At 62.2% G+C, this 451,696-nt stretch carries 441 protein-coding genes, 4 tRNA genes, 1 other RNA gene, 2 pseudogenes and 1 other annotated feature (2 of these 449 running past the window's edge); of the genes and pseudogenes, 233 read left to right on the top strand and 215 right to left on the bottom strand.

Going from position 1 to position 451,696, the window contains the following annotated elements; translation table 11 throughout:
- The 6 genes from AWT76_RS13740 to AWT76_RS13715 form a co-directional block, all read left to right on the top strand.
- Positions 1-954 carry the 3' portion of an ABC transporter permease gene (locus AWT76_RS13740; protein ID WP_072246846.1) on the top strand. 33 nt of this gene lie to the left of the window's left edge, so only the last 954 of its 987 coding nucleotides appear in the window; the start codon falls outside the window, past its left edge; it ends in the stop codon at positions 952-954.
- A gap of 10 nt (positions 955-964) precedes the next feature.
- Complete coding sequence (locus AWT76_RS13735) at positions 965-1,894, top strand: ABC transporter permease (protein ID WP_072246845.1); 930 nt, start codon at positions 965-967, stop codon at positions 1,892-1,894.
- A 14-nt stretch (positions 1,895-1,908) separates the two neighbouring features.
- Positions 1,909-2,886: an ABC transporter ATP-binding protein gene (locus AWT76_RS13730; protein WP_072247725.1), complete on the top strand. Its 978-nt coding sequence runs from the start codon at positions 1,909-1,911 to the stop codon at positions 2,884-2,886.
- Positions 2,883-3,875: an ABC transporter ATP-binding protein gene (locus AWT76_RS13725; protein WP_072246844.1), complete on the top strand. Its 993-nt coding sequence runs from the start codon at positions 2,883-2,885 to the stop codon at positions 3,873-3,875. Before AWT76_RS13730 ends, AWT76_RS13725 begins: the two co-directional genes overlap by 4 nt.
- 206 nt (positions 3,876-4,081) lie before the next feature.
- Positions 4,082-4,393 (top strand): ETC complex I subunit, encoded by a 312-nt coding sequence (locus tag AWT76_RS13720; RefSeq protein ID WP_072246843.1) that lies wholly within the window; start codon positions 4,082-4,084, stop codon positions 4,391-4,393.
- Between the two features lie 23 nt (positions 4,394-4,416).
- Positions 4,417-5,613: a glycosyltransferase family 4 protein gene (locus AWT76_RS13715; protein ID WP_072246842.1), complete on the top strand. Its 1,197-nt coding sequence runs from the start codon at positions 4,417-4,419 to the stop codon at positions 5,611-5,613.
- Positions 5,614-5,631: 18 nt separating this feature from the next.
- Here AWT76_RS13715 and dapD read toward each other — a convergent pair whose 3' ends face one another.
- Positions 5,632-6,462: a 2,3,4,5-tetrahydropyridine-2,6-dicarboxylate N-succinyltransferase gene (gene dapD, locus AWT76_RS13710; protein ID WP_072246841.1), complete on the bottom strand. Its 831-nt coding sequence runs from the start codon at positions 6,460-6,462 to the stop codon at positions 5,632-5,634.
- A 92-nt stretch (positions 6,463-6,554) separates the two neighbouring features.
- On the opposite strand from dapD, the gene AWT76_RS13705 reads away from it, so the two are divergent.
- Positions 6,555-7,373: an LOG family protein gene (locus AWT76_RS13705; protein WP_082700213.1), complete on the top strand. Its 819-nt coding sequence runs from the start codon at positions 6,555-6,557 to the stop codon at positions 7,371-7,373.
- Here the strand turns inward: AWT76_RS13705 and AWT76_RS13700 are convergent.
- Positions 7,370-8,320: an L-threonylcarbamoyladenylate synthase gene (locus AWT76_RS13700; protein WP_072246839.1), complete on the bottom strand. Its 951-nt coding sequence runs from the start codon at positions 8,318-8,320 to the stop codon at positions 7,370-7,372. The two genes, AWT76_RS13705 and AWT76_RS13700, sit on opposite strands and share 4 nt — an antisense overlap.
- Before the next feature lie 85 nt (positions 8,321-8,405).
- Between AWT76_RS13700 and AWT76_RS13695 the strand changes: the two genes are divergently transcribed.
- Positions 8,406-10,094, top strand: coding sequence for an acyl-CoA dehydrogenase (locus AWT76_RS13695; RefSeq protein ID WP_072247724.1), 1,689 nt, complete (start codon positions 8,406-8,408; stop codon positions 10,092-10,094).
- Complete coding sequence (locus tag AWT76_RS13690; RefSeq protein ID WP_072246838.1) at positions 10,091-11,119, top strand: MBL fold metallo-hydrolase; 1,029 nt, start codon at positions 10,091-10,093, stop codon at positions 11,117-11,119. Before AWT76_RS13695 ends, AWT76_RS13690 begins: the two co-directional genes overlap by 4 nt.
- Here AWT76_RS13690 and AWT76_RS13685 read toward each other — a convergent pair.
- Together AWT76_RS13685 and AWT76_RS13680 are read right to left on the bottom strand one after the other, a co-directional pair.
- Positions 11,109-11,873, bottom strand: coding sequence for a class II glutamine amidotransferase (locus AWT76_RS13685; RefSeq protein ID WP_072246837.1), 765 nt, complete (start codon positions 11,871-11,873; stop codon positions 11,109-11,111). The genes AWT76_RS13690 and AWT76_RS13685 overlap by 11 nt on opposite strands.
- 3 nt (positions 11,874-11,876) lie before the next feature.
- Complete coding sequence (locus AWT76_RS13680) at positions 11,877-12,122, bottom strand: DUF6356 family protein (RefSeq protein ID WP_072246836.1); 246 nt, start codon at positions 12,120-12,122, stop codon at positions 11,877-11,879.
- 106 nt (positions 12,123-12,228) lie between these two features.
- On the opposite strand from AWT76_RS13680, the gene AWT76_RS13675 reads away from it, so the two are divergent.
- The 3 genes from AWT76_RS13675 (at position 12,229) to AWT76_RS13665 (ending at position 13,564) form a co-directional block, all read left to right on the top strand.
- Positions 12,229-12,690: an Lrp/AsnC family transcriptional regulator gene (locus tag AWT76_RS13675; RefSeq protein ID WP_072246835.1), complete on the top strand. Its 462-nt coding sequence runs from the start codon at positions 12,229-12,231 to the stop codon at positions 12,688-12,690.
- A 75-nt stretch (positions 12,691-12,765) separates the two neighbouring features.
- Positions 12,766-12,900 (top strand): aa3-type cytochrome c oxidase subunit IV, encoded by a 135-nt coding sequence (locus tag AWT76_RS13670; protein ID WP_072246834.1) that lies wholly within the window; start codon positions 12,766-12,768, stop codon positions 12,898-12,900.
- Positions 12,901-12,928: 28 nt separating this feature from the next.
- A complete protein-coding gene (locus tag AWT76_RS13665) occupies positions 12,929-13,564 on the top strand; it encodes a hypothetical protein (RefSeq protein ID WP_072246833.1) in 636 nt (211 codons plus the stop codon).
- A 15-nt stretch (positions 13,565-13,579) separates the two neighbouring features.
- Here AWT76_RS13665 and AWT76_RS13660 read toward each other — a convergent pair whose 3' ends face one another.
- Entirely contained in the window at positions 13,580-14,044 is a 465-nt protein-coding gene (locus AWT76_RS13660) for a YbjN domain-containing protein (protein ID WP_072247723.1), read from the bottom strand.
- Between the two features lie 103 nt (positions 14,045-14,147).
- Here AWT76_RS13660 and AWT76_RS13655 point away from each other — a divergent pair, with 103 nt between their 5' ends.
- A complete protein-coding gene (locus AWT76_RS13655; protein ID WP_072247722.1) occupies positions 14,148-14,798 on the top strand; it encodes a pseudouridine synthase in 651 nt (216 codons plus the stop codon).
- 123 nt (positions 14,799-14,921) lie between these two features.
- Here the strand turns inward: AWT76_RS13655 and AWT76_RS13650 are convergent, their stop codons facing one another.
- The 4 genes from AWT76_RS13650 to AWT76_RS17020 all read right to left on the bottom strand — a co-directional run bounded on the left by AWT76_RS13650 (position 14,922) and on the right by AWT76_RS17020 (position 17,374).
- The gene (locus AWT76_RS13650; protein ID WP_072247721.1) at positions 14,922-15,623 is read right to left on the bottom strand and encodes a corrinoid protein; all 702 of its coding nucleotides are present in this window, start codon (positions 15,621-15,623) and stop codon (positions 14,922-14,924) included.
- Between the two features lie 156 nt (positions 15,624-15,779).
- A complete protein-coding gene (gene bmt, locus AWT76_RS13645) occupies positions 15,780-16,802 on the bottom strand; it encodes a betaine--homocysteine S-methyltransferase (protein WP_072246832.1) in 1,023 nt (340 codons plus the stop codon).
- Between the two features lie 112 nt (positions 16,803-16,914).
- Positions 16,915-17,226 carry a DUF1476 domain-containing protein gene (locus tag AWT76_RS13640; protein ID WP_072246831.1) on the bottom strand — a complete coding sequence of 104 codons (312 nt, stop codon included), beginning with the start codon at positions 17,224-17,226 and terminating at the stop codon, positions 16,915-16,917.
- Complete coding sequence (locus tag AWT76_RS17020; RefSeq protein ID WP_176699404.1) at positions 17,213-17,374, bottom strand: hypothetical protein; 162 nt, start codon at positions 17,372-17,374, stop codon at positions 17,213-17,215. The genes AWT76_RS13640 and AWT76_RS17020 overlap by 14 nt, the downstream gene beginning before the upstream one ends.
- Positions 17,375-17,405: 31 nt before the next feature.
- On the opposite strand from AWT76_RS17020, the gene purC reads away from it, so the two are divergent.
- The 7 genes from purC (at position 17,406) to AWT76_RS13605 (ending at position 26,405) form a co-directional block, all read left to right on the top strand.
- Complete coding sequence (purC, locus tag AWT76_RS13635) at positions 17,406-18,167, top strand: phosphoribosylaminoimidazolesuccinocarboxamide synthase (protein WP_072246830.1); 762 nt, start codon at positions 17,406-17,408, stop codon at positions 18,165-18,167.
- A gap of 15 nt (positions 18,168-18,182) precedes the next feature.
- Complete coding sequence (gene purS / locus AWT76_RS13630; RefSeq protein WP_072246829.1) at positions 18,183-18,428, top strand: phosphoribosylformylglycinamidine synthase subunit PurS; 246 nt, start codon at positions 18,183-18,185, stop codon at positions 18,426-18,428.
- A gap of 3 nt (positions 18,429-18,431) precedes the next feature.
- Positions 18,432-19,100: a phosphoribosylformylglycinamidine synthase subunit PurQ gene (purQ, locus tag AWT76_RS13625; protein ID WP_072246828.1), complete on the top strand. Its 669-nt coding sequence runs from the start codon at positions 18,432-18,434 to the stop codon at positions 19,098-19,100.
- Between the two features lie 113 nt (positions 19,101-19,213).
- Positions 19,214-20,911, top strand: a complete 1,698-nt coding sequence (locus tag AWT76_RS13620) for a sensor histidine kinase (protein WP_245638846.1) — start codon at positions 19,214-19,216, stop codon at positions 20,909-20,911.
- A 76-nt stretch (positions 20,912-20,987) separates the two neighbouring features.
- Positions 20,988-22,322, top strand: a complete 1,335-nt coding sequence (locus tag AWT76_RS13615) for a sigma-54-dependent transcriptional regulator (RefSeq protein WP_072246827.1) — start codon at positions 20,988-20,990, stop codon at positions 22,320-22,322.
- 442 nt (positions 22,323-22,764) lie between these two features.
- Positions 22,765-25,542, top strand: coding sequence for a ribonuclease E/G (locus AWT76_RS13610; RefSeq protein WP_072246826.1), 2,778 nt, complete (start codon positions 22,765-22,767; stop codon positions 25,540-25,542).
- A gap of 113 nt (positions 25,543-25,655) precedes the next feature.
- Positions 25,656-26,405: a cytochrome c biogenesis CcdA family protein gene (locus AWT76_RS13605; protein ID WP_072246825.1), complete on the top strand. Its 750-nt coding sequence runs from the start codon at positions 25,656-25,658 to the stop codon at positions 26,403-26,405.
- Here the strand turns inward: AWT76_RS13605 and AWT76_RS13600 are convergent.
- On the bottom strand, positions 26,402-26,830 hold the full coding sequence (locus AWT76_RS13600; protein WP_072246824.1) for a DUF1489 family protein: 429 nt from the start codon (positions 26,828-26,830) through the stop codon (positions 26,402-26,404). The two genes, AWT76_RS13605 and AWT76_RS13600, sit on opposite strands and share 4 nt — an antisense overlap.
- 40 nt (positions 26,831-26,870) lie before the next feature.
- Positions 26,871-28,064: an MFS transporter gene (locus AWT76_RS13595; RefSeq protein ID WP_072246823.1), complete on the bottom strand. Its 1,194-nt coding sequence runs from the start codon at positions 28,062-28,064 to the stop codon at positions 26,871-26,873.
- A gap of 108 nt (positions 28,065-28,172) precedes the next feature.
- Here AWT76_RS13595 and AWT76_RS13590 point away from each other — a divergent pair, with 108 nt between their 5' ends.
- Entirely contained in the window at positions 28,173-30,413 is a 2,241-nt protein-coding gene (locus tag AWT76_RS13590) for an adenosylcobalamin-dependent ribonucleoside-diphosphate reductase (protein WP_072246822.1), read from the top strand.
- A 323-nt stretch (positions 30,414-30,736) separates the two neighbouring features.
- Here the strand turns inward: AWT76_RS13590 and AWT76_RS13585 are convergent, their stop codons facing one another.
- Positions 30,737-30,934, bottom strand: a complete 198-nt coding sequence (locus tag AWT76_RS13585) for a hypothetical protein (RefSeq protein ID WP_072246821.1) — start codon at positions 30,932-30,934, stop codon at positions 30,737-30,739.
- A 69-nt stretch (positions 30,935-31,003) separates the two neighbouring features.
- Between AWT76_RS13585 and AWT76_RS13575 the strand changes: the two genes are divergently transcribed.
- The 3 genes and pseudogenes from AWT76_RS13575 to AWT76_RS13565 all read left to right on the top strand — a co-directional run bounded on the left by AWT76_RS13575 (position 31,004) and on the right by AWT76_RS13565 (position 35,486).
- Positions 31,004-32,235 (top strand): IS3 family transposase gene (locus tag AWT76_RS13575; RefSeq protein WP_141655899.1). Its coding sequence is split into 2 segments (ribosomal slippage): positions 31,004-31,298 and positions 31,298-32,235, totalling 1,233 coding nucleotides; the frame shifts between segments, so codons are not numbered across the junction.
- Positions 31,291-31,407: a sequence feature (AL1L pseudoknot), on the top strand. It overlaps the preceding gene by 117 nt.
- 3 nt (positions 32,236-32,238) lie before the next feature.
- Positions 32,239-33,831: an IS1634 family transposase gene (locus AWT76_RS13570; protein WP_407071412.1), complete on the top strand. Its 1,593-nt coding sequence runs from the start codon at positions 32,239-32,241 to the stop codon at positions 33,829-33,831.
- Between the two features lie 688 nt (positions 33,832-34,519).
- Positions 34,520-35,486, top strand: a pseudogene (locus tag AWT76_RS13565) (IS5 family transposase).
- 399 nt (positions 35,487-35,885) lie between these two features.
- On the opposite strand, the gene AWT76_RS13560 reads toward AWT76_RS13565, so the two are convergent.
- The 4 genes from AWT76_RS13560 to AWT76_RS13545 all read right to left on the bottom strand — a co-directional run bounded on the left by AWT76_RS13560 (position 35,886) and on the right by AWT76_RS13545 (position 39,912).
- Positions 35,886-36,839 carry an AbrB family transcriptional regulator gene (locus AWT76_RS13560; RefSeq protein ID WP_072246819.1) on the bottom strand — a complete coding sequence of 318 codons (954 nt, stop codon included), beginning with the start codon at positions 36,837-36,839 and terminating at the stop codon, positions 35,886-35,888.
- Between the two features lie 81 nt (positions 36,840-36,920).
- Positions 36,921-38,426: a tripartite tricarboxylate transporter permease gene (locus AWT76_RS13555; RefSeq protein ID WP_072246818.1), complete on the bottom strand. Its 1,506-nt coding sequence runs from the start codon at positions 38,424-38,426 to the stop codon at positions 36,921-36,923.
- A gap of 10 nt (positions 38,427-38,436) precedes the next feature.
- Positions 38,437-38,877: a tripartite tricarboxylate transporter TctB family protein gene (locus tag AWT76_RS13550; RefSeq protein WP_072246817.1), complete on the bottom strand. Its 441-nt coding sequence runs from the start codon at positions 38,875-38,877 to the stop codon at positions 38,437-38,439.
- Between the two features lie 72 nt (positions 38,878-38,949).
- Complete coding sequence (locus AWT76_RS13545; RefSeq protein ID WP_072247719.1) at positions 38,950-39,912, bottom strand: Bug family tripartite tricarboxylate transporter substrate binding protein; 963 nt, start codon at positions 39,910-39,912, stop codon at positions 38,950-38,952.
- Positions 39,913-40,125: 213 nt separating this feature from the next.
- Here AWT76_RS13545 and AWT76_RS13540 point away from each other — a divergent pair, with 213 nt between their 5' ends.
- Genes AWT76_RS13540 through AWT76_RS13530 form a run of 3 tightly spaced genes read left to right on the top strand, consistent with a single transcriptional unit; the run spans position 40,126 to position 43,257 of the window.
- Positions 40,126-40,794: a response regulator transcription factor gene (locus AWT76_RS13540; RefSeq protein WP_072246816.1), complete on the top strand. Its 669-nt coding sequence runs from the start codon at positions 40,126-40,128 to the stop codon at positions 40,792-40,794.
- A gap of 37 nt (positions 40,795-40,831) precedes the next feature.
- Complete coding sequence (locus AWT76_RS13535; protein WP_176699403.1) at positions 40,832-42,223, top strand: sensor histidine kinase; 1,392 nt, start codon at positions 40,832-40,834, stop codon at positions 42,221-42,223.
- Entirely contained in the window at positions 42,220-43,257 is a 1,038-nt protein-coding gene (locus tag AWT76_RS13530; RefSeq protein WP_072246814.1) for an ABC transporter substrate-binding protein, read from the top strand. Before AWT76_RS13535 ends, AWT76_RS13530 begins: the two co-directional genes overlap by 4 nt.
- 162 nt (positions 43,258-43,419) lie before the next feature.
- On the opposite strand, the gene AWT76_RS17015 is transcribed toward AWT76_RS13530, so the two are convergent.
- The 4 genes from AWT76_RS17015 to AWT76_RS13515 form a co-directional block, all read right to left on the bottom strand.
- On the bottom strand, positions 43,420-43,575 hold the full coding sequence (locus tag AWT76_RS17015) for a hypothetical protein (protein WP_176699402.1): 156 nt from the start codon (positions 43,573-43,575) through the stop codon (positions 43,420-43,422).
- Positions 43,576-43,663: 88 nt separating this feature from the next.
- Complete coding sequence (locus AWT76_RS13525; protein WP_141655967.1) at positions 43,664-43,939, bottom strand: hypothetical protein; 276 nt, start codon at positions 43,937-43,939, stop codon at positions 43,664-43,666.
- 71 nt (positions 43,940-44,010) lie between these two features.
- On the bottom strand, positions 44,011-44,634 hold the full coding sequence (locus AWT76_RS13520; protein ID WP_176699401.1) for a cupin domain-containing protein: 624 nt from the start codon (positions 44,632-44,634) through the stop codon (positions 44,011-44,013).
- Between the two features lie 29 nt (positions 44,635-44,663).
- Positions 44,664-45,248 carry a VOC family protein gene (locus AWT76_RS13515; protein WP_072246811.1) on the bottom strand — a complete coding sequence of 195 codons (585 nt, stop codon included), beginning with the start codon at positions 45,246-45,248 and terminating at the stop codon, positions 44,664-44,666.
- 442 nt (positions 45,249-45,690) lie between these two features.
- Between AWT76_RS13515 and AWT76_RS17285 the strand changes: the two are divergent.
- Together AWT76_RS17285 and AWT76_RS13510 are read left to right on the top strand one after the other, a co-directional pair.
- A pseudogene (locus AWT76_RS17285) lies at positions 45,691-45,813 on the top strand (IS256 family transposase); the annotation flags it as partial.
- A complete protein-coding gene (locus AWT76_RS13510; protein ID WP_420493658.1) occupies positions 45,787-46,341 on the top strand; it encodes an amidohydrolase family protein in 555 nt (184 codons plus the stop codon). The pseudogene AWT76_RS17285 and the gene AWT76_RS13510, both read left to right, overlap by 27 nt.
- A gap of 53 nt (positions 46,342-46,394) precedes the next feature.
- On the opposite strand, the gene AWT76_RS17205 is transcribed toward AWT76_RS13510, so the two are convergent.
- The 7 genes from AWT76_RS17205 to AWT76_RS13475 all read right to left on the bottom strand — a co-directional run bounded on the left by AWT76_RS17205 (position 46,395) and on the right by AWT76_RS13475 (position 52,549).
- On the bottom strand, positions 46,395-46,733 hold the full coding sequence (locus AWT76_RS17205) for a LysR substrate-binding domain-containing protein (protein ID WP_281179119.1): 339 nt from the start codon (positions 46,731-46,733) through the stop codon (positions 46,395-46,397).
- Positions 46,711-47,274: a LysR family transcriptional regulator gene (locus tag AWT76_RS17200; protein WP_072246808.1), complete on the bottom strand. Its 564-nt coding sequence runs from the start codon at positions 47,272-47,274 to the stop codon at positions 46,711-46,713. Before AWT76_RS17200 ends, AWT76_RS17205 begins: the two co-directional genes overlap by 23 nt.
- Before the next feature lie 369 nt (positions 47,275-47,643).
- Positions 47,644-49,518, bottom strand: coding sequence for an excinuclease ABC subunit UvrC (gene uvrC, locus AWT76_RS13495; protein WP_072246807.1), 1,875 nt, complete (start codon positions 49,516-49,518; stop codon positions 47,644-47,646).
- A 314-nt stretch (positions 49,519-49,832) separates the two neighbouring features.
- Positions 49,833-50,609 carry an SDR family oxidoreductase gene (locus tag AWT76_RS13490; protein WP_072246806.1) on the bottom strand — a complete coding sequence of 259 codons (777 nt, stop codon included), beginning with the start codon at positions 50,607-50,609 and terminating at the stop codon, positions 49,833-49,835.
- Positions 50,610-50,611: 2 nt separating this feature from the next.
- On the bottom strand, positions 50,612-51,553 hold the full coding sequence (locus AWT76_RS13485) for a calcium/sodium antiporter (RefSeq protein WP_072246805.1): 942 nt from the start codon (positions 51,551-51,553) through the stop codon (positions 50,612-50,614).
- A 3-nt stretch (positions 51,554-51,556) separates the two neighbouring features.
- Entirely contained in the window at positions 51,557-51,748 is a 192-nt protein-coding gene (locus AWT76_RS13480; RefSeq protein WP_072246804.1) for a hypothetical protein, read from the bottom strand.
- A 3-nt stretch (positions 51,749-51,751) separates the two neighbouring features.
- Positions 51,752-52,549: a S49 family peptidase gene (locus AWT76_RS13475; protein WP_072247718.1), complete on the bottom strand. Its 798-nt coding sequence runs from the start codon at positions 52,547-52,549 to the stop codon at positions 51,752-51,754.
- A gap of 109 nt (positions 52,550-52,658) precedes the next feature.
- On the opposite strand from AWT76_RS13475, the gene AWT76_RS13470 reads away from it, so the two are divergent.
- Positions 52,659-53,558 carry a LysR family transcriptional regulator gene (locus AWT76_RS13470; RefSeq protein WP_072246803.1) on the top strand — a complete coding sequence of 300 codons (900 nt, stop codon included), beginning with the start codon at positions 52,659-52,661 and terminating at the stop codon, positions 53,556-53,558.
- Positions 53,555-54,487, top strand: a complete 933-nt coding sequence (locus AWT76_RS13465) for an NAD(P)H-binding protein (RefSeq protein ID WP_072246802.1) — start codon at positions 53,555-53,557, stop codon at positions 54,485-54,487. The genes AWT76_RS13470 and AWT76_RS13465 overlap by 4 nt, the downstream gene beginning before the upstream one ends.
- Before the next feature lie 30 nt (positions 54,488-54,517).
- Here the strand turns inward: AWT76_RS13465 and AWT76_RS13460 are convergent, their stop codons facing one another.
- The gene (locus tag AWT76_RS13460) at positions 54,518-55,924 is read right to left on the bottom strand and encodes a helix-turn-helix domain-containing protein (protein WP_072246801.1); all 1,407 of its coding nucleotides are present in this window, start codon (positions 55,922-55,924) and stop codon (positions 54,518-54,520) included.
- Positions 55,925-56,064: 140 nt separating this feature from the next.
- Here AWT76_RS13460 and AWT76_RS13455 point away from each other — a divergent pair, with 140 nt between their 5' ends.
- Genes AWT76_RS13455 through AWT76_RS13430 form a run of 6 tightly spaced genes read left to right on the top strand, consistent with a single transcriptional unit; the run spans position 56,065 to position 62,449 of the window.
- Positions 56,065-57,282, top strand: a complete 1,218-nt coding sequence (locus AWT76_RS13455; RefSeq protein WP_072246800.1) for a pyridoxal-phosphate-dependent aminotransferase family protein — start codon at positions 56,065-56,067, stop codon at positions 57,280-57,282.
- A 23-nt stretch (positions 57,283-57,305) separates the two neighbouring features.
- A complete protein-coding gene (locus AWT76_RS13450) occupies positions 57,306-58,247 on the top strand; it encodes an HpcH/HpaI aldolase/citrate lyase family protein (RefSeq protein WP_072246799.1) in 942 nt (313 codons plus the stop codon).
- 22 nt (positions 58,248-58,269) lie between these two features.
- On the top strand, positions 58,270-59,442 hold the full coding sequence (locus AWT76_RS13445) for a malate--CoA ligase subunit beta (protein ID WP_072246798.1): 1,173 nt from the start codon (positions 58,270-58,272) through the stop codon (positions 59,440-59,442).
- A 15-nt stretch (positions 59,443-59,457) separates the two neighbouring features.
- Positions 59,458-60,354 carry a succinate--CoA ligase subunit alpha gene (gene sucD / locus AWT76_RS13440; RefSeq protein ID WP_072246797.1) on the top strand — a complete coding sequence of 299 codons (897 nt, stop codon included), beginning with the start codon at positions 59,458-59,460 and terminating at the stop codon, positions 60,352-60,354.
- Positions 60,351-61,232, top strand: coding sequence for an HTD2 family dehydratase (locus tag AWT76_RS13435; RefSeq protein ID WP_141655966.1), 882 nt, complete (start codon positions 60,351-60,353; stop codon positions 61,230-61,232). The genes sucD and AWT76_RS13435 overlap by 4 nt, the downstream gene beginning before the upstream one ends.
- The gene (locus AWT76_RS13430) at positions 61,229-62,449 is read left to right on the top strand and encodes a CoA transferase (RefSeq protein WP_072246796.1); all 1,221 of its coding nucleotides are present in this window, start codon (positions 61,229-61,231) and stop codon (positions 62,447-62,449) included. The genes AWT76_RS13435 and AWT76_RS13430 overlap by 4 nt, the downstream gene beginning before the upstream one ends.
- 97 nt (positions 62,450-62,546) lie before the next feature.
- Here the strand turns inward: AWT76_RS13430 and AWT76_RS13425 are convergent, their stop codons facing one another.
- The 5 genes from AWT76_RS13425 to AWT76_RS13405 form a co-directional block, all read right to left on the bottom strand.
- The gene (locus AWT76_RS13425) at positions 62,547-63,359 is read right to left on the bottom strand and encodes a PPC domain-containing DNA-binding protein (RefSeq protein WP_072246795.1); all 813 of its coding nucleotides are present in this window, start codon (positions 63,357-63,359) and stop codon (positions 62,547-62,549) included.
- Complete coding sequence (locus AWT76_RS13420) at positions 63,356-64,924, bottom strand: acyl-CoA synthetase (RefSeq protein WP_072246794.1); 1,569 nt, start codon at positions 64,922-64,924, stop codon at positions 63,356-63,358. The genes AWT76_RS13425 and AWT76_RS13420 overlap by 4 nt, the downstream gene beginning before the upstream one ends.
- Positions 64,925-64,926: 2 nt before the next feature.
- On the bottom strand, positions 64,927-66,096 hold the full coding sequence (locus AWT76_RS13415) for an acetyl-CoA acetyltransferase (RefSeq protein WP_072246793.1): 1,170 nt from the start codon (positions 66,094-66,096) through the stop codon (positions 64,927-64,929).
- A gap of 115 nt (positions 66,097-66,211) precedes the next feature.
- Entirely contained in the window at positions 66,212-66,502 is a 291-nt protein-coding gene (locus AWT76_RS13410) for an HU family DNA-binding protein (RefSeq protein WP_072246792.1), read from the bottom strand.
- Positions 66,503-66,687: 185 nt separating this feature from the next.
- On the bottom strand, positions 66,688-68,160 hold the full coding sequence (locus tag AWT76_RS13405) for an AMP nucleosidase (protein ID WP_072246791.1): 1,473 nt from the start codon (positions 68,158-68,160) through the stop codon (positions 66,688-66,690).
- 112 nt (positions 68,161-68,272) lie between these two features.
- Between AWT76_RS13405 and AWT76_RS13400 the strand changes: the two genes are divergently transcribed.
- Genes AWT76_RS13400 through dxs form a run of 4 tightly spaced genes read left to right on the top strand, consistent with a single transcriptional unit; the run spans position 68,273 to position 72,263 of the window.
- Positions 68,273-69,208: a histone deacetylase family protein gene (locus tag AWT76_RS13400; RefSeq protein ID WP_072246790.1), complete on the top strand. Its 936-nt coding sequence runs from the start codon at positions 68,273-68,275 to the stop codon at positions 69,206-69,208.
- Positions 69,205-69,444: an exodeoxyribonuclease VII small subunit gene (locus tag AWT76_RS13395; RefSeq protein ID WP_072246789.1), complete on the top strand. Its 240-nt coding sequence runs from the start codon at positions 69,205-69,207 to the stop codon at positions 69,442-69,444. The genes AWT76_RS13400 and AWT76_RS13395 overlap by 4 nt, the downstream gene beginning before the upstream one ends.
- Entirely contained in the window at positions 69,441-70,316 is an 876-nt protein-coding gene (locus tag AWT76_RS13390) for a polyprenyl synthetase family protein (RefSeq protein WP_072246788.1), read from the top strand. Before AWT76_RS13395 ends, AWT76_RS13390 begins: the two co-directional genes overlap by 4 nt.
- Positions 70,317-70,346: 30 nt before the next feature.
- Positions 70,347-72,263: a 1-deoxy-D-xylulose-5-phosphate synthase gene (dxs, locus tag AWT76_RS13385; protein WP_072246787.1), complete on the top strand. Its 1,917-nt coding sequence runs from the start codon at positions 70,347-70,349 to the stop codon at positions 72,261-72,263.
- Between the two features lie 15 nt (positions 72,264-72,278).
- Here the strand turns inward: dxs and AWT76_RS13380 are convergent, their stop codons facing one another.
- On the bottom strand, positions 72,279-74,810 hold the full coding sequence (locus AWT76_RS13380) for an ABC transporter permease (RefSeq protein ID WP_072246786.1): 2,532 nt from the start codon (positions 74,808-74,810) through the stop codon (positions 72,279-72,281).
- Positions 74,810-75,511: an ABC transporter ATP-binding protein gene (locus AWT76_RS13375; protein WP_072246785.1), complete on the bottom strand. Its 702-nt coding sequence runs from the start codon at positions 75,509-75,511 to the stop codon at positions 74,810-74,812. Before AWT76_RS13375 ends, AWT76_RS13380 begins: the two co-directional genes overlap by 1 nt.
- Positions 75,512-75,575: 64 nt before the next feature.
- On the opposite strand from AWT76_RS13375, the gene AWT76_RS13370 reads away from it, so the two are divergent.
- Positions 75,576-76,229, top strand: a complete 654-nt coding sequence (locus AWT76_RS13370) for an arylesterase (protein ID WP_072247716.1) — start codon at positions 75,576-75,578, stop codon at positions 76,227-76,229.
- 110 nt (positions 76,230-76,339) lie between these two features.
- Entirely contained in the window at positions 76,340-77,506 is a 1,167-nt protein-coding gene (metK, locus tag AWT76_RS13365) for a methionine adenosyltransferase (protein WP_072246784.1), read from the top strand.
- Between the two features lie 52 nt (positions 77,507-77,558).
- Here metK and AWT76_RS13360 read toward each other — a convergent pair whose 3' ends face one another.
- Both AWT76_RS13360 and gltX (AWT76_RS13355) read right to left on the bottom strand, forming a co-directional pair.
- Positions 77,559-77,873, bottom strand: coding sequence for a hypothetical protein (locus AWT76_RS13360; RefSeq protein WP_072246783.1), 315 nt, complete (start codon positions 77,871-77,873; stop codon positions 77,559-77,561).
- Entirely contained in the window at positions 77,870-79,201 is a 1,332-nt protein-coding gene (gene gltX / locus AWT76_RS13355; RefSeq protein WP_072246782.1) for a glutamate--tRNA ligase, read from the bottom strand. Before gltX (AWT76_RS13355) ends, AWT76_RS13360 begins: the two co-directional genes overlap by 4 nt.
- 66 nt (positions 79,202-79,267) lie before the next feature.
- On the opposite strand from gltX (AWT76_RS13355), the gene AWT76_RS13350 reads away from it, so the two are divergent.
- The 3 genes from AWT76_RS13350 (at position 79,268) to AWT76_RS16520 (ending at position 82,178) form a co-directional block, all read left to right on the top strand.
- A complete protein-coding gene (locus AWT76_RS13350; protein WP_072246781.1) occupies positions 79,268-79,678 on the top strand; it encodes a metallopeptidase family protein in 411 nt (136 codons plus the stop codon).
- Positions 79,679-79,744: 66 nt separating this feature from the next.
- The gene (locus AWT76_RS13345; protein ID WP_072246780.1) at positions 79,745-81,241 is read left to right on the top strand and encodes a fused MFS/spermidine synthase; all 1,497 of its coding nucleotides are present in this window, start codon (positions 79,745-79,747) and stop codon (positions 81,239-81,241) included.
- 179 nt (positions 81,242-81,420) lie between these two features.
- A protein-coding gene (locus AWT76_RS16520; protein ID WP_141655833.1) for an IS5 family transposase occupies positions 81,421-82,178 on the top strand; the annotation gives its coding sequence in 2 pieces (ribosomal slippage) (positions 81,421-81,757 and positions 81,757-82,178; 759 coding nt in all).
- 444 nt (positions 82,179-82,622) lie between these two features.
- Here AWT76_RS16520 and AWT76_RS13330 read toward each other — a convergent pair.
- Positions 82,623-84,398: an SLC13 family permease gene (locus AWT76_RS13330; RefSeq protein ID WP_072246779.1), complete on the bottom strand. Its 1,776-nt coding sequence runs from the start codon at positions 84,396-84,398 to the stop codon at positions 82,623-82,625.
- A 184-nt stretch (positions 84,399-84,582) separates the two neighbouring features.
- On the opposite strand from AWT76_RS13330, the gene acuI reads away from it, so the two are divergent.
- Together acuI and AWT76_RS13320 are read left to right on the top strand one after the other, a co-directional pair.
- A complete protein-coding gene (gene acuI, locus AWT76_RS13325) occupies positions 84,583-85,575 on the top strand; it encodes an acryloyl-CoA reductase (protein ID WP_072246778.1) in 993 nt (330 codons plus the stop codon).
- A 118-nt stretch (positions 85,576-85,693) separates the two neighbouring features.
- Complete coding sequence (locus AWT76_RS13320) at positions 85,694-86,437, top strand: c-type cytochrome (RefSeq protein ID WP_072246777.1); 744 nt, start codon at positions 85,694-85,696, stop codon at positions 86,435-86,437.
- Position 86,438: 1 nt separating this feature from the next.
- Here the strand turns inward: AWT76_RS13320 and AWT76_RS13315 are convergent, their stop codons facing one another.
- Complete coding sequence (locus AWT76_RS13315; RefSeq protein WP_072246776.1) at positions 86,439-87,884, bottom strand: sensor histidine kinase; 1,446 nt, start codon at positions 87,882-87,884, stop codon at positions 86,439-86,441.
- Positions 87,881-88,609, bottom strand: a complete 729-nt coding sequence (locus tag AWT76_RS13310; protein ID WP_072246775.1) for a response regulator transcription factor — start codon at positions 88,607-88,609, stop codon at positions 87,881-87,883. Before AWT76_RS13310 ends, AWT76_RS13315 begins: the two co-directional genes overlap by 4 nt.
- Before the next feature lie 192 nt (positions 88,610-88,801).
- Here AWT76_RS13310 and AWT76_RS13305 point away from each other — a divergent pair, with 192 nt between their 5' ends.
- The 4 genes from AWT76_RS13305 (at position 88,802) to AWT76_RS13290 (ending at position 92,993) form a co-directional block, all read left to right on the top strand.
- Complete coding sequence (locus AWT76_RS13305) at positions 88,802-90,040, top strand: ABC transporter substrate-binding protein (protein WP_072247715.1); 1,239 nt, start codon at positions 88,802-88,804, stop codon at positions 90,038-90,040.
- A gap of 98 nt (positions 90,041-90,138) precedes the next feature.
- Entirely contained in the window at positions 90,139-91,008 is an 870-nt protein-coding gene (locus AWT76_RS13300) for a carbohydrate ABC transporter permease (protein ID WP_072246774.1), read from the top strand.
- Positions 91,001-91,891: a carbohydrate ABC transporter permease gene (locus tag AWT76_RS13295; RefSeq protein WP_072246773.1), complete on the top strand. Its 891-nt coding sequence runs from the start codon at positions 91,001-91,003 to the stop codon at positions 91,889-91,891. Before AWT76_RS13300 ends, AWT76_RS13295 begins: the two co-directional genes overlap by 8 nt.
- Positions 91,892-91,895: 4 nt before the next feature.
- The gene (locus AWT76_RS13290) at positions 91,896-92,993 is read left to right on the top strand and encodes an ABC transporter ATP-binding protein (protein WP_072246772.1); all 1,098 of its coding nucleotides are present in this window, start codon (positions 91,896-91,898) and stop codon (positions 92,991-92,993) included.
- Positions 92,994-93,444: 451 nt separating this feature from the next.
- Here AWT76_RS13290 and AWT76_RS13285 read toward each other — a convergent pair whose 3' ends face one another.
- The 6 genes from AWT76_RS13285 to AWT76_RS13260 all read right to left on the bottom strand — a co-directional run bounded on the left by AWT76_RS13285 (position 93,445) and on the right by AWT76_RS13260 (position 97,241).
- Positions 93,445-94,242: a DUF1217 domain-containing protein gene (locus tag AWT76_RS13285; protein WP_072246771.1), complete on the bottom strand. Its 798-nt coding sequence runs from the start codon at positions 94,240-94,242 to the stop codon at positions 93,445-93,447.
- Positions 94,239-94,643 carry a flagellar biosynthesis repressor FlbT gene (gene flbT / locus AWT76_RS13280; protein WP_072246770.1) on the bottom strand — a complete coding sequence of 135 codons (405 nt, stop codon included), beginning with the start codon at positions 94,641-94,643 and terminating at the stop codon, positions 94,239-94,241. Before flbT ends, AWT76_RS13285 begins: the two co-directional genes overlap by 4 nt.
- Positions 94,640-95,017, bottom strand: coding sequence for a flagellar biosynthesis regulator FlaF (gene flaF / locus AWT76_RS13275; protein WP_072246769.1), 378 nt, complete (start codon positions 95,015-95,017; stop codon positions 94,640-94,642). The genes flbT and flaF overlap by 4 nt, the downstream gene beginning before the upstream one ends.
- A 173-nt stretch (positions 95,018-95,190) precedes the next feature.
- Positions 95,191-96,411 carry a flagellin gene (locus AWT76_RS13270; RefSeq protein ID WP_072247714.1) on the bottom strand — a complete coding sequence of 407 codons (1,221 nt, stop codon included), beginning with the start codon at positions 96,409-96,411 and terminating at the stop codon, positions 95,191-95,193.
- A gap of 213 nt (positions 96,412-96,624) precedes the next feature.
- A complete protein-coding gene (locus AWT76_RS13265) occupies positions 96,625-96,966 on the bottom strand; it encodes a hypothetical protein (RefSeq protein WP_072246768.1) in 342 nt (113 codons plus the stop codon).
- Positions 96,963-97,241, bottom strand: a complete 279-nt coding sequence (locus AWT76_RS13260; protein ID WP_082700277.1) for a rod-binding protein — start codon at positions 97,239-97,241, stop codon at positions 96,963-96,965. The genes AWT76_RS13265 and AWT76_RS13260 overlap by 4 nt, the downstream gene beginning before the upstream one ends.
- Positions 97,242-97,330: 89 nt before the next feature.
- Here AWT76_RS13260 and AWT76_RS13255 point away from each other — a divergent pair, with 89 nt between their 5' ends.
- A complete protein-coding gene (locus AWT76_RS13255) occupies positions 97,331-98,761 on the top strand; it encodes a flagellar hook-length control protein FliK (RefSeq protein WP_072246766.1) in 1,431 nt (476 codons plus the stop codon).
- Between the two features lie 34 nt (positions 98,762-98,795).
- Positions 98,796-99,464, top strand: coding sequence for a flagellar hook capping FlgD N-terminal domain-containing protein (locus tag AWT76_RS13250; RefSeq protein ID WP_072246765.1), 669 nt, complete (start codon positions 98,796-98,798; stop codon positions 99,462-99,464).
- Between the two features lie 5 nt (positions 99,465-99,469).
- Here AWT76_RS13250 and AWT76_RS13245 read toward each other — a convergent pair whose 3' ends face one another.
- The 6 genes from AWT76_RS13245 to ileS all read right to left on the bottom strand — a co-directional run bounded on the left by AWT76_RS13245 (position 99,470) and on the right by ileS (position 106,320).
- Positions 99,470-100,591 carry a pyridoxal phosphate-dependent aminotransferase gene (locus tag AWT76_RS13245; protein WP_072246764.1) on the bottom strand — a complete coding sequence of 374 codons (1,122 nt, stop codon included), beginning with the start codon at positions 100,589-100,591 and terminating at the stop codon, positions 99,470-99,472.
- A gap of 44 nt (positions 100,592-100,635) precedes the next feature.
- Positions 100,636-102,162, bottom strand: a complete 1,527-nt coding sequence (locus AWT76_RS13240; protein ID WP_072246763.1) for a cryptochrome/photolyase family protein — start codon at positions 102,160-102,162, stop codon at positions 100,636-100,638.
- Positions 102,156-102,821 (bottom strand): SDR family NAD(P)-dependent oxidoreductase, encoded by a 666-nt coding sequence (locus AWT76_RS13235; RefSeq protein WP_072246762.1) that lies wholly within the window; start codon positions 102,819-102,821, stop codon positions 102,156-102,158. Before AWT76_RS13235 ends, AWT76_RS13240 begins: the two co-directional genes overlap by 7 nt.
- Before the next feature lie 24 nt (positions 102,822-102,845).
- Positions 102,846-103,121, bottom strand: a complete 276-nt coding sequence (locus AWT76_RS13230) for a DUF3253 domain-containing protein (protein ID WP_072246761.1) — start codon at positions 103,119-103,121, stop codon at positions 102,846-102,848.
- Positions 103,100-103,306, bottom strand: coding sequence for a DUF2798 domain-containing protein (locus AWT76_RS13225; protein WP_176699400.1), 207 nt, complete (start codon positions 103,304-103,306; stop codon positions 103,100-103,102). Before AWT76_RS13225 ends, AWT76_RS13230 begins: the two co-directional genes overlap by 22 nt.
- A 62-nt stretch (positions 103,307-103,368) precedes the next feature.
- Positions 103,369-106,320: an isoleucine--tRNA ligase gene (ileS, locus tag AWT76_RS13220; RefSeq protein WP_141655964.1), complete on the bottom strand. Its 2,952-nt coding sequence runs from the start codon at positions 106,318-106,320 to the stop codon at positions 103,369-103,371.
- A gap of 210 nt (positions 106,321-106,530) precedes the next feature.
- Between ileS and AWT76_RS13215 the strand changes: the two genes are divergently transcribed.
- The gene (locus AWT76_RS13215) at positions 106,531-106,944 is read left to right on the top strand and encodes a VOC family protein (protein ID WP_072246759.1); all 414 of its coding nucleotides are present in this window, start codon (positions 106,531-106,533) and stop codon (positions 106,942-106,944) included.
- On the opposite strand, the gene cutA is transcribed toward AWT76_RS13215, so the two are convergent.
- The 3 genes from cutA to AWT76_RS13200 all read right to left on the bottom strand — a co-directional run bounded on the left by cutA (position 106,926) and on the right by AWT76_RS13200 (position 109,722).
- Complete coding sequence (gene cutA, locus AWT76_RS13210) at positions 106,926-107,255, bottom strand: divalent-cation tolerance protein CutA (RefSeq protein ID WP_072246758.1); 330 nt, start codon at positions 107,253-107,255, stop codon at positions 106,926-106,928. The two genes, AWT76_RS13215 and cutA, sit on opposite strands and share 19 nt — an antisense overlap.
- Positions 107,252-108,223, bottom strand: a complete 972-nt coding sequence (locus AWT76_RS13205) for a hypothetical protein (protein ID WP_072246757.1) — start codon at positions 108,221-108,223, stop codon at positions 107,252-107,254. The genes cutA and AWT76_RS13205 overlap by 4 nt, the downstream gene beginning before the upstream one ends.
- 128 nt (positions 108,224-108,351) lie before the next feature.
- Complete coding sequence (locus tag AWT76_RS13200; RefSeq protein WP_072246756.1) at positions 108,352-109,722, bottom strand: L-serine ammonia-lyase; 1,371 nt, start codon at positions 109,720-109,722, stop codon at positions 108,352-108,354.
- A 130-nt stretch (positions 109,723-109,852) separates the two neighbouring features.
- Here AWT76_RS13200 and AWT76_RS13195 point away from each other — a divergent pair, with 130 nt between their 5' ends.
- The 7 genes from AWT76_RS13195 (at position 109,853) to AWT76_RS13165 (ending at position 116,486) form a co-directional block, all read left to right on the top strand.
- Positions 109,853-110,239, top strand: coding sequence for a c-type cytochrome (locus AWT76_RS13195; RefSeq protein WP_072246755.1), 387 nt, complete (start codon positions 109,853-109,855; stop codon positions 110,237-110,239).
- Between the two features lie 60 nt (positions 110,240-110,299).
- Positions 110,300-111,088 carry a ribose-5-phosphate isomerase RpiA gene (rpiA, locus tag AWT76_RS13190; RefSeq protein ID WP_072246754.1) on the top strand — a complete coding sequence of 263 codons (789 nt, stop codon included), beginning with the start codon at positions 110,300-110,302 and terminating at the stop codon, positions 111,086-111,088.
- 10 nt (positions 111,089-111,098) lie between these two features.
- Positions 111,099-112,463 carry a glutathione-disulfide reductase gene (gene gorA / locus AWT76_RS13185; protein ID WP_072246753.1) on the top strand — a complete coding sequence of 455 codons (1,365 nt, stop codon included), beginning with the start codon at positions 111,099-111,101 and terminating at the stop codon, positions 112,461-112,463.
- A 65-nt stretch (positions 112,464-112,528) separates the two neighbouring features.
- Positions 112,529-113,656 (top strand): FtsH protease activity modulator HflK, encoded by a 1,128-nt coding sequence (gene hflK / locus AWT76_RS13180; protein ID WP_072247712.1) that lies wholly within the window; start codon positions 112,529-112,531, stop codon positions 113,654-113,656.
- Positions 113,656-114,660: a protease modulator HflC gene (gene hflC / locus AWT76_RS13175; protein WP_072246752.1), complete on the top strand. Its 1,005-nt coding sequence runs from the start codon at positions 113,656-113,658 to the stop codon at positions 114,658-114,660. Before hflK ends, hflC begins: the two co-directional genes overlap by 1 nt.
- Positions 114,661-114,671: 11 nt before the next feature.
- A complete protein-coding gene (locus tag AWT76_RS13170) occupies positions 114,672-114,875 on the top strand; it encodes a DUF2065 family protein (protein WP_072246751.1) in 204 nt (67 codons plus the stop codon).
- A 123-nt stretch (positions 114,876-114,998) separates the two neighbouring features.
- Positions 114,999-116,486 carry a Do family serine endopeptidase gene (locus AWT76_RS13165; RefSeq protein ID WP_072246750.1) on the top strand — a complete coding sequence of 496 codons (1,488 nt, stop codon included), beginning with the start codon at positions 114,999-115,001 and terminating at the stop codon, positions 116,484-116,486.
- Between the two features lie 57 nt (positions 116,487-116,543).
- Here AWT76_RS13165 and AWT76_RS13160 read toward each other — a convergent pair whose 3' ends face one another.
- Positions 116,544-117,002 (bottom strand): peptidoglycan-binding domain-containing protein, encoded by a 459-nt coding sequence (locus AWT76_RS13160; RefSeq protein WP_082700276.1) that lies wholly within the window; start codon positions 117,000-117,002, stop codon positions 116,544-116,546.
- A gap of 144 nt (positions 117,003-117,146) precedes the next feature.
- Between AWT76_RS13160 and AWT76_RS13155 the strand changes: the two genes are divergently transcribed.
- The 7 genes from AWT76_RS13155 to hslV all read left to right on the top strand — a co-directional run bounded on the left by AWT76_RS13155 (position 117,147) and on the right by hslV (position 127,053).
- Entirely contained in the window at positions 117,147-117,470 is a 324-nt protein-coding gene (locus AWT76_RS13155) for a 2Fe-2S iron-sulfur cluster-binding protein (RefSeq protein WP_072246748.1), read from the top strand.
- A gap of 91 nt (positions 117,471-117,561) precedes the next feature.
- Positions 117,562-119,250: a PAS-domain containing protein gene (locus AWT76_RS13150; RefSeq protein ID WP_072246747.1), complete on the top strand. Its 1,689-nt coding sequence runs from the start codon at positions 117,562-117,564 to the stop codon at positions 119,248-119,250.
- Between the two features lie 80 nt (positions 119,251-119,330).
- Positions 119,331-119,813: a tRNA (adenosine(37)-N6)-threonylcarbamoyltransferase complex ATPase subunit type 1 TsaE gene (gene tsaE / locus AWT76_RS13145; RefSeq protein WP_072247711.1), complete on the top strand. Its 483-nt coding sequence runs from the start codon at positions 119,331-119,333 to the stop codon at positions 119,811-119,813.
- Positions 119,810-122,725 (top strand): double-strand break repair protein AddB, encoded by a 2,916-nt coding sequence (gene addB, locus AWT76_RS13140; protein ID WP_342667173.1) that lies wholly within the window; start codon positions 119,810-119,812, stop codon positions 122,723-122,725. Before tsaE ends, addB begins: the two co-directional genes overlap by 4 nt.
- A complete protein-coding gene (addA, locus tag AWT76_RS13135) occupies positions 122,715-126,020 on the top strand; it encodes a double-strand break repair helicase AddA (protein ID WP_072246745.1) in 3,306 nt (1,101 codons plus the stop codon). Before addB ends, addA begins: the two co-directional genes overlap by 11 nt.
- A gap of 57 nt (positions 126,021-126,077) precedes the next feature.
- A complete protein-coding gene (trxA, locus tag AWT76_RS13130; RefSeq protein WP_072246744.1) occupies positions 126,078-126,398 on the top strand; it encodes a thioredoxin in 321 nt (106 codons plus the stop codon).
- A 103-nt stretch (positions 126,399-126,501) separates the two neighbouring features.
- Positions 126,502-127,053: an ATP-dependent protease subunit HslV gene (hslV, locus tag AWT76_RS13125; RefSeq protein WP_072246743.1), complete on the top strand. Its 552-nt coding sequence runs from the start codon at positions 126,502-126,504 to the stop codon at positions 127,051-127,053.
- Here hslV and AWT76_RS13120 read toward each other — a convergent pair.
- Both AWT76_RS13120 and AWT76_RS17275 read right to left on the bottom strand, forming a co-directional pair.
- Positions 127,043-127,339 (bottom strand): BrnA antitoxin family protein, encoded by a 297-nt coding sequence (locus tag AWT76_RS13120; protein ID WP_072246742.1) that lies wholly within the window; start codon positions 127,337-127,339, stop codon positions 127,043-127,045. The genes hslV and AWT76_RS13120 overlap by 11 nt on opposite strands.
- Positions 127,275-127,580 (bottom strand): BrnT family toxin, encoded by a 306-nt coding sequence (locus tag AWT76_RS17275; protein ID WP_072246741.1) that lies wholly within the window; start codon positions 127,578-127,580, stop codon positions 127,275-127,277. The genes AWT76_RS13120 and AWT76_RS17275 overlap by 65 nt, the downstream gene beginning before the upstream one ends.
- A gap of 198 nt (positions 127,581-127,778) precedes the next feature.
- Between AWT76_RS17275 and hslU the strand changes: the two genes are divergently transcribed.
- The 5 genes from hslU to tpiA all read left to right on the top strand — a co-directional run bounded on the left by hslU (position 127,779) and on the right by tpiA (position 131,244).
- Positions 127,779-129,080: an ATP-dependent protease ATPase subunit HslU gene (hslU, locus tag AWT76_RS13110; protein WP_072246740.1), complete on the top strand. Its 1,302-nt coding sequence runs from the start codon at positions 127,779-127,781 to the stop codon at positions 129,078-129,080.
- Between the two features lie 71 nt (positions 129,081-129,151).
- Positions 129,152-129,502 carry an SUF system Fe-S cluster assembly protein gene (locus tag AWT76_RS13105; protein ID WP_072246739.1) on the top strand — a complete coding sequence of 117 codons (351 nt, stop codon included), beginning with the start codon at positions 129,152-129,154 and terminating at the stop codon, positions 129,500-129,502.
- Positions 129,502-130,065 (top strand): sugar O-acetyltransferase, encoded by a 564-nt coding sequence (locus tag AWT76_RS13100; protein WP_245638821.1) that lies wholly within the window; start codon positions 129,502-129,504, stop codon positions 130,063-130,065. Before AWT76_RS13105 ends, AWT76_RS13100 begins: the two co-directional genes overlap by 1 nt.
- A gap of 2 nt (positions 130,066-130,067) precedes the next feature.
- A complete protein-coding gene (locus AWT76_RS13095) occupies positions 130,068-130,460 on the top strand; it encodes a HesB/IscA family protein (protein ID WP_072246738.1) in 393 nt (130 codons plus the stop codon).
- Between the two features lie 55 nt (positions 130,461-130,515).
- On the top strand, positions 130,516-131,244 hold the full coding sequence (gene tpiA / locus AWT76_RS13090) for a triose-phosphate isomerase (RefSeq protein WP_072246737.1): 729 nt from the start codon (positions 130,516-130,518) through the stop codon (positions 131,242-131,244).
- On the opposite strand, the gene AWT76_RS13085 is transcribed toward tpiA, so the two are convergent.
- Complete coding sequence (locus AWT76_RS13085) at positions 131,241-131,891, bottom strand: rhomboid family intramembrane serine protease (protein WP_072247709.1); 651 nt, start codon at positions 131,889-131,891, stop codon at positions 131,241-131,243. The two genes, tpiA and AWT76_RS13085, sit on opposite strands and share 4 nt — an antisense overlap.
- A 114-nt stretch (positions 131,892-132,005) precedes the next feature.
- A complete protein-coding gene (locus tag AWT76_RS13080) occupies positions 132,006-132,701 on the bottom strand; it encodes a sugar transferase (protein ID WP_072246736.1) in 696 nt (231 codons plus the stop codon).
- A gap of 429 nt (positions 132,702-133,130) precedes the next feature.
- Here AWT76_RS13080 and AWT76_RS13075 point away from each other — a divergent pair, with 429 nt between their 5' ends.
- Positions 133,131-133,967, top strand: coding sequence for an ExeA family protein (locus AWT76_RS13075; RefSeq protein WP_072246735.1), 837 nt, complete (start codon positions 133,131-133,133; stop codon positions 133,965-133,967).
- Positions 133,968-133,971: 4 nt separating this feature from the next.
- Here AWT76_RS13075 and AWT76_RS13070 read toward each other — a convergent pair whose 3' ends face one another.
- Positions 133,972-134,394, bottom strand: a complete 423-nt coding sequence (locus AWT76_RS13070; RefSeq protein WP_072246734.1) for a VOC family protein — start codon at positions 134,392-134,394, stop codon at positions 133,972-133,974.
- 129 nt (positions 134,395-134,523) lie between these two features.
- Between AWT76_RS13070 and AWT76_RS13065 the strand changes: the two genes are divergently transcribed.
- The 7 genes from AWT76_RS13065 (at position 134,524) to AWT76_RS13035 (ending at position 143,953) form a co-directional block, all read left to right on the top strand.
- Positions 134,524-135,303 (top strand): thymidylate synthase, encoded by a 780-nt coding sequence (locus tag AWT76_RS13065; RefSeq protein WP_072246733.1) that lies wholly within the window; start codon positions 134,524-134,526, stop codon positions 135,301-135,303.
- Entirely contained in the window at positions 135,303-135,782 is a 480-nt protein-coding gene (locus AWT76_RS13060) for a dihydrofolate reductase (protein WP_072246732.1), read from the top strand. Before AWT76_RS13065 ends, AWT76_RS13060 begins: the two co-directional genes overlap by 1 nt.
- A 415-nt stretch (positions 135,783-136,197) precedes the next feature.
- Complete coding sequence (locus AWT76_RS13055; protein ID WP_072246731.1) at positions 136,198-136,839, top strand: hypothetical protein; 642 nt, start codon at positions 136,198-136,200, stop codon at positions 136,837-136,839.
- 22 nt (positions 136,840-136,861) lie between these two features.
- Positions 136,862-139,282, top strand: coding sequence for a UDP-forming cellulose synthase catalytic subunit (bcsA, locus tag AWT76_RS13050; RefSeq protein WP_072246730.1), 2,421 nt, complete (start codon positions 136,862-136,864; stop codon positions 139,280-139,282).
- Entirely contained in the window at positions 139,279-141,495 is a 2,217-nt protein-coding gene (locus AWT76_RS13045) for a cellulose biosynthesis cyclic di-GMP-binding regulatory protein BcsB (protein WP_072246729.1), read from the top strand. Before bcsA ends, AWT76_RS13045 begins: the two co-directional genes overlap by 4 nt.
- Positions 141,492-142,562 (top strand): family 8 glycosyl hydrolase, encoded by a 1,071-nt coding sequence (locus tag AWT76_RS13040; protein ID WP_072246728.1) that lies wholly within the window; start codon positions 141,492-141,494, stop codon positions 142,560-142,562. The genes AWT76_RS13045 and AWT76_RS13040 overlap by 4 nt, the downstream gene beginning before the upstream one ends.
- A complete protein-coding gene (locus AWT76_RS13035; RefSeq protein ID WP_072246727.1) occupies positions 142,559-143,953 on the top strand; it encodes a hypothetical protein in 1,395 nt (464 codons plus the stop codon). Before AWT76_RS13040 ends, AWT76_RS13035 begins: the two co-directional genes overlap by 4 nt.
- A gap of 71 nt (positions 143,954-144,024) precedes the next feature.
- Here the strand turns inward: AWT76_RS13035 and phaZ are convergent, their stop codons facing one another.
- Positions 144,025-145,302, bottom strand: coding sequence for a polyhydroxyalkanoate depolymerase (gene phaZ, locus AWT76_RS13030; protein WP_072246726.1), 1,278 nt, complete (start codon positions 145,300-145,302; stop codon positions 144,025-144,027).
- Between the two features lie 121 nt (positions 145,303-145,423).
- On the opposite strand from phaZ, the gene AWT76_RS13025 reads away from it, so the two are divergent.
- From AWT76_RS13025 to phaR, 3 genes are all read left to right on the top strand, one after another.
- Positions 145,424-147,226 carry a PHA/PHB synthase family protein gene (locus tag AWT76_RS13025; RefSeq protein WP_072246725.1) on the top strand — a complete coding sequence of 601 codons (1,803 nt, stop codon included), beginning with the start codon at positions 145,424-145,426 and terminating at the stop codon, positions 147,224-147,226.
- 135 nt (positions 147,227-147,361) lie between these two features.
- Positions 147,362-147,805, top strand: a complete 444-nt coding sequence (locus AWT76_RS13020) for a phasin family protein (protein WP_072246724.1) — start codon at positions 147,362-147,364, stop codon at positions 147,803-147,805.
- 144 nt (positions 147,806-147,949) lie between these two features.
- Positions 147,950-148,489, top strand: a complete 540-nt coding sequence (gene phaR / locus AWT76_RS13015; RefSeq protein WP_072246723.1) for a polyhydroxyalkanoate synthesis repressor PhaR — start codon at positions 147,950-147,952, stop codon at positions 148,487-148,489.
- 3 nt (positions 148,490-148,492) lie between these two features.
- Here the strand turns inward: phaR and AWT76_RS13010 are convergent, their stop codons facing one another.
- The 9 genes from AWT76_RS13010 to AWT76_RS12970 all read right to left on the bottom strand — a co-directional run bounded on the left by AWT76_RS13010 (position 148,493) and on the right by AWT76_RS12970 (position 157,091).
- Positions 148,493-149,788, bottom strand: coding sequence for an NAD(P)/FAD-dependent oxidoreductase (locus AWT76_RS13010; RefSeq protein WP_072246722.1), 1,296 nt, complete (start codon positions 149,786-149,788; stop codon positions 148,493-148,495).
- Positions 149,785-151,140 carry a glutamine synthetase family protein gene (locus AWT76_RS13005; protein WP_072246721.1) on the bottom strand — a complete coding sequence of 452 codons (1,356 nt, stop codon included), beginning with the start codon at positions 151,138-151,140 and terminating at the stop codon, positions 149,785-149,787. The genes AWT76_RS13010 and AWT76_RS13005 overlap by 4 nt, the downstream gene beginning before the upstream one ends.
- Complete coding sequence (locus AWT76_RS13000) at positions 151,137-151,823, bottom strand: type 1 glutamine amidotransferase (RefSeq protein ID WP_072246720.1); 687 nt, start codon at positions 151,821-151,823, stop codon at positions 151,137-151,139. The genes AWT76_RS13005 and AWT76_RS13000 overlap by 4 nt, the downstream gene beginning before the upstream one ends.
- A 96-nt stretch (positions 151,824-151,919) precedes the next feature.
- Complete coding sequence (locus tag AWT76_RS12995; protein ID WP_072246719.1) at positions 151,920-153,239, bottom strand: glutamine synthetase family protein; 1,320 nt, start codon at positions 153,237-153,239, stop codon at positions 151,920-151,922.
- 3 nt (positions 153,240-153,242) lie between these two features.
- Positions 153,243-154,094 (bottom strand): ABC transporter permease, encoded by an 852-nt coding sequence (locus AWT76_RS12990; RefSeq protein WP_072246718.1) that lies wholly within the window; start codon positions 154,092-154,094, stop codon positions 153,243-153,245.
- Positions 154,091-154,972: an ABC transporter permease gene (locus AWT76_RS12985; protein ID WP_072246717.1), complete on the bottom strand. Its 882-nt coding sequence runs from the start codon at positions 154,970-154,972 to the stop codon at positions 154,091-154,093. The genes AWT76_RS12990 and AWT76_RS12985 overlap by 4 nt, the downstream gene beginning before the upstream one ends.
- Before the next feature lie 48 nt (positions 154,973-155,020).
- Positions 155,021-155,758 carry a transporter substrate-binding domain-containing protein gene (locus AWT76_RS12980; RefSeq protein ID WP_072246716.1) on the bottom strand — a complete coding sequence of 246 codons (738 nt, stop codon included), beginning with the start codon at positions 155,756-155,758 and terminating at the stop codon, positions 155,021-155,023.
- A 25-nt stretch (positions 155,759-155,783) separates the two neighbouring features.
- Positions 155,784-156,557: an ABC transporter ATP-binding protein gene (locus AWT76_RS12975; protein ID WP_072246715.1), complete on the bottom strand. Its 774-nt coding sequence runs from the start codon at positions 156,555-156,557 to the stop codon at positions 155,784-155,786.
- A 108-nt stretch (positions 156,558-156,665) separates the two neighbouring features.
- Positions 156,666-157,091: a YHS domain-containing (seleno)protein gene (locus AWT76_RS12970; RefSeq protein ID WP_072246714.1), complete on the bottom strand. Its 426-nt coding sequence runs from the start codon at positions 157,089-157,091 to the stop codon at positions 156,666-156,668.
- Positions 157,092-157,223: 132 nt separating this feature from the next.
- Between AWT76_RS12970 and ettA the strand changes: the two genes are divergently transcribed.
- The 3 genes from ettA to AWT76_RS16515 all read left to right on the top strand — a co-directional run bounded on the left by ettA (position 157,224) and on the right by AWT76_RS16515 (position 159,941).
- Complete coding sequence (gene ettA, locus AWT76_RS12965; RefSeq protein ID WP_072246713.1) at positions 157,224-158,879, top strand: energy-dependent translational throttle protein EttA; 1,656 nt, start codon at positions 157,224-157,226, stop codon at positions 158,877-158,879.
- A 185-nt stretch (positions 158,880-159,064) separates the two neighbouring features.
- On the top strand, positions 159,065-159,490 hold the full coding sequence (locus AWT76_RS12960) for a hypothetical protein (protein ID WP_141655962.1): 426 nt from the start codon (positions 159,065-159,067) through the stop codon (positions 159,488-159,490).
- Positions 159,477-159,941 carry a DUF2335 domain-containing protein gene (locus tag AWT76_RS16515; RefSeq protein WP_176699399.1) on the top strand — a complete coding sequence of 155 codons (465 nt, stop codon included), beginning with the start codon at positions 159,477-159,479 and terminating at the stop codon, positions 159,939-159,941. The genes AWT76_RS12960 and AWT76_RS16515 overlap by 14 nt, the downstream gene beginning before the upstream one ends.
- 313 nt (positions 159,942-160,254) lie before the next feature.
- Here AWT76_RS16515 and AWT76_RS12950 read toward each other — a convergent pair whose 3' ends face one another.
- The 4 genes from AWT76_RS12950 to AWT76_RS12940 are packed head-to-tail and all read right to left on the bottom strand — an operon-like array spanning position 160,255 to position 164,324.
- The gene (locus AWT76_RS12950) at positions 160,255-160,632 is read right to left on the bottom strand and encodes a GtrA family protein (RefSeq protein WP_072246711.1); all 378 of its coding nucleotides are present in this window, start codon (positions 160,630-160,632) and stop codon (positions 160,255-160,257) included.
- 1 nt (position 160,633) lies between these two features.
- Positions 160,634-160,774: a hypothetical protein gene (locus AWT76_RS17060; RefSeq protein ID WP_218055481.1), complete on the bottom strand. Its 141-nt coding sequence runs from the start codon at positions 160,772-160,774 to the stop codon at positions 160,634-160,636.
- The gene (locus tag AWT76_RS12945; RefSeq protein ID WP_218055480.1) at positions 160,774-161,634 is read right to left on the bottom strand and encodes a UbiA family prenyltransferase; all 861 of its coding nucleotides are present in this window, start codon (positions 161,632-161,634) and stop codon (positions 160,774-160,776) included. Before AWT76_RS12945 ends, AWT76_RS17060 begins: the two co-directional genes overlap by 1 nt.
- Positions 161,631-164,324, bottom strand: a complete 2,694-nt coding sequence (locus AWT76_RS12940; RefSeq protein ID WP_072246710.1) for an acyltransferase family protein — start codon at positions 164,322-164,324, stop codon at positions 161,631-161,633. Before AWT76_RS12940 ends, AWT76_RS12945 begins: the two co-directional genes overlap by 4 nt.
- Positions 164,325-164,417: 93 nt before the next feature.
- Here AWT76_RS12940 and AWT76_RS12935 point away from each other — a divergent pair, with 93 nt between their 5' ends.
- Both AWT76_RS12935 and AWT76_RS12930 read left to right on the top strand, forming a co-directional pair.
- Positions 164,418-165,050, top strand: coding sequence for a haloacid dehalogenase-like hydrolase (locus AWT76_RS12935; protein ID WP_072246709.1), 633 nt, complete (start codon positions 164,418-164,420; stop codon positions 165,048-165,050).
- A gap of 195 nt (positions 165,051-165,245) precedes the next feature.
- The gene (locus tag AWT76_RS12930) at positions 165,246-165,530 is read left to right on the top strand and encodes a hypothetical protein (protein ID WP_072246708.1); all 285 of its coding nucleotides are present in this window, start codon (positions 165,246-165,248) and stop codon (positions 165,528-165,530) included.
- 59 nt (positions 165,531-165,589) lie between these two features.
- On the opposite strand, the gene AWT76_RS12925 is transcribed toward AWT76_RS12930, so the two are convergent.
- From AWT76_RS12925 to AWT76_RS12905, 5 genes are all read right to left on the bottom strand, one after another.
- The gene (locus tag AWT76_RS12925) at positions 165,590-166,354 is read right to left on the bottom strand and encodes a sulfotransferase family 2 domain-containing protein (RefSeq protein WP_407071418.1); all 765 of its coding nucleotides are present in this window, start codon (positions 166,352-166,354) and stop codon (positions 165,590-165,592) included.
- A gap of 13 nt (positions 166,355-166,367) precedes the next feature.
- Positions 166,368-167,492, bottom strand: a complete 1,125-nt coding sequence (locus AWT76_RS12920; protein WP_082700203.1) for a capsular polysaccharide export protein, LipB/KpsS family — start codon at positions 167,490-167,492, stop codon at positions 166,368-166,370.
- Positions 167,493-167,669: 177 nt separating this feature from the next.
- Entirely contained in the window at positions 167,670-167,939 is a 270-nt protein-coding gene (locus AWT76_RS12915; protein ID WP_176699398.1) for a hypothetical protein, read from the bottom strand.
- On the bottom strand, positions 167,939-169,084 hold the full coding sequence (locus AWT76_RS12910) for a 3-deoxy-D-manno-octulosonic acid transferase (RefSeq protein WP_072246705.1): 1,146 nt from the start codon (positions 169,082-169,084) through the stop codon (positions 167,939-167,941). The genes AWT76_RS12915 and AWT76_RS12910 overlap by 1 nt, the downstream gene beginning before the upstream one ends.
- 121 nt (positions 169,085-169,205) lie before the next feature.
- The gene (locus AWT76_RS12905) at positions 169,206-170,171 is read right to left on the bottom strand and encodes a KpsF/GutQ family sugar-phosphate isomerase (RefSeq protein WP_245638820.1); all 966 of its coding nucleotides are present in this window, start codon (positions 170,169-170,171) and stop codon (positions 169,206-169,208) included.
- Between the two features lie 118 nt (positions 170,172-170,289).
- Between AWT76_RS12905 and AWT76_RS12900 the strand changes: the two genes are divergently transcribed.
- Both AWT76_RS12900 and AWT76_RS12895 read left to right on the top strand, forming a co-directional pair.
- Positions 170,290-170,643, top strand: a complete 354-nt coding sequence (locus tag AWT76_RS12900; RefSeq protein WP_072246703.1) for a fluoride efflux transporter FluC — start codon at positions 170,290-170,292, stop codon at positions 170,641-170,643.
- Entirely contained in the window at positions 170,640-170,972 is a 333-nt protein-coding gene (locus AWT76_RS12895) for a fluoride efflux transporter FluC (RefSeq protein ID WP_072246702.1), read from the top strand. Before AWT76_RS12900 ends, AWT76_RS12895 begins: the two co-directional genes overlap by 4 nt.
- Before the next feature lie 62 nt (positions 170,973-171,034).
- On the opposite strand, the gene AWT76_RS12890 is transcribed toward AWT76_RS12895, so the two are convergent.
- The 5 genes from AWT76_RS12890 to fabA all read right to left on the bottom strand — a co-directional run bounded on the left by AWT76_RS12890 (position 171,035) and on the right by fabA (position 174,530).
- On the bottom strand, positions 171,035-171,823 hold the full coding sequence (locus tag AWT76_RS12890) for an enoyl-ACP reductase FabI (RefSeq protein WP_072246701.1): 789 nt from the start codon (positions 171,821-171,823) through the stop codon (positions 171,035-171,037).
- A gap of 10 nt (positions 171,824-171,833) precedes the next feature.
- On the bottom strand, positions 171,834-173,063 hold the full coding sequence (gene fabB / locus AWT76_RS12885) for a beta-ketoacyl-ACP synthase I (RefSeq protein WP_072246700.1): 1,230 nt from the start codon (positions 173,061-173,063) through the stop codon (positions 171,834-171,836).
- 94 nt (positions 173,064-173,157) lie between these two features.
- Complete coding sequence (locus tag AWT76_RS12880; RefSeq protein WP_082700201.1) at positions 173,158-173,427, bottom strand: FAD-dependent oxidoreductase; 270 nt, start codon at positions 173,425-173,427, stop codon at positions 173,158-173,160.
- A gap of 15 nt (positions 173,428-173,442) precedes the next feature.
- Positions 173,443-173,913, bottom strand: coding sequence for an RrF2 family transcriptional regulator (locus tag AWT76_RS12875; RefSeq protein WP_072246699.1), 471 nt, complete (start codon positions 173,911-173,913; stop codon positions 173,443-173,445).
- Between the two features lie 107 nt (positions 173,914-174,020).
- On the bottom strand, positions 174,021-174,530 hold the full coding sequence (gene fabA, locus AWT76_RS12870) for a bifunctional 3-hydroxydecanoyl-ACP dehydratase/trans-2-decenoyl-ACP isomerase (protein ID WP_072246698.1): 510 nt from the start codon (positions 174,528-174,530) through the stop codon (positions 174,021-174,023).
- 125 nt (positions 174,531-174,655) lie between these two features.
- Between fabA and irr the strand changes: the two genes are divergently transcribed.
- Entirely contained in the window at positions 174,656-175,093 is a 438-nt protein-coding gene (gene irr / locus AWT76_RS12865) for a Fur family transcriptional regulator Irr (RefSeq protein ID WP_072246697.1), read from the top strand.
- 22 nt (positions 175,094-175,115) lie between these two features.
- Here the strand turns inward: irr and AWT76_RS12860 are convergent, their stop codons facing one another.
- The 6 genes from AWT76_RS12860 to AWT76_RS12835 all read right to left on the bottom strand — a co-directional run bounded on the left by AWT76_RS12860 (position 175,116) and on the right by AWT76_RS12835 (position 179,546).
- Positions 175,116-176,582, bottom strand: coding sequence for an inorganic phosphate transporter (locus AWT76_RS12860; protein ID WP_072246696.1), 1,467 nt, complete (start codon positions 176,580-176,582; stop codon positions 175,116-175,118).
- A 112-nt stretch (positions 176,583-176,694) separates the two neighbouring features.
- Positions 176,695-177,150 (bottom strand): NUDIX hydrolase, encoded by a 456-nt coding sequence (locus AWT76_RS12855; protein WP_072246695.1) that lies wholly within the window; start codon positions 177,148-177,150, stop codon positions 176,695-176,697.
- Between the two features lie 100 nt (positions 177,151-177,250).
- Positions 177,251-177,667, bottom strand: coding sequence for an alternative ribosome rescue aminoacyl-tRNA hydrolase ArfB (gene arfB / locus AWT76_RS12850; RefSeq protein WP_072247706.1), 417 nt, complete (start codon positions 177,665-177,667; stop codon positions 177,251-177,253).
- A gap of 248 nt (positions 177,668-177,915) precedes the next feature.
- Positions 177,916-178,551 carry a queuosine precursor transporter gene (locus AWT76_RS12845; RefSeq protein ID WP_072246694.1) on the bottom strand — a complete coding sequence of 212 codons (636 nt, stop codon included), beginning with the start codon at positions 178,549-178,551 and terminating at the stop codon, positions 177,916-177,918.
- Positions 178,552-178,643: 92 nt separating this feature from the next.
- Positions 178,644-179,027, bottom strand: coding sequence for a large conductance mechanosensitive channel protein MscL (gene mscL, locus AWT76_RS12840; protein ID WP_072247705.1), 384 nt, complete (start codon positions 179,025-179,027; stop codon positions 178,644-178,646).
- Between the two features lie 69 nt (positions 179,028-179,096).
- Positions 179,097-179,546 (bottom strand): YtoQ family protein, encoded by a 450-nt coding sequence (locus tag AWT76_RS12835; protein WP_072246693.1) that lies wholly within the window; start codon positions 179,544-179,546, stop codon positions 179,097-179,099.
- Between the two features lie 147 nt (positions 179,547-179,693).
- Here AWT76_RS12835 and AWT76_RS12830 point away from each other — a divergent pair, with 147 nt between their 5' ends.
- The 6 genes from AWT76_RS12830 to AWT76_RS12805 all read left to right on the top strand — a co-directional run bounded on the left by AWT76_RS12830 (position 179,694) and on the right by AWT76_RS12805 (position 185,198).
- Entirely contained in the window at positions 179,694-180,347 is a 654-nt protein-coding gene (locus AWT76_RS12830; protein ID WP_072246692.1) for a protein-L-isoaspartate O-methyltransferase family protein, read from the top strand.
- A gap of 25 nt (positions 180,348-180,372) precedes the next feature.
- Positions 180,373-181,740 (top strand): TolC family outer membrane protein, encoded by a 1,368-nt coding sequence (locus tag AWT76_RS12825; RefSeq protein ID WP_072246691.1) that lies wholly within the window; start codon positions 180,373-180,375, stop codon positions 181,738-181,740.
- Positions 181,741-181,865: 125 nt separating this feature from the next.
- Positions 181,866-182,486 carry a hypothetical protein gene (locus AWT76_RS12820; RefSeq protein WP_072246690.1) on the top strand — a complete coding sequence of 207 codons (621 nt, stop codon included), beginning with the start codon at positions 181,866-181,868 and terminating at the stop codon, positions 182,484-182,486.
- A gap of 116 nt (positions 182,487-182,602) precedes the next feature.
- Positions 182,603-183,523 carry an MBL fold metallo-hydrolase gene (locus tag AWT76_RS12815; protein WP_072246689.1) on the top strand — a complete coding sequence of 307 codons (921 nt, stop codon included), beginning with the start codon at positions 182,603-182,605 and terminating at the stop codon, positions 183,521-183,523.
- A 3-nt stretch (positions 183,524-183,526) separates the two neighbouring features.
- On the top strand, positions 183,527-184,480 hold the full coding sequence (locus AWT76_RS12810; RefSeq protein WP_072246688.1) for an MBL fold metallo-hydrolase: 954 nt from the start codon (positions 183,527-183,529) through the stop codon (positions 184,478-184,480).
- A 280-nt stretch (positions 184,481-184,760) separates the two neighbouring features.
- Complete coding sequence (locus tag AWT76_RS12805) at positions 184,761-185,198, top strand: hypothetical protein (protein WP_176699396.1); 438 nt, start codon at positions 184,761-184,763, stop codon at positions 185,196-185,198.
- A gap of 17 nt (positions 185,199-185,215) precedes the next feature.
- Here AWT76_RS12805 and AWT76_RS12800 read toward each other — a convergent pair whose 3' ends face one another.
- From AWT76_RS12800 to AWT76_RS12790, 3 genes are all read right to left on the bottom strand, one after another.
- Positions 185,216-186,283, bottom strand: coding sequence for a YeeE/YedE family protein (locus AWT76_RS12800; RefSeq protein ID WP_072246686.1), 1,068 nt, complete (start codon positions 186,281-186,283; stop codon positions 185,216-185,218).
- A 70-nt stretch (positions 186,284-186,353) separates the two neighbouring features.
- Positions 186,354-186,761: an ArsR/SmtB family transcription factor gene (locus tag AWT76_RS12795; RefSeq protein ID WP_072246685.1), complete on the bottom strand. Its 408-nt coding sequence runs from the start codon at positions 186,759-186,761 to the stop codon at positions 186,354-186,356.
- 112 nt (positions 186,762-186,873) lie between these two features.
- Positions 186,874-187,209, bottom strand: coding sequence for a thioredoxin domain-containing protein (locus AWT76_RS12790; protein ID WP_141655959.1), 336 nt, complete (start codon positions 187,207-187,209; stop codon positions 186,874-186,876).
- A gap of 141 nt (positions 187,210-187,350) precedes the next feature.
- Here AWT76_RS12790 and AWT76_RS12785 point away from each other — a divergent pair, with 141 nt between their 5' ends.
- The 11 genes from AWT76_RS12785 (at position 187,351) to AWT76_RS12735 (ending at position 197,550) form a co-directional block, all read left to right on the top strand.
- Positions 187,351-188,088, top strand: coding sequence for a cytochrome c biogenesis CcdA family protein (locus AWT76_RS12785; RefSeq protein WP_072246683.1), 738 nt, complete (start codon positions 187,351-187,353; stop codon positions 188,086-188,088).
- Positions 188,089-188,105: 17 nt separating this feature from the next.
- A complete protein-coding gene (locus AWT76_RS12780) occupies positions 188,106-188,675 on the top strand; it encodes a thioredoxin family protein (RefSeq protein WP_072246682.1) in 570 nt (189 codons plus the stop codon).
- 185 nt (positions 188,676-188,860) lie between these two features.
- A complete protein-coding gene (gene soxX / locus AWT76_RS12775) occupies positions 188,861-189,355 on the top strand; it encodes a sulfur oxidation c-type cytochrome SoxX (protein WP_072246681.1) in 495 nt (164 codons plus the stop codon).
- A 48-nt stretch (positions 189,356-189,403) separates the two neighbouring features.
- The gene (gene soxY / locus AWT76_RS12770; protein ID WP_072246680.1) at positions 189,404-189,817 is read left to right on the top strand and encodes a thiosulfate oxidation carrier protein SoxY; all 414 of its coding nucleotides are present in this window, start codon (positions 189,404-189,406) and stop codon (positions 189,815-189,817) included.
- Positions 189,818-189,860: 43 nt separating this feature from the next.
- A complete protein-coding gene (soxZ, locus tag AWT76_RS12765; protein ID WP_072246679.1) occupies positions 189,861-190,187 on the top strand; it encodes a thiosulfate oxidation carrier complex protein SoxZ in 327 nt (108 codons plus the stop codon).
- Positions 190,188-190,222: 35 nt separating this feature from the next.
- On the top strand, positions 190,223-191,089 hold the full coding sequence (soxA, locus tag AWT76_RS12760) for a sulfur oxidation c-type cytochrome SoxA (RefSeq protein ID WP_245638819.1): 867 nt from the start codon (positions 190,223-190,225) through the stop codon (positions 191,087-191,089).
- A 143-nt stretch (positions 191,090-191,232) separates the two neighbouring features.
- On the top strand, positions 191,233-192,927 hold the full coding sequence (gene soxB, locus AWT76_RS12755; protein ID WP_072246677.1) for a thiosulfohydrolase SoxB: 1,695 nt from the start codon (positions 191,233-191,235) through the stop codon (positions 192,925-192,927).
- A gap of 55 nt (positions 192,928-192,982) precedes the next feature.
- On the top strand, positions 192,983-194,272 hold the full coding sequence (soxC, locus tag AWT76_RS12750; RefSeq protein ID WP_072246676.1) for a sulfite dehydrogenase: 1,290 nt from the start codon (positions 192,983-192,985) through the stop codon (positions 194,270-194,272).
- The gene (locus AWT76_RS12745; protein ID WP_072246675.1) at positions 194,256-195,353 is read left to right on the top strand and encodes a c-type cytochrome; all 1,098 of its coding nucleotides are present in this window, start codon (positions 194,256-194,258) and stop codon (positions 195,351-195,353) included. Before soxC ends, AWT76_RS12745 begins: the two co-directional genes overlap by 17 nt.
- A 10-nt stretch (positions 195,354-195,363) precedes the next feature.
- A complete protein-coding gene (locus AWT76_RS12740) occupies positions 195,364-196,083 on the top strand; it encodes a c-type cytochrome (protein ID WP_072246674.1) in 720 nt (239 codons plus the stop codon).
- 204 nt (positions 196,084-196,287) lie between these two features.
- Positions 196,288-197,550 carry an NAD(P)/FAD-dependent oxidoreductase gene (locus tag AWT76_RS12735; protein ID WP_072246673.1) on the top strand — a complete coding sequence of 421 codons (1,263 nt, stop codon included), beginning with the start codon at positions 196,288-196,290 and terminating at the stop codon, positions 197,548-197,550.
- A gap of 74 nt (positions 197,551-197,624) precedes the next feature.
- Here the strand turns inward: AWT76_RS12735 and AWT76_RS12730 are convergent, their stop codons facing one another.
- The 4 genes from AWT76_RS12730 to AWT76_RS12715 are packed head-to-tail and all read right to left on the bottom strand — an operon-like array spanning position 197,625 to position 204,296.
- The gene (locus tag AWT76_RS12730) at positions 197,625-199,682 is read right to left on the bottom strand and encodes a hypothetical protein (protein WP_072246672.1); all 2,058 of its coding nucleotides are present in this window, start codon (positions 199,680-199,682) and stop codon (positions 197,625-197,627) included.
- On the bottom strand, positions 199,679-202,429 hold the full coding sequence (locus AWT76_RS12725; protein WP_072246671.1) for a DUF4159 domain-containing protein: 2,751 nt from the start codon (positions 202,427-202,429) through the stop codon (positions 199,679-199,681). The genes AWT76_RS12730 and AWT76_RS12725 overlap by 4 nt, the downstream gene beginning before the upstream one ends.
- Positions 202,429-203,292 carry a DUF58 domain-containing protein gene (locus tag AWT76_RS12720; RefSeq protein ID WP_072246670.1) on the bottom strand — a complete coding sequence of 288 codons (864 nt, stop codon included), beginning with the start codon at positions 203,290-203,292 and terminating at the stop codon, positions 202,429-202,431. Before AWT76_RS12720 ends, AWT76_RS12725 begins: the two co-directional genes overlap by 1 nt.
- A complete protein-coding gene (locus tag AWT76_RS12715; RefSeq protein WP_072246669.1) occupies positions 203,289-204,296 on the bottom strand; it encodes an AAA family ATPase in 1,008 nt (335 codons plus the stop codon). Before AWT76_RS12715 ends, AWT76_RS12720 begins: the two co-directional genes overlap by 4 nt.
- Before the next feature lie 112 nt (positions 204,297-204,408).
- On the opposite strand from AWT76_RS12715, the gene AWT76_RS12710 reads away from it, so the two are divergent.
- Together AWT76_RS12710 and AWT76_RS12705 are read left to right on the top strand one after the other, a co-directional pair.
- Positions 204,409-204,996 carry a DUF1285 domain-containing protein gene (locus tag AWT76_RS12710; protein ID WP_245638818.1) on the top strand — a complete coding sequence of 196 codons (588 nt, stop codon included), beginning with the start codon at positions 204,409-204,411 and terminating at the stop codon, positions 204,994-204,996.
- A gap of 68 nt (positions 204,997-205,064) precedes the next feature.
- Complete coding sequence (locus AWT76_RS12705) at positions 205,065-206,360, top strand: thymidine phosphorylase (RefSeq protein ID WP_342667172.1); 1,296 nt, start codon at positions 205,065-205,067, stop codon at positions 206,358-206,360.
- On the opposite strand, the gene lnt is transcribed toward AWT76_RS12705, so the two are convergent.
- From lnt to AWT76_RS12665, 8 genes are all read right to left on the bottom strand, one after another.
- On the bottom strand, positions 206,344-207,819 hold the full coding sequence (gene lnt / locus AWT76_RS12700; protein WP_072246667.1) for an apolipoprotein N-acyltransferase: 1,476 nt from the start codon (positions 207,817-207,819) through the stop codon (positions 206,344-206,346). The genes AWT76_RS12705 and lnt overlap by 17 nt on opposite strands.
- Positions 207,816-208,679, bottom strand: a complete 864-nt coding sequence (locus AWT76_RS12695) for a transporter associated domain-containing protein (RefSeq protein WP_072246666.1) — start codon at positions 208,677-208,679, stop codon at positions 207,816-207,818. Before AWT76_RS12695 ends, lnt begins: the two co-directional genes overlap by 4 nt.
- A gap of 15 nt (positions 208,680-208,694) precedes the next feature.
- Entirely contained in the window at positions 208,695-209,222 is a 528-nt protein-coding gene (ybeY, locus tag AWT76_RS12690; protein WP_407071411.1) for an rRNA maturation RNase YbeY, read from the bottom strand.
- Positions 209,215-210,213: a PhoH family protein gene (locus AWT76_RS12685; protein WP_407071410.1), complete on the bottom strand. Its 999-nt coding sequence runs from the start codon at positions 210,211-210,213 to the stop codon at positions 209,215-209,217. The genes ybeY and AWT76_RS12685 overlap by 8 nt, the downstream gene beginning before the upstream one ends.
- A gap of 199 nt (positions 210,214-210,412) precedes the next feature.
- Complete coding sequence (locus AWT76_RS12680) at positions 210,413-211,618, bottom strand: TsoY family (seleno)protein (protein ID WP_072246664.1); 1,206 nt, start codon at positions 211,616-211,618, stop codon at positions 210,413-210,415.
- Positions 211,619-211,893: 275 nt separating this feature from the next.
- Positions 211,894-212,670 carry an enoyl-CoA hydratase-related protein gene (locus AWT76_RS12675; RefSeq protein ID WP_072246663.1) on the bottom strand — a complete coding sequence of 259 codons (777 nt, stop codon included), beginning with the start codon at positions 212,668-212,670 and terminating at the stop codon, positions 211,894-211,896.
- A gap of 69 nt (positions 212,671-212,739) precedes the next feature.
- Positions 212,740-213,201, bottom strand: coding sequence for a cytochrome c-type biogenesis protein (locus AWT76_RS12670; RefSeq protein ID WP_072246662.1), 462 nt, complete (start codon positions 213,199-213,201; stop codon positions 212,740-212,742).
- Positions 213,198-215,174, bottom strand: coding sequence for a heme lyase CcmF/NrfE family subunit (locus AWT76_RS12665; protein WP_072246661.1), 1,977 nt, complete (start codon positions 215,172-215,174; stop codon positions 213,198-213,200). Before AWT76_RS12665 ends, AWT76_RS12670 begins: the two co-directional genes overlap by 4 nt.
- Before the next feature lie 181 nt (positions 215,175-215,355).
- Between AWT76_RS12665 and AWT76_RS12660 the strand changes: the two genes are divergently transcribed.
- From AWT76_RS12660 to thpR, 5 genes are all read left to right on the top strand, one after another.
- A complete protein-coding gene (locus AWT76_RS12660; protein ID WP_072246660.1) occupies positions 215,356-216,261 on the top strand; it encodes an AAA family ATPase in 906 nt (301 codons plus the stop codon).
- A 133-nt stretch (positions 216,262-216,394) separates the two neighbouring features.
- Complete coding sequence (locus AWT76_RS12655; protein ID WP_072246659.1) at positions 216,395-217,657, top strand: vWA domain-containing protein; 1,263 nt, start codon at positions 216,395-216,397, stop codon at positions 217,655-217,657.
- Between the two features lie 81 nt (positions 217,658-217,738).
- A complete protein-coding gene (locus tag AWT76_RS12650; protein ID WP_072246658.1) occupies positions 217,739-218,281 on the top strand; it encodes a YeeE/YedE thiosulfate transporter family protein in 543 nt (180 codons plus the stop codon).
- Between the two features lie 5 nt (positions 218,282-218,286).
- Positions 218,287-218,874 carry a YeeE/YedE thiosulfate transporter family protein gene (locus AWT76_RS12645; RefSeq protein ID WP_072246657.1) on the top strand — a complete coding sequence of 196 codons (588 nt, stop codon included), beginning with the start codon at positions 218,287-218,289 and terminating at the stop codon, positions 218,872-218,874.
- Between the two features lie 71 nt (positions 218,875-218,945).
- Entirely contained in the window at positions 218,946-219,491 is a 546-nt protein-coding gene (gene thpR / locus AWT76_RS12640; protein ID WP_072246656.1) for an RNA 2',3'-cyclic phosphodiesterase, read from the top strand.
- Here the strand turns inward: thpR and AWT76_RS12635 are convergent.
- Positions 219,470-220,174: a M48 family metallopeptidase gene (locus tag AWT76_RS12635; protein WP_072246655.1), complete on the bottom strand. Its 705-nt coding sequence runs from the start codon at positions 220,172-220,174 to the stop codon at positions 219,470-219,472. The two genes, thpR and AWT76_RS12635, sit on opposite strands and share 22 nt — an antisense overlap.
- A 110-nt stretch (positions 220,175-220,284) precedes the next feature.
- On the opposite strand from AWT76_RS12635, the gene AWT76_RS12630 reads away from it, so the two are divergent.
- Complete coding sequence (locus AWT76_RS12630; protein WP_072246654.1) at positions 220,285-220,599, top strand: TIGR02300 family protein; 315 nt, start codon at positions 220,285-220,287, stop codon at positions 220,597-220,599.
- Between the two features lie 93 nt (positions 220,600-220,692).
- Positions 220,693-220,768: transfer RNA gene (locus tag AWT76_RS12625), tRNA-Ala, on the top strand.
- A gap of 22 nt (positions 220,769-220,790) precedes the next feature.
- On the opposite strand, the gene AWT76_RS12620 is transcribed toward AWT76_RS12625, so the two are convergent.
- The 6 genes from AWT76_RS12620 to urtA form a co-directional block, all read right to left on the bottom strand.
- Positions 220,791-221,693 (bottom strand): DMT family transporter, encoded by a 903-nt coding sequence (locus tag AWT76_RS12620; RefSeq protein WP_072247702.1) that lies wholly within the window; start codon positions 221,691-221,693, stop codon positions 220,791-220,793.
- Positions 221,694-221,732: 39 nt separating this feature from the next.
- On the bottom strand, positions 221,733-222,428 hold the full coding sequence (urtE, locus tag AWT76_RS12615) for an urea ABC transporter ATP-binding subunit UrtE (RefSeq protein ID WP_072246653.1): 696 nt from the start codon (positions 222,426-222,428) through the stop codon (positions 221,733-221,735).
- Between the two features lie 3 nt (positions 222,429-222,431).
- A complete protein-coding gene (gene urtD / locus AWT76_RS12610; protein ID WP_072246652.1) occupies positions 222,432-223,172 on the bottom strand; it encodes an urea ABC transporter ATP-binding protein UrtD in 741 nt (246 codons plus the stop codon).
- A complete protein-coding gene (gene urtC / locus AWT76_RS12605) occupies positions 223,169-224,353 on the bottom strand; it encodes an urea ABC transporter permease subunit UrtC (RefSeq protein ID WP_072246651.1) in 1,185 nt (394 codons plus the stop codon). Before urtC ends, urtD begins: the two co-directional genes overlap by 4 nt.
- 4 nt (positions 224,354-224,357) lie before the next feature.
- Positions 224,358-226,322 (bottom strand): urea ABC transporter permease subunit UrtB, encoded by a 1,965-nt coding sequence (gene urtB, locus AWT76_RS12600; protein ID WP_072246650.1) that lies wholly within the window; start codon positions 226,320-226,322, stop codon positions 224,358-224,360.
- Positions 226,323-226,387: 65 nt separating this feature from the next.
- Entirely contained in the window at positions 226,388-227,674 is a 1,287-nt protein-coding gene (gene urtA, locus AWT76_RS12595; RefSeq protein WP_072246649.1) for an urea ABC transporter substrate-binding protein, read from the bottom strand.
- Between the two features lie 66 nt (positions 227,675-227,740).
- Here urtA and AWT76_RS12590 point away from each other — a divergent pair, with 66 nt between their 5' ends.
- The gene (locus AWT76_RS12590; RefSeq protein ID WP_072246648.1) at positions 227,741-228,010 is read left to right on the top strand and encodes a hypothetical protein; all 270 of its coding nucleotides are present in this window, start codon (positions 227,741-227,743) and stop codon (positions 228,008-228,010) included.
- Positions 228,011-228,064: 54 nt separating this feature from the next.
- On the opposite strand, the gene AWT76_RS12585 is transcribed toward AWT76_RS12590, so the two are convergent.
- Both AWT76_RS12585 and AWT76_RS12580 read right to left on the bottom strand, forming a co-directional pair.
- Entirely contained in the window at positions 228,065-230,296 is a 2,232-nt protein-coding gene (locus AWT76_RS12585; protein WP_072246647.1) for a M10 family metallopeptidase C-terminal domain-containing protein, read from the bottom strand.
- A gap of 44 nt (positions 230,297-230,340) precedes the next feature.
- A complete protein-coding gene (locus AWT76_RS12580; protein ID WP_141655958.1) occupies positions 230,341-230,718 on the bottom strand; it encodes a hypothetical protein in 378 nt (125 codons plus the stop codon).
- 332 nt (positions 230,719-231,050) lie between these two features.
- Between AWT76_RS12580 and AWT76_RS12575 the strand changes: the two genes are divergently transcribed.
- From AWT76_RS12575 to AWT76_RS12560, 4 genes are all read left to right on the top strand, one after another.
- Positions 231,051-232,919 carry a type I secretion system permease/ATPase gene (locus AWT76_RS12575; RefSeq protein WP_245638817.1) on the top strand — a complete coding sequence of 623 codons (1,869 nt, stop codon included), beginning with the start codon at positions 231,051-231,053 and terminating at the stop codon, positions 232,917-232,919.
- Positions 232,916-234,229, top strand: a complete 1,314-nt coding sequence (locus AWT76_RS12570) for an HlyD family type I secretion periplasmic adaptor subunit (protein WP_072246644.1) — start codon at positions 232,916-232,918, stop codon at positions 234,227-234,229. Before AWT76_RS12575 ends, AWT76_RS12570 begins: the two co-directional genes overlap by 4 nt.
- Positions 234,230-234,316: 87 nt before the next feature.
- A complete protein-coding gene (locus tag AWT76_RS12565) occupies positions 234,317-235,483 on the top strand; it encodes an aminodeoxychorismate synthase component I (protein ID WP_245638816.1) in 1,167 nt (388 codons plus the stop codon).
- The gene (locus AWT76_RS12560; RefSeq protein ID WP_072246642.1) at positions 235,441-236,049 is read left to right on the top strand and encodes an aminotransferase class IV; all 609 of its coding nucleotides are present in this window, start codon (positions 235,441-235,443) and stop codon (positions 236,047-236,049) included. Before AWT76_RS12565 ends, AWT76_RS12560 begins: the two co-directional genes overlap by 43 nt.
- On the opposite strand, the gene AWT76_RS12555 is transcribed toward AWT76_RS12560, so the two are convergent.
- The 5 genes from AWT76_RS12555 to rbfA are packed head-to-tail and all read right to left on the bottom strand — an operon-like array spanning position 236,039 to position 239,784.
- Positions 236,039-237,145 carry an amidohydrolase gene (locus tag AWT76_RS12555; RefSeq protein WP_342667171.1) on the bottom strand — a complete coding sequence of 369 codons (1,107 nt, stop codon included), beginning with the start codon at positions 237,143-237,145 and terminating at the stop codon, positions 236,039-236,041. The two genes, AWT76_RS12560 and AWT76_RS12555, sit on opposite strands and share 11 nt — an antisense overlap.
- 23 nt (positions 237,146-237,168) lie before the next feature.
- The gene (locus AWT76_RS12550; RefSeq protein WP_072247701.1) at positions 237,169-237,675 is read right to left on the bottom strand and encodes a DUF1643 domain-containing protein; all 507 of its coding nucleotides are present in this window, start codon (positions 237,673-237,675) and stop codon (positions 237,169-237,171) included.
- A gap of 14 nt (positions 237,676-237,689) precedes the next feature.
- A complete protein-coding gene (truB, locus tag AWT76_RS12545; protein WP_072246640.1) occupies positions 237,690-238,598 on the bottom strand; it encodes a tRNA pseudouridine(55) synthase TruB in 909 nt (302 codons plus the stop codon).
- A 33-nt stretch (positions 238,599-238,631) separates the two neighbouring features.
- Positions 238,632-239,378, bottom strand: coding sequence for a phosphodiester glycosidase family protein (locus AWT76_RS12540; protein ID WP_072246639.1), 747 nt, complete (start codon positions 239,376-239,378; stop codon positions 238,632-238,634).
- Positions 239,362-239,784, bottom strand: coding sequence for a 30S ribosome-binding factor RbfA (gene rbfA / locus AWT76_RS12535; protein WP_072246638.1), 423 nt, complete (start codon positions 239,782-239,784; stop codon positions 239,362-239,364). Before rbfA ends, AWT76_RS12540 begins: the two co-directional genes overlap by 17 nt.
- A gap of 102 nt (positions 239,785-239,886) precedes the next feature.
- On the opposite strand from rbfA, the gene dapB reads away from it, so the two are divergent.
- The 5 genes from dapB to AWT76_RS12510 all read left to right on the top strand — a co-directional run bounded on the left by dapB (position 239,887) and on the right by AWT76_RS12510 (position 245,187).
- Positions 239,887-240,696: a 4-hydroxy-tetrahydrodipicolinate reductase gene (gene dapB / locus AWT76_RS12530; RefSeq protein WP_082700199.1), complete on the top strand. Its 810-nt coding sequence runs from the start codon at positions 239,887-239,889 to the stop codon at positions 240,694-240,696.
- A gap of 68 nt (positions 240,697-240,764) precedes the next feature.
- Positions 240,765-241,124, top strand: coding sequence for a hypothetical protein (locus AWT76_RS12525; RefSeq protein WP_072246636.1), 360 nt, complete (start codon positions 240,765-240,767; stop codon positions 241,122-241,124).
- Positions 241,125-241,185: 61 nt separating this feature from the next.
- On the top strand, positions 241,186-242,538 hold the full coding sequence (locus tag AWT76_RS12520; protein ID WP_072246635.1) for an MFS transporter: 1,353 nt from the start codon (positions 241,186-241,188) through the stop codon (positions 242,536-242,538).
- Complete coding sequence (gene mepA, locus AWT76_RS12515; protein WP_072246634.1) at positions 242,523-243,404, top strand: penicillin-insensitive murein endopeptidase; 882 nt, start codon at positions 242,523-242,525, stop codon at positions 243,402-243,404. Before AWT76_RS12520 ends, mepA begins: the two co-directional genes overlap by 16 nt.
- Before the next feature lie 139 nt (positions 243,405-243,543).
- Positions 243,544-245,187 (top strand): bifunctional metallophosphatase/5'-nucleotidase, encoded by a 1,644-nt coding sequence (locus AWT76_RS12510; protein ID WP_072246633.1) that lies wholly within the window; start codon positions 243,544-243,546, stop codon positions 245,185-245,187.
- Positions 245,188-245,297: 110 nt separating this feature from the next.
- Here AWT76_RS12510 and AWT76_RS12505 read toward each other — a convergent pair whose 3' ends face one another.
- Positions 245,298-245,756, bottom strand: a complete 459-nt coding sequence (locus tag AWT76_RS12505) for an Lrp/AsnC family transcriptional regulator (protein WP_072246632.1) — start codon at positions 245,754-245,756, stop codon at positions 245,298-245,300.
- A gap of 134 nt (positions 245,757-245,890) precedes the next feature.
- Between AWT76_RS12505 and ald the strand changes: the two genes are divergently transcribed.
- Positions 245,891-247,012: an alanine dehydrogenase gene (gene ald / locus AWT76_RS12500; RefSeq protein ID WP_072246631.1), complete on the top strand. Its 1,122-nt coding sequence runs from the start codon at positions 245,891-245,893 to the stop codon at positions 247,010-247,012.
- Here the strand turns inward: ald and AWT76_RS12495 are convergent.
- Positions 247,009-247,605, bottom strand: a complete 597-nt coding sequence (locus tag AWT76_RS12495) for a thymidine kinase (RefSeq protein ID WP_072246630.1) — start codon at positions 247,603-247,605, stop codon at positions 247,009-247,011. The genes ald and AWT76_RS12495 overlap by 4 nt on opposite strands.
- Before the next feature lie 89 nt (positions 247,606-247,694).
- On the opposite strand from AWT76_RS12495, the gene AWT76_RS12490 reads away from it, so the two are divergent.
- Positions 247,695-248,015, top strand: a complete 321-nt coding sequence (locus tag AWT76_RS12490; protein ID WP_072246629.1) for an arsenate reductase family protein — start codon at positions 247,695-247,697, stop codon at positions 248,013-248,015.
- Positions 248,016-248,063: 48 nt separating this feature from the next.
- Here the strand turns inward: AWT76_RS12490 and AWT76_RS12485 are convergent, their stop codons facing one another.
- Positions 248,064-248,270 (bottom strand): cold-shock protein, encoded by a 207-nt coding sequence (locus AWT76_RS12485; protein ID WP_072246628.1) that lies wholly within the window; start codon positions 248,268-248,270, stop codon positions 248,064-248,066.
- Positions 248,271-248,755: 485 nt separating this feature from the next.
- Between AWT76_RS12485 and AWT76_RS12480 the strand changes: the two genes are divergently transcribed.
- A complete protein-coding gene (locus AWT76_RS12480) occupies positions 248,756-250,039 on the top strand; it encodes a DEAD/DEAH box helicase (RefSeq protein ID WP_407071409.1) in 1,284 nt (427 codons plus the stop codon).
- Between the two features lie 41 nt (positions 250,040-250,080).
- Here AWT76_RS12480 and AWT76_RS12475 read toward each other — a convergent pair whose 3' ends face one another.
- Genes AWT76_RS12475 through AWT76_RS12455 form a run of 5 tightly spaced genes read right to left on the bottom strand, consistent with a single transcriptional unit; the run spans position 250,081 to position 255,532 of the window.
- A complete protein-coding gene (locus AWT76_RS12475; protein WP_342667170.1) occupies positions 250,081-250,632 on the bottom strand; it encodes a sarcosine oxidase subunit gamma in 552 nt (183 codons plus the stop codon).
- A 1-nt stretch (position 250,633) separates the two neighbouring features.
- Complete coding sequence (locus AWT76_RS12470) at positions 250,634-253,648, bottom strand: sarcosine oxidase subunit alpha family protein (RefSeq protein WP_072246625.1); 3,015 nt, start codon at positions 253,646-253,648, stop codon at positions 250,634-250,636.
- Positions 253,645-253,968 carry a sarcosine oxidase subunit delta gene (locus AWT76_RS12465; RefSeq protein WP_072246624.1) on the bottom strand — a complete coding sequence of 108 codons (324 nt, stop codon included), beginning with the start codon at positions 253,966-253,968 and terminating at the stop codon, positions 253,645-253,647. The genes AWT76_RS12470 and AWT76_RS12465 overlap by 4 nt, the downstream gene beginning before the upstream one ends.
- Positions 253,969-254,004: 36 nt before the next feature.
- Positions 254,005-254,244 (bottom strand): hypothetical protein, encoded by a 240-nt coding sequence (locus AWT76_RS12460; protein ID WP_141655957.1) that lies wholly within the window; start codon positions 254,242-254,244, stop codon positions 254,005-254,007.
- A gap of 40 nt (positions 254,245-254,284) precedes the next feature.
- The gene (locus tag AWT76_RS12455; RefSeq protein ID WP_072247700.1) at positions 254,285-255,532 is read right to left on the bottom strand and encodes a sarcosine oxidase subunit beta family protein; all 1,248 of its coding nucleotides are present in this window, start codon (positions 255,530-255,532) and stop codon (positions 254,285-254,287) included.
- Between the two features lie 214 nt (positions 255,533-255,746).
- Here AWT76_RS12455 and ccmI point away from each other — a divergent pair, with 214 nt between their 5' ends.
- The 3 genes from ccmI (at position 255,747) to AWT76_RS12440 (ending at position 257,763) form a co-directional block, all read left to right on the top strand.
- The gene (gene ccmI, locus AWT76_RS12450; protein WP_072246622.1) at positions 255,747-256,991 is read left to right on the top strand and encodes a c-type cytochrome biogenesis protein CcmI; all 1,245 of its coding nucleotides are present in this window, start codon (positions 255,747-255,749) and stop codon (positions 256,989-256,991) included.
- Between the two features lie 47 nt (positions 256,992-257,038).
- A complete protein-coding gene (gene ruvX, locus AWT76_RS12445) occupies positions 257,039-257,467 on the top strand; it encodes a Holliday junction resolvase RuvX (protein ID WP_072247699.1) in 429 nt (142 codons plus the stop codon).
- 62 nt (positions 257,468-257,529) lie between these two features.
- Positions 257,530-257,763 carry a DUF1289 domain-containing protein gene (locus AWT76_RS12440; protein WP_072246621.1) on the top strand — a complete coding sequence of 78 codons (234 nt, stop codon included), beginning with the start codon at positions 257,530-257,532 and terminating at the stop codon, positions 257,761-257,763.
- A 52-nt stretch (positions 257,764-257,815) separates the two neighbouring features.
- Here the strand turns inward: AWT76_RS12440 and AWT76_RS12435 are convergent, their stop codons facing one another.
- From AWT76_RS12435 to ectA, 4 genes are read right to left on the bottom strand one after another with little or no spacing between them, the layout of a single operon-like run.
- Positions 257,816-259,267 (bottom strand): aspartate kinase, encoded by a 1,452-nt coding sequence (locus AWT76_RS12435; RefSeq protein WP_072246620.1) that lies wholly within the window; start codon positions 259,265-259,267, stop codon positions 257,816-257,818.
- Between the two features lie 41 nt (positions 259,268-259,308).
- The gene (locus AWT76_RS12430; RefSeq protein WP_072246619.1) at positions 259,309-259,695 is read right to left on the bottom strand and encodes an ectoine synthase; all 387 of its coding nucleotides are present in this window, start codon (positions 259,693-259,695) and stop codon (positions 259,309-259,311) included.
- 5 nt (positions 259,696-259,700) lie between these two features.
- A complete protein-coding gene (ectB, locus tag AWT76_RS12425; protein WP_072246618.1) occupies positions 259,701-260,981 on the bottom strand; it encodes a diaminobutyrate--2-oxoglutarate transaminase in 1,281 nt (426 codons plus the stop codon).
- A 53-nt stretch (positions 260,982-261,034) separates the two neighbouring features.
- Positions 261,035-261,577 (bottom strand): diaminobutyrate acetyltransferase, encoded by a 543-nt coding sequence (gene ectA / locus AWT76_RS12420; RefSeq protein ID WP_072246617.1) that lies wholly within the window; start codon positions 261,575-261,577, stop codon positions 261,035-261,037.
- A gap of 336 nt (positions 261,578-261,913) precedes the next feature.
- Between ectA and AWT76_RS12415 the strand changes: the two genes are divergently transcribed.
- Entirely contained in the window at positions 261,914-262,324 is a 411-nt protein-coding gene (locus AWT76_RS12415) for a MarR family winged helix-turn-helix transcriptional regulator (protein ID WP_082700197.1), read from the top strand.
- A 5-nt stretch (positions 262,325-262,329) separates the two neighbouring features.
- Here AWT76_RS12415 and AWT76_RS12410 read toward each other — a convergent pair whose 3' ends face one another.
- From AWT76_RS12410 to surE, 3 genes are read right to left on the bottom strand one after another with little or no spacing between them, the layout of a single operon-like run.
- Positions 262,330-263,460 carry a peptidoglycan DD-metalloendopeptidase family protein gene (locus AWT76_RS12410; RefSeq protein WP_072246615.1) on the bottom strand — a complete coding sequence of 377 codons (1,131 nt, stop codon included), beginning with the start codon at positions 263,458-263,460 and terminating at the stop codon, positions 262,330-262,332.
- A gap of 52 nt (positions 263,461-263,512) precedes the next feature.
- A complete protein-coding gene (locus AWT76_RS12405) occupies positions 263,513-264,169 on the bottom strand; it encodes a protein-L-isoaspartate(D-aspartate) O-methyltransferase (protein ID WP_072246614.1) in 657 nt (218 codons plus the stop codon).
- Entirely contained in the window at positions 264,166-264,951 is a 786-nt protein-coding gene (gene surE / locus AWT76_RS12400) for a 5'/3'-nucleotidase SurE (protein ID WP_072246613.1), read from the bottom strand. The genes AWT76_RS12405 and surE overlap by 4 nt, the downstream gene beginning before the upstream one ends.
- A gap of 107 nt (positions 264,952-265,058) precedes the next feature.
- On the opposite strand from surE, the gene rnpB reads away from it, so the two are divergent.
- An RNA gene (gene rnpB / locus AWT76_RS12395) (RNase P RNA component class A) lies at positions 265,059-265,449 on the top strand.
- A 58-nt stretch (positions 265,450-265,507) separates the two neighbouring features.
- Positions 265,508-266,944, top strand: a complete 1,437-nt coding sequence (locus AWT76_RS12390) for an exopolysaccharide biosynthesis polyprenyl glycosylphosphotransferase (RefSeq protein ID WP_072246612.1) — start codon at positions 265,508-265,510, stop codon at positions 266,942-266,944.
- A 159-nt stretch (positions 266,945-267,103) separates the two neighbouring features.
- On the opposite strand, the gene AWT76_RS12385 is transcribed toward AWT76_RS12390, so the two are convergent.
- The 3 genes from AWT76_RS12385 to AWT76_RS12375 form a co-directional block, all read right to left on the bottom strand.
- The gene (locus AWT76_RS12385; protein WP_072246611.1) at positions 267,104-267,400 is read right to left on the bottom strand and encodes an FtsB family cell division protein; all 297 of its coding nucleotides are present in this window, start codon (positions 267,398-267,400) and stop codon (positions 267,104-267,106) included.
- Between the two features lie 90 nt (positions 267,401-267,490).
- A complete protein-coding gene (locus tag AWT76_RS12380) occupies positions 267,491-267,706 on the bottom strand; it encodes a hypothetical protein (protein WP_072246610.1) in 216 nt (71 codons plus the stop codon).
- 3 nt (positions 267,707-267,709) lie between these two features.
- Positions 267,710-268,900: a phosphoglycerate kinase gene (locus AWT76_RS12375; protein ID WP_072246609.1), complete on the bottom strand. Its 1,191-nt coding sequence runs from the start codon at positions 268,898-268,900 to the stop codon at positions 267,710-267,712.
- Positions 268,901-269,038: 138 nt separating this feature from the next.
- Here AWT76_RS12375 and AWT76_RS12370 point away from each other — a divergent pair, with 138 nt between their 5' ends.
- Together AWT76_RS12370 and AWT76_RS12365 are read left to right on the top strand one after the other, a co-directional pair.
- Entirely contained in the window at positions 269,039-269,545 is a 507-nt protein-coding gene (locus tag AWT76_RS12370; protein ID WP_072246608.1) for a peptidylprolyl isomerase, read from the top strand.
- Positions 269,538-270,155, top strand: coding sequence for a peptidylprolyl isomerase (locus AWT76_RS12365; RefSeq protein WP_082700196.1), 618 nt, complete (start codon positions 269,538-269,540; stop codon positions 270,153-270,155). The genes AWT76_RS12370 and AWT76_RS12365 overlap by 8 nt, the downstream gene beginning before the upstream one ends.
- 66 nt (positions 270,156-270,221) lie before the next feature.
- On the opposite strand, the gene AWT76_RS12360 is transcribed toward AWT76_RS12365, so the two are convergent.
- The 6 genes from AWT76_RS12360 to AWT76_RS12340 form a co-directional block, all read right to left on the bottom strand.
- Entirely contained in the window at positions 270,222-270,602 is a 381-nt protein-coding gene (locus AWT76_RS12360) for a DUF4168 domain-containing protein (RefSeq protein WP_176699394.1), read from the bottom strand.
- Positions 270,603-270,697: 95 nt separating this feature from the next.
- The gene (locus AWT76_RS12355) at positions 270,698-271,879 is read right to left on the bottom strand and encodes a vWA domain-containing protein (protein WP_072246606.1); all 1,182 of its coding nucleotides are present in this window, start codon (positions 271,877-271,879) and stop codon (positions 270,698-270,700) included.
- A 4-nt stretch (positions 271,880-271,883) separates the two neighbouring features.
- The gene (locus AWT76_RS17010) at positions 271,884-272,048 is read right to left on the bottom strand and encodes a hypothetical protein (RefSeq protein WP_176699393.1); all 165 of its coding nucleotides are present in this window, start codon (positions 272,046-272,048) and stop codon (positions 271,884-271,886) included.
- Between the two features lie 16 nt (positions 272,049-272,064).
- Positions 272,065-273,405 carry a DUF2927 domain-containing protein gene (locus AWT76_RS12350; protein ID WP_082700195.1) on the bottom strand — a complete coding sequence of 447 codons (1,341 nt, stop codon included), beginning with the start codon at positions 273,403-273,405 and terminating at the stop codon, positions 272,065-272,067.
- Complete coding sequence (locus tag AWT76_RS12345; RefSeq protein ID WP_072246605.1) at positions 273,402-273,836, bottom strand: GNAT family N-acetyltransferase; 435 nt, start codon at positions 273,834-273,836, stop codon at positions 273,402-273,404. The genes AWT76_RS12350 and AWT76_RS12345 overlap by 4 nt, the downstream gene beginning before the upstream one ends.
- Before the next feature lie 3 nt (positions 273,837-273,839).
- Entirely contained in the window at positions 273,840-274,682 is an 843-nt protein-coding gene (locus AWT76_RS12340; protein ID WP_072246604.1) for an AAA family ATPase, read from the bottom strand.
- 199 nt (positions 274,683-274,881) lie between these two features.
- Between AWT76_RS12340 and dksA the strand changes: the two genes are divergently transcribed.
- The 6 genes from dksA (at position 274,882) to AWT76_RS12310 (ending at position 279,738) form a co-directional block, all read left to right on the top strand.
- Positions 274,882-275,304, top strand: coding sequence for an RNA polymerase-binding protein DksA (gene dksA / locus AWT76_RS12335; protein ID WP_072247696.1), 423 nt, complete (start codon positions 274,882-274,884; stop codon positions 275,302-275,304).
- A 107-nt stretch (positions 275,305-275,411) separates the two neighbouring features.
- Complete coding sequence (locus AWT76_RS12330; protein WP_072246603.1) at positions 275,412-276,557, top strand: FAD-dependent monooxygenase; 1,146 nt, start codon at positions 275,412-275,414, stop codon at positions 276,555-276,557.
- Positions 276,554-277,135 carry a retropepsin-like aspartic protease family protein gene (locus AWT76_RS12325; protein ID WP_072246602.1) on the top strand — a complete coding sequence of 194 codons (582 nt, stop codon included), beginning with the start codon at positions 276,554-276,556 and terminating at the stop codon, positions 277,133-277,135. Before AWT76_RS12330 ends, AWT76_RS12325 begins: the two co-directional genes overlap by 4 nt.
- Before the next feature lie 116 nt (positions 277,136-277,251).
- Positions 277,252-278,478, top strand: coding sequence for a tryptophan synthase subunit beta (trpB, locus tag AWT76_RS12320; RefSeq protein ID WP_072246601.1), 1,227 nt, complete (start codon positions 277,252-277,254; stop codon positions 278,476-278,478).
- A 411-nt stretch (positions 278,479-278,889) separates the two neighbouring features.
- Positions 278,890-279,165 (top strand): hypothetical protein, encoded by a 276-nt coding sequence (locus tag AWT76_RS12315; protein ID WP_141655956.1) that lies wholly within the window; start codon positions 278,890-278,892, stop codon positions 279,163-279,165.
- 63 nt (positions 279,166-279,228) lie between these two features.
- Positions 279,229-279,738: a helix-turn-helix transcriptional regulator gene (locus AWT76_RS12310; protein ID WP_245638815.1), complete on the top strand. Its 510-nt coding sequence runs from the start codon at positions 279,229-279,231 to the stop codon at positions 279,736-279,738.
- Here AWT76_RS12310 and AWT76_RS12305 read toward each other — a convergent pair.
- The 3 genes from AWT76_RS12305 to pth are packed head-to-tail and all read right to left on the bottom strand — an operon-like array spanning position 279,735 to position 281,876.
- Entirely contained in the window at positions 279,735-280,118 is a 384-nt protein-coding gene (locus AWT76_RS12305; protein ID WP_407071408.1) for a DUF2237 family protein, read from the bottom strand. The genes AWT76_RS12310 and AWT76_RS12305 overlap by 4 nt on opposite strands.
- A gap of 34 nt (positions 280,119-280,152) precedes the next feature.
- Complete coding sequence (locus tag AWT76_RS12300) at positions 280,153-281,205, bottom strand: DUF2332 domain-containing protein (protein ID WP_072246598.1); 1,053 nt, start codon at positions 281,203-281,205, stop codon at positions 280,153-280,155.
- Entirely contained in the window at positions 281,202-281,876 is a 675-nt protein-coding gene (gene pth / locus AWT76_RS12295) for an aminoacyl-tRNA hydrolase (protein ID WP_072246597.1), read from the bottom strand. The genes AWT76_RS12300 and pth overlap by 4 nt, the downstream gene beginning before the upstream one ends.
- Before the next feature lie 120 nt (positions 281,877-281,996).
- Between pth and hmuQ the strand changes: the two genes are divergently transcribed.
- The gene (gene hmuQ / locus AWT76_RS12290; RefSeq protein ID WP_072246596.1) at positions 281,997-282,323 is read left to right on the top strand and encodes a heme-degrading protein HmuQ; all 327 of its coding nucleotides are present in this window, start codon (positions 281,997-281,999) and stop codon (positions 282,321-282,323) included.
- Between the two features lie 52 nt (positions 282,324-282,375).
- On the opposite strand, the gene AWT76_RS12285 is transcribed toward hmuQ, so the two are convergent.
- From AWT76_RS12285 to AWT76_RS12275, 3 genes are all read right to left on the bottom strand, one after another.
- Positions 282,376-282,993, bottom strand: a complete 618-nt coding sequence (locus AWT76_RS12285) for a 50S ribosomal protein L25/general stress protein Ctc (protein WP_072246595.1) — start codon at positions 282,991-282,993, stop codon at positions 282,376-282,378.
- Between the two features lie 167 nt (positions 282,994-283,160).
- A complete protein-coding gene (locus AWT76_RS12280) occupies positions 283,161-284,330 on the bottom strand; it encodes an alpha-hydroxy acid oxidase (protein ID WP_072246594.1) in 1,170 nt (389 codons plus the stop codon).
- A 63-nt stretch (positions 284,331-284,393) separates the two neighbouring features.
- Positions 284,394-284,918 (bottom strand): SRPBCC family protein, encoded by a 525-nt coding sequence (locus AWT76_RS12275; RefSeq protein WP_072247694.1) that lies wholly within the window; start codon positions 284,916-284,918, stop codon positions 284,394-284,396.
- Between the two features lie 146 nt (positions 284,919-285,064).
- Between AWT76_RS12275 and AWT76_RS12270 the strand changes: the two genes are divergently transcribed.
- The gene (locus AWT76_RS12270) at positions 285,065-285,724 is read left to right on the top strand and encodes a GntR family transcriptional regulator (RefSeq protein ID WP_072247693.1); all 660 of its coding nucleotides are present in this window, start codon (positions 285,065-285,067) and stop codon (positions 285,722-285,724) included.
- On the opposite strand, the gene AWT76_RS12265 is transcribed toward AWT76_RS12270, so the two are convergent.
- Positions 285,721-286,038 (bottom strand): hypothetical protein, encoded by a 318-nt coding sequence (locus tag AWT76_RS12265; RefSeq protein ID WP_218055479.1) that lies wholly within the window; start codon positions 286,036-286,038, stop codon positions 285,721-285,723. The genes AWT76_RS12270 and AWT76_RS12265 overlap by 4 nt on opposite strands.
- Positions 286,035-288,782: a DNA gyrase subunit A gene (gyrA, locus tag AWT76_RS12260; RefSeq protein WP_072246593.1), complete on the bottom strand. Its 2,748-nt coding sequence runs from the start codon at positions 288,780-288,782 to the stop codon at positions 286,035-286,037. Before gyrA ends, AWT76_RS12265 begins: the two co-directional genes overlap by 4 nt.
- A gap of 192 nt (positions 288,783-288,974) precedes the next feature.
- Here gyrA and AWT76_RS12255 point away from each other — a divergent pair, with 192 nt between their 5' ends.
- Positions 288,975-289,274: an usg protein gene (locus tag AWT76_RS12255; RefSeq protein ID WP_072246592.1), complete on the top strand. Its 300-nt coding sequence runs from the start codon at positions 288,975-288,977 to the stop codon at positions 289,272-289,274.
- Between the two features lie 663 nt (positions 289,275-289,937).
- Here AWT76_RS12255 and AWT76_RS12245 read toward each other — a convergent pair.
- On the bottom strand, positions 289,938-293,582 hold the full coding sequence (locus AWT76_RS12245) for a vitamin B12-dependent ribonucleotide reductase (RefSeq protein ID WP_082700194.1): 3,645 nt from the start codon (positions 293,580-293,582) through the stop codon (positions 289,938-289,940).
- Positions 293,583-294,033: 451 nt separating this feature from the next.
- Here AWT76_RS12245 and AWT76_RS12240 point away from each other — a divergent pair, with 451 nt between their 5' ends.
- Both AWT76_RS12240 and AWT76_RS12235 read left to right on the top strand, forming a co-directional pair.
- Entirely contained in the window at positions 294,034-295,041 is a 1,008-nt protein-coding gene (locus AWT76_RS12240; RefSeq protein ID WP_072246590.1) for a ligase-associated DNA damage response exonuclease, read from the top strand.
- Positions 295,041-296,603, top strand: coding sequence for a cisplatin damage response ATP-dependent DNA ligase (locus tag AWT76_RS12235; protein WP_072247690.1), 1,563 nt, complete (start codon positions 295,041-295,043; stop codon positions 296,601-296,603). Before AWT76_RS12240 ends, AWT76_RS12235 begins: the two co-directional genes overlap by 1 nt.
- Positions 296,604-296,642: 39 nt before the next feature.
- Here the strand turns inward: AWT76_RS12235 and pdeM are convergent, their stop codons facing one another.
- Together pdeM and AWT76_RS12225 are read right to left on the bottom strand one after the other, a co-directional pair.
- Complete coding sequence (gene pdeM, locus AWT76_RS12230) at positions 296,643-297,329, bottom strand: ligase-associated DNA damage response endonuclease PdeM (protein ID WP_072246589.1); 687 nt, start codon at positions 297,327-297,329, stop codon at positions 296,643-296,645.
- On the bottom strand, positions 297,326-299,746 hold the full coding sequence (locus AWT76_RS12225; protein ID WP_072246588.1) for a ligase-associated DNA damage response DEXH box helicase: 2,421 nt from the start codon (positions 299,744-299,746) through the stop codon (positions 297,326-297,328). Before AWT76_RS12225 ends, pdeM begins: the two co-directional genes overlap by 4 nt.
- A 124-nt stretch (positions 299,747-299,870) precedes the next feature.
- Here AWT76_RS12225 and AWT76_RS12220 point away from each other — a divergent pair, with 124 nt between their 5' ends.
- The 4 genes from AWT76_RS12220 (at position 299,871) to AWT76_RS12210 (ending at position 303,791) form a co-directional block, all read left to right on the top strand.
- Positions 299,871-300,821: a Bug family tripartite tricarboxylate transporter substrate binding protein gene (locus AWT76_RS12220; RefSeq protein ID WP_072246587.1), complete on the top strand. Its 951-nt coding sequence runs from the start codon at positions 299,871-299,873 to the stop codon at positions 300,819-300,821.
- A 67-nt stretch (positions 300,822-300,888) separates the two neighbouring features.
- Positions 300,889-302,388: a tripartite tricarboxylate transporter permease gene (locus AWT76_RS12215; RefSeq protein WP_082700193.1), complete on the top strand. Its 1,500-nt coding sequence runs from the start codon at positions 300,889-300,891 to the stop codon at positions 302,386-302,388.
- A gap of 6 nt (positions 302,389-302,394) precedes the next feature.
- A complete protein-coding gene (locus AWT76_RS16510; protein WP_082700192.1) occupies positions 302,395-302,847 on the top strand; it encodes a tripartite tricarboxylate transporter TctB family protein in 453 nt (150 codons plus the stop codon).
- A gap of 20 nt (positions 302,848-302,867) precedes the next feature.
- Entirely contained in the window at positions 302,868-303,791 is a 924-nt protein-coding gene (locus tag AWT76_RS12210; RefSeq protein ID WP_072246586.1) for a hydroxyacid dehydrogenase, read from the top strand.
- Positions 303,792-303,845: 54 nt separating this feature from the next.
- Here AWT76_RS12210 and AWT76_RS12205 read toward each other — a convergent pair whose 3' ends face one another.
- Together AWT76_RS12205 and AWT76_RS12200 are read right to left on the bottom strand one after the other, a co-directional pair.
- Positions 303,846-304,559, bottom strand: coding sequence for a hypothetical protein (locus tag AWT76_RS12205; protein WP_072246585.1), 714 nt, complete (start codon positions 304,557-304,559; stop codon positions 303,846-303,848).
- Between the two features lie 231 nt (positions 304,560-304,790).
- Complete coding sequence (locus tag AWT76_RS12200; RefSeq protein WP_072246584.1) at positions 304,791-305,207, bottom strand: PaaI family thioesterase; 417 nt, start codon at positions 305,205-305,207, stop codon at positions 304,791-304,793.
- A 69-nt stretch (positions 305,208-305,276) separates the two neighbouring features.
- Here AWT76_RS12200 and AWT76_RS12195 point away from each other — a divergent pair, with 69 nt between their 5' ends.
- From AWT76_RS12195 to AWT76_RS12185, 3 genes are all read left to right on the top strand, one after another.
- Positions 305,277-306,065: an enoyl-CoA hydratase gene (locus tag AWT76_RS12195; RefSeq protein ID WP_072246583.1), complete on the top strand. Its 789-nt coding sequence runs from the start codon at positions 305,277-305,279 to the stop codon at positions 306,063-306,065.
- A 108-nt stretch (positions 306,066-306,173) separates the two neighbouring features.
- Positions 306,174-306,935: an electron transfer flavoprotein subunit beta/FixA family protein gene (locus AWT76_RS12190; protein WP_072246582.1), complete on the top strand. Its 762-nt coding sequence runs from the start codon at positions 306,174-306,176 to the stop codon at positions 306,933-306,935.
- A complete protein-coding gene (locus AWT76_RS12185; protein ID WP_072246581.1) occupies positions 306,935-307,861 on the top strand; it encodes an electron transfer flavoprotein subunit alpha/FixB family protein in 927 nt (308 codons plus the stop codon). The genes AWT76_RS12190 and AWT76_RS12185 overlap by 1 nt, the downstream gene beginning before the upstream one ends.
- A gap of 65 nt (positions 307,862-307,926) precedes the next feature.
- On the opposite strand, the gene AWT76_RS12180 is transcribed toward AWT76_RS12185, so the two are convergent.
- From AWT76_RS12180 to AWT76_RS12115, 14 genes are all read right to left on the bottom strand, one after another.
- Positions 307,927-310,023 (bottom strand): 3'-5' exonuclease, encoded by a 2,097-nt coding sequence (locus AWT76_RS12180; protein WP_072246580.1) that lies wholly within the window; start codon positions 310,021-310,023, stop codon positions 307,927-307,929.
- Positions 310,016-310,444: a response regulator transcription factor gene (locus AWT76_RS12175; RefSeq protein WP_072246579.1), complete on the bottom strand. Its 429-nt coding sequence runs from the start codon at positions 310,442-310,444 to the stop codon at positions 310,016-310,018. The genes AWT76_RS12180 and AWT76_RS12175 overlap by 8 nt, the downstream gene beginning before the upstream one ends.
- The gene (locus AWT76_RS12170; RefSeq protein ID WP_072246578.1) at positions 310,419-310,970 is read right to left on the bottom strand and encodes a hypothetical protein; all 552 of its coding nucleotides are present in this window, start codon (positions 310,968-310,970) and stop codon (positions 310,419-310,421) included. The genes AWT76_RS12175 and AWT76_RS12170 overlap by 26 nt, the downstream gene beginning before the upstream one ends.
- A gap of 13 nt (positions 310,971-310,983) precedes the next feature.
- Entirely contained in the window at positions 310,984-312,813 is a 1,830-nt protein-coding gene (locus AWT76_RS12165; RefSeq protein WP_072246577.1) for a DUF294 nucleotidyltransferase-like domain-containing protein, read from the bottom strand.
- A 69-nt stretch (positions 312,814-312,882) separates the two neighbouring features.
- The gene (locus AWT76_RS12160) at positions 312,883-314,649 is read right to left on the bottom strand and encodes a sodium:solute symporter family protein (protein ID WP_072246576.1); all 1,767 of its coding nucleotides are present in this window, start codon (positions 314,647-314,649) and stop codon (positions 312,883-312,885) included.
- A 14-nt stretch (positions 314,650-314,663) separates the two neighbouring features.
- A complete protein-coding gene (locus AWT76_RS12155; RefSeq protein WP_072246575.1) occupies positions 314,664-314,918 on the bottom strand; it encodes a DUF4212 domain-containing protein in 255 nt (84 codons plus the stop codon).
- Between the two features lie 161 nt (positions 314,919-315,079).
- On the bottom strand, positions 315,080-315,694 hold the full coding sequence (locus AWT76_RS12150; RefSeq protein WP_072246574.1) for an adenylate kinase: 615 nt from the start codon (positions 315,692-315,694) through the stop codon (positions 315,080-315,082).
- Between the two features lie 4 nt (positions 315,695-315,698).
- The gene (acs, locus tag AWT76_RS12145; protein ID WP_082700191.1) at positions 315,699-317,645 is read right to left on the bottom strand and encodes an acetate--CoA ligase; all 1,947 of its coding nucleotides are present in this window, start codon (positions 317,643-317,645) and stop codon (positions 315,699-315,701) included.
- A 383-nt stretch (positions 317,646-318,028) separates the two neighbouring features.
- Positions 318,029-318,589, bottom strand: a complete 561-nt coding sequence (locus tag AWT76_RS12140; protein WP_072246572.1) for a carboxymuconolactone decarboxylase family protein — start codon at positions 318,587-318,589, stop codon at positions 318,029-318,031.
- A gap of 95 nt (positions 318,590-318,684) precedes the next feature.
- Positions 318,685-320,973 carry a glycosyl hydrolase family 28-related protein gene (locus tag AWT76_RS12135; RefSeq protein WP_072246571.1) on the bottom strand — a complete coding sequence of 763 codons (2,289 nt, stop codon included), beginning with the start codon at positions 320,971-320,973 and terminating at the stop codon, positions 318,685-318,687.
- Between the two features lie 128 nt (positions 320,974-321,101).
- Positions 321,102-321,695, bottom strand: coding sequence for a LysE family translocator (locus AWT76_RS12130; RefSeq protein WP_072246570.1), 594 nt, complete (start codon positions 321,693-321,695; stop codon positions 321,102-321,104).
- A gap of 76 nt (positions 321,696-321,771) precedes the next feature.
- A complete protein-coding gene (locus AWT76_RS12125) occupies positions 321,772-323,160 on the bottom strand; it encodes a TRAP transporter large permease (RefSeq protein WP_072246569.1) in 1,389 nt (462 codons plus the stop codon).
- A gap of 17 nt (positions 323,161-323,177) precedes the next feature.
- Positions 323,178-324,221: a TRAP transporter small permease subunit gene (locus AWT76_RS16505; protein ID WP_176699392.1), complete on the bottom strand. Its 1,044-nt coding sequence runs from the start codon at positions 324,219-324,221 to the stop codon at positions 323,178-323,180.
- 94 nt (positions 324,222-324,315) lie between these two features.
- The gene (locus tag AWT76_RS12115) at positions 324,316-325,341 is read right to left on the bottom strand and encodes a TRAP transporter substrate-binding protein (protein WP_072246568.1); all 1,026 of its coding nucleotides are present in this window, start codon (positions 325,339-325,341) and stop codon (positions 324,316-324,318) included.
- 293 nt (positions 325,342-325,634) lie between these two features.
- On the opposite strand from AWT76_RS12115, the gene AWT76_RS12110 reads away from it, so the two are divergent.
- Both AWT76_RS12110 and AWT76_RS12105 read left to right on the top strand, forming a co-directional pair.
- Positions 325,635-328,424 carry a [protein-PII] uridylyltransferase family protein gene (locus AWT76_RS12110; RefSeq protein ID WP_072247688.1) on the top strand — a complete coding sequence of 930 codons (2,790 nt, stop codon included), beginning with the start codon at positions 325,635-325,637 and terminating at the stop codon, positions 328,422-328,424.
- Positions 328,421-328,663, top strand: a complete 243-nt coding sequence (locus AWT76_RS12105) for a hypothetical protein (protein WP_072246567.1) — start codon at positions 328,421-328,423, stop codon at positions 328,661-328,663. The genes AWT76_RS12110 and AWT76_RS12105 overlap by 4 nt, the downstream gene beginning before the upstream one ends.
- 63 nt (positions 328,664-328,726) lie before the next feature.
- Here the strand turns inward: AWT76_RS12105 and AWT76_RS12100 are convergent, their stop codons facing one another.
- The 5 genes from AWT76_RS12100 to gltX (AWT76_RS12080) all read right to left on the bottom strand — a co-directional run bounded on the left by AWT76_RS12100 (position 328,727) and on the right by gltX (AWT76_RS12080) (position 333,723).
- A complete protein-coding gene (locus tag AWT76_RS12100) occupies positions 328,727-329,362 on the bottom strand; it encodes a DUF1638 domain-containing protein (protein WP_072246566.1) in 636 nt (211 codons plus the stop codon).
- The gene (gene mazG / locus AWT76_RS12095) at positions 329,349-330,176 is read right to left on the bottom strand and encodes a nucleoside triphosphate pyrophosphohydrolase (protein ID WP_072246565.1); all 828 of its coding nucleotides are present in this window, start codon (positions 330,174-330,176) and stop codon (positions 329,349-329,351) included. The genes AWT76_RS12100 and mazG overlap by 14 nt, the downstream gene beginning before the upstream one ends.
- Entirely contained in the window at positions 330,166-330,879 is a 714-nt protein-coding gene (locus AWT76_RS12090) for a hypothetical protein (RefSeq protein WP_072246564.1), read from the bottom strand. The genes mazG and AWT76_RS12090 overlap by 11 nt, the downstream gene beginning before the upstream one ends.
- A gap of 72 nt (positions 330,880-330,951) precedes the next feature.
- On the bottom strand, positions 330,952-332,244 hold the full coding sequence (gene gltA / locus AWT76_RS12085; protein ID WP_072246563.1) for a citrate synthase: 1,293 nt from the start codon (positions 332,242-332,244) through the stop codon (positions 330,952-330,954).
- Between the two features lie 75 nt (positions 332,245-332,319).
- Positions 332,320-333,723, bottom strand: coding sequence for a glutamate--tRNA ligase (gene gltX, locus AWT76_RS12080; RefSeq protein WP_072246562.1), 1,404 nt, complete (start codon positions 333,721-333,723; stop codon positions 332,320-332,322).
- A gap of 93 nt (positions 333,724-333,816) precedes the next feature.
- On the opposite strand from gltX (AWT76_RS12080), the gene AWT76_RS12075 reads away from it, so the two are divergent.
- Complete coding sequence (locus AWT76_RS12075) at positions 333,817-335,877, top strand: ComEC/Rec2 family competence protein (RefSeq protein ID WP_072246561.1); 2,061 nt, start codon at positions 333,817-333,819, stop codon at positions 335,875-335,877.
- A gap of 5 nt (positions 335,878-335,882) precedes the next feature.
- On the opposite strand, the gene grxD is transcribed toward AWT76_RS12075, so the two are convergent.
- The 4 genes from grxD to AWT76_RS12055 all read right to left on the bottom strand — a co-directional run bounded on the left by grxD (position 335,883) and on the right by AWT76_RS12055 (position 340,010).
- Complete coding sequence (grxD, locus tag AWT76_RS12070; RefSeq protein WP_072246560.1) at positions 335,883-336,242, bottom strand: Grx4 family monothiol glutaredoxin; 360 nt, start codon at positions 336,240-336,242, stop codon at positions 335,883-335,885.
- A gap of 43 nt (positions 336,243-336,285) precedes the next feature.
- The gene (locus AWT76_RS12065; protein ID WP_072246559.1) at positions 336,286-336,528 is read right to left on the bottom strand and encodes a BolA/IbaG family iron-sulfur metabolism protein; all 243 of its coding nucleotides are present in this window, start codon (positions 336,526-336,528) and stop codon (positions 336,286-336,288) included.
- Positions 336,529-336,582: 54 nt separating this feature from the next.
- A complete protein-coding gene (gene purL, locus AWT76_RS12060) occupies positions 336,583-338,748 on the bottom strand; it encodes a phosphoribosylformylglycinamidine synthase subunit PurL (RefSeq protein ID WP_072247687.1) in 2,166 nt (721 codons plus the stop codon).
- Positions 338,749-339,110: 362 nt separating this feature from the next.
- Positions 339,111-340,010: a LysR family transcriptional regulator gene (locus tag AWT76_RS12055; protein ID WP_072246558.1), complete on the bottom strand. Its 900-nt coding sequence runs from the start codon at positions 340,008-340,010 to the stop codon at positions 339,111-339,113.
- A 242-nt stretch (positions 340,011-340,252) separates the two neighbouring features.
- On the opposite strand from AWT76_RS12055, the gene AWT76_RS12050 reads away from it, so the two are divergent.
- From AWT76_RS12050 to AWT76_RS12030, 5 genes are all read left to right on the top strand, one after another.
- On the top strand, positions 340,253-341,065 hold the full coding sequence (locus AWT76_RS12050) for a glutamate racemase (protein ID WP_072247686.1): 813 nt from the start codon (positions 340,253-340,255) through the stop codon (positions 341,063-341,065).
- Between the two features lie 69 nt (positions 341,066-341,134).
- Positions 341,135-342,163: an N-acetyl-gamma-glutamyl-phosphate reductase gene (argC, locus tag AWT76_RS12045; RefSeq protein WP_072246557.1), complete on the top strand. Its 1,029-nt coding sequence runs from the start codon at positions 341,135-341,137 to the stop codon at positions 342,161-342,163.
- Positions 342,164-342,175: 12 nt separating this feature from the next.
- On the top strand, positions 342,176-342,637 hold the full coding sequence (ccmE, locus tag AWT76_RS12040; protein ID WP_072246556.1) for a cytochrome c maturation protein CcmE: 462 nt from the start codon (positions 342,176-342,178) through the stop codon (positions 342,635-342,637).
- Between the two features lie 127 nt (positions 342,638-342,764).
- Entirely contained in the window at positions 342,765-346,214 is a 3,450-nt protein-coding gene (smc, locus tag AWT76_RS12035) for a chromosome segregation protein SMC (RefSeq protein WP_072246555.1), read from the top strand.
- 51 nt (positions 346,215-346,265) lie between these two features.
- On the top strand, positions 346,266-347,510 hold the full coding sequence (locus AWT76_RS12030; RefSeq protein ID WP_072246554.1) for an MFS transporter: 1,245 nt from the start codon (positions 346,266-346,268) through the stop codon (positions 347,508-347,510).
- A 61-nt stretch (positions 347,511-347,571) separates the two neighbouring features.
- Here AWT76_RS12030 and AWT76_RS12025 read toward each other — a convergent pair whose 3' ends face one another.
- Complete coding sequence (locus AWT76_RS12025; RefSeq protein WP_072246553.1) at positions 347,572-348,729, bottom strand: BaiN/RdsA family NAD(P)/FAD-dependent oxidoreductase; 1,158 nt, start codon at positions 348,727-348,729, stop codon at positions 347,572-347,574.
- 105 nt (positions 348,730-348,834) lie between these two features.
- On the opposite strand from AWT76_RS12025, the gene AWT76_RS12020 reads away from it, so the two are divergent.
- Both AWT76_RS12020 and miaB read left to right on the top strand, forming a co-directional pair.
- Positions 348,835-349,566, top strand: coding sequence for an endonuclease/exonuclease/phosphatase family protein (locus AWT76_RS12020; protein ID WP_072246552.1), 732 nt, complete (start codon positions 348,835-348,837; stop codon positions 349,564-349,566).
- A 36-nt stretch (positions 349,567-349,602) separates the two neighbouring features.
- Positions 349,603-350,922, top strand: a complete 1,320-nt coding sequence (miaB, locus tag AWT76_RS12015) for a tRNA (N6-isopentenyl adenosine(37)-C2)-methylthiotransferase MiaB (protein ID WP_072246551.1) — start codon at positions 349,603-349,605, stop codon at positions 350,920-350,922.
- Positions 350,923-350,942: 20 nt separating this feature from the next.
- On the opposite strand, the gene smpB is transcribed toward miaB, so the two are convergent.
- The 4 genes from smpB to AWT76_RS11995 all read right to left on the bottom strand — a co-directional run bounded on the left by smpB (position 350,943) and on the right by AWT76_RS11995 (position 353,859).
- Complete coding sequence (gene smpB, locus AWT76_RS12010; protein ID WP_072246550.1) at positions 350,943-351,416, bottom strand: SsrA-binding protein SmpB; 474 nt, start codon at positions 351,414-351,416, stop codon at positions 350,943-350,945.
- A 32-nt stretch (positions 351,417-351,448) separates the two neighbouring features.
- Positions 351,449-352,156, bottom strand: coding sequence for an NYN domain-containing protein (locus tag AWT76_RS12005; RefSeq protein ID WP_072247685.1), 708 nt, complete (start codon positions 352,154-352,156; stop codon positions 351,449-351,451).
- A 72-nt stretch (positions 352,157-352,228) separates the two neighbouring features.
- Positions 352,229-352,726 carry a GNAT family N-acetyltransferase gene (locus AWT76_RS12000; protein WP_141655955.1) on the bottom strand — a complete coding sequence of 166 codons (498 nt, stop codon included), beginning with the start codon at positions 352,724-352,726 and terminating at the stop codon, positions 352,229-352,231.
- A 5-nt stretch (positions 352,727-352,731) separates the two neighbouring features.
- The gene (locus tag AWT76_RS11995; protein WP_072246549.1) at positions 352,732-353,859 is read right to left on the bottom strand and encodes an S-(hydroxymethyl)glutathione dehydrogenase/class III alcohol dehydrogenase; all 1,128 of its coding nucleotides are present in this window, start codon (positions 353,857-353,859) and stop codon (positions 352,732-352,734) included.
- Positions 353,860-354,014: 155 nt separating this feature from the next.
- On the opposite strand from AWT76_RS11995, the gene AWT76_RS11990 reads away from it, so the two are divergent.
- From AWT76_RS11990 to AWT76_RS11975, 4 genes are all read left to right on the top strand, one after another.
- On the top strand, positions 354,015-354,347 hold the full coding sequence (locus tag AWT76_RS11990; protein WP_072246548.1) for a DUF2794 domain-containing protein: 333 nt from the start codon (positions 354,015-354,017) through the stop codon (positions 354,345-354,347).
- Positions 354,348-354,539: 192 nt separating this feature from the next.
- On the top strand, positions 354,540-355,712 hold the full coding sequence (locus AWT76_RS11985; protein WP_072246547.1) for an aspartate aminotransferase family protein: 1,173 nt from the start codon (positions 354,540-354,542) through the stop codon (positions 355,710-355,712).
- Between the two features lie 71 nt (positions 355,713-355,783).
- Positions 355,784-356,710, top strand: a complete 927-nt coding sequence (argF, locus tag AWT76_RS11980) for an ornithine carbamoyltransferase (RefSeq protein ID WP_072246546.1) — start codon at positions 355,784-355,786, stop codon at positions 356,708-356,710.
- Between the two features lie 78 nt (positions 356,711-356,788).
- Positions 356,789-358,240 (top strand): protein adenylyltransferase SelO, encoded by a 1,452-nt coding sequence (locus tag AWT76_RS11975; RefSeq protein WP_218055478.1) that lies wholly within the window; start codon positions 356,789-356,791, stop codon positions 358,238-358,240.
- A 53-nt stretch (positions 358,241-358,293) separates the two neighbouring features.
- Here the strand turns inward: AWT76_RS11975 and AWT76_RS11970 are convergent, their stop codons facing one another.
- From AWT76_RS11970 to tsaD, 4 genes are read right to left on the bottom strand one after another with little or no spacing between them, the layout of a single operon-like run.
- Positions 358,294-358,707, bottom strand: coding sequence for an EVE domain-containing protein (locus AWT76_RS11970; protein WP_072246544.1), 414 nt, complete (start codon positions 358,705-358,707; stop codon positions 358,294-358,296).
- Positions 358,707-358,982 (bottom strand): YciI family protein, encoded by a 276-nt coding sequence (locus AWT76_RS11965; RefSeq protein WP_072246543.1) that lies wholly within the window; start codon positions 358,980-358,982, stop codon positions 358,707-358,709. Before AWT76_RS11965 ends, AWT76_RS11970 begins: the two co-directional genes overlap by 1 nt.
- Before the next feature lie 6 nt (positions 358,983-358,988).
- On the bottom strand, positions 358,989-359,939 hold the full coding sequence (locus tag AWT76_RS11960) for an NAD(P)H-dependent glycerol-3-phosphate dehydrogenase (protein WP_072246542.1): 951 nt from the start codon (positions 359,937-359,939) through the stop codon (positions 358,989-358,991).
- Positions 359,936-361,027 carry a tRNA (adenosine(37)-N6)-threonylcarbamoyltransferase complex transferase subunit TsaD gene (gene tsaD, locus AWT76_RS11955; protein ID WP_072246541.1) on the bottom strand — a complete coding sequence of 364 codons (1,092 nt, stop codon included), beginning with the start codon at positions 361,025-361,027 and terminating at the stop codon, positions 359,936-359,938. Before tsaD ends, AWT76_RS11960 begins: the two co-directional genes overlap by 4 nt.
- Positions 361,028-361,056: 29 nt before the next feature.
- On the opposite strand from tsaD, the gene AWT76_RS11950 reads away from it, so the two are divergent.
- The 3 genes from AWT76_RS11950 to AWT76_RS11940 are packed head-to-tail and all read left to right on the top strand — an operon-like array spanning position 361,057 to position 364,881.
- Complete coding sequence (locus AWT76_RS11950) at positions 361,057-361,854, top strand: uroporphyrinogen-III synthase (RefSeq protein ID WP_082700188.1); 798 nt, start codon at positions 361,057-361,059, stop codon at positions 361,852-361,854.
- A gap of 50 nt (positions 361,855-361,904) precedes the next feature.
- Positions 361,905-363,410, top strand: a complete 1,506-nt coding sequence (locus AWT76_RS11945; RefSeq protein WP_072246540.1) for a hypothetical protein — start codon at positions 361,905-361,907, stop codon at positions 363,408-363,410.
- Between the two features lie 10 nt (positions 363,411-363,420).
- Positions 363,421-364,881 (top strand): heme biosynthesis protein HemY, encoded by a 1,461-nt coding sequence (locus tag AWT76_RS11940; RefSeq protein ID WP_072246539.1) that lies wholly within the window; start codon positions 363,421-363,423, stop codon positions 364,879-364,881.
- Between the two features lie 113 nt (positions 364,882-364,994).
- Here the strand turns inward: AWT76_RS11940 and AWT76_RS11935 are convergent, their stop codons facing one another.
- The 3 genes from AWT76_RS11935 to AWT76_RS11925 form a co-directional block, all read right to left on the bottom strand.
- Positions 364,995-366,068 carry an FAD-binding oxidoreductase gene (locus AWT76_RS11935; RefSeq protein ID WP_072246538.1) on the bottom strand — a complete coding sequence of 358 codons (1,074 nt, stop codon included), beginning with the start codon at positions 366,066-366,068 and terminating at the stop codon, positions 364,995-364,997.
- Positions 366,069-366,073: 5 nt separating this feature from the next.
- Positions 366,074-367,309, bottom strand: coding sequence for an aromatic ring-hydroxylating oxygenase subunit alpha (locus AWT76_RS11930; protein ID WP_072246537.1), 1,236 nt, complete (start codon positions 367,307-367,309; stop codon positions 366,074-366,076).
- A 115-nt stretch (positions 367,310-367,424) separates the two neighbouring features.
- On the bottom strand, positions 367,425-369,461 hold the full coding sequence (locus AWT76_RS11925) for an NADH:flavin oxidoreductase (protein WP_072247682.1): 2,037 nt from the start codon (positions 369,459-369,461) through the stop codon (positions 367,425-367,427).
- 115 nt (positions 369,462-369,576) lie between these two features.
- On the opposite strand from AWT76_RS11925, the gene AWT76_RS11920 reads away from it, so the two are divergent.
- Entirely contained in the window at positions 369,577-370,230 is a 654-nt protein-coding gene (locus AWT76_RS11920; RefSeq protein WP_072246536.1) for a TetR/AcrR family transcriptional regulator, read from the top strand.
- 149 nt (positions 370,231-370,379) lie between these two features.
- On the opposite strand, the gene AWT76_RS11915 is transcribed toward AWT76_RS11920, so the two are convergent.
- Positions 370,380-370,455, bottom strand: a tRNA-Thr gene (locus AWT76_RS11915).
- A gap of 191 nt (positions 370,456-370,646) precedes the next feature.
- On the opposite strand from AWT76_RS11915, the gene AWT76_RS11910 reads away from it, so the two are divergent.
- Entirely contained in the window at positions 370,647-372,485 is a 1,839-nt protein-coding gene (locus tag AWT76_RS11910) for an autotransporter outer membrane beta-barrel domain-containing protein (protein ID WP_072246535.1), read from the top strand.
- A gap of 125 nt (positions 372,486-372,610) precedes the next feature.
- Here AWT76_RS11910 and AWT76_RS11905 read toward each other — a convergent pair whose 3' ends face one another.
- Positions 372,611-373,867, bottom strand: a complete 1,257-nt coding sequence (locus AWT76_RS11905) for a surface lipoprotein assembly modifier (RefSeq protein ID WP_176699391.1) — start codon at positions 373,865-373,867, stop codon at positions 372,611-372,613.
- 163 nt (positions 373,868-374,030) lie between these two features.
- Between AWT76_RS11905 and AWT76_RS11900 the strand changes: the two genes are divergently transcribed.
- Positions 374,031-374,360 carry a PilZ domain-containing protein gene (locus AWT76_RS11900; RefSeq protein WP_072246533.1) on the top strand — a complete coding sequence of 110 codons (330 nt, stop codon included), beginning with the start codon at positions 374,031-374,033 and terminating at the stop codon, positions 374,358-374,360.
- On the opposite strand, the gene AWT76_RS11895 is transcribed toward AWT76_RS11900, so the two are convergent.
- Positions 374,336-375,259 carry a LysR family transcriptional regulator gene (locus tag AWT76_RS11895; protein WP_072246532.1) on the bottom strand — a complete coding sequence of 308 codons (924 nt, stop codon included), beginning with the start codon at positions 375,257-375,259 and terminating at the stop codon, positions 374,336-374,338. The genes AWT76_RS11900 and AWT76_RS11895 overlap by 25 nt on opposite strands.
- A gap of 101 nt (positions 375,260-375,360) precedes the next feature.
- Between AWT76_RS11895 and AWT76_RS11890 the strand changes: the two genes are divergently transcribed.
- Positions 375,361-376,860 (top strand): CoA-acylating methylmalonate-semialdehyde dehydrogenase, encoded by a 1,500-nt coding sequence (locus tag AWT76_RS11890; RefSeq protein ID WP_072247681.1) that lies wholly within the window; start codon positions 375,361-375,363, stop codon positions 376,858-376,860.
- Between the two features lie 66 nt (positions 376,861-376,926).
- On the opposite strand, the gene AWT76_RS11885 is transcribed toward AWT76_RS11890, so the two are convergent.
- Entirely contained in the window at positions 376,927-377,571 is a 645-nt protein-coding gene (locus AWT76_RS11885) for an alternative oxidase (protein ID WP_072246531.1), read from the bottom strand.
- Between the two features lie 92 nt (positions 377,572-377,663).
- Between AWT76_RS11885 and AWT76_RS11880 the strand changes: the two genes are divergently transcribed.
- From AWT76_RS11880 to AWT76_RS11860, 5 genes are all read left to right on the top strand, one after another.
- Positions 377,664-378,710, top strand: coding sequence for an enoyl-CoA hydratase/isomerase family protein (locus AWT76_RS11880; protein WP_072246530.1), 1,047 nt, complete (start codon positions 377,664-377,666; stop codon positions 378,708-378,710).
- The gene (gene mmsB, locus AWT76_RS11875) at positions 378,707-379,579 is read left to right on the top strand and encodes a 3-hydroxyisobutyrate dehydrogenase (protein ID WP_072246529.1); all 873 of its coding nucleotides are present in this window, start codon (positions 378,707-378,709) and stop codon (positions 379,577-379,579) included. Before AWT76_RS11880 ends, mmsB begins: the two co-directional genes overlap by 4 nt.
- Positions 379,579-380,220: a Crp/Fnr family transcriptional regulator gene (locus AWT76_RS11870; protein ID WP_072246528.1), complete on the top strand. Its 642-nt coding sequence runs from the start codon at positions 379,579-379,581 to the stop codon at positions 380,218-380,220. Before mmsB ends, AWT76_RS11870 begins: the two co-directional genes overlap by 1 nt.
- Before the next feature lie 69 nt (positions 380,221-380,289).
- Complete coding sequence (locus AWT76_RS11865) at positions 380,290-380,493, top strand: YgaP family membrane protein (protein WP_072246527.1); 204 nt, start codon at positions 380,290-380,292, stop codon at positions 380,491-380,493.
- Positions 380,494-380,590: 97 nt separating this feature from the next.
- Positions 380,591-380,665, top strand: a tRNA-Gln gene (locus tag AWT76_RS11860).
- 60 nt (positions 380,666-380,725) lie between these two features.
- Here AWT76_RS11860 and AWT76_RS11855 read toward each other — a convergent pair.
- Positions 380,726-381,502 carry a DeoR/GlpR family DNA-binding transcription regulator gene (locus AWT76_RS11855; RefSeq protein ID WP_072246526.1) on the bottom strand — a complete coding sequence of 259 codons (777 nt, stop codon included), beginning with the start codon at positions 381,500-381,502 and terminating at the stop codon, positions 380,726-380,728.
- A gap of 259 nt (positions 381,503-381,761) precedes the next feature.
- Between AWT76_RS11855 and glpD the strand changes: the two genes are divergently transcribed.
- The 15 genes from glpD to AWT76_RS11780 all read left to right on the top strand — a co-directional run bounded on the left by glpD (position 381,762) and on the right by AWT76_RS11780 (position 398,512).
- On the top strand, positions 381,762-383,369 hold the full coding sequence (glpD, locus tag AWT76_RS11850; RefSeq protein ID WP_072246525.1) for a glycerol-3-phosphate dehydrogenase: 1,608 nt from the start codon (positions 381,762-381,764) through the stop codon (positions 383,367-383,369).
- A gap of 25 nt (positions 383,370-383,394) precedes the next feature.
- Positions 383,395-384,483, top strand: a complete 1,089-nt coding sequence (locus AWT76_RS11845; RefSeq protein ID WP_072246524.1) for an ABC transporter ATP-binding protein — start codon at positions 383,395-383,397, stop codon at positions 384,481-384,483.
- A gap of 9 nt (positions 384,484-384,492) precedes the next feature.
- Entirely contained in the window at positions 384,493-385,599 is a 1,107-nt protein-coding gene (locus tag AWT76_RS11840; protein ID WP_072246523.1) for an ABC transporter ATP-binding protein, read from the top strand.
- On the top strand, positions 385,599-386,471 hold the full coding sequence (locus AWT76_RS11835; protein WP_072246522.1) for a carbohydrate ABC transporter permease: 873 nt from the start codon (positions 385,599-385,601) through the stop codon (positions 386,469-386,471). The genes AWT76_RS11840 and AWT76_RS11835 overlap by 1 nt, the downstream gene beginning before the upstream one ends.
- A 1-nt stretch (position 386,472) precedes the next feature.
- Positions 386,473-387,327, top strand: a complete 855-nt coding sequence (locus tag AWT76_RS11830) for a carbohydrate ABC transporter permease (RefSeq protein WP_072246521.1) — start codon at positions 386,473-386,475, stop codon at positions 387,325-387,327.
- Between the two features lie 18 nt (positions 387,328-387,345).
- Positions 387,346-387,618: a DUF2160 domain-containing protein gene (locus AWT76_RS11825; RefSeq protein ID WP_072247680.1), complete on the top strand. Its 273-nt coding sequence runs from the start codon at positions 387,346-387,348 to the stop codon at positions 387,616-387,618.
- Positions 387,619-387,723: 105 nt separating this feature from the next.
- The gene (locus AWT76_RS11820) at positions 387,724-389,436 is read left to right on the top strand and encodes an ABC transporter substrate-binding protein (protein WP_072246520.1); all 1,713 of its coding nucleotides are present in this window, start codon (positions 387,724-387,726) and stop codon (positions 389,434-389,436) included.
- A 125-nt stretch (positions 389,437-389,561) separates the two neighbouring features.
- Complete coding sequence (gene glpK, locus AWT76_RS11815; protein WP_072246519.1) at positions 389,562-391,049, top strand: glycerol kinase GlpK; 1,488 nt, start codon at positions 389,562-389,564, stop codon at positions 391,047-391,049.
- Positions 391,050-391,103: 54 nt separating this feature from the next.
- The gene (locus AWT76_RS11810) at positions 391,104-392,234 is read left to right on the top strand and encodes an iron-containing alcohol dehydrogenase (RefSeq protein ID WP_072246518.1); all 1,131 of its coding nucleotides are present in this window, start codon (positions 391,104-391,106) and stop codon (positions 392,232-392,234) included.
- A gap of 114 nt (positions 392,235-392,348) precedes the next feature.
- The gene (locus AWT76_RS11805; RefSeq protein WP_072246517.1) at positions 392,349-392,951 is read left to right on the top strand and encodes an SAM-dependent methyltransferase; all 603 of its coding nucleotides are present in this window, start codon (positions 392,349-392,351) and stop codon (positions 392,949-392,951) included.
- 67 nt (positions 392,952-393,018) lie between these two features.
- Entirely contained in the window at positions 393,019-394,452 is a 1,434-nt protein-coding gene (locus AWT76_RS11800) for an FAD-linked oxidase C-terminal domain-containing protein (protein ID WP_072246516.1), read from the top strand.
- A gap of 154 nt (positions 394,453-394,606) precedes the next feature.
- On the top strand, positions 394,607-395,698 hold the full coding sequence (locus tag AWT76_RS11795) for an FAD-binding protein (protein ID WP_072246515.1): 1,092 nt from the start codon (positions 394,607-394,609) through the stop codon (positions 395,696-395,698).
- A gap of 4 nt (positions 395,699-395,702) precedes the next feature.
- Complete coding sequence (gene glcF / locus AWT76_RS11790) at positions 395,703-396,992, top strand: glycolate oxidase subunit GlcF (protein ID WP_072246514.1); 1,290 nt, start codon at positions 395,703-395,705, stop codon at positions 396,990-396,992.
- A gap of 68 nt (positions 396,993-397,060) precedes the next feature.
- Positions 397,061-397,897, top strand: coding sequence for a trypsin-like serine peptidase (locus tag AWT76_RS11785; protein ID WP_245638814.1), 837 nt, complete (start codon positions 397,061-397,063; stop codon positions 397,895-397,897).
- A gap of 147 nt (positions 397,898-398,044) precedes the next feature.
- Complete coding sequence (locus AWT76_RS11780) at positions 398,045-398,512, top strand: Hsp20 family protein (RefSeq protein ID WP_072247678.1); 468 nt, start codon at positions 398,045-398,047, stop codon at positions 398,510-398,512.
- Between the two features lie 79 nt (positions 398,513-398,591).
- Here the strand turns inward: AWT76_RS11780 and gap are convergent, their stop codons facing one another.
- The 7 genes from gap to AWT76_RS11745 form a co-directional block, all read right to left on the bottom strand.
- Entirely contained in the window at positions 398,592-399,593 is a 1,002-nt protein-coding gene (gap, locus tag AWT76_RS11775) for a type I glyceraldehyde-3-phosphate dehydrogenase (RefSeq protein ID WP_072246513.1), read from the bottom strand.
- Positions 399,594-399,671: 78 nt separating this feature from the next.
- The gene (locus tag AWT76_RS11770; RefSeq protein WP_072246512.1) at positions 399,672-400,091 is read right to left on the bottom strand and encodes a rhodanese-like domain-containing protein; all 420 of its coding nucleotides are present in this window, start codon (positions 400,089-400,091) and stop codon (positions 399,672-399,674) included.
- 13 nt (positions 400,092-400,104) lie between these two features.
- A complete protein-coding gene (locus AWT76_RS11765) occupies positions 400,105-401,046 on the bottom strand; it encodes an alpha/beta fold hydrolase (protein ID WP_072246511.1) in 942 nt (313 codons plus the stop codon).
- Positions 401,021-401,938 carry a homoserine O-succinyltransferase gene (locus AWT76_RS11760; protein WP_072246510.1) on the bottom strand — a complete coding sequence of 306 codons (918 nt, stop codon included), beginning with the start codon at positions 401,936-401,938 and terminating at the stop codon, positions 401,021-401,023. The genes AWT76_RS11765 and AWT76_RS11760 overlap by 26 nt, the downstream gene beginning before the upstream one ends.
- A 5-nt stretch (positions 401,939-401,943) precedes the next feature.
- Positions 401,944-402,798, bottom strand: coding sequence for an ATPase (locus tag AWT76_RS11755; protein WP_072247677.1), 855 nt, complete (start codon positions 402,796-402,798; stop codon positions 401,944-401,946).
- 135 nt (positions 402,799-402,933) lie between these two features.
- The gene (locus tag AWT76_RS11750; protein ID WP_072246509.1) at positions 402,934-404,022 is read right to left on the bottom strand and encodes an OmpP1/FadL family transporter; all 1,089 of its coding nucleotides are present in this window, start codon (positions 404,020-404,022) and stop codon (positions 402,934-402,936) included.
- A gap of 164 nt (positions 404,023-404,186) precedes the next feature.
- The gene (locus tag AWT76_RS11745; protein WP_141655954.1) at positions 404,187-406,649 is read right to left on the bottom strand and encodes a penicillin acylase family protein; all 2,463 of its coding nucleotides are present in this window, start codon (positions 406,647-406,649) and stop codon (positions 404,187-404,189) included.
- Between the two features lie 98 nt (positions 406,650-406,747).
- Here AWT76_RS11745 and AWT76_RS11740 point away from each other — a divergent pair, with 98 nt between their 5' ends.
- The 12 genes from AWT76_RS11740 to AWT76_RS11685 all read left to right on the top strand — a co-directional run bounded on the left by AWT76_RS11740 (position 406,748) and on the right by AWT76_RS11685 (position 419,899).
- Positions 406,748-407,626, top strand: a complete 879-nt coding sequence (locus AWT76_RS11740) for an NAD(P)-dependent oxidoreductase (RefSeq protein ID WP_072246508.1) — start codon at positions 406,748-406,750, stop codon at positions 407,624-407,626.
- Positions 407,626-408,153 carry a gamma carbonic anhydrase family protein gene (locus AWT76_RS11735; protein ID WP_072246507.1) on the top strand — a complete coding sequence of 176 codons (528 nt, stop codon included), beginning with the start codon at positions 407,626-407,628 and terminating at the stop codon, positions 408,151-408,153. The genes AWT76_RS11740 and AWT76_RS11735 overlap by 1 nt, the downstream gene beginning before the upstream one ends.
- 6 nt (positions 408,154-408,159) lie before the next feature.
- Positions 408,160-409,314 carry a hypothetical protein gene (locus tag AWT76_RS16770; RefSeq protein ID WP_141655952.1) on the top strand — a complete coding sequence of 385 codons (1,155 nt, stop codon included), beginning with the start codon at positions 408,160-408,162 and terminating at the stop codon, positions 409,312-409,314.
- 103 nt (positions 409,315-409,417) lie between these two features.
- Complete coding sequence (gene murB, locus AWT76_RS11725; protein ID WP_072246505.1) at positions 409,418-410,374, top strand: UDP-N-acetylmuramate dehydrogenase; 957 nt, start codon at positions 409,418-409,420, stop codon at positions 410,372-410,374.
- 63 nt (positions 410,375-410,437) lie between these two features.
- A complete protein-coding gene (locus tag AWT76_RS11720; RefSeq protein ID WP_176699390.1) occupies positions 410,438-411,352 on the top strand; it encodes a D-alanine--D-alanine ligase in 915 nt (304 codons plus the stop codon).
- Positions 411,340-412,527: a cell division protein FtsQ/DivIB gene (locus AWT76_RS11715; RefSeq protein ID WP_082700184.1), complete on the top strand. Its 1,188-nt coding sequence runs from the start codon at positions 411,340-411,342 to the stop codon at positions 412,525-412,527. The genes AWT76_RS11720 and AWT76_RS11715 overlap by 13 nt, the downstream gene beginning before the upstream one ends.
- Entirely contained in the window at positions 412,527-413,858 is a 1,332-nt protein-coding gene (gene ftsA, locus AWT76_RS11710; protein WP_072247673.1) for a cell division protein FtsA, read from the top strand. Before AWT76_RS11715 ends, ftsA begins: the two co-directional genes overlap by 1 nt.
- 183 nt (positions 413,859-414,041) lie before the next feature.
- Positions 414,042-415,754 carry a cell division protein FtsZ gene (ftsZ, locus tag AWT76_RS11705; protein WP_072246504.1) on the top strand — a complete coding sequence of 571 codons (1,713 nt, stop codon included), beginning with the start codon at positions 414,042-414,044 and terminating at the stop codon, positions 415,752-415,754.
- A 224-nt stretch (positions 415,755-415,978) separates the two neighbouring features.
- Positions 415,979-416,890: a UDP-3-O-acyl-N-acetylglucosamine deacetylase gene (gene lpxC, locus AWT76_RS11700; protein ID WP_072246503.1), complete on the top strand. Its 912-nt coding sequence runs from the start codon at positions 415,979-415,981 to the stop codon at positions 416,888-416,890.
- Positions 416,891-416,999: 109 nt separating this feature from the next.
- Positions 417,000-417,842 (top strand): outer membrane protein assembly factor BamD, encoded by an 843-nt coding sequence (locus AWT76_RS11695; protein WP_072246502.1) that lies wholly within the window; start codon positions 417,000-417,002, stop codon positions 417,840-417,842.
- A 37-nt stretch (positions 417,843-417,879) separates the two neighbouring features.
- On the top strand, positions 417,880-419,535 hold the full coding sequence (recN, locus tag AWT76_RS11690; RefSeq protein ID WP_072246501.1) for a DNA repair protein RecN: 1,656 nt from the start codon (positions 417,880-417,882) through the stop codon (positions 419,533-419,535).
- Between the two features lie 16 nt (positions 419,536-419,551).
- On the top strand, positions 419,552-419,899 hold the full coding sequence (locus tag AWT76_RS11685; protein WP_072246500.1) for a hypothetical protein: 348 nt from the start codon (positions 419,552-419,554) through the stop codon (positions 419,897-419,899).
- Positions 419,900-419,912: 13 nt separating this feature from the next.
- Here AWT76_RS11685 and AWT76_RS11680 read toward each other — a convergent pair whose 3' ends face one another.
- Positions 419,913-420,122, bottom strand: a complete 210-nt coding sequence (locus AWT76_RS11680; protein WP_072246499.1) for a DUF6324 family protein — start codon at positions 420,120-420,122, stop codon at positions 419,913-419,915.
- A 115-nt stretch (positions 420,123-420,237) separates the two neighbouring features.
- Between AWT76_RS11680 and AWT76_RS11675 the strand changes: the two genes are divergently transcribed.
- The 3 genes from AWT76_RS11675 (at position 420,238) to dacB (ending at position 422,626) form a co-directional block, all read left to right on the top strand.
- Positions 420,238-420,314: transfer RNA gene (locus AWT76_RS11675), tRNA-His, on the top strand.
- A 95-nt stretch (positions 420,315-420,409) separates the two neighbouring features.
- Positions 420,410-421,033, top strand: a complete 624-nt coding sequence (locus tag AWT76_RS11670) for a nicotinate-nucleotide adenylyltransferase (protein ID WP_072247672.1) — start codon at positions 420,410-420,412, stop codon at positions 421,031-421,033.
- A 123-nt stretch (positions 421,034-421,156) separates the two neighbouring features.
- The gene (gene dacB / locus AWT76_RS11665) at positions 421,157-422,626 is read left to right on the top strand and encodes a D-alanyl-D-alanine carboxypeptidase/D-alanyl-D-alanine endopeptidase (protein ID WP_072247671.1); all 1,470 of its coding nucleotides are present in this window, start codon (positions 421,157-421,159) and stop codon (positions 422,624-422,626) included.
- Positions 422,627-422,629: 3 nt separating this feature from the next.
- On the opposite strand, the gene accC is transcribed toward dacB, so the two are convergent.
- Together accC and accB are read right to left on the bottom strand one after the other, a co-directional pair.
- Positions 422,630-423,979 (bottom strand): acetyl-CoA carboxylase biotin carboxylase subunit, encoded by a 1,350-nt coding sequence (gene accC / locus AWT76_RS11660; protein ID WP_072246498.1) that lies wholly within the window; start codon positions 423,977-423,979, stop codon positions 422,630-422,632.
- Positions 423,980-423,990: 11 nt separating this feature from the next.
- A complete protein-coding gene (gene accB, locus AWT76_RS11655) occupies positions 423,991-424,470 on the bottom strand; it encodes an acetyl-CoA carboxylase biotin carboxyl carrier protein (protein WP_072246497.1) in 480 nt (159 codons plus the stop codon).
- Positions 424,471-424,646: 176 nt separating this feature from the next.
- Here accB and AWT76_RS11650 point away from each other — a divergent pair, with 176 nt between their 5' ends.
- The 4 genes from AWT76_RS11650 to AWT76_RS11635 all read left to right on the top strand — a co-directional run bounded on the left by AWT76_RS11650 (position 424,647) and on the right by AWT76_RS11635 (position 429,488).
- Complete coding sequence (locus tag AWT76_RS11650; protein WP_072246496.1) at positions 424,647-425,966, top strand: helix-turn-helix domain-containing protein; 1,320 nt, start codon at positions 424,647-424,649, stop codon at positions 425,964-425,966.
- Positions 425,967-426,121: 155 nt separating this feature from the next.
- Positions 426,122-426,493, top strand: a complete 372-nt coding sequence (locus AWT76_RS11645; protein ID WP_342667168.1) for a response regulator transcription factor — start codon at positions 426,122-426,124, stop codon at positions 426,491-426,493.
- Positions 426,490-426,774 carry a hypothetical protein gene (locus tag AWT76_RS11640; protein ID WP_072246495.1) on the top strand — a complete coding sequence of 95 codons (285 nt, stop codon included), beginning with the start codon at positions 426,490-426,492 and terminating at the stop codon, positions 426,772-426,774. The genes AWT76_RS11645 and AWT76_RS11640 overlap by 4 nt, the downstream gene beginning before the upstream one ends.
- 5 nt (positions 426,775-426,779) lie before the next feature.
- A complete protein-coding gene (locus tag AWT76_RS11635) occupies positions 426,780-429,488 on the top strand; it encodes an ATP-binding protein (protein WP_072246494.1) in 2,709 nt (902 codons plus the stop codon).
- A 77-nt stretch (positions 429,489-429,565) separates the two neighbouring features.
- Here AWT76_RS11635 and pepN read toward each other — a convergent pair whose 3' ends face one another.
- Together pepN and AWT76_RS11625 are read right to left on the bottom strand one after the other, a co-directional pair.
- Positions 429,566-432,124: an aminopeptidase N gene (pepN, locus tag AWT76_RS11630; RefSeq protein ID WP_072246493.1), complete on the bottom strand. Its 2,559-nt coding sequence runs from the start codon at positions 432,122-432,124 to the stop codon at positions 429,566-429,568.
- A gap of 54 nt (positions 432,125-432,178) precedes the next feature.
- Positions 432,179-432,616, bottom strand: coding sequence for a CAP domain-containing protein (locus AWT76_RS11625; RefSeq protein WP_141655951.1), 438 nt, complete (start codon positions 432,614-432,616; stop codon positions 432,179-432,181).
- A 116-nt stretch (positions 432,617-432,732) separates the two neighbouring features.
- Between AWT76_RS11625 and AWT76_RS11620 the strand changes: the two genes are divergently transcribed.
- Complete coding sequence (locus AWT76_RS11620; protein ID WP_072246491.1) at positions 432,733-434,247, top strand: FAD-binding domain-containing protein; 1,515 nt, start codon at positions 432,733-432,735, stop codon at positions 434,245-434,247.
- Here AWT76_RS11620 and AWT76_RS11615 read toward each other — a convergent pair.
- A complete protein-coding gene (locus AWT76_RS11615; RefSeq protein ID WP_072246490.1) occupies positions 434,244-434,681 on the bottom strand; it encodes a DsrE family protein in 438 nt (145 codons plus the stop codon). The genes AWT76_RS11620 and AWT76_RS11615 overlap by 4 nt on opposite strands.
- Before the next feature lie 157 nt (positions 434,682-434,838).
- Here AWT76_RS11615 and AWT76_RS11610 point away from each other — a divergent pair, with 157 nt between their 5' ends.
- Positions 434,839-435,006, top strand: coding sequence for a DUF2256 domain-containing protein (locus AWT76_RS11610; RefSeq protein ID WP_072247669.1), 168 nt, complete (start codon positions 434,839-434,841; stop codon positions 435,004-435,006).
- Here the strand turns inward: AWT76_RS11610 and AWT76_RS11605 are convergent.
- On the bottom strand, positions 434,982-435,800 hold the full coding sequence (locus tag AWT76_RS11605; protein WP_072246489.1) for a helix-turn-helix domain-containing protein: 819 nt from the start codon (positions 435,798-435,800) through the stop codon (positions 434,982-434,984). The genes AWT76_RS11610 and AWT76_RS11605 overlap by 25 nt on opposite strands.
- A gap of 135 nt (positions 435,801-435,935) precedes the next feature.
- The gene (miaA, locus tag AWT76_RS11600; RefSeq protein WP_072247668.1) at positions 435,936-436,832 is read right to left on the bottom strand and encodes a tRNA (adenosine(37)-N6)-dimethylallyltransferase MiaA; all 897 of its coding nucleotides are present in this window, start codon (positions 436,830-436,832) and stop codon (positions 435,936-435,938) included.
- A 97-nt stretch (positions 436,833-436,929) separates the two neighbouring features.
- On the opposite strand from miaA, the gene pyrH reads away from it, so the two are divergent.
- The 13 genes from pyrH to lpxB all read left to right on the top strand — a co-directional run bounded on the left by pyrH (position 436,930) and on the right by lpxB (position 449,116).
- The gene (gene pyrH / locus AWT76_RS11595; protein WP_141655950.1) at positions 436,930-437,661 is read left to right on the top strand and encodes a UMP kinase; all 732 of its coding nucleotides are present in this window, start codon (positions 436,930-436,932) and stop codon (positions 437,659-437,661) included.
- A gap of 85 nt (positions 437,662-437,746) precedes the next feature.
- Positions 437,747-438,310: a ribosome recycling factor gene (gene frr / locus AWT76_RS11590; protein ID WP_072246487.1), complete on the top strand. Its 564-nt coding sequence runs from the start codon at positions 437,747-437,749 to the stop codon at positions 438,308-438,310.
- Between the two features lie 36 nt (positions 438,311-438,346).
- Positions 438,347-439,090: a polyprenyl diphosphate synthase gene (uppS, locus tag AWT76_RS11585; RefSeq protein ID WP_072246486.1), complete on the top strand. Its 744-nt coding sequence runs from the start codon at positions 438,347-438,349 to the stop codon at positions 439,088-439,090.
- A 2-nt stretch (positions 439,091-439,092) separates the two neighbouring features.
- Positions 439,093-439,872, top strand: a complete 780-nt coding sequence (locus tag AWT76_RS11580) for a phosphatidate cytidylyltransferase (protein ID WP_072246485.1) — start codon at positions 439,093-439,095, stop codon at positions 439,870-439,872.
- Complete coding sequence (gene dxr, locus AWT76_RS11575; RefSeq protein ID WP_141655949.1) at positions 439,869-441,035, top strand: 1-deoxy-D-xylulose-5-phosphate reductoisomerase; 1,167 nt, start codon at positions 439,869-439,871, stop codon at positions 441,033-441,035. Before AWT76_RS11580 ends, dxr begins: the two co-directional genes overlap by 4 nt.
- A gap of 24 nt (positions 441,036-441,059) precedes the next feature.
- Entirely contained in the window at positions 441,060-442,394 is a 1,335-nt protein-coding gene (rseP, locus tag AWT76_RS11570) for an RIP metalloprotease RseP (protein ID WP_072246483.1), read from the top strand.
- 86 nt (positions 442,395-442,480) lie between these two features.
- Positions 442,481-442,636, top strand: a complete 156-nt coding sequence (locus AWT76_RS17005) for a hypothetical protein (RefSeq protein ID WP_176699389.1) — start codon at positions 442,481-442,483, stop codon at positions 442,634-442,636.
- Positions 442,637-442,827: 191 nt separating this feature from the next.
- Positions 442,828-445,200 carry an outer membrane protein assembly factor BamA gene (gene bamA, locus AWT76_RS11565; RefSeq protein WP_245638812.1) on the top strand — a complete coding sequence of 791 codons (2,373 nt, stop codon included), beginning with the start codon at positions 442,828-442,830 and terminating at the stop codon, positions 445,198-445,200.
- A 20-nt stretch (positions 445,201-445,220) separates the two neighbouring features.
- Positions 445,221-445,805, top strand: a complete 585-nt coding sequence (locus AWT76_RS11560; RefSeq protein WP_072247666.1) for an OmpH/Skp family outer membrane protein — start codon at positions 445,221-445,223, stop codon at positions 445,803-445,805.
- 69 nt (positions 445,806-445,874) lie between these two features.
- Entirely contained in the window at positions 445,875-446,342 is a 468-nt protein-coding gene (gene fabZ, locus AWT76_RS11555) for a 3-hydroxyacyl-ACP dehydratase FabZ (protein ID WP_072247665.1), read from the top strand.
- A gap of 10 nt (positions 446,343-446,352) precedes the next feature.
- A complete protein-coding gene (lpxA, locus tag AWT76_RS11550; RefSeq protein WP_072246482.1) occupies positions 446,353-447,153 on the top strand; it encodes an acyl-ACP--UDP-N-acetylglucosamine O-acyltransferase in 801 nt (266 codons plus the stop codon).
- Complete coding sequence (locus tag AWT76_RS11545) at positions 447,150-447,965, top strand: LpxI family protein (RefSeq protein WP_072246481.1); 816 nt, start codon at positions 447,150-447,152, stop codon at positions 447,963-447,965. Before lpxA ends, AWT76_RS11545 begins: the two co-directional genes overlap by 4 nt.
- The gene (gene lpxB / locus AWT76_RS11540) at positions 447,962-449,116 is read left to right on the top strand and encodes a lipid-A-disaccharide synthase (protein ID WP_072246480.1); all 1,155 of its coding nucleotides are present in this window, start codon (positions 447,962-447,964) and stop codon (positions 449,114-449,116) included. The genes AWT76_RS11545 and lpxB overlap by 4 nt, the downstream gene beginning before the upstream one ends.
- Here lpxB and AWT76_RS11535 read toward each other — a convergent pair.
- The 3 genes in view from AWT76_RS11535 to AWT76_RS11525 are tightly spaced (at most 4 nt apart) and all read right to left on the bottom strand, a layout consistent with a single transcriptional unit that may run on beyond the window.
- Positions 449,073-450,002, bottom strand: coding sequence for a tyrosine recombinase (locus AWT76_RS11535; RefSeq protein WP_072246479.1), 930 nt, complete (start codon positions 450,000-450,002; stop codon positions 449,073-449,075). The two genes, lpxB and AWT76_RS11535, sit on opposite strands and share 44 nt — an antisense overlap.
- Before the next feature lie 4 nt (positions 450,003-450,006).
- Entirely contained in the window at positions 450,007-451,584 is a 1,578-nt protein-coding gene (locus tag AWT76_RS11530; RefSeq protein WP_072246478.1) for a hypothetical protein, read from the bottom strand.
- Positions 451,581-451,696, bottom strand: the 3' portion of a protein-coding gene (locus tag AWT76_RS11525; protein WP_072246477.1) for a hypothetical protein. Its footprint extends 70 nt past the window's final position; 116 of the gene's 186 nt are visible here — the last part of the coding sequence; its start codon lies beyond the right edge, outside the window; the stop codon is at positions 451,581-451,583. The genes AWT76_RS11530 and AWT76_RS11525 overlap by 4 nt, the downstream gene beginning before the upstream one ends.

The following is a 451,696-nucleotide window of genomic DNA, read 5'->3' as shown; positions in this document are numbered from 1 at the left end:
TCACTGGTCGTCATGCTGGTCGTGGCGCTGGTGTCTTTCGCGCTGTTTCGTTATGTCGGTGACCCGATTTCCACCATGATGGGGCAAGAGGCCACCATTGCCGACCGCGAAGCGTTGCGCGAACGGCTGGGCCTGAACGACCCGTTCGTGGTGCAGTTCTTCAATTTCGTAACCCGCGCCATGCAGGGCGATTTCGGCATTTCCTACCGTCTGCAACAGCCGGTGATGGAATTGATCCTGTCGCGCCTGCCCGCCACACTGGAATTGGCGCTGGTCTCGGGCGTGCTGGCCTTTGTGTTCGGCGTGGGGTTCGGGGTTTATACCGCGCTCAACCGCCGGGGCTGGCTGTCGAGCACCGTCATGAGCGTGTCACTGATTGGCGTGTCGCTGCCGACATTCCTGATCGGGGTGCTGCTGATCTGGCTGTTCGCGGTCGAGTTGCAGTGGCTGCCCAGTTTCGGACGCGGCGAGGTGGTCGATATCGGCGATTGGTGGTCCACCGGGTTCCTGACATCCACGGGCCGCGCCTCTCTCATCCTGCCGGCGATCACGCTGGGGCTGTATCAGATGACCCTTATCATGCGGCTGGTGCGGGCCGAGATGTTGGAAGTGCTGCGCACCGATTACATCAAATTCGCCCGCGCGCGGGGGCTGTCGAACCGCGCCATTCATTTCGGCCATGCGTTGAAGAACACGATGGTGCCGGTCATAACCATCACCGGGCTTCAGCTTGGCGCGATCATTGCCTTTGCCATCATTACGGAAACCGTGTTCCAATGGCCGGGCGTGGGGGCGCTGTTCATCAATTCGGTCCGCTTTGTCGATGTGCCGGTAATGGCCGCGTATCTGATGCTGATTGCGGTCATCTTCGTCGTTATCAACCTGATCGTGGACCTGCTGTATTACGCGGTGGACCCACGTTTGCGTGTGGACCGCGCGGGCACCGGGCATTAAGGAAACACGCATGACACCTGACACCCAATCCCGCTTTGCCCGCTTCTGGGACAGCGACATCATATGGTCTTTCCGGCACAGCCCCGTGGCGATTGTCGCAGGGCTGGTGGTGGTGCTGATTGCGCTGGCGGCGATCTTTGCGCCGTGGCTTGCCCCCACCAACCCCTATGACCCGTCACAGTTAAATCTGATGGACGGGTTCACCCCGCCAATGGAACCGAACGCATTTACCGGCAACAGCTACATTCTGGGCACCGATAACCAAGGCCGCGATGTGCTGTCCACCATCCTTTATGGCACCCGGATTTCGCTGTTCGTCGGTATTTCCGCGGTGCTGTTCGCTATGGTTCTGGGCATTACGGCGGGCCTGATCGCAGGCTATCGCGGCGGCTGGGTCGATGGGGTGCTGATGCGCATTGCCGATGTGCAATTGTCCTTCCCGTCCATCCTGATCGCGCTGCTGATCTTCGGGGTGGCGCGCGGGCTGATCCCGCCTGCCTACCGCGAAACCATGGCGATCTGGGTGCTGATCGTGGCCATCGGCCTGTCGGATTGGGTGCAATTCGCGCGCGTCGTGCGCGGCGCGACCATGGTCGAGAAATCGAAGGAATATGTGCAGGCCGCCCGCGTGGTGGGGGCGCATCCGGTCAAGATCCTGATCCGGCATATCCTGCCCAATGTGATGGGCCCGGTGCTGGTGATTGCCACGATCGGTCTGGCGCTGGCGATCATCGCAGAGGCGACACTCAGCTTTCTGGGGGTTGGCGTGCCGCCGACGCAGCCAAGCCTTGGCACGCTGATCCGCATTGGCCAGCAATACCTGTTCTCAGGCGAGTGGTGGATTTTGCTTTTCCCGTCCATAGCACTTCTGGCGCTGGCGCTGTCGGTCAACCTGCTGGGCGACTGGCTGCGCGATGCGCTGAACCCAAGGCTACGCTGATGACCGGGGGCAATATGCAAAAGCCACTTCTGACCGTCCGCGATCTGGTCGTGGAGTTTCCCACGCGGCGCGGCAACTTGCGCGCGCTTGACCAAGTGTCCTTCGACATCGCCCCGGGCGAGGTGCTGGGCATGGTCGGTGAATCGGGTGCCGGCAAATCGCTGACCGGGGCTGCGATCATTGGCCTGTTGGAACCGCCGGGCCGCATTGCCGGGGGCGAAATCTGGCTGCGGGACGAACGGATCGACAATCTGCCGCCAGAGGCCATGCGCCGCATCCGGGGGCGCCGCATCGGCATGGTGTTCCAAGACCCGCTGACCAGCCTGAACCCGCTTTATACCGTGGCGCAGCAACTGATCCAGACCATCCGCACGCATATGGATGTGTCAGAGGGTGAGGCGCGCAGACGCGCCGTAGGTCTGCTGGACCGAGTCGGCATCCCTGCCGCCGCGCGCCGGATAGATGACTACCCACACCATTTCTCGGGCGGGATGCGGCAGCGCGTGGTGATCGCGCTGGCCTTGGCGGCAGAGCCAGAACTGGTCATCGCAGATGAGCCGACGACCGCCTTGGACGTGTCTGTGCAGGCCCAGATCATCGACGTGCTAAAGGAAATCTGCGCCGAGCGGGGCGCGTCGGTCATGCTGATTACGCATGACATGGGCGTGATCGCGGAAACCGCCGACCGCGTGGCAGTGCTTTATGCAGGCCGCGTGGCCGAAATCGGGCCGGTGCGAGAGGTGATCCAACACGCTCGCCACCCCTATACGCGCGGGCTGATGGGTGCCATCCCGACGCTAGAGCAGACAAGCGACCGGCTGGTGCAAATTCCCGGTGCCATGCCGCGGCTGAACGCGATCCCCACGGGCTGCGCGTTTAACCCGCGCTGCGCGCATGTGTTCGACCGCTGCCGGGCAGAGCGGCCGTTTCTACAACAGGCCGCGCCCAACCACCACGTTGCCTGCTGGCTGACAGAGGAGGGCGGCGCATGACGTCTTTGGTGCAGGTCGAGGGGCTGACACGGCGTTTCGACATTTCCAAACCATGGCTGAACCGGGTGCTGGAGCGCGAAAGCCGCCAGTTCCTGACCGCGAATGCCGATGTCAGTTTCGAGATCAAGAAGGGCGAGACCTTCGCGCTTGTGGGCGAATCGGGATCTGGCAAATCGACCATCGCCAAGATGATCGTGGGGCTGCTCGCACCGTCCGCGGGGCATATCCGCTTTGATGGGCAGGATATGGATTTCGCCAGTGGAGCGAATATGCGCGCATTGCGCCGCCGCTTCCAGATGATCTTTCAAGACCCGTTCGCCAGTCTGAACCCGCGTTGGCGGGTGCGTGACATTGTGGCCGAACCCATCGTGACCTTCGGTCTGCTGCAAGGCGACGAGATCACGCGCGAGGTCGACCGCCTGCTGGAAGTGGTGGGTCTGTCCGCCGCCGATGCCGCGAAATTCCCGCATGAATTTTCGGGTGGGCAACGCCAGCGCATCGCCATCGCGCGGGCGCTGTCCTCTAAGCCGGAATTCATTGTCTGTGATGAACCCACGTCGGCACTGGACGTGTCGGTGCAGGCGCAAATCCTGAACCTGATGCGGGATTTGCAAGATGAATTCGGCCTGACCTATCTGCTGATTTCGCATGACCTGTCGGTCGTGCGGCATATGGCGAACCGTATCGGCGTTTTGTATCTGGGCCGATTGGTCGAGGTGGCCGATGCCAAGCGTCTGTTCTTGGAACCGCAGCACCCCTACACGCGGATGTTGCTGGATGCCGTGCCAGATCTGGCGCTGTCTGGTCGCCGCCGCAAACCTGTTCTGGGCGAGATTCCAAACCCGATCGACCCGCCGTCTGGTTGTGCGTTTCACCCGCGCTGTCCGCTGGCGCAAGACATCTGCAAGGCAGAAACACCGCAACCCAGCGTCACGCCAACTGGACAGGCGGCCTGTCATTTTGCGGGAAAAATCGGGGACACGCCCTAAACATGTATCTTAGTTACATTTTTGTTGCCCACTGAGAAATCTGCCCCTAGCTTGTTACATGCAGGCAGGAGGATATCCCTGTCTCGGAAGACTTACTCCTCGTTCCCTCCTTTCGGCGGGGCCTTCCTGCCTGCACCGCTGCACGGGCTTGCAAATTCGGGGCGTTGGCACGATAACATGGCCAAGCAGCCAACAGAGGTCTGATCATGCGCGCACGAATTTACCGTCCCGCCCGCACTGCCATGCAATCGGGCACGGCAAAGACCAAGCAATGGGTTTTGTCCTTCGCGCCGTCACAAGCGCGCAAGATCGACCCGCTGATGGGCTGGACCAGTTCCGCCGACATGGACAGCCAAGTGACGCTGCGCTTTGACGACCGCGACAGCGCCGAAGCTTATGCAAAGGCGCATGGCATCGACTATACGGTGGTCGAACCCAAAACCCGCCGCCCGAACATTCGCCCCACCGGCTATGCCGAGAATTTCGCCACGAACCGTCGGCAGGTCTGGACGCATTGACGTCATTTCCGGGGGCGTCTGCCATGCGCATCGGGTATTTGATGAACACCTACCCGGTGACAAGTGCGACCTTTATCCGCCGCGAAATCGGGGCCTTGGAAGCGCAAGGCGTTAATATCGCGCGCTACGCGATCCGGCCTTGGGGTGAAGCCTTGGTCGAGGCTGCCGACAAGGCCGAAGCCGCGCGCACCCATTACCTGCTGGCCCCCGGCGCGGGGCGGCTTCTAGGCTACCTGTTGGCGGAAAGCCTGCGCAATCCGCGTGGGGTTTTGCGCGCCGTGTCCGGCATGTGGACCATGGCGCGCGCGGCAGGCCATGGCGCCTTGGTGCGCCATGTCGCCTATCTGCTGGAAGCGGTGCATCTGAAACGCGCATCCAGGGGCTGCGACCACATTCACGCGCATTTCACCACCAACACCGCTGCCGTGGCACTGTTGTGCCACCGGATGGGCGGGCCGGGGTTTTCCTTTACGGCACATGGGCCGGATGAGTTTGATGACCCAAAGGCGTCGTCGTTGGCGCTGAAACTGTCCGAAGCGCGCTTTGCGGTCGCCATCACCCAATTCGCCCGCACCCGATTGGCGCTGGCCGGTGGCGCGCATGTCTCGGACAAGCTGCATGTGGTGCATTGCGGCGTAGATCTGGCCGATTTCGCACCAGCGCCGCCCGCGCCCGAAGATGCGCCTTTTGTCTGCGTGGGGCGGCTTTGCCCGCAAAAGGCGCAGGTGTTGCTGGTTCAGGCCATGGCGGAACTGGTGAAAACCCATCCCGCCGCGCGCTTGGTGCTGATCGGCGATGGTGAAACCCGCCCCGAGATAGAGGCGCTGATCGCCCGTCACAAGCTGGAAGGCGCGGTAGACTTGCGCGGCTGGGCCGATGGTGCGGCGGTCAAGGCCGCCCTGACCAATGCCCGCGCCATGGTGCTGCCCAGCTTTGCCGAAGGACTGCCCATTGTCATCATGGAAGCCTTCGCGCTGGGGCGGCCGGTTATCTCGACCTATATCGCGGGCATTCCGGAACTGGTGGACCGCGAAGCGGGCTGGCTGGTCGCGGCGGGCGATGTGTCGGCGCTGGCGGATGCGTTGCGCAAAAGCCTTGATACCCCGGCAGATCGGTTGGCGCGGATGGGCCAAACCGCCCGCGCCCGCATAGAGGAACGGCACGATCTGCATGAAAGCGCCGCCCGGTTGAAAGCCTTGTTCGAAGGGGCGACCAGATAGCCGCCCCGCCCGATAGGTTTAGTCGCGCAGCAATTCGTTGATCCCGGTTTTCGAGCGTGTCTGCGCATCCACCCGTTTCACGATCACCGCGCAATAAAGGTTCACACCGTTCTTCGACGGCATGGACCCGGCCACAACCACCGAATAGGGCGGGACTTCGCCATACATGACCTCGCCGGTGTCGCGGTCCACGATCTTGGTGGATTTGCCGATAAACACGCCCATGCCCAGCACGGACCCCTCGCGCACGATGCAGCCTTCAACCACTTCGGACCGCGCGCCGATGAAACAGTTGTCCTCAATAATGGTCGGCCCGGCCTGCATGGGTTCCAGCACGCCGCCAATGCCCACGCCACCCGACAGGTGCACGTTCTTGCCGATCTGGGCGCAGCTGCCGACGGTGGCCCATGTGTCGACCATCGTGCCGCTATCGACATAGGCGCCAAGGTTCACGAAGGACGGCATGAGCACGACACCCGGCGCAATATAGGCGGATTTGCGCACGATGCAGTTGGGCACGGCGCGAAAGCCTGCGTCTTTCCAGTCTTTCTTTTTCCAGTCGGCAAACTTGCTGTCGACCTTGTCCCACCAAGTGCCGCCCTGCGGGCCGCCGTCGTGCTTTTCCATGTCTTTCAGCCGGAACCCCAGCAGCACGGCTTTCTTGGCCCATTGGTTCACATGCCAGTCGCCATTTTCTTGCCGCTCGGCCACGCGCAGCGTGCCGCTGTCCAGCGCTTCCAGCGTGGCCTCGATGGCGTCGCGGGTTTCGCCCTTGGTGTCGGGGGTGATCGTATCGCGGGCGTCCCACGCAGATTCGATTGCGGATTCGAGGGCGGCTGTGTCGGTCATCGGGGCGCTCCATGGCTCTGGTCATCAGGGTGTTACGGCTATAGCGTTACAGCCTGATAACCGCAATTGCCGCGAAGCCCCCGGAGGCCCTTTTGAAAGACCGCGAGACCCACCGCATTTTCCCGGATGCAAAGCAGGATATCGACCTGTGGGATGGTGTGCCCGACACCGCGCAGACCCGTCACCCGGCCTATCGGCTGGCCTTTAGCGACCCCGATTTTATGGTCCGCGACGAATTGCGCCCGGTGCGGCTGCAACTGGAACTGTTGAAACCCGAATTGCTGATCGCCGAACGCGGCATCCGGTCCACCATCGTCATGTTCGGCGGCGCGCGCATTCCCCGGCCCGAAGATGCGGCGAAAGCCCGCACGCCTGCCTTGGCCGATTTGTCGCGCTTCTACGAGGAAGCGCGCAAATTCGCCTATGAAATGACGCTGCGCTCGGTGCAGGCCTATGGCCGCGAGGATGTCATCATTACCGGCGGTGGGCCGGGCGTGATGGAAGCGGGCAATTTGGGGGCAGAGCAGGCGGGCGGTGTCTCTATCGGGTTGAACATTGTGCTGCCGCATGAGCAGGCCCCGAACCCGCATGTGACGCCGGATTTGTGCTTCAACTTTCATTACTTTGCCATTCGCAAGATGCATTTCCTGATGCGCGCCAAAGCGATCACGGTGTTTCCCGGCGGCTTTGGCACGCTGGATGAAACCTTCGAGGCGCTGACCCTGATCCAGACCAAGCGCATGGCCAAACTGCCCTTCATCCTGTTCGGGCGCGATTTCTGGTCCAAGGTCGTGAACTGGGACATGCTGGCAGAGGCAGGCACCATCAGCCGCGAGGATCTGAACCTGTTCCACATGGTCGACACCGCCGAAGAGGCGATTGCAATCATCGACGGGTTTGAAGCCGACTAAGCGCGCGGGGCAGCGGCGCGGCGCAAGCGGTCATTGATGGCCGCCCCCAGCCCGTGTTCGGGAACCGGGGCAATGGCGATAGGCTGGCCCATGGCGTCGGCTTGGTGCAATGTGGCGAACAGCTTGGCCGCCGCTTCATCCAGATCGCCCGACAGCGACAGCGACAGCGCCGCGCCCCTGCAATCGGGGCCAAAGCCGATCCAGATTTCATCGTGTTGCGGTGTGGTCACGTTCAGCCGCACGCGCGCGCGGGGGGCGTAATGCGACAGCATTTGCCCCGGTGCGGTGATCTTGGCGCCGGTTCTGGTGCGCGGCGGCTGGCCCAAGACAGCCGCAATCTGTTCGGCGCTGATCCCGCCCTCGCGCAGCAACACGGCCTCATTGCCCTCGAACCCCAAAATGGTCGATTCCACGCCAACGGGGCAGGGGCCACCATCCAGCACCGCAGCGATCCGCCCGGCAAGCCCGGCCATGACATGCGCCGCCGTGGTGGGGCTGATCCGGCCCGAAGGGTTGGCCGACGGGGCCGCCACCGGCCCGCCGAATTCGGACAAAAGCGCGCGGGCCAACGGATGCGCGGGCACCCGCAGCGCCACCGTGGGCAATCCCGCCGTGACCGCATTGGCCAGCCCGTGACCGTGGCGTAAGGGCGCAACCAGCGTCAGCGCGCCGGGCCAGAAGGCTTGGGCCAAAACACGGGCGGCTTCGGGCAGGTTTGCCAGATGCTCTGCCGCGTCCAGACTGTCCAGATGCACGATCAGCGGGTTATGCGCGGGCCTTCCTTTGGCCGCGAAGATGGCGGCGACCGATTCGGGGTTCCGCGCATCGCCTGCCAGCCCGTAGACGGTTTCGGTGGGCATGGCGACAAGCCGCCCTGCACGCAAAAGTTGTGCAGCGCGCGCTATGTCGCCCGGGCCTAAAATGGCGGTTTCCGTGTGGTTTTCCATGCGCTGACGCTGCGTTGGGGTTCTGCAAAGGATTGCAACCGGCTATCAGTAGGGCAACACCCTGTCCAGCCTGATGGAGCGGCCCATGCCCTACACGCCCCCTTTGCGCGATTTCGCCTTCATCCTTGACCATGTCGCAGGCTTCGATCAGGTCCGCGCGACCGACCGCTTTGCAGAGGCGACACCGGACATGGTGCAGGCGATCCTGTCGGAAGGCGGGCGCATATGTTCCGAAGTGATTGCCCCCCTGCGCCGCCCCGGTGACACGACGCCCACACGGCTGGAAAACGGCGCGGTCGTCAGCCCGCCGGGCTATGCCGAAGGGTTCGGCGCGCTGGCGACCGGCGGCTGGATCGGCATTTCCGCCGCGCCAGAATTCGGCGGCATGGGCATGCCGCAAACCGTGTCGACCGCGTTTTATGAAATGATGTCATCGGCCTGCCTGTCCTTACAGATGAACCCGCTTCTGACCCAAGGGCAGATAGAGGCGCTGGAACATCATGCCTCGGACGCGATCAAGGCGCTTTATCTGCCCAAGCTGATTTCCGGCGAATGGTCGGGCACGATGAACCTGACAGAGCCGCAGGCGGGCACAGATGTAGGTGCTTTGCGCACCAAGGCAGAGCCGCAGGCGGATGGCAGCTACCACATCAGCGGGCAAAAGATTTATATTTCCTGGGGCGATTGCGATTTCACGCAGAATGTCTGTCATCTGGTGCTGGCCCGCTTGCCCGATGCGCCGGCAGGGTCCAAGGGCATCAGCCTGTTTCTGGTGCCAAAAGTGATCCCGAATGAGGATGGTAGCCTTGGACAGCCCAACAGCCTGCGCGTGGTCAGTCTGGAACACAAACTGGGTATTCACGGCTCTCCCACCTGCGTGATGGACTATGAAGGGGCGACCGGCTGGCTGGTCGGCGCACCGAACAAGGGGCTGGCTGCCATGTTCACCATGATGAACAATGCCCGCGTCGGCGTCGGCGTGCAGGGCATTGGCGTGGCCGAGGGCGCGTATCAGCACGCGCTGACCTATGCGCAGGACCGCAAACAGGGGCCAACGCCAAAGGGCGCGACCGCGATCATCGACCACCCCGATATTCGCCGCCAACTGGCCATCATGCGCGCCGAGATTTTCGCCGCCCGCGCCATTGCCATGGAAAATTGCGTGGCAATCGACATGGCAACCGCCACTGGCGGTGACGAGTGGTCCGCGCGCGCGGGCTGGCTGACGCCGATCACCAAGGCCTATGGCACAGAGGCTGGGGTCACTGTCTCGGATATGGGTATCCAGATTCATGGCGGCATGGGCTTCATAGAGGAAACGGGTGCCGCGCAATTCCTGCGTGATGTGCGGGTAACGACAATTTATGAAGGCACCAATGCCATTCAGGCGCTCGACCTTGTGGGCCGCAAGCTGGGCGATGGCGGCAAGGCCGCTTTCGCGCTGCTGGATGAGATGAGCGCCACCGCCTCCGCGGCGGATATGGGCGCGCCCGTGGCCGATGCGGTGCACGCCCAGCGCGGCGCGACCGAGTGGATGCTAGGGCAGGGGATGGAAGGTCGCGCGGCGGGCGCCACCGCCTATCTGCGCGCCTTTGCTCGCGTGTTGGGGGCCGATATGCACCTGCGCGCGGCACAGGCCGGGGATGCGGCGCGCGTGGCCTTGGCGCAGGTCTATATCGACCATCTGTTGCCAGAGCATGCGGCGCATCTGGCTGCTATGCGGTCGGACCCCGCAGCCTATATGGGCCTGTCCCCAGAGGATCTGACTGCGTGAAACCCGGTATTCGTTACCCGTATGATGCCGCCCCCGACGAAGGCACAGCGCTGGAAATCGCGCCGGGTGTGTTCTGGGCGCGGATGCCGCTGCCGATGGCGCTGGACCATGTCAATGTCTACGCGCTGGACGATGGCGATGGCTGGACAGTGTTTGACACGGGCTTTGACACCAAGCGCACGCGCGGGGCTTGGGTGAAGCTGTTGGCCGGGCCTTTGCGCGGCAAGCCTGTGACCCGCGTCATCGCCAGCCACCACCATCCCGACCATATCGGGCTGGCAGGCTGGTTTCAGGCCGAGGGCGCGCGTTTGGCCATGTCGCGCACCGCATGGCTGTTCGCGCGGATGCTGACGCTTGACGACCAGGACCGCCCGCCGCCCGAAACGCTGGAATTCTGGCGCGGCGCGGGGATGGCGGCCGACATCCTTGCCAAACGCGCCGGGGAACGCCCCTTCAACTTTGCCGATGCCGTCACGCCGCTGCCCTTGGGGTTCGAGCGGTTGTCAGAGGGCGATACCGTGCGCGCCGGGGGGCGCGACTGGGAAGTGCGCTTGGGCCAAGGCCACGCGCCCGATCAGGTCACGCTGTGGAGCCGCGATTGCAACCTTGTGCTGGGCGCGGATCAGTTGTTGCCCTCAATCTCGCCCAATCTTGGGGTTTATGCGACCGAACCGACCGCCGACCCGGTGGCGGAATGGCTGCAAAGCTGTGCGCAATTCCAAACTATTGCACGCGACGATCATCTTGTCTTGCCCGGTCACAAACTGCCCTTCACCGGGCTGCCAATGCGCTTGCGCCAAAAGATCGACAACCACCACGGGGCCTTGGCCCGGTTGCTCGATCACCTGACCGAACCGCGCCGCGCCAGCGAGTGCTTCGCGCCGCTGTTCAAGCGCAAGATCACCGAAGGCACCTATGGGCTGGCGCTGGTGGAAGCGGTCGCGCATCTGAACCATCTGGAACGGCGGGGGCAGGTGCGCCGCAGCATGGGGCCGGATGGGGCGTGGCTGTGGGTCAGGGCGTGATCCTTGTGGCAGTCAATGTGCCGTGTGACAGGCAATAAAGCGTGTCGGGCTCTAGCGCCTCCCACGCGGTTGTCTGGCAGCACAAAGGTTCCGACGCGATGGCGCGGCCACCCGAATCCAGCCGCCCCGAGACATAGAGGCTGGGACATGCCCCGTCAGAGGCATGGCGAAACCCGAACATCCGTGCCCCGTCGCTGAACACGCAGGTCAGGCGCAGCGGGGCCGCGCCTGCGGGTGGGGTTATGCGCGGCAATAGCGCGCGCAGGGCTTGTGCCGGGTCATCCGCCAACCCAAGCGCCAGCAGCGTCAGGAAGATCATCTCGCTGTCGGTGGTGCCTTGGCGCTGGGCGTGAAGCGCATCTGGCAAGGCGGCATCCATGCTGCGGCGAATGGCGGCGAAATGCGGCACCTGCCCGTTATGACAAAACGACCACGCGCCCGATACAAACGGATGGCAATTCGCGCGGCTGGTTTCGCCCATGGTCGAGGCGCGGACATGCGCGATGAACACTGGCGCGCTGACCATCCGGCACAGGTTCTGCAAATTGGCATCGGCCCATGCGGGCAGCACGTCACGATATAGGCCCGGTTCGGTCATGTCGGGCCGATACCAAGCCAGCCCGAACCCGTCGCCATTGACCGGGATCGGGGCTTCGGTCGCGTGGCGGCTTTGCGACAAAAGCGAATGCGCGGGCCGCGTGACGATCCGTTCCAGCGGAATGTCCGGCCCCTGATAGGCAGCAATGCGGCACATGTGTTACTGCGCGTGACGGTGCGACAGGCGCGCATGCAACCGCCGCAGGATGGTGCTGGCGGTGGTCTTGCACAGGGCGGGAATAACCGCATGGACCAGCGCCGCGCCCGCCGCAACTGCCAGCAATGCGGCAAAGCCGAACGCAAAGCGCATATGCTGAAAATAGCTTTCGTCCACGCTGGCGGGATGGTCCAGAAACACCTTGGCAAACAAGGATTTTGCGCGTGATTGGGGGTCGATTGCGGACATCGCGTGCTCCATATTCTGACTGTCAGGCGCAGAATATCTATGCGGGATCGAAAACCATCCCGAATTTCACTGTTTTTCCGATAAAAACAGGATACAGTCCCAAGATATGCCGATTTCATTGGATGATATAGACCGCCGCATCCTGCGTGTTTTGCAATCTGACGCGACGCTGTCCATGGACGCGTTGGCAGAGCTTGCGGGCCTGTCGCGCAATGCCTGCTGGCGGCGCGTGAAATTGCTGGAACAGGCAGGTGTGATCCGCGCCCGCCCCGCGCTGCTGGACCCCGATACGCTTGGTTGCCCGCTGATGGCCGTGGTTCTAATCCGCACCAGCGCGCATGACGCCGAGTGGCGCACCCGGTTCGAGCGCGCGGTCAATGCCATGCCGCAGGTGGTCAGCGCCTACCGCATGACCGGCGATCTGGACTATATGCTGCGCGTGCGCGTGGCGGATATGGCGGCCTATGACCAGTTCTACAAAGCCCTGACCGCACGGGTGCCTGTTTCGGACATTTCGGCCAGTTTCGTGATGGAGTTTCTGAAGGAAACCACGGCATTGCCACTATAGCCGCGCAAAAGGGATGACAGCTTCGCGGCTATGCGGTAATCAGCAAGGCAACAACGCGAACACGGAGACTGCGACATGGCCAAGCATGAACATGGCAAGATGGATATCAGCACTCAGGAAAAGACCTTTGACGGTTTCATGCGTATGGTCACCTGGGGTGCAGCGATCAGCATTGGCGTGCTGATCTTCATCGGGCTGGCCAACGGCTGATCCTGTCTGGGCATTTGGCGGCAACATCATGCAGGCAATCCTTTCCTTGCGGACGCTTCCGCAGCTTCGCATTCTTGTGCTTGTGGTGCTGGCTGTCGTCACACTATCGGCCTGCGCGGGCGAACGCGTCTGGGCGCCCGACGCAGCCGTTCAGGCTGCGCGCTATGTTCATGGCGGACAGGCGGAACTGACCGTCGTGACGGTCATGAATTACAGCACCAAGCGCGGCGACCATACGGCGCTGTTCATCAACGCGGATGAACGTGTGCTGTTCGACCCCGCGGGTAGCTGGAAACTGCCCAACGTGCCCGAACGCAATGACCTGCATTACGGCATGACACCGCAGATTGGCGCGTCCTACTACCTTAGTCACACCCGCGAGACGCATTACACCGTGGTGCAGCGTATTCCGGTATCTATGGAAACGGCCCTGCGCGCCAAACAGCTTGCCTCTGAGGCGGGGCCAGTCCCGCCTGCGCATTGCGCCGTGTCCACGATTGCCATTCTGCGCGAATTGCCGGGTTTCGGGGATCTGCGCTCTGGTTATTACCCGCACCGGCTGATGGAACAGATCGCCGCTAAGCCCGGCGTCATCACGTCAGAGCTGCATTACGATGCGCCAAGCATCAATGCCGATGTCTATGCGGTGCAATCTCGCCTTTGACCGGGGGGTAGCGTGTCAATACAAGCGGCTTTCGAACCCCTGTAGAACGACGCGCCACCAATCGAATGTGTCATCTAGGTTGGTCCGGCTTACGCCGCCAAACAGGTTCACATCCCATTGAATGACTGGATCGCGCTCTGCATCCAGCATTGCCTTGCCAAACCGGTTTTCGGCATTCCAAGCTTGTATCGTGCTTTCGGTGACGGACCCGTCATTCTGCCATGCTGCCCGGAACTGGATATTGGTGCAGTCGCGGCCATTCTGGCACCCATAGAAGAACACAAGGTATTGCGTCCCGTCCATGCGCCCGCGCAGCATCGGATCGCCGACAGCATCGGTGGTGACCTCGACCGCCCCGTAGCCGCGCGCGATTTCCGCAATGCGGGCGGGGTCGGTTGCATCGACCAATATCTGCGCGCTTGCAGTGCCGGGAAGCAGGGCCAAGGCCGCAATGGTCATAGCCATGAAATGCGTTCTCATCCAATCCTCCATTTCTTTGCGCAAACATACGGGACTGGCGGCGTCTGGCAATCGCGCCGCGCAGAAGCTTGCGCGGCCGCGCCATTTCCGGCACACCCGGCCCATGTCCGATTTCATTTATCAGCCGCCGCAGGATGATTTGGTCATTCTGCACGAAGATCATGAGCTTGTCTTCATCGACAAGCCTGCCGGGCTGCTATCTGTGCCGGGGCGTGGCGCGCATCTGGCCGATTGCCTGCTGGCCCGCGTTCAGGCCGTGTTTCCCGAAGCGTTGTTGGTGCACCGGCTGGATATGGACACGTCAGGTGTGATCGTCTTTGCGCGCAGTCCCATGGCGCAGCGTCACCTTGGCCTGCAATTCGAGAAGCGCCAAACCCGCAAGCAGTATGTGGCGCGGGTCTGGGGGCAGGTGGCCGAGCCATCGGGCCGGGTGGATTTGCCGCTGACCGTTGATTGGCCGAATCGCCCGCGCCAGATGGTGTGCCACGACACGGGCCGCCCGGCCCAAACCGATTGGGCGGTGCTGCGCCATGAAGAGCACGGCTCGCGCCTGCGGCTTAGCCCTGTCACCGGGCGCAGCCATCAATTGCGGGTGCATATGCTGGCCATGGGCCACCCCATTTTGGGCGATCCGTTCTATGCGACCGCAGAAGCGGCAGCTTTCCCGCGCCTGATGCTGCATGCGCGCGAATTGCGGCTGCGCCACCCCGATGGCGGGCGCGGGTTGACCGTCAGCGCGCCGGTCCCGTTCTGATCGTGGCTGATTTCATCTTGCCAAAAATACTCATGACACAGCATTCGCCGCGGGGCAGACGGTTGGCTGCATAGGAAAAGGGCGCTGGGCCGAATAGCCCCGCGCGCAATCCTTCGGCGGGTATCAGCCCGCCGGCATCTGGTTGTGTTTGCGCGCGACCAGCGTTTTCGCGGTTTCAACGGCAACAGCGGCATCGCGGCAATAGGCGTCAGCGCCAATGGCGCGGCCGAATTCCTCGTTCAGCGGCGCGCCGCCCACCAGCACGATGTAATCGTCGCGCAGGCCCTTGGCGACCAGCGTGTCGATGACCACCTTCATGTAGGGCATGGTCGTGGTCAGCAGCGCCGACATGCCCAGAATATCGGGCTGTTCGCGTTCCAGCGTTTCCAGATAGGCTTCAACCGCGTTGTTGATGCCCATGTCGATCACCTCGAACCCCGCGCCTTCCATCATCATGGCGACAAGGTTTTTGCCAATGTCGTGGATATCGCCCTTGACGGTGCCGATCACCATCTTGCCCATGCGCGGCGCGCCGGTTTCCACCAGCAGCGGTTTGAGAATGGCCATGCCGCCCTTCATGGCATTGGCGGCCAGCAGCACTTCGGGCACGAACAGAATGCCGTCGCGGAAATCGTGCCCCACGATGGTCATGCCTGCGACCAGCGCTTTGGTCAGAATGTCATAGGGCGTCCAGCCGCGTTCCAGCAGAATGCCGACCGCTTCTTCGATCTCTTCGCGCATCCCGTCATAAAGATCGTCCATCATCTGCTCGACAAGCTCGTCATCGGACAGGTCGGAGAGGATGATTTCTTCTTCGTCGGACATTCGGGGCACCTCTTGAAGGGTCGCGCCAAGGCGCATGCTGGCTTGTTAACTGATGCGTATGTCGGGCATTTTGTCGCGCCCGACACGTCCATTTGCGACCTTGACGTGGGGCTTGGCGACCTGCCCGGCGCGAAAGCCGGGCAGCGGCGCGGTAGCTTAACCGTCGCGGCGGCGGCGGTTGCCCCGGCGTGCGGGTGTGTCGGGACTGTCAGCCTCTGTCCCATCCACGGCGGAAGAGAACCCGCCGATTCGCGCCTTGATCGTGTCAAGATCCGGGCGCGGGCCGGGGGCGCGGCTTTCCAGTGCTGCGCGCATGGCGCGCAGGTGGTCGGGCATCGTGCCGCAGCAGCCCCCGATAATGCGCGCGCCGCAATCGCGCGCCAAGACCGCGTAATCGGCCATCAGCTCTGGCGTGCCATCGTAGTGGATGTGACCGTCTACATATTTCGGAATACCCGCATTGCCCTTGGCAATGATCGGCAGCGTTGCGCCCGCTTCGACAAAGCCAAGCGCGGTGCGCAGCAGGTCCGATGCGCCAACCCCGCAATTCGCGCCAAAAGCCAGCGGCTTATGCGCCAGCTTATCGACCATCTGCACCATCGCCGCAGAGGTCAGGCCCATCATGGTGCGCCCGGCGGTGTCAAAACTCATGGTGCCGCACCATGGCATGTCAGCCAGCGCGGCGGCCTCGGACGCGGCCTTGTATTCCTCGGGGGCGGAAATGGTTTCCACCCACAACACATCGGCCCCGCCTGCTTTCAGCCCTTCGGCCTGTTCATGGAACATCTCGACCGCCAGCGCGTGCGTCAGGCTGCCCATCGGCGCCATGATCTCTCCTGTCGGGCCGATCGACCCGGCGACGATCACACGGCGACCACTGGCATCGGCCACCTCGCGGCCCAGTTCCGCGCCAAGGCGATTCAATTCATGCACGCGCGCTTGCGCGTCATGCAGCTTCAGGCGGCTGGCATTGCCGCCGAATGTATTGGTCAGGAACAGGTCCGACCCGGCTTCGACCGCGCCACGATAGAGCGTGCGAATCTTTTCCGGTTCGTCGGCATTCCACAATTCCGGGGCGTCGCCAGATTGCAGACCCATGTTGAACAGGTTGGTGCCGGTCGCGCCATCGGCCAGAAGCCAGTCGCGGGTTGCCAGCATTTCGGTCAGCGCGTCGGTCATGTCGGGTCCACCATGCAGCGAGGGGCCGGGTGGCCCCCTTTCATCATGGCGCGCTTAGCGCAAAGCGGGGGCGCAGATCAAACGCAAACTGCGCGCGCCGACCTGCTTGGCCTTAACCTTCGGCCAGTTCCGCCTTTGCCTCTGCCAGCAGTTCCGCCATCTTGTCGCGGATCGTGGCTTCGTCCGCTTTGTCCGCCAGATCGGCGGCCACCTTGCGGAACACGTCCTCGTGGCCCTCTTCCTCGAAATCGGCGCGGATCACGTCCATGGCATAGGCTTCGACCGCATCGCCGGTCTTGCCCAGCAAGCCCGCAGCCCACAGGCCCAGTTTCTTGTTGCGGCGCGCAATGGCCTTGAACTGCATTTCCGCATCATGGGCGTATTTATTCTCGAAGGCGCGTTCGCGGTCGTTAAAGGTGGTCATCACTGGCCTCGTCCGTTGAATTGGCGTTGCGCAACATATGCCCGGTGCCGTGCCATGCTGCAAGGTTAAACAGGGTGTCGCGGTGGCTGACAGCTTTGCTTGCGACCGCGTTCAGGCTGGAGTATAGGCACCCCAGATCACACCGCATTTCGCGGTGCTACACCTGTTGGAGAATGCCGATGGCGCGCCGCACGAAAGTTTATGAGGGCAAGGCCAAGATTCTCTATGAGGGCCCCGAACCGGGCACGCTGGTGCAATATTTCAAAGATGATGCCACCGCCTTCAACGCGGAAAAGCGCGACGTGATCGATGGCAAGGGCGTGTTGAACAACATGCTGTCGGAATTTGTCATGTCCGGGCTGAACCAGATCGGGGTGCCCACGCATTTCATCAAGCGCATCAACATGCGCGAGCAGTTGATCCGCGCGGTCGAGATTATTCCGCTGGAAGTGGTCGTGCGCAACATTGCCGCGGGGTCCATGTCCAAGCGTCTGGGCATAGAAGAAGGCACACGCTTGCCGCGCCCGATCATCGAGTTTTATTACAAGGACGACAAGCTGGGCGACCCGCTGGTCAGCGAAGATCAAATCCTTGCGTTCAACTGGGCCAGCCATCAGGACTTGGATGACATGGTGGCCTTGGCTGTGCGGGTCAATGATTTCCTGTCGGGGATCATGCTGGCGGTCGGCATCACGCTGGTCGATTTCAAGATCGAAATTGGCCGCCAGTTCGAAGGCGATATGCAACGGCTGGTCATTGCCGATGAAATCAGCCCCGATTCGTGCCGCCTGTGGGATATCAAGACCGGACAGAAGCTGGACAAGGACGTGTTCCGCCGCGACCTTGGCAACCTGACCGACGCTTATTCCGAAGTCGCGCGGCGGTTGGGCGTGATGCCCCGCAACGCGACCCCCATGACCAAACCCAAGTTGATGAATTAAAAGGTAGTTCCAGCCATGAAAATGCGTGTCATCGTCACCCTGAAACCCGGTGTTCTGGACCCGCAGGGCGAGGCCGTGCGCCATGCGCTCGGCTCGCTTGGGTTCGACGGCGTCAATCAGGTGCGCCAAGGCAAGATGATTGAACTGGATCTGGCCGAAACAGACCCGACCCGCGCCACGGAGCAGGCCCGCGCCATGTGCGAGCGGCTGCTGGCGAATACCGTCATCGAAAGCTACGCGCTGGAACCGCTGGAAGGGTAAGCCATGAAAGCCGCCGTCATCACCTTTCCGGGGTCGAATTGCGACCGCGATCTGGCCGTTGCCTTTGAGCAGTCGGGCGCAGAGGTCGTGCGCGTTTGGCACAAGGACACGTCCCTGCCCGACGGCGTGGACGTGGTTGGCTTGCCCGGTGGGTTTTCCTATGGCGACTACCTGCGCTGCGGCGCGATTGCCGCGCGCTCGCCCATAGGCACGGCCATTGCGGCACATGCGCAGGCCGGGGGCTATGTGCTGGGCGTGTGCAACGGGTTTCAGGTGCTGCTGGAAATGGGCCTTCTGCCGGGCGCGCTGTTGCGCAATGCCGGGCTGAAATTCGTCTGCAAGCCTGTTGCGCTGAACGTGGCCAGCACGGATAGCGCCTTTACCGTGGGTTACGCACAAGGCGCGCAGATTACCGTGCCTGTCGCGCATCATGACGGCAATTTCACCGCCGATGCCGACACCGTCGCCCGCTTGCAGGGCGAGGGGCGCGTGGCCTTTACCTATGCGCAGAACCCCAACGGGTCGGATGGGGATATTGCCGGTATCCTGTCGGAAAACCGCCGTGTGCTGGGAATGATGCCGCATCCCGAACGCGCGATGGAAGCCGCTCATGGCAGCGCTGATGGCCGTGCGTTATTCGCCGGGTTGATCGGCGCTTTCGTGCCCGGCTGAAAACGGCTCGCTTGAGCGGCCCCGGCAATCGCCATATCCTTGCAGGCATGATTAGCCCGCCCGATCTGGACAATCGCCGTGCCAGCATTCTTGGCATACCGCTTTGGGGGCGTATGGCGGTGATCGCGCTGCTGTTGGTGGCGGCGGGCAGCACTTGGTTTCTGAATGGCTGGCTGTCCACCAGCTTTACCGAAGCCACCCGCAACCGCGCGGAGTTGCGGCTGGTTCTATATTCCGGGAATATCCAGTCGGAATTGCAGCGCAATTCGGTCGTGCCGCTATTGCTGGCGCGCGACCCGGTAATCACAGATGCCTTGCGCGATGCCAATTTCGCCACCATCTCGCAGCGGTTGATCGACCTGCAAGACGAAATCGGCGCGGCCTCTATCGAACTTCTGGACCATAACGGGCGCACCGTGGGGGCCACCGACCGCAATATTCTGGGCACGATGCGATCATCCGATGCGGCCTTTGTCGAGGCGCGGCGCACCCCCGAGACCATCTTCCAGACCCGCGAACTGGATAGCGGCGCCTTCAGCTTCACCTTCTCTCGGGGGGTGCGGGACGGGCGCGATGTATTGGGCGTGGTCGTGGTGTCGGCGGATTTGTCGAAATTCGAACGGAGCTGGGCCGGGTTTGCCGATGCGGTGGCGCTGCTGGAATCCTCTGGCCGGATCGTGCTGGCGACAGAGCCGCGCTGGCGCGGGCGGTCGCTGGAAGAAGCATTGGCGATCCGCGATGCGCCCTCGGCCATTGCCCGCGCCTTTCGTGCTACGACCGACTGGACCCAACCATCACCCGATGCCTTCGTGCGCGGCGAGGCGGTGCTGCGATCCGAAGTGCGGGTGCCGTTCCGGGGCTGGCGGCTGGTCAGTTTCACCCGGTACGATTCGGTGCGCCAGCAGGTCAATGCGGCGCTGGCGCTGGTTATGACCGGTTTCGCGCTGCTTCTGGCGCTGACCTTCTATATCCTCAGCCGCCGCGCTTACACGCAATCTGCCCTGTTCCAGCGCGAATCCGAAGAGTTGCGCGCGCTCAATGCCCGTCTGCAACGCGAGGTCGCGGCGCGTGTGCGGATGCAAAAAGATCTGGCCGTGGCCGAACAGACGCTGGCGCAATCTTCCAAGCTGGCCAGCCTTGGTGAGATGTCGGCCTCTGTCAGCCATGAATTGAACCAGCCACTGGCCGCGATGAAAACCTATCTGGCCGGGGCGCGGCTGCTTCTGAAACGCAAGCGCACCGAAGAGGCGCTGGCGTCCTTCCAGCGTATTGATGACCTGATCGACCGTATGGGTGCGATTGCCCGAACGCTGAAATCCTTTGCCCGCAAGGGTGGAGAGGCCTTTGCCCCCATCGACCTGCGCACCTGCGTGGCAGATGCCTTGACCATGACAGAACCCCTGCTGCGCGACAGCCGGGTGTTGTTGGTGCGCACCGTGCCGCCCGCCCCGGTTATGATTCTGGGCGACAGCGTGCGCGTGGAACAGGTGATCCTGAACCTTGTGCGCAACGCCGTGGACGCCACCCGCAACATGAATGCGCCGCAGATCGACATTATCCTTAGCAAGGGCGACACAGCCAAGCTGACCGTGCGCGACAATGGTGAGGGGATCGCCGATATCGACAGCCTGTTCGAGCCGTTCTACACAACCAAACCGGCGGGGCAGGGGGTTGGGCTTGGGCTGGCAATTTCCTCGGGCATCGTCAAGGATCATGGCGGGCGTCTGACGGCCATGAACCCCGGCGAAGGCGGCGCGGTGTTCGAGGTCGAGTTCCCCCTTCATGTCGCGCCCCAGACGGGCGGGACGTAACGCGAATGTGCCCTGAAACCGCTTGCCTGTGGTCGGGGGCTTGGGCCATCTGGCCAAAACTGAAAGGATCGCGCCTATGAGTCGCGCCATGCATGTCGCCATTGTCGATGATGAACAGGATATGCGCCAATCCATCAGCCAATGGCTGGCCTTGTCCGGTTTCAAGACCGAAACCTATGCCGATGGGGCCGAAGCGATCGCAGCGATCGACAGTGATTTTCCCGGCGTCGTCATTACCGATATCCGGATGCCGGGACTGGATGGGATGGCGCTTCTGAAGCGGATCAACGCGCTTGACAGCACGATTCCGGTCATCCTGATAACCGGTCATGGCGATGTGCCCATGGCGGTCGAGGCCATGCGCCTTGGCGCATTCGATTTTCTGGAAAAGCCGTTCAACCCGGAAAAGATGATGGCGCTGGCCGAACGCGCGGCAAAAGTCCGCGCGCAGGCGATGGAAGCGCGGGCCTTGCGGTCAGAACTGGCCGATGGCGCGACAATGATGAAACGTCTTGTCGGGGATTCGCCACTTATGCAGCGGCTGCGCGAGGATATCCTCGATATCGGGCAGGCGGATGGGCATGTTCTGATTGACGGCGAAACCGGCACCGGCAAGACTCTGGTCGCTCATGCGTTGCACGCAGTTGGCAGCCGGTCGGCGCGCAAACTGGTTTCATTGAACTGCGCGGGGCTGGAGGACGCGGATCTGATCGCCCGCCTGTTTGGCCCCGCCGCGCCCGACAGCGCCGAACGTCCGCTTGCCGATGTGGTGCGCGGCGGCACGCTGGTGCTGGAAGATATCGAGGCACTGTCGGAACCGGTTCAGGCTCGCCTGCTGGCTTTTGTCGATGCGCAAGGCACCCCGCCCGAAACCCGCATCATTGCCGTGTGCAACGCTCACAAGCAGAACCAGACGCTAGAGGACGCCTTGCGCCCGGATCTGTTCTTCCGCCTTGGCGCGCATAAGATCGTGCTGCCGCCGCTGCGCACGCGGGGGCAGGATATTATCGCGCTGTTCAACGAATATCTGGGCCAGTTCGCAGAGGAATACGGCTGCGCGGTGCCAGAGCTGTCCATGCCCGATGCCGCCCAACTGTTGCAAGCGCCATGGCCCGGCAATGTGCGCCAGCTTGTCACCATTGCCGAGCGCTGCGTGCTGCAAAGCCGCCGCGAGGATGGCGCGCTCATGTCATTGGTCATGGCCGATAACGAAGCTGTCGGCGAGGCGATGACCACCGAGGGCAAGCCGCTGAAAGAGCATGTCGAAGCGTTCGAGCGCATTCTGATCGACAATACGATGCGGCGGCACAAAGGGTCTATCGCGGCAGTCATGGAAGAATTGCGCCTGCCGCGCCGCACCTTGAACGAGAAGATGGCGAAATACGGGTTGGTGCGGTCCGATTATACCTGAGAATGGGGCGATTTCGGACCTGACGCGGAATTGCCATTGTCATTTGGCGCAGTTGGTCGTTATGCTACGCGTGTTAAGGTCTGCATCGTAAGTGCAAACCCCGACAGATTTCGCTGCCTTGGTGGACGAACGTGCCGAACCCGCCGCGTTCCCTTGGCAGATGGATAGGCCGCAAGGCTTGAAATGCCCGTCTCGTTTTCGCGAATGACCGGGCGTAACCTGAACAGCCACGGCGACGTGGCACTTTTGGAACCGCGATGAACGGACCGATGCGCATGTCAGCTCTATCCCGCAGCAGGGTTTCTGCCGCGGTGTTGATAGAGCGCTGCGCCAATCCGGGTCCGTTTGGCGCTCTGACAAGCCATCCCGCCACGCCTGACGCGCCGCCCGGCTCTTTGCCCGTGCTGCATGGCCCGCTTGGTCCTGGATGCAACGGAACACAATGCCACAGAAAATGCTTATCGATGCCACGCATGCGGAAGAAACCCGCGTCGTCGTGGTGGACGGCAACAAGGTCGAGGAATTCGATTTTGAAACCGCCAGCCGCCGTCAGCTTGCCGGCAATATCTACCTAGCCAAGGTTACTCGGGTCGAACCATCGCTTCAGGCGGCGTTTGTTGATTATGGCGGCAACCGCCATGGCTTTTTGGCCTTCAACGAAATCCACCCCGACTATTACCAGATCCCCGCTGCCGATCGCGCAGCGCTTCTGGAAGAGGAACGGGCGCTGGCCGCCGATGCAGATGAGGATGACGCGCCCAAGGCCGAAAAACCGGCCCGCAAGCCGCGCCGCTCCAGCAATCGCCGCAAATCGGCCAAGGCCGAAGCGGTCGAGGCGGACGATCAGGTGCAGACCGGCGACATCGCCGGCATGGATATTGTCGAGCCCTTGGGCGATGGCGACGAACGTAGCCATGAGAGCGCGGCCCCAGCCGAGGGCGACGCGGATGCAGAAGGCGCGCAGCCGCAGGCCGCAGAGCGCGCGGCACAGCCCGGCGACGCCGACATGCCAGCCGATGCCGCAGAGGCCCCTGCAACCACCGAGCCTTTGGATGATGCCGATGGCGCCGACGCAGAACATGCGTCGGACGAAGAGGCCTATGTCGCAGCAGAGCATGCCAGCGATCTTGACGACCGGATCGAGTCTATCTCGGATGGTGACCCGATCGAAGAAGCGCGCCCGCGCCGCAAGCCGCGGATGCGCCGCTACAAGATTCAGGAAGTCATCAAGGTGCGCCAGATCATGCTGGTGCAGGTCGTCAAGGAAGAGCGCGGCAACAAAGGCGCTGCGCTGACCACCTACCTGTCGCTGGCGGGCCGCTACTGCGTGTTGATGCCCAACACGGCGCGCGGCGGCGGGATCAGCCGCAAAATTACCAATGCCGCAGACCGTCAGAAACTGAAGGCCATCGCGGCCGAAATCACCGTGCCCGAAGGTGCGGGGCTGATCATCCGCACTGCGGGCGCGAACCGCACCCGGGCAGAGATCAAGCGCGACTATGAATACCTGCTGCGTCTTTGGGAACAGATCCGCGACCTCACGCTGAAATCCATCGCGCCGACCCCGATCTACGAGGAAGGCAACCTGATCAAGCGGTCGATCCGTGACTTGTACAACAAGGATATCGACGAGGTTCTGGTCGAAGGCGAGGCCGGCTATCGCGTGGCCAAGGACTTCATGAAAATGATCATGCCGTCCCACGCCAAGAACGTGAAACTGTATGACGAGGGCCTGCCGCTTTTCGCGCGCTACCAAGTTGAAACGACGCTGACCGCCATGTTCAACCCGACGGTGCAGCTGCCGTCAGGCGGCTATATTGTGATCGGGATCACCGAGGCGCTGGTTGCCATCGACATCAACTCTGGGCGGGCGACGCGCGAAGGGTCGATTGAGGATACGGCGGTCAAGACCAACCTGGAAGCGGCGGCAGAAATCGCGCGGCAATTGCGCCTGCGCGACTTGGCCGGGTTGATTGTCATCGACTTCATCGACATGGAAGAGCGCAAGAACAACGCCGCTGTCGAGAAGATGCTGAAAGACAAGCTGAAAACCGACCGCGCGCGGATTCAGGTCGGGCGCATCTCTGGCTTCGGTTTGCTGGAAATGAGCCGCCAGCGCCTGCGCCCCGGCATGTTGGAAGCGACCACACAGCCTTGCGCGCATTGCCATGGCACTGGGCTGATCCGGTCCGATGACAGCATGGCGCTAACCGTGCTGCGTCAGATTGAAGAAGAGGGCACGCGCGGCAAATCCCGCGAAGTGTTGGTGCGTGCGCCCGCAGCTGTGGTGAACTTCCTGTTCAACTACAAGCGCGAACACCTTGCGCAGATCGAGGCGCGGTTCGGGATGGCGGTACGTCTGGAAGCGGACCCGGCGCTGGTCAGCCCTGATTTCGTGATCGAGAAATTCAAGACCGCCACCCGTGTGCCCACCCCGCAGGCGGCGGTCGTGTCCATGGACAGCAAGCTCATGCCCGAGCTGGAAGAAGAGCCCGAAGATACCGATGTGGTGGCGGAAGAGACCAACGCTGACACCGAAGAGCAGCCGCGCAAGAAGCGCCGGCGTCGGCGGCGTCGGCGCGGTGGCAAGGATGGCGAAACTGGAGCCGAGGACGCAACGCCGGATTCCGAATCGGAATCCGGTCCGGAATCCCTTACGGATTCCGAGGTTGCGCCAGAGGCAGATGACATCACGCCGGAAGCCGTTGAGGCTCCCGCGCCCGAAGCGCCCCCGGCCGAAAAGCCCAAGCGCAAGCGTGCCTCGCGTGCAAAGAAGCCCGTGGCGGAGCCCGTGACCGAGGGCGAGAGCGCAGAGCTTCCGTCGGATGAAGCGACCGAGGCTGCTGCGCCAAAGAAGCCTGCGCGCCGTAGCCGCAGTCGCCGTAAACCGGCGGCAGAGGTGGAAGCGCCTGTGTCAGAGGATGCAGTGGCCGACAGCGCTGTGCCCGAAGCGGCCCCGTCAGCCACGGTCACGGACGCCCCTGCGGCAGAACCGGCGGCAGAGCCTGCCTTTGTGGAGACAGCGTCTGCGGCACCCGAGGAACTGTCGGTGCCAACGGCGGCAGAGGTCACGACTGAGGCCGCAGAAACCGAGGTGCCCGTGACCGATGTAGCTGAACCCGCGTCAGACCCCGCAGGGGATGAGGACGCAGCCACCCCGGCCGCAGAAACCGCCCCGGTCGCAGAGAAGCCGCGCCGCCGTGGCTGGTGGTCCCGCTGACTAACTGCCCTGCGCCGTCGCTTATCCTGACCACGGGAAAGTGACGGCGCGGGCGCGTGATCTTTGCCAGTCCTTGGATTACCCTTGCGGATGTTTGACACCAAAGGCCCTTCATGTTCGGCATAGACCTATTTGATGCGGCGCTTTTACCCGCGCTGATGATCGCCTTCGCGGGCGGTATCCTGTCTTTCTTGTCGCCCTGCGTCTTGCCCATCGTGCCGCCCTACTTGGCCTATATGGGCGGTGTGTCGATGCAGGAAATGACATCGGGCACGCAGCGGCGGCGCACCATCGTGCCGGCGCTGTTCTTCGTGATGGGGCTGTCGACTGTGTTCCTGATCCTTGGGTTCACGGCCTCTACCATGGGCAACCTGTTCTTGCGCAATGCCGAATTGTTCGGCCAAATCGCGGGGGCGGTGGTCATTGTGTTCGGCCTGCACTTCCTGGGCGTGTTCCGCATTCCGTTCCTGATGCGCGAGGCGCGGATCGACGCGGGCGACAAGGGCGGCTCGGCCTTTGGGGCCTATGTGCTGGGGCTGGCTTTTGCCTTTGGTTGGACGCCGTGCATTGGCCCGGTTCTGGGCGCGATCCTGTCCATGGCCGCAACCGAAGCCGATTCGGCACGCGGCACGTTGATGCTGGGCATCTATGCGCTGGGGCTGGGACTGCCCTTTCTGCTGGCCGCGGTTTTCGTGCAACGCTCCATGACCCTTATGAACCGGATCAAGCGCCATATGGGGCTGATCGAAAAAGTCATGGGCGGGCTGTTGCTGCTGGTCGGGCTGGCCATGGTTACAGGAGCCTTCACCCGGTTCAGCTGGTGGCTGCTGGAAACATTCCCGACCTTGTCGCAGATCGGCTAGCGCAGCCCGATTTCGGCCAGCATCGCATCAAGGTCTGGCGGCAAGCTGTCATCGCCCGCGCGGGCTTTGGGCAGGTCTGGGGGTGCGTCTTCGGCTTTCAGGTAGCGCCAGCCTTGGAACGGTCGGCGCGTCGCGGCATGGGTGCGCACGACATGGGGGTCAAGCACGATAGCGCAGCGGGCAATCCCGTCTGCCCCCATCGCTTCGTCCAGACGCAAAATGCACTGCCGCGCCAGAATGGACCCTTTGAACACCCAATAGAGCGACCCGCCCGCCAGCAATTCCTCGGCGCGTTTGGGCCACATACGGGTCACGTGGCGCGGCAATCCATCTGGCCCTTTGGCGCGCGGGTTGCGCTGCCAGTCCAACAGGTCATCGACCGTTTCCGCGCCGACGCAAATCTTCACAAGGTGCAACTGTGCCATGGGGTCTAATTAACCTGTCGGTCATTGGGGGCAAGTCCGATCAGCGCGCTGGCGCCAGTTTGCGCAGCGGCACCAGCAGTGCCAGCCCGGCAAGGGCAATCGCCAGTGTCAGCCACAGGGTGGCGGGCAGCCCGATTGTCTGTTGCGCCACCGCGAACAGCACTGGCGCTGCGGCGGCGCTGACATTGCGCAGCCCTGCCAATTGGCCCAACCGCCTGCCCAGCCCGACAGGTCCGAACAACGCCAGCGGCACCGCGCCGCGCACGATGCTGGCCAGCCCTTGCCCTGCGCCAAACAGCACGGCAAAGGCCAGCGCCAGCCCAAGATCGCCGGGCAACAGCAGTGCCAGCACCGCCAGCACCACCGCGCTACCAGAAATCATTGCCACGCTGAGCGGGTGGAACCCGCGCCAGAGCGTGGCATCGACCACCCGCACCAGAACCTGTGTCGGTCCCATTGCCATGCCCACCAGATAAGCGTTTTGCCCCAAGCCGCGTTCCAGCAGCACCGGCACCAGATGCACGCCAAAGGCTGCGATGGTTATGCCGGTCAGCGCGAAACTGACGCCCAGAAACCAGAAGGCGCGGGTCGTTTGGGCAGGCGGCACTGGGGGCCATTCGGGCGCAGGGGGCGTTTCGGGGTGTGGGGCTAGGGCGGCTTTGCTGCCCAAAGTGGCGATCCAGCCGTGCAGGGGCAGGGCGACCAGCAAGTGTAGGGCCGCAAAGACCATATAGCAGCCGCGCCAGCCGATGCTGTCCACCATCCAGCCGGTCAGCGGCCAAAACAGGGTCGAGGCAAAGCCGCCGATCAATGTCAGCCGCGTGATGGCCTGCCGCGTGCCGCGTGGCACGCGCAACGCCAGCGCCGCGAAGGCCGCATCATAAAGCACCAAAAAGCTGATAGCTTCGAGCGTGATGACAAGCGCGCCGTAAACCCAGATATTCGGTGCAACCGCCATGCCAATGAACAGCGCTGCTACACATGCGCTGGCCAAGGTCATAACGCGGGGCGCGCCAAAGCGGTCCAGCCATCCGCCGAACCGGCTGGACAGCACCCCGCCCAGAAACAAGCCTGCGGAAAAGATGCCGAACAAGGTTGCCGGGGTCACGCCGAAATCTGCCGCGACGAAGGGCACAAGAATGGGAAACGCGTAGAATATCGCGCCATAGCCCAAGATGGCTGTCACCCCTAATGCCGCGACAACGCCGGCCCATCCTCTTGAAAGCGCGCTCATACTGGTCCTGTACGGTCGTGGCGGTAACAGCGCTATGACAGCGTTGACCGACGCCTTTGCAAGGCCTATTTTGTCACTTCCCCCGTGCCAACCCCAAAGGATGCCACTATGAGCCGATTCTCTGCTCCCATTGCAGAACAGATATGGGATATGAAATATCGCCTGAAATCGGCTGATGGGTCGGTAAAGGACCACACGGTCGAGGAGAGCTGGCGCCGGATTGCCCGCGCGCTGGCGCAGGCTGAAGCTGACCCCGCCGCGTGGGAAGATCGCTTCTATTCAGCGCTGGAGGATTTCAAATTCCTGCCCGCAGGCCGTATTACCGCAGGCGCGGGCACCGGGCGCAGTGTGACCTTGTTCAACTGTTTCGTGATGGGCACCATCCCTGACAGCATGGGCGGCATTTTCGACATGTTGAAAGAGGCCGCTTTGACCATGCAGCAGGGTGGCGGGATCGGGTATGATTTCAGCACCATTCGGCCCAAGGGCGCGGCGGTGCATGGGGTGGCGGCAGATGCCTCTGGGCCGCTGTCGTTCATGGATGTATGGGATGCGATGTGCCGCACCATCATGTCGGCGGGCAGCCGCCGGGGCGCGATGATGGCAACCATGCGCTGCGACCACCCGGATATTGAGGATTTCATAACCGCAAAGCAGGACGCGGCACGCTTACGCATGTTCAACCTGTCGGTGCTTGTGACCGACCCGTTCATGGATGCGGTCAAAGCGGATGGATCGTGGGATCTGGTTTTCGATGGCCGCGTTTACCGCACCGTGCGGGCGCGGGATCTGTGGAACCAGATCATGCGCGCGACATATGATTATGCCGAACCGGGGGTGATCTTCATCGACCGGATCAATGCCGCCAACAACCTTGCCTATTGCGAAACCATCGCCGCGACCAACCCTTGCGGCGAACAGCCCCTGCCGCCCTATGGCGCATGCCTGCTGGGGTCGATCAACCTTGCCCGGTTGGTGCGTGATCCGTTCACCGACGCGGCCGCGCTCGACATGGCCGCGCTGGACGATCTGGTGCGCGTGGCGGTGCGGATGATGGACAATGTTGTGGATGTGTCCCGCTTCCCGTTGCCGGCCCAAGCGCAGGAAGCGCAGGCCAAGCGCCGGATCGGGCTGGGCGTGACGGGCCTTGCCGATGCGCTGGTCCTGACGGGGTTGCGCTATGGCTCTGACGCGGCGGTGGCGGCGACCGACGACTGGATGCGCGCGGTCGCCCGCGCGGCTTATCTGGCCAGTGTGGAGCTTGCGCGCGAAAAGGGGGCGTTCCCGCTTTATGACCGCGATGCCTATCTGGCATCGGGCACCATGCAGGCCATGGATGCCGATGTGCGCGCGGCGGTGGCCGAACACGGCATCCGCAACGCGCTGCTGACCTCGATTGCACCCACGGGCACGATCAGCCTGTATGCTGGCAATGTCAGTTCCGGGATCGAACCCATTTTCGCCACCAGCTACACCCGAAAGGTGCTGCAAAAGGACGGCTCGCGCACCGAAGAAGTGGTCGAGGATTACGCCGTCGCCCTGTGGCGGCAGTTGCACGGCGACGCGCCCTTGCCAGAGCATGTCGTGACCGCGCAAACGCTGGCACCCATGGACCATGTCAAGATGCAGGCGGCGGCGCAGAAATGGGTCGATAGCAGCATCTCGAAAACCATAAACTGCCCCGAGGATATTTCCTTCGATGCGTTCAAGGACGTGTATCTGGCGGCATGGGATATGGGCTGCAAGGGCTGCACCACCTACCGGCCCAATGACGTGACCGGCTCTGTCCTGTCGGTGTCAGAAGCCGAGCCCGCCCCCAAAACCAGCGGCGATGTCGTTTACCTGTCCGACCCGTTCGACCGACCAGAGGCCCTGGAAGGCCATACCTACAAGCTGAAATGGCCGGGGTCGGAACATGCGATTTATGTCACCATCAATGACACTGTGATCGCAGGGCACCGACGCCCGTTCGAGATTTTCATCAACTCGAAGAATATGGAACATTATGCTTGGACCGTGGCGCTGACGCGGATGATTTCGGCGGTGTTCCGGCGCGGGGGCGACGTGTCTTTCGTGGTCGAGGAACTGAAAGCCGTGTTCGACCCGCGCGGCGGCGCTTGGGTGCAGGGGCAGTATATCCCGTCCATTCTGGCCGCGATTGGCGGGGTGATCGAACAGCACCTTGTGCGCATCGGTTTCATCGAAGGGGCAGGATTGGGGCTGGCATCGGACCCGGCCGCGCAAACCGGCGCGCGCCCCTCGGGTTGCCCGTCCTGCGGCGCGTTCGAGATGGTGATGATCGAAGGTTGCATGACCTGCCGCGCCTGCGGGCATAGCAAATGCGGGTGAAATGCTTCTCAAGATGACCGAGTGTAAAGACAGGCAATTTTTAGCCTTTTTGGCCGAAAAACCTGTGCCTTTCAGGGTCTGTTTTTGCCTCTGTCGGGTAACCCCTTGAAAACACCGAAAACGCAAAACGCCGCCCTACCGGGGCGGCGTTTTTGCGTATCGATCCGAAATCCCACCGACGGACGGGCCATCCTCGGCCACGCCCCGGCTGTCACCCCCCGGAAATGACAACACCGCCCCGGTGGGGGCGGTGCTTCAGTCAGGACCCATGATGGTGATCAGATCGGCATTTGTGTTCAAGACAGCCGACGGGGTCACCCCGTTTATGCGTCATCCTCGCCGAAATACTTCTCACCCTCACCAACCCCGAAATTCTCGAGGGCCGCAAAATCGGCCTCAATCCCATCCGGGCGTTGAAGGATTGTGGGGATGAAGGGGCCATCATAGCCGATCACCGGACGACCATTATTGACCTCGACCTCACCCATCGCCTCCTGGGCAAGAAGGATGTAATCCGCCAAGTATTGCGCCCCGGAATAGTGAACCGCCCCGGGTTTACCGGAGGGTAAAACTCTCAGAAGATGGCCCCCATGGACAAGAAGAAGCAAACCCCGAGATACACCGCCGAATTCCGCGAACGTGCGGTTCGGCTTTTCCGCGATCAGCGGCCTGATTACAGCAGCGATAACGCGGCATATTGTGTGATTGCGCCAAAGCTTGGCTGTTCGCCAGACACTTTACGAGCGTGGCACGTGCAGGCGGCCCGGGATGCTGGTGAGCGCTCTGGTCCCAGCAGCGAAGAGAAGGCACGCATCAAGGAACTCGAACGAGAGAACCGCGAACTGCGCCAAGCAAATGAGATTTTGAAGAAGGCGTCGGCATATTTTGCCCAGGCGGAGCTCGACCGCCCATTTCGCAAATGACCGCTTTCATCGCAGATCACCGAGAGGTGTTCGGGGTCGAGCCGATCTGCCGTGTACTGCAGATTGCCCCATCTACCTTCTATGCGCGTGCCGCGATTGCCCGCAATCCTGACTTGGCCTGCAACCGGGCCAAGCAGGATGCCCACGATTTGGTTAAGATAAAGCAGGTCCACAAGAAAAGCAGAGGGCGTTACGGGGCACGCAAGGTTTGGCATCAGCTTCGCCGCGACAAGCAAGACATCGCCCGCTGCACAGTCGAGCGCTTGATGCAAATCTCAGGATTACATGGGGTTACCCGCGGCAAGAAGAAGACGACGATCCCTGACCCCGCCCAGCCGTGCCCAGATGACAAGGTCAACCGGCAGTTCAAAGCGGCATTCCCCAATCAGCTCTGGGTGTCCGACTTTACCTACGTATCGACTTGGCGGGGCATGGTCTATGTTGCTTTTATCATCGATGTCTTCGCCCGCAAAATCGTAGGTTGGCGAGTGTCCACCTCTATGACAACAAGCTTCGTCCTCGATGCATTGAACCAGGCGGTCTGCCAAAGATGTCCTGCGGAAAGCGATGGCCTTATCCACCACTCGGATCGGGGCAGCCAATATTTATCCATCCGGTATACCGAAAGGTTGGCGGACGCGGGCATCGATACCTCGGTTGGAAGCGTCGGTGACAGCTATGACAATGCTCTCGCCGAAAGCACAATTGGCCTGTTCAAGACTGAGGTGATCAACTTTCTTGGCCCGTGGAAATCAATGAGCCAGGTCGAGTGGGAAACCCTGCAATGGGTGAGCTGGTACAATACCGAAAGGTTGCACAGCGCAATTGGCCACAAACCGCCCCAAGAAGTAGAGGAGCAATTCTATGCAAGCATGAACAACCTTGAAAAAGTCGCGTAAATTTTGAACAAAAAAACCTCCGGTAAACCCGGGGCGGTTCACATTGCCAATCTCGGACGCCTCGACAGATTGAGCCCCGACAAGCTTGATCCGCTTATCAATGGGCTGAACCGTGCGCTTGGGCGCAGCGAGAATACATCGTCCGAGATCATTCAGGAGGCAGGCCGGGCACATGGAAATGTCTTTGCCCTTCATGAGCTCTGGTGCGAACTGGGGTTCCAGAAGGCGCTCAACCGCGCCCTGCGTTCCAGCCGCCGTGAGTTTGACGCGGAAGCCCTCGTCCGCGCCATGGTCTTTAATCGACTTTGCGAACCCGACAGCAAATTGGGCTGCCTGCGCTGGCTGGAGACAGTGGCCATGCCGGCAATGCCCGACAGCGTGACGCACCAGCAATTGTTGCGCGCGATGGATGCGCTCATGGATAATGCGGGAGGTGTCGAGGAGGCTTTGGCGCGCCAGATCCGCCCCTTGGTCGATCGTGATCTGGCCGTTGTTTTTTATGACCTGACCACAGTGCGCATCCATGGGGAAGGCGCGGTCGAGGATGATATCCGGGCGTTCGGGATGAACAAGGAGCGGGGTGGTATCGCCCGTCAGTTTGTCTTGGGCATTGTGCAGACCGCCGATGGCCTGCCACTCATGCACACAGTTCACCCCGGCAATGTCGCCGAAACCAAGACTCTGCAGGCCATGCTGAAGACCGTTCTGCAACGCTTCCCCATTGACCGCGTTATCTTGGTGGCAGATCGCGGCCTGCTGAGCTTTGATAACATTCATCACCTGACGGAGATGGCCAATCAGGGTGGGCGCAAGCTGGAATTCATCCTGGCCGTGCCTGCCAGGCGGTATGGCGAATTGACCGGCACTTTCCGAGAGCTGAACTTCGATGAAGAGGGTTTGGCCGAGGCGCAGTTTGCCGATCATCGTCTGATCGTTGCTCATGATCCACTGCGCGCAGCTGAGCAAAGTGACAAGCGCCGTGCGCGCATCGCTGAGCTCGAAGCCATGGCCGAGAAAATGGTCACAAAACTTGATGCACAGGATGATGGGAAAACCGCTCAGGGGCGTCGTGCTTCAGACCGCGGCGCCTACAGCCGCTTCACCCGCGCTGTCGCCGAGGCCGAAATGTTGCGCTTTGTGAAGCCCGACCTGACCGCAGACCGGTTCTCCTGGAGCATTGATGAAGATGCCATTGCCGATGCACAGCTATTCGATGGCAAGCTCGCCCTGATCACCAATGCCCCAGACCTGACACCAACTGAGGCGGTCGAACGCTATCGTTCCCTCGCAGATATTGAACGCGGATTTCGAGGCCTCAAATCCGATATCGAAATCGCACCAGTGCATCACAGACTGCCAGATCGCATCCGCGCCCATGCATTGATCTGCTTCATGGCCTTAACCCTCTACCGTGTCATGCGCATACGCCTGAAGGCCCAAAGACATACCGCCAGCCCGAGCACCGCTCTGAACCTTCTCGCACGCATCCAGAAGCACACTGCCCATATCGGCGATCGCACATTCAACGGAACCAGCAAAACCACACAGGAGCAGCTCGATCTCTTCGAGGCCATGGGCCTCAAAAAGCCCGCCTGACCGGCAGTGTAGTCACACAAACACAATTTCCGTGTGAACAATATCAATCACTTACGCGATTAACTGTCGAACCTGGGAAGTCTGCAATGCCGCCTTCGGGCGGCATTTTTTGTGAACTTTCGATGGTCATTTGATGTGGGTGCAGTGGTCAAAATAGCCGCCTCAGCGTGATTAGTGCAAATATTATTGTTTAATAACAACAATTTATTTTCGGATGACGTCAGGTGGTGGACATTTATTGGTGGTTTCCACACGAGAAAAACCATAACCGTGCGCAGACGAAACCATAAGCCTGCGCGCAGGGTGTCAAGAGGTATTTTGACTGCGTAGCAACTAAATTTGCTCGGGCGGTTCGCTTACGAAAAGGTCTGCTCGACGCAGCGGGCGATACAACGCATCGTTCTGCCTCTTTTGTGGAGATCAAGGGTTAACTGAATTCTTGACACACAACCATGTCGGGTCTTTCGTAGTTCAGCAGGGGCAGATAAATCACCCCCTGTGAAGCAAAAAGTAGGAAATTACCGTGCAGTTCAGATTTCTAACCGCACTGATGGTATTTATCGGCTCCTACCTTCCTCTGGGGTTGATTCTATTCGTGCAAAACTTCGATTTCTCTGTTTTTGACGGCTCTGTTGCACAAATCCTGTGAGGGATTCATCTTGCGAATCCAGCGTGGTAGCTGGGTTGCATGAGCAGCACGACAGCACCGACCTACAAGACCAGGAACTGGCCAGCCTATAACGAAGCGCTCAAGCGCCGCGGCTCGCTGACGATCTGGTTCGATCCCGAGATGAACTGGGATGCCGCGCCGTCAGGCAGGCGTGGCCGCCAGCAGACCTACAGTGACACCGCTATCCAGACGTGTCTGACGATGAAGGTTCTGTTCGGCATGGCCCTGCGGCAGACGACCGGCTTCGTCGAAAGCCTGTTGCGGCTTGTCGGCCTCGACTGGACGGTGCCCGACTTCAGCACGTTGAGCCGCCGCCAGAAGACCCTCGCCTTCAGCATTCCATATCGTTGCTCCAAGGGTCCGTTGCACCTTCTGATCGACAGCACCGGGATCAAGGTCGAGGGCGAAGGCGAATGGCACGCCCGCAAGCATGGCGGCCCCAAACGGCGTGTGTGGCGCAAGATCCACCTCGGGATCGACGAGGAAACGTTGGAGATCCGAGCCGTCGAGATCACCGGGAGCCACATCGGAGATGGTGAGCGGCGCAGCGCCACCGGTTCGAGCGCGTCGCGAACGTGCTGCCCGACCTGCTGGACCAGATCCGCCGGAGATTGAGATCGGCAGTGTCACCGCAGACGGCGCCTACGATACCCGCAAATGCCACGACGCCATTGCCGACCGCAGCGCACATGCCGTCATCCCGCCCCGCAAGAATGCCAAGCCATGGAAGCCCGTCACAGCCGGTGCCGCAGCCCGGAACGAGGCCCTGCGAGCATCAAAATATCTGCGCCGCGCCCTCTGGCGACGATGGAGCGGATACCACCGCCGAAGCCGCGTCGAGACGAAGATGCATTGCATGAAACTGCTGGGCCAGAGGCTCATGGCACGGGACTTCGACCGTCAGGTCGCGGAACTCCAAATCCGGATCGCCGTGCTGAACGGCTACACTGCGCTCGGAATACCCGTCACAGAGCCCGTGGGATGAGTCCGTCTGGGAAAAGGGCAACCTCGGCATTCAACCGATTTGTGCAACAGAGCCGTGAATCACCTCAACTGATTTCCAATAGGGGTATGTGATCTCGTCCAATACTAAAGGCAAAGGGCAGCGCTGCCGCGCTGCCCTTGTTGAATTGTCGTTTTATCAGTTCTCTATATGAGTTTTGCATCGACGTTCCTGCGTTCGTTCAAGTTTCCCTAATCACCGTCGTCCTGCAAGAATACCCGAACACCAGCCGTGCGAAGGGCTGCCGTCATGGGTTGCCAAGATCTGCCTTAGGCTTGGTCCATGGTCCTTGGGGTGCATTATCCGCGTCGCAGGGGTGGAATTGGCGCGATTATTCTGCTTGCTAAACCCGGCGCGATGACCACCCCAGAGCGGCGCTTGTCAACGTCCGGCCAAGCGCACGGCCAAGGGAAGCAGGGCGATCACCAAGACGATGCGGAAGATATGGTGGGTGGCGATGAAAGCGGGATCATACCCAAGCGCGAGGCCAATCGCGGCCATGCCTTCGACCCCGCCAGGCGCGAAAGCCACCCAGACCACCGGGAATGACAGACCGGTCAGACTGGCCACGCAGAGCGCTCCAGCCGCTGACAGGGCCACTGACAGGCCCGTTGCCACTAGGCCCGCTGCCGCCAGGCGAACAAGGTCGGATCGGGCAATGCCGGTGAAGCGACAGCCGATCACCGCCCCGGTGACGACGAAGCCCGAGAAGACCACCGGGCTGGGCAGGACCCCGTTCACCCAGCCGAGGGCATGCGCCAGCCCGCTTACCACCAGCCCTGCGAGCAGATACGCAGCGGGGCTGCCAGCGCGGTCGACCAGCCATCCGCTTGCCAGCCCCGCCAGCACAAATGCGATGGTGGGCAGAGGACCCAGCACTACGGCGCCGCCTTCCGCGATCGGGCCAGACGCTGCGACCCCGGCCAATGCCACGATGATGGGCGGCAGGCACAGCGTCACAAGCAGCAGCCGCACGCTTTGCAGCACGACGACCGATCTGAGGTCCCCATGCCCTTGTGCGGCCAGCACAACGGCATAGGACAAGGCCCCCGGCGACACCGACAGCGCCGCCGTGTCGGGGGACACACCGAAACCGCGCACCAGCAAGCGAGCGGTTATCACCATGGTCAGCACGATCGTCAGTGCCAATCCAACAAGGCTGACGGGCCAGCGGGCGATGTCGTCCAGAATGTCGCCGGTTATCCCTGCGCCCAGCGACAGCCCGATGATGACAAAGGCAAGGTTGCGTAGAAACCCGGGCACCACCGGGCCCAGCCCCGCCAGCGCCGCCGCAGCCACCGCGGCGGTGGCCCCCAACAGTGCGCCTGCGGGCATTCCAACCGCGGCAAGCGCTGCCGCGGCGGGAAAGGCTATTCCGAGGGCGATTGCAGAGCCGCGCAAGTTCAAGCTGCGACCTTATTCATCGTCGGACACGGCACGCTTGCGACGGCCTAGCAAGATCGGCGCAAGTACCATGACGAACGCTAGGCCATAGAGCACGACGGCGTTGACCGACTGGAACAAGATGCCCCAATCGCCGCCCGAAATGGACAGCGCGCGGCGCAGGTTGTCCTCAAACAGCCCGCCCAGCACGAAGCCGAGGATCACAGGAGCAAGCGCGAAGTCGAGCTTGCGCAAGATCCAGCCAAACACGCCAAGGGCCGTGATCATGTATAGGTCGTGCGGGTTCGACACCACCGAGTAGACCCCGATAAAGGCCAGAACCGCGATCATCGGCGTCAGGTATTGCTGTGGAACGGTCAGCATGCGGGCGAACAGCCCCACCAGCGGCAGGTTGATGACCAGCAGCGCGATGTTGCCGATATACATGCTGGCGATCAGGCCCCAGGCGATCTCGGGGCGGGTTTCGAACATCATCGGACCCGGCGTGACCGAGAACAGCAGCAGCGCGCCCAGCAGGATGGCCGTGGTGCCCGACCCCGGAATGCCAAGCGTCAGCATCGGCACCATGGCGCCGCCCGCACTGGCATTGTTGGCGCTTTCGGGGGCGGCCAGCCCCCGGATATCGCCCTCACCGAACGTACCCTTTGCGCCGTTGATGCGCTTTTCGGTGCCGTAGGCCACGGCAGAGGCAACCGACGCGCCGGTGCCCGGCAGCACGCCCACCAAGAACCCGATGATCGAGGACCGCACGATGGTCCAGCGCACACTCATCATGTCCTTCCATGTCACGAAACTCTTGTCGATCTTCAGCGCCTTCAGCTTCCCCGTTACCTGCTGCTCGACCAGCGAAATCAGCTCGGCCATGCCGAAAAGACCGATCACGATCACCAGAAAGTCGATGCCCGCCAGCAGGTCTGGCACCCCGAAGGTGAACCGCACCACGCCGGTATTGGCGTCGATCCCGATCGAGGCCAGCATCAGCCCGATCAACGCGCCCAGCAGCGTCTTCACCGGGTTCGATCCCACCAGCGACGCGAGGCAGGCAAAGGCAAAGACCATCAGCGCCACGTAATCCGAGGGCGAGAAGGTCACGGCATAGGACGCCATCAGCGGCCCGAAGAAAGTCATCATGATTACGGCGAAGGTGCCCCCGATGAACGATGACCATGCCGATAGTGACAGCGCCTTGCCAGCCTGGCCGCGCTTGGCCATGGGGTGGCCGTCCAGCGTGGTCATTACCGCGCTGGCGTCCCCCGGCACATTCAGAAGAATAGAGCTGATCCGCCCGCCGAACTCGGCACCGTAGTACACGCCCGCAAGCAGGATCAGCGCGGATTCAGGCGGAAAGTTCAGGCTGTAGGCAATTGGCAGCAGGATCGCCACGCCGTTGATCGGCCCGATGCCGGGCAGGGCGCCGACAAGCGTGCCAGCAAAACAGCCAATAAGCACCAGAAACAAGTTGAAGGGATCAAGCGCCACGCCAAAGCCCTGCCCAAGGCCAGAAATGATAGTGTCCATTGGTAAAGCCTCACAGCCAGGGTTGCAGGATGCCCGCAGGCAGGTTCAGATCAAGCAGGCCGGTGCAGACGAAATAGCCTATGATGCCGGTCGCCGCGCCGTAGCCCACGGCCCGGACAGGCCGCGCGCCCAAGATGATGGACAGCGTGGTGCAGAACAGCCACGTTGCAAGGATGAACCCCACGGGCTGGAAGGCCGCCGCATAGGCGAACAGAAGAACCAACAGCACCGCGATGCGGCGCAGGGTCTTGGCGTTTGCATCGAAGTGCATAATGTCGGGGCGCAACATAATGAAGGCCGTGCAGAGGATCGCCACGATCCCCAGAATCTGCGGCCATCCCTCAGGGCCGACCGGGTCATACTGGAACGGAGCCTTGATCGCGGTGAACGCGATAACGGAATAGCCGAGTGCCACCAACAGCAGCAGCCCGGCAAAAATACGGTCAGCCATGATAACCTCCTTGGGCGTGGCGACGTTGACCGGGCGGCAATCTGCCGCCCGGTCATGACCATGTCGTCGTGCTTACTCGAGCAGGCCCGCTTCGCGCGCGATGGTGCGCATGTCCTCGACGCCGGCCTTCATTTCGGCGGCGAACTCGGGCCCGGCAAGATTGTAGGGCAGCAAGCCTTTGTCGGCTTGGTTCTGCGCAAAGCCCTCGGTCTCATAGGCTGCGTTGAAGGCCGCGACCCAGGCGTCGTAATCCTCATCGGACACGTCCTTGCCCATGTAGAAGCCGCGCACAATGCTCCATACGGCGTCGTAGCCTAGCTCCCGTGCGGTCGGGAATTGGTCATATGGCGCGTCCAGACGCTCGGGTGCCATGACCGCCAGAACGCGCATCGTGCCCGCGCCGATATGGGCCGCCTGTTCGGCGACATCGCCGGTATAAACGTCGATCGACCCGCCCAGCAGCGCCGCAATGGAAGCGCCGCCCCCGTCGAAGGCGACATAGCGCATGGCCTTCGGATCCAGCCCTTCGGATTTCAGCAGGATCGCAGCTTTCATCCAGTCCTGCGAGCCGACCGAACCGCCCGCGCCGAACACGATCCCGCTCAGGTCTTCCTTGGCAGCGGCCATCACGTCGTCCAGCGTCTCGAAGGGGCTGTCCTCACGCACCACGACCGCGCCGTAATCGGTCCCTGCCGAGGCCAGCCAACGGACGTCATTTTCGGTCCATTCGCCGAACTTGCCGGTCGCGATGTTCAGAAGCGATCCCGACGAGAAAGCGACGATGGCATTGCTGTCATCGGTGCGGGTGGTGTTGAACAGGTTGATCGCCACGGCGCCGATGCCGCCGGGCATGAAGGTAACCTGCACGGGTTCCGGCATCTGGTCTGCAAGCCCGATCTGCACCACGCGGCAGGTCAGGTCAAAACCGCCGCCGGGATTGGCGGGCGCAATGCATTCGGGCCGCGTGATGTCGGCCATGGCGGCGAAGCCGGTCGCGCCGACAAGGGCGACGGTCGCGGCAAAAAGACGGGTCATGTTCATTGGGTCTCCTCCCATTTGTATCGTGCAGGAGGCATCCACGGATTGCGGTTCGCGCATTCTGCGCGGCCACCGTTTACCATCCTCCCGACTCAAACCTTATCCGGGCGGCCTGACCTAGCCTTGACGCGAAACTGACGTGACGCTGACCGGGGTGCGCGGCATCCGTTTCCTTATGGATATTTTCGCGTGGCATGGCATGATTGGCGGATGCGTATGCTTCTGATCGAAGACAATGACGAATTGGCGGAAATGGTGATGGACCGGTTCCTTGCCGAGGGCCACGCCATTGACCGCGAAACAGATGGGGCGCAGGCGGACGCCTTGCTTATACACAGCCACTTCGACTTGCTGATCCTTGACATCAACCTACCCGGTTTGCCGGGGACCGAAGTGCTGCGCCGCCTTCGTGCCCGCGGCGACCGCACCCCGGTGCTGATCTTGACGGCACGATCAGAAATTGACGACCGCATTTCAGGACTGGATCTTGGCGCGGACGATTACATCATCAAACCGATCGACTTTCGCGAACTGGCCGCGCGTGCCCGTGCGCTTGTGCGCCGCCGCGCTGGCCAAGCCTCGAACCAGTTCGTCGTCGGCGGGCTGGTCTATGACCGCGCAGCCAAGCGTGCGACGCTGGACGGCGTGGACCTTGAACTCAGGTCGCGCGATGTGCATTTGCTTGAGGCATTCCTGAGCAGCCTCGGTCGTGTCCTGTCGAAAGAAGAGGTTGCCGACCGGATCTATACCTTCGAGGAAACGCCGACGCTGAACGCGGTTGAGCAGGCCGTCGTCAGGTTGCGGCGCAAGCTAGAGGGATCACCCTTGCGCCTGCGCACCATTCGCGGTCTGGGGTATATCGCAGATGTTCGCGACTAGGACACCCCACAGACCGTATTCCCTGCGTCGACGCCTGATGGCGGCTATGCTTGCGGGCTTCTCGGTCATTATGACGGCGCTGGCGTTCGGACTGTGGAGCTACGCGCGCAATGCCGCCGACACCTCTTTCGACCTGCTGTTGGACGGGGCCGCCATAGCCATTCTGGACAGTGTCACCGCCACGCCGTCCGGCATACAGATCGACATCCCAAATTCAGCGCTGGAAATCCTCGCGCTTGTCGAGGATGACCGCGTTTTCTATCAGGTATCAACCGCCGATGGCACTGTGCTGACCGGCGACGCCAACCTGCCTGCCCCACCTGGCCAGACGCCACGCGCTACCCCGCGCGTGCCCGAAAGACAATTCTTTGATGCACCACATACTGGCGAAGCCGTGCGCTTCGTTCGCCGCCAGCAGGTGTTGACGGGCATGGCCGGCCTTGAGGAGGTTGCCGTCCAAGTCGGCCAGACCCGCGGTGCCCGCGATGCGATGCAGCGCGACCTGTTCATCAAGGGCATAGCCGTGCTGTCGGTGCTGGCGCTGATCGGTCTTGTCTTTGTGCAGTTCGCCATTTTTCTGGCGATGCGTCCGCTCGCCGGGATCGAGGCTGATATACAGGGCCGCGACCCCGCCAACCTTGCCCCCCTGCGCGCCTTACCCCCGCGCGAGATTGCGGGCCTTATTTCTGCGATCAACGGGTTCATGTCGCGTCTTGTTGCCAGCAAGGACAATGCCGAAACCTTTATCGCAGATGTATCGCACCAGATCCGCACGTCATTGTCAGCCCTGCACGGTCAACTGGAATTGGCGTCCGAAACCGTCGATCCAGCGGGCCAGCGCGTTCGGGTTGCGAAGGCCGCTGAGCAGGCCAGCCGCACGATCCGGCTGACCAACCAGCTTCTGACGCACGCCATGGTGATCCATCGCGCCGACACCGCCCCGCGCGAGATTGTCGATATGGTCGGCATTGCGCGAGGCATGATCGAAGAGGCCAGCCGGAGCCGGGATGACATGGGGGAACCGGAGTTTGAAGTGCAACTGGCCAAGGGGGCCGAAACCCTTATGGTTGCCGGAGATCCGGTCAGCCTACGCGAAGCGATGCGCAATTTGATCGACAACGCGCTGCGCCACGCCGGGGCGGCACCATTGGTCCGCATTGCCTTTTCGCAGGGCGAATTGAATGGGCAGACGGCGCTGGACCTGCGCGTCGAAGACAACGGTCCGGGCATTGCAGCGGCAGACCGGGCCCGGGCCCGCCAGCGTTTTTGCAGCCTTGGGCCGCGTCGCGGGTCCGGCCTAGGGCTGGCGATTGTCGAGGCCGCTGTGTCCGCGCATTGCGGCCGGCTTGAACTTGATGCGTCCCCAGAGGGGGGGCTTTCGGCGCGGCTTTTGCTGCCCGCCGGACCGATCTTGGGGGCCGCAACATGATCCGTGCTTGCCTTGTCGCGCTCGCGCTGGCTGGAAGCCTAAACATGAGGGCCGAGGCCCAGCCATTGAGCATCCATAGCGCCACCGACACGTCGGCGATCTCTGGTCTTATTTCCGGGTTCGAGGCGGCCAATCCCGGCGTGCAGGTGGATTACATCGAATACAACACCGCAGAACTGCACGCGGCGGTTCTGGCCGATGGCGGTGCGGGGATGGATGTCGTGATCTCGTCAGCCATGGACCTTCAGGTCGATCTTGTTAATCGCGGGCTCGCACTGGCGTTTCGCCCGCGCGGGGCCGATGCCCTGCCGGATTGGGCCGTGTGGCGCGATGAACTGTGGGGGTTCACCTTTGAACCCGTGGTCATGGCCTACAACCGGGCCGCGTTCGAAGGACGCAGCCTACCCCGCACCCGGTCCGAACTGGCCAGTCAGGTTCGTGACGATCCCGCATTCTACAACCGGCGGGTCGGCACATATGATGTCGCGCTCTCGGGTGTGGGCTATCTTTTTGCGACGCAGGATGCGCGCCGGGGCTATCAGTTGCCACGGCTGGTCGAAACGCTCGGCCGCGCGCAGTCCCAGACATACTGCTGTAGCAGCCTTGTTCTAAAGGCCTTGGGCGAAGGGCGCCTGGTTTATGGCTATAATGTCATCGGATCATATGCGCTTGACGTGGCAGCGCGGGACCCAAGGATAGGGCTGTACCTGCTGGACGACTACACCTTGGCGTTCAGCCGAACCGCCTTTGTTCCCCGCCGGGCGAACAATACAGAGCTGGGACAGCGCTTCATCACCTATTTGCTGTCGGACGAAGGGCAGGCCGAGATCGCGCGCTCTGGCGGGCTGGTGCCGATTGCTGCGCTAGAGGACGGAGTCGCGCCCGATCGGGTTGTGGACCTCTTGCGCGGCAAGCCATTGTTTCCAATCCGCCTTGGCCCCGGCCTTCTCACCTATCTTGACCGGATGAAGCAGGTTCGCTTCCTTGCGGACTGGTCTACATCCTTCGGACCGCTTGAAGCCCCCGTTCAATAGTCAGTTTCAGGTGCTTCCGTTAACCTGCGGCCGGATGTTGGCCGGGTGGCGATCTTTGCGGCGCTATGGGTGACGGTTCTGGCCCCGAAGGTGTTGTTCCGGGGGCATCCCGTTGCGGCGGCGTGGCTACGCAACCGGGACCGGTCCGGTTGCGTATTTGCGTTAGACCAGCGAACCCGCAGGGCTGACCAATGAGGCATTGCTACGCTTAGCACGCGACAGGGCGCAGGCAATCAGCCAGACGACCCCGCCAAGGCTAAAGACCAGCATGGGGGACAAGAGCAGTGCAAAAACGATATAGGCGGCTTCGTTATACATGGGTGATCTCCGAAAGGGGGAATGTGGGGCGCATATCGGCGCAAGGGGCGGGCCACGACAGGTTTGGTCGCGGCCCGGTCGTATCGCCTCAGAGGCGGTTGAAAACTTGCAGTTTCGGTGCCTCGGTAACGCCCAAGGCCGCCATCGCGGATTTCAGCTCTTCGGCGGCGAGGAAGGCATTTGCCTGATCTTCGGTGTCAAAGTGATGCATAACAAGAACATCGTTATTGTCCTGAACCGTTGCCCAGACGGACTCTTCCGTCACACCAAACTTGGCGCGAACAGCGGCGGCATCGGGACCGGTGTAGCCCGCGATGAAGGTTTCGGCATCGGCGACTTTGTGACGTGCAAGTAGAAGGACCATGGTCATCTCCAATAGTGTCGGTTGGGTTGGGGCGCGGGCCCGAAGGCCCGGTGGGCTTGTGGCAGGGGCGGTCAGCCCATGCCGAAGAAAGGCTTGGCGCGCTCGGGCGTCTTCGACATGTCGATTGTCACGCCGTATCCCGCCCCGGTCTGACCGACGACCATCGCGGCCTGCATCGGGTCTTTGATGCCCTGTTCCATGATCCGGCGGGCCACGTCATCGAAGAACCCTTCGAAGCGCGAATTCTGCGAGACGAAGACCAAGGACGTGACGGGCGTTGTGCCCTCGTTCCAGTTGGCGTGGAATTCGCCGCGCGGCAGGATCACGGTATCGCCGGGACCGGCGGTCTCGACCCGGTCGCCCAGCAGGAAATGCGCGGTGCCTTCAAGGATGAAATAGATCTCGTCCTCGTTCTCATGCACATGCGGCGGCGCGCCGGGGGCACCAGCGGGGATGGCGCTGTGAAAGAAGGACACGCCCGACGGCATGTCGGTGCTGTTGACCACTTGGAAAATGGGGTGCAGCGGAAAGGGGATTTCGCGCTGACCTGCGGCGGTGACGATCTTGGACGCGTGACTCATGTCAGAAGCTCCGGCTTGTGCGAGGGACTTGAGGGGAAGAAGCGATGCCGCGACTGCGCCGCCGCTGGCCAGCAGCGCGTCGCGTCGCGTGATCTGAGGGGTGATCCGAGACATGGGGTTCCTTTGGCTGGCGTTCGGGGGCATCACGCCGGGCGCTTCGACAGGCTGTCGCGCGTCGCGGTCAGCTGTTCGATCGCGCGGGCGATATGGCTTTGCTGGATGTTATAGGCACCCTCGGCGACGCGGATGCGGTGCGCGGCGATCATCACGTCGGCAATCCGGCGTCCCTCGGGCACGGTGAAGCGGTAATAGGTCAGCTCTATCGTCAGGCCGAGCGGGTCCTCGAAATAGATCGATTCCATGAACCCACGGTCCTTGCGCCCGGAATGGCCCATTTGGCGTGCATCCAGCCGCGCTTCGACTTGGTCGAAGACCGATTGGCTGACGGTGAATGCCAGATGATGAACCGCGCCCACCTCGGTTGAGGTGCGGGTGCTGTCGGCGGCGCGGTCTTCATTGGTGAAGATCGTGATCAAACGACCATCGCCCGGATCGAAGTAAAGGTGGGACTCGCCCGGATTGTCGAGGTTCGGTTGCTCGAAAACGAAGGGCATGCCCAGCAGCCCCTCCCAGAAATCGATAGAGGTCTGGCGATCCGCGCCCACAAGCGTGATGTGATGAACGCCCTCTGTGGGCAGTTTTCCGTCATTCGTTCGTAAGCGGTGCATAGACCCCGTGGGGCAACAAAATCAGTGGGCGGTTTCTGGATGGGATGGCTCGTGAAGGATTGTTCACGAGGACGATTCGTGAACTATTGCCCACTTCAAAGCATCTGTTTCGAGAGTTATTTCGGGGGAGATGGCGGGTTGTTGTGTGTGGCCAGATAGGTGGTCCACTGGCAGCTTGGGTGTTCAACAAGGTCACCGGTTCCGAGCGGGTTGGCTAATGTTTGCCATTCCTCAAAGCGGTTCGTCCGATTGATGATTATCGGCGAATCCGTCGATGCAATGGGTTTGGGCTGGAACCCTTGGCAAAGTTCCGGTGCTTGGGTAGCGTCCACGGACGTGGTGTAATTTCTGCGCCGTCAACGGTGTAATCTCAGGTGGCCATCGAGGTGTATGGTCGAGGTGGAGTTTGGCGACTTCAACCACGGACCACACGGAGACCCCGATGACCAAGACCACCATGGACCTAACCGAGCTTCTGCAAAAGCATGATCAGGGCGACTTGCTGCGCTCGATCGCAGAGGCTGTCCTGCAACTGATGATGGAGAGCGATGTTGACGGCCTGATGATGGGCATGGGAACGCCCTCGGTAGAGCGTTTGCGCCGGATCGCGCCGAATTATCGCTACAGCCTGAGCGTGGATGTGCCGACGAATCAAGGCACCGACATGTTCTCGAAGATGCGCGCGCTTTTCATGTTGCAACGCTCGCTTCGCACCCAAGCTGATCCAGAGGCTTGCCTGTTCACGTTCTTCCAGGATCCGGCCGCGTGCCGCGACGGCATGATAACTGCCCGCGAGGTGCTGGAAGCCGCAACCGTCGAGGGCGCGCGCGCCAACGGGCTTTTGGGCCGGACCGGAACGCTTAGTCGCGGCAAGCAGGCCGATATCGTGCTGCTTGATGCGCGCCGGATCGATGTCGGGCCGATGAATGATCCCATCGGCCTTGTGGCGACTGCGATGGACACCAGCCATGTCGACAGCGTGATGGTCGCCGGGGATTTCCGCAAGCGTGATGGCGCACTTGTGGGCGTAGATGTCGCGCGTGTCCTGTCAGAGGCAGAAGCCTCGCGCGACGCGGTGTTGGGACGGCTGTAAGGGAAACCCGCACAGTTTCAGGCCGGGGCGGTGTATTTGCCACCCCGGTCGGGTCACAGGCTGTCACGCGGAAATTCTTCGCCGATCTGCCGCATACAGGCCCGCACAAGCGGCCGCCTATACGCTTCGGGCGCGGCCACGACCCAGCAATTGTGGCGCAACTCGTCATGCCGGAAACAGGGCACAAGCTCGGGGGTGTTGTCGCCCACGACCTTTGGCAAGATCCCGATCGCGCCCTCGGATTTCAGCGCGGTCACCATTCCCGGCACCGAACTGACCCGCAGTTTGATGCGGGCTTCATCAAGATGGGTGCCAAGCCATCGGATCGGGTGTATCCGCCGCGCCACCCGGTCCGCGTAATGCACCACGTCATGCCCCGCCGCTTCGCTGATGTCGCGCGGCGCGCCGTGTCTGGTCTCGTAGGCCCGAGAGCAGTACCCCCCCCCAAGGCACGGCAGCGATGCGCCGGGCGATCAGGCGCTCATCTTCAATCTCGTCGGTAAGCCTGACGGCGATGTCGAACTCTCCGCTATGCAGATCGACCTGCGCTTCGCTTGTATCGACTTCCATGACCACATCCGGGTGCGCCTGCCGAAATCGATTGAGAATTGGGTAGACCCAGTGATTGATCGTCTCGGCAGGGCCGGTCAGACGGATATGCTCTGCATCGTGCCGGGCGAGATCCTCTACCTTTGTAAGAATCTGCTGGAACAGCGGAAGCGCCGGGCGGCTGACCGCAAGCAACTCGCGGCCCGTCGTGGTCAGGCGATACCCGGCAAGGTCCCGGTGAAACAGCGTCAGGCCGGTCGCGCTTTCCAACGCATCAATGCGGCGGCTGACCGTGGTCTGGTTTACCGCAAGCGATTTCGACGCGGCAAGCGTGGACCCGGCCTCGGCCACGGCGATGAATACCTTGATGTCGTCCCACTTCATTCCAAGCTATCCACGGCCTATGCCCGCATTGATGCAGAATTTGGGCCGAATGAATACCGTATCCACCGACCATGTCAGATTTCGTCCGTTCTTTCATGACAGGCGCGAGTTTGGGTTAAAATGACACAGCCGCGGGCGGGAATGTTTTGCCTGATGGTGCCGGTTGCGGTGCAGGTCTGACCGGCTTGCATGCTTAATCGTTGTTCGGTTGGCGGTGTAATCCCCAAGCAACCGATTTGCCCTGTCCCGCAGAGGATAAACCTTGGCCAATCCACGCAGTCTCTGGTTCGAGCCGAAGCCAAGAGTGCCGCGCGTTGACCCGATAAGGAAAGCCCGGTTTTACTGGACGCACAGAAATCAGTGGTCTGCCTATCGTTCGTTCAGATGGTCATGGATCACCTGTGCCAGCGCGTCGGATATGCCCGGAACTGCGCGCAGGTCGGCCAGCCCGGCCCGCGTGACCGCCTTGGCGGACCCGAAATGCGCCAGAAGCGCCTTTTTGCGGCCTGCGCCCACGCCCGGAATGTCGTCGAGCGGTGAAGCCGTGAAGGCTTTCGCGCGTTTCGCGCGGTGGGTGCCGATGGCGAAGCGGTGCGCTTCATCCCGCAGGCGCTGGACGAAATACAACACCGGGTCATTGTGGCGCAGCGCGAAAGGGCGCTGGCCCGCGCGGTGGAATTCTTCCTTGCCCGCGTCGCGGTCCACGCCCTTGGCCACGCCGACCATGGCAATATCGGCCACGCCCAATTCCTCCAGAACGCCCGCCACCGCCGACACCTGCCCCGCGCCGCCGTCGATCAGCAGCAGGTCGGGCCATGCGTCGGATTGGCGGTCGGGGTCTTCTTTTTGCAGGCGGGTGAAGCGGCGAGTCAGCACTTCTTTCATCATGCCGAAATCGTCACCGGGGGTGATGGTTTCGTCCCTAATGTCGAATTTGCGATATTGGCTTTTGATGAAGCCTTCCGGCCCCGCCACGATCAGCGCGCCGACCGCGTGGCTGCCTTGGATATGGCTGTTGTCATACACCTCTACCCGGGTGGGCGCGGTGTCCAGCCCGAAGGCATCGGCCAAGCCTTGCAGCAATTTGGCCTGCGCGGTGCTATGGGCCATGCGCCGGGCCAGACTTTCGCGGGCGTTGCGCAGGGCGGATTCCACCAGTTCAGCTTTCTCACCCCGCTGCGGCACCTGAATATCCACCTTGCGGCCCGCGCGTTGGGCCAGCAGGTCAGCCATCAGGTCAGGCTCTTCCAGCCCGTGCGACAGCAAGATCTGCCGGGGCGGTTCCTTGCCGTCGTAAAACTGCGCCATGAAGGCTTCCAGGATTTCGGGTTCCGCTGCACCCGCGCCGGTGGCCGGGTAAAAATCGCGGTTTCCCCAGTTCTGGTTGGCGCGGATGAAGAACACCTGCACGCAAGCCTGCCCCTTTTCCAGATGCAGCGCGATCACATCGGCCTCTGGCACGCCTTGGGGGTTGATGCCTTGTTGTTGCTGCACATTGGTCAGCGCGCGGATGCGGTCGCGCAGGGCTGCGGCGCGTTCAAATTCCATCGCGTCGGAGGCAGCCTGCATTTCCACGGCCAAATCCTTTTGCAGATGCGTGTCCTTGCCCGACAGAAAGCGCTCGGCGTCGGCCATGAGCGCGCCGTAATCCTCTTCCGAGATGTAGCCAACGCAAGGCGCAGAGCACCGCTTGATCTGGTATTGCAGGCAAGGGCGGGTGCGGCTGTTGAACACCGAATCCGTGCAGTTGCGCAGCAGGAATACGCGCTGCAATTGGTTGAGCGTGCGGTTCACGGCACCCGCGCTGGCGAAGGGGCCAAAATACTTGCCCTTGGTGGACCGCCGCCCGCGATGTTTGCGCAATTGCGGAAAGGCATGGTCGCGCGGCAGCAGGATATAGGGAAAGCTTTTATCGTCGCGCAGCAACACGTTGTAGCGCGGTTTCAACTGCTTGATCAGGTTCTGCTCCAGCAGCAGCGCCTCGGTTTCGGTGCGCGTGGTCAGAAACATCATCGACCGGGTTTCATCTATCATCCGGGCAATGCGGGCCGTGTGCCCCGAGGGCCGCGCGTAGTTCGACACCCGCGCCCGCAGGTTCCGCGCCTTGCCCACATACAGCACTTCCGAACGTTCATTCAGCATGCGGTAGACGCCCGGCGAATTGTCCAGAACCTTCAGATAGGACTGGATACAATCATGCCCGGCAAGCGGTGTTTCATCGGTCTGGTCGGGCGTGTTCTGCATCTGTTTGGCGGCACCTTTGAAGATGACCCGATTCTATGCGCCGCTGCACCGAATTCAAACCCTCTTCAACCAGAATCCTGTCCACGGAATCTGTGGATAACTTGGTGGATAGAAGTTGGAGGGGGCCGATTTTTCCTTGTGCGATAGGTGCTTTGATGATCTGCACAAAAAATAGGCATCTAAATAAGCTAATGAATTTATTAGTAAAAATTTTAAAGCGTCACAAGTCTTTGATATGGCGGCAAATTTGATTGCAACTTTGTGACGGTTTCGTGAGCGGTGCACAACTCTTGCGGTATTTCGCGGTAAAGCCGTCAGGATGGCGCGATGTCAGGCGTTTGCCATGCAAGGTGCTGCCCGCCGTCAACGCATAAAAGTTGCCCTGTGACGGCCTTGGCATCAAGGAAAAAACCCAGTGCCGCCGTAATGTCATCCAGGTTTGCGCCGCGGCCCAGAAGGGTCGCGCGGCGGCTGGCCTCGTAAACCGCGCGGGTCTGGTCATGGGCCTGTAGCGTCGGCCCCGGCCCGACCGCGTTCACACGCACATGCCCCCCAAGCTCTTGCGCGGCCAGCCGGGTAAAGGCCCAAAGCCCCATCTTCGCAATGGAATAGGTCATGTGCTGCGGCGTCAGTTTGCGCACTTTCTGGTCGATCAGGTTCACCACCAGCCCTTGTGCCAAGGGTTCGCCCGCCATGTCAGCCACTGGGGGTGGCACTTGGGCGGCGAAGGCCTGTATCAGCACAAAGGGCGCGCGCAGGTTGCTCATCATATGCCTGTCCCAGCTTTGCCGGGTAGCAGTGGCGATGCTGTCCTGCTCGAAAATGGACGCATTGTTGACAAGCACGGAAATCGGGCCGCCAAGCGCCATGGCGGCGTCTGGCACAAGTGGTGCAATCGCGTCTTCGTCCAGCAGGTCAGCTTGCAGGCAAACAGCCTTACGGCCCATAGCGCGGATCTCTGTGGCCAAAGCGTCGGCCTCATCCCGGGAAGTGGCGTAGTGAATGGCCAGATCATACCCGCGCTTGGCCAGATACAGGCACATGGCGCGACCCAATCGGCGTGCGCCGCCGGTCACAAGGGCGTTTGGCATTGTCAGGCTCCGGTTTGGATAAGAACCCAAATGTAGCCCGCATAGCCCAGAAGCAAGACCACGCCCCAAGCCCGCGTGATGGGGGCTGTGCGCCAGATGAAGGGCGCCAGCACCAATGATGCGCCCAGCATGACCCACAGGTCCAGCCGCAGCATTTCCGGCGGCACGACCATGGTGCCGAACAGCCCTGCCGTGCCGATGATGAATAGCAGGTTGAACAGGTTCGAGCCCACGATATTGCCCAGCGCCACGCCGCCCTCACGCCGGATGGCGGCCATGACGGTGGCGGCCAGTTCCGGCAAGGATGTGCCGATGGCCACCAGCGTCAGCCCGATCAGGGCATCGGACACGCCAAGGTCTTGCGCGATGGATGTTGCGCCATCGACAAGGAAATTCGCCCCAAGCGGCAGGCCCACGCAGCCCAGCACAAGGAAAAGGGCGATCTTGCCCCAGCCGATGCCAGGGTCCGCGCCTTCCAATTCTTCCGGTTCGACACGCGCTTTCAGCCCACGGCGAATGCTGTCGAACATGAAGAGCGAGAACGCACCAAGCAGCACCAGCGCTTGCCATGTCCCGATTTGCCCGGTGAAGGCCACGGCAATGAACAGCAGCGACGCGCCGATCATGATGATGTAATCGCGCGCAATGTCGCGCCCCACCGCCATAGCCGAGATCAGCGCGGGCGCGCCCAGCACCAGCAGGATATTCGCGATGTTGGACCCGACCACGTTGCCCAGCGCCAGCCCGCCCGCATCGGCAATGGCCGCGCGCACCGACACCAGCAGTTCCGGGGCAGAGGTGCCGAAGGCCACGACCGTCATCCCCACCAGCAGCGCCGGAATGCCCAGACGCAGCGACAGGTTGACCGCGCCCTTCACCAGCAGATCGCCCGCCAGCAGCAGCACCACAAGGCCGCCCGCGACCATCCCAAGATCAAGCAACATGAATTATTGGTCCTTGCAGGTGCAGTCGTCCTGCCCCAGCAGGAAACGACCACAGGCTTTGCATTTGCGCGGTTTGGGTAGTTTGGTGCTGCGCAGCCGGTCCAACGGGGTGCGATGCTTCGGGTTCAGCCATTTCTGGACCGCGCCCATCACGATCATGAACAGCAAGAACCCGACAACGACCTTCAACAACATGCGCTACAGCCCGAACCGCGCATAAAGCGCACGTTCTTCCGACAGGGTCAGCGCGTCTTGCATCAGCGACAGGCCGAAGCGCGACAGGAAGGGGCGGCGCGGGCCGTAGACCCGCAATTTCACCTTGTCGCCGTAACGGTCCTTCAGCACCGGGACCAAGTGGCCCAACCCGTCGGCCAGCCCCAGTTCGACTGCCTGCGCGCCCAGCCAGAACTCGCCGGTGAACAGGTCTTGATCCGCCAGTTTCACGCCGCGCCGGTCTTTCACCTGCGCGATGAAGTTCTGGTGTATCTGGTCCAGCAACCCTTGCAGCCGCGCGACATCTTCGGGCTTTTCCGGGCGGAACGGGTCCAGTTGCGATTTCGACGTGCCAGAGGTGTAGACACGCCGTTCCACCCCGTAGCGCCCGATCAGGTCATGCAGGCCGAACCCGGCAGAGATAACGCCAATCGATCCAAGGATCGAATTGGCATCGGCAAACACCTCATCCGCCGCCGTGGCCAGCCAATAGCCGCCAGAGGCCGCGACATCCTCGACAAAGGCCAGAACAGGCAGCTTGTGTTCCCCTGCCAACCGCCGGATGCGCGCGGCGATCAGCGCGCTTTGCACCGGGCTGCCGCCGGGCGAATTGATGACCAGCGCCACGGCTTTGGGCTTGCCGCGTTTGAACGCGATCTCGATTGCCGGGGCCAAGGCCGCGTCGTTCAACCGTCCCGCGCCGGGGCCGCTGGCGATCATGCCTTGCAGGCGGATGACCGCCACGCTGGGCGGCGATTTGACGAAGGGGATCAGATGTTTCATGCTCTCGCAAATAGGCTGCGGGCGCATGGGCAACAAGAGGGCCGCCCGGATTATCCGCTTGCGTGGCGAAATAGGCTCTGCCCATATGGCCGGGCTAGGAGAGTGCCCGATGCTGGACCGGCTGGAAATGTTCATGGCCCTTGCCGCCGAACGCCACTTTGGCCGTGCGGCGGAAAAATGCGGTATCTCGCAACCGTCACTGTCTGCCGGCATCAAGCAGCTTGAAGGGGAATTGGGCGTCCAGCTTGTCTGGCGCGGCTCGCGCTTCGAGGGGCTGACCCCCGAAGGCGCGCGCGTGCTGGACTGGGCGCGCCGCATCGTGGGCGATGCGCGCACCTTGCGGCAGGAAATGCGCTCTGCCCGGCACGGTTTGTCGGGCAACCTGCGGCTGGGCGTGGTGCCCACCGCGCTGCCCATGGTCGCGGATCTGACCGGGCCGTTCATTGCCCGCCATCCGGGCGTGCAAATCGAAATCCTGTCGCGCAGTTCCGTAGAAATCCTGCAACAGATTGACGATCTGCGGCTGGATGCCGGGATCAGCTATCTGGATAATGAACCCCTTGGGCGCGTTGTCACGGAACCGCTTTACACCGAGCGATACCTGCTTCTGACCGTCAAGGGCCGTCCTTGTGCGCGGCAAAGCGCGCTTAGCTGGGCCGACCTTGCCGGGATGCCGCTGTGCCTGCTGACAGAGGATATGCAGAACCGCCGCATCATCAATCATGAACTGGTGCAGGCAGGCGTGCCGATCACGCCGCGCATCGAATCCAACTCTATGATTGCGCTGGTCGCGCATGTCCTGACCGGCGATTGGGTCAGCATCGTGAATGCCGATACGGCGGCGCTGTTCGCCGCGCGGCCCGAACTGTGCGCCATACCGCTGACGGGCGGGCAAGGCGCGAAAGAGGTCGGGCTGATCGCACCTTGGCGCGAACCTCATACCCCGGTGTTGACCGCGCTGCTGGCGCAGGCGCGCCGCCTGTTCAAAACCCGCGAGGGCGCGGCATGAAAGTGCTGGTGACCGGGGCAAGCGGCACGATCGGGCGCGCGGTCTTGGCGCGTTTGCTGGCAGAGGGGCACGATGTAACCTGCCTTGCGCGCTCTGGCCGCCATTTGCCCGATGCCGTAGCCCGGCTGGAAGCAGATCTGACCCAGCCCAAAGCACTGGCCCCCGGTGCCTTGGCGGGAATAGAGGCTGTGATCTCTTGCATGGCGTCGCGCTCTGGCACACCTGCCGATGCTTGGGCAGTGGACCATGCCGCGCAATCGGCGCTGTTGCGCGCAGCCAAAGGCGCGGGTGTAGGACAATTCGTGCTTCTGTCGGCTATCTGCGTGCAGAAACCGCTCTTGGAATTCCAGCGCGCGAAACTGGCCTTCGAGGCGGAGTTGCAAGCGTCAAACCTGCGCCATGCTATCGTGCGCCCGACCGCGTTTTTCAAATCGCTGTCCGGGCAGGTGGCGCGGGTGCGGGCAGGCAAGCCGTTCCTGCTGTTCGGCGATGGGCGGTTGACGGCGTGCAAGCCCATCTCGGACCGTGATCTGGCGGGGTTCATCGTGGGCTGTTTGACCGACCCCGCGCGCGACGGCATCCTGCCCATCGGCGGGCCGGGCCCGGCGATCACCCCGCGCGAACAGGGCGAGATGCTGTTCCAGATGACCGGCCAGACGCCCCGCTTCCGCAGCCTGCCCGTGGGCGTGATGGATGCGATCATCGGCGCACTGTCGCTGGGCGGGTGGGTGGTTCCGGCCCTGCGCGCCAAGGCCGAATTTGCCCGCATCGGGCGGTACTACGCGACCGAATCGATGCTGGTCTGGGATGGCACCCGCTATAACGCCGACGCCACGCCCGAATTTGGCACCGACACCCTGAGCGACCATTACGCGGCGCTGGTGCGCGGCGAGGCCGTGACCGATCTGGGCGAGCACGCGGTGTTCTAAGGGCTTTGCCCAATCCGGCACCGTGCCGCCCTAACTTGCATAGCGCGTCGCCCCACGCCGCCTTGCATCAACCGGTTTTGACAAGACAACGGCATTATGCGCCCTCTGGTCGCAATCATTGCGCGGGCAGGTGCGGCAGTTTATGCCGATGGGCACGGGCCGCGTTTTGCTGGCGCGCAGGCTTTCGGCATAGCCGATCTGCGCGGCATGTTCGACATCGCAGCCCATGGCCACGGCCAGCCGCACATCAGTCGCATGCCCCGACAGGCTGGGCCGGTCCACGGTGCGCGAGAACACGAAAAACTGGCTGCGATCCGGCATTTCCACGAATTGCGGCACGATCTGCCCCGGCGTGCGAAACGAGGTATGCACATCCAGCCGGGGACAGGCGCCGCCATATTCGGCCAGATGGAAATCGGTCGCGTTGAACCGCTTGGTCACGTTGCCCGCCTTGTCAATCCGCACGAAGAAAAACGGCACCCCCTGCGCGCCCGCGCGCTGCAAGGTGGTGGCGCGGTGGCAAGCCTGTTCAAAGCTGACACCAAAACGCGTGGCCAGATGCGTGAAATCGTAGCGTGACGCCAAGGCTTCGGACAAGAAGGGCGCATAGGGCATCAGCACGGCGGCGGCGAAATAATTGGTCAGTTCCACCCGGCAGCGCGCCAGCCCGTGCGGGTCGGTTATCCGCGATTGCGACAACAGCGTATCCAGCAGCTCCGCATGTTCGATAAGCCCGGCCACATGCACAAGCTGGAACACCCGGTTGGGATGGTCCAACGCTTCGGACAGGCGCACTTCGCGCGCGGCTTCGTCATATTCGCGCAGGGTTTCGGGCATCTCTGCGGTTGTGACCAGTCGCACATGCAGGCCCAGCCGGTCGCGCAGTAGGGCTTTCAGCGCGGCATAGGTATCGTCCGGGGCGACCGTTTTGCCGCCCCAGAATTCAGCCGCGACCGATTCGAGCACCGCGAAATGGTTGTGATTGCGCCGGAAGAAATTATGCACCGCCGCTTCGGGCGAACTTGGCAGCACGTCACTTGCATCGGTGCCGCTGGTGGCCAGCGACATGAGTTGATCTGTCGCAGCCTGATACGCGCGGTGCAGCGTCAGGAACGACGCCACAAGGTCGGGGCTGTGAATTTGCGCCGCGCGCAGTTGCGGCAAATCGGGGCGGTCGGCATCGAACAGGTTGTCCAGAAGTGCTGCGCGCAGATCGGCCAGCGTGGCGGTGTCGTCATCTTCGGCAATGTCGCGCCATTCGACGCCATAGGTCTCGAATATCTTCAAAAGCACCGGGACAGAGACTGATCTTTCGTTCTTTTCCAACAGGTTGACGTAAGATGTCGAAATCCCCAAAGCCCGCGCCATCTGGCTTTGGGTTTGCTTATGCTCTTGGCGCAAGCGGCGCAAACGCGGGCCGATGAAGGTTTTCAGCATGCGATTGTATCCTGTAAAATTCACAAATTTACGGAAATGATAACATGTAAATCTTCGCATTTACAGCAGGACGCGGAAAGAATTCACGAAACGGTATTTGTGCCCCATGGTCAGCCCATCGCGTTTGGGAGGACGCCACCATGACCATCGGACAGCACCATCTTTTCACCCCCGGCCCGACGCCGATCCCCGAAGCGGTGCGTCGCGCCATGAATGTCGCAGCAGAGGACCACCGCGCCCCCGGCTTCGGCGCGCTTGCCACCGAGATCACTGCGGGCCTGCGCCAGATCATGCGGATGGAGGGGGGGAATGTCTTTCTGTTCCCCGGCTCTGGCTCTGCGGCTTGGGAGGCTGCGATCACCAACACGCTCAACCCCGGCGACCGCGTGCTGATGGCGCGCCATGGGCATTTTTCCGTGCTTTGGGCGCAGATGGCCGAACGGCTGGGGCTGGATGTGGAATTGATCGATGTCGCTTGGGGCGCGGGCTGTCCGGTCAAGGAAATCGAACGCCGTCTGGGTGCCGACAAAGAGGATCGCATCAAGGCCGTGTTCGTCACGCATAACGAAACCGCGACCGGCGTTACCTCAGATGTGGCCGCGGTGCGCCGGGCGCTGGACATGAATTTTCACGACGCGCTTTTGTTCGTGGATGGCGTGTCGTCCATCGGGTCGATCGAGTTTCGCATGGCCGATTGGGGCGTGGACTTGGCCGTCACCGGCAGCCAGAAAGGGCTGATGTGCCCTGCCGGTCTGGGCATTCTGGGCGTCAGCGACAAAGCCATGCAGGCGGCGAAAAGTGCCACCCTGCGCCGCGCCTATTTCGAATTTGCCGATATGGCGAATCTGCAAAGTGACGGGGTTTTCCCCTACACGCCACCCATTCCGCTGCTGCATGGGCTGCGCGCGTCCGTCGAGCTATTGCTGGATGAAGGCATCGACACGGTCATCGCACGCCATGCCCGCATCGCCACCGGCGTGCGCGCCGCCGTGCAGGCTTGGGGGCTGGATATGGTCGCCGAGCACCCCTCGCTTTATTCAAACACCGTGACCGCCATTCGCACGCCCATGCATATCGACGCGCGCGAGGTGATTGCCATTGCGCATGACGAATTGGGCGCTTCCTTCGGCGGCGGCTTGGGCCGCTTGGCGGATCGGGTGTTCCGCATCGGGCATCTGGGCTGGGTCAATGAAGGCTCGCTCGCCGGTGCGCTGTCAATGGCCGAAATGGCCTTGTGGCGCGCGGGTGTCGATATCGAACTGGGCGCGGGGCTGGCTGCCGCGCAGCGCTATTGGTCGGATGGCAAGCGCCGCGACCGCCCGCGCGTGGTGGAAAGCACCCCGATCGCGGCTGAATAACATAACACTGGAAGGGACAGAACATGTCACACACACTCTACCCGCTACGGCGGCAGCGGCTGCACCGTTCCGAATTGGCGGTGCCTGCATCCAATATCGACATGGTGGTGAAAGCCGCCGACAGCGACGCCGACGTGGTGTTTCTGGACCTTGAAGATGCCGTCGCCCCGCCAGAGAAGGATCAGGCCCGCAAGAATGCGGTCAAGCTGCTGAACGAGATCGACTGGGAAGCCAAGGGCAAGACCGTGTCGGTGCGCATCAACGGGTTGGACACGCATTACATGTATCGCGACGTAGTCGATATCATGGAACAGGCGGGCGACCGTGTGCACACGCTGCTGGTGCCGAAGGTGGGCGTGCCCGCCGACCTGTATATGGTCGAAGCCATGGTCAACCAGATTGAACAGGGCTGCGGGCTGAAAACCCGCGTGGGGCTGGAAGCGCTGATCGAGACCGCGCTGGGTATGGCCAATGTCGAAGCCATTGCGCAGTTTGGCGGGCGTTTGGAATGCCTGCATTTCGGGGTGGCCGACTACGCGGCATCCATGCGCGCCCGCACCACCAATATCGGCGGCCTGAACCCCGATTATCCGGGCGACCAGTGGCACGCTTCCATCACCCGCATGGTCGTCGCCTGCCGCGCCTACGGGCTGCGCGCGGTTGATGGGCCGTTTGGCGATTTTTCCGATCCCGAAGGCTACAAGGCGGGCGCGCGCCGTGCCGCGGCGCTGGGTTGCGAAGGCAAATGGGCCATTCACCCCAGCCAGATCGCATTGGCCAACGAAGTGTTCAGCCCGCCGGAAGCGGAAGTGACGAAAGCGCATCGCATCATCGAAGAACTGAAAAAGGCCGAAGCGCAAGGCAAGGGTGCCGCCTCGCTTGATGGCAAGATGATCGACGCGGCATCCGAGAAGATGGCGCGCAATCTGATCGACGTGGCCGAAGCCATCGCAGCCAAGGGCTGAGAACCCCAAGGGAGGAGAAACCATGGACATTCATGAACATCAGGCCAAGGACATTCTGGCAAAATTCGGTGTCCCGGTGCCGCGTGGCGGCTTGGCCTATTCGCCCGAGCAAGCGGCCTATCAGGCGCGCGAAATTGGCCTGCCGGTTGTCATCAAGGCGCAAATCCATTCGGGTGGGCGCGGCGAAGCGGGCGGCGTGAAATTCTGCCGCACCGATGAAGAGGTGCGCGAGTTTGCCGCCAATATTCTGGGCCGTCAGCTTGTGACAAAGCAAAGCGGCCCCGGCGGCAAAGGCGTGTATCGCCTGTGGGTCGAAGCCGCGACCGATATTGCGCAGGAAATCTATCTGGGTTTCGTGCTGGACCGGAAATCGGAGCGCATCATGATCGTGGCATCCGGCGCAGGCGGGATGGAGATTGAGGATCTGGCGGAAAAAGACCCTGACAGCCTTGTGCGCATGATTATCGACCCGGCCACCGGCCTGTGTGATTTCGAGGCGCGCGAACTGGCCTTTCGCCTTGGCCTGACCGGCAACCAGATTGGTCAGATGGTCAACACCCTGCGCGCCTGCTACCGCGCCTACCGCGATCTGGACGCCACCATGGTAGAGATCAACCCGCTGGCCATTACCGGCGCGGGCGATCTGGTGGCGCTGGATGCCAAGATGAGCTTTGACACCAACGCCATGTTCCGCCGCCCCGAAGTAGCCGCGCTGCGCGACCTGTCACAAGAAGACCCGCGTGAGGCGATGGCGGCAGGGTCCGGCCTGTCCTATATCGGCCTTGACGGCGATATTGGCTGCATCATCAACGGGGCCGGTTTGGCCATGGCCACGATGGACATGATCAAACTGGCCGGCGCCGAACCTGCCAACTTCCTTGACATCGGCGGCGGTGCCAGTGCCGAGCGCGTTGTGACCGCGTTCCGCACGGTTCTGACCGACCCGAATGTCAGCGTGATCCTTGTGAACATCTTTGCGGGCATCAACCGTTGCGACTGGATCGCGGCGGGCGTGGTGCAGGCCTATAAGGAAGTGGGCATGACCATTCCGGTGGTTGTCCGTTTGGCGGGCACCAATGTGGATGAAGGCCGCCGCATCCTTGAAAGCGCCGATGTGCCCATCATCACCGCAGGCACCCTTGCCGAAGCCGCCGAGGCCGCCGTCAAAGCGCGCCCCAACGCCGCCGCTGCATAAGAAAGGACCATTCCTATGGCGATCCTGATCACTCCAGAAACCAAGATCATCGTGCAGGGCATTTCGGGCCGTATTGGCCAGTTCCACGCGCAGGAAATGATCGAAACCGGCACCAATGTCGTGGGCGGCGTGACCCCCGGTCGCGGCGGCACCACGGTGCTGGGCAAGCCCGTGTTCAACACTGTGCGCGAAGCTGTTGAGGCCACCGGCGCCGATGCGTCCTTGATGTTCGTGCCGCCGCCCGTGGCCGCCGATGCGATGATGGAAGCGGCCGATGCAGGCATCCGCGTGGCCGTCAGCGTGGCAGACGGCATTCCTGCGCAAGACATGATGAAGGTCAAACGCTTCCTGCGCCGCTACAAGGAAACCCGCAAGATGCGCCTGATCGGGCCGAATTGCGCAGGCGTCATCAGCCCCGGCATTGGCTTTATGGGCATCATGCCGCCGCATATCTACATGCCGGGGCGTGTGGGCATTGTCGGGCGTTCTGGCACGCTGGGCTATGAGGCCGCCAGCCAGATGAAGGAACTGGGCATTGGCGTGTCCACGTCTGTCGGCATTGGGGGCGATCCGATCAACGGTTCCAGCTTCCGCGACATCCTTGAACTGTTCGAGAATGATCCCGACACCGATGCCGTGATGATGATCGGCGAAATCGGTGGCCCACAGGAAGCCGAAGCCGCCGAATACATCCGCGACCACATGACCAAACCGGTCGCGGCCTATATTGCAGGGCTTTCCGCCCCCAAGGGCCGGAAGATGGGCCATGCTGGCGCGATCATCTCTGCCTTTGGCGAAAGCGCGCAGGAAAAGGTTGTGATCCTTCAGGAAGCAGGCATCAAGGTCGCGCCGAACCCGTCCTCCATGGGGGCGACGGTGGCAGAGATTCTTGGCAAAAAGGCTGCTGCATGATGCACCCCGAAGGGTATGACGACGCAACCGTGGCCGATCCGCAAGCATGGGTCGGCCGCGTGGAAGAACACGCTGGCGCGCTGACGCCCAACTTGGCGGGCATGATGGCGGCGACCCTGTCGCACGCCGCGGCCCCGGCACATGACTTGGCGGTCGGCGCGCCGCTGCCGCCCTTGTGGCACTGGATCGCGTTTCCCGAATTCGTACCATTGTCCGAATTGGGAGCAGACGGCCACCCCGCGCTGGGCCGCTTCCTGCCGCCCTTGCCCTACCCGCGCCGCATGTGGGCGGGGGGCAAGCTGGAATGGACGGGTATGCTGGACGTCGGAGAGGTTTTGCACCGCCGCTCTGAAATTCTGTCAGTCACGGAAAAGCAGGGCAGCACCGGGTCTATGTATTTCGTCCGCGTGGGCCATGATTTGCACGGCAAGAACGGGGCCATCCGCGAAGAACAGGACATCGTCTATCTGGACATGCCCGACAGCTTCCGCCCGCCCCGCGCCATTCCTGCGCCCGACGCGCCCGATTTCCGCGAGGTCGTGCCGATGAACGAAGCGCGGCTGTTCCGTTTTTCCGCCGTCACCTTCAATGCGCATCGCATTCATTACGACATGCCCTATGCGCGCGAGGTTGAAAAATACCCCGCCCTGATCGTACACGGGCCGATGCAGGCCTGCCTGTTGATGGAAGCAGCCTGCCGCCATACCGGGCAGGTGCCAAAACGCTTCCGCTTCAAAGGAGTGCACCCGATGTTCCACACCGAAGACATGGCCGCCGTGGGCCGGATGGACCCCGATGCGCCCGCCGTGGACCTGTGCAGCGTTGCCGCTATTTCGAACCATCAATGTATGCAGGCCCGGATGGAGTGGGCTGCATGAGCGGCATCCTGAAAGGTATGCGCGTGGTCGAAGGGTCCGCGTTTGTCGCCGTGCCGCTTGCTGGCATGACGCTGGCGCAGATGGGGGCCGATGTCATCCGCTTCGACCGGGTTGAAGGCGGCTTGGATGCCGGGCGCTGGCCTGTCGCCCCGTCGGGCGCAAGCATGTTCTGGGCGGGCATGAACAAGGGCAAACGGTCGATTGCCATCGACATGAAACACCCGCGCGGGCGCGAGATCATCTCGGAACTGATCTGCGCACCGGGCGAAGATGCGGGCCTGTTCATCACCAATCTGCGCGTGCGCGGCTGGATGGATTACGAAACCCTGTCGGCCCGCCGCCCCGATCTGTGCATGGTCACGCTGACGGGCGATCGCGCAGGCCGCCCGGCGGTGGATTATACCGTGAACCCGGCCTTGGGCTTTCCCATGGCAACCGGTCCCGAGGGCTCCACTGAACCCGTCGCGCACGCGCTGCCCGCCTGGGATTGCATCGCGGGCAACATGGTCGTCTCGGCGCTCTTGGCGGCAGAGCGCAAGCGCTTGCGCCATGGCCACGGCTCTGCGGTCGATCTGGCGCTCAAGGATGTCGCCGCCGCAATGCTCGGCCATCTGGGCGTGATCGGAGAGGTTGAGGTGAACGGCATATCGCGCCCCAAATCCGGCAATGCGCTGTATGGCGCATATGGGCAGGATTTCCTTTGCGCCGATGGCAAGCGCGTCATGGTCATTGGCCTGACCGACCGGCAATGGCGCAACCTGCTGAAGGTCACAGGCACCACCGACGCCATCAAGGCACTGGAAACGCAACTCGGCACCTCGCTGGCAGGCGAGGGCGCGCGCTGGCAGCACCGTCACGCCATCACAGAGGTGCTGCGCCCATGGTTCGCCGCGCGCCGGGTCGAGGATTTCGCCAAGGCCTTTGACGATGGCGGCGTGACATGGGCGCAATTCCGCGACTTCAAACAGGCTGTGGCCGAGGACGAGGATATGTCGCTCGACAACCCCATGTTCGCGCAGCTCGACCAGCCCGGCATCGGCCGTTACCGCGTACCCGGCTCGCCCATGTCCTTTAGCCATGACCCGCGCGAAACCCCGCGCCGCGCGCCCATCCTTGGCGAACATACCGAAGCGATCTTGGGCGATGTGATCGGTCTGCCCGACACGGAAATCGCACAGCTCTTCGACGCAGGTGTGGTCAAACAAGGCAAACCCTAAGCCTTTCATCCTTGTCCAAATATCCTGGGGGAGTCTGGCCCCACAAGGGGCCAGACGGGGGCAAAGCCCCCTAAGGAAAAGGCTTGGGCGCAGCCCGCTATTTGGTCAGAACCAAAAGCTCTGCCGTGACCAGAACCGCATTCACTCCCGCCGCTAATCGCCCTTCGATCATCCGGCCATCCAGCCCGATGCTGGCGGCATCCAGAACCGCGCCCTCCGGCCCGATATGGCCGTCTGTCAGCAAAATCTCTGTCGCGTAGCTGTCCAGCGCCGCGCCGCCTTCCATCTGTGTGCCGATCAGGCTGCCCAAGCCCAGCAAGCGGCCTGTCAGCCCCAACCCGCTCAGCGCTGTGCCAATGTCCTGATTGGGCCGAAGCATAACCAGATGCGCAGGCGTGCCACCGTCCTGCGCATCGCGCGCCTCTGGCTGGAACAGGGTAAAGGCGGTTTCCGGGTCGGGCCGCGCCACCAGACAGCCCTCCGTCAGCCCCCAACCCGCCACGGTGCAATCGCGCGCGATCACCGCTTGCTCGGGCAGGATATGCCCCATATGCCGCGCGCCTGTATCATCTGCCCAGATACCATGCGTATGGGTGAACCGCGCGCCCTCGCGCCAGCCTAAGTGCACGCAGCCTTGCACGATCCGCGCGCCCGCGCCCATCTGGTGCGTTTCGCTATACCACGCGGCGTGGCCGTTCTGCGCCGGGCCGGGGATGACATAGGCCAGCGGGTCCATCGCCACGTCGCGCAGCTCCAGAAAACCGCCGTCGAACGTTTCCAAAGCCTCTGCTACGGCCTGCCCAAAGGGCAGACCGCCGCGAAGCACCACCTTTACCGGATGCGCCTGCACCGGCAGCGCGGTCACGCGCGGCTCCACCGCCGGGCCGGGATGGACAACGCGGCGGATCATGGCAATTGCCCGCGTGCGTCTAACTCCGCGCGGATCGTCTGTTTTGTGATCTTGCCATAGGCGGATTTCGGCAATGCGTCCCAGAACACGACATGACGCGGCAGTTTGTAGCGCGCGATCTTGCCCGACAGCCAATCCAGCAGGTCGGCGGGCGGATCGCCATGGCACACGCACACCGCCATCCCCACCTCGCCCCAAACCGGGTCGGGCACGCCCAGCACTGCGACCTCGGAAATGGCGGGGTGCATCAGCAGCTTTTCCTCAATCTCGCGTGGGTAGATGTTCGACCCGCCCGAAATATACATGTCCGAAGCGCGGCCTGTCAGGTAGACGAAGCCCTCGGCATCCATATGCCCCAGATCACCAGTCAGGAACCAGCCATTGCGAAAGGACTTGGCATTGGCGTCGGGATTGTTGAAATAGCCTGCAAACACGGCGGGGCCAATGACAGCAATCTCGCCCGTCTCTCCCGCCGCCACCTCGCGCCCCTCGGCATCTTGGATCTGCACCTGCATCCCTGTGCGGGCAAAGCCGCAGGTGCCGATGCGCATGGCCGCGTCGTCCCTGTGGTGATGCGCGGGCGGCAGCACGGTGATGTTGCCCGTCACCTCGCCCAGCCCGAAATACTGCACCAGCACCGGCCCCAACTTGTCCAGCGCGCGGATCTGGTCGGCGCGATACATGGGCGCGCCTGCATAGATGACATAGCGCAAAGAGGTATGGTCATGCGCGTCCACCGCCGGGTGTTCGACCAGCAGTTTCACGATGGTCGGGACGGTGAACATGTTGGTCACCCGCCATTTTGCCACCAGCGCCCAAAGTTCGTCCGGGTCAAACTTCGCGCCCTTGGGCAGGATGGTTTTCACCCCATGCGCTACTTGGCTCAGTTGATGCACGCCCGCGCCATGCGACAAGGGCGCCACCACAAGCGAGGCATCCTCTGGCCCGGTCGCGGGCATCAGGTCGCACAGGTGGTTGGTGATGACAAAGGCCATCTGCCCATGCGTCAGCACCGCCGCCTTTGGCCGACCCGTGGTGCCCGATGTGAAGAAAAACCAGCACGGGTCGTCGCGGAACACCTCTGCCACCGGCTGCGGCTGGCCCAGATGCGGCGCGATCAGTGCCTCGTAATCCGGGCCGAACTCTGCCGCGCCAATGGCGATGGTGGGCAGGGCACAGGCGCGCGCGTGGTCGGCAAATTCCGCCCCGCACAGCAGAACCTTCGCGCCAGAGGATTGCGCCAGATAGGCCACGTCATCCGGCGATTGGCGAAAATTGGCAGGCACCCACACGGCACCTGCGCGCCAGCAGCCGAAGACCGCTTCGAACATCTGGTTGCAATTGGCCGATTGCACCAGCACGCGGTCGCCCTTGGCCACGCCATAGTCTTGCGCAAGCACGCGGGCGAAGGCGGTGGCGCGGGCGTCCAACTCGGCCCATGTCCATGATTGCTCGCCCCAGACCAGCCCGATGTCACCGGGCGCGCGCCGCGCGCTTTCGGTCAGCAGGTGCGACAGGTTCATCACCCGGGTCGAAACCGGCGTCATGCCGTGCGACAGGTCCATGATCACTTCACCCGCTCCATGATGGAGACGTAATTCGTGACGGCCGCACCCCCCATATTGAACACGCCCGCCATGGTCGCGCCGGGGATTTGCATCTCGCCCGCGTCATTTGTCAGGTGTTGCGCAGCCATGACATGCATCGACACGCCGGTGGCCCCAATCGGGTGGCCCTTGGATTTCAGCCCGCCCGAGGGGTTCACCGGCAAGCGCCCGTCCTTGGCGGTTATGCCCTCGCGGATGACGCGGCCCCCTTGGCCGGGTTCGGCCAGCCCCATCGCCTCGTATTCCAGCAACTCGGCAATGGTGAAACAGTCATGCGTTTCCACCAACGACAGGTCATCTAGCGTGACAGCCGCCTCGGCCAGCGCCTTGGCCCATGCCAGCCGCGCGCCCCTGAATTCCAGCACGTCGCGGCGCGATAGCGCCATGATGTCATTGGCATGTGCCCGCGCGCGAAACGCGATTGCGCGGTTGAGGGTTGCGGCGGTGTCCGCATCCGCCAGCACCAGCACCGCCGCGCCATCGCTGACCAGCGAGCAATCGGTGCGCCGCAAGGGGCCGGCCACGCGCGGGTTCTTGTCAGAGACCGTGTTGCAAAACGCAACATCAAACGGTTTGCGCATATGCGCCAAAGGGTTTTTCATGCCATTGGCGTGGTTCTTGGCGGCGATCATGGCCAGTTCTTCCGACTTGTCACCGTATCGCTGGAAATAGCTGGCGGCGATCTGGCCGAACAGGCCCGCGAAGCCGCCCTCGACCTCGGCTTCCTCGGCCCGGTAGCTGGCACCCAGCAGAATGTCACCCACTTCAGCAATCGGGGTGGCGGTCATCTTTTCCGCGCCCACCACCAGCGCAATGCGCCCGCGCCCGGATTCGATGAAATCCATCGCGCCATGTAGGGCAGCCGACCCGGTGGCGCAGGCGTTTTCATAGCGGGTGGCGGGGGTGTGGGCGAAACGGTCATCCGCCATGGCTACCAATGCGCCCTGAAAATCTTGCTTGGAAAAGCCGTTATTGTAGACGCCTACGAAAATACCGTCGACATCTTCGGCCCCGATGCCCGCATGTTCCAACGCCGGGGCAAGGGCCTGCGCTATCAAGGCTTCGGTGCTCTCGGCTTCAGATTTGCCGAAAAGGGTGTGGGACCAGCCCACGATCTGCGCATTCGCCATGGTGTTTCCTCCCGTCAGAGAGGTTAGACCGCGCCCCCGCACTTGGCCAGAGCTTGCGCGCATAGAAAAAGACGGGCCGCTTTCGCGCACCCGCCTTCGCAACCTGTCGCAGCACTTAGCTGTTGACGGCGTCTTTCAGGGCCTTGGCGATCGTGACCTTCACGGCGCGGTCGGCTTCCTTGGTCATCGTCTCGCCCGTGGCGGGGTTGCGGACCTGACGTTCGGGGCGCGCGCGGCACATGACCTTGCCAATACCGGGCAGGGTGACAGCGCCACCTGCCGCGACCTCGCGCATGACCAGCGCGGCGATTGCGTCCAGCGCGGCATTCGCGGTTTTCTTGTCGGCGTCCATCTCTTCGGCCAGTGCGGCGACAAGCTGGGTCTTGGTCATCGGTTTCGCGGTCATTCTTTTCTCCTAATTCGGTTTGGACTGCCTTGCTCGCGCAGCGCTGAGCTGATTTGCAAGGCGCATCTAGCCTTGTTTTCTGGGCAGTGACAATTCCTTGAACCCCGCAAAAACGACTTTTCCCGTGGAAAACTACCGAAATTTGGCTGCTTTTGGCAAAACAGTCGTCGCGGAACGCCGGTTTGTCACAAAAACGCGGTTTCGCTGAAGCTGCGCAACTTCCGGCTGTGTATGCGTTCCAGCGGCATGTCGCGCAACAGTTCCATGGCGCGAATGCCAATCTGCAAATGCCGTGCGACCTGCGTTTTGTAAAAGCTCGATGCCATGCCGGGCAGCTTCAATTCGCCATGCAAGGGCTTGTCCGACACGCATAGAAGCGTGCCATAGGGCACCCGGAAGCGGAACCCGTTGGCCGCGATCGTGGCGCTTTCCATGTCCAGCGCGATCGCGCGCGACTGGCTAAGCCGCTGCACCGGGCCGGATTGGTCGCGCAGCTCCCAATTGCGGTTGTCGATGGTGGCGACCGTGCCGGTGCGCATGATCTGTTTCAGCCCGTAGCCATCCAGCTTGGTCACCTGCGCCACCGCGTCTTGCAGCGCGATCTGGATTTCCGCAAGCGCCGGGATGGGCACCCAGACCGGCAAATCGGCATCCAGCACGTTGTCCTCGCGCAAGTAAGCATGGGCCAGAACGAAATCGCCCAACGCCTGAGAGTTGCGCAGCCCCGCGCAATGGCCGACCATCAGCCACGCATGGGGGCGCAGCACCGCGATATGGTCGGTCGCGGTTTTCGCATTCGAGGGGCCGACGCCGATATTGACCAGTGTAATGCCCGCGCCCATCGCCCGTTTCAGGTGATAGGTCGGCATTTGCGGCAGGCGGGGCAGGGGAGGGATCTCTCCATCCGGGTCGGTGATAACGGCGTCCCCCGGCGCGACGAAAGCGGTGTAGCCGCTGTCGGGATCGCGCAGCATGTCGCGGGCGAAGGCTTCGAATTCATCGACGTAGAACTGGTAGTTGGTGAATAGAATGTGGTTCTGGAAATGCTCTGGCGTGGTGGCGGTGTAATGCGCCAGCCGTGCCAGCGAGTAATCGACACGCTGCGCCGTGAACAAAGCCAGCGGCAAAGACCCATCGGCATTGCGCACCCGGTCGCCATTGACGATGTCGTCATTGGTGGTGCCCAGATCCGGCACGTCGAACACATCGCGCAAGGACAAAGCCATCTCGCCGCCCGCGGGCAGGGTGACATCGCCACGCCCGGCCATGGCAAAGTGCAGTGGAATAGGGGTTTGCGACGCGCCGATCCAAACCGGCATGTTGTGGTTTTCCATCAACAGCGCGATCTGTTGGCGCAGGTAATGGCGAAACAGGTCAGGGCGCGTGACGGTGGTGGCATATTCGCCGGGTTCTGCGACATGCCCGAAGCTAAGCCGCGAATCCACCTTGTCGAACCGCGTGCTGATAAAACGGATTTCGGGGTAAAAGGCCCGGTAGCGCCCCTTGGGTGCGCCGCCCATGGCCAGATCGTTAAACGCCGCGATCAGGAATTGCGTGGCGTCCCGATACAGCGATTCCAGCTTTGCAACGGCCGCATCCGGGTCGGTGAACTCTGCATGCGGGGTGTCGGGCAGCGTGATGATGTCGGCGGTGTTCATATGTGGTCCAATCATGCTTTACGTCAGCTTGCCCCAAGCCGTTGCCCGCGACAAGCAGACGCTGCCACAAATTACACTTCCCCCCTGAACCCCAATCGAATACCGTCGCGACATGACAACCGCATTCTATACCCATGCCGATGGCGAGGCGCACCAGACCCCGCCGGGCCACCCCGAAGCCCCTGCAAGACTGGCCGCGATTGCCGATGCCTTGGCCGCGCCCGAATTCGCCGCGCTAGACCGTCAAGCCGCGCCGCTTGCGACCGAAGAGCGGGTGCGCCTGTGCCACCCGCAAGCCTATATCGACCGCATCCGCCGCGCGCTGCCTGCGGCGGGGATTTACCAGTTGGACGCCGACACGCATGTGTCCAGCATGTCTATGCAGGCCGCGTTGCGTGCAGTGGGCGGGGCTTGCGCCGCCGTGGACCGCGTAATGGGCGCGCAGGGCGGGAATGCCTTTGTTGCCATGCGCCCGCCCGGCCACCATGCCGAAACGGAAAAACCCATGGGCTTTTGCCTGTTCGGCACCGTGGCGATTGCCGCGAAATACGCCATGCAGCTATATGGGTTGGCCCGTGTCGCGGTGGTGGATTTCGATGTGCACCACGGCAACGGCACGCAAGACCTGCTATGGGACGAACGCCGCGCGCTGTTCATTTCCAGCCACCAGATGCCGCTTTGGCCCGGCACTGGCGCGGTGGATGAAACCGGTGCGCATGGCAATGTTATGAATGTGCCATTGAAGCCGGGCACGGACGGGGCCGCGTTCCGGCGCATTTACGAGGATATCGTGTTGCCGCAGCTTGACCGGTTTGCGCCGGAAATGGTCATCGTTTCTGCCGGGTTTGACGCGCATCGCGACGACCCCTTGGCCCAGTTGGACCTGACAGAGGATGATTTCGCATGGGTCACGGGGGCGCTGTGCGACGTGGCGGAAAAACATGCCGGGGGGCGTCTGGTCTCTGTGCTGGAAGGCGGATATGACCTGCCCGCGCTGGGCCGGTCGGTCGCGGCGCATGTGAAGGTTCTGATGGAGCGCAGCGCATGAACGACACCCCGATTGACGAAATGAGCTTTGAGGCCGCCTTGGCAGAGCTGGAACAGGTCGTCACCCGGCTGGAACGGGGCGACGTGCCGCTGGAAGATTCGATCACGCTGTATGAACGCGGCGCGAAGCTGAAAGCGCATTGCGAGGCACGTCTGCAAGCGGCCCAGATGCGGGTTGAAGCGATCCGGCTGGCCGAGGATGGCACCCCAAAGGGCACCGAGCCGTTCACCGCATGACCAGCTTTCCCGCCGCTCTGAGCGCCGCTGCCGACCGGGTCGAGGCGCGCTTGCAAGCCGAGATTGCAACGCTTCCGCCCAGCGTGGTGCGCGATGCGATGGCTTATGCCGCGCGGGGCGGCAAGAAGCTGCGCGGCTTTCTGGTGCTGGAAAGCGCGCGGTTGCATGGTATCGCGCCAGAGCAGGCCGTGGCGGCTGCCGCCGCGATAGAAGCGATCCATGCCTATTCGCTGGTGCATGATGACCTGCCCGCCATGGATGATGACGATCTGCGCCGGGGCCAGCCCACGGTGCATGTAAAATGGGACGAGGCCACCGCCATCCTGACGGGCGACGCGCTGCAAACGCTGGCCTTTGGCTTGCTGGCGCGGCCCGATGCGGCACCCACAGATGCCGGGCGTCTGACGCTTTTGGCCACGCTTGCCCATGCCTCTGGCGGGGCGGGGATGGTGCTGGGGCAGGCGTTAGACATTGCGGCCGAAACTGCCGCCACCCCGCTGGATCTGGACGCGATCACGGCGCTGCAAGCGGGCAAGACCGGTGCGCTGATCGAATGGTCGGCCTGTGCCGGTGCGCGCATGGCAGGTGCCGACCCCGCGGCGCTTATCGCCTATGCGCAGGCGCTGGGCTTGGCGTTCCAGATTGCCGATGACCTGCTGGATATTGAGGGCGATATCGCGCTTGCCGGCAAACGCCTGCAAAAAGATGAAAAGGCGGGCAAGGCCACTTTCGTTTCGCTTTTGGGGATCGATGGTGCGAAAGCCCGCGCGCGTGATCTGGTCGCACAGGCGCAAGATGCCCTTGCCCCATACAGCGCGGATGCCGATATCTTGCGACAGGCGGCGCAATTCGTTATTGCCCGCAAAGGGTGATCGCACCCGCGCAAGCCAAGGACCAAGCCCATGCCCGATACGCCCTTACTGGACAAGGTCCGCAGCCCCGCTGATCTGCGTGGGCTGACCGATGCCCAGTTGCGGCAAGTCGCCGATGAATTACGCGCTGACACCATTGCGACCGTCTCGGAAACCGGCGGTCATCTGGGCGCTGGGCTTGGCGTGGTTGAACTGACCGTCGCGCTGCACGCGGTGTTCGACACGCCGCGCGATCGGCTGATCTGGGACGTGTCGCACCAATGCTATCCGCATAAAATCCTGACGGGTCGGCGCGACCGGATGCGCAGCTTGCGGCAGGAAAACGGCCTGTCGGGTTTCACCAAGCGGTCGGAATCGCCCTATGATCCCTTCGGCGCGGCGCATAGCTCGACCTCTATTTCCGCGGCCTTGGGCTTTGCCATGGCGCGCGAATTGGGCGGCGCGCCCGACCCCGCTTTGGGCGATGCGATTGCCGTTATCGGCGATGGTGCGATCAGCGCAGGCATGGCCTATGAGGCGCTGAACAACGCGGGCCATTTGGGCAAGCGGTTGTTCGTTATCCTGAATGACAATGAAATGTCCATCGCGCCGCCAACGGGTGCCATGTCCAGCTACCTGTCGCGCATCTATGCCGAGAAACCGGTGCAAGACCTGAAACATGCCGTGAAGGGCGCTTTGTCTTTCATGCCCGGTCCCATTCAGGAAGGCGCGCGGCGTGCCAAGGATTTGCTGAAACACGCCACCGTCGGCGGCACCTTGTTCGAGGAACTGGGCTTCAACTATATCGGCCCCATCGACGGGCATGACATGGACCAGTTGCTGTGGGTGCTTCGCAATCTGCAAGCGCGCGCGGATGAGCCTGTGCTGATCCATGTGCTGACCAAGAAGGGCAAAGGCTATGCCCCGGCCGAAGATGCCGCCGACCGTGGCCATGCCCGCGCCAAGTTCGATGTGGTCACGGGCAAGCAGCAAAAGGCCACACCCAACGCGCCCAGCTACACCAAGGTGTTCGCGCAGGCGCTGATAGACGAGGCCGACCGCGACGCCAAGATCGTGGCCGTGACTGCCGCCATGCCCGACGGCACGGGGCTGGACCTGTTCGCCAAAGCGCACCCCGACCGCATGTTCGACGTGGCGATTGCCGAACAACATGGCGTGACCTTTTGCGCCGGGCTGGCCGCAGGCGGCATGAAGCCCTTCTGCGCAATGTATTCGACATTCTTGCAGCGCGGCTATGATCAGGTCGTGCATGATGTGGCCATTCAGCGCCTGCCCGTGCGCTTTGCCATTGACCGCGCGGGGTTGGTTGGCGCGGATGGTGCCACCCATGCGGGCAGTTTCGACGTGGCTTTTCTGGCCAACCTGCCCGGTTTCGTGGTCATGGCCGCCGCGGACGAAGCCGAACTGGTCCACATGGTCGCCACCGCCGTGGCGCATGATGACGGCCCCATCGCCTTTCGCTATCCGCGTGGCGAGGGCGAGGGCGTTGAGATGCCCGAACGCGGCGTGCCGCTGGAGATTGGCAAGGGCAGGATGATCCGGGCGGGCAGTCGCGTGGCGATCCTGTCTTTTGGCACGCGGTTGGGAGAGGTGATGAATGCCTGCGAAGCTTTGGCCGCGAAGGGCATCACCCCCAGCGTGGCCGATGCGCGCTTCGCCAAGCCGCTGGACCGTGATCTGATCCTGACACTTGCCCGCGACCACGAGGTGTTGATCACGATCGAGGAAGGTGCCATTGGCGGGTTCGGCAGCCATGTCGCACAATTGCTGGCCGAAGAAGGTGTGTTCGACCATGGGCTGAAATTCCGCTCCATGGTGTTGCCCGACATTTTCATCGATCAGGCCAGCCCCAAGGCCATGTATGATGTCGCCGCGATGAATGCGCCGCAGATTGTCGAAAAGGTTCTTTCGGTGCTGGGCGAAGGGGCGCAGGCCCGCACGGCCTAACGCCCCCCGGCAGAATCAGTCCTGCGCGCGCAGGATGCTGGCAGGCCGTGCGCCTAAGGGGCGCAGCGCGAAGAGCAAGCCCGCAACCAGCGTGGCAATGACCCCGCCCGCGATGATGCCAAGCGCCGAATAGGGTTCGAACCGGTAGGGGCTATCCATCACAAAGCGCATGACAGCCCAACTGGCCAGCGCGCCCGCCCCCAGCGCCACGATCCCGGCGGCTGCGCCCATCAGCGCAGAGCGTAGGGCAAAGCTGGTCAGGATGGCGCGGCGGCTTGCGCCAAGCGTTTTCATCACGGCGGCCTCGAACACGCGCGCGCGCTCGCCCGCGGCGGCTGCCCCGATCAGCACGACAAAGCCGGTCAGGAGCGTGGCGAGTGCTGCGTAGCTGGTCGCGGTTGCCATGGTCGAAAGCGCGTCCGTCACCCGTTCGGCCGCTTCGCGCACGCGAATGGCGGTGATGTTGGGGAACATGTTCGACACATCGCGCAGGATTGCGCCCTCTGCGGCCTGTGTGGCGTAGACGGTGGCGATATGTGTATGCGGGGCAGCCGAAATGGGCGTCGGTGACATGACCATCACGAAACCGATCCCCCCGGTCGAGAAATCGACCTCGCGCAGGCTGGCAATGGTGGCGGTAATGTCGCGCCCCAGCACGTTCACCGTGACAGTATCGCCAAGGGTCAGGCCAAGTTCGTCAGCCTCTTCCTGCGCGAAGCTGACCAAGGGCGCGCCATCATGGTCCGGCGCCCACCATTCGCCCGCAGTCAGCGTGGTGCCTTCGGGCAATTCGGCGGAATATGACACGCCGCGATCCCCGCGCAGCACCCAATGCCCGGCATTCGGATGCTCGCGCGCGGGAACGCCGTTCAGCGCCGTGACCACGCCGCGCAGCATGGGGGCGGTTTGCACATCTTCAACATCGGGGTCGTCCGCCAACCGGTTCAGGAACCCGTCCAGTTGTGAATTCTGGATATCCAGAAAGAAGTAGCTTGGCGCGCGGTCGGGCAGGTCGGTGGCGATGGCGGTGCGCAGATTGTGGTCAATCTGGCCCACGGCGGCCAGCACCGTCAGCCCCAGCCCCAGCGACAGGATGACCGCACCGGCCCCTTCGCGCGGGTTGGAAATGGCGCCCATCGCCATGCGCAGCGCGGTTTTGCCGCGCAGCGCACGCGACCGGGCCAATCGCCGCGCCAAAGCGCGGACAGCAATGGCTGCCAGCGCCAGCACCACCAATGACGCCAAAACACCACCTGCCGTCGCATAGGCCAAGCGCGGGACCGACGCAAAGGCGGCCGAGATCAGCACAAGCGCCACGACCAGCACCGCGATAACCAGCAGATAGGGCAAGCGGGGCCACGCCGCCGTGGCCTCTGCCGCGCCGCGAAAAATGGCGGCCGCGCGCACATGTTCGGTGCGGGCCAGCGGCCAGAGCGTGAAGATCAGCGCGGTCAGTGCGCCATAGATCGCGGCCTCGGCCAGCGCTGCGGGCGAGAGCGAGATTTGCAAGCTGACGGGCAGTTGATCTGCCACCAAAGGGGCGACGATGAAGGGAACCAGCGCCCCCAAGATCAGGCCCACGGCCAGCCCCAGCCCGGTCAGCACGCCGATCTGCATTAGGTAAACTGTAAAGATGGTTCGGCTTTGGGCGCCCAGTGTCTTTAGCGTAGCGATGGTGTTGGTTTTGCTGTCCAGATAGGTGCGCACGGCGGCAGAAACGCCCACGCCGCCCACGGCCAGCCCAGCCAGCCCCACCAACACAAGAAAGGACGACACACGGTCAATGACCTGCCGCACCTGTGGGGCGGCATTGCGACTGTCGCGCCAGCGCACGCCTGCGCCGTCCAGCCCCGCAAGGGCCGCGTCGCGCGCTTGGTCTAGGTCGGTATCGGGCAATAGCAGGCGGTAGTTCACCTCATAGAGCGTGCCCGGGCCCAGCAGTTCGGCGTTTTCCAAGGCCACGGTGCGCACCAGTGTGCGCGGGCCAAAGCCGAAGTTGCCGCCGAACCCGTCGGGTTCGCGCGTGATATGGGCGGTCAGCACGAAATCCTGCGCCCCAAGGCGGAACCTGTCACCAATCGCCAGACCCAGACGGTCGGCAAGGATGGGTTCCATCACGCCACCGGGCAGGCCATCCGCCCCGTCCAGCGCCTGCGCAAGCGGCATGGGCGGATCAAGCTGCATTTCGCCCACCAGCGGGTAGGCATTGTCCACAGCCTTGACCTGCGTGATGGCGCGTTCGGCGTCTGCGCCGCCTGCGCCTGCCACGGCCATTGACCGGAAATCGACCGCTTCCGACACGTCGTTGGCGAAGCTGTCGATGAACGCGCGTTCCTCGTCATTGGCTTCGCGGTAGGTGAAGCGCAACTCGGCATCGCCGCCCAGAAGCATCGCGCCTTCGCGTTCCAGCCCGGCATCGATGGCGCTGCGGATCGACCCGATGGCGGCAATTGCCCCAACACCCAAGGCCAGACAGGCCAGAAACACCCAGAACCCGCGCAAGCCGCCGCGCAATTCGCGGCGGGCAATGTTCCAAGCGACCCGCATTATTCGGCGGCCTTGGCAATGCGCGGTTTGTCCCCTGCGACGCGCCCATCGGCCAGATGGATCACCCGGTCGCAGCGCGCGGCAAGCTCTGGCGCGTGGGTGACAAGCACCAATGTCGCGCCGTGACGGTCGCGCAAGCCGAATAGCAGGTCCATGATGGCCTGCCCATTCGGGCCGTCCAGATTGCCCGTGGGTTCATCCGCAAGCAGAATGTCGGGGCGCGGGGCGGCGGCGCGGGCCAAGGCCACGCGCTGTTGTTCACCGCCTGACATTTGCGCGGGATAATGGTCCATCCGGTGGCCAAGCCCGACAGCGTGCAATTCTTCGGCGGCGCGGTCAAATGCGTCGGCTTTGCCTGCCAGTTCCAAGGGCGTGGCCACGTTTTCCAGCGCGGTCATGGTGGGGATCAGGTGGAAAGACTGGAACACCACCCCCATATGGTTCCTGCGAAAGCGGGCGAGCGCGTCTTCGTTCAAATTGGTCAGATCGTGGCCCAAGGCAGCGATCCGGCCTTCTGTCGCGCGTTCCAGCCCGCCCATAAGCATCAGGAGAGACGATTTGCCAGACCCCGATGGCCCGACCATCCCAACCGTTTGCCCGCGCACAATGTCGAGAGTGATGTCACGCAAAATAGTGACCGGCCCGGCATTTCCTGCAAGGGTCAGCCCGACATTCGACAATGAAAGCACGGTATCAGCCATGAACAATATCCTGCACAAGTTTGCTTCCTTCGCATATGGGGTCACGCGCGCCGCTGGCAACCGCATGCGGGCCGCGCTTTTAGGTTTAACGGGTTTGTGTGTGCTTTCCGTTGCGCCGGCGATGGCCGACCCTGTGCGGTTGGTGGCGCTGGGCGACAGCCTGACCCAAGGTTATGGCTTGCCAGAGGGCGAGGGCTTCGTGCCGGTCTTGCAAGAGTGGTTGCGCGCGCAGGGCGCAGATGTGACCGTCATCAATGCGGGCGTGTCGGGCGATACCACGGCAGGCGGCTTGGCGCGCATGGACTGGACCTTGGCCGAACCGGTGGACGCGATGATCGTGGCGCTGGGCGGCAATGACCTGTTGCGCGGGCTGAACCCAAGCACAAGCCGCGACAACCTGGATGGCATTCTGGCCCGGCTGGACCAAGAGGGTATTCCGGCCTTGCTGGTCGGCCTGCCCGCACCGGGCAATTACGGGCCAGAGTTCAAGACGGCGTTTGAAGCCATGTATGTCGATCTGGCCGAAAAATACGACGTGCCCCTTTATCCCGATTTCCTGCGCCCGCTGTCGGAAAAGGCAGAGGCCGGAATGTCCTTTCGTGACCTTATGCAAGACGACAACATCCATCCCAACGCGCAGGGCGTGGCGCTTATTGTCGCCGCACTTGGGCCAGATGTGTTGCGCCTTGTGCAATCCGCGACATCGGCGGAAAACTGATCCGGGTATTCGAGTTGTGAACCGCTTGGGGCTTTGATAAGTCGCGATTGGACAACTGGTGGCATGGGCTAATTGACAAGGGCTGAACCGCCCGGATGAAGGAACGATGCATGGCACGGCAAGATTATATTTTCACCTCTGAATCCGTTTCCGAAGGGCACCCCGACAAGCTGTGCGACCGGATTTCCGATGCGGTTCTGGACACGCTTCTGACCGAAGAACCGAATGCGCGCGTGGCTTGCGAAACTTTTGCCACCTCGTCGCTGGTGGTCATTGGCGGGGAAATCGGGCTGTCGAACCCCGAACGGCTGAAAGACCTGATGGGCCGCATTCCACAGATCGCGCGCGATTGCATTCGTGATATCGGGTATGAGCAGGAAAAATTCCACTGGAACACCTGCCATGTGCTGAATTTCCTGCATGAGCAATCGGCGCATATCAGCCAAGGCGTGGACCGTGAGGGCGCGGGCGATCAGGGGATCATGTTTGGCTACGCCGTCGATGAAACCCCGGAACTGATGCCTGCGCCGATCCAGTATGCGCATAAGATCTTGCGGCGTCTGGCAGAGGTGCGCAAATCGGGTGCAGAGCCGCATCTGCGCCCCGATGCCAAGACCCAGCTTTCGCTGCGCTATGAAAATGGCCGCCCGGTTGAGGTGACGCAGCTTGTGCTTTCCACCCAGCATGACAGTGAAAGCCAGACATCTGACGACATTCGCGCCATCGTGGAACCCTATATCCGCGAGGTGCTGCCGACCGACTGGTTGACCGACCGGACCGAATGGTGGGTCAACCCCACGGGCACTTTCGTTATCGGCGGTCCCGATGGCGATGCGGGTCTGACCGGGCGCAAGATCATTGTCGATACCTATGGCGGCGCAGCACCCCATGGTGGCGGCGCGTTCTCGGGCAAAGACCCGACCAAGGTCGATCGTTCTGCCGCCTATGCCGCGCGCTATCTGGCCAAGAATATCGTGGCCGCCGGGATCGCGTCGCGCTGCACCCTGCAATTGTCCTATGCCATTGGCATTGCCAAGCCGCTGTCGATCTATGTCGACACGCATGGCACGGGGCAAGTGCCGGATGAGGTGATCGAGCAAGCGGTGGCCAAGACCATGGACCTGACACCATCCGGCATTCGCGACCATCTGGGGCTGAACCGCCCGATTTATCAGCGCACCGCCGCTTATGGCCATTTCGGGCGCGCGCCGGAAGCGGATGGCGGGTTCAGCTGGGAACGCACCGATCTGGCAGAGGCTTTGAAAAAAGCAGTCTGAGCCGGGTATGTTCGGACAAAACAGGCGGGTGCAGCGATGCGCCCGCCTTTTGTTATCTGGGGCAGGCGAAGGGCACAAAGGTGCTGGCCATACCTTCGTTCATGGTCATCATCGTCAGCCTGTCGGCCAGCGCGCGCTCTTGCGGCGATGCGGGGCAAATCTGCCCTCTTTCTGTGCAGCCTTGGGCGATGAAGCCCGCGTTGCCTTCCAGAAACTCGGCGCTGATCCCGTCATCGCCCCAAAGCCGCAGCGCGTCGGACAATGCCCGCTCATAGAGCGCGCATTTCTGCTCTGCCCATGTCTGGGCATGGGCTGGGGCCACGGCGCAAAGCGCAAGGCACGCGCAAAGCGCTGCGCGCGTTATCATGCCTCGCGCGCGGGCACCCGCTGCAAAAGCGGCATCAGCGCGCCCATGTCCGGCCCGCGTGCTTGGCCCGTCAGCGCCAGCCGCAGCGGCATGAATAGCCCTTTGCCCTTGCGCCCGGTGGCGGATTTGACCGCTTCGGTCCAATCCTTCCACGCAGTCGGGCCATAGGGCGGGGGCGGCAACAATGCCATGGCCTGCGCAATGAAATCCCGGTCTTCGTCGGCAATGACCGGCGTCGCGCCATCACGGCACAGCGCCCACCACGCGCCCAGATCGTCCAGTTTGTCGATATTCTCGCGCGCCACGTCCCAGAATTGCGGCGCCAGATCGTCCGGCACGCCAAGGGCGCGAATGGTGCTTGCCACGGCGTCATAGGGCCGCGCTTGCAGGTCGCCTCGGGTCAGCGGCCACAGGTCTTCGGCGTCGAACTTGGTGGGGGCTGCGCCGAATTGCGACAGATCGAAGCCTTCGGCAATCTCATCAAGCGACAGGCGCAGATCCACCGGCTGGCTGGACCCAAGCCGCGCCATCAGCGACAACAGCGCATTCGGTGTGACACCCTGTTCGCGCAGATCGCGCAAGGACAATACGCCCAGCCGTTTTGACAATGCCTCGCCCTGCGGGCCTGTCAGAAGCGAATGGTGCGCGAAGCTGGGGACATGGCCGCCCAGCGCTTCGATGATCTGGATTTGCGTGGCGGTATTCGTCACATGGTCGGACCCGCGCACGACATGGGTAATGCCCATATCCGTGTCGTCCACAACCGACGCCAAGGTGTATAGCACCTGCCCATCTGCGCGGATCAGCACCGGGTCAGACACGCTGGCCGCGTCGATGGAAAGCGGCCCAAGGATGCCGTCTTCCCATTCTATCCGCGTCTGGTTCAGCAAAAAGCGCCAATAGCCCGCGCGCTCGGCGCGCAGGCGCTCGCGCGCGCCGTCATCCAGCGCAAGGGCCGCGCGGTCATAGACCGGCGGGCGACCCATGTTCAGTTGTTTCTTGCGCTTCAGGTCCAGTTCGGTCGGGGTCTCGAAACATTCATAGAAACGACCGTCTGCGCGCAGCTTTTCGGCGGCGTCGTGGTAGCGGTCCAGCCGTTTCGACTGTTGCTCGATCCGGTCCCATGTCAGGCCCAGCCATTCCAGATCGAACTGGATCGCATCTATATATTCTTGCTTGGACCGATCCTGATCGGTGTCATCCAGCCGCAGCACAAAGGTGCCGCCCTGTTGCCGCGCGATCAGGTAGTTGAAAAGCGCGGTCCGCAGATTGCCAATATGCAGGTAGCCCGTGGGCGAAGGCGCGAAGCGGGTGACGATGCTGGACATGGTGAAAACCCCTTTTTCATCCGCTTTCCTCTTTCACAAGCGCTGCGCGCGTGCAAGACCAAGGGCATGAGTGACACAGCCTTCACCGACAGCCTGCCCCCCGCCGATGCCGATTTTCTGGCGCTGGTTACGGCCGCGATTGCCGATCTGCCAGAGCCGTTCGCGACCCATGCCCGCGCCATCGCCGTGCAGGTGGTCGATTTCGCGCCCGACGCGGTGCTGGACGAAATGGGCATAGACGACCCGTATGAGCTGACCGGCCTGTATGACGGCACGCCCTTGCCCGACAAGATGAGCGGTCAGGCGCTGGGGCCGGACACGATCTGGCTGTTCCGCCGCCCCATTCTGGACGAATGGGTGGCGCGCGGGGATATCCCGCTTGGCCATCTGGTCGCGCATGTCTACCTGCATGAATTGGCGCATCATTTCGGCTGGTCAGATGAGGACATCGCCCATGTCGCGCCGTGGATGGATTAGGCGCAACGCTTGCTTGTCCTTGTTTGGGCTTGGCCCTAACCTGCTGGTGCTGCTTCGGGAGGGTGTATGCACAGACTCTGGGTTCTGATCGCGGTGCAGGCCACCGTTGCCGCCGCCAGCCTTGTGGTGGAAATTGTCGCGGGCCGGATGCTGGCCCCCTATGTCGGCATGTCGCTATATACGTGGACGTCGATCATCGCGGTGGTGTTGGCGGGGTTCTCGGCCGGGCATTGGGTTGGCGGGCGGCTTGCGGAATTGCCCCCGGACCAAGCCCTGCGCGCGAATGGCTGGGCGCTGCTGGCCGCGGCGCTGACCACGGGCGGGGCGCTGTTCTTGCTGCGCGGTATGGCCGGGCCGGTCATCACGACGGTCGACCACCCCGTGGCCGTGATCGTGGTGCTGACAACGCTGGTGTTCTTTCTGCCTTCGTTTTTCGCGGGCATCCCGGCCCCCATCCTCAGCCATGTGGCCGTTCTGCGCCATCCTGACCGCGCGGGCCGCGCTTTGGGGGCCATGTTCGCAGCGGGCGCATGGGGGGCCATTCTTGGCACGCTCGCGGCAGGGTTCGTGTTCATTTCATGGCTGGGCAGCACCGGCACGCTGGTGGTGGTTACGGTGGTCTATGCCGCTTTGGCGCTGCACAGTTTCTGGGCCGCGCAGGGGCTGGGCCGCTGGCTGGTGCAAGGCGGTGTTGCCGCGCTGGTGCCCTTGGTGCTGGCCGGGGCGACCCTGTCGCGCCCCGATCCTTGCACGGTGGAAAGCAATTATTTCTGCATTCGCGTGGTCGAACAATCGCCCATCGGGCCAGAGCGGGTGATGGTGCTGGATCATCTTGTGCATGGCATCTCGTCAGGCGATGACCCGCGCGCCATGTTGACGGTTCATGCCATGATGCTGGATGGGTTGTCGCGCCTGCGGATGGAGGGGCGCGCCGCGTGGTCGGCCTTTCTGATCGGCGGGGGCAATTACGCCTTGCCGCGCGCTTGGGCCGCACATGATGAACCCGTCGATGCGACCGTGGCCGAAATGGACCCAGAGGTGACGCGCAGTGCCGCCGAACATTTCTGGTTCGACCCGGCAACCGCGACGGTCATCCATTCCGATGCGCGCCGGGTGCTGACCTTGTCGGACACGACCTATGACATCGTCATCGGCGATGCGTTCACCGATATCGCCGTGCCCGAACACCTGATAACGCAAGAGTTTTTCGCCCTTGTGAAGGACCGGCTGAACCCCGGCGGCGCGTATATCATGAACGTGATCGACCATATGGACCGGCTGGAGGCGCTGGCCTCGGTCGTGGCCACCGCGCAGGCAGAGTTCGAGGTGGTCGAAATCTGGGCCGACCCGCTGCATGACCCGTCAGAGGACCGCCGCGTGTTCATCATGGTCGCGGGCGACGCGCCGACCCCGGTCAGCCAGTTTACCCACATGCACCCCGAAGCGCGTCAGGTGGTGCGGGTGGACGCCGCGTCGATCCGCGATTTGGCCGCGCGCGACAGCACGGTTGTCATGACGGATGATTACGTGCCGATTGCCCGGCTGATGGGGGCGCGGAGTTAGGTGGTAGGGCGGTTGTGCGGGTCGAGAAGCGAGCGTTCTCTACATCGAATTCCACCACGCACTATCTTGAGAGGGCACTAGGAATATCGTAGTCGGGATGCCATGACTTATCCGTTAGGCTCAGGACCCATTGATTTCACCTTTGCGGCGTGATTCACGCTCCGCAAGGAGACTGATCAATGAGCAATCTTTTCTGGCTGACCGACGCCCAGATGGAGCGTCTAAAACCCTTCTTCCCCAAGAGCCATGGCAAGCCTCGCGTTGACGACAGACGCGTTCTCAGCGGGATAATCTTCATCAATCGCAATGGGTTGCGGTGGTGCGACGCGCCCAAGGAATATGGTCCGCACAAGACCTTATACAACCGCTGGAAGCGCTGGAGCGATATGGGCGTGTTCGCCCGGATCATGGCGGGTCTGGCGGCGGAGGGGACTGAGACCAAGACGGTCATGATCGACGCCACATATCTGAAAGCACATCGCACGGCTTCGAGCCTGCGGGTCAAAAAGGGGGGCCTGGCCGCCTGATCGGTCGCACGAAAGGCGGCATGAATACCAAACTGCATGCTGTCACAGATGCTATCGGTCGCCCCATTACCTTCTTCATGTCGGCCGGACAGGTCAGCGACTACACCGGTGCGGCGGCTTTGCTGCGGGAGTTGCCAGAAGCTGATTGGCTGCTTGCAGATCGCGGCTATGATGCGGACTGGTTCAGAGATGCGTTGAAAGACAAAGAGATAAAGCCCTGCATCCCTGGTCGAAAGAAGCGCAAGACCCCTGTGAAATACGACAAGCGACGCTACAAACGGCGCAACCGGATCGAGATCATGTTCGGTCGGCTAAAGGATTGGCGCAGGATCGCCACTCGCTACGACAGATGCCCAAAGGTGTTCCTTTCCGCAGTCGCGCTCGCAGCAACCGTCCTCTTCTGGCTGTGAATATCAATGAGTCTGGAGCCTAAGGGTGAACGCTGTAAATTAACGTATATTGGCGAGAAAGGCACTGGGTTGGAATCGGCCCTGTATATTGATACTGATCGTCTTTCAAGGATTCAGGGAAAACGCCAAGGCTGGCAGAAATTGAAAGGGTTAAAGAGGCGATATATATCGTCGGAACCAATACGGCGAAAAGGAGTAAGTCTGGGTGAAACAGACGATATTTGGATTCAAACTTGAGGAAAATTAAAAATGCTTGGCTTAGACGCTTTATTAAAGTAGCAAGGCTTACCGACCGTTAAAATAAGATATTGAAAATTTTTCATTTAATTGTCGGATTAGGGTCGAAACAGATGCTGCTTCTCAAATAACCCTACGATTCTGCGTAATTACTGAATGTTGTTGATGGACGCCGAGCCGACATGGGGCGTTTGTGTATCCAGCCCCCTAAAACGGAAAGAATAACGGGATCACCCCTACCGCCATGGCGGCATAGAGCAGGTTCAGCGGCAGACCCACGCGCAGGAAATCGGTGAACTTGTAGCCCCCGGCGCTATAGACGAACGTGTTCGTCTGGTAGCCGATGGGTGTGGCGAAGCTGGCAGAGGCCGCGAACATCACAGCGATGATAAACGGGCGCGGATCGTAGCCCAGTTGCAGCGCCAGCGCGATCACGATGGGGCCGACCAGCACCGCCACGGCGTTGTTCGACACCATTTCAGTCAGCGCGTTGGTCAGCACATAGACCGCCGCCAGAATGGCCAGCGGACCAAAGCCGCCAACCAGCCCGATAAAGTTCTCCACGATCAGCTCTGCCGTGCCTGTTGCGGCCATGCCCATGCTTAGGCCCAACATGCCGAAAATCAGGAATAGGATGCGCCAGTCGATGGCGTCGAAGGCCTCTTCCGGGTCCACGCAGCGGGTCAGCATGACCACCACCGCGCCCACCACCGCCAGCCCGGCAATGGGCATAACGTTCAGCGCCGCCAAAACAACCACGGCCAGCACCGTGGCAACGGCAATCGGGGCCTTGCCGCGCCGCACGGGTTGCTCGGACGGCTCAGACAGGTTCACGATACCGCCATCCTCGATCATGCGCTGAATGCCCTCTGGCGGCCCTTCCAGCAGCAGCGTGTCGGCAAATTGCAGGCGCAGATTCTGCACGTCGTCCGAAATGTTGCGCTCTTGGCGGTGAACGGCCATCAGATACACGCCATAACGCCGCCGCAGCTTCAGCGCCTTGATGGGCCGCCCGCGCAGGGACGAATTGGGGCCGATGCTGGCTTCCATCGTGATGGTGCGGGCGGCGGTGACGGGGGCGAAGCCACTGTCGGACATGTCGCGGAATTCGATCTCGCCGTCTTCCTTCAGGCCAAGGATTTCGCCGGTATCGGTCTTGATGACCACGCGGTCACCCGCTTCCAGCACCACGTCATCCAGCCTGCGCCGCAACGACACCTCGCCGCGCACCACGTCCAGCACCCGTGCGGCGCGATTGTTGAACGGCAGGTCCGCCAGCGTCTGACCGATATAGTTGGACCCCGCCGGGATCAGCAGGCGCGCCATGAACTTGCGCTTTCCGTCCTGACCAAGCATGGAGGCCATCGAGGTGCGGTCGGGCAGCAAGAAGCGCCCGGCGAACACCATATAGGCCATACCGACACTGGCCATCAGCAAGGCGGGCAGGGTCATTTCGAACATGGTCAGCGGCGGCTCGCCCGCATCCGTGGCAACGCCGCTCATCAAGATGTTGGTCGAGGTGCCGACCAGCGTCAGCGTGCCGCCCATGATCGCGGCGTAGGACAGGGGTATCAGCATCCGCGACGGTGTCACGCCGACAGAACTGGCCACAGAGATCATGACTGGCGTCAGCAAGATGACAACGGGGGTATTGTTCATAAAAGCAGAGGCCACCATCGCGCCCCCCATCATCAGGAACATCGCACGCAGATACGACCCGCGCGCATGGGCGCGCATCCACGCGCCCAGAATGTCCAGAACGCCGGTGCGTTCCAGTGCTGCCGACAGGATGAACATCATCGCGATCGTGATCGGCGCAGGAGAGGCAAAGACTTGCAGGAAGTCTTCCGTGGGTAGGATACCCATCACCAACAGCGCCGCCGATGCCCCGAGTGCGGTCACTTCCGGTGGGTAGATTTCCTTGAAGAAGCTGAACAAAACAGCCGCCAAAACCAGAAGGACGAAGATCTGCTCGAAGCTCATGCAGGGCCTTTGTTATGCGAGGGCGCGTCCGCGCAGTTAAGTCTGAAATCTGCGCGCGTCACAATGGAAAATCCGGGACTGCGCACCACGCGCCGGACTGTGCCGCAAAATTCTGCACGCCGGGCATGGCTTTGGCAGCGGGGCTGGATTAGGCTTTCGGTCAAACATTCGGAGGGGAATGCAAATGACATTCAAGGCGCTTGTAGTCGAGAAGCTGGAAGACGGCACAACCAAGGCCGCTGTGCAGGACATGACCGAAGACCGCCTGCCTGCGGGCGAGGTGACGGTCGCAGTCGCCTATTCCACGGTCAACTACAAGGACGGGTTGTGCATTGGCCCCGGCGGTGGGCTTGTGCGCAATTACCCGCATGTGCCGGGCATTGATTTCGCCGGTCATGTCGAGACGTCGGACGATCCGCGCTACAAGCCCGGCGATGCGGTCGTTCTGACTGGCTGGCGCGTGGGCGAAGCGCATTGGGGCGGCTATGCGCAGAAAGCGCGCGTCAAGGCGGACTGGTTGGTGCCCCTGCCTGACGGCCTGAGCGCGCGGCAGGCCATGGCCGTGGGCACCGCCGGTTTCACCGCGATGCTGGCCGTTATGGCGCTGGAAGATCATGGGCTTCAGCCGGGCCAAGGGCCTGTGTTGGTCACGGGCGCTGCCGGTGGCGTGGGGTCTGTTGCGGTCGCGCTTCTGGCCGCGCTGGGCCACGAGGTTGCCGCCGTCACTGGGCGGCCCGAAACCGAAGCCTATCTGCGTGACCTTGGCGCAAGCCAGATCGTGCCGCGCGAAGAATTGAACGAAACCGTCAAGCGCCCGCTGGAATCGGAAACATGGGCGGGCTGCGTCGATGCTGTGGGCGGCGCAATGCTGGCCCGCGTGCTGGGGCAGATGAAATACGGCGCTTCGGTTGCCGCTGTTGGCCTTGCCGGCGGTGCCGGGTTGCCTGCAACCGTGGTGCCTTTCCTGCTGCGCGGGGTAAACCTGCTGGGCATCGATTCCGTGATGCAACCCTATGACAACCGCCTGCGCGCGTGGCAGCGCATTGCCGCCGATCTGCCGCTGGACAAGCTGGAGGCCATGAGCCAGCCCGCCACGCTGGCCGACCTGCCGCAGTTGGGTGCGGATATCCTGAAAGGGCAGGTGAAGGGGCGCGTGGTGGTCGATGTAAACGCTTGATTGCACGCTTTCTGAGCAGATACTGTTTACTTGGCGGTAATCCCGCTTAGGTCAAAGTGCCGAAACGTTTGCAACGCCAGAGGATGACATGCCCCCCCGGAAAGACCCGATAGAGTCCATGAGCCCTGCTGAAAAACTGCTGCGTGTTGGCGTGATCGGCGGCACGGCCCTGCTTTTGGTGCTGGCCACGGTCAGCAGTTTCCGCGATGGCCCGGGGCAAAACGGTGCGCCGCAGGTGGCGGAAGCCCCGGCCGCGGAGGAGGACGACAGCGAAGAGGCCGCCAGCGCGGATGACGCGCCCGAACCCGCCCCGGAAGACGAGGAGGAATCGGTCGAAACGGCAGAGGCAGAGCCTGAGGCAGAAGCCGACGCCGAAGCAGAGGAAGAAACCGCTTCGGCAGAGGATGACGCCGCGCGCGGTGACGAGGATTCAGAGGTCGAAACTGCCGAAGCTGAGGATGACAGCGCGCAGGCCGAGACAGCCTCTGCAGAGGCCCCGGCAGAAGAATCCGGGTCTGACAACTGGTTGGAAGAATCGCCACTGCTGGCCAGCGCCGATATCGACGCGGGTGAAAGCGCCTTTCGCCAATGTTCTGCCTGCCACCAATATAACGCCGAACGCAATGCCGGTGGTCCGCACCTTGTTGGCATTGTCGGGCGAGAGGTGGCAGCCGTCGAGAACTGGCGCTATTCCGATGCGCTGCAAGACGCAGGCGGCGTCTGGACGCCGGAACGGCTGGAAGAATGGCTGACCAACCCCGATGACTACCTGCCCGGCAACCGCATGGCCTATCCCGGCGTGCGCGATGAGCAGGAACGCATCGATATTATCGGGTTCCTTGCTGCGCAGGCTGACGGGTAACCTATCCGCGCGGCAGGACAAGCCGGGCGCATAACCCATGGGGGCGCTGTTCGAATTCCAGTTCGCCCCCATGCTGCGCGGCAATCGTCGCCACAATGCTCAGCCCCATGCCGAAGCCTGAAATCGGTGTGCCCTCGGCATCGGTGATGTTGTCACCGCGCTGAAACGGGTCAGTCAGGCGGCGCAGGCTGCCCGGGTCCAACTCGCGCCCCGCATCTTGCACTTCCAGCACCACGCGCGCGGAATCGGCGCGCAAGGAAATATCGGCGCGGCGGCCATATTTCAGGGCATTCTCGATCAGGTTGGACAGCGCGCGTTCTAACGCTAAGGGCCGCCCGGTAAACAGCAGCCGCCGCGATCCGGGCAAGGCGACACGGCGGGGCCGGCCAAAAGCGAACACCGATTGCGCTGTGCCCATGCTGGCGGGGGCGTCCAATGTCATCCCCACCGGGCGGCCCGTGTCGCGGTAATCATCGACCACCGCTTCGGTCAGGGCGGCAAGGCAGAATTCGCGTGCGGGTTCGGCGGCGATTTCGGCGCGGGTGAAGGTCAGGACTTCCTCTATCATCGCGCCCATGCGGTCCAGATCTTCCTCGAACCGGGCGCGTAGATCGGCATCTTCAATCAGCGCAGCGCGCAGGCGCAAGCGCGTTGCCGGTGTGCCAAGGTCGTGGCTGACCCCTGACAACACCATGGCGCGCCGCGCCAGCCGCGCGCGTTCATCGGCCAGATAGCCATTCACGGCGGTGATCGTTGCGCGCAATTCTTCGGGGCCGGTCAGAGCCAGATCGGCGGTTTCGCCGGGGCGGCGGCGCGTGGCCAGACCGCGTGCGAGATCGCGGAACCCAGCAGCCATGTCGGCGGCATGGCTGACCAGTGCCATCAGCGCGACACCGGCCAGCACCAATGCCCCGATCCGCCAGTCGCGCGGTTGCGCCGCGCAGGACCAAAGCGTGCTTTCGGCCCGCCACCATGGGCCATTCTCGGCGCGCAAGAATAGCACCGGGTCCGAACACAGCCGCGCCAGATCGCGCGACAAGGCGGCCATGCCAGCATAAGCGCCGGGTTCCGCCCCCAGTTCTGCCACCGGATATTGCAAGCGCGCGCTGACAACCTGCACTTGCAGCCTAGTGCCGCCGCCTTGGCCCGCGCCGTCCGGGCCGGGCTGGCGAAAAGCCAGCGAGGTGATGCGCGCCGACGGCCGCATCCCCGCCTCGACAGTGCCGGGGGGCTGGTCGGCCCGCCCGAGCGACACGAGCCGCATATCCTCTGGCAGCGGCGCGCCCAGCAGAACGGTCGCGGCCAGATCATGCCCGGCCTGTGCCGCGCGCGCCAAGTGATCGCGCCAGGCTTGGGTCGAAGACATCCACAGCCACGCCGCCAGCACGCCCGCGCCCATGGCCAACACGATCCACAGGCTGGCCCAGCCGCGCAGGCTGCGGATCATGCCTCGGCCTCGACGGGGCAGGCCAGCACATAGCCCACGCCGCGCGCGGTGCGGATCAAGGTTGGGTCTTTCGGCGCGTCCTCTATCTTGCTGCGCAAGCGGCCCACCAGCATGTCGATGGCGCGGCCTTCGGCAGGGTCGGTGCCTTCGCCCAGCACATCCATCGCTTCGGCAATTTCGTCGCGCGACAGGGGGATTTCGGGGTTCGCCAGAAACACCTGCAACAGCTGCCGCTCGCGAGTGGACAGCGCCACCTGATACCCGCCGGGGGCATGGGCGCTGGCCTCTCGGGTATCAAAGCGCCAGCCCGCGAAACGGTAGACCCGCGCTTGCCGCCGATAGGCCAATGACGCCGCGCGCCGTGTGCGGCGCAGAACGGCGCGCACGCGGGCGACCAGCAGGTCCGGGTTGAAGGGTTTTGCAATGTAATCATCCGCGCCCGACCGATAGCCCGCCATGCGGTGGTCATCCGCCGACAAGGCCGACACCATGATGATTGGCACATCATGGTCCTGCCGCAACTGCTGGCAGATGCGCAGCCCGCTTTCATCGCCCAGCATGACATCCAACAATATCAGGTCCACGCGCCCCGCCGCCATCTGCTGCGCGACGCCGGCGCCATCCTGCACGCCCGCCACGGAAAAGCCGTTGCGTTGCAGCCAGCCGACCATCATCGAGCACATCTCTGCGTCGTCATCGACCACCAACAGGCGGGAAATGGTCATATGCGCTTCTCCTTCGGGCCGCGTGTGACCCGGTTTAGCACCAAGCGCGCGGGTTTTGTAACAGCCTGTAACAAGCCGCGCGAAAATCGGTCAATCCGGGCGCATAGGGCAGTTGCGCGCCGTGCATGGCTTGCGTCATGGTGCCAGCGTCGGCGGATGTCCCGCCAACCATCTGGGAGGATGATCATGAATATGAAGCTGATTCTTGCGACTTCGGTCGCGTCGTTCTGCATGGCCGGTGCTGCTCTGGCGGAACCGCAAGCAGAGGTTCTGCATTGGTGGACCTCGGGCGGCGAAGCCCGCGCCGTGGCGGTGTTGCAGGAAGAATTCGCAAGCCGTGGCGGTAGCTGGACCGATATGCCCGTCGCCGGTGGCGGTGGCGATGCGGCCATGACCGCGTTGCGCGCTCGTGTTCTGTCGGGCAATGCGCCTACCGCTGTGCAGCTAAAAGGCCCGGCCATTCAGGAATGGTATGAAGAGGGCGTGCTGGCCGATATCTCTGCCGTGGCAGAGGCCGAAGGCTGGGCAGATATTCTGCCGGCCTCTATTGCTGGTCACATGCAGTGCGAGGGCACTTGGTGCGCGGCACCGGTGAATGTGCACCGCGTGGATTGGGTCTGGGCGAACAAGGCCATCCTTGACGAGCACGGCATTGAAATGCCCAGCAACTGGGATGAATTCAACGCCGCCGCTGACAAGCTGCAAGCGGCTGGCATCACGCCTTTGGCGCATGGTGGTCAGGCATGGCAGGACGCAACCGTGTTCGAAACCGTGGTTCTGGGTCTTGGCGGGCCGGAATTCTTCCGCTCGGCGCTGATTGATCTGGATATGGACGCGCTGCGCTCTGACACGATGAAAGCCGTGTTCGACCAGATGCGCACCATGCGCGGTTATGTGGATGCCAATTTCTCGGGGCGTGACTGGAACCTTGCCACCGCGATGGTCATGAATGGCGAAGCCGCCTTCCAGATCATGGGCGACTGGGCCAAGGGCGAATTCTTGGCCGCGGGCAAGGTGCCGGGCGAGGATTTCCTCTGCGCGTCTACCCCCGGTGATGGCTATCTGTATAACGTCGACAGCTTTGCCATGTTCAATGTCGAAGGTGATGACGCAGTTGCAGGCCAGAACCTGCTGGCAGAGCTGATCGTGGGGGAGAACTTCCAGAAAGTGTTCAACCTGAACAAGGGCTCTATCCCGGTGCGCAGCGATGTGGCGCTGGACGAGTTCGACAGCTGTGCCGTTCTGTCCGCCGATGACATGGCCGCAACGTCGGAATCCGGGTCGCTGCTGCCGTCTTATGCGCATGGCATGGCCCTGCGCGGGGCGCAGGCGGGCGCGATTACCGACGTCGTGACTGCGCATTTCAACAGCGATATGTCCTCTGACGACGCTGTGGAGATGCTGGCTGACGCGGTCGCCAACTCGATGTAAGACAACCGGGTCGGGCACTTATGCCCGGCCCATCCTTGCGGCCCATCGCCGCCCGTGGCCCCGCGCCGCCCCATTTCCCATATGAAGGGAGGCTTCCCATGCAATGGCTTGAACGCCATGTGCCGAAGCTTGTTCTGGCACCCAGTTTCATCGCGGCCCTGCTTTTCGTCTACGGCTTTATTGGTTGGACGGCATGGGTCAGTTTTACCCGCTCGCGGCTGCTGCCGAATTACGATCTGGTCGGCACCATCCAGTATGAACGGCTGTTCGCATCCCCCCGGTGGGAAGTCGCGCTGAACAACCTGTTCGTGTTCGGCGTGCTGTTCATCGGCATTTCGATGCTCCTGGGCCTGCTGCTGGCGATCTTTCTGGACCAGAAAATCCGCACCGAAGGCGTGTTGCGCACCATTTACCTATACCCGATGGCGCTGTCGCTGATTGTGACAGGCACCGCGTGGAAATGGATGCTGAACCCCGGCCTTGGGCTGGAAGCCATGGTGCGCGGCTGGGGGTTTGAAAATTTCCGCTTCGACTGGATCACCAACCCCGACATGGCAATTTACACCGTGGTCATCGCCGGGGTCTGGCAGGCGTCGGGCTTCGTGATGGCGCTATTTCTGGCCGGGCTGCGATCCGTGGATGGCGAGATCATAAAGGCCGCGCAGGTCGATGGCATCCCGACCCATCGCATTTATACCGCGATCATCATTCCAAGCATGGCGCCGATTTTCCTATCGGCATTTATCGTGCTGTCGCATTTGGCGATCAAAAGCTTTGATCTGGTCATCGCGCTGACCGGGGGCGGCCCCGGCTACGCCACCGACCTGCCCGCGACCTACATGTATGCCATGGCATTTTCGCGCGGCGACATTGGCCAAGCGGCGTCCAGCGCAATGGTCATGATGATGATCGTTTTCGCCATTGTGGTGCCTTACCTCTATTCCGAATTGAGGGCGAAACATGACTGACGCGACCTATTCCGCCCCAACCCAGTCGCGCGCGCTGAAGATTGCGCTGCGCTGGGGGCTATACCTGATGCTGACAGTCTTCGCGCTTTGGTATCTGCTGCCGTTCTTCGTGATGGTGACAACCTCTCTCAAAAGCCTTGAAGAAATCCGCACAGGCAGCCTGATCGCCCTGCCGCGTGAAGTGACCTTTGACGCATGGCGCACAGCGTGGTCGGGCGCGTGCACCGGCATTCAATGCGAAGGCTTGCGGCCCTTTTTCTGGAACTCGGTCATGCTGGCCGTGCCTGCGGTCCTGATCTCGACCATCCTTGGCGCAATGAACGGCTATGTCGTGGCGCAATGGAACTTTCGCGGCGCGAATATCATCTTCGCGCTGATGCTGTTTGGCTGCTTCATCCCGTTCCAGGTGGTGCTGCTGCCCATGGCGCGCACCTTGGGCATTCTGAACATCGCGGGCACCATTCCGGGGCTGATCTTTGTGCATGTCATCTACGGAATCGGGTTTACCACGCTGTTTTTCCGCAACTATTATGTGACCATCCCGGCAGAACTGACCAAGGCTGCTAAAATCGACGGGGCGGGGTTCTTCCGCATCTTCTGGTCCATCTTCCTGCCGCTGTCGCTGCCGATCATCGTTGTGACCGTCATCTGGCAATTCACCCAGATATGGAACGATTTCCTGTTCGGCGTGTCTTTCAGCCAGGCGGGGACGCAGCCGATTACGGTCGCGCTGAACAACATCGTCAACTCCACCACCGGCGTCAAAGAATACAATGTCGATATGGCCGCCGCGATCATCGCCGCCCTGCCGACCTTGCTTGTCTATGTCGTCGCCGGAAAATACTTCATTCGCGGCCTGACCGCCGGATCGGTGAAAGGATAACCCCATGTCGCATATTCTAGAGGTCGATGGCCTGTTCAAAAGCTACGGCGCGACCGAAATCCTGAAAGACATCAATGTCAGCATCGACAAGGGAGATTTCCTTGTGCTGGTCGGCCCGTCGGGGTGCGGGAAATCCACCCTGCTGAACTGCATCGCGGGGCTGGAGCCGATCACCGGCGGCGCGATCCGCATTGCGGGCCAAGACATGACGCAGGTCAGCCCCAAGGACCGCAACATTGCCATGGTGTTCCAAAGCTACGCGCTTTACCCGACCATGAGTGTGGCCAAGAACATCACCTTCGGCATGCAGGTGCGCGGCGTGGACAAGGCCACGCAGGCCGTGAAACTGGCAGAGGTCGCGCGCCAGTTGCAGATCGAACCGCTTCTGAACCGCCGTCCGGGGCAGTTGTCGGGCGGGCAGCGCCAGCGCGTTGCCATGGGGCGCGCGCTGGTGCGTGACCCCGCGCTGTTCCTGTTCGACGAACCGCTGTCGAACCTTGACGCCAAACTGCGCGTCGAAATGCGCACCGAAATCAAGCGCCTGCATCAGGATTTGGGGGCGTCTATGGTTTATGTCACTCACGACCAGATAGAGGCGATGACGTTGGCCACCAAAATTGTGGTCATGAAAGGCGGCATCATCCAGCAGATCGGCAGCCCGCACGAAATTTACACCCGCCCCGCGAATACGTTTGTGGCAGATTTCATGGGTAGCCCGGCGATGAACCTGATCCCAGCCCGCGCCACGCCGAACGGGCAGGGCAGCGTGATCGAGATTGCGCGCGACGGCGACGAACCTTTGCGCCTGCATGAACCCCGCCATGCGGGGTTGGCCGGCGATATTCTGCTAGGGCTGCGCCCCGAAGATATGCACGAAGCCACCGCGCGCGCGGGTGAGGCACTGCAAGGCGGCGCCGTGCGGGTTGATGTGGTCGAACCGGCTGGGGCCGACACCTATGTTGTGGCCAAACTGGGCGGCAAAGAGGTGACATCGCGCCTGTCGGCCGATACCCGCGCGCGGGCAGGCGAAATGCTGGAGGTCGGGTTCGACCTGTCGAAAGCGTCGTATTTTGCGCCCGACACTGGCGAGCGACTGGCCTGAAGCCGAACCGCCGCGGTGCGGCTATTGGGGGGCACAGGCGCGACTATTTAGGACCGCGCTCGGCCCCCGGTCACCCCAACCGTGGTTTTTCGCGCTGAGGTATTTGACTGAGTGTTGAACGGGCAAATACCCGTTGTCTAAGGCACATCCAAAAGCTTTGCGTGTTTCGCCCATTGCAGACCGTCGCGCATGGGGGGCGAAACCCTTTGGCGGGCAGGTGCGGTGCTTTTGGTGGCAGTCATCCAGCCTACGATAAGCATCTGTGATCGCGTGTTTTGCGCCTAACCGGACGCCTTGTGCTGCGTGATGTGCTTTGGGTTTTGATGCTCAGAAGGATAGGCCATGGCGCGCAGCCTTGAATGTGCGCGATGCTCCCGGGTGTGGTCTGTCGAGGCACTTCGGGCGTTTTCGGTTGGGTAATATGGTGTCGCGCCTTGCCTTGTTTCAAGGGTTAGCGCGCGGGCGATAACAGGCTTAGGGCTATGGCAGCCCCGCTCATTCCGGCTTGGCTTCCTCGAAGCTGATCCATAATCAGAAATCGCTGCGTCATTTGGTCGAGTCGCTCGGGTTCGACAAGCTCTGCGATGCTGTCGGTCCCGAACCGCTTCTGGCTTGCCGCGCGCAGGCGTTGCAACTGTTCATCAATGTCGAGACTGGTAAATTCCTTGGGCAGCCCAAGGGCGGTTTCCAATACGCGCCGCGTCGGCGGATCGCCCAGAACGGAAAACCAACGCGCTGTCTCTGACCGGGCGCTTGCAGCGATTTCGGGCAGCTTGCGTTCGAATGCCAAGGCAAGGCGCATCGAATCGTTGCTGTTTCCAACGGCAACCTCGAAGGACATGGCCTGAAACCGCGCCAGAAGCGCCGGGGCCTGATCTGGGCTGGGCGTGCTGCCGCCGCCCGGCGCTAGATGGGCCATCTCGCGCGCCATTGCCAAATAGCGCTTGTCCGCCAGCCGGTTGGCGAGCGCTTGGGGCGTATCAATCCCGTCGGTAATGACTTTCTTGATGAAGGCACGATTGTCGATGTCGGCTTGCAACCCGTAGGCACCCAGCACAACGCTTAGAACCTGCCGGTTGCCGACCAGATCATCCGCGCTGCGCAGCTTGGCGAAATCCCGGGCAAAATCTTGCGTCAGGCGTGCCATAGCAGGGCTGGCTGTGAAACTGCTTTCTTGGCGCGCGCGGGTGCGTTTCAGAAACTCCCATCCCGCCACGCCGCCCAACGGCACGATCGGTTGAAAGCTCATACCTTTTGCGCCGCCATAAGCCGCGCCTCGCGTGGTAAAAGGGCCCGGAGCGATTTCAACGCTTGATAATATTCTCCATCCAAAGCCATCTCGGTCGCTTCGCGCAGATATTGCGTGCTGTCGGCGTCGCGGAATACTTGGCTCAACTGTTCGATGGCGCGCAAGAGGGGCGTTCGAATATCCGCCGGGTCTGCATCTCCTGACAAGATCAGTTGCACCATGTAACATGTGCGCCTGACTGGCGTCGTCGCATCGTCCGGGTGGATGGCGTCACGCAGGCGCAGGACCTTGGCGTTCGGAGTCTTGATGGACAGGCTTGTGCGCTTATCGCCGTTCTCGATGACAGCCCCGTTCAACAAGATTCGTTCGCGTGGTCCAAGGCGGATGACAAGGCCGGTCATGTCAGTCCGCTTTCGCCATTCAGCCCGCGCATGATTGCGACATTCAGGTCAACCAGCACCTCTGCGTGATCGCGGCCGTTCAAGACGGCGTCGCTATGCGACATTATGAATTTGGCCAAGCCAAGCAACTGGGCCCGCAACGCGGTTGGAAGCAGGTTTTCGTCAGAAGCAAGGTCGAATGTGAATTCGGTCCAAAGGCGCCGGTTTGCATCCAAGGCATCGGCAAGCGCGGGAAATGCAGTTGGACCACCGGCAATTGCGGCTCTCAGCCGCGCGGTAACTTGCGCAAGCGCGTCGTATTCGACGGCCCTTGGTGGCTTTTGTGCAATATTTGGTGTGCCATAGGCTGCCAGTGCCTGAGCATGAGCATTCATCTCGGTTCTCCTGGAAGTGGTGTTGCAACATGGTGCAAAAGGTCAGAAAGGGTGTTTGGCGCGATGCGATCCTTCGCGCGCCAGTCAGGCACCACAGGTCTTTGCGCCGCGGTTGAGAGCCCCTCTCGTCTATAAGTGCATGGGCCCCGTTGTCGGGGCCCATGACCGGCGTCTTAGCGGAATAGCGACAGGATGTTCTGCGGCTGCTGGTTCGCAATCGACAAGGACTGCGTGGCCAACTGCTGTTGCACCTGCAAAGCCTGCAAACGCGCCGAGGTTTCTTCCATGTCGGCATCGACAAGGCTGCCGATCCCCGTGGTCAGCGAGTCGGTCAGGTTTGTGACGAACTCTGCCTGAGTGTCGATACGCTTTTGGTCCGAGCCGAAAGAGGCCGCCGCATCAACGGCTCTGTCGATCAGGGTTTCGATCGTCTCGAGGGCTGCTTGCGCCCCCGCTTGATTGCTCACATCGATCGCGTCGAGTGCGGCCAAGCCACCGGAGCCGACAGATGTAAACTGACCGCTGATCTGCAACGAGTTCGCACCGTCATTGGTCACCGTCAATGTGCCGCCCGTGCCGCTGTCATAGTCAACGGTTACGTCCGCACCAGACGCTTCGATCGCGTCTTTCACCTTGACCGCAAGGACATCTTCGATGGTGGTGGAAGCGATGTCTTCGGCCGTGATCGTGTAGCTGACCGAGTTTTCGCCCAAGCTGATATTGATCCGGTCACCAGCCGCATACCCGGCAGTTGCCTGGTCCGTGAACACGATCGTGCCCGCATCGGTTGATCCGCCGTTACCATCCAATGAGAAGCCGAATGCATCGCCGCTATCGGCGGCAACCCCGTTAGTGCCGGTGAAGGCCTCTCTTGCGGTGTAGGTTCCGGCCGAAAGGTTTTGGGCTGTCACGGTGATGCTGCTGCTTGTGACGGCACCGCCTGAATCGCGGTCCAGCGAACTGAGAATGTCCGTGCTGGTGACAGACCCATCAACCAGGTTCAGGCCGTTGAATTGCGCGGCACCAACGACAGAACTGATCTGGTTCTTGAGCGCGGTAACGTCATCGTTGATTTTGCCACGGTCGACATTGCTTTCCTGCGCCGCAACAATACGGCCTTTCATCTCTGTCAGCAGGTCCGTCACGGTTTCGGATGCTTGGCGCGCAACGGCCACGGTCGATTTGCCAAGTGCAAGGCTATCGGAGATCGCTTTGAAGCCTTTGACATCGGAATCCATGGTCTTGGAAATGGCCCAAACGGCCGCATTGTCGCGGGCAGAGCCAACGCTTTTTCCAGTCGAGATTTCCGATTGCGTTTGCGCCAGATTCTTGTTGACGCCGCGCAGGGTTTGCAGCGCGACCATTGCACTTGTGTTTGTCAGAATGCTTGACATGAGTGTAACCTTCGATTTCGTGCTTTTGCACATTGAATTGAAGCGCCCTTGCGGCACCATTTCACTGCATTCTGCAAACGACCCGTTATTGAGGCCGGTCGACGATACGGTCGATAGGCTGATTTTGGGGCCGAAAGCGTTGAAAAGTCGTGAACGGATTCGGGCCGGTCGCAGTTCTTTTCGCTTTTCGCGCAGGATGGTTAATGGCCCGCGTCATGCTTTTTGAGTGAACTGGCTGGCTGGATTGCACAGGGCATGGCGCGTGCCGTCGGCCCCATATGCTGTCGTGCCTACTGTGCTGGATTGGCCGTGCGTCAGGTTGCGCACAGTCTGGATTGCCTGTGACACAACGTCCAGCAATTCGGCGTTTCGTCTGGCCAGAACCTGCAATGTGCCAAGTTCCGCACTGGTCAGGTGGCCGCGCTTTAGCCGGGCTGCTGCACGTTCTTTACGTTCTGCGATAGGTTCCAATTCGTGCAGGTTTCCCGATAGCAGTGCGGCATGTTCCGCGATCAGGATAGACTGCATCCGCGCGAAGGGTGACGGGCCGATCATTGTGGTTTTGCTGGCGGCTCGGGCGCGTAATGCCGAATGATCGTTTCGGCCAGCCCGATGCCGCCGCGCTCTGCAATTCGTTGTGCTTGGGCATCCAGCAGGAACGACGCGAAGTGCGATTCGCCAATGCCGCCGCCCTGCGATTCCGAAGGTCGTCCAGCGCCAGAGGCGGCAAGCATCTGCGCCAAAAAGACCGCTTCGAACTGGCGCGCGGCTGTCTTGATCTGTGGCTTGGGCTGGCTTGCCAACATTACAGGGCCTGATGTGTGCAGCATGATGTCCTCCATTCAATGGGGCTATACTGGTTGTTGGCGGTAAAGATTCGGTAAGCACTCTGTGACAGTCTGATCGGCAGGAGGTGCTCATGCCGGATGTCAAATTCCAGTCCGATAGCGCGGGGTCAGTGCGGGTGCCGTGGCATCAGCCCGCGCCCGTTGCAACAGGGTCCGGCAATGGCTGTTTTGCACAGCTTGTGGCCGGGCCTCAGGCGGGGCAAGGGGTGCAGGCGGCACCAGCGCAGGTGTTGTTTTCGTCCGAAAACCCGGAGAGCCCGGCAGGCCAGACCGTAGCGACGGGCGATTCTGGTCAACAGGGCTTGTGGGGGCTTTGCACGGTTTCGACGGTGCCCCTTGGGCGCGCCGCGCTGGGGGCTATACCATCTGCTCAGATGCCGGATGACATGCGCCGCGATAGTGCGTTGCCAGAGGATGACAGCCCAACCAATGCCGCGTCTGGTTTGGATCAGACGGTGGCGCAAACTAGCGTGGCGCCTGTGCAAGACGTGCCCTTTTGGGCAGAACTTTCGCCCTTTTCAGAGCAAATGGCGGAAGCAGCGGTCCTGCCGCAAGCGGTGCCGGAAGGCTTTGGTCAATTCGCAGGCGGGCCCGCGGGGCTAACCCATATGGCGCAATTGCCGACCAGAATGGCCTGCGCGCAGATGGTTGGCACGATACTGCGCACGGGCGGCGGCGCGGCGCCAACTGGTCAATCCTTAGCAAGTCCGACCTTGGGCCAGCCTGTTGCCGCCGGCTTGGTCGTGGCGGGGCGGGGCAACTGGCACGGCGCGAAGGATGCGGTCAATCCGGCCGCGCAGACTGGTCTGCCTGTGGTTCCGATTGCAGAGGCGGCGCTTGCGCCAAACCCAAGGCTCTCGGGTCGTGGCGCGGCTGCGATTTTGTCGCGGTCCGGCCCTGCGGCCCCGCCACAACCGACCATACCCTCAACCATCGTCGCGCTGGCACCGTCTGGGCCGATAGGCCATGATCTGGGGCCGCGCCTGACCGCAACGGAATTCGGGGATGGGTTTTCATCCATGATGATGTCGGTGGGCGCTGGGCCAAGCGGTTCCGCCTTGGCGCCCATAGGCACTGCGCTGGCGGCATCGCCTGCGACACCCAGCCAACAAGTCGCTCTGGCCCTTGCCTCTGCGCAGGGTGACACGCTGGAACTTGTGCTGTCACCCGAAGAACTGGGCCGCGTTCGGATACAGCTTCAGTCGTCCGAAACGGGGCTGCATTTGCTGATTTCCACGGAACGGCCCGAAACGCTCGATCTGCTGCGCCGGAATATCGCGCATCTGTCGCGGGATTTGTCCGGGCTTGGCCTTGGCAACACAAGTTTCGAATTTGCCGGGGACCAGCCCAAGGGCGGGCAGGACCAAGGGCGCCGCGCTGATGCGGGCCAAACCGAATTCCGGCAGGTGGCAACTTCGGATTTGCCGATTGGCCAGATCGTCGCTTCTGGTCAAATCCTGTCGTCCGATCTGCCCGGCGCGGGTTTGGACCTTAGGTTCTGAGGTGAACTTTCTAATCAAGACAAGGATATAGACTATGCTTGACCCGATTGCCCCAAGCGCGCCTACTGCCCGTGATGCAGGCACGGTGCCTGCGTCTGCCTCGGGCGGGGCGGGCGATTTCCAGACATTTCTAACCATGTTGACCACGCAGATGCAGAACCAGAACCCACTGGAACCGATTGAAGCGTCCGATTTCGCGGCGCAGCTTGCCACATTTTCTGGGGTTGAGCAGCAGGTGCACACCAACGATCTGTTGACGCGGCTTGTGGGGCGGATGGGGTTGGCGGACCTTGCCGGATGGGTTGGGAGAGAGGTTCTAAGCCCGGCGCCGGTGCGGTTCGAGGGCGAGCTGATTCGGCTTGTTCCCCCCGAAGTGGACGGCGCGAATCGGGCAGAGCTGGTCGTGACCGACAGCAATGGCAGAGAGGTGGGGCGGTACACGGTCGATCCGCAAAGCACCGAGATCCTGTTCGAGGTGCCTGAAACATCTACGGTTTTGGAACATGGCGCGTTTTACGGTTTCTCTATGGTCAGCTACCGCGACGAGGTGGAACTGGCCGAGAATCCGGTTCTTGGGTATGCGCCCGTGATGGAGGCGCGCACCGATTCCGGTCGCACATTGCTTGTTTTGGCAGGTGGGCAGATCATCGATAGCGATGACGTTGTTGGCCTGCGCGACCCTGCGGTTGCAGCCGCCGGATAGCGGCATCACCGGGCGTGACTGCTCTTCTCAATTTCCGCCAGAGCGTTGGGCAGTGCATCAGCGAACACGTTCAACACCGCATCTGGCGCGGTGCTGACCCGGATGCACCGGTCTTGTGGCGCGACGAATGGCATCCGCACGAAAACATCGCGGGCCATAAGGGCGTTGACCAGTCGCCGCGCGAAAGTGCCATCGCGCCCGGTGTCGAGGGCGACGAAACTGGTGGCCGATGGCAGCATATACAGCCCGTTATCCGCAGCGATCCGGCCCAGAGTTTTGCGTGCCTCGGCAACATCCTGTTGCACCTGCCGCAGCCATGCCTGATCTTGCAAGGCAGCCAGCGCAGCGGCTTGTGCGACCCGGCCCATCCCGAAATGGTTTCGGACGCGGTCGAACATCGCGATCACCTGCGGCGCAGCAATTGCATAGCCAACACGCATCCCTGCCAGGCCGTAGAGCTTTGAGAAGGTCCGCATCCGGATCACGCGCGGGTTGTCCGGGTCTATCTGTGGTGCGGTGCCGGGTGGGGCCGCGTCGATATAGGCCTCGTCCAGCACCATGAATGTGCCCTCGGGCACGGCCCGCACCATGCGTTCCACGATGCGGGCGCTGTGCCATGTGCCCATCGGGTTGTCGGGGTTGCAGAAATACAAAAGCTTCGCGCCGACATCTTCGGCGCAGGCCAAAAGCGCGCCGGGGTCTTCGTGGTCGTCCCGGTAGGGCACCTTATGCAGCACCCCGCCAAACCCGGCGACATGGTAATTGAAGGTCGGATAAGCCCCATCGGAGGTCACAACCGGGTCGCCGGGCGCGACGATCATGCGCACCAAAAGGCCCAGCAGCCCGTCTATCCCCTCGCCGATGATGATATGGGCGGGAGTGACACCATGATGTGCCGCCAATGCGTTACGCAGATCAAAGCATTCCGAATCGCCATACATCCATGCGTCCGGCGCGGTTTTGCAAATCGCCTCTATCGCGCGTGGCGAGGGGCCGAAACCGCTTTCATTTGCTCCGATCCGCGCCTTGAAGGGGCGGCCATTTGCGCGCATATGCGCCTCTGGCCCGACAAAGGGCACCGTTGCGGGTAGATCGACAACAAGGGGCGTAAAACGTGGCGTTTTCATATCTTCGGGATAGGGGAGGGCACGCGGCAGGGCAAGTCTGTCGCTCAGACAGTCGCACCCGAATCGAGCTTTTGCAAGAACGCCTCGGCCTCTGTCAGAACCGTGTCGCGCCGGGTTTGCTCCATCCGGTCGAAAGTGCGATACATCTGCGCCATACGCGGGTTGCCCGCAAAACGATCGCGGTGCCGGATCAGAAAGTGCCAGTATAGCAGGTTGAACGGGCAAGCGCGCGGGCCTGTCTTGTCCTTGACCCGATAATGGCAAGACCCGCAATAATCTGACATGCGGTCAATATACGCGCCAGAGCTGACATAGGGTTTCGAGCCCACGACCCCGCCATCGGCGAATTGCGACATGCCGATCACATTCGGTGCTTCGACCCATTCATAGGCATCGGCATAAACCGCCAGATACCATTCATGCACCTGCGCCGGGTCCACCCCGGCCAGCAGTGCAAAATTGCCCGTCACCATCAGCCGTTGGATATGGTGCGCATAGGCCAATTCTCGGGTTTGCCCGACCGCGTGATGCAGGCAGTTCATCTGCGTATCTGCGCCCCAGAACAGCGCAGGCAGCGCGCGGCGATGGTCCAATGCGTTGCGGCGGGTATAACCCGGCCCTTCCAGAAAATAGATGCCGCGGATGAATTCGCGCCAGCCAATGATCTGCCGAATGAACCCCTCGACCGAGTTGATGGGCGCATGGCCCTGCGCATAGGCATCGGCCGCGCGCTCGCAGACCTCTAGCGGGTCAAGAAGCCCTGCATTCAGATACAGGCCAATCACGGCATGATACAGATACGGATCGCCTGCCAGCATCGCATCCTGATACGCGCCAAAATCGGGCAGGGCATGGGTGATGAAATGGTCCAGTGCACGCAAGGCACCCGCGCGGTCTGTCTGGAACTGAAAGGGGCGCAGCGTGCCGAAATTGTCGGGAAAGCGCGCTTCGACCAAGTCCAGAACTTGGGCCAGCACATCATCGCCCTGCGCGTGGGGGGGCGCTTTGCGAAATAGGTCGTCGCTGGCGGGTTTGCGGTTGTCGTGGTCAAAATTCCACTTTCCGCCCAAGGGCTTGTCGCCGTCCATCAACAGCCCGGTCTTGCGGCGCATCTCGCGGTAGAAATACTCCATCCGCAGGGCTTTGCGGCCCTCGGCCCATGTTTCGAACGCGGCATGGGTGCAGATAAAGCGCGTATCCTCCAGCAGCGTCAGGTGCAGCGGCAGGCTGCGCAGCGCGTCGATCAAGCGCCATTCGCCGGGTTCCGTGGCCAGCACGCGGTCGGTTCCAAATTCCTCGGCGCGGCGCAGCAATTCGGCGGGGATGGAGCCGCCATTCTGCGGGTCATCCAGCCGCGTGTACGCGACCTGCCAGCCCTGTGCCTGCAACTGTGCCGCGAATTTGCGCATGGCGGTGAAGGTGAAGGCGATCTTCTTGGGGTGGTGGGGGACATAGCCCGCTTCAGACGCGACCTCTGCCATGACCACCACATCGGTTGTGCGGTCGGCCTCTGCCAGCGCGGACAGCGATTGCGATAACTGGTCGCCCAGAACCAGAACCAGGTTTACCATGGCACGGTCGCCCCGGAATAATCGAAGAACTGCCCGGTATCCTCTGGCCCCAGCCGGTCCATCACCTCTAGCAGGCGCGCGGCGGCATGCTCGGGGCTGACTGCGGGGTGGCGGCCAAGGTATTTCTTGGTGAAATTTGTTGCAACCGTGCCCGGATGCAGCGCCACGCAGGCCGCCTGTTTGTGGGTGCGCCCCAGTTCAATCGCCGCGCCGCGGATAATCTGGTTCACCGCGGCCTTGGCTGCGCGGTAGCTGTGCCAGCCACCGATCTGGTTGTCCCCGATCGACCCAACACGTGCGGACAGGGTAGCCACGACAGCGGGCGCATCGCGCGGCATCAGGCGTGCGGCGTGGGCCAGAACCAGCGCCGGGCCGGTCGCGTTTAGCGCAAATTGCGCGGCCATGCCTTCGGGGGTGATCTGTTTCAACGCTTTTTCAGGGCCATGCGGCCCGATTTCCAGCGCGCCGGTGGCGATGATAATGCGCGTGAACGGCCCCTTCAGCACCGATAAATGGGCGTTCACAGAACCCGCATCGGTCACATCCAGCCCATCTTCGCGGCGCGACAGGCCGGTTACATCCCAGCCCTGCGCTTGCAACCCCGCCACCAATGCGCGCCCTATTCCGCCAGATGCCCCGATAACCAGTGCTTGTTCCATATCGCCTCCTGCTTGCTGGCGAAGCTAGGGCAGGGGGCGTGCGGGTCCAGATGCCAGTGTCAGCCGAATTGGGCCTCGTGCACGTTCGGGGTGAACCGGCTGGCCTTTTTGCGTGGCCTGCAATGCGCCGGCGCTTTGCAACTCAGCCGCCGCTTTGCGGATCAAGGGCATCAGCGGGCGCCAATCTGCGGACAAGCGGCGTGCGGCTTCGGACGGGCAAAAGCTTTTGCCCGCCCCGCGTTCCTGCGCCAGCGCCATCAGCGCCGCGCGCGCATCGCTCAGGCCAACCGCTCGGCCCATTTGCGCGCATAGGGGCCGACCAGAACCGCCAAAGGCACCGCGATGACCCAAGCCACCGCCCAAGCATAGGCCCAACGCCCCAAGAACCCTGTATCAATCCCGGTATTCACGGCGGTGATGAACCCGGACATGATAACAGACATCATCGTGCCCATCAGCACGCCGGTCAGAATACGAAGTTTCATGGCCATCCTCTTTTGCCCGATAACATAATCATTAGTTCGAATATGTCATCGGGCAAGGAATGTCACCCCAAGGCTGCGCTGCATCTTGCACATGTGTGCGGATGGGCGTGTTGGCCCACTTGCGGGCTGATCTTCCAGCAGCGTTCGCATTTCTCGCCTTCGGCGCGGGCAAAGACCACCGCCACGCCCGGTGCATCATCCAGCGTGAAAGCGCCTTCGGGGGCGGGGTCGGTTGTCAGGCGAATGGCCGATGTGATGCACAAATCCGCGAAGGTTTCGGGATTGGTCACGATCTGCGCCTGCGCTTCGGTCAGGTGCACGATGGGCGCGGCTTCCAGACTTGCGCCAATGGTCTTTGCGCGGCGCTCTTCTTCCAGCGCGCCGGTGACAACGCGGCGGACCATCCGCACGGTTTTCGCGCGCTCGGCAAGGCCCGTGTCCAGCCACTCGGCAGGCGTGGCCGGAATGTCGTGCAAATGCACGCTGTCATCCTCTGACGGGAAGCGCGACAGCCAGACATCTTCCATGGTGAAGGGTAGGATCGGGGCAAGCCACGTCACCAGCCGATGGAACAGCAGGTCCAGCACCGTGCGCGCGGCGCGGCGGCGCAGGCTGCCGGGCGCATCGCAGTAAAGTGCATCTTTGCGGATGTCGAAATAGAATGCCGACAGGTCCGTTGTTGCAAAATTGAACAAGGCTTGGAACACGCCTTGGAAATCATAGGCGTCGTAACCCTTGCGCACCACCGTGTCCAACTCTGCCATGCGGTGCAGCATCAGCCGTTCCAGTTCCGGCATATCAGCCGGCGCGACGCGCTCGTCCTCGGACCAGCCCGCCAAGTTGCCCAGCATGAAGCGCAAGGTGTTGCGCAAGCGCCGATAGCTGTCGGCCACCCCTTTCAGAATTTCCTTGCCGATGCGCAAATCCGCCGTGTAGTCCGATTGCGCGACCCATAGACGCAGAATATCGGCACCGTATTGGTCGATCACCTCTTGCGGGGCGACGGTGTTGCCAAGCGATTTGGACATTTTCATGCCCTTCTCGTCCAGCGTAAAGCCATGGGTCAGCACACCGCGATAGGGCGCGCGGCCCTTGGTGGCGCAGGCTTGCAGCATGGAGGAATGGAACCAACCGCGATGCTGGTCGGTCCCTTCCAAGTATAGGTCGGCAATGCCGTCGGGGCTGCCATCTTCGCGGTCGCGTAGGACAAACGCGTGAGTTGACCCGGAATCGAACCACACGTCCAGAATGTCAAAAACCTGCTCATAAGCTTCGGGATCGTGCAGGTTTCCAAGGACACGTTCCTTGAAACCTTGCACATACCAGACATCCGCGCCCTCTTCCTCGAACGCGGCCTTGATGCGGGCGTTGACCTGTTCGTCGCGCAGGAGGAAGTCCGGGTCGGTCGGTTTCGCGCCCTTTTTCACGAAACAGGTCAGCGGCACGCCCCAGGCGCGCTGGCGCGACAGCACCCAATCGGGGCGGTTTTCGATCATCGAATACAGCCGGTTGCGCCCGGTCTGGGGCGTCCATTTCACCAGCCGGTCAATCGATTCGAGCGCGCGCTGGCGGATCGTGTCGCCATGCTGGTTCATTCCGTCATCCAGCGGTTTGTCGATGGCGGCGAACCATTGCGCGGTGTTGCGGTAGATCAGCGGCGCTTTTGACCGCCAGCTATGCGGGTAGCTGTGACGCAGCTTGCCCTTGGCGAACAGCGCGCCTGCATAGGCCAGTTGCTTGATGACGGCCACGTTCGCGCCGCCTTCCTTGCCGTCGGGCTTGACGATCACCTCGCCCCCGAACAGCGGCAGATCGGCGCGGTAGCTACCGTCTTCCAGCACGTTATAGGTCATGGGCAGGCCATGCTTCAGGCCGACCTGATAGTCGTCATCGCCGTGGCTGGGGGCAGTGTGCACAAAGCCTGTGCCTGCGTCATCGGTGACATGGTCGCCGGGCAGCATGGGCACGTCGAAATCCCATTCGCCATCAGCGCCTTCGACGTTGCGGAAGGGATGGGCGAGGGTTAGCGCGGCGAGTTCATCCGCCGACACATCGCGCAGGCGTTGCGCCGTGACTTTGGCTTGGGCAAAGGCACTTTCGGCAAGCGCGTCGGCCAAGATGACCTTTTCGCCTGCTTCCAGTTTTGCGTCTTCGGGAACTTCGGTCACTTCATAGAGACCGTAGACGATGCCGGGGCCGAAACACACCGCGCGGTTTTGCGGGATGGTCCAAGGGGTTGTGGTCCAGATGACGACCGACGCAGTCAAAAGCTCAGAAGATGCAGCCTTTGCACGATTTACATCTCCGCCAAATAGGTCAGGAAAAAACATGGCTCCTTGACCGTTCGAAGGCAAAACAACCGGAAACTTCACCCAGATCGTATGCGAGGTATGCTCGTGATACTCGACCTCGGCCTCTGCCAGCGCGGTTTTCTCCACCGGCGACCACATCACGGGCTTGGACCCCTGATAGAGTGACCCGTTCATCACCAGCTTCATGAACTCATCCGCAATCACGGCTTCGGCGTGGTAATCCATTGTCAGGTAGGGGGCATCCCATTTGCCGGTGATGCCCAGGCGCTTGAATTCCTCGCGCTGCACGTCGATCCAGCCTGCGGCAAAGCGGCGGCACTCCTGACGGAAATCGACCACATCGACCGCGTCCTTGTCCAAGCCTTCGGCGCGGTATTTCTCTTCGATCTTCCATTCAATCGGCAGGCCGTGGCAATCCCAGCCCGGCACATAGCGCGCATCGCGGCCCAGCATTTGCTGGCTGCGGGTGATGAAATCTTTCAGCACCTTGTTCAGCGCGTGGCCGATATGCAGGTGGCCGTTGGCATAGGGCGGGCCGTCATGCAGGATGAATGGCTTGCGGCCTTCAGCAGTCGCGCGCAGGCGGTCATAGATGCCAAGGCGTTCCCACCGGGCCAGCCAGTCGGGTTCGCGCTGGGGCAGGCCCGCACGCATGGGGAAGTCGGTTTCGGGCAGGAATAGGGTGTCTTTGTAGTCGGTCATCTGGAGCGATCTTTCGCAAATTGGGAGAGGGGCAAGCGCCATGCTGTCCCGGCACTCCGGGCGCGTCAGAGTGCCGGGACGCTAATTCGCTGGATGATCGCTATCGTGAACATGCGGGCCTTATAGGGTTGCGGGCGCGGGGCGTCCAGAGGGGCGCTTGCCTGTTTTGCCGCGCCCCGCTACCACTTGGCCCAAACCGGAGGAAAACCCATGCTGATGCCCTTTCATTTCGCCTATCATGTGACCGATCTGGACCAAGCCCGCGCCTTTTACGGTGGTGTCTTGGGCTGTACCGAGGGGCGCAGCACCGACACATGGGTCGATTTCGATTTCTTCGGCCACCAGATCAGCCTGCATCTGGGCACGCCCTTTGCCAATGCCCCCACGGGCAAGGTGGGCGATCACATGGTGCCGATGCCGCATTTCGGGCTGGTGCTGGATGTCGAGCGCTTCCGCGCGCTGGCGGACAGGCTTGGCGCCGCCGGTGTCGAATTCGTCATCCCGCCGACCCTGCGTTTTGCCGGGCAACCGGGCGAGCAATGGACCATGTTCTTCCGCGACCCATCTGGCAACCCGATAGAGGTGAAGGGCTATGCCAGCGCCGATCAGGTGTTCGCGTCCTGACATTCTGTCGCCACCCAGTCGGCCACACCGGGGCCGATGGCGGCAAGGGGCAAGGCCGTGATGGCGGGTAACTCGTAAGGGTGATGCGCGGCAATCACAGTGCACAGCCTGTCGAACCGGGCATCGGGCGCTTTCATGCGCAATAGAACTTCGGTTTCGGAATCGATCTGCCCTTGCCAATGGAACAGGCTTTCCACACCCGGCAGAATATTGGCGCAGGCCACCAGCCGCGCGTCCAGCGCCGCGCGGGCAATCTGGCGCGCGCTCTCCTCGTCCGGGCAGGTTACTTCGACTTCAATCAACCCTGTCATCGCACCCAATGCCCCGCATCCATGATCGCTTTTCTGCGCGCCCAATATGTCAGGGGTTTGGGGCGCCCTACCATGATCTGGCGCAAAACCGGGCCGTTTTCCTTGAAGATCATGCGCCGGAACGCGACATGCTGGTTGAATATGTCCCACAGATGCGGCGCGCGCGTGACCGTTTCCAGCACCCCGACCGCGTGGTCGGACCCATAGGCGTAAACCTCTGGCAAGGCGCGGTAATGCAGCGATTTCGGGCCGTCCAGCCCGGTGTCGCGCCGCCCGCCACCCTCTGCTGCAATCGCCAAGGGCAGCGCGATCTGGTCCAGCCACGGGAACAGGGTTTGCGTGGCCAGGTCCGGTGGCGGATCGCGTTCAATCTGGGCGGCATAGTCCAGCAGGCGCGCGCCCATGCAACGCGGGCAGGTTCCGGTAAACCAGCCCGCGTTGAAATACATGTAGCGCCGCCAGTCATCTGCACCAAAGCGTGTGTCCAGCGTGGGGGCCATGTCCAGCCCGAAACGGTCGTAAAGCGCGCCCCAGATGTCGGCCAGCGATGGGCCATAAAGCGGTTCGCGCGGCCAAGTCGGTTCGACCAGTTGCGAGGCCGTGGGCGGCCCAGCCACCACATCTGAAATCGGCCCGGTAATCAGCGTGTCGGTGTCGAAAAAGGCAAAAGGTTCGCCCTTGGGCAGCAGCGCCAGTGCTTCCAGCTTGTTGCCTTGCGGATAGCGCGCGCCGAATGCTTTGCTGTGCAGCGGCACGATATCTGCGCCCAAGGCGCGCAATTCGCGCCGAATAGCAGGGCGGCTGATGCGCGGGTCATCTGCCCAAAGCGGCCCCGGTTGCGGTTCGGCCACGACCAGCCGCAGCGCGCGGTTTTCCGGGAAATGCCGCAGGCTGGCGGCAAAGAGCAGCGCCTCATATTGCAGCCGCCCGTCCTGCGCCACGATCAGGATATTTTGGATCGTTGCCATACGCGCCCTTTCGTTCCCGACCCCACATTATGGGCTATGGCGCGCGGCGCAAAGCCATTTCATCTTGCCAAAAATACGCATGGCGCAAGAATGGTCATATGCGAGACCTTTGGGAAAAGCGCGACACCTCAGCAGTTTGGGATGTTCACGGCCAAGCCGCCCAAAGCCGTCTCCTTGTATTTTTCCGACATATCGGCCCCGGTCTGGCGCATGGCTTCGATGCAGTTATCCAACGGCATGAAATGCGTGCCATCGCCGCGCAGCGCCAGCGACGCGGCGGACACCGCCTTGATCGCCCCCAGCCCGTTGCGTTCGATGCAGGGCACCTGCACCAACCCCTTAACCGGGTCGCAGGTCATGCCCAGATGGTGTTCCAGCGCGATTTCGGCGGCGTTTTCGACCTGCTCTGGCGTGCCGCCCAGCACCGCGGCCAACCCGGCGGCGGCCATGGCAGAGGCCGCGCCGACCTCTGCCTGACAGCCGCATTCAGCGCCGGAGATAGAGGCGTTGTGCTTGACCAGCCCGCCAATGGCCGCAGCCGTCAGCAGGAATTCCCCCACCCGCGCTTCGGACGCGCCCGGCACATGGTCCAGCCAATACCGGATGGTTGCGGGCACCACCCCCGCCGCGCCATTGGTGGGCGCCGTCACGACCTGCCCACCAGCGGCGTTTTCCTCGTTCACTGCCATGGCATAGGTGCTGATCCAGTCGTTGATGACATGCGGCGCGGTCAGGTTCAGGCCGCGCTCGCGTTCCAGCGCCTCTCGGATCGCTTTTGCGCGGCGTTTCACATTCAGCCCGCCGGGCAAGGTGCCATCGGTTTCCAGCCCCCGGTCTATGCAGGCGCGCATCACCGCCCAGATGCGGCGTAGTCCGTCATCCAGCGTGGTCGGTCCCATCATGGCCAGTTCATTGGCGCGTTTCATCTGCGCAATGCTCTTGCCAGAGGCGCGCGCCATCTCCAGCATCTCTGCCGCCGTGGCAAAGGGGTGGGGGAACGCTGCGGCAGGGGCGGGCGGTTTTGCGCCCAGTTCCGCTTCGGTCACGACAAAGCCGCCGCCGATGGAATAATAGGTTTCCTGAGCGATGATATCGCCTTGCGCATCGGTTGCCATCAGACGCAAGCCGTTGGCATGGCCGGGCAGGGGCGGGCCATAGTCGAACATCAGGTCAGTCGCCGGGTCAAAACGCAGCGTGCCAAGCCCGTCCACCTCGACCGTATGCTCGGCTTTTATGTGGGCCAGTTCGGTCTTTGCGCGGGTCGCGTCATAGGCGGACGGAATGAACCCTGCCAGTCCAAGAATGACCGCGCGGTCGGTCGCATGGCCGACCCCGGTAAAGGCCAGCGACCCATGCAGCGACGCTTTCAGCCCCGACACGGCGAATGGCAAGCCGCGCAAATGGTCCAGAAACCGCGCCGCCGCGACCATCGGTCCCATCGTATGCGATGACGACGGGCCGATCCCGATCTTGAACATGTCGAACACCGACAGAAACATGGCGCACCTTTTGCAAATTGACTTGCCCAAGGCTACAGGTTGGTCGCGTGTTTTCAATCACGGGAAACGACATGACATCTGCGAAACAAGACCCCTTGGCAGCCACGCCGCGATCAGGCAGGTTCGGAGCATGATGCGCCTGATCGCCCTTGTCTCACTGCTGGCCGTTGTGGCCTGCTCGCCCACCACCAGCCCGCAGGCTGGGCGCAGCTTGTTCGCGCAAAATTGCGTGCAATGCCATGGCACCGATGCAACCGGCGGAGATGCCGTGCCAGACCTGACAGGACTGGCCCTGCGCGCAGGCGGCACCTACCCGCAAACCTTGGTTCTGAACAAGCTGGACGGCTATGCGCGCGGGCAGGCGGCCTATGCGGGCGTCGAGATGCCGCAATTTGGCTATTTGCTGACCGGGCCGCTGACCCGCGTGCCGCTGGCAGATGGTCTGTCGCGGGAATTGCCCGAAAAGATTGTTGCGCTCGATGCCTATTTGCGCAGCTTGCAGCGTGGCGGCAATTAGCCCTTAAACCTTGGCAGCAAAGCGCCTATAACGCGACAGACAGTTTAACGAGGGCCCGCCATGACCGACCAGATGACCCCGATTGATCGCGCCAAATACGCGTCCGCCATTTGTGCGGCAGATTTCGTCAAGGATGGAATGCGCGTGGGGCTTGGCACCGGGTCAACGGCCAGTTTTCTGGTGCGCCGCCTTGGCGCGCGGGTCAGACATGAAGGTTTGCGCATCATCGCCGTGCCCACATCGACCCGCACGGCGCAACTGGCGCGTGAAGTTGGGATCAATGTTGTCACCTTGGACGAAGCGCGCTGGCTGGACCTGACGATTGACGGGGCCGACGAATTCGACGCGGAACTGACGCTGATAAAGGGCGGTGGCGGCGCGCTGCTGCATGAGAAAATCGTGGCGACCGCATCGGACCAGATGATCGTCATCACCGACCCTGCGAAAGAGGTCAGCGCGCTCGGGGCCTTCCCCTTGCCGGTAGAGGTGATCCCGTTCGGCTGGCAGGCGTCCAAGGCGCTGATAGAAGAAATCCTTGCCAGCATGGATGTGCTGGACCGCCGCACCGCGCTGCGCATGAATGGCGACGCGCCTTACACAACGGACGAAGGCAACTATATCCTTGATCTGTCGCTTGGCCGCATCGGCAATGCGCGGCAACTGTCTTTGGTGCTGAACCAAGTGCCCGGCGTGGTGGAAAACGGGCTGTTCGTGGATATTGCAGATCAGGTCATCATCGGCCACCCGGATGGCGCGGTCGAATTGCGCGACCTGTCTGACGGGGCTGCACAAGTCAGCCACCGCCAGGTGGAACTGGCCCAGGACAGCAACATTTTCGACGATCTATAAAGGGGGCTGCATGTCCTTCGACTACGATCTTTTCGTCATTGGCGGCGGTTCTGGCGGTGTGCGCGCCGCGCGAATCGCGGCCAGCGAACACGGTGCCAAGGTCGCACTGGCCGAAGAATATCGCATGGGCGGCACCTGCGTTATTCGCGGTTGCGTGCCGAAAAAGCTGATGGTCTTCGCTTCGGAATTTCCCGGTGCGGTGGCCGATGCGCAGGCCTATGGGTGGGATGCGCAGATCAGCGGTTTCGACTGGGGCGCGTTCCGCGCCAAGCTGGATGCCGAATTGACCCGGCTGGAAGGGCTGTATCTCAAAGGGCTGGATGGCGCAGGCGTGACCGTGTTCGATTGCCGCGCCACGCTGGACGACCCACATACGGTGGCACTGGCCGATGGCCGCAAGGTCACGGCGCGGCATATTCTGATCGCCACTGGCGGCACGCCGGTTGTGCCAGAGCAGTGGCAGGGCCAGGGTGTGCTCACCTCGAACGAGGTGTTCTTGATGGACCGTCTGCCCAAGTCGATGTTGATCGTGGGCGGCGGCTATATTGCCAGCGAATTTGCCTGCATCTTTAACGGGCTGGGCGTGAAAACCACGCAATTCTATCGTGGCGCGCAAATTTTGCGCGGCTTCGACGACGAAGCGCGCGGCCATATCGCCGACGAAATGGTGGCCAATGGTGTTGACCTGCATCTGGGCACCGATGTGGTCGAGATGCGCGCCGAGGGCGCGCAGACCTTCGTCAAGGCAACCACGGGGCATGATGGCGCCTATGACGCGGTCATGTTCGCCACCGGGCGCAAACCCAATACGGATGGGCTGGGGCTGGAAAAGCTGGGGCTGGAACTGGGGCCGGGCGGCGCGATCCCGGTCGACCGCTACAGCCAGACCGCCATCCCGTCCATTTATGCCGTGGGTGACGTGACCAACCGCGCCAATCTGACGCCGGTCGCCATCCGTGAAGGTCACGCCTTTGCCGATACCGTCTTTGGTGGCACGCCGCGCTATTTTGACCATGGGCTGATCCCCACGGCGGTGTTCACGCAGCCCGAATTCGGAACCGTGGGCCTGACCGAAGAAGAAGCCCGCGCGCTAGGCCCGATAGACGTGTATTGCGCGGCCTTTCGGCCCATGCACAGCTTGTTTGCCGGACGCGACAACCGCGCAATGATGAAGCTGGTCGTTTGCCGCGACACGGATCGTGTGCTGGGGTGTCACATCGTCGCGGATGGCGCGGGAGAGATGATTCAGCTTGCCGGGGTTGCGGTGTCTATGGGGGCGACCAAGGCCCAATTTGATGCAACTTTGGCTGTGCATCCGTCGATGGCTGAAGAACTGGTCACAATGCGCAAACCGGTCCGGTCACATCCCGGTTAAGGGTTGAATTCGCGGGTTGCAAACCCACTTGTCACACAAAGCTGTAAATCATGAATGGAGTCCAGATGTCCGGAAACAACGGAGGGCCATGGGGCGGCGGCAATCGCGGCGGTGGAAACCGCGGTGGCGACGGCGGCAATAACGGCCCGCGCGGCAACAGTGGCCAACAGGTTCCCGAGATCGAAGAGATCGTGAAGAAGGGCCAAGAGCAGTTGCGCGTCCTGATGGGCGGTCGCGGCGGCGGAAACGGTGGCAACGGCGGCGGCATGGGCGGCGGTTTCAGCAAGCGCGGCGTGCTGCTGGGGCTGGTTGCGCTTGTCGTGGCATGGGCATTTGCGTCTTTCTACACCGTCCGCCCGGAAGAGCGGTCGGTCGAATTGTTGTTTGGGCAGTATTACAGAACCGGCAATCCGGGTCTGAACTTTGCGCCATGGCCCGTGGTCAGCGCAGAGGTCGTTCAGGTGACAACCGAACAGGTGACCGAGGTTGGCACCGGCAGTTCGGTGCTGGACAGCGGTCTGATGCTGACCCGCGACGAAGCGGTGGTCGATATCGAATTCCAAGTGGTCTGGAATATTGCCGACCCGGCGCGCTTCCTGTTCAACTTGGCGGACCCGCGTGAAACGGTGCGCGCGTCAGCAGAATCGGCCATGCGTGACATTATCGCGCGCTCCGAATTGGCACCCATTCTGAACCGCGACCGTGGGGCCATCGCCGCCGATCTTCAGGCGAATGTGCAAGAGGTTCTGGACAGCTACGATGCCGGTATCAACGTGATCCGCGTGAACTTTGACAAGGCCGATCCGCCCGATGGCGTTATCAGCGCCTTCCGCGATGTGCAGACCGCGCGTCAGGAACGCGACCGTCTGGAACGTGAAGCAGATGCCTATGCCAACCGCGTCTTGGCAGAGGCCCGTGGCCAAGCCGCCCAGATCCGGGAAGAGGCCGAAGGCTACCGCGCGCAAGTTGTCAACACTGCGCAGGGTGAGGCAAGCCGCTTCGTGTCGGTCTACACGGAATATGTGAATGCACCGGAAGTGACACGCAAGCGGATGTATCTGGAAACCATGGAACAGGTCTTGGGTGACATGAACCTGACCATTCTGGACAATGTGACAGGTGGTGAAAGCGGCAGTGGTGTTCTGCCCTACCTGCCGCTGAACGAACTGGGCCGCCAGAGGAGTGCAAACTGATGAAAAAAGCTGGTCTTCTACTGCCGGCCTTTGCCGTTGTGGTCGTGCTTGCCTTCTCGTCGCTGTTCATTGTCGATGAACGTGAAAACGTGCTGGTGTTGCAATTCGGTCAGGTAAGACAGGAAATCACCGAACCCGGACTTGGGTTCAAGGTGCCGTTCATTCAGGAAGTTGTGCGCTATGACGCGCGCATTCTGGGCCTGCAAACGCAGCCCTTGGAGGTGACGCCACTGGATGACCGCCGCCTTGTGGTCGATGCATTCTTGCGCTGGCGCCTGCGCGATGTGACCACGTTCCGTCAGGCCGTCGGTCTGGACGGTGTGCGCGGCGCGCAAGGGCGGATGGAGCGGATCATGAATGCCGCCATCCGCGAAGTATTGGGGTCGGTGCCGTCAACTTCGGTGTTGTCAGAGGACCGGACCGGTCTGATGAACCGCATCCGCGACATCGCCAGCCGTCAGGCGAATTCCTTGGGGATAGAGGTGATCGACGTGCGACTGACCCGCACCGATCTGCCGCAGGAAAACTTGGAAGCGACCTTTGCCCGGATGCGCGCAGAGCGTGAACGCGAGGCCGCCGACGAGCGCGCCCGCGGGAGCGAGGCTGCCCAGCGCGTGCGGGCATTGGCGGACCGGACGGTGACAGAATTGGTGTCGAGTGCGCAGCGCGATTCCGAAATCGTGCGCGGTGAGGCTGATGCGGAACGAAACCGCGTCTATGCAGACGCCTATAACCTTGACCCGGAATTCTTTGCCTTCTCGCGGTCAATGCAAAGCTATGCGGCCGCGCTTCGGGGCGAAAACTCCAGCATGGTTTTGCGGCCGGATAGCGAATTCTTCACTTTCTTGCGCAGCGACGGCCTTAGCGGAGATGCGCTGGCCGCAGCAGAAGCTTTCGCAAGCGAGTTGGAGGAGAATCCCGACGCCGCGCGCGAACGCGTGCCTGAACCCGGTCCGGAAGAGCCGGATTCGGTGCAAGAGCTTGAAGACATGATTAGCAACTAAGGGCGCTAAGGATGGCCCTGTCCACGGTTATCCTTGCGCTGGGCTTGGTGCTTGTTCTGGAGGGGCTGGTGTTTGCACTGGCCCCTTCGCGCATTGAGGATCTGCTCAAGGTGCTGACGCAACTGCCCGAGAATGCACGACGCCTCATCGGCGTGCTCGCCTTGGTTTTTGGGGTTTTTCTGGTAACCTTCTCCAACCTGATCGCGGGGCCGTAACCCACTCTCACCTTTGGTTGAAAAGTCATTTCACGAATTGCGTTTGGCCCAAACTAACATATCTAACACTCCAGCTATGGGCCGAAGGCCCATTGATCAAGACAGTGAAAGAGGAGTTCACATATGCCTTCCACCGTCGCGATAGCGCGCCAGCCTGACCGCACAGGGCTGTTGCCTTTGGTCAAACTGGTCACGCTCGCCCTTGTTCTGACCTTGGCGCAAGTCACGCTTCTTTTGGCGCAAGACCGCCCCGGTAGCTTCGCCGATTTGGCTGAACGTGTCAGCCCCGCCGTTGTGAACATTACCACAACCACATCCGTGACCACCCGGCTGGAAAACGCGCCGCAACTGCCCGAAGGGTCTCCGTTCGAGGATTTCTTCCGTGATTTCTTCGAGGACCCGCGCAATCCCGGTGGTCCGAACCGGCCTCAGCGCCCCCGTCAGGGGCAGGCGCTTGGTTCGGGTTTCGTGATTTCACCGGATGGCTACCTTGTTACGAATAACCATGTCATCGACGGCGCGGATGAGATCCGGATCGAATTCTTCTCTGGTCTGGAACTGGAAGCGGAACTGGTTGGCACCGACCCTGCCACGGATATCGCGCTACTGAAGGTCGAGCATGACGAAGACCTGCCCTTTGTCGATTTTGGCGATGCAGAAGCAGCGCGCGTTGGCGACTGGGTTCTGGCCGTGGGCAACCCGCTGGGACAGGGCTTTTCGGTAAGCGCCGGTATCATCTCGGCGCGCGGTCGGGCGTTGCAAGGCAATTACGACGATTACATCCAGACCGATGCCGCCATCAACCGCGGCAACTCTGGCGGCCCGCTGTTCAACATGGATGGTGACGTGATCGGCGTGAATACCGCGATCTTGTCGCCCACCGGCGGGTCAATCGGGATTGGTTTCGCGATGTCGTCGAATGTCGTGACCGGTGTTGTGGAGCAATTGCGCGAGTTTGGCAGCACCCGGCGCGGCTGGCTGGGCGTGCGTATCCAGAACGTGACCGATGAAATGGCAGAAGCCATTGGCCTGAACAGCGCACGCGGCGCCATGGTGACAGAGGTCATGGATGGCCCCTCGCAAGAGGCGGGCATTGAGGCCGGTGATGTTATCCTAGAATTCGACGGCGGTGATGTCGATGACAGCAACATGCTGGTGCGCCGCGTGGCGGATGCCGGTGTCGGGCGCGCGGTTGACGTGGTCGTGTTCCGCGATGGCGAGGAGCAGACCGTATCCGTCACCCTCGGGCAACGCGAATTGGCAGAGGCGACCACTTCTCCCAGCCCCGGAATGCCCGCGCCAGAGCCTGAGCCCGCCAGTTTTCTGGGAATGGACCTTGCGCCAATCACCGATTCCGTTCGTGTAGAGATGGACCTGCCTGCCGGTATGACGGGCCTTGTTGTCACGGCTGTCGACCCTGACAGCGATGCTGGCAGCAAGGGCGTTATGGCGGGCGATCTGATTACCGAAGCGAACCAGCAACCCGTGTCCAGTGTTTCGGAACTGCAAACCCGTGCAGAAGAAGCACGCGAAGCCGGGCGCAAATCGCTTCTGGTGTTGTTGCGCCGTGGTGGTGATCCGCGTTTCGTGGCGCTGAATGTGGAAGAGTAACGCTCTGCCACCCGAAACATGCAACGCGCGCCCCGGCGGCGCGCGTTTTTCATTGGGTCAGTTTTGTCCGAAATCGCGGGGCGACAGGCCAAGGCGCTGCGCGGTGTCCAGCGTCAGGATCGGGCTGTCAAACCCGTTGTCACGCTGAAAGGCGTGGACAGCACTGCGCGTCGCTGCATCGGGCCGGCCGGTGATGGGGCCTGCGTAGTAATCGCGCACCTGCAAGGCGCGTTGCAGGCTTGCCACGAACGCGCTGTTCACGGTTTCGGGGCAGGGCACACGAAAGGCGGTTTCCTCTATCACGCCATTTGCGGGCTTGGCCCCGTTCACAGAGTAGCGCGCCCAACAGGCCCGGTTTGGACTGGCGGGCAAAGACAAGCTCGCGGTCTCGATCCGCGCGCGGGTGGTGTCCGGGTCAGACGCGCTCGCCATCTCTGCATGGGCCATGGCCGTCAGGGTAACCACGGCGCCAATATGCAAGGCAAGGAATCGGTTATGTCGGGCTCTATGTGTCATGAAGGTTAATGTAACGCGCGATTCGGGCACAATCAGGGCATGACAGCGTCGAATTGTCGACTCTTTCCTACCGAAAACAACACTGGCCAAAAGCGGTAAGGTGCCTTAAATCGCGGGCAGAAGCAGCGATCACACGAGGGCAGTATGGCCAAGATCACTTATGTCGAGTTCAACGGCACCGAACATGTGGTGGATGTGGCTGAGGGCCTGACCGTTATGGAAGGCGCGCGCGACAACGGGATTCCCGGTATCGAGGCCGATTGTGGTGGCGCTTGCGCCTGTTCTACCTGCCATGTCTATGTCGATCCGGACTGGGCTGACAAACTGCCCGCCAAGGACGCGATGGAAGAAGACATGCTGGATTTCGCCTACCAGCCTGACCCGCAACGCTCGCGCCTGACATGCCAAATCAAGGTCAGTGCAGCGTTGGACGGGTTGAAAGTGTTCATGCCGGAAAAGCAGATCTGACGCTAATACAACTTGTGCGCGAAATTTTAACGGCAACTTAACCAATCTGCACGACGCTCTGTTTCAGTGATGTCGGTCTAAGGATTGGAACATGTCGCACGCGCTTTTTCTGGGTCTGACGATTGTTGGCAGCAGCGTTTTGGTATGCGCCGCGGTGCTGCTGCTGTTTCGCGCCCTTAACCGCGACGGGTTGGGCGCGGGCTACACGCCTGACCCGACAGAGCAAGACGCCGTCTTCATCTTTCGTGACGACACCCTGATCGACATGTCCGACCGTGCGCGGCAATTGCTTGGGTCGATCGTTGCAGACAGCGACGCGTGCCGCGACGATCTGGAACTTCTGTTGCAGCATCTGGAACCCAGATTCGCAGATCTGCGGGCCAATCTTGGGCGCTTGGTTGCGCTGGGTCAGATCGAACTTCAGGCACATGATGATAGCGGCCTGATCCTGCGGGCCAGCCGCAAGAAAGGGCTGACGCATCTGCGGCTGGTCGATACGCGTGCCGAAGGCGCGCTTGTGGCGCTGGACCGGCTTAGCTTCGAGGCTATGCGGCAAGAGCTGGACACCCTGCGCGATGTCGCCACGCATATGCCGGTGCTGTCATGGCGGGTTAACACGGCAGGGGACATCATCTGGGCCAATACCGCCTATGTCGAAACCTATACGGCCTTCGATGCCGGGCGTAACGGCCTGACATGGCCCATTCCGAACCTGTTCGATGGGCAAGCGCCCGATGGGCATGGGCGATTGTCGCTCGATATGGGAAACCAAGTGTCGTGGTTCAGTCACGATATGGTGGCGGACGGGGGGGGCGCGCAGCATTTCGCGACGCCGATTGACCTTACGGTTCAGACAGAAACCTCGCGGCGCGAGATGATCCAGATCCTAACGCGCACATTCGCCAGCCTGCCCACGGGGCTGGCGCTGTTCGACACCGAGCGCCGCTTGCAGGTTTTCAACCCTGCACTTGTTGATCTAACGGGGCTGGACCCGTTGTTCCTAGCAGCGCGCCCTGGTTTCGAGCAGGTTCTTTTCACCTTGCGCGAATTGCGCATGTTGCCCGAACCCAAGGATTTCGCAACTTGGCGCCGCGAGATTACCGAGATGGAGCGCGCCGCCGAATCTGGCATATTCAGCGAGGAATGGTGCCTTGAAAATGGTCGCATTTATCATGTCAGCGGGCGTCCGCAGCCGGGGGGCGCGCTGGCCTTCTTCTTCGAAGACGTGACATCTGACGCCACGCTTGCGCGCAGCCTGCGCCAAGAGATTGAACTGGGCCATGCAGTTCTTGATGGGCTGCCGGATGCGGTCGTGGCCTTTGGGCCGGCGGGCGATACGCTGATCTCTAACGCGCGGTACAGCCAGCTTTGGGGCGAAGACCCTTGCAACAATCTTGCCGATGCGGGCTTTGCCCACGCCCTGAGCTTGTGGAAAAAGACCACGGCCACGACGCCCTTTTGGGACAAGCTAAGCGATTTTGCCGCCAATGCTGACCCCGGCACTGTAATGCATGGCAGCGTCTACCTGCTGGATGGCACCACGCTTGGCGTCCATGCCCGGCGGTTGCGTCAAGATTGGCTGATGCTGACCTTCCGACCGCTGGTGCAAGAGTCCGCGCGCGACATTGCCTTGACCCGCCGCCATGTCAGCGCGCTGACCGTCCCGGATATTCTGCATCCCGCAGCCGCCACACCTCGCGCGCAAGCCGCCGAGATCGGGCTTGCGCCGACGCGCAAAGCGCGGGTGGTGCAGCATGCTGGCAGCCGCTCGCGGGGGTAGCGGCGGGCTTATTGCACCGCGTGGTCGGCGGCATGCGCAAAGGGCTGGAAACGCACGCGCTGACATGTAAAACCTTGGGCATGTCCGCACCCATCGACGCCAGCTTTTCCTGTAGATCGCCCGAGGCCACGGCGCGCATTGCCCAAACGCTGGGCGCGTGTCTGGCAGCGGGCGATGTTCTGTTACTGCACGGCCCTGTCGGTGCGGGCAAAAGCCATTTCGCCCGCGCGCTGATCCAGTCGCGGCTGGCGGCGCTTGGTCGCTTCGAAGATGTGCCGTCGCCCACGTTCACGCTTGTGCAATGCTACGATCTTGACAGGGCAGAGCTGTGGCATGCCGACCTGTATCGGTTGACCGGCCCGGCAGAATGCGACGAATTGGGCCTGATCGACGCATTTGAAAGCGCGATTTGCCTGGTGGAATGGCCAGACCGTTTGGCAGAACTGACCCCTGCGGGTGCCTTGCATCTGCATCTTCGCCCCGATGGGGATATGCGACATTTGCATTTCCAGAGCGATGATCTGCGCTGGCGCGACCATCTGGCACAGGTGAAAACCGCATGATGTTTGCCCCGTCTGACAGCCCCCGCGTTTTTGCCTTGCCGCCGGGCGCGGATTTCCCTGACCTGTTCGCAGCGGGTCTGCGCGCGCGGCTGGCCGATATGCCACCAGAGGCCCGCGCCCGCGTCACGATCCTTGTGAACTCTGCCCGGATGCGACGGCGTATCCGCGACTGTCTGGTCGCGCAAGGGCCGGGGCTGTTGCCGCGCATTCGCTTGGTGACGGACCCGCTTTTGTTCGAGGGGGCGCCGGAACACGCGCCACCCGTGTCGCCACTGCGGCGGCGGCTGGAACTGGCCCGGCTGGTTGGAATGTTGCAGGCGGCACAGCCCAAGCTTGCGCCGCGGGCCGCGGTGTTCGACCTTGCCGACAGCCTTGCGCGCCTGTTCGCCGAAATGCAGGCCGAAGGCGTGCCATTTCAGGCGCTTGACCGTCTGGACCTGACGGATCATGCCGACCATTGGGCGCAGGCGCAGAAATTCCTGCGGCTGGCACAGACCGTTATCGCACAGGATGCCGCCGATGCAGAGGGTCGCTTGCGCGCGCAGGTCTTGGCGCTGACAGAGCGTTGGGCGGTCGCGCCGCCACGCGACCCGGTTTTGGTTGTCGGCTCGACCGGGTCGCGGGGGACCACGGCTTTTCTGATGCGCGCGGTAGCCGCCTTGCCGCAAGGGGCGGTCGTGCTGCCCGGCTTCGATTTCGACATGCCTGCGGATCTGTGGGCCCAGTTGTCGGATGCCGCCGGGGCAGAGGACCACCCGCAATTTCGGTTTCATGCCTTGCTCGGGTCGCTTGGTCTTGGTCCCGATGCGGTTCGCCCGTGGCAGGACAGCCCGGCCTTGCCGCGTGGCGCGCTGGTATCGCTCGCCTTGCGCCCGGCCCCGCAAACCGACCAATGGTTGCGCGAAGGCCCGGCGCTGGGCGATCTGGCCCGCCCCACCGAAGGGTTGAGCCTGATTGAAGCCCCGTCGCCGCGCGCCGAAGCAACCGCCATCGCGCATTGCCTGTTCGACGCCGCCTGCCAAGGCCAACGCGCCGCGCTTGTCACCCCCGACCGCGATCTGACGCGCCGGGTGGCGGCGGCGCTTCAGGTCTGGGGAATTGTCCCGGATGACAGCGCCGGTCGTCCGCTGGGTTTATCCGCGCCGGGCCGGTTTCTGCGGCAGGTTGCAGACCTGTTCGTGAACAGGCTGGATGTGCCGCGCCTGCTGGCGCTGCTTAAACACCCGCTGGCGCATAGCGGGGCAGGGCGGGGCGACCATTTGCGCCATACCCGCGATCTGGAACTTTACCTGCGGCGCCGGTCCGTGCCCTTTCCGGATGCGGTTGTTCTGGCGGCGTTCGCGCCGCAGCCCGGCCCGCGCCGGGATTGGGCAGAATGGCTGGCGGACACCATTCCCGCAGAGCCGGTGCAGGGCGCGCGCCCGCTTGGGATATGCGTGGCCCAACACATTGCCTTGGCAGAGGCGCTTGCGTCCGGGGCCGAAAGCCAAGGTGCCGGGGCGTTGTGGGACGAAGCTGCGGGGCAAGAAGCGCGCAATGCCATGGACGCGCTTGCCGCCGAGGCAGAGGCGGGGGGCGAACTGACGGCCTTCGATTATGACGCCCTGCTGGGCACGCTGTTTGCCGCGCGAGAGGTGCGCGACCCGGTGACCGCGCATCCTGACATCATGATTTGGGGCACTTTGGAAGCGCGGGTGCAGGGGGCGGATCTGGTTATCGCGGCGGGGCTGAACGAAGGGGTTTGGCCCAAAGCGCCGGACCCGGACCCATGGCTGAACCGCGCCATGCGCGCGCAAGTCGGGTTGCTGTTGCCAGAGCGCCAGATCGGGCTGTCGGCGCATGACTTCCAGCAGGCGATCTGCGCGCCCCGCGTGGTATTGTCGCGCGCGAAACGCACGGCCGAAGCGAAGACCGTGCCATCGCGCTGGTTGAACCGCCTGACCAATTTGCTGGCCGGTTTGCCCGCGCAGGGCGGCACAGAAGCGCTGGAGGCAATGCGCGCGCGCGGCCAGCACTGGCTGGACCGGGCCGCCGCGTTCGAGGCCGATATGCGCGCGGTTCCGTATGATCCCCCTGCGCCGCGCCCCGCCCCCGCCCCGCTTGCGCGCCCGTCGCGGCTGTCGGTCACGCAGGTCGAAACGCTGATCCGTGATCCTTACGCGATTTATGCGCGCCATCTGCTTGGGTTGGAGCGGCTGAACCCCTTGCAGCCGCAGCCCGATGCGCTGTTGCGCGGCACGGTGTTGCACAAGGTGTTGGAACGCGCGACCGATCCGACCAACCCGCGCCCATTGATGGAGATGGCCGATGTGGTCCTGCAAGACACCGTTCCATGGCGGGCGGTCCGGGCCTTTTGGGCCGCGCGTCTGGAACGTGTCGCGCCGGAACTGGAGGCCTATCTGGCCGCGCAACCCGGCGCGATTGCGCTACGAGAAGAGCGGGCAGGCTGGGCATTGCCCGATTTGCCCTTCACCCTGACAGCCAAGCCGGACCGGATCGATGCCTGGCCGGATGGCCGGGTGCATATCATCGACTACAAGACCGGATCGCCGCCAAGCCAGAAACAGCAAGACCAATTCGCCAAACAGCTTCTGTTGCAGGCGCTGATGGTGCAGGACGGCGCGTTCGAGGCGCTTGGCCCGCGCGAGGTAGCCTGTGTCAGCTACTTGGGCTTGGGCGGCGGGGCGCTGAAAATTGTCACGACCCCGACCGACGCGGCCTATCTGGATACGGTCCGTGAGGGGTTCTTTACCCTGATCCGCACCTATCTGGACCCGACGCAAGGCTTTGCCGCGCGGCGCGCAATGGAGAAAGAAATCTATAGCGGCGATTACGATCATCTGGCGCGGTTCGGGGAATGGACGATGCAGGACAGTTCGGTGACGATTCCGGTGGGGCGCGATGATGGTTGATGCGGCAACGCTGGCGCAAAACCGGGCGTCGGAACCATTCTCCTCGACTTGGTTGTCGGCCAATGCCGGGTCGGGCAAGACCAAGGTGCTGACGGACCGTGTGGCGCGGCTGTTGCTGAACGGCGTTGCCCCGCAACATATCCTTTGCCTGACCTATACCAAGGCCGCCGCAAGCGAGATGCAGAACCGGCTGTTCGATTTGCTGGGCAAATGGGCCATGTTGCCGGATGACGGGCTGCGCGACGAGCTTGGCAAGATTGGCGAAGCTGGCGGCACGGCCGAGCAACTGGCAAACGCGCGGCGCTTGTTTGCCCGCGCGATCGAAGCCCCGGGTGGTTTGAAGATTCAGACCATCCATTCGTTTTGCGCGTCGCTGCTGCGCCGTTTTCCGCTAGAGGCGCATCTGTCCCCCGCCTTTACCGAGATGGATGCCCGCGCCGCGCGGGCCCTGCGCGCGGATGTGTTGGAAGAACTGTCCGAGCGCACGGATGTCGTGGCGCGGCTGGCGCAGGTCTTTACCGGGGCAGAGATCGAAACCCTGCTGGCCGAAATCTGCGCCAATGCCGCCTTGTTCGACGCCCCGGCCCCGACAGAGCAGACCTGCGGCCTGCCCGAGGGGATGACCGAAGCGCGCCTGCTGGCAGAGGTGTTTCTGGGCAGCGAGGCAGGTTTGATGGCGCAGGTCCTGCGGTTTCTGGACGCGGGCGGCCCGAAAGATGTTCAAGCCGCAAACAAGCTGCGTGGCCTGCCGTTTGATCGGCCAGATACGGGGGTTTTGCCCGCCTTGGAAGCGGTGTTCCTGTATGCAAGCGGCCAGAAGATCAACACGGCCAAGATCGACAGCTTTCCCAACAAGGACACGCGCATTGCCATGGGCGCGCTGATTGACCCGTTTAACCAGTTTATGGCCCGGGTTGAGGGTGCGCGCCCCTTGCGGCTTGGCCTTGCTGCTTTGCACCGGGCGCAGGTGCTGCACGCCTTTGCCCAGCCCTTTCTTGCGACCTATCGCGCGCAGAAAGACGCCCGCGCATGGCTGGATTTCGACGACCTGATCCTGCGCACCGGCCAGCTTCTGACCGATCCGTTGGTGGCGCAATGGGTGCTGTTCAAGCTGGATGGCGGGGTCGATCATATCTTGGTTGATGAAGCGCAAGACACCAGCCCCTCGCAATGGCGGGTCATCGAATTGCTGACGCAGGAATTTACCGCCGGGCTTGGCGCGCGCGATGTCGCGCGCAGCCTGTTCGTGGTGGGCGACAAGAAGCAATCCATCTATTCCTTTCAGGGCGCTGATCTGCGGGTGTTCGATGACATGCACGCCATGTTCAAGGACAAGCTTGAAGCGGTCGGGCTGCGGCTGGAAGATGCGGCGCTGGAACATTCTTTCCGCTCCTCTGCCGGGGTGTTGCGCGCGGTAGATATGACCTTTCAGCCCCCGCATGACGCGGGTCTTGGCGGTGTGCCCACGCATATCGCGTTCTTCGACAGCCTGCCGGGCCGGGTGGACCTGTGGCCTCCGATCTTGCCGGAAAAGGCCGAAAACGATCATGCATGGTATGACCCTGTCGATCAGCTTTCGAACGAGCACCATTCGCGCAAGCTGGCCCGCGCGATTGCCGCTGAATTGCGCCGCATGATCGACGCGCGCACGCTAGTGCCGCACAAGAAGAGCGCGCGCGTGATGACTGAAGGCGATGTGCTGATCCTTGTGCGCAAGCGCGGCCCGCTCTTTCACGAGATCATCTCTGCCTGCAAAGCGCAGGGGTTGGCCATTGCCGGGGCGGACCGTTTGCGGCTGGGCGGTGAGATGGCCGTGCGCGACCTGACAGCACTTCTAGCCTTTTTGGCCACGCCAGAAGATGACCTGTCGCTGGCGGCTTGCCTACGCTCGCCGCTGTTCGGCTGGTCCGAGGATGCGCTGTATCGGCTGGCTCAGGGCCGTGGCACGGGCGAATACCTGTGGTCGCGGCTGCGCGCCGATACCGACAGCCCCACGCTGGCCATGTTGCGCGACCTGCGGGCGCAAACGGATTTCCTGCGCCCCTACGACCTTGTCGAGCGGATGCTGTCGCGCCATGACGGCCGCCGCCGCCTGATCGCCCGTCTGGGATCAGAGGCCGAGGACGGGATCGACGCATTCCTTGCACAAGCGCTGAGCTATGAGCAGGCGGAAATCCCGTCGCTTACCGGGTTCCTGTCGTGGCTGGAGCGCGACGAAGTTGAACTGAAACGCGAATTGGACAGCGCCAGCCCGATGCTGCGGGTGATGACCGTGCACGGCGCGAAAGGGCTGGAATCGCCCATCGTGATCTTGCCGGATACGGCGGATCTCAGATCCAACGATACGACACAGGTTGTCGCGGTTGCCGAGCGTGCCGTGTGGAAGGCGAATGCCGGGTTGAACCCAGCACCCGTTCAAGCCGCGTTGGACGATCGCTCTGCGCAGCGCGACGCGGAAGACGCCCGGCTGTTATATGTGGCGATGACGCGCGCGGAAAGCTGGCTGATCGTGGCCGGGGCGGGCGATATGAAAAAGCCCGACAATTGGTATAACCGTGTGGCGGAAGGGCTGCGTCTGGCGGGAACAGAATGGCTGGCCACGCCAACGGGGGCGGGGTTGCGCCATGCGCATGGGATCTGGCCCGAACAAGGCGATGGCATCCGTTCTGACGGCGCTGCGCCGGTTTCGGTGCCCGATGCGCTGTGGCACCCCGCACCAAAACCGATTGAGCGGGCCATGCCCATCAACCCGTCGGCCTTGGGCGGGGCCAAGGCCCTGCCCGGCGAAGCGGGCCTTGATGAAGAGACGGCGTTGCGCCTTGGCACCGGCTTGCACCTGCTGCTGGAACATCTGCCGCTTTGGCCGCGTGAGACGTGGGGCGCGCGCGCCGCGGCGCTGCTGGACAACCCCGCCGACGCCGCGCGCTTGCTGCCTGAAGCCGCCGCGGTGCTTGATGCCCCCGGGCTGGCGCCGATCTTCGCCCCCGGCACGCTGGCAGAGGTGGAAATGGCAGGCCAGCTTGGTGACCGCGCGCTGTTTGGCGTGATCGACCGGCTGGTGGTGCAGGATGCCCATGTTCTGGCCGTCGATTACAAGACAAATCGCGTTGTGCCGCAGGATGCAGGCGCGGTGCCCGAAGGCTTGCTGCGCCAGATGGGGGCCTATCTGGTGGCGCTGGAACAGGTTTTCCCCGGTCGAAGGGTCGAGATGGCGCTGCTTTGGACCGCAACGGCGCGGCTGATGCCCTTGCCCGACGACATGCTGCGCGCGGCCCTTGCACGCGCGGGTGCTTGAAACTGCGCGCGCCGCGTCATACTTCGATAACAACGTAGCAAAGACATGGAGGGGCCAATGCCCACAGTAGCCGTTACAGACGCCACATTCGATGCCGAAGTGCGCCAGTCCGACATTCCCGTCGTGGTCGATTTCTGGGCAGAATGGTGCGGCCCGTGCAAGCAGATCGGCCCTGCTCTGGAAGAGCTGTCGAATGAATATGGCGACAAGATCAAGATCGCCAAGGTGAATGTGGACGAAAACCCGAACACCGCCGCGTCCATGGGCATCCGCGGCATTCCGGCGCTGTTCCTGTTCAAGGACGGTCAGCCCGTGTCGAACAAAGTGGGTGCGGCCCCGAAATCGGCGCTGCAATCTTGGATCGACGGCGCGTTGTAAGCGTGTAGAGGGCCTTTTGGGCCTTCCTGACCTGCCGGTGGCATCGGGCCATGTGCCCGGATGCCACCGGCAGGAGCATTTCCGGCAAGATGAAGAGGGCGCGATGACCGAGTTTCCCGGCTGGCATGGCACGACGATTGTGGCGGTCCGCCGAGGCGGCGAGGTTGTCGTGGCGGGTGATGGGCAAGTGTCACTTGGCCAAACCGTCATCAAGGGCAGCGCGCGCAAGGTGCGCCGCCTATCGCCCGGTGGCTATGAGGTGGTCGCAGGTTTTGCCGGGTCCACCGCCGATGCCTTTACCCTGCTGGAGCGGTTGGAGGCCAAGCTGGAAGCCACACCGGGGCAGTTGGCGCGCGCTTCGGTGGAATTGGCCAAGGACTGGCGCACCGATAAATACCTGCAAAAGCTGGAAGCCATGCTGATCGTGACCGATGGGCGCGATCTGTTCGTGATTACCGGTGCGGGCGACGTGCTGGAACCCGAGCATGACATTGCCGCTATTGGCTCTGGCGGGAATTACGCATTGGCCGCCGCGCGGGGGCTGATGGTGACCGAGATGCGCGCCGAAGATATCGCGCGGCAGGCCATGGCGATTGCAGCGGATATTTGTGTGTATACGAATGGCAACCTGACGGTGGAGAAGATCACCGCTTGATCTGCGCTTCCATCCATGCGCGTAGAACGGCGTTCATGCGGGTTTGGTAGCCTGCGCCCTGAGATTTGAAGAACTCTAGCACGTCGGGGTCGACGCGCAGCGAGATGGCCTTTTTCGACTCCGGCGTGACCAGCTTGGCGCGGGTCCAGTCGACTTCGAATTCGTCCTCGTCGCGCTCGGGTTCCAGCCCAAGCTCTTCCGCGCGCCGAAGCGCGTCCCAATCAGTGCGGCCTTTCATCTGGCGAATCTCGTCCAGCGTGTAGGTTTTGATAGAGGTCTCGCTCATGTTTCCGTGCCCTCCGGGCGGTGATGATGCGGATCGACTCTCCGCGGATCGTGAAGAACACCGCAACCATGATCCCGTTCCAATCCGCGATTGCGGCGAAGCGGTCTTCGGTATCGCTTCGGGCAGGGATAATCAGGTGCGGGCTGTCGAAGATGGTGATGACGTCAAGAAAGTCGATGCTGTGCTTTTCGATGGTCTTGAGACGTTTGATTTCGTCCCAAGTGAAGTAGATATCTTGCATATTTGAGCCTTTGGGGCGGCCTTTGCAGGCCGGGTTTATTCATATCGACCCCATTTCCTGATATCCTGTTCCCTGTGTCCAATATGCGTTTATACGGGTCACACCAAAAGTATATACACATCGCCTACACATTCCGCAACCCCTTCAATTTCGCCGCTCAAGCCTCTATCTGAGCAGGAACACCAGAATGGACGCCCCATGACCGACCTAACCCCGCGCGAAATCGTGTCTGAACTGGACCGCTTCATCATCGGACAAGCCGAGGCTAAGCGCGCGGTGGCGGTGGCGTTGCGCAGCCGTTGGCGGCGCAAGCAGTTGTCGGCGGAGTTGCGCGATGAAGTCTATCCCAAGAACATCCTGATGATCGGGCCGACCGGGGTGGGCAAGACAGAGATCAGCCGCCGTTTGGCGAAGCTGGCGCGGGCGCCGTTCATCAAGGTCGAGGCGACGAAATTCACCGAAGTGGGCTATGTGGGCCGCGACGTGGAACAGATTATCCGCGATTTGGTCGATGCAGCGATTGCCCAGACCCGCGAGCAGATGCGCGACGCGGTGAAAGCGCGCGCCCACAAGGCCGCAGAGGACCGCGTGATCGCGGCGATTGCGGGGAAAGATGCCCGCGAGGCCACGCGCGAAATGTTCCGCCGCAAGCTGCTTGCAGGCGAATTGGATGACACGGAAATAGAGATCGAACTCGCCGACACATCCAACCCGATGGGCGGCATGTTCGACATGCCCGGCCAGCCGCCACAGATGATGAATATCGGTGAAATCTTCGGCAAGGCATTGGGCGGGCGCACCGTCCGCAAGAAAGTGACAGTGTCGGAAAGCCATGACCTGCTGATCGCGGAAGAGGCCGACAAGCTGCTGGATGACGAAGCGGTGAAAGCCGCTGCACTAGAGGCTGTTCAGGAAAACGGCATTGTTTTTCTTGATGAAATTGACAAGGTCTGTGCGCGGGCCGATGCGCGCGGGGCCGATGTCAGCCGCGAGGGTGTGCAGCGCGACCTGCTGCCGTTGATTGAAGGCACGACCGTCAGCACCAAGCATGGGCCGGTCAAGACCGACCATATCCTGTTCATTGCCTCTGGCGCGTTCCATGTCGCCAAGCCGTCGGACCTGCTGCCAGAATTGCAGGGGCGTCTGCCGATCCGGGTGGAGTTGCGCCCGCTGACCGAAGCCGATTTCGTGCGCATCCTGACCGAAACCGACAATGCCCTGACACGGCAATACACGGCGCTGATGGGGACAGAGCAAGTGGCGGTCAGCTTTGCCGAAGATGGAATTGCCGCGCTTGCGCGCATTGCCGCCGAGGTGAACCAATCGGTCGAGAATATCGGCGCAAGGCGGCTTTATACGGTCATGGAGCGCGTGTTCGAAGAGCTGTCGTTCCACGCGCCCGACCGGTCCGGGCAAACGGTGATGGTGGATGCCGCTTTCGTGGAGCGCAACATCGGCGATCTGGCCCGTTCCGCCGACCTAAGCCGGTATGTGCTGTAGCACTGGACGGGTCAGGGGATTTTCCTATATATTCGCTCAGGAAATAGTTTAGCCAAAGGAAGGGCCGCGCCATGCCACAGGATGAAGGCGATCTGCTGATAAAGCCCTCCAGCACCGACCACCCGCTGTATGAGCCATTGGTCGAAGCCTGCAAAACGGTCTATGACCCCGAGATCCCCGTCAATATCTTTGATCTGGGCCTGATCTACACGATCACGATCTCGGACGCGGGCGAGGTGGACGTTATCATGACGCTGACAGCACCGGGGTGCCCCGTGGCGGGTGAAATGCCCGGCTGGGTTGCAAACGCGATGGAAGCCGTACCCGGTGTGCAATCGGTGAACGTGGAAATGACCTTCGACCCGCAATGGGGCATGGACATGATGTCGGACGAAGCGCGTCTGGAACTGGGGTTCATGTAATGGACGTGGTCTTGTCCGAACGTGACAAGATGCTGTCGGGCGCGCCCTATGATCCGGGTTGCCCGGAACTGGTGGCGCTGCGCACCCGCGCGCAGCGGTTGATGCGCGACTATAACCAGACCATCTACGGCGATGCGCAGCGCGCCGAGTTGATGCAAGCCCTGCTGGGCACTTGGAACGGCGCGGTGATCCGCCCGCCATTTCATGTCGATTACGGCGTGAATATACATTTCGGGCCGGGGTGCTTTGCGAATTTCAACCTTGTCGTGCTGGATGTCTGCCCGGTGCATATTGGCGCGCGCAGCCAGATTGGCCCGAATGTGCAAATCCTGACCGCCGACCACCCGCGCGATGCGGCAACCCGCGCCACGGGGGCCGAATGGGGCCGCCCGGTTACCATTGGCGCGGATGTGTGGATCGGCGGCGGCGCGATCATCCTGCCCGGTGTGACTGTGGGGGATGGCGCGATTATCGCCGCAGGGGCCGTGGTCACGCGCGACGTGCCCGCAGGCGTGACTGTCATGGGCAACCCGGCCCGACCGCAGAAACAGAAAGAAGGCTGACCATGTTTGGCATTCCCGGCAAATCTCCGGTGACGATGACCCCCGCTGCCGTGCGGCAGATCAAACGCCTGATGGAGCGTGAAGGGGCCAAGGGCCTGCGCGTGGGCGTCAAGAAGGGCGGCTGCGCGGGTATGGAATACACGATGGAAACCGCGCAGGATGTTGGCGAACATGAAGAGGTGATCGAGCAGGACGGCGCACGCGTGCTGATCGCCCCCATGGCGCAAATGTTCCTGTTCGGCACAGAGATTGACTATGAAACCGGGCTGCTGGAAAGCGCCTTCAAGTTTCGCAACCCCAATGTGACCGATGCTTGCGGCTGCGGTGAATCGATCAAGTTCGATGATGTCGAAACGCTGACCGAACGCATGAACGCGGCCCGCGCCCAAGGTTGATTGCATCCGCGTCGGGCGCCGCGTATCCCTGTTGCAAATAACAGGAGGACGACGGATGCCTTGCAAACTTGCCGCCGGTAATTGGAAGATGAACGGCCTGCGCGCCGATCTGGAAGAGCTGCGCGCCTTGATCGCGGCCCAGCCAGAGCCGGATTGCGGTGTTCTTATCTGCCCGCCTGCCACGCTGTTGGCCCCGATGGCTGCCATTGCCGATGGCAGCCGCCTGCTGTTGGGCGGCCAAGATTGCCACACCGGCCAGAGCGGCGCGCATACTGGCGATATCTCTGCGGCCATGCTGGCCGATGCGGGCGCGCGCCATGTGATCCTTGGGCATTCCGAACGGCGCGCTGACCATGGCGAAAGCTCGGATCTGGTTGCGGCCAAGGCGCGTGCCGCGCATGACGCTGGTCTGACGGCGATCATCTGCGTAGGCGAAACCGAAGCAGAGCGCGACGCAGGCCGCACGCTGGACGTGGTGCTGGGGCAGTTGCGCGATTCCACCCCCAAGGCTGCAACTGCCGCAAACACGGTCATTGCTTACGAACCCGTCTGGGCCATTGGCACAGGCCGCACCCCCACGCTAGCGCAGATTGCCGAAGTGCATGACGCGCTGCGCGCGGCTGTGCCAGATGCAGAGATCTCGTTGCTGTATGGTGGGTCGGTCAAGCCCGGCAATGCGGCAGACATCTTCGCATTGGCCAATGTGGATGGGGCGTTGGTCGGGGGCGCTTCGCTGAAAGCGGCGGATTTTAGCGCCATCATTGCCGCGCTGGATGCGGCCTAGATGCGGTAACGCAGGGTCGGGGTGGCGATTGCCGCGAAAAGCACGCCACCTATGAACCCGCCCAGATGCGCTTCCCAAGCCAGCATTCCGGACAAGAGCAGCCACAAAACGACATTCAGTATGGCAAGCCCAACGAGTGACCGCCATAGCGGGCGCATGGGGCTGCCCAAATGGTGGCGCAACTGCCATTCCCAGAATTTCCACGCACCGATCAGGCCAAAGACCGCGCCAGATGCGCCCACCATGGGTGCATCTGCATTTGACAGCAATGCATAGCCCATCGCGCCGGTAAATACGCTGACAGCATACAGCAGCAAGAAGCCGCGCGCCCCGATCCGCGCCACGACGATCCCGCCAAGCGCCAGCACGGCAACCATATTGCCAACAAGGTGCAGCATGCCACCATGGAGCGCCGCATAGGTGAAGAACATTGTTACAGGCTGGCCGGGATAAACCGGGTCCCAGCCGCGCAACAGCCCGTCCCAGAATGCGCCATACATCAGGAAAACGCCGCGCAACCGCTCGAAGCCCAAAAGGCCGGTTTCACCCAGCGTCAGCAGGATCTCGGGCGCGCAGGTCAGCGCGACCAGCCAAAGCACAGCCGGGCTGTTGGAAACGGTCGGAAAGACGATGTTGCGTGGCGCCATAAGCGCGGCTTTGACACTCTCTTCCACGGTTTGCAAGTCATCCTGCGCAGGCCGCATTGCGCGCGCAGGCCGACTCACCGTCGCAGAAGACCGAATGTTGGGGCGCATCCGCGGTCAGTAGCCCGTGCTGCGGATAAGCGTGCGGATGGTTTCCCAAACCAGCTTCAGATCACTGGCAAGGCTAAGTTCGGACGCATATTCCGCATCTATCTGGGCACGCCGACGGAAGTGGACATTGTTGCGCTCGGATACCTGCCACTTGCCGGAAATGCCTGGCTTCATCGACAGATAGATATCCAGCGTTGGCCCATAGAGTTCGATCTGGTTCAGCATCATTGGGCGCGGGCCAAGGAGGCTCATATCGCCCTTCAGGACATTGAACAGCTGCGGAATTTCGTCGAGGGAGGTGCGGCGCAGGAAATCGCCCAAACGCGTCACCCGAGGGTCGTCTTTCAGTTTTTGGGTGGTCTCCCACTCGCGCGCAAGTGCGGGGTCATTTGCCAGCAGGTCTTGCAGCATCTTCTCGGCATTCGGGCGCATGGTTGACAGTTTCCAGATGCGGAAAACACGGCCATGCTGGCCCAAGCGCAGTTGTGTGTAGAACACCGGATTGCGCGACGCGAGGTTGGCCAGCGCACAGAGCAACACGATGGGAATGATGATGGGCAACGACGGAAGGACGATCGCCAGATCCAGAGCGCGCTTGCCGTAGCGCGCGTAGAATCCGGCCGAACTGCCTAGTTGATCGTAGCTATCTTTGGCCACCACTTCTGTGGCCTCCATCTTTTTGTGTTGAAACGTAATCGTCATCGTATTCACCCTTACCAATCGCACACATGTCACCTGACACTCGGGCCGCACACTTGCGTTCCTGGCATATGGCCAGACATTCGTGGCGCGATTATGGTTTTGGTCGGTCACAAATTTAACCTATCCTTAACCTTGCTGTTTTTCATTAAGAAAGCGTGAAGATCGTTGCCGCCAGAAGAGATTGGATTTCAATTGTCACCTATGGTGGAACAAAGCTGTGCAAGTTTGCAGTTTGTTTCCTCCGTGCCAAGGCAGAGGTTTCGTCACAGGCGCGCCTGTCTGGCGTCATTGGGCAAAACGATTCGCATCGTAACGGCATTCAGTGCGATAGCAGTTGCCTTGCAGTTGCCGCGTTTGCGCTTGAATTTCGTCATGTCGTAACGGTATCGCCATGAAGCTGCGGGTATTGTCGCAAGGGGCAGAAGCATCATGGCACATGGATTTTCGTCATATCTGGACCATTTCGGGTTCAAGCAACGGCCGTTCTCTTTGACGCCCGACCCCGAGTTCCTGTTCTGGTCCGATACTGCGCGTGGGGCCTATGCCATGTTGCAATATGGCCTGTCCACACGGGCCCCCATCACGCTGCTGACCGGCGAGATCGGCGCGGGCAAGACAGTCCTGTTGCAGCATTTCATCGAGGAAGCTGACGAGGATGACAGTCTTTCGATTGCGCTTGTCACCAACACCCGCCCCAACACGCGCGAAATATTGCAATGGCTGCTGCCGGAACTGACGCAAAGCGACCTGAGCGACGAGTCGAAATTCCTGAAGGTGCAGGAATTTCTGATTCAGGAATTCAACGAAGGGCGGCGCGTGCTGCTGGTGATCGACGAAGCGCAAAACCTGTCGCTGGAAGCGCTGGAAGAATTGCGGATGCTGACCAATATCAACCTTGGCAAGGAAGAAGTATTGCAGCTTTTCCTGATCGGCCAGCCGGAACTGCGCGATCATGTGCGCCGCCGAGAGCTGGTGCAATTCGCCCAACGTGTCGCAGCGAACTATCACCTGCCATACATGCAACCCGAAACCGTGCTGCACTATATCTCGCACCGTCTGAAAGTGGCCGGGGGCAAGCCCAATGTGTTCAGCAAGCAAGCGGCCATGCTGATCCATGAGGTGACAGGCGGTGTGCCGCGTTTGATTAACCAGCTTTGCGATATGTCGCTGACCTATGCGTTCGCGCAAAGCGATCAGGTCGTGAAACGCGCCACCGTCCAGTCGGTTCTGGACGATGGCATCTTCTTTGCGCCGCTGCGGGACTGACGCGCTACCAGTGCCCGGTATTTTCCATGCTGGCCCAAGGCTCTGCCGGGGCGAGGGCGGCGCCCTTCTGCAAGAATTCGATTGAAATATTGTCGGGCGAGCGCACGAAAGCCATGCGTCCGTCGCGCGGTGGGCGGTTGATGGTGACGCCATTTTCCATCAGGTGCTGGCAAGTGGCGTAGATATCATCCACCTCATAGGCCAGATGCCCGAAGTGTCGGCTGTCAGAGGGCAGGGCGTCGTCGCCATCCCAATTCCATGTCAATTCTACCGGGCATTCGGGCTGGCCCGGCGGGGCCATGAAGATCAGCGAAAATCGCCCGGCCTCGCTGTCGTGGCGGCGGATCTCTTCCAGACCAAGTAGCTTGTAGAACGCCATAGAGGCGTCCAAATCCTTGACCCGAACCATTGTGTGCAGGTAGCGCATCTCGTCTCTCCTTGTGGTGAGTGTCAGGTATGACCATTCGCGCGGCGATCAACCCGTTTGGGGGGCTTTTCAACGGCAGCGAATCCGGGCATTGTCACGGCTTACAGCATGATGTGGGCGGGTAGGGCCATGCAACAATATCTAGATGGTTTGCGCTATATTCTTAAGCATGGCACGCCAAGTGACGACCGCACAGGCACAGGCACGCTTTCGGTGTTCGGCCTGTCCATGCGCTATGATCTGGCCGATGGTTTCCCGCTTGTCACAACAAAGCGCGTTCATCTGAAATCTGTCATTCATGAGCTGTTGTGGTTTCTGTCTGGCGACACGAATATCGCATATCTGAAAGCCAACGGCGTCTCTATCTGGGATGAATGGGCGGACGCCTCCGGCGATCTTGGCCCCGTCTATGGCAAGCAATGGCGCGATTTTGGCGGGGTGGACCAGATCGCAACCTTGGTTGCGCAGATAAAGGCCAATCCCGACAGCCGCCGTTTGATCGTTTCGGCTTGGAACCCGGCAGACGTGCCCGATATGGCACTGCCGCCCTGCCATACGCTGTGGCAAGTGCGGGTTCTGGCGGGCAAGCTGCATTTGCAGCTTTACCAACGGTCTGCCGATATGTTTCTGGGGGTTCCGTTCAACATTGCGTCTTATGCGTTGTTGCAGATGATGCTGGCGCGCGTTTGCGGGCTGGAGCCGGGAACCTTCGTGCATACGATGGGCGACGCGCATATCTATTCCAACCATATGGAGCAGGTGACCACGCAGCTTGGGCGCGAACCGCGCCCCTTGCCGCAAATGGAGATATTGCGCCGCCCTGACAGTATCTTCGATTTCACCTATGACGACTTCCGGATTCACGGGTATGATCCGCACCCTGCCATCAAGGCCCCGGTGGCTGTCTGATGCTGACATTGATCGTAGCGCGGGCGCAAAACGGCGCGATCGGGCGTGGCAATACCATTCCATGGTCAGCGCCAGAAGATCTGGCCTTTTTCCAGCGCGAAACCTTGGGCGGCGCGCTGATCATGGGGCGCAACACATGGGAAAGTCTGCCCAAACGTCCTTTGCCCCGGCGGCTGAATATCGTGGTCACGTCGCGCCCGCTACACGAAGAGGGCGCGCTGGTGGCCAGCCTTACGACAGCGCGCGACATGGCGGAAGCGGCGGGCTATGCGCGTGTCTATGCCATCGGGGGTGCCGGCATCTATGGGGCCTTCCTACCTCAGGCCGATAGGCTGCTGATTACAGAGGTTGATCTGACCATCGCCGATGCCAATACGTTCTTTCCACCCGTGGCGCTGGAAACATGGCGCAAAACTGCCCAGATCGAGCTGCGCAGCGCGGCTCCGTCATGTCGGTTGTGCGAATATCTGCGCAAGTGACAGCCGTATTTGTGGCCAATGCGCAACATATGCCCCGGTGCGTCGGTATACACTGTATGTTGGGGATCAAGGTTGCCAGCGCATAGATATTCGATAATCAGGCATCATACCTACGTCTTTAAGCATATCCGCCGCGAGTTCTAGTCCCGCGCAAGCTGTGTCGCGAATGAGAAGGCCATCGCGTGGCCCGTAATTCGATGGAATCTTGCCATAACGCTGACAATTCGGTAAGATAACCTTAATCATAAAGCGTCCCGCAAAGGGGCGGTCGTGGGCAAATCCCGGTAGAAGGATACCCGCAGAGGCAGAGGCAACCTATGTGCAGGTCACTTGACCAGAGTTATTGCGTGTGCACGCAGACCGTTCTTCGTGGCGGTGCTCTGCTATGTGCCCTGTGCCATGATCGGGCAGAACAATGCAGCATTATTACCCAGTAGCGCCCGCACGGGCGACGTTTTCTTTCAGTTTCCTGCGCCTTGTCATGCTGTTGGCCGGGCTTGTCGCGCTTTCGGCCTGCGGTATCCGCCTGCCGGGCAATAGCGACAGCCCGACCGAATTGGCAGAGGCCGTGACCGAGTTTCGGGTTGTTCCCGCGTCGCGGGCCTTTATCAGCGTTCCGTCGGCCATGTTGGTCATGGAACGTGATTTGGGCGGTGCGATCGAACAACGGATCACCTTGCCAAACCCGACATCGCTGGCCGGAGAGAACACCATATTTCTGCGGGCGCAGAGCGGGTCTTTGGCGCGCGGGACAAGATTTGTCCTGACTGAGCAGATCATGCAATTTGGCGGCGCGCCCAGCCCGTTTGCCGAGATCGCCGAAGGGGATCTGACCGCGACATCCGACAGCTTTGGCGACATAACCTATGCGACCATGCGCCCGGGTGGCGATTTGGTCTGCGTGCTGGCATTTCGCCGGACGCAAACGGCCAGCCGCGCCTTGCCGCGTGGCACGGATGCTTTGGATATCATGATGAGAAACTGTGTTTCGGGGTCGGTCGAGCGTGCCTTGGCCCCGATTGGTGCGAGTGCGTTCGGCCTTGGATTGCCGGATTGACCCTATTTCAGGAGTTTAGTTTATGAGCCTGCTTATTGCCACAAGGCGACTGCGGCCGGGCGAGATTGTGCTTGCCCTGCTTTGGTTCGCTATTGTCATACCGCTTGCATTTCTAGCCAGCATACCGACATCGAACGCCGTGCAGGGGGCCTTGGGCCTGTTTGCGGTTCTTGGCGTCGCAGTGCTAAAACCCTTTACCATGAAATCCATCGTGGCGCGTTTCGCGCTGCTGGCAATGGCCTCTGCCATCGTGATGCGCTATTGGTTCTGGCGGATCACCTCTACGCTGCCGCCCTTCGATGAACCGCTGTCCTTTACGATTGCGGTCGCGTTGTTCATTGTCGAAACCTACGCAATCTGCGTGTTCTTCGTCAGTTCCTTCATCACCGCTGACCCGATCGAGCGCAAGCTGCCGCCCAAAGTGGCTGCCAGCAGCCTGCCCACGGTCGATATTCTGGTGCCCAGTTATAACGAACCGGTCGAGATGCTGTCGGTCACCTTGTCGGCGGCCAAGAACATGCATTACCCGCAGAACAAACGGACCGTCGTTTTGTGTGACGATGGCGGCACGGATGAACGGTGCAACAGCGACGACCCGGTCAAGGCGCAGGCCGCGCGCAAGCGCCGTGCCGATTTGCAGGCGCTATGTGCCGAGTTGGGCATCGTCTATTCAACCCGCGCGCAGAACCTCAATGCGAAGGCCGGGAACATGTCCGCCGCGTTGGAGCGGTTGGATGGTGAACTGGTCGTGGTGTTCGATGCCGACCACGTCCCGGCGCGCGATTTTCTGGCGCGCACAGTTGGCTATTTTGTAGTCGACCCAAAGCTGTTCCTTGTGCAGACGCCGCATTTCTTCCTGAACCCGGACCCGGTGGATCGCAACATTGGCCTGCGCGCCGATTGCCCGCCGGAAAATGAAATGTTCTACCATCAGGGCCACCGGGGCCTGGACCGCTGGGGCGGGGCGTTCTTTTGCGGTTCTGCTTCGGTTTTGCGCCGGGCGGCCTTGGATTCGGTGGGCGGCTTTGCCGGTGAAACGATCACCGAAGATGCCGAAACCGCGCTGGAAATTCACAGCAAGGGCTGGAAAAGCCTGTATGTCGATCACGCCATGATCGCTGGGCTTCAGCCGGAAACTTTCACCACATTCATCGAACAGCGCGGGCGCTGGGCGACTGGCATGATGCAGCTTTTGCGGCTGAAGAACCCCCTGCGCCGCAAGGGCATGAGCCTGAGCCAACGGCTCTGCTACCTGAATTCGATGACCTTCTGGCTATTCCCCTTGGTGCGGATGACCTTCATCCTTGCGCCCTTGGCCTATCTGTTCTTCGAATTGCAGATCTTCGTCGCCACCATCGAAGAAGTCGCGGTCTATATGTCCAGCTACATGGCGATCAGCTTCATGGTGCAAAACGGGCTTTACGCCCGCGTCCGCTGGCCGCTGATTTCAGAGCTGTATGAAACCGCGCAGGCGCCCTACCTGTCTGGCGTGGTGTTGCGCACCATCTTCAAGCCGCGCGGCGCGAAGTTCAACGTGACCGCCAAGGACGAGGTGCTGGAAGAAGATTTCCTGTCACCCATCTACCGCCCGCTTCTTGTTCTTTGGGGCATCACGCTTTTGGGTGTCATCGCGGCCGGTATTCGTTGGCTTCTGTTCCCCGGCGACCACAACATCCTGATGATTGTGGGCGGCTGGGCGGTCTTCAACTTCATCATCCTTTCGGCCGCTCTGGGCGCGATTGGAGAGCGTCGTCAGCGCCGCGTGGTGCCGCGGGTTGAAATGAACGTGCCCGCGGTGGCCGCAATCGGGGCGGGTGAACACTATACCTTCACCGCCGCGACCGTGCTCGATTCCTCGACCAGCGGTTGCAAGCTGAAGCTGACCCCCGGCCCCGACACCGATCTGGCCGAACTGGAGCGGCTGGAAAAGGGCGCGGTGTTCTACTTTACGCCCGAATTCCCGAAATCGCCGCATCTGGAAAATGCGGTGCGCGTGCAGGTGGTCAATATCAGCCGCGATCCGTCTGGCGTGGTGTTGGGTGTGCGCTATGACCCGGAACAGCCGATGATCGTGCGGGAAACCATCGCGCATCTTATCTTCGGCGACTCGGCCGTGTGGGAGCGCGTGCGCGAAAGCCGAAACAAGCCGATGCCAATGCTCAAGGGCATGGGGTATGTCTTTACGCTGGCTTTCACCTCTGTCGCGCATGTTATGCGAATGATTGCCAATGAACCGGCACGCCGTAAACGTGCCGAGGAACGCGAGCGCAAAGTGGCGATCGTCGAAGAGCATCCGGCCCATATCCTTGCCTTCGGGGAAGCCTTTGACCCAGTGTTGAGCGAACCTGTTCACCCGATGAAGCAGATGCTCAGCCGATCCCAACGCATGATGGCCGAGGCGGCCCGCACCGGCGCGGCGATTGATCGTGGGACGAACGCATGAACCGTGTGAGCACTTTCCTGTCAGCCATGGCGGTCACATTTGGTCTTGTGCCGGGCGTGGCCTTGTCGCAAGGCGGCTTGATCCTGCTTCCAGAGCAAGACCAGCCGCAGGCCGAACAACAGCAAAGCGCAACCGACCCAAGCGATCGTCTGCGCCAATATACTCCGGCAGAAGCCGATCAGGCCGCGCAACAGCCGCGCGAATGGGTATCGCCCTTGCGCTTGACCGATTTGCAATTGCGGCGCGACGGCCCGCTTGCGCGGGTTACGGGTGAACGCGAATTGGTCAGTTTTGACCTTTATGTTGCCGATCCCGGTCGCACACATCGGCTGCAACTTGTGACCATCTCCAGCATTAACCTGCTGCCGGAACGCTCGTTCATGCGGGTTCTGGTGAACGGGGTCGATCTGGGGCGCACCCAGCTTGACAATTTCGACTCCGAGGGCAGTGACGAGATCATTCTGCCCCCCGACACCTTGCGCGCGGGGCGCAACGCGGTGCAGATCGAATTTCGTCAGGGCCACCGCATCTTTTGTGGTCCCGAAGCGTCATTCGACCTGTGGACCGATATTGATCTGGCCCGCAGCGGTGTTGTTCTGGACGCTGGTGCCGGTGGTGCCGGGCCGGACGGTTTCATGATGGGTCTGGCCGCGCAATCGGCGGGGCTGGCGCCAGTTGAAATTCGCGGCATCGATAGTTTGGGCGCAGAGTCGGCCACTTGGCGGCGTGCGCTGGTGCGGCATCTTAACCAAGCGCTGGTGGGCGCGCCCGTGGTCTTTGCTTTCACCGATTACTGGACTTTGCAGAACGAAACCCCGGCGCAGGCGCGCATTACCATCCTGCCTGCTGCGCAATCGCGTGTCAGCTTTCATGTGGGCGGCGATGGCGCGCGTGTCATGGTGCTGGAGGTCGCACAAGGCACGCGCCCGGCGGACCTGCTGGACCAAATCCCGCAATTGGAACCGCAGGCGCAGGCCAACCTTGCCCCTTTGCTGACCCCAGATGCCGAGAACAGCTTTTCCGATTTCGGCATTCACACCGAAAGCTTTTCGCAGCGCTATGCGATCCGCAACCACCCGTTCCGCCTGCCGGATGACTGGCTGATCCTGACCGCCGAAAAGGCGCGTATCTATTTGGATTATGCCTATGCCGAAGAACTGCCGGAAGGCGCGTTGTTGCTGATCCGGGTCAATGGTCAATCCGTGCGGCTGCTGCCGTTGCGCGGCGAGGGTGGCGCGCCCATCGTGCGCTTCCCGATCGATTTCGAGGCGCGCATCATGCAGCCGGGCACCAACACGCTGACATTCGAGATGATGGTGCCGGGCGACCCAGAGGACCTGCCATGCCCTGCCTATGACCAGCCATTCTTGCAGATTGGCGAAACCTCCAGCTTGTTTGTGCCTTACAGCCCGCCCATGTCGATCCCCGACATGGACCTTGCTTTCAGCGCGCTGACGCCGGACAGCCTGCGCAAGAACGAACTGAGCGGTCGGGCCTATTCGGACTTGGATATCCTGACCCTGTCTGCGGCGCTGGCGCGGTCGCGCGGCGATATTCGGCCCTCGACGCTGCATCTGGTTTCGATAGACGATCTGGGCGCGGTGCCGATGGCGCATCATCGGGCTGACCGCAAATTGCTGGAAGACACGGTGCTGATAACACCCGAATACGAAGCCCTGCTTGCCGAACAGCGCGCGACGGATGACCCTTTCGCCATACGCCGCCAGCAAGAGCGTGGGCTGAGCGCAGCTTTCAGTAATATCTGGGCGCTTATGCTTGATAAAGTGTATTGGGTGCGCGACAGGATTTTCCCGTCGAATGGCGACCAGTTGAACGCTTGGTTGTCAGAGCGGCGCGGGCAGGCGGTGCTGTTCCATCTGGACCCGAACCGTCCCGATGAAATCTGGATGCTGCGCAGCCCCGATAGCGATATCACGCAGATCGCGTCTTCCATCGCCGGCGCGCGCGCCTATGGTCGCGGTCCGCGCGGGCAGGTGTCTATTCTTGGCCATGACGGGCGTTGGGACAATTGGATCGCCCCGGACCGTCGCCCGATCTTGCTGGAACCGTGGTCCTTGCAGAATTTCCGCACTGCGATGGGAAATTTCGTGTCCGCACGTCCGATTTTTTACACATTCCTGATGTTGTTCCTGGCTTTGGTGTCGGCCTTGGTCGCATTGCGGCTTGTCATCTCAACCAGAGAGAAACTATGAAACGTCGCGATTTTCTTTATGGCAGCGCCGCTGCGGTTTTCGCCGGGTCCAGCATGGCCCAAGGTTTAGTTCCAGAGTTCGGTCAGACCGCGCAGCCCCTGTGGCAGGCATGGCGCGACCGGTTCATGAGGCCCGATGGCCGCGTGGTCGATACGTTGCAAGATCAGGCCAGCCATTCCGAAGGTCAGGGATATGGAATGCTTCTGGCGTCGCATTTCGACGATACCGAAGCCTTCGCCAAGATGTTCCAATGGACAGAGCGCAATCTGGCCATCCGTTCTGACCCGCTGCTGGCGTGGCGTTGGTTGCCCGATGCGGTCAATGCCGTGCCGGACCGCAACAATGCGTCGGACGGGGATTTGTTCTATGCTTGGGCGCTGGTCCGGGCGGCGGCGCGGTTCGAGGACCGCGCCTACATGACCCGCGCCAAAGAGATTGCACAAGCGCTGGCAGCCACCTGCATTGTGCCGATGCCGGGTGCTTCGGGGCGCACCTTGCTGCTGCCCGCGCAATTCGGGTTCAACAAGGAAACCCATGTCACGATAAACCCGTCCTACTACATGCCGCTGGCCATGCGAGAGGTTGCGGCGGTGACCGGGGTCAGCGAGCTTGCCATTTGCGCACAGCATGGCGAGGCGTTTCTGGATCAGCTTGCCCAAGACGGGTTGGTGCCGGATTGGGTTGATGTATCGGCAGACGGGATCACGGCATCCGAGGCGTTGTCGGCGAATACCGGATACGAAGCAATGCGCGTGCCGCTATTCCTGACATGGTCGCGCAGTCCGCGCCATCTGGCTGTGCGGCGCATGGCGGGGGTCTATGCCCGCACGGTGCAACCCGGTGTAGATGTGCCCACTGTGCTAGAGCCGATCTCTGGCAGCGTGCTCGAAACATCTGCCGATGCTGGGTATCAGGCGGTTGCCGGTCTAATCACCTGCACCGAAGGTGCTGGCCCCGGCGCGCTTATCCCGCCCTTCACGCCCGATCAGCCCTACTACCCGGCGACATTGCATTTGTTTGCCATGATCGCCGCCCATGAAACCCTGCCGGAATGTGTGCCGCTATGACCCGATCCCATATTCGTCACCCCGCCCTTATTGCTGTTGTTCTGGCCTGTTTGGCGGGTGGGGCCGCGCATGCGCAAACCGCCAGCTACGATGATCTGCGCGCCTTGCGTTATTACCTGCAACAGGGCGACGAGAATGCAACCCGTGCCGAATTGCGCCGCCTGCGCGCGGCCCATCCCGATTGGCGCCCCCCTTCGGACATGAACGAGCTGCTGGCGCCCCGCGCAGCCGCCGCGACGGTTGATGAGGGCGCGATCTGGCGCTTGATCGAACGCCGGGATTATGCTGCAGCACGCCGCGAGATTGACACGAGCCGTCAGTCTGTGCCCGGCTGGACACCGCCTGCCGACCTATTGCGCGTGCTGGAAACGAACGAGGCGCAGGACGCGTTCACCTCGGCCACGGCGGCGCGCAATGCCACGGATGCAATCGCAATTGCCCGCCGCTCGCCCCAGATTATGAGCTGTGAGCGGATCAACAACGCATGGCTTCTGTCGGATATGTATGTGCTGGCCGGGCAGGATGCCGCCGCGGTCACGACCTACCGCAACACGGTGCAATCCTGCACCGGCTATAGCCAGATGGAACCGACGCTGGAAAAGGCGTCGGCAGTGGCAAGCCGGTCTGAACTATCCAGTATGTTCGACGTGGCGCGCGACGCCAACAAAGCGGAAACCCAGCGGCTGAATACGCTGGAAAAGCGGTTGTTGGGCGGTGGTGCGCCGACCCCGCGACCCGCAGCAGCGCCCGCGCCGCGCGCGCAAGCCGTGGCGGCTGCGCCACGCCCAGCGCCAGAGTCGGCGACCCCGTCGCGCCTGCCTGTCAGCGGCGACGGGCGCGTGGCCGAGGTCCGCGCGCTCAAGGAACGCGAGCAATATGCGCGCTGCATCGCTGCGTCACAAAACCCACGCTCGCTGGATGTTCTGTATGAACGGTCATGGTGCCTATACAGCCATGACCGCCCGACCGAATCGCTTGTCGGGTTTCAAGCAGCGGCATCTGCCGGGGATGCGATTGGCCCCAATGTCGGGCGCGATGCGCATTATGGTTTGGCGCTTTCCTACCTGAGCATGAACATGACAGAGCAGGGCGCGCAGACCGCCACCCGCGCGCGGCTAACCGACACGCAGCGCGCAGAGGTCGAAAGCATCGTGCTGGATCAGCGCGGGGTGAAAGCCTATCGCAACGGCGATTACCGCCAGTCCATCGCTTACTTTAACGCGCTGGAAAAGTTGAAGGGCGGGCTGCGCCGCGACCTGTCGATCTTGCGGGCCTATGCCTTTCTCAATGCCGGCGAGCGGGTGCAGGCCAAGTCGGAGTTCGAGCGCTTGCACACGCAGCTTGCGACGGCGGAAACCCGGCAGGGGTTGAACGCCGTGCTGGGGAATTGACGGCAAGCCGCCTGTCACCGCAAGCGCATACCCCCAAACGCAAAACCCCCGCCAGTGGCGGGGGTTTTTGGTTATCCGTTAGAGGCCGCGATTTTAAGGCGGCGAGTGCCGTCCCCGCCATCCGAATGCATGTCCATGAAGTCCATCACCAGCGGGCGGATATTGTTGCGCCATGACTTGCCGGCGAAAATGCCGTAATGGCCTGCACCCGGTTCTAGATGGCTGGCCTTTTGCGTGTCGTCGAGGCCGGTCAACAGATCCAGCGCGGCCAGACATTGGCCCGGTGCGCTGATATCGTCTTTCTCGCCCTCGACAATCTTGACCGCCACCTTGGTGATCTTGCCAAGATCGACCTTATGCCCATCGACGTTAAAGGCATTGCGCGCGATTTCGCGATCTTTGAAAATGCGTTCGACCGTGGACAGGTAGAATTCTGCGGTCATGTCCATCACCGACAGATACTCGTCATAGAAGCGGTTGAACTTGTCTCGCTCACCGCCCTCACCATTCGCTTCGGCGGCAATCTTGTCCGAAAACGCCTGTGCGTGGCGTTCAAGGTTCATCGAGATGAACCCGCCAAGCTGCATCAGCCCCGGATAGACCAAGCGCCCTACGCCCTTATATTTGAACCCGACACGCTGGATGGCCAGATGTTCGAGTTGCCCCATGGTCACGCGTTCGCCGAAATCGGTGACTTCGGTTGGGGCTGCGTCCGGGTCCACCGGGCCGCCGATCAGGGTCAGCGTGCGCGGCTGCGATTCGGGTTCCAGTTCTGCCAGATAGGCGGTTGCGGCCAGTGCAAGCGGCACCGGCTGGCACACGGCGATCACATGGGTGTCCGGGCCAAGGTGGCGCATGAACTCTGTCATGTAGAGCGTATAATCTTCAATGTCGAATTTGCCCGCTGACACGGGGATGTCCCGAGCATTGTGCCAGTCGGTCACCCAGACCTCGCAATCGGGCAGCAGGCTGGTCACGGTCGAGCGCAGCAGGGTCGCATAATGCCCCGACATCGGCGCGCAAAGCAGAACGCGGCGCGGCTTGTCAGGGCGGCCCTGAACGCGGAAGCGCAGCAGATCCCCAAAAGGACGCGCAATTTCAACAACTTCTTCCACGATATTATCGCGGCCATCTTCGGTCACAACGGAATTGATGTTCCAATCCGGCTTGATGACCATGCGGGCGAAGCTGCGTTCCGTGACGCGCCCCCAAGCGGACATCACCTTGAACATGGGGTGAGGAACCAAGCCCCAGACCGGGTAAGAGGCAAAGGCCCTTGCAGAGGCGCCCATCCATTCGTTGGAGTTGCGAATGGCTTCCATCATATCGTAGGTGGCCATGCCCTTCATGTGGTATCCCTTTACAGCGTTCGATCAGGCTGCGCCAATCGTCCCTTTAACTCAAGTTGCGCGGCGACTATCCTGAACGACAGGATGCTGCGCATGCAAAGGGTAGGGGGAAATTCACTTCATGACAACTTCTGAATATGATGATGATAAAAAAGCTGAACGCCTGAAGGAAAATATGGCGCGGATCGAAGCATTGACCGAGCGCCTGACCAACGCCTTGGCGCATCGCAAACCGCCGCGTCCCAGCTTGCAAGCGCCCGACCCGGACCTGTTCTTGCACGGCGTCACCGCCTATTGGACGGAAATGGCGAAGAACCCCTCCAAGGCATTGGAACAACAGCTCGAATTTTGGGGCAAATCTCTCAAGCACCATCTGGATGCGCAAAAGATGCTGCAAAGCGGCAAGTTGAAGGCGCCAGAGGACAAGACCCCCGATGACCGCCGCTTTTCGAACCCGCTTTGGAAGACCCATCCATACTTTAACTATATCAAGCAGCAATACATGATTGCGTCAGAATCGATGCATGACGCGATCGAAGATCTGGAATCCATCGACGATCGTGAAAAGCGCCGCTTGCAGTATTTTACATCGCAGCTTGTCGACATGATGGCCCCGACGAATTTTCTGGCCACGAACCCCGACGCGCTGATGAAAGCGGTCGAGACCGAGGGCGAGAGCCTTGTGCGCGGCTTGGAAAACCTTGTGCGCGATGTTGAAGCAAACAAGGGTGAATTGCAGGTCACATTGGCTGACAAGGAAGCTTTCAAGCTGGGGCAGAACTTGGCGACGACGCCCGGCAAGGTGGTGTTCCGCAACCATCTGTTCGAACTGATACAGTATAGTCCGACGACAGAGCAGGTGTATCGCACGCCCTTGGTGATCTTTCCGCCATGGATCAACAAATATTATGTGATGGACCTGAAACCGCAGAACAGCCTGATAAAATGGATTGTGGATCAGGGCTATACGCTGTTCGTGGTGTCTTGGGTGAACCCCGATGCTAGCTATTCCGATATCGGCATGGATGACTATGTCGGCGACGGATATCTTGAAGCGATTCGTGTCGCGCGCGAGATCACGGGCGAGCCGCAGGTCAACGCCATAGGCTATTGCATTGCCGGAACCACATTGGCGCTGACGCTTGCGTTGATGAACAAGCGCAAGGACAAATCAGTGCGCGCGGCGACCTTCTTCACCACGCTGACGGATTTCTCTAACCGGGGCGAAGTGGGTGTCTTTCTGGAAGATGATTTCGTCGACGGGATAGAGGCCGAGTGCAACGAGAATGGCTATTTGGACAGCTTCTTCATGTCGCGGACATTCTCTTACCTGCGCTCGAACGACCTGATCTATGGCCCGGCCATTCGCAGCTATATGATGGGGGAAGCGCCGCCGGCCTTTGACCTGCTGTATTGGAACGGCGACGGCACCAACCTGCCGGGCAAGATGTGCGTGGAATATCTGCGCGGGCTGTGCCAGCAGGACCGGTTCGCCGCTGCCACGTTCCGCATCTGCGGCGAGGATGTGTCGCTGTCGGATGTGAAACACCCGCTCTTTGCCGTGGCCTGCGAGACTGACCACATCGCCGCGTGGAAATCCAGTTTTCGCGGCATCGCCAAGATGGGCAGCCGCGACAAAACCTTCGTGCGCTCGCAATCCGGGCATATTGCCGGAATCATCAACCCGCCTTCCAAGAAGAAATATGGCCATCATGCCGGGCCAGAGGTGAAGGGCACGCCAGAAGAATGGGTCGAGGCCGCCGAATTCAGCGAAGGGTCGTGGTGGCCGCGCTGGGAAGCGTGGCTCCGCAAGCGGTCAGGGGCTAAGATTCCGGCGCGCATTCCGGGCGATTCGGGCTTTCCGGCCTTGGCCGATGCACCGGGAACCTATGTGATAAGCACGAAAAACGACGCCATGTCATAGGCTTGGCGCAAAGCGCGCAGAAAAATGCTGCATCGCAGAAAAAAAAGTTGAAATGCTGCACCGCAGCATGCATATTGTTTGCAGAGGCAGGAAACATGATGGGACCTGCCGGAAGATTTCGCTAGGAGAAGCACAATGGCTACCACCACCGACTACACCAAAATGATGAAAGACATGATGGGCGCAATGCCGATGGACACCACCGCGTTCACCGACATGTTCAAGACCCAAGCCGCTTTGGGCGAGAAGATGAGCAAGGTCGCTCTGGAAGCTGCCGAAAAGTCGACCGAAGTTTCGACCAAATGGACCAAGGCAACGCTGGCAAAAGCTGGTGAGCTGTCGACCGCCAAGGAAGACCCGGCTGACTACACCAAAGCCATGACCGATTTCGCGTCGGCTTCGGCTGAAACCGCTGCTGAACATGTCGCTGCATTCGCTGAAATCGCGAAAAAAGTGCAGATGGACACCGTCGAGCTGCTGATGGCTGCTGGCAAAGACATGCAGGAAGAAACCACTGCTGCTGTCAAGAAAGCCACCGACACGGCCACGAAAGCAACGAAAGCCGCAACCGCCAAGTAAGGCGCTTCGGTTCTCTCCCTTGCGGATCTGTTCCTCCCGACAGTTGACCGCAACTAAAGGGTGCGCATGACATGCGCGCCCTTTTCTTTTGTTTCATACTCCCCTAGGCTCTGCTGCACTGCAAAACCCAAGGGAGGGGTCCTCGTGGCACAAGACGCAAAACCGCTGCTGATAAAGCGCTATGCCAGCCGCAGGCTGTATAACACCGAAACCAGCGATTACGTCACGCTCGAGGATATTGCAGGCTTCATCCGTGACGGGCGCGAGGTGCAGATCGTCGATCTGAAATCTGGCGACGACCTGACGCGGCAATACCTGCTTCAGATCGTGGCAGAGCATGAAAGCCGTGGCGAAAGCGTGTTGCCGATCGACGTGCTGACCGATCTTGTGCGCAGCTACACCACGCAGGCGCAAAGCGTCGTACCGCAATTCCTTGCCATGTCCTTCGAGATGCTGCGCGAGGGGCAATCGCAGATTGTCGATAATATGACGCGCGCGAACCCGATGTCCGCCATGCCCGGTTTTGAGGAAATGCAGCGCCAGCAGCAAGCTTTCATGAAGTCCATGATGGCGGGTTGGCCCGGTGTCAAAGAGCCTGACACGGCGAGCAGTGGCGACGATCTGGACGACATCAAGAAACAGCTTGCCGAATTGCAGGAAAAGCTGTCGAAAATGAACAAGTAGCGTTCAAATCCCCAAGCGGTCGCGCAGGCTGAACCATGTCATGGCCAAGGCCAAAAGCGGGTTACGCAGCGCCCGCCCGCCGGGAAAGGCAGGCAGCGGCAGGCGCGCCACAAGGTCGAAGCGCTCGGATTGGCCTGCAACGGTTTCTGCCATGATACGTCCGGCCAGCGTGGCCAGGGCCACGCCGTGGCCCGAATAGCCCGATGCCGATAGGATATTGGGCGCAACCCGCCGGAAGCAGGGCAGGCGGGTCATGGTGATCGCCAATGTGCCGCCCCATGCATGGGTAATGCGCGTGTCGGCCAGTTGCGGAAACACCTGCAACATGGGTTTGCGCACGGTGCGCAGAATGTCGGGAAAGCGGTAGCCATAGCTTTCCCCGCCGCCAAACAGCAGCCGGTTGTCTTGGGACAGGCGGAAATAGTTGATGACGAACTTGCTGTCGGCCACGGCATGATTGCGCGTCAGCACGGTGCCTTCGGGCAGCGGTTCGGTGGCGATGATGAAATTGTTGATCGGCATGACCCGGGCCGCCACTTGCGGCACCAGTCCGCCTAGATAGCCATTCGCAGCCAAGATCACATGATCGGCCTGCACATGCCCGCTCTGGGTGCGGATGATGGGTTTTGCCCCCGGCTCTATCGCCACCACAAGAGCGTTTTCATGGATCACCGCGCCCGCCGCAAGGGCCGCGCGTGCAAGCCCAAGCGCATAGCGCAACGGGTGCAAATGACCTGCGCCATGGTCCAGAATGCCGCCCTGATAGGCCGGGGACTGCACGATCTGCTGTATCTGTGCGCGGTCCAGCGCCTCTATATCCGTATAGCCGTAATCTCGCGCCAGTTTCTCGGCATATGCGTGGCTGTGGCGCGCACCGCTGGCCTGCCAATCGGCATGGATAACACCGGGTGAAATAGGGCTGTCGATGCCATGATGCGCAATCAGCTCATGCACCAGATCGCGCGCGTCCAGCCCCATCTGCCACAGCGCGCGGGCATCTTCATGCCCGACCATGCGTTCGATTGCGTCTTGCTCTATGCGCTGGCCCGGACCGATCTGCCCGCCATTGCGCCCGGACGCGCCAAACCCCACGCGGTGGGCTTCCAGCAAGCGCACCGAATAGCCGCGCTGCGCCAAATGCAGCGCAGCCGATAGCCCGGTATAGCCACCCCCGATAATGCAGACATCCGCTTGCACAGCCCCCCGAAGCGACGCTTGCAAGGGCAAAGGTGTTGCAGTTTCTGCGTAGTAGCTTGGCGGATACTGCCCGGCGCGATCATTGGCAAATAGCAGGTTCATACGTTCAACAGCAGATGCTCACGTTCCCACGGGCTGATGACCTGCAAGAACTCGTGGTATTCGTCGCGTTTCACGGCGGCGTAGGTCTTGCAGAATTCCGGTCCCAGAATATCGTGCAGCGCGCTCGCATCTTCGAACAGCGACACCGCATCGCCCAAAGTGCGGGGCAGTTCATCCTCGTCCATATAGGCGTTGGTGCGGCATTCCTCGCGCGGGCTGTGTTGTTCGATCAGCCCCAGATACCCACAGGCCAAAGAGGCCGCGATACCAAGATAAGGGTTGCAATCCATGCCCGCCAGCCGGTTTTCTACCCGCCGCGAAGATGGTGAGGAGATTGGCACGCGTAGCCCTGTCGTGCGATTGTCATGCCCCCATTCCAGATTGATGGGGGCCGCGAAATCGGGGACGTAGCGGCGGTAGCTGTTTACATAGGGCGCGATCAACGCGACAGCACGGGGCAGGTGCCGCTGCAAGCCGCCAATGAAATGCAGGAATGTGTCTGTGCTGGCGCCCGCATCGGTTGAAAACAGGTTCTGCCCGGTGGCCATATCCAGCACCGAATGGTGAATATGCATGGCGCTGCCCGGCTCGCCCTCTATTGGCTTGGCCATGAAGGTGGCGAACATGTCGTGGCGCAGCGCCGCCTCGCGGATCATGCGTTTGAAGTAAAACACCTGATCGGCCAGCACCAACGGGTCGCCATGGGCCAGATTGATTTCCACCTGCCCGGCGCCGCCCTCTTGCAAGATGCCGTCAATCTCCAGCCCCATGGCTTCGGCAAAATCGTAAATGTCGTCAATGACTTTGCCGTATTCATCCACCGCCGACATGGAATAGGCCTGCCGCGCCGCCGCGCGCCGACCCGTCCGGCCCATAGGCGGGATGATCGGCATGTTCGGGTCCGTGTTGCGCCCGACGAAGAAGAACTCCATCTCTGGTGCGACAACCGGCTGCCAGCCTTTGTCATTGTATAGTTTCAAAACACGCTTGAGCACGTTGCGCGGCGCGGTCGATATGGGCGCGCCGTCGGCATCCTCTGCATCGTGGATGATCTGTAGGGTCCAGTCCGCGGTCCATGGTGCCGCCGTCGCGGTGCTGAAATCGGGCCGCATGATCATGTCAGGTTCCAGATCGGCCCCGTCGCGGAAATCTGCCCAACCGCCCGTGATGGTTTGCAGGAAAATAGAGGTCGGCAGATAGTATTTTGCGCTGTCATCGAATTTGAACGCGGGCATGGCCTTGCCGCGCGCGACACCGGCCATGTCGGCGATGATGCATTCCACCTCGTCCAGCCTGCGGCCTTCCAAGTAATCGCGCGCCGCTTGCGGAATCTGATCCTGCCAGGAACTCATGCGCGCACACCCGCATGTTGTTTGAAAAACGCCGCAATACGATCTGCCATCGCGCGGCTGTCGGCGCGGCCCAGACCGGCCTGCGCCTGCTGCAAAAGCGGGTCCGGCACCACGCCGGGGCCGCGATGGTCGATCAACCCTTGAATGACACCATCCTCGAATTCGGGATGGGCTTGAACAGAGAAGCCGCGCCCCGGATACAGCAGTGCGGCATGGGCGCAGAACGCATTGCTGGCCACGGTCTGCGCGCCATCGGGCGGCGTGATGACCTGGTCCTGATGCCAGGCATTCAGCCGCACTGGCCCGGTATCGAAGCTGTAATCCTGCGCGCCGACAGCCCAGCCACCGGCGTATTTCGCAACCTTGCCCCCCAGTGCCTGCGCCATGATCTGATGCCCGAAACAGATACCGACCACCGGCACATCGGCGGCAAAAGCATCGCGGATGAACTGTTCCAGAACCGGGATGAAAGCGTGGTCTTCATAGACCCCGTGGCGCGAGCCGGTCACAAGCCAACCATCGGCGTCCGACACGCTGTTCGGGAACACCATGTCCTCGACATGCCATGCCTGAAAAGCAAAGCCTTGCCCATCCAGCAGGCGCATGAACATGGGCGGGTATTGCCCGGTTTGCGCGCTCATCTCATCGGGCAGGCGCCCGCATTCGAGGATACCGATCTTCATCGCCTAGAGTCTTTCAGGGTTGCCAATATCTGACGCTATCGCGCACCCGCGTCGCCCGCAAGCCCAGTGACAAGGTCCGCCACCTGCGGCGGGTGGCTAGACGCTATCAAGGTATAGCATGGCCAGCTCTTGCGGTTCCATCGCGGCGAGGGCCGCGATTTCCTGCCGCTTGGTGCGGGTGAAATTGTCGATCAGCCGGTGCGGGAACAGCCGTGGCATAGCATCAGACGCGGCAAAGCGTGCGACCGCATCCTCCCAGTCTGCAGGGATCTGGGGCAGATTCTGCGCATAGGCATTGCCGGTCAGCGGGAGCGGCGGGGCGATCTGGTCGGCAAGACCCAGCTCCATCCCGCCCAGAATAGCGGCCAGCACCAGATAGGGGTTGGTATCGCCGCCGGGCACCCGGTGTTCCAGCCGTCGCGCGGCGGGCGGGCCATTGGGCACCCGGACCGATGCGGTGCGGTTTTCATAGGCCCAGCCAATGCCGGTGGGCGCATGGGCGCCCGGCACCAGCCGATCATAGCCGCCCGCATGGGGGGCAAAGATAAGCGTCGCATCCGCCATCGTCGCCAGCAGCCCACCAATGGCATGCCGCAGCGCATCCGACCCGCGCGCCGTGCCATCATCGAATATATTGCGCCCGTCGCGGTCCAACAGCGAGGCATGGACATGCAGCCCGCTGCCCGATGCGTCGGGGTAAGGCTTGGCCATGAAACTGGCGGCAAAGCCATGCGCCCGCGCCAGCCGGCGCACCAGCAGCTTGAACAACCATGTGTCATCGGCCATGCGCATTGGGTCGGCGCCGTGGTTCAGGTTGATCTCGAACTGGCCCGGCCCGGCCTCTGATGTGGCAGTCTCGGCGTCAATGCCCAAGGCTTCGCAGCCTGCATAAAGCGCATCAAAGAACGGGTTGAACGTGTCCATCACCTGCATCGAAAGCGTTGCCGCGCCCCAACTGCGCCGCCCCGTGGTCGGGTTGACCGGGGGCTGAAAGCGGCCGCTGCTATCGTCGATCAGGTAGAATTCCAGCTCTGTCGCGGTCACGGCGGTCAGACCGCGCGCGGCCAGCCGGTCGATTATCGCGGCCAGCGCATGGCGCGCGTCGCCCGCAAAGGGGTGGTCCCCTTCATCGTGCATGGCCATGGGCAGCATCGCGGCCTCTGGCCCGATCCACGGCATGGGCAAAAGCCCGCGCGCGGTGGGGCGCAGAAAGCCATCTGCATCGCCTGTTTCGAACACAAGCGGGCTGTCGGCGATATCATTGCCCAGTATGTCCAGATTGAGCGCCGAGAGCGGCATCTTCACCTGCCCCGCCATCAGCTTGGGCAAGGCGCTGGCAGGCATCCGCTTGGCGCGGGCAATTCCGTTCAGATCAGGGATGACCACACGAATCTGGCGTAAAGAATCTGGGTCCATGGCTTAACGAATATATTGCGGGCGGAACCGGAACCGCACGCGCCGGGCCCGTGGCAAATGCCGGTTCAAATGCCGCCCTGCCAACCCGTAAAGGCCGACGATCACCAATGTCAGGGCCACGAAATAGGCTGCGACCAGCGGATAGGCCACGAAGGGGTTGAAGGTCTGGTCCACGAAGTAGCGGGCGTAATAGAATGCCTCGCCCACCTGTTGGCGCGCGGGGAAAGCGGACAGGAACACCAGCGTAGTGGAATGGGTCAGGAAGATCGCCTCATTCGTGTAGCTGGGCCATGCCAGCCGCAGCATATTTGGAAAGATCACCCGGCGAAACTTGGTCCAGCCATGCATTCCGTAAGCATCCGCGGCTTCCAGATCGCCTTTCGGGATGGATTGCAGGGCCCCATGGAACAATTCGGCGGAATAGGCGGTGGTGTTCAGCACCAGCACGAACAGCCCGCCCACCTGCGCCGTGGTCAGCGCAGATGTGTCGACCGTCAGCGTGATGAATCCCAGCGGAATGTCGATGCCGTTCCGGGGCAAGAGCACGAAAGCCGCATAAAAGAAAAAGAACTGGATAAAGAGCGGTGAGCCGCGAAACACGAAAATGAACAGACCCGCAAGGCGCGACAGCCACGGGATATCGCTAAAGCGTGCCATGGCCACGGCAACCGCCAGCCCAAAGCCGATGGCGATGGCAAGAGCGGCGAAGTAGATGTTCCACATCAGGCCCGAACCGATCAGGAACACCTGATCGCAAAAGGTAATGTCCAAACCCCGCGGCAAAAGCCGTTCGCCATAGTCACGGCCAAGCGCGCGCAGGCCATAAGCCTCGAAGCTCTCCCAACAGGTTCTCATGCGCCCGCCTTTCGCAGCCGTTCACCCGCAGCGGTGGCTTGGCCATGCGACAGCCGGCGGCTTAGCCACGCGAAGACCCGTTCGCTGGCCCATGTCAGGAACAGGTAAAACACCAGCAGCGACAGAAAATACCACATCCGCCAATCGGGGTGCGGGTAGCTGTAAAGCGAGGTTTTCTGCCCGCCCAACTCGCGCGCCCAATAGACGATGTCTTGCAGCCCCAGCAGGAACAGAAGCGGAGTCGCCTTTATCAGGATTTGCCAGATATTCGACAGGCCGGGCAGCGCATAGACCCACATCTGCGGCAGCACCACGCGGCGAAAGGTTTGGGCGCGGGTCATGCCATAGGCTTCGGCGGTTTCCACTTGGGCGTGCGGCACGGCCTGCATGGCACCGTGCAGCGTATTGGCCACGAAAGCGCCAAAGACCAGCGCAAAGGCCAGCACCGCCATGCCAAAGGAATAGGCGTTATACATCCATTGCGGCGACCCGTTGGGCGGCAGTTTGGCCTCTGGGCAGACAAGGAAATCAGTGCCTTGGCGGATCGGCTCTGTCCATTCGGGGCAGCGCGCCTGATGCAGCATCCATTCCAGCCCCTGCCCAAGGGCGATCGGCACGAACAGGAAGAACACGATATCGGGCACGCCACGCACGATATTGACGTAGACTTTGCCGAACCAGACCAAGGGCGCGATGCGCGCCCGCAGGGCCAACGCGCCCAGCATGCCCATGCCAAGCGACATGGGTGCGGTGACGGCCAGCAGCACCATCACCAGAAAAAACGCCCAATAAAAGTTCTGATGTGTCGCCGAGGTCAGGTAACAGGCGAACCAGTCGAAACCTTCAAGGACCGAAGGGTCAGAGCAAAAGCCGAACATGCGCGCGGGCAGGGGGGCAGGGCCGACCGGCGGCCCCGCCCGTTTGCCTTACTCGAACAGCGGCGTTTCTTCGCCAAACCATTTGGTAATCATGGCGTTCAGCGACCCGTCGGCTTTCATCTCGGCAATCACGCCGTCGAAGGTGGCGCGCAACTCGTCATCGCTTTGGCGGGTGCCAACACCGATCCCGTCGCCCAGCAGCACGTCATCGCCAAGAAAGACCAGTTCCCCTGCCGAGTCGGTCACATAGGGTTCCAGAAACGCCTTGTCGGCCAGAACCGCGTCAACTTCGCCGTTGCGCAGCGCCGCGATGGTTTCGTCTGGCGTCGGGAATTCCAGCAGGTCCGCGTCTGATTCCGCGATATAGCCTGCCTGAATGGTGCCAGACTGCGCGGCCACCACGCCCGACATGGTCACGTCGGCATCGGTGCCTTCCAGCGCGACAAAGGCCGAGGGTTCGGGTTGCAGGTAGTTCTGGCTGAACGAGATGACTTCCTTGCGGGCTTCGGTAATGCTCATACCCGCCATGATCGTGTCGTAGTTGCCCGAGACCAGATTGGGAATGATCGTGTCCCAATCGTTGATGACCCATTCGCAGGTCAGTTCGGCGCGGGCACAGATTTCATCACCCAATTCGCGCTCGAACCCGTCCAGTTCGCCCGTGGCGTCGTTGATGAAGTTATATGGAGGGTAAGCGCCTTCAGAACCCATGCGCACCACGTCTTGTGCAAAAGCGGCGCTTGCGCCGAAGGCCGCCAGCGACAGGCCAAGGATCAGTTTTTTCATGTCATTACTCCCGGTTGGTTTAGGGCTAGTTGGGTTGACTGTGGCTGAGGAACTGCTTCAGCCGCTCGGATTGCGGATTGCCGAACAGGGTGTCGGGTGGCCCCTCTTCCACGATGCGGCCATCATGCAGGAACACGACATGGTTGGACACATCGGCGGCCATGCGCATGTCATGGGTTACAATCAGCATGGTGCGCCCTTCTTGGGCCAGTGCCCGGATCACGCGCACCACTTCTTGTTCCAGTTCAGGATCCAGCGCCGAGGTCGGTTCATCGAACAACAAGGCGCGCGGTTCCATGCACAGCGCGCGGGCAATCGCGGCGCGTTGTTGCTGCCCGCCCGATATTTGCGCGGGGTAGACATTGGCCTTGTCGCCAATGCCGACTTTGTCCAACAGCGCGCGGGCGCGCGGCTCGACAATCGCGCGATCCTGTTTCAGCACATGCAGCGGCGCTTCCATGACGTTTTGCAACACGCTCAGATGCGACCACAGGTTGAAGCTTTGAAACACCATCGACAGGTTGGTGCGAATGCGCGTCACCTGCGCGCGGTCGGCAGGTTGGCGATGGCCGCCTGTGCCGCGCCAGCGCACGGGTTCGCCTTCGAACAGGATGTCGCCTTGCTGGCTGTCTTCCAGCAGGTTGCAGCAGCGCAAAAGAGTGGACTTGCCCGACCCGGACGACCCGATCAGCGAAATCACGTCGCCTTTCTGCGCGGTCAGGCTGACCCCTTTCAGCACCTCCAGCGGCCCATAGGCCTTGTGCAGGTCGCGGATCTCGATAACGGGCGTGTCGGGCATGTGACCTTGCTGGTTCGAACCTGCCCGCCATTTCTGCCTAAAAACACGGCAATGGCAAGGGCGCTTTCGCCCCTTGCCCCCGACTGACCTGACGTCGCGCCCGTCTGCCTAGTTGTTGCGCAGACCCGGCCAGTTGGCATCGGCCCGTCGGATAAAGCCCGGAATGTCCCGTTCCCAACGGCGTTGGATTCGTCGGTTCGCGTTCAGATACAGCTTTCCGTCCACGATCGCCCAGGCGTCCGGGTCCACCGGGGCCAGGTAGCCCTCGGCCACCGCCCAGGCGCAGTTGCCCCCGTATTGCGGGGCGTAAGCTGCGGGCGCGGCGGCAAAGGCATCCCTGTTGGCCGCCGATGCGAAATGCCAGCGTTTGCCGTCCCAATCGAACGCATAGGCCGGATCACCCCGGCGCGGGGTACCTTCGGTGAAATAGGCCACCGGGTCATGGCCATCGAGCACGGGGGTCGCTTGGGCAAACAGGTGCGACGCGGGCAGGGCCAGCAGCGAAGCGGCCAGAACGGCGCGGCGAGAAATCATTTTATCCTCCATAGTGACTGCTGAACCCTACGCAACGGCGTCAAAGATCATAACATCACCCTTGTGTGATTTGCTTGCGACAGACCCTGTGCGGCTGTAGGTGTCGGGCCAAACAGATCAGGAGCAAATGCCATGGCGTCGTATCAATATGTCTACCACATGGATGGCGTGTCCAAGACCTACCCGGGTGGCAAGAAGTGTTTTGAAAATATCCGCCTGTCTTTCCTGCCCGGGGTGAAAATCGGCGTGGTGGGCGTGAACGGCGCGGGCAAATCCACGCTTCTGCGCATCATGTCCGGGGCTGACAAGGATTTCACCGGCGAGGCATGGGCGGCCAAGGGCGCCAAGGTCGGCTACCTGCCGCAGGAACCGCATCTGGACCCCGCGCTTGATGTGCGCGGCAATGTCATGCTGGGCGTGGCGGAAAAACAGGCCAAGCTGGAGCGGTATAACGAGCTGGCCATGAACTACTCCGATGAGACCGCAGAGGAAATGGCCGAACTGCAAGACCAGATCGACGCGGAAAACCTGTGGGATCTGGACAGCCAGATCGATGTCGCGCTGGAGGCGTTGCGCTGCCCGCCGGACAACGCGAATGTCGAAACCCTGTCGGGCGGCGAACGCCGCCGCGTGGCGCTTTGCAAGCTGCTTTTGGAAGCGCCCGACATGCTGCTGCTGGACGAACCCACCAACCATCTGGACGCCGAAACGGTCGCATGGCTGCAACAGCACCTGATCGACTACAAGGGCACGATCCTGATCGTGACCCATGACCGTTACTTCCTTGATGACATCACCGGCTGGATTCTGGAACTCGACCGTGGCCGCGGCATTCCTTACGAGGGCAACTATTCCTCGTGGTTGGAGCAAAAGGCCAAGCGCTTGGCCCAAGAAGCGCGCGAGGACAAATCGCGCCAGAAATCGCTGGAGCGCGAATTGGAATGGATCAGGGCCGGGGCCAAGGCCCGGCAGACCAAATCCAAGGCCCGCATTTCCGCCTATGAGGAAAAGGCCAACCAGTCCGAGCGCGAGAAGGTTGGCCGCGCCCAGATCATCATCCCCAACGGCCCGCGCTTGGGCGGCAAGGTCATCGAAGTGACCGACCTGCGCAAAGGGTTCGAGGACAAGCTGCTGATCGAAAACCTGTCCTTCGCGCTGCCTCCCGGTGGCATTGTCGGCGTGATCGGGCCGAACGGGGCGGGGAAATCGACCCTGTTCCGCATGCTGACGGGGCAGGAGCAGCCCGATGCCGGGACCGTAGAATTCGGCGACACCGTGCAGTTAAGCTATGTGGACCAGTCGCGCGACGCGCTGGATGGCAACAAAACCGTGTGGGAAGAAATCTCGGACGGGTTGGACGTTATTCAACTGGGCGACGCCGAAGTGAACAGCCGCGCCTATTGCTCTGCCTTCAACTTCAAGGGCGGCGACCAGCAGAAGAATGTTGGCCTTCTGTCCGGCGGGGAACGCAACCGCGTGCATATGGCGAAGCTCTTGCGCGCGGGCGGGAATGTGCTGCTCTTGGACGAGCCGACCAACGATCTGGACGTGGAAACCCTGCAAGCGCTGGAAGCCGCGCTGGAAGATTTCGCAGGCTGCGCGGTCATCATCAGCCACGACCGCTTCTTCCTTGACCGCCTCTGCACGCATATTCTGGCCTTCGAGGGCGAGGCGCATGTCGAATGGTTCGAAGGCAACTTCGCGGCCTACGAGGAAGACAAGAAGCGGCGGCTGGGCCCGGACGCGCTGGAGCCGAAGCGGGTGAAGTATAAGAAGTTTACGAGGTGAGGGGTAGCGCGCAACTATTATTGATGCGTCTCAACCATTGATTCAGCGGTTATTGGTATATACCTTCGATAATGTGTGTCGTAACTCCACAAGAATGCGACGGGAGCTAAGGTGTCGGTATGAACCCTCGAGCTGTTAAGGATTCGGACCCTAGAGAGAGCGCTAGGCGTGAAGCAACGATGCGCTTGGCAAAATCCATCAAAATGATGAAAGAAGTAGTAGACAAAGACCTAGCGAAGTCGATGCGAGATGACGTTAGCACCTTTGATGTTTCACCAGCTACCACCGAGGAGCTCGCCAAGATATCGGAGCGATACGTGCATCTAATGAGTGTGCTAGCGGCTATGCGTGAGCAAAGTGAGAAGCTCGCCGAATTGGCGGATGCGCTTGCAATGCCGCATGTAGGAAATGTTGTTGATCGTAAGAGTTCCGAACATTTCAAACGGGCGGCGAAGCTCTCAGATCTTTTCTCAGATATGTATGATAGCTCGATCAATTTGGGCCTCAGCCGTCCAGCGTCGGGCATTCGTGGGGTAATGGAAGACAGGATGAATATTGAAAATTATTTTTCACATGCGGTGAATGAGGCGATATCAGTTGCGCGAAAATGAAAGTGGGTCTGACCAACAGAAGTCGGATGAACACGAAAAAGGGACTGTAACTTCGGCTGAGCCGCAAGGTGATGATGTTGATCTCTCCGAAGTAAACAGTTTGGAGACCGAAGAAGCCGACGAAATCAGGTCCATCGTGCAGTCTGCCATGTATGCGGGTCCGCTACCTCCGCCGCAAATGCTGCATCAATACGAAGCGGTCCTCCCCGGTATGGCTGATAGGATCATGTCGATGGCCGAGAAAGAGCAAGCAATCCGCTCAAGGGACAACGGTTGGTTGGTCTTTAATGATTTTGCTCGCGTTTTTGGGTCCGTTGTTGTTTCTTTGGGCTTAGTTGGCGGAGCGATATATTGTGCTGTCATCGGACAGCCAGCGGTCGCAATAGCATTCGCGGCCTCCGGGCTGGTTCCCCAGATTGTCAAATATTTCAACGGTAAGAAAGATACATAGTTTCATCGCTTTGCTTCGATATGAGCTTGTGTATCCACCCGCCTGCCCCAACCAACACCATCTTGCACCCGCCCCCCCAATCGGCGACAAGTCCCGTGATCCGTTCCAAGGGGCCTGACCCATGCAGACACCTGCCCTGATCCGGGCTGCTCTGGCGGCCTCTGCCGTGTCGGTGCGAAAGAACGCGGCATCCCCTACCAGCGCCTGATCCGCGAGGCGTTAGAGCAAGCGCTCGATTAAACCCACCTCGCACCCGCCCTCTTCGGGGACAAGCTCTGTGCTTCGCGCCTGTCGGGTGTTTTCGCGCGGCCCTTTACCGACGAAATATCACCGCAGCGTTGATCGCATAGTTGAACAGAAAGGCCATGCCGATGCCGGCGCATTTTGCCAAAACCGGTGCAAAGCCCAAGGCGCTTAGCCCCAATGTGCCCCCCATGTTGATGCAAAGCCCGGCCAAAGCCCCAAGGGCAAACGCTGGCAGGCGCTGCAGTCCCGGTTGCACCTGAAACACAAAGCGCGAGGTCAGCGTGTAGTTAACCAAAACGGCAAGTGCGAAACTCGCTGTCCCGGCCAGCGCGATCGGCACGGGAAACTGCAACAACATCGCAAAGCCGCCCAGATCGACCAGAGCCGCCGCGCCGCCGGTCAGGATATAGCGGAAAAAGCGTTGCCGGGGCACAGTTCGGGTCATCCTATGGCGCATGGGACGGATCGGGAATGGTCGCAAAGCCGTGCAAGTCGATGAAATGCTGTTCGGCCAGCATGTCCAGAACCGGTATGTCAAAGATGGTGGTCAAAACGAAGACCAGCGTCGCGGCACCGCTTGCCGCCATCAGGCGAATTTCGGAAAACAGCTTTTCCGGTTTGCGCGCGACCGACCCCGTCTGCACAGATACACGACAATCGGGAACAGCAGCACATATTCGATGCGGTATTTCGCCACGAAGACTGCAAGGAACATCACGCATAAAAGCGCATAGGTCAGGTTTGCCACCGACAGCCGCGCTTCGGTGTAATGGGCAAAAGACTTGCGATAAAGCGCAAGGCGCGCTTGGCCCAAATCTGCCACGATATCGCGGAACTCGGCCAAGCGCTTGGTATTCATCAGGAATGCGCCACCAAACCAAAAGCTGAGCAGAACCGACACTGGCGGCAAGGTGACCGGGTCGATCATGGCCCAGCCCAGCATCAGCCGTAGCGGATTGTTGACGGATTCCGACACCACGTCCAGATAGGGCCGGTCCTTGCTGCGCAGCGGCGGCACGTTATAGACCAGCCCGGCGGCCAGAAAGCACAGGATTGTCACGCCAAACCCGCCATGAATTGCAAAGCCAAGTGCGACTGCCGCAAGCGCCAATGTGCCATACCATGCGTAGACCAGTCGTATATCCAGCGACACCTGCACGGCGGCGCGTTCGGATTTCTCGGGGTGATGGCGGTCGAAATCACGATCAAGCCATTCATTGATGACATAATTCGCCGAAGCCGCACAGATCGCTGCCAGAAACCCCAAGGGGATGTTCAGCAAAGGCTCTCCTTGATCGCCGCGCAGCAACAGCGCCAGTGCAATGCCGGGCAGGATGAACATATGTTTGGTGGAATGGTCAAAGCGGGCCAAGCGCAGGTAGTCTTTGATATTTGCCGCCCGGGCTTGGCGCCGATGCCGCTGTTCAATGCTATCGTCACGGGTCATGTGAAAGGTCTTTCCGGTTTATGTGGGTCGGGACCGTTTCTGCGCGCAGCGGGCGCGCGGCGTGCCGCGATCAGCGCCAGCCCGGCCAGCGGGACCAGCCAGATGATGCGCGCCTGAAACCTGTCATAGGGCGATGCCAGAACCCCGCAAATCGCCGCATTGAGCATGACGCCAAGTAGTAGCGCCGCGCAGACAAGCACCAGTTCGCGTTGCGCGCGGTGCTCTGCGCCCCGATAGAGCGCCTGTCCCAGCACCGCCAGTGCAAGCAGCGTCAAGCCGATGGTGCTGATATGCAGCATCGAGAGCAGGTGCTCTTGTTCGACCACGGCAAGCGTGCGCAATTGTGCTTTCATCCAGTCAGGATAGGCGTCGAAAAGGGCCAGCGCCCTGTCGTCCATGCGCTCCATCAAATAGGCGGGCAGTAGCAGCCCTGCCGGGTCGAACATGACCATTTGGCGCAGGAAGGCAGCTGTTGCGAAATCCAATACCGCGACCGGGTCATCCGCGACAACGGCGCGCGTGAAGGCGAATTGCTCTAGGCTGATGGCTTTTTGCAACTCTGGCGGGCCATCGGCGAAGAAACGCGTGCCCGGTTCGGACCCACCAAACAGGAAGTCGCGCCACTCGATAGGCAGGTGATCGACATACGCGCATAGTCGGAAGCCGACATCTGGACAGGCGCGGCGCAGGTAATCAACGCCCGGCCCGTCATCGACCAGATGTGCGGTCAGATGCGGGCGCGTGACATGGATCGTATCGCTGCCTTGGTTGCGCAGCGTCTTGTGAAGCTGCTCGAACCCTACGACCGCCGTGCAGACCAGCCCGATCATGGCGGCGGTGCGCCACATTGCGGCACTGCGCAAGGGCAACAACAGCACGGCGATGACAAGCGCCGGTGCCAACAGAAGGTGGCTGGTATGCGACAACATCGCAAAGCCGACCAGCGCCAACAGCAAGGTCCGATCCCACCAGCGAAGCGCTTGCCACCCGACCATTAGCGCCGTCAGAGCCAGCACCAGCACCCCCGCCAAGATATCGGGCATGGCCGTGCCAATCGACAGTCCAAGCGGGGTCAACAGCCCCAACGCGCTGAGACCCAGAATAAAGCCCCAGCGCGGTGCCCTGCCAAGCCCATGCGCCAGCAGCAAGGCCGCCGGGTAGGCCACCATCACCGCATGCGCCGCCGCCAGTGACCATAGCCGCCCGGCTTCCAGCCCTGACCAAGCGAAGATCTGGTAGAATATGGACCGCCCGCTGAATTGAAGCGCGGGCGCGGTAGCGCCTGTCGTGTTGCTGTCTTGCGGCAAGGCAGCGGCAGGCGCTGCGTCTGTTGGCACGAGGTCCATGAATGGCATAGACGAAAGTAGCCTCAACATCCCCTCGGGACGGTGCAGGTAAATGGCAGAGTCGTAATAGATGGCGACACCGCCATTTATCAGGGTCGTGGCCATCAGGCCCGCGCTGGCCAACAAGACCCATGGCCAGACCGGCGCGGTGGCGCTGGCGGTCAGGCTGGGCACGCGGGTTAGGCTGCGCAGGCGGGCAAGCTGTTCGCGAATTCGGCCCAACAAGCGCAAGGTTGGTTCGTCCACAACAAGTGTGAACAGATACGCCAAGGCCAGCACCGCAGCCAGATAGGCAGGGAAAAGCAGCAATTCAGGCAGCCCAAGGGTCAGCCTTTCCCACGCAAGGAAAGTATAAAGAATCGGCACATGCACCAAGTATAGCCCGAAGGAAACCCGTCCAAGCCATTGCAGTGGCGCAGTTTTGAACCAGTTTTGCAGGGTCCGAAGCTGAAGCGCCGCCAGCAGAATGAGCGTGGCACCCGCGACGGGTGCCAAGCCCCAAGGGTTGCCCGGATACAAACGGTCCGGCACGAATTCGGGGAGCCAGCTTATTGCAAATCTGCCGCCGGGCGTGCCCAGCATCATCCCCAAGGCCAACGCCAGCAGCCCTGTGACCGGCGGCAACCTCAGCCAGATCCCAGCTTTGTGGCCCTCGTACAAAAGCGCGCCGGTTACGAAACATAGATAGATATCGCGCAGCACCAGCAGGCCCAACAGGGCGAACCCGGCCAATGCGGCAAAGCGCACCCAAGGTCCGAACCCGCCCAGCCAGTAGGCCGCGAACAGGAACAGCGAACCGACCAGTTCCACTTGCATGGCCCACAACACATTGTTGAAAGGTGACATGCCGGTAATGAAACTGCCCGCCAGCCCGTCGTGGATGGCAGCGCCCAAACCGGGCAGCGGCCCTTGGGCCGTGAAGGCCAGCCATTCCGAAGGGGCGTCTAGACTGCGGGCCAGGTTGCCTGCGGCGTTGGGCATCAGTCTAAGCCACAGGTAGGCCAGTAGAATGCTGGCCAAAACAGGCAGCGCCAGCCGCAGGTAGCGCAGCAGCGCGTTCTCCAACAGGTTTGCGTGACGCCGTTCTGCCGCGGCGGCCATGACAAAGCCCGACAGCACGAAAAACACTGCGACTGCGAAAAAACCGTTCCAGAAAACCGCCAGAGGGGTTGCGAGCAACAAGGCAGGCGCTTGGGCGTAATCAGACACCCAGTCGGGATGAAGCATTGCAAGAAAGTGAAATACCACGACAACCAGTGCGGCAACCCCGCGCAACCCGTCAAAGGTCGCGATCCTGCCGATGCCAAGTGTTTTGGCAGGCAATCGAGGAATGTCGCCGACCATGCTCACACTCTGACAATCCACCTTGAGATTAAGGAAACTCTGGCGCGGTATCTATGCAGTTATGTAGGTTTTGGGTAACCATGCTAACAAAAAATGGCGCATCACCATGTCGATTTTGTGCAGATGAACAGCAAACCGGCACTCTATGACGCGGCCGGCCTGTTGGCTGCCTGTCCTGACGCGGTGCTGGCTGTCGATCTGGACGGCACGCTTGTGCCGGGCGACATGTTGCGGCGCGGATTGGTCCAGCTGCTTTGGCGCGCGCCTTGGTCGTCGGTGCTGTTGGCTGCGGCCTTGGCGCAAGGGGGGCGTCCCGGCCTTAAGCGCGCCGTGGCGCAGCGCGCTCCGTTCGATCCTGCGGGCCTGCGCTACAATGCCGCCGTTCTGGCGCTGATCCGCCTATGGCGCGCGGCGGGGCGGCGGGTTGTGCTGGCCACGGCAGCAGAGGACGGCACGGCGCGGGCGATCGCTGGGCATCTGGAGCTTTTTGATGAGGTTCATGCGTCCACCCTTGGCAACAACCTCAAGGGGCGCGACAAGGCAGCTTTTCTGAGCAAGCGCTACGGCGCGCAAGGCTTTGTCTATGTTGGCGACGGGGCCGCTGATCTGCATGTCTGGGCCAAGGCCGCCGGTGCGGTGCTTGTCACGGAAAGCCCGAAATTGCATGCGCAGGTGCGAAAGATGGGTATTCCCATGCTGCGCCTGACCTCCACAGATGGTGCGTGATCCGCGGGCAAGGGGCACGTTGGCCTGCTACCCGATCTTGCACCTGACTGCTCAATCGGCGACAAGCCCCATGATCCTTTCAAAGAGGCCAGTCCCATGCGGATACCCTGACTATGTCTTACCGAAACCCATTGGTGCTCGCCTAGCTTCTATCCTATCACGAACAATGGAACACCCGGCAAGGAAGGACTAGAAGTGAAACGGATCGTTATCATCAATTTCACCGGGTTTCGTGGCAATTGGGGCTGCCAAGCAACCAGTGTCGAATTGGTAAAGTTCATCGCCGGGTGCTTCCCCGAAGGCACGGCGCTAAATTTCAGCTTTGTGCCGCTGCTGCCGTCCTCCAAGGTCGATCTGGCCTATGACCGCCAGCTTGACCGGGTGTTCCAGGCCTTTACCAACGTGGCGCAGGCGGGCGAGGGGGCAGGCGCTTCGCTTGCATTCTTGGAACAGGCTTGCATCGCGCGATATGGGTTCTAGGTCGCCTCGCGCACCTTCGACTTGCTCGTCCCCCGGCTCGAAGTGCACGAACGCGCGGGCTACCAAAGCTCCCGGTAACTTTCCTTGTCATAGCCGAATACGTCGAAATCCGGTTCGCAGGCGTGAAAGACTTCCTCGGCCACCTCATCGGTCATCGGGTGCGCAGAGCCATCGTAACGGCTCGAGACATTCGCTTTGCGGCTAAGCTGAGTAACGGCCCAGTCAGGGTCGAATTCCAGCGCTTCTGCGATCGTCCTGATGCCCTTGTCAAGTTCATGCTCGATCTTGTAAGCGCCCGCCAGCCTGAACTTGGGCTGCTGCAGGACAAGCACCTGCTGGTCCCAGTGCTGGTTGCGCTCCCCCGGCGGCTGGTCAGCCATGTAGCGTACGAAGCTGGCAAATGGCACCAGCTCGCCTTCAGCGGCCCCCGGCAGGCCATGTTTCCGACAATAGGCCCTCGCCTTTTTCAGTTCACCGCGCCGCATGGACCTAGGATAGCCCGAGAGCCGCCCGTAGTCAGAGCCCTTGTGCCCGTCGTAGAACTTGTCCTTCCAGCCGGAATAGACCCGTGCATAGGGGTTGCGGACGAAGGCGAATATCTTGTAGTCGTCGTGGTGAGTGCGGAAATGCAGGTAATCCCTGAGCCGTGCCATGGGAAAACGCCGCGCATTCTTCACCAGCCGATAGCGGCCTGCCGACGGGTCTGAGAGCCCATGGAACTCTCGCATGCCATCGGTCAGAAAGCGCCGTGTGAACGTCGTGAGCACCTTCGGATTGAGCAGAAGCGCCACGCCTCGCTCGCGGTCGACGAAGGTCTTGAACAGGCTGAAATGGCGGTTAGGAATCCTGCGGCCCCTCTATCTTTTTCGTGATCCGACCAAGCTGCGCGGAGTCGATCAGCGCCTTTCCGTCGAAGTCGATGTAATAATCGTGCGCCAGCCAGGTCAGAAAGCGCGCGCGCAAGTCGCCATCATGGCCGAGCGCGTCCGGATCAGCCAGAAGCTGTGCGAGCTCCTGCGGGCTGCCCGCTGGATGCGCCACCCCCTCGAAGGCGAAGAAGGCCTCGCCGGTGACGATTACCGGCTTGTCGAAGAACATAGCTTGGAGCCCCATCGAGCTGTTCACGGTCAGAACTCCCGCGCTCGCTTCGAGCTGGGCGAAGCTGTCGCGCGCGTTGTCGAGCTCCAGCCGCGCGCCCGCCGCGATATGCCGCTCGATGCGCGCGCGGACGGAGCGTTTCGCCGAAGGGTGCTCCTTGAGCCGCAGATGCCAGCCTTCGGGTAGGGCCGCCGAGGCCTCCGCCAGCGCGTCGATGAACCCCTCCAGCCCGCCGCACCAGCCGGCAAAGAGGATCATCTGGCTGTCATCGGGCACCTGCAAGGGTACGAAGAGAAAACGCGCGTCCTCGGGGAGCGGCGCGTCGCTCTGGCCGACGTCGCGTCGCCGCGGCTGACGCGCCTCGAAAGCCTCGCGGAGCCCTGCGAGCAGCTCATAATTAGGGGCAACCGCGTCATAGGCCTCCCACCGTCGCGGGACCGAGTTTTCCGCGTTCACGCCTTGCGCGTCCAAAGTCCAGCGGCCCGGCAGCGGGGCCAGCTCAGCGAAGAGCGTCGGCGCGCCGGCATCGCGTGCGCCTTCAATGAAGGCCCGCCGCGTGCCTGTCAGTCCCTGCCAGCACATAGCCACGGCTCCGGGCCTCGCGGAAAACCAGCGCCGCGCCCAGTTGTAACGCCCCTTGAGGAACGCTCGCTTCAACGCCCTACCTAATGTTCCGCGCGGCTGTTTCTTGGCCCGGCCCAGACATTCTTCCGCTCGCGCCGCCGTCTCGGGGTAGCCCCGGATCGATATGGGCCATGACGCCAAGGACTGCCCGTACCCAAGCCTTCTGGCCACAGCTCTGAATAAGGCCTGTTTCTCGGCATTGGGCTCTGCCAGATAGGCGATAATGCGCTGCGATTTCATCCTCTGTCCATTAGGCAAGACTGCGCCGTTCGTCAAGATTGAAGCTTAACTCGCGGCAATCGTTGTTCGAATCGGTTGGCGAAGATTTCAGCTCATAGAGGCGTCATCCGGCAAGTCCGCTCATCGTATGGGCGACGGCCTCTTCGCCGTTGGCCGCAGCAACATCAGGCACATAATCTATATATAATTTTGAAAAAGCTCCAGCCGGGCGGTTAGCCCTTGTTCGGCGGCTAAATCAAATGTCGCGCGAAACGTGCGCAACATTGCATCGATGGCTTCATTTGGTTTCAGGAGTTTTGGTAGACTGACAAAGCGGCGCGGCGTCGCCACGATAAGGCGTGGGGCCTGTGACGGTATCGGTTTTGCGGCAAGAAGCGCCACTAATTCCGCGCGGCGCGATCCGGTCGTCAGCTTGGCCGCGAGGGCAATGTTGAACCACGGTGTCATCAGCATTGGGCCTGCAACATGTCCAGCACGGCGCGGGTGGTCTGGCTGTTCTTGGCGCTACGCAAGATTGGCGCAGGGCGGGGCGCAGCCCATGCCTTGCAAACCGCATCGGCAAGCGCGTTAGGCGTCGTGATGATTTCATGCGCAAGCCCGTTATAGGCGGGTGCGTTATTGGCAATATCTGGCCCGGTCAGAATGTAGCTCCCTGCGCGCGCAGCTTCCCACGGACTATGGCCGCCCCGCTTGCCCAAGGATCCGCCGATAAAGCTAACATGGCTTAACAGGTGAAGTTGTGGCACGTGGCCAAATGCATCCATCACGAACAGCCCTGTGTCATCTTTTGGTTGATGACCATCCGAAAAAAACACCGGTGCAAAGCGCTTTGGGGCCCATGCCCGGCTTGACACGGGATGGCGCGGCGCGATCACCATCAGCGCGGTCGGCTCACGGGCTTGGAGGTGATCGTGGGCGGCAAAAAGCAAATCATACTCTTCGGGATGCGCCGATACGGCCAACCAGATGGGCCTTGTGCGTTGTGCCTCAGACCAAGGTAACGGTTCCGTCACCGCGCTTTGATAGGCTTTCAGGTCTTCGACATGATGGACCTTGACCTTTAGGCCCTCAAGCTCGTCCGCCACGCTTTGCGAACTGGCGGTCACGAGGTCAAATTCTGCAAGTAGAGCCGCAGCGATTTTCGGGGCCCTGCGCCGCGTTCCCGAGGGACGGGCCGCTAAAAGCGCACGGGCGATGCCGCGTTGTCGCAAGATGGACAGCGCAACCGGCGGCATGTCGCTTTCTACGAACACAGCGGCGCGGGGGCGCCAATGGTCAAGAAAACGCCCAATCGCAACCGGTGTATCGGCGGGTTTGAACTGATGCAGGATGCGTTCCGACCCCAGACTTTCAACCCGTTCGGCTCCGCTTTGCGTTGTTGTCGTTATCACGATATGGCCGTGCTCGGCGATATCGTGCAATAGGCTGGCGACTGTGCTCACCTCGCCTACAGACTCTGCATGCACCCAAATTACCCGACCGCTTGGGCGCGGTATGCTCGAATGTCCCAGCCGTTCGCGGAACCGGTCCCGCTTGGCAGCTTGGTGCCGGTGAATCTGTTTAGCCAGTCCGTGCCACAGGCTTGGTAGCATTCGGCTGAGACCGAGATAGGCTTGCAGTAGCAGCGGGCGACGCGGTGTCATCGCAAGGGTTCCGTGATACTAGCCGCCACAGTAGTCGGCCGCAGATCATAGGTAACAAATAGAGCCCGCGTCATACCACACCGGCGCGCAGGCAGTCGTGCAGCCGGATCAAGCCTGACAGGCTTTCTGTGTCGTTCACCACGCAAAGCGCTGTCACCTTCTTGGCGTTCATCACCGCCACGGCTTCTGACACCAATGATTCCGGGGTGATGGTCTTGGGGTTTCGGGTGGCCACATCGCCTGCGCGGCGGGTCATCAAGCCGTCCATGTTGCGGCGCAGATCGCCATCGGTGATGATACCGGTCAGGCGCTGTCCATCAACGATGATCGCCACGCCATAGCCGGTTCCCGTCATCCGCATCAGCACATCGGGCATGGGCGTATCTTCTTGCACCAGCGGGAGAAGATCGCCGGTATACATCAGGTCCGACACGCGCAGAAATTGCGCACCCAGCTTGCCGCCGGGGTGAAAAATGTGGAAATTTTCAGGGTCAAACCCTTTGCGGCGCATAACCGCGACGGCCAGCGCATCGCCCAGCGCCATGCTGGCCGTGGTCGAAGTGGTCGGCGCCATGCCAATGGCGCAAGCTTCGGGTTCGTCTGGCAAGGCCAGCACGATATCGGCACGGCTGCCCAGCGTGCTGTGCAGCACGCGGGTAATGGCAATCATCGGAATGTTGAACCGGCGTGTGTAGTTGATCACATCACTCAATTCCCGCGACTCGCCGGAATTGGACAGCAGGATGCAGCAATCGTCTTGGGTAATCATGCCAAGATCACCGTGGCTGGCTTCCGATGCATGCACGAAATGCGCGGGCGTCCCGGTCGAGGCAAAGGTCGCGGCCATCTTGCGCCCCACATGCCCGGATTTGCCAATGCCGACGACAATAAGCCGGCCTTTTAGCCCGGTTAGCGTTTCCACGGCTTGCGCAAATTCCGGTCCAAGATTGTCGGCCATCCGGTGCAGAGCGCGCGCTTCCGTATGCAGCACGTCGCGGCCAGCCTTGATTGCATCTTCGATCACTTGGGATGACACGGTCTGCGGCCTTTTGTTGTTGCTGGCTTGCCGCTTACCGTGCCGTGTCACGCCAAGTCAATCACGGGCAGTGGGTTTCGGCTTGGTGTGCTGTATGGAAATCGGCTAAGCACAGGGTATGGAGCCGGATTTTGGGTCAGTTTTGGCCGTTCTTACGGGTGGTGCCTTGGGCGGGCTTGGCCGGGCTTGGCTTTGTGCGCGGCTGACCGGGGCGCGCGGTGTTGCGGCGGTAAATGTGACCGGCAGTTTTGCGATGGGTCTATTGGTGGCCCATGCAGCGCCGGGCAGTCTGGTGTGGCTGTTTGCCGTTACGGGAATTCTGGGTGCCTACACAACGGTGTCGAGTTTCGCATTGAACACCGTGCAGATGTGGCAATCGGGTGCCTATCTTTGGGCCGGGATCAATATGGCCGGGTCTATCGTGCTTTCGGTGGGGGCTGTGGCGCTGGGCTTTTGGTTGGGCGCGGTATGAGCCTGTGGGTCGCCCTTGGTGCCGCGCTTGGCGCGGGCGCGCGGGCAGGGCTGTGGTGGGTCTTGCCGCTCTACGGCACGCTCTGCGCCAATTTCATTGGATCGGTGCTGATCGGGCTACTTGCGCCCATGCCCTTGTCGGGCCGCGCGCGGGCCTTTGGCATGACCGGATTTTGCGGTGGTTTTACAACGTTTTCGCTTTTTGGGTATGAAACGCTCGGCTTTTTACAGACGGGTCAGTTCATATCCGCCGCGAGCTACATTGCGGCAACGCTGGCCCTGTCGTTGGGCGGGGTCGCGTTGGGCCTGTCTGTTGGCAAGCGGCTTTAACTTGCGCGACATACCCGGCCCGAGGGAATGGGTGTGCGCCCAGAGAGGGCGCAGCCCCTTCTTTATAGGTTCTCGACCTGCGGCAAACCCATGATGTGATAGCCGCCATCGACATGCACGATCTCGCCCGTGGTATGCGCGCCATAGTCGCTGGCCAGAAACACCGCCGCGCCGCCCACGCTGTTCAGCGTGGCGTTCGTGCGCAAGGGGGCGTTGGCTTCGGTGTGGCGGTAGGTCTTGCGGGCCCCGCCAATCGCTGCGCCTGCCAGCGTTTTCATCGGGCCGGGGCTGATCGCGTTCACGCGAATGCCGTCTGGCCCAAGGTCATTGGCCAGATAGCGCGTCGCACTTTCCAGCGCGGCCTTGGCCACGCCCATGACATTGTAGAACGGGGTGACTTTGTTTGACCCCTGAAAGGTCACGGTCAGCAGGCAGCCACCATCTGGCATAAGCGCCGCCGCGCGGCGGCCCGCGTCTATAAAGCTGTAACAACTAATATCCAGCGAGTGGGCGAAGTTTGCACGGCTGGTGTCGCGAAAGCGACCGGTCAGTTCGGCCTTGTCCGAAAAGGCAATGGCATGGACCAGAAAATCCATGCTGCCCCAACGGTCTTTCAACTCGGCAAAGGCCGCATCCAAAGAGGCGTCGTTGCAGACATCGACATCCAGCAGCAGATCGGACCCGACGCTTGCGGCCAAGGGTTCCACCCGTTTTCCGAACGATTCGCCCTGATAGCTGAAGGCCAGTTCTGCCCCCTCGGCGGCCAAGGCTTGTGCGATTCCCCAAGCGATTGAGCGTTCATTGGCCACGCCCATCACCAAGCCGCGTTTGCCTTGCATCAGACCTGTCATGACAGTCTCCTCAGTCGCGATAGGCGCTGAACAGCAGCGTTGCGTTGGTTCCGCCAAAGCCGAAGCTGTTGGACAGAACCGAATCCAGCTCGACATTCTCGACCAGTGAAGTGGCGATTTCGCCGGGCCGGATCGCGGGGTCCAACTCTGTCACATTGGCGCTGGCGGTGATGAAATTGCCCTGCATCATCAGAAGCGAATAGATCGCTTCATGCACGCCGGTCGCGCCCAAAGAATGCCCAGTCAGCGATTTGGTCGAAGATATCGGCGGCACATTGCCTTCGCCCCAGATGCGGCGAATGGCCTCGACCTCTGTCACGTCGCCCGCAGGTGTAGAGGTGCCATGCGCGTTGATATAGCTGACGCGGCGCCCTTCGGGCAGGGTGCCCAAGGCCAGCCGCATCGACCGCTCGCCACCCTCGCCCGATGGTGCGACCATGTCATGCCCGTCGGATGTGGCGCCGTAGCCCGTCACCTCTGCATAAATCTTGGCACCGCGGGCTTTCGCGTGTTCCAGTTCTTCCAACACCAGCATGCCGCCACCGCCGCCAATGACAAACCCGTCGCGGGTGGCATCGAAGGCGCGGGCGGCGCTTTCTGGTGTGTCGTTGTATTTCGACGACATCGCGCCCATCGCGTCGAACAGGCAGGACAGGGTCCAGTCCAGTTCCTCGCCCCCGCCGGCAAAGACGATATCCTGCTTGCCCATCTGGATCAGTTCGGCGGCATTGCCGATGCAATGCGCAGATGTCGAACAGGCCGAGGTGATCGAATAATTCACGCCCTTGATCTTGAAGGGCGTTGCCAGACAGGCCGAATTGGTGGACGACATGCAGCGCGTGACCATGAAAGGCCCCATGCGCTTGGGGCTGCCCTTTTCGACCACGATCTTATGCGCCTGAAACAGGTTCGAGGTGGACGGCCCGCCCGACCCGGTCACAAGCCCGGTGCGCGGGTTGGAAATATCGCTTTCTTCCAGCCCGGCATCGGCAATCGCCTGCTCCATGGACAAGAAATTATAAGCCGCGCCCGGCCCCATGAAGCGCAGGTTGCGCTTGTCGATATGGTCTTCCAGCACGATCTTGGGTTCGCCCTTGACCTGGCTGCGAAAGCCGTGCTCGGCGTATTCCGGGGCAAAGACAATGCCCGACCGTCCCTTGCGCAGGCTGTCCGACACTTCTTCGGCGTTGTTTCCAATGGGTGAAATGACACCCAGACCTGTAATGACCACGCGACGCATTGGCGCCCCCTTTGTATTTATGCCGCCCGCCTGTCTAGGGTAGATGTGCCATTTCGGCAAGGCGCAAGCCGTGCCGCTTGGTCAACTTGGCGGCTCATTGCTGCAAGATGGCCTTGGCCACGCTCTGACCCGACAGGTAGGCCCCGTGGGCGGTGCCGAAAAAACCGGGCTCTGTCGCTTCGCCTGCGAACCACAGCGCGCCGTCCCAATCCGCACCGCCAAGCGCGCGGCGGGTTTGTGGACCTGTGCCCACCGCGTTGAAACTGTAGCTGCCAAGGCTAAGCGGGTTTTGCCCCCAGCGGGTGATCTGTGCCGCAACGGGCGCGGGAAAGCGGTTGCCGAACATGGCGCGCAGTGGCACCATCGCGGGTGCCTTGTGTTACGCCATCTGCCCTTTGCAGCTTTGCGACGGATCGGGCGCCATGGCAAGCAACTCGCGCAAGCCGCAATTGCCGCGCACCAAGTCTTGCAGGGTAATCAGGTCCAACTCGTGATAGAAGGCGTCCAGTGCGCGCTGGATATAGTTGCGCAACCGGCAAGAGCCGACCAGCGGGCAGGTATTGCTGTCGGGCGCGAAACACTCGGCGAAGGGTGTGCCGGATTCGAAAATGCGAAACACTTCACCGATCGAAATCGCGTCGCTGTCACGCGCCAGCTTCAGCCCGCCGCTGCGCCCGCGCAGCGTTTCGATGAACTCGTGTTCTTGCAAAGTATGCACCACCTGCAACAGATGATGAACCGACGCGTTGCAGCGTTCCGCAATATCCGCGGTGCGCAGCTTTTCGCCGTGATTGATCCCGCAGGTCATCAAGACCCGCAGGGCCAGGTTTGTTCTGGTGGTCAGGCGCATCTTTTCCGCTTTCCTTTGATCTTATGTAACCGGAATTGCGTGAAATGTCCTGATCTGAATCAAACTTGCTTTTTTATATCATGGGGCGTCGGGTGGCACCGGGGGCGTCAGCCCTCTGACAGGGCCACTTTCATGTCTTTCACTTGATAGATCACCTCGCCGTCGGCTTCGACCACGCCGTCGGCCACGCCCATTGTCAGGCGCCGTGTCTGGATCGCCTTGGTGAAGTCGACCTTGTAGGTCAGCATCTTGCGGTCGGGGCGGACCATGCCGGTCAGTTTCACCTCTCCGACGCCAAGCGCATAGCCGCGCCCTTGCCAGCCACGCCAGCCAAGGTTGAAACCGGTCAATTGCCACAGCCCATCCAGCCCAAGGCAGCCGGGCATAATAGGGTTGCCCGGAAAATGGCAGTCGAAAAACCACAGATCGGGCGTGATGTCGAACTCTGCGACCACATGCCCTTTGCCATGCAAGCCGCCATCAGCCGAGATATCGGTGATCCGATCCATCATCAGCATGGGCGGTGCGGGCAGCTGTGCGTTGCCGGGGCCGAACAGTTCGCCACGGGCGCAGGCCAGCAGGCCCTCTTTGTCAAACGAGGTCGGGAACTGGGACATTTCGGCACTCCTTTATAGCGTTGCACGGGTGTATCACCCTCATTTGACAGGCCGCAAGACCGCGTGATGTTTCCTGCGACCTGTTTTCATTTGAAATTTGTGCTGCGTACGCGTATTTAAGGGGGATGGATACAAATTTCGCAGATATCACCGACGCTGCCCTGCAAAAGGGTGCTCACTGGTTGTCCCGCGCGCAGGTGCGGCCGACGCGCCAACGCTTGTCCTTGGCAAGCTTGCTTGTGGGCGATGGCTGCGACCGCCATGTGACCGCCGAAGGCTTGTTCATGGCCGCGAAAGAACGGGGCGAAAGCGTATCTTTGGCAACGGTTTACAACACGTTGCGGGCTTTCTGCGAAGCAGGCCTTATGAACGAGATCACGGTGGATGGTCAGAAATCCTATTTCGACACCTGCACCGACGATCACCCGCATTTCTTCTGGGAAGATACGCAGGATCTGAGCGACGCGCCTGCGTCCGAATTGGAAATCGCCCGCCTGCCCGCCGCGCCCGAAGGCGCAGAGATTGCGCGCGTGGACGTAATTATCCGGGTGCGCCGCAGCTAATGCGCGATGTCGCTGGCTGATATCACAGCGTTATGAATTGCATTGCGTAGAACAGAGCTGCCGACAATGCCGCAGCCAATGGAACGGTGACGACCCAAGCGGCAAGGATGGTCACGAAATGGCCGCGCCGCACCACTTTCTTGCGTGTGCGCAACTCGGGCGGCGAGGTTAGGTCAACCTGCACTACCTTCAGCACGCGCTCGTGATACCACTCGCGGAAAAAGCCGACCCCGAAAACCGCTCCGATGGCGATATGGGTAGAGCTGACAGGCAAGCCAAGCCATGACGCGAAAATCACCGTGATCGCGGCTGCCAACGCAACGCAATAGGCGCGCATGGCGTTCAGGCGTGTAATCTCGCTGCCGACAATATTGATGAGCTTTGGGCCAAACAGAAGCAGCCCCACGGACAAGCCGACCGCGCCGATCAGCATGACCCAAAACGGAATGCCAACGCTGTCTGACGCGCCCCCATCCTGCACGGCATGGACAATCGCGGCGACCGGGCCAACGGCATTGGCCACGTCATTGGCACCATGCGCGAAGGATAACAACGCTGCCGAAAAAATAAGCGGGATGTTGAACAAGACCTTAAGAGATTTCTTGCGGTTTTCCATCCCCTCGCTTTGACGGCGGATCACGGGGCGCATGGCGAAGGTCATTCCCAGCCCGACCGCCAGCCCGGCCAGAAGTGCATTCTGAAAGCTGACCGTGTAAATCTTGCTGAACCCTTTCAACGCCAGATAGGTCGTGAAACATCCGGCCATGATGCCAATCAGAATGGGCACCCAGTAGCGCGCGGCCGCAATCTTGTCGGGGCGGTAGATGATCCGCGATTTTATGACAGCCAGAAACGCTGCGGCAAACAAGCCGCCCAGCAGCGGAGAGATGACCCAGCTTGCCGCGATCTGTCCCATCATCACCCAGTTGACGGCGCCGAACCCGGCGGCGGCAATGCCTGCCCCCATAACCCCGCCGACAATGGAATGCGTCGTTGACACCGGCGCGCCGACCCAGGTGGCCAGATTGACCCAAAGCGCCCCGCCCAGCAGCGCAGCCATCATCGCCCAGATAAAGGTCTGGGTCTCGGCCACCGCCGTGGGCGAGATGATGCCAAGCGACACTGTGCCGACCACATCGCCCCCGGCGATCAGCGCCCCGGCAGTTTCGCAGATGGCGGCGATAATCAGCGCTGTGCCAATGGTCAGGGCGCGCGCACCCACTGCCGGGCCCATATTGTTGGCCACGTCATTCGCACCGATATTCAGCGCCATATAGGCCCCGAAAATCGCGGCAGCGACCACGATCAGCCCAATCGGGTCAAACCCGATCAGCGCGGCGGCCATGATCCCGGCAAGCGCCATGAAGGCCAGCGCCCCGCCTGCGGCGACAAGCGGGCGCGCAGTGTAGGCCGTGGCCTGCTCCAGTGCGGAAATCCGATCAAGGTCCTTGTTGAGGGTTTGCCAGGATTTCTCGAACTGTTCCGCCACGCCTGCGGCTCCTTTGTAAGGAATTTGTAACGCGCGACGATTAGCACCCATCGTAATGGGCGGCAACGGCGGGTGCTTTTCTGCCAAGAGTGCCGGATGTGTCGTATTTTGGTTACAAAGACGCCAGCAAGCGCGCAAGTTGCGCGTTCTGAACCATCTCTGCGGCCTTTTCAGGGCGGACCCATCGGCGCACGCGTTTCTTGGCCTCGGGGTAGTCGTCGGATTGGTGGGTTACGTCCAACCGAAACACTTGCGCGCGGCATTGCACCGGCAAGCCGCTTGATTTGATCTTGGTGTAGCTGAACGCCCCAAGCGGGGTTTGTGCAATCGGACCGCGCACGCCGGCTTCTTCCCACGCCTCTTGCGCGGCGGCGTCTGACAAGGACAGCCCATCCATTGGCCAGCCTTTCGGGACCATCCATAATTTGCGGGTCAGCGTCTGGATCAGAAGCACCTCCGGGCCATCCTTACCTTGACGCACGCACATGGCGGCGACCTGCACGAAGGACGGGCGCACAAATTCAAGCGCATTTGCCAAAATATCACGGGGCCGAGATGCCGCTTTCATATATTTACTATTCCTGATTTCGGCCCGCCTAACAGGCAAATGTAACAATTTTGTACCGGTCCGGCCTGTCGTGGCGAACATGCCTGTTCTAACGGCAATGTCAGTCTGGTCGCGGTGCCGCTCGCGAAGATTTGATGCTGGCCCTGTGTGTCTTTGCCTCTAGCCGTCTGCGCTTGCTGGCAAGGGTCGGGCGCGTGGGAATACGCGGTTTGGGCCGTTTCGTGGCTTCTAGAATAAGTTGGGCCAAACGGTCGCGCGCGATCTCTCTGTTGCGGGCCTGACTGCGCGTCTCCTCAACCCGCAACAGCACAGCGCCATCCTGTGTCCAGCGCCGCCCGGCCAGCCGCCGCAGGCGCGCCTTGACCGGGTCTGGCAGGTTGGGGCTGCGCGCGGCTTCGAACCGCAATTCCACGGCGGATGAGACCTTGTTCACATTCTGCCCGCCCGGCCCTTGCGATCGGGTGAATGTTTCGGTCAGTTCCCAATCTTGCAGGGTGATGTCGTCATTTATGCGCATGGTAATCATTGCCGCCTAACGAAAGGGCCGCCCAATTTTTGGACGGCCCTAAACGAGCTTCAGGAGATGGAGCCAATTAGAGCAAGGCTCAATCAAAAGGGGTCCCCATCGGGGCTGCCGTCAGGTTTTGCCCCCTATGACTGTCTTCGCACCTCTCTCCAACATCACTCTAGACACTGGACCACCTCCTTTCATTGCGTTGCTGTTGAATAGAATGGTGGCACATATTTTGTGTTTGTCAAAAGAAATTATGCGACAGGTTGCGTCATTTTCGAAACGATCAGGCGGAAGGGCACCAGCGCAAGCAGCGCCAGCGACAGTTTGACGGCCCAGTCAGCCACCGCCAGCGACGCCCACAGCGGCAGTTCCGGGCCAAAACCCAGCAGCGGCAGATATTCACCGGCCCATGACACGTCATTGCCGGGTTCCAGAAACACAAGAGTGGCAGAAAACGCGATGCTGAAAAATAAGGCAGTATCCAGCGTGGAGCCGACAAGCGTAGAGGCCAGCGGCGCGCGCCACCATGCGCCCCCGTGCTTGTCTTCGCGCAGACGGTCGAAAATGGCCACGTCGATCAGTTGCGCGGTCAGGAAAGCGATGCCCGATCCCAGCGCAATGCGCAATGTTACCAGCGGGCCGAATTCGCCCATGATCTGTGTGCCGATCAGCGAGCAGGCCACGCCCACGCCAAAACCCACCCAGACCACGCGGCGCGCGGCTTGAGGGCCGTAGACGCGGTTCATCACGTCATTGACCAGAAAGGCCAGCGGGTAGGTAAAGGCCCCCCATGTCAGCCAGTTTCCGAACAGGAATTGAACAAGAATATTCGAGGCGACGACAACGGCCGCCATGGCGATAACGCCGGGCAGGTAAGTGCGGGTCATATCTATGGTCCGTTTTGGCAAGGTTGCGGAGACTTGTGCCCGATCAGGGCAGGGCGCGCATAGCCTGCGCGCCCAAGCTTGGCAAGAGGGGCTTAGCGGGCTTTCAGCGCGTCGCGGATTTCTGCCAGCAGCTCTTCGCTGGTCGGGCCTTTTGGCGCGTCTTCGACCGGCGCTTCTTCCGCCTTGGCCAAATTGGCGACACGGTTCACGCCTTTGACCAGCAGGAACACGACCCATGCGATGATCAGAAATTTGATGACCGCATTGATGAAATTGCCGACCATAAATTGCGCATCGCCTAGCCCGAAGCTGATGGCGCTGAAATCGACCCCGCCGATAACCAGCCCGATCAGCGGGTTGACCAGATCGTCCACCAAAGAGGTGACGATAGCGGTAAACGCCGCGCCGATAATGATGCCGACGGCCATATCCATGACATTGCCGCGCGCGATGAACGCTTTGAACTCGTTAAGCATGTTGTGCTCCTGATGCAATTGAACAGCAAAAGGGTTAATGCGGTCGCCTTGCTCGTCTGTAAAGCGAAATCAGCCGGGCAGGGTGCCGTTGGTCACGTATCGCAGGATCTGGGCCACTTGTTCGGGTGTTTCGACCACGGCAAGGGCGGCGGCGTCCACTTCTTTTAGCGCGTGCTGATGGTCAGCGCCGTGCATAACGATCAGCGATTTGCCAAGCGCGGCGGCATAGCCTGCGTCGAAAGCGGCATTCCATTGCTTGTATTTCTCGCCAAAGCGGACAACGACGATATCCGCTTCCTCTATGGCTTTGCGGGTGCGGATGGCGTTTAGCTTGGCGCCTTTGTGATCGTGCCAGAACTTGGTCGGCTCTGCCCCCAAAATGGCCACGCCGCAATCGTCAGAGGCAGCATGGTCGGTCACGGGCGTGCTGAACGAAACTGGCAACCCGCTAGATGCGGCGATCAGCGTGTCGCGCCAATCGGTGTGGATTTCACCGGCCAGATAAACGGAATAATGCATGGTCTTTTTCCCTTCGCTATCTGGGGTATGACCTAGCATGCCACGCACCAACGCAAAACCCGTGGCCGCCGCGCGATGCGATGTTGCGATGTGGCACGTTCTATGGCAAGCACTAGCGGACAGAAACTGAACCGGAGAGTTCACATCATGCCGGATTTCACCGCCCGTCGCACCATGATGGTGGATACGCAAGTGCGCCCCTCGGATGTGACGAAGTTCCCGATCATTGACGCGATGCTGCGTATCCCGCGCGAAGTGTTCACGCCCGCGCGTCTGGTCGAGGCAGCCTATATGGGCAACAACATTGATCTGGGTGAAGGCCGCGTTCTGCTGGAGCCTCGGACATTCGCCAAGATGTTGGACGCGCTGGAAGTTGGCGATCGTGACCTTGTGCTCGATATTGGTTGCGGCACCGGGTATTCGGCGGCCGTTCTGGCGCAGATCGCGCAAGGTGTTGTGGCGGTTGAAGAAAATGCGTCCCTTGCCGCAGACGCGCAAACCGCGCTCAGCGCGACGGGCTGCGACACCGTTGTGCTGCACACCGGGCCGCTGGTTGCCGGTGCGCCGGATTACGCGCCTTATGACGCGATGATCCTGCAAGGCGGGGCAGAGCAGTTCCCCGACACACTGGCCCAGCAACTGCGCGACGGGGGCCGGGTTGCCTGCCTGTTCGTCGAGGGCACGCTGGGTGTTGTCCGGGTCGGCGTGAAGCAACAGGGCCGGATCGCATGGCGCGACGAATTCAATGCCGGTGCCCCCGTGCTTCCCGGTTTCGAACGTGAACGCGCCTTCAGCTTGTAAGACAAAATATTAAAAGGCTGCGACCATGATCCGACATTTGAACGCTATTTGTGTTGCGGCCGCGTTGCTTGCACCGCTGCCCGTCATGGCCCAATCGCTTGCCGACACATTCGTCGCGGCCTACCAGAATTCCAACATTCTGGACCAAAACCGCGCTTTGCTGCGCGCCGCCGACGAAGATGTGGCCGTCGCCGTTGCGCAAATGCGCCCGGTGGTCAATTTCGCCGCCGGGGTCCAAGGGCAAAGGAATTCGCGGAACACCAGTTCTTTGGAGCTGTCGTTCAATCTGAATGCCGAGATTACCCTGATCGATTTCGGGCGCGGAAAATTGGCCAAGGAAGCGTCAAAAGCGCAGGTTCTGGCCACGCGGCAGGCCTTGCTTGGCTTGGAACAAGAAGTTCTGTTCAATGCCGTCTCCGCCTTTATGGATGTGCGCACGGCAACTGAAGCCGTGCTGTTGCAGCAGGCCACGGTGCGGGTCATCACCCGTGAACTGAGTGCCGCGCGTGAACGGTTCGAACTGGGCGAAGTGACGCGCACAGACGTGTCCTTGGCCGAAGCACGGCTTGCCGCCGCCCGGTCGCAGCTTGCCGCGTCCGAAGGCGATCTTGCCGCTGCGCGCGAAGGCTACAAGCTGGTGACCGGCAGCTATCCGCAAAGCTTGCGGCCTGCCCCGGCTTTGCCGCGCACGGCGGCATCTTTGGAAGCGGCGCAAGATATCGCGCGGCGCACGCATCCTGAAATTCTGAAAGCGCAGTTCGAAGTAACGGCATCTGATCTGGCGGCCGAACGCGCCGCAGCCCAGCATCGCGGCTCTGTCACCGGGTCTGCCGGGATCGGACAAAGCTTCTCGAACGCGACCAACGATTCGGTCAACCTGAGCGCGGGCATCTCATACACGCGCCCGATTTACCAAGGCGGACAACTGCGGGCCTTGTCGCGCAAGGCCATTGCGCAGCGCGATGCCAGCCGCGCCGGGCTGCACCAGACGGTTGCGCAGGTGTTGCAGAACGTGGCGCTGGCATGGGCTAACGTTGACGTGACCCGCGCACGCATCACCGCCAGCCGCCAACAGGTGGCCGCTGCGGAAAGCGCATTTGAAGGCACCCGCGAGGAAGCCCGCCTTGGCGCGCGCACCACGCTTGATGTTCTGAACGCCGAGAACGACCTGCTCGACGCCCGCACCACCCTGTTGCAGGCAGAGGCCGGTTTGCAAACCGCGACCTATCAGCTGCTGTCCAGCATGGGTTTGCTGACGGTGGACCACTTGGGCTTGGGGATTGCGACCTATGACCCGGAAGCCTATTACAACGTGGTCAAGGACGCGCCCGCTCTCTCTGCTCAGGGAGAGGCGCTGGACCGTGTTCTGCGGGCCTTGAACAAGCCACAGTAACCCTAAGCGCGCATAGATGATTGTCTGACAGCCCGCGACGCGTTACGCTTACGTCCTGAAGAGTTAAAGCGCGACGCCAGATCGCGCCATGATGGTTTCGTTGTGGGTAGGGGAAAGGGCAAGACATGACCGAGGCGATGTCGCGGCACGAGATTGAAGATGTGTTGTCATCCATCCGACGGCTTGTGACGCATGAGGAACGCCCTGCGCAGCCCAAACCCGCGTCGCCCGGAAAGCTGGTCCTGACATCTGCTTTAAGGGTTGATGGTGGCGCTGGCACGTCTGCAACGCCCACAGCCGCGGATAACGCAACACCGCCCGCGCCTTCGTCCGGGGCGCAGCAGGCCAATGCACCCCAACCGGGTATTGTCTCCCAGCACGGGCATCCGAGCTTTGCAGATGCGCCGATGCGCGCGCCCTTGCTGACCAGAATTGCGCAGGCCGGACGCGACGCGGCCCAAGTTCAGATGCAGACCGCGCCGGCCCCTATGGCAGAGGCCCCTTTGCCAGAAAGCGAAAGCCAACTGGAGACGACCCTTGCGCGGCTGGAAGAAGCATTGGCCATTGCCCCGACCAAGGCCCCTGACCCGGCAGAGACCGTGATCGATGAAGACGCGCTTGCCGAAATGGTCGCCCGAATCGTGCGGCAGGAATTGCAGGGCGAATTGGGCGAGCGTATCACCCGCAACATCCGCAAGCTGGTCCGCGCAGAGGTCGCGCGCGAATTGCAGATGCGCAACCTCTGACGAGGCTTGCATTCAGCTTCCGCCATATATTAAACAGGGTGCACGGAAACCTGCGCTCTCCCTCGCCTTTCCGGCATCGTCCCGCGACACGCGGGTCTTTCTTGAGGGAGTTAATCATGCATCGTCGTCTTTTTCTGCAATCCGGGCTTGCAGCCACGCTGGTCGCGCAAGGTCTGTTGCCCCGCCGTGCCTTTGCCGCGACCACGCTTGAAGTGGGCTCTGCGCGTCTGGATATGGTGTCCGATGGCAATCTTGTTCTGCCGTTCGACACCACACTGGAACAACTGCCAGCCGAGTTTCTGGCAGAGCTGCGCGACCGCTACGGCCTGACTGGGGAGCAGGTGACACCGCCCTGCAACCACACGCTGTTGCGCGATGGTGACCGGACGGTGCTGTTTGATGTGGGGGCGGGGTTCGATTTCATGCCAAGCGCGGGCATGTTGCCCGACACGCTGGACGAAATGGGCGTGGCCCCCGAAGAGATTACCCATCTGGTCATAACCCATGCCCATCCAGACCACATCTGGGGCTTGCTGGATGATTTCGACGAACCCTTCCTGCCGAATGCCCAGATCATCATGGGCCGTGCGGAATGGGACTATTGGATGGACCCGAACACGATCGACACGATCGGCGCAGAGCGGCAGTCCTTCGCAGTTGGCGCGGCCCGACGGCTGGAGGTTATCGCCGATCAGGTCATGCTGATCGAAGACGGGGCAGAGGTCGTGCCGGGCGTTCTGGCCGTTGCCAGCCCCGGCCACACACCCGGCCACATGTCCTATCAGGTGCAGCTTGGCGGGCAGGGCGTGCTTGTAACGGGCGATGCCATTGGCAACGGCCATGTGGCGTTTGAGCGTCCCGAATTCGAATCTGCGGCCGACCAAGATCCGCAGATGGGGGCCGCCAGCCGTGCAGCGCTTTTGGACCGCATTACCGCCGATGACCTGCTGGTTGCCGGGTTCCATGTGCATGATGGTGGGCTGGGTCGTGTTGAAAAGCTGTCTGGTGGTGGCTACCGCTTCAACCCGGAGGTCTAAGGCATGGCACGCCCCATTCTGCTGACCCTGACCGCGGCGCTGTGGGCTGGCAGCGCGCTGGCCTCTGAGGACATTGCCGACAAATACCCGCAATCGGTGCTGTATAACAAACCGGTCGAGGTGATCCCCAATGTTTGGTCGTCCATTGGCGCAACTGCGCCGCCCACCTATGAAAATGCAGGCCATAACAACAACCTGAGTTTCATCATCACCGGCGACGGGGTGGTGGTGGTCAATTCCGGCGCCTCTTACAAGCTGGCAGAGGCGCTGCATGCCGAAATCCGCGCACGCACAGACCAGCCCGTGAAGCTGGTCATTGCCGAGAATGGACAAGGCCACGCCATGCTGGGCAATAATTACTGGATTGAACAGGGCGTGCCCGTGTTGGCCCATGTTGACGCCGCGCATGAATATGAACGCGAAGCGGGGCAGGGGCTACAAGCCTTGCAGAACTACGCGCAAGAGAATGCCGAAGGCACCGTGCCCATGGCGCCGACGCTGACATTCGAAGACAGCTATGACGCATCGTTGGGCGATTTCCGCATAGAGGTGTTGCATCTTGGCCCTGCCCATAGCCCCGGTGACACGCAGGTCTGGCTGCCCGAGCAATCGCTGATGATTGCGGGGGACATCGCGTTTCAGGAACGCATGCCGCCAATTTTTGAGGGCACCTGCACAAGCTGCTGGATCGAAACATGGGAAACCGCGTTCGAGCCGTTGAACCCGACCTATGTCATCCCCGGCCACGGCCACCCGACCAATCTGGCGCAGGTGCGGCGGTTTACGCGCGATTACCTTGTGTATCTGCGTGAAAAGATCGGGGAACATCTGGATGAAGGGCGGGATTTGTCCACGGCCTATTATGTCGATCAATCACCCTATACCCATCTGGACACGTTCGAAGAGCTTGCGACCAAGAATGCGGGCGTGGTCTTTTCCGAGATGGAGTGGGAGTAGGGCTGACAGCCGGGCGAACACCAGAACCGCAGGGATGGTGGCACAAACAAGGGCAGAAGGCATCTTTGGGTGCCTTCTTTGTGTTGAACGGGCCGTGGTGGTCCGCCCGGCCTTGAAAACAGGCTTATGATTTCACGTTAATTCATCTGGTTAACATATTTGCGCCAAATTTCTGGGTAGGTTCATATCGCCGGAACGAGTGCTTTGATGAATAATGGTTAGGGCTATGCGAGATTTCATTACATCCGAAAGTGGCGCCGTCACCGTGGACTGAGTGATTTTGTCGGCAGCGATCCTGGGGCTTGGTATCAGCGTTGTCGCGGCTGTCAGGGTTGGAGTAAATGATCTTGGAGCAGATATTGGCAATAGCTTGTCTTGTGCGTCCGTAGCTTCTTTGACAGGGCGGTATGCGCCACGCTATCTGCCGCAAGATTTTGCCAGTGAACGGGAAGCGGACTACGCCTCTAATCAGGATTCGGAGAATCTGGGATATTATTATGGCCGTCGCGTTGAGTGGTTCAGGCGCAATATGGACTCTGGGAACTATACCGAAGGCACATGGGACGGGACCGGCACAGAGGGTATGTCTGCCGGGCAATATCTCGACCTCATTGAATTGATGGCGCAGGAGCTGGAATCGCGCGGGGATTACCCTGTGCCCGGGCAACCCACCGCCGATGAACTGCGTGCCCAGTTCAATTCAGCCATCGGCTGCTAGGCCGATGGCCCAGTTTTCTAGGCTTTGATCGCGGCAAGGCCGCTGCCGCGCTGATCGACCAGCAGATCGGTGATCCCTGCGCCGATCCACATGCACAGCAGCGCCAGCCACGCGGTTCCGGCAAAGACCGACGCCCCGGTGAGCGAGCCGATGGCGCAGCCGCCCGCCAGCATCCCGCCAAAACCCATCAGGGCGGCCCCGAACAGCGAGCGGCGCATGGCGTCGGCGCCATCATAGCCCTGCCATTTCAACTCTTTGGCGAATAGTGCGGCCAAGAACGCCCCCAGCACCACGCCCGGCACCAGCCCGATATCGAACCGCAGCCTTGGCACGGGTTCCAGAAAGAACATCAGCGTGTTGGCCGAAGGGCCGGTGAAGGTGGCAGAGGTTACGTTGATCGGGTCGAAGGCCACTTGGGCCAGCGTCCAGGTGGTGATCCAGCCCAGTGCCACCGCGAAGCCCACGCCAGAGGCAAAGACCAAAGAGGTCCATGTCAGCTTGTGACGAAACGCCAGAAACAGGGCCAAGAGCGCGGTTGCCACGCCCAGCCACAGCCCAAGGTTCTGGCCAAGCCCGACCATGTCCAGCAAATGCGTGTTGCGCCCCCCTGCCGTGGTCCAGAGGCTGGCCATCCAAAGCCGCAAGGGCGCAAGCCAGCCACTCATCGCCATTTGTGCGACCAGCGCAAAGACCATCCCGGCAATGACCGAGCGCAGGTTGCCCGTCGCCGCCAAGACCAGCAACCGCCCCGAACAACCGCGTGCCAGCACCATGCCTGCGCCAAACATCAGCCCGCCGATCACAGCGCCGGACCACGACCCGGCGACGGCCATCAGCCGCGCGTCATCGGCGCGGAACAGGCCCAGCATCTGCGCGCCTTGCACCCAAACAACGGCGGTTGAAAAGGTCAGCAGCCAGATCGCCATGCGCGGCCCCAGTTCTCCGCGCGCGAATTCCACCGTTGCCGCGCGCAGGCAAAACCGCGACCGTTGCGCGGCAATGCCGAAGACCATGCCAACCATCAGGCCCATCAGGGCTTCGACATTGCTTTCGCCCAGATAGTCGACAATGGGAATCAGGTCCATTTCGCGCGCTCCAGATAATTCGAGTGTGGGGCACATTAATCCCGGCGCACAAAACTTGCCTTGATCTGGATCAGAATTTCGGTTGGCGGAACATGCGTTGCATTAGCAGCACCGCTTCGCGCACGCGCTCATCTGCCAGTGAATAGATGATCTGGTTGCCCTCGCGCCGGGTTGTGACCAGTTTCTCATGGCGCAGCCGTGCCAGTTGCTGGCTGACAGCCGCTTGGCGCGACAGGATCAGCTTTTCCAGTTCCGTGACCGAACAATCCCGTTCGCACAGATGATAAAGCATCAACAGCCGCCCTTCATGCCCCATGGCTTTCAGGAAATCAGCGGCAGCGCGGGCTTCGGTTTGCAGGTCTTCATGGCACAAGGCAGAGGTCGGCAGAAGCGCGTCTTCTACCGCCGGGCGATCCGTGTGTTGCGGTTCGCCATGGTCTAGTGATTGCCCATCCGGCAAAGCTAGGTATCCGCCCATTACTGTCTTGCAGCGCCACCTTGGCGCGTTTTTATGACGTTGACTGTAACAGAACTGTTCCGCCGTGGCGAGTTCATGGCAGATCAATTTGGCGGTCTGTGCGCGAAAATGCTCAATTCAGGGCGGATTGGTCTAAGCTTTCCTGCGCTTGGGTGATCATATCCTCAACAAAAGGCCAGAAAAAATCTTCGCCGGGAAAGCCGGTCAAGCGTGACAGTTCCTGCCCGTCCGGACCGATCAGAATGAATGTGGGGGTCACGAATGGCTTCGACGCCAAGCTAACCCCGTCGGGCATGTCCTCTCTCAGATCGGCATGAAACAGGGGCGCGGCGGCACCAAGCTCGGTTTTTTCGTAGATCGGCGCGATGTCGCGGTTGAACGCCACGCAATAGGAACAGCCCGATTGCTCTATCATCAGCAGGCGCAAACCACCGGCAGGGTCTGCCATGGCGGGTAAGACCGGCGCAACCGCGGCGAGCGCGGCGCAAACAACGAGTTGACGAAATCTATTTAACATACGAACAATGTAATATGATGTTTTGGCCGCTGCAACCGGCATGCAGGCCCAAACCCGAAGGAGCGCGCTCACATGTTCGACATCAGTTTTGCAGGCGCGGCACTGGCGGGGTTGTTGTCGTTTTTCACGCCGTGCATTCTGCCGATCGTGCCGTTCTACCTGTGCTACATGGCTGGCTTGTCGATGGGGGAATTGCGCGACGAAGGCGGTTTGGCACCCGGTGCGCAGCGCCGCCTTGTGCTGTCATCGGTTGCGTTCGCGCTGGGCGTGACCAGCATTTTCGTGCTTCTTGGCATGGGCGCGACCGCGCTGGGGCAGGCGTTCATCGCCTATCGCGATATTCTGAAATGGGTCGCGGCCGCAGTGTTGCTGGGTTTTGGCCTGCATTTTCTGGGCGTTATCAAGATTGGGTTTCTGTATCGACAGGCCCGCATAGAAAATGTCGGCGCGCCGAAATCTGTGGTGGGGTCCTATGTCATGGGGCTGGCATTCGGCTTTGGCTGGACACCTTGTGTCGGCCCGGCCTTGGCGGCCATCTTGATGGTTGCGTCGGGCATGGGAGAGGTCTGGCGCGGCGGCCTGCTATTGGCGGTCTATGGCATCTCTATGACATTTCCCTTTGTCGTGGCGGCGCTGTTCGCGCGCCCGTTCCTGAACTGGGTTGGCAAGCACCGGTCGAAATTGGCGCATGTGGAAAAGGTTATGGGGGGTATGCTGGTGCTCTTCGCGGTTCTGATCGCGACCGATTCGATCAGCCTGATTGCTGATTGGATGGTGCGCAAAATGCCGTGGACCGCGACCTTGGGTTGACAACTGGGAGGAGAAACATGCTGCGACTTGCTTACGCTCTGCTGGCCAGCCTGATGCTGGCCGGTCCCGCCACCGCCGTTCCGATTGGCGAGGATGGCCTGCACAAGCCCGAATGGTTCGTGGAAACCTTCCGCGACCTGCGCGACGATCTGGCCGATGCCAATGCCGAAGGCAAACGCCTGCTGCTGATGTTCGAACAACGCGGCTGTATCTACTGCACGCGGATGCATGAAGAGGTCTATGTCGATCCCGAGATCGAACGCCTGCTATCCGAGGATTTCTACGTCATCCAGATGAACCTGTTCGGCAATCTGGAAGTGACCGATTTCGACGGCACGATCATGGAAGAACGCGACATGGCGCGGCACTGGGGGGTGGTGTTCACACCGACCTTGATCTTCGCGCCGGAAGAGCTTCCCGAATCAGGGGGCCTGCGCGAATCGGCCGCAGTTGTCATGCCCGGCGCGTTCGAGCGTGGAAGCACCCGGCTGATGCTGGAATGGGTGTTGGAGAAGGGTTACGAGGGCGACGAGCATTTCCAGAAATATGTCGCCCGCCGCTTGGAAGAGATGCGCGCTGCGCAATAAGCATCTGAAAATGATACATGAAATTCCCCGCCCTTGGGATCTGAGGGCGGGTTTCTCTATTCAACTAAAAGAATATGCAAAAAACCGAATTTTCATTTGCGGCAACGGCATCCCATGGTCTACAGTAACCAAATGGTGAGCTTGGGAGAGCGCCAAAACCACATAGCGTGTCTGGGAGGACATCCATGAATTCACGTTTCATCAGCGCAGCATTGGCAACGGCGATGATTGTCGCGGGCGCTTCTGCATCGGCAGAAATCAAACCGGCGGACGTGGTCTGGGAGGACGAAATCGCCATCCCCATGTCATTGACGGGTGTTCCCGGCGACCCGGCGCGCGGCGCCGAAGTGCTGTCGAAGCGCTCTTTGGGCAATTGCGTGGCTTGCCATCAGAACTCTGCCATGCCCGATGTGGCGTTTCAGGGCAATGTCGGCCCCACCTTTGATGGTGTCGGCGCGCGTTGGTCCGAAGCAGAATTGCGCGGGCTGGTTGCCAACGCCAAGCGCGCGTTTCCGGGCAGCATGATGCCGGTGTTCTACAATGACAGCCCGGCCGATTATATTCGCCCGGGCGACGCATACACGGCCAAAGCCTACAATCCAGAAACCTTCTCGACCCTGCTGACAGCTCAGCAGATCGAGGATGTGGTGGCCTATCTGGTCACGCTGACCGAATACTGAGGCGGCGTCGCGCCCCCTCTGCTCCTGTCAAATCGAAAGGAAAAGTCCATGATTACACGACGCGAAACAATGGCCATGGGTCTTGGTGTTGCGACCATCACCCTGCTGCCGATCGCCGCGACTGCGGCGGCGGATGACGCGATCGCAGCTTACACGGGCGGCGCTGCCGTGACCGAAGGCGGCGTGACGATTACCGCGCCCGAGATCGCGGAAAACGGCAACACCGTTCCGATTTCGGTCGAAGCGGCAGGCGCTGCTGAAATCGCGATCTATGCCGATGGCAACCCGACGCCCGGCGTAGCCGTGTTCAAATTCGGCCCTGCGGCTGGTTCGCACCGCGCCTCTACGCGCATCCGTCTGGGCGGCACGCAGAACGTGGTCGCCGTTGCCAAGATGCCTGATGGCAGCTTCCAGCAAGCCGCGGTCGAAGTGAAGGTCACCATCGGCGGTTGCGGCGGCTAACCCAGCCCCCGATCCCGACCCCACGATTTTCTAGGAGAGACACATGTCCGACGTAAAACCCCGCATCCGCCTGCCGCGTTCCGCGAAGGCCGGTCAAGCCGCCGAAGTCAAGACGCTGGTCAGCCATGTCATGGAAACCGGCCTGCGCAAGGACGCCGATGGCAACACCATTCCGCGCAATATCATCAACCGCTTCACCTGCGAATATGGCGGTGAGATGGTGATCGACATGGCGCTGGAAGGCGCTGTTTCCGCCAACCCCTATGTCGAGTTCGACATCATGGTGGGCGAGTCCACCGAAGTTGTCTTCACTTGGTATGAAGATGGCGGCGCGGTCTACACGCAAACCGAAGAGTTGAAAATCGGTTAATTCAAACGGTCATGCGCCAGTCTGGGAGGAGACGTATGAAGACTTTTACCCTAAGCAAGCTGATGGCCTCTGCGGCAGTCTGTATGGTCGCGCTTTCCGGCGCGGCCCATGCAGATCCGCACCCGGATGCAGAGCTTATTATCGAGGGCGAACTGCAACTGACAACGCGGGCCGAAGCCCCGGCGCATCTGGACGGCGCACTTCCCGAGATCTACTCGGGCTGGCTGTTCCGCACGGATGAAACGCGTTCGTTGCAGATGGACGATTTCGACAACCCGGCAATGCTGGCGGTCGAAGATGGTGCCGATATGTGGGAAACCGCTGAAGGTGCTGCCGAGCAATCCTGTGCGGATTGCCATGGCGATGCGTCCGAGTCGATGAAAGGCGTTCGCGCTGTCATGCCCAAGGTCAATGAAAACGGCGACCTGTGGTCCATGGAAGACTATGTTAACAACTGCCGGACAGAGCGCATGGAAGCCGACGCATGGGGCTGGAACAGCCAAGACATGCGTAACATGACATCGTTCATTTCGCTGCAATCGCGCGGGATGCCGGTGGATGTGGCGATTGACGGCGATGCTGCACCGTTCTGGGAACGTGGTAAGGAAATGTACTACACCCGCTTCGGCCAGTTGGAACTGTCTTGCGCCAACTGCCACGAAGACAGCTGGGGCATGATGATCCGTGCGGACCATCTAAGCCAGGGCCAGATCAATGGCTTTCCAACCTACCGTCTGAAGAACGCAGGCATGGTGTCTGTGCACAACCGGTTCCGCGGCTGTATCCGCGATACACGGGCCGAATCCTTCGCCATCGGTTCGCAGGAATTCCGCGAACTGGAACTCTATGTCGCGTCGCGCGGCAATGGTCTTTCGGTCGAAGGCGTTTCTGTCCGTCAGTAACCTGATCTTCGGGGCGCGTTTTCAAATGCGCCCCGAACCTCTGGTCTGACGTTTTTTCGGGCCAACAATATTCACACTTACGAAGATTGGCATGTCCGCTTTCCTCCCGGCGGTATGCCATCCCTCCCAAGGAGACACTTCTCATGATTTCTAGGCGCGAGTTCCTGCAAGCCTCTGTCGCGGCTTCGGCGCTTTACGGCATTTCCGGTTATGGCAACTGGGGCAAACTGGCCGCGCAACAGACGCTGACGCAGGATGATTTGCTGAAATTCGACACGTTCGGAAATCTGTCGATTATCCATATCACAGATATCCACGCCCATCTGAAGCCGATCTGGTTCCGCGAACCCGAATGGAATGTCGGCGTGGGCGATGTGAAGGGCAAGCCGCCGCATGTTGTCGGCAAGGACTTCATCGAGATGTTCAACCTCAAGCCCGGCTCGCCCGAGGCTTATGCGTTGACCTATGACGATTTTGTCGCGCTGGGCAAAACCTATGGCCGCATGGGCGGCATGGACCGCGTGGCGACCGTGGTCAAGGCGATCAAGGCGGACCGCCCCGATGCGATCCTGTTGGATGGCGGCGACACATGGCATGGGTCGATGACCAGCTATCTGACCAAGGGTCAGGACGTGGTCAATGTTATGAACAAGCTGGGCGTGGATGCCATGACCAGCCATTGGGAATGGACCTTCGGCACCGACCGGGTGATGGAGATTGTCGACAATCTGCCCTTCCCGTTCCTTGGCCAGAACATCTACGATTCCGAATGGGACGAACCCGCAGAATTCCCCGACTACACGTGGTTTGAACGGGGTGGTGCGAAGGTTGCGGTTATCGGTCAAGCCTTCCCCTATATGCCCATCGCCAATCCCGGCTGGATGTTCCCCGAATACAGCTTCGGCATTCGCGAAGGCCGTATGCAGGAAATGGTTGACGAAGTGCGCGGGCAGGGGGCCGATCTGGTCGTCGTGCTGTCGCATAACGGCTTTGACGTGGACCGCCAGATGGCCAGCCGCGTCAAGGGCATTGACGTTATCCTGACCGGCCACACGCATGACGCGCTGCCAGAACCGGTGATCGTGGGCGAAACCCTGCTGATCGCCAGCGGCAGCCACGGCAAATTCGTGACCCGTCTGGATCTGGACGTGCGCGATGGCCGGATGATGGGCTTCCGCAGCAAGCTGATCCCGATCTTCTCGGATGTCATTACGCCCGATGCGGAAATGGCCGGCCTGATCGATGCCGAGCGCGCGCCCTTCAAAGAGCAATTGGAAGAGGTCATCGGCTATACCGACAGCCTGCTCTATCGTCGCGGCAATTTCAACGGCACCTGGGACGACCTGATCTGCGAAGCGGTGATGTCCGAGCGCGACACCGAAATCGCCATGTCGCCGGGTGTGCGCTGGGGTGCCAGCCTGATGCCGGGCGACCCGATCACCCGCGAGGACATCCATTCGGTGACCTCTATGACCTATGGCCAGTGCTACCGGACAGAAATGACCGGCGAATTCCTGAAGGTCGTTCTGGAAGACGTGGCCGACAACCTGTTCAACCCCGACCCCTATTTCCAGCAGGGGGGTGACATGGTGCGCATGGGCGGCCTTGGCTACAAGATCGACATCTCCAAGCCGATTGGCGAGCGGATTTCCGGGATGACCCTGTTGTCCACGGGCGACCCGATCGACCCGGCGCGCACCTACACGGTGGGCGGTTGGGCCAGCGTAAACCAAGGAACCGAAGGGCCGCAAATCTGGGACGTGGTCGAAAGCCATATCCGCAAGATCGAGCGCGTATCGCTAGAGCCGAACAATTCGGTGCAAGTGAGCGGCCTCTAATCCATTAACCCGGATGGGCCAAGCGCCCATCCAGCCTAGCAAAAGGAACACCGTCATGACCGACCAGTCCAATGACGCGCCCCGCAAGGCCGGTGGTGCCAGCCGCCGCGACTTCCTGCGCACCGCAGGGCTTGCCGCAGGGGGCGCTGCCCTTGCAGCCACGGGCGCGCGCGCCAATGCGCCCGACGCGCTGATTACCGAAGTTCAGCCCTACGCGTCCTTCACCGGCGAGGGTGTGGATGCCACGCCTTACGGGATGCCGATTCATTTTGAAGAGCATGTCGTGCGCCGCAACGTGGAATGGCTGACCGCTGACCCGATCAGCTCTATCAACTTTACGCCGATCCACGCCTTGGAAGGCACGATCACCCCGCAGGGCTGCGCTTTTGAACGCCACCACTCTGGTGCGATCGAGATGAGCAAGCAGGAATACCGCTTGATGATCAACGGCCTTGTTGATCGCCCGCTGGTCTTTACCTTTGCCGATCTGATGCGCCTGCCGCGCGAAAGCCATGTGTATTTCTGCGAATGCGCGGCGAATAGCGGCATGGAATGGGGCGGCGCGCAGCTGAACGGCGCGCAGTTCACCCACGGCATGATCCACAACATGGAATATATCGGTGTTCCGCTGCGTGTGCTGCTGGAAGAGGCCGGTGTCCAGCCCGAAGGCAAGTGGGTCTATGTCGAAGGCCATGATGCCAGCTCGAACGGCCGTTCGATCCCGCTGGAAAAGGCCATGGATGACTGCTTGGTCGCCTTCTACGCCAATGGCGAAGCGCTGCGCATGGAACATGGCTACCCTGTCCGCCTGGTTGTGCCGGGTTGGGAAGGCAACATGTGGGTGAAGTGGCTGCGCCGCATTGCGGTCTATCACGCTGCCGTCGAAAGCCGCGAGGAAACCAGCAAATATACCGACCTGCTGGCCAATGGCGTTGCCCGCAAATGGACCTACGAGATGGATGCGAAATCCGTCATCACCGCGCCGTCGCCGCAGGCACCTGCCAGCCATGGTGCTGGCCCGATGGTCATCACCGGTCTGGCATGGTCCGGCCGCGGCAAGATCACCCGCGTTGATGTGTCTACGGATGGCGGCGTGAACTGGGTCGAGGCCCGGCTTGCGGGCGACCCGCTGCCGATGGCGCTGACGCGCTTCTATGTCGACCATGTTTGGGACGGCAAGCCGATGCTGCTGCAATCGCGCGCGGTGGATGAAACCGGCTATGTCCAGCCCACCAAGGACCAGCTGCGCGCCGTGCGCGGGCTGAACTCAATCTACCACAACAACGGCATCCAGACCTGGTATGTCAACGAGAATGGGGAAGCTGAAAATGTCGAAGTGTCGTAATCTGATCGCTACCACGGCGCTGGCAACCTTGGCTGCTGCCCCGGTTCTGGCGCAGGAATTTGGTCTTGGCCGCGCGGCCCTGCCCGAAGAAATCGAAGCTTGGGACGTGGCGGTGCTGCCCGATGGCACCGGCCTGCCGGAAGGCAGCGGCGACGTCTATGACGGCGAGGAAGCCTGGATCAACAACTGCGCGTCCTGCCATGGCGATTTCGCCGAAGGCGCGGGCGCATGGCCTGTGATCGCAGGCGGGGATGGAACCTTGACCGATGCACGCCCGGTCAAGACCGTGGGGTCCTATTGGCCCTATCTGTCGACCGTGTTCGACTATGTGCACCGCTCCATGCCCTTCGGCGCAGCACAGATCCTGACCTATGATGAAACCTACGCAATCACGGCCTATATCCTGTATTCGAACGGGATCGTGGATGATGACTTCGTTCTCAGCCGCGACAACTTCACCGAAGTTAACATGCCGAATGTGGATGGGTTCATCGTTGACGACCGGGTGGATACTGAATTCCCCTTGTTCGTAACCGAACCCTGCATGAGCGACTGCACGGATTCTGTGGAAATCTCGAAGCGTGCCAGCGACATCGCCGTGACCCCGCCATTCCCGCGCTTGCTGCTGGATGGCACGGTGCTGGAACCGGGCGAGACGCTTGAGGAAGCATCGATGCAGGGCAGCGCGACCGACGCGGCCCCGGTGGAAGAAGCTGCCGCCGAACCCGCCGCTGAAGAGGTCGAGGTCGCAAGCGTTGATCCGGCCTTGATCGAAGCGGGCGAAAGCGCATTTCGCCAGTGCCGCTCTTGCCACCAAGTTGGTGACGGTGCCCGCAGCGGTGTCGGCCCGGCACTGAACGGCGTTGTCGGTAGCGTGGTCGGGCAGGTGGACGGGTTCCGCTATTCGCCAGCCTTTGCAGAAAAAGCCGATGAAGGCATGGTCTGGACTGCCGAAGCCCTTGACGCGTTCCTTGAAAATCCGCGAGACTATATTGAACGTAACCGGATGGCGTTCCGGGGGGTTCAGGATGCCGATGAACGCGCGGCCTTGATAGCCTACCTTGGCACTTATCCGAACTGATCGGAATGATATGAAGGGACCACTCCTTTCTCTTGCAATCTGCATCGGGGCCGTTTCGGCCCCGGTCGCAAGCCTCGCGCAGGCTGTCCCCATTGGTGACCCGGAAGCCGGTGCCGAAGTCTATCGCCGGGAATGCGCCAGTTGCCACCAGATCGGCGAGGGGGCCGTGCACCGCATCGGCCCGCATCTGAACCAGATCTTTGACCGCGGCGCGGGCAGCCATGATGACTTTCGATATTCCGGCGCGCTAGAGCGGCAAGGCCGCGACGGGTTGAGATGGGACTTGGCCCGCCTTCACGCGTATATCGAAAACCCGCGCGCCTTGGTGTCTGGAACACGCATGTCCTATCGCGGGTTGAAAGACGAAGAGCGGCGCGCAAACCTGATTGCCTATCTGCGCGCCTTCTCTGACCAGCCGCAGAACATTCCCGAAGCCGCCCCCACCGCGCTCCGCCCAGAGGTGGACCTGTCGCCAGAGACCTTGGCCATCGCGGGGGATGTGGAATATGGCGAATATCTCAGCCAAGAATGCACCACATGCCACCAGCGCAGCGGCGCGAACGAAGGTATTCCGGGCATTGTCGGCTGGCCCCAAGAGGATTTCGTGGTGGCCATGCACGCCTATAAGGAAAAACTGCGCCCGCATGAGGTGATGCAGTCTATTGCGTCGCGCTTGGGCGACGAAGAAATCGCCGCACTCGCAGCTTATTTCGCGGCGCTTGAAGAATAAGAACAAAGGCTTGCACCCACCCATGCGAGCCTTGCGGTCGTTTCATCCGACGCGAATGGCCGCTGAATTGGTCCCACGCTCTACGCCCCGCGTGGGAACATGACCCGTCCGATAGTGCGCCCTTGGCGCAGAGGAGGCTGGACGGCGGGGGGACTCGGGCGCAAATTCGCCTTCAACCAAGGCGAGCTACGGGAGTGAGAACCAATGAAGCTTCAACGCAGAACATTTCTGGCCAGCGTTTCTGCTGCCAGCGCCATCATGGCGGCTCCGGCTGTTATGGGGCAGGCACGTCCGCGTGTCGTGGTTATCGGTGGTGGGTCCGGCGGCGGCACGGTTGCGCGCTATATCGCCAAGGATAGCGATGGCGCCGTCGATGTTACGCTGATCGAACCGACAAAGCGCTATTACACCTGCTATTTTTCGAACCTGTATCTGGGCGGGTTCTGGGAATATGACGCGTTGGGGCATGGCTATGAAGGGATTGCCGCGGCTGGCGTGAACGTGGTGCATGATTGGGCGATTGGTGTCGACCGCGATGCGCGCAACGTGACGCTCGCCTCTGGCGCGTCTGTTCCCTATGATAAATTGGTCGTCGCACCGGGGATCGACTTTGTCGATAATGCCGTGGCGGGCTGGGATGTGACCAAGCAAAGCCTGATGCCCCATGCCTACAAGTCGGGCACGCAGGTGCAGCTTCTGAAAAACCAGATAGAGAACATGCGCGAAGGCGGCACCTTCTGCATGGTCGCCCCGCCAAACCCTTACCGCTGCCCCCCCGGTCCGGGAGAGCGCGTGTCGATGGTTGCGCATATGCTGTCGCAATCCAACCCGACCGCGAAAATCCTTGTTGTGGACCCAAAGGAAAACTATTCCAAGCAGGCCCTGTTTGAGGAAGGCTGGGCCAAGCATTATGGCGGTATGGTCACGCGCATCGGCCCCGATTTCGGCGGTGCGAATGTCGAAGTGCGCCCCGATGCGATGGAAGTGGTCATCGACGGTCAAACCGAGAAGGTCGATGTCTGCAACGTGATCCCGGCACAAAAAGCGGGCAAGATCGCGGAACTGGCTGGCCTGACCAATGATGCAGGATGGGCACCGGTCATGCCGTCTGACATGCGGTCAACCATGGACGAAAACGTATTTGTGTTGGGCGATGCCGCAGAGCAGGGCGCAATGCCGAAATCTGGCTTTTCGGCCAACAGTCAGGCCAAGGTCGTGGCCAATGTGGTGCGCGGCGAATTGACCGGCAGCCGCATCTTCCCGGCGCGTTACTCTAACACCTGCTGGTCGCTGATCGCCACCGATGACGGTGTGAAAGTGGGGGCGAGCTACGAGCCGGGCGAAAGCCAGATCGAATCTGTGTCCAGCTTTATCAGCCAGACCGGGGAAGACGCAGATCTGCGCCGCCAAACCTACGAAGAGAGCATTGGCTGGTATAACGGGATCGTGGCCGATATCTTTGGCTAAGTGCGTGCTATCCTGAAATGCAAAAGGCGGCGCTGGTGTCAGCGCCGCCTTTTTGCATTCCTTGGGCCGCGGGTTCAGCGCCCTTCGCGCAGCCATGCCCCAAGCGCCAGACCCGCCGCCAAGATCAGCCAAGCCCAGCCGGGCAACAGCGCGGCGGTGGTCAATTCGGTGGTCACATAGGCATTGCGCGGGGTCACGCCCAGCCAGCCGCGCCCCGCCGCCGCGCGGCCTTCGCGCACTTGCCGCAAGTCCGGCAGCCCTTCGGATATGGCAATGCTGCCGCCGCGGGTAGCTTCTATCGGCCCGTTCAACCGGCTGCCCGTAGCAATGGTGCTTTCATATTCGCGCGGCGCTTGCGGGCCAACGGCGACCACGCTGGACATGTCCCCCTCGCGCAAGCGATAGAGGCCAATCTCTGGCGCGTCCCATTCGGCGGTGTATTCGCCCGGTGCGTTTTCCGTCACATCCAGCGCCGTTTCCGTGCCATCGGGGGCGGTGACGATCACCTCGCCCACAGTATCTTGCAGGCTGCGCCGGGTGATGGTCAGGCGCTGGCCCTCTGCCGTGGCGGTCAGGGTTTCTTCCTGCAATTCCGGCTCGCCCATCATCCAATGAGCCAGCCTGCGCAGCAATTCCAGCTGCGGCCCGCCGCCTTCGAACCCCCGGTCCCACAGCCATGTCTGGTCCGACGCGATCAGCGCCATGCGCCCCTCTTCCACGCGGTCCAGCATCAGCAAGGGGCGTCCATCGATCCCGTCCATCAGGATCTGACCGCGGTCCGGCACGACCTCTATCTGGCGGAACCAGCGGCCCCAGCCCTCGGCGCTGTGGGCCAAGGCCTCCAACCCGGCGGTGACAGGGTGGCGCTGGCCCAGCTCGGTCACGGCAGGTCGGAACCCTTCATCCAGCACCCGCGCGGTGGGGCTGGCCGGAAAAACTTCGCCCAAAGGCGACCGCCAGATGCTGTCGGCCCCCGCGAATTCCGGCCCGCCCACAACCAAAAGCGCGCCGCCATCTTGCACATAGCGGGCAATATTGGCGAAATACGCACTGGGCAGAATGCCCCGCCGCTTGTAGCGATCAAATATGATCAGATCGAATTCGTCGATCTTTTCGATGAATAACTCGCGCGTGGGGAAGGCGATCAGCGACAGTTCGTTGACCGGCACCCCATCATGGCGGTCTGGCGGGCGCAGGATTGTGAAATGAACCAAATCCACGGCCGGGTCGGACTTTAGCAGGTTGCGCCATGTGCGCTGCCCGGCATTCGGCTCTCCCGAGACCAGCAGCACGCGCAGGCGGTCCCGCACGCCATTCATCTGCACAATGGCGGCGTTGTTGCGGTCAGTCAGCTCATTCGGCGCGTCCTCTAGCTCGAATTGCAGCACGTTCATGCCGCCGCGGTCCAGAGTGATGTCGATTTCCATATCCTGCCCGATGGGCACCATCGCGCTTTGTTGCGGCCCGCCATCGACCGAGTAGAACAACCGGGCCGTGCCGCCCGCGCCCGAGGGCACGGCGCCTTGGTCTTCGACCCGCAGGGTCAGGGTCACGGCTTCACCGACAATGGCGAAGGCAGGGGCATTGGTCACGATCAGGCGGCGGTCCCAATCGTCGGGCTGCCCGGTTTGCAACAAGTGAAGCGGGCTGGGCAGATCAAGGGTTGTGTCGGCATCATGGGCCAAGCCGTCCGACAGCAAAAAGCTGCCCGCCAGCCGGTCTCGTGGAATTTCGGCCAAGGCTTCGGCCAGCGCGCCCGCGATCAAGCTGCCTTGGTCGCGGGCGGCGTCGTCCACGGTCACGACGCGGGTTTCCATGCCGGGCAGCGCGGCCAATTCGCGTTCCAGATGCGCGCGCGCAGCGTCGGTCTGCTCTGCGCGGCCGCTCAGGCGGTTGGATGCGGTTTCGTCCACGACCACCAAGGCGATATCGCTCAGAGTGTCGCGCAATTCGGTTTGCAGCGCCGGATTGGCCAGTGCCGCCAGCAGTGCAAGCGCGGCCAAGCCGCGCAGCCACCACCCGCGCAAGCCGCGCCACAGTGCCAAGGCAACCATCAGGCCCGCGACAGCCGCCACCGCGCCCAAGACCGGCCATGACACAAGCGGTGCAAAGGTAATCTCTGTTCCGTTCATTGTCCCAGCCTTTCCAAAAGGGCGGGCACATGCACCTGATCGGATTTGTAATTGCCGGTCAGCACATGGGTAATCAGGTTTACCCCGAACCGATAGGCCATCTCGCGTTGCTCCTCTCCGGACATGCCCATGCCGATGCGCACCATGGGTTGCCCATCTTCGTCCACAGCCCAGGCGCTGGCCCAGTCATGGCCGCCGACAATGACCGGCGTCACCCCGTCATTGAGGTTGCGAAATGGCATCCCCTCGGCGGCTTCGGCATCTGCGGGCGCGGCTTCAACCCAGACATCGCGCCCCCGGTAGCGGCCCGGAAATTCGTTCAGCAGGTAAAAGGTGCGGGTCAGCACATGGTCCTCCGGCACCGGTTCAAGCGGGGGAATGTCCAACGGGCGGGCAATGGCCTGCAACCGCCGCGCTTCGGGCGTGGTGCGGGTTAACCCGGCCAGTTCTGCATCGCGCGTGTCGAACAGGATCATCCCGCCGCCACGCAGGTAGCGGTTCAGCTTGGCATAGGCGGCATCGGATGGGATGGGCGAGTCTTCGGTGATCGGCCAATAGAGGAACGGGAAAAAGGTCAGTTCATCGCGTTCCAGATCAATCCCGATCGGCGGGTCCGGTTCGATCGAGGTGCGCGCGAACAGGATACGGCTTAATCCGCGCAAACCGGCCTCTGCCATGTCATCCACGCGGCGCTCGCCGCTCAGCACATGGCCCAGAACCAGCGCGCCGGTGGCTTGCAGCGCAAGGCGGTCGTCGCTGTCTTGCGCACGGCTCTCGACGGGCAGCATCAGCGCCACAAACAAGGCCGCGACAGCACCACTGCCCCGCAGCCGCCCCGACACCCAGAGCGCGGCCAGAATATCTATCAACAGCAGCGCCAGACCCGCCAGCAGCACCGGTGCGCGCAGGTCGCGGGTGACGGCGACGGTGTCGCGCTCGACCGTGACAGAGTCAGGCCATGTGCTGGGCGACAGGTCTGTATCGACTGCGATCAGGTTCAGGGCCAGCGTGCCCACAGGGCCACTATAGACGCCGGGCAACAGGTCTGGCCCGAAGGCGCGGCTGGCCAGAACCTCGCCCGCGACCACAGGGTCGCCGCTGGTGTCGTGCATTTCGCCAAACCCGTCGAGCGCGCGCTCTGGCTGCCATGTCTGGCTTTCGACCGTCTCTGGGTCCATCGGTGCGCCACGGGTAGAAACCGCCAAGCGTTCCAGCATTTGCACGAACAGCCCCGACAGCGGCAGCGTGGACCATTCGGCATTCGCGGTGGTGTGGATCAGCACGATCTGCCCATCTTCGTCAAACTTGCGCGTTACAAGCGGCGTGCCATCGGCCAGCGTGGCAATCGTGCGGTCCGCCAGCCCCGGATCGGGCTGTGCCAGAACCTGCGCGGCAATCGTCACATCCTCGGGGATGGGCAGCCCGACGAAGGGCGAGCCGGGCGCAAATTCGCGCAGGCGGCGCGGCGCGCCCCAGCTCATCGCGCCGCCAACTGTGCGCCCGCCGATGCGCAGACGCACGGGCAAAAGCGGGTCTTCCGCCTCGCGCGCGATTTCGGATGCGGCAAGGCGCGGTCCTGCAAACCGCAACAAAAGCCCCCCATCGCGCACGAAATCAACGATTTGTGCGGTCTCGACCTCTCCCAAACTGGCGATATCGACAAGGATCAGGACATCCGGCGCGGTCAACAGCAGATCGTCAATCGACGGGCTTTCGACCAAGTCCGAAACCGGACCAAGGGCTTGGCGCAGGTAGAAAAAGGGCGACAGCAGATCCGCGCCTTCATCGCCCTCGCGCCCGGTCAGCAGTGCTACTTTGCGCCGTTGCAGCGCGTCATCCGTCAGGGCGACCGCGCCGGCGCTGCGCTGACCTTCAATCTGGAACCGGCTGATGCGGTTGCGCAATTCGGGTTGCAGGACCAGTTCGGCCTCGGCACTTTGAGCGCCGCTTTCGAATGTTGCGGTGGCCCGTGCCAAGGCGCGTTCCACCCCGGCCGGGTCGCGCCCCGTGGCGACAATGTCGACATCGGTTTCGGGCTGGCCGGGCAAGCGCAGCGCTTGCAACGCCAACACTCCGTCGCGCAAGACCGGTGGCGCCAGCGCCAAAACCGGGCGCGAGGTTTCGAACACGGTCAAATCGCCGCGGGCCTGCAACGCATCGGTCAGCGCGGCCCGATAGGGCGCGTCCAGCCCGTCTGACAGCCAATAGCTGTCCAATTGGTCCGGCAAGGATTCAGCCCATTCCGCCACGGTCTCGGCATCGGCGGCGAACGGGGCCGGAGAAATGCCTCCAACCCGTTCCGCCCAAAACCCGGCTTCGCGCAGGGGCAAGGGGCCTTCGGGCAGGTCAGTCAGCGCGACAAGGGCGACGGGGCGGTCGGCACGCGCGGCTTCCTCCAGCACTTCGTCCACCCGCTCTGCGCGGCGCGACCAATCACGGGCGCTGGCCCAGCTTGCATCCATCACGACCAGAAGCGGCGCATCGCCCATGCGCGCGGCCTGCGGGTTCAGCATGGGACCAGCGAAGCCCAAGATCAGCGCGGCCACGGCAAAGGCGCGCAGCAGCAACAACCACCACGGGGTTTTGTCGGTTTCCGTGCGCGTGTCGGTCAGGCCCAATAGCAGGGCAACACCCGGAAAGCGGCGCACCACCGGCGCGGGCGGCACAGCGCGCAGCAGCCACCACAACACAGGCAGCGCGACCAAAGCCGCCAGCAGCCACGGGGTTGCAAAGCCGATCGTCGCCATCAGCGCCCCCCGTCCAAGGTTTGCCACAACGCCATCAGCGCATGGCTGGGCGGTTGGTTGGTGTGATGGGTCAGGATCTGCCAGCCGCTTTTGCGCGCCAGTGCCGCAAGGGCATCTTTGCGCGCCGCCAGCCGGTCGCGGTAGCGCGCTTGCAGGTCATTGGCGCGCAGGGTTTCATGCCGCAGCGCGCCGCTCATGGATTCGAAAATCGAACGGCCTTGATAGGGAAATTCTTCTTCCACCGGGTCGAGGATTTGCACCAGCACCCCCCGAACGCGTTGTGCCACCGCGTGCGCAACGGTGCGTTCAAGCTCTTCGGTCGGGCCAAGGAAATCCGACAGGAACACGGCCTGCGACCGCGCGGGGATCGCGCCAGTTGGGGGGGTGCCGAAATCTGTCGCGTCGTCTGCGGCCAGTGCCAATGTCAGCGGTTCCAATTGTGCGCGGCCCATGCGTGGCGGCATGTCGGGCAACAGACCCACGCGTTCACCGCCCTTCAGCAGCAGCACGGCCAAAGCCAGCCCCAGCAACCGCGCGCGGTCAGCCTTTGGCACGCGGTCCTTGGACCCCGTAAAGGCCATGGCTTGGGCGCGGTCCACCCAAAGCGTGACGGTCTGCGCCGCCTGCCATTCGGTTTCGCGCACGAAATGGGCATCCGCCCGGCCAGAGCGCCGCCAGTCAATCCGCCCTGCGCCATCGGATGTGGTTGCGGGGCGATATTGCCAGAACTCATCGCCTTGGCCAACGCGCCTGCGCCCATGCGCGCCCGGCAGCACGGACGCGGCCAGATGCTCTGCCTGCGCCAAAAGCGCGGGCAGGGGGGCGGCAAGCGCTTCGGCCTTTTGGCGCAGATCAATCGTCACGCGGCCGCCACTATATCTGTCGCCTGCGACGCCACGCGGTCGATGATATCGCCCAGATCAGCGCCCTGCGCGCGCGCGGCAAAACCAAGCGCCATGCGGTGCGACAGGACCGGGCGCGCCATGGCCGCCACATCATCCAGCGAGGGTGCAAGCCGCCCTTGCAGCAACGCGCGCGCGCGCACTGTCAGCATCAGCGCCTGCGCGGCCCGCGGCCCCGGCCCCCAGGCGACCATGCCTTGCACGGCGTCATGCGCCTCTGGCTCACCCGGGCGGCAGGCGCGCACAAGGTCCAGAATCGCATCGACCACGCGCTCACCCACGGGCATCCGGCGCAACAGCTCTTGCGCGGCGATCAACTCGGCGGCGGTGAACACCTCATGCGCGGTATCCTCGGCCGCGCCGGTGGTGGCGATCAGGATATCGCGCTCTGTCTCGCGGTCGGGATAGTTTACGTCAATCTGCACAAGGAACCGGTCCAACTGCGCTTCGGGCAGGGGGTAGGTGCCTTCTTGCTCTAACGGGTTCTGCGTGGCCAGCACATGGAAGGGCGCGGCCAGTTTGTGATGCTGCCCGGCCACCGTCACCTCGCGTTCCTGCATGGCCTGCAACAAGGCGGCCTGCGTGCGCGGGCTGGCACGGTTGATCTCATCAGCCATCAGAAGCTGGCAGAAAATCGGCCCTTCAATAAAGCGAAAGGCGCGTTTGCCGCTGTCATCCACGTCCAGCACTTCCGAGCCCAGAATGTCGGCAGGCATCAGGTCGGGGGTGAACTGGACGCGGTTTCCTTGCAGCCCCATCACGGTCGAAAGCGTATCGACCAGCCGGGTCTTGCCCAAGCCCGGCAGGCCGATCAGCAAACCGTGGCCACCACACAGCATGGCCGTCAGCGTCAGGTCCACCACGGTTTCCTGCCCTATAAAACGGCGGTTGATACTGGCGCGCGCCGCTGCCAGTTTTTCCCCAAGGGCTTCGATCTGCTGAGGAAGGTCGGTGACATCTGTCATGGGGCGCGTCCTTTTGCCTGTGGTATTCGCCCCCGACCGGGGTGAAAATATCCAAGATCATGTTACGTTACCCACACACATATCGCAAAGGCAGCCAATGGCAAAAACCCCTATGCAACAAAATACCGTGACAGGGTCGATGAATGCGCTGGCAGATGCGGCAGCAGCGGCCAGCAAGGGCAAGGGTTTACCCCCCGTCCACCTGTGGAACCCGCCCTTTTGCGGCGACATTGACATGCGGATCGCACGCGACGGGACATGGTTTTACGAGGGCACGCCCATCGGTCGGCATGCGCTGGCACGGTTGTTTTCCACCATCCTGAAACGCGAGGGCGATGCATATTTTCTTGTCACCCCGGTCGAGAAAGTGGGCATTACTGTCGAGGATGCGCCCTTCGTGGCGGTGGATTTCCGCGCCAATGGCGCGGGGGATGCCCAACAACTGACATTCGTGACCAATATGGGCGACGAAGCCACCGCCGGGCCAGAGAACCCTTTGCGGGTTGAACGTGATCCACAGACGGGTGAACCTGCCCCCTATATCCATATTCGCGCGGGGCTAGAGGCGCTGATCGACCGCAAAAGCTTTTATCGGCTGGTAGAGCTTGGGGCACATGCCGACCATGACGGTGCGTCGTGGTTCGGGCTGTGGTCTGCGGGCGCGTTCTTCCCGATCATCCCGTCGGACGAGCTGGTCTAGCGACCGCGCGCACAGGGCTTGCCAACGGCGCTGTCTGCCGCGACACTGTTCGGCCAAACAGCAGCGGAATGCCCATGCTTTACCAAGACCTGATCGGCCTGAAACGCGATGGCACGGCCTTGTCGCCTGCGCAGATCGCGGCGCTGGCGCGCGGCCTGAGCGATGGCACCCTGTCAGACGCGCAGGCGGGCGCACTGGCCATGGCGATTGTCCTGCGCGGGATGGATGCGGCGGAAACCGCGGCGCTGACGCTGGCCATGCGCGATTCGGGGCAAAAGCTGCATTGGGACCACGGCCCTGTCCTTGACAAGCATTCAACCGGCGGGGTGGGCGACACCGTGTCCTTGGTGCTGGCGCCGGCGCTGGCGGCTTGCGGTGCGGTGGTGCCGATGATCTCTGGCCGGGGCTTGGGCCATACCGGCGGCACACTCGACAAGCTAGAGGCGATACCGGGCTATACTGTCGCCCCAGATCCGGACCGCCTGCGTGCGGTCGTGGCTGCGGCGGGTTGCGCCATTGTGGGGGCCAGCGCCGATCTGGCCCCGGCGGACCGCCGGTTTTACGCCATCCGTGATGTGACGGCGACGGTCGCCTCGCAACCGCTGATCGTGGCGTCGATCCTGTCGAAGAAACTGGCCGCCGGGGTGGAAGGGCTGGTGCTGGATGTGAAGACCGGCTCTGGCGCGTTCATGCGCTTGGCAGAGGATGCGCGCGCCTTGGCGCAAGCGCTGGTCACGGTCGCCGCGCGCGCGGGTTGCCCCACTCGCGCGGTGCTGAGCGACATGAGCCAACCGCTTGCCCCCGCCGCCGGGAACGCGGTGGAATTGCGCGTCGCACTAGATTCGCTGCGCGGCAGCCCGCAAGCCGCGCCACGCTTGGCACAGATGGTCCTGACCCTTGGGGCCGAAGCCCTGTCGCTGGCCGGGATCGACAATGGCCGCGCGCGGCTGGAGGCTGCTTTGGCCTCGGGGGCGGCAGCCGAGCATTTCGCACGCATGGTCACGGCTTTGGGCGGGCCAAGTGATTTTTTGGAACGCCCCGACGCCTATTTGCCGCCCGCGCCGGTAATCAGCGCCATCCCCGCGCCCCAAGCCGGGGTCGTAGCGGGTTACGATACCCGCGCCATCGGACAGGCCGTGATCGGCTTGGGCGGTGGGCGGCGTGCGGCCTGCGACCGGATTGACCTGCGCGTGGGCTTCGCGGCGATTGCGCCCATCGGGGCGACCGTCGCCAAGGGCGACCCGCTGGCGCTGGTTCACGCCGCGTCAGAGGCGGCAGCATGGCAAGCCTGCGCGGCGTTTCTTGCGGCCTGCGAAATGGCGGACACAGCGCAGGTTCCAGAACTGGTTATGGAAATCCTGTAACCCGCCGCCGCGCCGTGGCCCCCACCAGCCCCAGTAGCGCCAAAGCGCCCCAGATCGGCCAATCACCCCAGCGCGCATAGGGGGTGGGCGGCAGCGCTTGCGGTAGGGGGATATCCACGAACCCGTGGGTGCCAAGCGCAAGCTCTCCAAGGGCGCGCCCATAGCCATCGAACCCCGCGCTGACACCTGTATTTGCGCTGCGCAACAGCGGCAGTCCTTGTTCCACCGCGCGCAACCGCGCCTGCGCCAAATGCTGATAGGGGCCGGAAAACGTTCCGAACCACGCGTCATTTGTCACTTGCAACAGCCAATCGGGGCGCGGGGCAAGGCGGCTGTGGCGTGGGAAGATTGCCTCGTAGCAAATAAGCGGCAGGGCGCGGCCCAAAGGCCCAAGGTCCAGCGCGCGCGGTCCCGGCCCGGCGCTATAGCCTTGCAAGGCTTGCGCGGCAAGCCCCCCGATCGGGCTGCCCGCGATCCACTCGGCCAAGGGGATATATTCGCCGAAGGGCACAAGGTGGTGCTTGTCATAGACCTGCCCGACCGTGCCGCGCGCATCCAGCAGCGCAAGGCTGTTGTAGTAGCGTCCGTCCTCCAGCCTTTGCACGCCGAAACCAAGTTGCGTGTCGGGGCCGTGCTTGCGCGCAGAGTCGGCCATCATGCCGTAGGCCGCGCCTGGAAAATCCAGCAAAAAGGGAACCGAGGTTTCGGGCCAGACCACCAGCGCGGGCGGCCTGTTGGCAGGGGCGGCGGTATGGTCAAGCATCCGCTCAAAAAAGAACAGCGCGCGGGCTTGGTCCCATTTCTCGGCTTGCGGGGCGTTGGGCTGCACAAGGCGCACTAGCGGGCCGTCGCTGGCCATGTCGGCTGGCACCCGCGCTGTGCCCCAGACCCATGCGCCCGCAAGCAATGCCAATGCCATGCCGCTGCCGGCGATCTGGCCCTGTGTGGATTGCGCCAAGGCAGGCAGGGTCATGCCCGCCAGAACCAGCGCTGACAGCAGCCCCGCGCCGCCAAGGCTGGCAAGTTGCAACATGGGCGTGTCGATCAGCACATGCCCCAGCATGGCCCACGGAAACCCGGTAAAGACCCATCCGCGCGCCAGTTCCAGCGCCAGAAACACCACCGCAACCAGCGCTGGGCCGAACCGTGCCGCAAGCCCAGCGCCGGCCCAGAACAGCGCCATGCCGCCGGCCATCAACACCAGCGCGAAGGGGGCCATCCAGCCATGCACGACCGGGTTGACGAAGAAGGGCTGCACGATCCAGATCAGCGCCAGCCCGAAATAGCCAAGCCCTGCTTGCCACAACCACAAGGTTGCAGCGCGCGTGGGGCGGGGCAGCAGCACAAACAGCAACCCGCCTGCGATGATCGTCAGCCACCACCAGCCCAAAGGGGCCTGCCCAAGTGCCATGACCGCGCCAAGCGCTGGCGCGGCGAGCCACCGGGGCCGTCGTGTCATTGCGCGGCGCTTTTCAGGCCTTGGGGCAAGTGCACGCGCAGGCGTCGGATGCGGCGCGGGTCTGCTTCGATCACTTCGAATTCCAAGCCGGACGGGTGTTCCACCACTTCGCCGCGCACCGGCACATGGCCCGACAAGACAAAGACAAGGCCGCCCAAGGTGTCGACCTCTTCGTCCATATCCTCGTAATCAAGGGACATGCCCAGCACTTCGGCCAGTTCTTCCAGCGGCGTGCGGGCATCGACCATGTAGGTGCTATCATCCACGCGCTGGATGGTCACCTCTTCTTCGGTGTCGTGCTCATCTTCTATTTCGCCGACGACCTGCTCCAGCAGGTCTTCGATCGTGACCAGCCCGTCCACCCCGCCATATTCGTCGATCACCAGTGCCATATGCGTGCGATCCGCCTGCATTTTGCGCAGCAGAACCGAAAGCGGCATGGACGGCGGAACATAGAGGATCGGGCGCAGCAACGCGGCAAGGTCCAGATCGTGGTGCCCGTTAAAGCCATACCGCAGCGCCAGATCTTTCAGCAGCAGCAGGCCCAATGGCTTGTCGAGCGTGTCTTCATAGACCGGAATTCGGGAATAGCCCGAAGAGCGGAATTCCTGCACGATCTCTACAAGGCCGCTTTCGGCGCTCAGCGCCACGATCTCTGCCTTGGGGATCGCGACGTCTTCGACCCGAAGGCGTTGCAGATTGGCCAAGCCCGGAAGCGTGCGGCCCAGTCTTTCGCCTTGGCTATCGGTTTCGTCCGGGGAAAATGCGTCGAACAGGCGGCTGAACAGCCCGCGTGGTTCGGCGTCTTGGATGTCTTGCGCGCTGTGCGCTGCGCTAGATCCGTCTGTCGTGTCGCCCATTGGTCCTTTCCAGTGTTAAAGAGGCATCTCGGCCCCAAGTTCATATGGGTTCGTGACCCCCATGCTGGCAAGTATGGTGATTTCGGTTTCTTCCATCAACGCGGCATCTTTGTCACGGATATGGTCATATCCCAGAAGATGTAACACGGAATGAACGACCAGATGCGTCAGATGGGCCGAAAACGGTTTGCCTTGCTCGGCTGCCTCGCGCGCACAGGTTTCAAAGGCCAAGGCAATATTGCCCAGCGATTCGGGGTCTTCCATGTCGCCTTCGGGCGGCAATTCGGGGGCGTTGCCCGCGGTTTCGGCGGATAAATCCCACGCGGGCCAGCTTAACACATTGGTGGGGTGCGATTTGCTGCGAAACTGCGCGTTCAACGCGGCGATCCGCGCATCATCGCAGGCAAGTAGCGCTATTTCGTAGCCCTCGTGCGACAGGCCAACATGTTCCAGCGTGCAGCGCGCGGCATCCTCTGCCAGCTTGTGCAGCGCGGATAAGTCCCACTCCCCGGCCTCGTGAACGATCTCGACCAGGTCAGTCACGCGATTCCTCGTCCTTTTCATAGGCGCGGATAATGCGGGCAACCAGCGGGTGGCGCACGACATCCGAAGACGTGAAGTAGCTGAAGCGAATCCCCTCCACGCCCTCTAGAATACGCTCTGCCGCCCGCAGGCCAGATTGCACGCCGCGCGGCAAATCCACTTGGCTGCGGTCCCCGGTGATAACCATGCGAGAGCCTTCGCCAAGACGGGTCAGGAACATCTTCATCTGCATTTCGGTGGCGTTTTGCGCTTCATCCAGCAGAACAAACGCATTTGACAGCGTGCGCCCCCGCATGAAGGCCAGCGGCGCTATCTCGATCCGGCGTTCTTCTATCAGCTTTTGTAACTGCTTGCCGGGCAGGAAATCGTTCAAAGCGTCATAGAGCGGCTGCATGTAGGGGTCGACTTTTTCCTTCATGTCGCCGGGCAAAAAGCCCAAGCGCTCGCCCGCTTCCACGGCCGGGCGCGACAGGATGATCTTGTCGACATGGCCATCCGCGAACATCTGCACGGCGGCGGCGACCGCGATATAGGTCTTGCCGGTGCCTGCGGGGCCGATGCCGAAATTCAGCTCGGCATCCAGAAGCGCGCGGGTATAGGCCTGCTGCGCTTCGGTGCGCGGGATGATGGTTTTCTTGCGCGTGCGCAGTTCCAGCCGCCCGGAGCGGAACATTTCCATTTGCTCAGGGGCTGCCACATCGGCATTGCCCAGCCGGATCAGGGCGGCGATATCGCCATGTTCCAGCGTGGTGCGTTCCTGCACCATCTGATACATCGCGCGCAGCACATCTGAGGCTTCGCTGCGCGCCTCTCCCATGACGGCAAGCTGGTTGCCGCGGCGCACGATCTGCACGCCCAACTGGCTTTCAACTTGTGTGAGGTTCTTGTCATACTCGCCGCATAACTCCACCAGCAGGCGGTTATCGGCAAATTCCAGATGCACGGTCGCATCGTCTGCCCCGGCATCGGGGGTCATGGCGCTGATACCCAAGCGGGTCTCCCATTCATGGCGTTTGGCCTGATGTAATGCTGCCAACTGTGCTGCCCAGTTGCAAGCATTCTTTCTGGGGGTTGCGGGGTTTTGCCCACCAGATGGGTGGTGCTGTTTGTGCCGCGCCGCAAGATATCGTGTTACCAAGCAAAACGCGCGGCCCGGTGGGGCCGCGCGCGCAATTGTCTTGGTTTCGGATTTATTCCGCAGGAACGGTCGCTGCGTGCTTCGGGGCGCCGAAATGGCGACGGTTCAGAACCAGCACCAGCCAGACCATCGCGACCTGAGCGGCAATCGCCAGTGCGGTGATGACCCAAAAGGCAATCCCGAACTTGTCAACGATACCTGCTTTGACCAGCCCGTTGTTCAGGAAGAAATGCAGCATCACCGACAGGGCAACACCGGGGCAGACCAGTGCATAAGACCCCGCAGAGTTTTCCGACCCGAACAGGAACCGGCCCGCATAGCCTTGCTTGACCAGAACCAGTCCGCCGAACAGCAGGATCGCGACCTGCGTGGCCAGCAGTTTCGAGGTCAGCGCCAGCGTGGCGCCCGCGCCTTCGTCAATGCCGAAATGCACGCCCATCCCATGCGCCTGACGCAGCATCAAGATGCCCAGAACCGTCAGCAGCGGCACGATGATCAGCAGCGTCGGCGCAGTATCGGCATTGGCGCCATTTTCCATCATCGAACGCAGGCCAAGGATCATGGCAATTGCGGCAATCAGTGCGCTGGTCATCAGGAAGAAGGTCGAGATGGCGATGGAAGCACCGGCAACGGTGGCAGATGTGCTCAGCGCGGCGGGTGCCGACATGCCGACGCCGACCATGGCAAAGGCGAAAGCGGGCAGGATCTGGCCAAAGTTGTTGTTGGCAGCGCAGTTAAAGCCACCTTCGGTCAGCACACGGCCCAGAAACGCACCATATTGTTTCAGCGCCAGGACGCCGATGGCCAGAAACGCGACCATGGCCAACGGGAACAGGTATTCCACGACCGACCACAGGCCCGGTACGAAAACCAGCCCGATGATGAAGCCGCCATTCACGGCCATGGCCAGCGCCAAGGGCAGGGCCAGCATCTGGCTCTGGGCGTTGGTCTTGGCGAATTTTTCGAAGGCTTCGGTTTTGCGCCACGCAGTGTAGCGCTGAAGGTTCCAGATCAGCAGCTTGATGTTCTGGAACGCGAAGAACGCGATCCCGGCCATGGCGATGACCAGCATGGCTTGTGTGGCGGGGTTGCCCGCGGCGAAGGCGGCCATGATATCTTCGAAAACCGGCACGGTCTTGCCGGGATGCGGGATCCAGAACATGAGCCACATGAAGAATGTCACCGTCAGCCCCCCCGCTCCGACAGAGGCGAGGAAGTAGAGCGGCGAATAAGTGTCGGATGGTTTGCGCGTCGACATGACGTCCTCCTATCGTATTTATAAATTTGAATATGATGATGTGTTGGTGAAATGCACTGCGGCGCAGAGTCGCAGTCTGGCGGCATGTCTGCCCAAACCTTGCGGGGCCGGGCAACTACGCTTGCTTAACAGGCTGCCGAATCCCTGCCGATTGCGACAAATGCGACACTTGCTGAATCGGGTTGCATAGCATGGCCGGCCACGCAAGGTCACACCAGCACACTAAGGCCATTTCCCGGCGGCGGCCCGACTATTGCCAGCCGCGCCGGTCTTTCCTAGCGCCCTTCGAAGCTGGCAGGGCGCTTTTCCAGAAATGCCAGAACGCCCTCTTTGAAATCGCGCGTCTTGCCGGCTTCGGCTTGCAAATGGGCTTCCAGTTTCAACTGGGTGTTCAGCGGGTTCGACAGGCTGTCCCGCAGCGCGCGACGAATGTTGCGATATGCCACCGTTGGGCCATCGGCCAACATGCGCGCGCGCGCCATCCACAGCGTGTCGAAACTGTCGGCTGGCGCGGCTTCCCAGATCATGCCCCAGTCCACGGCTTGCTGTGCGCTTATGCGATCTGCGAACAGCATTGCCCCCATGGCGCGGGCAAACCCCACTTGGCGCGGCAGAAACCAAGTGCCGCCCGCATCCGGGATCAGCCCGATCTTGGAGAAAGCCTGAATGAAAACCGCGTCTTCATGGGCGATAACCACGTCTGCTGCCAGCGCAAGGTTGGCCCCGGCCCCCGCCGCCGCGCCATTCACCGCGCAGATGACCGGCACGGGCGCATCGTAGATCGCACGCAACATGGGTTCATATTCTTCGCGCAGTGTGCGTTCTAGGTCGATATTGGCGGCGCTGCCGCCATCGCCCAGATCCTGCCCCGAGCAAAACGCGCGCCCCGAGCCGGTCAGCACCAAAACGCGGGCGCGGCTGGCAATATCTGTCAGCGCATGGGTCAGTTCGGCCCGCATCTGGCGGTTCAGTGCGTTCATCATGTCGGGCCGTGCCAGCGTGACAATACCGATGCCGCCATCTTCGCGGGTTGTGATCGTCTGGTAGTCCATTATGCCCTCGCGCCTTGCTTGGCAGGATACTGGCGCAAAGCCAAGGCGGGGGAAAGCCCGGACCTTGCGTTAGTCTTTCAGCAACTCTGCCAAACGCTGTTTTTCGCTGTCGCTTAGGTCATCGGCCTGCGGTTTCTGCCGCGCGCGGCTGCGCAGATAGAACACAGCCCCGCCGAAGCCGACAAGGAAAAGGGCCGGTGCGGCAAGCCATAGCAGGGCATTGCTGCCCTCGGTGGTGGGGCGCAACAAGACATATTCGCCATAGCGCGCGACAAGGAAATCCACGACCTCTGAGTCACTATCGCCCGCGACCAACCGCTCGCGCACAAGGATGCGCATATCGCGCGCCAAATCCGCGTTGGATTCGTCGATCGATTCGTTGCGGCAGACAAGGCAACGCAACCCGGTCGACAGATCACGCGCGCGCTCTTCCAGAACCGGATCGTCCAGAATCTCATCCGGTTGCACGGCAAGTGCTGGCCCAGAAAGGGCCAGCGTCAAAGCAAGGGCAAGTCCGTGAAACGCTCTCATTCCGCGGGCACCGCATTGGGGCCGGTGCGTTTCTTTGCGCCTGCGGCCACGCGGTAGCGCCGGTCGCTCAGCGACAGCAATCCGCCCAGAGCCATAAGCGTGCAGCCCATCCACAGCCAATTGGCAAAGGGCTTGATATAGGTGCGCACGGCCCAGCCACCATTATCCTGCGGATCGCCCAGCGTTACATACAGATCGCGATGGATCTTGTAGTTGATCGCAGCTTCCGTCGTGGGCATGCCCGCGATTGGATAGAAGCGCTTTTCGGGGCGCAGCACAGAGACCGGTTCGCCATTACGCTCTGCCTCGATGATCCCCATGGTCGACGTGTAGTTCGGCCCTTGCACACGTTCCACACTTGCAAGCGTCAAGGTGTAGCCACCCTTGTCGAAGCTTTCGCCAATCTGCAACACGCGGATATCTTCGCTTTGCCAGCCTTCCAGCGCCGCCACCGCAAAGATTGTCATGCCCAGCCCGGTATGGGCGCTCGCCTTGCCCCAATCGGCACGCGGTAAGCGGGCAAGGCGCGCAACGCGGTTGCCAATGCTGCCGCGCCCGGTGCGCTTCCACAAATCGACAGCGGCCCCGAAACCGACCCATAGGCCAAGCGCCACGCCCACTGGCACAATGGCGGACCCGCCCGTCTGCATGGCCCAGACCAAAGCGCCCATGGCCAATGAGAACACCATGAAGCCCCAAAGCGGCTTCATCGTTCGGGCGATATCGCCCCGTTTCCATGGCAGCATGGCGCCAATCGGCAGGATCATGGCCAAGGCGATTGCAAAGGGCGTGAAGGCCGCGTCAAAAAACGGCGGACCGACCGACAGAACCCGGTCAAACACCATTTCCGACACCAACGGCCACATGGTCCCGATGAAGATGACAAAGGACGACACAGCCAAAAGAACGTTATTCATCACAAGCGCGGATTCGCGGCTGGCCGTTGAAAACACGCCTTTGGCTTCAAGCTGTTCGGCGCGGAATGCGAACAACACCAGCGCCCCGCCAAGAAATACCGCCATAATCAGCAAAATGAAGATACCCCGGTCCGGATCGGTCGCGAAGGCGTGGACAGAGGTCAGCAGACCCGAGCGGACCACAAACGTCCCCATCAGCGAAAACCCGAACCCAAGGATCGCCAGCAGGATGGTCCAGCTTTTCAGCGCCTCGCGCTTTTCGACCACGATGGCGGAATGTAGCAATGCTGCGGCGAACAGCCAAGGCATAAGGCTGGCATTCTCTACCGGGTCCCAGAACCAGTAGCCGCCCCAGCCCAGTTCGTAATAGGCCCACCACGACCCAAGCGCGATGCCGATGGTCAGGAACACCCAAGCCGCCAAGGTCCAAGGGCGCACCCAGCGGCCCCAAGCCGCATCGACACGCCCTTCAATCAGCGCGGCCACGGCAAAGCTGAACGCCATCGACAGGCCAACATAACCCAAATACAGGAACGGCGGATGGAACGCCAAGCCGGGGTCTTGCAACAATGGGTTCAGGTCGGCGCCGTCAAACGGCGGTTGCGCCAGCCGTGTGAACGGGTTGGACGTGAAAATGGTGAAAGCCATGAACGCCGCCGTGACCGAAGATTGCACGGCAAGCACCCGCGCTTGCAAGCTGCGCGGCAAGTTGCCGCCAAACCATGCGGCGCTGGCCCCGAACAAGGTCAGGATCAGCACCCAAAGCAGCATGGACCCTTCATGGTTGCCCCAAACGCCCGACAATTTGTACATCAGCGGCTTCAGCGTGTGCGAATTGTCCACCACCAGCTTAACCGAAAAGTCGGACACGACAAAGGCATATGTCAGTGCGGCATAGGAAAGGGCAGTCAAGGTGAACTGCACACTTGCCATGGGTGAAGCGACCCCCATCCAGTCGCGCCACCCTTTATGGGCGCCGACCAGCGGGATGACGGATTGCGCCAATGCGACGGCAAAGGCAAGGATCAGGGCGAAATGTCCGAGTTCTACTATCATGGCTCAGGTCTTAGCTTATGAGAACGGGTTCGCAAAGAGGTGATAGCATCGTCCTCTGCGGTCAAGGGTCACAGCCGCGTCAAATGCGCCCTGTCCAATGGTCGCAAGACGCGCGATCCGGGCTTGACCGGGACCACGCTGCGCGCCAGCGTGAGGGCTTATCAGGCATAAAGGCCCCCGCATGACTGACCTGCCCGACAGTATCGACGCCACGCAAAACCTGCTTGCGGGGCAAGCCTACCTCGCCGACCGCGCGCTGGCGACGGTGCTTTTCCTTGCGCTCAAACTGGGCCGCCCCATTTTTCTTGAAGGAGAGCCGGGCACCGGAAAGACCGAAATCGCCAAGGCGCTGGCCGCCGCCCTTGGCCGCCGCCTGATCCGTCTGCAGTGTTACGAAGGGCTTGATGCCGCCTCTGCCGTTTATGAATGGAATTTTGCCGCCCAGATGCTGGCCATTCGCAGCGCCGAAGCCGCGGGCGAAAAGACCGATCTGCACAACCGCCTTTTTGGGCCGGACTACCTGATTGAACGCCCCCTTCTCGAAGCCATGCGCCCGCAACCTGGCGGTGCGCCGGTCCTGCTCATCGACGAAATCGACCGCACGGATGAACCGTTCGAGGCGTTTTTGCTCGAAGCATTGTCTGATTTTCAGGTTACAATCCCGGAACTGGGCACAATTCGGGCCGAAACACCGCCGATCGTCATCCTCACGTCGAACCGGACGCGCGAAGTGCATGACGCGCTGAAACGCCGTTGCCTTTATCACTGGGTCGATTACCCCAGCTTCGCGCGCGAGCGCGACATCCTAGACACCCGCGCGCCCGAAGCCTCGGACAAGCTCTCGCGCGAAGTGGTGGCGTTCGTGCAGCGCCTGCGTACCGAAGACCTGTTCAAGAAACCGGGTGTGGCCGAAACCATCGACTGGGCGAAATGCCTGCTGGCGCTCGACGTGCTGGAACTCTCGCCCGAAGTTATCGCCGACACGCTCGGCGCGATCCTGAAATACCAAGACGACATCGCCCGCCTGCAAGGCTCCGAAGCCAAGAAACTCCTTGACGAGGTTCGCCAATCCCTACCTGCCGCATGACCTTCATCCTTGCCCAAATATCCCGGGGTGAATGGTCCCGCAGGGACCAGAGGGGCAGCGCCCCTCGCTCCTGCCGGGGCGCAGCCCCGGCGCTGGTAAAGGCGTGGGGCGCAGCCCCTCCGATAGGTTAGTCGTGTCAAAATACACAGATCTTGCCCTGCCCGATAACCCCAAGCTGCGCGACAATATCACCCATTTCGCGCGCGCGCTGCGCCGATCGGGCCTGCCGATCGGGCCGGGGCGGGTTCAAACCGCCATTCAGGCAGTTGCCGTGGCGGGGTTCGACCGCAAGGCCGATTTCTATTGGACGCTGCACGCTGTTTTCGTCAACCGTCCCGAAGAACGACAGGTGTTCGCGCAGGTGTTCCGGCTTTACTGGCGTGACCCGCGTTATCTGGAACATATGATGTCCATGATGTTGCCGGCCGTGCGCAATGTGGCCGAAGACAAGGCGGCTGCTGCGGCTGCCAAACGCGCCGCAGAGGCGCTTCTGGACGGCGCGCAGGCGCCCGATTTGCGCAGTCAGAACAAAGAGAGCGACGAAACGGAAATCGAGATCGATGCCTCGCAGACCGCCTCGACAGAGGAACGCCTACGAACGCTCGACTTTGAACAAATGTCGACCGACGAAGCCGCACAGGCCCGCCGGATGCTGGCGCGCCTGACCCTGCCGGTCAAACCCATCGCGACCCGCCGCCATGCGCCTGACCCGCGCGGGCGCAAGCCCGATTGGCGGCGCAGCCTGCGCGCGGCGGCGCGTGCCGGCGGAGAGGTGCGTGCGCTTTACCGCCAGACGCCGCGCACCCGTTGGCCAGCCTTGGTCGTGCTGTGCGACATTTCCGGATCCATGTCGCAATATTCGCGCATGGTGCTGCATTTCGTCCATGCGGTTGCCAACCGGCAGGGGCAGGGCTGGGCCAAGGTGCATGCCTTCACCTTCGGCACGCGGCTGACCAATATTTCGCGCCACCTGAAAACCCGCGATGTGGATGCCGCCCTGAATGCCGCAGGCGCGGAAGCGCAGGACTGGCAAGGCGGCACCCGCATAGGCGGCTGCCTGCGCGCCTTCAATGTCGATTGGTCGCGCCGTGTGCTGGGGCAGGGGGCGGTCGTGCTGCTGATCTCGGACGGCTTGGACCGGGACGACCCGGCGCTTTTGGCGCGCGAAATGGAACGGTTGCACCTGTCCGCCCGCCGCGTCATCTGGTTGAATCCGTTGTTGCGGTGGGACAGTTTTGCGCCCCGCGCGCGCGGCATCCGGGCAATGCTGCCACATGTCGACAGCTTTCGCGCCGCCCATTCCATCGCGTCACTCGAAGCCTTGGCCAGTGCCATCTCCGACCCGTCCGACCATGGCGAAAAAGCCCGGCTTATGGCGGCGCTCAACGCCGAATAGCCCGCTGTCTTGATCTGGGTCAAAGCAGGCGAGCAAATATATTCATAAAATCATATTATATGTTTCTATAGGAGTAGACCCATGACACTCGACTGGAAGATAGGGGGCCTTGCCTTGGGCTTCGTGTTCTTCATTGCCATGATGCTGGTCAAACCGATTGGTGTGTCCACGCAGTTCGTGATTCTGGATGGCGTGATCGCAGACGCGGTTGCCTCTGGCACCATCTATGAGGGGGCGGATGGCAAGCCGACCTCGGACAACGCATATTTCGCGCGTTACGCCAAGAACATTGCCAACCCGATCAACTACAGCTTCATCTTCGTTCTGGCCATGGCGCTGGGCGCGTTCCTGTCATCCTATCTGCGCAAGGGCGTTCAGGGGGCAGAGTGCAACATTCCGGCATTGTGGCAGGCCAATTTCGGAAGCAGCGTGGCCAAGCGCTTCGCGGTCGCCTTTATCGGTGGGTTCATCGTGATCTTTGCCGCGCGGCTGGCCGGGGGCTGCACCTCTGGCCACATGATGTCGGGCATGTCGCAAACCGCGATTTCGGGCTTCCTGTTTGCGGCGGGCGCTTTTGCCACCGCCGTTCCGACCGCCCTGTGGCTGTATAAGACAGAGGAGTAAGCACAATGGACATTCTTCTTGCATTGGTGATCGGCGTGGGCTTTGGCGCGGTTCTGGACCGCATTGGGGCCACCAACCCGTCCGTTCTGGGCAATATGCTGGCGTTGCGTGCGCTGGGCCTGATGAAAACCATCCTTCTGGGCATTGGCGTCGCCGCGATCCTGATCTTCGGCGGGCAAATGCTGGGGCTGGTCGATGTGGCGCATATGTCGGTCAAGGGGGCCTATTGGGGCGTGCTGATTGGCGGCATGTTGCTGGGCTTTGGCTGGGCGCTGTCGGGGTTCTGCCCCGGTACGGGCGTTTGTGCGGCGGCTTCGGGCCGGCGCGACGCGATGGTCTATATCGCGGGCGGGCTTGTCGGGGCTGCGGCCTATACGGTGGTGTATTCGGCCATCAAGGACACCGGGTTGCTGGATGCGATCTGGGGCGGCAAGCTGGTCATCGGCCAGATTCCCGGACAGGACTACCCCGCGCTGCTGCCCGTTTCGGGTGATATCGCGGGTATTGTCATGGGGCTGGTCTTTGTTGTGATCGCGTTCGTGCTGCCCGAGCGCCCGCGCGGCGGACTGGCCGTGCCGGTTGCCGCAGAATAAATGCAACAGGGGCAGGCGGCACAATCGCCTGCCCCTTTTCGCCGCACAAGCTTTGCGGCAGGGTGCCTGCCATGATGCGCGCATTCCTTGGCTTTCAGATTCCGTCGCATATCGGTGCGCAGCTTGTGCTGCAAAGCCACAAATTGACTGTGGCGCGCAAGCAACCGCCAGAGAATTACCACCTGACCTTGGTTTTTCTGGGCGAACAGCCCTATGACCTGCTGGAAGAACTGGACCTTGCCTTGCAAGGGTTCCGCGCGCCAGCCCCATGGGTGCAGCTTGCCGGGCTGGGCCTGTTCGGCGGCACCAAGCCGCATAACCTGCATGCCCGTGTTGTCCCCGATCCTACGCTGACCCATCTGCACCAACGGCTGGAAGCGCTGGCGCGCAGCTTCGGGGTCGATTTTCCGCGCCGCAAATTCACGCCGCATGTCACGCTGGCCTATCTGCGCCCGGCGGATTTCGATTTGGCAGAACTGCACGACGCCCTTGCGCGCGGAATGAGCTTTGCCAGCGAGCCATTCATGCCCGACACCCTGTCGCTGTTCCGTGTTCACCAAGGCAAGCAAGGCAACCGATACGAGGTTGTCGCGGATTACTCGCTGTCGAACCTGTAACCATGCAGCGCCGCGCCATGGCTGCGCAACCATGCGCGATGGTGGGCGTAATCGGGCATGATCCGCGCAACAGCGCCCCAATAGGCGCGCGAATGGTCCATATGCACCAGATGCGCGGCTTCATGCGCGGCGACGTAATCTTGCACCACGGTCGGGGCCATGGCCAGCCGCCAGCAGAACATCAGCCGCCCTTGCGCCGTGCACGACCCCCAGCGCGAGCGCGTGTCGCGGAACGACACTGCCGTAACCTTGCGCCCCAGCGCCTGCGCGTAATGGTCGGCCATCATGGCCAGACGGTCGCGCGCCCGGGTTTTCAAAAACGCCGCCACGCGGGCCCCGGTCGGGCCGGTTTCCGGCACCAGCAGGCGGTCATCTTCCAGCACAACGCTGCGAATGCGGGCGGGCGTGATCTGCCGCGCCGTGCCGTCCACCGGAAGCATCACGCCGGGCAGGACGGGGGTTGGCCCCGGCGCGCGGGAAACCGCCGCACGCAGCCAGCCCTCTTTTTCCGACAGAAAGGCAAGCGCATGGCGGCGGGCCAACCCGCGCGGCATGTTCAACGTGATCTTGCCGTCCAGACCCGACACGCGCAGTGACATCTGCCGCGCGCGGGCAGAGGCGCGGATTAGCACGCATAGCGCCGGCTCACCCGGCAAAACAACGGTTTCGGTCTGTTGAGGCATGTCGTATCGGTCAATAATCAGGCAAAGCGCGCCAAGGGGCTTTACAGGCGCGCCTCCTTATGGCACGGCACGCCCTTGCACGAAAGACTCGCATTCGAAGGGGCAACCTCATGACCAATCCTGACTGGGGCGTAAAGCGCATTTGCCCGGAAACAGGCAACAAGTTCTACGACCTGAACAAGAACCCGATCATCAGCCCCTATACCGGCAAGACCGTGGTGATCGAAGCTCAGGAACGCCGCGCCGACGAAGGCAATGCCGCACTGAAAGCCAAGGCCAAGAAAGCCGCCGAGGATGATGATGACGCGTTGCTGGTCGATGACGACGATGCAGCCGATGTCGATGATGAACTGCTGGAAGACGATGACGACGATACCGTCGCGCTCGACGATCTGGCCGATGTCGCAGAGAGCGACGACGACTAATCGACGAAAACCCGCGCGGGGGCGCGATTTTCCGCTTGCACTGGCAATCGGGCTTTCGTAATACCCGCGCACCAAGCCAAACGGCTTGGGTTTGGGGCCTTAGCTCAGCTGGGAGAGCGCCTGCATGGCATGCAGGAGGTCAGCGGTTCGATCCCGCTAGGCTCCACCAAATTCTTTGAATTTGTCAAATCTTAGGGTGCCGGAACCGGTGCCCTGCGCGTGTTCAGGTTCAACCAGTTCGCCGCGAAAATCACCGCGCCGCCCAAGAACACGAACGGGTCCAATGCTTCGGCATATAGCCACATTCCGACCAGTGCGATGATCGGCAGGCGGAAGAATTCCATCGGCGCGACGATGGTGGCCGGGGCCAGCGCCAGCGCCGATGTCAGACAATAATGCGCGCTTAGCCCCGTCAGCCCCACGAGCACGATCCAGCCCCGGATCGCAGCACTTGGCCATGTGAACCCACCCCATTGCGCCAGCGCCAGCCCGAACAAGGTTTGCGAGGCCGTCATCCAGAACAGCACGCACAACACCTTGTCATGGCGCATGATTCGTTTGGTCAGCAGCAGGTTCATGGCAAAAGCGACCGCGCAAAGGATACCTGCCAAATGCCCGCTGCTGAGCGGTTGCACCCCCGGTTGCGCCACGATCAGGATACCTGCAAAGCCCAGTGCCGCCACCCATAGGCGACGGCGGGTGAACACCTCGCCCACGACCAGCGGTGCAAGCACCGCCACCCAGATGGGAGAGGTGAATTCCAGCGCCACAAGCTGCGACAGTGGAATCGCCATGATCCCGTAGAACCACAGGTTCTGCCCCGCGAAATGGAAGATATTGCGCGCCAGATGCAGGCGCGGACGGGTCGGGCGGATCGCGGGCCAGACCGCGCGGCCGTGCAGCGACAAGACCAGCGTTCCGATAATCGCAAAGCCGATCAATGACCGCCAGAACATCAACTCAAAACTGTTCAGTTCCGCCTGTATTTCCCGGCCCGAAATGGCCATCAGGGTGAAAGACGCAATCGCGCCGCACATCCAGAACGCGGCCGTAATGGGGTGGGCATCTGGCAGGGGCGGGGCTTGGGCGGTCATGGGTGCCAAAAGCGGGCAAATCCGCGCCCCCGTCAAGGGTCAGATCGACACCTCTGCCAGAAGCTTTTCACGCGTGACCTGCGCCGCCGGGGCGGCCAGCCGCACTTCGCCCCGGTTGATGGCGACGAATTCATCGGCCAGATCATAGGCGAAATCGAAGAATTGTTCGACCAGCACGATGGCGATCTCGCCTTCTTCGCGCAGCAATTTGATGACCTCGCCAATCTGCTTGATGATATTGGGCTGGATGCCTTCGGTCGGTTCATCCAGCAGCAGCACACGGGGCTGCGCGATGAGGGCGCGGGCGATGGCAAGCTGTTGTTGCTGCCCGCCCGACAAATCGCCCCCGCGCCGCGCGCTCATTTGTTTGAGCACCGGGAACAATTCGTAAATGCGCGGCGGGATCGTGTGCTGGTCGCGCGGCAGACAGGCAAAGCCGGTTTGCAGATTCTCGGTCACGGTCAGCAGCGGGAAAATCTCGCGCCCCTGCGGCACATAGGCGATGCCGGCCTTTGCTGCTTGCGCGGCGTTCAGGTGGCGCAAGTCCTGCCCATCCAGCGTGATCGTGCCGCCCGAATAGGGGTGGCGGCCCGCAATGGCTTTCAGCAGGCTGGTCTTGCCCACGCCGTTGGTGCCCATAACGGCGGTCACCGCGCCGGGCCGTGCAACAAGGTCAATGCCATAGAGGATTTGCGACGCGCCGTAGTGCAAGGTTAGGTTTTCGACATTCAGCATGGTTTAGCGCCCCAGATACACATCAATCACCTGTTGGTTTTGGGTCACATGGTCCAAGCTACCTTCGGCCAGCACCGACCCTTCATGCAGCACGGTGACCTTGCAGTTCAGTCGGCGGATGAATTCCATGTCATGTTCGATCACCACCACCGCGCGGGTTTGGGCGGCGCGGGTCAGCAACTCGGTCGTGTGTTCGCGTTCGGCGGGGGTCATGCCCGCCGCCGGTTCATCGACCAGCAACAAGCGCGGGTCTTGCGCCAGCAGCATTCCGATTTCCAGCCATTGCTTTTGCCCGTGGCTCAGATCGCCCGCGCGGCGGGGCAGGGCGTCGGATAGCCCGATTTCCTCTGCCAGTTCGGCAATGCGCGCGCGGGCGTGGCGGTTGGGTTTGTAAAACAGCACATCGAACGGCCCGCGCTTGTTGCGCAGCGCCATGGCGAGGTTCTCGCGCACGGTCTGATCTTCGAACACCGTGGGTTTTTGGAATTTGCGGCCAATGCCCGCACGGGCAATGGCGCTTTCAGACATCCCCAGCAGGTTCATCGACGTCTCGCCCCACAGAACGCGGCCCTCATCTGGCTTGGTTTTGCCGGTCACGATATCCATGAAGGTGGTCTTGCCCGCCCCATTGGGGCCGATCACGGCGCGCAATTCCGGCTCGCCAATGGCAATGGATAGGTTGTTGATGGCGCGAAACCCGTCGAAGGTGACAGATACGCCAGACACTTCCAGAAGCGCGCTCATGGTTTCCTCACCAGATAGTCGAACAGCCCGCCAATGCCCTTGGGGAAGAACAGCGTCACCGCTACGAAGCCAAGGCCCAGCAGCACCAGCCACCAATCGGTCCAGACGATTTCGTAAAACCCAAGGTCGATATTCGGTGCACCGCCGCCGGTGAACCAGCTTGACAGCAGGCTGACCGTGGCCGCGCCAATGACCGCGCCATATAGCCGCCCGCGCCCCCCGATGGCGACCCAAACGGCCAGATATATCGATGTGATTGGCGCAATTTCGGCAGGGTTGATGATGCCCGCTTGCGGATAATACAGCGCGCCCGCAATGCCCGACACAATGGCCGTTACGGTAAACACCACCAGCTTGTAGCTTTCGACATGGTAGCCCAGAAACCGCACGCGGCTTTCATTGTCGCGGATCGCGCGCACCACCGACCCGAACTTGCCCGACACCAGCCACGCAAACAGCATATAGCCCAGCCCCAGCGCCAAGGCAGAGGCCCAGAAGAACCACAGCGCGATGGTCGATTGCGGCAGGTGCAACAGGCCCGGGATGTTCTGCAAGCCCGACAGGCCATTATTGCCGCGCAGCCCGGTGTCGTTCTGGAACAGGTAGAGCGATAGCGCCAGTGTCATGGCTTGCGTCAGGATCGACAGGTAAACCCCCGTCACGCGGCTGCGAAACGCAAGCCAGCCAAAGACCAGCGCCAGCAGGCCCGGCACCAGCACGATCATCAACAGTTGCAGCGTCAGGCTATGCGCAAAGCCCCAGATGAAGGGCAGTTCCGTGCTGCCCACGACGCTGAAAATCTGGCCTGCGATGGCATCGCGCACCTCGCTTTCGGTGGCGGGGATGGGGGCATTGGCGAGTGAGTCCCGCACGATGCCTTCGGTGCGCGCATACATCAGCCACATGCCAATGCCATAGCCGCCTAGCCCGAAAAACGCGAAATGCCCAAGGCTGAGAATGCCGCAATAGCCCCAGACCACGTCCATCGCGACCGCGATCAGGCACAGGCACAGCGTCATCCCCAACACCTTCAGAAAAGAGGTTGAGATGACGCCTGCGCCGAACCCCTCGGCCAAGGCGCTGACAATCAGGGTGAACAGGGCCAGCAGGGCAAGAAACCGCAGCACGGACGGGTTTTCGGCCAGAAAGCCCTTTTTGGGGGCGAGTATTGTCTTTGCCATGGCGTCAATCCCCCGCTGCGCGACCCTTGAGGGCGACAATGCCCTTGGGCCGGAACTGGATGAACAGGATCACGAACAGCACCATGAAGGTCTGTGCGGCCAGCGTGTTCGAAGGGTTGAACCACTCGATCCCCTTTTGCAAAAAGCCGATCAGCGATGCGCCGGCAAGCGTGCCCCAGACATTGCCCACGCCGCCCACGACCACGGTCATGAAGCTTTGGACAATGTAATTCGACCCCATTTCCGACGTGACCTGCGCGTAAAGCCCGATGGCCACACCCGCGATACCCGCAATCCCCGACCCAAGCCCGAAGGTCAGCATATTGATGCGGTCGGGATTAATGCCCATGCTGGCCGCCATGCCGGGGTTTTGGGTGACCGCGCGCACCTCTAGCCCCAAACGCGTGCGCTTCAGAATGTAAAGCAGCAGGCCAAGAAAGATCAGCGCCAGAACGAAGATCGCCAAGCGAATGGTGCTGATGCCAATGATATCATTGATCTGCAACGCCCCGCCCAGCCAATCCGGCGCGGTCAGGGGGCGCGCCTGTGTGCCGAAGATGTTCTTGGCCAATTGTTGCAACGCGATTGAAATGCCAAAGGTCGCCAGCAACGTTTCCAGCGGACGGGTGTAAAGGTGGCGGATGACGCTGCGCTCCATCGCAACACCTGCTGCAAAGGTCACTAAGAACGCCAAGGGCAGCGCGACCAGCAGGCTGATCGTGTAATCGGGGATGAAAAGCTGCACGACATAGCCGGTATAGGCGCCCATCATGATGAATTCGCCATGCGCCATGTTGATGACGCCCATCACCCCGAAGGTGATTGCAAGGCCAATCGCCGCCAGAAAGAAAATCGATGCCAGTGACAAGCCATCCAACACCAGATCCGCGGCCTGATAGGTGGCGATCAATTGCCGTGTGCTGTCAAGCGCGGCTTGCGCAGCGGCGGTGATCTCGGCGTCGTCCAGCGTGTAGCGGGTGAAAAACACATGCGCGGCCACAGCTTGCGCAGCTTCATCCGGGGCCGCGCGGGGCGGCACGGTGTCCGCAGCTTCCAAGGCCGCGTAAGCTTCGGTTCGGGCGGCAGGGTCGCTCAGCCGCCCGACCGGCACACCGCCCACGCGCCCGTCAACAATGTTCTGCGCCAGAACATCGCGCAGCATGGCTGGGGTCTGCGCCGGTTCGGCCAGCCCTGCGCTGACCAACAGCTCATAAGCGTCGGTTTCTGACAGGTCCGCGCCCACATTCAGCAAGCGGGCGATATTCGCGCCTTCGGGCAGTGCGGGGGCCGCTTCGGTCACAGTGGCGGTCAAACGGTTCAGCACGCCCCGCGCTTCGATGCTGATATCGCCACCGAGCGCATCGATGGCGGCAATCCGCGCGCTGCGGTCTTCGCCAAATTGTGCCGTCAGCAGAAGCAGCAGGCGTTCCTTGCGGGTTTGCAACGCGGCATCGGGTTCGGCCTCTATGCTTGCGGCCAAGGGCGCGATCTGGCTGGCATTGGGGCTGCGGCCGATCGCCTCTAGCGCGGCCAAGCGAAGTTCGCGTTCGGGGGCATTCAATTCCAAGGGCACAAGGGCAGAGGCGATGACGCGCTGCACACCGGAATTGGTGCGAATCTGTGTCACGTCGCGGCTGGACACTTCGGCCACCGCCGCGCCACTGTCTATATCGACCAGCCGCACAAGGTCGCCCGCATCCTCGGCATAAAAGAACAGCCCATCTTCGGGGCGCTGCACGACCTCACGGGCGCTGAAGCGGCGGAAGAAGTCGCCGATATTGGGGTGGCCCTGCTCTATCAGCGCGGTGACGACAGCTTCGATGCTGCGGCGCGAGGGGCTGGCAAGTTCGTCGGCATAGGCTTGCAACGCGGGTTGCAGCGCCTCTTGCGCGCGGGCGGGGCCGGGCAGGGTGACAAGGGCCAGCGTCAGAAGGGCCAGCGCGCGGAATATCAGAGTGCGAAAGGGCATTTCAGGTCCAGTTTCAGGCAGGACGAATCCGGGCGCGCAGGCTTGGGCCGCGCGCCCGACATGGCTTAGTAGTTCGAGGTCATTTGCACGCAGGTCGAGGTTGCGGTGTTATACATCCCGCAGCCCAATTCCTGCCAATCGCTGGTCAGAACCGCGCTTTCCGGCAGGTAGTCGGTCCATGCATCGCCCGGCACTTCTGCGGTCTGGCTGATGATGTCGAACTGTCCATCGGCACGGATTTCCCCAATCAATACCGGTTTGGACAGGTGATGGTTGCCATTCATCACTGCCATGCCGCCGGTCAGGTTGGGGAATTCCTGCCCCCACATGGCTTCGCGCACGGCATCGACATCGGTGGTGCCAGCCGCTTCAACCGCATTCACCCACATGTTGAAGCCGATATAATGCGCTTCCATCGGGTCGTTGGTCACGCGGTCTTCGCCGGCAAAGGCCTTCCATGCGGCGACGAATTCGGCATTGATGTCGGTATCCGCCGACTGGAAGTAGTTCCACGCCGCCAGATGGCCCGCCAGCGGCCCTGTGTCCAAGCCCGAAAGCTCTTCTTCGCCAACGGAAAAGGCCACGACGGGAATGTCATCGGCGCTGATGCCCTGTGCCGCCAGTTCCGTGTAAAACCCCACATTCGCGTCGCCGTTGATGGTCGAGATCACGCCGACCTGTTTGCCGCCCGCACCAAGCGCCACCACGTCAGACACGATGGTTGACCAGTCGGAATGACCGAAGGGCGTGTAGTTCACGAAGATGTCTTCTGCCGGGATGCCCTTGTCCATCAGGTAGGCTTCGAGGATCGCGTTCGTGGTGCGCGGATAGACGTAATCGGTGCCCAGAAGCGCGAAGCTTTCGACGCCCAGTTCTTCGAGGAAATAATCCACCGCCGGGATCGCCTGCTGGTTGGGCGCGGCACCGGTGTAGAACACATTGCGCGAGGATTCCTCGCCTTCATACTGCACCGGGTAGAACATCAGGCCGTTCAGCTCTTCCAGCACCGGAAGCGCCGATTTGCGGCTAACGCTTGTCCATGCGCCGAAGATCACGTCCACCTCATCGACCGTCAGAAGCTGGCGGGTCAGTTCGGCGAAGAGCGGCCAGTCAGAGGCCGGGTCAACCACGACTGCCTCTATCTGGCAACCAAGCAAGCCACCGGCGGCGTTTTGCTGTTCAATCAGCATCAGCATGACGTCGCGCAGCGTGGTTTCGGAAATCGCCATACTGCCCGACAGCGAGTGCAGCACACCCACCTTGATCGGGTCAGCGCAATCCTGGGCAAGGGCGGGGGCGGCGACCAGCGCGGTGCTGGTTGCCAAGGCGGCTAGCAGGGATCTGGAAGTCATGAGGTGCAGCGCTCCTGTGTCAGGGCCGTCGTGCCAATTTGCTTTCGGGTTTGGCCCGATAGCGCTATGCTGGCCAGACAGCATTCATTGTTGTCGCCGTCCGTTGGGTTGTTGTCTGCCAAGATCTGGCCCAACGGGCGGCAATCTGCCTGTTGTCAGGCTGACATCAAACAAACGATGTTCGGGATCAGTGCCAATGAGTCGCATTTGCGCTTGGCGCCTCATGCCGGGTTTGGCATGCGCTTTGGGCAGAAAAAGGACGTCATGCTCAATTATTTTGCACATGCAGAATTGCACGCCGCAGGGCAGCAATGGCTTCGGGAATCCACAGCATGATGCAAAAAGCCCGGCCGAAGGGGCCGGGCTTTTTGGTTGGGTTTCTTGGCCCGATCAGACGATATCTATGTAAGAGGCCAGCTGAGAGCTGTCCGTGATGCCCTGAAGCGTGACAATGTCACCGCCGCCAAAATCCAGCACAAAGATGCCGCCAGACACGTTGCCATAGATCGACAGCATCTGAGACGCCGTCAGCCCACCGCCCCACAGCGCGCCGTCCAGTTCCAGCCTGTCATTCTCGACGAAGCTGAAATCTTCGACAAGCATGCGCTCGTGACCGTCCAGGAACACGAAGGTATCCGCACCAAGATAGCCGCGCACCGTGTCGTCGCCGGTGCCGCCGATGATGCGGTCATCGCCAAGGCCGCCGCCGATATTGTCATCGCCCGCGCCGCCATCGATCGTGTCATTGTCGATGCTGCCGTAAATTACGTCATCGCCGCCATTGCCGTAAATCGTGGTCTCTCCCAAGGCGACACCACCGTAAATCGTGTCATTGCCGGCGCCGCCATGGATGGTGTCGCGCCCGCCGCCGCCACCGATCCGGTCGCCCCCGTCCGATGCGTAGATCAGGTCATCGCCGCCCATGCCCCAGATTGCATTGAACCCGGTGGCAAGGCTGCTGTCGGCATATATCGTGTCGTTGCCGCTGCCGCCGTACAGCGTGTCATTGCCAGTGCCACCATGGATCAGGTCGGCACCGGAGCCGCCCCCGATGATGTCATTGCCGCTGCCGCCATAGAGCGTGTCATCGCCTGCGCCGCCCCAAAGCCGGTCATCGCCCGCGCCGCCAGTGATGTAATCGTTGCCGTCCTCACCACGGATCGTGTCGTTTCCGTCGCCACCATCCAGGGTGTCATCGCCCGCGCCGCCAAGGATGGAATCGAAGCCAGCACCGCCATAGACACTGTCGTTGCCATCCCCGCTTTGTATGAAATTCGCTGCGTAATTGCCGACGATCGTGTCATTCCCGGACCCGGTAATCAGATCCTCTATGATCGTGCCGCGTGCGATGGCCATGTTCCCGATCAGCCCACCGAAATCCGAGAAGGTCTCTGGCCGCATGTCGATATTCGCGTTCGTCGTCAGCGGGGACAGGTCAAGCGTGTCGTGACCGCCAACGTCGGCAATCGTGAACGCCATCAGTCCGCCGTTATAGCCGGGCATGTCAGGACCACCTGTGACCTCGGCAAAAACGGCGCCCAGATAGCCGCCAAGGTTGGAATTCGCGCCCCAGACCGTGTTTCCCGCCGTTGCATTGCTGGCACCATACAAGTTCTGGACTGCCAGAATATCGGCCATCATCGGTGTCAGAAGCCGCGCATAGGATGCGTTGACCTCGGTATTCGTGAACTGGTTGAAATACGACATGACCGACATCTGCCAGCTATCATTGGCAAAGGTGTTGCTCACCCCGAAGGTTGCGGACGCGTTGTAATTCCCTTGGTGCCCCAGCCCAAGGGCGTGGCCAATTTCATGCACATAGGTCTGGAAGGAATAGCTGTCGATCGTGGTTCCGTAGTCGTCCAGCCAATCGGTCGAGACGTTTACATTGACCGAACTGATCTGTGTGCCGAGGGTAAATGTTTGCGCGTAGGCGCCCGAATCGTTGTCGTCAAAACTGATGTCGGCAGACCCACTGACCACGACGAAATCCAGATCGGCAAACATTTCCCAGGCTTCCATCGCCCAGAGGGCCAACTGCTGGCCATCCGCTGTCAGTCCTTCGATATTGACTGTGATCTGGTTGTCAGAACTTGTGTCGAAGCTGCGCTCTGACCGACCGGAGTCATTCCAGTAGCCGTTGGTCAGATAGGTTGCCAATTCGTCGAGCGTGCCTACAGGTGCGGGCTCTGTTTGAACGACCGACAACTGGTAGCTGCCAGAGTACCAGTCATTGTAGGAACCAGCGCTTAGGTAGTAAGTGCCACCGGTTGTCGCCGTGAAGGACATCAGCGAATCGGTGCTGCCGTTATTGTCATTGAACCCGACGAGGTTCCCCGACCCATCGTATAGCCGAAGGTAAGGATCACTTAGTGTTCCGCCGCCGCCGTATGAGCCTGTAAGGGAAATCATATAGCTTTCCCCTGCTTCAAGCGTCACAGCAACCCAATCGCGGTCTCCGGGAGAACTAAGCAAACCGGCAAACACATCTCCGACGCCAATGGTGTAGGGCGTGCTTGTGTCATCGGGCGCATCCACCTCTTCGAAAATTGTCGCAAAATCGCCGCCATCCGGGTGGCGGGACGGGTCAAACGTCTGTGTTCCGGCACAAATCTGGCACATATTCTTTGCTCCAACTGGCTGGCCAAACGATATTGGCCTGTCATTTAATCAAATAGCAGTGCCGCTATCGCGGCATCCGCGCGGATAAGGTTTTCGGCAAATCTGTCATACATGCGCGGCTTGAGCGTCGTGTCCATCACGCTCATTTCCATGCTCGGGCCCGAGTGACGTGCGCCGTCCGGCCCATGTTGCCAATCCAAATGCGCCGCGATCCAGTTTTCGCCGCGGCCATCCAGCACCACGGTTAGGCTCAGATCGCTCGCGCGCTCCGGGCTTGCCTTGGGCGGTGCAACATGACGAATCTCATAGCGACCATGCGAACGCTCCGCGATCACCTGCGCGACCGACCCGCACAGGTCCGCTGGGGCGCCATCGCAAGCCAGATGCAGGATTGCAGCGCTTTCAGAGCGGGCATTTGTCATGTTAGGTCCGATCCAGAACGCCGCAAAAATCGTGGCAGCCAAAAGCAACCTGACAAAAGGCACCCGCGGCGTGCGCTGCTGGAAGAAATGACATGGACTTAATTCCATGACGTACCTTTGATTCGTCAAAATGCTGGGCGCTACATTCGGCACAGGCTTAAATAATGGTTAATAAGTTTGCACACGACACTGCCCTATTCAAGCATTTAATAGGATGACAACACATCCAATGCTACGCTACCAAGCCGCATGACTTGACACTTAACTCTATTACAAGTGCCTCTGGACGCCGTATTTCTAGGCTCTCATGTTCCGGGGCAGGGCAGGGAAACGTGAAACCAGCCGGACCGGGCGTGATGATTGCCCCGCAACCACATCCACAGCCGCTCCCAACGCTGGCAGACGGAACGTCTGTCGCTGATGGGGGCAGCGGGCGGCTGTTCGTGGTGGTCGCCGTGGTCAGTATTTTCACCAATTTGCTGATGCTGACGGGGCCTGTTTTCATGTTGCAGGTCTATGACCGGGTGTTGTCCAGCCGGTCAGAGGCCACGCTTGTTGTGCTGTTCACGCTGGTGGCTTTTCTCTATGTGGTTTTCGGACTGCTGGACCATGCGCGTGCGCGTATCGCGGCGCGGGCCGGGGCGCGCTACCAGTTGCAACTGGATGCAAAAGTGTTTCGTGCGGCCTTGGGCCGGGCGGTGCTGCGCGGGGCATCGCGGCATCTTCCCATGCGCGCCACGCAGGATGTGGCGCTCTTGCAGCAGATCACTGGCAGCCCCGTATTTCTGGCGCTGTTCGATTTTCCTTGGGTGCCGCTGTTTATCGGGGTGATCGCGCTGTTGCACCCGCTCTTGGGTCTGTTTGCGGGCCTTGCGGCGCTGGCGCTGGCCGGGCTAAGCCTTGTAAACATGCAGCGCAGTCGCGCGCGGCAGGAAAACACTTTTGCCGCGCAACAACGCGCAGAGGCATTGGGCCGACAGATCAGCGTCGAAGCCGGGCAAATGCGCGCCTTGGGCATGCAGGGCGCTGCCTTGGGGCGCTGGGCGGAGCTTAGGCGCCATGCCCTGTCAGAGGCGATTTCCGGCAATGACAGCAGCGGCGGCTTTAGTGCATCGGCCCGCGCAATCCGGCTGTTCCTGCAATCGGCCATGCTGGCGCTGGGGGCGTGGCTGGTCCTGCGCTCAGAGCTGTCTGCAGGCGGAATGATCGCCGCGTCCATCATTCTGGGGCGCGCCTTGGCACCGCTGGATCAAGTGATCGGGGGCTGGCCACAAGTGCAGGCCGCGCGGGCCGCACGCGCGCGCTTGCGCGCGCTCTTGGCGGCAACCCCGGCCGAAACGCCGCGCACCAAGCTGCCACAGCCCAAGGGGCATCTGGCCGTCAAGGGTTTGGCGCTGCGCATACCGGGGGCAGAGGGAAATAGCGGTTTTGTGCTGCGTGATGTGACCTTCGGTATGCGCCCGGGGCAGGCATTGGGGGTAATCGGGGATTCTGGCGCGGGCAAATCCAGCCTTGCAGAGGCATTGGTGGGCATCTGGCCGCCCGCCCTGGGCGAAATCCGGCTGGATGGGGCGTTGCTGGACCATTATGATCCTGTGCAACTTGGGCGTGCCATTGGCTATCTGCCGCAGCGTGTATCGCTTTTTGCGGGCAGCCTGCGCGACAATATCGCCCGGCTGGACCCCGCAGCGACCGATGAAAACGTGATCGCCGCCGCGCAGGCAGCCGGCGCGCACGAAGTGATTTTTGGCCTGCCCAACGGCTATGACACGATCATAGATGCCGAGGGTGGCGGCTTGTCAGGCGGCCAGATGCAGCGGATTGCGCTGGCCCGCGCGCTCTATGGCGATCCGGCGCTGCTGGTGTTGGACGAACCGAATTCCGATCTGGACGATGCCGGGTCACGGGCGCTGAATCTGGCCATCCGCAACGCCAAAGCGCGCGGGGCGTCGGTTATCATCATGACCCATCGTCCCGGCGCAATCCTTGAATGTGACCTTGTGTTGCGGCTGAAAGCTGGGCGTGTTGTGGCTTTGGGCCCGATGGAAGACGTGCTGCGCAAGACAACGCGCAACAGCGGCGCGATTCTGGGTCCGGGGGCCGGGCAAGAGGGCGCGGCACCTTCTGCCGCCGGTCCGGCGCAGGGCGGGCAACCCGTGGCACGCTTCCCATGGGATACCGACCGAAAGGGTGGGGCATGAGCCGGCATGACCCTTTCTCGCCGCGCCGCCATGTGCTTTTGGCGGTGCTTACCCTTGGGGTGCTGGTGTTCGGTTTCGGGGCATGGGCCGGGCTAAGCCGGATCTCTGGCGCAATCATCGCGCTCGGCCAGCTAGAGGTCGAGCAGAACCGCCAGATCGTGCAGCACCCCGATGGCGGTGTGGTCGCGCACATTAAGGTGGTTGAAGGCGCGCGGGTTGTTGCGGGCGATGTCATGTTGCAACTGGATGGAACAAGCCTGCAATCCGACCTGAACGTGGTCGAAAACCGTCTGTTCGAAATGTTGGCCCGTCGCGCCCGGCTAGAGGCCGAACGCGACAATGCCAAGACCCTCAGCTTTCCGGCGGAATTGGCGGCGCTACAGACAGAAAGCCCCGAATTGGCAGGGCGGATTGAGGCGCTTATGGCCGGGCAGCGCAGCCTGCTGGCCGCGCGGCAAGAAACGCGTGACGGGCTGATCGCGCAGTTGCAACAACGCCGCGCCCAGATTGACACGCAGGTAGAGGGCATTACCGCGCAGATCGCAGCGACCGACCGCCAGATTGCGCTGGTCGCGCAAGAGCGCGCCACCCAAGCCGACCTGCTGGAACGCGGGCTGGCGCAGGCCGCCCGCGTGCTGACGCTGGACAGAGAGGCCGCGCGGCTGCAAGGCGCGCGCGGCGCGTTGCTGGCAGAGCGCGCCTCTGCGGCAGAGCGCCAAGCAGAAATCGCGCAGCAAATTTTGTCGCTGGGCGCGCAGTCGCGCGAGGACGCGCAGACCGAGTTGCGCGAAATTTCCGCGACAGAGGTCGAATTGTTCGAGCAACGCCACGCGCTGCGCGAGCAGATTGCGCGGCTGGATATCCGCGCCCCGGTGTCAGGGGTGGTTTATGGCTTGCAGGTCACGACCCCGCGTGCGGTGCTGCGCGCGGCAGAACCGGCCTTGTTCGTGGTGCCGCAAGATCGCCCTTTGGTTATTTCGGCGCGGGTTAACCCATCCGATATCGATCAGGTTCGCGCCGGTCAGGACGCGGTGGTCCTGTTTTCGGGGTTGAATCTGCGCGATCTGCCGCAGCTTGGCGCCGTTGTGACCAAGGTCTCCGCCGATGCGTTTACCAATGCCGAACTGGCCCAAAGCTTCTACCGGGTGGAACTGGAATTGCGCGATGACAGCCGCGCGCTTCTGGCGGATCAGACGTTATTGCCGGGGATGCCGGTCGAGGTTTTCTTGCAAACCGGCGAGCGCACGCCATTGCAGTATTTGACAGAACCGTTCCTTGCCTATTTCTCGCGGGCGCTGCGCGAAGGCTAGGCAAGGGCCGTCAATGGCGCAAATCCGCCCGATTGCGACCGTTTCGGACATGGTCAGCCGCGATTGCGCGTTATATCTAGCCGTGGCATGTCCCGCAACGCGAAGGCCAAAATGCAGCCCGTCATTGCCCTTGACCACGGACCGCGCGCCCGCCCCGCGCTGTTCACCCATCCGCGCAACCTGCTTTTGGCGTGGTCGCGCGCCGAGGTGGCCGATGTGCTGGACCGCGCCGAAGTCGCGCGCCGCGCGGGCGGCTGGATTGCGGGCTATATCGCCTATGAAGCGGGCTACGCCTTTGAGCCGCGCCTAAGCGGCATCCCCCATCACGATCCGCGCGCACCGCTTGCGGCGCTGGGCGTGTTCGATGCGCCAGAGTCCGCCACCACGTTCCACGCACGGGCCGATGCGCAACCCGCCAGCCTATCGCCGGTCCTGCCGCGAACCACGCGCGCCGCTTATGGGGCGGCGTTCGAAAAGCTGATGGCCTATATCGCGGCAGGCGATTGCTATCAGGTGAACCTGACTTTTCCTCTGGCAGCACAATTGACAGCGGGCACGGCGCTTGGGCTTTATGGCGCGTTGCGGGCGCGGCAAAAGGTTGGGTTTGGCGGCTATCTGGATCTTGGCGCAGGCCCGGTGGTGCTGTCTTGTAGTCCCGAGCTGTTCTTCACCTTGCAAAACGGTGTTGTCGAAAGCCGCCCCATGAAAGGCACCGCCCCACGCGGCGCCACGCCAGAGGCCGACCGCGCCTTGCGCGCGGGTTTGGCGGCCAGCGAAAAGGTGCAGGCAGAGAACCTGATGATCGTGGACCTTCTACGCAACGATATTGCGCGGATTTCCGAGATCGGCTCGGTTCAGGTGCCGGAACTGTTCGCCATAGACAGTTTCGCAACCGTCCACCAGATGAGCAGCCGCATTCGCGGACAGTTGCGCGCGCGGCTTGGGCTGACAGAGATCATGGCAGCGCTGTTTCCCTGCGGGTCCGTGACCGGCGCGCCGAAAATCCGCGCGATGCAGATCATCGGAGAGCTGGAAGCGACACCGCGTTCTGTTTATTGCGGGGCGATTGGCTGGGCCGCGCCGGGTGGCGATCAGGCGTGGTCCGTGGCCATCCGCACCTTGCGCCTGTTCGACGGCGGCGCGGTCGAGGGAAATGTCGGTGGCGGCATCGTGCAAGACAGCACAGAGGCCGGGGAATGGGAGGAAGCGCTATGGAAAACCCGCTTCGCGACAGACCTGCGCCGCGTGGCCTGACGCTTATCGAGACGGGCTATTGGGACGGCGCGGCGCTACGGCACGAGCATTTGCATCGCGCGCGGCTTGGGTCCGGGGCGGCGGCCTTGGGCTGGACTGTGCCAGATTTTCACGTCTCCGGTCCCGACCGCCCGGCACGGTGGCGCCTGACGCTGGACGCGGCAGGCGTTATCCGGCAGGAACACCACCCGCTTCCGCCTGACATTGACACATGGCGCGTGGGGCTGTCCGATTTGCGGTTGGCCTCTGATGATCCTTGGCTGCGCCTGAAATCCAGCCAGCGCGCGACCTATGACGCCGCGCGTGCGGCCCTGCCGCAAGGCTTGGACGAGGTGATCTTGCTCAATGAGCGCGACGAAGTCTGCGACGGGACCATCACAACCGTGTTTTTCGACCGGGGCGCGGGGATGCGCACGCCGCCCTTGGCCTGCGGGCTGTTGCCGGGCGTGTTGCGCGCGCAGCTTGCTTGCCCGGAAGAGGTGCTTCTGGCCCGCGATTTGCCGCACGTTCGGCTGTGGCTGGGTAATGCGCTGCGCGGCCTTCGGCCCGCGCGGTTTATCCTGTGATCTGCGCCAGAACCTGCCGGAACATGGCTTGGCCGGGCGCGATCAGTGCATCGGGGAAATCATAGGCGGGGTCGTGCAACGCCGGATGGTCTGTCCCCGCGCCCAGAAAGAACAGCGCGCATTTGGCCTGCGCACTGAAAGCGCCGAAATCCTCTGACGGGCGCATGGGAAAGGCGAATTCGGCTTGCGGTATGCCCAAAGTGTTGCGCGCGGCATCAACATGGGCCGCCGCCTCTGGGTCGTTCAGCGTGGCGTTGAAATGGTCATGGCGGCTGATGTCTAGGGCCAAACCGCCCGCATTTTCCGCGCACCACGCTGCCAAATCCGCTTCCAGCCGCGCCAGCCCATCATCCGTGACACTGCGCAGCGTCACATGCGCAACCGCCCGACCGGGGGCGATGCCGAAGGCCGGTGCGCCCATGTTCATGTGGCAAAGCGTTGCGCTATTGGCGGGCAGGCTGGCCAGATGCCGCACCAGCCGCGCCAGCATGGGTGCGGGCGATTGGCCGGTTTCGGGAAAGGCGGCATGGGCTTCACGCCCGGTAAGCGCAATGCGCCAGCCGACCGACGCGCAACTGGCAGGCCCCGCCGCCACGGCGACGGCCCCCAAGGGCAAGCCGGGCATGTTGTGCAGTGCAAAGGCATAGTCGGGGCGCAGCACGCCAAAGGCGGGGTCGGCCAGAACCGCGCGCGCGCCCGCGCCGGTTTCCTCGGCAGGTTGAAACAGCAGCACCATCCGCCCACGCGCAGGCCGCGTGCCCGCCAGCCCCATCAAGATTGCCATATGTCCGTCATGCCCGCACAAATGCCCCAAGCCGGGGCGTTGCGAGGCATGCGCCACGCCAGAGGCATCAGGGATCGGCAGCGCGTCCAACTCGGCGCGGAACATCACGGTCGGGCCGGGCTGGCCGCTGTCGTAAACGGCGGCCACGCCATGCCCGCCCAGACCCGTCACCAGCCGGTCGGGTGCAGTGCCGCGCAACGCATCGGTGATAAGGGCGGCGGTGCCGGCCTCTGCGCCCGAAAGTTCTGGCTGGCGGTGCAGGGCGTGGCGCAGGGCGATCAGGTCGTGTTTCATGCCCAAGGGATCGGACAAAAGCGCTGCTCTGTCCAGTGGGCTTAGCCCCAAGGCACCGGTTGCACGGCATAGCCGATATACAACGGGTGCTTCGGGTGGCCGCCCTTGCTGAGGCCAAGATGAAACAGCGGCGTATTCGCGCCGCGCAACAGCGCTTCGACCTGCGCGCCACGGTTCAGATGCGCGCCATGCGTGCCCCAAGCACAGATCACCCGGTCGGCCCATGGCAGGCTGCCCAGAATGGCCGCGTCATTCGCCGGGCCTATGGGGTCTGCCGCCGCGCGCATCACGCGCGGGTCGGTGGCGCGATAGGCAAAGATGTTGCACACCCGGAACGCGCCAAAGCCTAGCGCGCGGGCGCGGCGTTCGCAGCGTTCCACCGTGGGATCGTTCTGCACCTCTGTCGCGGTTGAGGGGTTGAGCATGATGAACAGTGCCCGGCCATGGTCCGGCGCCCATTCGCGGGTCAGCAGGTAGCGGTAGTGTTCGCAAGGCGAATAAACCGCCACCGAAGGCGCGTCGCCCTTGACATGGCTGCGGGTTATCAGGCCGGGCAGGTCCATCAGTCGCGGTTGAACACGCGGCTGGGGTGCAATTCGCCCGCCTTGTAGCGGCCCACGGCGATGGCTTGGCCGTCAAGGCTGGCCCAAGCCTCTGCGCCGTAGTCCACGTCCGATGCCAGCACCATGCCGGGGTTGCCATTGCGCAAGCGCGCGGCCCCCTCGGGCGTGGCGGGCAATTCGGGCAAATCGGCCAGCCCCATTTCCAGCGGGCGGATATGCGCGTCCAGATCGGGGCTTTGCGCCATGGCGTCGATCTGGTCCATGCTCAGACCCTCGCTGGCGTCGAACGGTCCCGACCATTCACGGCGCAACCATGCGACATGACCCAGACAGCCCAAGGCCGCGCCCAGATCGCGCGCGATGGAGCGCACATAGCCGCCCTTGCCGCAGACCATTTCAAGGTCAACATGGTCGGCATCAGGACGGGCAATGATCTCTAGCTTTTCCACCCAGAGGGGCCGGGCGGCCAGATCCATCTCATCGCCTGCGCGCGCAATGTCATAGGCGCGTTCGCCATCCACTTTCACGGCGGAAAATTGTGGCGGCACTTGCATGATCTCGCCCCGGAAGGCGGCCAGCGCGGCGGCAATCGCCTCGTCAGATGGGCGCAAGTCGGAGCTGTCGATCACCTCGCCCTCTGCGTCATCGGTGGTTGTGGCTTGGCCTAGGCGCACGCGGAAGCGGTAGGCCTTCAGCGCGTCGGTAATGTAGGGCACGGTTTTCGTGGCCTCGCCCAAAGCGACCGCCAGCAGCCCGGTTGCTGCCGGGTCCAACGTGCCCGCATGGCCTGCCTTTTGCGCCTGCAATGCCCAACGCACCTTGTTCACCACGGCGGTAGAGGTCACGCCCGCAGGTTTGTCCACCAGCAGCCAACCCGAGATGGCGCGGCCCTTGCGCTTGCGTCCCATGCGATCCTCTTGTGTCTTGTCAAAGCGGTGCTGCTACTGGCTGGCGTCGGGCGCGTCAACAACCTTGCCGATGATTGGCCCCAAGGGCAGGCCCCAATCCGACCGGCCAAGCTCGGGCGCGTGCAGCCGCGACACGCGCCCGTCAATATACAGCGCCTGCAGCAACCCCAGATGATCGCGGAAGAAGCGGGCGAATTCCCACAGGTTGACCGCGCTGTCCGAAATGACGAAGACCGCGCGCTGCCCATCAGCAGAGACGCCGATACCGTTCCGGATCAGCCGCGACTCCGATTTCTCGACAAAGCGCGGATGATAGGCCCCGTCGATCACCAGCATCGGCCCCGATTGCGTGGCATGGTGGCAAGCGGGCCGGGCCTGCGCAAAGGCTTGGCTTTCGATGATCGTCAGTCTTGTCTCTTCAATGCAGAACACGCCATTGGGCACCAGCCCGAAATTACCCGGCCCTTCCGACAGGATCAGCCGGGTCAATTCCTCGCCATCCTCGACATATAGACCGACCGGCGCGCGGTCGGCATGATACATGCCGCCATTCATGGCGAAGGCCAGTTGCTTGCCAGTCTGGGCCAGTGCTGCATCGACCACGGCAAAGCTGCCAAAGGTGGTCCCGTCAGCCCCGCGCAGGAACAGGCGCAGGTCGTCGCCGGCCTGCACCTCGCACAGGGTAAAGCGCTGGTCCATGTAGTCGGTGCGACTGCATTCTGCCTGTGCTGGCAAGGCCCAGGCCAAGATCGCCGCGACGGCGCTAGTGATCCGGGCCATCGGGGTCTGTCCCGCTTGCAAGGTCGCGTTGCACGGTTTCATCGTTCAGCAGACGGCGGGTTTCGTCCATGCGGTCGAAGGTTTCGTCCAGTTTGAAGCGCAGATCGGGGGCGTATTTCAGCGTCATCTCGCGGCTGACAAGGTGGCGCAGTTCCGCCTTGTTGCGCCGCAGCGCCGCCAGCGCCGTTTCCTGATCGCGCCCGCCCAGTGGCATGACATAGGCCGTCGCGATCTTCAAATCGGGAGAGGCGCGCACCTCGCTGACCGTGATCGGAATGCGGTTCAGATCCGGGTCATGCACATCGCCGCGGGTCAGCACATCGGCCAGTGTGCGGCGCAACAACTCGCCCACGCGCAACTGGCGTTGCGACGGGCCGGAAGAGGTGGGGAAACGACGGTTTGACATGGCCCCGGTTTAGGCCAAACGCAGCGCCCGCGCAACGAGCCTTTGCCAAGTCGGCAGCATTTGGCTATGTCGCGGGCAGATTGCGCGGGAAAGGGTCAGCACATGCGGAAGATTGCGGTTTTTGGTGTCTCGGGGCGCATGGGGCAGATGCTGGTGCAGGCGACGGACGAACAGCCCGGCGCGGTGCTTGCGGCTGCGGTCGAGCGTGCCGGGCATGGCTGGATCGGGCAAGACCTTGGGCAGGCCATGGGGGGTGCCGCGCGGGGTCTGGTCGTGACCGATGACATTGACGCAGCCCTTGCGGCCAGCGACGTGGTCATCGACTTTACTGCGCCCGATGCGACCGTGGCGCTGGCTGCGCGGGCCGCTCAGGCCGGGGTGGCACATGTCATCGGCACCACGGGTTTCGATGATTCCCACCTTGCCGCCTTGGCTGAAATCGCCACGCGCGGCCACATCGTACGCGCGGGCAATATGAGCCTTGGGGTCAACCTGCTGGTCACGCTGGCGCGGCAGGTCGCAAGCGCGCTGGGTGCAGAATATGACATAGAGATCATCGAGGCGCATCACCGCCACAAGGTCGATGCCCCTTCGGGCACCGCGCTGATGCTGGGACAGGCCGTGGCCGAAGGACGCGGCGTGTCGCTGGCCGATATGGCCGACCGGGGCCGCGACGGCATGACCGGTGCGCGCCGTGACGGTGCCATCGGGTTCCATGCCATTCGGGGGGGCGATTTCATCGGCGAGCATGACGTGATCTTTGCCGGGCCGGGCGAACGGGTGACGCTGCGCCATGTCGCCTCTGACCGGGCGCTGTTTGCCCGCGGTGCGCTGCGTGCCGCAATGTGGCTGGAAGGGCGGGCACCCGGCGAATATTCGATGCTGGATGTGCTGGGACTGGGCGGGCGCTGAGAATTTTTTGAAACCAAAAGCAGCTTGATCTCGTATTATGGGCACACGATCAGATCGAGGTTGCTATGATGAGATTTGCGATTGCTCTTGCCGCCGCTCTGACCACCGCCGCACCCGCGCTGGCAGATTTTGAACCCGTCCGCGACGAGGGCAACTTCCGCTCGCTTGTCGAGGGGCGGGAGTTGACCCGTTTCGGCATTCGTCTGCAAGTATTGCCAGAAGGTGAGATTCGCGGCCGAGGCTTTGGCCAACAGGTTGGCGGGCGCTGGGAATGGCGCGACGGGTATTTCTGCCGCACGCTGGAATTCGGCGGTTCGGGCGACCCGTATAACTGTCAGCTTGTTCTGCGCGATGGCGCGACGCTGCGCTTTGTGTCTGACCAAGGCGAAGGTGATTCGGCCGATCTGCGCTTGCGCAACCCCGGCTAAGTGCTTGTCAGGCCGCGTGCCGGGTGGCTAACTGGGCCTTGGGGTTTCTGAAAGGTCCGCCATGACACTACCGCGCAAACACATCTGGGGCTGGTGGGCCTTTGATTGGGCAAACCAGCCTTACAATACACTGCTGCTGACCTTTATCTTTGCGCCTTACTTCGCATCCGCCGTGGCCCCTGACCCGGTGACGGGGCAGGCCCTTTGGGGCTGGATGCTGGCCGCGTCTGGCCTTGTGATCGCGTTGGCAGCCCCCGTGATGGGCGCGATTGCCGACAGTTCGGGCAACCGCCGGTCATGGTTGCTGCTTTGGTCAGCGCTTTATGTCTTGGGGTCCGGCGCGCTGTGGCTGGCAGTCCCGGGCGCGGATGCCATGACCATCGCGCTGGTGCTGTTGGCCTTCGCCATTGGGCTGGTAGGCTTGGAATTCGGGATCGTATTCACCAATGCCGTGCTGCCCGATCTGGGGCATCGTGATGATCTGGGCCGAATTTCCGGCACCGGCTGGGCGCTGGGCTATGTTGGCGGATTGGTGTCACTGGTTGTGATGCTGCTGTTTTTGGCCGAGAACGACCAAGGTGTGACGCTGATCGGCCTGTCCCCGCCCTTCGGGCTGGACGCGGACGCGCGCGAGGGCACGCGCCTTGTCGGGCCATTGACCGCGCTCTGGTATCTGGTGTTCGTGATCCCATTCTTTCTTTGGGTTCCCGTCAAATCTGCCACTGTCCGGGTGCAAGGCGCGGTGCGCCGGGGGCTGCAAGAATTGGGTGAAAGCCTGCGCGCCCTGCCAACGCGCAAAAGCCTGTTTTCTTATCTGGGCGCGTCGCTGCTATATCGCGATGCGCTGAACGGCATTTACGCTTTTGGCGGCATCTATGCCGCCGGGGTGTTGGGCTGGTCCATCGTTCAGATTGGCGTTTTCGGCATTCTGGCCGCTGCCGTGGGGGCGCTGGCCTGCTGGCTTGCGGGCAAGCTGGACAGCCGTTTCGGGCCGAAACCTGTGATTGTCGGGTCTGTGGTTTTGCTGATGGTGGTCTGTGTCATTATCGTGGGCACTGACCGCAGCATGGCGCTGTTCCTGCCCGTGGCCGAAGGGTCCAGACTGCCCGACATTACCTTCTACATTTGCGGGGCGCTGATCGGGGCCGGGGGCGGTAGCCTGCAATCGGCATCGCGCACCATGATGGTGCGCCAAGCTGACCCCGCCCGCATGACCGAAGGCTTTGGCCTTTATGCGCTGTCGGGCAAGGCGCTGGCCTTTCTTGCGCCTGCACTGGTCGCGCTGGTCACAACCCTGACGGACAGCCAGCGCATGGGTGTCACCCCGCTGATTGTTCTTTTCGTCGCAGGTCTTGTGCTGCTAAGCTTCGTCGATCCAGACGGAGAGCCTGAATTCCGATGCGCCCCATCCTGATTGCTCTTGCCCTGCTGCTGGCAGGCCCGGTTCAGGCCCAACAACTTGCCAATCAGTTGTTCGGGGCCCATGCCTACGGATCGTTGCAAGCGCCAGAGCCGATTGGCAGCTATGCCAAGGGCTGTGGCGCGGGGTTGGTGCGCCTGCCGGAAACCGGGCCGACATGGCAGGCCATGAGGCTGTCGCGCAACCGCAACTGGGGCCATCCGGTCTTGATGGAATATGTGCAGGATCTTAGCCGCGAAGCCACGCGCCATGGCTGGGCGGGGCTATATGTCGGCGATATCAGCCAACCGCGTGGCGGGCCCATGACCTCTGGCCATGCCAGCCACCAGATCGGCCTCGATGTCGATATCTGGATGCTGCCCGCCACCCGGCTGAACCTGACCGTGGCGGAACGCGAAAGCCTCAGCTCCATTTCCGTGCGCACCAATGACCAGTTGCGCGTCAACGCCAACTGGACGCAGGCACATTACAAGATCATGCGCGCGGCGGCATCCGACCCGCGCGTGGACCGCATTTTCGTGGCTGCCGCCGTGAAGTTGGAAATGTGCAAGTCCGCGCGACCTGCGGACACGGCATGGCTTCAGAAAATCCGCCCCGCCGCGGGCCACAACTATCATTTCCATGTGCGCCTGAAATGCCCGCGCGGCGCGCGCAATTGCGAAACCCAGACGCCGACCGTGGCGGAACTGTCCAAAGGCGGCAATGGCTGCGATGAGACCTTGCAATGGTGGGTCACCGATTTTCTGAACCCGCCCCCGCGCGACCCGAATGCGCCGCCGCCCACGCCCCGCCGCCACCCGCGCGACTATACCATGGCCGATTTGCCGCGCGCCTGTGGGGCGGTTCTTGTGTCGCAGTAGCAATGCCCGCGCAACTGTGTTGCCAAGGCCCGTATGCTGGTTAAGCTGACTTTTCTCGGGTGTCATCAAATCGTCGCAGAAGCTTGGCACCCCTAGCATTGACCGCCGCCACCGCGCGGCCACCAATGGGGATGCAACCATGACCAACATTCAATTCAACCGCCGTGGATTTCTTAGCCTTGCCGGGGCCACGCTGGCCCTGACCGGCGCGGGCAGCTTTACAATGCGCAGCGCGCAGGCACAGGCAGGCTTTTCGCTGACCGTGCTGCATATCAACGACATGCACAGCCGCATCAGCGAGATCAGCAAATACAACTCTTCTTGCTCTGACGATGATTCGGCCGAAGGCAAGTGTTTTGGCGGCTCTGCCCGTCTGGCCACCGCCATCCGCCAGCGCCGCGCCGCGCATGAGGATGCGGGCCGCCCGGTGCTGACGCTGGATGCGGGCGACCAAAGCCAAGGCACGCTGTATTACACCACCTATGGCGGCAAGGCAGAGATCCAGATGATGAACGCCATCGGCTTTGATGCGATGGGCATTGGTAATCACGAGTTCAACCGCGGGCCAGAGGGGCTTGCCGCGATGATCGCAGAGGCGAATTTCCCGCTCGTCTCTGGCAATATCACCGTGGCAGAGGGCAGCCCGCTGGCGGGCCGCATCCAGCCCCGTGTCGTGATCGAAAAAGACGGCGAGCGCATCGGCATTCTGGGCGTGACCACGCCTGAAACCGTCATCTTGTCCTCGCCCGGTCCGGATGTCAGCTTTCAGGACGAAATCGAGTTTCTGCAAGGGGCCGTGGCCGAATTGCAGGCCGAGGGCATCACGAAAATCCTTGTGCTCAGCCATGTCGGCTATAACCGTGACCAAGAAATCGTCGCTGCCGTGGATGGGATTTCGGCCATCATCGGCGGGCATAGCCATACCCGTATGTCCAACACCGAAGAGGGTGCAGTCGAATACGCAACCCTCGTCGCCAGCCCCTCGGGCCGCGCGGTGCCCATTGTGCAAGCCTTCGCCTTCTCGCGCTACTTGGGCGAATTGCAACTGGACTTTGCCGAAGATGGCGCGGTCGTGTCCGCCAGCGGCGATACCGTGCTGCTGGATGCAAGCTTCGCCCCCGCAGAAGATATCGAAGCGCTGATCGCCCCCTTGGCCGCGCCGATCGAACGGTTGGTGCGTGCGCCGGTGGCCGAGATTGCCGCGCCCATCGACGGCGAGCGCGAGAACTGCCGCGCCCGCGAATGCGAAATGGGCAATACCGTGGCCGATGCCATGCTGGCCGAAGTGGCCGACCGGGGCATCAGCATCGCGCTGGCCAATGGTGGCGGTCTGCGCGCCTCCATCGGTGCGGGCACCGCGACCTTGGGCGATGTGCTGACGGTGCTGCCGTTCCAGAACACGCTCTACACGCTGGAACTGCCGGGTGCGGCGCTTGTCGCGGCGCTGGAACATGGCGTGAATGACGTGGAAAATGGCGCTGGCCGCTTCCCGCAGGTCGCGGGTATCCGCTTCAAGCTGGACCCCTCGGTTGCCCCAGGCGAAGGCCGTGTGTCAGATGTGGAAGTGCGCGAGGGCGACAGCTTCGTGCCCATCGACATGACCAAGTCCTATGGGATTGTCACCAACAACTTCATGGCGAATGGCGGCGACGGTTACGCCATGCTGCGCGATCAGGGCATGAATGGCTACGACACTGCCATCGACCTTGCCGAGGTACTTGCGCGCCACTTGTCGGCCAATGAACCCTTCGCACCACAGATCGACGGGCGCATCCTGCAATAACCATTGCTTGGGCGGGGGAACCTTCCCTCGCCCATTTCATCCTTGCAAAAATATCCTGGGGGAGTCGCGCGGCACGCGCGACGGGGGCAAAGCCCCCTGCAACGTTTGCCTCAAATATCCACCGCAGTCGTCTGCACCACCCGCCGCAACGCGAAAGATGATTGCATCTGCGTCACGCCGGGCAGGCGGCTTAGATAGCGCCGATGGATGCGCGCGAAATCTTCCGTGTCGATGGCGATGATCTTCAGCAGGTAATCCGCGCTTCCGGCCATCAGGTGGCATTCCAGCACATCGGGCACGCGCGCGACCTCGCGTTCGAACCGGTCGAGCAGATCGTCGCTTTGGCCCGATAGGGTGATTTCCACGAACACGGTCGTTGGGCGGCCAATCCGTTTGAGGTCCAGCAGCGCGACATATTCCGCGATGATCCCCTCTGCTTCCAGCCGTTGCACCCGGCGATGACAGGCCGACGGCGACAGGTTGACCTGTTCGGCAAGCTCTGCATTTGTTATCCGGCCTTGGCGCTGCAAGGCCCGCAAGATGCGGCGGTCCGACTCATCTAGCTGCATCGCAGCGCAATCCTTTTTAGCTATTTGTAGCATTTTGCGAATGTTCTTCGAAGAATATACTTAACCACTGAATATCTGCAAATTAATTTCGTCCGCAACGCATTATCCTGTCATTGCAGCGATAGGAGAATGACATGCGCGTTGGATGCCCCACGGAGATCAAACCACAGGAATTTCGCGTTGGCCTGACCCCTGCGGCGGCGCAAGAGCTTGTGCGCGCCGGGCATGAGGTGGTCGTTCAGGCCGGTGCTGGCACGGGCGCCGGTTTTGTCGATGCGGATTACACGCGCGCCGGGGCCGGGATTGTCGATACCGCCGCAGAGGTGTTCGAAACCGCCGATCTGGTCGTCAAGGTCAAGGAACCGCAAGCGGTCGAACGCAAGCAGTTGCGCGCCGGACAGGCGCTGTTCACCTATCTGCACTTGGCCCCCGATCCGGACCAGACCCGCGACCTGCTGGACAGTGGCGTGACCGCCATTGCTTACGAAACCGTCACGGACCGCGCGGGCGGCTTGCCGCTTTTGGCGCCCATGTCCGAAGTGGCGGGGCGTCTGGCCCCGCAAATGGGCGCATGGACGTTGCAAAAGGCCAATGGTGGGCGCGGTGTACTGATGGGCGGCGTGCCGGGTGTTGGCCCGGCCAATGTGGTTGTCATCGGCGGCGGTGTTGTCGGCACCCATGCCGCGCGTATTGCTGCGGGCATGGGCGCGGATGTGACCGTGCTGGACCTGTCCTTGCCGCGCCTGCGCTATCTGGATGACATGTTCGGCCAGCAGTTCCGCACCGGCTATGCCAGTGCTGCGCGCACGGCTGAAATGGTCTTGCAGGCCGATATGGTTATCGGCGCGGTGCTGGTGCCGGGGGCGGCGGCGCCAAAGCTGCTTCGCCGTGCGCAACTGGCCGATATGAAACCGGGTGCGGTGCTGGTCGATGTAGCAATTGACCAAGGCGGGTGTTTTGAAACCTCGCGCGCCACCACCCATGCCGACCCGATCTATGAGGTGGACGGGATCATGCATTATTGCGTGGCCAATATGCCGGGGGCGGTCGCGCGCACCTCGACAATCGCACTGGGCAACGCGACGATGCCCTTCATGCTGGCGCTGGCCAATAAGGGCTGGCGGCAGGCCTGCGCGGATGACCCGCATCTGCTGGCCGGGCTGAACACCCATGCGGGCCGTCTGACCTATGGCGCGGTCGGCAAGGCGCTGGGGTTGGATGTGATCGCCCCAGAGGCGGCGCTGAACGCCGCTTAACCCTGCGGGGTGGGGCGGTCTTCCATCGCCTCGCGCCAGTGGCGGCGGCACAGTGCGACATAGCTCTCGTTGCCGCCAATCTGCACTTGCGCCCCATCGCGCAGGGCTTGGCCATCGGGGCCAAGCCGCACGACCATGGTGGCTTTCTTGCCGCAATGGCAGATCGTGCGCACCTCGCGCATTTCGTCGGCCAAGGCCAGCAGCGTGGCCGATCCGGGGAACAGTTCGCCCCGGAAATCCACCCGCAGCCCGTAGCACATGACCGGCACGCGCAGATCATCCACCGCGCGGGCCAGTTGCCAGACCTGATCGGGCTTCAGGAATTGGGCTTCGTCCACGAAAACACAGGCAACCGGGCCTTGTGCCATGCGCGCGGTCAGCTTGGCGAACAGGTCTTCCTGATCGTCGAACGTATCCGCCTCTGCCCCGATCCCGATGCGCGACGCGATCCGCCCATGGCCTGCGCGCTCATCCAGCTTTGCTGTCAGCAAATAAGGCACCATGCCCCGCTCGCGGTAGTTATGCGCGGCTTGCAGCAGGATCGTGGATTTGCCCGCATTCATGGTCGAGTAATGGAAATACAGCTTCGCCATGCGCCTGCTTTAGCCCGCCCTGCGCGCGGCGAAAAGCCCCTTGCGGGGGACGCAGCCGCCGGGCATCTTGCCCCAAACCGGAGACATGCATGACCACGACCATCCTTGGCCTGAAAACCTGTGACACTTGCCGCAAGGCGATCAAGGCGCTGCCAGACGCCGCGTTCCGCGACATCCGGGCAGACCCGCTGAGTGCCGAGGAACGCGCCACCCTGATCGCGCAATTCGGGGATGCGGTGATAAATCGCGCCTCGACCACGTGGCGCGGGCTGTCAGACGACGACAAAGCGATGGACCCGGACGATTTGCTCGCCGCACACCCGACGCTGATGAAGCGCCCGGTCATCCAGAAAAATGGCGCTTGGTATCTGGGCTGGAAGGTCGATACGCAAAAGGCACTGGGCCTGTAACACCGTCGCGGCCGGTGTCCGGCAGCGACCCCTTTTCGTCAGACTTGCTTACAGCAGGCGCAAATCGCTGGCAGATTCGCGCCCGTCGCGGCCTGCGCGCAGCTCATACCCGACCTTTTGGTCGTCGGCCAAGCCTGTCAGCCCGGCGCGCTCGACCGCAGAGATATGCACGAAAATATCCTTACCGCCATCATCGGGGGCAATGAACCCATAGCCCTTGGTCGTGTTGAACCATTTCACTGTGCCGGTTGGCATACAGCTTCTCCTCGTTCTGTCTTAACCCTTGGCGGGATTGCCAAGGGGCGTTCAGCCAGGTCTTCCAGTGTTCGGCTGTCGCAGACGCAAGGGGCCGTGGTAGAAAGTCTGTCTTCACATCCAAATGGTGCCACAGCCGCGATAAAACGCAAGGTTTTCGTGAAATAGGCCAAGCTTTGCGGGGCTGACCGCTGTTTTCCAGCGCAAATTCGGCGCGGGGCGCAATGCCTTTAACATGTTGTGATTCGAGTGCCATGCGCATGGACCCGGATTTCCCTTGACTTTTTAAGCAGCGCGGAGCATATGCCCTGCAACCGCAGACGTGCCGCGTGAGCACTGACAAGGTTTGCGATGGGGGCACTGCGCCCCGAACCAGCTTCCCGACATCACGCGTGGGGGGCGGCGTCCAGAGTGTGGCGCCCCCAACCGTCCCCAGTTGAATGGGGCATTTTTGGCCGCGCAAGCGTGCCATGAGAGGACTTATCTTGACTGATTTTACCATGTTCGGCCTGCGCCCGATCCTGACTGCTGGGCTGGAAGCCCAAGGGCTGGACAAGCCGACCCCCATTCAGGCCCGCGCTATCCCGCTGGTCATGCAAGGCCGTGACATTCTGGGTCTGGCCCAGACCGGCACCGGCAAGACGCTGGCCTTCGGCCTGCCCATCCTGCACGAGGTGTTGGGTGCAGGCCGCCCGAACCCCAAAACCACGCAAGCGCTGATCCTTGCGCCCACGCGCGAACTGGTCAACCAGATTGCCGAAACGCTGGACGCCTTCGCGCGCAAATCGCCTGTGAAGGTAACGCGCGTGGTGGGCGGCGCGGGAATTAACCCGCAAATCCAGAAACTGGCCAAGGGCACCGATATTCTGGTGGCCACCCCCGGCCGCCTGCTGGACCTGCTGGACCGCCGCGCGCTGACGCTGGCGGAAACCCGGATGCTGGTGCTGGACGAAGCCGACCAGATGCTGGACCTTGGCTTTATCCACGCGCTGCGCAAAATCGCGGGCCTGCTGCCGCGCGAGCGGCAGACGCTGATGTTCTCGGCCACCATGTCAAAGCCGATGAACGAGATCGCCGCCGCCTATCTGGACCGCCCCGAGCGGATAGAGGTCGCAGCCCCCGGTAAACCTGCCGACAAGGTCACCCAATCGGTGCATTTCGTATCGCAAGGCGACAAGGCCAAACTGCTGGAAAGCTACCTGAAGCAACATCCGCAAGATCTGGCGCTTGTCTTCTCGCGCACCAAGCATGGCGCAGAGAAGCTGATGAAACTGCTCAATAGCTGGGGTCTGTCCGCAGGCTCTATCCATGGCAATAAAAGCCAAGGCCAGCGCGAGCGCACCTTGGCCGCGTTCCGCGCCGGTGAAATCAAGGTGCTGGTCGCCACGGATGTTGCCGCACGCGGCATCGACATTCCCGATATGGGCCATGTCTATAACTATGACCTGCCGGAAGTGCCGGAAAACTACGTTCACCGCATTGGCCGCACCGCGCGTGCGGGTGCGTCGGGCCGCGCGCTTGCCTTCTGTGCCCCGGCGGAAATGGAAGACCTGCGTGCCATCGAAAAGCTGATGAAGATCAGCATGAAGGTCGAAGGCGGCGTGCCATGGTCCGCTGATCTGGCCGGGCCCGCGCGGGCAGAGCAACGCAAGCGCGGCCAACCACAGCAGCGCCGCAAGCCGCAAGGCGCAGGCGGCGCGCGCGGCGACAAGCCGAAGGCCAAGGCGCCGGGTGCTGGCGGTGGTCAGAAGCGCCGTCGTTTCGGATGAAACAAAAGGCGCGAGGGGAACCTCGCGCCTTTTTCGTTTCGTCAGCAATATAGCTTCGGCTCTGACCCCGGTGCAGCGGCGCGCGAGAGCAGGTCGAACATGTATTGTCCGACTGACCGGAAGCAGACCAAGGTCATTTCCTGCGGCCCCGACACCCAGATGGCAGCCGCTACTTGGGCCGCGCGGGTGCGGCGAATGTCGCCTGTCGTCAGCGCGCTGAAATCGACCGGGCATAGCTTGGCCAGCGCGTCGCCCACCCCGGTGCCTGTCACGGTGAACACCGCGCGCGCGTCCGATACATTCGCGACCGTGGCAAATTGCCCTTCCAGCGCCTGCGCCAGTGATGCCGCCAATGCAGGCGCATCGGCATAGTCGCACAGGATCAGCAGCTCATCCGGTGACATCCATGCCACGGCTGTGCCGCCCGCTTGTTCCACCCGCCGTTGCGCCGGGACCGCGCAGCCCATGACTTTTTTAACCGTCCCGGCCAAGGCTGACAGATCGCCGCGCAGCGTAATCATGCCGCGCAGGCCCGCTTCTGCGACCGTGACAAAGCCCTGATATGTCGCGCCGGGCAGGGCGCTTGTTGCCATGTCAGACATCTTGCTTTGTCCCTTCCTTGTCATACAGAACAGGGTCCACGATCCGCGCCTTGATGCGGGCGTTATTCGGCCCGGCAAAGTCCAGCACCTCTCCCATCCGGTCCGGGCCGTGGCGCACCAGCCCCATGGCAATGCCGCGCTTCAACGTGGCCGAATAATAGGTGGAGGTGACGCGCCCCTCGGTTTCGGCCTGCTTGTTGGCGGTTTTGCCGCCCGTCACGGCCAAGGCGCCATGCGGCAGGACCGACCCGTCCAGCGTTTCCAGACCGACCAGCTTCCAGCGGTCGGGATGGACCATGGCCTCGCGTTCCATCCCGCGCTTGCCAAGGAAATCGTCCTTCTTCTTGCTGATCGCCCAGTTCAGGTTCAGGTCTTGCGGGATGACTGTGCCATCGGTTTCATCGCCAATCATGACGAAGCCCTTTTCCGCGCGCAGGATATGCAAGGCTTCGGTGCCATAGGGCATGACGCCCAGATCGGCCCCTTCCGTCAGAAGCTTGTCCCAGAAGGCGCGGCCTTGGCCGGCGGGCACGGCAATTTCAAAGCTCAATTCACCCGAGAAGCTGATGCGGAACACCCGCGCGTCAAACCCGCCCAGTTTGCCCTCTGACCATTCCATGAATTTCAGCGCGTCGCGGCTGACATCCATCCCGCCCAGCCGTTCCAGAAGCTGGCGCGCTTTCGGGCCGACCACGGCGATTTGCGCATATTGTTCGGTCAGGTTGACGGTGTGGACCTTCCAGTCCCACCATTCGCATTGCAGCCAGTCTTCCATCCAGCCATGCACATGGTCCGCGCCGCCCGATGTGGTGTGCACAAGGAAACTATTCTCGTCCAGCCGCGCCACGACCCCGTCATCCATCAGGAAGCCGTTTTCGTTGCACATCAGCCCGTAGCGGCATTTGCCGGGTTTGAGCGTGCTCATCATATTGGTATAGAGCATGTCCATGAACCGCCCGGCATCGGGGCCTTGCACAAGGATCTTGCCAAGGGTCGAGGCGTCGAGCAGCCCGATATTCGTGCGTGCATTCGTGACCTCTCGGTTGACCGCCTTGTGCCGGTCCTCGCCCGCGCGGATATAGGTGTAGGGGCGGCGCCATTGGCCGACCGGTTCCCAATCTGCCCCGTTGCTGTCATGCCAGTCATGCAGCGGCGAGCGGCGCAGCGGCTGGAACGTGCTGCCCGTTGCCTCTGCCGCGATCGCGCCAATGGAAATGGGCGTGTAGGGCGGGCGGAAGGTGGTGGTGCCGGTGGCCGGGATGGGCTGGCCCAATGCATCCGACAGGATCGCCAGACCGTTGATATTGCTTAGTTTCCCTTGGTCGGTCGCCATGCCCAGCGTGGTATAGCGCTTGGTATGCTCCACGCTCTGGTAGCCTTCGCGCGCGGCCAATTGCACGTCGGCGACCTTCACGTCGTTCTGATAATCCAGCCACATTTTCATGCGCAGGTCGTATTCGGCATTACGCGGCATCATCCAGACGGCGTCCATCGGGGCCATGTCGGGGGCTTGGTCGGTGGCCGGGGCAGGGGCCTTGCCCGTGGCCCCGGTGGCTCTTGCCGCTGTCAAACCCGCGTCATGCGCGCCACTCAGCACTGCGCCCATGTCGCCATTGGCCGCGCCGCAGGCGCGCACGAAGCCCGCGCCATCCACGCCCAAAGGCGGGCGGCTGGCATCGGGGCGGAAGAAATGATGCGCCTCGTCCCAAACCAGCTTGCCGCCGCAATGCGACCACAGATGCACGACGGGCGACCAGCCGCCCGACATGGCCACCGCGTCGCAGTCGAATTCCTCGGTGAAAGCGGTGCCCTTGCTGTCGATGCGGCAAATCTCGACACCTGTTACCGCTTTGCCGCCCTTGACCTTGCGAATGCCCTTGCCGGTCAGAACGGTGATGCCTGCGGCGCGGGCCGCTGCCACCAGCGGGCCGTTGGCCTCGGGCCGGGCATCGACCACGGCGGGCACGCCGATACCGGCACGGCGCAGCGCGATTGCGGTGCGGTAGGCGTCGTCGTTATTGGTCACAACCACCACGGATTTTCCCGGCGCGACGGCGTAATTGACCACATAGTCGCGCATGGCGCTGGCCAGCATCACGCCCGGCAGGTCATTGCCCGCAAAGGACAGGGGGCGTTCAATTGCCCCCGTGGCCGTCACAATCTGGCCCGCGCGCATCCGCCACAGGCGGTGGCGGGGGGCGTCGGTATTCGGCGCGTGGTCGGATACCCGCTCATACCCCAGAACATAACCATGGTCATGCACACCCGCGCCCATGCAGCGCAGGCGCAGATGGACATTCGCCATGCCCGCCAACTTGGCAACGGTCGCGGCAATCCACGCAACGGCATCCTGCCCGTCTATGGTTATGCCATCTACGGGCGCACGGCCGCCCCAATGCGCGGTCTGCTCCCAAAGCGCCACACGCGCGCCGGTTTCAGCCGCCGACAGCGCGGCTTGCAGACCCGCAATGCCACCACCGATGACCAGCACATCGCAAAACGCGTAAAGCTGTTCATAGCGGTCGGGGTCGCGCGCATCATGCGCGGGGGCTTTGCCCAAGCCCGCCGATTTGCGAATGATGGGTTCATACACATGCTTCCAGAACGCGCGCGGGCGCAGGAAGGTCTTGTAATAAAAACCCGCCGTCAGGAATTGCGGCACAAGGCTGTTCACCGCAAGCAGGTCGAATTCCAGACTTGGCCAGTGGTTCTGCGTCTCGGCGCTCATGCCCTCGAACAGTTCCGTCGTGGTCACGCGTTGGTTTGGTTCATACCGATCCCCCTTGCCCAGCCCGACAAGTGCATTGGGTTCTTCCGCGCCGCTTGCGACAATGCCGCGCGGGCGGTGGTATTTGAACGACCGCCCCAACAAGGTCTGGCCATTGGCCAGCAGGCTGGCCGCAAGCGTATCCCCCGCATGGCCCTTCATGGTCTTGCCGTTGAAGGTGAATGTCACATCGCGGCTGCGGTCGATCAGGCGACCGCCAGAGGCAAGACGATGGCTCATGCGAACCCCTCCCAATCCGGGCGTTTGGCTTTGATGGCGGCGACAATTTCGGCGGGCGGTTCAACCGTTTGCGCGGGGTAGGTGCCGAACACTTCCAGCGTCATGGTGCAGCGCGCGGCCAGAAACCATTTGCCGCAGCCATAGGCATGCCGCCAGCGTTCGAAATGCACGCCGCGCGGGTTCTTGCGGTTGAACATGTAGCTGTCGAACTCGGCATCGGATGAACCGGGGCCAGAGCGTTTCAGATGCGCTTCGCCGCCGGGGGCGAATTCGGTTTCCTCGGCGGTAACGCCGCAGCAGGGGCATGTCAGCAGTAGCATGGCGCGCCTTTCATGGGGCGCGCGGGCCAGCGCGCCTTAATCGACAGGGATGGTGTAGGCTTGCGGAGTGCTGGACACTTGATTGTCCGACAACCCGCCAATGCGCGGGGCAAGGGCAAGCCCCGCGACCAGAAGCGGAATGAGAATGCCAAAGGCAAGGCCCGCCAAGCGCTGCGGGTTGCGCAGGATGGCATCGGCAAATCGGGTGATGAAGGTAAAACGCATGGCACTGTCCTCTGTTCCGTCCGTAACAGAGATAGGGATGCCGCGCGCCATGTCACCCCCAAGCCGGTGGAATTGCGCGGAAAATGGCCCATCAATGCGCCACCCCTGCCGCCACGCTTTCATCAATGAAGCGCCCCTCGCGGAAGCGATACATGCTGAACGCCTCGGCCAGCGGTCCCGGTTCGCCCTTGGCGACCAGTTCGGCCATGGCGTAGCCGGACCCCGGCGTGGCCTTGAACCCGCCCGTGCCCCAGCCGCAATTGATAAAGCAGTTGCCCAAGGGGGTTTTCGAGATGATGGGCGAGCGGTCGCCGGTCATATCCACGATGCCCCCCCATTGGCGCAGCATTTTCAGGCGGCTGACCATCGGGAAGGTTTCGACCAATGCGCGCACGGTTTCTTCGATATGGTGCCACGACCCGCGCTGCGTGTAGTTGTTGAACCCGTCCGCGCCGCCGCCGATGACCATTTCGCCCTTGTCGGATTGCGACATGTAGCCATGCACCGTGTTGGCCATGACGACCACATCCATGCAGGGTTTGATGGGTTCGGACACCAAGGCTTGCAGCGCGACCGATTCGACCGGCAGGCGGAAGCCCGCCATATCGGCCAGCGCGCCTGAATGGCCCGCGACCACGATGCCCAGCTTCTTGCAGCCGATATGGCCCTTGGTGGTGTTCACGCCGGTGACCATGCCGTTTTCCGACGTAACCCCTGTGACCGCGCATTGCTCGATCACATGCATGCCCATGGCCGAACAGGCGCGCGCATAGCCCCACGCGACTGCATCATGCCGCGCGGTGCCGCCGCGCGCTTGCCACAAGGCGCCGAGCACCGGGTAGCGCGGGCCGTCAAGGTTGATGATCGGCACCAGCTTCTTCACCTCTGCGGGAGAGATGAAGCGCGTTTCCACCCCTTGCAGGGCATTGGCGCGTTCGGTGCGCAGGTAGCCGCGCTTTTCATGTTCGGTCTGCGCCAGCATCATCACGCCGCGCGGGCTGAACATGACGTTGTAGTTCAGGTCTTGGCTCATCGTTTCATACAGCGAGCGCGATTTCTCATAAATCGCCGCCGACGGGTCTTGCAGGTAGTTCGACCGGATGATCGTGGTGTTGCGCCCCGTGTTGCCCCCGCCCAACCAGCCTTTCTCGATGATCGCGACGTTCTTTATGCCGTAGCGCTTGCCAAGGTAATAGGCCGTGGCCAACCCATGCCCGCCAGCGCCGACGATTATCACATCGTAGGATTTGCGCGGCTCTGGGCTGGCCCAGGCGCGGCCCCAGCCGGTATGCTGGCGGAACGCTTCGCGGGCGATGGCAAAGGCGGAATAGTGTTTCATGGGCGGCACTCCGAGCTCTTGCGTTCTTCTGGACCAGCGGCGACGCGTGCGGTTATCCAGAAACGTCATGTTCCGGACGAAAACCGAAATCGCGCTGTCGGCGCGGCGCATGGTCGCAATCAGGGGGTCGGTGACAGGCCTGTGACCCGTTTTCGCTTTTGCGTGCGCCGCGGGAAGGTTACAGAACACCGTAGGATACGAAAAGGGCGACAGCATGACATTTGGCCAGATCGCAGGGTTTGGGGTTATGATACTGATGGTCGGCATCGTGCTTTGGCGCGCGGTGCTGCGCGCGGGGCGGCAAACCGATGCGGCCAACGGTTATGAACGCGCCATGCGGGTGTATCGTGACCAGTTGGCGGAAATTGATCGTGATCTTGCGCGCGGTGTTCTTGTCGAGGACGAGGCCGAGCGCACCAAACTGGAAGTGCAGCGCCGTATTCTGGAACTTGACCGCACTGCCCGTGGCGACCTGCAAGGGGCGGCAAGCGGCTCTCGCATTGCGGTGCTGGGCGTGGTGGCGGTTGCGCTTTTGGGTGCGGTCGGCGTGTATTGGTCGGTCGGTGTGCCCAACTACCCCGACATGCCATTGGTCCAGCGCCATGCCGAGGCGCAAGAGGCGCGCGCCAACCGTCCGCGTCAGGCCGAACTGGAAGCAAGCTATGCCGAAGCCTTCCCCGGCCCGTTCGATTTTCCGGGCCGTGATGATCTGGAACCGATGGTGCAACAGTTGCGCGAAGCGCTTGTTACCCGCCCAGAGGATATGAACGGCTTTCGCCTGCTGGCGCAAAATGAAGTGCGGCTTGGCAATTTCCGCGCTGCGATCGAAGCGCAATTGCGCGTGATCGAACTGTCGGATGATCGCGTGCCGGTCGAAGACCTGGCCTATCTGCTGGACCTGATGGCGCTTGCGACGGGGGGCATCGTCTCGCCCGAGCAGGAGTCGGTGATCGAACGCATTCTGCGCAGCGACCCGGAACACCCGATCGCGCTGTATTATTCCGGGCGGCTTTATGCCCAGACCGGGCGGCCCGATCTGACCTTTCGCCTGTGGCGCCGCCTGCATGATGTCAGCGAACCTGACGCGCCATGGCTGGAAGAAATTCGCGCCGCGCTGCCCGAACTGGCGCAGATTTCCGGCGCGCCACGCTACCAGTTGCCGCCGCCGCCCAGTGCACGCGGGCCTTCTGCCGCCGATATCGAAGCTGCCGAGGACATGACGCCAGAGCAGCGTCAGGAGATGATCGCAGGCATGGTCGATGGCATGTTGTCGCGGCTGGCCAATGAAGGCGGCCCACCGCAGGATTGGGCGCAGCTTCTGCGAGCCATGGGTGTGTTGGAGCGGCGTGAACAAGCCCTTGCCATTCTGGGAGAGGCGCGCACGATTTTTGCCGCCGATGCTGCGGCGCTGAAAATCATCAATGATGCCGCGCGCGATGCCGGGCTGACGGACGAGTGAGCAGCCTTCACGACGACATCGCGGGTTTCGCTGCCGCGCTGCCGCCCATGCGGGCGCTGGCGGGGCTGGATCTGGGTGACAAGACCATCGGCGTGGCGGTGTCGGACAGGATGTTGTCCATCGCCTCGCCCTTGCAGACCATCCGGCGCAAGAAATTCGGACTGGATGCAGCAGCGCTGCTGGAAATTCTGGACGCGCGCGAGATTGGCGGGATCATCCTTGGCTTGCCGCGCAACATGGACGGCACCGAAGGGCCGCGCTGCCAGTCAACCCGCGCTTTCGCACGCAACCTGTCACGGTTGACCGACCGGCCCATCGGGTTCTGGGATGAACGGCTGTCCACCGTGGCCGCCGAACGCGCGCTGTTGGAAGCCGACACATCCCGCCGCCGAAGGGCAGAGGTGATCGACCATGTGGCCGCCGGCGTTATCCTGCAAGGCGCGCTGGACCGCCTGACGGTGCTGCGGCGCGGCTAGGGGCCTTTCTTTTTTGCCTGCCACGGCCTATCTGCGTGACAGGACAGTTTCTGGGGCGCCATATGACCGACGACATCTGGAAGCGCGACGAGGTGGAAAGCCCTTGCGTCAAGATCTGCGTGATCCATCCCGAAGCCCGGTTGTGCACCGGCTGTCTTAGATCGTTGGATGAAATTGCCGGATGGTCGCGGATGAGCGCGGATCAGCGCCGCGCTGTCATGGCCGAATTGCCCAGCCGCGCACCAGAGTTGCAAAAACGGCGGGGCGGTCGCGCGCGGCTGCGCGCCACAAACTGAAACGGCGCGGCAGCCGTAGCCCCACGCCGGTTTTCGACCCGAACACACGCATTTAGGCCGCGCGCAGCGCCGGGCCTTTCTTGCCCGCCTTACCCGAATTGCGTTTGCCGGTGGCGTCAGTGACCAAGGCCTCATGCAACGCCTTGATTGCATTATCCATTTCGTCGCGGGGCAGCAGGAATTGCGCCTCTATCCGGCGCAGGCCTTGTTGGGCGGCCAAGGGGCGCAGCCCGGCGGCTTCCAGCGCCAGCAAGCCGCGCGACAGCACCGATACATCAGACAAGTCGGACCCGATCACCGCGACCATGGACAGCGCGCGGGTGCTGATTTCTGCGTTTGGATAGGCTTTTAGCACCTCTTGCTCGGCGCGGCGCAGCGCCTTTAGCGACCCGTCGATGTAATGCGTGATTGTGTTCGCGTTCGAATGTTTCGACACGATCCACAGATTGTGCCGGGTCAGGGCTTGCAACACCGTCGCATCATAGCCTTTGACGCCGACCATGTCGGGTTCATGCACCTCGAACGCCTGCACCGGCAGGCCGGTGACCATTTCAACCCGGTTTGCTTGGCCACCCTCTGGCCCGATCAGCGTGCCCGGATCATGGGGTTCGAACGCATGTTTCACGCGCAGCGGCACATCGGCACGGCGCAGCACGCGCGCCGCATTGGGATGGATCGCTTCCATGCCCAGATTCGACAACTGGTCGGCCACGTCATAGCTGGTGCGGCCGATTTTGCGCACGGCATCCACCCCGACAATCTTGGGATCTGCCGAAGACAGGTGGAATTCCTTGTGGATGATCGCTTCGCGCGCGCAGGAAAGCGCCGCCAGATGCGCGAAAACCACTTCGGAATATCCGCGGTCATATTCGCGCATCAGCCCTTCGGAACATTGCGCATAGCCCGTGACGATGGGCAGTTCCGCCGATAGGTCAATCCCCGCCATGGCTTGCGTCAACCGGTCGGCCAAGGTCGGGTTTTCTTCGTCGCGCCAGCCCGTCAGGTCCACGAAGCGCGCATTCACACCGTTGCGCTGCAACAAAAGCGTGGTGACAAAGGCCGAATGCGCCTCGCCCATGCCCGACAGCAATTCGCGCAGGGTCATCATTTGCTGGTCGATGCGGAAATGCCCGTAGCTGCCAAGGCGCTGCAAATCCAGCATACAGGCGCGCGCGCCTTCCATGCGGTCGCGCACGAAAGCATCGGCGCGTTCGCGATCACCGTCATGGGTCAGGATCTCTGCATGGGTGGCGCACATGGTCTCGGCCGTGTCGCGCAGCGCGTCCACCCAGCCTGCACCACTATCATCGCTGACAAAGCGCGCATAAATGCCGGGCGATCCGGTTTTCTTGTGTTCCAGCAGCTTGTTGGTAATGCCGCCAAAGGCCGACACCACGAACACACGATTATAAACCGCTTTGGGGTCGTGCAGGAACAGCGCATCCACCAATTCGGGCGCGCGGCTCATGCAGGTGCCGCCGATTTTTTCGACTGTATGGGTCATGGATATGTTGGCGGGCGGCTTTTCACCCCCGCCGCCTGTGTTCAGGAATTTTCCAGCGCGTAAGAGCCGTCTTCGCGGTGCACTTCCTTGCCCGTGACGGGCGGGTTGAAGCAGCAGGCAAAGACCATTTCGGTGCGGCAGCGCAAGGTGTGCTTGTCATGCTGGTCCAGCGCATACATTACGCCGGGGCGCAATTCGTGCACCTCGCCGGTGGCGATGTCTTCGATGCTGCCCTCGCCCGAAATGCAATAGACGCTTTCAAAGTGGTTCTTGTAGTGGAAGGTATGTTCCGACCCGGCCTCGATCGTGGTGATGTGGAAGGAAAACCCCATTCCATCCTCGGCCAGCAGCAGGCGCACGGATTCCCAGCGCTCTGCGCCTACGCGGCGGTCTGTTGTCTTGGCTTTGTGAAAGTCGCGAATAATCATGTGCGTTACTCCGCTGCGATCTTGTTGGCCGGGGCATGAACTTGCACGGCGGCTTCCAGCACGTCCAGCCCCTTGGCGAACTGGTCCTGCGGGATGCTCAGGGGGGCAAGCACCTTGACCACCTCGTCATGCGCGCCCGATGTTTCGATAATCAGCCCGTGCTGAAAACAGGTGGCGCAGATCGCAGCGGCCATCTCGCCACAGCCGACATCGACACCCTGCATCATGCCGCGCCCTTTCAGGCTGGCGCCGGGGATCAGATTGGCGATGCGTTGCAGACGTTCGGTCAGGAACGCGGCCTTTGCTTCGGTCTGTTTCTGGAAGGCGTCATCGCTCCAGAATTTTTCCAGTGCCACGCGGGCGGTCACGAACGCGTGGTTGTTGCCGCGGAACGTGCCGTTATGCTCCGCCGGTTTCCACACGTCCAGATCGGGGCGGATCAGCAGGCCGGCAAAGGGCAGGCCCATGCCCGACAGCGATTTCGCCAGCGGGATCAGGTCGGGCTGAATGCCCATGCCTTCAAAGCTGAAGAACGGCCCGGTGCGGCCGATGCCCGCCTGAATGTCATCCATGATGATCAGCGCGCCATGTTCGCGGGCAAGCTTTTGCAGGCCCTTCAGGAACTCGGCGCTGGCGGCATTCAGGCCACCTTCGCCCTGAACCGGTTCGATCAGAAAGGCCGCCGGCGCGTCAATGCCGCTGGATGGGTTGTCCAGCATTTCGCGGATCAGCGCCAAGCTGTCGACACCTTCCATCGCGCCTTCATACGGCATACGCACCACGCCCGACAGCGCCATGCCCGCGCCGCCGCGCTTGCCTGCATTGCCGGTCGCGGCCAAGGCACCCATGGTCATGCCGTGAAAGCCGTTGGTAAAGGCCACGATGGTTTCGCGCCCGGTGGTCTTGCGCGCCAGCTTCATTGCCGCTTCGACCGCATTGGTGCCGGTCGGGCCGGTGAACATGAATTTGTAATCCATGCCGCGCGGCTTCAGCACGATCCGTTCAAACGCGCCCAGAAACGCTTCCTTTGCGGTGGTGTGCATGTCCAGACCATGAGCCACGCCATCGGCCATGATATGTTCCATCAAGGCTGCTTTCATGTCGGGGTCGTTGTGGCCGTAGTTCAAAGACGAACAGCCCGCCAGAAAATCGGTATAGTCGCGGCCATTGGCATCGGTCAGCGTGGCGTTCTGCGCCTTGGTAAAGCTGACCGGGAAGGACCGGCAATAGCTGCGTGCTTCAGATTCGCGGCGGTGGTAAATATCGGTCATGGCTGAGTCAGTCATGGTCTATCCTTTCAGGAATGTCGGGTGTTTGGGGCAGGGGTGTCGCGCGCCCCTCAGGCCACCAGCCGAAGCCGCTTGCGCGGCAGGTCGATCGTGACCAAATGTTCGGTCGCATGCTCGCCATTCAGATGGGCGTCACGCTCGTAATGCGGCGCATCGGTCAGGGGCGCGCCCCGGTCACGGGCAAAACTGCGGAACAGGCCCCAGCTTGCATCATTGCTGCGGGTGATGGTGGTTTCCAACTTGGTGACATTGGCACAGGCCGGGCGCTGCAACAGCGCGCGCAACATGCGCTTGCCCAAGCCCAAGCCTCGCGCATCGGCATGCACCGCCACCTGCCAGACGAAAATCGTATCCGGAGATTCGGGCGGGATATGGCCCGAAATCCAGCCCAGCACCGTGTTGCCACGTTCTGCCAGAATGCAGGTTTCCGCGAAATGATCGCATTGCACCAAGTTCATATACATCGAGTTCTGGTCCAGCGGGGGGCAATTTGCCACCAACTGCCAGACGGCAGCGCCATCAGCCTTGGTCGGCTTGCGCAGATGCAGCAAGTCCGGCGCTTCGGCCTGATCGAATGTCACGTCTTTCGCCATGGGTTTGCGACCCCTGTTGTTTCGTTGTGCATAACATATGGCGCTTGGCTTATTTTATCAACCCGAAGTATTTGCAGTTGATCTTGTCAGTCAACATGCAGAATTTAAAGAAAAATAGCGAAAAATGACCCGTGAAGAATTCGCTTAGCAAAGTTTTTTCTTTTCATGAAAGAATTGCTAAGAAAACTAAACGCGCGGCGCCGGCTTGTCTTTCGCATGGGCCAAGGGCATTATCAGTAACTAAGTTTCCCGGAGGCTGTGGTGATTGAACGCTCATCCGATACCTTGATCGCTTTGCGACGAATTTTACACGCGCTAGAGGGCAATGAGCGCGCCATGGCGCGTGCTTCGGGGCTGACGCAGGCGCAGCTTCTGGTTTTGCACACCCTGCGCCGCAAAGGGCAGGAGATGCCGCGCGATATTTCCCGCGCGCTCGGCGTCGGGCAGGCCACCATCTCTGTGCAGATCGACCGGCTGGAAGCGCGTGGTTTCGTGCGGCGTGAACGCCGTCAGGCAGACCGGCGTGCGGTCTGGGTCATCTTGACAGACGCCGGGCGCGACCTGCTGGACCAGACGCCCGACCCGTTGCACGATCGCTTTACACAGCGGTTTGAACAGCTTGCGCCATGGGAACAAGCCATGCTGCTTGCCGCCACGGAACGGTTGTCCATGTTGTTTGACGCGGAAAACACCATCCCGCTGCCATCAGCCGACACAGCGCCCGACGGCGTGGCGCGTGCCTCCTAACGCGGTTATTGCAGGTAGCGCATCGGGTCCACACTGTCTTGCCCGTTGCGCACTTCAAAATGCAGGAAGCTCGGGTCGCCCGCGGCCACCTTGGCAATTGACTGGCCACGCGTGACGCGTGCGCCTTTTTCGACCGCGAGCGTATCGATATTGGCGTAAACTGTCAGCAGGTTGTCTGCGTGGCTTAGCACTAGGATATTCACGCCCGTCGTTGTCTTGGTGACAGCGGCGACCGTGCCCGCTTGCGCAGCGCGCACATTCGTGCCCGCACTGGCCGCGATCCCGATGCCGTCATTGCGCCCCGGTGCATAGGCGCGAATGATTCGGCCATCGACCGGCATGGCAAAGTTCGTCGTCGTCGCGGGTTCGGTGCGTTCTTGTTCCAGTTGGGGCGAGGGCGGGCGCGATTCTTCGGCCTGCCGGTCGGCTACTTCGGCAGGCGGTTCCGGTTCCGGCATCGGGGTAGAGGCAGAAGGCGGCGGCGGCGTTGGGCTGCCGCTGCCCGGTGGTGTGACCGGTTCTTCTTCCTGAGCGCGCTCCAGTTGCGCCGCGACCGGGATCATCAGCACTTGGCCTTCGCGCACTTCCATTTCCGGGTTCAGGCCATTCCAATCCGCCAAGGCCCGCGGGCTGACGCTATAGAGCCGTGCGATCTGGAACGCGGTTTCGCCGCGTTCCACCCGGTGCTGCGTCGGTTGCGGACCATCGGCGCGCGCGGCGGGTTCCGGCGCATCATCGCCATTTTCGGCGCGCGTGATCGCGGATTCTGCCAGCGTGGTGACGGCAATGTCTTCGCCCGCATCCACCTTGCGTGGCAAGGCAAGCACTTCGCCCCCGCGCAGCGTCGTGTCGGGGGTCAGGGCATTGTGGCGCGCCAATTCGACCGGGTTCAGGCCCAGACGCTCTGCCACGGTTTGCACCGTATCGCCCCCGCGCGCGACGACAACTTGGTAATCCGGGTAGGTAATGATCCCGCGCGCATCCGCCTTTGGACGGTCCGCGCTTGGCTGGCGCGCGGCATCGGCAGTTGAAAACCCGTTGGTTGCGCTGCGCATATCCAGATCGAAATTGCCGCAGGCGGTCAGCGCCAGCAGGGCGGTGGCCGCTGTTATCAAAACCGGGCGTGTCTGTCGCATGTCCCTTTACCCTTCTGCTCTGGCGCCTAGGCCGTTCCGGCTCTTGGCGCGGTCATCCCAGCCCTTCGACCAAGGGCACAAACCGCACGGCGCGCAATTCCTCATACTCGAACCCTGTTTCCTGCCGATGCACCCGGATCAGGTTCTGAACCGTATCCGACTGTCCAACAGGAACCACCATGATACCGCCAATCTTGAGTTGCGCCAAGAGAGGGCCGGGAGGGTCCTCTGCCGCCGCAGTCACGATGATGCGATCAAACGGTGCCTGATCGGGCAACCCATGAGAGCCGTCGCCCACGATGGCGGTAATATTCACAAGCCCCAGCGCATCGAACACGCCTTGGGCCTGTTTTGCCAGCGCGCGATGGCGTTCGACCGTATAGACCCGCCGCGCAAGCTGGCTGAGGATCGCGGCCTGATAGCCAGACCCGGTGCCCACTTCCAGAACCTTGTCGCGCGGCCCGACATCCAGCGCCTCTGTCATCAGCGCGACCACCGACGGCTGGCTAATGGTTTGCCCGCAGGCAATGGGCAGCGGCGTGTCCTCATAGGCGCGTTCGCGGAACAGGCCTGTCAGAAAGGCCGAGCGGTCGATCTTTTCCATCGCCTGCAACACCCGCATATCCGTCACCCCGCGCGATCGCAGCGTGTAGATAAACCGCATCCGCGCTTCCTGCGCGTCGGGCGTCGGGTCGGTTGCGTCACTCATTCCAGTGCCTTTCGCACATCGTCCAGCGCGTCTTCGGCGGTCAGGTCCGCGCGCATGGGCGTGACAGAAATGTAGCCGTCCAGATTGGCCGCCGCATCGGTGCCGGGTGCCGTGGGCATGTGTTGTGGGCCGCCCTTTATCCACAAAAACCGCCGCCCAGAGGGCGACATTTGCGGTTCCACGCCGAAAAACGTGTCCTTGCGGTAGCCTTGCCGCACGACCTTTATGCCCTTGACCGCATCGCGCCCGATGGGCGGGAAATTGACGTTATAGAACAGGCGGTAATCGTCTTGGTCCCAAGGTGCCTTGTCCAGAAGCGCGCGCACCACGGCCTCGCCATGGCCGATGGCGGCGTCGAACGGCGATGCAAGCTCTTCTGTTTCCGGGCCCATGAACTGCGACAGGGCAATTGCGGGCAGGCCTTGCAGGGCCGCTTCCATCGCGCCGCCGACCGTGCCGGAATAGAGCACGTTTTCCGCCGCGTTATTGCCGCGGTTCACGCCCGACAGCACCAGATCGGGGCGCGCGCCTTGCAACACGTCATAAAACCCGGCCAGCACACAATCGGCAGGGCTGCCTTCGGCGGCATAGCGGCGATAATCCAGTTTGCTCAGCAACATCGGGTGGGTGTAGCTAATGCAATGACCCACGCCCGATTGCTCGAATGCAGGCGCGACAACCCAGACCTCGCCTGTCGGTCCGGCAATGCGGGCCGCGATCTCTTCCAGAACTTTCAGACCGGGCGCGTTGATTCCATCGTCATTCGTTACCAGAATTCGCATGATCGCCCCATGGTTGCCTTGTCACTTGCTTAGTGCAGGCCGGGCAGGGCGACAAGGGGTGAGGGGCATTGACCAAACCGGCCGCGCAGCTTATGCGCAACGCCGATGCGGATGGCCGGATGACCGCGGAGGTGCGCCTTCGAGGAAAGTCCGGGCTCCATGAAGCGACGGTGCCGGGTAACGCCCGGCCGGGGCAACCCGAGGGACAGCGCCACAGAGAACAGACCGCCATGCACGCATGGCAAGGGTGAAACGGTGGGGTAAGAGCCCACCGCGGGACGGGCAACCGGACCGGCATGGCAAGCCCCACCGGGAGCAATGCCGAATAGGGACTTCGCGCGGGTCCGGTCCCTTCGGGGATACCGCCGCAGGGCCGCTTCAGCCCGAGGTCCGGGTTGGCAGCTTGACCCCCACGCGCAAGCATGGGGGCAGATGAATGGTCATCCAAGGGGGCGCAAGCCCCCCGGACAGAACCCGGCTTACAGGCCATCCGCATTTTTACGCGCCTTTAACCGCCGCGCTGTAGCGTGCCCCGGAACATTAGGGACGGGCCATCATGCAGCAATTGCCATCCGGTTCATTGGGTCTGGGCGCGCAACCGCTTGGCGGGGTGCGCTGGCGGCTTTCGCCTGCGCGCGCGGTCGAAATCGCGCGTTTTCTGGAATGGGTCTTTGCGCTGGCAGGCTTGGGGCTGGTGGCCATGTCGTTTGGCTTGGCCGCGCTGCCGGTCTTGGCGGCAGCGCCATCGCTGGTGCTTGGCCTGTCGGGGCTGTGGCTGGGAATGCTGCTGACCCGGCCTGACAGCGCCGCCCCCCTTGCGGGCTATGACCGGGTGGACGGGGCGCGGCTCTGGGCGGTTCTGGCGCTGCTGGCGGGGGCCGGATGGTGGGCCTTTCATATGCCGGGCTGTGCGCTTTGGGCGGTCGCGGCAGCTATGGCGGCGCTATGGCGCACAATGCTTGTGCCGCTGTTCCGGGTCGGCACGTGGCACGGGCGTATCAGCTTGCGCATAGTCATCGCCGGTGGCGGGGAAGAAGCGCGCGCCACGCTTGAACATCTGTCCCGGCTGCACGGGCAGGGCGTGCGGGTGCTGGGCCTGTTCGACGACCGGGATGGCGCGCGCTCGCCGCAAATGCAAATGGGTGTCCCAAGGCTTGGCCGCATGGCTGATCTGCCCGATTTCATCGCTCGGCAATCGGTCGATATGGTCATTGTCACCATGCCCCCGCGGGCCGAAGACCGTATCGTGCAAATTCTTGCCCCGCTCTGGGTGCTGCCGGTCGATATTCGGCTGGCGCCGCATGACAGCAAGCTGGGTTTGCGCCCGCGCTCGTATCGCTGGCTGGGCGGGCTGGCGTTGCTCGACCTGTTCGACCGCCCCTTGCGGGGGCGTGATGCGTTGTTCAAACGCGGCTTCGATTTGGTGCTGGGCGGGGTGCTGATGGTGGTGGCCTTGCCGCTGATGGCGCTGATCGCGCTGGCAATCCGGCTGGACAGCCCCGGTCCGATCCTGTTTCGCCAGTTGCGCGAAGGCTATGTCGGCGCGCCCTTCACCGCGCTGAAGTTCCGCAGCCTGCACCACGCGCTGCGCGATGATAGCGCGCGTAACCCCGTAGCGCGCAATGACGCCCGCGTCACGCGTGTTGGCCGCTTTCTGCGCCGCACATCGCTGGATGAGTTGCCGCAATTGTTCAATGTTCTGGCCGGTGACATGTCGCTGGTTGGGCCGCGCCCGCACGCGGTCGGCGCGCGCAGCCATGATCTGGATTTCGCCGCCGTGGCGGCGGGCTACGCCGCGCGGCACAAGGTCAAACCGGGGCTGACCGGGCTGGCGCAGATCCGCGGCTTTCGCGGCGCGGTCACGCGGCCAGAAGATATCCGCCGCCGTCTTGCCAGCGATTTGGATTACATCGACACTTGGTCGCCTTGGCTGGACATGCGCATTCTGGTGCTGACGCTACCCGCCGTTCTAAGCGGTGAAAACGCCTATTAAACCCTGTCGCGCTGAACGCTGTCAGGCTGTGCGTAAAGCTATGTGACCGCAAAACTTTGGCGTGTCGCGCGTGACTGTGAAGGAATGTGGCACGCTCGCATGCAGGCCGCCCGCCGATGCGCTGCCAGAGCGCCCCTGCACGGCGGGCCGCGCCGCAGGTCAGCGAATAATCACGTCATCCGGGCGGGTCAGCCCCAGAACGTCGCGCGCGCGTTCATCCAAGAGGTCAAGGTCCAGATAGTCATCGGACAGCCGCGTGGTTTTGTTTTGAAGCTGCGACAATTCCACCTGCAACCGGTCGCGGCGTTGCATCAGTTCGGCATTCTCTGCCTGCACCTGCACCCTGTTGAACAGCCCGAAGCTGCCCTGCACCGCCGCAAAGGTGAAATACAAGGCCAGCACCAGCGCTGTCCCGAAAAAGAAAAGCGCCCCGATCGCCGGGCGTGTCTTGCGCATTGGGTTGTCCTGCTCGTGCAATGGACGGGTTAGTTATGCTCTGACCCTTACAGTGTCACCATGCCACAAAACATTCCGCGCGGGAATCCCTCAGGACAGGAAAATTCCGATGACCACCATCATCAAGCCCAAGGTCGATACGGCCAGCGCCGCGAAATTTACCAGGACGGCCTTTTGCATCCGGCTGCGCATCGTGGCGTCGTCAAGTGCCTTGCGGCGCAGCCGCATCACATACAGTATGCACCAGACCAGCCCCGCGACGCCGGCCAGTGACAGCACCGCCCCGGCCCAGACGATCATGTCCATGGCTCAGACCTCCAACGCGGCAACGCCGGGCAGGGTCTTGCCTTCCAGCCATTCCAAAAAAGCGCCCCCAGCGGTCGAGACATAGCTGAAGCGTTCCGCCGCACCGGCCTTATTCAGCGCCGCGACCGTATCGCCCCCGCCGGCAACCGAAATCAGCGCGCCGGCTTCTGTCAACTCTGCCGCGGCCCGTGCTGCGGCGTTGGTGGCCATGTCGAAAGGGGCAATCTCGAACGCTCCCAGCGGCCCGTTCCAGACCAGTGTCCGGCATCCGGCGAACAGTTCCTTGATTGCGGCAACGGTGTCGGGCCCGGCATCAAGGATCATCGTATCTGCCGGGCATTGATCGACCGGCAGCGTTTCCGACGCGGCCCCTTCGGCGAATTCGCGCGCCACCACAATGTCGCGTGGCAGGTGGATGGTGCAGCCCGCATCACTTGCCTTGGCCATGATGTCGCGCGCGGTGTCGGTCATGTCGCGCTCTGCCAGCGACGTGCCGATCTCGCGCCCTTGGGCGACCAGAAATGTGTTGGCCATGCCGCCGCCGATGATCAGATGATCGACCCGCCCGATCAGGTTCGACAACAGGTCCAGCTTGGTCGAGACCTTGGCCCCGCCCACCACCGCCGCCACCGGGCGTTCAGGCGTGCCAAGCGCCTTTTCCAGCGCGGTCAATTCGGCCTCCATCAGGCGACCGGCGCAGTTTTCCATCAGCTCTGCCACCCCGGTGGTCGAAGCATGTGCCCGATGCGCAGCCGAAAAGGCATCGTTCACGAAAATATCGCCAAGGGCCGCTATGCCCGCCGCAAGCATTTTGTCATTCTTTTCTTCACCAGCGTGAAAGCGCGTGTTTTCTAGCAACAGCACATCGCCCGCTTCCATGGCCGCGACCGCTTTCTTGGCAGGCATCCCGATGCAATCCTCGGCAAAGCCAACGGGATGGCCCAAGGCCGCTTCCAGCGCGGGCCGGACAAGCGATAGCGACATTTCGGGCACGCGCTGCCCCTTGGGCCGGTCGAAATGCGCCAGCAGCACGACCTTGCCGCCAGCTTCGGTGATGTGGCGGATCGTCGGCAAGATGCGGTCAATCCTGGTGGCATCTGTCACGCGGCCATTGGCCATCGGCACGTTGATATCCACCCGCACAAGTGCCGTGCGGCCTGCGAAAGCGATGTCGTCAAGCGTGTTGAAAGCCATGCTGTCCCCCGGTCTGGTCTGCCGCTATGTGGCGCGAAACCATTGGGCGGGTCAATGGTCGCAGCGCCCGCGAAGGGGCTTTTCCTTGGCCCCTTGCCAGATTAGGTTGCGGGTCAAGCAAACAGACAGGAGCGCCCCATGGCCGAGATCAAAGACCCCGAAAACACGATCCTGATGGAATTGAAGGACGGGACCGTCGTTATCGAATTGCTGGCCGACGTGGCCCCCGGCCATTGCGCCCGGATGAAGGAACTGGCGCGCGCGGGCAAATACGACAATGTTGTATTTCACCGCGTGATCGACGGGTTCATGGCGCAGACCGGCGACGTGGCCAATGGCAATACCGAAGTGAACTACAACCCCGGCCGCTGCGGCACCGGCGGGTCGGACCTGCCGAACCTGAAGGCCGAATTCTCTGGCGTGCCGCATGACCGGGGCACTGTGGGCGCGGCGCGCTCGCAAAACCCCGACAGCGCCAACAGCCAGTTTTTCATCAACTTCAACGACAACCATTTCCTGAACCGGCAATACACGGTCTATGGCCGGGTAATCTCGGGTATGGAGCATGTCGATGCCATCACGCGCGGCGAACCGCCTGCAACCCCGGACAAGATGCTGTCGGTCAAGGTGGCCGCCGATGCGTGACAAGCTGATCTTTGCGGGGTTGTTCGTGGCCGGTCTGGCCATTCTGGGGGCGTCGTGGTGGAACCTGAACGCGGTCAGCGCCCAAACCACCGAAGTGCCCGCCGACCATGACGGCCCCGTGATGGTGATAGAGGTCGCGGGCGAGGCGAATGGCACGCTGCGCATTGCCCTGCGCGATGATCTGGCGCCGAACCATGTTGACCGCATGGTCACGCTGGCTGAAAGCGGCGCCTATGACGGTGTTGTGTTCCATCGGGTGATCGAAGGCTTCATGGCCCAGACCGGCGATGTGGAGCATGGCGGCGCCGATGGAAACCCCCGTTTCTGGGGCATGGGCGGGTCTGACCTGCCCGATCTGGAAGCTGAATTCTCGGACGAGGATTTTGCCCGCGGGGTTGTCGGCATGGCGCGTTCGCAAAGCCCGGACAGCGCGAATAGCCAGTTCTTCATCATGTTCTCGGCCGCGCCGCATCTGAATGGTCAATACACCGTCGTTGGCCAGTTGATGGACGGCTTTGAGGTGCTGGATGCCATCAAGCGCGGCACTGGCGGGAACGGCGCTGTGACCGGCGATCCAGACCGCATGGCGCGTGTGACGATCGAACGCTAAGTCCATGTAATAGAACAAAAAAGGCCGGGCAAATAGCCCGGCCTTTGGCGTTGTGACGGTGTGGCGTCACTCCATCGGTGCGCGCTCGCTCATCAGCGCGTCAATCTGCGCGGCAATTTCCGGGTCGGTGCTTGCGGCTTCACCAATCGCCACATATTCTTCCAAGTTGATGCCATCGGCTTCTTCCACGGCCTGAACGATTGCCTCATTGGCTTCTTCGATCAGCGCCTGCTGTTCCGCTTCATCCTCAATGGTCTGAAGCTGCGCCACGTAGGTGTTGCGCACTTCGTCCACGGCCAGCGCTGCCGTGACGAAGGAATCCATCTTCCCCTCTTCTTGCACCAGGGCGGCCCCATCCGGCTCGGATTGCGCCATGGCGGCAGGCGCGGTTCCAAGTGCCAGTCCAGAAGCGAGCACAGCGGCGGTCAGAGTGGTTTTCAAGGTCATCATCTCTCCTAATCTGCGCGGGTTGGTCCGCGACTACCGAACAGGTAGGGGAGGCGATCACATGATGCAAATTGGGGTGGCAGAAAAATGCCGACTCAGCCCAGCAGCTTCACGCCCCGCCCGATGCCGTCCAATGTCATCGGGACCATACGGCCTTCGAAGATCTGCGAAATCATCTGGGTCGATTGCGTGTAGCGCCAATGTTCTTCCGGCGCGGGGTTGATCCACAGATGGTCTGGCCATTGCGTGCGGGCGCGGTGCAGCCAGACTTGACCGGCTTCTTCGTTCCAATGCTCATTAGCGCCGCCGGGCAGGGCAATTTCATAGGGTGACATGGCCGCATCACCCACGAAAATGCACTTCCAGTCGCTGCCATAGCTGCGCAGCAAATCCCATGTGGGCAGGCGTTCGGTCCAACGCCGCGCATTGTCGCGCCAGACGAATTCGTACAGGCAATTGTGGAAGTAAAAATGTTCCATATGCTTGAATTCGGCACGCGCGGCGCTGAACAGGTCTTCGACTGCCTGCACATGGTCATCCATTGACCCGCCAATATCCAACAGCAGCAGCACCTTGACCGCATTGCGCCGCTCTGGCCGGGTTTTCACGTCCAACCAGCCTTGTTCGGCGGTGGCGCGGATCGTGCCGTCAAGGTCCAGTTCCTGCGCGGCCCCATCGCGCGCCCATTTGCGCAAGCCCTTCAGCGCGACCTTGATGTTGCGCGTCCCCAATTCGCGGTCGCCATCCAGATCGCGGAACTGCCGCTTGTCCCAGACCTTGACAGCGCGGCGGTGGCGCGAGCGGTCTTGACCGATGCGCACGCCTTCGGGGTTGTAGCCATAGGCCCCGAAAGGAGAAGTGCCCGCCGTTCCCACCCATTTATTGCCGCCCTGATGGCGGGCTTTTTGCTCTTCCAGACGTTGCTTCAACGTCTCCATCAGTTTTTCAAAGCCGCCAAGCGCCTTGATCTCGGCCATGTCCTCTGGCGTCAGGGTTTTTTCTGCCAGCTTCTCCAGCCACTCACGCGGCAGGTCCATGGCCTGCACCATCTCGTCAAAGGTGATGGCGTCCACCCCTTCGAAACTTGCGGCAAAGGCGCGGTCAAAGCGGTCCAGATGGCGTTCGTCCTTCACCATGGCCGCGCGGGCCAGATAGTAGAAGCCATCAATGTCATAGGTCGCCAGCCCTGCCAGAACCGCTTCCAGAAAGCCCAAGTATTCGCGTGGGCTGACCGGCACCTGATGGGCGCGCAGCGCTTGGAAGAAGGGCAGGAACATGGGCCTACAGCACCTTTTCGACCCCGATCGTGGCGAACAGGCCCAAAAGCCCGCCAAGGATGACGCCAACACCCGCATATTGCGCGATATCGGCGCGATTGCCGCCCATCTTGCGGGCTTTGCGCCAGCCCAGAACCGCCCCAAGGATCATTCCCGCGATCACGATCATTTTGTGCCTTTCCGTGTCATGGTGCCGCCAGCAATGCGATTTCGTCGCGTCGGGCCGTGGCGGCCTTGTCAGAGCCGAAGCCATACAGCGCGAACGGGGTTGCGTCACGGCGCAATCGTGCGGCCTCGGACGTATTTCCCTGCGCGGCCAGAGCTTGTGCGCGCAGCAGCATCAGCGATGACAGCAGCGCCCCGTTTTCGGCCCGGCGCGCGGCCGTCATGGCGCGCGCGGTCAGGGCTAAAACGGTCGAATACTGCTTGGCCCCAAGGGCTTGTGCGGCAATATGCAGGTCGACATAGGCCTGCGCCTTGGCCCCGTCGGGCAGCGAGCCATATAGCCGCGAGGCTTGCAGCAGCGCCTCGAATGCCTCTGCGCCGCGGGCGGGTGGGGCGAAACGCGCCACCAGAAACAGGCTAAAGGCCAGCCGCGCATCGGCCCAGCCCGCCTCCACGGCAAGCCCAAGCGCGCGCGCCGCCGACCGGTAGCTGGCCGCCGGGCGCGGCGATGACAGCGCGTTCTCGATCGCCTGCACCCAGTCGCGCCCGGTGGGCGACGGGGCGCTGGCCGCCCCGGTTTGCCCGCGCGGGTTCAGCCGGGCCAGAATGGCGGGCAGGCGGCGAGCGACCTCTGCCTTTGCCATGCCCGATTGCAGGGCCGGGTCGTTCCAGACCCGCAGAACCAACATGTCATAGCCGGTCAGCGTGGTCTGGAAATTATCATCATTCCAGACGGTGCCGGCAATGCGATACAGATCGTTCAAGGGGCCAAGGGCCTGCCCGATTTCTTCATGCAGGCAGTCGCGCATTTCTTGCACCGTGGCATCCGCCGGGGCCACAACCAGCACGCGGTCGCGTTCCACAGTTTCCGCCCAGTCCAGCCCCGGACCGCGCAGCGCGGCCCGAAACTCGGTCCAAGAGGTGATGCTTGGCACCACGAAGCAGCTTGCCTCGGGGACCGTGCGGCGCATCGTGGCGCGCGGCACGAATTCGACGGTTATGTTGGCCGGTCCGGTCTGGCGGCGAATGTCCAGCCCGGCTTCGCGGCGCAACCGCGCCAGCAAGCGGTCGGTTTCGGTCGCGGCCAAAGGCGGCGGGCTGCCTGTCAGGCGCAGCGTGACCGGGCCTTCGAAGCGCGACAGTTGTTCAATCTTGCGCCCCGATTCTAGCTGAAAGCCCAGTTCCAGGATATCTTGCACGATCTGGGCGTTGGGCACTTGCGTGGGTTGCGGCTGCGGTGCGCCAAACAGGGCTTGCGAGCTGAGCGCGCGGGTCTGAATGGCCATGTCGGGCGCGGGCCCTTCTTCGGGCAGGGATGCGCAGCCCGCCAGCAAAAGCGCGAATGCCAGCGCGCGCATCATGTCGGACGACTGTATTTGATGAAGGGGGTCAACTGCCCGACCCGGTCGTAAAGCTGCCGCGCTTCGGTATTGAAGTGCTGGGTTGTCCAATAGACGGCAGGGCGTCCGCGTGCATCCGCCAGCCGGTAAACCGCTTCAATCAGCGCCCGCCCCACGCCGGTGCCACGCGCTTCGGGCAGGGTGAACAGGTCTTGCAGATAGGTCACACCCTCGGGCCGCCAGCAATGCGCGTGAAACACGACATGCGCAAGGCCCAGCAACCGGCCCGCATCATCAGCGACCAAGCCGCACATGTCATTTTCGGAGAATAGTGCGGCAAAGGTTGCGTCATAGGTTTCGGGCGGCAGGGCCGTTTCGTAAAAGCTCAGATACCCGTGCCACAGGGCATCCCATTGCGCGCGGTCGGTTTTTTCCAAAGGGCGCAACTGCATCGTTTATCGCCCCTGCCGCCGTGCCATGAAGGCCAGCCGTTCGAACAGATGCACGTCCTGTTCATTTTTCAACAAGGCGCCATGCAACTTGGGCAGCGCGCTAGCTCCGTTGCGGCGCAGATCCTCGGGCGAAAGATCTTCGGCCAAAAGCAGCTTCAGCCAGTCCAGCACTTCCGAAGTGGATGGCTTTTTCTTCAGCCCCGGCGTGTCGCGCAGTTCGAAAAACTGCGTCAGCGCGGTTTCCAGCAAGCGCGGTTTTATGTCAGGAAAATGCACCGCGACGATGGATTTCAGCGCATCCATGTCGGGAAATTGAATGTAGTGAAAGAAGCACCGGCGCAAGAACGCGTCGGGCAGGTCTTTTTCATTGTTCGAAGTGATGATGACGATGGGCCGATGCCGCGCGCGGATCGTTTCGCCCGTCTCGTAAACAAAGAACTGCATCTGGTCGAGTTCCTGCAACAGATCGTTGGGAAACTCGATATCGGCCTTGTCGATTTCATCGATCAGCAGAACGACACGCTCATCCGCTTCGAACGCCTGCCACAGCTTGCCCTTGCGGATGTAGTTCGACACATCTTCTACCCGCGCATCGCCTAACTGGCTGTCGCGCAGGCGCGACACGGCATCGTATTCGTAAAGCCCTTGTTGCGCGCGGGTCGTGGATTTTATGCCCCATTCAATGATCGGCACGCCCAAGCTGGCGGCAATCTGCCGGGCCAGTTCGGTTTTGCCGGTGCCGGGTTCGCCCTTGACCAGCAAAGGGCGCTGAAGCGTGATCGCCGCGTTGACCGCCATGGTCAGGTCGTCGCCTGCGATATAATTGCTGGTGGAAGAAAACCGCATGACTCACCCGTCTGACCACTGTTTGCTGTGAACCTAGCCTGCGTGAAGTGACGCGGCAAGGTCGCGTAACCCCATGGACGGAAAGCGCGTGACAATACCCCCGGCTTGGGGTATCCGGCCCACGAGGGCGCGGAATATGGGTGATGTCATGCACGAAGACCTCAAGACCTATGTTTCCGCAGAGAACGGGAAACAGGTTATGAAAACTGAAATTTTTCTGCCAGAAGACTATCGGCCCGCCGAAGACGAGCCGTTCATGAACGAGCGGCAACTTGAGTACTTCCGCCGCAAGTTATTGGCGTGGAAAGACGACATCATGAAGGGCAGCGCAGAAACGCTGGCGGAATTGGCCCAGAGCAGCCGCGCGATTCCTGATATTGCCGATCGCGCCTCTGAGGAAACGGACCGCGCGCTGGAATTGCGCACCCGTGACCGCCAGCGCAAACTGGTCGCCAAGATAGATGCGGCGCTGCGGCGCATCGAATCCGGCGATTTCGGCTATTGCGAGATGACGGGCGAGCGGATTTCGCTGAAACGTCTGGATGCGCGTCCCATCGCGACCATGACGTTGCAAGCGCAGGAAGCACATGAGCGCAAAGAGCGCGTGCATCGCGACGATTGACCATTTTGCCGCGTTGCGTGGCGATGGCGCTTTGCGCATGATCCAAGACAAGTCGGGGCATCGGGGCGTGAAGCCGCACCGGTGCCCTTGTCGTTGAAAGGGATTGCATGACGCTTGCAGGCAAATCGGTTTTGGTGGTGGGCGGTGGCGTTGGCGGTCTGGCCGCAGCGGTGGCGCTGCGCGACCGTGGTGCATCCGTGACCGTGTTGGAACAAGCGGGAAGCTTTCGAGAGGTCGGCGCGGGCATTCAGATCAGCCCGAACGGGGCACGCGTTTTGCAAGCCCTTGGCGTTCATGTCGAGGCGATGCGCGCACAAGCCGTGACCTTGCGCAATGCGCAGGGCGCTCAGGTCTTGCGCATGGATTTGCCGCAGGGTGGGGCAGGGTTTCATCTTGTGCACCGGGCCGATTGCGTGGCCGGTCTGGCGGCGCGCGTCGATGGTATTGCCACGCGCTTCAATGCGCAGGTCGTGGCGGTCGATCCGGCGGCAGGCAGCGTTACCCTATCGGGAGGCGCGGTCATGACCGCCGATCTGGTGGTCGGTGCGGATGGGCTGCATTCGGTGCTGCGCGTTGCGCTGAACGGGCACGCCACCCCCTTTTTCACGGGCCAAGTTGCGTGGCGCTCGCTGGTGCCCGGCGACCCATCGGACCCGCCCGAAGCGCAGGTCTTCATGGGGCCGGGCCAGCATCTGGTCAGCTATCCGCTGCGCGGCGGCAGTTTGCGCAACATTGTCGCGGTCGAGGAACGCAAGGCCTGGGCCGAAGAGGGCTGGGCCCATCCCGACAGCCCAACCACCCTGCGCCGCGCCTTTGCGGGGTTTGGCGGGCCGGTGCCGGGCTGGCTGGCACAGGTCGATAAGGTGTTTTTATGGGGCCTGTTCCGCCATAGTGTCGCCGCCACTTGGCATTCGGGCCGTGCCGTGCTGCTGGGGGATGCCGCGCATCCCACGTTGCCCTTCATGGCGCAGGGGGCGAATATGGCGCTGGAAGATGCCTATACGCTTGCCCGCGAATTGGATCGCGCGCCCGATCTGCCCACCGGCCTTGCCGCCTACCAGACCGCGCGGCGCAACCGCGTGCAGCGCGTGGTCGAGGCGGCGAATCGCAATGCACGCAACTATCACCTGCGCCCGCCCGTCGCACCGCTGGCCCATATGGCCTTGCGCCTGTCGCAAAAATTTGTGCGCGATGCGCCCTTGCGGCAATTTGGCTGGATTTACGACCATGACGTGACCGAGGGGGCCGCATGACCGCCGATGACATGATGCAACTGGTGTATCTGAGCATCTGGGGCGCCGTTCTGGTCGGCTATTTTCTGGTCGCCCGCACGACCAATCTGGGGACCACCTTGCGCCATGCGGTGCTGTGGGGGTTGATCTTTGTGGGTGTTGCCGCAGGCTATGGGCTGTGGCAGAACATGACCGATCGCGGCCCCAGCGTGACCGGGGATGGCGAAATCGTGTTGCGCGCGGGCAGCGACCGGCATTTCAAGCTGGACCTAAAGGTCAACGGCACGCCGATCACCTTTATTCTGGACACGGGTGCATCCGATATCGTGCTGTCACAGGACGACGCCGCGCGCGTGGGGCTTGACCCGGACAGCCTGCCTTATCTGGGGCAGGCGCGCACCGCCAATGGCACTGTCGGGCTGGCGCGGGTCGAGTTGGCGGAGGTCGTTTTGGCCGAAGGCGGGCTGGAGTTTCGTGACCTAAATGTCCCAGCCTTTGTCAATGAAGGCGAGTTGGACGTGTCGCTTTTGGGCATGGGGTATTTGTCACGCTACGCGCGCATCGCGATAGAGGGCGAGCGGCTGATCTTGCAGCGATAGCGGGCTTCGGCCCTTTTGGCTACGGGCCTGCCTGCAAAATACCCGCCTGCAAAACGCTTGTCTGCACTGGGTTGCGGCGCTAGGACTCTGGCAACCCCGCACAGAGGATACGCGCCATGCCAGACGACCTGATGAACTCCTACATGACCGGCCCAGACGAGCAAGGGCGCTTCGGCATTTATGGCGGGCGCTTCGTGTCGGAAACGCTGATGCCGCTGATCCTGTCGTTGGATGCGGAATATGAACGCGCCAAGACCGATCCCAGTTTCTGGGCCGAGATGGACGATCTGTGGACGCATTATGTGGGCCGCCCTTCTCCCTTGTATTTCGCAGAACGGCTGACCGAATATTGCGGCGGTGCCAAGATCTACCTGAAGCGTGACGAGCTGAACCATACCGGCGCGCATAAGATCAACAATGTGCTGGGTCAGATTCTGCTGGCGCGGCGCATGGGCAAAACACGCATCATTGCCGAAACCGGGGCAGGGCAGCACGGGGTGGCAACCGCCACGGTTTGCGCGCGCTTTGGTTTGCAATGCATCGTCTATATGGGCGCGCATGATGTCGAGCGCCAAGCCCCCAATGTGTTCCGCATGCGCTTGCTGGGGGCCGAAGTGGTGCCCGTGCGCTCTGGCCGCGGCACTTTGAAAGATGCGATGAACGACGCGCTGCGCGACTGGGTGACCAATGTGCATGACACGTTCTATTGCATCGGCACGGTGGCCGGGCCGCACCCTTACCCGGCGATGGTGCGTGATTTCCAGTCGATCATCGGCAAGGAAACCAAGCAACAGATCATGGAACGTGAAGGGCGCCTGCCCGATACGCTGGTTGCGGCCATTGGTGGCGGGTCGAACGCGATGGGGCTGTTCTATCCGTTTTTGGATGACAAGGATGTGGCCATTATCGGGGTCGAGGCCGGCGGGCGCGGTGTGAATGACAAGATGGAGCATTGCGCATCGCTTACCGGGGGGCGGCCCGGCGTGTTGCATGGCAACCGCACCTACCTGTTGCAGGATGACGATGGGCAAATTCTGGAAGGGCATTCGATCAGCGCGGGGCTGGATTATCCGGGCATCGGCCCTGAACATGCCTGGCTGAAGGATGTGGGCCGCGCGGAATATGTCAGCATTACCGATGACGAGGCGCTGGCCGCCTTCCAGACCTGCTGCGCGCAGGAAGGAATCATCCCGGCGCTGGAACCCAGCCATGCGCTGGCCCATGTGCTGAAAATTGCACCCAGCCTGCCTGCGGATCATCTGCTGGTGATGAATATGTGTGGCCGTGGCGATAAGGACATTTTCACGGTTGCCAAGCATCTGGGCTTTGAAATGGGGGCATAAACTTTCGTTTATGCCTAAAATATAAACCTCTGCTTAATAGATAGCGCCTTCGCTTTGCCGTAACCAACCCGTGCCTGAGCGATGATTTTAACGTTCGGGCGATCGTTGATCTAGGTGTTCCGGGGCGCTTTCCCTCGCTCTGTCATTGCAGTGGTTGACTATGTTGTGTGTGTGTGAGTGTCCGTTGCAGGGTCAGTCGAGCCCATTCTACGCGGGGTGAACCTGTGCCCGAGTGCCAGTGTTGGTAAAGAGTGCTATGATTACGACCGCACCCCGGTATTGTTCCGGGGTGCGGTTTTTCATTTGGGGTGGCTTGCTTGCCCCAATCGGAACCGTGCCATGGTCTGTCTAAGACAAGCTTTCATTGCCGCGTGCCTTGCGTTGTGCCTCACAACGCAACCGGCTTTGGCTGTGGATCGGATAACATCGGACATGGTCAGCACGGCACTGGAAGTGCAGGGCTACAAAGTCGAATCCGTCACCCGCACGCTGTTGGGGCGGGTTAGGATCATCGCGTCGCTTGGTCCTGTCTGGCGCGAAATCGTGCTCGATGCGTCCACGGGCCAGATCCTGCGCGATTATGCGGTTGAATTTGCGCCATCCGACCTGCCCAACCCTGAACCGGGCGATATGCCGCGCGGGGGCGAAATGCTCAACTCTCCGAATGATCTGCCGTTACAGAATTGAAAACATCATGCATTTTCAACCATATCGCGACACCGGCGCGCCATTTAGCAGCAGGAGGGATGCGTGAAGCTTAACCTACTAATCTTGCTGATGGTGCTGGTGCAGGCAGTGGGCGCATTGTTCTTCATCGGGGATATTGCAATGTCGGTGCTGGGTATTCCGCGTCAGCCCATCGACTGGCAAACCCGCGAAATGCTGGAAATCGGCGCGGCAGTCGCGCTGCTGATCGGGTTGGTGCTGTCGGGGGCGTTGCTGATGCAGTCGCAGCGGCGGCTGGGCCGGGCCGAAGCGCAATTGCAGCGCGCCTCTGCCGCGTTCATGGATCTGTTAGAGCAGAATTTCTGCACTTGGGGCCTGACCCCGGCAGAGCGCGATGTCGCGTTCTTCGTGCTAAAGGGGTTTTCAACGCAGGAAATCGCAGGGTTCCGCAAAACATCGGAAGGCACGGTCAAAGCCCAGACCAACGCGATTTACCGCAAGGCCGGGGTCAGCGGTCGTGGCCAGTTGATGAGCCTGTTCATTGACGATCTTATCGCCGACTCGCCGCCATGCTCTGAGAAAGACAAAGATTAAGGCAGGTCAGTCGCATAGCTTTGCAATACCTCGAACGGCACGATCTGAAGCGCGCGTTCATGCGTAGCACGCAACACGATCTGCGGGGCGACACCTTCTGCATGGGCTTGCAGGAAGCGCGCAGCGCATAGGCACCAGCGGTCGCCCGGTTTCAGCCCCGGAAAGGCGAATTCCGGGCGCGGCGTGGACAGGTCATTGCCCAGATATTTCGAATGCGCCAGGAATTCTGCCGTCATCACGGCGCAGACCGTGTGGCTGCCCCGATCCTCTGCGCAGGTGTCGCATGCCCCGTTGCGAAAGAACCCCGTCAGCGGCGCGGTCGAGCACGGGTCCAGCGTGCCGCCCAAGACGTTGACAGAGGGGTGTTTGACGATCGACATGGCATGATCCTTTGCGGCGCTTTCCAACAGATAGTCAGCGCGCGCGGCCTGTCCATGCCTGCGGGTCGGGTGCCTGCCAATCGACCCATGCGCCGTGAAAATCGGCCCGGCCTAGGGCGATTTCCGTGCCCTGTGGCCAAAGCGTCAGCGTCACAAGGGCACCGGGGCCGCTGTCATCTGCTTCCATGGCGACATGTGCCAAGGGTTCATTCGTTTGCAGCCGCGCGCGGGCCATGGCGTCGATGATCTCGCGTTGTTGCGCATCTGTCAGGTATTGCCAGAACAGGCTGTGATACACCATGTGGCAAGCCTGCGGTTGCGGGCGTGACAATCGGTCCGACAGCCATGCCACGGCGCAGCCTTGTTGCACGGGCGGTCTGGCTTCGGCGGCCAGGTCCAGCGCGATGGCCTGACGTTGCAGCCGCGCAACCTGATCGGCCCAGATATAACTTTGCAGCCGGTCCCGGTCCGCGACCGGGTCCAGCGGGTTGCGGTCCACCCCGGCACGGGCGCGAATGACGGGTGTTGCCAGCGGCGGCAGCGTGCCGTGCCACTCCGGCGCAAGGGTAATTGCGGCGTCATCCGGCCCGTAGCGGTGTTCGCCGATCTGAAGCGCGTAGCGGTCCCAGATCAGGTTCAGCCCGGCGCAAGTGCCCAGTTCCGACAATACCAGCGGCAGCCCGAACGCGGCGCTTAGCCAATGCCCGGCAGCGATGAAAACGGCGCTGCGTGCCACCTCGTTGGTTTGCGGCGCGTGGTCCAGAACCGGCAGGATGTCCGTGGCATTCAGGCGCAGCACGGCATCAATGCTGCGCCACAGTTGCGCATCGGCGATATCGTCGCGCGTGTAGAAGCGCGCCAGCATGGCGGCTTGCCGGGTCAGCACAAGGTAATGCAACGCACCGGCCAGTCGCAAGGCCACGGCATCGTCTTCCATACGGTCGGCGGGCCAGCCCAGCAGCCGGTCGGCCACGGCGTGACCGGGGCGCAAATGGTCGGCAATCAGGGCCAGCACCCGCGCCGTATACGGAGAGCCAAGCTGCGCGCAGGCCGCCGCCTGCGCCTTGGCATGATCGCGAAAGTTCATTTGAAGCGGTCCACCAGTTTTTGCAGCGGGCTGCGTGTGTCCTGTGTGGCAGGCGTTTGGGTTGGCGCAGGCTTGGGCATCTGCGCTTCGGGCTTGGATTTGGGGGGTGCCATGCGCAACCCGACCGCGTTGCAAAACCGCGCGCCATCCCCCGACGCCAGCGCAGGCGCGCCGTCGGCCATGCCGCGCATCAGGTCATCCAGCCAGTCTTGATCGGCCTTGGCGAAATCCGACAGCACATAGCCCGCCACCCGGTCCTTGTGGCCGGGATGGCCAATGCCCAGCCGCACGCGGGTATAGTCCGGGCCCAGATGGCCATGGATTGACCGCAACCCGTTATGCCCGGCATGTCCACCGCCTTGCTTGACACGCAGCTTGCCGGGGGCAAGGTCCAATTCGTCATGGAACACTACCAAATCCGCCACATCCAGCTTGTAGAAACGCAAAGCCTCGGCCACGGATTGGCCCGACAGGTTCATGAACGTATGCGGCTTGAGCAGGATGACCTTTTCCGACCCCAGTCGCCCTTCGGTCGTCTCGCCTTGGAACTTGGCGCGCCATGGCGCGAATCCATGCGCATCGGCAATCGCGTCCAGCGCCATAAAGCCGATATTATGCCGGTTGCCCGCGTATTTCGCGCCCGGATTTCCAAGCCCCGCAAAGAGTTTCATAACCGCCTACCTTGTTCGCCCGCGCAGCATAGTCCGGCCCGCGCCCGGTGAAAAGCGCAAGCCGCGCTTGAGGCTGACACACGTGTCTCTTACCTTGGGGAAAAGAGAAAGGATGACGGCATGTATCTGACAATCAACCGCTTCAAGGTGCGACCGGGACAAGAAGACGCGTTCGAGGAAATCTGGCAAAACCGCGAAAGCAAGCTGCCTGAAATGGACGGGTTCGTGGAATTTCACTTGTTCCGCGGGGCATCCGACGACGCGGCGACGATCTACCTGTCGCACACGTTATGGCGCGACAAGGCCGCCTTCGATGCTTGGGCGAAATCGCAGAACTTCCGCGGCTCGCATAAAGGCGTACGCGATCACGGCACGATCTATCTTGGCCCGCCCGAATTAGAGATTTACGATTCGGTCCAGTGCATTCGCGCCAAGAGCGACGAATAGAAAAGGGCGCCTCCTTGCGGGGCGCCCTGTCTATTTATAGCCTGCGCAAGGATTACTCCGCTGCGGCTTCGGCTTCATCCTCGTCATCGGCGGCGGCCAATGCGCGCGGTGCGGCGATATTGGCAATCACGAAATCGCGGTCGATGGTCGGCTTGGTGCCTGCGGGCAGGTTGATGGCCGAAATGGTGATCGTGTCGCCAACCTTGTAATTGGTCAGGTCCACTTCCAACTGCTCGGGGATGTCACCGGCCAGCACGTTCAGTTCCACCTCGGGGCGGACGATGGTCAGCGTGCCACCGCGCTTCAGGCCCACACATTTGTCGGCGTTCAGGAACTCGACATGGATGAACAGGTTGATGCGGCTGGTGCGGCGCAGGCGCATCAGGTCAACATGGATCGGCAGACCCTTGACCACGTCGCGCTGCACGCCGCGGCAGATCACGCGCACGTCGTCCTGACCTTCGACCTTCAGGTTGAACAGCGTCGACAAGAAGCGCCCGGCTTTCAGCTTGGCGATCAGGTAGTGGTAGTTGAAGTTGATCGGCTGCGGGTCTACGCCGCCGCCATAAACGATACCGGGCACGAAATGCTCACGACGAGCTTGACGGGCGGCCCCCTTGCCTGTCCCCGCGCGTGCCTCGGCTACAAGATCCGGGATCTCTTTTGCCATTGTGTTCATCCTTTATAACACATGTGAAACGGCCCGCCTCCAAGGGTGCGGGCCGAAAGTAGCGTGGCTATAGGGCAGATTCGGTGGGAAGGGAAGGGGGCTTTTCCAGCCCCCTCTTGTGCCTGCGGCACAATTCACCCCCGGAGGATATTTCGGCAAGGATGAAGTTACACCAGTACGGTCGGATCGCCAAATCCCTGCGGCACATACAGGATATGCGGGCCGACATTGTGAATATCGGTTTCGCCGCACAGCGCCATCGACACATCGAGTTCCTTGTGGAGAACTTCCAGTGCCTTGGTCACACCCGCTTCGCCCATCGCGCCCAAACCATAGGTAAAGGCGCGGCCGACATAGGTGCCTTTGGCGCCCAGAGCCACAGCCTTGAGCACGTCCTGACCAGAGCGAATACCGCTGTCGAAATGCACTTCCATTCGGTCGCCCACCGCATCGATGATCGCGGGCAGGGCGCGGATGGAACTGACCGCGCCATCCAACTGGCGGCCCCCATGGTTGGACACGATGATCGCGTCAGCGCCAATATCTGCGGCGCGGCGGGCATCTTCCGCATCCATAATGCCTTTGACGATCAGCTTGCCGCCCCACCATTTCTTGAACTGCGCGATCCGGTCCCAATCGAGCGAGACATCAAAGGCTTCGGCGGTCCAAGTGGATAGCGACGAAGGATCGCTCACGCCCTTGGCATGGCCCACGATATTGCCGAAAAAGCGCCGCTTGGTGCCCAGCATCCCCAAGCCCCATTGCACCTTGGTCATCATATTGGCCACGGATTTTACCGTCAGCTTGGGCGGGGCGGACAGCCCGTTTTTCAGGTCTTTATGGCGCTGGCCCAGCACTTGCAGATCGACCGTGACCACGATGGCCGAACACTGGGCCGCGCGCGCGCGGTCGAACAGGCGGCGCATGAAATCGTCATCTTTCAGCGTGTAGACCTGAAACCAGAAGGGTTTGGTGGTATGCGCGGCCACATCCTCTATCGAGCAGATGGACATGGTCGAAAGCGTGAAGGGCACGCCGAATTTCTCGGCGGCGCGGGCTGCCTTGATCTCGCCATCCGCAGATTGCATGCCGGTCAGGCCCACGGGGGCCAATGCCACGGGCATGGACACGTCTTCGCCGATCATCTGCGTTTTGGTGCTGCGGTTTGCCATATCCACGGCCACGCGCTGTTTCAGCCGGATATGGCGGAAATCGGACGTGTTCTCGCGAAAGGTCTGCTCTGTCCAACTGCCCGATTCCGCGTAATCGTAGAACATGCGCGGCGTGCGGCGTTCGTAGATTCGGCGCAGATCTTCGATATTGGTGATGACAGGCATGACGCTCTCCGCATATTGGTAAGAAATCTTTACCGACACGCGCAGATCAAAGCAAGTCTGGCATCAGGAACTGAAAGTGCGCTTCAACCAGCCTTTCTTGGGCGCGTCCTCCGACTCTGCCTCTGTGGCCTCGGCATCGGGCTTGGGCGGTTCGACCTGTTCCTGAAACCGGGTGAAGAAATCCTGCGCCATCTTGCGCGCGAACCCATCGACAATGCGGCTGCCAAGCTGTGCCAATTTGCCGCCGACCTTGGCGTCAACCACATAGCTTAGCTTGGTCGCACCACCCTCGGCATCTTCCAGCGCGACGCGGGCCTCGCCCTTGGCAAACCCGGCGGCCCCGCCTTTGCCTTCGCCCACAAGGGTGCAGCTTTCGCCCGCGACCACATCCGCCATTGTCACCGCGCCCTTGAACGTGGCTTTGACGGGGCCGACCTTTTGCACGACCACGGCCTCGAACCCGTCTTCGGCAGAGCCGGTCAGTTCCTGACAGCCGGGCACGCAGGCTTTCAGCACCTCCGGGTCGAACAGGGCCGCCCAAACGGTGTTGCGCGGCGCGTTGATGATACGGTCTTCGGTCAGTTCCATGAAATGTCCCCCCTTTGGCTTGGCACCAGCATATGGCATACCGGCTGCGCGCGCGACCAAGGCTTTCGTCGCATGACCAAAGGTCGAATGGCGCGGTCTGAATTGACCTTGGGCGGCAAATGTGATCACAGTTGCGCATGCCCGTTATGCTGACACGATTGCCGCCCGCCCAGCCCGATGCGCCCGCGCAGGCGGCGCATGACCGTGTGTATCGCGGGTTGCGCCAGCAGATCATGCATGGCGAATTGCCGCCGGGCTACGCGCTGACCTTGCGCGGCATTGGCAAGGCCTTTGGGGTCAGCATGACCCCCGCGCGCGAAGCGGTCCGCCGCCTGTCCGCCGAAGGGGCGCTGACCATGTCGGGGTCGGGCCGCGTGACCACCCCGGAGCTGAGCAATGACCGGATTGAGGAACTGGCGCAGATCCGCGCGCTTTTGGAACCCGAATTGGGCAGCCGCGCGCTGCGCCGCGCACATCTGGCGCTGATTGACCGGATGGATGCGATCAACGAGGCGAATGCCCGTGCCGTCAACCGGCAAGATCCGATCAGCTATATCCGCACCAATCTGGAATTTCACCGCACGCTGTATTTGCGCGCGCAAAGCCCGGCCATTCTGGGGTTGTTGGAAACCGTCTGGCTTCAGCTTGGCCCGACCATGCGGGTGCTATATACCCGCCTGCGCCGCACCACGCCGCCGCCGCACCACCGGCATATTCTGGAAGCCCTGCGCGCGGGCGATGACGCCGCCTTGCGGTTGGCGATCCGCACGGATGTGACCCAAGGGTTAAAGCACTTGCAGGGCTAGCGGGCGCGCGCGAAACAGGCGTCAAGGTGGGTTTGGTGAAACGCCGCCGGGTCGCGGGTGTCATGCCCCAGCGCCTGCGCTTTCTGGAAGAACCCGCGCGCCGGCAATCCGCCAGAGGCGCGGCCAACCACCAGCGCGGCGCGCAAGGGGCGGCCTGCCGCGCTGTCTGTTTCCATCAGCTCTTCCAGTGCTGCGGTCAGCCGGGCAATGCGCCCCGGTCCCTCCAGCCCCAGATCAGCGGCCAGCGCGCCATAGGTCATGACTTGCCGTTGCGCGGCCAGATCGTCTAGCCGCGCGTCCAGCCTTGTGATCACGCCTCTGTGCCGCCTTCTGGCGGCTCGGCAACCGCATCCTCGTCGCCGGTTTCGGCAATCCGCGCGACCGATACGACCTGTTCGCCCGCCCCGGTGTTGAACACTTTCACCCCGCCGCCCGTGCGCCGCAGGAAGCGAATGCCCTCGACCGGCACGCGGATGGACTGGCCTTTGGACGTGGCCAGCATGACCTGATCGCTGGCATCCACCGGGAAGAGCGCCACAAGCGCGCCGCCGCGCATGGCTTTGTCGGTGGCCCCCACGCCCTGACCGCCGCGCGTGGTGATGCGGTAGTCATGGCTGGAGGTCAGCTTGCCCAAGCCATTCTCCGTGATCGTCAGCAGCAGGTCTTCGGCGGCGGACATCTCTGCGTAGCGTTCGGTCGAAAGCTGGCCTGCCTCGACCGCCTCATCGGGTTCGTCCGTGTCATCGTCTGTCACGCCCGCGATTAGACGGCGCTGGCGGATAAAGGCTTCGCGTTCTTCAGGCGTGGTCTCAAAGTGGCGGATCACGGCCATCGAGACGACGCTGTCATCGGCCCCCATGCGCACGCCGCGCACACCCGTCGAATCGCGGCCTTTGAAGACCCGCACATCCGTGCTGCGGAAGCGGATCGCACGCCCGGACGAGGTGACAAGCATCACGTCGTCATTCTCGTCGCAGATGCGCGCATTGACCATGGTCACGCCATCGGGCAGCTTCATGGCGATCTTGCCGTTGCGCATGACATTGGTGAAATCCGACAGCGCGTTGCGCCGCACATCGCCTGCCGAAGTGGCAAAGACGATTTGCAGGTTCTCCCATTCTTCCTCTGGCCGTTCCACGGGCAGAATGGCGGCAATGCTGACCCCGGTCGCAATGGGCAAGATATTGACCATCGCCTTGCCGCGCGCATTGCGCCCCGCCAAGGGCAGGCGCCATGTCTTCAGCTTGTAGACCATCCCGTCGGTGGTGAAGAACAAAAGCTGCGTATGCGTGTTGGCCACGAACAAGGTGGTGACAACATCGTCATCCTTGGTGGCCATGCCCGACAGCCCCTTGCCGCCGCGGCGCTGGGCGCGGAAATCGGCCAGCGGCGTGCGCTTAATATAGCCGCCAGAGGTGATGGTCACGACCATATCCTCGCGCTCGATCAGGTCCTCGTCGTCCATGTCGCCGGACCAATCGACGATCTCTGTGCGGCGCGGCACGGCAAATTGGTCGCGCACCTCGCGCAGTTCGGTGCCGATGATCTCCATCACCCGCGCGCGCGAGCGCAGGATGTCAAGGTAATCCTTGATCTTTGCGGCCAGTGCTTCCAACTCGTCCGTCACTTCCTTCACGCCCATGGCGGTCAGGCGTTGCAGGCGCAGTTCCAGAATGGCGCGGGCCTGCGTTTCCGAGAGGTTATAGGTGCCATCGTCATTCATGGTGTGGCTGGGGTCGTCGATAAGGCGGATATATTGGGCAATATCGCCCGCTGGCCAACGCCGCGTCATCAGCTTTTCGCGCGCTTCCGCCGGGTCGGCAGAGGCGCGGATCGTGGCGACAACTTCATCCACATTCGACACCGCCACGGCCAGACCACACAGCACATGGCTGCGCTCGCGCGCCTTGTTCAACTCATAGGCGGTGCGGCGGGTGACGACCTCTTCGCGGAACGAAATAAAGGCCGTCAGGAAATCGCGCAGCGCCAACTGCTCTGGCCGCCCGCCGTTCAGCGCCAGCATGTTGCAGCCGAAACTGGTCTGCATGGGGGTGAAGCGGAACAACTGGTTCAGCGCAACATCAGGCGTCGCGTCGCGCTTCAACTCGATCACCACGCGCACGCCGACGCGGTCGGATTCGTCGGCCACGCCGGAAATCCCTTCAATCCGCTTGTCGCGCACGGCTTCGGCAATGCGCTCGACCATGGTGGATTTGTTCACCTGATAGGGAATCTCATCCACGATAATCGCAAAGCGGTCTTTGCGGATTTCTTCGATATGCGTCTTGGCACGGATAATGACCGACCCGCGCCCTTCCAGATAGGCCTTGCGCGCGCCGGACCGGCCAAGGATCAGACCGCCCGTGGGGAAATCCGGGGCTGGGACGTAGTCCATCAACTCTGAACTGGTCAGGTCAGGGTTCTCGATCAGCGCCAGCGTGGCATCGACCACTTCGCCCAAGTTATGCGGCGGAATATTCGTGGCCATGCCCACGGCAATCCCGCCCGCGCCATTGACCAGCATATTCGGAAAGCGCGCGGGCAGCACGGTGGGTTCGCGGTCGCGCCCGTCGTAATTGTCCTGAAAATTGACCGTGTCCTTGTCAATATCGGCCAGAAGGGCGGCGGCGGCCTTGTCCATCCGCACTTCGGTGTAGCGCATGGCCGCGGGGTTATCGCCATCCATGGACCCGAAATTGCCCTGCCCATCCAGCAGCTTTAGCGACATCGAAAACGGCTGCGCCATGCGCACCAGTGCGTCATAGATCGCGCTGTCGCCATGCGGGTGATACTTACCCATCACGTCACCCACCGCGCGGGCGGATTTGCGATAGGGCTTGTCATGCGTGTTGCCGCCCTCATGCATTGCATACAAAATACGCCGATGCACAGGTTTTAACCCGTCGCGCAGATCGGGGATCGCGCGGCTGACGATCACGCTCATCGCGTAGTCCAGATAGGACGCGCGCATCTCCTGCTCGATAGAGATGCTCGGGCCGCTGGGGGCGGCTGGCGTGTTTTCGTCAATGTTATCAGGGGTTTCGGGCGTGTCGCTCACTGGACCCTCTTTGGCTGTTGGGGCTGTCTATATTTGGTTGGGGGCACAGTATCAGATGCACGATATGGGGTGCAATGGCCAGCGCCCCGGCATTTTGGCAGCCGGGGGTCGTGGTGGCTAACAATATGTTTTCATTGAAAATTATATTTCTTGCGGCATGATTTTCAGATCATGGTTTGAAAGAGGCGAAACATGACCGCATCCCCCACCGAATTGATGCTGAAAGGCTACGGGCTGACCACGGCGGAAATGATCTACCGGATGCCCGACCACACGCATGTTCTGAACACCTTCCTGTGGCAAGAGTATGATCTGGCCCCGGACTATCCGCACTTGTTCGAGTTTATCGAATTCTGGCACGAGAAGATCGACGGGCCGCTGCATTCGGTGCGGTTTTCGCACCGCAAGCGGATGTCGGCGGGCGACTGGCGGCACGTGGTGGGAGAGTTCGAAATCGGCGGCCGCCGCGCGCGGGATATGCGGTTGCAGTAGGAAGCAGAGTCGCGCGCAAGCGCGACAACCCGCGACCGCCCGCCCCCCAGGCGGGCGCGGGTTCCCCGCACCCCCCTCGGGCGGTCGCGGGTTGTCGCTTTCCCGATGCCGTAAGCAAACAAAAACCCGGCCAAGATGGCCGGGCTTAGTCGTATTCTTGCGACACAAATTACATTCCGGGAATTCGTCCGGAGGTTTCAAGGACGACCCTGTCGCCACCGATATTGATGTGCCTCGCAGGTCGCAGATTAAGCTCTTGTCCGTCGTCGGTCTTGAAGCTGAACGCAATAGAGTCTGCGTCAAAGAGCGCGGTCCGTATTTTTGGTGACATTGGGACCGACGTCACGCCGTATCTTTTACGGTGGTCTCCCAGCACCCTTACCTCGATCTTATATCTACCCAAGGCCGTGCCTTGCTTACTAAGTTCGCCAGTGAATTCTAGAGCCATGCTACTAGACCTTTCAAAGTTATCCACAGACATTCCAAGTTTTCCGTTAGGAAGTCTGTGAGTTACTTGGCAGGCTATTGCACCAGCGCCTTTTCCCTGTTTTCCCGAAAGCATCGCTCCGAGAGGGGTGGACTAGGTGCTCCGGTGGTGTGCCAAATAGCCCACCGGAAAGCCGGGGCGCAGAACTCGCACTTCTGCGCCCCAACCTAATCTCCTCAGCTACACCCGCTCGTCCCGCCGCAAGTGTTGCACTTCATGCAGGTGCCATTCCGCACCAGCGTGTAGTTGCCGCATTCGCCGCAGGGGTCGCCCTCGTAGCCTTGCATCTTGGCCTTGGTGCGCGCGTCCATCGTGGCGACAGTCACGCTTTCCACGTCGCGGGTCTGGTAAGCCACGGCGGCGGAGCCATCGGTGGCAAACCCAGTCGCCTGACCGCCTTGCAGCACCGTCAGTTCCTGCGGCAGGCGCTTGCGCAGATACCCGGTCGAGGAAATCTGCCGCAGCACTTCCAACGACCGCGACGCCGCATCGTCCGACGGTTCAGCAACATTGCGCTGGCCTTCGGTTTCGCCCGCGCCCAGATCGTCAAATGCGGTGCCCGCGGGCTTCACATGCGCCAGATCGGTCCGGTCCAGATAGCTGACCGCCAATTCGCGGAATATGTAGTCCAGAATGGATGTCGCGTTCTTGATGCTGTCATTGCCCTGCACCATGCCCGCCGGTTCAAAGCGGGTGAAGGTGAAGGCATCGACGAACTCTTCCAGCGGCACACCGTATTGCAGCCCGACCGACACGGCGATGGCGAAATTGTTCATCATCGCGCGGAAGCCAGCGCCTTCCTTGTGCATGTCGATGAAGATCTCGCCCAGCTTGCCATCGGCATATTCGCCGGTGCGCAGGTAGACCTTGTGACCGCCGACAACCGCTTTCTGGGTGTAACCCTTGCGGCGCTCTGGCAGTTTTTCGCGGTTCGAGCGCACGATCTGCTTGACGATAACCTTCTCGACGATCTTTTCGGCCAGAACCTTGGCCTTTTCCTGTGTCGAGCCGGATTCGAGGATTTCCTCGGCTTCCTCGTCATCTTCGATCAGCGCGGCGGCCAAGGGCTGCGACAGCTTCGACCCATCCCGATACAGCGCATTGGCCTTGATCCCCAGCGACCAAGACAATTCATAGGCCGCTAGCGTTTCCTCGATCGTGGCCGAATTCGGCATGTTGATCGTCTTGGAAATTGCGCCAGAGATGAAGCTTTGTGCCGCCGCCATCATGTGGATGTGGCTGTCCACCGACAGGAAGCGCTTGCCGGTCTTGCCGCAGGGATTGGCGCAATCGAACACGCCGTAATGCTCTGGTTTCAGATGCGGCGCGCCTTCCAGTGTCATCGTGCCGCAAACATGGTCATTGGCAGCGTCAATCTGTGCCTTGGTAAAGCCCAGATGGCGCAGCAGGTCGAAGCTGGGATTGTTCAGCTCTGCCACCGGAATACCAAGGGTTTCGCGGCAGAATTCTTCGCCCAGCGTCCACTGGTTGAACACGAACCGGATATCGAACGCCGAAGGCAGGGCCGCTTCGATTTTCTTGATCTCGGCCTCGCCAAAGCCGTGGCCGATCAGGCTGGTATGGTTGATGCCGGGCGCCTGACCCAGTGACCCGTGACCAACCGCATGGGCGATGATCTCGGCAATCTGTGCTTCCTTGTAGCCCAGCTTGCGCAAAGCGGCCGGCACCGACTGGTTGATGATCTTGAAGTAACCACCCCCGGCCAGTTTCTTGAACTTCACCAGCGCGAAATCGGGTTCAATGCCGGTCGTGTCGCAATCCATGACCAGACCGATTGTGCCGGTGGGGGCGATGACGGTGGCTTGCGCGTTGCGGTAGCCATGGGCTTCGCCCAAGGACAGCGCTTCGTCCCAAGCCGCGCGGGCCAGATCTACTAAGCGGCTGTCGGGGCACCCGGCGGCATCCAGCGCCACGGGGGCCACATTCACGCCCTCGTAGTCGGTTGCGCCAAAAGCGGCCCGGCGATGGTTGCGGATCACGCGCAGCATGTGATCGGCGTTTTTCTTGTAGCCGGGGAAGGCGCCAAGCTCTGCCGCCATCTCGGCGCTTGTGGCGTAGCTGACACCCGTCATGATCGCGGTCAGGGCACCGGCCAGCGCGCGGCCTTCACGGCTGTCATAGCCATAGCCCATATTCATCAGCAGCCCGCCGATATTGGCATAGCCCAGACCTAGCGTGCGGAATTCGTACGACCGCTGCGCAATTTCCTTCGACGGGAATTGCGCCATCATGACGCTGATTTCCAGCGTGATCGTCCACAAGCGCGATGCGTGCATATAGGCTTCGGCATCGAACCGGGTGCCGTCGTAAAACTTCAGCAGGTTCATGGACGCAAGGTTGCAGGCCGTGTCATCCAGGAACATGTATTCCGAACACGGGTTCGACCCGCGGATCGCGCCATCGGCGGGGCAGGTGTGCCACGCATTCACGGTGTCATGGAACTGGATGCCCGGATCAGCGCAAGCCCAAGCGGCGTGGCCGACCTGGTCCCACAATTCGCGCGCCTTGACGGTCTTGGCGACCTTGCCATCTGTGCGGCGCAGCAATTCCCAATCGGCATCTTCCTTGACGGCCTGCAAGAACGCATCGGTCACGCGCACCGAGTTGTTCGAGTTCTGGCCCGACACGGTGACATAGGCTTCCGAATCCCAATCCGTATCATAGGTCGGGAATTCGATGCTGTCATAGCCTTGGCGGGCATATTGCAGCACGCGCGCGGTGTAGGTTTCCGGGATCATGGCTTTCTTCGCGGCCTTGATCGCGGCTTTCAGGCTGGGGTTCTTTGCCGGGTCAACGGCATCCTCCGTGCTGCCATCCCATGCCCGGATCGCGCCGAAAATATCGTTCAAGCGCGCTTCGTGCAATTTGGAGCCGGCAACAAGCGAGGCGACCTTTTGTTCTTCGATCACCTTCCAGTTGATGAATTCCTCGATATCGGGATGGTCCATGTCGCAGATGACCATCTTGGCCGCGCGGCGCGTGGTCCCGCCCGACTTGATCGCGCCAGCGGCACGATCCCCGATTTTCAGGAAACCCATCAACCCGGAGGATTTACCGCCGCCCGACAGTTTCTCGCCTTCACCACGCAGCGAGCTGAAATTGGTCCCGGTGCCGGAACCATATTTGAACAGGCGCGCTTCGCGCACCCAAAGATCCATGATGCCGCCGTCATTGACCAGATCATCCGACACCGACTGGATGAAGCAGGCATGCGGCTGCGGGTGTTCGTAGCTGGATTTCGATTTCACCAGCTTGTGGGTGAACGGGTCCACATAGAAGTGGCCTTGGCTTGGGCCGTCAATGCCGTAAGCCCAGTGCAGCCCGGTGTTGAACCACTGCGGGCTGTTCGGTGCCGCCATCTGCGCGGCCAGCATGAAGCGCATCTCGTCGAAATAGGCGCGGGCGTCTTCCTCGGTGGCGAAATAGCCGCCTTTCCAGCCCCAGTAGCACCATGCACCGGCCAAGCGGTCAAACACTTGCTTCGCGCTCGATTCGCCGATGTAGCGGTCGTCTTCGGGCAGCTCTGCCAAGGCGTCCAGATCGGCGGTCGAGCGCCACAGGAATTCCGGAACGCCTTCTTCGGCCACGCGCTTCAGGCGGGCAGGCACACCGGCCTTGCGAAAGTATTTCTGCGCGATGACGTCGCTGGCCACCTGACTCCAGCTTTTTGGCACCTCGACCGCGTCGTTGCGGAACACGACTGTCCCGTCCGGGTTGCGGATTTCGGAAACCGTGGTGGTGAATTCCAGCGCCGCGTAGGCGTCTTGTGTTGCCGTCGTGAAATGCCGCTCGATTTTCATCTGCCTGTGACCCTCTATTTGCCGTGACCGCGCCGCGAAGCGCCTGCTAAAATGCCCGCTGGACCAGGGTGAAATGCAAAACGAACGCTGCCTGACATTGCCCAAAAGCAAGCCATTGCGTGTTTTACGAACCCCTGTCCCTCAGCCCGCGCGCGCTTACTGGCGCTTACTACATGTTGTGGGCCAAATGCTGACTGCCACAAACTGACGTATATTGGGGGCTGCCGTCAACGACAAAAATGTGAATTATTGTGGGTAAATTGACTTGACCTGCGCAAAGCGTTGAGGATGCGTTGAAAAGTCTCAGATCTTCATTAACGGTTTGCTTTCGGGGGCGCACCAATGGGCGGCGCGGTGCATGTCGGGGACATGGTCGCCTTGAAACTGGGCAGCAAGCTGGCAAAGCCTAGATGGATGTGATGCGCGGAAATCCAAAGGCACATTCCCTGCGATGACTGACAGGCCACTGCCCCTTATCACCCGCCCGGAGGGGCTGTATTGCCCCGCTGGCGATTTCTACATCGACCCGCTGCGCCCGGTGGCGCGCGCGCTGATTACCCATGGTCACGCCGACCACGCCCGCGCTGGCCATGGCGCGGTGCTGGCCACGGCGCAAACGCTCGACATCATGGCGCTGCGCTATGGCGCGGGGTTCACGCAAGCGCAGCAGGTGGCCGAAGGGCCGGTCCGAATCGGTGATGTGACGGTCAGGTTTCACCCGGCGGGGCATGTGTTGGGGTCCGCGCAGATACAGGTTACGGGCGCGGGGCCAAGCGTGGTTGTGACGGGCGATTACGCCCGCACCGCGAATCCGGCCTGCGCCGCATGGGAACCCGTGCCTTGCGATATTTTCGTGACCGAAGCGACCTTTGCGCTGCCGGTCTTCCGCCATCCCGACCCGGCGCAGGAGATCGGCAAGCTCTTGGCCTCTGTCGCGGCCTTCCCTGACCGCGCGCATCTGGTCGGGGCCTATGCGCTGGGCAAGGCGCAACGCGTCATCATGCTGCTGCGACAAGCGGGTTATGACGCACCGATTTATATTCATGGTGCGCTGCAAAAGCTGTGCGACTACCACCTGTCCCAAGGCGTGCCCTTGGGCGACTTGCGCCCCGCCACGGTCGCGCGCGGCAAGAAGGGCGATTTCGCGGGCGCGATCATCATCGCCCCACCTTCGGCCTTTGCCGCGACATGGGCGCAGCGATTCCCCGACCCTGTCATCTGTTTCGCCAGCGGCTGGATGATGGTGCGCGCGCGGGCGCGACAACGCGGCGTGGAATTGCCGCTTGTCATTTCGGACCATGTGGACTGGCCGGAACTGACCGCCACCATCACCGAACTGAACCCGTCCGAAACTTGGGTCACGCATGGCCGCGAGGACGCGATCTTGCGTTGGTGCGCGCTGCAAGGGCGTGCGGCACGGCCCTTGCGGCTGGTTGGCTACGAGGATGAACCCGAATGATCGGCGCTTTCGCAGACCTGTTGGAGCGGCTGGCCTTCACCCCGCAACGCTTGCGCAAGCTGGACCATCTGAAGCGCTATTTCGCCAGCCAGCCCGACCCGGACCGCGGGTTGGCGCTGGCGGCGCTGACCGGTGATCTGGGCTTGCGCGCGGTCACGCCATCCTTGCTGCGCGGGCTGGCCAGCGACCGGCTGGACCCTGATCTGTTCGCCATCAGCTACGATTTCGTGGGCGATCTGGCCGAAACCATCGCTTTGGCATGGCCCGATGCCGCACCGGGGCCGGGTCTGGCCTTGTCGGACCTTGTGACAGAGCTGCGCGATACGCCCAAGGCCCGCCTGCCACAGGTGATTGCCGCACGCTTGGACGCGCTTAACCCTTCGTCGCGCTATGCCTATCTGAAGCTGGCCACGGGCGGCTTGCGGGTGGGTGTTTCGGCCCGTTTGGCGCGGCAGGCGGTGGCGGATTATGGCGGGCTGGACCTGGCAAAGGTGGAAGAACTCTGGCACGGGCTGACCCCGCCCTATACGGCGCTATTCGCATGGGCCGAAGGAGGCGCGAAACCCGTTTCCGCCGCGCGCGCGCCGTTCCGCCCGGTGATGCTGTCCACCCCCACCGATGCCGAGGCGCTGGCCGATCTGGACCCCGCGCAATACGCCGCCGAATGGAAATGGGACGGCATACGCGTGCAGGCCGTGTCGGATGCGGGCACGCGCCGACTTTATTCGCGCACGGGCGATGATATTTCGCAGGCTTTTCCCGATCTTTTGGCGGCGCTCGATTTCGATGGCGTGATCGACGGGGAGTTGCTGGTGCGACGGGGAGCGGCGGTCGCGCCCTTCAACGAGTTGCAAACCCGCCTTGGCCGCAAAGCTCCCAGCGCCAAGCTGCAAGCCAGCCACCCGGCGGCCTTGCGCGCCTATGACCTGCTGCTGTGGGAGGGGCGCGATTTGCGCGGCGAATGCTTTAACACCCGCCGCGCGGCACTGGAGCGCGCAGTCGATGGGCTTGACCCCGCGCGCGTGGACCTGTCAGGCCTGTTGGCATTCGACACATGGGATGACGTGGCCAAGCTGCGCTCCGACCCGCCGGATTCGGTCATCGAAGGGGTGATGATAAAACACCGCGCTAGCCCCTATCTGGGCGGGCGGATCAAGGGCCATTGGTTCAAGTGGAAACGCGACCCGATGCGGGTGGATGCCGTTCTGCTTTACGCGCAGCGCGGCCATGGCAAACGGTCGGGCTATTATTCCGATTTCACCTTTGGGGTATGGGATGCGGGCGCGCTGGTGCCGGTGGGCAAAGCCTATTTCGGCTTTACCGATGCAGAGCTGAAAGAGCTGGACCGCTTCGTGCGCAATAACACGGTAGACCGTTTTGGGCCGGTGCGCGCAGTCGCGCCCAAGATGGTGGTGGAAGTGGCGTTTGAGGGGTTGAATCTGTCGCCGCGCCATAAATCTGGCGTGGCCATGCGGTTCCCGCGTATCGCGCGCATACGGGCGGACAAGCCTGCGCAAGAGGCGGATACGCTTGAGAGTTTGCGCGCGTTTTTGTCCAAGTGATCCAGCGGAGCGCGCGTTCCGCGCGCACAGGATAATTTGTTATTGGGGGGCTTTGCCCCCCGAGCGCTGGCGCGCTCTCCCCCCAGGATATTTGTGCAAGGATGAACCCCGCGACAGTGGCACCATGCGTGTGCGTTTGCCGGTGGTGATAGCGCAGCCGTCGGGGATGAGGGTTGCCAGCGCGGGATGATCGGCATCGAGCCCCCCGGTATAAGCGCCGTAGGCAGGCAGAATCAGGTGGTCTGTCCCAAGCAGAAAGGCGGGCAGGCGGCGACCGGCCAGCGTTATCTTGGGGTGGTAATGGCCCGAGATGTCGGGGCCGTTGCCTGCGATATGGCGCAGGGTTAGGCCGCCGATGGTCAGACTGGCTTGGCCCGGTGCATTTGGATCATGGTTTCCGGTCACCCAATGGCATTCGTGGCGCGTGGTGATTTGGTCAAGTGCTGTGCGCGCCATAGGGTCGAGCGCGGTTTGCGCGGCGTCATCGTCAAACGTGTCGCCAAGGGCTATCAGCTGCGTGGCGGCGGTGGCGTGAAGGTCTTGGGCAAGGCGCGCCAGCGTGGCCTGCGATTCGTAGGGGGGCAGAAGCGCACCGCCGCGCCGGGCCATGCGCTCGGACTTGCCCAGATGCAGGTCGGCGACCAGTAGCGCATTTTGCGTGGGCCAGTGCAGCGCGCCCGTGGGCAGCGCGGTGAAGGTCTGGCTGTGAAAGGTGAAGCTTGTCATGCGTTGGTTTTGGCGTGGTGCTCATCCATCTGCAAGCCTGCTTCGGCCATCATGCGGGCGGCTTCCTCATCCAGCAGGCGCTCTGTGCCCGCGCCACGAATGGGGATGCGGCCGGCTTCCAGCATAAGGGGGGCCGCGAAAGGCGTGACATGCGGGGGCAGGGAATGCACGATATGCGGGCGCGCGCGCAGCATTTCCTCTATCCGCCCGAAATCTGCCAAACCGCGCAGCGATTCTTGCTTGGTGATGCGTAACAGCAGGTGATCGGGGTCGAATTTGCGCAGCGTGTCATACAAGATGTCGCTGGAAAATGTCGCCTGCTTGCCGGATTTGCGCTGCCCCGGCAGGTTGCGCTGCAACAGCCCCGAAACGGTGGCGACCGCGCGGAAGGTGCGCTTCATCACGGCGTTTTCCGCAAGCCATGTTTCCATCCCGTCGCGCAGGCCCTCGGGGTCCAGAAGGGGGTCAGGATCGCGCACCGGGTCCAGCGACCAGATCAGCAGCGCGTAATCTGTGGCGACAAAGCCCAAGGGCGCGAGCTTGGCCTGTTCCATGCGGTGCGTCAGCAGCAGCCCAAGGGTCTGGTTGGCGTTGCGCCCGGCAAAGGAATAAAGCGCGAAATACCACCGCCCGCCGCGCAAGAACGACTCGCAGGTCATGGTGCCGGGGGTGGGCAGGGTCGCCACCTCTGCCTGAAGGGCCAGCCATTCGGCAGTGTGCTCCGGCAGGGCGGCCCATGCAGCCCGGTCGCCGATCAGATCCAGCACGCGGGCCGACAACTCGGTCGAGGTGGCCATTTTCAGCCCGTTGAACACGGCGATCTTGGGGTCGCGGGTCGGCTGGGGTGTGACCTCGATCACCATGTCGCGCAGCCGGTCATAGCGCACGGTCTGCCCGCCGATCAGGAAGGTGTCGCCGGGCGAGAGGCTTGCGGCAAAGCTCTCCTCGATCTCTCCCAAGGGCGCACCGCCGCGGGGGCCGCGCCGCACGGATAGCAGTTCGGGTGCCACGATGGTGCCGATATTCATGCGGATGTCGCGCGCGGCGCGAGGGTCGCGCAAGTGCCACAGCTCGTTACGCTGCATCAGCCGTTGCCAGCGGTCATAGGCGCGCAGCGCGTAGCCGCCGGTTGCAGTGAAATCCAGACAATCGTCGAATTGTGCACGGGTCAGGCCCGCATAGGGGCCGGCGCGGCGGATTTCGTGGAAAAGGTCGTCCGCGTCGAACGGCCCGGCGCAGGCAAGCGTCAGGATGTGCTGGCACAGCACGTCTAGGCCACCGACGGGCGGCAAACCGTCGCCGTCCAACTCGCCCGCTTGCACGGCTTGCAGCGCGGCCTCGCATTCCAGCACCTCGAACCGGTTGGCGGGCACGATGCGGGCGCGGGATGGCGTGTCGAACCGGTGATTGGCCCGGCCAATGCGCTGCACCAGCCGTTTGATGTTCTTGGGCGCGCCGATCTGGATGACCAGATCGACATTGCCCCAATCCAGCCCAAGGTCGAGCGATCCGGTCGCCACCACGGCGCGCAACGCACCTTGCGCCATCGCGCTTTCAACCTTGTGGCGCGCGTCGCGTGACAGGCTGCCATGGTGCAGGCCAATGGGCAGGTTGTCGTCATTCACGGCCCAGAGGGCTTGGAAGAACAGTTCGGCTTGCGCGCGGGTGTTGATGAACACAAGCGTTAACCGGGCATCGCGGATGGCTTCCAGCACATCGCGCGCGGCATAGGCCCCGCCTGCGCCCGACCATGGCGGTATCGCCTTGGTGGGCAGCATGGCAATATCGGGGGGTGGGCCGGGATCGGCCAGCACCACATCCGCGCCGCCCATAAACTGCGCCAAGGCTGCGGGGTTTTCGACCGTGGCCGACAACCCCGCCATGCGCAGCCCCGGTGCAAGGGTCATCAGCCGCGCCAGCCCAAGCGCCAGCTGGTCGCCGCGTTTGCTGTCTGCGAGCGCATGGATTTCGTCGATGACCACCCGCTTCAGCCCTGCAAAGATGCGTGGGGCTTCGGGGTAGGACAGCATCAGCGCCAAGCTTTCGGGCGTGGTCAGCAGCACATGGGGCGGGTCGACCCTTTGGCGGGCGCGGCGGGCGGCGGCGGTGTCGCCGGTGCGGTCCTCTATCCGCATGTCCAGCCCCATATCGGCCACGGGCCGCGACAGGTTGCGCGCGATATCATGCGTCAGCGCCTTGAGGGGAGAGACATAGAGCGTGTGCATTCCCGGCTCCATCGCGCCCGTGCAGGCATCGGCCAGCGTGGGCAGAAACCCTGCCAGCGTCTTGCCGCCGCCGGTGGGGGCGATCAGCAGCGCATGGCCGGGTGCGTGCAGCATCTCTAACTGGTGCCGGTGGGGTTGCCAGCCTTGCGCGGTGAACCAGCCGGCCAATCGGGGGGGAACTGTCTGTGTCATGTCGCACCGCAAGCTAGGGCGCGGGCCGGGCAGGGGAAGGTGTCTGAATTACATATAAACTTTATAGTATACATGTGTAATTTGCCCTGCTAGGCTTTGCCCACATCACTAGGGAGGATGGATTATGACAACGATCAAGAACACCGGTTTTTCCGCTTTGCTTGGCGCAGTTGCCGGGCTGGCCCTTGCTGCGCCAGCCTTTGCGCAGGATTTCCCCGAACGGGCCATCGAATATATCATTCCGTTCAATCCGGGCGGCGAATCCGACATTACCGCGCGGATGCAGGAACCGATGATGGAAGAGGCGCTGGGCGTTTCGGTGAACGTGCGCCATCAGCCGGGCGGCGGCGGTGCCGTGGCTTGGGCCGAATTCCAAGGCAATGCCGAACCGGATGGGCATGAGATTATCGGCATCAACCTGCCGCATATCGTGGGCCAGCCGATCCAGCGCGACAATGCCGGGTATGAAACCGAAGGTTTTGACATCATCACATGGTTCCACTTCACGCCCCATGTGCTGGTGGTCCGCGCCGACAGCCCGTTCCAGACGCTGGAAGACCTTGTGACATTTGCCAAGGAAAACCCGCAATCGCTGACCGTGGGCGGATCGGGCACCTTCTCTGGCAACCATCTGGAAACGCTGCGGATGGAGCAACTGACTGAAGCGGATGTGACCTATATTCCCTTTACCGGCACAGGGCCATTGCCCGCGGCCATCTTGGGGGGGCATGTGGGTGCCGTGATCTCGAACTCTACCCTTGGCGTGCAGATGGGCGATGATGTGCGCGTTTTGGCCGTGGCCTCTGAGGAGCGGCTGGACGTGCTGCCCGACACGCCCACCTTCCGCGAATTGGGTTACGACATTGTCGGCGGCACCTATCGCGGTGTGGCAGCCCCCAAAGGCACCCCGGCAGAGCGCATCGAGATGCTGGCCGACCTGTTCACAGAGATGAACGAGACCATGGCCGAACGCCAAGTGCCGATGGGCTTCCAGATGACCGATATTCGCGGTCAGGCGGCGGTCGATCTGCTGGCGCGCCTGCGTGACCAGTATGGCGATTTCCTGACGCAATAATCGGTTTTGCCCCGGCGGGCGATGCTTGCCGGGGCATCCCAAACCCTTCAATTCGTGAGGACCGATCATGGATGTCCTGATCGCGGCGGCCTTGTCCGTCTTGCAACCGCATATGCTGCTGATCGTTCTGCTGGGCGTGACGGCGGGCTTGTTTGTCGGCGCGCTGCCGGGTTTGACCGCCACCATGGCGCTGGCCCTTATGCTGCCCTTTACCTTCGCCATGGACGCGCTGGAAGGGCTGGTGGCCCTTGGCGCGGTCTATATGGGCACGATCTACGGCGGGGCATTCACCGCGATCCTGATCAACACGCCCGGCACGCCGTCATCCATTGCCACCACGTTTGATGGGCACCCTATGGCCAAGCAGGGCCGCGCATTGGAAGCGATCAGCCTTGCCACCATTGCCTCTGTCGTGGGCGGTCTGGTGGGCGTGATATTCTTGTTGCTGGCCGCGCCACCCTTGGCGCAACTGGCGCTAAAATTCGGCCCCTCCGAAATGTTCTGGGTCGCCATTCTGGGGCTGACGCTGATCGGCACGCTGTCGACGGGGTCGGTGCTGAAAGGGCTGCTGGGCGGTGCCTTGGGCCTGCTGATCGGGACCATCGGCATTTCGCCCATTGGCGGCGAATCACGTTTCACCTTCGGGTGGCCGCCGCTTCAGGGGGGGATTTCGCTGATCGTGGCCCTGATCGGACTGTTCGTGATCCCGGAATTGTTGAACATGATGCGTGCAGGCCGTGCGTCGTTGGACAGTAACGCAGGGCTTGGCGATGGTGGATTTCGCTTTGGGCGCGCCATGCGCACGGTGTTCAGCAAGCCCATGAACCTGATCCGGTCTTGCCTGATCGGGCAGATCATTGCCATCATTCCGGGCGCGGGCGGGTCCATCACCTCGCTTGTGGCCTATAACGAGGCCAAGCGCGCATCGGACGACCCCGACAGCTTTGGCAAGGGCAACCCCGAAGGCTTGGTCGCGTCCGAATCCAGCAATAACGTGATGGTCGCCGGGTCCATGGTGCCGCTGCTGACGCTGGGCATTCCCGGCGCGCCACCCGATGCGGTCATTCTGGGCGTGATGCTGCTGCACGGGTTGCGCCCGGGGTTGGAGCTGTTTTCCGAAACCGGCGTTCTGGCCAATGGCTTCATCATCTCTATGGGTCTGGCCGCGCTTTTGCTGATCCCGGTTGGCTTGCTGGGCGGGCGGCTGATCTATCAGGTCATCCGGCGCACGCCGCATTACTTCCTTGTGCCGTCCATTCTGGTCATCACCATTCTGGGCACCTACGCGCTGCGCAACAACGTGGTCGATGTGGCGCTGATGTTGGGGCTGGGTGTTGTCGGTTTCTTGATCCGTGGGCTGGGGCTAGATGCAGCACCCATCGTGCTGGGGCTGATCTTGGGCACGATTGCCGAACAGGGCTATGTCCAAACCATTTTGGGCGGCATGGCCATGGATGTCCCGCAACTGCGCCTGCTCGAAAACACGCTGAGCCAGATCCTGATTGTGCTGACAGTGGCGGTCATTGGCTGGACGGCTTGGCCCAAACGCATACGGAAACAGGAGTAAGCTATCATGCATCTGCGTCTGAACACAGAGTTGCTCAGCGGGCTGTTCGGCCTTGCGCTTACCGCCTTGTTTTTCTTCAATCGTGGCGATGTCGGCTTCCTAAGTTCCGTGTTCCCGAACACGGTTCTCGTCCTTGTCGGGGCAATTTCGGCTGTTCTGCTGGTGCGCGGTTTTTTTGCCGCGGAACCAACCACGCTGTCATTCGACGGTGCCGGCTCTGTGCTGATCGGGGTTGGTGTGATGGCGGCGTGGTGGCTTGGCATCAAGCATGTCGGCTTCGTCACGACATCCGTGCCGCTTTTCGCCGCGCTGGCGTTGGTGATGAAACGGCGCGCCGGACCGCTTGCGCCGCGCGACTACCTGATCGCTCTGGCCGTGGCGCTTGTTGTCGTTGGTGGCTTTTTCTGGGTGTTTTCGGACGTTTTGGGCATTCGCCCGTTCCGCGCACCGCTGCTATAACCGAAACCAAAGGACCCCGAATGCCCCGCGTCGTCATTTCCGAATTCATGGATGAACCTGCAATCGACTGGCTGCGCGCGCGCCATGACGTGACCTACGACCCCTCGTTGGTAGATGACCCGTCGCGTCTGCGCGCGGCATGCGCGGATGCAGATGCCTTGATCGTGCGCAACCGCACGCAGGTGGATGCCGCGCTGATGGACGCAGCCCCCGCCCTGCGCGCGATTGGCCGCTTGGGCGTGGGGCTGGACAATATTGACACCAAGGGCGCGACAGCGCGCGGCGTTGCGGTCTTTCCGGCAACGGGCGGCAATGTTACCTCGGTTGCGGAATATGTCATCACCGCGCTTCTGGTCTTGCGCCGGGGCGCGTGGCTGGGCAGTGCACAGGTGCTGTCGGGCGCATGGCCGCGCCAACGCATGATGGGGCATGAGGTGGAGGGCGCGACCTTGGGCCTTGTCGGTTTTGGCGCCATTGCACAAGCTACCGCCCTGCGCGCGCGTGCACTTGGCATGTCGATTGCCGCTTATGACCCCTTTCTGGCCGCTAGCGACCCCGCATGGGAAGGCGTCGCACATTTCGACAATCTGGATGAACTGACGGCGCATGCCGATGTGCTTAGCCTGCATGTGCCGCTGACTGACACCACGCGCGGGCTGTTCGGGGCCGACCGCTTGGCCATGATGAAACCGGGGGCGGTTCTGATAAACACCGCGCGGGGGCATATCGTGGACGAAGCCGCTTTGGCCGATGCGCTGCACTCCGGTCATCTGCGGGGGGCAGCGATGGATGTGTTCGCCTCTGAACCCCTTGGCGCAGGCAGCCCGTTGGAAGGTGCGCCCAACCTGATCGCCACGCCGCATATCGCCGGTGTCACGGTCGAATCGAACACGCGGATAAGCTGGATCACCGCGCGCAACGTGGATGGGGCGCTGGCGGTGTAGCGCGGCACTCGGTACTCAAGTGCGGCGCGGGGGGCAGTTTTGCGGACCTTTCGGTCATTCGCGAAAGGTGTCACCTGCTCGAATTTCGCTCAGCAACGAAACAACAGCTTTTGCCTCACCGTGGTGGTTAATCCAATCAATCACCTGACAGGCCGAAGCCCTATAAATCGCCTCTGCCTCGGTAGCGCCTAGGCGTCGGAATGTTCGCTGATCGGAAGGCGGTTGCGGCCAATTTCCGTCTTTGCAGCCCGTGACCACGCTATCTTCTACGTCCAGATAACGGGTATCTTGGGAAATATAGACGGCGAGGCCCTCGTCAAACCATGTAGGAACAGCTTGCGAGAAGAACCGCCGGCCGCTGCCGACCCTCTGGTGCAGTTCCGCGTGCGCAAGCTCATGCGCCAATATGGTCCGGGTTGCCCCATCAGGGTACACGAATACGAACAGGTTCATGTAAGCCATTGCAAGCGGCAGAGGCGGGGTGCGCACTCCGCATTCACCTGACAGGCACATCAGCCAGACAGGATCTGATCTGAGCTCTGGATAGAAATCCAAAACCACCGTTTCCGCAGCCGCAAGGTCCTGCAATACCGCATCGATTTGTGCGTCAGTCGCCTGTTGATCGACATATATGTGAGGTGCAACCTTTCGAAATCCGGAACATGCCGGGCACAGATACGCCCTGACATGCGGTTCAGAATACAGGAACCATCCCAGCGCGATGCTGAGCAATACGAAAACAACTGCAGTCAGGCGGCGCAATGTCATTAATGGCACATCAGGTTTTATGCTTCCGGCGTTGGTTTCTGCGCCGGATCAAAATTGGAATTCCGATGACCGACACGAAAAGCAAAACATCCACAGAAAAAGACAAAATTTTCACAAGATGAGCGCGACAAAAAATCACAGCAAGGGTTGGCCCGCCTGCTACAGATAAGAACTTCAATCTGTTTTCTCAATGTCCAGCGCGGATGACCGCTCAGGGCTCTTCCCTTCCCATCACCCCTCCGGCGGTATGGAATAGGTCAGCGAGGCCCGTGCCACCGGGCGCGTGTCGCCCTCGGCGAAGATCAGCGCGTCGGCCACGGCCAGCGCGCGGCCCAGTTTCAACAGCCGCGTTTCACACAGCAGGTCGACCCCGGCGGCGGGTTTGCGCATGAAATCCATGGTCGCACTGGTGGTTACGGTCAGCGCCTTGGGGCCGATTTGGCTAAGGATGGTTAGGTAAACTGCCACATCTGCCAAGGCGAACATGGCCGGGCCAGACACGGTGCCACCGGGCCGCAGCAAGGAGGGGCTGTTGATCAGGCGCATGGTCAATGTATCTGCGCCGACCGTTTCGACCGCGAACATATCTTTGACTTGCGGAAAATCGCTGTCCAGAAACGCGGTCAGCGCGGCCTTGTCCATTTTCATCGCTACTCCTTTGCGGGGGGTCCGCTCTGTGCTACCGGGAAGTGTAATTTCACGCCAAAGGGGGGCAGGGTGGAAGACGAAATCCTGAAGGTTGACGTAACGGATGGGATCGCCCGGCTGGTTATGAACCGCCCCGCCAAGCTGAACGCGCTGTCCGATGCGATGCTTGCCGCCCTGACAGAGCGTTTGACCACCTTGGCTGCGGACCCTGATGTGCGCGTCATCATTCTGGCCGGGGCGGGCAAGGCGTTTTGCGCGGGCCATGACCTGAAAGAAATGCAGGCCGGGCGCGCGGCCCCTGATGGGGGTGCGGCCTATTTCAACGACCTGTTCGCCCGCTGCGGCGCGCTGATGCAGCTTATCCCGGTCTTGCCACAACCGGTCATTGCCGAAGTGCAGGGCATTGCCACCGCCGCTGGGTGCCAGTTGGTCGCCTCTTGCGACATGGCTATCGCCGCCGAGGGCACGCGCTTTGGGGTCAATGGCGTCAATATCGGGCTGTTTTGTTCCACACCCATGGTTGCGCTGACCCGCAATATCGGGCGCAAAGCGGCGTTCGAGTTGCTGACCACCGGGCAATTCATAGACGCCGCGCGCGCCACCGAACTGGGGCTGATAAACCGCGCCGTGCCGCAGGACACGCTGGAAGCGGAAACGCGGCACCTGGCCCAGACCGTCGCCGCGAAACTGTCGGCGGCGGTCAAGATCGGCAAGCGCGCCTTTTACGAACAAGCGCAGATGGACCTCGCGCAGGCCTACGCCCATACCGGCCGGGTGATGGCCGACAATATGCTGCTGCGCGATACCAATGAGGGCATCAATGCCTTCCTGGAAAAACGCCGCCCCGATTGGGCCTGACAGGCGCGACGTGGCGTCCACGGCTGTGGATGCGTCGATTTTACACTATGTCTTGCGGCAGCATATCGCTAAACCTGTCGCAGTATTACATGAGGGAGAGATACGCCTATGAAGGTTCTTGTGCCTGTAAAGCGCGTGATCGACTATAACGTGAAGGTCCGCGTCAAGGCGGATGGCAGCGGTGTCGATCTGGCCAATGTCAAGATGTCGATGAACCCGTTCGATGAAATCGCCGTCGAAGAGGCGATCCGCCTGAAAGAAAAAGGCATCGTGTCCGAGGTCGTCGCGGTGTCCATCGGCGTGAAGCAGGCGCAGGAAACCTTGCGCACGGCGCTGGCCATGGGGGCAGACCGCGCGATCCTGATCGTGGCGGCAGAGGATGTGCATACCGATATCGAACCCTTGGCCGTCGCCAAGCTGCTGAAAGCCGTGATCGACGCCGAAGAACCGGGCATGGTGCTGTGCGGCAAGCAGGCCATTGACAATGACATGAACGCCACCGGGCAAATGCTGGCCGCGCTGACCGGCTGGGCGCAGGCGACATTTGCTTCTCAGGTGGAAGTGTCGGGCGACACCGCCACCGTCACCCGCGAGGTTGATGGCGGTTTGCAGACCATCAAGGTCAAGCTGCCCGCGATCATTTCGGTCGATCTGCGCCTGAACGAGCCGCGCTATGCGTCGCTGCCCAACATCATGAAGGCGAAGAAAAAGCCTTTGGACGAAAAGACACCCGCCGATTACGGGGTCGATGTCAGCCCGCGTCTGAGCGTGGTCAAAACCTCGGAACCGGCTGCCCGGGCCGCAGGCGTGAAGGTTGGCTCTGTCGATGAGCTGATGGCGAAACTCAAGGATGAAGCGGGGGTTATCTGATGGCTGTTCTTCTTCTGGCTGAAATCACCGATGGCGCGCTGAACATGGACGCCACGTCCAAGGCCGTGACTGCCGCCAAGCAACTGGGCGATGTGACAGTGCTGTGTGCCGGCTCGCAAGCCGCCGATGCCGGTGCGCAAGCCGCGAGCATTGACGGGGTGACGAAAGTGCTGGTGGCAGAGGATGCCAGTCTGGGGCACCGTCTGGCCGAACCGACCGCGGCGCTGATCGTGTCGCTGGCGGATGGCTACAGCCATATCGTTGCGCCCTCGACCACCGATGCCAAGAACATCCTGCCGCGCGTGGCAGCACTTCTGGACGTGATGGTCTTGTCGGATGTGACCGCCGTGGTCGATGCCGACACGTTTGAACGCCCGATCTACGCGGGCAACGCCATCCAGACCGTGACATCGTCCGATGCGACCAAGGTTCTGACCATCCGCACCTCGACCTTCGAGGCGGCAGGGCAGGGCGGGTCGGCCCCGGTGGAAACCGTGGGTGCCACCGAGAACCCCGGCCTGTCAGAATGGGTCGAGGATAAGGTCGCAGAATCCGACCGTCCCGAACTGACCAGCGCCAAGGTGGTTGTGTCCGGCGGGCGCGGTGTCGGGTCCGAAGATGATTTCAAACTTATCGAAGGGCTGGCCGACAAGTTGGGTGCCGCCGTGGGCGCGTCCCGCGCGGCGGTCGATTCGGGCTATGCCCCGAATGACTGGCAAGTGGGCCAGACCGGCAAGGTCGTCGCCCCTGATTTGTATATCGCAGTCGGGATTTCTGGCGCGATCCAGCATTTGGCGGGCATGAAGGACAGCAAAATCATCGTTGCCATCAACAAGGACGAGGAAGCCCCGATCTTCCAAGTGGCCGATTATGGGCTGGTGGGCGATCTGTTCACGCTGGTGCCGGAACTGACCGAGAAGCTTTAAGAGCGCCACAGGCGCAAGCAAAAGGGCGCCCGCTGGGCGCCCTTTTTCATGGCCGCGAACAGCCGCTACATCTGCGTGTTAAGATCCTTCAACAGCCGCCCGTGCCGCCGCACTTCGGCCAACACATCGCCAAAGGTTTCCAACCCCTTGGCCTGCAACATTGGCAGCAGTTTCAAAAACGCATCCGCCGTGGCCACGGTGTCGCCAATTGCGGTGTGGCGCGCTTCTTCAGGGATGGTTATGCCCAGCCGCGCGGTAAGCGCATCCAACGAATGTTGTTCTAGCTGGCCATAGACCACGGCCGACAACAGCACGGTGTCCAGCACCGGGTTGTCAAATTGCGCGCCGATATCCTTTTCGTGCCGCCGCAGGAATTCCATGTCAAAAGGCGCGTTATGGGCAATCAGCACCGCGCCACGGGCAAAATCGTGGAACCGCTTGCCCGCATCGACAATCGTCGGCGCGCCCTTGACCATATCCGCGGTGATGCCATGCACATCGGTCGAGCTTTGCGGGATGGGCCGACCCGGATCGACCAGCGTGTCGAATACCTCGCGCCGGACACGGCGGCCATTGACCACGCGCACGGCGGCAATCTGGACAATCTCATCGCTCGAGGGTGTCAGCCCCGTGGTTTCCGTGTCGAACACCACATAGGTCAGGTCTTCCAAGCGGCTTTCCAGCACGCCCGCATTGCGCTCTTTCGACAAAAGGTCGAAATCATACACCACGTCGCGTTCAATCGGTGCGGGGCGGGTTGTGGCGCGGCGGGCCTGCGGGATCGGAAGGCGCACGCAGGCATGGCCGTTGCGGCGCGTTTCTGTCCAAGCGTCTGTCATATGCGCTGACAGCACCGCCCGCGCCGTCACTTCGGGCAGGTCGGGGTTGATGCTGTCGGTCAGCCAGCCGTCGAATTCGCCCACCGGCAGGGGCGGGCCTTGCCATATCAGATCAAGGATCGCGCCGGGCCCGTCTTCTTCGCTTAGCACAAGGCGAAAGGTCTTGGCGCGCTTGGTTGCGGCCAGTTTGCCGCCCAGCCAACGAAAGAACATGGCCAGTTCAAACCCGTCGCAGGTCAGCACAAGTTCCGGACCCTCGGTGGTCAAGAACAGCCCGTCAGCGCTGAATTGCGCTTCGATCCCGTCCAGCAAATCGCGCGAGCGGGTGCGGGTCTGGGGCAGCCATTCGCCACGCGTGGCATCATGGCGCGCGCCCAGTTCCGTGATCGCATTGGTCAATGCGCGCACCTCGGCTTGCATGGCGGTCGTCAGGTCGGTTTCATGCGCCATGTCTGGGCTTTCGGCCAGAACCCCGATCACGGTTTGCAGGTTTGCCGCCGGGCGGCGCACGCGGTCGAACACTTCTTGTAAAAGCGCTTCGCGCGCGGCATGGGCGGCAAGGTCCGCCGTCACATCGCGCAAGGTCAGCACGAAACCGGGGCGGCGGGTGTTGTCGGTCCGGCGCAACACGCGCATCCGGCCCGAAAGCAGCCGCCCGCTGGCGATCGTCGCGCACATCAGGTCCGACACGGCATCGGGATCGTCCAGCTTGCGCAGGCGGTCGTAGGCATGGCGCACCGGCCCGTCGCGCAGGTAATCCAGCAGGTTGCGGTCCAGACCGGGGGCACCGCCTGCTTCCAGAATGGTCACAGCCTGTCCGTTATAGAACGCAAGCTGGAAATCGGCATTGCACAGCAGCACCGCCACCGGCACATCCGCCAGCAGCTTTTCCAGCCGCGACTTTTCGGCGGACAGCCGGGCGGTTTCGCGCGCGACGGATTCCGCCAGCGCCGAGCGGGTCTGCGTAAGCGAGGCGGCGATGGCTTCGGCGGCGGGGGCAAGATCGCCCAGATACCGCGCCTGCGCGGCCTCTTGCTTCAGGCTGCCGCCGATATCGGCATGGGCGCGGCTGCGGATTGCGTTTGACAGCCCGTCAATGGCGCGGGCCACATTGGCGTCGAACAGATACCAGATGCCCGTCACGATAAACAGGATCAGAAAGCCCGCGATCATACCGGCTTGCAGCAACGGCCCTTCAAGCCCCGGTTCCGGGCTGCGCGACAGGGTCAGCCAGCCTCCGGCAATGATGGCCGCAACCCCACCCCCCGCGATCAGCGCGAAAAACAGCAAGATGCGCAGCCGCAGCGACAGGCGGTCAAGCATCTTGCGCGCCTTCTGCGCCGGTTGTCATGTCAACCCGATCAGTCGCCAGCATACGCCGCAACTCGTCGCGCAAGACCTTCAACTCGAAGGGTTTCGAGATGAATCCATCCGCGCCCATCGCCAACCCTTTGCGCCGCTCCACGGCAGAGCCGCGCGCGGTCATCATCAGAATGCGGATGTCGTCGCAATCCGGGCGCGCGCGCACGCTCTGGCATATTTCATAGCCAGAGACCTCTGGCAGCATGACATCAAGCAACACCAAGTCCGGCCTGCGCTTGCAGATTACCTCTACCGCGCCCGCGCCGGTGGCAAGGCGGGTTTGCGCATAGCCCTCGCGGGTCAGCAGGTAGTCAAGGGCGATGGCGATATTGTCCTCGTCCTCGATGACCAGAATCTCAGCCTTGCGCGCTTGATCCTCCATTGTGCATCTCTCCTCCACATGCGGTCGTCAAGAACGGGTCGTCAGGGTCCATGGTGAACCAGTCGACATTTTGCGGGATGCCCTCTTCATCCAGCACCGTGCCTTCGGACAGATCTGCGCGGCGCCCTGCCGCACAGTCGAAAATGGACTTAAACCCGAAGGTCAGCGCCCAGCGTTCTTTCAAAATCACCCCTGTCAGCACCATGTCGGGATTGACGGAATGCGGCTGGCGAATGCGGTTATCGACCGCGATGATGCGCGTTGTCAAAGGCACCACGAAGGTCCATGGCCGATACCAGACGCGATGCTCGTTGCGGCTGACGACGGTCACATCTTCGGGCAACCCGGCTTCGAACCGTCCGGCCCAGCTATATTCCAGGTAGATGACCATCAACACCATGGCGATGGCTGCGCCAAATGGCGCGGTCCAGTCGGGCAGGCGGCGCAGGGTCAGGCGGTGGGCAATCAGTGCGGTGCCGAACCCCGCCACCCCTGCCACGATCACTGCGAAGAATTCCAGAAACATGTCTTGCGCCCTTTCAGCCCAAAGTGCCTGCAAGCTGCCCCACGGCAGATTGCATCGTGCGCACGACGACAAAGGCGTCGCGCAGGTGGCTACGCTCGAAATCGGACAGGTCCGATGGCGCGAGGAAATTGTCCGGCTTGCGGCCCATCCGCACCAATGTCGCTTGGTTTTCCAGCCGCAGATCGGCGATCAGGTCGTAAGCTTCGATCAGGTCGCGCGCGCCAGAGACAGAGATGATCCCGGCCTCTTCCGCCGCCAGCAGCCGCGCGCGGGTATTCGCCGCCGGGATGCGCCCGCGCAAGGCGTAGACGCGCGCAAGGTCGGTGATCGGCACCACGCCGCCCAGTTTCATATCGACATGGTTCTTGTGTTCGCCCGAGCGGATGGTGGCAAAGCCGCGCAGCAGCCCAAGGGGCGGCGCGTGCTTGATGGAATTCGACACCATATGGGCGACAAAAATCGAATTCTTCGAGGCCGCTTCCAGCGTTTCCGCCTGCAAATCGCGGAACAGGCTGACCTGCCCGCCAATGGGGCGCAGGTCGAACATGACCGAGGCCAACATCTGCGCTTCGGGCGAAGGCGTGTTGATCCAGCCTTGGAAATAGCGCCGCCAGACCGACAGGGGCTGGCACCAGCGCGGGTTCGTGGCCATCATGTCGCCGGGGCAATAGAAATAGCCCGCCGCGTCCAGCCCGTCGCTGACATAGCGCGCCAGCTTGGTGAAATAGGCCATGTCATCGGGTGTGGCGCTATCGTCGATAATCAGGCAATTGTCTTGGTCGCTGACGCCGGTTTGCTCTTGCCGCCCTTGGCTGCCGCAAGCGGCCCACAGATAGGGCACGGGGGCGGGGCCGAATTCATCCTCTGCCATGCGCAGCAGGCGGCGCGTGACGGTGTCGGCAATGTCGGTAATCAGGCGGGTGATGACATCATGCGCGTTATGCGCACCGACAAGCTGCATCAGCAGTTGCGGAATGCGGGCGGTCACATCGGCCAGCCCGGCGTAATCGGTGGCATTTGCCGCGTCGCGCACCAGTTGCGCGGAGCTGACGGCCTGAAAACGGGTCAGGTCGGTCTGGGTAATCATGCCGACCAGCTTGGGGCCGCGCGTGATCGGGACATGGCCAATGCGGTGTTCCAGCATCATATGCAGAATGTCGGACCCCAGCGCGCTCGGGTCCAGCGACAGGGGATCGCGGGTCATGAACGCGGACAGCGGCGTATCCGGGGCGCGCCCCTCGGCCAGCACTTTGCCCGACAAATCGCGCGTGGTGACAATGCCGACCAGCCTCTCGCCCTCGACCACCGGCAGGCAAGAAATGCGGTGCTCGCGCAGCAGCTTGGCGGCGTCTTGCGCGGTCATGTCGGGCGTGGCGCTGCGCGGGTTGCGCACCATCAGGTCCGACACTTTCAACGTGGCAAGGTCGTTCTGGCGGCCCAGCTTGTTTTGGCCTTGGCCCCGGCTGAAAAACCGCTCGAAGGCCGGGAAATTGGCGATCAGGTGGCGCAATTCGCCACCGGGCAGTTGCAGCAGGACCGTGTCGGCGGTGGTGGTGGCGGTTGTCGCCGCGCGCCCGTCGCGCAGCAAGCCACGCTCGCCAAAGGAATTGCGCGGGTTCAGGATAGAGACCAAAGCACCATGGGTATCGGTCACCTCGACCGTGCCGGATTTCACCAGCCAGACGCCGCCGATTGGCTCGCCTTCGGTATAGATGACCGTTCCGGCAGGGTATTCGATGCGGCTGAAGGAATTGGCAACGCGCGTCAATTCGTCAAGCGGCAACGTGTCATACGGGTGCACCGATTGCAGGAAGTCCAGAACCTTGGGGCTGAGATCGGGCATGAGATGTTTCCGGGGGTTGGGGTGGCCTGCCCCCGTAGCACGGGGACAGGCCGGTGTCTTTGCGTCAGATCAGTGATCGACAGCCGCGCCAGCGCCTTTCGGCACGCGGATCGATTCCACCAGTTCCTGAATTTCCGCAGGTGCATCGCCCGTCAGCTTGTTGACGATATAGGCCGACGCGAAGTTCAGGGCTGCGCCCACCGCACCGAAGCTGAGCGGCGAGATGCCAAACAGCCAGTTATCCGGGGTATTCGCCAGCATGTTGGTGCCGGGGATGAAGAACCAGCCCAGATAGGTGAAGATGTACAGCACGGTTGCCCCAAGGCCCACGATCATACCCGTGATCGCCCCGGCAGCGTTCATCTTCTTGCTGAAGATGCCCATCATGATTGCCGGGAACAGCGAGCTTGCCGCCAGACCGAAGGCCAGTGCCACAACCTGCGCCGCAAAGCCCGGCGGGTTCAGGCCCAGATAGGTCGCCAAGGCAATGGCAAAGGCCATCGAAATCCGCGCGGCCATCAACTCGCCCTTTTCCGAGATGCCGGGATTGATCATCGATTTGATCAAGTCGTGGCTGACCGCAGACGAGATGGCCAGAAGCAGACCTGCCGCCGTGGACAATGCCGCTGCCAGACCACCTGCCGCGATCAGGCCGATAACCCAGCCCGGAAGCTGTGCAATTTCCGGGTTCGCCAACACAAGGATATCTTGGTTGAAGGTCACCATCTCGTTGCCGCCCCAGCCCAGTTCATCCGCGAAAGCAGGGGGATTTGCTTCGTTGTAATACTGGATGAACCCGTCGCCATTCTTGTCTTCGAACGCCAGCAGGCCGGTTGCTTCCCAATTGGTCATCCAGTCGGGCTTGTCCTCATAGGCCAGCGGGGTTTCCTGAGCGCCGTTCGGGAAGATCGTGGTGATGATGTTCAGGCGCGCCATGGCACCGACAGCAGGTGCAACGGTGTAGAGCAGCGCAATGAAGATCAGCGCCCAACCTGCCGATTTACGCGCATCCGACACTTTCGGCACGGTAAAGAAGCGGATGATGACGTGCGGCAGGCCCGCGGTGCCGATCATCAGCGACAGGGTGAACAGCACCATGTTGAAGGTCGATCCATGGTTGCCGGTGTAGTCGTTGAAGCCCAGTTCAACCAGAACTTCGTTCAGCGTGGTCAGCAGCGGCTGGCCAGACCCGGTATGGGTGGAAAACAGGCCAAGCTGCGGCAGCGGGTTGCCGGTCAGTTGCAGCGAAATGAAGACCGCCGGGATGGTGTAGGCGATAATCAGAACCACATATTGGGCCAGCTGCGTATAGGTGATGCCCTTCATCCCGCCCAGAACAGCGTAGATGAAGACAACACCGGACGCGATGAACAGGCCGGTCGTATTCGACACTTCCAAAAAGCGCGAGAATGCCACACCTGCGCCGGTCATCTGGCCGATCACATAGGTGATCGACATGATCAGCAACGCGATGACGGCCACCAGACGTGCGGTCTGGCTGTAGAAGCGGTCACCGATGAAATCGGGCACCGTGAAACGGCCGAATTTGCGCAGATAGGGTGCCAGCAGCATGGCCAGCAGCACATAGCCGCCGGTCCAACCCATCAGGAAGGTCGAGTTGCCGTAACCCACGAAGGCGATCAGACCCGCCATCGAGATGAAAGAGGCCGCCGACATCCAGTCCGCCGCCGTGGCCGCCCCGTTGACGATCGGGTTGACCCCGCGCGATGCCGCGTAGAAGTCTGCGGTCGACCCGGCGCGTGCCCAGATCGCGATCCCGATATAGAGCGCGAAAGACGCGCCCACGAAGAGAAGGTTGATTAAAAACTGATCCATTGCTCAGGTATCCCTTATTCTTCCACGTCAAACTCTTTGTCGAGCTTGTTCATGTAAGAGGTGTAGTAAAAAATGAGCACGATGAAGGTCAGGATCGAGCCTTGCTGCGCGAACCAGAACCCAAGATCAGTGCCCCCGACCGGAATACCCGACAGTAGCGGGCGTAGAATGATGGCGAACCCAAAGGATACCAACGCCCAGATTACCAGGCTGATCCCGATAATTCTGAGGTTAGCTGCCCAATAGGCGCCCCGTGACTTGTCTGACATTGTGACGTCTCCCAGTTTCCTCCTGCGCCCGCCCCGTTATGAGGCAGGCTTCCTCTCCTTTCCCAGTCCTCGCACGGGGCGAGGCTGGCGCGGGCAGGCCATTCCGACCCGTCCCGCATGTGCCGGCGCACGGATGCGCCAGCCCCGGTTGCCCGGATCTATTAGCCCGCCGCCTCTGTCACGATGGCGGACATGTCTTTTGCGATACTGGCGATATCGGCCATGGCATCGACATGCCGCAAAGCGCCCTTCGCGTGGTAATAGCCCATCAGCGGCGATGTCTTTTTGTAGTATTCCATCAAGCGCAGCTTCAGACTTTCCTCATTGTCGTCCGCGCGCACGGGCTGGCCGGCGGCCTTGGCTTGCTCGGCACGGTTCAGGATGCGCTTTACAAGCACCTCGTCATCCACCTCCATGGCGACGACGGCATCCAGACGCTGCCCCGATTTTTTCAGCAGGGCATCCAGAGCATCGGCCTGTGCCAGCGTGCGTGGAAAGCCATCAAAGATGAAGCCATCCGCTTGAACCGTGGTCAGTTGCTCTTCGATCAGGCCAATGACGATGTCATCGGTGACAAGCTCACCCTTGTCCATCACATCTGCCACGCGCTTGCCCATCTCGGTGCCCGAACTGCGGGCCGCGCGCAGCATATCACCGGTCGAAAGCTGCTTCATATTGCGCGCCTCTGCCAGCAATTGCGCCTGCGTTCCTTTGCCAGCGCCGGGCGGTCCCAGCAGAATGATGTTGACGGGGCGGGTTTGTGTTACAGTGGTCATAGGTTCAGCCCCGGTTCATGCGGTTTTCGATCAAGTCATCGACCACCGACGGATCAGCCAGCGTGGATGTGTCGCCCAACGCGCCGTAATCATTTTCGGCAATCTTGCGCAGGATGCGGCGCATGATCTTGCCCGAGCGGGTTTTCGGCAGGCCCGGGGCCCATTGAATAAGGTCCGGGCTGGCAATCGGGCCAATCTCTGTGCGGACCCATTTGACCAGTTCCTTGCGCAGCTCTTCGCTTGGGCTCTGGTCGTTCATCAGGGTGACATAGGCATAGATGCCCTGACCCTTGATGTCATGCGGATAGCCCACCACGGCGGCCTCGGCCACGGCTTCATGCGCGACCAGCGCCGATTCCACTTCGGCCGTGCCCATGCGGTGCCCGGACACGTTGATGACGTCATCAACACGTCCCGTGATCCAGTAATCCCCATCGGCATCGCGGCGGCAGCCGTCGCCAGTGAAGTAATAGCCCTTATACTGGCTGAAATAGGTGTCCATGAACCGCTCATGGTCGCCCCAGACGGTGCGCATCTGCCCCGGCCAGCTATCCTTGATGCATAGCACACCCTCGGCGGCGGTGTCGGTCTGCACTTCGGCGGTCGCGGGGTCCAGAACTTCGGGTTGCACGCCAAAGAACGGCTTGGTGGCCGCCCCGGGCTTGGCAGCCGTGGCACCGGGCAGGGCGGTAATCATGTGACCGCCGGTTTCGGTCTGCCAGAACGTGTCGACAATCGGGCAACGGCCCTTGCCGACATGGGTGTTATACCAGTTCCATGCTTCGGGGTTGATCGGCTCTCCCACGGAACCCAGCAGCTTCAGCGACGACAGGTCATGCTTTTCAACCCATTCCGTGCCTTGGCCCATCAGCGCGCGGATGGCGGTGGGGGCGGTGTAGAACTGGTTGACGCGATGTTTGGCGCAAACTTCCCAGAAACGGCCCGCATCGGGGTAGGTCGGCACGCCTTCAAACATGATCGTGGTCGCGCCATTGGCGAGCGGGCCATAAACGATGTAGCTGTGCCCCGTGACCCAACCCACATCGGCGGTGCACCAGAAGATATCGCCATCATGGTAGTCGAAGGTCAGTTGTTGCGTCATCGAGGCATAGACCAGATACCCGCCAGAGGTATGCACCACGCCCTTGGGCCGCCCAGTCGAGCCAGAGGTGTATAGAATGAACAGTGGGTCTTCCGCGCCCATTTCCTCGGGCGGGCAATCGGTGCTGGCCTCGGCCATCATGGCCTTCAGGTCCAGATCGCGCCCGTCAATCCAGGTGGTCTGGTCGCCGGTATGCTTGACGACAAAACACTTCACCTTGTCCGAGCAGTCGAACAGCGCCTTGTCGGTGTTCGACTTCAGCGCGGTGCGGCGCCCGCCGCGCGGGGCGGTGTCGGCGGTGATGACGGCTTTCGCGCCGCAGTCATTGATGCGGTTTGCCAGCGCATCGGGCGAGAAACCGGCGAATACGATGGAATGGATCGCGCCGATCCGCGCACAGGCCAGCATGGCATAGGCGGCTTCGGGGATCATCGGCAGGTAGATCACGACACGGTCGCCACGGCCGATGCCCTGTGCTTTCAGCACATTGGCCATGCGGCTGACTTCGTCTTTCAGTTCGGTATAGCTGATGTGGCGGGCGGGTGTCTTGGGATCATCGGGTTCCCAGATGATCGCGGTCTGATCGCCGCGCGTGGCGACATGGCGATCAATGCAGTTGGCGGCGACGTTCAGCGTGCCATCCTCGAACCACTTGATATCCACATTGCCGAATTCAAAACTGGTGTTTTTTACCTTGGTAAACGGCTTGATCCAATCAATGCGCTTGCCATGCTCGGCCCAGAACGCGTCCGGGTCGGAAACGGATGCGGCATACATTTCTTCATATTGCGCGGCGTTCACATGGGCGCGGGCAATGAATTCATCGGATGCCGGATAGGTCTGTGACATGAATGCTCCTCCAGTCATGGGAGCGTGGTCGCGCAAAATTGCGCCTATGCCCCCCTTGTCGTGGCATTGCGACGCAACAGCGCGCAACACCTTTCCCCAAGGTGAACATAACGCATTCGTCAATGAAAGTGTAACTTTTTTTGAAATAACGATTTTTTTGTAAAAATATTCACAGAAATATCGTCAAATATGTCAAGAAATTTGCGCTGCGATGCAGAGAGTCCAAGAAAACAAGGCTTTTTCATGGTGCCGCGCAAACACGTTGTCGCGATGGTTGCGCTATCGAAAAGCGGCAGGTCTGACAAGCTGCGCTGCGATGCCGCGCGAAACAATCGTAAAGTGGGCAGGGCAAATGCGCAGCAAACTGATTCGAGTGCGCCGAATCAGATGTGTTTGCCGACGGTCCAGCCGGTGTCCCCCAACCGTTCTTCGCCCTTGGCGCGTGGCAGGTCTTCCAGCGCCGACCCCATGGAATCGTTCCAGCGGTTCAAAAAACCGAACAGCGCGATCACGCCCATGATCTCGACAATCTCGCCTTCGGGCCAATGCGCGCGCAGGGCGGCGTGGTGGGCATCGGTCACGGCATTGGGCACTTGGGTTGCCGCATGGGCAAAGGCCAGTGCGGCTTTCTCGGCATCGGTAAAATGCGGGCTGTCTGCAAAGTTCCACACATCGTCTAGCCGCGCTTCTGACGCGCCGAAGCGTTCTGACGCCAAGATCATATGCGCTTGGCAATACAGGCAGCCCGACGCGAAAGAGCTGACATAGCCCAAAAGCCGTTTGAATTCGGGTGTAACGCCTGCGTTGCTGGTCATCACCGCCATGTTCAGCGCGGTAAAGGCGCGGGCAATTTCTGGCCGATGGGCCATGGTGCGCACGGAATTGGGGATTACGCCCAGCGGCCCCTTGAAGAACTGCACTTCGTCGCGCAGCACTGGGTCCATCTGGTCTTCGGTCAGGGGGGCACAAGCGGCATGGGCGGACTCCGGTTTGGTAGTGTCCGCCCAGTAGGTCCGATGTGGCCGTGCTTTACAAGCCCTTACAGCGGGCGATCCACCCGCACCGTGACCACCGCGCGCCCGCGGGTGGCCGCAGGCCAGCGCAGGTTCACCCGGTCATTGTTCGGCCCTTGCTGAATATCGACATAGGGCATTTCATACCGGGTGGCATTGGAGGCATCTTGCGCGCGACCTTCCATGACCACCGATGACACGGTGCGCGCCCAGCCACCGAAGGGCAGTTTGTCGCCGGTATCGACCACCCATGTGGTTGCGTTGGTGTTCTGGTCGTGCAGCACCACGCAGGGGCTTTCGGTCGGATAATCGACGCCGTTATAGGCGTTGTTGTCGAAGATCACGTTGCGGAAGCGGTTATAGTCCAGCGTGCCAAAGGTCGTATCCACGGCATCGACCCGGTCAATGCGGTTGCCCACGGTGCGGAACACATTGCCCGACACATGCAGCCCCTGCACGAATTGGCCAGAGCCAAGCGGGCGCAGCACGATCCAGTTGAACCATGGCGCGACCCCGCTGGCGATGAAGATATTGCCGGTCACGGTTAGCCCGCCGAAGGAAAACCCGCCGCTGAAATTTGGCTCTGGCGCGTATTCGTTCGACATTTCGATAAAGCAATTGTCGATGTAATTACCGGTGATCGTGGTTTTCAGGTTCACATCGGTCAGCACGATCCCGGCCTGGCGGAGGCCCTGCGCTTCATCATCGCCGGCAAAGAAGTGATTGCCGCTGATGATATGCCCGGTCCCGCCCATAACCCCGAAATGCGCCCAGAGCACGGCACGGTTGTTGCGGATCTTGGCATCATTGTTGTTGGTGTTGAAGGCAATGACCGTGCGGTCCTGCGCGCGCAGCGCCATTTGTGAACTGGCAAACTGGCAGCGATCCACGGTCAGCCCCTGACAGCCGCGGCCAATGGACGTGATGCCACGGTCCTTGGGCCGGTCGAAATCGCAATCTGTAAAGCGCGCGATGCTGCCGCCTTCGGCCAGCATAACCGCGCTGGCGCGGCCCCGACACAGAAATTCGATATCGCGGCATTCGAAATTCGACAGGTTCGAAAAGCCCGAGCAATCCAGCAGATACTGGTAGCGTTCGAAGGTAAAATTCTGCGTGCCCGCACCGCCATGCAGAGGCTGCGACAAGCTGAGCGCGCCCGCGGCGGTGTTGCGCGCGCGCACATAGACCTCGCGGCCCACGCCCACGCCAGAGACGCGCGCGCCCACCGGCACGCCTGCAACATTGCTGACGCCGCTAAGCAGATTGGGGTTGGCCGGATCGTAGGTTGCAATGCGGGTGGTGCTGACAGTGTCCCAATCGCCCACATCGGCGGCGCGCAGCTGGCCGTTTTGCAGCACCAGATGCACATTGGCATTGTCAAAGCCCACAAGGCTGCGCATGTCGATGGGGGCCGTCAGGTTAACCCGCCCGCCCATCATGTCGAAGGCGATATGCTGGTTGGTGTGGAACAGCGCCTGCAAGCCCTTGCGGAACCCTGCCACGTCGTTGCCAAGCGCCGCTTCATAGGTGGGCAGCGTGAAGTCGTGATGCAGGATCAACAGCGCGCTATCGGGCATGGACAGCGTGCCGCGAAAGGTGACGGGGCCGGGGATGGTCAGGTCGCTGTCGATGCGGAACACCCCCTCGGGCACCAGCAGCCGCCGCGCGCCTGCCGCCGATATGGCGGCAAGGAATGCCGCGTGGTCATCGGTCACGCCGTCGCCCTTGGCGCCGTAATCCAGCACATCGACCACGCCCAGCAGGTCGGCGCTATAGGCGTTCGTCACATCTTCGATGCGGATGTCGTCAATGCGGATCACGCCGCCGGTCGGCCCGGTCAGGTCCAGCCCGAAATGCGCGCGGCGCGCCTCTGTGGTCCAGACCATATCGACCCCCGCGCGCGCGCCGGTGCCGATGATGGCGGAAATCTCGACCACCTCGCCATAGCTGGTCAGGGCGGTCGCGGGGCCGGTGGCCGGAAGTGCGGTCAGTTCCGTGCCCGCCGCAGTGCCGACCCATGCGGCCACCGCCACATCCGGCAGCACCCCGGCCATGCCCTTGATGCGCGCACGCACCCGCAGATATGTGCCGGGCGTGATGGGCAATTCCTGCATCCAGCGCAGGCGGGTCGTGGCATTGACCTTCTGCACTTCCAGACAGCCATCGAAATCGGGATCGGACGGAACGAAGGCGGCGAAAGCCGCAGTGTCATAGGTCGGTGTGCCGGGTCTGCCGGTGGTCTGGGACCAGATATCCAGCCCGGCAGAGAAAGGGGGCGGCATCAGCTCCAGCCCTTGGGTGACGGCCATGTTCATGCGGACGATCCTTCCTCGTTGTTCCACACAGAGTGGCGAGCGCCGGCAAAAGACGGCAGCGCTGCCAGATGGAACAGGGATAGTCCAAAGCCGTTAAACCCCGGTCAGGGCAGCGTGCGCAGCCCGACCTAGCGAAACACCATCAGCGCCGAGAGCGCCAGAAGTGCGGCCATGATCCGCATGAAGATCTTCCAGCGTGCGGGCGATGACAAAAGCGTGGTCAAAAGCGCCCCGGCGCTGGTCCAGAACAGGCACACAAACAGGTTCACCCCGCTAAAGGCCGTGGCCAGACGCGCCGATTCCATGACCGGGCCCAGCCCCGCGCCATAACCCGCAGAGGCCGCGAATGCGACCGCCCAGACCTTGGGGTTGATCCATTGGAACAACGCGGCTTGCAGCAGTGTCATGGGGGTGCCGTCATCCTTGGCCTGTACAGCCGGTCGGCGCGTGGCGTTGAAGTAGTTCCACGCCATATACAAGATCCACGCAGCGGCGACCGATTTGAGAACCAGCGCCAGTGCCGGGTTGGCCGAGATCAGCGCGCCCACACCCAGCCCCGTGACCGCGCCGATCACGCCCACCCCCAGCACAACGCCGAACAGATGCGGCAGGCTGCGTTTGAATCCGAAGCGCGCGCCCGACGCCGTCAGCATGATGACATTCGGCCCCGGCGAAAACAGGCCAAGGAACATAAAGCTGTAAAGAAGCGGGTCGAAGAACATCTGCGCGCCTTGTCATGGAAAACCCCGGCGCGATTTTGCGCCGGGGATGATCTTTAATGCGTTAAGGAAGTGTCCGCTAGCCCCCGCTGAGCATATAGCTTGGGAACCACAGCACGATGGATGGGAAGACCACGCACAGGGCAAGCCCGAAGAGTTGCAAGCCCACGAAGGGAATGATCCCCTTGTAAATGTCCTGAATGCGCACCTCGGGCGGGGCGACGCCCTTCATGTAGAACAGCGCAAAGCCGAAGGGCGGTGTCAGGAAACTGGTTTGCAGGTTGACCGCGACCAAGATCAGGAACCAGATGATGATCGGCTGGCTGATGCCATTCCAGTCGCCAACATGGCCGCCGAAATCCAAAAGGCCGACGATGGGCGCGAAGATGGGCAACACGATCAGCGTGATCTCGATCCAGTCGAAGAAGAAGCCAAGGAAGAACACCATCAGCAACAGCACGATCAGGATGGACCATGGCCCCGCGCTTGTGGCGTTGATGAAGTCCACGATCAGGGTTTCGCCGCCGATGGATTTGAACACGAAGGCGAAAGCCGTCGCGCCCACGAAAATGCCAAACAGCATTGCCACCGTCAGGGCAGAGCGTTTGCACACCTCGACGAAGTTTTCCCAAGTCAGTTGGCGGTTGAACGCGGCCAGCAGGATGGACCCGAAGGCACCGACACCCGCCGCTTCGGTCGGTGTGGCAAAGCCCAAGAAGATCGAACCTAGAACGCAGAGGATCAGGAAAATCGGCGGCAGGAAGCTGCGCAAGATCATCGCCCAGAATTCGCCGCGCGTGGCCGGGCCCATATCGTCTTCCATCGGGGGGGCAAGCTGCGGGTTAAAGCGGCAGATCACCAGCAGATAGACGAAATAAAGCGCGGCCAGCAACAGACCCGGCATCAGCGCGGCGATGAACACGGTGCCCACCGGCACCGACAGCAGGTCGGACATGATGACCAGCATGATCGAGGGCGGGATCAGAATGCCCAGCGTGCCAGAGGATGCGATGGTCCCGGTGGCCAGCGGCATTGAATAGCCCGCCTTCATCATCACCGGTAGCGCCATCAGGGTAATCATCACGACCGATGCGCCGATAATGCCAGTGGTCGCGGCCATGATCGTGCCCATCAGCGTGACCGACAGCGCCAAACCGCCGGGCACACGCCGCAGCATGACTTGCAGCGCGTATAGCAGGTCACGCGCGGCCCCGGATTTTTCCAGCATCGTGCCCATGAAAGTGAACATGGGTATGGCCACAAGGACCAGACTTTCCATTGTCCCGCCATAAATCCGCAGTGGAATAAGCGTAAGCTGTTGCAGGCGGAACGTGCCCGCCAGATCGCCCAGCACGGCGAATAGCAGCGCCACACCGCCAAGGATGAACGCCACCGGGTAGCCGCTGAACAGCAGGATCGCCAGCACCGCGAACATCACAAGCGGCAAGTATTCGATCAGGAATTCCATTATCTCTGTCTCTCCGCTCAGGCGTGTTTCGCGTCGGCAGAGCTGTCATGCTCTACCGGGGCGGGGTTCTGGTGGCTATGGGCGTAATAATTGCTGCGCGCGCGCAAGCTGGGCGGGCCAAACAGGTAGACCACGCATTTCAGCGCAACAGACATGCCTGCCAGCGCGATCAGGGCAAAGCCGAAAGGCAGCATGGCCTTGATGATAAAGCGGTTGGGCAGGCCCGTGGTCGCGGCAGAGCTTTCGCCGATCGTCCATGACCGCAATGTGTTCTCTATCCCGTAATTCATGACCACATAGCAATAAGGCACCATGAACAAGACGGCGCCGACCAGTTCGACCCAGACACGGCTGCGGGGCTTCATTGCGTCCCGGACCAGTTCGATCCGCACATGCGCATCCTGAATATAGCCATAACCCAGAACCATCAGGAACAGCGCGGCATGCAGATGCCATTCCATTTCCTGCACGCGGGTAGAGCTGAATAGTTTATACCACTCCGTCTTTGTCCAGTCAGAGTTGAATCCCAAATATTGCCGCTGCGTCACATCATACATGATGGCGAAAATCAGCACCGTGAACAGCACAACCGCCGATGCCACGCCAACACGGGTCAGGAACTTTGCCAGCCCGTCACTTGCGGCCAGCAGATTCTGAAACAGCAACAGCCGCCCGCGCGCCATGCCGAACATCAGGATTGCGATCAGCAAGCCAGTCAGCCCGACCATCAGATATGTCGCGTAAGGCAAAAACGCTTCGTAATACGCCATCAGGGCGGCGGCCTCTTCATCGCCGCGATTGGCAATGCGGCGCAAGCCGTTGAATTCGCGGGTGCTAAGCGAGAAGGGCTGCGCGAACATGATCCCGAACCAGCCCAGAACCGTTGCTGCGGCAAAGGTGCCGGGATTTGCTTGCAACACCGCCGCGCCAATCAGCGCGCCGATCAGCACTGCCAACGTCGGCAGAATCTCGGTGGAGCTTGCGGGCAGAACGCTAAGCCAGAAAGCTGCTGCCAATGCCAGCACCGCCAGCGCGGTTCCGGTCAGTTCCCTGAGTGCCATCGGAGGTCTCCGTAAATTCTGTGAAAAAGCCGCGCATCCCGCGGCGGGTATGCGCGGCATTGGGCTGGCCCTAAGCGGCCAGCCCGAACCCGACTTACTTCAGGTAGCCAAGGTTGCCCCAGGTCGCGTAGTTTTCGCGGAACTGGGTGTAGCTTTCGTAGACGCGCGCGAAATCGGCATCATTGGCGGATTCTTCTGCGGCCACTTCTTCCCACGCGGCTTCCAGTGCGGCCAGCAACTCATCCGACAGGGTGTTGATGTTCACGCCATTCTCTTCCAGCTCTTGCAGCGCCGAGAATTGCAGCGCCTCGCCTTCGGCCAAACCGAAGGCCAAGTTGGCGTCACACACGGTTTCCAGCTTGAACTGGGTGCTTTCATCCAGGCTTTCCCACAGATCAAGGTTGATCATCAGGTCAAAGAAGGTCGATTGCTGGTGCCAGCCGGGGAAGTAATACTCGCTGGCGACCTGGTAGAAGCCCAAGTTCAGGTCGATCGCGGGCATGGAAAATTCGGTCGCGTCGATGGTGCCCAGCTCCAGCGCCGGGAAGATGTCGCCACCGGCCAGAAGCTGCGTGGACACGCCCATCTTTTCCATGACCTTCGCGCCCAGACCGAAGAAACGCATGGTCAAGCCTTGCAGGTCTTCGGGGCTGTTGACGGGGTTGCGGAACCAGCCAGCGGCCTCGGGCGCGATCACGGCGCAAGGCAGCGACTTGATGTTGTTCGGCTCATACAGCTCGTCAAGGAATTCCTGACCGCCGCCAAATTTCATCCATGCCAGATATTCACCAGCCTGCGGGCCGAAGGGCACAGCGGCCAGAAGCTGAAGCGCAGGAACGCGGCCCGCCCAGTAACCGGGGGTTGACCAGCCTGCTTCCACAGCGCCGGTGCCGACAGCGTCGAACACTTCCAGCGCGGGAACAATCGCGCCCGGTTCTTGAAAGACCAGTTCAATCTCGCCATCGGTGATCTTGGTCACTTGCTCTGCAATGCGCTTGCCCAGCGTGCCTAGCTGCGGCAAAGAGCCGGGATAGGTCGATTGCAAGTTCCAGGTTTCTGCCTGCGCAGTCCCGGCGATCAGACCGGCGCATAGCGCGGTCGTGGTCAAAAATGTTTTCATGTTGGGTCTCCTCCACTGTTGGTTATTTTATGACCCTATCCAGTCTTGGACAGCGCCACAGGTCAAGCACAGAGTACCTTTGCTGGTAATTTTCTTGCGCCAGTTGCAACAAACAAATGGCCCACCGTCTCTCCCTTGGTTACTTGGTAAAATGAACTTACCAATTTAAGCAAGAAAAAAATTCCGCGGCGGCAGGGCGCGGAAATGTTTGTGACTGCGCCGAGAACAATATTCACCGTTCAGAGTGACTTGGCTTGATTGACGCCGAACCGGACGCGCGGCATGGTCTGATCATGTCTTTTGGTCCCATTCGCCGCACGCCCATCCCCTTTGAACCCGAATCGGGGAGCGACGCTTTGGCCGTCATGGACGGGCTGTCCGGCGATATGGCCGATCTGATCGTCGGTGCCGCCGGGTGCAGCCCCTATCTTAAATCGCTTATCCTGCGCGAGTGCGATTGGCTAAAAATGGCCTTGGCCTGCGATCCGGCCCTTTCTTGTGCTCAGGAACTGGACAGCCTTGCTGATTGCGCCTTGCCAGATCTGTCGGCGCGGTTGCGCCGTGCCAAGCGCCGCATCGCCTTGCTGTCGGGGCTTGCCGATCTGGGTGGCGTCTGGTCGCTGGACCAGGTGACCGGCGCGCTGACTGACCTTGCCGACCGGGCCACCCATACAGCCCTGACTGCCTTGGTGGCAGAGGAAATTCGCCGCCGCAAACTGCCCGGCAAGTCAGAGGATGATGCCGCCACCGGCGCGGGCATGGTGGTGCTGGCCATGGGCAAGATGGGCGCGCGCGAGCTGAATTATTCCTCTGATATCGACCTGATCTGCCTGTTCGACGAAGATGCGTTCGCGCCCGACGAATACCATGATGCCCGCGCCGCGTTCATCCGCGTGACCCGCAAGATGTGCGGCCTTCTGTCGGACCTGACCGCGCATGGCTACGTCTTTCGCACCGATCTGCGCCTGCGCCCTGACCCGTCCGTGACCCCTGTCTGCCTGTCGATGGACGCGGCCGAGCGATATTACGAAAGCCTTGGGCGCACATGGGAACGCGCGGCCTACATAAAGGCGCGGCCCTGCGCGGGCGATCTGGCGGCAGGCGCGCGCTTTCTGGACCGCTTGCGCCCCTTCGTCTGGCGCCGCCATCTGGATTTCGCGGCAATTCAGGATGCGCATGACATGCGCCTGCGGATCAAGGCCCATAAAGGGCTAGGCGGTGCGCTATGCGTCGACGGGCATGATCTGAAACTGGGGCAGGGCGGTATCCGGGAAATTGAATTCTTCACCCAGACCCGTCAGTTGATCGCGGGCGGGCGCGACCCCGACCTGCGCAGCCCGCGCACGGTCGAAGGCTTGGCCGCACTGGCCGACAAGGGCTGGATTCCCCCTGATGTGGCCGAAAAGCTGACCGCCCATTACATCGAACACCGCGAGATCGAGCATCGTCTGCAAATGGTGCAAGACGCCCAGACCCAGACCCTGCCCACGCGCCCGGCAGAGATGGACCGCATCGCCCGGTTCTGCGGTCTGGCAAAAACCGACGCCTTTCGTACAAGGTTGTTGGGGCGGTTGCAGGATGTGTCGTCGCTGACCGAAGGGTTCTTTGCGCCCGATGCTACCGAATGCGCAGAACCCGACCTGTCCGATCATGCGCAGGACATTGTCGCGGGCTGGTTGGCCTATCCGGCGCTGCGCTCGGACCGCGCCAAGCAGATCTTCAGCCGGATGCGTCCCAAACTGCTGACCCAGCTTTATACCGCCGCCGATCCCGAAGCGGCGCTGGCGCAGTTCGACCGCTTCTTGGGCAGGTTGCCTGCGGGCGTGCAGGTGCTGTCGCTGTTCGAGGCAAACCCCCAGCTGATCGACCTGATTGTCGATATCTGCACCACCGCGCCGCGCCTTGCCGCCTATCTGTCGCGCAACGCCGCCGTGTTCGATGCGGTTATCGGGGGCGATTTCTTTGCGCCATGGCCGGGCACGCAAGCCCTGCGCGCCGATCTGGCCGCGCGCCTTGGTGAGCTGGACGATTATGAACGCCAATTGGATGCCGCGCGCATCTGGGCGCGCGAATGGCATTTCCGCGTCGGCGTGCACCATCTGCGCGGGCTGATCGACGCGTTTCAGGCCGGTGCGGAATATGCGTCCTTGGCCGAAGCGGTGCTCGGCGCGCTTTGGCCCGTGGTGCACGCGGAATTCGCGCGCAAACACGGGCATGTTGCGGGGCGCGGGGCCGTGGTTCTGGGCATGGGATCGCTTGGGGCGGGGCGGCTGAACGCGGTGTCGGACCTTGACCTGATCGTGATCTATGACGCGGCCGCAGATGCGCAATCCGATGGCCGCCGCCCGCTGGATGCGCGCAGCTATTACGCCCGTCTGACCAAGGCATTCCTGACCGCGATCAGCGCGCCCACTGCCGAGGGCCGCCTGTATGAGGTGGATATGCGCCTGCGCCCCTCCGGGCGTCAGGGGCCGGTTGCCACCAGCCTTCCCGCCTTTGAAGCCTATCAGCGGACCGAAGCCTGGACTTGGGAACATCTGGCCCTGACCCGCGCGCGCCATGTCGCCGGCAGCCCTGACCTCGCCGCAGCGGTTGAAGCGGTGCGCCGCAGGGTCATTGCGGACAAGGCCTGTGGCGCGACCATCCGCGCCGATGTGGCCGATATGCGCGCGCGCCTTGCGCAGGCCAAACCGGCCCATGGCCTGTGGGATGCCAAATCCGGGCCCGGTCGGCTGATGGATACCGAACTGGCCGCCCAATTCTGCGCGCTTGCCAGCGGCCATCATGCCTGCCGGGTCGAAGCGCAGTTTCAGGCCGGCCAACGTGCCGGGATCATCGACAAACCCGCGCAAGAGCTGTTCCTGAGCGCCTATCGGCTGTGCTGGACCATGCAAGCCACCGGGCGGTTGCTGGCCGACAGCACGCCCGATATTGCCGCGCTTGGCGAAACCGGTCAGAACCTGATCCTACGCGCCGCCGGGGCAGACAGTGTCGATGCGCTGACCGATCTGCTGCAATCCCGCGCCAAAGCCGCTGCTGCGCAATTCGACACCCTTCTCTTGCAATCGGAACCACGACCATGACCGACCCAAAGGGCCTGATCCGCGAAAGCTACCGTATCGACGGGATTACCGACGCCGAATGCCGTTCCATCCTGATCGACTGGGCGCTGAGCCTGCCCGATGGGCAAGACCAGAAAACCGCACTGGCCGACCAGCTTGCGCAGCACAGCCCGGAAAACCCCGATCACCCGATGACTGTTCTGTTGCGCGAAGGGCTGGAAACCGCGCCGAAACGGACAGGCCGCCGCAAACGCGCCTGATTTCATCCTTGCCAAAATATCCTGGGGTGAATGAAGCCGCAGGCTTCAGAGGGGCAAAGCCCCTTATGCCTGTGCGGCCAAGGCGCGCGCCAGATCGCCATATCCTGTGAAACGCCGCTCATAGACTAGCCCCAGACGGGCGGCGCAATCGCGGGCCTTGGCGTCCAGCGCCGGATCGTCGGTCTGGGCCTGATAGATCAGCTTGGTATAATTGCCGAACATCATCTGGATCAGTTCGGGGTGGCGGTCAAACCCCATGGGCTGCCACACGAAGGCGTCAAACTGCCGGACAAGAAAATCGGTCAGGTAGAATGCCGTGATCTCGTCCTCGGCATGGGCTGCGAACCTGTCCACACCTTCAAAAAACGCGTAGCAATGGGGGCCTGCGACCATCTCGACACCCAGCGCATCGCAGCGCGCCTGCAACAGCCCGCCCGTGCCGCAATCGGCGTAAACGACAAAAATCCGCGCGTAGTGTGCGCGGTTTTCCTGAACGGCGCGTTCCACCGCGTCGGGAATACGGTCGGGCCACAAATGCAGATTGGCAGGCAGGCACTGCAAGTCCATATGGTCCCAGCCATTCGCGGCTTTCAGCGCCAAGATTTCCCGCGCCAGCGCCCCGCAGGCCAGCAACAAGATTCGCCCCGCACCAGTGGCGCGCAGCCCGTCCTTCGTCAGGGTGCTGTCATCCAGATGCATGGCCTTTCTCCGCTGCCTTGGCTGCGTTCCAAAGTGCATCCATCTCTGCCAGGTTGCTATCCTCTGGCCGACGGTTTTCAGCCGCAAGCGCCGCTTCGATGGCGCGAAAGCGGCGGGTGAACTTGGCATTGGCGGCGCGCAGGGCTTCTTCGGGGTCAACCTGCAAATGCCGCGCCAGATTGGCCATCACGAATAGCAGATCGCCCATTTCTTCCGTGATCTCGGCTTGCGTCAGGGTCGTGCGCGCCTCGACCAACTCGGCGCTTTCCTCGACAATTTTGTCCAGCACCTGCGCCGTATCGGGCCAATCAAAGCCCACGCGCGCGGCGCGCTTTTGCAGCTTGACCGCCCGCATCAACGCGGGCAGGCCCAGCGCCACATCATCCAGCACGCCGCCTTGCGCGCGCGCGGCGCGTTCGGCGGCTTTCACCGTTTCCCAGTCCTGAACTTGCTGCGCGGCCGATTTTTCGCGGCTGTCATCGCCGAACACATGCGGGTGGCGCGCGACCATCTTGTCGCTGATCGACTTTGCCACATCGGCAAAGGTGAAATGCCCCGCTTCTTCGGCCATTTGCGCGTGATAGACCACCTGCAACAGCAGATCGCCCAATTCGCCTTGCAGGCCAAGCCAATCCTGTTTTTCGATCGCGTCGGCGACCTCATAGGCTTCTTCGATCGTGTAGGGCGCGATGCTGGTAAAATCTTGCTCTATGTCCCAAGGGCAGCCCGTCTTTGGGTCGCGCAGCGCGGCCATGATCGCGCGCAGCCGAGTGACAGAGCCATCGGGCGCGAAGATGATCGGGTCATGCGGCATTTGGTTTGCCCTTCCATAGCCCTTGCGCGGCCATGGCGGCCACAACCGCCAGCCCCAGCAGCGCAAGGGTCAGCACCGCAGTATTCTGGCCCGCATTGTCCACGGCAATGCCGAGCAAGGCCCAGCCGACCGCCGCGCCATATTCCGGTACCTGCGGTTTGCGCCACAGCACTGCCAGCGCCACGCCCAGCGCCATCAGAATGCACAGCACCGCCGCGCCGGTGCCACTTAACCAGCCATAGCCGCCCAGCACCACACCCAGCGAGACATGCGCCGCCGCCGTCAGCCAACCCGCATAGAGCGCGACGGGCGCTTGTAGCCACCAGCGGTCAGCCCGTGGTGCGCGCAGCAATGCCCAAAGCGCGCATCCCAGCATCCAAAAAATCAGCACGGTCGCGGTGACCGGCGCAAAGCCCGCCACCCAAAGCCATGCGGCCCCCGGCCCAAGGCTAAGGGTCAGCGGCAGTGCCACGCGCTGCCAGCCAGCATCGGTCTTGCGCCGCAACAGTCCATAGGCCGCCATTGCGCCCAGCCAGATATAGATCACGCCCCAGATTGCAAAAGCATAGCCCGCGGGCTGCACCGGCGGGTCGGTCTGCGCAACCGGGAAGCTGCCCGGCGCATAGCCCATGAACGGCTCTGTCAGCGAGGGTGACAGCAAGAAAGCAAGAGTGGCGGCGGCAAGGGCATATATCTGTATCATGCGCTACAGATAACAGCCATGCGCCCGATGCCAAGCCAAAACACCGCCCCGGAGGGCGGTGTTTCGCGGACCTTAGCGGTCTTCAATCTCGACATAGTCGCGGCGCGGCGCGCCCATGTAGCGCTGGCGCGGGCGACCGATCTTTTGCTCTGGATCGGCGATCATCTCTTTCCACTGGCTGATCCAGCCCACGGTGCGCGACAGCGCGAAAATGGGCGTGAACATCGAGGTCGGGAAACCCATCGCTTCCAAGATGATCCCCGAATAGAAATCGACATTCGGATACAGCTTCTTGTCCACGAAATAGGGGTCTTCCAGCGCGATACGCTCCAGTTCCTTGGCGACCTTCAGGGTTTCGTTGTTTTCAATGCCCAGCAGCCCCAGAACCTCGTCCGCGGATTGCTTCATGACCTTGGCGCGCGGGTCGAAGTTTTTGTACACGCGGTGGCCAAAACCCATCAGGCGGAACGGGTCGTCCTTGTCCTTTGCGCGGGCGATGTATTCGGGAATACGATCAACCGTGCCGATTTCTTGCAGCATTTCAAGGCAAGCTTGGTTCGCGCCACCATGCGCCGGTCCCCAGAGGCAGGCGATGCCAGCGGCAATCGACGCGAAGGGGTTCGCGCCAGAGCTGGACGCCAGACGCACGGTCGAGGTCGAGGCATTCTGCTCATGGTCGGCATGGAGCATCATGATCCGGTCCATCGCGCGGCTCAGGATCGGGTCGACAACATAATCCTCGGCCGGCACCGAGAAGCACATGTGCAGGAAATTGCCCGAATAATCGAGGCTGTTCTTCGGATAAACGAAAGGCTGGCCAATCGAATACTTGAACGCCCAAGCCGCAATCGTGGGCATTTTCGCGATCATGCGGATCGACGCGACCTCGCGCTGCCACGGGTCGCTGATATCGGTCGAATCGTGGTAGAAAGCCGACATCGCGCCAACAACGCCCACCATGATGGCCATCGGGTGCGCGTCACGGCGGAAGCCGCGGAAGAAATACTGCATCTGTTCATGCAGCATGGTGTGACGGGTGACGCGGGCCTCGAAATCTTCCAGTTCCGCCGCGTTGGGCAGTTCGCCATACAGCAGCAGGTAGCAGCATTCCAAGAAATGCGATTTGTCGGCCAATTCTTCGATCGGGTAGCCGCGATACAGCAATTCGCCTTTGTCACCGTCGATATAGGTGATCGTCGACGAACAGGACGCGGTCGAGGTGAAGCCGGGATCGTAGGTGAATACATCGCCTTGCGCATACAGCTTGCGAATATCGATCACATCCGGCCCGACCGAAGGTTTCATCACCGGCAGGTCGATGACCTTATCACCGATCGTCAGCTTTGCCGTTTCAGTATCCGCCATTGCGCTTCCTTCATCACTGTCTGCCGGCACGATGGCCGCGCAGATGGGCTACGGTCACGGCACACATGCGCCGACTCAGTCTGTCACGTCCGCTAGTCGCGCGAGTGTCTCTGCGCGGCCAAGGACAAGCATCATGTCGAATACGCTGGGGCTGGCCATTTTTCCGGCAAGGGCAGCGCGCAAGGGTTGCGCCACCTTGCCAAGACCAAGGCCATGCTCTTGCGCCAACGCGGCGACACTATCCTCCAATTCCGTCCGCGTCCAACTAGCAGTTTGCAAGCGCGGCGTCAATTCTCTCAGTATACCGCGGGATACATCGTCCAGCGCCTTTGCGGCTTTCTCGTCGGGCACCAGCGGGCGATCCACCAAAACAAAATGAGCCTTTTCAATAATTTGGTCAAAGCTCTTGGCTTTCTCTTTCACGAAAGGCATCGCGGTCAGCAAGGCATCATTCCGCGGCTTGGGGAAGGGTTGTTCCCCTTTGGCGCTGCGATATGCCTGCAATTCATGCAGCAGCGCAGCATCGTCGGCCACGCTCATATGCTGGCCGGTCAAATGGTCCAGTTTTTTGAAATCAAGCCGTGCGGGCGATTTGCCGATTCCCTTCAGGTCGAACCACTCTTGTGCCTGCGAATCGGTAAAGAACTCGTCATCGCCATGGCTCCAGCCCAGCCGGGCCAGATAATTGCGCATGGCGGCTGCCGGATAGCCCATTAGCTGGTATTCCTCGACCCCCAGCGCGCCGTGGCGTTTGGACAGCTTTTTGCCATCCGGGCCGTGGATAAGCGGGATATGCGCCCAGATCGGGACATTCCAGCCCAGCGCCGTGTAGACCAGCATCTGCCGGGCGGCGTTGTTCAGGTGGTCATCGCCGCGAATGACATGGGTGATTCCCATGTCATGGTCATCCACCACCACGGCCAGCATATAGGTCGGCGTGCCGTCCGAACGTAGCAACACCATGTCGTCCAACTGGTCATTGCGAATGCGCACATCGCCTTGCACTTGGTCGTGGATGATCGTCTCACCCTCCAGCGGGGCTTTTACGCGCACGACAAAGGGCGCATCCGGGTGCGTGGCCGGGTCGGCGTCGCGCCAAGGCGAGCGGTAGAGCGTCGAGCGCCCATCGGCCCGGGCAGCCTCACGGAAGGCTTCGATCTCCTCTTGGGTAGCGAAGCACTTATATGCTTTGCCTTCTGACAACAGTTGATGCGCCACTTCGGCATGGCGGTCGGCGCGGTCGAATTGGCTGATCGGCTCGCCATCCCAATCCAGACCAAGCCATGTCAGGCCTTTCAGAATTGCCTCTGTCGCCTCTGGGGTCGAACGTTCGCGGTCGGTATCCTCGATCCGCAACAGGAATTTGCCGCCCCGCCCGCGTGCGTAAAGCCAGTTGAACAAAGCCGTTCGCGCCCCCCCGATATGCAGATACCCGGTGGGCGAGGGCGCGAAACGGGTGACGACGGGCATTTGGGACATTTGGGTCTTAACCTTTTGGAAACCATCGGAGAGGCATGCTTGGATAGGTTCTAGGCAAGGGCAGGGGATAGGGCAAGGGTGGCTGTCACCGGCATGGATGACACAAGGGCGCGCCTTGGCGATGGCCCGGTCGCGCAGGCCTTGGCCGCGCAGCGCGGGCGGCTGTTTTTGTTCGTGCCGGTCTGTCTGGGTATCGGCATTGGGGTTTACTTCGGCTTGCCCGTGGAACCGACCCAAGCGCAATGGGTATGGCTTGCCGGCGCAATGGCCTGCCTTGGCGCTATTGCAGTGGCGTTGCCCGTGCAGGTGCGCCCGCTTGCCATTGCCTGCCTGTTGGTTGGCGCAGGGGGCGCGCTGGCTGGGTGGCGCACCCATAGCGTTGCCGCGCCGGTGCTGGACTACCGCTATTATGGCCCGATCGAAGGCCGCATCGTGAAGGTTGACCGCGCGGCCAGCGGTGCCCTGCGGCTGACGCTGGACCGCCCAAGGCTGGCGCAGCTCTCGCCCGCCCGCACCCCGGCACTGGTGCGGATTTCACTGCACGGCGAACAGGGCTTTGTCACCCCGCGACCGGGATTGCGGGTTATGACCACCGGGCATCTGTCGCCGCCGCCCGGACCATCCGAACCCGGCGGCTTCGATTTTCGCCGCCATGCATGGTATGAGCGCCTTGGCGCGGTAGGCTACACGCGTGTGCCGGTGCTGGAACTGGCGCAAGAGGGCGGCAAGCCCTTGGGCGCAGTGCGCGCCCGCCTGTCGCAGGCCATTCAAGACCGGATGCCGGGTGCTGCGGGGGGCTTTGCCGCTGCCATTCTGACCGGCGACCGCTCTGGCGTGGATGTCGCGCATCTAGAGGATTTGCGCAATTCCAATCTTGCGCATCTGCTGGCCATTTCCGGCCTGCATATGGGGTTGCTGACGGGGTTCGTATTCGCCGCGCTGCGCTTTGTTCTGGCGCTATGGCCTGCGTTCGCGCTGCGCGTGCCCACGCGCAAACTGGCGGCGCTGGGGGGCTTGGCGGCGGGGGGGCTGTATCTGGCGCTCTCGGGCGGGAACGTGGCGACGCAGCGCGCCTATATCATGGTCGCGGTCATGTTCGTCGCGGTGTTGCTGGACCGGCGCGCGATTTCCTTGCGCAGCGTGGCCATGGCTGCTGTGATCGTGCTGGTCCTGCGGCCAGAGGCGCTGGTGCAGGCCGGGTTCCAGATGAGCTTTGCCGCCACAGTGGCTCTGGTCGCCATTTTCCGTGCGCTGAACGACGATGGCACATGGCGCGGGCGCGTGCCGCGCTGGGCAATGCCGGTGGTGTCGGTCGTGCTGTGTTCGGTCGTGGCAGGGGTTGCGACCGCGCCGATTGCGGCGGCCAGTTTCAACCGCCTGGTAGAGTATGGGCTGCTGGCCAACCTGGCCGCAGTGCCGCTGATGGGGCTGGTCATCATGCCCGCAGGCGTGCTTGCGGCGGTGCTGGCCCCTTTCGGTCTGGAAGGGTTGGCGCTGGCCGTGATGACCCCGGCGATTGATTGGATCCTTCTGGTCGCGCGCTTTGTTGCGGGGCTGGACGGCGCCGTGACGGGCGTGGTGCAACCGCCCGGCTGGGTGATCCCGACCATGGCGCTGGGCGCGCTTTGGCTGATTATCTGGGCGGCGCCCGCGCGCTGGTTGGGGGTGCCAGTTATGGCTTGCGCGGTGCTGGGCTGGGCCGTGGCGGACCGGCCCGCGTTGCTGATCGCGGATAACGGCGCGGTGGTCGGGCTGATGGGGCCAGAGGGCCGTGTCCTAAGCCGCGCGCGCTCTGGCGCTTTTGCTGCCGGAAGCTGGTTGCAGGGCGATGGTGATCTGGCGTCGCAGGAACAGGCGCAAACGCGTGGGTCGCATGGGCCAAGTGACGCTATTGTCTTGCTGAAAGGGCGCGGGGTGGATGTTGTCCACCTGTCTGGCAAGCGCGCGCTGGAAGGGGCAGAGGCGCTGTGCCTGCCGGGGCGCATATTCGTTACAAACACCGATCCGGACACGCCAATCGCCGGGCCATGCCAAGTTCTGACCCCGCGCGCGTTGCGCGCCAGCGGTGCCGTGGCCATCTGGCGCGGCACGCAGGGGCCGATCTGGCGGACCGTGCGCGAGGATGCGGGCGCGCGGCCATGGACCGCGCGTTAGCAAGCTTAGGCGTTGGCTTCGCGGATCTTCTCGGCGGCGTCCTTGTCGAAGCTGACACCCTTGGCGCTGAACAATTGGTCCAACTCGCCCGAAAGCGTCATCTCGGTCACGATATCGCAACCGCCGACGAATTCGCCCTTAACGTAAAGCTGTGGAATGGTCGGCCAGTCGGAATATTCCTTGATGCCCTGACGGACATCTTCATCGGCCAGCACGTTCACATCGGCATAATCCACGCCCATGAAATTCAGCACCCCGGCCACGCGGCTGGAAAAGCCGCATTGCGGCATGGTCTTGGTGCCTTTCATGAACAACACCACGTCATTCTCGGTGACGGTTTTCTTGATCGTCTCTTGGGCGCTCATGGCAATCCTCTTTCGGTTCAGGCGGGCGGTTCAGTTGGGCTGTTCAGTCGGGGGCTTTGGTGGTCAGGGCCAGTGCGTGCAATTCGCCATGGCTGCCATCCATCTTGCCTTTCAGGGCGGCGTATACCGCACGCTGTTGTTGCACGCGGTTCAACCCGCGAAAGCTGTCGTCGATCACCTCTGCGGCGTAGTGGTTTCCGTCGCCGGCAAGGTCGGTGATCGTGACTTTCCCGTTTGGAAAGCTCTCTTTCAGCAGCGTTTCAAGTTCTTCGGCGGAAATGGCCATGCGTGTGGTCCCTGTCTGGTCTGGGGAGATAGGTAATCCCCGCGTTTTCGTGAATCAAGCCGCGCCGATGGCTTTGGCGAAACTGCCGCGATAGAGCGCGGACAAATCAGCCAATGGCGCGCTGTCGCCGCCCAAGCTGACCGTGTCGCCGCCAAAGCGCCCGACCATGGCAATGCTCACGCCTGCTTGGCCTGCGGCGACCATCAGCGCTTCGGCCTGATCGAAGCTGGCCGCAACAAGGTAGCGCGCCTGATCTTCGCCAAACAACTGGCCCAGATCACCGCTGTCGAGCGTGACGCCTATGCCGGCCGCTTCGGCCATTTCGAACGCAGCCAGCGCAAGGCCGCCATCCGACAGGTCGGTTGCCGCCGTGACCAGCGCACGGTTCGCGCGCAGGAACTCGCCATTGCGGCGCTCGGCGTCCAGATCGACATAGGGCGCATCGCCGGCTTCGATTCTTGCCGCTTCAGCCAAGAGCGCGGATTGGCCCAGATGGCCCGTGGTTTCGCCAATAACGACCGCCAGATCGCCCGCAGAGGGCAGGCCCGCAATCAGATCGGCCATATCCGCAATCAGACCCACCGCACCGATGGTCGGTGTGGGCAAGATGGGGTTGCCGTCGGTTTCGTTATACAGGCTTACATTGCCCGACACGATGGGCATATCCAACGCGGTGCAAGCCGCACCGATGCCCTGAATGGCACCGACGAACTGGCCCATGATCTCTGGCTTCTCGGGGTTGCCGAAGTTCAGGTTGTCGGTCGTGGCCAAGGGCACGGCCCCCACGGCGGTCAGATTGCGATAGGCTTCGGCCACGGCCTGTTTGCCGCCCTCGAACGGGTTGGCGCGCACGTAGCGCGGCGTGACATCGCTGGTGAAGGCCAGCGCCTTGTTGGTGCCATGCACGCGCACCACGCCCGCGCCAAGGCCAGGGGTGCGCACGGTGTCGCCCATGACCTGACTGTCATACTGCTCCCAGACCCAGCCTTTATGGGCGTAATTGGGCGAGGCGATGAGCGCGCGCAGCCCGTCCATGGGGGCGATTGCAGGCAAGTCTGGCAGGGCATCCGCTGCCGGTGTTTCCACCCAAGGACGGTCATATTCGGGCGCGCTGGAGGACAGCTTCGACAGCGGCAGATCCGCCACCACGTCATTGCCATGCAGGATCAGGAAGCGATCTTCGGCAATGGTTTCGCCCACGATGGCGAAATCCAGATCCCATTTTTCGAAAATGGCGCGGGCCTCTGCTTCCATTTCTGGCTTCAGGACCATCAACATGCGTTCCTGCGATTCGGACAGCATCATCTCATAGGCGGTCATCGCCGCTTCGCGTTGGGGCACATTATCAAGCTGCAACTTCACGCCCAAGCCGCCCTTGTCGCCCATTTCCACCGCCGAACAGGTCAGGCCCGCCGCGCCCATGTCCTGAATGGAAATCACGGCACCCGATGCCATAAGTTCTAGGCACGCTTCCAGCAGGCGCTTTTCGGTGAACGGGTCGCCCACCTGCACGGTCGGGCGCTTTTCTTCGATCGTGTCGTCGAATTCGGCGCTGGCCATGGTGGCACCACCCACCCCGTCACGCCCCGTTTTGGCGCCAAGGTAAACAACGGGCATACCCACACCGCTGGCCGCCGAATAGAAAATCTTGTCGGCATCGGCCAGACCGGCGGCAAAGGCGTTCACAAGGCAGTTGCCATTATAGGCGGGATGAAAGCGTACCTCGCCGCCCACGGTGGGCACGCCGAAACAATTGCCATAGCCGCCCACGCCTTCGACAACGCCTGATACCAGATGCGGGGTTTTCGGATGGCTGGGTTCCCCAAAGCTGAGCGCATTCATTGCGGCAATGGGCCGTGCGCCCATGGTGAACACATCGCGCAAAATGCCGCCCACACCAGTCGCAGCCCCCTGATAGGGTTCAATATAGGACGGGTGGTTGTGGCTTTCCATTTTGAAGATGACCGCCTGCCCATCGCCAATATCGACCACGCCCGCGTTTTCACCGGGGCCACAAATGACCTGCGGGCCGGACGTGGGCAGGGTGCGCAGCCATTTCTTAGAGGATTTGTAGGAACAATGCTCGTTCCACATGGCCGAGAAGATCCCAAGCTCGGTAAAGCTGGGTTCACGGCCGATGATGTCGAGGATGCGGCTATATTCGTCGGGCGACAGTCCATGCGCTGCGATCAGGTCAGGTGTCAGGGCAGGGTCGGTCATGGTTGGCATCCTCTCAGGCAAGCTTGCTGCCTCATAGGGTATCATCTGCCCAAGAAAAAGGGGGCAAACGGCGGACATGGCCGAACGGCATTGCCAGAGCGCGGGGCATTCACCGCAAAGCGCATCGCAGGCCAGCGTTGCCGTTCTGGAACGTAGCGGTGCGCCGGTTGCGCAAATGCGCAAAAAAAGGCCGAGCAAAATGCTCGGCCGAAGTCCAACAGGGAGGTTAAGACATGAAAGATCCTCAATCACGCCTTACTTGCCTAGTAAATGACCAAAGACATGCTGCGCAAGTTAAATTCCCTTGCTTAGTGCACAACTCCGCTATGCGTTGCATACATGCCTCAGGCAAAGGCCGTCCGTCAGGGCTGAATCTGGCGTGCCCGGCGGTAGGCTTGAATTTCCTGCACAACGAAATCGCGGAAGGCCGCAATCCGGCGCGAATGGCGCAATTCTTCGGGGAAGGCCAGAAATACCGGGATATCGCCGCTCGCCACTTCGGGCAGGACATGCACCAGTTCGGGGAAGTCCTCTGAGACGTAATCGGGCAGAACGCCGATCCCCAAATGGTTCAGCACCGCCTGCAACACGCCGAAATAATTGTTCACGGTAAACGTGGACCGCAATGTGCGTGCGTTTAACTCGCGTATAAGTTGCGCGCCAACGCTGACCTGTGCCGATGTCACATTCTGCGAAATCAGCCGATAATCCGACAGGTCATCGACAATCGCCGGGGTGCCATTGGCGCGCAGGTATTCGGATGTTGCGAACAGCCGCATGTTCACATTCATCAGGCGCTTGCGGATCAGGTCGGCTTGGCTGGGTTCCTTCATGCGTATCGCGACATCGGCTTCGCGCATGGGCAGGTCCAAAACCCGTTCTTCCAGCATCAGGTCGATTTTCAGTTCCGGGTATTGCGCATACAGCGCGGGCAGGCGCGGGGCCAGAAACAGCGTGCCAAAGCCGGTGGTGGTGGTCACGCGCAATTCGCCGAACACTTCATCCTCGCTGTCACGAATGCGCGCAGAGGCGGATTCAAGCTCTCGTGACATTGCCTTGGTGGCGTTGAACAGCAATTCGCCCTGTTCAGTCAGAATCAACCCGCGCGCGTGGCGGTGGAACAGGTTGGCATCCAGCGTTTCCTCCAGCGCGCGAATTTGCCGGCTGACCGCTGATTGCGACAATTGCAATGTGTCTCCAGCATGGGTCAGGCTGCCTGCATCGGCAACTGCATGAAAGATCCTAAGTTTATCCCAATCCATAGTGTCTGTTACTTCTGTGTTTGCGCAATCTTCGCGCGCGTTCTAGGCGGAAAAATAACCTGTGCAAAGCATGACCACGCCATTATCCCGCATTTGTTAGGGTATCATGAATGCTGATGCTCTGCTGTGAATTACCTTGCCGAAAAGAACAGGATGGATTTTCGCGCCCGTGCGGCCTAATCATGCAGCGATTGCCCGCGGCGGTGCCGCCGCGCTGGGCGCTGTGATTCATGGGTGGGCAAATGGCAGTCGGCGTGTTCGATTCGGGCTTGGGTGGTTTGACGGTGCTGGGCGCGCTGGTGGACAAGCTGCCGGATGTGCCTTTTGTCTATTTTGGCGACAATGCGAACACCCCTTACGGCACGCGCAACGCTCAGGAGATATTTGATCTGACCTGCGCCGGGGTGGAACGGCTTTGGGCCGAAGGTTGCGATCTGGTGATTCTGGCCTGCAACACCGCCTCTGCCGCCGCGCTGAAACGGATGCAGGAAACATGGGTGCCGGCGGACAAGCGCGTGTTGGGCGTGTTCGTGCCGCTGATAGAGGCATTGACCGAACGCCAATGGGGCGACAATTCCCCCCCGCGCGAAGTGGCGGTCAAACATGTGGCGCTGTTTGCGACACCTGCGACCGTCTCTAGCCGGGCATTCCAGCGCGAACTGGCCTTTCGCGCCATTGGCGTCGATGTCGAAGCCCAGCCCTGCGGCGGCGTGGTCGATGCGATCGAACTGGGCGATATGATCCTTGCCGAAGCGCTGGTGCACAGCCATGTCGAATCGCTCAAGCGCCGAATGCCGCACCCGCAAGCGGCTGTTCTGGGCTGCACCCATTATCCGCTGCTGGAAGATGCCTTTCGCGCCGCCCTTGGCCCCGATGTCGCGGTCTATTCGCAACCCAAGCTGGTCGCAGACAGCCTGTCCGATTACCTTACGCGCCGCCCCGAAATGATCGGGCCGGGGCAGCAGACGATGTTTCTGACCACGGGTGACGCGGCCAATGTCTCTCGCAAGGCCACGCAATTTCTGAAACGCCAGATCAGCTTTCAACCGGCCTGATCTTCATCTTGCCAAAATACTCACGGCACGCGGATTGCCAGTCTGTGCCGTTGTCAGGGGACTGTCACCATGACCAAACGCATCGCCATCCTTGGGGCTTCGGGCTATACCGGCGCGGAACTTGTGCGCCTGCTTGCCACCCATCCCGAATTCCGGATCGTTGCATTGACCGGAGAGCGCAAGGCGGGCCAGCCCATGGCGTCGGTCTTTCCGTTTTTACGGCATCTGGACCTGCCGGACCTGTGCCGCATTGACGAAGTGGATTTCGCATCGGTCGATCTGGCCTTTTGCGCGCTGCCCCATGCGACCAGTCAGGCTGTCATCAAGGACTTGCCGCGCAATTTGAAGATTGTCGATCTGTCCGCCGATTTCCGCCTGCGCGACCCGGCCGCCTATGAAAAATGGTATGGTCAGCCCCATGCTGCGCCCGATTTGCAAACAGAAGCGGTCTATGGCCTGACTGAATTTTACCGCGATGATATTCGCGCCGCCCGGCTGGTTGCGGGCACTGGCTGCAATGCCGCGACCGGGCAATATATCTTGCGCCCGCTGATAGAGGCGGGCTGCATTGATCTGGACCGCATTATCCTTGATCTGAAATGCGGCGTGTCGGGCGCTGGGCGGTCATTGAAGGAAAACTTGCTTCATGCCGAACTGTCCGAGGGCACACAGGCCTATGCGCTGGGCGGCACCCATCGGCACTTGGGCGAATTCGATCAAGAGTTTTCCGCCATTGCAGGCCGCGAGGTGCGCATTCAGTTCACCCCGCATCTGCTGCCCATGAACCGGGGCATTCTGGCCAGCGCTTGGCTGGATGGCGACCCACAGCGCATTCATGCGGTTTTAATGGACCGATATTGCGCTGAATCATTTCTTCATGTGCTACCTTTTGGCACAACACCATCGACTCATGATGTGCGCGGATCGAATTTCGTGCATATTGGGGTTGTGGGCGACCGTATACCGGGCCGCGCGCTGGTCGTGGGCGTGCTGGACAACCTGTGCAAAGGGTCCAGCGGGCAGGCGGTGCAGAACGCGAACCTTATGCTGGGCCTGCCAGAGACGACTGGTTTGATGGGTGCGCCCGTCTTTCCGTAAAGCGAGGATGAGATGAAGAGCCTGAAGAAGACCCGCCGGATCCAGATCATCGCCGTGGCGGCGGTGGCGCTGACGCTGTCGACCGCGCTGATCGGCTACGCCATGCGCGACGGGATCAATTTCTTCCGTTCGCCCAGCCAGGTGGTCGAAGCGCCGCCCCCCGCAACAGAGGTGTTCCGCATCGGCGGCTTGGTTGAACCGGGGTCCATCGTGCGGGGGCAGTCCGATACGGTGCGCTTTCGGGTAACGGATGGCCCGGCCTCTGTCGAAGTGACCTATCGTGGCATCTTGCCCGACCTGTTTTCGGAAAACGAGGGGATGGTGGGCACCGGACGTTTCGTCAATGGCGTGTTCGAAGCCAGTGAAATCCTTGCCAAGCATGACGAAACCTACATGCCGCGCGAGGTGATGGAAGCGCTGAAAGAGCAGGGGGAATGGCGTGGGCCGGACCCGCAGGCAGAGCCGCGGACCTGACGCGATCTGCCGGATATGCTGGCCATATCTTGTGGATAAGGTGCATTTACCTACATTATGCAGTTGCGGCGCTTGACTCTGCCGCATCGGCGCTGCCATCTTGGCGGGGCATAACCAATGGCCCCACATGCAGTTTACGCGCCTGCGCCTCAATGGCTTCAAAAGCTTTGTTGACCAGACGGATCTGTCGATCCATCCGGGGCTGACCGGCGTGGTCGGCCCCAATGGTTGCGGCAAGTCGAACCTGTTGGAAGCGCTGCGCTGGGTGATGGGCGAGAATCGTGCCAGCGCCATGCGCGGCTCTGGCATGGACGATGTGATCTTCGCAGGCACCGACAGCCGCAGTGCGCGCCATTACGCTGAAGTCACCTTGCAGGTCGACAATTCCAACCGGCTGGCCCCTGCGGCGTTCAATGACGCCGACACGCTGGACATCGTGCGCCGCATCACCCGCGACGCGGGCAGTGTTTACCGCATTAACGGCAAGGAAGTGCGCGCGCGCGATGTGCAGATGCTGTTCGCCGATGCCTCGACCGGGGCGCATAGCCCGGCGCTGGTGCGGCAGGGCCAGATCTCTGAGCTGATTTCTGCCAAGCCAAAGGCGCGGCGGCGCATTCTGGAAGAAGCCGCCGGGATCTCTGGCCTCTATGCGCGCCGCCATGATGCCGAATTGCGGCTGCGGGCGACGGAAACCAACCTTGACCGCCTGTCCGACGTGATAGAGCAGCTGGCCACGCAGCTTGCCAGCCTTGCGCGCCAGGCGCGGCAGGCAGAGCGCTACCGCAAGATCGGGGCAGAGCTGCGGCGCACCGAAGGGATGTTGCTGTATGCCCGCTGGCGCGAAGCCGATGCCGCGCGGGCCGACGCGGAAAACACCCTGCGCGCGGCCCTGACCGGGCTGGCGCAGGCCGAGAGTGCCGCGCAAAACGCAGTGCGCGCCCGCGAAGAGGCAGAGGCAAAACTGGACCCGTTGCGCGAGGAATCGGCGGTAGCGGGCGCGGTGCTGCAACGGCTTGCCGTGCAGCGCCAAAGCCTCGATTCCGACATGGAGCGCGCGCAGGCTCAATTGCGCAGCCTTCGGGCGCGACTCGGGCAGTTGGATCAAGACATTACCCGCGAAGCGGCTCTGAACACCGATGCGCATGACACGATCGCCCAGTTGGAAGATGAGCAGGCCAAGCTGCAACAGGCTGGCGAGGGCGCAGAGGCGCGCCAGCAACAGGCCGACCAGCGCCGCGATGCCTTGGCCCGGCAATTGGCAGAAGCGGAAGCGCAGCACAGCGCCGCCACGCAAGAGCGCGCGCGCCTGACGGCACAGGCCGAAAGTGCCGCCACGGCGCTGTCAGAGGCCACGCGCAAATTGCAAATGGCCGAAGCAGCGGCCCGGCAGGCCGATGCGGCTCAGGCTGCCGCAACCGCCGATCTGGACCGCATGGCGCAAGACCTGTCGCAGGCCGAAACCGAACTGCGACAGGCCGAAGATCTGGCCACCCGCGCCGAAGAGACATTCGCCCAGACCGAAGCCGCCCGTATCGACGCGCAGAGTGCCGAGGCCAGCGCGCGCGCCGCCCGGTCCGAGGCTGAGGGCAGCTTGCGCAGCCTGCGCGCAGAGGAAGCTGCGCTGGCCAAGCTGGTTGCGCGCGATACCGGCCCCGTGGCGCAGTTGCTGGACAGCCTGACCGTGACGTCAGGCTATGAACAGGCGCTGGGCGCCGCGCTGGCCGACGATTTGCGCGCGCCCGTGGCCGATGGCGGGTCTGGCTGGGTCGGGCTGCCCGAATATGACAGTCCCGCCCCCTTGCCGGGGCAGGCCGCACCGCTGGCCCCGCATGTTACCGGCAGCGCTGTTCTGGCGCGCAGGCTGTCGCAGGTGGGGATCGTGACGCCAGAGGCGGGCGCGGCTTTGCAGGCGTCTTTGGCACCCGGGCAACGTCTGGTCACGCGTGCGGGGGATTTGTGGCGCTGGGACGGGTTTCATCTGGCCGCGCGGGATGCCACCAGCACCACCGCGCTGCGGCTGGAACAGCGCAACAGGTTGGCAGGGCTGCGCGATGATCTGGCGCAGGCAGAGCAAGCGGCCAAATCCGCTGCGGCGGCGCATGATACGCGCAAATCGCGGCTGGACGCGTTGACGCAGGCAGAATCGCAGGCGCGCCAAGCCCGCAAAGCCGCCGAAGCGCAGCTGAACGATGCGGCCCGCGCCTGCTCGCGCATGGCCGCGGCGCGCGACACAGCCGCTTCGCGGTGCGACGCGGCACTGGCGCAGGCAGACCGCGCCCGCGCAGAGGTAAGCGCGCTGGCCGACGGGTTGGACGCATTGCGCCGCGCGCAGCATGATTTGCCCGACCTGACGCAGGCAGGCGCGCGGCTGGAAGCGCTTTCAGCCCAAGTCGCAGAGCTGCGCAGCGCGTCCATGGCTGCGCGCACGCAAGCCGATGATTTGCGCCGCGACAGCACATCCCGTGCGGCACGGGCGCAAGATATTGCCAGATCGATGGACGGATGGCGCAAGCGGCTGGGCACGGCGTCGGACCGCGTGGCGGACCTAACCGCTCGCCGCGACGAGGCGGAACGGCGGTTGGCCGAGATGCGGGATGCGCCGGCGCAACTGGCACAGACGCGCGCCGCCTTGCAGCACGAGGTTGCCCGCGCCGAGGCCCGCGCCACCGCCGCGGAAGATGCGCTGAAAGCGGGCGAGGCCGCCGCCCGTGCCGCTGCCACAGCCGACCGCGCCGCCGAGGCCGCCCGCGCTGATGCCCGCGAAGCCCGCGCCCGCGCCGAGGCGCAGCGCGAGGCTGCACAAGCCGTGGCCGACAGCGCCACCGCGCGCATTGCCGAAGCGCTTGACTGCGCGCCTGCGGCGCTGCTGGACGAACTTGCAGTGGACCCGGCCGAGCTTGCGCAGCCCGCGCAACTGGATGCTGACCTTGTCCGGTTGCGCCGCGCGCGCGACGCTTTGGGCGCGGTCAACCTGCGGGCGGAAGAAGACGCGCGCGAGGTCCAGAAAGAGCATGACAGCCTTGTGCAGGAAAAAGCCGATCTGGAAGCCGCCATCGCCAAGCTGCGCGCGGGGATCGCCACGCTGAACCGCGAAGGGCGCGAAAGGCTGCTGGCGGCTTTCGACAAGGTGAATGCGAATTTCAGCATGTTGTTCAAACATTTGTTTACCGGGGGTGAAGCGCGGCTGGTGCTAGTCGAATCCGACGATCCGCTGGATGCGGGGCTAGAGATTATGTGCCAGCCGCCGGGCAAAAAACTGTCTACGCTGTCGCTATTGTCGGGCGGTGAGCAGACGCTGACCGCGCTGGCGCTGATTTTCGCGGTATTCTTGGCCAACCCCGCCCCGATCTGCGTGCTGGACGAGGTGGATGCGCCGCTGGACGATGCCAATGTTGCGCGTTTCTGTGACCTGTTGGACGAGATGACCCGTCGCGCCGACACGCGCTATTTGGTAATTACCCATAACGCATTGTCCATGGCGCGCATGGACAGGCTGTTCGGGGTTACGATGGGCGAGCGCGGCGTCAGCCAATTGGTCAGCGTGGACCTGTCGCAGGCCGAAGACATGGTGGCTTGACCGGCTGACGGGTTTTGAACATGTTAAGTGCATCTTGCCCAAGGTGCTGCCATGCCAGATCGTTCCGCCAGCCCGCTGATGACCCCGGTCTTGATCGGCGGTTGCATCATTATCATGATCGGTTTTGCCATTCGCGCCAGTTTCGGGGTGTTCCAGATCCCGATTGCCGAGGAATTCGGCTGGTTGCGCGCCGAGTTTTCGTTGGCGATTGCGATTCAGAACTTGGCTTGGGGCATTGGCCAGCCGTTATTCGGTGCGCTGGCCGAACGCTTTGGCGACCGGCGCGCGATCTTGCTGGGGGCGTTGGTCTATGCGGCGGGGCTGGTGCTGTCATCCTTCGCGGTCACGCCAGAAGCCCATCAATGGTTGGAGATCCTTGTGGGTTTCGGCGTGGCGGGCACCGGTTTTGGCGTGATCCTTGCCGTGGTCGGGCGCGCGGCATCGGATGAGAACCGCAGCGTGGCGCTGGGTATTGCCACGGCTGCGGGCAGCGCCGGGCAAGTCTTTGGCGCGCCGGTGGCGGAAATCCTGCTGGGATTTTACAGTTGGCAGACGGTGTTCTTGATCTTTGCCGCCGCGATCATTCTGGCAATGCTGGCCTTGCCGATGATGCGCGCGCCCGCACCTGCCAGCCGCGCAGAGTTGGAACAAAGCATGGGCGCGGCATTGCAACAGGCCGCGCGCGACCCCAGCTTCACGCTGATCTTTCTGGGCTTCTTTTCCTGCGGCTACCAATTGGCGTTTGTCACGGCCCATTTTCCGGCCATGGTGACCGAAATGTGCGGACCGATTGACCCGAACGGCATGTTGGCGGGGTTCGGGATAACCACGACTTCGGCGCTGGGCGCGGTCTCTATCTCGCTGATCGGGCTGGCCAATATCGCGGGCACGATCTTCGCGGCTTGGCTGGGCAAACGCTATTCCAAGAAATACCTGCTGGCCAGTATCTACATGGCGCGCACAGTGGTCGCGGCAGCCTTCATTTTGTCGCCGATCACGCCCGCATCGGTGCTGATCTTCTCTTTGGTCATGGGGGCGCTGTGGCTGGCCACGGTGCCGCTGACCTCTGGCCTGATCGCGCATATCTACGGGTTGCGCTATATGGGCACGCTCTATGGGATCGTGTTTTTCAGCCATCAATTGGGCAGTTTTCTGGGCGTCTGGCTGGGCGGCGAATTGTATGATATTTACGGCGATTACACGCTCGTGTGGTGGGTGGGTGTCGCCGTGGGCCTGTTTTCGGCCATTGTGCATCTGCCCGTGCGCGAACGCAGCCTGAACGCGCGCCCGGTTTAGGGGGCTTTGCCCCCGTCGCGCGTGCCGCGCGACTCCCCCAGGATATTTTTGCAAGGATGAATTAGCGGTATCGCGCCGCGTGCTGACCGGCCCAATGCGCCGTGGCAAGGCAGGCGGTCAGCAGGTAGCCGCCAGTGGGCGCTTCCCAGTCAAGCATCTCGCCCGCCGCGAAGGTGCCGGGCCATGCGTGCAGCATCAGGCCGGGGTCGAATTCGGAGCGCATAATGCCACCGGCGCTGGAGATTGCTTCGGCCAGCGGATGCGGCGCGCCCAAGGGCAGGGGCAGTGCTTTGAGGGTTGCGCCGTCGGGGTGGCGCGTCAGTTCGTTGACCAGCGCAAGGCGCGCCCCGGTCAGGCCAAGCGCCTTGCGCAGGCGGTTGGAGCGGGATTCTTTGGCCGGGCGGCGGGCAAGGCGGGCGTTGAGCGTGCTCGCGTCGAGATCGGGAAAGAGATCGAGTATAAGCGCCGCCCCCTCGCGCAGGTGGCGCGAAAGCGCATAGATGCCGCCGCCTTCGACACCGCGCGCCGAGAGCACGAATTCGGCGCGAAGGGCGTGATCGCCCGCCGACAGGCGCACGCCCTTTATGGGCTGGCCGAAATATGGGGTCATATGGCCCGACCACGCGACAGAGAAACCCATATTCGCAGGCTGGAACGGCGCGCAGGTGATGCCGCGCGCGATGAGGTGATCGCGCCAGCCGCCGTCCGACCCAAGCCTTGGCCAACTGGCACCTCCAAGTGCCAGAACGGTCGTGCGCGGCGCAAGACGGCGCGGGCCAGTTGGCGTGGCGAAGTCGAAGGCCCCGCCAGTCCAATGCCAGCCGCGATGCAGGGTCGCGCCAAGGCCATCAAGCCGGGCAAGCCATGCGCGCAACAGCGGCGAGGCTTTCATGGCGCGCGGAAAGATGCGCCCGGACGTGCCAGTAAACAGCGGCTGGCCCAGCCCTTCGGCCCAAGCGTGGATCTGGTCGGGCCCGAAAGCGCGCAGCATGGGCGCAAGCCAGTCAGCGGCCTGTGCGTAGGTGGCGATCTGGTCGGGCAGGGGTGCGGCGTTCAGCAGGTTCAGCCCCGATTTTCCGGCCATCAGGAATTTGCGCGCGGGCGACGGTTTTGAGTCGCAGATCGTGACGCGGCGCCCGGCGCGGGCCAACACTTCGGCGGCCATCAGCCCGGCCGGGCCTGCACCGATCACAAGGGCGTCGCATGGGTCCGCCTGCATTCTGGACATGCCTTTCGGTAACGGGTGGTTCATCGGTGCGCGCTATTGTGGACTTGCGCGGAACCCCGCATAGTTTGGAACAGGGAGAGTGCCAAGGCTACATGCATGACCATTGTTGGTTCTTATAACATCCACAAGGCAGTCGGAACCGATATGCGGCGTGATCCGGCCCGCGTGGTGCGGGTGATTGCCGAAATGGGGGCTGATATTGTCGCCCTGCAAGAGGTGGATCGCAGGTTTGGCGACCGGCGGGGTGTGCTGGACCCTGCGCATCTTGCGGAAGAGACGGGGCTGACACCCGTGGTCCTGACCGACCGTTTGGGCAAGGCCGCGCATGGCTGGCATGGCAACCTGCTGCTGCTGCGCGGCGCTCAGGTGGAACAGGCAGAAGCCGTGACGCTTCCGGGGTTGGAGCCGCGCGGCGCCATCGTTGCCGATATTCGAATGAATGGGCGCCCCCTGCGCTTGATCGCGGCGCATCTGGGCCTGTTGCGCCAGTCGCGGCTGTTGCAGGCGCGGTTTCTGGCCCGGCATGTCGGCGCGCCCGACGGGCGGCCCACACTGGTCATGGGCGATTTCAACGAATGGCGCTTGGGCGCGGATTGTGGGCTGATGCCGCTGCGCCGCGAATTGCGCGCAGTCAAGCGTTCTGCGCTTACGCGCCCCAGTTTTCCCGCGCGAATGCCGGTCTTGCCGTTAGACCGTATCATGGCCTGTCCGCAACTGGACCTGCACGACCTGCGCGCGCATGACAGCCCGCTGGCGCGCCGCGCGTCCGACCATCTGCCCCTGCGCGCTGTGCTTCGCTTGCCCCAAGCCCAAAGCGCGGTTATGTGAGCGCGGAACGATCAGGACAATATAAAGGGGCTAGGCATGGCCGAGGCGAAGAAACTCTTCATCAAGACCTATGGCTGCCAGATGAATGTCTATGACAGCGAGCGCATGGCCGAAGCCTTGGGCACATCGGGCTATGTCACGACAGAACGGCCAGAAGAGGCCGATATGATCCTGCTGAACACTTGCCATATCCGCGAAAAGGCGGCGGAGAAGGTCTATTCCGAATTGGGCCGTTTCAAACCGCTGAAAGCCGCCAATCCGGACCTGAAAATCGGCGTGGCGGGCTGCGTCGCGCAGGCCGAGGGCGAAGAGATCATGCGCCGTCAGCCCTTGGTCGATCTGGTTGTTGGCCCGCAGACCTATCACCGCCTGCCCGCCATGGAAGCGGCGGTGCGCGCTGGCGCAAGGGCGGTGGACACCGATTTCCCCGAAGAGGACAAGTTCGACCATCTGCCGCGCGGCCCGCGTGCCGCCCGTGGCCCGACCGCCTTTCTGACCGTGCAGGAAGGCTGCGACAAGTTCTGCGCGTTCTGCGTTGTGCCTTATACGCGCGGGGCCGAAGTGTCGCGCCCGGTCGACCGTATCATGGCCGAAGCCCAAAACCTTGTCGCCCGCGGCGTGCGCGAGATCACGCTGCTGGGCCAGAATGTGAACGCCTATCACGGCATGGGCGAGGGCGGTGCATGGACGCTGGCGCGGCTGATCCGCGCGTTGGCCCGTGTCGACGGGTTAGAGCGCATCCGCTTCACCACCTCGCACCCCAATGACATGGAAGATGACCTGATCGCGGCGCATGGCGATGAGCCCAAGCTTATGCCCTATCTGCACTTGCCCGTGCAATCGGGCAGCGACCGCATTTTGAAAGCCATGAACCGCAAGCATACGGCCGAAAGTTACCTGCGCCTGATCGACCGTCTGCGCGCCGCGCGCCCCGACTTGCTGTTGTCGGGCGATTTCATCGTCGGCTTCCCCGGCGAAACCGAGGCCGATTTCGAGGACACGATGGCACTGGTGCGCGCGGTGCACTATGGTCAGGCCTATAGCTTCAAATATTCGGCCCGACCCGGCACGCCTGCCGCCGAGCGCGCGACCTTGCCCGACGACCTGGCCAGCGACCGGCTGCACCGGTTGCAGGCGCTGCTGACAGACCAGCAGCGCGCCACGCAGGATTCGATGGTGGGGCGCGAAGTTTCGGTTCTTTTCGAAAAACCGGGCCGCCAGCCCGGTCAGCTTGTCGGCAAATCCGAATACCTGCACGCGGTGCATGTGCAAGCGCCCGCCGATCAGGTTGGCCGGATCGCCCGCGTCATGGTCACCGGCAGCGCCACGAACTCGCTGGCCGCCGTTCTGGTCTGAAGCGCCGCTCCGGCACCCGCCTAGCCGTGTTCCTTCATCAAGCGGCGTTTCTGCTTGTCCCAGTCGCGCTTGGCTTCGGTCGCGCGCTTGTCGGCCAGTTTCTTGCCCTTCGCCACGCCGATCTTCAGCTTCACCAAGCCGCGATGGTTGAAATACATCACCAAGGGCACCAGCGTCATGCCGTCCTTGGCCGTTGCTGCCCATAGCCGCGCCAATTCCTTGCGTGACGCCAACAGCTTACGCCGCCGCCGCTCGTCATGGCCAAAGGTCTTGGCTTGCAGATAGGGGGCGATATAGCTGTTCACCAGCCATAATTCGCCATCTTCCACCGTCGCGTAGCTTTCGGCAATATTCGCCTTGCCGGTGCGCAGCGATTTCACCTCGGACCCGGTCAGCATGATCCCGCATTCTAGGTCGCTCTCGATAGCGTAATCATACCGCGCGCGGCGGTTTTCAGCGATGATCTTGTAATTCGGGTCGGATTTCTGGGCCATTGCACGCAAATAAGGGCCGCGCGCGCCCGTGTCTAGGGCTTCAGCCGCACCTGCATGGCGTTGCCGGTGGTTTTGCGCAACTCGAACACGCCCGCGCGTTGCACCAATTCACTCAGTTTGGTGCAGCCATAATTGCGACTGTCGAAATCGGGGTTGGCTGCAACGATATACTGGCCCAACGGCCCCAGAGAGAACCATTCCTCATCTTTGTCGATCGCCTGCATCGCGGCCTTTATCAGCGGCACAGCTTGCACAGGCTGCGCCTTGCCGATCAATTTCGCAGCCCCCGGCACGGCGTCTGGCAGAATATTCTCGACAAAGATGAACCGCTTGCAGGCTTTGCGAAACGCCTCGGGTGTCTTTTGCTGGCCAATGCCATAGACATCCAGCCCTTGTTCGCGGATGCGCGAGGCCAGCCGCGTGAAATCGCTGTCGGAACTAATCAGAACGAACCCGTCAAACCGCCCCGAATGCAGCAGGTCCATCGCGTCGATCACCAGCGCGATGTCGGACGAATTCTTGCCGACGGTATTGGCGGGCTGATGATGCGGCACCAGCGCAAGGCTGGGCAGCTTGTCTTGCCATCCCGACATCTGGCTGCGCGAGAAATCGCCATAGATCCGCCGCACGCTGGCTTCGCCCAAGCTGGCGATTTCTTCGAAAATCGCCTCGACCCATTTGGGCGAGGAATTGTCGGCGTCGATCAACACCGCCAGAAGCGGTATTCCTGCGCGTGCCATGATCTGCCCTTTCATCCTTGCAAAAATATCCCGGGGGAGTCGCGGCGCAGCCGCGACGGGGGCAGCGCCCCCTCACACCACCCGATACATGACCAAAGCGTCCACGTAACCCTCTGTGGGGTGCAAAAACGCGCCGGGCAGGCGGCCCACGATGTCGAACCCGGCGCGTTGCCATGTCGCAACGGCGCGGGTGTTGGTTTCCACCACGAAGTTGAATTGCATCGCGCGAAAGCCTTCGGCCTTGGCGCGCGCCAAGGCATCGTCCAGCATCGCCCGTGCCACGCCTTGGCCCTGCGCCGCTGGCGCGGTCACGAAACCGCAATTGCACACATGTGCGCCGCCGCCTTGTTGGTTGGGGCACAGGTAGTAGCTGCCCAAGGCCGTGCCGTCTTGTTCTGCCACATAGGCCGCATGCGTCCCGCCGCACCAGAATTGCAGCGCCGCCGCCCGGTCGATCGCGGGGTCCACCGCATAGGTGTCGCCCGCGCGAAAGACAGGTTCCAGCATGGCCCAGAGCGCGTTGTGATCCGCCGCGCCTGCCGGGCGGATCACCAGTTTCGTGTCAGCCATTAGGCTCAAAACTCGACCACCGCGCGGATGGATTTGCCTTCATGCATCAGCTCAAACCCCTCGTTGATCTGATCCAGCGTCAGCTTGTGGGTAATCATCGGATCAATCTCGATCTTGCCCGACATATACCAATCGACGAATTTTGGCACGTCCGAGCGCCCCTTTGCGCCGCCGAAGGCCGTGCCTTTCCAGACGCGGCCGGTGACAAGCTGGAACGGGCGGGTGCTGATCTCGGCCCCGGCGGGTGCCACGCCGATAATCACCGACACGCCCCAGCCCCGGTGGCTGCATTCCAGTGCCTCGCGCATGATCTGCACATTGCCGGTGGCGTCAAAGCTGTAATCCACGCCGCCAATGGCGTCATCTCCGCGCTGGGTCAGCTTCACGATCTCGGCGGTCACGCTGTCCACCTTGGACGGGTTGATGAAATGCGTCATCCCGAATTTGCGCGCCATTTCTTCTTTGCTGTCATTCAGGTCCACCCCGATAATCATGTCGGCGCCCGCCATGCGCAGCCCCTGAATAACGTTCAGGCCAATCCCGCCCAGCCCGAACACCGCCGCCGTGGAGCCGATCTCGACACCTGCCGTATTGATGACCGCGCCAATGCCCGTGGTCACACCGCAGCCAATGTAGCAAATCTTGTCGAAGGGCGCGTCATCGCGCACCTTGGCCAGCGCGATTTCCGGCAAAACCGTATGATTGGCAAAGGTCGAGCAGCCCATGTAGTGATAAATCGGGGTGCCATCGAGCATGGAAAACCGCGTTGTGCCATCGGGCATCAGCCCCTTGCCTTGCGTGCCGCGAATAGCGGTGCACAGGTTTGTCTTGCCCGACCGGCAGGAATAGCATTCGCGGCATTCGGGCGTGTAAAGCGGGATGACATGGTCGCCCGGCTTCAACGTGGTGACACCTTCGCCCACTTCCAAAACGATCCCCGCGCCTTCATGGCCAAGGATGGACGGGAACAGCCCTTCAGGGTCCGCGCCAGAGCGGGTGAACTCATCCGTGTGGCAGATGCCCGTAGCCTTGATTTCGACCAAGACTTCCCCGGCCTTCGGGCCGTCAAGGTTCACTTCCATGATTTCCAAGGGTTTACCAGCCTCTAGGGCGACAGCGGCGCGTGTTCGCATGGGTGCTCTCCTGTTATGTGTTGGGCGCAGCATGGCCCGGCCAAGGGGGCAGGTGCAAGCCCGTCTGCGTCTTTTGAAGGCGCGAAAACGCCCCCCGCCGCGCCGCGCCGGATGAAGGGCTTGATTTTCGCGCCCGCTCGTCACACTGTTTTCGCATGAACATGCAAACCGCGTTTTCCGCGCAATCCGGTCAGGTCAGTTTCGACCGCCGCGAACTTGGGGTGATCCTGTCACTTTATGGCAGGATGGTCGCTGCGGGCGAATGGCGCGATTACGGGATATCCTGCCTCAGCCAATCGGCCGTGTTCTCGGTGTTTCGTCGCACGGCCGAAACGCCGCTTTATCGGGTAGAAAAGCATCCCGCCCTGCGCAACCGCCAAGGCATGTATCTGGTCATCGGCATGGACGGGCAGATCCTGAAACGCGGGCATGATCTGGCGCAGGTTCTGAAGGTTATCGAACGCAAATATCTGCGCGTGGTGGACTAGGCGTTTACAGCTAATACGGAATATTGTAACGCGTTCAACATGATCGCTTTTATTCGCATATCCACGACCCTGCGACGCCGCTTCGGCGCGTGATCTGTCTTGCGCCTGTGGCGCACCCCTCCCCACAACCCATGTTGACTTGGCCGCGCCGCTTTGGCAGGTCAAAGGCTTCTTTCCAACGGGATACCGCCCATGAACGCTTTTCCGCCGGTTTTGCCCACCTACAACCGCATGCCGCTTTCCTTCGTCAAGGGGGAAGGCGCATGGCTGACCGAAGCGTCGGGCGCGCGATATCTGGACCTGACCTCTGGCATCGCGGTCAATGCGCTGGGCCATGCGCATCCCGATCTGGTGCAAGTGTTGCACGAGCAGGCGCAGGCGCTGTGGCATGTGTCGAACCTGTATACCATTCCGGCGCAGGAACAGCTTGCGCAGGCGCTGGTCGACAACACCTTTGCAGATACCGTGTTTTTCACCAATTCGGGCACAGAGGCCGCAGAATTGGCCATCAAGATGGTGCGCAAATACTGGTATGAGGCGGGCGAAGAACGCCCGACAATCCTGACCTTCGAAGGCGCGTTTCATGGCCGCTCCACCGGGGCGATTGCCGCCGCCGGGTCGGACAAGATGACCAAGGGTTTCGGCCCGCTCATGCCCGGCTTCAAGGTGCTGCCATGGGGCGACCACGACGCGCTGACCGCCGCACTCGATGGCTCCGTCGCCGCTGTCATGCTGGAACCCGTTCAGGGCGAAGGCGGCATCCGCCCCTTGCCCGACGCCTGCCTGAAAGGCCTGCGCGACGCCTGCGACAAAACCGGCGCGCTGCTGGTTCTGGACGAAGTGCAATGCGGCATGGGCCGCACGGGGCGGCTGTTCGCGCATGAATGGGCTGGGGTTGCCCCCGATATCATGATGGTCGCCAAGGGCATCGGCGGCGGCTTCCCGCTGGGGGCGGTTCTGGCTACGGCGCGCGCGGCTAGTGGCATGACCGCGGGCACGCACGGGTCCACCTATGGCGGCAACCCGCTGGCCTGCGCCGTGGGCGCCAAGGTGGTCGAGATCGTGACCGCGCCCGGTTTCCTTGAAGATGTGCGGCGCAAATCCGCGAATTTCCGGCAAAGCCTTGAGGGGGTGGTCGCCGCCCACCCCGATGTGTTTGAGATGGTGCGCGGACAGGGCCTGCTGCTGGGGCTGAAATGCCGCGCCCCGGCGGCCGATCTGGTCCGCGCGGCCCAAGACCAGCAGCTTTTGACGGTTCCCGCCGCCGATAACGTGGTCCGCCTGTTGCCGCCGCTGACCATAACCGCAGAGGAACTGGCAGAGGCAACCGCCCGTCTGGGCCGCGCTGCACAAACCCTCGCCTGACCTTACCCCTGCCCAAATGGGACCGCGAGGGCCGCACCCTTGCAGCCCCCGCCAGCCAGAAAGCCGATACCATGCCGCATTTTCTAGATATCCACACCACCGACCGGGCGGCGTTGCGCGCCATGATCGATCAGGCGCATAGTATGAAAACGGCGCGCGCCGACCGGCCCAAGGGCACTGCAGATGACAGCCAACCGCTTCAGGGCCGCATGGTCGCGCTGATTTTTGAGAAACCCTCGACCCGCACGCGCGTCAGCTTTGATATGGGCGTGCGCCAGATGGGCGGGCAAAGCATGGTTCTGTCCGGCTCTGAAATGCAGCTTGGCCATGGCGAAACAATTGCCGATACCGCCCGCGTGCTGTCGCGCTATGTGGACCTAATCATGATCCGCACGTTTGAAGAAACCGTGCTGCATGAATTGGCCGAATACGCATCTGTTCCGGTCATCAACGGGCTGACCAATGAAAGCCACCCCTGCCAGATCATGGCCGATATTCTGACCTATGAAGAGCATCGCGGCCCGATCAAAGGGCGTCGCGTGGTGTGGCTGGGCGATGGCAATAATGTCTGCGCGTCCTTTCTGCATGCGGCAGGGCAATTCGGCTTTGACATGGTCTTTGCCGGCCCCGATGCGCTGGACCCGGACCCAAAGGCAGTGGCCTTCGCGCGTGCGCAAGGCGCTCAGGTGGACATCATGCGCAACGCAGAGGCTGCCGTTGCCGGGGCCGATCTGGTCGTGACCGACACTTGGGTCAGCATGCATGACAGCCAGTCGAACCGCGAGCGCCGCCACAACCTGCTGCGCCCCTATCAGGTGAATGACGCGCTGATGGCCCATGCCAAGCCAGACGCGCTGTTCATGCATTGCCTGCCCGCGCACCGCGAGGAAGAAGTGACCAATGCCGTCATGGACGGCCCGCAATCCGTGGTGTTCGACGAGGCCGAGAACCGCCTGCACGCCCAAAAGGCCGTGATGCGGTATTGTCTGGGTGTCTGACACTCCGGGATTGCCACTACGTCTGGTCACGCTGCCATGCGCGGCTTACCTGTTCGTTACAGCAATCAAGGAATGCCCATGCCCATCGCCTTCGATAACTCCTATGCGCGCGACCTGACCGGGGCCTATGTTGCCGCCGCGCCGCAGGGCTGGCCCGACCCGCAACTGGTGCTTCTGAACACCGCTTGGGCCGCGCATCTGGGTCTGGATATTGACGATCTGCAAAGCCCCGCGGGCGTGGCGGCGTTGGCCGGGCATAGCGTGCCGCAGGGCGCGCAGCCCATAGCACAGGCCTATGCAGGCCATCAATTTGGCGGGTTCAACCCGCAGCTTGGCGACGGGCGCGCCTATCTGCTGGGCGAAATCATGGCCCCCGATGGCACGCGGCATGACATTCATCTCAAGGGGTCTGGCCGCACGCCGTTTTCGCGCGGCGGTGACGGGCGCGCGGTGCTTGGGCCGGTCTTGCGCGAATATCTGGTGTCCGAAGCCATGGCAGCTTTGGGCATTCCCACCACCCGCGCGCTGTCGGCCTGCACCACCGGCGACCGCGTGCTGCGCCAGCACGGGCTGGAACCGGGCGCGGTTCTGGCGCGCACCGCCGCCAGCCATTTGCGCGTGGGCACGGTGCAGTTTTTCGCGGCGCGCGGGCAAACCGACATGGTAGCGCGTGTGGTCGATTATGCGATTGCGCGGCATGATCCAGACTTGCTGGGCCAAGATGGGCGGTATCTGGCCTTCCTGCAACATGTGGGCGCGCGGCAGGCGCGGCTTGTGGCGCAATGGATGGGTGTCGGCTTTGTGCACGGGGTGATGAATACCGACAACTGCACCCTGTCGGGCGAGACGATTGACTATGGCCCCTGTGCCTTCATGGACAGTTACGATCCGGCGACCGTGTTCAGTTCCATCGACCACGCCGGGCGCTATGCCTATGGCAACCAACCCGGAATCCTGATGTGGAACATGGCGCGGCTGGCAGAGGCGTTGCTGCCGCTGATTGACCCGGATCAGGACCGCGCGATTGCCCTTGCCACCGAAGCGGTCGAGGCGATGCAGGACGCGTATCGCGCCGCGTGGCTGGCGGTTTTCGCGCGCAAGCTGGGGTTTGAGGGGCCGTGCCCAGAGACTCTGGTCGATGATCTGCACCAGCTTCTGGATGGGCAGGGGGTGGATTTCACCCTTTTCTTCCGCCTGTTGCCGGATGCGGTTCGGGGCAATGCCGCGCCGTTGAAAGCCCTGTTTGCGGATGCGCGCGGGGTCGATGCTTGGCTGGCCGCCTTGCAAGCGAACTTAGACAATCCCGATATCGCGGCAGAGCGGATGCGCGCGGTCAACCCGGTCTATATTCCGCGCAACCATTTGGTTGAACACGCGTTAGAGGCTGCAAGCGAGCATGGCGATCTAGGCCCGTTCCTGTCACTTTTGGAACATGTTCAGCAACCGTTTACCGAACGCGAAGGCAGCGATCCTTATGCCCAGCCCGCGCCGCCCGACGCACCCAAGGTCGTAACCTTCTGCGGCACTTGACCTGTGCGCCGGTCTTTTGTGCAACCCCGCGCGCCACGTTTGCGCGTCGGGCGTCAGACCCCGCCCAATTCGCAGATCACGGCCCATTGCTCGGGTCGGACCGGTTGCACCGACAAGCGCGCCTGTTTCAGCAAGGCCATATCACTCAGCCGAGGATCGTTCTTGCACATTTCCAATGTCACGGGCCGCTGAAGCGGCGAGATTGCGCGTATATCGACACATTCCCAACGTGGGTCATCGGTTGTGCTGTCGGGGTGCGCAAGGGCGATCACCTCGGCAATGCCCACCACCGCCTTGTCGGATTGCGAATGGTAAAAAAAGGCGCGGTCGCCCAAGGCCATCTCGCGCATCATGTTGCGGGCTTGGTAATTGCGCACGCCGTCCCATTCCTCGCCCGCGGCGCCCTTGGCAACAAGGTCATCCCATGAAAACGCGTCGGGTTCGGATTTCATCAGCCAGTAGCGCATCAGCCGATGACCTTTTTCCATTCCTGCACGCGGACATCTTCGAACAGCCCCGCTTTCGTATAAGGGTCATCTGCGCCCCAAGCTTTGGCCGCCGCCATATCCGGCAGGTCCAGCACGATCAGCGAACCGGCCATCTCGCCTGCATTGTCCAGCAGCGGACCGGCCTGCGCCACGCAGCCGGTGTCGCGCACATAGGCAAGATGCGCCTCACGCGTGGCTTTGCGCAGTTCCAGCGCGCCGGGTTTGTCGGTGCAGACCATCATGAACAGGGGCATGTCATTTCACTCCAGTGTCAGGGGGCGGGCAAGCAGTGCGCCCTTGGCTTCGGTCAGGGTCAGCATACCGTCCAGAACGGCGGCGACCATGCGGGAAATCGGCATGTCCACGCCCCGGTCGCGGGCCAGGCGGGCGACGGCGCGTGCGGTTGCGGCGCCTTCGACCGTGGTCGTGGCGTCGAACGCGGCATCGGCGCCAAGCGCCATGCCATAGCGGAAATTGCGCGATTTCTCGGATCCGCAGGTCAGCACAAGGTCGCCAAAGCCCGACAGGCCCGCCAGTGTTTCGGGTTCAGCACCAAGCGACAGGGCAAGGCGCTGCATTTCGGCATAGCCGCGCGCCATAAGCGCGGCACGGGCGGATTCGCCCATTCCGGCGCCAATGACCATGCCCGCCGCAATGGCGATCACGTTTTTCAGCGCGCCGCCCAGTTCGGCCCCGGTCACATCGGTGTTGCGATATAGCCGCAGGTTTTCCGTCGAAAGCCGGGTTTGCAGATGTTCGGCCAAGGCATCGTCGCGGGCGGCGAGTGTCAGCGCCGTGGGTAAGCCACGCGCGATATCGGCGGCGAAACTTGGCCCGGTCAGAAGCGCCGCGCGGGTGCCGGGCAAAACCTGTTCGATCACGCCGACCGGCCCGATCAACAGGTCCAGATCAAACCCTTTGGAGCAGGCGACCAGAATCCGCGACGCCAACAGTGTTGCATTGTCATTCAGAAACCCGCGCATTTGCTGCATGGGCATCGCCAGCAGCAGAATCTCGGCGTCAACCTCGTTCAGATCACTTGTCACGGTCACTGTGTCGGGCAGGTCCACACCCGGCAGACGGCGACGATTCTGGCGCGTTGTCCGCATGTCTTTTGCATGGTCGACATCGCGCGCCCAAAGCTGCGCATGGCCCAACGCGCAGGCCAAAGCCGTGCCGAAGGCACCCGCACCAAGGATTGCGACCTTCATGCCTTGGCCCCTTTCTTGCCTGCACCCAGCATGGGGGCAGCGTGCGTGTCCAGCGGCCAGCGCGGGCGCGCGGCCAATGTCATGTCATCGCGCGCACCACGGCGCAGTCGCTCGAACCCGGCCCATGCGATCATGGCGGCATTGTCGGTGCACAGGTTCAGCGGCGGGGCCAGAAACCGGGCCTTGGCCCTGTTTGCCACCTGTTCCAGCCCGGCGCGCAAGGTTTGGTTCGCCGCGACGCCCCCGGCCACGGCCAGCACCGGCGCCCCGGTCAGCTCCAGCGCGCGGCGGGTTTTTTCTGCCAGAACATCGGCCATGGCGGCCTGAAAGCTGGCGCAAATATCGGCGCGATCCTGCGCGTAAAGCCCGCCTTGGCTGGCCACAAGCCCGTCTCGGCTGCGCAAAACGGCGGTCTTCAGCCCTGAAAAGGACATGTCGCACCCGGCCCGGTCCAGCAACGGACGCGGCAGTTTGAATCGTGTGGGATCGCCCGCGCGGGCCTCGGCCTCGACCACGGGGCCGCCGGGTTGGGCAAGGCCCAGTAGCTTTGCGACCTTGTCAAAGGCCTCTCCGGGGGCGTCGTCTATGGTGCCGCCCAGACGAGTGAAGCGCTCGGCCCCCTCGACCAGCAGGAACTGGCAATGCCCGCCAGAGACCAAGAGCATCAGGTAGGGGAACGCCACCCCGTCGGTCAGGCGGGGGGTCAGGGCATGGCCTGCCAGATGGTTCACCCCGACCATGGGTTTTCCGGTTGCCGCCGCCAGCCCCTTGGCCAGCATGACCCCCGCCATGACGCCGCCGATCAGCCCGGGACCGGCGGTGACGGCAATCGCGTCAATGCCATCCAGCGTCAGCCCGGCTTCGGCCAAGGCGCGCTCTACGGCCATGTCCAGTTTCTCGGCATGGGCGCGGGCTGCAATTTCGGGAACCACGCCGCCGAACCCCGCGTGCAGATCGGTTTGGCCCAGCACGATATTGGCCAATATCTGCGGTCCATCATCGTCACAGCGCAGCACGGCGGCGGCGGTGTCGTCGCAAGAGCTTTCCAGCCCCAGAACGGTCACGGGGCCAGCGGCGAAATCTGTCATCGGGCTCTCTGGTTGCAAAAAGGTGCAAGATGCAGCTACCACTTGGGATGTATCCGCACAATCCCACGCGCGGGCGCGATCCGATCCCTAGAGCCATGGGCGCCATGCTGCCGACCCTTCTTCTGACACGTCCGCAGGCCAGTGCGGAAGATTTCGCCAAACAGGCCCAATGGCCGGGCAGGGTGGTGATCTCTCCGGTTATGAAGGTGGTGTTGCGCCAGATCACGCCGCCTGCGCCGGGTTGCGGGGTGGTCTTCACCTCGCAACACGGGGTGCGTGCGGTGGCCGAGGCAACGCAGCGCCGCGATTGGCCGGTCTGGTGTGTCGGGCCGGGCACCTTGGCGGCCGCGCGGGCGGCGGGCTTTGTGGACCTGCGCGGCGGTGGCGGCACGGCTGAAACGCTGATTGCGCAATTATGCGCGGCGCGGCCAATGCTAGAACTGGTGCATTTCAGCGGCGCGCATGTGACCACCGATCTGGCCGGGCGGCTAAACGCCGCAGGGCTGCGCGCGCGGGCGGTTGTGTCGTATGACCAGCTAGAGCAGCGGCTTAACGCCGATGCCCGCGCCTGCCTGAATGCGCCGGGGAATGTTGTCTTGCTGGTCTTCTCGCCGCGCAGCGCGGCGCTGCTGGCACAGCAATGGCGCGAGCTGCCCGCGCAGCAAGCGCGGTTGCATTTGATCGCCATTAGCGCAGCGGCGGCGCAGCGATTGGATGGGGTGTTTGCTGCCAGCATGTGTATTGCCCAAACCCCGGATCAGGCCGGGATGCTGGCCGCACTCGGACAGGTGCAGGCCACGCTTGAGCCTGACCAGAACCCGCGATAAGGTATCCTCGTATTGCTGCATGGCGGCGTAAGCGGGATGGGGGATGAACGGTGGCGCGCAGAACGACAAGCAAGACCGGCAGCAGCAAGCAGGAAGCTGCGCCGCGCCGATCCAAAACCACCAAGACCGCAGCCGAACCAAAGGCGTCCGAACAGGCCAAGACCACGGCGCCGGATACGCCCCCTGCACCGACAAATGGTGATCTGACGGGACCGGTCGATACGAAAGATACGCCCGAAACGGTGCCTTTGGCAGACGGTCCGGGCCAGATGGGCGAAGATACGGCCGCCGCCCCCGATCAGCCCGCCCCGGCCACAGAAGACGCTATGCCAGCGCCAGAGGATGCGGCTGAAAAAGCAGCCGAGTCGGCTGAACAGCCCGCCGCGCCGGACATGGTGGACCCAGCCGCCACAGCGCCCGACGCGGCAGAGCAGCCCGAGCAGAGTGACACCGCAGAAACCGGACCCGGAGCGCCAGACGCGCCCGAGCCTGCGCAAACCGACAGCGCGCCAGAGACACCCCCGACAGACACCAAGCCCGCCGCTTCGACGCCCGCGCCAGCAGCGGCGCCCGAAAAACGCGGCGGCTTTTTTCCCATGCTGTTGGGTGGGCTTGTCGCTGGCGGGATAGGCTATGGCGCGCATCTCTACCAGACCAGCCAGCAAGCCGCACCGACGGATGCGCTGGACGCGCTGAGCGCCGAATTGTCTGAACTGCGCGCGGCCATGGCCCAAGAGGCTGACCTGACCGCGCTGGAAGCGCAGATTGCCGCGCTGGAACCTGCCCAGATGCCTGATGCCAGCGCAATCGAAGCCTCTATCGAAGAGTTGCGCGCCCAGATCGCGGCCATTCCCGCGCCTGTGGATATCAGCGGCCTGCAAGCACAGATCGACGATTTGACTGCGCAAGACCCGGTTGACCTTGGCCCTATCCGCGACAGCCTTGCCGCCTTGGAAGCGGCTTATGCGCCGGTTCCCGAGCAGATCGCGGCGCTTCAGGCCGATATGGAGGATCTGCGCGCCTTGGCAACCCAAGAGGTGGTCGAAGCCGAAGCCGCGGTTGATGCCGCCTTGGCCAGCGCCGGGCTTGACCGTATCCGCGCCGCATTTGTGACCGGCGCGGCATATGCAGACGCGGTGGAGCAGTTGGCGCAGGCCGGTGTCGCGGTGCCAGATGCGCTTCAGGACACCGCCGCAAGCGGGGTGCCAACGGTCGAAGGCTTGCAAGAAGGGTTCGACCCCGCCGCCCGTGCCGCCGTCAGCGCCAGCCTGCAATCGGCCCCGGCCGAATCTGCCACGGAAAAGCTGGGCAATTTCTTTCGCGCGCAGATCGGCGCGCGCTCGCTTGCGCCGCGCGAGGGGGATGACCCCGACGCAATCGTGGCCCGCGCGGGGGTTGCGGTGTCCGAAGGCGATCTTGCGCAAGCGCGCGACGAATTGGCCAGCCTGCCAGAAGCCGGGCGCGCGGCCATGTCCGACTGGCTGGCGGCTGTCGAAACCCGGTTGAATGCCGCTGCCGCAACAGATGCGGTGCAGGCCGAAATCACGGCGGATTAAGGAAAACAATATGTTCTGGACGTTGCTCAAACTCCTTGTTTTTGTCGTGGCTGTGATTGCGCTGGCCTATGGCGCGGGGGCGCTTATGGACAGTGGCCAGACAGTTGGTCTGCGCATTCTGGACATGGAATTCACGCTTGGCCCGGTGCAGGCGATTATCGCTTTTGGCGTATTTCTTGTCGGACTTTGGTTGGTGCTCAAGGCGCTGTCGCTGTCGCTGGCCTTGTTGCGGTTCATGAATGGCGATGAAACCGCGATCCGCCGCTTTTTCATGCGCAACCGCGAAAAGCGCGGGTTAGATGCGCTGTTGGCGTCAATGCTGGCGCAATCCACAGGCGATTCGAAAACCGCGATCGCGAAGGCCGAAAAAGCGCATAAGCTGCTGAACCGGCCAATCATGACCAACTTGCTGATTGCACAAGCCGCAGAGGCAAAGGGCAACACGGCAATGGCGCTGGAGCATTACAAAGGTTTGCTGGATGATCCGCGCAGCCGCTTTGTTGGGGTGCAAGGGCTGATCCGGGCTGAACTGGCGCTGGGCGAGACGGACAAAGCGCGGGCCTTGGCTGTCAAGGCGCTGGAAATGCAGCCCGCGCATGAGAAAACGCAGGACACGCTTCTGAAATTGCAGACAGAGGCCGAAGACTGGAAAGGCGCGCGCAAAACACTGGAGACCAAGAAATCCAGTGGTCATCTGCCGCGCGATGTGTATCGCCGCCGCGATGCCATTCTGGCGCTGCAAGAGGCGGATGCGCTGGCCGCCAAGGACCAGTTGCCGCGCGCCCGCGATGCCGCGATAGAGGCCAACCGCCTGTCGCCCGATCTGGTGCCTGCCGCTGTTGCCGCGGCGCAAGCGCTGGTGGCGCAGGGCAAGGGCAGCTATGCGGCGCGGGCCATCAAGCGGGCATGGAAGGCGGCGCCGCACCCTGAATTGGCCGCAGCCTTTGCCGCCATCGAAAAGGACGAATCGCCGCGCCAGCGTCTGTCGCGATTCGAGAAACTGCTGAAAATGCACCCCGATGCCGACGAATCGCGCATGCTGCGGGCCGAGCTGCTGATCGCGGCAGAGGATTTCCCGGCGGCGCGGCGGGCCTTGGGCGATCTGTTCGAAACCCGCCCGACGCTGCGCGCATTGACGATCATGGCCGCCATTGAACGCGGCGAAGGGGCTGATGATGCGGTTGTGCGCGGCTGGTTGGCGCGGGCGCTCACGGCCTCTCGCGGGCCGCAATGGGTATGTCAGAACTGCCAGCATGTTCATGCAAGCTGGCAGGCGATTTGCGACAATTGCGGCGCGTTCGACAGTTTGGAATGGCGCGATGCACCTGACAGCTCTGGCCCGTCTGCCACGCAATCAGAATTGTTGCCGCTGATCGTCGGCAGCCTTCCGAAACCCGCAGCAGAGCCGGATGCAGAGGTGATCGACGCCGACGCACCCGCAGAAGAGGCGCGCGCCGACAAACCGGCGTAGCGGGTCAGAACGCTGATGCGACAAGCCATTTGGCAGGAAAACCGGCGGTCATGATCGCCGGTTTTATTATGTGCGAAACCGGTTATGCCCCGCCGGGGGTGTGATGGCCTTGGTTATGCATCCACCTCGACCCGGCCCACCGGCTTGGAACAACAGGCCAAGATATAGCCCGCGTCGATATCTTCGTCGGTGATGCCACCATTATGGACCATATGCACCTCGCCCGAGAGTTTGCGCGTTTTGCAGGTGCCGCATAGCCCGAAATTGCAGCCCGATGCGACCGGCAGCCCCTGCGCGCGGGCGATTTGCATGATCGTGTCGCCCTCGGTGCAGGTGACAGTGACGCCCGAGCGCGTGAACACGATTTCCGCCTGTGCCGACTCGTCAGGCACGGGATCGTCGAATTCCTTGATCTCGGCCACGGTTTCTGCCGGGGCATGAAAGGATTCTTGGTGGTAGTGTTCCATGTCGTAGCCCAACGAGATCAGGATCTCGCGCACGGCAGACATAAAGCTTTCCGGCCCGCAGCAATAAACATGGCGGTCCAGATAGTCGCTGCACATTAAGCCCAGCATCAACTGGTTCAACTGCCCGCGATAGCCGGTCCAGACCTCGTAGGGTTCGGGGCGGCTGACGACGAAATGCAGCGCCAGCCCCGACACGCGCGAGGCCATGTATTCCAACCTGCGCCGAAAGATCAGGTCACTGGGTTTGCGGGCGCATTGGATAAAGCAGATATCGGGGTCTTCACCGCGTTCGAACAGCGTGGTGGCCATGGACATCATGGGCGTGACGCCAGAGCCTGCCGAAATGAAGAGGTATTTGCCATCGGGCTGCGGCGGCAGATGGAACAGGCCCGCAGGCCCATAGGCGCGCAGGCGCATGCCAACCTGCAAGTGGTCATGCATCCATGCCGTGCCGACCGACCCCGGCTGCACCTTGGCGGTGATGGTGACATAGGCAGAGGTCACGGGCGAAGACGAAATCGTGTAGGTGCGCTGCACATTCCCGCCCGGCAGGGGCAAATCCAGCGTCAGGAATTGCCCCGCGCGATAGACGAACATCGCGGCTGAAGGCGGGCGAAAGACGAAGGTTTTCACACCCGGCGCTTCGGGTAGGATGGCCACGCATTCCAGTTCCTCGTCATCACGCCAGACGGGGCTGTCCTTGGTCGGCATCGGGATCATGGGCGTCACTCCGCCGCGATGCGGGCCGGGCCCATCAGAGCGGTTTGCAGCGTGCGGCAATACCAATCGACAAACTGGTTCACGCCGCCTTCCTGCACTTGGCTATAGGGGCCGGGCTTGTAGCCGGGCGAATTGATGCCGCGCTGGTTTTCCTCGACAATGCGGCGGTCCTCGTCATTGGTGGCGATCCAGACCTCGGTCAGGCGCTTGAGGTCGTAGTCGCGGCCTTCTTCGGCATCCTTGTGCACCAGCCATGTGGTTGTGACCTGCGTTTGCATCGGCCCGACCGGCAGCACGCGGAAGGTCAGAACCTGGTCGGACAGGAAATGGTTCCATGTGTTGGGGTAATGAAAGAACAGGCACGACCCGGCATCATCGAACGGCACGCGGCCTACGCGCTTTGCGACCGCCGCTTTGCCATCCAGCGTGTAGCTGACACCTTTGCCAAGGAAAGGGATACGCACGAAGCGCCAGCGCTCGGAAGCATCAATGACATATTTCGCGGGCAGGCCTGCTGCCTCGCAGCGGTCCACATGCGCGCGCCCTGCGTTGCTGGTGGTGCTGTCATCGGCGCCCACAAGGTTCGGGTCATCCGGGAAGGTCACGCACAAAGATGGGTGAGAGCCGGAGCAGTGGTAGCACTCGCGGTTGTTTTCCAGCACCAGTTTCCAGTTGGCTTCCTCGATAATGCTGGATTGATGCGCGACCTTCAGATTGGCCAGATCATGCGGCCCCATGTAGCGCGCGGCCTGCGCTTCCAGATCGCGCGTGTCGGGGGCGTTTTCGGCCAAGCAAATGAAGATCATGCCCGCAATGTCGCGGCAATGCACCAGCCCAAGCCCATGGGCGGACGGGTCGAAATCCGCGCCCATCTCGCGCGCCCAAAGCAGTTTGCCGTCCAGATCATAGGTCCATTGGTGGTAGGGGCAGACCAGTTTCGGCGCGGTGCCTTTCTGCGCCGAACAGATGCGGCTGCCCCGGTGGCGGCAAGAATTGTGGAACGCGCGCACAACCCCATCCATGCCGCGCACGATGATGACCGACGCCGTGCCCAATTCCAGCGTGATATAGCTGCCGCCCTTGGGCAGTTCCGCCGAGGGGGCCGCGAAAATCCAGTCGCGCTGCCAGATGTTTTGCAAATCGGCCTGATACACATCGGGATCGGTGTAGAAGGCTTGTGGCAGGGAATGCCACGGTTTGCGGGACATAAGCAGGTAAAGAAGGTCAGAGTTGCTCAGCATCTGGGGCGGCCTTCGTGGCAGGTGGCGGGTTAATTGTGCAGTTGCAGCAATCTGACCCCGAATCCCGTCCTACAGCGCGCCTGATTGCGGCATTTTCTGCGCGGCGCGCGGCATGTCAGATCGCCTTGCACAAGCGCAGCGCATCATAGATCGCGGCATGGGTGTTGCGGGCGGCGATGGCATCGCCAATACGGAACAGTTGAAAGCGGCCTTCGGGGTTGCGCGCCACGGTTTGCGGGGTTCCCGCAACGAGCGCTTCGTAATCGACCTCTCCCAAGTTGATCGAGTCTGGCCGCAGGTCGAAATAGAGATCGTCCAGTGGCCGCGTGCCGTGATTGACGATGACCTGATCGACGTGCCGCGCGCGGGTTACGCCGCCGTAATCGCTGCCGATCTGCGCCCGCAGAAGGTTGCCGTCGCGCGCGACGGATTCGAGCGTCCATGCCACGGTGAAGGTCACATCCAGCTTTTGCAAAATGCGCATGGATGGTGTCAGCGACATGGCCATCACTTCGGGCACGATGGTGCGGTCGCGGGTCAGGATTTCGACCTTCGCGCCGGTGGCGGCGATCTTCTCTGCGGCTTGCAGCGCCGGGTAGTCGCCCGCATCATCATAGATCAGCACAATCTCGCCCGGTGCCACGTCGCCTGCCAGAATATCCCATGCCGACACAACTAACTCATTCCCTGCCGCCAGCACATCGGTATGCGGCAAGCCGCCCGTGGCGATGATGACGACATCGGGGTTTTCGGCCTGCACCATCGCGGCATCGGCCAAGCTGTTGAACCGGAAGCGCACGCCCATGCGTTCGCATTCGGCAAAGCGCCACTGCACAAGTTGCATCATCTCTGCTCGACGGGGCGTTTGCGAGGTCAGCCGCACTTGCCCGCCGGGGTCATTGGCGGCCTCGAACACGGTCACGTCATGCCCGCGCTCTGCCGCCACGCGCGCGGCTTCCAGCCCGCCGGGGCCAGCGCCCACGATCACCACGCGGCGGGGCGTGTCGGCTTTGGGCGCGACATGCGGCTGTTCCAACTCGCGCCCGGTGGCAGGGTTGTGCAAGCACAAGGCCATGCCCCCCTGATAGATGCGGTCCAGACAGTAATTCGCGCCCACACAGGGGCGAATGCGGTCTTCTTCGCCGCGCATGATCTTGGCCACGATATGCGGGTCGGCCATATGCGCGCGGGTCATGCCGACCATGTCCAGCTTGCCGCTGGCAATGGCATGACGGGCGGTGGCCACGTCCTGAATTTTCGCGGCATGGAAGGTGGGGAACCCGGTCGCTGCGCGAATATCGCCCGCGAAATCCAGATGCGGGGCCGATGCCATGCCCTGCACCGGGATCACATCGGTCAGGCCCGCATCGGTGTCGATATGGCCTTTGACCACGTTCAGGAAATCGACCATGCCGCTGTCTTTCAGGCGGCGGGAAATCTCCAAGCCGTCCTTGCGGGTCAGGCCACCGGGTAGGTCTTCATCCCCCGTGTAGCGCACCCCCACGATGAAATCGGGACCGCACCGCGCGCGTATGGCGCGCAGCGTGTCGAAGGTGAAGCGCAGGCGGTTGTCAAGCGACCCGCCATAAGGGCCGTCCAGATTGTTGGTCAGGGGCGACCAGAACTGGTCCATCAAATGCCCGTAAGCCTGCAATTCGATCCCGTCCAACCCTGCCGCTTGCATCCGTTCGGCGGCATCGGCGTAATCGGTGATAATGCGGGCAATGTCCCAATCTTCTACCTTTTTCGGAAAGGCCTTGTGCGAGGGTTCGCGCGCATGGCCCGGTGACACGACAGGCAGCCAGTCGGCCTTGTCCCAGCGTGTGCGGCGGCCCAGATGGGTTAGCTGAATCATCACCGCGCAGCCGTGGTCGTGGCATTCGTCGGCAAGCTTTTTCATCCAGCCCACCACCTCGTCCTTCCACGCCAGAATATTGTTGAACACGGGCGGGCTGTCGCGGGCCACGCTGGCGGACCCGGCGGTCATGGTCAGTGCCACCCCGGCGCGCGCGCGTTCGACATGATAGGCGCGGTAGCGGTCCTTCGGCATTCCGTCTTCGGGGTAGGCGGGTTCGTGGCTGGTAATCATCAGCCGGTTCTTCAACGTCAGATGCTTTAGGCGGTAAGGCTGGAGAAGGGGATCGCTGGACATGGGGCACTCCGTGGCTATTGCCCAGCGTTTGTAGAAATGTTCACTTATGTCAAGAAAAAGATCATACATGTATATTTTTCTTGTGTAAATCGCCGCCCGATCTATTCTGCCTGCCATGGAAACAGCAGATACAGCGGCGGTAGAGGCCGAGAAAACAACGGGTTGGCGCGGGTCGCGCGCGCTGTGGCTGGATGCGGCCCGCCGCGCTTTGCTGGACAGCGGGCTGGAAGCGGTGAAAATCCAGCCGTTGGCCAGCGATCTGAACCTGTCGCGCACCAGCTTCTATTGGTTTTTCAAGGATCGGCAGGCGCTTCTGGATGCCCTGCTGGACGATTGGGAAGCGCGCAATACCGGCGCTTTCGTGCTGGCGCGCGATGCCTATGCCGAAACCATCGCCGAGGCGATCTTGAACCTGATCGCCGTGTTCTACGACCCCGACCTGTTCGACCCAAATCTGGATTTCGCGGTCCGGGCTTGGGGGCAGGGGACAGATGCGGTCAAGGCGCGGGTTACGGCGGCAGATGCCGCGCGGTTGGGGGCGATCCGGGCGATGTTCGAAAGGTTCGGCTTTGCTGCGGCAGAGGCAGATGTGCGCGCCCGCACGGTCTATCTGACCCAGATTGGCTATATATCTATGCAGGTGCGCGAAGACATGGCAACCCGGCTGTCGCGCGTGCCGGACTATGTGCGCGCTTTTTCCGGCACATCCGCCACGGAAACCGAACTTGCGCGCTTTCATGCCCGGTTGAAATTTGCACCTGCCGGATAGGGCTGTGGGCCGCATTGGGCACTCGCACCTGTGGCCTGTGCGGCACGCGCCAAAGGCGAGGTCACACCCGGCGGCAAAGCCAAAGCGCTTGGGGCGTGCGGCGGCACCTGCCCATATGATCTGGCCGAAATCACATGCGTGGATGAGAGTGGTGCCTCAAGAGGGACTCGAACCCCCGACCTTGTCCTTACGAAGGACCTGCTCTACCAGCTGAGCTATTGAGGCGGACCGACTGTGCCTTTAAACGCAGAAATCGACCCGTTCAAGCGGTTTCACTTCGAAAATGCTTAGAAATTCGCGCCTGCGCTCTGGTCGCGCGGGCGAATATATGCATCGGCGCAATCGAACGGTGTGCGGATGCAAAGTTCACGAAGTCGTTACAGTTCTTGGTTACTCGAACGAAGGATTTTTTGGAAATGGATGCCCCATGTCGCTTTTTCTGCGCTCTGCGCTCTTCGCTCTCTGTCATTGCTCTCTTCTCGGTTCTGGCAAACCCTGTTTCGGCCCAACAGACCTGTAGCCCGGCCACGCCGTCCGACGGGGACACGATTACCTGTAGCGGCACCGGAATCGGCATTGTCGATGGCGGGCTGGACGATGCGACGATCACGGTTGAGACCGGCGCGGTCATCACCGGCACGAACCAAGCGTTCAGATTCGACGATGACACGACATTCACCAATTTCGGCACCTTGACCGGCCAGAACGATCATGGCGTGCAAGGCGATAACGACAACACTGTCATCAACAGAGGCACCATCACAGGGCTGGACGGTGATGGCGTCAATATCGACAATGATGGCTTGGTCGAGAATTACGGCATCATCCGTGGCGCGGATGACGGTGTGCAGTTGGAAGACGATGCCACGGTCATCAATCATGCGACCGGCGAAATCTATGCCGATGATGAAGGCGTCAACATCAACACTGATAACGCAACGCTGACAAATGCGGGCCTGATCGAAGCCGGTGACGACGCGGTGAATGCCGCGCGCGGCGCGACCATCACCAATAGCGGTATTATCCGGTCAGTCGGCGGCGATCAGGATGCGGTCGACCTTGACAGCGGGACGGTCGTCAATTCCGGTACCATCATGGCCATTGGCACGCAGGATGGCATCGATTTCGACCCGTCCGGTGACTCGTCTTCCGTCACCAATAGTGGCCTGATCGAAGGGAATGTCGGTATAAACGTTGACCCGGCGGATACCGGCGCGCAGACGATTGTCAATTCCGGCACCATCACCGGGCGCGGCGGCGTTGCGATGGATCTGGGCGCGGGCGATGACACGTTGGAGATCGCCGGCGGCACGATCAACGGTACCGTCGAGTTGGGCGCAGGCACCGACACGCTCGTCGTTAGCCGCGCTGGAACCGGTCTTGTCACCTTCACCAGCGATCCAGAGGTCTTGGATATTCGGGTCAACAGCGCGCTATTCGATGCCGGGCGCCTACTTTCGATTGATCCGGCGCTGATCGGCGCGGCAGACCTGCTGGGCGCACAGCTTGGCTATAATCTTGGCCACCAAGCCCTTGGCGCAACGGGGCAGGCGGGGTCTTGGGCCTCTGGCAGTCTGACGGTGGGTCAAAGCCAGCGTGACGGTCAAGTCGCAATCGGACGTGATTTCGACGATTACGGCCTGTTCGGTATGTTCTCGGCAGGTGGGCTTGACGGGACCGGGCAACCGACCCAACACCAATTCGCAGTTGGGGCGCGTATGGGGCGTGCGCTGTCGAGCAGCACGCGCGCAGATATCGCCGCCTATCTGGGGCTTGGCCGGTTCGATCTGGGCACCGCCGTCGGCGCACAGATGGATGCACATTTCATTGGCCTGACCGCCCGTTTGCAACACCAAAGCCAACAGGGGTTGCGCCTGACAGCGCAAGCCGGGGTTACGGGCTACCGTTTGGACAGTGCGACAGCCACGTCGCTGGCCGGTGCAACGCTGGCCGAGCGCAACCTCTTGACCGGGTTTGTCGATCTGGAAATCGGCCAGCGTATTGCGCTGGGGTCGGGCACTGTAACGCCCTATCTGGGCCTGACCGGCCTGCTGGCTGATGGCGGCGATGTGACCATGGCGCTTGGCGGGGCCAGCACGCGTTTTGCGCCCACGGGCCATGGCAGCGCGGGCCTATTGCGCATCGGCGCCGATTTCGAATTCCCGCGCGCGGATGATTTCGTTTTGCGTGCCGAATTGCGCATGGATGGTGATGGCGATGCATCCGCGTCCATTGGTGGGGCATTCCGTTTCTAAGGCGGGCCGCTGCCTAAGAACCACATGCATATGGCAGGCCGGGGTCGCAAAGGCTGCACCCCGGCCTGTTACTGCGCGGCAGACCAAGCAGAGCAAAAGCTGCCCCGGATTGCGCGCCACAGGTTCTAGAAATTCCGCGTCGCCCCAAAGCTGACCTTCAGATTGTCATAGCTGCGCATGGGTATATTGCTGTCGCTGCGTTCAACCCCGACGCGGACAATAGGCGCGAACCCGTAAACCGACAGGTTGCGATGCATCATCGTGGCGCTTAGTTCCGCACGCCAGTCGCGCTGCGCGCCGAATTGCGGCAAAAGCGGGTTGGCCGCGCCGAAGCTGATATGGCCCAAATTCGCTTCCAGCCCGGTGATCAGTCCGCCGCCAAAGGAAATTTCTGTTCCCAAGGTGACGGATGCATCGGTGCGGCGGTGGAATTCTGCTTGCGTGTGGTGATGCGACAGGTTCAGCGCGCCCGAGATCTTCAGCCGTGGCGACAGGATATGTTGCACCCCCAAGGACATCGCGCCGCGCGGCCCGTTATAATCCGACACCCGAGCATAGCGCAGTTCATCGTAACTTGCCCGCGCGGTGACTTGCGTGCGCCGCCCAAAACGCCGCTGGAAAACGGTCTGCACCCCCGCGCCGCGCATGATAACCCCGTCATGGCCACCCGCGCCTTGCAGCGTGATGCCCATTTCCAGCCTGCGCCCATGGTCACCGAACCAGACAAAGCCGAATTCGCCGCGCAGATGGCCGCGCGTGAAATCGGGTTCCTCGAAGAACTGGCCGGTGCCGACCAGATGCACCCGTGCATGGAGGTCCTGTTTCAGCCGCGGCATCCATGTCATGCCCAGCCCGAGTTCGACCCCGGTGGCCCGCTCGACCTGCGGCAAGGGCAGCAACAATGTGCCGCCGATCTCGACAAATGGTTGGCCGGAGCGTTGCCATGGGTTGCTTTGCGGCACCACCGCGATACGCGCCTGACCGCGCCAGCTTTTGCGGGTGTCCATTGCGCTCAGATAGTCCTGCACGGCCTTGATCTCGCCCAGGCTTAGGTCGCCCGACAGCGCGTATTCGAAGTGATACCGCGCGCGGCCGTCATCTTCGATCAGATACAGCGCCCGCGCCAGTTCCAGCCGAAAGCGCGCGATGGCCGGAAAATCGGTCACAAGGCGTTCCAGAATGGGCAGCGCGGCGCGCGGTGCGCCCTTGCGCATATGTTCCAACGCCTGACGCCAGTCCGCGCGCAGTCCCGGGTTTTGTGCATTTGCGGCAAGCTGGGCGGTAGGGGCTGGCGCGCTGTCCTGAGCCTGCGCAAGCACAGAACTGCACGCCAACAGCAGCGCAAGGCCGAAGGCCCGCAACATCTTGGGAAATCTTGTCACGTAATCTGCTCGATCGCTCATGCGCTCTGACGGCGCGTTATGCTGCACGATGCGCAACATTAACCATCAAGTCAATCTTACGGCATTGCTTGCAGTCGAGTTTACGAATTTTGAACCACTTATGAGGCTTTCTTGTTGCCGGTGTGGTACAGGAGGGTGAGTGATGGTCCGCAAGGTCGCACGCATACGCAGCCGGGCGCTGGTCGGCGTTTTGCGCAATGGAGAGCGTGAAAGCGCTTACTTGCGAGATTATTCGACCGAGGGGGTCTGTCTGGAAGGGCTGCGCTCGGTCATGGCTGGCGATGTCTTGCGCCTGCATTGCAAAGGCGCGTTTATATCTGCCGAAGTGCGCTGGGTGCGCGAGGGGCGAGCGGGGCTGTGCTATCTGCCATCTTGCCCCCCCGGTGAAAAAACCCGCTTTCTGGCGGCTGTCTCGCGCGGGCAGAAACCCGCCAGCGCGGCGCGCATCTACGGGTTTTCCGAATTGGCCTGATCGTCTGCCTGCGCCACGGCCTGTTCCAGCCGCGCGACTTGGTCGCGCAAGCCCACGATCAGCGCTTCGGCAAAACGCCGCAGCCGCGCATTGCGCAAGTCATCGGCATGGCGAACCAGATGAAACGCGCGCGTCAGGCTGAATACCGGCACCAACACGCGGCGCAGGTCTTGGGCATGGGGCAGGGCGAAGTCATGCACTACGCCCAAGCCTGTGCCCTGCCGCAAAAGGTTCAACTGAACCGGCACGGAGTTCGAGGTCATGCGCGCGGCGTGCAGGTCAAGATTGGCAAGGTAATCCAGTTCTTTGTCAAAAATCATGTCGGGGATATAGCCGATCAGGCTGTGGCCGCGCAGGTCTGCGATCTGCCGGATCGGGGGGTGCCGGTCCAGATAAGATGCTGCGGCCGCGAAATGCAGATGATAGTCGGTGATCTTTTGCACATGTAACCGCCCGGCCTGCGGGGCCGATACGCTGATGGCCATATCCGCCTCGCGGCGCGACAGGTTGAACAGGCGGGGAAGGGCAACGATCTGCACCTCTAGCGCCGGGTGGTCGGCACAGATCCGGGCAATGACCTGCGGCAAAAGGTAATTCGCGCAACCATCCGGCGCGCCAAGGCGGATTTGCCCGCTTAGCCCTGCGCCAGTGTCGTTGGGCGTTTCGGCGGCGCTGAGATGGGCTTGTGCGGCTTCGACATGCGGCAGCAGACGCAACCCGTCCTCGGTCAGCGCGTAGCCCTGATGCGAACGGTGAAACAGCCGCCGCCCCAAGTGCCCTTCCAGCCGCGACACGCGACGGCCCACAGTGGCCGGGTCCATCTTTAGCACTTGGCCCGCACGCCCAAGACTGGCCACGCGCGCCAACGCCAGAAATACACGCATATCGTCCCAGTCCATCGCCACTTACCCTTGCATTTTTGCAATACCGACATGGTGTAATTCGCCTTCCCAAGGCGAAAACGCAAGGCTAGGCTGCGCCCAACTGAATGGAGGATGCTATGGAAGAGCTTTCGCACTGGATTGACGGCAAGCGCGTTGCAGGCCAGTCGGGCCGGTTTGCAGATGTTTATAACCCCGCCACCGGCGAGGTGCAGGCTCGTGTGCCGCTGGCAAGCCAAGCCGAACTGGACGATGCCGTTGCCCGTGCCGCGCAGGCGCAAATCGCTTGGGGTGCCACCAACCCGCAAAAGCGCGCCCGTGTGATGATGGCAGCGGTGGGCTTGATCAACCGCGACATGGACAAGCTGGCCGAAAAGCTGTCCTCTGAACATGGCAAGACTTTTGTCGATGCCAAGGGCGATGTGCAGCGTGGGTTGGAAGTGATCGAATATTGCATCGGCGCGCCGCAATTGCTGAAGGGCGAATTCACCGACAGCGCCGGCCCCGGCATTGACATGTATTCCATGCGCCAGCCCTTGGGGGTGGTCGCGGGGATTACGCCGTTCAACTTTCCCGCCATGATCCCCTTGTGGAAAATGGGCCCGGCGCTGGCCTGCGGCAATGCGATGATCCTGAAACCGTCCGAGCGTGACCCTTCGGTGCCCTTGATGCTGGCCGAGATTTTCAAGGAAGCGGGCCTGCCCGATGGCGTGTTGCAGGTGGTCAATGGCGACAAGGACGCGGTCGATGCGATCTTGGACAATGACACCGTGCAGGCCGTGGGCTTTGTCGGGTCTACCCCGATTGCGCAATATATCTATGCGCGCGGCTGCGCCAACGGTAAACGCGTGCAGTGTTTTGGCGGTGCCAAGAACCACATGATTATTATGCCTGATGCCGATCTGGACCAAGCCGCCGACGCGCTGATCGGCGCGGGCTATGGTGCTGCGGGCGAACGCTGCATGGCAATTTCGGTGGCCGTGCCCGTGGGTGAGGGCACGGCGGACGCGCTGCGCGAACGCCTTGTCCCGAAAATCGAGGCGCTGAAGGTCGGGCCGTGGACCGCGGGCGATGACGTGGATTACGGCCCCGTCGTGACCGCGGCGGCCAAAGACAACATTCTGCGGCTGGTGCAAAGCGGCGTGGACCAAGGCGCGGAACTGGTCGTCGACGGGCGCGATTTCAAACTGCAAGGCTACGAGAATGGCTTTTTCGTCGGCCCGCATTTCTTCGATCATGTCACGACCGAGATGGACATCTACCGGCAGGAAATATTCGGCCCCGTCCTGTCGATGGTCCGCGCCAAGACATATGACGAGGCCATTGGCATGGCGATGGACCACGAATACGGCAATGGCACAGCTATTTTCACCCGCGATGGCGATACGGCACGCGATTTCGCGCATCGCATCAATATCGGGATGGTGGGCATCAACGTGCCGATCCCGGTGCCGCTGGCCTACCATACCTTTGGTGGCTGGAAGAAATCGGGCTTTGGCGATCTGAACCAGCACGGGCCGGATGCGTTCAAGTTCTACACCCGCACCAAGACCGTGACCTCGCGCTGGCCGAGCGGCATCAAAGAGGGGGCGGCGTTCAACTTCAAAGCGATGGACTGACGGAAAGGGCGGGGGGTTTTGCACCCCCCGCACCCTGCGCAGGATATTTGGGCAAGGATGAAGGGATCAGTCGCGTGCGCCATCCCGCAGGTCGTTGGCATAGCCGTGGTTATGGTCGCGATGGGCCGCTTCGTCCGCGCGCACGGCGATAATCAACTCGCGCAGGCGGGCATCGGCGGGCAGCTTCCAGTAGTCGATGGCCATTTGCGGCGCGGGAACGTTCCGGACCGTGCCATTGTCCACTTGGTCCAGATACTGGGTGTAGCTGATGACCGCCTCTTCCTCGAGATAGCCCACCACACGATGCGCGGTTTTCGGGGCGACAAGGTAGAGCAGGAAATACAGGTTGAAGAACACGCCCTGCGCGATCAGGATAATGGCACGTTCCAGCCAACTGGGCTGGGCGATCTTGATGAAGGCCATCAGATGCATACGCTCATTTTCGGCTTCGTCCAGAAGCTCGCGGATCCAGCCCTGATCGTCGCGAATGCGGCGGATGGCCTTGAGATGCTGAAGCATACCACCCACCATGCCCGGCACGGCGGCGACGGTTTCCAGAACAACGGCGCGGTGACCATAGCGCTTGGCAAAGAAGGCATCCGCAAAAACGCGCATGAATTTGACCACCCGCAGCGCAACCCGGTCGGACAGGTCGCGGGGTGCGTGGTGCTGCGTAAGGCTGAGGTCTTGGGACTTGTCAGAATCAAACATCTTCCGCTCCTATTTTCTGAAGAGGTGGGGGCGGTTGCGCGCGATGCAACCGATTGCGACGCTGTGCCCCATCTGTGCAAGAGACTGGCCGCATGAGTGATCTAAACATCCGCCGCGAGGGGCGTGCCGGGCGTATCACGCTGGATCGGGGCCACGCGCTGAACGCGCTGAGCTACGAGATGTGCCTTGCGATTGACGCGGCCTTGCGCGCTTGGGCCAATGATGACGCGGTTGCACTGGTGGTGATTGATGCCACTGGTGACAAGGCATTTTGCGCGGGCGGTGATCTGGCCGAAATGTATGCCACTGGGCGCGCGGGCGATCATGGTTATGGCCGCCGTTTCTGGGCCGATGAATACCGCATGAATGCGCGGATTGCCGAATATGCCAAACCGGTCGTGACACTGATGCAGGGGTTTACCCTTGGCGGCGGTGTGGGGCTTGGTTGCCATGCCAGCCACCGGGTTGTGTGCGAAACCAGTCGCATTGCCATGCCTGAATGCGCGGTGGGGATCGTGCCGGATGTGGGCGGCTCGCGGCTGCTGGCGCGGGCGCCGGGGCGTGCGGGGGCCTATCTGGGCTTGACCGGGGCCCGCATGGGGCCGGGCTGTGCCATCTGGGCGGGGTTTGCGGATAGCTTCGTGCCACGCGCAGATTGGCCGGGTCTGGTTGCAAGGCTTGTGGCCACGGGCGATTTCAGCGCAATTCCGGCCCATCCTGCACCTGACAGCCCCATGGCCGCGCAGGCAGGCTGGATCGACCGTGTATTCAAGGGCCGTGATGGGGCGGCAATTCTGTCGGCCTTGCGTGCCGATACCAGCGATGTCGCGCGCGACGTGCTGGGTCTGGTTTTGCGCGGTGCTCCGTTGGCGCAGGCTTGCGCCTTGGAAATCCTGCATCGGCTTGGCCCTGCGCCCGATATCCGCGCGGCCTTGGCCATGGAATACCGCTTTACCTATCGCGCCACCGCGCGGTCGGATTTTCTGGAAGGCATCCGCGCCGCGATCATCGACAAGGACCGTGCACCGCGTTGGCGGCACGCAGGCTTGGCAGAGGTGTGCGCGGCAGAGGTTGAGGCGATGCTTGCGCCGCTCGGTGCGGCAGAGATGACATTTGAGACAGAGGGAGAGAGGCTATGAAAATCGGGTTTATCGGCTTGGGCAATATGGGCGCGCCGATGGCGGCCAATCTGGCCAAGGCGGGGCATGTTGTGACGGGGTTCGACCTGAGCGCGCCTTGCCCCCAAGGCGTTGCGCAAGCGGCCAGCGCGGCCGATGCCGCCACGCGGGCTGAGGTGGTCATCACCATGCTGCCCAATGGCGCAATCCTGCGCGACGTGGCGGCTATGATTATCCCGGCAATGGCGGCTGGTGCGGTACTGTGCGATTGCTCGACCGTGGATGTCGAAAGCGCACGCGCCGTGGCCGACGCCGCCGAAGCGGCAGGCTTGGGCGCGCTGGATGCGCCCGTGTCCGGCGGGGTGGGCGGGGCAAGCGCGGGCACGCTGACCTTTATGGTGGGCGGGTCGGACGCAGCCTTTGCCACGGTTCAACCACTATTCGATATCATGGGTCAAAAGGCGGTGCATTGCGGCGGGCCGGGCGCGGGGCAAGCGGCCAAGATCTGCAACAATATGATCCTTGGCGCGACCATGGCGGTGACCTGCGAGGCTTTTGCTTTGGCCGACAAGCTGGGGCTGGACCGCGCGCGCATGTTCGACGTGGTCAGCACCTCCTCTGGCTATAGCTGGTCGATGAATGCCTATTGCCCGGCACCGGGTGTTGGGCCGCAAAGCCCTGCCGATAACGACTACAAGCCCGGATTCGCGGCAGAGCTGATGTTGAAGGATTTGCGCCTGTCGCAACAGGCGGCTGTTGCTGTCGATGCCGATACGCCCATGGGGGCGCGGGCCATGGCGCTCTATGCCGCTTTTGTTGAAGAAGAAGACGGGCGCGGGCGCGATTTCTCGGCGCTGTTGCCGCGTTTCGCGGGGCGTGGGCGCAGCTGATGGCTTGGGCGGAAGCGCTGTTGCCGGGTTTGGATGCGGCAACGATCGCAAAGCTAGATGCGATGCCAGCCATGCAACTGCCCAAGGGCCAGTGCCTGTTCCGGGCGGGCGACCATGCACAAGGCTTTGCCATGGTGCTGGAAGGCCGGGTAGAGGTGACGTTGACCGCCGCATCGGGCCGCGAGATACTGCTTTATGCCATAGAGCCGGGGCAAAGCTGCATCCAGACCACTTTGGGGCTGATGGGCGATGCCCCCTATTCGGGAGAGGCAATGACCGTCACACCGGCGCGGCTTGTGATGATCCCGCCCGCGGAATTCGCCCGGCTGATGCATGGATCGGAAGTGTTCCGCGCTTTCGTGTTTCGCGCCTTTGCCGCGCGTATGGCGGAATTGACGGCGCTGCTGGAAAGTGTGGCCTTTACCCGGATTGAAGCGCGGCTCGCCCGTGCGCTGCTGGATCTGGCCCAAGGCGGACAGGTGACGGCCACCCATGCCGAACTTGCCGCGCGTATTGGCAGCGCGCGCGAGGTTGTCTCGCGGCAGTTGGAGCGATGGGCCGGGCAAGGCCTGATCGCCACGCAGCGCGGACAGATCACCCTTCTGGACCTTGCGCAGCTGGGCCGCATCGCCCCTGAGTGACCATGTCACAGACAGGCCGTAGGCCTATGCTATGCTGTTCAGGTAGCCTTCAACACAGGAGCCTGTCACATGCTGGCAAAAAACGTAGGCGGTATAGACCGCATTCTTCGAATCGTTGTAGGGGCCGCGCTGATCTTGGCCTTCTTCCTGAACATGGATGGAACCTATAGCTGGCTGTATCTGATCGGGATCGTGCCGCTGGCCACAGGGCTGATGAGCAGCTGTCCGCTGTATTCCATCGTCGGTCTGAACACCTGCCCGGTGAAAAAGTAAAATCATGCCCCTGCAAGGGGGCATGATTTTCTTGGCGGTCAGGGCGCAGATTGGGCTTGCAGCCCCCGAAGGCCTTGGCTAGAAAGCCGCTCACGGTTGGGGTGTAGCCAAGCGGTAAGGCATCGGTTTTTGGTACCGTGTATCGTAGGTTCGAATCCTACCACCCCAGCCAGTTTACTTGCAAATAGCTGAAGTCAAACGAAAACGGCACGCTGTTTGGCGCAAGTCTGCGTCACGGTGGCGTGGTCGCACTTGCGACGGTCACGGATGTTCCCCAGCCTTTGCACGCATGGTCCAGCGCAGCAGATAGCGGCGCATCGGTATAAAAGCTGTCCATTTGCGCCAGCGAGCCGATCCGCGCGGGGGCGCGGCGTCGGAATTTGGAATGATCCGCGACCAGCAAACTGCGGCGCGCCTGTTTCAAGATCGCCTGACTGACGCCGACTTCCTGAATGTCGAAATCCAGCATGTCGCCATCCTCGTCCAGCGCCGAACAACTGATGACGGCAAGATCAAACTTGAATTGCTGAATGGCCTGCGTGGTCACGCTGCCGACCAGCCCACCATCGGCCCGGCGCAGCAACCCGCCGACCACGATTATCTCGCAATGTGGGTTCTCGACCAGAATATTGGCCACATTCAGGTTGTTGGTCAGCACCATGATGTCACGATGCCCCAGAAGGGCGCGGGCGACGGCCTCTGTCGTGGTGCCGATATTCAGAAAGACAGAGCAACCATTCGGAATATCCCGCGCAACGGCCCGCGCGATTGCGGCCTTGCCGTCTTCGTTCAGGTCGCGCCGGTCTGTGTAGCCGATATTCGCCACGGTCGAGGGCAGGATTGCACCACCATGCACGCGCTGTAATTTTCCTTGCTCGGCCAGTTCGGCCAGATCGCGGCGGATGGTTTGCAGTGTGACATCGAAATGCTTTGCCAACCCTTCGACAGTCACGCGCCCGTCACGGCGGGCGATGATCTGGATGTCGTGCAGTCGCTCGGCTTGCGCCATGGCTTAGCTCCGGTTCTGTGGCGTGATTCGCGGCCAAGCCGCATTTCAGCTTCTTGCTTGGGATGTTGGCATGTTCGTTTCAAGCAAAAATTCGAGGGTTGCGAAAAAATACACCAGAACATACGGCAAACAAAGCGCTTTAAATTCTTCGAAAATAAAAAATCGAACATATAGGTGCCTATAACGAAAAAAATCTTGCGGGAAAGGACGATGTCGACCTACCGTCGCGGCTCATCTGATCTTGCGCTTGGGAGGGCGTATGCCGCTATCCGAACACACTCAGACCAATGACCAGCAGATCGTTGACCTTGTGGTCATTGGTGGCGGGATCAACGGTTGCGGGATCGCGCGCGATGCTGCGGGGCGCGGACTATCGGTGGTGCTGTGCGAGAAGGGCGATTTGGCCGGCGCGACATCTTCGGCCTCTACCAAGCTGTTCCATGGTGGCCTGCGCTATCTAGAGTATTTCGAATTCCGGCTGGTGCGAGAGGCTTTGATCGAACGCGAAACCCTGCTGCGTGCGATGCCGCACATCTCTTGGCCTATGCGATTTGTGCTTCCTTATCATAAAGATATGCGCTTTGAGAGCGATACGCCAACCTCTAAGCTGTTGTCGTTCCTCATGCCTTGGATGCGCGGACGGCGGCCCGGCTGGCTTATCCGGCTTGGCTTGTTTTTGTATGATAATCTGGGCGGGCGCCAAATTCTGCCCGGCACATCCACAATTGCGCTGACCGGCACTGCCGAAGGCGCGCCGTTGCAGGACCGTTTTGCCAAAGCCTATGAATACTCTGATTGCTGGGTCGAAGATTCGCGTCTTGTGGTGCTGAATGCCCGCGACGCTGAAGCGCGTGGCGCAAAAATCCACACCCGGTCCGAAGTTGTGTCGGCCCATGCGGAAAACGGCATTTGGGCGGTTACGGTCAAAACCGAACACGAAACGAAAACAATCCGCGCCAAGATGCTGGTCAACGCCGCCGGGCCTTGGGTGGGCGATGTGATCCACGGCAAGCTGCGGCTGAACAGCCGCGAAAATGTCCGTCTGGTGCGCGGCAGCCATATTGTGACCCGCAAACTCTATGACCACGACAAATGCTATTTCTTTCAGGGCACCGATGGGCGGATCATCTTCGCCATTCCCTATGAGCAGGATTTCACCCTGATCGGCACCACCGATGCCGAACATGATGATCCGTCACGCGCGCCGGTCTGCACGCCAGAAGAACGCGATTACCTGTGCAATTTTGCCAGTCAATATTTCGCCAAGCCCGTAACCGCAGCCGATGTTGTCTGGAGCTATTCGGGCGTGCGCCCGCTTTATGATGACGGGGCGAGTTCGGCCACCGCGGCCACGCGGGATTACACGCTCAAGATTGACCGCAGCGCAGGGGCGCCGGTTCTCAATATCTTTGGTGGCAAGATCACGACCTACCGGCGGCTGGCGGAATCGGCGTTGGAGCAGATCGGCACGGTTCTGCCGCTGGCAAAAGGTCAATGGACCGCCGGAGTCGCGCTTCCCGGGGGGGATTTCGCCCATGATGGCGGCCCGGCCTTGGTGGCCGAGTTGCGGCGCGACTACCCGTTCCTGACCGATTTCTGGGCCCGCCGCCTGGTGCGCGCCTATGGCACAGAAGCCCGGCAGGTATTGGGCAATACCAAAACCGCCGCCGATCTGGGAGAGGATTTCGGCGCGACGCTTACGGCGGCAGAAGTCAACTGGCTGATGACCCATGAATATGCCCGCAGCGCCGAAGATGTGGTCTGGCGGCGCAGCAAGCTGGGCTTGCGGCTGACATCGGACCAAGTGGCCACGCTGGACGCGTGGATGGCGCGCAACGTGACCGAGATATTGCGCGCGGCAGAGTAAACCGCGCGAGAGGGAGGAGCAAGGAATGTCGCTTGTATTGGAGGGCGTGTCGAAGGTTGTGGAGGGGCATCACCATATCTACCCCACCGACCTGTCGCTGGAACGCGGCACGATGAACGTGCTGCTTGGTCCGACCTTGTCGGGCAAGACATCGCTGATGCGGATCATGGCGGGGCTGGATGTGCCCGCAACGGGCCGCGTGCTGTGGGAAGGGCAGGACGTGACCGGAATGCGGGTGCAGGACCGCAAAGTGGCGATGGTTTATCAGCAGTTCATCAACTACCCGTCCATGACCGTCTATGACAACATCGCGTCGCCGCTGAAGCTGATGGGCGTGGACAAATCCGAGATTCATCGCCGCGTGCAGGATACCGCCGCGCTGATGCAGTTGACGCCGATGTTGCAGCGCAAGCCACTGGAACTGTCAGGCGGCCAGCAGCAGCGTTGCGCCTTGGCGCGGGCATTGGTCAAGAACGCCGGTCTGGTGTTGCTGGACGAACCGCTGGCCAATCTGGATTACAAGCTGCGCGAAGAGCTGCGCGCCGAAATTCCGCGCATTTTCGAAGAATCTGGTGCAATTTTCGTTTACGCCACGACAGAACCGGAAGAGGCGCTTTTGCTGGGCGGCAATGTCGCAACCATGTGGCAGGGCAGGGTCACGCAATTCGGCCCGACGCCGCAGGTCTACCGTGCGCCGAAAGACGCCACGACCGCGCGCGTGCTGTCGGACCCGCCGATGAATTTCACCACCATCACCAAGGCCGGCAGCAAGATCAGCTTTGGCGAGGGGCAGACGGCGCTGGCCACGGGGGCGCTGGCCGATCTGCCAGATGGCAGCTACCGCGCCGGGTTCCGGCCCGACCATCTGCATTTGCACGCACGGGGGCATGAGGGGCTGCATTTCAAATGCATGTTGAAGGTAACCGAGATCACCGGGTCTGAAACCTTCGTGCATCTGGACCATGGCGCCGACCCATGGGTGGGGCTGATGCATGGCGTGCATCATCTGGAATACGGCCAGCCGATAGAGGTCTGGCTGGATGCCGCGCATGTCTATGTTTTCGCCGAAAGCGGGGAGCTTGTCGCACCCGCCAGCTTCGCGCACGCGGCCTGAGGGGGGATCATGGTACAGATCACGCTCGACAATCTTGCACATTCCTATTTGCGCAACCCGAAATCGGAAGATGACTTCGCGCTCAAGCAGCTTGACCATGTGTGGAACGACGGCGAAGCCTACGCGCTGCTGGGCGCGTCTGGTTGTGGCAAATCCACGCTGTTGAACATCATATCCGGGCTGTTGGTGCCGTCGCGCGGGCGTATTTTGTTCGGCGACAAGGATGTGACGCATCAGGACACGGTTGAACGCAATATCGCGCAGGTGTTCCAGTTTCCGGTGGTCTATGACACGATGACCGTGGGCGACAATCTGGCCTTTCCACTGCGCAATCGCGGCATGGACCCGGCCCATATCGCCCAACGCGTGCAGCAGATTGCAGCCATGATCGGCATGGAAGACGTGCTGAAGCGCAAGGCGCGCGGGCTGACGGCGGATGCGAAACAGAAAATCAGCCTTGGGCGCGGCATGGTGCGTGAAGATGTGAACGCCATCCTGTTCGACGAGCCGCTGACCGTGATCGACCCGCATATGAAATGGGAATTGCGCACGCAGCTAAAAGCGCTGCACAACCAGTTCGGGCACACAATGATCTATGTGACCCATGATCAGACCGAAGCGCTGACCTTTGCCGACAAGGTCGTGGTCATGCATGACGGGCGCGTGGTCCAGCTTGGCACGCCGGAAGAGCTGTTCGATACGCCGGAACATACCTTCGTGGGGTATTTCATCGGCTCTCCGGGGATGAACCTGATCGACGCCGAGGTGGCGGGGCAGCTTGCCCATTGCGCGGGCCATCCGGTTGCGCTGGGCGGCAGCTACAAGGCGCTCTCGGGCCGCGTGCAGATCGGCATTCGCCCGGAGTTTGTGACGCTTGCCAGCGGCGAAGACGGGCTGCCGGTGACGATCAAACGCATCGAGGATGTGGGCCGTCACCAGATTTTGCGCGCGGAATTCGCGGGCAAACCGATCAATGCGATCCTGCCCGAAGGGATGCCCATTCCCGCAGATGCCAACCGGCTGAAATTCCAGCCCGAGCGCATCAATGTCTATGTCGATGACTGGCGCGTGACACCGCTGCACGCTGTTTCCACCCCCGTGAAAGAGGCCGTCTGATGGACAAGGTTCAGAACAACAAGGCGTGGTTTCTGGTTCTGCCGGTTCTGGTTCTGGTGGCCTTCTCGGCGGTGATCCCGCTGATGACCGTGGTCAATTACTCGGTTCAGGACACATTCGGCAATAACGTCTTTTTCTGGGAAGGGTTGGGCTGGTTCAAACAGGTTCTGACCTCTTCGCAGGTGCATTCGGCCTTTGGGCGGCAGTTGATGTTCTCTGGGATCATTCTGGCCATTCAAGTGCCACTTGGAATTGCGATTGCGCTGGCCATGCCGAAAAAGGGCTTCTGGGCGTCGCTGTGCCTGGTGCTGATGGCGCTGCCCCTGCTGGTGCCGTGGAACGTGGTGGGCACGATCTGGCAGATCATGGGCCGGGGCGATATCGGGCTGCTGGGCTTTGTGCTGGATGCGCTGAACATAGATTTTAACTATTCCCGCAATGCGCTGCACGCTTGGATCATCGTGGTGACGATGGATGTCTGGCATTGGACCTCGCTGGTGGCGCTGCTGGCCTATGCCGGGCTGCAATCCATCCCGCAGGCCTATTATCAAGCCGCCAAGATTGATCAGGCCAGCCGCTGGAAGGTGTTCCGCTACATCGAATTGCCGAAAATGGCGGGTGTGCTGCTGATCGCGATCCTGCTGCGCTTCATGGACAGTTTCATGATTTATACGGAACCCTTCGTCGTGACCGGCGGCGGCCCCGGCACAGCGACCAGCTTCCTGTCCATCGACCTTGTGAAAATGGCGCTCGGACAGTTCGACCTTGGCCCGGCGGCGGCGTTCTCGATCATGTATTTCCTAGTGATCCTGCTGGTGTCTTGGGTGTTCTACACCGTGATGACCAACATAGATAAAGCGGAGGGCCGGTAACATGGCGTCAACGACCGATACTTACGCGGCCCCTGCACGCAAACTGGCGCTGCCAAAGGTGCAGACCCGCCATGTGGTGATGGTGCTTTATCTGGCCTTCATGCTGATCCCGATCTACTGGCTGGTGAAGATGAGCTTGCAAACCAACCGCGAGATCACCGGCGCTTTCACCCTGTGGCCGCAGAACCCGACATTCGACAATTACCTGACCATTGTGACCGATCGCAGCTGGTATATCGGCTATATCAACTCGATCACCTATGTGGTGATGAACACGGTCCTATCGCTGTCGGTTGCCTTGCCTGCCGCCTATGCGTTCAGCCGCTACCGGTTTCTGGGCGACAAGCATCTGTTCTTCTGGTTGCTGACCAATCGCATGGCACCGCCAGCCGTGTTCGCGCTGCCGTTTTTCCAGCTTTATTCCTCGGTCGGGCTGTTCGACACGCATATCGCCGTGGCGCTGGCGCATACGCTGTTCAACGTGCCGCTTGCAGTCTGGATTCTGGAAGGTTTCATGCGCGGCGTGCCCAAGGAAATTGACGAGACCGCCTATATCGACGGCTATTCCTTCCCGAAATTCTTCGTCAAGATCTTCATGCCGCTGATCGCCTCTGGCATCGGGGTGGCCGCGTTCTTCTGCTTCATGTTCTCTTGGGTGGAATTGCTGCTGTCGCGCACGCTGACGGCGGTCCATGCGCAGCCGATCACCTCGATCATGACGCGCACGGTGGGGGCGTCGGGCATTGACTGGGGCGTTCTGGCCGCCGCCGGTGTGCTGACCATCGTTCCCGGTGCGCTGGTGATCTATTTCGTCCGCAACTACATCGCCAAGGGCTTTGCCCTGGGCCGCGTATAAGGAGGGCACGCCATGAACCTGACATGGATGGCATGGACGGCACCGACCGCGATCTTCTTTGCCACGATCGCCTGTCTGCTGCTGATTTTCACACTTCTGGCAATCAAATATCCCGAAACCCCGCGTCGCGGCATCCTGACAATTGAAACGACGCGCGGGGACCGGCTGTTCATTACGCTTCTGGGGTCGGCCTTTATCAATTCGGGCTGGCTGGCGATGAGCGATCTGCCGCAATGGTGGGCGCTTGGAATTTGCGCGCTTTATGCCGCAGCGGTTTTCCGCTGGGTCTGAGCGCGCGAATAAACGCGTGCCCGGACAGGCGGGGGAAGAGGCCCGCAATGCGCCCGGACACGCAAGGACTGAAAACCGTAGGTTCAATCCATGGGAGGATATAACATGAACCGTCTATTCAAGACATCCACAGCGCTGGCGATGGCGCTGACCGTGATGGGCAGTCCGGCTTTTGCCGATATGGACGCCGCCCGCGCTTTCCTTGATGAACATATCGGCGATATGTCGGCCCTGACCCGCGAAGAGCAGGAAGCAGAACTGCAATGGTTCATCGAGGCGGCAGAGCCGTTCCGCGGCATGACCATCAATGTCGTGTCGGAAACCATCACCACCCATGAATGGGAAGCCAGCGTTCTGGCCCCCGCGTTCAGCGAGATGACGGGCATCAACTTTACCCACACGCTGATCAGCGAAGGCGACGTGGTCGAGCGCCTGCAAACGCAGATGCAGACCGGCGAAAACGTGTTCGACCTGTATATCAACGATGCCGACCTGATCGGCACCCATTGGCGCTACCAGCAGACCCGCAACCTGACCGACTGGATGGCAGGCGATGGCGCGGACTTCACCAACCCCGGCCTTGATCTGGACGATTTCATCGGGCTGGCCTCGGCCACCGGGCCGGATGACAAGCTGTATCAGCTTCCCGTGCAGCAATTCGCGAACCTTTACTGGTTCCGCTATGACTGGTTCAACGATCCCGAAATCAAGGCAGAGTTTGAAGCCGAATATGGCTATGAACTGGGCGTTCCGGTGAACTGGTCTGCCTATGAAGATATCGCCGCCTTCTTTACGGGCCGCGAGATCGACGGCCAGACCGTTTACGGCCACATGGATTATGGCCGCCGCGACCCGTCGCTGGGTTGGCGCTTTACCGATGCGTGGCTGTCGATGGCAGGGGCCTCTGACCTTGGCCTGCCCAATGGTGTGCCGGTCGATGAATGGGGCCTGCGCGTGAACGAGAACTTCCAGACAGTTGGGTCTTGTGTGGCGCGTGGCGGGGCAACCAACAGCCCGGCCGCGGTCTATTCGATCGAGAAATACGTCGATTGGTTGCAGAACTACGCGCCCCGCGAAGCCAACGGGATGAACTTCTCTGAATCGGGCCCGATCCCGGCGCAGGGCAATATCGCGCAGCAGATCTTCTGGTATACCGCGTTTACGGCCGACATGGTCGCCCCGGACCTGCCGGTGATGAACGAGGACGGCACGCCGAAATGGCGCATGGCGCCCAGCCCGCATGGCGCTTACTGGCAAGAGGGCATGAAGGTTGGCTATCAGGATGTGGGCTCTGCCACCATTCTGGAATCGACACCGACCGATCGGGCACAGGCCGCATGGCTTTATGCGCAGTTCATCGCGTCGAAAACCGTCGATGTGGCCAAGTCGCATTACGGTCTGACCTTTATCCGCGAATCCACCATCAACCATGACAGCTTCACCGAACGCGCGCCGCGCTTGGGTGGTCTGGTGGAATTCTACCGCTCGCCCGAGCGTGAGAAGTGGACGGATACGGGCTTCAACGTGCCGGATTATCCGCGCCTAGCGCAGCTGTGGTGGCAGAATATCGGGGATGCGTCCTCTGGCGCACGCACCGCGCAGGAAGCCATGAACGCACTTTGCGACCAGCAAGAAGCCGTCATGGCCCGTCTGGAACGCGCCGGCGTGCAGGGCGAATTCGGCCCGGTCCTGAACGAGCCGCGGGACGAGTCCTACTGGCTGGAACAGCCCGGCGCCCCTTGGCCCAAGCTCGAGGACGAGAAGGGCACGCCCATGACCGTCGCCTATGATGACCTGATCCGCCGCTGGACGGAATAAACCCGACTGCCGGGGCTGTGCTTTGGCATGGCCCCGCATCCCTTGGCGCGGTGGCGATTGCGCTACCGCGCCATTTTTGACAAAAATTCAAGCGGATACACCGGTTTCGCGCAGAGGAGGCGTCGATGGGCTATATTCTTGCACTCGATCAGGGGACCACATCCAGCCGGGGGATCGTGTTCGATGGCACCATGCGGATAAAGGCCGTCGCGCAGGAAGAATTCACCCAGCATTACCCGCAATCAGGCTGGGTAGAGCATGAGGCCTCGGACCTCTGGGCCACCACCGCTGCAACCGCGCGCGCCGCGATTGAAAAGGCCGGGCTGTCGGCGCGCGATATTGCCGCCATCGGCATTACCAACCAGCGCGAAACAACGCTTGTCTGGGACCGCAAGACCGGCAGGCCCATCCATAACGCGATTGTCTGGCAAGACCGCCGCACCGCCGATTTTTGCGCACGCCTGCGCGAGGCTGGGCATGAGCCGATGATAACCGCGCGCACCGGGCTTTTGGCGGACCCGTATTTCTCGGCCACCAAGCTGAAATACATTCTCGACACCGTGGAGGGCGCGCGCGAACGCGCCAAGCGCGGAGAGCTGGCTTTCGGCACGGTCGATACTTGGCTGATCTGGAACCTGACCGGTGGCAAAGTGCATGCAACCGACGCCACCAATGCCGCGCGCACCATGCTTTATGATATTCACAAGGGCCGGTGGAGCCAGACCATCTGCGACCTGTTCGACATTCCCGTCGCGGTGCTGCCAGAGGTGCGCGATTGCGCCGCCGATTTCGGGCACACCCGCGCGGACCTGTTCGGCCATGAAATTCCCATCCTTGGTGTTGCAGGCGACCAGCAGGCGGCGACCATCGGGCAGGCTTGCTTTACCCCCGGCATGATGAAATCCACCTATGGCACCGGGTGTTTCGCGGTTCTCAATACCGGCGAGACGCCGGTTGCCTCGACCAACAAGCTGTTGACGACGGTGGCCTACCAGTTGGACGGCAAACCCACCTACGCGCTGGAAGGGTCTATTTTTATTGCAGGTGCGGTGGTGCAATGGTTGCGCGACGGGATCAAGGTAATCCGCGCCGCCCCCGAAACCCAAGCGCTGGCCGAACAGGCTGACCCAAGCCAAGACCTTGTCCTTGTGCCTGCCTTCGTGGGGCTTGGCGCCCCCTATTGGAAGCCCGACGCGCGCGGCGCGATCTTTGGCATGACGCGCAATTCGGGCCCCGCCGAATTTGCCCGCGCGGCACTGGAGTCGGTCGGCTACCAGACCCGCGACCTGCTAGAGGCGATGCAAGCCGACTGGGCGCGCGAGGGCGCGCAGCCCAGCTTGCGCGTGGATGGGGGCATGGCCGCGAATGACTACGCTATGCAGTTCTTGTCAGACATCATCGGCGCGCCGGTCGACCGCCCGCAGGTGCTGGAAACCACCGCGCTTGGCGCGGCATGGCTGGCAGGCCAACGCGCGGGCGTCTGGCCCGACATGGCGGAATTTGCCAAGGGCTGGCAGATAGAGCGCCAGTTCACCGCCGCGATGGATGCTGACGCCCGCACGGCCCGCTACGCACGCTGGAAGCGCGCGGTAAACGCTGTGCAGGCCGTCTAGGGTATGCGTGGGGGCAATCCGTCCCCGCTTTTGGGAAGAAAGGTCGCGCCGCATATGACTGTCACAAGTTTCAGCTTTGCCACGGCGGGCACGCTGCGCTTCGGGCGCGGCACCTGCATGGACGCGGTGCCATTCGCGCAGGCGCAGGCCCGGCGGGTGCTGCTGCTGCGCTCGCGGTCCGTGGCTGCGGCGGATGCGGTGTTGCACGGTTTGCGCCATGGGTGCGAGGTGCTGGATCTGCTTGCCAGCGGCGAACCTGATTTGCCAAGTGTCGAAGCCAATGCTGCCCGCGCCCGTGCCTTTGGCCCTGATTTGGTCATCGCCATTGGCGGCGGGGCAGTCATTGACCATGGCAAGGCGCTGGCCGCGCTTGTTCCCGCACCGCATAGCGCCATGCGCTATCTGGAAGTGGTGGGCGCGGGGCAACCGCTTGATGTTGCCCCTTTGCCGCTTGTGGCGATCCCGACGACCGCAGGGACAGGGGCCGAAGTTACCCGCAACGCGGTGATCCAGATTCCCGACGCCGGGCGCAAGGTCAGCTTGCGCGACCCGCGGCTTTATCCTGCCTTGGCGTTGGTGGACCCTGACCTGTGCATGTCATGCCCCGCGCAGGTTACGCTCACGTCGGGCCTGGATGCGATCACGCAGGTCATCGAACCCTTCATCTGTTCGCGCGCCAATCCGATGACCGATGCCCTGTGCCGCGATGCCATTCCGCGCGGATTGCAGGCCCTGCACAGGCTGCTGGACAGGGGCGATGCAACCGCTTGGGACGATATGGCGCTGACAAGTGTGTTCGGCGGCATGGCGCTTGCAAATTCCGGTCTGGGGGCCGTGCATGGCTTTGCAGGCGTGATCGGCGGGCGCACCGGGGCTGCGCATGGGGCGATTTGCGGCGCCTTGCTGGTCCCGGTGTTGCGCGGCAATGCGCAGGCTGCGCCGACAGGCAGCATAGCCGCAGAGCGCATTGCTTGGGTCATGGACCGCATAGCAGAGCAGTTCGGCAGCGTGCAGGGATTCGCGGAATGGTGCCGCGCCAAGGGCCTGCCCCGCCTGTCAGAGCTGGGCGTTACCGATGCGATGCATTCAGAGCTTGCTGACGAAGCCGTGCGTTCGTCGTCCTACAAAGCAAACCCTGTCGCGCTTGATCGCGCAGCGCTGCTTCAGATGCTGGCCGCGGGCTGATCTGGCCGTCGCCCGGCCCGGTGCTATGTTGCCACTAGCGGCGGGCAGCCCTTGGGTGTTCCCTTTTATTCGGCGCTGCGCCATGCTCTCGGCTCGCAGCCGAAGGAAATACCCATGTGGGAAACACGTTTCGCGACACCTGACTATGTCTTTGGCACCGAACCTGCCGCCGCGCTGCGCGACCATGCGCGCTTGTTGGTGTCGGGCCAGCGCGCGCTTGCCGTGGCCGATGGCGAAGGGCGCAACTCTGTCTTTATGGCGCAACAGGGCGTGCAGGTCACTGCGGCGGATTACGCGCCGTCGGCCTTGGCCAAAGCGCAGGCGCTGGCCAAGGCACGGGGTGTGACGGTTGATTTTCAGCAAGCCGACCTGTTGGCCGAGTGGCCCGAGGCATGGCGCGGCGCGTTCCATCTGGTGGTGGGCATTTTCATTCAGTTCACCGGGCCTGCGGACCGCGCGGCAATGTTCGCGCAGATGGCGGATTGCCTGCGCCCCGGCGGCGTGCTGTTCCTGCATGGCTACCGGCCCGAGCAACTGGCCTATGGCACTGGCGGGCCGCGTGCCGTGGAAAACCTGTATACCGAGGATATGTTGCGCGCGGGCTTTCCGGGCTGGCAGGTTGATCTTTGCCGCGCCTATGACCGAGAGATTCAGGAAGGCACCGGCCATTGCGGCATGTCGGCATTGATCGATTTCATCGCCCACAAACCGGCATGACAGGTTTTGCTTGCTTTCTGCAAAATTGGTAATATTATTTTACCAATACCGGCTGGGAGGACCGACGATGGAAATGCCAATCCCGAATGCTGCGATTCTATCAAAGCGCGACCGCGTGATCGCCCGGCTGGCGGCAGAATTGCCGTCAGAGGCGCTGATCTCTGACGAAGCCGAGCGCCGCGCCTATGAATGCGACGCGCTGACCGCCTATCGCTGCTTGCCCATGGCCGTTGTGCTGCCCGACAGTACCGAACAGGTCGCTGCCATCATGAAAATCTGCCATTCCGAAGGTGTGCCCGTCGTGCCGCGCGGGTCGGGCACGTCGCTGGCTGGCGGCGCGCTACCAACCGAGGATTCGGTCATTCTGGGCGTGGCGCGCTTGCGGGAGGTGTTGGAAGTCAGTCTGGACGACCGCTTCATACGCGTGCAATCGGGCATCACCAACCTTGCCGTGACCGGAGAGGTCGAAGGCGACGGGTTCTTCTACGCACCCGACCCAAGCAGCCAATTGGCCTGCGCGATTGCTGGCAATATTGCCATGAACTCTGGCGGTGCGCATTGCCTGAAATACGGCGTGACCACCAACAACCTGCTGGGCTTGACGCTTGTCACCATGGCGGGAGAGGTGATCGAACTGGGCGGCGCGCATCTGGATGCCGCGGGCTATGACCTGCTGGGCCTGATCTGCGGGTCGGAAGGACAGTTGGGCATCGTGACCGAGGCGACGCTGCGCATTCTGCCCAAACCCGAAGGCGCGCGCCCCGTGCTGATGGGGTTCGACAGCAACGAGGTGGCGGGCGAATGCGTGTCTGACATTATAAAGGCGGGTGTGCTGCCCGTGGCGATTGAATTCATGGACCGCCCCTGCATCCGCGCGACAGAGGATTTTGCCAAGGCGGGCTACCCCGATTGCGAAGCGTTGTTGATTGTCGAGGTTGAGGGGTCTGATGCCGAAATTGACGAACAGCTTGGCCTGATAAAGCAGATCGCCCGCCGCCATAACCCGGTCGAGTTGCGCGAAAGCCAGTCGGACGAGGAAAGCAAGAAAATCTGGCTGGGGCGCAAATCTGCCTTTGGCGCGATGGGGCAGATTGCCGATTACATGTGCCTTGACGGAACGATCCCGGTGTCCAGCCTGCCTTTCGTGCTGAAACGCATTGGCGAGATGTCGAAAGAATTCGGGCTGGGCGTGGCCAATGTGTTCCACGCAGGCGATGGCAACATGCACCCGCTGATCCTGTATGATGCGAACAAGCCCGGCGATCTTGAACTGTGCGAGGCGTTCGGCGCAGAGATCTTGAAACTCTGTGTCGAGGTGGGCGGCTGTCTGACCGGCGAACACGGCGTGGGGATCGAGAAACGCGACTTGATGACTGTGCAATTCGCGCCCGACGATCTGGATGCGCAGATGGGCGTAAAAGACGTGTTCGACCCGGACTGGTTGCTGAACCCCGCAAAGGTTTTCCCGCTGGCGGCCAGCGCCGCACGGCGCGCGGCCTAGCGCGGGAAGGCTTGTCTTGTCGTGCAATACCGGTTCCCATTTTGCGTGACTTGGCGTCAGGGGGCTTTGCCCCCTCTGGGCGCTGACGCGCCCATTCACCCCCAGGATATTTGGGGCAAGGATGAAATAGCCAGCCTGAGAAGGAGGGCCGCTTATGCGCCCGGCCAGTGAAACGGAAGTGTCAGAGATCATACGCGAGGCCAGCGGCCCGTTGCGTATTCGCGGCGGCGGCACGCGCAGCCTGAGAGCTACAGGCCTTGGCACGGTGCTTGAGACCGGGGGGCTATCAGGGATCTCGCTTTATGAGCCGGGCGCCTTGACGCTGGTTGCGGGGGCGGGCACGCCCTTGGCCGATGTCGAGGCGGCGCTGGCGGCAGAGAACCAGCGATTGCCCTTCGAGCCGATGGATATGCGCGCCGTGTTGGGCATAGAGGGTGTTCCGACCGTGGGGGGGATGGTGGCTGCCAATGCCTCTGGTCCGCGTAGGATCAGTGTGGGGGCATGTCGCGACAGCCTGATCGGGGTGCGTTTCGTAGATGGCACCGGGCGGGTTGTGAAGAATGGCGGGCGCGTGATGAAGAACGTGACCGGCTATGATCTGGTCAAACTGATGGCTGGGTCATGGGGCACGCTGGGCGTGTTGACCGAATGCAGTTTCAAGCTGTTGCCAGTGCCCGAGATGCAGGCGACGCTGGTAAGCGACGCGATGACGCCCGCCGCGGCGGTGCGGACCATGTCGGACGCGCTGGGCACACCTTATGAGGTAAATGCCGCCGCGCGCGACGTGCGTGGTCGGGTTTGCCTGCGGATCGAGGGGTTCTCGGAGCAGATCCGCTATCGCAAGGCAGCACTGGCAGAGGCCTTGGGAGGGGACTGGCAAGTGCTGGAAGGCGAGGCGAGCCGAGCGCTTTGGCGCGATATCCGTGATGTGACCGCGTTTGCGGGCACGCAGGGCGATGTGTGGCGTGTGTCCGCCAAGCCATCGGATGCGCCCGCCGTGGTGGCTAAGATCGGCGCCCCCGTGCAGATGGACTGGGGCGGCGGGCTGATCTGGGCATTGCTGCCCGAAGGCTGCGACCTGCGCGCCAGAATTGGCCCGATCGCGGGTCACGCGACCTTGGTGCGGGGGGCTGCGGCGGATATCCCTGTGTTCCACCCCGAACCTGCCCCGATTGCCGCCATCGCACAGGGCTTGCGCGCCAAGTTCGACCCGCGCGGCGTGCTGAACCCCGGCCTGATGGGATAAGCCAATGCAAACCACCTTCACCCCCGATCAGTTGAAAGACCCGGCCATTCAGCGCTCGAACGAAGTGCTGCGCACCTGTGTGCATTGCGGGTTCTGCACCGCGACCTGCCCGACCTATGCCGTGCTGGGCGATGAGCTGGATAGCCCGCGCGGGCGAATTTACCTGATAAAGGACATGCTGGAAAAAGGCCGCCCGGCAGATGAAAAGACGGTCAAGCATATCGACCGTTGCCTGTCTTGTCTGGCGTGCATGACAACCTGTCCTTCGGGCGTGCACTACATGCACTTGGTCGACCATGCGCGCGAATACATCGAACAGACCTATAAACGCCCGGTTTTTGAGCGGATGCTGCGCTGGGTTCTGTCAAAGATTCTGCCCTATCCGGGGCGGTTCCGGCTGGCGTTGCTGGGCGCGCAGATTGGGCGGCCCTTGCGCCACCTTATGCCCGACCCGCGCCTGCGCGCCATGCTGGAGATGGCACCCAAGCATATCCCCCCCGTCAGCCGCAATGATGACCCGCAGGTCTTTGCCCCCGAGGGCGCGAAAAAGATGCGTGTTGCACTGATGACCGGCTGCGCCCAACGGGCGCTGAACACGGATATCAATGATGCAACCATCCGCCTGTTGCGCCGTTTGGGGTGCGAAGTGGTTATCGCAGACGGGCAGGGCTGTTGTGGGGCGCTGACTCATCACATGGGCAAAACCAAAGAAAGCCATGCTACGGCGGCCAAGAATATCCGCGCGTGGCACCGCGAGATGCAGGCGGGCGGTCTGGATGCCATTGTCATCAACACCAGCGGTTGCGGCACCACGGTCAAGGATTACGGCCATATGTTCCGCAACGAACCCTTGGCAGAACAGGCCAAGGCCGTCAGCGCGATTGCCATGGATGTCAGCGAGGTGCTGATGAAACTGGACCTGCCGAAAGGCGAGACGCAGGCGATGAAAGTGGCCTATCACGCCGCCTGTTCGCTGCAACATGGACAGCAGATCAAGACCTACCCGAAGGATTTGCTGAAACGGGCCGGGTTTACGGTGACCGAACCGAAGGACAGCCATCTGTGTTGTGGCTCTGCGGGCACTTATAACCTGATGCAGCCCGAAATTTCGGGCCAGTTGAAAGCGCGCAAGGTCAAGACGTTGGAAGCCAAGCAGCCCGATGTGATCGCGGCAGGCAATATCGGCTGCATGATGCAAATCGGTGGCGGCACGCAGATCCCGGTGGTTCACACGGTGGAATTGCTGGACTGGGCCACGGGCGGGCCGCGCCCGCGCAACCTTTCGCAAGAGTGACACGCTCTTGCCCCGGTCATGCCATGATGCGGCGCTAGGCTGATCTGCGTCTGACTGTCGGAGTGCCCATGTCCTTCTTTCGTGCTGTGCTGGCTATGTTTCTGGTCTGGCCGCTTGCCGCAGCCGCGCAGGACAAGCCGCTGACCTTGCTGGAAACCGGCCTGACCGCGCAGGGCTGGGAGGCCGTTGGCCGGATTGACATTGGTGCAAACGGCTTTTGCACCGGGGCGCTGATTTCTGACCGGTTGGTGCTGACCGCGGCCCATTGCCTGTTCAATCGCACCACCGGACAGCGCTTCGCGGATGAGGATTTTCTGTTCCGGGCCGGGCTGCGAAATGGGCGCGCGGCGGCGGAACGGCGCGTGTTGCGCAGCGTCGTGCACCCGGATTACCGCGTCGCACAACTTGCCACGGCAGAGACCGTGCAAAATGACCTTGCGCTCTTGGAACTGGTGCATCCGGTTGCCGCGCGCGGGGTCACTCCGTTTCCCGTGCGCACGACTGTGCAGCGCGGGGATACGGTGGGCGTCGTGTCCTACGGGCGGGACCGTTTGAACGCGCCTTCGTTGCAAGAAGCCTGCCGTGTCTTGAACAGCACCAGCCGTGGTGTGGTCTACATGACCTGCTCGGTGGATTATGGGTCTTCGGGATCGCCCGTTTTTGCCTTTGATCGCGGGCGCGCCGAAATCGTTTCGGTCATCTCGGCCAAGGGCGTATCCGAAGGGGGGGCCTTTGTCGGTGACGTGTCATTCGGGGTTGCGCTAGGCCCCAAGCTGGATGTGCTGCGCGATGCACTCAGCGCGCGCGACGGGCGCTTTGTGCAGGCCCCAGGGTCGGCCACGGTCACGCGCACCGGGCCACGGCGTATGACCAGCGAAGGTGGCGCGCGCTTTTTGCGCCCGTAACCGCGCGGCCCCAAAGGCTCTTGAAACGCGGCAAATCGCTTCCCATTTCTGGTACATCCCGGTGCCAAGGACGGGCCGGGATATCACCAAACAGCGCCTGTCCATGCGGAAGGCGCGCCCACCATCGCTTCAGATAGGAGGATGCTTATGCGTCGTTTTGATCCCACCCCGCTTTACCGTGCCTCTGTTGGCTTCGACCAGATGGCGGACCTGCTGAACCGGGTCATGACCACAGATGTCCAGACCCCTAGCTACCCGCCCTATAACATTGAAAAGACGGCTGAAAACGGCTATCGGATTTCGCTTGCCGTGGCCGGTTTCCGGGCCGATGACCTGACGGTCGAGGTTAAAGAAAACGCGCTGGTCGTGACCGCGCGCACCACCGAAGATGAAAGCGCGCCCCGCGAATTTCTGCATCGGGGCATTGCCACCCGCGCCTTCGAGCGTCGGTTCCATCTGGCCGACCATGTGCGCGTGACGGGTGCCACCCATGCCGATGGGATGTTGCATATCGACCTGCAACGCGAATTGCCCGAAGCGCTGAAACCACGCCGGATTGAAATCGCGCGCGAGGATGGCAGCACGCACAAACTGGTGCAGGCCGACGCCGCCTGATCGGCGGTCGCGCTACCCTGAAACGATGAAACCCGGCCATTTGGCCGGGTTTTGCGATGTTTGCAGCAGCGGCCGCGTGTCAGCCCGCGCGCGCCATGGCGGCAGCGGTATCCAGCATCCGGTTGGAGAAGCCCCATTCATTGTCATACCAAGACAGCACGCGCACCATGCGCCCTTCCAGAACCTTGGTTTGATCCAAATGGAAGATGGACGAACGCGGGTCATGGTTGAAATCCATCGACACATTCGGCTGGTCTGTGACGCCCAGAATGCCCTTTAGCGGGCCTTCGCTGGCGGCGGCAATGACGGCGGCGTTCACCTCTTCGGCGGTTACATCGCGCATGGCTTCAAATGTCAGGTCCACGACCGACACGTTCGGCGTGGGCACGCGGATTGCAACGCCATCCAGCTTGCCTGCCAGTTCCGGCAGCACCAGACCCACGGCCTTGGCGGCGCCGGTGCTGGTGGGGATCATGCTCATCGCGGCGGCACGGGCGCGATACATGTCCTTGTGCATCGCATCTAGCGTGGGCTGGTCGCCGGTATAGCTGTGGATCGTGGTCATGAAGCCGCGCGAGATGCCGACCGCGTCATTCAGCACCTTGGCCACCGGTGACAGGCAGTTTGTGGTGCACGAGCCGTTCGACACGATCTTGTCATCCGCCGTCAGGCTGTTGTGGTTCACACCGTAAACGATAGTTTTGTCAGCCCCTTTCGACGGGGCCGACACCAACACCTTGCCAGCGCGTCCCAGGTGAATCTTGGCCTTGTCCGCATCGGTGAAAATGCCGGTGCATTCCAGCACGATGTCGATATCATCCCATGGCAGGTTGGCGGGGTCGCGTTCCGCCGTGATCTTGATCGGGCCACGGCCCACGTCGATCGTGCCATCGCCCACCGTCACATCGGTCGGGAAGCGACCATGCACGCTGTCAAAGCGCAGAAGATGGGCGATGCTGTCGACCGGTCCCAGATCGTTGATGGCGACAATTTCCAGATCGTCGCGGCCTTGTTCCTCCAGCGCGCGCAGCACCAGCCGCCCGATCCGGCCAAAGCCGTTGATTGCAAGACGTGTGGTCATGGCAGTCCCTCCGATTCAAGTTGCGTTTGCGCTAACATGAAAGCGCGGCGAAAATCAAGCAGGCTGAAAGCAACAGTCTTAGCAGGTTTCGCAGCCCTGTGCGCGGGTCGGGGTGTCGGGGCTGTAGCCGTCGCGCATCAACCGCATGATGCCGCCTTGAATGTCGATCACCGGCTGGTCCAGCCGTTCGGCCAAAGCGCGCGCGGCGATATTGGTGCGGTTGCCGGTCCGGCAGATGAGGGCCACGGGGCGGCCATCAAGCTGCGGGGCAAGCGCTTCCAGAAACGCCTCTGGCGTGTCGAACTGCTCATAGGTCAGCAGATGCGCATTTGGCAGCACGCCGGTTTGCTTCCATTCCTCGGGGCGGCGAATATCGACCAGCAGCACATCTGCCGCTTGCAATTCGCTGGCCGAGGGCTGCGCGACATAATGCTGTTGCGCAAGCGCGGGGCTACCAAGGCCCAGCAGGGCGACAAGGGCAAGGGTCAGGAAGCGCATGGACTCTCCGATATTACTGACTGCGCGCGCGCGTGTAGGTGCGCCGAATGGCATCTGCCACATCCTTGGGCCGCGCGTGATGCGGCATATGGCCCACATCGGGCAGGATGGTCAGTTGCGCGTTGTCCAAGGTGTCAGCCATGCGCTGCGAATGAAAGGACAGGCCCACGGTCGTGTCCTGATCGCCATGGATGATCTCTATCGGCATGGTCAGTGCCGGGTAGCCGGGTGACATGGCCTCGACATAGCCTTTCAGGCCGTCAACCTGCCGCGCGTTCAGCGCAAGCTGGCTGGCGCGCAAGGTCAGGTCATAGCCCAGATGGTCCATATAACCCTCTGGCACCGGGTTGGGGGCAAACACGCCTTCCAGACTGCTATCCACCGCTGAGCGTGGGGCAAGCCCGGCCACCAAGGGCAACACCACCTTCTGCCCCAGCCAAGACGATGACAGCTGATACCACAGCCCCAATTCGCCCGGCCACGGGTAGACGGCGGGCGCAAGCAGCGTCAGCCCTGCCACGTCACCCGGCGCTTGCAAGGCCCAAGCCATGGCCACCGCGCCGCCATAGGAATGGCCCAGCAGGATGGGGCGATCCACCCCCAGTTCTGCCGCCGCATCGCGCAAGACCTGCGCTTGCGCCATGGGGCTTTTCAGCCCGCCGAACGCGTCGGAATGGCCAAAACCGGGGCGGTCGAAGGAGATGACACGAAATTCCTGCGCCATGCGCCCTGCAAGATCAAAGGTGAAATCGCGTGCATTGCCATTCGCACCATGGATCAGCACCAAGTCCGGCCCTTGCCCCTGCACAACCGCATGCACACGTCCGCCATCCAGCGCGACATAGGCGCCTTGGGGCGGTGTCTGCACCGTGTCAGCCGCTTGCGCGCAAGCCATGGTCGTAGCGGCAATAGCCGAGAAGAGGGCGACCTTACCGGCCAATCTGGTCAATGTCATATGGCGTTGTCTGGTATATCTGGTTAATCCAGTTGCCATATAGCAGATGCGCGTGGCTTCGCCACCTGTTGAGCGGCATGCGCGCGGGATTGTCATCCGGGTAGTAGTTGCGCGGCACCGCGATGGCTTTGCCCGCGTCCACGTCGCGATCGTATTCTTCCTTCAGCGTGGTGCTGTCATATTCGAAATGGTTCAGGATCATCAGCGCCCGATGCGCGGGGTCTTCGATCAGGGCGGGGCCCACCTCGTCCGAGGCGATGAGCGTGTTCAGCCCCGGCACCGCATCTACCTCTGGCTGGCGCAGTTCGGTCCAGCGGCTGACCGGGATCAGCACGTCATCGGAAAACCCGCGCAAATAGGCCGAAGCGGGGGCCAAGTTGCGGTGTCGGAAACAGCCAAAGGCCTTGTCCGCCAGCATGTGCTTTTGCACGCGGTGGAAATGCCACAGCATGGCCATTCCGCCCCAGCACACGCCGAATGTGTGGTGCACATTGGTCTGGGTCCAGTTGAACACCTCTGTCAACTCGTCCCAATAGGTTACATCGCTGTAATCCAGATGTTCGATCGGCGCGCCGGTAATGATAAGCCCGTCGAATTTCTCGTCCCGGACCTCTGCAAAGGGGCGGTAGAATTCGGCCATATGCTCTGCGGCGGTGGTCTTGGTTTCATGCTCTGTCATGCGGATAAGCGACAGTTCAATCTGCAAAGGCGTAGCCCCGATCAGGCGCGCGAACTGGTTTTCCGTCTGAATCTTCTTGGGCATCAGGTTCAACAGCCCGATGCGCAAGGGCCGGATATCCTGCCGCGAGGCTGCGCTGTCCGACATCACCATCACGCCTTCGCGCGACAGCACGTCATAAGCAGGCAGGGTTTCGGGCAGTTTGATGGGCATTGTCTTTAGTCCAGCTTGGTGGCGATCAGAGCGGTGAAACTATCGCAATCGGTGACGCGGGCCACCTCTTCGGCGGTGACGGTCACGCCCCATGTGTCGGCCATCGCGCGGTAGCGCGGCGCACGATGCGCCAGCGCGCGCGCATAGGTCCAGCGCACAAAGGCGTCAGGGTCGACCTTGTGCTCGGGCAGGCCGGTTTGCGACAGGTAGTCAGCCCAAGCGGCATGCAAGAAATCCGGCTGGTAATACATCGGTTTGGGCGCGCGGTCGAAACGACGGATCAATTCGGCAGTATGCGCGTCCGACCCTTCGATCCAGACTGGCAGAACATGTTCGGCCAGTTCCCCCATCAGCGCGTCATCGCGGTCGAACGGGTCGATCACCTCGCAGATGGACCCGCCCGTGTCGCAGACGAAATTGCGGTAGCCGTATAAGTCCGCCGCCCGCGCAATGAAGGGCACGGTATCGCGCAGAGCGGCAATCTCGGCGGCGCGGTGCTGGTCCTGACGGCGCATGTATTCGTCAAAGGGCAGCCCGCCCTTGTCGGGGTCGCCCGGTTTGCCCAAATAGGTCGAGAGCGGCGCCAGATTGTCGAAAGTGATGTTCGAGGTGATATAAACCGAATCCGTCAGCAGCAATTCGCGCAGCAATGGCACGCGCATGGCTTCGCGCTTGAAATTGTCGGCGATGAATTCGCCCATATAGCGCGTGCCGATCCGGTAATCGACCGAGTAGTGGAACCAATCCCCCCCTTCGCGCAGCAACTTGGCCAGATGAGTCTTGCCCAAGCCTGACATGCCAAACAGCATGACACGGTGCGCGGTGGCATTGGTCCAGTCTTGGGCAGAGGGCAGGGGCATGATCAGTTCCACGCATAAGGCGCCGTCTGCCTAGACCCAAGCGGGGCGCACGTCAATCAAGCCCGTCAAGCGCCCAATGAAAAAGCCCTGCCCGCTGCTGGCGGACAGGGCCGAAGGTACTAAAACACAAGTTACTCAGAAACGGAAACCAACACGAAGACCGGCGCCGATGATCGAGTTGTCGTCGAAGGTGCTGCCCAAGGTGGTCACGGCAGACCCGATACGCGAATATTGCACGCCCGCGCTGACGGTCATTGCATCGCGCGTGTAGGACACGCCCAGCCCGATGGTGTTGCGCTCACCAATTGGGCCAAGATTGCTCGTCGGGTTGCCGGTGCCAGTGTCATGCGACAGGCTCAGCGACCCTGACCAATTTTCGTTGAACTTGCGGCCCACACCCAGCGTGTAGGTCATGGAGTTTTCCGGGTAGCTGACAATGTTCGCGCCCAGTGCAGGGGCGGGGATGACAAAGTCCTTCCAGTTCACCCACCGGACAGAGCCGAACACCAGCGTGTCCTGCGCCACGCCACTGCGGAAATCCAGCGTTAGCGAATCCGGGATCGTCGTGTTGAACGAACTTGCGGGCAGGGGCGCGCCGCCAAAGCTCTCTTGCGCGGTAAAGCTGTGCTTGATTTCTGACTGATAGGTCAGGGCAACGCGCAGCGCGATCTCTGGCTTTTCATAGGCCGCCCCAACAAGGTATCCGAATGCTTGGTCGGTATTGCTGGTCATGACATATTCTGCGGCAGGGCCACCCAGCGCGCTGACCACCGGCGCCGGAATGGAAACTGCGCCACTGGTCCACACCGACCGCAGCCCGGCATAGGCCGAGAACCCACCGTTGAGCTTGTAGCGCATGACCCCGGTCAGCGCCGTGCTCTTGATCTCACCGCTCAGCGTGGCCAGAGCAGACCCGGCCGGATAGACGACATCAGCGCCGATGGGTTGGTCAAGGATAATCGCATAGGACAGCTTGTCGTTGATATCGGCCTTGTAACCGATGGCCCCGGTGAAAAAGCTGTTGGCGATGTTCCCGGTCGGGCCGCCGCCAAAGGTGGCTGAAAGATTGCCGGTCAGCTTGGGACGGGCAAAGCTGCCGCCCGCTTCCAGATAGCGGCCGTCCTCGAACAGGATGGACATTGGCTGGGTCGAGCGTTCTACCCCCCCTGCCAGCGCCGGGCCAGCGGCGACAGAAGCCAAGAATGCCAGAGTGACGTTGCGCATGTATGATCCTCCCAGATCCGGCGCGCTCCTCAACGCGCCGCAGCGTAAGACTGCAAACACGGGTTCCACCATTGACACGAAATTGTCATTTTTGACTTAAGGTCAACTTTTCGGCAACGTCGCGTAAAGTTGCCTAAAAGCCACGCACAACCTGTGTGACCGGGTTATCGCGGCTCTAGCGTGGTCACACCAATAGCGCCCGCGCGGGCCAGATCGGGGTCCAGCGTCATCGGGATATACTCGCCCCGCCGCCACAGATCGCCCAGATCGTCATAATGGCGCGACAAAGGATGGCCCGACTGGCCGGTTGATATGATGAAAACAGAACTTTCCGGGTCCGAGAAGTCATAGACGCCGCGATAGACCGGTCCCACAACATTGGCGAAAGGGTCTTCCGGCTTGCCCGACATGCGCCCAAGGTTCAGCGTGTGATCCCCGCCAGAGGTGGATTGCCGGATATTGACGATATAGCGCAACAAGGCGGCATCTTGCAAAACCGGGTGGTCGTGATGCGCGGCATGTGCATCGCCCCAGCGCCAGCTTTCAAGGCTGGTTCCGAACCGTTCGGACAGGCGCAGCAAAGCATCATCCAACGCGGTCAGCGCCACGTCGTCACAGCTTTCCTGCACGCTGGATTGGATGACGTCGCACCATGCCGCGCCGCCTTGCTCATCGGCAAAAACGCGTTCCATGAACACCGGGTCAATATGGGTGAACCGTTCGGCCAAGGGGCCAAGTTCGTCGCGGATCAGTCGTTCCTGAAGCGCGCGCATCCAAGCGGTATAGATCAGCGGTTCGGGCAGATGTTCGTTCATCTCGCCATTCCAGTCGGCCAGCAGGCGCAGCGCGCGCTGCCGGGTATGGGCGCGGGTGCCTTCCGCCGCCGCGTCGCCCGAGAACCACAGGTTTGCCGCAACCAGTGGCAACAAGCGGCGCGCGGTGGGGCTGACCGTGTCCAGTTGCGCTTCGATCAAGCTGTCGCGCGTATGCACGCTGCGCGCCCCGACCAGATGGTTCAGCCGGTCAATGCGCTGCGTATCGCCCCAGTCATGCGCCACATGCAAGGGGAAGGGGCGTTCCACGATCTGGTTGCCGGTATTGGCCACGATCCCGTTTTCGGGGTCCAGAAAACGCGGGTTGGCGGTGTAGGGCAGCGCACCCAACCAGCGGTTTTCGGGCCGCCAGCCGGGGCTTGGCATACGCCCGCCCGTTTGGGAATCGGCCGTGCGGCGCGGAAGGCGGCCAATGGTTTTCTGCGCAATCCGGTCGCTGGTGACAAGGGTCAGGTTCATCGCCGGGGCAAGGTGCATGGCGCCCGCGTCAAGGGCGTCTTCCACGCTCTGCGCTTGCATCAGCCGCAGCGCCGCGGTCATAGAGCGATCTTCCGCCGTCAACACGGTCGCGGCCAAAGTGACAACGTGACCGGGCGGTGTGATACCGGCCAACCCCAGCAATCCGCCCGACAGGACCGGGCCGTTCTGCGACCACCGCAATGTCAGCGTGACCGGGTCGGCATCTTTGATGCGGATGATCGAACCGCGGCTTTCAAATTCTTCCCATCCCTCGGGCGTGCGGTATTGCGTGGGGGTGTCGGGGTTCAACTCTTCTATGAACAGATCGCTATCATCGACAAAGGCCGGGGCCACACCCCAGCCCAGATGCGGCGAGCGGCCTGACAGCACCAGCGGCAGGCCCGGCACGGTCGCCCCGATCACCCCACCTGTCGCCAGTTCCAGCCGCGCCAGATAGATCGCGGACGGCGCGCTTAGCCACATTTGCGTACTGTTGGCCAGCAGCGTGGCATCGCCCGCAGAGCGCTCGGGCGCGACGGCAATGGCGTTGGCGGAACGGCTCAGTTCCGGATTGTCCAGTTCCAGAAATGGCAAGGCAGACCGCGCCGGGGCCGCCCCGCGCGGTGCGTCGGGGAACAGTTGCGCATAGCTTTCCCCGGTCGCGTCTGCGCTTGGCGTGACACCGGGCAGCACCTTGTCCCGCCCGATGTCGTCCAAAGCAACCGATAGCTGTGCGCGCCGCACCTCTTGGGCGATCTGGGTATTTTGCTGCACTGCCATCAGCTTCAGAATGGCGATGCTGTCGGCGGGCTGCCATAGCGGCATTTCCGCGTCAAACAGGAAGAATTCCGGCGCGCCACGCCCCTGCGCGCCCTCATTCACCTGCATCAGCCAAGCATTGACGCCATCGGCATAGGCTTGCAGCGCGGCTTGGGTGTCTGCGTCTTGGGCGTCCACCGCCTCGCGCGACAACCTGTAAAGATCCAGCCGCCGCATCAACTCGTCGCTGCGCAGCGTGCGCGACCCGAACATCTCGGACAAGCGCCCTTGCGCAATGCGCCGCGACATTTGCATTTGCCAAAACCGGTCCTGCGCATGGGCATAGCCCAGCCCGAAGAACACATCCGCGTCGCTTTTCCCGAAAATATGCGGCACGGCATGGGTATTGCGCACAATCTCGACCGGTGCGGACACCCCTTCGACCACGCGCCGCCCGTCATAGTCCGGCAGCGACCGCGAGGCGAAGAAATACACGCCGATCACCGCCAGAAGCGCAAACAGGGTCAGAGCAAGAAACAGCCTGACCAACCAGCGAAACAAGGTGAATAGGGGCACGGGGCAGATTGGCTTTACATTTTGCGTTGCGTTGAGGTTGATAGCTATGCGTCATGCGCGCAATGCGCAATCACAAGAATTCGAGAGGGAGAGGGACTATGGCAAAACTGGCATTTTTGGGCTTGGGTGTGATGGGTGGCCCCATGGCAGGGCACTTGGCGAAAGCAGGCCACGCGGTAACGGTCTATAATCGCACCGCCGCCAAAGCCGAAGCTTGGGTCGCCGCGCATGGCGGGGCTTGGGCCGCAACACCGGCGCAAGCCGCCGAAGGGGCCGATTTCGTCATGGCCTGCGTCGGCAATGACGACGACCTGCGCAGCATCTGCACCGGGCCGGATGGCGCGTTCGCGGGCATGTCGAAAGGTGCTGTGTTTGTCGATCACACCACCGTGTCGGCCCGGGTTACGCGCGAAATGAACGAAGCCGCCGCCGCCCTTGGTTTGGGCTTTGTCGATGCGCCGGTATCCGGCGGGCAGGCGGGCGCGGAAAACGGGGTGCTGTCCATCATGTGCGGGGGCGATGCCGACCAATATGCCCGCGCCGAACCCATCATGGCCGCCTATGCCCGCGTGTGCCGCCGCATGGGCGACAGCGGCGCGGGGCAGGTGGCCAAGATGATGAACCAGATCTGCATCGCCGGACTGGTTCAGGGCCTGTCCGAAGCCCTGCATTTCGGTGAAAAATCCGGCATGGATGGCCGCGCGGTGATAGAGGTCATCTCTCAGGGTGCGGCCGGATCATGGCAAATGGCCAACCGCCACGGCACCATGCTGGACGGCGAATTCAACCATGGCTTCGCGGTGGATTGGATGCGCAAGGATCTGGCCATCTGCCTTGCCGCCGCAGACGAGGTCGGCGCATCGCTGCCCGTGACCGCGCTGGTCGACCAGTTCTACAAGGACGTGCAAGCCATGGGCGGCGGTCGTTGGGACACGTCCAGCCTGATCGAGCGGCTGCGCAAACTGGGGGGTGCGTGATGCTCTATGCACTTGGCGACCGCCGCCCCACCTTGCCAGAGGATGGCGACTATTGGGTCGCGCCGGGGTCTCACCTGATCGGCGACATCGTGCTGCATCCGGGCGCGTCCATCTGGTTCAACAGCACCCTGCGCGGCGATAACGAGGCGATTGTGGTGGGTGCAGGTAGCAACATTCAGGAAAACTGCGTGCTGCATACCGATATGGGCTATCCGCTGGTGATCGGCGCGAATTGCACCATCGGGCACAAGGCGATGCTGCATGGGTGTATCATCGGCGATGGCTCGCTCATCGGCATGGGCGCGACGGTGTTGAACGGCGCGCGCATCGGGCGCGGCTGCCTGATCGGGGCGGGGGCGCTGGTGACGGAGGGGAAGGAAATCCCCGACGGCTCGCTGGTGATGGGATCACCGGGCCGCGTGGTGCGGCAGTTGGACGCGGCTGCGCAGGCCAAGCTGCTCAAGTCGGCGGAAGGCTACCGCGCCAACATGGCCCGCTTCAAGGCAGGGCTGGTGGCGGTGGAGTAGAGCAGGGTGCGCGCGGAGGAGATCAAGGACGCCGAAAGCTTGCAGGCATGGCTGGAAAGCCTGCCGCAAAAGTCGGAGGATCAGCGCGAAACCGCCCGCCGCTGGGCGGTGACGATTGCGCATCGCGCGGCGATGCGAGTGTTGCCGGTGTATTGGAAGGCTAGCATTGGACGACGGGCAAGATATCAGAATTACAACACTATCGCTGTTCTGCGTTGTAACCTTTTGTCCGAATTGCTTGCGGGGAATCTAGATCGCCGAATTGTCCCCGTTGCACTTGATGCTTCCAGATCAGCAACCAAAGCTCACCGAGCCGGCAGTGCCGCGCGGGCTACCTTGAATTCTGCGGTTGTGTCGATATCAGACAGAACAGTTTTATCGTACGCAGTTCGCGACTCTGTAAAACTGGCTTCAAGGCGTGAGAGATTTCTTTGGAATGCTATAAATCAGGATATCACGGTAGCAGATTTTGTTTTTGAGCAAGAAAAATTAGCTGCTGATCTTAGAAGTCTTGATCTTTGGCATGTGAATAATTCGAAAAACCGAGAAACAGCTGCTTGGAACTCCGGAAAGTCCAAAATCCTCGCCCAAGGTGAAGGCTGGCGCTTCTGGGTCGAGTGGTATGAAAACACCCTCTATGGCCGCCCGCAGGACTATGACCTGCTCACCAAGATCGCCCTCATCGACCCCGCCGATTGGGACAAAGGCGCCGACCACGTCAACGCGCTGATCCAGCGGATTGTCGAACAGCATAACCTCGTCAAAGACGCCCGCGCGCTGAAAGAGGAAATCGCACAACTCAAAGAGCGCCTGCAATCCGTCGAGCATCGCAGCCACAACAACCCACCGGAATTGGTTGATGAAACGGTGGCCGCGCAAAAGGAAGTGACGATCATCTGGGCGGCGCTGGACGAGGCGGAGAATGAACTTGAGAAATCTGCGCCTGATCTGGGTCGCCTTCGGCAAATCGGCGAGTTCATTCTTAAAGCCGCGAAGGCAATAGGTGCTTACTGCGCTTCGCTTGCAGATGATGCGATACGAACCGCTAACAAAACAGTCGTTGGCGGTGCTGTGGGTCTTGCCTTGCTTGCGCACCAAGAACGACTTGTATCTTTCGGCTCGGCGCTGATCCAATTCGCCAAATCTCTGGGCGCGCCCTAACCCCCTTCATCTTGCCCCAAATACTCACCATCCCGCCGCCCCACCAAAAAGCGACCGCCCCGCATATCTGGACACCCCCCGCAACCTGCGCTACCCCAAGCCCATGCAACCCGACCAGATCGCCATACGGGGCCAACTGACCCCGAACCGCCCCCTCGACAGCCTGACATGGCTGCGCGTGGGTGGGCCTGCGGATTGGCTGTTTCAGCCAGCGGATGAAGATGATCTGGCCGATTTCCTGCGCCAGCTTGCGCCAGACATCCCCATCTTCCCGATGGGTGTCGGCTCGAACCTCATCGTGCGGGATGGCGGCATCCGGGCGGTCGTTATTCGGCTTGGGCGCGGCTTTAACGGCATCGACATTGCCGAGCATATCACCGCTGGGGCCGCAGCACTTGATGCACATGTCGCGCGCAAGGCGGCGGATGCGGGCCGTGACCTGACCTTTTTGCGCACCATTCCCGGTAGCATCGGGGGCGCTGTGCGGATGAATGCGGGGTGCTATGGGTCTTATGTGAAAGGCCACCTGATCGAGATCACCGCCATCGATCGCGCGGGTGCGCGCCATGTCATTCCGGCCAGCGCGCTGAACTTGGCGTATCGCCAGTCCGACCTGCCAGAGGGTATGGTCATCACCGCCGCGCGCTTTCATGCGCCCAAGGGCGACCCCGCCAGCCTGCACGCCCGGATGGAAGAGCAACTGGCCAAGCGCGATGCCACGCAACCCACCAAGGACCGCAGCGCGGGGTCGACCTTTCGCAACCCGGCTGGGTTTTCGTCCACCGGCCAAGCGGGTGACAGCCACGAGCTGAAAGCGTGGAAGGTGATTGACGATGCAGGCTTGCGCGGCGCGCGCTTGGGCGGCGCGCAGATGTCGCCCAAGCATCCGAATTTCTTGGTCAATGTCGGTGGCGCTTCGGCCACGGAATTGGAAGCCTTGGGCGAAGAAGTGCGAAAAAGGGTTTTCCAAAGCAGCGGGCATTCGTTACACTGGGAAATCATGCGTGTGGGCGAAGCAGGTCCAGACGCAGACTTGCCACCGTTGGAAACAGAATTCTGAACAACTGGGGCAGAGGCATAATAACGCCCTGAAAACAGGGCATAACAGGCAACGGAATTGGGTATGTCGAGCAGGGCAGCCCCCCGTATATGTGTTCTGATGGGCGGACTCTCGGCAGAGCGAGAGGTGTCTTTGTCTTCGGGGCACGAATGCGCGAAAGCGCTACGGGTGGCAGGATTCGAGGTGATCGAACTGGACGCGCGCGGCGATGTCGCGCAGCGGCTGGTCGAAATTGCGCCCGATATCGTCTTTAACGCCTTGCATGGCCGCTTCGGCGAAGATGGCTGTGTTCAGGGCATTCTGGAATGGCTGCGCATTCCTTACACGCATTCCGGCGTTCTGACCTCGGCGCTGGCGATGGACAAGGCGCGGGCCAAGGCGGCCTATGTCGGCGCGGGCCTGCCGGTGGTCGAAAGCCGCATTGCCCCGAAAGCAGAGGTCATGGCCGCGCATCTGTTGCCGCCGCCCTATGTGGTCAAGCCCAATAACGAAGGGTCGTCCGTCGGTGTCTATCTGGTGCAAGAGGGCGCGAACACACCGCCGCGCCTGTCCGATGACATGCCCGCAGAGGTGATGGTCGAAGCCTTCGCACCGGGGCGCGAGTTGACCACGACCGTGCTGGGGGATCGCGCGCTGACCGTGACCGATATCCTGACCGATGGCTGGTATGATTACGACGCCAAATACACCCCCGGCGGCTCGCGGCATGTGCTGCCCGCCGATTTGCCGCCCGCAATTTTCGACGCCTGTCTGGATTACGCCCTGCGCGCGCACAGGGTGCTGGGCTGCCGGGGTATCAGCCGCACGGATTTTCGCTGGGACGAAACGCGCGGGCTGGACGGGCTGATCCTGCTGGAAACCAACACCCAGCCGGGGATGACGCCGACCTCGCTTGTGCCTGAACAGGCCGCGCATTGCGGGGTCGGGTTTGCGGATCTGTGCCGCATGTTGATCGAGGATGCATCATGCGACCGGTAAGGGATGACATGGATCGCGGCAGCGCGCCCTTGTCCGCTCAAACGAGCGAGCAGTGTTTCTGGGACCATCTGGGCGCGACCCGCGCCGAGGAATATGCCGAGGAGGATATCCTCGACCTGTGCCCCGAACCCGTTGCCGTGCCGGTTGCGGCCCCTGCGCCGGACGTGCCGGATCTGGCAGCACTTGGGATGCCGCGCAACGGCACCGCGACCGGCACGCCAGCGCCGCGGCCAATCGCGGGGCGCCCGGCCCCGATGGCCACGGCGCAACCCATACCGCAGCCCGTGCAGCCGCGTGGCCAACGTAAAGCGGCCTTGTCCGCGCAGTCGCGCCGGGCGCGCTGGTCCTACCGGTTGCAGCGTATCTGGTTGACGCCATTCTATCGCGCCGCGCTGACACGCGGGCTGCCGCTGGCTTTGGTTTTGGGCCTGTGCGCGCTGGTGCTTGCCAATCCGCAGAACCGCGCGCAACTTGCGGCCTTGGGGGAGCAAGCCTATTCCGCCATTGTTGACCGTCCCGAATTCATGGTGACAGAGGTCACAATTTCTTCCGATGTCGCGCCGGAACTGGAACGCACCATCCGGGCGCGTCTGGAAGCGGCGCTGCCGCGTTCGTCTTTCCGGCTGGACCTGCCTGAGCTGCGGGCCGAGTTCGAAAGCTACGATTCCGTCGCCGAAGCCGCGTTGCGCCTTGGCGCGGATGGCAAGATGGTCGTGTCTGTGCGCGAACGGGCGCCGGTTGCGCTGTGGCATTCCGGGCGCGAAATTCAGCTTCTGGCTATTGACGGTCATCGCGTGGCAATCCTTGCGCCGGACGCGGCCATGCCCGATCTGCCCCTATTGGCCGGGGCGGGCGCGCGCGAGCATGTCCGCGAAGCTCTGGCGCTGATGGATGCCGCGCTGCCACTTGGCGACCGTCTGCGCGGGTTGGTGCGCGTTGGCGCGCGCCGATGGGATCTGGTGCTGGACCGCAACCAGCGTATCCGCCTGCCCGAACAAGGCGCCATGCAGGCGCTGGAGCGGGTTCTGGCGCTGGATCAGGCGCAAGACCTGCTGGCGCGCGATCTGCTGTTTGTCGACATGCGCAACCCTAATCGTCCTGTTCTGAACGTCAGCCCCGGCGCGCTGGAAACCCTGCGCGCGATCCGTGGCACCCCATCGGAGGCCTTGCAGTGATACCCGACCCTTATGCGTCCCAAAGAGCCATGCGCCAGATGCGGCGGGCCGCCATTCAGCGCGGCGTGATCGGCGTGATTGATATTGGCAGCTACAAGGTGGCGGCCTTGGTGCTGAAACTGGAACCGGGCGAAGCTCGGACGACACCGGGTATCGGCAATATGGCTGGACAGGCGGGGTTCCGGGTGATCGGCGCGGGGACCACGCAATCCTGCGGTGTGCGCTTTGGCGAAATCACTGCCATGGCCGAAACCGAAAGCGCCGTGCGCACGGCGCTTCAGGCGGCACAGAAGATGGCGCGCATGCGCGTCGATCATGTCATCGTATGCCTGTCGGGCGGGGCGCCGCGCTCTTACGGGCTGACAGGCGAGGTCGCGATCGACGGGGCCACCGTGATCGAGAATGACATCGCGCAGGTGATGGCGAATTGCGACATGCCCGATATCGGGCGCGGGCGCGATGTGCTGCATGCGCAACCCATCAATTTCGCGCTGGACCACCGCACCGGCCTGTCAGATCCGCGTGGCCAGTCAGGCCGGGTCTTGTCTTGCGACATGCATATGGTGACCATCGACACCGCCTTGGTGCGCGACATCTGCAACTGTCTGCGCCGCTGCGATGTGGAAGTGGCCGGTGTCTCGGCCAGTGCTTATGCCACCGGCATGTCGGCTTTGGTCGAGGATGAGCAAGAACTGGGTGCCGCCTGCATCGACCTTGGGGCAGGGGTCTCGGGCGTGTCGATCTTCATGAAAAAGCACATGATCTATGCCGATAGCGTGCGCATGGGCGGCGCACTTGTGACATCCGACATCAGCCAGGGCTTGCAGGTCGATTTCAACACCGCAGAACGGTTGAAAACCATCCATGGCGGCGTGCAGGCCACCTCCATGGACGACCGAGAGATGATCGAGATCGGCGGCAATACCGGCGATTGGGATAAGGACCGCCGCACCATCAGCCGGTCCGAACTGATCGGCATTATGCGTCCCCGGATCGAAGAGATACTGGAACATGTCCGCGCGCGTCTGGATGCCGCAGGCTTCAGCCATCTGCCCAGCCAGCAGGTTGTGTTGACCGGCGGCGGCGCGCAGGTTCCCGGCATTGACGGGCTGGCCGCGCGCATCTTTGGCCAGCAGGTGCGCCTTGGCCGCCCGGTGCGGGTGCGGGGGTTGCCGCAAGCCGCGTCCGGCCCGGCCTTTTCCAGCGCGGTTGGACTGTGCGTGCTGGCGACGCATCCGCAAGACGAATGGTGGGATTTCGACCTGCCGATCCAGAGCTACCCGGCACGGTCGCTGAAGCGCGCTGTGAAGTGGTTCCGCGACAACTGGTAACCGCTATATACATGGGCGTTATGGAAATGCGGCAGTTTTACAACAAGATTGGTGCAGATTTAGTGGAAAAACGTGACTTTTTTGATGACCTCTGCGGGCAAGACCTGTAAGATTCAATAAAAATCGGACAAAACGGCGCGCAGTGTGGTCTGCACACGCCGTATAAAAGAGGCGGAGTAGGCAATGGCATTGAATTTCGTGCAGACAGAGCAGCGCAACGAACTGGCCCCGCGCATCACCGTGTTCGGTGTGGGCGGCGCAGGCGGCAACGCGGTCAACAACATGATCGAGCAAAGCCTCGAAGGCGTCGATTTCGTTGTGGCCAATACCGACGCGCAGGCGTTGCAGCAAAACCGCGCGCAGGGCCGTATCCAGATGGGCGTGAAGATCACCGAAGGGCTGGGCGCGGGCGCGCGGCCGTCGGTCGGGTCTGCCGCCGCAGAAGAAACCATCGAAGAAATCATCGACCATCTTGCCGGTGCGCATATGTGCTTCATCACCGCCGGCATGGGCGGCGGCACCGGCACCGGGGCGGCCCCGATCATCGCGCAGGCGGCCAGAGAGCTGGGTGTGTTGACCGTGGGTGTCGTGACCAAGCCTTTCCAGTTTGAAGGCGCCAAGCGCATGCGCCAGGCCGAAGAAGGCATCGAGGCGCTTCAGAAAGTTGTCGATACCCTTATCATCATTCCCAACCAGAACCTGTTCCGGTTGGCCAATGAGCGCACGACCTTTACAGAAGCCTTCGCCATGGCGGATGACGTTCTGTATCAGGGCGTGAAGGGCGTGACCGACCTGATGGTGCGTCCGGGGCTGATTAACCTAGACTTTGCCGATGTTCGCGCCGTGATGGACGAAATGGGCAAAGCCATGATGGGCACGGGCGAAGCATCGGGCGAAGATCGCGCCGTGCAAGCCGCTGAAAAGGCCATCGCCAACCCGCTTTTGGACGAAATCAGCCTGAATGGCGCGCGTGGTGTGCTTATCAACATCACCGGCGGGCACGACCTGACCCTGTTCGAGTTGGACGACGCTGCCAACCGCATTCGCGAAAAGGTGGACCCGGAAGCGAATATCATCGTCGGTTCTACGCTTGATCCGTCGATGGAAGGGATGATCCGCGTGTCGGTTGTGGCCACCGGGATTGACGTTGACGCCGACCAAAAGGCCGAAGCCCCGCGCGAAACGCCGTCTTTCATGGACCGCGCCGCCGCGCAGCCGCAGCGTGTTGCTGAACCGGTTGCGCGGGCACCGCAGCCTGAACCCCGCCCTGAAATGCACCCCGAACCCCAAGCCCGCCCCGAGCAGCCCAACCTGTTCGCGTCAGAGCGGGTTGCACCTGCGCCCGAACCGTCGGAAGCTTATCAGCCGCAACCGGCCCCGCAGCGCGCTTACGCACCCGAACCGCAGCGCTCGCGCTTTGGCGGGCAGCCCGCGGCGCATCATCCGCAGCCGCATCCCGAAGAGCGTTTCGATCTGGACGAGGTGTTTGAAGAACCTGCACCCGCACCCCATGCAGAGCAGTCCGGTCCGTCGGCCTTTACTGCGCCGCGCCGCGCCGCGCCCGGCACGCCTTCGCCCGAAACACTGGCGCGCTTGCAGCAAGCTGTTCAGAAAGCGCCAGAGCATCAAGGCGGCTATGCACGTCCTGCCGCGTCGGGTTTTGCAGGTCGCGCCGCCCCGGTTGCCAGCCGTCCCGCGCCCCAGCCCGAGGAAAAGGGCGGTCGTTTCGGGATCGGGTCGTTCATTAGCCGCATGGCCGGGCAATCGCATGACGGGCACACTGCGGCGGCACGCCACACTGCGCATCCGGCCCCCTCTTACGAAGAGGAAGCCGAACGCGCGCACCCCGATGAGCGCATCGAAATACCCGCATTCCTGCGCCGTCAGGCAAACTGACGCGTTTGGGGCGATCACATTGTAAAACTGAACTGGGCCGGATTTTCCGGCCTTTTTCATTTTAGTTCAAAGGGTTGTAGCGCGCTGCCCAGCTTGTGCGGATTTCCGCCGTTCCTGCGGCACGGTGTTACATTTGGTCACAATCTGTGAGTTGCGCATGCTGCGCTTGCAAGATTAACACCTCAAAAAACGGCCCGCAGAGGCCACAGGCGTAGGTGGTAACAATGCAAAGAACAATTGCACGCGACATCGCGATCAATGGCATCGGCCTGCATGGTGGCAAACCTGTCCGCATGATCCTGCGACCGGCGGCGGCGGATGCTGGTCTGAATTTTGTGCGAACTGACCTTGGTGGCACGATCGCTGTGGACCCGGCGAACTGGGTTGAAGCCAGCCTCTGCACCATTTTGCGCAACGACCAAGGCCACGAGGTTCGCACGGTCGAGCATTTGCTGGCCGCGCTGCATGGCTGCGGGGTCCATAACGCTCGGATCGAAATAGACGGTCCGGAAGTGCCCATTCTGGATGGCAGTGCGGCCCCGTTCGTGCGCCGCATTCTGGAAACCGGGTTGCGTGAAGCGGAAACGCCGCTGTCGGTGCTGCGGGTGCTGCGCGAGGTTACGGTCAAGCGCGGCGATGCGCGCGCAACCCTGCGCCCCTCTGCCGAATTCCGCATGTCTTTCGATATCGACTTTGCCGATCCGGCCATCGGGCGGCAAACGGCCAGCATGGGGCTGCATAACGGCACCTTCCTGCGCGAACTCAGCGATTGCCGCACGTTCTGCATGCGTGGCGATGTCGAGTTGATGCAGGCCAATGGGCTGGCCCTTGGCGGCACGCTGGACAATGCGGTCGTGTTCGACAACGGGCAGGTTCTTAGCCCCGGCGGCTTGCGCCGCAAGGATGAACCGGTGCGCCACAAGATGCTGGATGCCATGGGCGATCTATATGTGCTGGGCCGCCCGCTTCTGGGCCATTACGAGGGGGTGCGCGCCGGTCACGCCCTGACCGGCCTGCTGCTGCGGGCGCTGTTGTCCGACCCGCGCAACTACCGTATCGAACCTTGCGATGCACGCTTGCAGGCGCGTTTGCCCGGCACCGGAACCGGACTGCACGATCTGCCGCTTTCGGCCTGAACCGGGCCTGACACAAGGGGCGGGCAATTCAGGTCAAATGGCGTTTTGCGCCGGTGATTTTTATGTGCTACGACCTTTCATGATGCTGACGGGATAGGGTGCTGCCAACATGATCTCTGGTCGTGGTTTTCTGCGTTTTGGGCTGACTTGTGCGGTTGTTGCGCTGCTTTCCGCATGCGCACCCGATGAGGGGCCGGACGAATCTCTGGCCGGTTTCTCTGCCGAGGAAATCTACAAGCGCGGCGAATATGAGCTTGAGACCTCGCGCCGGTCGTCCGACTCTTTGCGTTATTTCAAGGAAATCGAACGGCTTTACCCGTATACAGAATGGTCGCGCCGGGCGCTGATCATGCAGGCATTCGCGCATCATCGCGCGCGCGAATATGAAGACAGCCGCGCCGCCGCGCAGCGCTTCCTAGATACCTATCCGGGTGACAAGGACGCGCCCTATGCGGCCTATCTGCTGGCGCTGTCCTTCTATGACCAGATTGACGAAGTCGGGCGGGACCAAGGATTGACCTTTCAGGCGCTGCAACATCTGCGCCGCGTGATAGAGGAATATCCTGATACCGATTACGCGCGCTCTGCGGTGCTGAAATTCGATCTGGCTTTCGATCACCTTGCCGCCAAGGAAATGGAAATCGGGCGCTACTACCTGAAGCGGGGCAATTACAAGGCGGCGATCAACCGGTTCCGCGTGGTGGTCGAAGATTTCCAGACCTCGACCCACACGCCCGAAGCGTTGCACCGTCTGGTCGAAGCCTATTTGTCCCTTGGTTTGCGCGACGAGGCGCAGACGGCAGGTGCCGTTCTGGGCCACAATTTCGAAGCCAACCCGTTCTATCAGGACAGCTTCGCGCTACTGACCGGGCAGGGCCTGTCGCCAGAGTCGCAGGGCGAGGGCTGGTTGCAAGCGATCTATCGCCAATCCGTGCTGGGGAGATGGCTCTGACAGCGCAAACCTTTGCGCAGCGGGGCTGACCGCACTCATGCTTGTGTCGCTCGACATCCGCGATGTTCTGATCATCGACCATCTGGAACTGGCGTTCCAGCCGGGGCTGAACGTATTGACCGGCGAAACCGGGGCGGGCAAGTCCATCTTGCTTGATTCACTTGGTTTTGTGCTGGGCTGGCGGGGCCGCGCCGAACTGGTGCGCGAAGGCGCCACACAGGGAGAGGTGGTTGCGGAATTCCTGCTGTCGCCCGACCATCCGGCCCATGCCATCCTGACGGATGCGGGCCTGCCTTCGGGCGATACGCTGTTGCTGCGCCGGGTCAACACGCGCGACGGGCGCAAGACCGGCTGGGTCAATGACCGCCGCGTCTCTGGCGAGGTGCTGCGCGCGCTGTCCGATACATTGGTGGAATTGCACGGGCAACAGGATGACCGGGGCCTGCTGAACCCGCGGGTGCATCGCGATTTGCTAGATGCCTTCGCGGGGCTGGACCTTGGCCCCCTGCGCGCGGCATGGACCGCGCTGGCCCGCGCCCGCAAGGCGCAAGCCCAAGCCGAGGCGCAGCTGCATTCCGTGCAGGCAGAGGAAGAATTCCTGCGCCATGCGGTGGCAGAACTGGACGCCCTGTCGCCCGAGCCGGGCGAAGAGGCCCAACTGGATGCGCAGCGCCGCCTGATGCAGCAGTCCGAACGGGTGTGTGCCGATATCGCCCGCGCGGCGGCTGCCCTGTCGGATGACGGGGCGGAACGGCTGGTGGGCGATGCCGCGCGCTGGCTGGAAGACGTGGCAGATGCGGTCGAGGGGCGTCTGGACCCGGCGCTCGACGCGTTGTCGCGCGCGATGGACGCCTTGGGCGAGGCGCAGATGAATGTCGCTGCCTGCATGGACGCGCTGGAATTTCACCCCGGCGCATTGGAGCAGTTGGAAGACCGGCTGTTCGCCATTCGCGGGCTGGCGCGCAAACATGGCGTTCTGCCGGATGATCTGAGCAGCTTTGCCGATGAACTGCGTGCGCGGCTGGACCGGTTGGACAATTCTGCCCGCGACATGGCAGCACTTGCGCAAGCCGTGCGCGATGCGCAGGCAGCTTATGACAGCGCCGCCACGGCTGTGTCAGAGGCCCGCGCACAGGCTGCCGCCCGGCTTGATGGCGAAATGGCTGGCGAACTGGCCCCCCTGAAAATGGAGCGCGCGCAGTTTTCCACCGCGATTTCCCCCGCCGAACCGGGGCCAGAGGGCCGCGATGCCGTGACATTCGAGGTCGCGACAAACCCCGGCGCGCCAAAAGGGGCATTGTCCAAGATCGCCTCTGGCGGGGAATTGTCGCGTTTCTTGCTGGCGCTTAAAGTGTGCCTGACGCGTGGCCAACCCGACATGACCATGATTTTCGATGAAATCGACCGTGGCGTGGGTGGGGCGACCGCAGATGCCGTGGGCCGCCGTTTGCGGGCGCTGGCGACAGGCGCGCAGGTGTTGGTTGTCACCCATTCGCCGCAGGTGGCCGCACTTGGCGCGCATCATTGGCGGGTCGAGAAATCGGTGATCGACGGGAAAACCCTTTCGCGCGTTGTGCCACTTTCCGCCGAAGAGCGTGTGCAAGAGATTGCGCGCATGTTGTCGGGTGATAGGATAACCGATGCAGCCCGCGCGGCTGCTGAAGACCTGCTCTGCGCCGCGCCCCGTCCCTGAACCAAGAGGCCCGCTTATGTCCATATCCCGTTTCTGTCGCGCCGCGTGCCTGATTGCCTTTGCGACCGCCCTTGGGGCTTGCACGTTGAACACCATGCCACGCGCCATGCCGATCATTCCCGCCCCCGGTGACACGGACCCCGCGCCTGCCGAAGGGATGGCTGGTGCCGAAGCCGCCTGCACCCAAGCCGGGCGCGAACGCGGGTTGGATGTGCTGGGCGTGGTCAGCACCCGCGATGTGACCGGAGCGGATGGCAGCCCCGAACGCGATGTCATGTTGCAGGTGGCGCGCAGCGACACCCGGCTGGAGGTGCGTTGCAACTACCAGCCGGAAACCGGTGTCGCGCGGATCATGCTGATCTGACGCGGATCGCCGTTTATCCTTTGCGCCCCTTTGGGCCGCCGCCCAGCCCGCGGGCGGCTTGGGCGGCCACGCGCAGTTCTTCGGCGATTTCCTCGGCCTCGTCAGGGTCGAAATCCATCGGCAGGTCAACACCGTTTCCGGCGACGTAGATGCGGACCATACCGCTATCGGTTGGACCGATCTGCAAATCCGCTTCGATCTCGGTTTCCGAGTTGATACCCATGTGGCTGCCCTTTCCATGCCGCAAATCCAGAGTTTGCGATACGCTGCGCGCGACACATTTTCAAGCGTGGCCCCTCTTGCATTCGCCCGCGCAGGGCGGTATCTGACCACCCGAGGCCGCCTTAGCTCAGTTGGTTAGAGCGCTGGATTGTGGATCCAGAGGTCCCCCGTTCAAGCCGGGGAGGCGGTACCATTCCCCCAGACATCCGCCACATCGTTCAGCCGCTTGTCACCACCGCGCTCAGCCTGTAGGTCGGACGCCATGCTTGCTGCATGACACAAGGAATGATGCCTGTGCCGGTTCTGCCGCGCTATCTGTTGCCGACTGCACCGGACGGGGCCAGCGTGGGTCTGTTCGGCGGCTCTTTCGATCCGGCGCATGACGGTCATGTGCATGTCACGCATCATGCCCTGCGCGCGCTTGGGCTGGATCGCCTGTGGTGGCTGGTCACACCGGGCAACCCGCTGAAACCCAATGCGCCCGCGTCGCTTTCTGCGCGCATGGATCATGCCGCCCAGCTCGTCGATGACCCGCGCGTGACCATTACCGGGGTCGAGGCCACGCTTGGCACCCGCAAGACCTGCGATACGCTGGCGGCTTTGCAAGCTCAGCTTCCGCGCCTGCGTTTTGTCTGGATCATGGGTGCGGACAATCTGGCCAGTTTCCACCGTTGGGACAACTGGCGCAGCATCGCAGCGCGCGTGCCCATTGCCGTCATCGCCCGGCCCGGCGCGCAACAGGCCGCGCTTGGCTCTGTCGCGGCGCGGGCCTTGCGCGGGCATCGCGTGCCAAAGGCGCAAGCTGCGGGGCTGGCGCATATGGCGCCGCCGGCTTGGTGCTTTGTGACCATCCCGATGCGGGCGATCTCATCTTCGGAATTGCGCGCTAAGGGGCGCTGGCCGCATAGCTGAAACGCTGTGTTTCGCGATCGTGACCTGTCAAGCCCCTTCTCGGAAATTGCGAATCAGGGTTAAAACAGTATTGGCAAAACTTTGCCGATTTTAGGTTCTGTTTGAGTGCGGGGCGATGGTGACATGAGGTTTCAGCGGCGCGACCTTCTGACGGCCTTGGCGGGGGCCGGAGTGTCGTTGGCGCTGCCCGCCTGTGCTCATGCGCCGGAACGCTCGCTGATCCCACCCCCCAAGCCCGGCCAATCGGCGGATGGCATTGTCCGCCGTGCAGGGCTTGGGGGTGATATTGCCTATACGCTGCTGGACATCTCGCGCGGCACGCTGCTGGAAGGGCGGGGCGCCAATACGCGCTTACCCCCGGCCAGCGTGGGCAAGACCATCACCGCGCTTTACGCGCTGGAGCATCTGGGCGCGGGGTATCGCTTTTCGACCCGCGTGCAGGCAACCGGTCCGGTGAAGGATGGCGTGTTGCGCGGCGATCTGGTGCTTGTCGGCGGGGGCGATCCGACGCTGGATACCGACGCATTGGCGAGGCTTGCCGCGCGTCTGGTTCAGGGCGGGTTGCGCCGGGTCGAGGGGCGCTTTCTTGTCTGGGGCGGTGCCCTGCCCGCGATAGAGCAAATTGCCGACGACCAAGCCCCGCAAGCGGGCTACAACCCGTCGGTTGGCGGGTTGAACCTGAATTTTAACCGCGTGCATTTCGAATGGGCGCGGCAGGCAGACGACTACCGCGTGACGATGGATGCGCGGTCGGAACGGTTCCGCCCGGAAGTGCGCTTGGCCCGGATGCAGATCGCCAACCGGGCCAGCCCTGTCTACACTTTCCAGATGGCCCGAGGGCTTGAGGAATGGTCAGTGGCGCGTGGTGCTTTGGGCAATAGCGGGTCGCGCTGGTTGCCGGTGCGCCAGCCCGATATTTACGCAGGAGAGGCGTTTCAGGCGCTGGCGGCGGTGCAGGGTTTGGCCTTGCCAGCCCCTCAGCGCGCAGGTGTGCCCCCGCAGGGCCAGATATTGGCGGAGCATCGTTCCGACACCTTGGCAGACGTGTTGCGCGCAATGCTGCGGTTTTCCACCAATCTGACCGCAGAGGCGGTGGGCCTGCGCGCAACTGTGGCCCGCGGCACCATGCCGACCAGCCTGTCGGCCTCTGGCCGCGCGATGAGTGACTGGGCGCGCCAACGCTTTGGCATGTCCAGCCTAAGCATGGTGGACCATTCCGGGCTTGGGGCCGCGTCGCGCGTGTCTATGGCCGATCTGGCCAATATGTTCTACCGCGCGGCGCAGGACGGGCAGATCCGGCCCTTGCTGCGCGAACACCCGGTCCGCGATGGCAATGGGCGGCCACTGCCCGGGCAACCGTTCGAGGTGCGCGCCAAGACCGGCACGCTCTATTTCGTTTCGGCACTGGCAGGGTATATGCGCAGCAATTCCGGGCGCGAGATGGCCTTCGCGGTCTGCTCGTCCGATCTGTCCCGCCGTGCGCAAGTGCTGGGCAGCGGGCTGGACCGCCCCGCAGGCACCGCCGACTGGGCGCGCACCGCGCGCAGGATGCAGCAAGATTTGCTGACGCGCTGGGCGCGGACCCATATATAAGCGTTATTCCGGCGCGGGCGCTTCGAGGAATTTTTCCAGCCAGTGAATGTTGTAATCGCCGGTCAGCACCGCCGGTTCGTTCAGCAGCGCGTGGAATAGCGGCACAGAGGTATCGACACCGTCGATAATCAACTCTCCCAATGCGCGGTGCAGGCGTGCCAGCGCTTCGGGCCGGTCGCGGCCATGCACGATCAGTTTGGCGATCAGGCTGTCGTAATAGGGCGGGATCGTGTATCCAGAATAAAGCGCGCTATCCATGCGCACCCCCAAGCCACCCGGCGCATGATAGGTGTTCACGCGGCCGGGGCAGGGGGTGAAATTCGGCAGTTTCTCAGCATTGATGCGCACTTCGATGGCATGGCCATTGACCTGCAAATCCTCTTGCGTGATCGACAAGGGCAGGCCTGCGGCCACGCGGATCTGTTCGCGCACAAGGTCCACACCGAAAATGGCCTCTGTGACAGGGTGTTCGACCTGAAGCCGGGTGTTCATTTCGATGAAAAAGAACTCGCCGTTTTCATACAGGAATTCGATGGTGCCGGCACCGCGATAGCCGATATCGGCCACGGCCTTGGCGCAGGTTTCGCCAATGCGCGCGCGGGTTTCGGTGTCAATCGCGGGGCCGGGCGCTTCTTCCAGCACCTTTTGGTGGCGCCGTTGCAGCGAACAGTCGCGCTCGCCCAAATGGACGGCGTTGCCGCGCCCGTCACCGAAAACCTGCACTTCGATATGACGCGGCTGGCCGAGGTATTTTTCGATATACACTTCGTCATTGCCAAAGGCAGCCTTGGCTTCGGCCCGCGCGGTGCGAAAGGCGGTTTCCAACTCGCCCGCGTTGCGCGCCAGCTTCATGCCGCGCCCGCCGCCGCCCGCCGTCGCCTTGATGATAACCGGGTAGCCGATGCCCTCTGCCACCGATTGCGCGGTTTGCAAATGCGCGACCCCACCATCAGAACCGGGCACGCAAGGCACGCCAAGTGCTTTCATCGTGTCCTTGGCGGTGATCTTGTCGCCCATCATCCGGATATGTTCCGCAGACGGGCCGATAAAGGCGATGCCGTGATCTTCGACCACTTGCACGAATTCGGCGTTTTCCGACAGAAAGCCATAACCCGGGTGGATCGCTTCCGCACCCGAAATCTCGCAGGCGGAAATGATCGACGGGACGGACAGATAACTATGCGTGGACGAGGGCGGGCCGATGCAGATCGCCTCATCCGCCATGCGCACATGCATTGCATTGGCGTCAGCGGTGGAATGCACCGCGACAGAGGCAATGCCCATTTCGCGGCAGGCGCGGATCACGCGAAGCGCGATTTCCCCGCGATTGGCGATCAGGATTTTCTTGAACATGCCCACCCCGATTATTCGATAATCATCAGTGGCGCGCCGAATTCGACGGGCGATGCGTCACCCACCAGAATGCGCTTGACCACACCCGCGCGCGGGGCGGGAATGTGGTTCATGGTCTTCATCGCTTCGATAATCAGCAACGTGTCGCCTTCGGCAACCTGCGCGCCCACGCTGACGAAATTCGACGCACCCGGTTCGGGGGCAAGGTAGATCGTGCCCACCATGGGCGAGGTGACCGCGCCGGGATGATCGGCCGGGTTGCCGCTGGGGCTGGGTTCTTCGGCGGCCTGCGGCGCGGGGGCGGGCAGGGTTGCTTGGGTAACCGGCGCGGCTTGGGCCGGTGCGGCCTGCATCATCTGCTTGGACACGCGCACGTTCAGGCTGTCATTCTCGCCATATTCGCGCTTGACGTTCACCTCTGTCAGGTCGTTCGCGTTCAGCAATTCTGCGAGGGCTTTAATGAAGGCGACATCTGCGTCGTTGCGGGACATGAATACCTCTATGCGTGGCGAAGGGCAGGCGATTTACGCCCGGTGTTTGGCCGCGGCTTATACTGGCTAAGGCCGGTGGTGTGAAGCGGCGTTTTTGGGCCGGGGCGAAGCTGGGCGCGCGTGCAGCCTTCACAGGGCTGTCAAAACCTGTAAAAAGCGCTTTTGGAGGTTCACAAATGTCACGCAGCGCCCTGACCGGCACCCGCATTCGCGCCCGGCGCACCCTGCGTGGGATACGCCAGACCGACCTTGCGCGCGAGGTCGGTGTCTCGCCGTCCTATCTGAACCTGATCGAACACAACCGCCGCAAGGTCAGCGCGCCCTTGCTCAGTGCTCTGGCGCAGGCGCTGGGGGTGTCCTCTGACGCGCTGGTAGAGGATAGCGACACTCAACTGGTCGAGGGCGCGCGCGCCGCCGCGCTGCGCTCTGACACAGAGTTGGGAGAGCTGGAGCGGATTGACGATCTAATCGGTCGTTTTCCCGGCTGGGCCAAGGTGCTGGCCGACACACATGCCCGCGTCGAGGGGTTGGAGCGCGTGGTCGAGCAGCTAAGCGACCGCATGACCCATGACCCCTACCTTGCCGATGCGCTGCACGAAATCATCTCTGCCGTGACATCGGTGCAATCGACCGCCGCGATCCTGAATGATGACGAAGCGCTGGCCCCCGAATGGCAAGACCGCTTTCACCGCAACATCCTGACGGATTCGGGGCGGCTGGCCGAAGGGGCGGTTGCGCTTGTCAATTACATCGACAACGCCAAGACTGGAGAGACCGGGATCGCCTCTCCTCAGGAAGAGGTCGAGGCATGGCTTGCGCGCGAGGGCTATCATCCGCCGCTGATCGAGGGCAGCACGCTGGATGGGGCCGAGGCCTACCTGTCCGGGCAGATTGAGCTTGCGTCGGGCGCGTCACGACAGCTTGCCATGGCGTGGCTGGTGCAAATGCAGGCCGATGCGCAGGCCGTCCCACGGGCCGCGCTGCACACGGCGCTTGGCACGCATGGCGTGGCCCCCGACCTGCTGGCTGCCGAATTTGGCTGCGGTCTGGATGTTGTGTTGCGCAGACTGGCGCATCTGCCGCCCGATCTGGCCCGCGCGCATGACGTGCCGCCGCTTGGGCTGGCGATTTGTGACATGTCGGGGACTTTGCTGTTCCGCCGCCCGGTCGAGGGCTTTCCCTATCCGCGTTTCAGCGGTGGTTGCCCGCTTTGGCCGTTGTATCAGGCGCTGCGCCAGCCGCATGTGCCCTTGCGCGCCAGGCTTTTGACGGCGGGGCGCACGGGGCGGCGCTTTACCGCCTTTGCTGTGGCCTGTGTGCATGGCCTGACCCGGATGGACCTGCCGCCGGTGCTGCGCGCTACGATGCTGCTGGTGCCCGAGGCCGATCAGGCCGATGGCGCTTCGGTTCTGGCCGTGGGGGCCAGTTGCCGGACCTGCCCGCAACTGGACTGCGCTGCACGGCGCGAGCCGTCGATTTTGGCGACAGGGGGGTAGGGGCATCTGCGGCTTTGACAGAATTGTCATAATGCTGAATAAAGTATCGGCGCAGCGTCGGGAGGAGAGATGACGCACGCGCATCCGATCGCCGCGTGCGCTTTGCGCACGCGGCACCATTCGGAAACTGGCCTTGGACCGGGAGGGGGTGGCCTGTGGTGCAAAAGCGCGTGTTGGTAATAGAGGACGAGCCGAATATCTCTGACGCGATCCGTTTCATCCTGACCCGCAATGGTTGGCAGGTCGAGGTCGAGGCCGGTGGCACCGCAGCGCTGGCGCGCCTGCGCGCCGACCCGCCCGATGCGCTGATCCTTGACCTGATGCTGCCCGACATGGACGGGTTCGAAGTGCTGCGCCATTTGCGTGCCGCTGCGCATACCCGTGACCTGCCGGTCCTGATGCTGACCGCCAAGGGCCAAAGCGCCGACCGCGATTTGGCCGCGCGGCTGGGGGTGACCTGCTTCATGACCAAGCCATTCGCCAATTCCGAAGTGGTTGCGGCGTTGCAAGACATTATCGGCCCATGAAGCCGCCGCGCACATTGCCGTTCCTTGCGCGCGACAGCTACCGTCTGCGCCGCTTGATGGATGCCGCGCGCTTCCTGCCGGTTTTCGGCTTTGTGCTGCTATTGCTGCCGCTGATGCGCGAAGATCCGGAAACCGGAACCAGTTCTGCGGCCAGCGAATGGGTCTACCTGTTCGCGGTCTGGCTGGCGCTGATCCTTGGCACATGGCTGATGTCGCGCGGCTTGCGCAAGGCCTTTGACCCGCCCGAGAAGCCCCCGATGGACACGGGCCGGAAGGACTAGCGCCGATGTCCTTCAATCTGCTTGTTCTGACCTGTCTGGCCTATGTGGCATTGCTGTTTGCCGTGGCCTCTGTGGCCGAACGCAGCGCCGAGGAAGGTCGGGCGGGCTGGCTGCGCTCGCCGCTGGTCTACACGCTGTCGCTGTCGGTTTATTGCACGGCCTGGACCTTTTACGGCGCGGTCGGATATGCGGCGCGGTCGGGGCTGGAATTTATGACAATCTACCTTGGCCCGACTTTGGTATTCGTGGGCTGGTGGGTGATGCTGCGCAAACTGGTGCGCATTGGCCGGGAAAACCGGGTCACATCCATCGCCGACTTCATCTCGTCGCGCTATGGCAAATCGAACCTGCTGGGTGTGATCGTGACCTTGCTGTGCATTTCGGCGGGCACCCCCTATATCGCGCTGCAACTGCAATCCATCGCGCAGTCCTTTACCGTTTTCGCGACCGATCTGGACAGCGCCCCGGTGGCGGGTGACCGTTCGTTGATCGCACTTTGGGTGGCGATGGGGCTGGCGTTTTTCACCATCGTATTCGGCACCCGCAACCTAGATGCCAATGAACAACACCACGGGGTCGTGACCGCCATCGCACTGGAAGCCGTGGTCAAGCTGGTAGCGCTTTTGGCCGTGGGAATATTCGTGGTTTGGGGCGTGGCGGGTGGCCCGGCCGATGCGCTGGCCCGGATCAGCGCCCAAGCCCTGCCCGAATGGCAAATCCAGCCGGGGCGCTGGACCGGGCTTATCTTGCTTTCGGCCATCGCGATCCTGACCCTGCCGCGCATGTTTCAGGTGCTGGTGGTCGAAAATGTGGACGACAAGCATCTGGCCACGGCAAGCTGGGCCTTCCCGGCCTATCTGTTCGCCATCAGCCTGTTCGTTCTGCCGATTGCGGCCATCGGTATGCAGCTTATGCCCGAAGGCGCCAATCCCGATATGTTCGTGATGACCCTGCCGCTGCATCTGGGGCGCGATGATCTGGCGCTTCTGGCGTTTCTGGGCGGGTTTTCGGCGGCGACCTCTATGGTGATCGTGGCGTCGCTGGCGCTGGCCACGATGGTGTCGAACCATATTGTCGTGCCGCTTTGGCTGCGGTTGCGCACGGCGCAGGGGCAAGACACCGGCGACATGCGACTGCTGGTGCTGAATGTGCGGCGGCTGTCGATCAGCATCGTGCTGGGTTTGGGCTACCTGTATTACACGCTTTCGGGCGGGTCGGGGGCGCTGGCGGCCATTGGCCTGATCGCCTTCGTCGGCGTGGCGCAGATTCTGCCCGCGCTTCTGGGGGCGCTGTTCTGGCGTGGGGCCAGCCGGACCGGGGCCGCGCTGGGGCTGGTCGCGGGCGCGGTGCTTTGGGCCTATACGCTTCTGTTGCCCAGCTTCGGCGCTGGAACCATCCTGCCTGCGCATGTCATGTCCGACGGGTTGTTCGGCCTGTCATGGCTGCGGCCCTACAGCCTGTTCGGCCTGACCACGCTGGACCCGCTGTTGCATGCGCTGTTCTGGTCGCTTCTGGTCAATGTGCTGGCTTTCTGCCTTGGGTCTTTCGTCAGCTTTCCCAGCCCCATCGAACGGGTGCAGGCGGCGCTGTTCGTGAATATCTACGACCGGCCCGGCCTTGCGCGCAGCTGGTCGCGGCCCATGGCGCAGGCCGAGGATCTGTTGCCAATGGCGCAGCGCATTATCGGTGTGAAATCGGCGCAGGCGTTTTTCAAGGCGCAGGCCGCTGCGCAGGGCAAGGCCGGGTTCCTGCCCGACATCACGCCCGAATTCCTAGAAGCGCTGGAACTGAAATTGGCCGGGTCCGTGGGTGCGGCGACGGCGCATGCCATGATCGCGCAATCGGCAGGCACTGCGGTGGTCTCGGTCGAGGATCTGATGGCCGTTGCATCGGAATCCGCGCAGATCATGGAATACTCCAGCCAGCTAGAGGCCCAGTCCGAAGAATTGTCGCGCACCGCCCGCAAGCTGCGCGAGGCCAATGACAAGCTGCGCAAGCTGTCCGTGCAGAAGGATGCCTTCCTGTCGCAGATCAGCCATGAATTGCGCACGCCGATGACCTCGATCCGGGCGTTTTCAGAGATCTTGATGGAAGCAGAGACCCTGTCGCCCGAAGAGCAGGCGCATTTCGCAGAGGTCATTCACGACGAATCCATCCGCCTGACGCGGCTGCTGGATGACCTTCTGGACCTGTCGGTGCTGGAACATGGTCAGGTGCAACTGGACATCGCGCCCGCCAATCTGCGCAAACTGATCGATCAGGCGATTACCTCGTCGAAATCGGTGCAGGCGCAGCGGCAGTTCCGCATTCTGCGCACGCGCGATGAAGAAGAGGTGATGGTCACCACCGATGCAGGCCGCCTGACGCAGGTTTTCATCAATATCCTGTCGAATGCCCGCAAATATTGCACCAGCGACATGCCGGAAGTTCATATTCAGGTGCGCAGCGTGCAGGATGTGATCGAAATTGACTTCACCGATAACGGTTCTGGCATTCCGACCGAAAGCCAAGCGCTGATCTTCGAGAAATTCGCCCGCCTGACGGATTCGCTGCATGCGGGGGGCGCGGGCTTGGGTTTGGCGATTTGCCGCGAGATCATGCAAAATCTGGGCGGTGACATCATCTATGTGCCGGGTCAGGGTGGGGCGTCATTCCGGGTTAGCTTTCCGCGCGTGCTACGCCAGCCCGCGCCCCGGCGCGAGGCTGCGGAGTAGCGCGCGACGCCGCATGCTTATGCGCAACGCCTGCCACCCCGGACAGTTGCGCGGTCTGCAAAACCGATTGCGGCGCGTCAGCCCAGCATCCGCCCGACCATTTCGCCCATGTCGCGGCTACACTCGGGACGGTCCTGCATTCGGGTCAGTTCCGCCCGGATCAGCGCCTGTCGTTCGTGATCGTAGCGTCGCCAAGTTTCGAACACGGTCGAAACGCGGGCTGCCGCTTGCGGGTTCGCCCCGTCCAGACGGATCAGCCAATCTGCAACCAGCCTGTAGCCCGCGCCATCCTTGCGGTGAAACCCCGCCGGGTGCGCCCCAAGACTGCCGATGACCGCGCGGAACCGGTTCGGGTTCTTCCAGTCGAAGGCGGCATGATCAGTCAGCGCCGCGGCGATCTTTGCCGCGCGCTCCGGCGCGGCGTGCATGACCTGTGCGGCAAACCATTTATCCATCACCAGCCGGTCGCCCTGCCATTGGCGGTGGAATTGCGCGCCTTCTTCGGCCCCCGCGCCCACGGCCAGAAGGGCCGACCACGCCCCGAATTGCTCTGTCATGTTATCGGCTTGCGCGAAAATTGCGCGCGCCTTGGCACCGCCATCGGCATGGGCCAGCACCCCCGCCGCCGCAAGCCGCAGCGCCCGGCGGCCAGCGTCGCGGGCATCTGGGCTGAACGGGCCGGGAGTGTCCATATCCTCGACCACGCGAGCCAGATCGGGGGCAAGCGCGTCGGCCATGCGGCGCAAGGCCAGCCGGCGCGCGGTATGAATCGCATCCGGGTCGGGCGTGTGGCCCGCTGCATGCAGGCTTTGCGCCAATTCATCTTCGCCCGGCAGGCGCAGCACCAAGGCCCGAAAGGCCGGGTCCAGCGCGTGATCCGTCAGCGCAAGGCGCATCGCCTCTAGGTATTCCGGGCCGGGGCGCGCGCCATCGCGGATCATGGCGTGCAGGATATCGCGCGCCAAGTTGCGCCCGGCTTCAAAGCGCGCGAACGGGTCGGTATCGTGGCCCAGCAGTATCGCGCGCTCGGCGCTTGATTGCGCATGGGCCAACTGCACCGGCGCCGAGAAACCGCGCAAAGCCGACACCACGGGTTTCGTGGGCAGGTCAGAGAAGCGGAAGACCTGTTCGGGGCTGTCCAGTTCCAGAATCTGTGTGGGCAGCAGTTCCGTTCCGTCCGGCGCGATCAGGCCCAGCGCCACCGGGATGAGCAGCGGTTCTTTCAGCGGTTGGCCCGGTGTGGGGGCGGTGTGCTGGCGCAGGGTAAGCGTCAATTTGCCATCCTGCCAGTCCTCCAGCAGTGTCACCTTGGGCGTGCCCGCTTGTTCATACCAGCGTTTGAACTGCGACAGGTCGCGCCCGGCGGCGTCTTCGAAGACCGCGATCCAATCCTCTATCGTGCAGGCCTGCCCGTCATGCCGCGCAAAATAGAGATCAAGCGCCCCGCGATATTGCGCGTCCCCGACCAACAGGCGCAGCATCCGGATCAGTTCAGCCCCTTTTTCATACACGGTGGCGGTATAGAAATTGTTGATCTCGACATAGCTTTCGGGGCGCACGGGGTGGGCGAGTGGCCCGGCATCTTCGCGGAACTGGCGGGCGCGCAATGTCAGCACATCTTCAATGCGCTTTACCGCATGGCTGCGCATATCGCCCATGAACTGCTGGTCGCGGAACACGGTCAGCCCTTCTTTCAGCGATAGCTGGAACCAATCGCGGCAGGTGATGCGGTTGCCGGTCCAATTGTGGAAATATTCATGCGCGATGATCCGTTCAATCGCGGCGAAATCGCTGTCGGTTGCAGTCACGCCCGAGGCGAGAACATATCGGGAGTTGAAAATGTTCAAGCCCTTGTTCTCCATAGCGCCCATATTGAAGTCATCGACCGCCACGATGTTGAAAATGTCCAAGTCATAGGCGCGGCCATAAACCTGTTCATCCCACAGCATCGACCGTTTTAGCGCATCGAGCGCGTAAGCGGTTTTATCCTCGTCGCCGGGCCGCACCCAGATATTGAGCGTGACATCGCGCCCCTCCATCGTGGTGAAGCGGACTGTTCTGGCGGTCAGCTCGCCCGCGACCAGTGCGAAAAGATAGCTGGGCTTGGGATGAGGGTCGTCCCATTCGGCCCAGCCGGGGCCGCGGCCCGCCGGGTTGCCATTGGACAGCAAAACCGGCAGGTCGCTTTCAATCCGCACGCGGAACGGGGCCATCACATCGGGGCGGTCAGGGTAGAAGGTGATCTTGCGAAAGCCCTCGGCCTCGCATTGGGTGCAATACATGCCGTTCGACATATACAGCCCTTCGAGTGCGGTGTTGCCTTCGGGCGCGATTTCGACCTCTGCTTCCCATGTGAAGGGGCCGTCGGGCAGGGTTGCGGCCGCCATCGATAACCCGGTGGCGTCCGGGGTCGCGGTCACGTGTGCGCCGTCAATACTGGCCGCGATCAGGGTCAGCCCTTCGCCGTCCAGGCGCAGATCCTGCCCCGGTGCCGCCGCCGGGTTGGGTGCGAACCGAATCTGGCTGACGACGCGGGTGGTTTTCGGGGCGAGCCGAAAGGTCAATTCGACCTGTTCAATCAGAAAAGCGGGGGGCTGGTAATCGGCAAGGTAGATCGGCTGGGCGGTGTCGCGCATCGTATCCTCCGGCTGTTAGGTGGCAGAGGTAGTGCAGTTGCACCGAACCTGCAATCAGCACTGCCCGCCAAAGACCTGCACCCAATATGGCCCCGGCGCGCGGCCAAGCCCCACATGGGTTAGGCCCGGGTCCAACAGGTTCGCCCGATGGCCCGTAGAGCGCAGCCAAATGCCCATGACGGTCGGTATGTCGCGTTGCCCGCGCGCGATATTTTCGGCCAATTGGCAAAAGCCGGTTTGCCCGCGCGCCCGGTCCATCAGGCCGCGTCCGCCGGGGGTGGTATGGCTGAAATACCCGCGATCGGCCATGTCGCATGCATGGTCCTGCGCCACATCCGACAGCGCCGCATCCAGCGCAAGCGGGGCCAGCCCCGAAGCGCGCCGCGCATCGTTGATATGGGCGAGATGCACCTCGACCTCTGCCAGCGTGACAGGCTGGCAGGCAAAGGCCGGAGGCGCAAGCAGGCAAAGACCAAGAACAATAGACCGCATATCCAATGCATAGCAGGACAAACCTATTCAGCCAGTCCCAATCTTGCCCCAAGAACATGAACATAGTGTGAACATATCGCTTGACCTTGCCGTGGCGCGCGATACATCTGCGACCTATGAGCGCGCCTGTTCTTCTTTGGTTCAAGCGGGATCTGCGGATCACCGACCATCCGGCGCTGGCCTTGGCTGGCGCGCGGGTTTTGCCGGTTTATGTAATAGAACCAGAGTATTGGGCACTGCCCGACACCTCTGCGCGGCAATGGGCCTTTACAGCGGAAGCGCTGGACAGCCTGCGCGCGGAGTTGGCCGCATTGGGCCAGCCGCTGATCATCCGCAAGGGCGACGCGGTTGCAGAACTGGCGCGGCTGTGCCGCCGGTTCAAGATAGCGCATATGGTCAGCCACGAGGAAACCGGCAACGCTTGGACCTTTGCGCGCGACCGGCGTGTGGCAGCTTGGGCGCGCGGCGCGGGTGTTGACTGGCAGGAAGTGCCGCAATCGGCCGTGGTGCGGCGCTTGGCCAGCCGCGACGGGTGGCAAGCCGCGCGCAACAGGTTCATCCGGGCGGGCGCGGCAGATGCCCCACCCGCATTGGCGCCTGTCTGCACCGCAGACCTACCAGAACGCATTCCCGATGCGCGCGCGCTGGGGCTGGCCCCGGACCCTTGCGCGCACCGCCAGAGGGGCAATCACAAAGCCGCCCGCGCAACGCTGGACAGTTTTCTAAGCACACGGGCGGATGGCTATCGGGCCAAGATGTCGTCGCCGCTGACCGCAGAGCGCGCCTGCTCGCGCCTGTCGCCCTATTTGGCGCTAGGTGTGTTGTCGGTGCGAGAGGTGGAACTGGCCCGACAGGCCACGCCGGTGGACCGCCCCGGATGGAAGGCCAGCATGACCAGCTTTGCCAAGCGCTTGGCGTGGCGCGATCATTTTGTCCAAAAGCTGGAAGACGAGCCGCAGTTGGAGCACCGTTGCCTGCACCCCGCGCATGAGGGGTTGCGCGACAGTGACGCTGCACTTTTGCACGCTTGGGCAGAGGGGCAGACCGGGGTTCCGTTTGTCGATGCGTGCATGCGCTACCTGACCGCGACGGGCTGGCTGAATTTCCGGATGCGCGCCATGCTGATGAGCTTTGCCAGCTACCATCTGTGGCTGGATTGGCGCGACACCGGCGCGGTGCTGGCGCGCCGTTTCACCGATTACGAGCCGGGTATTCACTGGAGTCAGGTGCAGATGCAATCGGGCACAACCGGCATCAACACCTTGCGCATTTACAACCCGGTCAAGCAGGGCCATGACCAAGACCCGGAGGGGCGGTTCATCCGCGCTTGGGTGCCGGAATTGAAAGCGATTGCACCGGCCCATCTGCACGCACCATGGACCGCGCCGAATGCGGGCGCGGTGCTGGGCACGCGCTACCCCGAGCCGGTGGTCGATCTGGTTCAGGCCGCGCGGCGGGCGCGCGATGTGATGTGGGGCATGCGCAAGGATGCAGGCTTTGACAAGGCCGCGCGCGCGATTGTGGTCAAGCACGCTTCGCGCGCAGGGGGGACCGACCGCAGCAGCGCGGGGGCAAAGCGCGCGGCGACGCGCAAACGGCCGGACCCCGCGCAGCTTAGCCTTGACCTTTAGGGCCGCAGATAGGCGTAACCATCATATTGCAATTCCATCAGCCGCACTGCGCCGGATGGCACCACGTTGGCTTCAGAAAGCAGCGGAATTTCCGTCTGCGCGCGCTGTTGCATGGCCTGCACCGTGTTCAGGCAGGCAGAAAAGCTGAGGTTGTCATGCGTCAGCGCCATGGTGGAAATGCGGTCGGCCACGGGCGAGGTATCTTCGCGCAGCATGTGCAGGCCGGGGCCGTAGGTGACAATCTCGACGGTCACGTCCTGCCCAAGCCCTTCGTAATGGCTGATGATATTGGCGGCATTGTTCAGTGCCATATTCATGGTCTCGATGCGTTCTTCGTCGACATGGATGGCGACCTTTGCGCCTTCGGCCAGTGCGGCCAGTGGCGCAAGCGCCAGAATGGTCGCGGCAAGGCCCGCGCGAACAGCGAATTGCATGGTGTTGTCTCCCTGAATATGGGCCGCCCGCCTGCGCCCACCGGCAGAGGATGCGCGGCATTCTGCCGCAGTTCAAGAAGAATAGGCGAATGTTGGCATGCAGCCGATTTTGACACCGGTCGGCGCGCGGCTATGTGCCTTTGCGAAAGGAATGATGATGGCAAGCCATGTGAAAAAAGGCGATTTGCCCAGCAAGACCTGCGCGACATGTGGCCGCCCGTTCACATGGCGCAAGAAATGGGCCAAGGTCTGGGACGAGGTGCGCTATTGTTCGGACCGCTGCCGGGGCATGCGCAAGCCTCAGGCGCCGCGCCCTTTGCGGTAGGCCGAGGGCGGCTTGCCCGTCCGGGCCGCGAACGCACGCGAGAAATAGCCCGGCGTCGAATAGCCAAGATTGCGCGCGATATCCTGCACCGGCACGTCGGTTTCCGTCAGCAGGCGGCGCGCTTCGAACAGGCGGCGTTCCTGCAACAGTTGCAATGCGCTGCGCCCGCAACTGGCGCGACAGGCGCGGGTCAGGTGCGTGGGGGTCACGCCCAGCGCCTGCGCGTAATCGCTGACATTCAGGGCAGAGCCGAATTGGCGTTCCAGCAGCGCGGCATAGCGCGCGGTTAGCCGTTCATTCGCGTTGCGGGAAGACAGGCCGCGCGGGCTGTCATCGCCCGCGGAACTGCGCTGACGTTCCAGCCAGATCGCCAGCAGCCCAATCTGATGCCGCGCGGCGCGTTCGGCATAGGCTTGCCCGCCTTCCAGTTCGCGCTGGATGGCGTCGATGATCTGTGCAACCTCGGAATGCTGCGTGCTCTCGCGCAGCCGCATGTGCAAGGGGGCGTCGGGCAGGTCTAGCCCTTTCGGGTCGCCCATATGCAGCGCGACACCTTGCGCACGGGTCACGGATTGAAACCCATACATGGTGCCTGGCGGGATGAAGATTGCGTTATGCGGATGAAAGCCGCGTGTGCTGCCGCCCAGCGTGATGCGTCCTTGGCCGGCCGTGAACCACAGGAACAGCGGTTCCTGAAGCGCGCGCATGGTTTCAAGCTGCCATTTGGGCGCGTTGGTCAGTTTAGAGATCGGGACAAGCCGCAGGCGTTTGGGTTGGTCTGGTATTCGTGTCATGCGCGTGGTGTTCCCCCCGGATCGCGGCAAGATTAGGACAGCAACGCGCCAGGGGAAGGATTTTCGCTGATGACGGTGTGAGTCGGGGACGCCTTTATGGCAGGCGTGGCAAATCGGTGACTCTGCCCAGCGGCGCTACAACAGCCGCGCCCAGCCCGACATGCGGGCCCGGAACCATGTGCGCTGGCGTTTTGCGTATTGGCGCGTGGCAAGTGTTGCGTTCGCAATCGCCTCTGGCAACGACATATGGCCTTGGAGATGAGCGATCAGCTCTGGCGCGCCGATTGCCTTGGCCCATGGCGCGCGCGCATCCCAATAGGGCAGCACGGCGCGCGCTTCGTCCAAGGCCCCTTGCGCCATCATCAACTCGAACCGTGTGGCGATTCGCGCAGCCGACCAGTCGGGCGGGGGCAGCATGACGAAGGCGGATGTCTCCGCCAGCGGCAGCAGCGGCGGCGGCGTGTTGTCCTGCCAAGCGGCCAGCCCTTGGCCCGTGCTGCGTTGCACTTCCCAAGCGCGCTGCACGCGGGCAGGGTTCTGCCGGTCAATCCGGGCGGCGGTATCCGGGTCCAGTTCGGCCAGCAGCGGGACGATCCCGCCCTGCGCCAAAAGCGCGTCGGCCTCGGCGCGCACCTTGGCGGGGGTGGGCGGAATGTCGGCCAGTCCTTCGGTCAGGGCGCGAAAATATAGCCCGGTTCCGCCCACGATGACCGGGTTGGGGTGCTGTTGCAAAATGGCGCGCATCTCGCGCAGCCAATGGCCGACAGACCAGTCCTGCGCGGCCCCTACACAGCCGTATAGCAGATGCGGCGCCTGCGCGCAGTCATCGGCATCGGGCCGGGCGGTCAGAACCTGCCACATGTCATAGACCTGCAACGCATCGGCATTGACCACCGCGCGCCCCTGCGCCTGCGCCAGTGCCAGTGCCAGCGCCGATTTCCCACTGGCTGTCGGCCCCGCCAGCAGCACCGGGCGCGCCACATCTGGCGCTTGCGCAAGCAATGCGTCGCGTGCTTTGGCTATTTCGGGCATGACGCTCGCTTTCACATTGAACCTTGCGCGGTTTTCCGACATTTTCGCGTCGGAATAAAGCGGCCCCGTTGTGGACCTGCCGATGGAAGGAACCCAGATGACCGACACCGCCGAGACCCCGCATTATAACCGCGTCATGCTGAAAGTCTCTGGCGAGGCCTTGATGGGCGATCAGGGCTATGGCCTGAACCCGCCCACCGTGGCGCGCATCGCCGCAGAGGTGAAGGCGGTTCACGATCTGGGTGTCGAGGTCTGTATGGTAATCGGCGGCGGCAATATCTTTCGCGGCTTGCAAGGGTCGGCGCAGGGGATGGAGCGCACAACCGCCGATTACATGGGCATGTTGGCCACTGTGATGAACGCGCTGGCCATGCAGGCGGCATTGGAAGCGCTGGGCGTGTTCACCCGTGTCATCAGCGCGATCCCGATGGACCAGATCTGCGAGCCGTATATCCGCCGCCGCGCCGTGCGCCATCTGGAAAAGAAACGCGTCTGCATCTTTACTGCCGGCACCGGCAACCCGTATTTTACCACCGACACGGCGGCGGCCCTGCGCGCCAATGAAATGGCCTGTGACGCGATTTTCATGGGCAAGAACGGGGTGGATGGGGTGTATGACAAGGACCCGCGCACCAATCCGGACGCCAAGCGGTATGACCGCATCAGCTATGACGAAGCATTGTCGCGCAACCTGAAGGTTATGGATACCAGCGCGCTGGCGCTGGCGCGCGACAACAATCTGCCGATCGTGGTGTTCAGCCTGGACGAACCCGGCGGGTTCCGGGGCATCCTTGCCGGAAAAGGCACCTACACCATCGTTCATCGCTAGCACGCGGGCTTACACCGGGTGGAACTATTCGCTATCAAGGGGCGTGGCGGCACCGGGCCGCGCCCGAACTGGGGGACAAACAGGCATGTCTGACGAGATTGAGATTGATCTGGATGATCTGAAGCGCCGCATGGAAGGGGCCATGGGCGCGTTGAAGACCGAATTCGCGTCTTTGCGCACCGGGCGGGGGTCGGCATCTATGCTCGACCCGATCATGGTCGAAGCCTATGGCCAGAACACACCCATCAACCAAGTCGGCACCGTGAACGTGCCCGAACCCCGGATGGTAACGATCAATGTCTGGGACAAGTCGATGGTCGGCAAGGTGGAAAAGGCCATCCGCGAATCCGGGCTGGGCATTAACCCCCAGTTGAACGGCACGATCATCATGCTGCCGATCCCAGAGTTGAACGAGGAACGCCGCCGCGAGTTGAGCAAGGTCGCCGCGCAATATGCCGAACATGCCCGTGTCGCCGTGCGCAACATTCGCCGCGACGGGATGGACCAGCTGAAAAAGGCCAAGGCCGCCGGCATGTCCGAAGATGAGCAAAAGCTGTGGTCCGAAGAAATTCAGGACCTGACCAATACCTATATCGGCAAGGTTGATGCCGCGCTGGACAACAAGCAAGAAGAAATCATGCAGGTCTAAACGCCTGCGCGACCATTTCGACCATAGGCTTTTTTCATGACATTCGACCAGCGCAGCGACGAGTCAGGCGATCCGGCCATGCAGAATAAACTGCATGTCGCGGTCATCATGGATGGCAACGGGCGTTGGGCGCAGAACCGCAACTGGCCGCGTCTTGTGGGGCACCGCAAGGGGGCGGAACGGGTGCGCGAACTGGTCAATGCCTGCCCAGAGATCGGCATTCGCTACCTGACGCTGTATGCGTTTTCGACAGAGAACTGGAAACGCTCGACCGAGGAAGTGCTGGGGCTGATGTCGCTCTTCGGGCGCTACATCCGGCGCGAAGCGGGGCGGATGAAACGCGAAGGCGTGCGGATGCGCATCATCGGCGACCGCAAGCGTCTGGACCCGAAATTGCAGGCGCTGTTTGACTGGGTCGAGGCGGACACGGCCCTGAATGACCGTGTGCATCTGACCGTTGCCATCAATTATGGCGGCCGGGACGAGATTACCCGCGCCGTGCGCGCCGCTGCACGCGACGTGGCGGCGGGCAGTCTGGACCCGGCGGCGATTACCGATCAACGCCTTGCAGCCTATCTTGACAGCGCTGATCTGCCAGACCCGGACCTTGTGGTGCGCACCTCTGGCGAAACGCGGGTGTCGAACTTCCTGCTTTGGCAGGCGGCCTATTCGGAATATGTGTTCACGCCCACGCTTTGGCCGGATTTCACGCCACAAGCCATGGCCGATATCCTGCATGAATATGGCCTGCGCGAACGCCGCTTCGGCGGGGTAAAATAAGGATGGCGGCGTTCACCGATCTGCGCGCGCGGGCGCTGTCCGGCGCGGCCATGGCCGGGCTGGGCGCCGGGGCAATCTGGCTGGGCGGGCCGGTTTTCATCGGGCTGGTCTGTGTGCTGTCGGGGCTGATGGTCTGGGAACTGACCCGAATGCTCGACCCCGCCGCACCTTTTGGCAAGGCAGAGGCCGCAGGCTTCACCGCCGCCGTCGTTCTGGCGGTCTTTACTTGGCGCTTCGAAGGTGTGGCGCTGATCGGGCTGACCTTGCTGGTCGCGGCGCTGCTGGCTTGGCGCTTTCCCAAGGATCGCGCCGTGGCCCTTGGTTATACCGCGCTGATCTTGCTGGCGGGTCTGGGCCTGATCGCGCTGCGCGGCGAATATGGCATGCTATGGGTTCTATGGCTGGTGGCGCTGGTCGTGGGCTCTGACGTGGCGGGGTATTTCGCGGGCCGCATCTTCGGCGGTCCAAAGCTATGGCCGCGCGTCAGCCCCAAGAAGACATGGTCGGGCACGGTTGCAGGTTGGCTGGTGGCCGTCGCGCTCGCGCTGGCCTTCATGCCGTTATTGGGGGCAGGGGCGGGGCTGATCGTTGCCTCCATCCTGATTACCATGGCTGGTCAGGCAGGCGATATCGCTGAAAGCGCGATCAAACGCCATGCGGGCGTCAAGGACAGTTCTAACCTGATCCCCGGCCATGGCGGGGTGATGGACCGGTTCGATGCGCTGATCGCGGCGGCGCTGGTGGCCTTGGTCCTGATACAAACCGGGATGCTGGGGGCGTGATGCGGGTTTCGGTTTTCGGTGCGACCGGGTCCATTGGCGAAAGCACGTTCGACCTGCTGCGCGCGCGCCCCGACCTTCAGACCGTGGCCCTAACTGGCGGGCGCAATGTAGCGCGGCTGGCCGCGCAAGCGCGCGCATTGCGCGCCGAATTGGCCGTCACGGCCTATGACGACTGTCTGGAGGATTTGCGCGCGGCGCTCAAGGGCAGTGGAACCGAGGTCGCAGCAGGCACCCAAGCCCTGATCGACGCGGCCAGCCGCCCCGCCGATTGGGTTATGTCCGCCATCGTGGGCGCGGCAGGGTTGGAACCGGGCTTTCGTGCGCTGGCCCAAGGGGCCACGCTGGCCTTGGCCAACAAGGAATCGCTTGTCACCGCAGGCCCGCTTCTGATGGCAGAGGCCGCGCGGCATGGCGCGCGCATCTTGCCAGTCGACAGCGAACATTCCGCCGTGTTTCAGGCGTTGGTGGGCGAAGATACCGCCGCGGTCGAGCGCGTCATCATCACCGCTTCGGGCGGTCCGTTTCGGACATGGACCAAGACGCAGCTTGAAGGGGCGACGCTGGCGCAGGCCCAAACCCATCCCAATTGGTCGATGGGCCAACGCATAACCATCGACAGCGCGACCCTGTTCAACAAGGCGCTGGAACTGATCGAAACGCGCGAGTTTTTCGGTTTCGCGCCCGAGCAGATCGAGGTGCTGGTGCACCCGCAATCCATCATTCATGCGCTTGTGGGCTTCCGCGATGGTGCCCTTATGGCGCATCTGGGTGTTCCCGATATGCGCCACGCCATCGGCTATGCGCTGAACTGGCCCGAACGCGCGCCGTTGCCCGTGGCGCGTCTGGACCTTGCCGCCATGGGGCAATTGACATTCGAGGCGCCCGACCCAGACCGCTTCCCCGCGCTGCGGCTGGCGCGGCAGGTCATGGATTTGCGCGGCCATGCGGGCGCGGTGTTCAACGCCGCCAAAGAAGTGGCGCTGGATGAATTCATCGCTGGGCGATTGCGGTTCTTGCAGATGGCAGAGCTGGTCGACCGCACGATTGACGCGCTTTTGACCGATTCTCGCCTGACTGCGCCGGTATGCGCGCTTGAAACCGTGCAGCAGATGGACCACTTGGCAAGAGTGACCGCGCGCGACCTTGCAGCGCGGCTGGCCTGACACTTCGATTGAAGGACATATCCCTTGGACGCATTCGGCCTTTTGCCCGATTTTGGCAATTTCTTTGCAACCATCGCGGCGTTTGTCGTTGTCCTGTCCATTATCGTGGCAGTGCATGAATACGGTCATTACATTGTCGGGCGCTGGTCGGGCATCCATGCCGATGTGTTTTCCATCGGTTTTGGCCCGGTGCTGGCCAGCCGCACCGATAAACGTGGCACGGTCTGGCAATTTGCGGCCATCCCGTTGGGCGGGTATGTTAAATTTGCGGGCGATTCCGGCGCGACCTCTGCCAAGGATGATGACGCCATGTCGGGGCTAAGTGCCGCCGAGCGCCGCCGCACCATGCATGGCGCGCCGCTTTGGGCGCGCGCGGCAACCGTGGCGGCGGGACCGGTGTTTAACTTCATCTTCGCTTTCGTCGTTTTCGCCGGATTGCTCTTTTACGAAGGCATCGCGGTGGATGAGCCTGTCGTGGGCGAGATTGCGGAACTGCCCGCCGGGCCTTTCGGCCTGCAACAGGGCGACCGCGTTCTGTCCGTAGGCGGGATAGAAACCGAAACCCTGTCCGATTTTCTGACCGCGGCACAAGACCTGCCCGCGCAGCCGGTGCTGGATTACACCGTGTTGCGCGACGGCGCCCAGATGGAAGTGACCGGTCCGCACCCAATGCCACCCTTGGCTGGCTCTGTTGCCATGAAATCCGCCGCGCGCGATGCGAAAATGCGAACGGGTGATGTGATTACAGCCATCGACGGGGCCGAAATTGCCACCTTTAACGAGCTGCGCGAGAAAGTGGCCGAATCCGAAGGCGCGGCGCTGGACCTGACCGTCTGGCGCGCGGGCGAGGAACTGGCGCTTACGCTGGTGCCACGCAGCACCGATTTGCCCTTGCCCGAAGGCGGGTTTGAAACCCGCTACCTGATCGGCCTGACATCTGGTGCGGTATTTGACTATGGCACCCGCACCCCCGGCGCGCTGGAAGCCGCAGGCTTGGCAGCCAGCCAGCTTTGGACCATTACGCGCACCTCGGTCGAGGGGCTGTATTACATGATCTTGGGCCAGATCAGCACATGCAACCTGTCCAGCCCCCTCGGCATTGCCGAGGCTTCGGTTGCAAAGGCGTCTGATGGGTTGGTGGAATTCATCTGGTTTCTAGGTGTGATTTCGGTGGCCATCGGTTTTTTGAACCTGTTCCCGATCCCGCCGCTGGATGGCGGCCACCTGATGTTCCATGCCTATGAAGCCGTAGCGCGCCGCCCGGCCAGCGATCAGGCCGTGCGGGTGCTGATGACGCTGGGCTTGGCAATGGTGCTAAGCCTGTTCGTCTTCGCGCTGTTCAATGACCTGACCTGCTAGGCGAGGGCTACCCCGAAAACGCCATGACCCCGCCACATTTCCGCCGCGATTGCGCCGCACGCTGATTGCACGGAATGGAGGCTTACATGGCGTATCTGGATTCAGAGTTTTACAATCTCCGGCTGCTTTGGTCGCGTATTGCCGACCGTGTTGTGGTCGCGGGCTTGGTTGCTTTGGCCATGGGTGTGGCCAGCTACATTGCGATTCAGCTTGGCCATGGCCCGATCGTTATCACGCCCTAAGCCGTGACATCTGGAACAGCCCGGACGCATCCGACAAGGCTCGGGTGCGTTTTGCGTTTTGGCGTCTTGATGAAGTGCAGCATCGCAACGCCACCCCCGCGCCCGGCCTTTGGCCGGGTGTTTGCTTTGACAACCCCGCGCTTAGCCGCTAGTCACTAAGCCAAAATAATGCGGTTATAACGGGGCCCGAAATGCGCGGAATCTCTATGATGCTGCCATCGCGCAAGGGGGGTATGGCACTGCGCCTGCGCTTCTTCTCTTTGATGGTTTTTTGTTTGTTTTCGGTGGGTTATTTCGCAGCGCCCAGTGGTGCCCTGGCGCAGGATTACCGGTTTTCCAGCATTGATATCGACGGCAATGTTCGCGTAGACGATTCTACCATCCTCAGCGTGGCCAGAATCGGCACGGGGCAAACTGTCAGCGCGGCGCAGATTAGCGCGGCCTTCGGGAATCTGTCCGCATCTGGCCTGTTCGAAAGCGTGGAGCTAACCCCGCGCGGCAACCGTTTGTTGATTGAGGTTGTGGAATACCCCATCATCGGCGTGGTGAATTTCGAAGGCAACCGCCGCATTGACGATGACGTTCTGGCCGATGCCGTGCAGGTGCGTGCCGGGCGCGTTTTGTCCCCGAGCGAGGTTGAGGCAGATGCCCGCGCCATCGCAGAACTATATGCTCAGCGCGGCCGCAGCGCCGCCGAGGTGACCCCTCAGATCCTGCCGCGTGGCGACAACCGGGTTGATCTGGCCTTTGTCGTGCGCGAAGGCGATGTGGTCGAGATCGAGCGCCTGTCCTTCGTGGGCAACCGCGCATTTTCCAGCTATCGGTTGCGCAATGTCTTGAACACCAAGCAAGCTGGCATTCTGCGTCGCCTTGTCCAGCGCGATACGTTCGTGGCAGAGCGGGTTGCCTTGGACCGTCAGCTTCTGTCGGATTTCTACCTTGCGCGCGGCTATATCGATTTTGAAATCCTGTCTGTTACACCGGAATTGTCGCGCGAACGCGACCGGTTTTTCTTGACCTTCAACCTACGCGAAGGCGAGCAGTTCCGCTTTGGTGACATCTCTGTCGTCAGCGAGGTCGAGGGCGTCGATGCCGCCGATTACGAGCGCGAATTGCGCGTGCGGTCGGGTGATATCTTTGCGCCGAACACGCTGGAAATGAGCATTGCGCGCATGGAAAGCTTGGCGGAAAGCCGTGGTTTGCGGTTCATCCGGGCAGAGCCGCGCTTTGATCGCGACAATGCTAATCGTCTTGTGAATGTGGAATTCGCCATCGTGCGCGGCGAACGCGTGTTTGTTGAACGGATCGACATTCAGGGCAACACCTCTACCCGCGACGATGTGATCCGCCGCCAGTTCCGTCTTGCAGAAGGCGACCCTTTGAACCCGCGCAAAATCCGCGAAGCTGCCGAACGCATCCGTGCCTTGGGTTATTTTTCTGAATCCTCTGTCGAGCCGCGCTCAGGGTCCACGCCCGATCAGGCGATTGTCGATGTCGAGGTTGAGGAAACCACCACCGGGTCGCTGGGCTTTTCGGCCAGCTATGGCGCAGATCAGGGGATCGGCTTTGGCATTTCCTTTTCGGAACAGAACTTCCTAGGCCGGGGGCAGCAGGTGTCGGCCAGCTTCAACACGGTGAAAGGGTCGCGCGATATTTCGGCCTCTTTTTCCGAACCGGCGCTCATGGGGCGTGATCTGACCTACACCTTTAGCCTTGGATATCGCGAAACCTCGGAATTCAACGCCAATTTTGATACGCGTGAGGCGTTCCTGAACAACTCGCTTGGCTTTCCGGTCAGTGAATTTGGCCGGTTGACGCTGCGCCAAGGGTTGCTGGCCGAGCGGTTGACGGGGTTGGTTTCGGGAACGGATTCCGAACGCCTGATCGACGATCAGACCGGCGGCACCAGCGTTACCGGCACCTTGGGCTTTACCTATGTGCACGACACGCGCAATCGGGGTGTGGACCCGTCGCGCGGTTGGATCTTCTCGTTCGAACAGGATGTGGGCGTTGGCAGCCAAAGCCGCCGTTTCCTGAAAACCGAAGCGCGGGCAGGCTATGAAATGGCCGTGCTGAACGAGAGTGTCACGCTGAAGGCGGATGGCCGTTTGGGCATCTTGCACATGATCGACGGGCGCTCGCGCTACCGCGACCGCTTCCAGCTTGCAAGCGTTATGCGGGGCTTTGCGGCAGGCGATTCCGGTGTGCGCGATTTTGTTCCGGCTGCCGATGACGTGCTGGGCGGCACCCGCTACGCCGTCGTATCGCTGGAAGCACAATTTCCGCTTGGCCTGCCAGAGGAATACGGCCTGAGCGGCGGTGTCTTTGCCGATGTCGGCACGGTTTGGGGTTTGGATGGAATTGACGGTCGACCGCCCAGCGAAATCAATACTTCGGACGGCACCACCGACACCGCCTCGCTCAATCTGCGTGCGACCTTGGGGGTCTCGCTGTTCTGGGACAGCCCGATTGGGCCACTGCGCTTCGACCTGTCGCGCCCCTTGCGCAAGCTTGACAGCGACGAGACGCAGAATTTCGACTTCTCGATCGTATCCACCTTCTAAGGATGCTCCGGGTTCGGATCATGATACTCAGCGCGGTCGCAGGGCTTGGCCTTGCGACCGCCTCTGTTGCGCAGCAGGGATCCACGTTCTCGTTGGGCGAAACCGTGGGGGCGCCGATTGGCGATGGCTTGGTGCTGCGCAGTGTTGACGAAGAACGCTTGTTCCGCGATTCGGAATTCGGGCAGCGCGTGCAGGGCGAAATCGACGCCGCATCGCGCGCGCTGGAGGACGAGAATGCAAGGCTTCTGGCCGAGCTGACCGCACGGGAAGAAGAACTGACCGAAGCCCGCGCCACCTTGTCGCCCGAAGAGTTTCGCGCTCAGGCCGAAGCCTTTGACCAGCGTGCCGAAATGGTTCGACAGGATCAGGCGCAGAAGCTGGCACGTTTCTCCCAGTTCGAGGAATCCGAGCGCCGCCGCTTTTTTTCGCAGACCGGCGCGATCTTGCAAGAAGTCTTGCAAGATGAGGGCGCGCAGATCCTGATTGCGGCGCGCGCCGTCATTATCGGTCTGCCCGAAATGGACATGACCGATGCGGCGATTGACGCGATTGATGCGGCCTTGGGCGATGGCGGTGCCGCGCCATTCCCGCTAGAGGCACCCTGACCACGCCTTGCCAGATGCGCGCCAGCTTGCTAAGCGCGACCATCTATGCTGCTTTGCCCAAGGATGACCATGTCTGAGAATGTCCAAGCCACAGAGGCCGATTTGGCCACGATCATGAAGATCATTCCGCACCGCTACCCGTTCCTGCTGGTCGACAAGGTGCGCAACGTGGTGGCGCGTGAAAGCGCCGTGGGCATCAAGAATGTCACCTTCAACGAGCCGCATTTCCAAGGCCATTTTCCCGGCGCGCCCATCATGCCCGGTGTGACCATCGTGGAAGCCATGGCGCAGACCGCCGCCGTGCTGGTGGGTCTGACCATCGGTTATGGCGAGAAAGCACCGCTGGTCTATTTCATGTCCATCGACAAGGCCAAGTTCCGCCGCAAGGTCGTTCCCGGCGATGTGCTGGAACTGCATGTGAAAGTGCTGCGCGGGTCCACCAAGATCTGGAAATTCGAAGGCACTGCAATGGTCGAAGGCCAGATCGCCGCGCAAGCTGAATTCGCGGCAATGATTGACGCCTCGGCCACGGCATAAGGGCAAAGCCATGTCAGGAATCGACCCAAGTGCAACGGTTCACCCGATGGCGGTGGTGGAAGACGGGGCGCAGATCGGTGCAGGCTGCACCATTGGTCCGTTTGCGATCATCGGCCCAGAGGTAACGCTGGCCGAGAATGTGACCGTCAAACCCCACGCGCTGGTCACCGGCTGGACCGAGATTGGCGCGGGCTGCACCATATTTTCCTTCGCATCGGTGGGGGAAATCCCGCAAGACCTGAAATATGCAGGTGAGCGCACGCGGCTGGTGATTGGCCGCAACTGCCGTATTCGCGAGAATGCGACGCTGCATAGCGGCACAGAGCATGGCGGCGGGATAACGCGTATGGGCGATAATTGTCTGGTGATGGCGGGTGCGCATGTCGGCCATGATGCGCAAATCGGCAATAACGTGATTCTGGCCAATTATGCAGGCATCGCGGGCCATGTGGTGATCGAGGACAACGTGATCGTCGGCGCGCTGTCGGGCATCCACCAATTCGTCCGCATTGGCGAGGGTGCGATCATCGGCGGCGTCAGTCGCGTGACGCATGATGTTATGCCCTTCGGCATGGTCGCCAGCAGCGACGGCACGCTGAACGGGTTGAACTTGATCGGGCTGAAACGTCGCGGCATGGCGCGCGAGGATATCGCGGCGCTGCGCGAGGCGTATCGCACGCTGGCCGATACCGATGCGCCCTTGGTGGAAGCCGCCCGCGATCTGGGCGAAGAGGCGCAAAGCGACGCCGTGCGCAAGCTGGCTGCGTTTTTCACAACGGCCTCTGGCCGCAGTTTTTTGCGTCCGCAATGACCCGGACGGCGCTTATCGCGGGGCGGGGCGATTTGCCCGAACTCGTCGCGGCGCGTCTGGCGCTGGAGGGCTTGCCGCCGGTGCTGGCCGAGCTTGAAGGGTTTGAGAGCCTGTCACTGGCCCGCGAGGGGGTGGAACGGTTTCGGCTTGAACGCCTTGTGCCGTTTCTGGACCGGCTGGTCGATTTGGGGGTCACCCGCGCGGTATTTGCAGGCGGCGTGCATCGCCCGCGGCTGGACCCAGCACTTCTGGACCCGGCCACGATGCAGCTTTTGCCCCGCATCATGGCCGCGATGGGCCAAGGCGATGACGGGGCTTTGCGCGAGGTGATCGCGCTGATGGGCGAATGGGGCATAGACGTTGTCGGCGTGCAGGACATCTGCCCGGAACTGCTGCCCGCGCCCGGCCAGCTTGGCGCGCATGCGCCCAAGGCGCAGGACCGCAAGGATATCGCGCGCGGCTTTGAGATATTGCACGCCATGGGCGCGGCGGACGTGGGGCAAGGCTGCTGCGTGGCGCGCGGTCAGTGTCTGGCCATAGAAGCGCTGCCCGGGACCGATGTGATGCTGTCGCATCTGGCCAGCTTGCGCGGTAGTGCGCTGCCCGAGGGCGGCGTGTTTTGCAAGGCGCCCAAACCCGAACAAGACCGCCGCATTGACCTGCCTGCCTTGGGTGTCGCTACGGTAGATGGCGCGCACAAAGCCGGGCTGCGCGGGATTGCCGTTCGGGCGGGGGGCGTGCTGATGCTTGACGCGCCCGCCATGATCGCACGCGCCGATGAACTGGGGCTGTTCCTGCTGGCAGAGCCATGAATATCTTTCTGATCGCGGGTGAGCCATCGGGCGATGCGCTTGGCGCGGCGCTGATGGCGGGCTTTGCTGAATTGGTCCCCGGATGCAGATTCGCCGGTGTCGGCGGCGAGGGGATGGCGGAAGCGGGCCTGACATCGCTGTTCCCCATGTCTGACCTGTCGGTGATGGGGCTGGCCGAGGTGCTGCCACGCATTTCTCTGTTGCGCCGCCGCATCACGCAGACCGCCCAAGCCATTGCCGAGCAGCGCCCTGATCTGGTCGTGACCATCGACAGCCCCGATTTTTGCCTGCGTGTGCTCAAACGCGCCCGCGCCGCGCGGCCTGATCTGCCGGTGGTGCATTATGTTGCGCCCTCTGTCTGGGCGTGGCGGCCCAAACGGGCCGCGCGCATGGCGCCCTTGGTCGATCATGTGCTGGCGCTGTTGCCGTTCGAGCCGCCCTATATGCAGGCCGCGGGCATGTCCTGCGATTTCGTGGGCCACCCTGTTGTGGCGGCACCCCGCGCGACACAGGCAGAGGCGCAGGCGATCCGACAGGCGCAAACCGTGGTTCTGGCGCTGCCCGGGTCGCGGGGCGGAGAAATCGCGCGTTTGGCCCCGCGTTTCGGGCAGGCCTTGGGCCAAGCCCTGCCACCGGGTGCGCAGGTTCTGGTGCCTACGGTTGCCGCGCAGGCCGAGCATATGCGCGCGCAGGTGGCCCGCTGGCCCGTCCCGGCACAGGTGCTGACAGAGTCCGCCCAGAAACGCGCGGCGTTCCGCGCGGCGGATGTGGCGCTGGCGGCGTCGGGCACGGTCAGTCTGGAACTGGCGGCGAATGATACGCCTATGGTGATCGGCTATGACATGGCTTGGCTGACCCAGCGCATTGCCGAACGTCTGATCAAGCTGGACACGGTGACACTGGTCAACCTTGTCTCAGAAACCCGCGCCGTGCCCGAATATCTGGGCCGCGCCTGCACCGCCGACAATCTTGCGCAGGGCTTGCGCAACCTGTTGGCCGACCCCGCGCGCCAAGCGGACCAACGCGCGGCCATGCGCCTGACAATGGACCGGCTGGGGCAGGGGGGGGACGCGCCGGGGTATCGCGCCGCGGCGTCTTGCCTTGCCTTCATGTCTCGGAAAGCGGGTGGTGGTCCATCACCAGTGCCTTAAGGCGTTCTTCCAGAACATGGGTGTAAATCTCTGTCGTGCCAATGTCGGCATGGCCCAGCAACGTCTGGATCGCGCGCAGATCCGCGCCGCCTTCCAGCAGATGGGTGGCGAAAGCGTGGCGCAGCACATGCGGGCTGACGCGCGCGGGGTCCAGCCCTGCCGTGACCGCCATCTCTTTCAACGCCAGAAAGAACCCCACACGGCTAAGATGCCCGGCCTTCCCGCGCGAGGGAAACAGCGCTTTCGGCTCTGCCTTGCGGGCGGCGCGCAGGGCGCTGGCCTGCTGGTCCCATTCGGCAAGCCATGCGGTCAACGCCGCGCGCGCAGGCTGTGACAAGGGGACCATGCGGTCCTTGCCGCCCTTGCCGGTGACAAGGATCATGCGCGGATCGCCCCGCACGGCGTTCACGGGCAGGCTGACCAGTTCACTTACGCGCAGGCCCGTGGCGTAAAGCAGTTCCATAAGGCAGGTGTTGCGCAACCGGTCGGCCTCTGTGCGCCCGGTGCGCCGCGCGGCGTGCAACAGCGCCTCAACCTCTGATGGTGACAGTGTTTGCGGCAGTTTTGTGGGTTTGCCCGGCCCGGCAATGCGCGCCGCCGGGTCGCTGTCGCGCCAGCCTTCGGCATAGGCGAAGCGGAACATCTGCCGAATAGATGCCAGACGCCGTGCGCGCGTGGCCTGCGCCAATCCTTGGGCGTCAAGCGCGATCAGGTAGGCTTCAATCTGCGCTTGCGTCAGCGTGCCGAAATCCAGCCCGTTGCGGGCGCACCACCCGGCAAAATCACGCAGGTCGCGCCCATAGGCCAGCTGCGTGTTGCGTGCGGCCCCGGCTTCGGCAGCGGCGGCTTGCAAAAAGGTCGATATCCAGCGGGCGGAATCCGGCATGGCGCTACCCGCGCCGGTCCAGCAACAGCAATTCCAGCGCGATCTGGCGCGCGTCGCGCGTCAAGCCCAAGGCCACAAGCGCGCTAAGCCCGCGCTCTGCCGCACGCATGTCGCCCTGCGTGGCCGTGGCGATCTGCCCCAGCGCGTCCAGCAGCAAGCGCCCGCGCTGATTGCCCTCCAGCCACAGGCTTTGCGGTGGCGGAAGCGGGGCCGCGGTAAACCCCGCCGTGATGGCCTGACCAAGACCGGGCAGGTCCGTTTCGGGCAAGTTTTCGCCCATTGCCAGTGCCATGGCCAATTGGCCCGTGCTGGTATCGGGGGCGATCTGTGCCGCGCGGTCCAGTCGCGTTTCGGCCAAAAGCAGGATCTTCCATTGCAGCGTGGCAGCGGAGCCAGTCAAGTCATGCGGGGCAAGGGGTTCGGCAAAGATCCGGGCGAAGGCGCGGTCTAGGTCGACCTGTTCGAACAGCGGCCATGCCCGCAGCAGCGCCGTGCCGATGGCGCCGCTCTCGGCGGTGCCCAGCGCGTCATCCAGCGCCTGCACAGCGCGGACCCTGTCCCACACCCCGCCAGAGGCGGCGGCGCGGCGCTGCGTGTAGATGCCCGCCAAGCGGCCCGGTTGCATGACGCCGGTGCGGGTCAGGCGTTCGGCGGCATCAATCTGTGCGCGCCAGCCGCTGGTGCCGCGCAGATCGGCATGGGCAAAGGCCACGGGTAGGCTGCCCGTGCCGACCGGTTCCCCCAGCGCTTCCAGAATGCGCCAGCTCATTGGGGTCAGATCGGCTGGCGGGTCAAGGCTTGGGGTTGCGTCTTCTTCTTCCAGAAAGCGCGCCAGCAAATCTGCATCCGGGGGCGCGATCCCGCCAAGCGCGCGCGCGGCACCAAGGGCGGCATAGGCCGATTGCCATTCGCCCTGCCGCGCAAGGCAGAAAATGCGCGCGGCCTCACCGCCTTCGGCAAAAAGCTGGCCTTGCAGCCGCGCGCAGGCGCGATCTTCTTCGCCCAGCAACAGCGCGATATCGAAGGCGCGCGCGTTCAGGGCAGCGGTTTTGTTCGGTGCGGCCTCTAGCAACTGGGTGGCCTGTTCCAGCGCGCCGATCTCGATCAGCTTGTCCAGCCGCGCGGCCAAAAGCTGGCCGGCCATGTCCTTGGTTGTCAGCCGCGGCGGGGCGAATTCCGCGACCAGCAGGCGCAACAGCAGCCTTTGCGCGGCGGGCACCATATCCGGGGTTTGGGCCGCGATCGCATCTGTCAGCGTGCGCAGCGGGCTTTGGCCCCAGATATCTTGCGGCAGCCCGATCCGGGCCGCAGCGAACAGGCCGGTGCTGTCCAGTGTCGCCTGTGTCAGCGGGCGCGCCGTGATCGGGCCGTCTTCGGCAGGTGGGACAGGGCTAAAGCCGTCCAGCCCGCCAAGCGGCGGCACCGATTGCGGACCGGGCGCGCGTGGCGGGGCCGTTGGGCCGATAGGTTGTGTCAGCGCCTGTTCCAGCCAGTCGATGGCCGAAAGCGGGGCACCCGGCTGGGCCTGTGCTGCTCCCGGCAGCACCATGGCCAGCACCAGTGCCCCGATGCGCACACTCATTGCGGTTCGAGCTGCAACGGTGTGGACACAGGCGCGCGCTGTGGCGACATGTCCCCGACATAGGCAAAGGCGACCACCGCAATCACGGCCAGCAGCACAAGAATAAAGATCA

It is taken from the genome of Roseibaca calidilacus, assembly GCF_001517585.1.
Taxonomy (GTDB): Bacteria; Pseudomonadota; Alphaproteobacteria; order Rhodobacterales; family Rhodobacteraceae; genus Roseinatronobacter; species Roseinatronobacter calidilacus.
Note: the sequence above shows the minus strand (reverse complement) of the source record. Positions and strands in the feature narration are given on the sequence as shown.

Coding starts and splice junctions, on each gene's coding strand:
- AWT76_RS13320 (WP_072246777.1), top strand. CDS start 85,694: ATGAGCCCTGCTGAAAAACTGCTGCGTGTTGGCGTGATCGGCGGCACG.
- AWT76_RS12205 (WP_072246585.1), bottom strand. CDS start 304,559: ATGACATTGCGCCGCCTGACTGCAGTTGTTTTCGTATTGCTCAGCATC.
- AWT76_RS11800 (WP_072246516.1), top strand. CDS start 393,019: ATGGAAATGCCAATCCCGAATGCTGCGATTCTATCAAAGCGCGACCGC.
- hslV (WP_072246743.1), top strand. CDS start 126,502: ATGACCGAGTTTCCCGGCTGGCATGGCACGACGATTGTGGCGGTCCGC.
- AWT76_RS12820 (WP_072246690.1), top strand. CDS start 181,866: ATGACCGAGGCGATGTCGCGGCACGAGATTGAAGATGTGTTGTCATCC.
- AWT76_RS13725 (WP_072246844.1), top strand. CDS start 2,883: ATGACGTCTTTGGTGCAGGTCGAGGGGCTGACACGGCGTTTCGACATT.
- AWT76_RS12520 (WP_072246635.1), top strand. CDS start 241,186: ATGACACTACCGCGCAAACACATCTGGGGCTGGTGGGCCTTTGATTGG.
- AWT76_RS13205 (WP_072246757.1), bottom strand. CDS start 108,223: ATGGCAACGATCCAAAATATCCTGATCGTGGCGCAGGACGGGCGGCTG.
- AWT76_RS13285 (WP_072246771.1), bottom strand. CDS start 94,242: ATGAGCTTTCAACCGATCGTGCCGTTGGGCGGCGTGGCGGGATGGGAG.
- AWT76_RS12190 (WP_072246582.1), top strand. CDS start 306,174: ATGAAGGTTCTTGTGCCTGTAAAGCGCGTGATCGACTATAACGTGAAG.
- AWT76_RS11975 (WP_218055478.1), top strand. CDS start 356,789: ATGCCCATCGCCTTCGATAACTCCTATGCGCGCGACCTGACCGGGGCC.
- AWT76_RS12185 (WP_072246581.1), top strand. CDS start 306,935: ATGGCTGTTCTTCTTCTGGCTGAAATCACCGATGGCGCGCTGAACATG.
- hflC (WP_072246752.1), top strand. CDS start 113,656: ATGAAAAAAGCTGGTCTTCTACTGCCGGCCTTTGCCGTTGTGGTCGTG.
- uppS (WP_072246486.1), top strand. CDS start 438,347: ATGACATTCGACCAGCGCAGCGACGAGTCAGGCGATCCGGCCATGCAG.
- AWT76_RS12935 (WP_072246709.1), top strand. CDS start 164,418: ATGGCGCATCACCATGTCGATTTTGTGCAGATGAACAGCAAACCGGCA.
- soxZ (WP_072246679.1), top strand. CDS start 189,861: ATGTCCGACGTAAAACCCCGCATCCGCCTGCCGCGTTCCGCGAAGGCC.
- AWT76_RS13445 (WP_072246798.1), top strand. CDS start 58,270: ATGGACATTCATGAACATCAGGCCAAGGACATTCTGGCAAAATTCGGT.
- soxB (WP_072246677.1), top strand. CDS start 191,233: ATGATTTCTAGGCGCGAGTTCCTGCAAGCCTCTGTCGCGGCTTCGGCG.
- murB (WP_072246505.1), top strand. CDS start 409,418: ATGCAACCCGACCAGATCGCCATACGGGGCCAACTGACCCCGAACCGC.
- gorA (WP_072246753.1), top strand. CDS start 111,099: ATGTCCTTCGACTACGATCTTTTCGTCATTGGCGGCGGTTCTGGCGGT.
- smpB (WP_072246550.1), bottom strand. CDS start 351,416: ATGGCCCAGAAATCCGACCCGAATTACAAGATCATCGCTGAAAACCGC.
- AWT76_RS12940 (WP_072246710.1), bottom strand. CDS start 164,324: ATGGTCGGCGACATTCCTCGATTGCCTGCCAAAACACTTGGCATCGGC.
- AWT76_RS13470 (WP_072246803.1), top strand. CDS start 52,659: ATGCTGGACCGGCTGGAAATGTTCATGGCCCTTGCCGCCGAACGCCAC.
- fabB (WP_072246700.1), bottom strand. CDS start 173,063: ATGCGTCGCGTGGTCATTACAGGTCTGGGTGTCATTTCACCCATTGGA.
- ettA (WP_072246713.1), top strand. CDS start 157,224: ATGGCGTCGTATCAATATGTCTACCACATGGATGGCGTGTCCAAGACC.
- AWT76_RS13155 (WP_072246748.1), top strand. CDS start 117,147: ATGGCCAAGATCACTTATGTCGAGTTCAACGGCACCGAACATGTGGTG.
- AWT76_RS12160 (WP_072246576.1), bottom strand. CDS start 314,649: ATGGATCAGTTTTTAATCAACCTTCTCTTCGTGGGCGCGTCTTTCGCG.
- pyrH (WP_141655950.1), top strand. CDS start 436,930: ATGACCGACACCGCCGAGACCCCGCATTATAACCGCGTCATGCTGAAA.
- AWT76_RS11910 (WP_072246535.1), top strand. CDS start 370,647: ATGGATGCCCCATGTCGCTTTTTCTGCGCTCTGCGCTCTTCGCTCTCT.
- AWT76_RS13040 (WP_072246728.1), top strand. CDS start 141,492: ATGAAACGTCGCGATTTTCTTTATGGCAGCGCCGCTGCGGTTTTCGCC.
- AWT76_RS13065 (WP_072246733.1), top strand. CDS start 134,524: ATGCAACAATATCTAGATGGTTTGCGCTATATTCTTAAGCATGGCACG.
- AWT76_RS12635 (WP_072246655.1), bottom strand. CDS start 220,174: ATGCCTCAACAGACCGAAACCGTTGTTTTGCCGGGTGAGCCGGCGCTA.
- AWT76_RS12835 (WP_072246693.1), bottom strand. CDS start 179,546: ATGCATTATTCCGTTTATCTGGCCGGTGAAATCCACACCGATTGGCGC.
- AWT76_RS12680 (WP_072246664.1), bottom strand. CDS start 211,618: ATGTCGACGCGCAAACCATCCGACACTTATTCGCCGCTCTACTTCCTC.
- AWT76_RS17010 (WP_176699393.1), bottom strand. CDS start 272,048: ATGATCGTGATCGCGGGAATGATCCTTGGGGCGGTTCTGGGCTGGCGC.
- AWT76_RS11870 (WP_072246528.1), top strand. CDS start 379,579: ATGGCTTGGGCGGAAGCGCTGTTGCCGGGTTTGGATGCGGCAACGATC.
- AWT76_RS11935 (WP_072246538.1), bottom strand. CDS start 366,068: ATGATCCCGATGCCGACCAAGGACAGCCCCGTCTGGCGTGATGACGAG.
- AWT76_RS13080 (WP_072246736.1), bottom strand. CDS start 132,701: ATGACGATTACGTTTCAACACAAAAAGATGGAGGCCACAGAAGTGGTG.
- AWT76_RS12620 (WP_072247702.1), bottom strand. CDS start 221,693: ATGACCGCCCAAGCCCCGCCCCTGCCAGATGCCCACCCCATTACGGCC.
- AWT76_RS13000 (WP_072246720.1), bottom strand. CDS start 151,823: ATGAAGATCGGTATCCTCGAATGCGGGCGCCTGCCCGATGAGATGAGC.
- AWT76_RS12340 (WP_072246604.1), bottom strand. CDS start 274,682: ATGCGGTTTTCTTCCACCAGCAATTATATCGCAGGCGACGACCTGACC.
- AWT76_RS13660 (WP_072247723.1), bottom strand. CDS start 14,044: ATGAGAACGCATTTCATGGCTATGACCATTGCGGCCTTGGCCCTGCTT.
- bmt (WP_072246832.1), bottom strand. CDS start 16,802: ATGACCGACGCGCTGACCGAAATGCTGGCAACCCGCGACTGGCTTCTG.
- AWT76_RS13075 (WP_072246735.1), top strand. CDS start 133,131: ATGGCACATGGATTTTCGTCATATCTGGACCATTTCGGGTTCAAGCAA.
- purQ (WP_072246828.1), top strand. CDS start 18,432: ATGAAAGCCGCCGTCATCACCTTTCCGGGGTCGAATTGCGACCGCGAT.
- AWT76_RS11940 (WP_072246539.1), top strand. CDS start 363,421: ATGTTCTGGACGTTGCTCAAACTCCTTGTTTTTGTCGTGGCTGTGATT.
- tsaE (WP_072247711.1), top strand. CDS start 119,331: ATGTCCGCACCCATCGACGCCAGCTTTTCCTGTAGATCGCCCGAGGCC.
- sucD (WP_072246797.1), top strand. CDS start 59,458: ATGGCGATCCTGATCACTCCAGAAACCAAGATCATCGTGCAGGGCATT.
- mscL (WP_072247705.1), bottom strand. CDS start 179,027: ATGCTTAACGAGTTCAAAGCGTTCATCGCGCGCGGCAATGTCATGGAT.
- AWT76_RS13735 (WP_072246845.1), top strand. CDS start 965: ATGACACCTGACACCCAATCCCGCTTTGCCCGCTTCTGGGACAGCGAC.
- AWT76_RS13435 (WP_141655966.1), top strand. CDS start 60,351: ATGATGCACCCCGAAGGGTATGACGACGCAACCGTGGCCGATCCGCAA.
- AWT76_RS12210 (WP_072246586.1), top strand. CDS start 302,868: ATGCCCCGCGTCGTCATTTCCGAATTCATGGATGAACCTGCAATCGAC.
- addA (WP_072246745.1), top strand. CDS start 122,715: ATGATGGTTGATGCGGCAACGCTGGCGCAAAACCGGGCGTCGGAACCA.
- dapB (WP_082700199.1), top strand. CDS start 239,887: ATGCGGAAGATTGCGGTTTTTGGTGTCTCGGGGCGCATGGGGCAGATG.
- AWT76_RS12170 (WP_072246578.1), bottom strand. CDS start 310,970: ATGTTTCTGGAATTCTTCGCAGTGATCGTGGCAGGGGTGGCGGGGTTC.
- AWT76_RS12510 (WP_072246633.1), top strand. CDS start 243,544: ATGACCAACATTCAATTCAACCGCCGTGGATTTCTTAGCCTTGCCGGG.
- AWT76_RS13260 (WP_082700277.1), bottom strand. CDS start 97,241: ATGCTGCACACATCAGGCCCTGTAATGTTGGCAAGCCAGCCCAAGCCA.
- AWT76_RS13330 (WP_072246779.1), bottom strand. CDS start 84,398: ATGAGCTTCGAGCAGATCTTCGTCCTTCTGGTTTTGGCGGCTGTTTTG.
- AWT76_RS13225 (WP_176699400.1), bottom strand. CDS start 103,306: ATGAAACTTCGTATTCTGACCGGCGTGCTGATGGGCACGATGATGTCT.
- AWT76_RS11670 (WP_072247672.1), top strand. CDS start 420,410: ATGCCTGTGCCGGTTCTGCCGCGCTATCTGTTGCCGACTGCACCGGAC.
- urtC (WP_072246651.1), bottom strand. CDS start 224,353: ATGGCAAAGACAATACTCGCCCCCAAAAAGGGCTTTCTGGCCGAAAAC.
- AWT76_RS13300 (WP_072246774.1), top strand. CDS start 90,139: ATGCAATGGCTTGAACGCCATGTGCCGAAGCTTGTTCTGGCACCCAGT.
- AWT76_RS13370 (WP_072247716.1), top strand. CDS start 75,576: ATGCGGGCCGCGCTTTTAGGTTTAACGGGTTTGTGTGTGCTTTCCGTT.
- grxD (WP_072246560.1), bottom strand. CDS start 336,242: ATGAGCGCCCAAGAGACGATCAAGAAAACCGTCACCGAGAATGACGTG.
- AWT76_RS11855 (WP_072246526.1), bottom strand. CDS start 381,502: ATGGCGCAAGCCGAGCGACTGCACGACATCCAGATCATCGCCCGCCGT.
- bamA (WP_245638812.1), top strand. CDS start 442,828: ATGCGCGGAATCTCTATGATGCTGCCATCGCGCAAGGGGGGTATGGCA.
- AWT76_RS13085 (WP_072247709.1), bottom strand. CDS start 131,891: ATGGCGCCACGCAACATCGTCTTTCCGACCGTTTCCAACAGCCCGGCT.
- trpB (WP_072246601.1), top strand. CDS start 277,252: ATGCCAGACGACCTGATGAACTCCTACATGACCGGCCCAGACGAGCAA.
- AWT76_RS12735 (WP_072246673.1), top strand. CDS start 196,288: ATGAAGCTTCAACGCAGAACATTTCTGGCCAGCGTTTCTGCTGCCAGC.
- pdeM (WP_072246589.1), bottom strand. CDS start 297,329: ATGACAAGCTTCACCTTTCACAGCCAGACCTTCACCGCGCTGCCCACG.
- AWT76_RS13555 (WP_072246818.1), bottom strand. CDS start 38,426: ATGGACACTATCATTTCTGGCCTTGGGCAGGGCTTTGGCGTGGCGCTT.
- acuI (WP_072246778.1), top strand. CDS start 84,583: ATGACATTCAAGGCGCTTGTAGTCGAGAAGCTGGAAGACGGCACAACC.
- AWT76_RS12150 (WP_072246574.1), bottom strand. CDS start 315,694: ATGACCACTGTAACACAAACCCGCCCCGTCAACATCATTCTGCTGGGA.
- AWT76_RS17275 (WP_072246741.1), bottom strand. CDS start 127,580: ATGCAAGATATCTACTTCACTTGGGACGAAATCAAACGTCTCAAGACC.
- AWT76_RS12270 (WP_072247693.1), top strand. CDS start 285,065: ATGCTGACACGATTGCCGCCCGCCCAGCCCGATGCGCCCGCGCAGGCG.
- AWT76_RS12180 (WP_072246580.1), bottom strand. CDS start 310,023: ATGCTTGACCGCCTGTCGCTGCGGCTGCGCATCTTGCTGTTTTTCGCG.
- AWT76_RS13465 (WP_072246802.1), top strand. CDS start 53,555: ATGAAAGTGCTGGTGACCGGGGCAAGCGGCACGATCGGGCGCGCGGTC.
- AWT76_RS13200 (WP_072246756.1), bottom strand. CDS start 109,722: ATGTTTCTGTCGGTGTTCGACATGTTCAAGATCGGGATCGGCCCGTCG.
- ectA (WP_072246617.1), bottom strand. CDS start 261,577: ATGGCGAAAGACGTGACATTCGATCAGGCCGAAGCGCCGGACTTGCTG.
- gltA (WP_072246563.1), bottom strand. CDS start 332,244: ATGGCGGATACTGAAACGGCAAAGCTGACGATCGGTGATAAGGTCATC.
- AWT76_RS12920 (WP_082700203.1), bottom strand. CDS start 167,492: ATGAAATCGCAGCGCATTATCGCCTATCTGGCAGAGCCCAATGCCGAG.
- AWT76_RS12880 (WP_082700201.1), bottom strand. CDS start 173,427: ATGGTGCCACTGCGCGCCATGTTCGGCAACCGCTTTCCCGCGCCCGTT.
- AWT76_RS13425 (WP_072246795.1), bottom strand. CDS start 63,359: ATGATCCGCCGCGTTGTCCATCCCGGCCCGGCGGTGGAGCCGCGCGTG.
- purS (WP_072246829.1), top strand. CDS start 18,183: ATGAAAATGCGTGTCATCGTCACCCTGAAACCCGGTGTTCTGGACCCG.
- AWT76_RS11830 (WP_072246521.1), top strand. CDS start 386,473: ATGGCGTCAACGACCGATACTTACGCGGCCCCTGCACGCAAACTGGCG.
- AWT76_RS12275 (WP_072247694.1), bottom strand. CDS start 284,918: ATGGAACTGACCGAAGACCGTATCATCAACGCGCCGCGCAACACCGTT.
- AWT76_RS11640 (WP_072246495.1), top strand. CDS start 426,490: ATGAAGCCGCCGCGCACATTGCCGTTCCTTGCGCGCGACAGCTACCGT.
- AWT76_RS13405 (WP_072246791.1), bottom strand. CDS start 68,160: ATGAACACCGCCGACATCATCACGCTGCCCGACACCCCGCATGCAGAG.
- irr (WP_072246697.1), top strand. CDS start 174,656: ATGGATACAAATTTCGCAGATATCACCGACGCTGCCCTGCAAAAGGGT.
- AWT76_RS11605 (WP_072246489.1), bottom strand. CDS start 435,800: ATGACACGAATACCAGACCAACCCAAACGCCTGCGGCTTGTCCCGATC.
- AWT76_RS11685 (WP_072246500.1), top strand. CDS start 419,552: ATGTCCATATCCCGTTTCTGTCGCGCCGCGTGCCTGATTGCCTTTGCG.
- AWT76_RS12030 (WP_072246554.1), top strand. CDS start 346,266: ATGCCAGATCGTTCCGCCAGCCCGCTGATGACCCCGGTCTTGATCGGC.
- AWT76_RS16510 (WP_082700192.1), top strand. CDS start 302,395: ATGCATCTGCGTCTGAACACAGAGTTGCTCAGCGGGCTGTTCGGCCTT.
- tsaD (WP_072246541.1), bottom strand. CDS start 361,027: ATGACAGATTTCGCCGCTGGCCCCGTGACCGTTCTGGGGCTGGAAAGC.
- soxY (WP_072246680.1), top strand. CDS start 189,404: ATGATTACACGACGCGAAACAATGGCCATGGGTCTTGGTGTTGCGACC.
- AWT76_RS17015 (WP_176699402.1), bottom strand. CDS start 43,575: ATGTATAACGAAGCCGCCTATATCGTTTTTGCACTGCTCTTGTCCCCC.
- AWT76_RS12055 (WP_072246558.1), bottom strand. CDS start 340,010: ATGGATTGGGATAAACTTAGGATCTTTCATGCAGTTGCCGATGCAGGC.
- AWT76_RS11610 (WP_072247669.1), top strand. CDS start 434,839: ATGGCAAGCCATGTGAAAAAAGGCGATTTGCCCAGCAAGACCTGCGCG.
- AWT76_RS12280 (WP_072246594.1), bottom strand. CDS start 284,330: ATGCCTGTCATCACCAATATCGAAGATCTGCGCCGAATCTACGAACGC.
- AWT76_RS12435 (WP_072246620.1), bottom strand. CDS start 259,267: ATGACCCATACAGTCGAAAAAATCGGCGGCACCTGCATGAGCCGCGCG.
- fabA (WP_072246698.1), bottom strand. CDS start 174,530: ATGTCCCAGTTCCCGACCTCGTTTGACAAAGAGGGCCTGCTGGCCTGC.
- thpR (WP_072246656.1), top strand. CDS start 218,946: ATGATGCGCGCATTCCTTGGCTTTCAGATTCCGTCGCATATCGGTGCG.
- AWT76_RS11650 (WP_072246496.1), top strand. CDS start 424,647: ATGTCACGCAGCGCCCTGACCGGCACCCGCATTCGCGCCCGGCGCACC.
- AWT76_RS12580 (WP_141655958.1), bottom strand. CDS start 230,718: ATGACAAATGCCCGCTCTGAAAGCGCTGCAATCCTGCATCTGGCTTGC.
- AWT76_RS11965 (WP_072246543.1), bottom strand. CDS start 358,982: ATGCCCCTGTTCATGATGGTCTGCACCGACAAACCCGGCGCGCTGGAA.
- AWT76_RS12135 (WP_072246571.1), bottom strand. CDS start 320,973: ATGAACATGGCCGTCACCCAAGGGCTGGAGCTGATGCCGCCCCCTTTC.
- AWT76_RS13730 (WP_072247725.1), top strand. CDS start 1,909: ATGCAAAAGCCACTTCTGACCGTCCGCGATCTGGTCGTGGAGTTTCCC.
- AWT76_RS13720 (WP_072246843.1), top strand. CDS start 4,082: ATGCGCGCACGAATTTACCGTCCCGCCCGCACTGCCATGCAATCGGGC.
- argF (WP_072246546.1), top strand. CDS start 355,784: ATGCCGCATTTTCTAGATATCCACACCACCGACCGGGCGGCGTTGCGC.
- AWT76_RS11765 (WP_072246511.1), bottom strand. CDS start 401,046: ATGACATTGACCAGATTGGCCGGTAAGGTCGCCCTCTTCTCGGCTATT.
- AWT76_RS12705 (WP_342667172.1), top strand. CDS start 205,065: ATGCCCATGCTTTACCAAGACCTGATCGGCCTGAAACGCGATGGCACG.
- AWT76_RS11750 (WP_072246509.1), bottom strand. CDS start 404,022: ATGCGCAACGTCACTCTGGCATTCTTGGCTTCTGTCGCCGCTGGCCCG.
- AWT76_RS11530 (WP_072246478.1), bottom strand. CDS start 451,584: ATGAGTGTGCGCATCGGGGCACTGGTGCTGGCCATGGTGCTGCCGGGA.
- AWT76_RS11845 (WP_072246524.1), top strand. CDS start 383,395: ATGTCGCTTGTATTGGAGGGCGTGTCGAAGGTTGTGGAGGGGCATCAC.
- AWT76_RS13490 (WP_072246806.1), bottom strand. CDS start 50,609: ATGCCAAACGCCCTTGTGACCGGCGGCGCACGCCGATTGGGTCGCGCC.
- AWT76_RS13270 (WP_072247714.1), bottom strand. CDS start 96,411: ATGTCAAGCATTCTGACAAACACAAGTGCAATGGTCGCGCTGCAAACC.
- AWT76_RS13670 (WP_072246834.1), top strand. CDS start 12,766: ATGGCCAAGCATGAACATGGCAAGATGGATATCAGCACTCAGGAAAAG.
- AWT76_RS13420 (WP_072246794.1), bottom strand. CDS start 64,924: ATGGACCTGTCGCACGGCATGACGCCGGTTTCGACCCGGGTGATGAAC.
- AWT76_RS12800 (WP_072246686.1), bottom strand. CDS start 186,283: ATGGACCTGATTCCCATTGTCGACTATCTGGGCGAAAGCAATGTCGAA.
- AWT76_RS11890 (WP_072247681.1), top strand. CDS start 375,361: ATGGAAGAGCTTTCGCACTGGATTGACGGCAAGCGCGTTGCAGGCCAG.
- AWT76_RS13350 (WP_072246781.1), top strand. CDS start 79,268: ATGAGTGACACAGCCTTCACCGACAGCCTGCCCCCCGCCGATGCCGAT.
- AWT76_RS13070 (WP_072246734.1), bottom strand. CDS start 134,394: ATGCGCTACCTGCACACAATGGTTCGGGTCAAGGATTTGGACGCCTCT.
- AWT76_RS16505 (WP_176699392.1), bottom strand. CDS start 324,221: ATGGCACTCAGGGAACTGACCGGAACCGCGCTGGCGGTGCTGGCATTG.
- AWT76_RS12375 (WP_072246609.1), bottom strand. CDS start 268,900: ATGGCTTTCAACACGCTTGACGACATCGCTTTCGCAGGCCGCACGGCA.
- argC (WP_072246557.1), top strand. CDS start 341,135: ATGACCAAACGCATCGCCATCCTTGGGGCTTCGGGCTATACCGGCGCG.
- dapD (WP_072246841.1), bottom strand. CDS start 6,462: ATGACCGACACAGCCGCCCTCGAATCCGCAATCGAATCTGCGTGGGAC.
- AWT76_RS17200 (WP_072246808.1), bottom strand. CDS start 47,274: ATGAAGTGGGACGACATCAAGGTATTCATCGCCGTGGCCGAGGCCGGG.
- AWT76_RS13415 (WP_072246793.1), bottom strand. CDS start 66,096: ATGGCGAATGCGCAGATCGTGGGCTGGTCCCACACCCTTTTCGGCAAA.
- pth (WP_072246597.1), bottom strand. CDS start 281,876: ATGAAACTCTTTGCGGGGCTTGGAAATCCGGGCGCGAAATACGCGGGC.
- uvrC (WP_072246807.1), bottom strand. CDS start 49,518: ATGCAGAACACGCCCGACCAGACCGATGAAACACCGCTTGCCGGGCAT.
- AWT76_RS11970 (WP_072246544.1), bottom strand. CDS start 358,707: ATGCGCTACTGGCTGATGAAATCCGAACCCGACGCGTTTTCATGGGAT.
- rpiA (WP_072246754.1), top strand. CDS start 110,300: ATGACCGACCAGATGACCCCGATTGATCGCGCCAAATACGCGTCCGCC.
- AWT76_RS13195 (WP_072246755.1), top strand. CDS start 109,853: ATGATGCGCCTGATCGCCCTTGTCTCACTGCTGGCCGTTGTGGCCTGC.
- dksA (WP_072247696.1), top strand. CDS start 274,882: ATGAAAACTGAAATTTTTCTGCCAGAAGACTATCGGCCCGCCGAAGAC.
- AWT76_RS12175 (WP_072246579.1), bottom strand. CDS start 310,444: ATGGAGGATCAAGCGCGCAAGGCTGAGATTCTGGTCATCGAGGACGAG.
- AWT76_RS11810 (WP_072246518.1), top strand. CDS start 391,104: ATGACTGTCACAAGTTTCAGCTTTGCCACGGCGGGCACGCTGCGCTTC.
- pepN (WP_072246493.1), bottom strand. CDS start 432,124: ATGCGCGACACCGCCCAGCCGATCTACCTTGCCGATTACCAGCCCCCC.
- soxX (WP_072246681.1), top strand. CDS start 188,861: ATGAATTCACGTTTCATCAGCGCAGCATTGGCAACGGCGATGATTGTC.
- gap (WP_072246513.1), bottom strand. CDS start 399,593: ATGACCACACGTCTTGCAATCAACGGCTTTGGCCGGATCGGGCGGCTG.
- AWT76_RS12900 (WP_072246703.1), top strand. CDS start 170,290: ATGGAGCCGGATTTTGGGTCAGTTTTGGCCGTTCTTACGGGTGGTGCC.
- AWT76_RS11885 (WP_072246531.1), bottom strand. CDS start 377,571: ATGTTTGATTCTGACAAGTCCCAAGACCTCAGCCTTACGCAGCACCAC.
- AWT76_RS11625 (WP_141655951.1), bottom strand. CDS start 432,616: ATGCGGTCTATTGTTCTTGGTCTTTGCCTGCTTGCGCCTCCGGCCTTT.
- AWT76_RS11990 (WP_072246548.1), top strand. CDS start 354,015: ATGAACATGCAAACCGCGTTTTCCGCGCAATCCGGTCAGGTCAGTTTC.
- AWT76_RS12505 (WP_072246632.1), bottom strand. CDS start 245,756: ATGCAGCTAGATGAGTCGGACCGCCGCATCTTGCGGGCCTTGCAGCGC.
- AWT76_RS12730 (WP_072246672.1), bottom strand. CDS start 199,682: ATGAACGGAACAGAGATTACCTTTGCACCGCTTGTGTCATGGCCGGTC.
- AWT76_RS13450 (WP_072246799.1), top strand. CDS start 57,306: ATGTCACACACACTCTACCCGCTACGGCGGCAGCGGCTGCACCGTTCC.
- AWT76_RS13430 (WP_072246796.1), top strand. CDS start 61,229: ATGAGCGGCATCCTGAAAGGTATGCGCGTGGTCGAAGGGTCCGCGTTT.
- AWT76_RS13400 (WP_072246790.1), top strand. CDS start 68,273: ATGACAACCGCATTCTATACCCATGCCGATGGCGAGGCGCACCAGACC.
- AWT76_RS13235 (WP_072246762.1), bottom strand. CDS start 102,821: ATGGAACAAGCACTGGTTATCGGGGCATCTGGCGGAATAGGGCGCGCA.
- AWT76_RS13715 (WP_072246842.1), top strand. CDS start 4,417: ATGCGCATCGGGTATTTGATGAACACCTACCCGGTGACAAGTGCGACC.
- AWT76_RS17060 (WP_218055481.1), bottom strand. CDS start 160,774: ATGGCGGCAAGCGGTGCCGCGACGCTGGTCTTCGTTTTGACCACCATC.
- AWT76_RS13095 (WP_072246738.1), top strand. CDS start 130,068: ATGTTTGGCATTCCCGGCAAATCTCCGGTGACGATGACCCCCGCTGCC.
- purL (WP_072247687.1), bottom strand. CDS start 338,748: ATGACCGACCCTGCCCTGACACCTGACCTGATCGCAGCGCATGGACTG.
- AWT76_RS12710 (WP_245638818.1), top strand. CDS start 204,409: ATGCAACAAAATACCGTGACAGGGTCGATGAATGCGCTGGCAGATGCG.
- AWT76_RS12490 (WP_072246629.1), top strand. CDS start 247,695: ATGACCACGACCATCCTTGGCCTGAAAACCTGTGACACTTGCCGCAAG.
- AWT76_RS13250 (WP_072246765.1), top strand. CDS start 98,796: ATGCTTGACCCGATTGCCCCAAGCGCGCCTACTGCCCGTGATGCAGGC.
- miaB (WP_072246551.1), top strand. CDS start 349,603: ATGGCCGAGGCGAAGAAACTCTTCATCAAGACCTATGGCTGCCAGATG.
- AWT76_RS12100 (WP_072246566.1), bottom strand. CDS start 329,362: ATGCATCTGGATGACAGCACCCTGACGAAGGACGGGCTGCGCGCCACT.
- AWT76_RS12065 (WP_072246559.1), bottom strand. CDS start 336,528: ATGGCCATTTCCGCCGAAGAACTTGAAACGCTGCTGAAAGAGAGCTTT.
- AWT76_RS11545 (WP_072246481.1), top strand. CDS start 447,150: ATGACCCGGACGGCGCTTATCGCGGGGCGGGGCGATTTGCCCGAACTC.
- gltX (WP_072246782.1), bottom strand. CDS start 79,201: ATGTCCAGCATCGTCACCCGCTTCGCGCCTTCGCCCACGGGCTACCTG.
- recN (WP_072246501.1), top strand. CDS start 417,880: ATGCTTGTGTCGCTCGACATCCGCGATGTTCTGATCATCGACCATCTG.
- AWT76_RS13695 (WP_072247724.1), top strand. CDS start 8,406: ATGCCCTACACGCCCCCTTTGCGCGATTTCGCCTTCATCCTTGACCAT.
- AWT76_RS13315 (WP_072246776.1), bottom strand. CDS start 87,884: ATGATCCGCAGCCTGCGCGGCTGGGCCAGCCTGTGGATCGTGTTGGCC.
- lpxC (WP_072246503.1), top strand. CDS start 415,979: ATGCAAAGAACAATTGCACGCGACATCGCGATCAATGGCATCGGCCTG.
- miaA (WP_072247668.1), bottom strand. CDS start 436,832: ATGCCCGAAATAGCCAAAGCACGCGACGCATTGCTTGCGCAAGCGCCA.
- lpxB (WP_072246480.1), top strand. CDS start 447,962: ATGAATATCTTTCTGATCGCGGGTGAGCCATCGGGCGATGCGCTTGGC.
- AWT76_RS11615 (WP_072246490.1), bottom strand. CDS start 434,681: ATGCAATTCGCTGTTCGCGCGGGCCTTGCCGCGACCATTCTGGCGCTT.
- AWT76_RS13475 (WP_072247718.1), bottom strand. CDS start 52,549: ATGAAACATCTGATCCCCTTCGTCAAATCGCCGCCCAGCGTGGCGGTC.
- AWT76_RS13360 (WP_072246783.1), bottom strand. CDS start 77,873: ATGATAACGCGCGCAGCGCTTTGCGCGTGCCTTGCGCTTTGCGCCGTG.
- AWT76_RS11770 (WP_072246512.1), bottom strand. CDS start 400,091: ATGCGCTTCCTGACCCTTGCCCTTGTCGCCCTGCTGGGCCTTGGTAGC.
- AWT76_RS12790 (WP_141655959.1), bottom strand. CDS start 187,209: ATGGCAGACCCTGCCGGTGGTTTGCGCCTGCTGATGATAGAGCAATCG.
- AWT76_RS13655 (WP_072247722.1), top strand. CDS start 14,148: ATGTCCGATTTCATTTATCAGCCGCCGCAGGATGATTTGGTCATTCTG.
- ccmE (WP_072246556.1), top strand. CDS start 342,176: ATGAAGAGCCTGAAGAAGACCCGCCGGATCCAGATCATCGCCGTGGCG.
- AWT76_RS12830 (WP_072246692.1), top strand. CDS start 179,694: ATGCCGGATTTCACCGCCCGTCGCACCATGATGGTGGATACGCAAGTG.
- AWT76_RS12020 (WP_072246552.1), top strand. CDS start 348,835: ATGACCATTGTTGGTTCTTATAACATCCACAAGGCAGTCGGAACCGAT.
- AWT76_RS12245 (WP_082700194.1), bottom strand. CDS start 293,582: ATGAAAATCGAGCGGCATTTCACGACGGCAACACAAGACGCCTACGCG.
- ald (WP_072246631.1), top strand. CDS start 245,891: ATGCGCGTTGGATGCCCCACGGAGATCAAACCACAGGAATTTCGCGTT.
- AWT76_RS12140 (WP_072246572.1), bottom strand. CDS start 318,589: ATGGACCCAGTGCTGCGCGACGAAGTGCAGTTCTTCAAGGGGCCGCTG.
- AWT76_RS12665 (WP_072246661.1), bottom strand. CDS start 215,174: ATGATAGTAGAACTCGGACATTTCGCCCTGATCCTTGCCTTTGCCGTC.
- AWT76_RS12660 (WP_072246660.1), top strand. CDS start 215,356: ATGACTGACCTGCCCGACAGTATCGACGCCACGCAAAACCTGCTTGCG.
- AWT76_RS12585 (WP_072246647.1), bottom strand. CDS start 230,296: ATGTGCCAGATTTGTGCCGGAACACAGACGTTTGACCCGTCCCGCCAC.
- AWT76_RS11805 (WP_072246517.1), top strand. CDS start 392,349: ATGTGGGAAACACGTTTCGCGACACCTGACTATGTCTTTGGCACCGAA.
- AWT76_RS12740 (WP_072246674.1), top strand. CDS start 195,364: ATGAAGGGACCACTCCTTTCTCTTGCAATCTGCATCGGGGCCGTTTCG.
- AWT76_RS13035 (WP_072246727.1), top strand. CDS start 142,559: ATGACCCGATCCCATATTCGTCACCCCGCCCTTATTGCTGTTGTTCTG.
- hmuQ (WP_072246596.1), top strand. CDS start 281,997: ATGTATCTGACAATCAACCGCTTCAAGGTGCGACCGGGACAAGAAGAC.
- AWT76_RS13550 (WP_072246817.1), bottom strand. CDS start 38,877: ATGGCTGACCGTATTTTTGCCGGGCTGCTGCTGTTGGTGGCACTCGGC.
- AWT76_RS11995 (WP_072246549.1), bottom strand. CDS start 353,859: ATGCGAACACGCGCCGCTGTCGCCCTAGAGGCTGGTAAACCCTTGGAA.
- AWT76_RS13165 (WP_072246750.1), top strand. CDS start 114,999: ATGCCTTCCACCGTCGCGATAGCGCGCCAGCCTGACCGCACAGGGCTG.
- tpiA (WP_072246737.1), top strand. CDS start 130,516: ATGCCTTGCAAACTTGCCGCCGGTAATTGGAAGATGAACGGCCTGCGC.
- AWT76_RS11580 (WP_072246485.1), top strand. CDS start 439,093: ATGGCGGCGTTCACCGATCTGCGCGCGCGGGCGCTGTCCGGCGCGGCC.
- AWT76_RS13595 (WP_072246823.1), bottom strand. CDS start 28,064: ATGAGCGCGCTTTCAAGAGGATGGGCCGGCGTTGTCGCGGCATTAGGG.
- AWT76_RS12815 (WP_072246689.1), top strand. CDS start 182,603: ATGCATCGTCGTCTTTTTCTGCAATCCGGGCTTGCAGCCACGCTGGTC.
- trxA (WP_072246744.1), top strand. CDS start 126,078: ATGCCCACAGTAGCCGTTACAGACGCCACATTCGATGCCGAAGTGCGC.
- AWT76_RS12390 (WP_072246612.1), top strand. CDS start 265,508: ATGCAGCAATTGCCATCCGGTTCATTGGGTCTGGGCGCGCAACCGCTT.
- glcF (WP_072246514.1), top strand. CDS start 395,703: ATGCAAACCACCTTCACCCCCGATCAGTTGAAAGACCCGGCCATTCAG.
- AWT76_RS11735 (WP_072246507.1), top strand. CDS start 407,626: ATGCTCTATGCACTTGGCGACCGCCGCCCCACCTTGCCAGAGGATGGC.
- AWT76_RS12365 (WP_082700196.1), top strand. CDS start 269,538: ATGCGTGACAAGCTGATCTTTGCGGGGTTGTTCGTGGCCGGTCTGGCC.
- AWT76_RS12630 (WP_072246654.1), top strand. CDS start 220,285: ATGACCAATCCTGACTGGGGCGTAAAGCGCATTTGCCCGGAAACAGGC.
- AWT76_RS11635 (WP_072246494.1), top strand. CDS start 426,780: ATGTCCTTCAATCTGCTTGTTCTGACCTGTCTGGCCTATGTGGCATTG.
- AWT76_RS12715 (WP_072246669.1), bottom strand. CDS start 204,296: ATGACAGATGTCACCGACCTTCCTCAGCAGATCGAAGCCCTTGGGGAA.
- AWT76_RS12360 (WP_176699394.1), bottom strand. CDS start 270,602: ATGACCTTGAAAACCACTCTGACCGCCGCTGTGCTCGCTTCTGGACTG.
- AWT76_RS13395 (WP_072246789.1), top strand. CDS start 69,205: ATGAACGACACCCCGATTGACGAAATGAGCTTTGAGGCCGCCTTGGCA.
- AWT76_RS12225 (WP_072246588.1), bottom strand. CDS start 299,746: ATGACACAGACAGTTCCCCCCCGATTGGCCGGCTGGTTCACCGCGCAA.
- AWT76_RS12945 (WP_218055480.1), bottom strand. CDS start 161,634: ATGACCCGTGACGATAGCATTGAACAGCGGCATCGGCGCCAAGCCCGG.
- AWT76_RS12495 (WP_072246630.1), bottom strand. CDS start 247,605: ATGGCGAAGCTGTATTTCCATTACTCGACCATGAATGCGGGCAAATCC.
- AWT76_RS12385 (WP_072246611.1), bottom strand. CDS start 267,400: ATGCGCAAGACACGCCCGGCGATCGGGGCGCTTTTCTTTTTCGGGACA.
- AWT76_RS12910 (WP_072246705.1), bottom strand. CDS start 169,084: ATGCTACCAAGCCTGTGGCACGGACTGGCTAAACAGATTCACCGGCAC.
- AWT76_RS13640 (WP_072246831.1), bottom strand. CDS start 17,226: ATGACCACCTTTAACGACCGCGAACGCGCCTTCGAGAATAAATACGCC.
- rbfA (WP_072246638.1), bottom strand. CDS start 239,784: ATGTCAAACCGTCGTTTCCCCACCTCTTCCGGCCCGTCGCAACGCCAG.
- AWT76_RS12855 (WP_072246695.1), bottom strand. CDS start 177,150: ATGAAAGCGGCATCTCGGCCCCGTGATATTTTGGCAAATGCGCTTGAA.
- AWT76_RS11680 (WP_072246499.1), bottom strand. CDS start 420,122: ATGGGTATCAACTCGGAAACCGAGATCGAAGCGGATTTGCAGATCGGT.
- AWT76_RS12670 (WP_072246662.1), bottom strand. CDS start 213,201: ATGAGAGCGTTTCACGGACTTGCCCTTGCTTTGACGCTGGCCCTTTCT.
- AWT76_RS13055 (WP_072246731.1), top strand. CDS start 136,198: ATGCAGCATTATTACCCAGTAGCGCCCGCACGGGCGACGTTTTCTTTC.
- frr (WP_072246487.1), top strand. CDS start 437,747: ATGTCTGACGAGATTGAGATTGATCTGGATGATCTGAAGCGCCGCATG.
- surE (WP_072246613.1), bottom strand. CDS start 264,951: ATGCGAATTCTGGTAACGAATGACGATGGAATCAACGCGCCCGGTCTG.
- mepA (WP_072246634.1), top strand. CDS start 242,523: ATGCGCCCCATCCTGATTGCTCTTGCCCTGCTGCTGGCAGGCCCGGTT.
- AWT76_RS12415 (WP_082700197.1), top strand. CDS start 261,914: ATGGCGCGTGCTTCGGGGCTGACGCAGGCGCAGCTTCTGGTTTTGCAC.
- AWT76_RS12970 (WP_072246714.1), bottom strand. CDS start 157,091: ATGATTTCTCGCCGCGCCGTTCTGGCCGCTTCGCTGCTGGCCCTGCCC.
- AWT76_RS12370 (WP_072246608.1), top strand. CDS start 269,039: ATGGCCGAGATCAAAGACCCCGAAAACACGATCCTGATGGAATTGAAG.
- AWT76_RS11760 (WP_072246510.1), bottom strand. CDS start 401,938: ATGCCCATCAAACTGCCCGAAACCCTGCCTGCTTATGACGTGCTGTCG.
- AWT76_RS12350 (WP_082700195.1), bottom strand. CDS start 273,405: ATGATGCGCGCGCTGGCATTCGCGCTTTTGCTGGCGGGCTGCGCATCC.
- AWT76_RS12785 (WP_072246683.1), top strand. CDS start 187,351: ATGTTCGACATCAGTTTTGCAGGCGCGGCACTGGCGGGGTTGTTGTCG.
- AWT76_RS13535 (WP_176699403.1), top strand. CDS start 40,832: ATGGCGGCTATGCTTGCGGGCTTCTCGGTCATTATGACGGCGCTGGCG.
- flaF (WP_072246769.1), bottom strand. CDS start 95,017: ATGAATGCTCATGCTCAGGCACTGGCAGCCTATGGCACACCAAATATT.
- AWT76_RS13560 (WP_072246819.1), bottom strand. CDS start 36,839: ATGCCCGCAGGCGCACTGTTGGGGGCCACCGCCGCGGTGGCTGCGGCG.
- lpxA (WP_072246482.1), top strand. CDS start 446,353: ATGTCAGGAATCGACCCAAGTGCAACGGTTCACCCGATGGCGGTGGTG.
- AWT76_RS13255 (WP_072246766.1), top strand. CDS start 97,331: ATGCCGGATGTCAAATTCCAGTCCGATAGCGCGGGGTCAGTGCGGGTG.
- AWT76_RS12915 (WP_176699398.1), bottom strand. CDS start 167,939: ATGACACCGTGGTTCAACATTGCCCTCGCGGCCAAGCTGACGACCGGA.
- AWT76_RS12130 (WP_072246570.1), bottom strand. CDS start 321,695: ATGTTCTTCGACCCGCTTCTTTACAGCTTTATGTTCCTTGGCCTGTTT.
- AWT76_RS11925 (WP_072247682.1), bottom strand. CDS start 369,461: ATGTCCAGCGATCCCCTTCTCCAGCCTTACCGCCTAAAGCATCTGACG.
- AWT76_RS12975 (WP_072246715.1), bottom strand. CDS start 156,557: ATGCCCGACACGCCCGTTATCGAGATCCGCGACCTGCACAAGGCCTAT.
- AWT76_RS12475 (WP_342667170.1), bottom strand. CDS start 250,632: ATGGCAACAAGCGCCCTGCCCGGCGCGACATATCAGGGCTTTGTCACG.
- AWT76_RS13515 (WP_072246811.1), bottom strand. CDS start 45,248: ATGCACCGCTTACGAACGAATGACGGAAAACTGCCCACAGAGGGCGTT.
- dxs (WP_072246787.1), top strand. CDS start 70,347: ATGCCCGATACGCCCTTACTGGACAAGGTCCGCAGCCCCGCTGATCTG.
- AWT76_RS12155 (WP_072246575.1), bottom strand. CDS start 314,918: ATGTCAGACAAGTCACGGGGCGCCTATTGGGCAGCTAACCTCAGAATT.
- AWT76_RS12950 (WP_072246711.1), bottom strand. CDS start 160,632: ATGACCCGAACTGTGCCCCGGCAACGCTTTTTCCGCTATATCCTGACC.
- flbT (WP_072246770.1), bottom strand. CDS start 94,643: ATGACCGGCCTTGTCATCCGCCTTGGACCACGCGAACGAATCTTGTTG.
- lnt (WP_072246667.1), bottom strand. CDS start 207,819: ATGACACGACGGCCCCGGTGGCTCGCCGCGCCAGCGCTTGGCGCGGTC.
- AWT76_RS12305 (WP_407071408.1), bottom strand. CDS start 280,118: ATGTCGATCGTCAAACACCCCTCTGTCAACGTCTTGGGCGGCACGCTG.
- AWT76_RS11840 (WP_072246523.1), top strand. CDS start 384,493: ATGGTACAGATCACGCTCGACAATCTTGCACATTCCTATTTGCGCAAC.
- AWT76_RS12200 (WP_072246584.1), bottom strand. CDS start 305,207: ATGAAAATGGACAAGGCCGCGCTGACCGCGTTTCTGGACAGCGATTTT.
- AWT76_RS11715 (WP_082700184.1), top strand. CDS start 411,340: ATGCGACCGGTAAGGGATGACATGGATCGCGGCAGCGCGCCCTTGTCC.
- AWT76_RS12330 (WP_072246603.1), top strand. CDS start 275,412: ATGACGCTTGCAGGCAAATCGGTTTTGGTGGTGGGCGGTGGCGTTGGC.
- AWT76_RS13590 (WP_072246822.1), top strand. CDS start 28,173: ATGAGCCGATTCTCTGCTCCCATTGCAGAACAGATATGGGATATGAAA.
- AWT76_RS13295 (WP_072246773.1), top strand. CDS start 91,001: ATGACTGACGCGACCTATTCCGCCCCAACCCAGTCGCGCGCGCTGAAG.
- AWT76_RS12570 (WP_072246644.1), top strand. CDS start 232,916: ATGAGCCGGCATGACCCTTTCTCGCCGCGCCGCCATGTGCTTTTGGCG.
- mazG (WP_072246565.1), bottom strand. CDS start 330,176: ATGCCGCATGACCCGATCATCTTCGCGCCCGATGGCTCTGTCACTCGG.
- AWT76_RS11720 (WP_176699390.1), top strand. CDS start 410,438: ATGTCGAGCAGGGCAGCCCCCCGTATATGTGTTCTGATGGGCGGACTC.
- purC (WP_072246830.1), top strand. CDS start 17,406: ATGGCGCGCCGCACGAAAGTTTATGAGGGCAAGGCCAAGATTCTCTAT.
- AWT76_RS11960 (WP_072246542.1), bottom strand. CDS start 359,939: ATGAAGGTCGCAATCCTTGGTGCGGGTGCCTTCGGCACGGCTTTGGCC.
- AWT76_RS13410 (WP_072246792.1), bottom strand. CDS start 66,502: ATGACCGCGAAACCGATGACCAAGACCCAGCTTGTCGCCGCACTGGCC.
- AWT76_RS12590 (WP_072246648.1), top strand. CDS start 227,741: ATGCTGGCCAGACAGCATTCATTGTTGTCGCCGTCCGTTGGGTTGTTG.
- soxC (WP_072246676.1), top strand. CDS start 192,983: ATGACCGACCAGTCCAATGACGCGCCCCGCAAGGCCGGTGGTGCCAGC.
- AWT76_RS13685 (WP_072246837.1), bottom strand. CDS start 11,873: ATGTGCCGCATTGCTGCCTATCAGGGGCCGGACATTCCGCTGGAACGG.
- gltX (WP_072246562.1), bottom strand. CDS start 333,723: ATGTCCCAAATGCCCGTCGTCACCCGTTTCGCGCCCTCGCCCACCGGG.
- AWT76_RS12485 (WP_072246628.1), bottom strand. CDS start 248,270: ATGCCAACCGGCACAGTGAAATGGTTCAACACGACCAAGGGCTATGGG.
- AWT76_RS13455 (WP_072246800.1), top strand. CDS start 56,065: ATGACCATCGGACAGCACCATCTTTTCACCCCCGGCCCGACGCCGATC.
- AWT76_RS13545 (WP_072247719.1), bottom strand. CDS start 39,912: ATGACCCGTCTTTTTGCCGCGACCGTCGCCCTTGTCGGCGCGACCGGC.
- AWT76_RS17020 (WP_176699404.1), bottom strand. CDS start 17,374: ATGCGGTGTGATCTGGGGTGCCTATACTCCAGCCTGAACGCGGTCGCA.
- AWT76_RS12300 (WP_072246598.1), bottom strand. CDS start 281,205: ATGAACTTTCGCGATCATGCCAAGGCGCAGGCGGCGGCCTGCGCGCAG.
- AWT76_RS11985 (WP_072246547.1), top strand. CDS start 354,540: ATGAACGCTTTTCCGCCGGTTTTGCCCACCTACAACCGCATGCCGCTT.
- AWT76_RS13700 (WP_072246839.1), bottom strand. CDS start 8,320: ATGGAAAACCACACGGAAACCGCCATTTTAGGCCCGGGCGACATAGCG.
- AWT76_RS13510 (WP_420493658.1), top strand. CDS start 45,787: ATGGAGAGCGATGTTGACGGCCTGATGATGGGCATGGGAACGCCCTCG.
- AWT76_RS12695 (WP_072246666.1), bottom strand. CDS start 208,679: ATGGGCGACACGACAGACGGATCTAGCGCAGCGCACAGCGCGCAAGAC.
- AWT76_RS13665 (WP_072246833.1), top strand. CDS start 12,929: ATGCAGGCAATCCTTTCCTTGCGGACGCTTCCGCAGCTTCGCATTCTT.
- truB (WP_072246640.1), bottom strand. CDS start 238,598: ATGGGACGCAAGCGCAAGGGCCGCGCCATCTCGGGTTGGCTGCTGGTG.
- glpD (WP_072246525.1), top strand. CDS start 381,762: ATGCCGCTATCCGAACACACTCAGACCAATGACCAGCAGATCGTTGAC.
- AWT76_RS13230 (WP_072246761.1), bottom strand. CDS start 103,121: ATGGGCCGAGCGGTTGGCCTGAGCGATGCGCGCGCGGCGCTGATGGCG.
- AWT76_RS12985 (WP_072246717.1), bottom strand. CDS start 154,972: ATGTTCGGCTTTTGCTCTGACCCTTCGGTCCTTGAAGGTTTCGACTGG.
- ileS (WP_141655964.1), bottom strand. CDS start 106,320: ATGACCGACTACAAAGACACCCTATTCCTGCCCGAAACCGACTTCCCC.
- AWT76_RS12565 (WP_245638816.1), top strand. CDS start 234,317: ATGTCCCGCAACGCGAAGGCCAAAATGCAGCCCGTCATTGCCCTTGAC.
- urtB (WP_072246650.1), bottom strand. CDS start 226,322: ATGCCCTTTCGCACTCTGATATTCCGCGCGCTGGCCCTTCTGACGCTG.
- AWT76_RS13150 (WP_072246747.1), top strand. CDS start 117,562: ATGTCGCACGCGCTTTTTCTGGGTCTGACGATTGTTGGCAGCAGCGTT.
- cutA (WP_072246758.1), bottom strand. CDS start 107,255: ATGACAGGGTTGATTGAAGTCGAAGTAACCTGCCCGGACGAGGAGAGC.
- arfB (WP_072247706.1), bottom strand. CDS start 177,667: ATGCGCATAAATGACGACATCACCCTGCAAGATTGGGAACTGACCGAA.
- ftsZ (WP_072246504.1), top strand. CDS start 414,042: ATGGCATTGAATTTCGTGCAGACAGAGCAGCGCAACGAACTGGCCCCG.
- AWT76_RS12560 (WP_072246642.1), top strand. CDS start 235,441: ATGGAAAACCCGCTTCGCGACAGACCTGCGCCGCGTGGCCTGACGCTT.
- AWT76_RS11695 (WP_072246502.1), top strand. CDS start 417,000: ATGATCTCTGGTCGTGGTTTTCTGCGTTTTGGGCTGACTTGTGCGGTT.
- AWT76_RS12825 (WP_072246691.1), top strand. CDS start 180,373: ATGATCCGACATTTGAACGCTATTTGTGTTGCGGCCGCGTTGCTTGCA.
- AWT76_RS13265 (WP_072246768.1), bottom strand. CDS start 96,966: ATGATCGGCCCGTCACCCTTCGCGCGGATGCAGTCTATCCTGATCGCG.
- AWT76_RS13120 (WP_072246742.1), bottom strand. CDS start 127,339: ATGAGCGAGACCTCTATCAAAACCTACACGCTGGACGAGATTCGCCAG.
- AWT76_RS13620 (WP_245638846.1), top strand. CDS start 19,214: ATGGCGGTGATCGCGCTGCTGTTGGTGGCGGCGGGCAGCACTTGGTTT.
- dacB (WP_072247671.1), top strand. CDS start 421,157: ATGAGGTTTCAGCGGCGCGACCTTCTGACGGCCTTGGCGGGGGCCGGA.
- mmsB (WP_072246529.1), top strand. CDS start 378,707: ATGAAAATCGGGTTTATCGGCTTGGGCAATATGGGCGCGCCGATGGCG.
- AWT76_RS13480 (WP_072246804.1), bottom strand. CDS start 51,748: ATGTTGTTGAAGGTCGTTGTCGGGTTCTTGCTGTTCATGATCGTGATG.
- AWT76_RS13530 (WP_072246814.1), top strand. CDS start 42,220: ATGATCCGTGCTTGCCTTGTCGCGCTCGCGCTGGCTGGAAGCCTAAAC.
- AWT76_RS12540 (WP_072246639.1), bottom strand. CDS start 239,378: ATGGCCCGGATCACTAGCGCCGTCGCGGCGATCTTGGCCTGGGCCTTG.
- urtE (WP_072246653.1), bottom strand. CDS start 222,428: ATGCTGAATGTCGAAAACCTAACCTTGCACTACGGCGCGTCGCAAATC.
- AWT76_RS13290 (WP_072246772.1), top strand. CDS start 91,896: ATGTCGCATATTCTAGAGGTCGATGGCCTGTTCAAAAGCTACGGCGCG.
- AWT76_RS11780 (WP_072247678.1), top strand. CDS start 398,045: ATGCGTCGTTTTGATCCCACCCCGCTTTACCGTGCCTCTGTTGGCTTC.
- AWT76_RS11895 (WP_072246532.1), bottom strand. CDS start 375,259: ATGGACTGGGACGATATGCGTGTATTTCTGGCGTTGGCGCGCGTGGCC.
- AWT76_RS12125 (WP_072246569.1), bottom strand. CDS start 323,160: ATGGAATTCCTGATCGAATACTTGCCGCTTGTGATGTTCGCGGTGCTG.
- AWT76_RS11900 (WP_072246533.1), top strand. CDS start 374,031: ATGGTCCGCAAGGTCGCACGCATACGCAGCCGGGCGCTGGTCGGCGTT.
- AWT76_RS13170 (WP_072246751.1), top strand. CDS start 114,672: ATGGCCCTGTCCACGGTTATCCTTGCGCTGGGCTTGGTGCTTGTTCTG.
- AWT76_RS12410 (WP_072246615.1), bottom strand. CDS start 263,460: ATGCGACAGACACGCCCGGTTTTGATAACAGCGGCCACCGCCCTGCTG.
- AWT76_RS12470 (WP_072246625.1), bottom strand. CDS start 253,648: ATGAGCCATCGTCTTGCCTCTGGCGGTCGCCTGATCGACCGCAGCCGC.
- AWT76_RS11930 (WP_072246537.1), bottom strand. CDS start 367,309: ATGCTGAGCAACTCTGACCTTCTTTACCTGCTTATGTCCCGCAAACCG.
- AWT76_RS12255 (WP_072246592.1), top strand. CDS start 288,975: ATGACCGCATCCCCCACCGAATTGATGCTGAAAGGCTACGGGCTGACC.
- AWT76_RS12990 (WP_072246718.1), bottom strand. CDS start 154,094: ATGAGAACCTGTTGGGAGAGCTTCGAGGCTTATGGCCTGCGCGCGCTT.
- AWT76_RS13345 (WP_072246780.1), top strand. CDS start 79,745: ATGCACAGACTCTGGGTTCTGATCGCGGTGCAGGCCACCGTTGCCGCC.
- AWT76_RS13245 (WP_072246764.1), bottom strand. CDS start 100,591: ATGAAAACGCCACGTTTTACGCCCCTTGTTGTCGATCTACCCGCAACG.
- AWT76_RS12325 (WP_072246602.1), top strand. CDS start 276,554: ATGACCGCCGATGACATGATGCAACTGGTGTATCTGAGCATCTGGGGC.
- AWT76_RS12455 (WP_072247700.1), bottom strand. CDS start 255,532: ATGAAACACTATTCCGCCTTTGCCATCGCCCGCGAAGCGTTCCGCCAG.
- AWT76_RS11865 (WP_072246527.1), top strand. CDS start 380,290: ATGCTGGCAAAAAACGTAGGCGGTATAGACCGCATTCTTCGAATCGTT.
- AWT76_RS12430 (WP_072246619.1), bottom strand. CDS start 259,695: ATGATTATTCGCGACTTTCACAAAGCCAAGACAACAGACCGCCGCGTA.
- AWT76_RS12240 (WP_072246590.1), top strand. CDS start 294,034: ATGACTGACAGGCCACTGCCCCTTATCACCCGCCCGGAGGGGCTGTAT.
- AWT76_RS13605 (WP_072246825.1), top strand. CDS start 25,656: ATGTTCGGCATAGACCTATTTGATGCGGCGCTTTTACCCGCGCTGATG.
- AWT76_RS12995 (WP_072246719.1), bottom strand. CDS start 153,239: ATGGACCCAGATTCTTTACGCCAGATTCGTGTGGTCATCCCTGATCTG.
- AWT76_RS11920 (WP_072246536.1), top strand. CDS start 369,577: ATGGAAACAGCAGATACAGCGGCGGTAGAGGCCGAGAAAACAACGGGT.
- AWT76_RS12980 (WP_072246716.1), bottom strand. CDS start 155,758: ATGAAAAAACTGATCCTTGGCCTGTCGCTGGCGGCCTTCGGCGCAAGC.
- hflK (WP_072247712.1), top strand. CDS start 112,529: ATGTCCGGAAACAACGGAGGGCCATGGGGCGGCGGCAATCGCGGCGGT.
- AWT76_RS13680 (WP_072246836.1), bottom strand. CDS start 12,122: ATGTCCGCAATCGACCCCCAATCACGCGCAAAATCCTTGTTTGCCAAG.
- AWT76_RS12075 (WP_072246561.1), top strand. CDS start 333,817: ATGGATGACACAAGGGCGCGCCTTGGCGATGGCCCGGTCGCGCAGGCC.
- AWT76_RS13650 (WP_072247721.1), bottom strand. CDS start 15,623: ATGTCCGACGAAGAAGAAATCATCCTCTCCGACCTGTCCGATGACGAG.
- AWT76_RS11620 (WP_072246491.1), top strand. CDS start 432,733: ATGAGCGCGCCTGTTCTTCTTTGGTTCAAGCGGGATCTGCGGATCACC.
- AWT76_RS12165 (WP_072246577.1), bottom strand. CDS start 312,813: ATGCCCGATCTCAGCCCCAAGGTTCTGGACTTCCTGCAATCGGTGCAC.
- AWT76_RS13105 (WP_072246739.1), top strand. CDS start 129,152: ATGCCACAGGATGAAGGCGATCTGCTGATAAAGCCCTCCAGCACCGAC.
- AWT76_RS12000 (WP_141655955.1), bottom strand. CDS start 352,726: ATGGCTGACACGAAACTGGTGATCCGCCCGGCAGGCGCGGCGGATCAC.
- AWT76_RS12810 (WP_072246688.1), top strand. CDS start 183,527: ATGGCACGCCCCATTCTGCTGACCCTGACCGCGGCGCTGTGGGCTGGC.
- AWT76_RS11755 (WP_072247677.1), bottom strand. CDS start 402,798: ATGCCCCTGCCCTCTGCCCAAGACTGGACCAATGCCACCGCGCACCGT.
- urtA (WP_072246649.1), bottom strand. CDS start 227,674: ATGACTTCCAGATCCCTGCTAGCCGCCTTGGCAACCAGCACCGCGCTG.
- AWT76_RS13380 (WP_072246786.1), bottom strand. CDS start 74,810: ATGCGGGTCGCTTGGAACATTGCCCGCCGCGAATTGCGCGGCGGCTTG.
- AWT76_RS13540 (WP_072246816.1), top strand. CDS start 40,126: ATGCGTATGCTTCTGATCGAAGACAATGACGAATTGGCGGAAATGGTG.
- AWT76_RS11795 (WP_072246515.1), top strand. CDS start 394,607: ATGCGCCCGGCCAGTGAAACGGAAGTGTCAGAGATCATACGCGAGGCC.
- AWT76_RS11950 (WP_082700188.1), top strand. CDS start 361,057: ATGCAGCTACCACTTGGGATGTATCCGCACAATCCCACGCGCGGGCGC.
- AWT76_RS13615 (WP_072246827.1), top strand. CDS start 20,988: ATGAGTCGCGCCATGCATGTCGCCATTGTCGATGATGAACAGGATATG.
- AWT76_RS17005 (WP_176699389.1), top strand. CDS start 442,481: ATGGCGTATCTGGATTCAGAGTTTTACAATCTCCGGCTGCTTTGGTCG.
- AWT76_RS13160 (WP_082700276.1), bottom strand. CDS start 117,002: ATGACACATAGAGCCCGACATAACCGATTCCTTGCCTTGCATATTGGC.
- AWT76_RS12215 (WP_082700193.1), top strand. CDS start 300,889: ATGGATGTCCTGATCGCGGCGGCCTTGTCCGTCTTGCAACCGCATATG.
- AWT76_RS12795 (WP_072246685.1), bottom strand. CDS start 186,761: ATGGGCGGATACCTAGCTTTGCCGGATGGGCAATCACTAGACCATGGC.
- AWT76_RS13525 (WP_141655967.1), bottom strand. CDS start 43,939: ATGGTCCTTCTACTTGCACGTCACAAAGTCGCCGATGCCGAAACCTTC.
- acs (WP_082700191.1), bottom strand. CDS start 317,645: ATGTCACAGACCTATCCGGCATCCGATGAATTCATTGCCCGCGCCCAT.
- AWT76_RS13240 (WP_072246763.1), bottom strand. CDS start 102,162: ATGGTAAACCTGGTTCTGGTTCTGGGCGACCAGTTATCGCAATCGCTG.
- AWT76_RS12345 (WP_072246605.1), bottom strand. CDS start 273,836: ATGCAGTTGCGCCCTTTGGAAAAAACCGACCGCGCGCAATGGGATGCC.
- AWT76_RS11740 (WP_072246508.1), top strand. CDS start 406,748: ATGGCAAAACTGGCATTTTTGGGCTTGGGTGTGATGGGTGGCCCCATG.
- AWT76_RS12440 (WP_072246621.1), top strand. CDS start 257,530: ATGACCGACGACATCTGGAAGCGCGACGAGGTGGAAAGCCCTTGCGTC.
- AWT76_RS12645 (WP_072246657.1), top strand. CDS start 218,287: ATGGACATTCTTCTTGCATTGGTGATCGGCGTGGGCTTTGGCGCGGTT.
- AWT76_RS12895 (WP_072246702.1), top strand. CDS start 170,640: ATGAGCCTGTGGGTCGCCCTTGGTGCCGCGCTTGGCGCGGGCGCGCGG.
- AWT76_RS12875 (WP_072246699.1), bottom strand. CDS start 173,913: ATGCGCCTGACCACCAGAACAAACCTGGCCCTGCGGGTCTTGATGACC.
- AWT76_RS13020 (WP_072246724.1), top strand. CDS start 147,362: ATGGCTACCACCACCGACTACACCAAAATGATGAAAGACATGATGGGC.
- AWT76_RS11820 (WP_072246520.1), top strand. CDS start 387,724: ATGAACCGTCTATTCAAGACATCCACAGCGCTGGCGATGGCGCTGACC.
- AWT76_RS13520 (WP_176699401.1), bottom strand. CDS start 44,634: ATGTCTCGGATCACCCCTCAGATCACGCGACGCGACGCGCTGCTGGCC.
- AWT76_RS11560 (WP_072247666.1), top strand. CDS start 445,221: ATGATACTCAGCGCGGTCGCAGGGCTTGGCCTTGCGACCGCCTCTGTT.
- AWT76_RS12525 (WP_072246636.1), top strand. CDS start 240,765: ATGAGATTTGCGATTGCTCTTGCCGCCGCTCTGACCACCGCCGCACCC.
- AWT76_RS13375 (WP_072246785.1), bottom strand. CDS start 75,511: ATGGCTGATACCGTGCTTTCATTGTCGAATGTCGGGCTGACCCTTGCA.
- AWT76_RS11535 (WP_072246479.1), bottom strand. CDS start 450,002: ATGCCGGATTCCGCCCGCTGGATATCGACCTTTTTGCAAGCCGCCGCT.
- accC (WP_072246498.1), bottom strand. CDS start 423,979: ATGTTCAAGAAAATCCTGATCGCCAATCGCGGGGAAATCGCGCTTCGC.
- smc (WP_072246555.1), top strand. CDS start 342,765: ATGCAGTTTACGCGCCTGCGCCTCAATGGCTTCAAAAGCTTTGTTGAC.
- metK (WP_072246784.1), top strand. CDS start 76,340: ATGGCACGGCAAGATTATATTTTCACCTCTGAATCCGTTTCCGAAGGG.
- AWT76_RS12465 (WP_072246624.1), bottom strand. CDS start 253,968: ATGCTACTGCTGACATGCCCCTGCTGCGGCGTTACCGCCGAGGAAACC.
- AWT76_RS12285 (WP_072246595.1), bottom strand. CDS start 282,993: ATGGCAAAAGAGATCCCGGATCTTGTAGCCGAGGCACGCGCGGGGACA.
- AWT76_RS11880 (WP_072246530.1), top strand. CDS start 377,664: ATGAGTGATCTAAACATCCGCCGCGAGGGGCGTGCCGGGCGTATCACG.
- AWT76_RS12725 (WP_072246671.1), bottom strand. CDS start 202,429: ATGGCGACGATCGGCTTTGCAACCCCGTGGCTGCTGGCGGCTTTGGTC.
- urtD (WP_072246652.1), bottom strand. CDS start 223,172: ATGAGCGCGCTTCTGGAAGTGTCTGGCGTATCTGTCACCTTCGACGGG.
- ruvX (WP_072247699.1), top strand. CDS start 257,039: ATGCGGGCGCTGGCGGGGCTGGATCTGGGTGACAAGACCATCGGCGTG.
- soxA (WP_245638819.1), top strand. CDS start 190,223: ATGAAGACTTTTACCCTAAGCAAGCTGATGGCCTCTGCGGCAGTCTGT.
- AWT76_RS13045 (WP_072246729.1), top strand. CDS start 139,279: ATGAACCGTGTGAGCACTTTCCTGTCAGCCATGGCGGTCACATTTGGT.
- AWT76_RS12110 (WP_072247688.1), top strand. CDS start 325,635: ATGTCTTTTGGTCCCATTCGCCGCACGCCCATCCCCTTTGAACCCGAA.
- AWT76_RS12405 (WP_072246614.1), bottom strand. CDS start 264,169: ATGAGTGACGCAACCGACCCGACGCCCGACGCGCAGGAAGCGCGGATG.
- bcsA (WP_072246730.1), top strand. CDS start 136,862: ATGAGCCTGCTTATTGCCACAAGGCGACTGCGGCCGGGCGAGATTGTG.
- AWT76_RS13460 (WP_072246801.1), bottom strand. CDS start 55,924: ATGCTGAAAACCTTCATCGGCCCGCGTTTGCGCCGCTTGCGCCAAGAG.
- ccmI (WP_072246622.1), top strand. CDS start 255,747: ATGACATTTGGCCAGATCGCAGGGTTTGGGGTTATGATACTGATGGTC.
- AWT76_RS13010 (WP_072246722.1), bottom strand. CDS start 149,788: ATGAACCTGCTATTTGCCAATGATCGCGCCGGGCAGTATCCGCCAAGC.
- hslU (WP_072246740.1), top strand. CDS start 127,779: ATGACCGACCTAACCCCGCGCGAAATCGTGTCTGAACTGGACCGCTTC.
- AWT76_RS13675 (WP_072246835.1), top strand. CDS start 12,229: ATGCCGATTTCATTGGATGATATAGACCGCCGCATCCTGCGTGTTTTG.
- AWT76_RS13310 (WP_072246775.1), bottom strand. CDS start 88,609: ATGACCATTTCCCGCCTGTTGGTGGTCGATGACGACGCAGAGATGTGC.
- AWT76_RS13305 (WP_072247715.1), top strand. CDS start 88,802: ATGAAGCTGATTCTTGCGACTTCGGTCGCGTCGTTCTGCATGGCCGGT.
- accB (WP_072246497.1), bottom strand. CDS start 424,470: ATGTCCCGCAACGACGCAGATGTCGCCTTCATTAAAGCCCTCGCAGAA.
- AWT76_RS12675 (WP_072246663.1), bottom strand. CDS start 212,670: ATGGACTACCAGACGATCACAACCCGCGAAGATGGCGGCATCGGTATT.
- addB (WP_342667173.1), top strand. CDS start 119,810: ATGATGTTTGCCCCGTCTGACAGCCCCCGCGTTTTTGCCTTGCCGCCG.
- AWT76_RS12115 (WP_072246568.1), bottom strand. CDS start 325,341: ATGAAAACATTTTTGACCACGACCGCGCTATGCGCCGGTCTGATCGCC.
- AWT76_RS13100 (WP_245638821.1), top strand. CDS start 129,502: ATGGACGTGGTCTTGTCCGAACGTGACAAGATGCTGTCGGGCGCGCCC.
- AWT76_RS13005 (WP_072246721.1), bottom strand. CDS start 151,140: ATGAGTTCCTGGCAGGATCAGATTCCGCAAGCGGCGCGCGATTACTTG.
- AWT76_RS12105 (WP_072246567.1), top strand. CDS start 328,421: ATGACCGACCCAAAGGGCCTGATCCGCGAAAGCTACCGTATCGACGGG.
- AWT76_RS12380 (WP_072246610.1), bottom strand. CDS start 267,706: ATGGACATGATCGTCTGGGCCGGGGCGGTGCTGTCACTGGCCGGCGTC.
- AWT76_RS12460 (WP_141655957.1), bottom strand. CDS start 254,244: ATGGCGCGCGGCATCCCTATCTCTGTTACGGACGGAACAGAGGACAGT.
- glpK (WP_072246519.1), top strand. CDS start 389,562: ATGGGCTATATTCTTGCACTCGATCAGGGGACCACATCCAGCCGGGGG.
- AWT76_RS13025 (WP_072246725.1), top strand. CDS start 145,424: ATGACAACTTCTGAATATGATGATGATAAAAAAGCTGAACGCCTGAAG.
- AWT76_RS12745 (WP_072246675.1), top strand. CDS start 194,256: ATGTCGAAGTGTCGTAATCTGATCGCTACCACGGCGCTGGCAACCTTG.
- AWT76_RS13600 (WP_072246824.1), bottom strand. CDS start 26,830: ATGGCACAGTTGCACCTTGTGAAGATTTGCGTCGGCGCGGAAACGGTC.
- AWT76_RS12890 (WP_072246701.1), bottom strand. CDS start 171,823: ATGACAGGTCTGATGCAAGGCAAACGCGGCTTGGTGATGGGCGTGGCC.
- AWT76_RS12650 (WP_072246658.1), top strand. CDS start 217,739: ATGACACTCGACTGGAAGATAGGGGGCCTTGCCTTGGGCTTCGTGTTC.
- AWT76_RS12005 (WP_072247685.1), bottom strand. CDS start 352,156: ATGGCACGCGCAGGAATACCGCTTCTGGCGGTGTTGATCGACGCCGAC.
- AWT76_RS12090 (WP_072246564.1), bottom strand. CDS start 330,879: ATGATACAGATATATGCCCTTGCCGCCGCCACTCTTGCTTTCTTGCTG.
- AWT76_RS12050 (WP_072247686.1), top strand. CDS start 340,253: ATGGCAGTCGGCGTGTTCGATTCGGGCTTGGGTGGTTTGACGGTGCTG.
- AWT76_RS12025 (WP_072246553.1), bottom strand. CDS start 348,729: ATGCAGGCGGACCCATGCGACGCCCTTGTGATCGGTGCAGGCCCGGCC.
- AWT76_RS13060 (WP_072246732.1), top strand. CDS start 135,303: ATGCTGACATTGATCGTAGCGCGGGCGCAAAACGGCGCGATCGGGCGT.
- ectB (WP_072246618.1), bottom strand. CDS start 260,981: ATGACTGACTCAGCCATGACCGATATTTACCACCGCCGCGAATCTGAA.
- AWT76_RS11835 (WP_072246522.1), top strand. CDS start 385,599: ATGGACAAGGTTCAGAACAACAAGGCGTGGTTTCTGGTTCTGCCGGTT.
- AWT76_RS12845 (WP_072246694.1), bottom strand. CDS start 178,551: ATGACCCGCACTTACCTGCCCGGCGTTATCGCCATGGCGGCCGTTGTC.
- AWT76_RS11785 (WP_245638814.1), top strand. CDS start 397,061: ATGTCCTTCTTTCGTGCTGTGCTGGCTATGTTTCTGGTCTGGCCGCTT.
- AWT76_RS13215 (WP_072246759.1), top strand. CDS start 106,531: ATGCTGATGCCCTTTCATTTCGCCTATCATGTGACCGATCTGGACCAA.
- AWT76_RS12780 (WP_072246682.1), top strand. CDS start 188,106: ATGCTGCGACTTGCTTACGCTCTGCTGGCCAGCCTGATGCTGGCCGGT.
- fabZ (WP_072247665.1), top strand. CDS start 445,875: ATGTCTGAGAATGTCCAAGCCACAGAGGCCGATTTGGCCACGATCATG.
- AWT76_RS13390 (WP_072246788.1), top strand. CDS start 69,441: ATGACCAGCTTTCCCGCCGCTCTGAGCGCCGCTGCCGACCGGGTCGAG.
- AWT76_RS12220 (WP_072246587.1), top strand. CDS start 299,871: ATGACAACGATCAAGAACACCGGTTTTTCCGCTTTGCTTGGCGCAGTT.
- AWT76_RS13485 (WP_072246805.1), bottom strand. CDS start 51,553: ATGTTGCTTGATCTTGGGATGGTCGCGGGCGGCCTTGTGGTGCTGCTG.
- AWT76_RS12355 (WP_072246606.1), bottom strand. CDS start 271,879: ATGTTCCTGCCCTTCTTCCAAGCGCTGCGCGCCCATCAGGTGCCGGTC.
- phaZ (WP_072246726.1), bottom strand. CDS start 145,302: ATGAAGGGCATGGCCACCTACGATATGATGGAAGCCATTCGCAACTCC.
- AWT76_RS13610 (WP_072246826.1), top strand. CDS start 22,765: ATGCCACAGAAAATGCTTATCGATGCCACGCATGCGGAAGAAACCCGC.